Raw genomic sequence first — 461,373 nt, forward strand, 5'->3', positions numbered from 1 at the left:
ATCAGGATCAAACCGGTGAGGTAATCGGCGAACGCTCAGCCTGCTTCGTGGTGTGCGACGGCGTAGCAGGATTTCCCGGCGGCGACGTGGCCGCCCGCATCGCGCGCAGCAGCCTGATGGAGGCGTTCGACGGTAACGCGCACCTGGATGCGCAGTCGATTCGCAACTACGTCAACCACGCGAATCACGCGATTCGCCAGCAGCAGAAAGCCAGCAGCGAGCACAGCCGCATGGGCACCACGCTGGTCAGCCTGTTTGTCGACCGTGACTACGAGCTGGCCTACTGGGCGCACGCGGGCGACAGCCGGCTGTATCTGTTTCGCCGCGGCTACCTCTACCACGTGACTACCGACCATAGCCTGGTGCAGCAGATGAAAGATGCCGGTCACCAGACCGAAGGTATCAACAGTAACCTGCTCTATTTTGCCCTCGGCATGGGCGATGAGCAGCGCGACGCCAGCTACAGCGATGTGGTGGAAATAGAAGACGGCGACGCCTTTTTACTGTGCACCGATGGCTTCTGGCACGGCGTGACGCTGGAGCAGATGCAGCAGTCGCTGCACATGGTCAATACGCCGGAAGAGTGGCTGACGCTGATGCAGCAAATCATCCGCAACGGTCAGCCGGATAATGGTCAGCAGGATAACTTCAGCGCGCTGGCCGTCTGGATTGGCTCACCGCAGGACACCACCTTACTGCACTCGCTGTCCGAAGCGGCGCAGTTTTTCCCTCTTCGAGATTGAGAACGCCAACATGAAACATGGATTACTGGGTCTGGCTGCGCTGCTGCTCAGCACGCACGCATTTGCTGAGAACTATCGCATCGTGCAGTCCCCGGCACAGAAACTGGATGTCTGGATTGATAACGTGAAAGATAACCAGCTGGCGAGCTGGTGTAAGCGCAATGTTGATCTGCGCATCGTCACCCACGGCGCGAAAAACGTCGCGGCGCTGGAGGATTTTCTGCCGCGCGTCGCCGGGCTGATGGCATCGCAGTGTAAAGCGCTGCAGCAGCTCAACTGGGCGCTCAATGATGATGACGGCAACCCGATCGCCAGCGGCAGCGCGGCCAAAGCGCAGCAGTGGCAAACGGTGGTAACGCCGCCGCCCGCGCCCGTGCAGCCGCCTGAGACCGCTGCGGTTGCCCCTGCCGCGCCGGTGCTCAACTCGCCGCAGGCCGATACCACGCCGTGGCTGCAGTTCAGCCTGCTCGACGGCTGTCACTTCCGCACCTGGTGGCAGCATCCGGCGCAGACCAGCGCGCTGTTCGTGCCGTCAAAACAGGGGCTGAGCTGCGGTCAGGATGGCTGGCTGAGCGGCCGCAGCAGCCTGACGCAGATGGGCAACGGCGCGGCGAAAAGCGTAGTGGTGACGTTCCTGCAGGGCTTCCCGATTGCCGGCCTGAATAACAAACAGCAGAGCGCCGAGCTCAGCATCACTACCGTCAACAGCGAACGCATGGTGCTGAGCAACGAGAAGTCGCCAGACAGCTGGCTGGTGCTGCCGTTCAGCAGCCAGTTCAACGGCTGGCAGGCACCGGATCAGGTGGTGGTGCAGATGCCCGCCAGCGATGCCGCCGATGAGAGCGCACTGCGCGCACGGCTGCAGGAAGTGCGCAAAGTGTGGTCGCCGTGGCTGAGCGCCAGTGCACCGCTGAAAGTCCAGCTGGTAGAGCAGCTGCATCCGGAGCTGAAAGATCCCGCCGCCGCGGTTTATCGCACCATTAACTGACGCAAAAGGAGTTTGCATGGAGTCGTTACAATCGCGCCTGGCCAGTGCCTCACTGGCCGAGAACCTCGCCGATATCACCCGCCAGATTCAGGCCAGCCCGGCCAATGCCGACCTGCGCGCGGCGTTTGTGCAGCTGCTGTGCCTGGCGGGTAACTGGACGCGCGCGCAAACCCAGCTGCAATCGTGGCTGGCGCTGACGCCCCAGGCGCAGCCGACCGTCAACTTACTGCAGCAGGCCATTGCCGGTGAGCAGCAGCGTGAAGCGGTACTGCGCGGCGAGGCGCAGCCGCAACTGCCGGGCAGCGCGTGGGCGTGGTGTGAAAGCCTGCTGGCTGCGCTGACCGCCGACATCCGCGGTGACTTCGCGCTGGGTGCGGAGCAACGTGCCGCCGCGCTGGCGCAGGCCGAAGCCAATCCGGGCCAGCTGCAGCAGCAGGAACAGACGACAGACTTCGCGTGGCTGATGGACGGCGACAGCCGCTTCGGGCCGGTGTGCGAAGCCATCGCCAACGGCCGCTATTACTGGATTCCGTTCGCCGCGATCCGCGAGATGGAATTTCAGGCACCCGCCAGCGTGACCGATTTGGTCTGGCGCCATACGCGCGTGCAGCTGGTGGATGGCAGCGAGCAGATTTGCCAGATCCCGGTGCGCTATCCGCTGCTGCCGGGGGCGGATGAGTGTTACCTGCGCGCCAGCGTTACGGAATGGCAGCCGCTGGGCCACGATGACAGCCAGTTTACCGGCCACGGCCAGAAGCTGTGGCTGAGCGACAGCGGCGAGTATCCGCAGCTGACGCTGCAGCAGCTGGCGTTCCAGCCAGGCGGCAGCGATGAGCCGTGATAACAGCTCGCACAACGATGGCTATGCCCAGCTGCATGGCGGTTTCCGCGCGCGTAAAAATCGCGATGCGCTAACCGCGCGCGACAAGCTGCAATCCTCGTTACTCGATCGTCTGACTGACAACGCGCCGGACAAGCAGAGCGAAGCCAGCAACACCACGCTGATTTCCCACAGCACGCTGCGCCGCCACGTGCTGCGCGATCTGCAGTGGCTGTTCAACACCATCAACAACGAAGCCCAGCAGGATCTCAGCGCCTTTGGTGAAGTGCAGCGCTCGGTGTGGAATTTTGGCGTGGCGCCGCTGGCCGGACAGAACATCTCCGACATCGAATGGCAGGATATGCAGCGCAAAATGACCGATGCCATTCTGCATTTCGAGCCACGCATTCTGCCGCAGGGGCTGCAGGTACGCTGCGTCAGCGATCTGAAGTCGCTCAGCCTGCATAACGTGTTATCGATTGAAATAAAAGGCCGCCTGTGGTGCGTGCCTTATCCGCTGGAGTTTCTGTTCCGCACCCAGGTTGATCTGGAAAGCGGTCATTTTGAACTACTGGATGCAGGTTAATCATGGACAGCAAACTGCTCGACTACTACAACCGCGAACTGGCCTATCTGCGTGAGCTGGGCGCGGAGTTCGCTGCGCGCTATCCGAAAGTCGCCGGGCGGCTGGGAATGCGCGGCATCGAAGTCGCCGATCCTTACGTTGAGCGGCTGATGGAGGGCTTTGCTTTCCTCACGTCGCGCGTGCAGCTCAAAATGGACGCCGAGTTCCCGCGCTTTTCGCAGCGGCTGCTGGAGATGATTGCGCCGTCTTATCTGTCACCTACGCCGTCGATGGCGATTGCACAGCTCACGCCGGACAGCCGCAAAGGCGACATCAGCAATGGCTTCCACGTGCCGCGCGGCACCATGATGGAGAGCCAGCACCTGAAAAAAAGCGGCGTAACCTGCAGCTACACCACGGCGCACGATGTCACGCTGCATCCGCTGCGCATCAGCGACGTTTCACTCGGCGGCGTGCCGGGCGATCTGCCGCTGGGCGAACTGAAGCTCAGCGGTCGCGGTGCCGCCAGCGCGCTGCGCGTGCGTATCGCCTGCGAAGGCATCTCGTCGCTCAGCCAGCTGAATGTCGCCGATTTAATGCTGTATCTCAGCGGCCCGGACATTCAGGCGCAGAAACTGCTGGAGCTGCTGATACAGCACCGCGTCGGCATCGTGCTGCAATCGGTCGAACAGAAACCGCTGCGCCAGATGCTGCCGGATGAAGCGTTACAGCAGGAAGGCTTTGCGCCAGAGCAGGCGCTGCTGCCGGACGATCTGCGTAACTTCGACGGCTACCGGCTGCTGCAGGAGTATTTTGCCTTTCCGGCGCGCTTCCAGTTCATCAGCCTGAGCCAGCTGGCACCGTTTCTGCGCCGCTGCGATAACGCGCAGGAATTCGACATTATCATCCTGCTGGATAAGGCTGACAGCGCGCTGGAAAGCGTGGTGGACAGCAGCCATCTGGCATTGCACTGCACGCCGGTGATCAACCTGTTTCCCAAAACGGCCGAGCGCCTGAAGGTCAGCGACAGCCAGCACGAATATCATCTGGTGGTGGATAACATCCGGCCGCTGGACTACGAAGTGCACTCGGTGCAGCGGTTGTTCGCCACCATTGAGGGCAAGCGCGAAGAGCAGATATTCCGCCCGTTCTGGAGCACCTTCAGCGGCGACGACGGCGATTACGGTGCCTATTTCTCGCTACGCCGCGAGCAGCGCACGCTGTCTGAGCAGGCGCAGCGTTACGGCACGCGCACCGGCTATATCGGCTCGGAAGTATTTTTGTCGCTGGTGGATGAGCATCACACGCCGTGGCGCGACGACATGCGCTACCTGTCGGCAGACGTGCTCTGCACCAGCCGCGATCTGCCGCTGATGCTGTTGCAGCAGGAGCAGGGCAATTTCGTCATGCCGGATTCGATCCCGGTCGGGCAGCTGAAGTTGTGTAAAGGCCCGACGCCGCCGCGTCCGGCGCTGGCCGAAGGGCTCTCCGCGTGGCGTCTGATCAGCCACCTGCAGATGAACTACCTGAGCCTGATGGACAGCAGCGACGGTCAGGGCGCCGCCGCGCTGCGCCAGCTGCTGAGCCTGTACGCTAATCTCGCCGAAGCGGCGGTGGCGCGCCAGATTGACGGTATTCGCCACTGCCAGCTTAGCGCGGTCAATCGCCGGGTGCCGGAACCGGGCCCGGTGGTGTTTGCGCGCGGCGTCAGCATCACGCTGGAGGTCGACGAACAGGCGTTTTCCGGTGCCAGCCCGTGGCTGCTCGGCAGCGTGCTGGAACGCGTGTGCAGCCGGCTGGTGGCGCTGAATAGCTTTACCGAATTCACCCTCAACAGCCAGCAGCGCGGCGAGGTGGGCTACTGGCCGCCGCGCATGGGCAGGAAGGCGCTGCTATGAGCGAGGCGCAGATCATTCCGCTGCAGCGCGCCCAGCGGCTGCCGGACGATTTCTGGCAGGCAGTGATGGCGGCACCGTGGCGCTACGATCTGTTTCAGCTGCTGCGCCGGCTGGATGCGCAGGGCGGCCAGCGCTATCCGCTGGGACGCGCGCCGCTGCCGAAGTTCGAAGCGCTGCGCATTGGTCAGCAACCGTCGCTGGCGTTTGCCCCGGCAACGCTGGCCAGCGTGCAGCCGCGCGCAGAGGACGCGCGCCATGACGTGGCGATATACAGCTTTGGCCTGTTTGGCCCCAACGGTCCGCTACCGACCCACCTGACGGAATATGTGCACGAGCGCATCGTGCACCATCAGGATCACAGCCTGGCGGCATTTGCCGACATCTTTCACCATCGCGCCACGCTGCTGTTTTATCGCGCCTGGGCCGATGCGCAGCCGGCCGTCTCGCTGGATCGCGCCGATAACCGCCGCTTTGTCGATTACCTTGCCTGTCTGGCCGGCATCGGTTTACCGGCGCAGCAGCAAGCCAGTTCGCTCAGCCTGCATGCGCGGCTGATGCTGGTCGGCCATCTTAGCCGCCACGGTCACGACGCTGAAGGGCTGGTACGCATTCTTCGTCACTACTTTGGCGTACCGGTGCAGCTGGCACAGAACGTGCCGCAGTGGCTGACGCTGGACGCGCGCGATCAGGCGCGGCTGGGAGCCGGACGCCAGATGCCGCGGCTGGGCGAATCGGCGTTCCTTGGCGTGGCGGTGCGCGATGTGCAGCACCGTTTTCGCCTGCGGCTCGGTCCGCTGAGCGCGCAGCAGTATGCCCACTTTCTGCCGGATGCGCCGGGCGCACGCGAAGTGCGCGACTGGGTGCGTCACTATCTCGGCATCGAGATGCAGTGGGACCTCAGCCTGATCCTGGCGGCGGAAGAGGTGCAAAGCGTCACGCTGGGAGGCAATGCCCGGCTGGGCTACACCAGCTGGCTGGGACACGCGCCACAGCCGCAGGATCGCGAAGATTTCATGTTTGAGGTTGAGGCAGCCGCAAGCTAGCCCAATCGCTTTTCCCTGTTACACAGCCTGCTTCTTTCATTAAAGAGACCCGATATGTCAGAAATCAGCCGTGCCGTGTTATTCGGCAAACTGGATACGCTGTTATTTACCTCGCTGGAAAGCGCCACCGCCTTTTGTAAACTGCGCGGCAATCCTTATGTTGAGCTGGTGCACTGGCTGCACCAGCTGATGCAGCAGCAGGATGGCGACTTACAGCGGGTGATCAGCCATTTTTCACTGGATGAAAACGCGCTGACGCGGGATATCGTCGCGGCGCTCGACCGCCTGCCGCGCGGTGCGAGCGCGGTTTCCGATCTCGCCGAACACATCGACAGCGCCGTCGAGCGCGCCTGGGTCTACGCCTCGCTGAAGTACGGTGCGACGCGCATTCGCGGCGGCCATCTGCTGATTGGCATGCTCAAAACCTTCAACCTCGCCAGCGTGCTGAAAGGCATCTCCGGCCAGTTTGGCCGTATCAATGCTGATGCGCTGCTGGAGCAGTTCGACACGCTGCTCGCCAGCAGTAAAGAGGCACAGCAGGCGCTGGTGGCACAGCCGGGCACCGAGAGTGCCGCACCGGCAGCCAGCACCAGCACGCTGGCGCAGTACGCGCAGGATCTCACCGCGCGCGCACGCGAAGGACGCATCGATCCGGTCACCGGCCGTGATGAAGAGATCCGCCAGATGGTGGATATTCTGATGCGTCGCCGGCAGAACAACCCGCTGCTGACCGGCGAAGCGGGTGTTGGCAAAACCGCGGTGGTTGAAGGCCTGGCGCTGCGTATTGCCGCTGGCGACGTACCGGCTCCGCTGCGCGATGTGCAGCTGTGGCTGCTCGATATCGGCATGCTGCAGGCCGGTGCCGGCATGAAAGGCGAGTTTGAAGCGCGCCTGCAGGCGCTGATTAATGAAGTGCAGTCCAGCCCGACGCCGATTGTGCTGTTCGTTGACGAGATCCACACGCTGGTCGGTGCCGGCGGCCAGCAGGGCACCGGCGATGCCGCCAACCTGCTGAAACCGGCACTGGCGCGCGGCCAGCTGCGCACCATCGGTGCCACCACCTGGGCCGAATACAAAAAGTACATTGAGAAAGATCCGGCGCTGACGCGTCGTTTCCAGACCGTGCAGGTGCAGGAGCCGGATGAAGCCAAAGCGATTCTGATGCTGCGTAGCACCGTCAGCGCGCTGGAGAAGCACCATCAGGTACTGCTGCTGGATGAGGCAGTCAGCGCGGCGGTGAAGCTGTCGCATCGTTACATTCCGGCGCGCCAGCTGCCGGACAAAGCGGTGGCGCTGCTGGATACCGCCTGCGCACGCGTAGCGGTGAGCCAGGGCGCACAGCCTGCGGCACTGGAAGATTGCCTGCACCGTCTGGCCGCGCTGGAGATTGAAGCGGAGATCATTGCGCGCGAAAGCAAAGTCGGGCTGGGCGATGCGGCGCGTTCGCAGGCGGTTGCCGCCCAGCGCGCGACGCTGGAAACCGAGCGCGATGCGTTGCAGCAGCGCTGGCAGCAGGAGCGTGAACTGGTCGATCAGCTGATTGCGCTGCGGGCGCGCTGCGTGACGGAGGGCGAAGCCGCGCTGCGCGATGAGCTGGACGCGACGCAACGGCAGCTGCAGCAGGTGCAGGGCGAAGCGCCGCTGCTGTTTGCCGCCGTGGATGCCAGCGTGGTGGCCGCCGTGGTCGCAGACTGGACCGGGATTCCGCTGGGGCGCATGGTGAAAAACGAAATCGACGCGGTGCTTAATCTCGCCGATACGCTCAACCAGCGCGTGATTGGCCAGCGGCACGGTCTCGATCTGATCGCCAAACGCGTGCGCACCTCACGCGCGCGCCTCGACAATCCGAACAAACCGGTCGGCGTCTTTATGCTGTGCGGTCCCTCCGGCGTCGGCAAAACCGAAACCGCGCTGGCGCTGGCCGAGTCGCTGTACGGCGGCGAGCAGAACATCATCACCATCAACATGAGCGAGTTTCAGGAAGCCCACACCGTTTCCACCCTGAAAGGCGCACCGCCGGGCTACGTGGGCTATGGCGAAGGCGGCGTGCTGACCGAAGCGGTGCGGCGTCGTCCCTACAGCGTGGTGCTGCTGGATGAGATTGAGAAGGCGCATCCGGATGTGCACGAACTGTTCTTCCAGGTGTTCGATAAAGGCTGGATGGAGGATGGCGAAGGGCGCCATATCGACTTCCGTAACACCATCATTATCCTGACCTCCAACGTCGGTACGCAGCTGATCAGCGCGATGTGCGCCGATCCGGAGCTGATGCCGGATCCGGAAGCGCTGAGCACCGCACTGCGCAAACCGCTGCTGGAGGTGTTCCCGCCGGCGCTGCTGGGGCGCCTGCTGGTGGTGCCGTATTACCCGCTGAGCGACGCGATGCTGGCGGAAATCGTCCGGCTGCAGCTGGGACGTATTGTTCAGCGCCTCGCCGACAACCACGGCATCAGCGCGCAGATTGACGATTCGGTCATCAGCCAGATCGTGCAGCGCTGCACGGAAGTGGAGTCCGGTGGCCGCATGGTCGACGCCATCCTTACCAATACCCTGTTGCCGCAGATGAGCCAGATGCTGCTCAGCGCCCACGCCCGCGATGAACGCTATCGTCGCGTGCAGGTACGCTGTGAGCAGGGCGAGTTTGTTTGCCAGTTCGATGTCTAAAGCCGTTAGTGATCAGAGAGTTTTCGAAAATGTCGGAACACGATAATCCCCTCAATGTACCCAACGCTCTGCCGGTGGGTTACCGTTTCAATGAGTTTGAAATTAAAGAAGTGATCGGTGGTGGCGGCTTTGGCATTGTTTATCGTGCCTGGGATCATCAGCTGGAGCGTGATATCGCCATCAAAGAGTTTATGCCGGCTTCGCTGGCGGTGCGCAGCGATGACCTGAATCTGGTGCTGCGCAGCGAACGCTTCAGCAAAACCTTTCATGCCGGGCTGAATAGCTTTATTCAGGAGGCGCGCCTGCTGGCCCGCTTCAACCATCCTAATCTGCTGCACGTACTGCGTTTCTGGGTGCAGAACGACACCGCTTACATGGGCACGGTGTTTTACAGCGGCACCACCTTATCGAACCTGCGCGAGCGCAATCCGCAGCTGGTGGATGAAGCCTGGATTCGTCGCCTGCTGCCACCGCTGCTGGGTGCGATCAAAACCATCCACGACGCCGGTTACCTGCACCGTGATATCTCGCTGGATAACATCCAGATTCAGAGCAGCGGCGAGCCGGTGCTGCTGGATTTTGGCTCCGCGCGTAAAACCATTGGCAACCTGTCGGATGAGAGCGAAACCATGCTGCGTCCGGGCTATGCGCCCATCGAGCAATACAGCGATAACGACGAAAGCGAACAGGGCGCGTGGACGGATATTTACGCGCTGGGCGCGGTGCTGCACACGCTGATCACCGGGGCGCCACCGCCGGTGAGCGTGGTGCGCAGCATCGAAGATAACTACCAGCCGCTGGCCGCGCGCCGCCTGCCGGGCTACTCCCAGGCATTGCTGACGGCGGTGGACCGCGCGCTGGCGCTCAAACCGGAAGATCGGCCGCAGGATATTGATGCCTTTGCCGGGCTGATGGCGCTGCCAGAGCGCGAACCGGAACCGCTGCTGAGCGCCAAAATCAGCGGGCCGGGCACCATGCTGGTGCCGGTGGAAGAGGCGAACGAAGCTGAAACGCTTTCGCCGGTGAAATCTTTGCTGCGCCATCGCTTTGCGCTGCCGGGGCTGGTGGCCGCGGGCGTGCTGGTAGGATTGTGCGTGGGGCTGCTGATGTCCGGGGGCGATGAGCCTGTGGCGCCGGCAGAGACGGTGCAAAACAGCGCGCCAGCTGCTGATCCGGCAGTTTCACCTTCAGCGCCGTCAGCGCCAGCCGCAACGGCAGCGGTAACGCCGGAAAAACCGCGCGAAGCGGAGGCGCAGCCTGTTCCGCCGCCGGAGCCGGTTGCGCAGGTTTACATCAAGCTGCAGCAGGGCGAACGCGTCCAGGTGAATGGCAAACCGCAGGCGCTGGTGCCTGCCGCTAACGGTTTTGCCGCGCTGCAGCTGGCGCCAGGCAATTATACCTTTGCCATCAGCGGCCAGGGCGGCACGCGCGAGCAAACGCTGACCATCAGCGAAGAAGGCGTCTGGTTGCTCGATCCACACAGTTAATCATCAGGGATTTATTATGTTCTCACGCATCACCGCGCAGCTGCCGATGGACGGCCTGCTGTTCTGGAAACTCACCGGCGCCGAGGCGCTGTCGCAGTCGTTTGAGCTGAACGCCGAGCTGCTGGCCACGGACGCGCGCATCGACCGGCACGCGCTGCTGGGGCAGCCGGTCACGTTCACGCTGCCGACGCAGAGCCTGCTGTCGCCGCGCTACCTCAACGGGAAAATCACGCGGGTGGCGGTGCGCAGCGAGGAGCTGAGCGGGACGCGCTACGCGGTGTACCAGCTGCGGGTGGAGCCGGACCTGTGGCCGATGCGCCGGGACCGCAACCTGCGGATATTCCAGGGTCAGACGGTGCCGCAGATAGTGCAGACGCTGCTGCAGGAGAACGGGGTGAACGTGGAGACGCGGCTGGGCAGCAGCTACCGGGTGTGGGAGTACTGCGTGCAGTACCAGGAGAGCAGCTTCGACTTCATCAGCCGGCTGATGGAGCTGGAGGGGATTTACTACTGGTTCCGCCACGAGGCGGAGCGCCACGTGATGGTGCTGTGCGACGGGGCGGACCAGCACGAGGCGTTCGCGGGCTACGAGACGATACCGTACCACGTGACGGCGTCGGGGGGGAGCGTGACGGAGGAGGGCATCAGCCAGTGGTCGCTGTGCGAGAGCGTGACGCCGGGGATGTACAGCACGGACGACTACGACTTCCGCAAGCCGAACGCGTGGATGCTGCAGGCGCGGCAGAACCCGGTGTCGCCGGTGCCGGGGGCGGTGGACGTGTACGACTGGCCGGGCCATTTTGTCGACCACAGCCACGGGGAGTTTTACACGCGCATCCGCCAGGAGGTGTGGCAGGTTGCGCACCACAGCGTGAGCGGAACGGGGACGGCGACGGGCATCGCGCCGGGGTACCGGTTCGGCATCGTGAACGCGCCGCACTTCAGCGACAACGGTGAGTACCTGGTGACGTCGGCGCGGTACGACTTCGAGGAAAACGAGTACGCGAGCGGCGGCGGCGGTGCGCGGCACAACATCGCGTTCACGGTGCTGCCGTCGTCGGTGACGTACCGGGCGGAGCCGTCGACGGCGTGGCCGAAGACGCACGGCCCGCAGACGGCGAAGGTGGTGGGCCCGGCGGGAGAGTCAATCTGGACGGACCGCTACGGCCGGGTGAAGGTGAAGTTCCACTGGGACCGCCTGGCGAAGGGCGACGACACGAGCTCGTGCTGGGTGCGGGTGTCGAGCGCGTGGGCGGGCCAGGGCTTCGGCGGCGTGCAGATCCCGCGCGTTGGTGATGAAGTTGTTGTAGACTTTATCAACGGTGATCCTGACCGCCCGATAATTACCGGGCGCGTATATAACGAAGCGAGTATGCCACCCTGGAACCTTCCCGAAGACGCCACACGCATGGGCTTTATGACGCGCAGTAAAGATGGCCATAATGACAACGCCAGCTTCCTGTTCTTTGAGGACAAGCCGGGCGGTGAGCTGCTTAATATGCATGCTGAAAAAGACATGAACATTTCGGTGGAGAATGACAAGACCGTATCAATAGACGGTTGCCGCACGACAAAGATCGGCAAAGATCAAAGCGATGAGATCACTGGCGATGCAACTTTCCACTACAAGCAGAAGCGCACAACGACGGTTGACGATGTTGAGCTGAAAAACTTTAATAATAGTGAGGTTGTAAACATAAAAGAAGGGCGTCACCTGACTATTAGCAGTAAAGGTGAACTTAACGAAATCACTGGTGATCAGAAAACGCGCATTTCTCAGGGAAATCAAGACACAACTATTGAAGACGGGGATTTAAACACAGATGTTAATTCTGGCGGGCGTAACACAGTAATTCAGAATGGCGATAATTTAACTATTAACTCTGGTGGGCAACATAATAAAGTCGTCGGTGGTGTTACCACTAAAATTCTTGGTGGTTGGACGCAGGAAATTGTTACTGGTGAGGCCATGATTACTTCACCTAATAAAATAACGATCAAAAGTTCTGATGAAGTTAACATTGATACCCCGTGGGCTGTTGAGTGGAAAGGAAAGCAAGTTGCATTTACAGGAACGGCCGCTTCCTTCACCGCTTCGAATTTTGGTATGACTGGTTTTAAAATGGAAAACAATCCGGTTGTTATTTTTTACAATAAAGGCTTCAAATTTAGGGTCGGATCTGGTGAAGCCACTACTGTAACTATAGCGATAAAAAACGCAGCTCTACAAATGTTCAACTAGGAGTTTTTAATGTTTGATTTTTCAAGTTTCCCTCGAGCCATTCATACTATTATATTTTCAGTGTTAGGTTGTGTAATCATCTTCTCCATTATTAAAGAGGTGAAAAATAAGTTTACCTCTGATAAGACACTAAATGAAATAGTTTATGCTAATGCAAAAATTAAAAAAGTAGACTACCTGGATCAGGTTATGGATAGTGATAGGTTAAAGGTGAATTATGAGTTCGTAACTAAAGATGGCTTCTCTGTAACAAAAAGTGAAATAATAACTGTTAAGAGAAACGAATCAAATAAGTATATGGCTGGGAATGAAATTATGATTGGTTATAAAAAGGGGGACGTAAAAAACTCAAAAATATCATTATAAACGTAAGCTAATTTATACCGTGCTAAATCAATTCATGTTATATGGCCTCTATTGTGAGTTGTTATATTAACAATACTTACATCAGAGGTTTTTAGGGCTATTTTGCATGATGAACTCATGATTATGGTGTTTAAATATATGTCAGGTTTTTTTATGAAAGAGGGATATAGGGTTAATGCTAATGTATCATTCAGAAGACAAAGTAGACTTCATATGAATGGCAATCAAATCATTGAAATTTAATAAAAAGGTTAAGATTTAACTGTAAATTAATGTTTGTTGGAAAAACTTTAAACATGGTTTTTATTAATCTTAACTGCTATCAGTTGGGCTTAATTTGGTGAGGGGGTAAAATAAAATAACTAAACTAGTCTTTACTAAGGATAACAACCAAAAGTTAATGCAAATGAATGATTGAATAAACACTGTGGTAACTGATATGACTGGCTAAATGACTTTTTGGGTTTGTTTTTTAATAATGTTATTTTTATCAGATTGAAAAGGAAAAATCATAAGTCTACTGACTGATGCTCCGTTGATAATTGATGTCGTCCTTTCCATTGCTACTGTTACCAGTGAGATTTTGATAACTTTACCAAATAAAATAATTATAAAAAATACTGCCAGTGTAGAAATAGAGGCTCGTTTTTGTCTGGCAATGTAAAAGGCACTCAAATTTCGATTGCAGGTATTTCTGATGGGCTTTCAGACTTGATAATAGCTCATAATGTTGTAGATAGTTAAAAAATATTGTCTTATCTGATGGGGATGTAAGATTTAGGTCAGGAAATAAATTAAGTTTAGCTAAATCGGATATCAGGGCTTATTTCGATGAGCTTTTCACCATAGGATAAATAAACAATGTTTCTGTCAGTTTTAGGTACGATGATTTTAGCTTCTATAATAATTTGCGGAGTCGTTTATTATTGCTATAGCACCGGTGAAAAATACGATAAATTTAAAAAAGATGGTGTCAGGGTAGAAGCTAAAGTTTTAAGTATGGAAAAAGTAGGTGCTAGTGGTACTGGGAATACAAAGATGAAGATGATATTGTCATTTGAGTCTCAATCTGGCCCAGTACAAGTCTCAGTGAAGAAATTTTTATCACCACAAAACTTGATAAAAATTATGCGAGAGAATACTGCCATTATATATTATATGCCTGACGATCCGGATAGTGTTTTTGTGGCCACCATTGAAATGGAGTAATATGCAACTTTCATTATTAATGACACATAATTAATGTTGTATTGTTAACGGGTAATCCAGTAGAGAATTGGTTATAAAAAGTAGCCTAATGAATGCAATGATGTTTTTTGCTAAAGGCTATGCCATTTTTTTTAATTTTCGTTATAATTTTTTGTTTTTTATAATCAGGAGTGTGAATAAAGAATTATTGAATGGGTGAATTAGAAAAAATGGTGTCATTACTCAAGCTAGAATAACCAAAATAGAAAGTTACCCTGGGTGAATGTACCAGTATACTAATGTGCACTTGTATTTTGATTATACGACTAAAGATGGTTCATTACATTCAGGGGAGGACAAGATTTTTATTTTTACCTCAGATATTGATAAATAATAGCCTGGTAAAGAGTTTTCTTTAACTTGCAGTAATGCAAATCCTGATTTTTTATTATTGAAATAGAAGGTGCATCGTTAAAATAATAGCGTGCCTGTTATCTATTAGGGAGCAGGCAACCCTATGACTACTTATAACTTATAACTTATAACTTATAACTTTAACTATTAGATCAGGTTGTAACTCCTTTGTACAATATAAAATTATTGCGCAAGTTACATATACGTCTTTTAAAATAATGTTTTATATGATAAACCGTGGGCTATTACTCGGGGTAAAAGTTGACCATCCGATTGACTTTATTGAAAAAATAAAAAAGCATTTATTTATATGAAGGTGGAAGTGCATTTTTTAACCGAAACCCCATTTATTATCGGAATCATAATGACTGTTATTGGTTTGTTTGTGATGTTTTTAATCTTCAAACCAAACAAGAATGAATTGATTGAAATAAAAAACTGGAAAACCAGAGATGAATGGCAAGGCAATGTAATAACTATTGAACCTAAAAGTTGGTCACAAACAGACACCAAATATGGCAACGACTTTTTCTATGATTTTAATGTGCCTCTTACTGTTGCTGGAAAAGAGAATATATATTCTGGTAAAGGATTAGTGCGACCAAATGATATACATAAATTAAAGAAAGGGATTGGGGTAATTGTAAAATATAACGAAGATAAGCCACCAAAAGTTGCTATTATCGATATTTTATATTAGTGGCTTTTATTGGCTTTATGGCTAGATAATCGATGTAATATTGCGCTTTATGATTTTGATATGACATTGCCTGGGCTGTGTTGTGCTTTTTTGTTATTTTTATCATGTGTTATGAAGTATATTTAGGAGTGGGCTAATTATTCTCTATTTATCATATTTCATTGTTTTGTCTGTGTTGTTTCTTTTTTCTTTTATCATTTTTAAGCTTATCATTAAAGATGTTAAAAATAATCAGCGTAAGCGCTATCTGAAGAAGCATGGCATCGAAACGCAAGGTGAAATTACTGATGTCTATACTCGCGGTGGAAATGGCAGTCTATTAATAAATGTCTTTATCACAGTACGCTTTCATAATACGGATGGTCAGGTTTATGAGGGCCAAAGCCGTGACGTGATCAGAGCAGAAGAACTGACGATGTATCGGGTCGGAAATACAATAAAACTGACTTACGAAAAAGAGCAGCCTGGAAATTTTGCACTGCATATGCATAAATCCATTTTTAATTAGCATTGGAAGTAAATTAATACATATTTTTAATGCAGTCTCAGTCCTTTCAAAAGAAGTATAAATACCTACACCATTCTCAATACCGGGTCGGGATCAGGCCCGGTATTTGTTTTATCTGTCGTTTCAAAAGGAACCCAGGCATGAAAATCATTAAGCCTCTGCGCCTGAGCGTACTTAATCGCCCGTTTCGCTGGCAGGGTAAAAATCATCTGGGCGTCACGGTGCTTGCGCTGACTGACATGGGGCAAAAGCCGCAGCTCCGTCCGGAAATGGAGCTGTGGCAACTGGCCGCCAGTGAGTTGCAAACCAGCGGTGGCGTGCTGGATCTGGCCATTCCAAAAGTGCGTGCAGAGTTTCTTGCCACAGGCCATGCATATACCCATCACCAGCACGACAAAACCGCCTGCGCAGCGCGCATTGACGTCGACACGCTGAGCAAATCGCTGGCGGTGTTTGGCGATCGCTATTGGGTTGGAAACCAGATAACGCAACCGCAACCGTTTGAATCAATGCGGCTCGACTGGAGCCGGGCGTTTGGCGGGGAAGGGCACGATGAAAATCCTTATGGCTTAGGGATTCATTCCGAGGTGCATCAGGGACATGAATTCACTCGCTTACCCAATATTGAAGCCATGGCAGGTCGCCTCACTCACGCTAAACAAAAACCCGAACCTGCGGGTTTTGGACCACTCGACATCAGCTGGCCGCGTCGCTTTAGCCGTATGGGAAAAAAGTACGATACCCGCTGGTTGCAGAATGATTTTCCGGGCTTTGCGCGTGATATTGACTGGAAAGTATTCAATGCTGCCAGCCCCGATCAATGGTGGAAGGATCGCGACGCGCTACCGGAACAGGCTGCATGGCGTATCTGGAATATGCATCCACAAAAACCGCTGCAGGAGGGCAAGCTCCCGCCCTGGCAGGCGCGCTGTTTCATCAACCGCCAGCGCGGTGACGAAACGCTTTTCGAAGAGATTGCCCTGCGTGCGACGACGGTATGGTTTTTTCCGCATCTTGAGCAAATGATACTGCTGTGGCAGGGCAGCGTGCGCATCAACGAAGATGACGCGGCTGATGTCATGCAGCTGATGCCCGCGCTGGAGAAACAGGGGGCATCCCGGTCGGTCAGTCATTACCGTAAAGTACTCACGCAGCGTGTTGATAAAGAGAAAGGTGCGCTGTTCTCCTTTCGTGAAAAAGATTTAATTCCGGAAGAGACGATCGGTGCCTGGGTTGATAACCAGGTCGAACAGACATCCAGTCCGATGCGGGAAAACATGCAGAATCGTGCTGCCCTGTTACGTGAACAGCATCGCGCGCGCATGAAGTCCAGCGGCGGCGAAGTCGGTGACCTGCTGAGCGAACCGGAAGAGCCTGAACTGCCCCGACTCGAAGACCTGCCGGAATTCATTGAGAAAATGGAGCTGGAGGCACAGGAGATGCAGGCGAAAGCTGAGCAGCGCAAACGTGAGATGGAAGAAAAGTACCCGCAGAGCCAGAGTGATGAGCATCAGCCGCGGGGGCCGGAAACGCTGTTTCGCATGCAGGAAATGTTGCACCGTAATAAAGACACGCTGAGTGAGAAGAAGCTGGCACAAAGCCGCGATGCGCTGCATCAGATGTACCTAATGTCAGTCAACAGCCAGCCGCCGGCCAGGCGCCTGAAAGGCGATCTGGCACAGATTATCCGTCAGCGCGCGGAGCGCACCCTGGCGCAGGGCGGTAACTTCAGCGGTATGGATCTGACCGGTGCGGATTTTTCGGGTATGGACCTGCGCGGAGCGAACTTCAGCAAAGCGTTGCTGGAGTGCGCCGATTTAAGTCACTGCCAGCTGGACGGCGCCAGCTTTCACAGTGCAATGCTGGCACGCACTGAACTGCATCATACCTCTCTGCGCGGCTGTAATTTTGAAAACGCCACTCTGGTGCTGGCGCAGTGTTGTCACAGCGATTTTTCCGGCGCGCAGTTCAAAGATACGCAACTGCAGGAAACGCTGTTCGATGACTGTACGTTCAGCGACGCCACTTTCAGTGCCCTGCTATTCCGCGAAACTTGGTTTACTCAGTGTCGCTTCCATCGCGCGACACTGCAGAGCTGCGTTTTTATGGAGCTGAACCTTCCCGGTCCTGATTTTTTACAGGCAACGCTCAGTAAGACGACGTTCTTAAAATCCACGCTGGAGCAGGCTTCATTCAGGCAGGCCGTGCTGGACAGCTGCTCGTGGGTAGAGACCCAGGCAAACGGAGCAGACTTTAGCGGTTCAACATGGACAGCCAGCGCAGTCGCTGCCGGCAGTTCTCTGAACGGTGCAGACTTTAGCCAGGCGACGCTGCGCCAGAGTAATCTGCGCCAGACGCCGCTAAACGAGGCGAACTTTACGCTGGCAAAACTGGAGAACAGCGATCTGAGCGAGGCCGTGTGTCAGGCTGCTGATTTCCGGCGCGCCAACATGACGGGCAGTATGTTTGTGCGCACTGATTTTCGTGATGCTGACTTTACCGATGCCAGTCTGATGGGTGCACTACTGCAAAAAAGCCAGCTGGGTGGGGCACGGTTTCGCGGTGCGAATCTGTTTCGCGCTGATTTATCTCAGGCCTTTACCAGTAATACCACTGAGCTTGACGGCGCGTGGACCAGACGTATCAAGACGCTTCCTAAGCGTGATGGAGAAATTGTATGACCACGCTCAGCGCAGCAGAATTGCAGCAGCGTATTAAGCAGGGCGAGGTAATAGGTGAACTCAGCCTGGAGAACCTGGATTTACGTGGATGCGATCTTGCCGGCGGCGTATTTCAGGACGTTTCACTGGCGGGCGCGGATTTGCAGGGCGCTAATCTGCAGGAAACGGTGTTCACTGAGTGTCAGCTTTCCCGGGTCAGGCTGAATAATGCCAGGCTGCAGCAGACGGTATTCAATCAGTGCGAAATGGCTGGATTACAGGCGACGGACACCCGGCTGACCGAAACCGTATTGAATCAATGTGAACTGACTGACAGTGACTTTTCTCGCTGCGCACTGTTTACTACCCAGTTTATGCAGTGTGCGCTGACACAGAGCCAGTTCACCCAGGCTCTGTTTGACCGCTGCATCTTTTTTGAATCACCGCTGGAGGCGTGCCGCTTCGACAACTGCAAAAGCCTGCTCACCACGTTTTACGGTATTGATTTGCGTCAGACCTCGCTGACCGCCGGCGAATTTGAGCGCACGGTATTTTTCAACTGTGACCAGCGCGGTAAAAATTACGAAAGACAGCGCTTCACCGGCTGCCAGTTCACGGACTGCGCGCTGGATGACGCGCTGTTCAATGGTGCGCACCTTGTGCAGTGCAACTTCAAAGGCGCATCGCTAAAAGCCGCGCAGCTTAATCAGGTGAATGCCAGCCAGGCGTTGTTTATGGAAGCCAACCTCAGCAACGCGCAGTGTAAAGGCAGCCTTTTTGATCAGGCTATTTTTGCCGGTGCGACGCTGATGCACACTGATTTCAGCGGCAGCCGCTTTTTCCAGAGCATCATGCAGCAGGTTAACGCCAGGCAGGCGTTGTTTATTCGCTGCGATCTGACCTACAGCGATTTCTCCGCCGCCGATTTGCGCATGGCCGATCTTCGTGGTGCCACTTTTTCCCGTACGCGTATGCACCGGGCGCGCCAGGAGAACGCTCAGTTCTCTGGCCGTCAGGGCATCATTGAATTTGATGAAGAACTACTGGCTGCAGAGGCCTGGAGCGCTCAGCGCCAGAGCCGCCGTTAAGGAGCAAAATTATGAACAACGTAAATCATAAACTGGCGCAGGCCATTTTACCGCCGGTGCAGTCAGCGGGTGTGGTGACGCACTGCTTCGCTGATGCCAGCCTCACCGTTGAGTGTGAAGGACGTGGCTGGCATTGCCGGCGTGCAGCCAGCTGCGTGATTGCGCCACAGGTGGGAGACACGGTGCTGGTGACCAGCGTCGAAAACCAGATCTGGCTGCTGGCGGTGCTGGAGCGTGCGAATGCGCAACAGGCTGAGCTGAGCGTGCCTGGTGATTTACATATTCACAGTACGGGGGAGCTGAGCCTGAGCAGTTCCGCGCTGCGCATCAGCGCTGAACAGGGTGATTGCCACATCAGCGACATGAATTACAGCGGTGATAAGATCTCTGCCTGGGTTAGCCTTTCGCGCATCGTTGGCAAGCGTGCGGAATCGGTGTGGCAAACCATTACGCAGGTCAGCCATAACCTGCTACGTACCACCCGTAATACTGAACAGGTCCGGGCCGGTCAGCTTGATATGAAAGCTGAAGATTACGCCCGCCTGCATGCCAGCAATACGGTTATCACCTCAAAAGCCATTACGAAAGTCGACTCTGAACAGATTCATATGGGTTAAGGAGCAACAATGTTCGCAAACTGTCAGCTATTTGGCGTGGATTTAGCTTTTCCGGATGTCTGCCTGACACCCACACCTGCGCCGGTACCGATCCCTTATCCGGACATTGCCCTGGGGCCTACCGCTATTCCTAATGCGCTGAACATCCTGTTTATGGGGATGCCTGCGCATAATATGGCAACCGTCACGCCACTGACGAACGGCGATAACCCTGGAGTAGCAACGGGTGTGGCATCGGGTACGGTAATGGGCCCATCGCGCCACCTTACCGGGTCATTCACCGTATTACTCAAAGGCACGCCGGCAACCCGCTTGACCAGCATGAGCCTGCAAAACTCCACCAATGCGATTGGCATGCGAATCGTGCCAAGTCAGTTCAAAGTGCTGATGCTGGCACCCTAAGCCAGTACCTTTTGCCAATAGGATGAGACTGTAGGAAAGTTGCTGCCCGGATGATTCAGGAGATGAGCACTACCGTTCAGGCATTCAATAGCGTTACATCACAACTTATCGTGTTTGATTGTTTACCAACAATTGAAGTTTTTATCATTTTGAGAATGGTGGTATGCAGATAAAGCAAAAGCAAACCATTCTTCTCTTTGAGGATGAGCCAGGCGGGAAGGAGATCGTCTGTTAGATAGGTACTTGCCCTGGACATTTTAGTGAATATTATCAAAAGCAGTATCGGGCAATTATCGATAGCATTAAGTTTAATTCACAAAATAATGAGGTCGAGTCTGCTCCGGATGAAGCGGAGGTTTTATACCCACCTGGCACTAAGTTTAAAGTCGTAAATTGTGTAGATGTAGATGGGCAGCTTTTCTTGAGTTATGAGGAGTTATAATGATTGATCTCAGGATGTCAGATTTTGAACTTAAGATTTATGCCAGAAAATATGCTTATTTGGTTCCAGAAGCTTCACGACAAATGAAAAATAGAATGTCATATGAGCCGCAGCCAATGCCAGATGAGGTACAGAGTAAACCTGAGTGGATGCAGACATTAAAACAGAAAAACTCTGATCATGATTCATTGGATAAAGCAAAAGGGTTGCTTTTAGGGCTTGCTGTAGGTGATGCGGTAGGAACAACTCTCGAATTTCAGCCTCGAGATAAATATAAAATTGATGACATGCTTGGGGGAGGACCTTTCAATCTTAGTGCTGGAGAATGGACAGATGATACTTCAATGGCACTCTGCCTGGCTGAAACATACATCAATAGAGGGTTTTGTGATACCGACTTTTTCAGAGAAAGGCTGATTGATTGGTATAAAAAGGGGCACAACAGTTCAAATGGAACGTGTTTTGATATAGGAAATGCAACTCGCTTTGCATTGGAACAGGTAATATCTAATGGTCCAGATTGGGTTGGTAACACATCTCCAGATTCAGCGGGTAATGCAGCTCTGATACGCCATGCTCCTGTAGCTATTTTTAGAAGGAAATCTTTTATTGATGGATGGAGAGATGCGAGTATTCAAAGCATGGCGACACACTCAGCTCCTGAATCTATTAATGGATGTCAGTTTTTTAATGTTGTCCTGCATTATCTGCTCAATGGATATAGTAAGGAAGAGGCTTTTTCACCCCACAAAATGTCAGCATTAGTCCGCATATTAATAATCAACGCTGGCGAGTACAAATCAAAATCTCGCGATCAGATTAGGTCAACAGGCTATGTTATTGACACTTTAGAAGCGGCTCTGTGGGCTGTATGGCATGCTGATAACTTTAAGGATGCCATTTTGCTGGCTGCAAATCTTGCTGACGACGCAGACAGCGTAGCAGCCACTGCAGGCCAGCTCGCTGGAGCATTATATGGTTTCTCAGGCATTCCGAAAGAATGGCGCGATAAAATAGTTTATAAAGATAAAATTATCGATTTTGCAGAAAAAATTTTCACACTGTCACCAGACGAAATGGATTAATCTAAAATAAAATTTAGCAATAGGTCTAAATTTTCGGGAGTGTGTCACTACCTTCACTTGATACATGGTCGGTTAAGAACAAACCATACCAAACAGAAGGTGGAGCAATATTATCGAAGGGCGATCTTGAAGCTGTAATAAAAACTGAGGGGGTGAAGAAAGGGGGGGTTACAACGTGATAGATTTAACAACTGGAGATAAATTGTAATGAGTAAATTGAAAATTGCAATCAATCCTTGGGATTTTACGCTATATAAATGTGATGATTATTATTATGTTATGAAGGTGATTTTCAGTGAGGGGGATTATAAAGTTGATGTCGAGAGGTATTTTATTGTAACTGACCTCATTAACTCTAATGAAACTGAAGGTCTCAAAAAAATTTCGAGTGAAATAAGAAGTAATTATGCTGTTTTTAAAGATAAAGAGATAAGTAAAAAAGACTTCAATTTAATTTAATTGGCGAGGTTTTTATTTTGTATGATTAACCTTGGCAAAGTTTTGTGTTATTTATCAAGGCAGGTGATCAGCCATGGCTTAAGCTGGTAAGTTGCTTATCTGGTATAACTTGAGATAAGGACGTTGGTGGTGTGATGATTGATCTAAAAAAAGATGATTTTGAGATTTATCTCTACGCAGAGCGATATTCACATTTAATCCCTAAAGTATCCCGGCAGCTTAAAAATAGAATGGAGTACGAACCTAAGGTTTTATGTGAGGACTCAAAAGACAAAAGCAAACCGGAATGGATGATGTCATTGCCTCAAAGAGTTACTGATCACGAAGTATTAGATAAGTGTAAAGGTGCTTTAATGGGGCTGGCTGTTGGCGATGCTATTGGTACCACGCTGGAGTATATTCCAAGAGATAGGGCTAGCGTACATGATATGATTGGAAAGGGTCCATTTAACCTCAAGCCCGGAGAATGGACTGACGATACTTCAATGGCTTTGTGCCTCGCTGAAACTTATCTTGAAAGCAGGAAGTGCGACACAGATAAATTCAGGGATAAACTCATTAGCTGGTACAAAAAAGGCACAAATAGTTCCAGTGGAACATGTTTTGATATAGGGAATACAACACGATTTGCTCTTGAACAAACAATGATTAATGGCTCTTGTTGGTTTGGAAATACATCCCCTGATACAGCGGGAAATGCAGCACTGATCCGGCATACTCCAACAGCTATTTTCCGCAGGAAATCTTTGATTGATGGTTGGAGAGATGCTGCTATTCAAAGTCGGGCAACACATGGGGCTGCTGAATCAATAGACAGTTGCCGTTTTTTTAATATAATTCTACATTATTTGTTGAACGGTTACGGAAAAGATGAAAGCTTTTCCCCACATGTAATGTCTACTTCACTTCGTGTACTAATTATTAATGCTGGTGAATATAAGTTAAAGCACCGTGAACAAATCCGATCTTCTGGTTATGTCATTGATACTCTTGAAGCAGCGATGTGGGCGGTTTGGCATACAAATAGTTTCAAAGATGCAGTATTACTTGCTGCTAACTTAGCTGATGATGCGGATAGTGTCGCCGCAACTGCTGGACAATTAGCTGGTGCTTTATATGGGTTGTCAGGTATTCCTGATGAATGGATAAACAAGATAGCTTTTAAAGATAAAATTCTTTCTCATGCTGAGGCTCTATACTCTATGGCTCCGGATGAAGTCGATTAACTATATTTTTTATTTTTAAAACCACGAAATTAACAACGCATCGATCACGAGTGCTGATAGTGGTGATGTTTTTATCTTCACTGGCTGTACCTGTCTTTTAGATAGTGGTTGAACGATATTTTATAGAGTGGGTGTATAGTGAATTACATCGATTCCGTTTTTTTGATAGTGATTTGACTATATATGGAATGAGGTTTTTTAGTGACAAAGATTGACTTTTGTTGGTATTAAATTTACTGGTGTCTTGCTATCTGTTTTTTTGTAAGGTTGAATGTTATCTTTAATTTTATCATGCTTTTCATAAGCGTTATAATTCCAAAGGAATTTTGACGCTTATGATTAATGTGTAATAAGTACAATTCAATGACTTTTTGGAGCTGTAAAGGGTGTGATTTAGTTGGATTGCGTGCTTATGCTTTATGGTGTCTTGTTTGGCAGTGCTATCTAAACTGGTTTAGATATTTTAAATATTGACTTGTGAAGTTACAGGCGCGGCATGGAGCGCTAGGGGCGTCAATAGGCGTTGCAGCTTATTTCAATAAAAAATTATTCGGTCACGCTTAAAGCCAACGACAGAATTGCTTTGTTATTGAGATTAGCGTGCGAAGTGGATTTGAAAGTTGTCATAAAGCGTTTACACGATCTGCTTTTTGATAAAAAGGGAACGTTTAGATAAAATTGCAAGCAACAGTGGGGCAGATGGCGCAATCTTTAACGGTTGGGCAACGGTTTTGATTAGAGTTTAAATATACATTGGTTGATTTTAAGATGAAAATATTAGCATTTTTCTTTTTTTGGATTGTAACAGTCTATTATGTCTGGAATGGAAAGGATTTTTATAATAATAAAGAATGGGCAGGGTTTGGTAAGATGTTTATAAGTGTTCTGGCTGGTATTGTAGTGCTTGCCTTTGTGCTTAAAGGTTTAGTGTTAATTGTTCCCGGCTTCAGTAATGGTCTTGCTGGGGATTTGATGGAAGAAATAGGTGTTTCTTTTATATTTGTTCTTGGCATGAAGTTTATGATTATAATGATTTGCGCTTTATTTAGTGGTATTGTGGCTTTTCAAGAAAAATATAACGCTGATAATTATGCCCGCGTTTCACCGGCTACCAGTAAGTTGGTGCCTGGCATGCTCATCTTTGCCAAGTGTGTGGTTTCTCTTGGCTCTATAGTGATTTATTACGGTATTTGGCTGGCGAATTAAATTAAGAAGGGAAACCATTTATGAATACCGATACAGACTCTGCTTTTCCTCTTGCGCTGGTTTTCTTTAAAGAAGAGATCGGGCAGCACTTCTGAAAATGCCCTTATGCTTCGGTCAGAGAAAAATACTGCATTACCGGGTTGTGCTGACAAAAAGCCTCAAGCTAGCGGAACATTGCCGGTCGTGGTCAATATCTGACTGATTGGACAGTTCCCGAATATGAAATAAGACAAAAGCACTATAAGACCGGGCGTTAATTTTTAGCGTAATGCTTATATGCTGCATTTCACTCCCTGGCGTTTAACCTTCCCCGATGACTCAATCACTTAAATAAGTTACGGAATCTGCTTATGTTCTCACGCATCACCGCGCAACTGCCGATGGACGGCCTGCTGTTCTGGAAACTCACCGGCGCCGAGGCGCTGTCGCAGTCGTTTGAGCTGAACGCCGAGCTGCTGGCCACGGACGCGCGCATTGACCGGCACGCGCTGCTGGGGCAGCCGGTCACGTTCACGCTGCCGACGCAGAGCCTGCTGTCGCCGCGCTACCTCAACGGCAAAATCACGCGGGTAGCGGTGCGCAGCGAGGAGCTGAGCGGAACGCGCTACGCGGTGTACCAGCTGCGGGTGGAGCCGGACCTGTGGCCGATGCGCCGCGACCGCAACCTGCGGATATTCCAGGGTCAGACGGTGCCGCAGATAGTGCAGACGCTGCTGCAGGAGAACGGGGTGAACGTGGAGACGCGGCTGGGCAGCAGCTACCGGGTGTGGGAGTACTGCGTGCAGTACCAGGAGAGCAGCTTCGACTTCATCAGCCGGCTGATGGAGCTGGAGGGGATTTACTACTGGTTCCGCCACGAGGCGGAGCGTCACGTGATGGTGCTGTGCGACGGGGCGGACCAGCACGAGGCGTTCGCCGGCTATGAGACGATACCGTACCACGTGACGGCGTCGGGCGGGAGCGTGACGGAGGAGGGCATCAGCCAGTGGTCGCTGTGCGAGAGCGTGACGCCGGGGATGTACAGCACGGACGACTACGACTTCCGCAAGCCGAACGCGTGGATGCTGCAGGCGCGGCAGAACCCGGTGTCGCCGGTGCCGGGGGCGGTGGACGTGTACGACTGGCCGGGCCATTTTGTCGACCACAGCCACGGGGAGTTTTACACGCGCATCCGCCAGGAGGTGTGGCAGGTTGCGCACCACAGCGTGAGCGGAACGGGAACGGCGACGGGCATCGCGCCGGGGTACCGGTTCGGCATCGTGAACGCGCCGCACTTCAGCGACAACGGAGAGTACCTGGTGACGTCGGCGCGGTACGACTTTGAGGAGAACGGGTACGCGAGCGGCGGCGGCGGTGCGCGGCACAACATCGCATTCACGGTGCTGCCGTCGTCGGTGACGTACCGCGCGGAGCCGGCGACGGCGTGGCCGAAGACGCATGGTCCGCAGACGGCGAAGGTGGTGGGCCCGGCGGGAGAGTCAATCTGGACGGACCGCTACGGCCGGGTGAAGGTGAAGTTCCACTGGGACCGCCTGGCGAAGGGCGACGACACGAGCTCGTGCTGGGTGCGGGTGTCGAGCGCGTGGGCGGGCCAGGGGTTCGGCGGCGTGCAGATCCCGCGGGTGAACGACGAGGTGGTGGTGGACTTCATCAACGGCGACCCGGACCGGCCGCTGATCATCGGTCGCGTGTACAACGAGGCGAGCATGCCGCCGTGGGCGCTGCCGGCGGCGGCGACGCAGATGGGGTTTTTGAGCCGTTCGAAGGACGGCACGGCGGACACGGCAAACGCGCTGCGCTTCGAGGACAAGGCGGGCGAGGAGCATCTTTGGATCCAGGCGCAGAAAAACATGGATACGCACGTTAAAAACGATGCCAGCCACTCGGTCGCCAACAACCACAGCCATTATGCTGGCGGCAATGAGCTGTACCGCGTTGAGACCAACCGTGTACACGGTATCAAAGGCGGCGAGGAGCTCCTGACCGGACAAGGCAAGCTGGACGCGGCAGTTGATACTTATGTTCTGGGATCCGGCACCAAACTGCGTCTGGAGTGCGGTGAAAGCGCTATTGAACTCAACGCTAACGGTCACATTAATATCGTCGGTAAAGGCTTCAATATTTTCGTGCAGGGTGATGGCCATATTACAACATCCGGCGGCAAGCTGAACCTGAATACTGACGGTGCAAAGCCCGGCACCGGTGCGCCTGGTGCCGATCACAAACAGAATATCAGTAAAGCGGTGGAGAACCTGTTCCCCCCTAAACAGAAAGGACAGGCGGCTCCGGCTGCGCCGAAAGCTGCGGTCTCTGCTGCCGCTAAGCCGACCGCTGCACCTGTAGCAAATCACCCCGCTCGCAAAGCACGCCCGTTACCAGCAGATAAACAAGCTTTTTTTGATAAGGTCTATGCTGCAGCTAAGATCAGTGAAAAGAAAACGGGCGTTCCGGCAGAAGTCACTACGGCGCAGGCGATCCTTGAATCAAGCTGGGGAGACTTGGTTCCATTTGATAAGAAAACGAATACAAGTAGTAACAATATTTTTGGAATAAAATCATTTGGTTCTAAAAATGCTGCGGAAACCGTAACGCATGAGTATGTCAACGGTAAGAAAATCAAAATTGTTGATAGCTTTGCAACTTATGGATCGGTTGAAGAGAGTATTGAACAGCATGGTCAGTTTTTGATGGATAATAAACGTTACAGTAGTCTTTTCAAATCTTCAGACCCTGTTGAATGGGCGAAGGGGCTACAAGAGAAAGGCTATGCAACAGATCCGGAGTATGCTAAAAAACTTATCGGGATTATGAAAGGTAGAGGGATGATATGATTAGGTTTTTAATGGCGATGATGATTGCCTTGCCCCTGGTTGCTTCAGCTAATGATTTTTGTGCAAAGTTAGATAAGTCAGGGATTTCTAACGGGGAGCGGTTTGATAATACTGATAATCTGTACAAAGTCGGAGGGAAAGGACATTTGCAGTTTTATTCAGCGCCTGATGAAAAGTGTTTATTAAAAGGGACATTTGTTGTGCCAAATGATGATCTTTATGCCTATGTTGAGCAGAATGGATTTTATCGGGTCATGTACCTCACTAACGATGGTGATCAAATCATGGGCTGGGTTAAAAAAGACAGATTGCTTGCAACCCACAAGGGTTTGGCTCCTGACTATAACAACCCCAATTAATTATTTTGCTCAACCTCCTGGGCTGCCAGGGGGGAGTGTTATGTAATCAATTGTCCATACGATAAAGTGCGCTGGCCATCATAGAGGTTTTTCTATTTTTGGTGATTTATATAGCTACAATAACCCCGATAATTACTGCAATATAAACTTCTCTATGCGTTGGAGATTAGCGTACAGATTGAATTTCGAAGCCAAGGTTAGCTGGAGCCCCTATTAATGTCGCTTCCGAATATGATTAAGAAATATATTTTTTCAAAAAAAGCCTGCTTTTTCTCAATGATATTGCTTTCTTTTGCGGCTCCTGTATGGGCTGCGATAGATTTCAACGGTGAGTGGTCTGGTACTGCGGGTAATGAAAATAGCTCCGATTATTCCACGTTAAATATCAAGCTCAGACAAGTTGATGGGAAGGTTGTTGGGCGCTACTGCTACATTAAGAATAGTGGTAATCGTATTGAGTGCCCTGATGGTGATGAGAATAACTTACATGGCGTTGTGAAGAATAATAAAGCTAATGTGCAATTTGACTCTGTCTTTGGTGGTAAAAATGGAGAGGCTGAGTTGACATTAAATAATAACGCCATGCTTTGGCATTTAATTGTACTGCCGAGCCATGGTGAGTTTTATGCTCCCAAAGATTTTTCTCTTAAAAAGATAGAGCCAAATAGAAATGCAATGTTAAAAAGCAGGGTTTTTTCGACATCAGGATTCACCGTGACTCTTGTAAATAACTGTGGGGGTTTTTATACCAGTTGTAAAAGTGTAAAGTATTATGGCATAAAAAATAGCGATGGTAGCCAGATTTCACTTACCGGCCACACAATTGATTCCCCTGATGCAGCCAAAGCAGTTGGTATGATTTTCAATAATGGAAATATAGAGTATGGCATTAATTTTGAGCCGTTGACGCTGACGGTATCAAGAGACAAAAAGGTATTGCTATCACAGGATGGTAAGTGGGAATAAAAATGTCCAGATCATATTTCTTAAAGTGTATCTTGTTTTTTTCTTGTGCCGTTTTTAGTTATTCTGTTCTTTCAGCTAAAAGTAATATCCATTATGAAACTAAAATTGTACTTCAAACTGATGAAGATATTACTGTCCTGACGGTACATAAAGCTATCAGGGATAATAAGCTATCGTTATTACGCGATCATTGTTTAGCATATGATTATGATGATGTCTCTGACAGTAAATATTTCATTATCGATGTTCGAGAGGATAAACGCTATGCTATTTGTGGTGGAGACCCAAATACTTCTGTACATCTTTTTCGTTTTAAAGTCGATAAGAAAAATTATTCTTTGTTAACTGATGCAGGATCTGATAACGGAGTTTTTCATCCAGTTAAAAAGTAATTCCTACGGGGTTTTATTGCTCTTTTAGTCGGCTTTATCATCCGGAACGAACATCTGTGAGTGTTATTAAAATTCGGCTTGTCGGGTAAGTTGATGCGTATAAAATTAGCTTTATTTAGTGTTGTGGCAGTTTTGGCTTTCGGCATGTTGTCAGCCAGAGCAGACGTAGTGATGTCTGATTATAATAGCCTTGAGAAAGTTTCATCCGTTTTTAGCAACAAAGAGGTACTGCTGAAGCTAAAAAGCATTTTGGGTCCTGATTACGATACCTTCAGTCAAAACTTTGATGTATATGGTGAACCGCACCTGACATCAGCAGGCGGATTGTTTGTGGAAGGCTGGTTAAGAGATCTCTACCTGGAACAGGCTTCAGCCGTTGTAATACAACCTGATGGCAGGACCTATGCTGCATGGACAGATGCTAATACGGGCAAAATAAGTTATCGATGTAATGACAATACTGAGAAAAATTTGCAATCGGATATTGCTGCCTGGGCAAAGCGTTTCAATAGCGACCCTGCGGGGGACTCTGCAGGTAACTTACAAGTAAACTGTACCAGTAAACCTCTTTCAGCCTCCGACTTCAGTGTGGAAATCAATCATTATCGTGTCTCACTGGGAGACGAATGGGATAATCTGACAAAGCAGCACGCTGGAGTGCCGATTGCTGAAAGCTACGCTGGCGACAGACCTTCAGAAGCCGGAAATTATCATTATTATCAGTATAAATATCCAGGTTTTGATATTTACTCTTCCAATTTGAACTGGGAAAAAGAGCATCGCGACAGTGATAGCTATATCATAGCGCAAATCACCCTTAATTCGCCGGGAATCAAAACGTACAGAGGTGTTTCAGTTGGTGACAGCGAAAGCGCTCTGCAGCGTCGTTATGGCAAAGGCGCTGTTGATGACAGTGATGATCAATACTGGATTTATTACGAGGGTGATGGAAAGCGTCTCTTATTTCAGATTGAAGAACATCGCATAAGTCATATTATGATGGTTTTTAATGATGCGTAGTGTGTCAATATTAATTACTAGCTCATATGCAAATGAAATTATCTGCTGGCGATGGGGCGGTTTAATTAAGTTCGTTTCGCTAAAGTGATTCCACATAGATCCATCCTCATTTATTCCTCTAACGGATATCCAACATGCACTACCAATTCAACGAGGGCGCGTTCGCCCTGTTTCCGGCTGGCTGGCAGGACACCAGCATGAATATTTTGCGCGATGAAGCCACCGGGCTGGCGCTGATCGTCAGCCGTGGGCCAATCGCCGAAGGCAGCGATTTTGAGCAGGAATTTCACCGTCAGTGGGATACGTTGCGCAGCCAGATGGGCCATGTAGAGCAGAGCGAATTTACACGCGTGCTGGCGGGAGCCGACAACACATTGCGCGCCATCGAGGTGGAAACGGCTTTTGATCGCAACGGGCAGGCTCTGTGGCAACGTCAGCTGGCAGTAAACGTGCCAGAAACCAATGTGTTGATGATATTTACTTTTTCAGCCATGCGGCCTTTTGATGAAGAAGACGGGGCACGCTGGCATGCCTTCAAACAGAGCCTGACGCTGAACGCCCCACGGAAGGGATAATTATGGATAAGCACGCGGCCCGCCAGGGCGATGACATCATTCATTCCAGTATTTTCGCCGATATCACCAGTATCGTCGCTGAAGGTGCGGTCTACGCCGCGATGGGCGCGATTGTTGCCGGTGTGGCTACCGTAGCCGCTCCGCTGGTTGGCGTGGGTGCGCTGGCGGCGGTAGGCAGTAGCTGTCTGCTGAGCGGTATCATCGCGGGTGCGGTGGCGAATGTGGCAGGTATCACGGACGACATCAGCGCGGCTGCGGATGGTATTGGTGACATGCTGTTCCCGCCGTCGCCTGCGGGTGTCATTGCCAGCGGTTCGGATAATGTGATCATCAATGGCATAGCGGCGGCTCGCGCGGCAGGTGAACTGACGGCAGGCGATACGCCGCCACCGGAAGCGCAGTCGGCCGGATTTTTTGCCGACTATGCCGGCAAACTGCTGGCGGTTGCCGAACAGTTCGCCGGGGCGATGTGGCAGCCGACGATTGCCTCCGCTGCCGCAGGTACCTCGCCGCTGGAACAGGATAAAGTTGCGTGCGAGAAACACAGCGGGCCACAGTATCTCGCTGAAGGATCTAAAAGCGTATTCATCAACGGCCAGCCGGCGGCACGTGCTAAAGATCGCACCACCTGTGGCGCGACCATCAGCGATGATGTTTCAGCCAACGTCATCATTGGCGGTGAAACGCTAACGGTGCGGGATATCAAAAGCGGCAAACAGCCGGGACTGGCGCTGGCGATGATCGGCCTGTCGTTGATCCGCGGTCGTCCCGGTCAGATCCTGAAAAATATGCCGTGTGCGCTGGCAATGGCGGGCGGCGGCATGCTGGCCGATATGTCTATCAACGCGATATTTTCCGCGCTACACCCGGTACATGCCGCTACCGGCGTGAAAGTGCTGAATGATGATGCCGAGCGTGATTTCTCGCTGCCGGGACGTTTTCCCCTGCGCTGGCAGCGCAGCTATAACAGTCTGACGCAGCGCGTCGGCCTGTTTGGCCGTGGCTGGTCGACGGTGTTCGACAGCTATCTGACGCTGGAAGGCAATCAGGCCACCTGGTTTGATGACAACGGCCGCGAACTGCGTTTTGCCTTGCCCGGTGAAAAAGAGGTGCTTTACAGCATCAGCGAAGGACTGATGGTGCGACGTAATGCGCACGGTGACGTGGCAATCGCTGACGATGACGGCGCGGTCTGGCGCTTGTACAAACCCACCGCCAGAAACCCGCAGCTCTTGCGTCTCGCCTCGCTTAGCGACGAGTACGGCAACGCGCTGGAGATGGGCTGGGATGAGCAGAGCCGGCTGGTGCGCATCCATGATGAACCGCTGGCGATTGACGTGACGCTGCACTACAACGATGAACGCCATCCGCACCGCGTTACCGCTGCCAGTCACTTTGACGGTGAACAGCACTGGCCGCTGATGCGCTGGAGCTTTGATGATCACGGCCAGCTGGCCAGCGTCACCGATGCGGCAGGCATTGAGACGCGCCGTTTCCGTTATAACGTGGATGGCCTGATGGTGTGGCACCGCCTGCCGGGCGGGCTGGAGAGCGAGTATTGCTGGCAGCTGTTTGATCACTGGCGGGTGATAGAAAGTCGCACCAGCAGCGGCGATGGCTGCCGTATGCAGTACGATCTCACGGCGGGCATTACCCGCGTTTCTACCTACGATGGTCAGCAGCGCGAGCATCACTGGAATGCACAGGGATTGATTACCTGCTACATCGACGAGCGCGGCGAGCAATGGCGCTACGAGTGGGATGACAATGAACTGCTGACGCGCCGTATTGACCCGCTCGGCCATGCGGTGAACTTTACCTACGACGAGCTCGGTAACCGCATTGAAGAGCAGGATGCTGATGGCAATGCGCAGACCACAGAGTGGTTAACGCATCGTGCCCTGCCCAGCGTCATCACCCAGCCTGGCGGCGCTGCCATCCGTTATTACTACGATATCCATCACGGACTGGAACGGGTGGTCGATGCGCTCGGGCACAGCACGCGTTATCTGCGCGATGAGTTTGGGCTGATCACTGAAGAGATTGATGCGGCGGGCAATCGCTATCGCCGTGAATATAACGATGCCGGGCAGGTCATTCGCGAGACGGACTGCTCCGGCCAGACTACGCGTTACCGTTATCATCCGCTGGGCTGGATTAGTTGTGTTACAGCAGCCGATGGCGAAGAAACGCGATACTACTATGATGCCGCCGGGCGGCCCCGGCAGATGGAACGTGCTGAAGGCTGGGAAGAACGTCTGGAGTGGAGCGAACGTGGTCTGCCAGTGGCGTATGCCTCGGCAGACGGTAAACGCAGCGAATTCGCTTACGACCAGGCCGGCAGACTGACTCTCTCGCGAAACGCGCAGGGCGAAGAGGTGCAGCGCCGCTGGGACAGCCGTGGACGTTTAATCTCGCTGCAAAATCAGAACGGCGAAAGCTACCACTTCGAATGGGGCGCAGATTCGCTGCTGCTGGCGCAGATCGGGCTGGACGGTGTGGCAACACGCTACGACTACGATGCCACCGGACGCGCAGTTGCCCGCACTTTCGCCGCCGGTCACCCGCAGGCCATTACGCACCGCTTCGCCTTCAGCCCGGCAGGGCAACTAATGGCGCGCATCACCCCGGAAGGCCAGACGCGCTATGACTATACCGCGGCGGGCCAGCTGGCAAGCGTGGCGCAGCATCTGCCACTGGGGGAAAACCAGTGGAGCCGTGAAGCCGAGCAGGCGATTACTTTCGCGTATGACAAAGCTGGTCGCGTGATAGCGGAGCAGGGCGATCAGGGCAGTCTGTCGTGGCAGTACGACGCGCTGGGCAACTGCACTGCGCTGACGCTGCCGGATGGCCGCCAGCTGAAAAAGTTTTATTACGGCAGTGGCCATCTGCTGAGCATTGCGCTGGATAACCTGCCGGTCAGCGAATTTACGCGCGATACGCTGCACCGCGAACTGAGCCGCAGCCAGGGCGGACTGACCACGCGCAGCGATTACGATCGGCTGGGTCGGCTGGTGCGTCGCGATGTGTTCGACGGTGAGGCACAGCGCCCGGCACCGCGCCGCTGGTCACGCCGGCGTGATTTCGACTACGGCAACAACCTGATTCGCGAACAGCGCGACGACAATCCTTTCAGCCAGACGCTCTGGCACTACGACAGCGCGGGCCGTCTGCTGGCGCAGGAAGGTGCACAGCCCGGTAATGATACGTGGCAGTGGGATGGCGCGGGCAATCCGCTGGACCGCAGCGCGGCAGCAGCGGTAACGCACAACCGTGTTACGCAGCTGAACGGCATCCGCTGGCGCTATGACGTGCACGGTCGCACCAGTGAAAAGGATGACGGTCAGACGCGCTGGCGCTACCGCTATGATGACGAGCATCGCCTGATCGAAGTCGTCAGCGAACCGCGCGATCGCAACAAGCCTCAGGTGCAGGTGAGTTTCCGCTACGATCCGCTCGGGCGCCGCATCAGCAAGCGCGTGCAGCGTTTGCTGCACGGCAAGCCAGCCGGAGCAGCCACCCTCACCCGTTTCGTCTGGGACGGTTTTCGTCTGCTGCAGGAAATACACGACGAAGTGCCACTGACTTACGTATACAGCGACGCACAAAGCTATGAACCGCTGGCGCGTATTGACGGCAATGAGGACGCGGAGATTTTCTGGTTCCACAATACCGCTAACGGCATGCCGGAACGCCTGACAGACAGCGAAGGCCGCATCAGCTGGGAAGGCATCAATAACGCATGGGGCAAACTGCTGCGCGAAACTCATCAGCAACTGCCCGGCTACGACCAGAACCTGCGTATGCAGGGCCAGTACCTGGACCGTGAAACCGGACTGCACTACAATCTGTTTCGTTACTACGATCCGGACAGTGCGCGGTTTACGCAGCAGGACCCGATAGGGCTGGCGGGTGGGCTGAATCTGTATGTTTATGCACCCAACTCTATGACATGGATAGATCCGCTTGGGTTGAGTAAATGTTCAGATGCTGAAAGTCAGAAATTATATCGAGGGGTTAGTGCAAAACATCCTGAATTAGAAAATGCCAGAAAGGGTATTGTAAAACCAGCAAACCCTCATGCTGATTTGTCACCTGAACAACATGCAGAGGGTGGATTGACGGGTGAAAGCCAATTTGTATCATGGACTCCTGATAAAGAAATGGCTTTAGGTCATGCTAATAAAGACGGACCAGGAGGGGTTCTGCTGAGTGTCCCTGTCGGAGCGCCTCCTCAGGGAGCTTCATGGTCTTGGGGATGGACACATATTAATGACTGGGGCGAAGTTGAGATGTTGCAATTGGGTACACGAAAAGGCGTGATCGTCACCGTTTTATGAGGATTAACTGTATGAAGCATCTGAGTTACCTAAAATCCATTTTTCCTAAAAAACGAGAGGAATGGACAAGATATTTAAACGGTATGCTTATGTCGGATAGCTTAATAATAGGTAATCCATATGATGAGGATTTGAATTTATTACTTCTTAAGTATAAAAAAAGGAACTATATAAATAAAGGACATGGAGAGGAAGTGTTAGGGCTTAATGATTTGGTTGTGAAAATAAATTCTTGCTTGGGCGATATTAAGGCTACGGTTTATCCATTGAAAAATGATGTTTATTCCGGTGATTGCATAGTCTTAAAAAATGAAATTATAGGGTGTGCTTTTATCAAGAGAGGTCGTTCCTCTTATAAAAAAGGGCTTTGGATAAACGGAAGTAAAATAGATTAAAGGAATTGCTTTTAATGAAAGTCAGACGGTTGTTTAGCAATTTTTTTGCCATTTCTTACCTTTAGTCGATTGAGTGTGTGTATAAAATTGAGTTCAGCCGGAATACATAAAATTTACCTGACTCGGCATGAATCTAGTTGGAGAAATCAGTAATAACAAAACAGATGTGAGCGTGCGTTATGCTTATGGAGAAAAAAGCTGCGAAAAAGTGGCTCAAATTGAAACGAAAGGAGCGTTCGTGAGATAAAAAATCAACAAGAGATAAGTTATAAACAAAAGGAATTTATACAATTAATCCTGAGGGTAGGCCCTGAAGTCATGATAGAATGAAAGAAAAACTTGATTCTTTTCTACTATTTTAATGTGGAGTTGCTCAGCTCAAGCATTCAACAATCTTTGAAGTCAAGACAGATAAATATCTAAAAGTTTTACTGAGCATATCCACAATTAGTAAGCCATAATTTCGAACAATTATCTGTAGATGAGCGCATTGTAAAGTTCGATGCTTTTGATATTCCTCTGAGTACTAATCATGAACTATGGATATTACAGTGAAGTTCTTGCCTTTCTCAATGATTACTTTATGAGGAGTGTTAAGGATTCCCATTGTTTGTGTAATTTAAATAAAATAATTGAAAGTTCAATGCATGAAAGTAATGTTCCTATTAGGTCTATTCACCAAACTTTTATTGATTGCACGGAAAAATTCAATGATTACTCTATACAAGGAGAAAATATGAGAGATGTATGGAGGAAGCTGCTCGATATATGGCAGTAACTTGTATTCATCGATAATTGCGTACAGTAATGTTAGCAGTGCTGCAACGTAATCCCTTGCATCAGACCGCACTGCCCAAATGAACTCAACCCTCTTTCCTCTCTGTCTCCACACTCTCCGCCGCCGTCTCTTCCTCTTTATCCTCTTTCACCGTTCTGCTGGCCGTCAGCAGGAACGGGGATTGCTGCCAGCGGGTGCGGCGGTCGCGCAGCAGGGTACGGGTCAGGATAATGCCGATCGCCAGCGCCAGCAGCATCATCAGGCGCAGAATATTGGTGGTGTTATCCACCTGACGCGATTCCGTCACCAGCACATGCGTATCCAGCGTGATACGCAGAAAACCCTGCGGACCCTCTTTCCCTTCCAGCGGCTGGACAATCTGATGATTGAAATAACTACCAGCACGTTTACCGTCGAGCGCCAGGCGGTCGCGCACATTAATGCTCTCACCGCTGTGGGCCACCAGGCTACCGTCGTCGGCATAGACCGAAGCGTCCAGCACGCGGCTGTTATCCGTCATCTGATTCAGGATGGCTTCAATCTGCGTGCGGTTATCGTCGCTGTTATCCATGAGCGGTTTCAGGCTGAACGCCACCTGGCGCGTCAGCGTGTGCGCCAGCTCCTCGACCTGCTCGGAACGGGCCATCTGATGGCCAAGACTAAACCATGACGCGCCCTGCATCAGCACCACTAACAGCGCCAGCGAGATAAGAACGATCACCGTGCGATGCAGGCGAAATTTCAGTGCGGTTTTGACCATCAGAAACCCGTGTGACGTAACAGCAGAAAGGCTGGCAATTATGTTGCCAGAACCCGCGCAGACAAGGTAGCCTCTTGCGTGGTTTTGTTGTCCCTACAGGAGCTGTAATGCCAAATCGTCTTACCTGGTGCGATCTGCCCGCCGATGTCTCTCTTTGGCCGGGTTTACCCCTTTCCCTGAGCGGTGATGAAGTGATGCCGCTGGATTACCGTGCCGGTCGGACTGGCTGGTTACTGTATGGGCGCGGGCTCGATAAACAAAAACTGACTGATTATCAGCATCAGCTGGGCGCGGCGATGGTGATCGTCAGCGCGTGGAATGTCGATGAGTATCAGGTAATCCGGCTGGCGGGCTCGCTGACGCCGCGTGCCAGCAAGCTGGCACATGAGGCTGGCTTTGATGTGGCGCCGCTTGGCAAAATTCCCCATCTGAAAACGCCAGGGCTGCTGGTAATGGACATGGATTCCACCGCCATCCAGATCGAGTGCATCGATGAGATCGCCAAACTGGCGGGCTGTGGCGAGCAGGTGGCGGAAGTGACGGAACGGGCGATGCGCGGCGAGCTGGATTTTAAAGCCAGCCTGCGCGAGCGCGTGGCGAAGCTGGCCGGCGCTGACGCCAACATCCTGAAGCAGGTACGCGACACGCTGCCGCTGATGCCGGGCCTGACCACGCTGGTGCACAAGTTGCAGGCGCTGGGCTGGCAGGTGGCGATTGCCTCGGGCGGGTTCACCTTCTATGCCGATCACCTGCGGCAGACGCTGCATCTGGCCGCTGCGGTGGCCAACGAACTGGAAATGCGTGACGGTAAGCTGACCGGCGAAGTGCTGGGGCAAATCGTCGACGCGCAATTTAAAGCCGATACCCTGAACAGTCTGGCCCAGCGCTTTGACATCGCACCGGAACAAACCGTGGCGATTGGCGATGGTGCTAACGATCTGCCGATGATTAAAACTGCGGCGCTGGGTATCGCCTATCATGCTAAACCCAAAGTGAATGAGCAGACGGAAGTGATTATCCGCCACGCTGACCTGATGGGGGTGTTCTGCATTCTCACCGGCAGCCTGATTCACGAAGAGCGTTAACTGAGGATTTGATTTGGCCAAAGCGGCAAAACGCGCCTTCGTCTGTAACGAATGCGGCGCTGACTATCCGCGCTGGCAGGGGCAATGCAGCGCCTGTCACGCCTGGAATACCATTACCGAGGTGCGCATTGCCGCCTCGCCTGCGGCCGCGCGCAATGAGCGCCTGAGCGGCTATGCCGGTAGCGCCGGCACCAGCCGGGTGCAGAAGCTGTCGGAGATCAGTCTGGAAGCGCTGCCGCGTTTCTCGACCAGTTTTAAAGAGTTTGACCGCGTGCTGGGCGGAGGCGTGGTGCCAGGCAGCGCGATACTGATTGGCGGTAACCCTGGTGCCGGTAAATCAACACTGCTGTTGCAGGTGATGTGTAAGCTGGCGGAAGGGATGAAAACCCTGTACGTCACCGGCGAAGAGTCGCTGCAACAGGTGGCGATGCGCGCCCATCGTCTGGGATTACCGACGGAAAACCTCAATATGCTGTCGGAAACCAGCATTGAGCAGATCTGCCTGATCGCCGAGCAGGAGCAGCCGAAGCTGATGGTGATCGACTCGATCCAGGTGATGCACATGGCGGAGATCCAGTCATCGCCGGGCAGCGTGGCGCAGGTGCGGGAAACCGCCGCTTACCTGACGCGCTTCGCCAAAACGCGCGGCGTGGCGATCATCATGGTCGGTCACGTCACCAAAGATGGCTCGCTGGCCGGGCCGAAGGTGCTGGAGCACTGCATCGACTGTTCGGTGCTGCTGGACGGCGATGCCGATTCGCGCTTCCGCACGCTGCGCAGCCACAAAAACCGCTTTGGCGCGGTGAATGAGCTGGGCGTATTTGCCATGACCGAGCAGGGCATGCGCGAAGTCAGTAACCCGTCTGCTATCTTTTTGTCACGCGGCGATGAGATCACCTCCGGCAGTTCGGTAATGGTGGTCTGGGAGGGCACGCGCCCGCTGCTGGTTGAGATTCAGGCGCTGGTGGATCATTCGATGATGGGCAACCCGCGCCGCGTGGCGGTTGGACTGGAGCAGAACCGTCTGGCGATTCTGCTGGCGGTGCTGCACCGTCACGGCGGTCTGCAGATGGCCGATCAGGATGTATTTGTGAACGTGGTCGGCGGCGTTAAAGTCACCGAGACCAGTGCAGACCTGGCGCTGCTGCTGGCGATGGTGTCGAGCCTGCGCGATCGCCCGCTGCCGCAGGATCTGGTGATTTTTGGCGAAGTCGGGCTGGCCGGGGAGATTCGTCCGGTGCCGAGCGGCCAGGAGCGCATTTCCGAAGCGGCCAAGCACGGCTTTAAGCGCGCCATTGTGCCGGCAGGAAATGCGCCGAAGAAGGCGATTGACGGTATGAAGGTGTATAGCGCGAAGAAACTGGCGGACGCGCTGGCGATTCTTGACGAGCTGTAAGGTGAGTTGTTGGGGGGAGGTTGGGCTTGTGCTCCACCTTTTCCCTCACCCTAACCCTCTCCCGCTTACGGGAGAGGGAACCGTTCGCAGGGGCGGGAAGTACGGCGTTGATCTGCCATTTACCGCTCTGTTCAGGGTTTTCCCCCTCTCCCGCTTGTGTACAGTCCGGGGACATCGTGAACACTTGTTCGGGGACATGGTAGACACTTACAACTAAGGCATAAGAACCCGTTTATGGAGTCGCTTATGCCCTGGGATGCGAGAGATACCATGTCATTACGTACTGAGTTTGTTCTGTTCGCCTCGCAAGACGGGGCGAACATCCGCGAGCTGTGCCGCCGCTACGGCATATCTCCCGCCACCGGCTACAAGTGGCTTCGCCGCTGGGAGGAGGAAGGACCGTCCGGCCTTCAGGACCGCTCCCGCGCGCCCCGTCACTCACCCAGCCGCTCATCTGACGACATCACTGACCTTCTGCGTATGGCGCACGAGCTTCATCAGCACTGGGGGGCCCGCAAGATTAAGCGCTGGCTCGAAGACCGCGGGCACGGCATGCCGGCCTTCAGCACCGTCCACAACCTGATGGCCCGCCACGGCCTGCTGCCGGGCGCAGCGCCGGGCGTCCCGGCCACCGGCCGGTTTGAGCATGCGGCCCCGAACCGGCTCTGGCAGATGGATTTTAAGGGCCACTTTCCCTTTGGCGGCGGCCGCTGCCACCCGCTTACCCTGCTGGACGACCACTCCCGGTTCTCGCTGTGCCTGGTGCACTGCGCTGACGAACGGCGTGAGACGGTACAGGAGCAGCTGGTCAGCGTCTTTGAGCGCTACGGCCTGCCGGACCGGATGACGATGGACAACGGCTCGCCGTGGGGCGACACCACCGGCACCTGGACGGCAGTGGAGCTGTGGCTGATGCGCCACGGCATCCGGGTGGGGCACTCGCGGCCGTATCATCCGCAGACGCAGGGGAAGCTGGAGCGCTTTCACCGCAGCCTGAAGGCGGAAGTGCTGCAGGGGAAGTGGTTCGCGGACAGCGGTGAGCTGCAGCGCGCCTTCGACCACTGGCGGACGGTCTACAATCTCGAGCGCCCGCATGAGGCGCTGGAGATGGCGGTGCCGGCGTCGCGCTATCAGCCCTCATCGCGGCAGTACAGCGTCCGCGTAGCGCCACCGGAATACGACGAGGGCGTGATGGTCAGGAAGGTGGATATCAGCGGGAAGCTGAGCGTAAAAGGACTCAGCCTGAAGGCGGGAAAGGCGTTCAGGGGAGAGCGTGTCGGGCTGAAGGAGACGGGGGAAGACGGTTATTACGAGGTGTGGTGGTACAGCACAAAAGTGGGGGTGATCGACCTGAAGAAAAAGTCGATCACCATGGGTAAAGGATGTTAAAAAGTGTTCACTATGTCCCCGAACACCTGTCTGCCATGTCCCCGGACTGTACACTTGCGGGAGAGGGGACCGTTCGCAGAGGCGGGAAGTACGGCGTAGATCTGTCATTTATCGCTCTATCCAGGATTTTCCCCCTCTCCCGCGGGCGGGAGAGGGCCGGGGTGAGGGCCCACGCGCACCATCCCTCTAATTCCATGCAGGAGGCACCACATGTCATCGTTTGACTATCTGAAAACCGCGATTCGCCAGCAGGGACACACATTACAGCAGGTGGCTGATGCCAGCGGGATGACCAAAGGCTATCTGAGCCAGTTGCTGAATGCCAAAATCAAAAGCCCGAGCGCGCAGAAGCTGGAAGCGCTGCACCGTTTTCTCGGACTGGAATTCCCGCGCCGCGACAAAACCGTGGGCGTGGTGTTCGGGAAGTTCTATCCGCTGCACACCGGTCACATCTACCTGATCCAGCGCGCCTGTAGCCAGGTCGATGAGCTGCACATCATCATGGGCCATGACGATCCGCGCGATCGCCAGCTGTTTGAGAACAGCGCCATGTCGCAGCAGCCCACCATCAGCGATCGTCTGCGCTGGCTGCTGCAGACCTTCAAGTACCAGAAAAACATCCGTATCCATTCGTTCAACGAAGAGGGCATCGAGCCCTATCCGCACGGCTGGGATGTGTGGAGCGCTGGCGTGAAAACCTTCCTCGCGGAGCAGGGGATTGAGCCCGACTGCGTTTATACCAGCGAAGAACCGGATGCGCCGATGTATCAGCAGCATCTGGGCATTCCGGCAGTGGTGATCGATCCGCATCGATCGTTTATGAACATCAGCGGCAGCCAGATTCGTCAGGATCCGTTCCGCTACTGGGAGTACATCCCGACTGAAGTGAAGCCGTTCTTCGTGCGCACCGTGGCGGTACTCGGCGGTGAATCGAGCGGTAAATCGACGCTGGTCAATAAGCTGGCCAACATCTTCAACACCACCAGTGCGTGGGAGTATGGCCGCGATTACGTCTTCTCGCACCTCGGCGGCGACGAGATGGCGCTGCAATACTCCGACTACGACAAAATCGCGCTCGGCCAGGCGCAGTACATCGATTTCGCCGTCAAATACGCCAACAAAGTGGCGTTTATCGACACTGACTTCATCACTACCCAGGCGTTCTGCCTTAAGTATGAAGGGCGCGAGCACCCATTCGTGCAGGCGCTGATCGATGAGTACCGCTTTGACCTGGTGATTCTGCTGGAAAATAATGTGCCGTGGGTGGCCGATGGCCTGCGCAGCCTCGGCAGTTCGATGGATCGCCGTGAGTTCCAGTCGATGCTGGTCACCATGCTGCGTGAAAATCACATTGAATATGTGCACGTCAAAGAGGATGACTACGACACACGCTTCCTGCGCTGCGTCGAGCTGGTGAAGCAGATGCTGGGCAGCTAGCGCAGCACAACAAAAAAGGCGCCGCGGCGCCTTTTTGTTATCACAGCGATTACTTCGCCATGCGCTTGTACTTGATACGCTTCGGCTCCAGCGCTTCGGCGCCGAGGGTGCGTTTCTTGTACTCTTCGTACTCGGTAAAGTTACCTTCGAAGAACTCCACCTTACCTTCATCCTGATAGTCGATGATGTGGGTGGCGATACGGTCGAGGAACCAGCGGTCGTGCGAGATCACCATTGCGCAGCCCGGGAACTCCAGCAGGGCGTTTTCCAGTGCGCGCAGGGTTTCGATATCCAGGTCGTTGGTTGGTTCGTCGAGCAGCAGCAGGTTGCCGCCCACCTGCAGCAGTTTCGCCAGGTGCAGACGACCACGCTCACCGCCGGACAGTTCGCCGACGCGTTTGCCCTGATCGGTACCCTTAAAGTTAAAGCGACCGACATAAGCGCGGCTTGGCATTTCGGTGTTGCCGATGCGCATAATGTCCTGACCGCCAGAAACTTCTTCCCACACGGTTTTGGAATTATCCATCGCATCGCGGAACTGATCGACCGACGCCAGCTTCACGGTTTCGCCCAGCTCGATGCTGCCGGAATCTGGCTGCTCCTGGCCTGACATCATGCGGAACAGCGTCGATTTACCGGCGCCGTTAGGGCCAATGATGCCGACGATGGCGCCTTTCGGCAGCGAGAACGACAGATCGTCAATCAGCACGCGATCGCCATACGCTTTGCTCAGATTCTTCACTTCCAGCACTTTGTCGCCGAGGCGCGCGCCAGGTGGAATGAACAGTTCGTTGGTCTCGTTACGTTTCTGATAATCGGTGTTGTTGAGCTCTTCAAAGCGCGCCAGACGGGCTTTGCCCTTAGACTGACGGCCTTTCGCGCCCTGGCGCACCCACTCCAGCTCTTTCTCGATCGATTTGCGACGTGCCGCTTCCTGAGAAGCCTCCTGCGCCAGACGCTGATCTTTCTGCTCCAGCCATGAAGAGTAGTTGCCTTCCCATGGAATGCCTTCACCACGGTCCAGCTCCAGAATCCAGCCGGCAACGTTATCGAGGAAGTAACGGTCGTGGGTGATGGCTACCACAGTGCCTTCGAAGTCGTGCAGGAAGCGCTCCAGCCACGCGACGGATTCGGCATCCAGGTGGTTGGTCGGTTCGTCGAGGAGCAGCATGTCTGGCTTTTCCAGCAGCAGACGGCACAGCGCGACGCGGCGGCGTTCACCACCAGACAGGTTGGCGATTTTGGCATCCCACTCCGGCAGACGCATGGCATCGGCGGCTCGGTTCAGCTGGGTTTCCAGGTTGTGCCCGTCGTGTGCCTGGATCACTTCTTCCAGACGGCCCTGCTCAGCGGCCAGCTTGTCGAAGTCGGCATCCGGATCGGCGTACAGCGCGTACACTTCGTCGAGACGCTTCAGCGCGCCAACCACTTCCGCGACGGCTTCTTCCACCGACTCACGCACGGTGTGTTCCGGGTTCAGCTGAGGTTCCTGCGGCAGATAGCCGACTTTGATGCCCGGCTGCGGGCGAGCTTCCCCTTCGATGTCTTTATCAATGCCGGCCATGATGCGCAGCAGGGTCGATTTACCCGCGCCGTTCAGGCCGAGTACGCCAATTTTGGCGCCAGGGAAAAAGCTAAGGGAGATATTCTTCAGAATGTGACGCTTCGGCGGAACCACTTTGCCGACGCGATGCATGCTATAGACGAATTGAGCCACGTTGTGATGAGCCTCTTGGTCTGTAATGGGTGGAACGTCAGATGCTGAAGTTTAGCCGTTTTCACCCGGCAATCACAGCCGCATTGCGCGCATTCTTCCGCAGCGGCGGAATAATGCTAGCCGCAGTGCAGGGTAAGCCTGGCCGCCTGCAACACGGCGAGCAGCGCGGGCGGAGGCGGGCTGTCGCTGACCAGCATATCAAACAGCGAGAAGTCGCCAATGCGCGCCGGCAGTACCTTGCCGTACTTGCTGCTGTCGCCGACCACGATTTTGGTCTGCGCCCGCTGCAGCGCCAGATGCTTGATGGGCAGTTCGTTGAGGTTATAACAGGTGGCGCCCTGCGCAGCGTCCATGCCGGCGGCAGAGATAAAGGCTTTATTGGGGCAGAGCGCATCCAGCACCGTGATCTGCTCGAGCGGTGTAAACACGGCGTTATCGGCGTGGAATTCGCCGCCGCACAGAATCACCCGACAGTGCGGCTTCTCTTTTAACGCCAGAAAGGTATTGATCGCGCTGCAGATGGCGGTGAAGGGCAGATCGTTATCGATCGCTTCGATCACCAGCGGTAACGTGGTGCCGCAGTCGAAAAACACCGTGTCGTTGGCCTGTACCAGCGCGGCAGCCCGCTGTGCCAGCAGACGTTTCTTGCTGACGTTGAGGTTTTGCTGGTCGCTGACAAAATAGTGCGCCACGTTCTGCCGCGGGTCGCGCATGACATAGCCACCCAGCAGCACCACGCCCTGCGTCGCGCCGGTTAAATCGCGGCGGATGGTCATTTCTGACACGCCCAGTAGTTGCGCGGCCTGTTTTAAGTGCAGGGTGTCGCTGTGTTTCAGCGCCTGCGCCAGCTTATTGATTCGTTCGTCGCGGCGGTTTTCCATCAGTAACAGTTCGCTCAACCTTCGCTGCGGCCGGAATGGCCGGGTGGAGGGTAAACATAAGTTTTTTCTTGCAGATTAACAACCTGTCTTCTGCCTGCCCGCCCGCCGCGCGGCTAAATCGCCACCAGCCCGCGCACGCCCTCGCTCTCCATATTCGCCCCTGCGCCGCGCTGCACAATTTCGCCGCGCGACATCACCAGATAGCTGTCGGCCAGTTCGGCGGCGAAATCATAAAACTGCTCAACCAGCAGGATCGCCATGTCACCGCGCTGCGCCAGCTGGCGGATCACCGCACCGATCTCTTTGATCACCGACGGCTGGATCCCTTCGGTCGGCTCATCGAGGATCAACAACTGCGGCTGGCAGGCCAGCGCCCGGCCGATCGCCAGCTGTTGCTGCTGGCCGCCTGACAGATCGCCACCGCGCCGCGTTTTCATCTCGCGCAGCACCGGAAACAGCTGGTAGATCTCCTCCGGTACCCGGCTGGCCTGGGTGCCGGAGAAGCGCGCCAGCCCCATCAGCAGGTTCTCTTCCACCGTCAGACGCGGAAAAATTTCGCGTCCCTGCGGCACGTAAGCAATACCGGCCTGTACGCGCTGGTGGGGCTTGCGCGTGTTAATCAGCTGGTTCTGCCAGCGAACCTCGCCGGATTTGACCGGAATCAGCCCCATCAGACACTTCAGCAGTGTGGTTTTGCCCACACCGTTGCGTCCCAGCAGGCAGGTGATCTCGCCCGGGCGAGCCTCAAACGACAGACCGCGCAGGATATGGCTGCCGCCATAATATTGATGCAGTTCTGCTACCTGTAACATCTCAGCGCCCCAGATATACGTCGATAACCCGATCGTCCGCCTGTACCTCGCGCAGCGATCCCTCAGCCAGCACCTGGCCCTGATGCAGCACCGTCACGTGGTCGGCAATGGTTTCCACAAAGCCCATGTCATGTTCCACCACCATCAGTGAGTGCTTGCCCGCCAGGCTGCGGAACAGCTCGGCGGTGTAGTCGGTTTCGGCATCGGTCATGCCGGCTGCCGGTTCGTCCAGCAGCAGCAGGTGCGGCTCCTGCACCAGCAGCATGCCGATTTCGAGAAACTGCTTCTGCCCGTGCGACAGCAGACCCGCCTGCCGCTGGCGTTCGCCGCCGAGCCGCAGCAGTTTGAGCACCTCGTCGATGCGATCGCGCTGCTCGCCGCTAAGCCGGGCGCGCAGGCTGGCCCACACCGATTTATCGTTTTTCAGCGCGATTTCGAGGTTTTCAAACACCGTCAGCGCTTCAAACACCGTGGGTTTCTGAAACTTGCGGCCAATGCCGGCGCGGGCGATTTCGACCGGCGACAGCTGGCGCAGATCGGTATCCTGGTCGTAGATCACCTGGCCGCTGTCCGGCCGGGTTTTGCCGGTGATCACGTCCATCAGCGTGGTTTTTCCCGCGCCGTTCGGGCCAATCACGCAGCGCAGTTCGCCGACGCCAATCTGCAATGACAGATCGGTCAGCGCGCGGAAGCCGTCAAACGAGACGTTGATGTTCTCCAGCAGCAGCACCGGATCGGTTTGCTGACGATGGCGATCCGCCGGGTGCGGTTGGGTAAACAGTTGCTCAGTCATGGTGCCTCCGGCGCAGCAGGCCAATCACACCACGCGGCAGGAACAGCGTGACCAGGATGAACATCAGGCCCAGGAAAAACAGCCAGTATTCCGGGAAGGCGACGGTGAACCAGCTTTTGGCACCGTTGACGATGGCCGCACCCAGCAGCGGACCAATCAGCGTGCCGCGTCCACCGAGTGCCACCCAAATCGCCGCTTCAATTGAGTTGGTCGGCGACATTTCGCTCGGGTTGATGATGCCGACCTGCGGCACGTACAGCGCCCCGGCCAGCCCGCACAGCACGGCGGAGAGTGTCCAGACGAATAGCTTGAAGCCCTTCGGATCGTAACCAACAAACATCAGGCGGTTTTCCGCATCGCGCACCGCCGTCAGCACGCGACCAAACTTACTGCGCGCCAGGGCAAAGCCCAGCGCCAGGCTGAACAGCAGCAACAGCACGGTCGCGATAAACAGTGCGATACGCGTGCCGGTGGCGGTGACGCTGAAACCGAGCAGGGTCGTAAAACCGGTAAAGCCGTTGTTGCCACCAAAGCCGGTTTCGTTGCGGAAAAACAGCAGCATGCCGGCGTAAGTCAGCGCCTGCGTCATGATGGAAAAGTAGACGCCTTTGATTCTGGAGCGAAAGGCGAAGAACCCAAACAGCAGCGCCAGCAGGCCCGGCACCAGTACAATCAGGCACAGCGCCCAGAGAAAGTGCTGGCCGCCGGCCCAGAACCACGGCAGCTCATTCCACGACAGAAACGACATAAACGCCGGCAAACCGCTGCCTGCAGCCTGGCGCATCAGGTACATGCCCATGGCATAGCCGCCGAGGGCAAAAAACAGTCCGTGGCCGAGCGACAGCAGCCCGGCGTAGCCCCACACCAGATCCAGCGCCACCGCGACAATCGCATAGCAGAGGATTTTGCCCACCAGCGTCAGCGTATAGGTGGAGATCGCCAGCGGATGGCTGGCGGGCAGCAGGGCGCAGAACGGCAGCACCAGCAGCAGCGCGGTCACGATGACGCCGAGAATCAGGCTGAGGCGCGGCGCTTTGCGCACCGCGCGTAAGGTCAGTGGCTGGCTCATCAGTCAATCACCCTCCCTTTAACGGCAAACAGACCCTGGGGACGTTTCTGGATGAACAGTACAATCAGCACGAGGATCAGGATTTTGCCGAGCACTGCGCCAATCTGCGGCTCCAGCACTTTGTTAAGGATGCCGAGACCAAAAGCCGCCACCACGGTGCCGGCCAGCTGACCGACGCCACCGAGCACCACCACGAGGAATGAATCGATGATGTAGCCCTGACCCAGTTCCGGTCCGACGTTGCCCAGCTGCGACAGCGCGACGCCGCCGAGTCCGGCAATGCCGGAACCGAGGCCAAACGCCAGCATATCGATGCGCCCGGTCGGCACGCCGCAGCAGTCGGCCATAGCGCGGTTCTGCGTGACCGCCCGCACATTCAGCCCCAGCCGGGTTTTATTCAGCAGCAGCCAGGTGAGCGCCAGCACCGCGATGACAAACAGGATTACCGCGATGCGGTTATACGGCAGCACCAGATTCGGCAGCAGCTGCCAGCCGCCGGACAGCCAGCCCGGGTTGGCCACTTCGAGGTTCTGCGCGCCAAACAGCATGCGCACCAGTTGAATCAGCATCAGGCTGATGCCCCAGGTGGCGAGCAGCGTCTCCAGCGGGCGACCGTATAAGTGGCGGATGATGGTGCGTTCCAGCAGCATGCCCATTACGGCGGTGACGGCGAAGGCCACCGGCAGCGCCAGCAGCGGGTACCACGCCAGCCACTGCGGCGCAAACTGCTGGAACAGATTCTGCACCAGCCAGGTGGCGTAGGCGCCGAGCATCAGCATCTCGCCGTGCGCCATGTTGATCACGCCCAGCAGGCCGTAGGTGATCGCCAGGCCGAGCGCGGCCAGCAGCAGAATGGAGCCGAGCGACAGACCGGTAAACGCCTGCCCGAGCCAATCGCCCCACATCAGGCGCTGCCTGATGTGCTGCAGGCTGGCGGCCGCAGCGGCGCGCACCTGCGCATCGGGTTCGTTGCTGGCCTGGGTTAAGCGCGTCAGGCTGGCCTGCATCGCCGGATCGCCCGATTCTCCGAGCAGCGTGACCGCTTTCAGGCGCAGCGCGGCGTCCGGGCTGGCGAGCTGCAGATTCGCGGCGGCCATCGCCAGCACCGCGTGCACCTTGCTGTCCTGTTCGGCGGCGAGGCGCTGTTCAATCAGCGGCAGCTGGTCAGGTGCGGCATCGTTTTGTAACTGTTGCGCCGCGCGCAGGCGAGTCGCCGCATCGTCACTCACCAGCTGGTGGGCGGCGAGGGCGCTGGCAATCAGCACGCGCAGCCGGTTGTTCATGAAGAGTTTTTTGGTTTCGCCGTCCGGCTGCCGGGCGCTGTCGAGCGGCAGAAGCTGGTCAGCCTGTTTGCTGAACGGCTGTTTGTTCTGGTCGATAACCACGCTTTCATTGCGCAGCGCCTGCAGCAGCGGCAAGCGGCTGGCCTGCGGCGCCGCAGCCCACTGCTGCAGCAATGTCGCCTGCTGCGTGCGGCTGGCAGCGGCGAAATCAGCGCCATCACCGGCCTGCGCCAGCCACGGCAGCAGTAACAGCAGGCAGCTGAGAATACGGCGGAGTGTCATGGTGATCATCCTGTTATGGTTACGTTGGGTGCGGTGTGGCCCTCATCAGGGTTAGGGCGTTGTCTGGCCCTCACCCCGGCCCTCTCCCGGAGGGAGAGGGAGACGCTGCTACAGGTGAGTTCGGTAGCGGCGTGCTGGCTCGATCGGTTCCCTCTCCCGCCAGCGGGAGAGGGTTAGGGTGAGGGCCAGCGGGCCAGAGGGCGAGGGCCATCAGCCTCCCCTTACTGCGCCGACTTCACCGGATAGTCCGGCTTCTTATCATTCCCGGCGATGTACGGACTCCACGGCTGGGCGCGTACCGGCTGTTCGGTCTGCCACACCACGTTGAACTGGCCGTTCTCCTCCACTTCACCAATCATCACCGGCTTGTGCAGATGGTGGTTGGTTTTGTCCATGGTCAGCGTAAATCCGTCCGGTGCTTTAAACGTCTGTCCGGCCATTGCGGCGCGCACTTTATCCACATCGGTGGTGCCGGCTTTCTCTACCGCCTGCGCCCACATGTGCAGACCAACGTAGGTGGCTTCCATCGGATCGTTGGTCACTACGGTGTTGGCGTTCGGCAGGTTGTGCGCTTTGGCGTAAGCGCGGTAGTCGGACACGAACTTCGCATTAGTCGGGTTATCCACTGACTCAAAGTAGTTCCACGCCGCCAGCTGACCGACCAGCGGTTTGGTGTCGATGCCGCGCAGCTCTTCTTCCCCCACCGAGAAGGCGATTACCGGAATGTCGGTTGCTTTAATGCCCTGGTTCGCCAGCTCTTTGTAGAACGGGACGTTGGAATCACCGTTGATGGTGGAGATCACCGCGGTTTTGCCACCGGCGGAGAATTTTTTGATATTCGACACGATGGTCTGGTAATCGCTGTAACCAAACGGCGTGTACACCTCTTCGATATCCTTATCCTGCACGCCTTTGCTATGCAGGAAGGCACGCAGAATCTTGTTGGTGGTGCGCGGATAGACGTAGTCGGTGCCGAGCAGGAAGAAGCGTTTGGCGCTGCCGCCATCTTCGCTCATCAGATACTGCACCGCCGGGATCGCCTGCTGGTTCGGCGCGGCGCCGGTGTAGAACACGTTCGGCGACATCTCTTCGCCTTCGTACTGCACCGGATAGAACAGCAGGCCGTTCAGCTCTTCAAACACCGGCAGCACCGATTTGCGCGAGACCGACGTCCAGCAGCCAAACACCACCGCCACTTTGTCCTGAGTCAGCAGCTGGCGCGCTTTTTCGGCGAACAGCGGCCAGTTAGAGGCCGGATCGACCACCACCGGTTCCAGCTTCTTGCCCAGCACGCCGCCTTTGGCGTTAATCTCATCAATGGTCATCAGCGCCACATCTTTCAGCGGCGTTTCGGAAATCGCCATGGTGCCGGACAGCGAATGCATAATGCCGACTTTGATGGTGTCTGCCGCCTGTGCGGTAAAGGCGAAGCCCATGCTGGCAACGGTAGCGGAGAGCGCGAAAGCTTTAAGCAACGAACGTCGTTTCATCATTTAAACCCCTAACTGTGTTATCTGTTGTTATTCAATGGGTTGAAGCCGAGCCTGCTGTAACATATGCAACGTAATCTTCCTGACCTCGGCCTTACTGACGGCAATGTGGTCGGTTAAAATGCGCTGTGCCTCCTCGGTGTGTTGCTGAAAAATCGCCCGTAAGATCTGAGCGTGCTCGCGGTACGTGGCATCGACCCGGTCATCCCGCGTGAAGTCGAGACGGCGAATGATGCGGATTTTTTCTGTCAGCTCGGCGTGGATGCGCGCCATCTCCTGATTGCCCGCCGCCGCCACCAGCGCCATGTGAAACGCTTCGTCGTGCGCTGATACCGCTTTGCCATCTTCCAGCCGGGCATCGTCGATCCAGAAGGTTTTCAGCGCGGTCAGGGTTTCCGCGCAGGCCAGCGGCGGCAGCGCGCACAGGCGGCGCACCGCTTCGCGTTCCAGCACGGTGCGGAAGTCGTACAGCTCCTCGAAGTAGGCGAAATCGAACGGCCGCACCTGCCAGCCGCTGCGAAACCACACCTCGACGTAGCCTTCGCGCTCCAGCCAGAACAGTGCCTGACGCACCGGCGTGCGGCTCACCGCCAGCCGATCGGCGATTTCGTTTTCGCTGAAGCGGTCACCCGGCATCAGACGGAACTCAAAGATGTCCTGCTTCAGCGCCTGATAAACCTTTTCGGCCAGCGCTTCGGGACGGCCTTTGCTGCGGGGCGCGCTACTGTTCATACCTGCTCCTTAAGCCAGCCACAGCAGGGTGTCGCCCGGACTTACCGGACGGCCCGCCTGGCAGGCAATGCGTTTCACCGTGCCGGCCTGCGGCGCGACAATCGCCAGCTCCATCTTCATCGCTTCCACGATGATCAGCGTCTGGCCGGCCTGCACCGTATCGCCCGGCGCAACCAGCACTTTCCAGATGTTGCCGTTCATGTCAGCGCACACTGCCAGCGCGTCGTCCTCTGCGTCGGCGACCACCAGCGTCTCTTCACGGGTGAGCGGCGCTTCCTGCTCTTCCTGCGCCCACAGCGTGACTTCCTGCTCAAACGCTGCGGCCTGACGTTTGCGGAAGGCACTGATTTCCGGCGCGTTGTCGGCGAGGAACTGCTGATGGGCCGCAAAATCAAACTCGCTCTGCTCGATGCGAATGCGGGCGCGACCGGCGCGGAAATCGTCGCGCAGCTGCGTCAGTTCCGCTTCGCTCACCGGATAGAAACGCACCTGGTCAAAGAAGCGCAGCAGCCAGGGTTCGCCGGCGGCAAACTGATCGTTTTGCAGGAACTTGTTCCAGATGGGCAGCGTGCGCCCCACCAGCTGATAGCCGCCCGGTGAATCCATGCCGTAGATGCACATGTACATACCGCCAATGCCCACCGTGCCTTCGGCGGTAAAGGTGCGCGCCGGGCTGTATTTGGAACTCAGCAGGCGATGGCGCGGATCGATCGGTACCGCGCACGGCGCGCCGAGATAGACATCGCCGAGACCGAGAATCAGATAGCTGGCGGCAAACAGGGTGTCGCGTACCGCTTCGCGGCTCGCCAGTCCATTGATGCGCTGAATGAAGTCAACGTTATTCGGCAGCCACGGCGCGCTGGCGCGAACCGTCTCTTTGTAACGCTCCACCGCGCCGAGTGTGGCGCTGTCTTCAAACGCCATCGGCAGCCAGACGATGCGCGACGGCACTTTCAGCGCGCTGACGTCGCCCAGCCCGGCTTCCAGCTCCAGCAGCAGCGTCATCAACTGCTGCTGACCGATCACCAGGCTGTCATAGCGCACCTGCAGCGAGCGCACGCCGGGCGACAGCTCTTCAATGCCGGGCTCTGCACGCTGGCGCAGCGCCTGCATCAGCAGGTGTACGCGCAGGCGCAGCGCCAGATCCAGCACGTTATCGCCGTACTCAATCAGCACATATTTGTCGCCCGCCTGGCGGTAGACCGCCGCAGGCGTGGTGGCGGTTGCCGGCAGCGCCGCTAACAGGGTGGCAGAACCGATGTCGCTCGCCGCCAGCGACGGCACCGCGAAGGCCGGTGCGTGCTGGCTGCGCAGCGTGGTTACGCTGTGCGCCTGGGCTTTCTCCAGCGCGACCGCTTCGTCGGCGCTGATCGGGTGGAAGCGGATGCGATCGCCCGGTTTGACCTGGCCGACTTTCCACAGCTCGGCTTTGGCGATGGTGACCGGGCAGACGAAGCCACCAAGGCTTGGGCCGTCGTGCGTCAGGATCACCGGGAAGTCACCGGTAAAGTTCACCGCGCCGATGGCGTATTCGCAGTCGTGTACGTTAGACGGATGCAGCCCGGCTTCACCGCCGTTAGCGCGCGTCCAGCTGGGTTTAGGCCCGACCAGACGGACGCCCAGCCGGTTGGAGTTGTAATGCACCTGCCAGTCGCTGGCAAAGAACTCATCGATGGCAGCCTGGGTGAAGAAATCCGGTGCGCCGTGCGGGCCGTACAGCACGCCAATGCGCCATTCGCTGCCGTAGTGCGGCACCAGCGCGCGATCCAGCGCTTCAGGTTCGCTGACCGGGGCTGGCGTGGTGCAGGCGGCGAGCGCTGGCTGGGAGATCGGCAGCATGTCGGCGACGCGCAGCGTGCGTCCGGCGTGGCCGCCAAACTGGCCCAGCGAGAAGGTGGCGCGGCTGCCGAGGTATTCCGGCACGTCGAAACCATTACGCACCGCTAAATAGGTGCGGCAGCCGCTCTGCGCGCGGCCCAGCGTCAGGGTTTGTCCGGCTTTCACCGCCACCGGCTGCCAGTAGTCGACCGCGCTGCCGTCGAGATCGGCCGGACAGTCGGCACCGGTCAGCGCGATCAGCGCATCGCTGTGGAAGCGCAGCGTCGGGCCCTGCAGGGTGAACTCCAGCCCGGCGGCGCAGGCGTGGTTGCCGACGATACGGTTGGCCAGGCGGAAGGCGAAGTCATCCATCGGGCCGGACGGCGGCACGCCGATGTCCCAGTAGCCCAGGCGGCCGGGAAAGTCCTGAATGCTGCTGAACGTGCCCGGCTGCAGCACTTCGATGACGCTGGCCGCCGGCGTAAAGCCGTCAAGGAAGCGCGTCCAGACGTTGCCGCTGCGGAAGGCGTCGGTCGCCACGATCTGACGCAGATAGTCGAGATTGGTGGCGATGCCGTGCAGTTGGGTGGCATTGAGCGCCTGCTGCAGCTTCGCCAGCGCGGCGTCGCGCGTTTCGCCATGCACGATCAGTTTGGCTACCATCGGATCGTAAAACGCCGTCACTTCGCTGCCGGTCTCGATCCAGCCGTCGACGCGCACCCCCGGCGGGAAGCTGACGTGGGTTAACACGCCCGGGCTCGGCTGGAAGTTTTTCAGCGGATCTTCGGCGTACAGCCGCACCTCAATCGATGCGCCGTGCGGTGCCTGCTGCAGACGATCCCAGTCGATGGCATCGTCCGCCGCCACCTGCAGCATGCACTCCACCAGGTCAAGACCGGTGACGCACTCGGTCACCGGATGCTCCACCTGCAGGCGGGTGTTCACTTCGAGGAAATAAAACGCGTCCTGCGCGGCGTCATAGATGTACTCCACGGTGCCGGCGCTGCGGTAATTAACCAGCTCGCCCAGCCGCACCGCTGAAGCCAGCAGCGCTTCACGCGTGGCCTGCGGCAGATTAGGGGCCGGCGTCTCTTCCACCACCTTCTGATTGCGGCGCTGCAGCGAACAGTCGCGTTCGCCCAGCGCAATCACCTTGCCCTTGCCGTCGCCAAAAATCTGCACTTCCACGTGGCGCGCACGATCAATGCAGCGTTCAAGAAACACGCCGGCATCGCTGAAAAACTGTTCCCCCAGGCGACGCACGCTCTCCCACGCGTTCTCCAGGGCCGTGGCGTCGGCGCAGCGGGTCAGACCGATGCCGCCGCCACCGGCGGTGCTTTTCAGCATCACCGGATAGCCAATGTCTTCCGCCGCGCTGAGTGCGTCCTGCAGCGAACTGAGCAGTGGCGTGCCCGGCGTCATCGGCACGCCAGCGCTGGCCGCCAGCTCACGGGCGCGATGCTTGAGACCAAATTCGCCGATCTGCTGTGCGGTCGGGCCGACAAACGCGATGCCGGCCTCTTCGCAGGCGGCGGCGAACGGCAGGCTCTCCGACAGAAAACCGTAGCCGGGCCAGATGGCCTGCGCGCCGCTTTGCTGCGCAGCGGCCAGAATTTTGTCGATGCGCAGATAGCTGTCGCTGGCTTTGTCACCGCCAAGGGCGATGGCCACATCGGCTTCGGTAACGTGACGCGCATTGCGGTCGGCATCCGAATAGACCGCCACGCTGGTTACGCCGAGGCGCTTCAGGGTGCGGATGGCACGACAGGCGATTTCGCCACGGTTAGCAATCAGAACGGTGCTGAACATGATTAGTGATTCCCCTGTGACGTCAGCCAGTTGCGCCAGCCGCCGAATTCAGTGATTTCCAGCGCCTGCGTCAGCGCTGCCGGTTCGCAGATAAAGCCTTTCACGATGCGTCCATCCGCCAGCGTCAGCGAGCCGATGCCGAGCGGTGCCGGGATTTCCGCGACGAATTCGCCAAAGCGCGCCAGCGGGATGTCCCACAGTTCAACGGTGATGGCGGCGCCGCTGTCGCCGCGCAGCAGGCCGGGCTTTTTGATCGGGCCATCGAGCAGGGCGAACAGGCGATAGTGGCTGGCGGTTTGCGTCTCTTCGACCCACACCGCCTGACGCGTGGTGAGCTGGAAATTCAGCGGCATGCCGGTGAGATGAGCGCCGACCACCGCCACGCGCACGTGGTCAGGCGACGGTGGCAGCGCGGCGGGCTGCGGCGGCAGTGCTTTGCCGGTGGCCCCGAGCGGCAGCGCCAGCTGCTGCTGCCAGCGCAGGCCAAACGTCGCCAGCGCGCGGTCGTGCCACGCCGGGGCGATCAGCGTGATGCCCGCAGGCAGCCCATCGGCGCGGAACGGGCCAGGCAGCGCCAGCGCGCTGAGATCGGCCAGGTTCGTGAAGTTGGTATAGGTGCCGAACTGCGAGTTGTAGTGCACCGGCTCCTGCTGCATCTCTTCCAGCGTATGGATGGTGGGCGAGGTCGGCACCACCAGCGCATCGAACCGGGCCAGCGTCTGCTGGATCTGGCGCGTCAGTTCGGCGCGCAGGTATTCGGCCTGATACGCCTCGACGGCGCTGTACTGGCGGCCGCTGCTGACGATGCCGTACACCACCGGATCCATCTCTTCCGGGCGGTCGAGCATCTCGCCGACCGCCACGGTGCGCTCGGCCACCCACGGGCCGTAATAGAGCTGCTCTGCCAGCTGATGGAAAGGGGCGAAGTCGATAGGGTGCAGCGTCGCACCGCTCGCCGTAAGCTGCTCCAGCGCGCTGAGCCACGCCGCTTCCGCCTGCTGGTCACCGTAAAACTGCGGCGCGGCAGGGATCGCCAGCGAGGGTTGCGGCTGGAAACTGGCCGGTGCGCTGCGTAGCGACTGGCGCGCGTAGGCGTCACCGGCGTCGTAGCCGCCCGCGATGCTGGCGACGCTAAAGGCATCGGCAACCGTCAGGGCGAACACCGAGATGGTGTCATTGAGACGGCAGGCCGGTACCACGCCGCTGGCCGAGAACCAGCCTTTGGTCGGCTTCAGCCCGACGATATTGTTAAAACCTGCCGGCACGCGGCCGGAGCCGGCGGTATCGGTGCCGAGCGAGAAGCCGACCAGGCCGCGCGCCAGCACTGACGCGGAGCCGGAGCTGGAACCGCCGCTGACGTAGGCCGGATTAAAGGTGTTGCTCACCGCGCCATACGGCGAGCGGGTGCCAACCAGACCGGTCGCGTACTGATCGAGGTTGGTTTTACCGATGACGATAGCGCCTGCCGCTTTCAGCCTGGCCACCACGAAGGCATCGGCTGCGGCCTGATAGGTCAGCGCCGGGCAGGCGGCGGTGGTCGGCCAGCCTGCCACGTCGATGTTGTCTTTGACGGCAAACGGCACGCCAAACAGCGGCAGGGCGGCCGGATTGCGCTGATACGCCGCCAGCAGCGGTTCAACCTGCGCCAGCAACTGGGCTGGCGAAGCGAGGTACAGCCAGGCATTATCCTGGTTATCGAGTGCGTCGAGATGTGCGGCCAGCAGTGCAGGGATCTGCTGTGCATCCTGCTGTGCGCAACGTTGCCAATCCTGAAGCGTAAAACCGAAGGTCGATGCCATGAGTGAATTCCAGCTGGTATACAAGATGGCATTCAACAGAGCAAAGCACGTGCCAGAGTTGTAACTGAATGAAAACGCATAGCTATTTGATGGGTAATAAGTTTTTCTGATGATTATTTGCACAATTGCGGCGCAGACGTTGAACAATCACGGTGCGCCTGGGTAAATTTTGTGAAGAACGTGGCAAGAGCCGGTTGGCCTGGTTAGCATGAAGGGAGTCCGGCATAAGCTGGAGCGCAGCAATGAGGAGAGCGGAGTGGAGAAGTGGCGTAACTGGATGATAGGGATCTGTCTGGTCAGCACGGCCGGCAGCGTGTGGGCCGATTCGCTGGATCAGCAACGACAGCGCTATGCGCAAATCAAACAGGCCTGGGACAACAAAAAGATGGACCAGGTTGAGCAGCTGATGCCAACGCTGCAGGATTATCCGCTCTATCCGTACCTGCAGTACCGCCTGCTGGCGCAGGATCTCGATCAGGAGACCGGGCTAGCGGTGAAAAACTTTATTCAGCAGTATCCGACGCTGCCGCCGGCGCGTTCGCTGCAGACGCGCTTTGTTAACGTGCTGGCGCACCGCCAGGACTGGCCGGGCGTGCTCAGCTTCAGCCCGGATGAGCCAAAGCCGGTGCAGGCGCGCTGTAACTGGTACTACGCCAAATGGGCGACCGGTCAGCAACAGGCGGCGTTTGACGGGGCCAAAGCCATCTGGCTGCGCGGGACCGCGTTACCGAACGACTGCGACAAGCTGTTCTCGGTGTGGCAGGCGTCAGGGCAGCTGTCGCCGATCACCATCCTCGAACGCATCCGCCTGGCGATGAAAGCCGGCAACGACAGCCTGGTTAATTACCTGGCGAAAATGCTGCCGGCGGATTATCAAACCACCGCCAGCGCGCTGATTGCGCTGCAGCAGAATCCCCAGACCGTCACCACCTTTGCCAGCACCCTCGGCCCGACCGATTTTACCCGCATGGCCACCAGCTACGCCTTTGCCCGCGTGGCGCGTCAGGATATGGACAATGCGCGCATGATGATCCCGCAGCTGGTTCAGGCGCAGAAGATGAGCCCGGCGGAAGAGCAGGATCTGAAAGAGACGGTGGTGTGGCGCATGATGGGTGCCGATCTCACCTCGGAGCAGGCGCGCTGGCGCGATGCGGTGGTGATGAACAGCGAATCCACCGCGCTGATTGAGCGGCGCGTGCGGCTGGCGCTGAGTGAAAACGACCGTCGCGGCCTGAACACCTGGATTGCCCGGCTGCCGGTGGAAGCCAAAGACAAAGATGAATGGCAGTACTGGCAGGCCGATTTACTGATGGCGCAGGGGCGCAAAGAGGAAGCGGAAGAGATTCTGCGTAAGCTGATGCAGCAGCGCGGTTTCTATCCGATGGTGGCGGCACAGCGGCTGGGCGTCGAGTATCCGCTGCAGGTGGATCAGGCTCCGGCGGCGGACAATAGCGTGGTGCAGGGGCCGGAGATGGCGCGCGTGCGCGAGCTGATGTACTGGGGGCTGGATAACCTGGCGCGCAGCGAGTGGGCCAATCTGATCAGCAGCAAAACCCGTACCCAGCAGCAGATGCTGGCGCGCTACGCCAATGAACAGGACTGGTGGGATCTCAGCGTGCAGGCCACCATCACCGCGAAAATGTGGGACAGCCTGAAAGAGCGTTTCCCGCTGGCGTGGCGCAATCTGTATCAGCAATACACCAGCGATAAGGGCATCACGCCAAGCTACGCCATGGCGATCTCTCGTCAGGAGAGTGCGTGGAACCCGAAAGCGCGCTCACCAGTTGGCGCCAGTGGCCTGATGCAGGTGATGCCGGGCACCGCCAGCCATACCGTGAAGATGTATAACATTCCGGGTTACGTTAACAGCAGCCAGCTGCTCGATCCGCAGACCAATATTCAGATTGGTACGCAGTATCTGGAGTATGTCTATCAGCAGTTTGGTCAGAACCGCATCTTCTCTTCTGCCGCCTACAATGCCGGCCCGGGGCGGGTGCGCAGCTGGCTGAATACCAGCGGCGGCAAACTGGATGCGGTGGCGTTTATCGAAACCATTCCCTTCTCGGAAACCCGCGGCTACGTGAAAAACGTGCTGGCCTACGATGCTTATTACCGCTACTTCATGGGCAAGCCGGATAAGATTCTCGCCGACGGCGAGTGGAATCGCCGTTACTGACTGTGTTATGCTTCCGTACTCGTTAATGAGTACGGAAGCCTTCATGAGCCAACCCCTTTCCCCGCAGCCGGTTGAAGACAACTGGCTGCGTTTCATCGACCTGATGCACAACGCGTTTTCCGATGACGTAGCGCTGCCACTGCTGCAGCTGATGATGACGCCGGATGAGCGCGAAGCCTTAGGCACGCGCCTGCGCATTATCGAAGCGTTGATCAACGGTGATATCAGTCAGCGCGAGCTGAAAAACGAATTGGGCGTCGGGATTGCCACCATCACCCGCGGATCCAATAGCCTGAAAGAGGCGCCGCCCGAGCTGAAACGCTGGCTGGAAGCGCGCCTCGGGCGCAGCTGATTACTGCTGATACAGCGGGTGAGTGAACGGACAGAGCGCCAGAATCAGGGCCTGATGATAGACGCTGGAGCGGCTCAGCAGGCCGTGGGTGAAGGCGCCAATCGCACCGCCCTTGTGTTTGATATTCTCCACGCCGGTTAAGCGCGCCATCTCGTCACCGAGTTCGCGTCCGGCGGCCAGGCCGGTCATCACCACCGGCGGCAGCGTAAAGCTGGCGGAGCGGGATTCGCCGCGCTGCTGCGCATTCTCCACCTCCATCCAGGCAAAGGCGCAGTCGCCCTCGATGCCCGCTTCAATCGCCACCCAGTAATCCGCCTGTGGCCGCACATGACGCGCGTTCGCCACACGCTGGCGTGCGCCAGTTCGCGTTTCGGCATCGCTTAAGGGCTGCGCGGCGACGCCGCTCTCGACCTCGACCCCTTCAATATGGCAGGATCCTTCGCCGAAAACGTCGTTGAACGCCTGAGCAATTGCGCGGATTTTTGCCGGATTGATGGTGGCTGCGACAACATGGTACATAATTACCTGAACCCTCAAGACAAATTTGTCGCAGTATAACGGAAATTAAGCATGTTACAGGTCTATCTTGTTCGTCACGGTGAAACGGTTTGGAATGCGGCCCGACGCATTCAGGGGCAGTCCGACAGTCCGCTGACGGATAAAGGTGAGCAGCAGGCGCATCAGGTGGGCGAGCGCGTGAAATCGCTGGGCATTACTCACGTGATTGCCAGCGATTTAGGACGTACCCGGCGCACCGCGGAGATTATCGCTGATGCCTGCGGTTGTACGGTAACGCTGGATGCCCGCCTGCGCGAGCTCAATATGGGCTGTCTGGAGCAGCGTCCGCTCGACGGCCTGACGGCGGAAGAGGAGAGCTGGCGTAAAGCGCTGGTGGATGGCACCGAAGGCGGCCGGATTCCGGGCGGCGAGTCGATGGAGGAGATGGCGACGCGCATGCATGCCGCGCTCAACGCCTGTCTCGATCTGCCGGCGGGTAGCCGTCCGCTGCTGGTCAGCCACGGCATGGCGCTGGGTGTGCTGGTAAGTACCATTCTGGGGCTGCCGGCCCATGCGGAGCGCCGTTTGCGTCTGCGTAACTGCTCGATTTCGCGCGTCGATCATCAGCAAAGCGCCTGGCTCGCCGCCGGCTGGGTGGTGGAGACGGCCGGTGATGTGTCGCATCTGGATGCCCCGGCGCTGGATGAGCTGCAGCGTTAAGCGCGGTAGCGCACGGCGCAGAATGGCCGCGTATCGGTGCGTATCAATGATCGCATATCGGTGCGCATGAATGCGCACCCTACGGGGTGCACGGGCAATCCGCATCGGCGACAAACGGTTAGGCATGAGGCTGCGGTTGAATCGGTGCGTATCAATGATCGCGTATCGGTGCGCATGAATGCGCACCCTACGAGGGCATGGGCAATCCGCATCGGCGACAAACGGTGAATTTTCTGTAGGGTCGCCATTCATGGCGACCATCGGCAACGCCCGTTACTGCTGCGGACGAATCGGAATCAGATATTCGCAGCGAATCTCCATTGGCGGCTCGCTGCGCTTCTTGCCACCGTGCGTATAGAAGCGCTCAATATCCTGGCCCTGACGGCGCACCAGGCCGAGGGTCGGCATACAGGTGCCGTACAGCAGCAGAATAAAATCCTGCAGTGCAGTGCGCGGTCCCTGATAGCTGAACTGCACATAATCCCCGGCTTCCAGAATCACGCTCTGGTTTGACTGCATGCTCAGCGCCTGCTGGTCGGCCGGCACCGCCGTGGTGTACAGAATCTCCTGCTCATCATCCTTCTCATGGCTGGCGCGTACCTGATGCAGGCCGTACAGCACCGGCGGCACGGTATCGGTCTCCAGCAGGAACTGCTTCCAGAAGTGGATGCGCATCTCGTCGCGGTAGCTGGAGATCTGCTCCAGCGTACAGGTATAGCTTTGCGTTTGCCCCACCAGCACCGTTTCCGGCAGCGTGACGAACTGCGCTTGCGGCATCGGGTAATCATCGAGACGAATCGGCGGGCGAATGCCGTACGAATTCCACTCCGACGAGCGGCGATACCACGCAGGTGTCTGATTGAACTGCTTTTTAAACGCGCGGGTAAAGGTTTGCTGCGAATCGAAGCGATACTGCAGCGCAATGTCGAGGATTGGCCGGCTGGTGAGACGCAGCGCGACGGCGGCCTTGGACAGCCGGCGGGCGCGGATATACGCGCCGATGGCGTGGCCAGTAACTTCCTTGAACATTCGCTGCAGGTGCCACTTGGAATAGCCCGCTTTTAGCGCAACGTTATCGAGCGAAAGGGGTTGATCCAGATGGCTTTCCAGCCAGACAAGCAAATCGCGAATGATACCGGCTTGGTCCATAAAACATCCTCATAACTCTCTGGTGGCGCAACGATGAAGTCACCGAATAGTAGCACGAATTGCACAACGGCGCGGGGGTGGTTTGCCAGTTAACTGTGCTACATCAATGCGGGTTGAAACCCGTTAGGTTTGGTTCTCGGTTCGATTAACAGTACATTACATTCACATCTATTCCGTTTGCAATGGTAACTCAATGACAATAGCTCGCAATCTTATAGTCACGCTGGCAACATTTATGTTGAGTCAGAGCGTGCTGGCCGAGGAGATCGGCTCCGTTGACACCGTATTCAAGATGTTTGGCCCCGATCATAAGATCGTGGTGGAAGCCTTCGACGACCCCGACGTTAAAAATGTAACCTGTTATATCAGCCGGGCGAAAACCGGCGGTATTAAGGGCGGACTGGGTCTGGCGGAAGATACTTCCGACGCGGCCATCTCCTGTCAGCAGGTGGGACCGATAGAGCTTAGCGATAAAATCGCGCAGGGCAAGGCGCAGGGTGAAGTGGTGTTCCGCAAACGCACTTCACTGGTGTTTAAAAAGCTGCAGGTAGTGCGCTTCTTTGACCAGAAACGTCATGCGCTGGTGTACCTGAGCTATTCGGATAAAGTGGTCGATGGCTCACCGAAAAATGCGCTGAGCGCGGTGCCGATTATGCCGTGGCACTGAGCCGATAAAAAAACGCCCTGACGGGCGTTTTTTTGTTTCGCGACGGACGCTTAATCCTGCAGCTCGCCGCAGAAGCGGTAGCCTTCGCCGTGGATAGTGGCGATGATTTCCGGCGTATCCGGCGTCGACTCAAAGTGTTTGCGGATGCGGCGAATGGTGACATCCACCGTGCGGTCATGCGGCTTCAGCTCGCGACCGGTCATCTTCTTCAGCAGGTCAGCTCGCGTCTGGATTTTGCCCGGATTTTCACAGAAGTGCAGCATGGCGCGGAACTCACTGCGCGGCAGCTTGTACTGATCGCCGTTCGGGCTGATCAGCGAGCGGCTGTTAATATCCAGTTCCCAGCCGTTGAAGCGATAGCTCTCGACCTGACGGCGCTCTTCGCTCGGCATCGCCAGATTCATGGTACGCGACAGCAGGTTGCGCGCACGAATCGTCAGCTCACGTGGATTAAATGGCTTGGTGATGTAGTCGTCGGCACCGATCTCCAGACCGAGGATTTTATCCACTTCGTTATCACGGCCGGTGAGGAACATCAGGGCGACGTTAGCCTGTTCGCGCAATTCACGCGCCAGCAGTAAACCGTTTTTGCCCGGCAGGTTGATATCCATAATCACCAGATTGACGTCGTTATCGGTCAAAACCTGATGCATCTCGGCGCCGTCGGTGGCTTCATAGACCACGTAACCTTCGGCCTCAAAAATACTTTTGAGGGTGTTACGCGTGACCAGTTCGTCTTCAACGATAAGAATGTGCGGGGTCTGCATGTTTCGCTACCTAAAATTTGCCAACAAATCGAAAACAGGGCGTACGGCGGTTGCCATAACTGTTCCACTGAACAGTGGGCCGTTCGCAACCGGTGTACGAAATGATCTTCGGAATACACCATCCATCTACGTCAACTTCAGTGTTAGCTCAGCCAGTCAGGATGAATATTTGCGTGCCCCGTGGGTATCGGACTGGCGCTTATCCTAACCGTATTAACAGCAACCTAACAGCACCAACAACAACCGATAAGCATAAAAACAACGCTTCGTTGACTTATATCAAATGCAAGTGTAGCACGTTAACACTTTTATGAAAAACTTCTACTGGAATGCCAGCTTAGCTCACAAAAAGCAGCATTTTCGCTACATTTCAGCTGCATCAGCGCAAAAGTAAAACCTGCAGGTAATAACTTTTCAATTGCATGAAAAATAATGTTTTAATATGGGTTTAGCGCATAAATTTTGCTTATTACGCATAATTACGCCTGCCCGGCATTTTTGCCCTGTTTTAACATCCTTAACATCTTATTTTCTCAGGCCCGTGCGGTTGGTATTTTGTCGCCTGCATGCCAACATAGGTCGGGTTATTAACCGTTCGATGGAAAAATCATGCATTTCCCCCTGATCCTTGTCTCACCCGCTCGCCCGGAGAATATCGGCGCGGCCGCCCGCGCCATGAAAACCATGGGATTTAGCGAGTTGCGTATTGTCGCCAGTGACGCCTGGCAGGATCCGGCCGCGCGGCGTGTAGCCCACGGCGCCGGTGAGATTCTTGACCACGTGAAAACCTATGACACGCTGAGCGCCGCGCTGGCGGATGTCGATTTTTCCGTGGCCACTACCGCCCGCAGCCGGGCGAAGTTTCGCTATTACGCCACGCCGGCGCAGGTCGAAACCATCCTGCAGGAGAAGCGTCAGTGGCTGAATCGTATCGCGCTGGTGTTTGGCCGTGAAGACAGCGGGCTGACTAATGAGGAGCTGGAACAGGTCGATCTGCTGACCGGCATTCCGATGGCGCAGGACTATCCTTCACTGAATCTCGGCCAGGCGGTGATGGTGTACTGCTATCAGCTGTCGGCGCTGCACCAGGTAGCGGCCGCGCCGGTTGAGGCGGCTAACGCGCAGCAGCTGCAGGCGCTGCGCCAGCGCTTTCATCAGCTGCTGGTGACGCTGGACGTCAGCAATGATGCCAAGCTGGCGGACTGGATCGATCAGCGCATCGGTCTGCTGGAGCAGCGCGACAGCGCCATGCTGCACCGTTTGCTGCACGACGTAGAAAAAAAACTTATAGATAATTGCTCGGGAAAACCGGCGCCGGACAGTGAGTGATCGGGCGTCTGTGACGCTGCCTGAACGATCGCAATCCGTTTCGGCGTCTGCGGCGCAGCACTGCGCAGCAGCACCATTCGGGTGCAAAGACAAATTCGTTGACTTAACGTGCGCTTTGCTTTACTTCTGGAAGGCAGACGGACAAGACAAAGACAGACAGAAAAAATCTCAATGCGTAACCACAGCCTGAACACCACCATTATTATTACCACCACCATTACCACAGGTAACGGTGCGGGCTGACGCATACAGGAAAAACAAAAGAAAGAAGCCCGCACCTCAACAGTGCGGGCTTTTTTTTCGGCAAAAATTCAGGAGAGCTTCAATCATGCGAGTGCTGAAATTCGGCGGAACCTCGGTAGCCAATGCGGAACGTTTTCTCCGCGTGGCAGATATTCTGGAAAGCAATGCGCAACAGGGACAGGTTGCCACCGTGCTCTCTGCGCCAGCGAAAATCACCAATCATCTGGTAGCGATGATTGAGAAAACCATCAGCGGCCAGGATGCGCTGCCGAATATCAGCGATGCCGAACGCATTTTTGCCGAACTGCTGCAGGGGCTGGCCGACGCTCAGCCTGGTTTCGATTACGATGGCCTGAAAACCCGCGTTGAGCTGGAGTTTGCCCAGCTGAAACAGGTGCTGCACGGCATCAGCCTGCTGGGTCAGTGCCCGGATGCCGTGAACGCCGCCATTATCTGTCGCGGTGAGAAGCTGTCGATAGCCATCATGGAAGCGCTGCTGCAGGCGCGCGGCCACAAAGTGACGGTGATCGATCCGGTCGAAAAACTGCTGGCGGTGGGCCACTATCTTGAATCGACCGTGGATATCGCCGAATCCACCCGGCGTATCGCGGCCAGCCAGATCCCGACCGACCACATGATCCTGATGGCGGGCTTCACCGCCGGCAATGAGAAGGGCGAGCTGGTGGTGCTGGGGCGCAACGGCTCCGACTACTCGGCGGCCGTGCTGGCGGCGTGTCTGCGCGCGGACTGCTGTGAAATCTGGACCGATGTCGATGGCGTTTACACCTGCGATCCGCGTCAGGTACCGGATGCGCGTCTGCTGAAGTCGATGTCCTATCAGGAAGCGATGGAGCTCTCCTACTTTGGTGCCAAAGTGCTGCACCCGCGCACCATCGCGCCGATTGCTCAGTTCCAGATTCCATGCTTAATCAAAAATACCGCCAATCCTCAGGCGCCAGGCACCCTGATTGGCGGCGAAGGCGAAGTGGATGAAAATCCGGTAAAAGGCATCACCAATCTTAATAACATGGCGATGTTTAACGTCTCCGGTCCGGGCATGAAAGGGATGGTGGGCATGGCGGCGCGCGTGTTTGCCGCGATGTCGCGCACCGGCATTTCCGTGGTGCTGATTACCCAATCCTCCTCCGAATACAGCATCAGCTTCTGCGTGCCGCAGAGCGAGCAGGCGCGCGCGCGTCGCGTACTGGAAGAGGAATTCTACCTCGAACTGAAAGATGGCCTGCTCGATCCGCTCGACGTGCTGGAGCAGCTGGCGGTGATTTCGGTGGTGGGCGACGGCATGCGCACGCTGCGCGGCATCTCCGCTAAATTCTTCTCGGCGCTGGCACGCGCCAACATCAATATCGTGGCGATTGCTCAGGGCTCCTCTGAGCGCTCCATTTCGGTCGTGGTCAGCAACGATGACGTCACCACCGGCGTGCGCGTGGTGCATCAGATGCTGTTCGCCACCGATCAGGTGATCGAAGTGTTTGTGGTGGGCGTCGGCGGCGTCGGCGGCGCGCTGCTTGAGCAGCTGCACCGTCAGCAGGCGTGGCTGAAGGGCAAGCATATCGATCTGCGCGTGTGCGGCATCGCCAATTCGCATGCGCTGCTGACCAACGTGCACGGCATCGACCTCAGCAACTGGAAGGCGGCGCTGGCGGAAGCCAAAGAGCCGTTTAACCTCGGCCGGCTGATTCGTCTGGTGAAAGAGTACCATCTGCTCAACCCGGTGATCGTCGACTGTACCTCCAGCCAGGCGGTGGCCGATCAGTACGCGGACTTCCTCGCCGAAGGTTTCCACGTGGTCACGCCGAATAAAAAGGCCAATACCTCGTCGTGGAATTACTACCAGCAGATGCGTGCGGCGGCGGCGAAATCGCGCCGTAAGTTCCTTTACGACACCAACGTCGGTGCCGGTCTGCCGGTGATTGAAAACCTGCAGAACCTGCTGAACGCCGGCGATGAGCTGATCAAATTCTCCGGCATCCTGTCGGGCTCGCTGTCGTTTATCTTCGGCAAGCTGGATGAGGGCGTGACGCTGTCCGAAGCCACCCGCATGGCGCGCGAGCTGGGCTTTACCGAGCCGGATCCGCGTGACGACCTGTCCGGTACTGACGTGGCGCGTAAGCTGCTGATTCTGGCGCGTGAGGCGGGTCATCAGCTGGAGCTGAGCGACATCGACATCGAACCGCTGCTGCCCGCCAGCCTGACGGACATCGCCGACGTCGATCAGTTTATGGCGCGGCTGCCGGAGCTGGACAACGCCTTTGCCGCGCGCGTTGCCAAAGCGCGTGATGAGGGTAAAGTGTTACGCTTCGTCGGCGCGATTGAAGAGGGCGGCGCCTGCAAAGTTAAAATCGATGCGGTGGACGGCAACGATCCGCTGTACAAAGTGAAGAACGGCGAGAACGCCCTGGCGTTTTACAGCCGCTATTATCAGCCGATTCCGCTGGTTCTGCGCGGATATGGCGCGGGGAATGATGTCACCGCGGCGGGTGTGTTTGCCGATTTGCTGCGCACGCTGACGTGGAAGTTGGGAGTTTAATGATGGTAAAAATTTATGCACCGGCCTCGATAGGTAACGTCAGCGTCGGCTTTGATGTGCTGGGCGCGGCGGTTTCGCCGGTGGATGGCTCGCTGCTGGGCGACTGCGTGTCGGTCGAAGCGGCAGACCAGTTTAGCCTGCAGAATAAAGGGCGCTTTGTCAGCAAACTGCCCGCCGATCCGCAGGACAACATCGTTTACCAGTGCTGGCAGCGTTTCTGCCAGGCGATTGGTAAAGACGTTCCGGTGGCGATGACGCTGGAGAAAAACATGCCGATTGGTTCAGGCCTCGGTTCCAGCGCCTGCTCGGTGGTGGCCGGCCTGATGGCGATGAATGAGTTCTGCGGCCAGCCGCTTAACGACACCGAGCTGCTGGCGCTGATGGGCGAGCTGGAAGGGCGCATCTCCGGCAGCGTGCACTATGACAACGTCGCGCCGTGCTTCCTCGGCGGCGTACAGCTGATGATTGAAGAGAACGGGATCATCAGCCAGGAGGTGCCGTGCTTTGCTGACTGGCTGTGGGTAATGGCTTATCCGGGCATCAAAGTCTCCACGGCGGAAGCACGCGCCATCCTGCCGGCGCAGTATCGCAAGCAGGATGCCATCAAACATGGTCGTCTGCTGGCCGGCTTTATTCACGCCTGCCACACCCGTCAGCCGCTGCTGGCGGCTAAACTGATGCAGGATGTGATCGCCGAGCCGTATCGCACCAAACTGCTGCCGGGCTTTGCTGAGGCGCGGCAGGCGGCCAGCGACATTGGCGCGCTGGCCTGCGGTATTTCGGGCTCTGGCCCGACACTTTTCGCCGTTTGCAACGAGATGGCAACGGCACAGCGGATGGCGGACTGGCTGAGCCAGCACTATCTGCAGAATGAGGAAGGCTTCGTCCATATCTGCCGTCTTGATACGGCTGGCGCACGTAAACTGGGATAACGCATGAAACTCTACAACCTTAAGGATCATAACGAGCAGGTTAGCTTCGCGCAGGCCGTGAAACAGGGCCTCGGCTCGCAGCAGGGGCTGTTTTTCCCGCTGGAACTGCCGGAATTTGAGCTGACCGACATTGATGCGATGCTGGAGATGGATTTCGTCAGCCGCAGCAGCAAGATTCTCTCTGCTTACATCGGCGATGAAATTGCCGCGCACCAGCTGGCCGAGCGCGTGAAGAACGCCTTTGCTTTCCCGGCACCGGTGAGCCAGGTGAGCGACGATGTGGCCTGTCTCGAACTGTTCCACGGTCCGACACTGGCGTTTAAAGATTTCGGCGGGCGCTTTATGGCGCAGATGCTGTCATACGTGTCTGGCGCGGATGAGCAGATCACCATTCTGACTGCGACCTCCGGCGATACCGGTGCAGCGGTGGCGCACGCATTCTACGGCATGGAAAACGTGCGCGTGGTCATCCTCTATCCGCAGGGCAAAATCAGTCCGCTGCAGGAGAAGCTGTTCTGTACGCTGGGCGGCAACATCGAAACCATCGCGATCGATGGCGACTTCGATGCCTGTCAGGCGCTGGTTAAGCAGGCGTTTGATGACGAAGAGCTGAAGAAAGCCATCGGGCTGAATTCGGCTAACTCCATCAATATCAGCCGTCTGCTGGCACAGATTTGCTATTACTTCGAGGCGGTGGCGCAGCTGCCGCAGGAGAAACGTAATCAGCTGGTGGTGTCGGTGCCAAGCGGTAACTTTGGCGATCTCACGGCCGGCCTGCTGGCGAAATCGCTCGGTCTGCCGATCAAGCGCTTTATCGCCGCGACCAACGCCAACGATACCGTGCCGCGCTTCCTTGCCGACGGTCAGTGGCAGCCGAACGCGACCGTGGCAACGCTGTCGAACGCGATGGATGTCAGCCAGCCTAACAACTGGCCGCGTGTGGAAGAGCTGTTCCGCCGCAAAACCTGGCGCCTGACCGATCTGGCCTACGGCGCGGTGTCGGATGAGACCACCAAAGCCACCATGCGCGAGCTGGCAGAGCTGGGTTACCTGTCAGAACCGCACGCGGCGATTGCCTATCGTCTGCTGCGCGATCAGCTGCAGGAAGGGGAGTTTGGCCTGTTCCTCGGCACCGCGCATCCGGCGAAGTTTAAGGAGAGCGTGGAAGAGATTCTCGGCCAGCCGCTGCCGCTGCCGGAAGCGCTGGCCGCGCGCGCCGATTTGCCGCTGCTGTCGCATGCCATGACGGCGGATTTCGCCGCGCTGCGGGCGTTTTTGCTGAAGTAAATATCTTACGGGCCGGTCACATCGGCCCGTTATGCATTTTTCTGGCGGCGCGATTTAACGCGCGGGTTTTTAACAGACGCGCATTAATTTGCGCCGCTACGATTCAGGTGAAACTGGCGTTATTGCTCGCGGCGCTTAAATACCAGCTCGTTACCCTTACTCTCCGCCGCATCAAAGAAATAACCGTCAACATCAAACTTCTTCAGCTGCGTCGGTTTCGTCAGGCGCTTCTCAATCACGTAACGGCTCATCAGGCCACGCGCCTTCTTGGCGTAGAAACTGATCACCTTGAACTTACCGTTTTTCTCATCGAGGAACACTGGCTTAACCAGCTCGGCATTCAGCTGTTTCGGCTTGATGGCTTTGAAATACTCATCGGAGGCGAGGTTGATCAGCACGTCATCGCCCTGTTCCGCCAGCGCGTCGTTGAGCTTTTGCGTCAGCAGGTCGCCCCAGAAGCTGTAGAGATCTTTGCCGGCCGGATTCGCCAGTTTGATGCCCATCTCTAAGCGGTACGGCTGCATCAAATCCAGCGGGCGCAGCAGGCCATACAGGCCCGAAAGCATACGCAGGTGTTTTTGGGCAAAATCAAAGTCGGCTTCGCTGAAGGTCTCTGCCTGCAAACCGGTATAAACATCACCTTTGAAGGCCAGAATTGCCTGCCGCGCATTATCGGGTGAGAAGGGCGGCTGCCACTGGCTGAAACGGTCGGCGTTGAGGTGCGCCAGTTTGTCGCTGATGCCCATCAGCGAAGCGATTTGCGCCGGAGAAAGATCGCGCGCCACGTCAATCAGCTGCTGTGATTTTTCTAACAGCGCCGGTTGGGTAAACCGTGAGGTTGCCAGCGGGCTTTCATAATCCAGTGTCTTGGCTGGCGAGATAACTATCAGCATTGTGTCTGTCCTCGTTGACCCGCTGTTTTCAGGGGATAGATGGGAAAAATGTCGCGACGAGTTTAGCAAAAAAGCTGCACGGATCGGCAAATCGCTCCCATTTGTTAGCGCTATCGTAAAGGGCACGCGGCGATGTTGCGCCGCTTAGCCTGCGTGATATTATCGCAACAGCCTTTTACACCCTGAAAGTCAACTTAAGAGAAAAGAGAACCATGACGGACAAACTTACTTCCTTGCGTCAGCTGACTACTGTGGTCGCCGACACCGGTGATATCGCGGCAATGAAACTCTACCAACCGCAGGATGCCACCACTAACCCTTCTTTGATTCTCAACGCTGCGCAAATTCCTGAATACCGCAAACTGATTGACGAAGCCATTAGCTGGGCACGTCAGCAGAGCAGCAACAAAGAAGAGCAGCTGGCGTTGGTTTCTGACAAGCTGGCCGTCAACATTGGTCTGGAAATTCTCAAACTGATCCCGGGACGTATCTCTACTGAAGTTGACGCGCGTCTCTCTTACGACACCGAAGCGAGCATCGCGAAAGCACGCAGCCTGATCAAGCTGTACAACGATGCCGGCATCAGCAACGATCGTATCCTGATCAAACTGGCCTCAACCTGGCAGGGCATCCGCGCGGCGGAGCAGCTGGAGAAAGAAGGCATCAACTGTAACCTGACGCTGCTGTTCTCCTTCGCCCAGGCGCGTGCCTGTGCCGAAGCGGGCGTGTTCCTGATTTCGCCATTTGTTGGCCGTATCCTCGACTGGTACAAGCAGAACACCGACAAGAAAGAGTACGCAGCGCATGAAGATCCAGGCGTGGTATCCGTGTCTGAGATCTACAACTACTACAAGCAGCACGGCTATGAAACCGTGGTGATGGGCGCCAGCTTCCGTAACGTCGGCGAAATCATCGAGCTGGCCGGTTGCGACCGCCTGACTATCTCTCCGGGCCTGCTGAAAGAGCTGGCCGAGAGCGAAGGCAGCGTAGAGCGTAAACTGAGCTACAGCGGCGAAGTGAAAGCGCGTCCGGCTAAAATGACCGAAGCGGAATTCCTGTGGCAGCACAACCAGGATCCAATGGCGGTGACCAAACTGGCCGAAGGTATCCGCAACTTTGCCATCGACCAGGGCAAACTTGAGAAGATGATCGCCGAACTGCTGTAAGGTGATGTGCCGTGGCGGCTGCCGGTCGCCACGGTTTTCGCGTTTCCCTCGCTGATGCTTTGTATTATCCTTTCTGCCATTCCCCTTTTTCTCACCGCCCCGCGGTCAACACAGCGATAACTCTATGGATACTTTACGTATTGGCTTAATTTCCGTGTCCGATCGGGCCGCTAACGGCATCTATCAGGATCAGGGCATTCCGGCGCTGGAAAGCTGGCTTAGCGCTGCGCTGGCGACACCGTTTGAGATTGAAACCCGCCTGGTTCCGGATGAACAGCCGATGATTGAGCAGGCGATTTGCGAGCTGGTCGATGAACGTTTTTGCCACCTGGTGCTGACCACCGGCGGTACCGGTCCGGCCCGGCGCGACGTCACGCCGGATGCGACTCTGGCGGTAGCCGACCGCGAGATGCACGGCTTTGGCGAGCAGATGCGGCAGATCAGCCTGCAGTTTGTGCCGACCGCGATTCTGTCACGCCAGGTGGGCGTGATCCGCAAGCAGTCGCTGATCCTCAATCTGCCGGGACAGCCGAAATCGATTAAAGAGACGCTGGAAGGGTTGAAAGCGGATGACGGCACGGTGAAAGTGCCAGGGATTTTCGCGGCTGTACCCTATTGTTTACAGCTGCTGGAAGGGCCTTACGTCGAAACCCACCCGGAGGTGGTAGCAGCTTTTCGCCCGAAAAGCGCACGGCGTGAGACAAACGTCTGAAAATTGCCGTTTTCAGGCATAAAATGCAGAGTGACTGGTGTGGCAAAATATTGACGGTATAGTAATCGTAGCTTTACAACTATACTGACATGGCCTCTGGATACCGTACTCTTATGGATTCGCTGACAACGCGTCGACTCAACCGCCAGGACTACAAAACCCTGGCGCTGGCTGCCCTGGGCGGGGCGCTGGAATTCTACGATTTTATCATCTTCGTCTTCTTCGCTGCGGTGATTGGCGAGCTGTTCTTTCCGCCAGACATCCCGGAATGGCTGCGTCAGGTGCAGACGTTTGCCATCTTCGCCGCCGGTTATCTGGCGCGCCCGCTGGGCGGCATCATCATGGCGCACTTTGGCGACAAAGTCGGGCGTAAGAAGATGTTCAGCCTGAGTATTCTGCTGATGGCGCTGCCGACGCTGGCGATGGGCGCGCTGCCCACCTACGCCAGCATTGGCATTGCCGCACCGTTACTGATGTTGCTGATGCGCGTGCTGCAGGGCGCGGCCATTGGCGGCGAGGTGCCGGGCGCGTGGGTGTTTGTTGCGGAGCATGTGCCAGAGAAGCGCATCGGTTTTGCCTGCGGCACGCTGACTGCAGGCTTAACCGCCGGCATTCTGCTCGGTTCGCTGGTGGCGACGGTGCTGAATACTTCGCTCTCGCCGGCGGCGATACGCGATCACGGCTGGCGCATTCCTTTCTTCCTCGGCGGCCTGTTTGGCCTGCTGGCGATGTATCTGCGTCGCTGGCTGCATGAAACGCCGGTGTTCCGCCAGATGCAGCAGCGCAAAGCGCTGGCGGAAAAGCTGCCGCTACAGACCATTCTCGCCAGCCATAAGCGCGGCATTGCGGTGTCGATGCTGCTTACCTGGCTATTATCAGCCTGTATTGTGGTGGTGATTCTGATGGCGCCGACGCTGATGCAGAAGCAGCATGGCGTGCCGGCGGCGCTCAGTCTGCAGGCCAACAGTTTCGCGACCGTGATGCTGCTGATCGGCTGCGTGCTGGCGGGCTGGATTGTCGATCGCTACGGTGCGGCGCGTACCTTACTGATTGGTTCGCTGCTGCTGGCGCTGTGCAGCTGGAGCTTTTTCCAGCAGCTTGGCGGCACGCCGCAGATGCTGTTCATCTGGTACGGTCTGGCGGGACTGAGCGTGGGCGTGGTCGGCGTGGTGCCGTTTGTTATGGTGCGGGCGTTTCCGGCGGCGGTGCGCTTCACCGGCATTTCCTTCTCTTACAACGTGTCGTACGCCATCTTTGGCGGCCTGACGCCGATCAGCGTGACGCTAATGATGTCGCTGACGCCGATGGCGCCGGCCTGGTATGTGCTGGCGCTGGCGCTGATCGGCATGCTGGTGGCGCTGTGGTTATGGCATGACAGCCGCCAGGCTAATGCGCAGCTGGATGTCTCGCTGCATTCATCGTAATGGCAGCGCGCGGAGCGGCACGGCTCCGCGCGCAGTTGATTACTCGCCAATCGGCAACACGCTGCGCTCAAACTTCTCGTTCAGCACTTCGCCCATCGCCAGATAAAAGGCGCTGGCACCACAGACGATGCCCACCCAGCCGGCGATGCGCAGCAGCGCCGCGTGATCCAGCAGATGGCCGATAGCCAGCAGCGCAAACAGCAGCGTCAGGCTGGCAAACACAAACTGCAGCATTTTTGCGGCTCGCAGCGTGCCAAAGAACAGAAACAGCGTGAAGAGGCCCCACAGCGCCAGATAAGCGCCGAGGAAATGGCCATCGGCGGCCGCGGCCAGTCCCATTTTTGGCAGCAGCAGAATCGCCACCAGCGTCAGCCAGAAGCTGCCGTACGAGGTAAAGGCGGTCAGGCCGAAGGTGTTGCCTTTTTTATAGTCCAGCAGCCCGGCAAGGATTTGCGCGATGCCGCCGTAAAAGAGGCCCATCGCCAGGATAATCACATCCATTTCAAACAGACCGGTGTTGTGTAAGTTGAGCAGGATGGTGGTCATACCAAAACCCATCAGGCCCAGTGGGGCGGGATTCGCCAGCGTGGTGTTGCCCATAATTCCTCAGCAGCAGCGTTATTGTTTATTGGTTTAACGCCCGCGCCAACAGCGGTGGGGCGCGGGGCGCTGCATCATAATCAGGTGGCTTTTGCCGCACTTTGATCTCACGCGGTAAGAGAATCTAAATTTTTTTTAGTTTTAACCCTTGATGCGCTTCGAAGCGGCCCCATTTAGTTGTCATCAAGCATTGTGAGGCAGCAAAAAAATCTGCCGCAGCAGTTGAAAGTGGTCAGCGTGACCGCATCTCTGCTTCACAACCCAATTTGGCAAAGAATTTAAGTGGGAGACGTTTAGATGGGTAAGATTATTGGTATTGACCTGGGTACAACCAACTCATGTGTGGCGATTATGGACGGTGGCAAAGCACGCGTGCTTGAAAACGCCGAAGGCGATCGCACCACACCGTCAATCATTGCATATACCGGGGATGGCGAAACTCTGGTCGGTCAACCGGCTAAACGTCAGGCGGTGACCAACCCGCAGAACACCCTGTTTGCAATCAAGCGCCTGATTGGCCGTCGTTTCCAGGACGAAGAAGTGCAGCGTGATATCAAAATCATGCCGTACAAAATCATCGGTTCTGACAACGGTGACGCATGGCTGGACGTGAAAGGCCAGAAAATGGCACCGCCGCAGATCTCTGCAGAAGTGCTGAAAAAAATGAAGAAAACCGCGGAAGATTTCCTCGGTGAGCCGGTAACCGAAGCGGTTATCACCGTACCAGCCTACTTCAACGATGCACAGCGTCAGGCGACCAAAGACGCCGGCCGTATCGCGGGTCTGGACGTAAAACGTATCATCAACGAACCGACCGCAGCGGCACTGGCTTACGGCCTGGATAAAGGCCAGGGCAACCGCACCATCGCGGTATATGACCTGGGTGGCGGTACCTTCGATATCTCTATCATTGAGATCGACGAAGTCGACGGCGAGAAAACCTTTGAAGTACTGGCGACCAACGGTGATACCCACCTGGGTGGTGAAGACTTCGACAGCCGTCTGATCAACTACCTGGTTGCCGAATTCAAGAAAGATCAGGGCATCGATCTGCACAACGATCCGCTGGCGATGCAGCGCCTGAAAGAAGCGGCAGAGAAAGCGAAAATTGAGCTCTCTTCTGCGCAGCAGACCGACGTTAACCTGCCGTACATCACGGCGGATGCGACTGGTCCTAAGCACCTGAACATTAAAGTGACCCGCGCGAAGCTGGAATCACTGGTAGAAGATCTGGTTACCCGTTCAATTGAGCCGCTGAAAGTGGCGCTGAACGACGCTGGCCTGTCGGTTTCTGACATCAACGACGTGATTCTGGTCGGTGGTCAGACGCGTATGCCAATGGTGCAGGCGAAAGTGGCGGAGTTCTTCGGTAAAGAGCCACGTAAAGACGTGAACCCGGACGAAGCAGTCGCTGTGGGTGCTGCGGTACAGGGCGGCGTGCTGGCCGGTGAAGTAAAAGACGTTCTGCTGCTGGACGTGACCCCGCTGTCGCTGGGTATCGAAACCATGGGTGGCGTGATGACGTCGCTGATCAGCAAGAACACCACGGTCCCAACCAAGCACAGCCAGGTGTTCTCGACTGCTGAAGACAACCAGTCTGCCGTGACCATTCACGTGCTGCAGGGTGAGCGTAAGCGTTCGGCGGATAACAAATCGCTGGGCCAGTTTAACCTCGACGGTATTCAGCCTGCGCCGCGCGGTATGCCACAGATCGAAGTGACCTTCGACATCGATGCTGACGGTATTCTGCACGTGTCTGCGAAGGACAAAAACAGCGGTAAAGAGCAGAAGATCACCATCAAAGCTTCTTCTGGCCTGAACGAGGAAGAGATCGAAAAAATGGTTCGTGACGCGGAAGCTAACGCCGAGTCAGACCGTAAATTCGAAGAGCTGGTGCAGACGCGTAACCAGGGCGACCAGATTGCGCACAGCACGCGTAAGCAGCTGGACGAAGCCGGTGACAAACTGTCAGCGGAAGACAAAGCACCGATCGAGTCTGCCCTGAACGAGCTGAACACCGCGCTGAAAGGCGAAGATAAAGCAGAAATCGAAGCCAAAATGCAGGCGCTGATGGAAGTGTCCAGCAAGCTGATGGAACTGGCGCAGCAACAGGCTCAGGCCGGCGCAGCGGATGCCGGCGACGCTTCGGCGAAGAAAGATGACGACGTTGTCGACGCTGAATTCGAAGAAGTGAAAGATAAAAAATAATTGCCCCTGACCGGGCGCGACGGCTGGCCTGACAGCCGTTGAAACCAGCACGGGCGTCGGAGATCTCTCCACGCCCGTGCGATCATGTTAAGGGCAGAGAAAAATGGCTAAGAGTGATTTTTACGAGATCTTAGGCGTCTCAAAATCCGCCGATGAGCGCGAAATCAAAAAGGCCTATAAGCGCCTGGCGATGAAGTATCACCCGGACCGTAATCCGGGCGATAAAGAGGCCGAGAAGAAATTCAAAGAGGTCAAGGAAGCCTACGAGATCCTCACCGATGCGCAGAAGCGTGCAGCTTACGATCAGTACGGTCATGCGGCGTTTGAGCAGGGCGGTGGTGGCGGCTTCGGCGGCGGCTTTGGTGGCGGCGGTGCCGACTTCAGCGATATCTTTGGCGACGTGTTCGGCGATATCTTTGGTGGTGGTCGCCGTCAGCGCGCCTCACGTGGCGCCGATTTACGCTACAACATGGAACTGACGCTGGAAGAAGCGGTACGCGGCGTGACCAAAGAGATCCGCATTCCAACGCTGGAAGAGTGTGATGTCTGCCACGGCAGCGGCGCCAAAGCGGGCACCCAGCCGCAGACCTGTCCGACCTGTCACGGTGCGGGCCAGGTACAGATGCGTCAGGGCTTCTTTACCGTGCAGCAAGCCTGTCCGACCTGTCACGGTCGCGGCTCGGTGATTAAAGATCCGTGCAACGCCTGTCACGGCCATGGCCGCGTTGAGCGCCAGAAAACGCTGTCGGTGAAAATCCCGGCAGGCGTCGATACCGGCGACCGTATCCGCCTCAGCGGAGAAGGTGAAGCGGGCGAACACGGCGCACCGGCTGGCGATCTGTACGTGCAGGTTTCGGTGAAGAAACACCCGATCTTCGAGCGTGAAGATAACAACCTGTACTGCGAAGTGCCGATCAACTTTGCCATGGCAGCGCTGGGCGGCGAGATTGAAGTGCCGACGCTCGACGGTCGCGTGAAGCTGAAAGTGCCGGCAGAAACCCAGACCGGCAAACTGTTCCGCATGCGCGGCAAAGGCGTGAAGTCGGTGCGCGGCGGTGCGGTCGGCGATCTGCTGTGTCGCGTGGTGGTGGAAACCCCGGTCAGCCTCAACGACAAGCAAAAAGCGCTGCTGCGCGAGCTGGAAGAGAGCTTCGGCGGACCTACCGGCGAGAAAAACAGCCCGCGTTCGAAAAGCTTCTTCGACGGCGTAAAGAAGTTCTTTGACGATCTGACCCGCTAAGCGGGTGCGCAGGCAGTAACAAGCGGAGAGGCAACTCTCCGCTTTTTTTATGCGCAGTTCTGCCGTGCAGATATTCAACGGCATTGTTTTTCGTCATTCACATCCCCGACAGCCGTTACCTTTCAAAAATACGCTGACACGCTGTAGGGTCGCCATTTATGGCGACCTCAAGCCGTGAAAATCCCCGCCAACAAACGCCCCCTCACCTTGCAAAAACCGGTTCCGTTTTCGCCAATAGCATTTTTCGGCATTGCGTCGAAAATATATCATAGGTATCTTGCAAGGCGTTTAATGAGAATGATTTCCGATAACATGCACCATCAGCGGTGTGCGGCAGCGCAGTAGCGCGGGACCGTCGCTGCAGGGAGAGAAACGTTGCCAAACCCGACTCACTATCGCGCTCCACAACGCGTGCGCAATGAATTACGCTTCCGTCACATCACCGTCGCCAGCAAAACGCGGGTGGCCGATGCCTTCTGGCGCATCGTCTTTAGCGGCAGCGATCTGGCGGGGTTCCACTCGCCCTCTTTTGACGACCACATCAAAGTGTTTTTCCCGGATACGCCGGGCGGTGCGCTGGCGCTGCCACACATGACCGACGAAGGCATCGTCTGGCCTGACGGCGTACGTCCGGCGGCGCGCGACTATACGCCGCTGGCTTTTAATGGCAGCGATTCGCTGACGCTGGATTTTTACATCCACGACGGCGGCGTCGCCAGCAGCTGGGCGAGTGCCGCTCAGCCGGGCGATCGCATTGCGATGGGCGGCCCGCGCGGCTCATGCGTCGTGCCGGTGGATTATGCCTGTCAGATTTATGTGTGCGATGAGACCGGTCTGCCGGCATTTAAGCGCCGCTATCAGGAAATGCAGGCACAACAGATTCATCTGCTGGCCTGTGTTGATGAGCCAGTCGGCCGCGCGTATCTTGGCGACCTGCCGGACGTCACGGTGAGCTGGCTCGGCAGCGGCAACATGCAGACTGAGGCGCTGACGCCGCTGCTGGACCCGATTATGCTGCCTGCTGATGACTACTTCATCTGGCTGACCGGCGAAGGCGCGGCGGTGAAAAAGCTGAGCGATTACTTTACTCAGCAACGTGCGGCGCACAGCGACCTGGTGCGCGCCGTCGCTTACTGGCATCAGAAATAACCGGCGCCCGCCCGCTGCCGCCTGTGTTGAATTTTACCAGGCACCAGACTACTATCAACCTCCCTCAACTGACCCCGGGAAGGCGATGAAACAGCAGCGGGATGTTCCAGAGCACGCCGATGCGGCACAGCGTGCCAGCTGTGCCGGCGCACGCAGAAAGCGGCGCGAAAGGATGCTGGATGCCAGTGATATTCGCCTGCTGATGCTGCACTTTCTGGCCAGCGGCGCGGCGCACGGTTATGAGCTGATCAAGTCGGTGGAAGAGTTGTCGAAAGGCGAATATTCCCCCAGCCCCGGCATTATTTATCCCAACCTGACGCTGCTGGAAGAGATGGACGCCATTCGCGTGGTGGATGCCCAGGCCACGCGCAAAGCCTACGCGCTTAACGATGCGGGCCGCGCGCTGCTGGCGGAAAATGGCGAAAACGTGGCGGTGATTATCGGGCGGCTCACTTCGCTGGCGATCCTGGTCAACAACCGCAGCATTCCGCAGGTGGAGCAGGCGATCCATACGCTTCGCTATACGCTCAATCACCGGTTATCGCAGGAGCAGATTTCACCGGCCACGGTGGACATTGTCGTGGCGGCGCTGCAGGACGCGGCAGAGAAGATCGCCAACAGCTAAGCGCGTTACGGTTTCTTCTTGTCCACGTGCCCCAGTTCGCGATCCGGCCAGCAGACATCGCGCACCCGCTGCTTCAGTGCTGCCGCATCGGGAAAGCCGCCTTCCTGTTTGCGTTCCCAAATTACCTGACCATCAATGCTAATCTTGAATACGCCGCCGCTGCCGGGCTGGAGCGTGACCGCGCTGAGATCGCTGGCAAAGGTATGCAGCAACTCCTGCGCCATCCACGCCGAACGCAGCAGCCAGTTACATTGGGTACAGTAGTGAATGGTTACTGCCGGTTTATCTGCCATCCTATCCCTCCTGTTAGTGCTTGATTAATCATGGGTTAACAAATTGTGCGCACAAAGATACATCTTGATGCAAATGATATTGATAATGATTACCAATTGCATTAAATTGTTTTCGCCATCATTTGACTCTCTATAAATCCCACAGGCATCCCTGCGGCACCGCGGCCAGTTATATACGGCAGCTGTGCACTCAAGCGCGCATGACACTGTGCCACAGGTGCCGGGATCGATAACATTATCTGGCCAGCGTGACGCGCTGTTTCACGGTTTTTAGCATAAAGCCGTGTTTTTCTGGCAGCAAACAAGTGAGCGAATACTAACAATTAACCAGGTATTTCGCGCATGTCTTTCAACCTTCAGGGAACTGTTCAGCAGCGTCTGTGTAAAGTCGCTGTTCTTGCTTCAGCCATTCACGCAGCCTGCAGCTATGCCGCCAGCGACAGCAGTACGCTGGCGCGTTCCGCAGAGAACAACAGCAGCAATGAACCGGTAATGACCGTTACCGCACCAAAGCAGCAGGCTGGCAGCAAAACCACGCTCACCGCCAGCGATCTGCAAAAACGCGGCGCCAATGACTTCGGTTCGATCATGCGTTATGAGCCGCTGGTCAGCGCCACTGGCGCGGCGGGCGGTTCGTCAGCCGGTAAAAGCGGCTTTGACCGTGCAGGCTATACCGGCTACAACATTCGCGGGCTGGAAAGTAACCGTGTCGGTCTGGATATTGATGGCATTCCGGTACCGGACGCCACCGGTCGTCCGTACGTCAGTCGCGCCGGTAACAATACCTTCGGTATTGGTCGCGACTACATCGACCCGTATATGTTTGGTAGCGTCGAAATTGAGAAGGGCGCGACATCGGTGGAACAACCTAACACCGCAATCGGCGGTAACGTATCGTTTCATAACAAGTCGCCGGACGACTATCTCAGCAGCGATAAAACCCACTATTTCGGTTATCAGAGCGACTACAGTTCGGCAGACCGCAGCTGGCACAACGGCATCACTGCGGCGGCAGGGGATGATGAACTGCGCGGCCTGTTTGTTTACAGCCGCCGCGACGGCCAGCAGACGCGCAACAACAGCGGCGTAAAAGACGCCTACCCGGCCAACTGGCACTCGGATGCCTTTATGACGTCGGGCATCTGGCAGCCAAACGATCAGCACAAGCTGAGCGCCACCTTCGACTACTACCACAAAACCAATCACACCCACTACGATACCTGGGACAGCAGCAGCGGCAACACTATTTGGGGCACTGCGCAACAGCAGAGCGATTCGCGCCGCTGGGGCATTAATCTTGCCGATGAGTGGACACCGTACAACGAGATGATCGATACGCTGACCACGCGGGTTTACTGGCAGCAAACCGAGGCGCACGACACCACCTGGTTACCGACCAGCGCCAGTCAGTACGGCTTCGTCTACTCTGACTACAACGTCGATACCTTAGGGTTTGACACGCGCGCCAGCAAAACCCTCGGCCGCCACGAGCTGAGCGGCGGCGTCAACGCGCGCGTGGAGAACAGCGAGCGTCCGTTCCGCCAGGAGCCGAACCCGGGCACCTTCGGCATCATCACCCAGCCGCAGTCAGACAGCCGTTCCTGGACCGTGGCCGGTTATCTGCAGGATAAAATCAATTTCGATCTCGATAGCCACAATTTCGCGGTGATTCCCGGCGTGCGCGTTATTCATCAAAGCACCAAACCGAAGAACCTCGGCGATCTGACCAACGGCAGCACGGTGCTGACCGAAGAGCAGGTGGAAAAACTGTACGGGAAGACCAATTCAGACACCGAAGTGCTGCCGTCACTGACCTTCCAGTACGATATCAACCCGGCGCTCACCACCTGGCTGCAATATAAGCGCGGCGTGGAGTATCCGACCACCAGCCAGCTGTACGGCTCGTGGAACCTTGGTTCAAGCTACGCCGGCAGCGCGCAGTATGCGCTGATTGGTAATGCCGATCTGAAAACCGAGACCAGCAACAATTTTGAGTGGGGTCTGAAAGGACAGCCGACCGACGGCATCACCCTCAATACCTCGGTGTTCTACAACACCTACAAAAACTTTATTGCCTACACCCGCTATCGCCGCGCCACCAACCCGGCGATGTTCGTCAATGTTCCGGCCAACATCTACACCAGCTATCAGGCTGAGAACCGCGACAAAGCCTACATTTATGGGGCGGAGATCAGCACCCGCGTCAACTACGGCAGCTGGTTCCCGACCGTGGATGGCCTGAGCAGCACGTTCGCGCTCGGCTACAGCGAGGGGAAAGCGAAATCCCGCTATCTGGGTGACAAATACATCGATCTCGACAGTGTCGCGCCGCTAAAAGCGATTGTCGGCGTCGCGTGGGACGACAAAGCGCGCGGTTACGGCGCGGCGCTCACCGCCACCTTCGTCAAAGGCAAACAGGCCAGCGCCACCAACCGTGAGAGCTACAGCAACAGCGGGGCGGCCATCAGTGACGCCAGCAGCGAATACATGCGCGTGCCGGGCTACGGCCTGATCGATGCCACCGCGTACTGGCAGCTGACGAAAAACGTCAGGCTGAGCGGCGGTGTCTACAACATTACCGATCGTAAATACTGGGATTACCTCAGCAGCCGCACGCTGACCAGCGCCAGCGCGCAGGAGCGCAACGACATCAATCTGGCCGTGATGCCGGGACGCACCTGGCAACTGGGCGTGAACGTCGACTTCTAATCACTTTTCGCCATGCGGTGGCGCAGGGCATTTTCACGGGAGCAAGCGCAATGCATCAACGCTATCAACACTATCTGGCGCTGAAAGGCCAGCAGCCAAAAATGTACGCGCGTGATTTAGCCGCGCTGATGGGCATAGGGGAAGCACAGCTATGCGAAGCGCGCGTGGGCCACGACGCGCAGCCGCTGCGCGCCGATTTTCCGGCGCTGCTGACGGCGCTGGCGGCAGTGGGTGAGACCAAAAGTATTACGCGCAATGCCTGGGCGGTGCACGAACAGCTGGGAACCTACAGCAATCTGCATCTCGGCGAACATGGCGGGCTGGTGCTTAATCCGCGTGCGCTCGACCAGCGTGTGTTTCCCGCGCAGTGGCACAGTGCTTTCTTCCTGCGCGAGCAGACCGCGCACGGCGAACGGCAGAGCATACAGATTTTCGATCGTCACGCTGATGCGGTGCTGAAAATCTACACCACCGCGCAAACGGAGATGCCGGCGTGGCAGGCGTTAATTGAGCGCTTCCGGCTGGCGCACGCGCCTCAGCTGCAGCCGCAGCCGGTCAGTGCCACGCCGTTCAGCGACAGGGTGGATGCCGGCACTGTCGAAGCGGAGTGGCGTGCCATGACCGATGTGCATCAGTTCTTTGGCCTGCTGAAGCGTCACCATCTCTCGCGGCCGCAGGCATTTCACGCGGTGCCGGATGATTTAGCGCGTCAGGTGAGCAACACCGCGCTGGCAACGCTGCTGCCCCAGGTACAGCAGGATGGCAATGAAATCATGATCTTCGTCGGCAATCGCGGCTGTACCCAGATCTTTACCGGCACTATCGGGAAAGTGGTGCCGCTGGATAACTGGATTAACGTTTTTAACCCCACGTTCACGCTGCATCTGATGGCGGATCGCATTCACGAGAGCTGGGTGACGCGCAAGCCGGGCGGCGATGGCTTCGTCACCAGTCTGGAGCTGTTTGCTGCCGATGGCACGCAGATTGCCCAGCTGTACGGCCAGCGCAGCGAGGGCACGCCGGAACAGGCACGCTGGCGCGAGCAGGTGATGGCGCTGACGCCGACAGGAGCCGCCGCATGAAAGCGCTGATCCTGACACTGCTTGCTCTGCTGACGCTGCCGGCGTGGGCGGCGCAGCGCATCATTACTATCGGGGGCGATGTAACGCAGATCGTCTATGCGCTGGATGCGCAGGCGCAGCTGGTGGCGCGCGACAGCACCAGCCAGCATCCGGCGGCGGCCACCAGGCTGCCGGATATCGGTTATATGCGCCAGCTCAACGCGGAAGGCATTCTGGCACTGAAACCGACGCTGGTACTGGCCAGCGCGCTGGCTAAACCATCGCTGGTGTTGCAGCAGGTGGCGGACGCCGGAGTAACGGTGGTGGAGGTCAGTGGGGATAACCGCCTCGATGCCATCACGGACAAAATCGCCACCATTGGCAACGCGCTGCAGCGTGAACAGGCGGCCCGCGCATTGATCGACAAGGTCAACAAACAACGTGCGCAGCTACCGCAGCAGCCGCTGCCGGTGAAAGTGCTGTTTATCATGGCGCACGGCGGCTTACGCACCCAGGCGGCTGGCGCGCAGACCGGCGCTGACGGCGCAATTCGCGCTGCCGGCCTGGTCAATGCCATGGGCGCGGTGCCGCACTATCAGCAGCTGTCGCAGGAGGGCGTCGTGGCGGCGGCACCGGATTTGGTGGTGGTCGGCGAAGAGGGGCTGCGCACGCTGGGAGGCGAACAGGCGGTGTGGGCGCTGCCGGGCCTGCAACTCACGCCGGCTGGCCAGCATCACGCGCTGCTGGTGATTGACGAGATGGCGCTGCTGAGTTTCGGCCTCGATACGCCGGACGCGATTTTGCGCCTGCGCCATGCGGCGGAAGCCGTGCAGCATGATTAACCGCCTGATGATGCGCTGGCTGATGTTAATGAGTATCAGCATGCTGGTGTGCATGCTGCTGGCGGCCAACCTCGGCGCGATGCCGCTGTCGCTGCACACGCTGTGGCAGGCGCCGCTCAGCGATCTGGCCTGGCAAATCTGGCTCACAATTCGCCTGCCGCGCGTATTGCTGGCGGTGCTGACTGGCATGGCGCTGGCGGTGTCCGGTGCGGTGATGCAGGGGCTGTTTCGTAATCCGCTGGCCGATCCCGGACTGCTGGGTATCAGCAGCGGTGCCGGGCTGGCGGTGGCGCTCTCAGTGGTGTTACCGGTCAGCCTGCCGCCGCTGCTGGCGCTGTGGCTGCCCTCGCTGGCAGCGTTTGCCGGCAGCCTGGTAGTGACGCTGCTGATCTTCAGCTTTAGCCGGCTGGCGCAGGGCCAGCTGGCGCGCCTGCTGCTGGTGGGCATTGCGATTAATGCGCTGTGCGGCGCGGCGGTTGGCGTGCTGTCTTGGCTGAGCAACGACCAGCAGCTGCGTCAGCTGTCGCTGTGGGGCATGGGCAGCCTGACGGGTGCCCAGTGGCCGAGCCTGCTGGTGTGTGCGCTGCTGATCGTTCCGGCGCTGCTGCTGATGCAGACGCGCGCGCGTCGCCTCAATTTGCTGCAGCTGGGCGAAGAGGACGCGCACTATATGGGCGTCGATGTAAAACGCACGCAGCGCCAGCTGCTGGTGCTGAGTGCGCTGCTGGTGGGCACGGCGGTGGCGGTCAGCGGCATTATCGGTTTTGTCGGGCTGGTGGTGCCGCACGTGATGCGTTTTTGTCTCGGCAGTGACCACCGCTGGCTGCTGCCGGGCGCAGCGCTGGCGGGAGCGATTCTGCTGTTGCTGGCGGATACGCTGGCGCGCACCGTGGTGATTCCGGCCGAAATGCCGGTCGGGCTGCTAACCAGTCTGCTGGGCGGGCCGTGGTTCCTGTGGCAGATTCTGCGCCAGCAAAGGGGGCTGAATGAGTGAGCAGTTGCAGGCGCGCGGACTGCGGTTTTGCCGGGGAACGCGTACCTTAATCGATGATATTTCCCTGACGCTACCGCCGGGCGAAATGGTTGCCCTGATCGGTCCTAACGGTGCCGGTAAGTCGACGCTGCTGCGGCTGCTGACCGGCTTTCTGCACGCGGACGCCGGCGAATGCTGGCTGGGCGATCGTCCACTGGCGGCCTGGCCACGCGAACCGCTGGCGCAGCGCCGCGCGGTGATGCGCCAGCAAAACAGCGTCACCTTTCCGCTGCCGGCTGCCGACGTGGTGGCGATGGGGCGCGCACCCTGGCCGACCGGTAACTGCCAGGCGGTGGTGCAGGAGGTGATGCAGTTAACCGGCAGCGCGCCGCTGGCGCAGCGCGACTATCGCTCGCTGTCGGGCGGGGAACAGCAGCGCGTGCAGCTGGCCCGGGTGCTGGCGCAGCTGTGGCATGACGACGGCCCGCGCGGCTGGCTGCTGCTGGATGAACCCACCTCCGCGCTCGATCTCTACTGGCAGCAGTCCACTCTGCGCCTGCTGCACCGGCTGACGCGCAATGGCCATTTTAGCGTCTGCGCGGTGCTGCACGATTTGAATCTGGCCTCACTGTGGTCGGATCGGGTGTTATTGTTACACCACGGCCAGCTGGTGGCGCAGGGCGCACCGCACGCGGTGATGACCGAACCGATCCTGACGCGCTGGTATCAGGCCGACCTGCAGGTGGTTACGCCGCCAGCGCAGGATCGGCCGCAGATACAGCTGCGGCCATAACTGCACCCTGCACCGGGTCAGGGCGCCTGGCGGCAATCGACAATCAGCCGCCCACGCACCTGGCCCGCCAGCAGCTGTTCTGCGCCTGTGCGCGCCTCGCTCAGTGGAATCACTTTGGTCATCTGCTCCAGCAGCGCGCCGTCAACCAGCTCCGCCAGACGCTGCCACGCCTGCTGACGCAGCGGTTTGGCGCACATCACGCTGTCCACGCCGGCCAGCGTAACGCCGCGCAGAATAAACGGCGCGACGCTGGTGGGCAGATCGAGGCCCTGCGCCATGCCGCAGGCGGCGACCACGCCGTCGCGCTGGATCCCGGCTAACACATTGGCCAGCGTGTGGCTGCCGACGCTATCGATCGCGGCTGCCCAGCGCTCTTTCGCCAGCGGTTTGCCGGGCGCGCTCAGTTCGTTACGGTCGATAATCGCGGAGGCGCCGAGCGTATCGAGCAGGTAGGCGCTGTCGCTGGCGCGGCCGCTGGATGCCACGACCTCATAGCCGAGACGTGCCAGCAGGCTCACGCTGAAGCTGCCCACGCCGCCGCTGGCACCGGTAACCAGTACCGGACCGTGCTGCGGTGTGATGCCCTGTTTTTCCAGCGCCAGCACGCACAGCATCGCGGTAAAGCCGGCGGTGCCAATCGCCATGGTTTGCAGCGGGCTGAGCGCCGCCGGAACCTTGACCAGCCAGTCGCCGGAGACGCTGGCTTTCTGCGCCAGCCCGCCCCAGTGTTTTTCACCCACGCCCCAGCCGGTGAGCAGCGCAACATCGTCCTGCTGCCACTCCGGATGACGGCTGTGGATCACCCGGCCAACAAAATCGATGCCCGGCACCATGGGAAACTGGCGCACAATCGGCCCTTTATTGCAGATGGCCAGCGCGTCTTTGTAGTTGAGGGTGGAGTAGCTTACTTCGAGGGTAACATCCTGATCGGGCAATTGTTGCTCTGACAGATCCTGCAGGGATGTGCGGTATCCCTGTTCATCATTTTCAATGACCAGTGCCTTGAACATGCAGCCTCCGGCTGGTTGGGAGAAGTGCGCTCCATAGTACGCTTCTGCCGCAGGGAGTGCCAGGCGGATGGGCGCGGCAGGCGGTCGCTATCGCACCGGTGTTACATTCTGCATAACTTTGCGTAATCTTCGACTATTCAGGCAGTTAAAAATAGACGCCTTAACTATTATTCATGTAAATCAATGAAGTAGCGCATTGGCGTTCTGCATCAAAATTCCGCCCTGATTGGTTGTTCGCGGGAAAAAAAGATGCCATCATGTCGCCCGAATTTATTCCCCATCTTCATCGCTGAGGACGCCGCCATGTCCGGTACAATGCACATCTGCACTTGTCGCCGTGCGCTTCATGACAAGCGCGCCTCTGTCATCTGTTGTTCGCATTTCCCGCTCACCATGCGGTGAGGCTACGCCCCGTTCGCTGTTGGATATGAGTAAAGACAGACGCGATCTGGCTTTACTGATGTCTATCGGTTGCGGCCGCCGGACGTTATTCGCCGGGGAAATTTCCTCATTGCTGTGCCACTGGCACCCACTCATCCTTCATTACGGGGATTTGTGTTATGAACCCATTGAAAATTGCTGCCAGCGTAGCGGTAGCGCCAAGCCTGAGTCTCAACACCGCGCGCGACGTGGTGACGCTGGATAATACCGATTTCACCGACGTAGCCGCGGTAGTGGTCTCTCTGGCCGATACACGCAGCGGCGTGCTGACTTTGCTGCGCCAGACTGGCTTCAATCTGCCGGTGTTTGTCGCGAACGCCTTTGATGACGCGGTGCTGACGCTGCCGGGCGTGACCGGAGAGATCAACGGCGCAGCGGAAGAGTGGCAGGCGCTGGAGCAGGCGGCGCAGGCGTACGAGGCGGAACTGCTGCCGCCGTTTTTCGACACCCTGACGCGCTATGTCGATATGCAGAACAGCACCTTTGCCTGTCCGGGCCATCAGGGCGGGGCGTTTTTCCGCCGCCATCCGGCCGGACGTCAGTTTTATGAGTTCTACGGCGAGAACGTCTTTCGCTCCGATATGTGTAACGCGGACGTCAAGCTGGGCGATTTACTGATCCACGAAGGCTCGGCCAAGGATGCGCAGAAATATGCCGCGCGCGTGTTCAACGCCGATAAAACCTACTTCGTGCTGAACGGCACCTCCAGCGCCAACAAAGTGGTGACCAATGCGCTGCTGACGCGCGGCGATCTGGTGCTGTTTGACCGCAATAACCATAAATCTAACCACCACGGTGCGCTGATCCAGGCAGGCGCCACGCCGGTTTATCTGGAAGCGGCGCGTAACCCGTTTGGCTTTATTGGCGGCATCGATGCGCACTGTTTCGACGAGACGTATCTGCGCGAGCAGGTGCGCCAGGTCGCGCCACAGCGCGCGGATCAGCCGCGTCCGTTCCGGCTGGCGATCATCCAGCTTGGTACCTACGATGGCACGGTATACAACGCGCGCCAGGTGGTGGATCGCATCGGGCATCTGTGTGACTACATTCTGTTTGATTCGGCATGGCTGGGTTATGAGCAGTTTATTCCGCTAATGGCCGGCTGCTCGCCGCTGACGCTGGAGCTCAATGAGAACGATCCGGGGATTTTTGTCACCCAGTCGGTGCATAAGCAGCTGGCGGGCTTCTCGCAGACTTCGCAGATTCACAAGAAAGATAACCATATTCGCGGCCAGAAACGTTTCTGCCCACACAAGCGGCTGAACAACGCGTTTATGCTGCACGCCTCAACCAGCCCGTTCTATCCGCTGTTCGCTGCGCTGGATATCAACGCCAGAATGCATCAGGGCGAAGCGGGGCGCAGCATGTGGCACGACTGCGTCACGCTGGGCATTGAGGCACGCAAAGCGATCCTTGAGCGCTGCAGCCTGATTCAGCCCTTCCTGCCGGAGCAGGTGCACGGCAAGCCATGGCAGGCGGCAGAAACCGCCACCATCGCCGCCGATCCGGCATATTTCAGCTTCGAACCGGGCGCGAAGTGGCACGGTTTTGCCGGTTACGATGCCGGACAGTATCTGGTGGATCCGTGCAAGCTGCTGCTCACCACGCCAGGCATCGATGCCACCAGCGGCGAATACACCCGCTTTGGCATTCCGGCCACCATTCTCGCCAACTATCTGCGCGAGAACGGTATCGTACCGGAGAAGTGCGATCTCAACTCAATCCTGTTCCTGCTGACCCCAGCGGAAACGCCGGAAAAAATGGCACACCTGGTGGCGATGCTGGAGCAGTTTGAACAGCACGTGCGGGAAGATGCGCTGCTGGCCGAAGTGCTGCCGAGCGTGTATCGCAGGCACGTCGAGCGCTATCAGGGCTACACGCTGCGTCGCCTGTGCCAGGAGATGCACGATTTGTACGTCAGCTACGACGTCAAAGATCTGCAGCGCGACATGTTCCGCCAGGCGTGTTTCCCGAAAGTCGAGGTTAATCCGCAGGATGCGCATCAGGCGTATATTCGCGGTGACGTTGAGCTGGTGCCGATCGCCAGCGCCGAAGGGCGCATTGCCGCCGAGGGGGCGCTGCCGTATCCGCCGGGTGTGCTGTGCGTGGTGCCAGGCGAAACCTGGGGCGGGGCAGTGCAGCGCTATTTCCTCGCGCTGGAAGCGGGTATCAATCTGCTGCCGGGCTTTTCACCGGAGTTGCAGGGGGTTTACACCGAGGAAGATGACAGCGGGCACAAGCGGTTAGTGGCGAATATGATGTTGTAGGAGGGGGCTGTTCCCCCACCGCACGCCACCTTCTCCCGCAGGCGGGAGAAGGTGGCGATGAGCGCTAATCAATAACGGTGGTAGCTGCGCTGTGCCTGGCTCACTTTGTACAGATAGCGGCGCGACTCGGCCGACGGATGGTTGGTGGTCAGCGTCTGATACACCTGGCTCGGTGACATGCCGTTGATGGTGGCGAAGGCGCGGTCTTTATCGCTGGAGAACACGCGCAGCACGCTGCCCGCCCCGCCGTTATAAGCGGTGATCACTGCGTAACGGCGCGACAGCGGATCCTGAATCCCGCCGAGATAGCTCTTCTGCAGCAGCGACAGATAAGCGGTACCGGCATCAATATTATTGGCCGGATCGAGCAGATAGCTGCGGCTCGGTTTACCCCATTTGCCCTTCATGCGGAACACATCGACCCCGGCAGTATGCTGCACCACCTGCATCAGACCCAGCGCATCGGCGTTGCTTACCGCATAGGGGTTGAAGCTCGATTCGGTCTGCATGATCGCCAGAATCAGCGAGGCATCAACGCCATACTGTTCGGCCGCTTTGCGCACCAGCGGCAGATATTTGTGCGCACGTTTGTCGAGGTGGTTAGGCACCATCGGAATGGTCACCGACCAGATAACGTGCAGCCCGGAGGTGCGTTTCTGCAGTTTGTTCTGGATCAGGTAATCAGCAAAGTTACCGGCGCGTCCCTGCCAGCGGATCGGCTGACCGGTGTTATCCAGCACCTGGCCGTACAGCAGCGGCTCTTTACTGATCTGAATATCGTTGGCGTCGGAGTAGAGATCGACGTTGCCCGGATCGTCACCAATCAACAGCGTGGTGATGATGGCCTGACGCAGGCTGGCCATCGGATCGGTGCCGGAAATGGTCTCAATGGTGATGCTACCGCTGTCGAAGTTGATGTGACTGCGGGTGTAATAGTTATCGCTGTATTTGACGTAGTCCTTGGGTCCGGCGATCAGAACCTCATTGATTCCCCAGATATTCTCGATGTTGGCGGCAAACTGCCCCATCAGAATGTCAAAACCGTTGGTGTCCTTAACCCACTCTTCATGGTACTGCGATTTTTTTTGTCCGGAGCAGGAGACTAACAGGGGCGCGATGACCAGCAGTGCTATCAGTTTTTTATTCATTGTGAATGCGTGCCTGACTCGAAAAAGAGGGCCTCAAAGGGAGGCCCTGAACGTTTATTTTTCTGGCGGGGTGTAACCTTCAATGTGCACATCTTTGCCTTCGAACAGGAAATTCACCATCTCCTTCTCCAGCACTTTGCGATCTTCCGGGTTCATCATGTTGAGCTTCTTCTCGTTGATCAACATGGTCTGCTTGGACATCCACTGCTGCCAGGCCTCTTTGGAAATCTCATTGTAGATGCGCTTACCCAGTTCGCCAGGATAGAGCTGAAAGTCCTGGCCTTCAGCGTCGCGTTGCAGATAAGTACAAAAAATAGTGCGGCTCATTACTCTTCCTCTTCGGTCAAACTGGTTCGCAGTTGAAGCTGCCGGGGATGGCGCAGCTCATGCAGCAGGCGCTCTACCGGCGCGGCCAGCCCCACTGACGGTGGTTGCGCTAAGTTATACCAGAGACCGCCGGCTTCATCCATCAGCGACCCGGAGGAAGGCCACGCCAGCCACATAGGCACAATATCTAAGTGGAAATGGCTGAAGGTGTGGCGAAACGCGGTAAGCTGCTGCGGTTTCGCGTGGATGCCGCGCGCCGCCAGCCAGTCAGTCAGCGCTTGCTCACTGGTGAACTGCGGGAAGCAGAACAGGCCGCCCCACAAACCCACCGGCGGACGCTGTTCCAGAAACACCTCGTCGCCGTGCTGCAGCATCAGGAACCAGCCGCTGCGCTCTGGTAGCGTGACTTTCGGTTTCTTACCGGGATAATCAGCCCAGTTGCCTTGTGCATAAGCCGCGCAGCCGCTATTCAGCGGGCAGATTTCGCATTTCGGGCGGGAGCGAGTACACACTAACGCGCCGAGATCCATCATCGCCTGATTGAACTGGCTGACGCCTTCCGCTGGCGTGACGTCTTCACTGATCTGCCACAGCCGCTTCTCCACCTCTTTTTTGCCCGGCCAGCCGCTCACTGCATAGCAGCGCGCCAGAACGCGTTTTACGTTGCCGTCGAGGATCGGGAAATGCAGGCCGAGCGACAGCGACAGAATCGCGCCCGCCGTGGAGCGGCCGACGCCCGGCAGCGCCGCGACGTCATCGAAATGAGGCGGGAATACGCCGCCGTGCAGCTCAACCACCTGTTTAGCCGCCTTGTGCAGGTTACGCGCCCGTGCGTAATAGCCGAGGCCGGTCCACAGATGCAGCACTTCATCAAGCGGCGCGGCGGCCAGGTCGGCAACCGTGGGGAAGCGCGCCATAAAGCGTTCGAAATAGGGAATAACGGTGGCAACCTGCGTCTGCTGCAGCATCACTTCGGAGAGCCACACCTTATAGGGCGTTTTCTCCAGCTGCCACGGCAGAGTTTTACGGCCAAAGCGTTGGTACCACTCCAGCACCTGTTGCGCGAACTGCGGCGCCTGCATCATAAGAAGGAAATTTTCCGTGTTTACTCTACAATCAGGCAGGAATTCCAGCACAGAGACATCAGGGTGTAAACCGGAAGATTGCAAAGGCTTGCTTCTGTTACTTAACTTTGCATAATGCCCGTTTCCCTGAACAGGCTAACCAGCAGGTTTCAACATGATTAATGACGTCATCACCCCGGAATTTGATGAGAACGGGCGGCCTTTGCGCCGTATCCGCAGTTTTGTGCGCCGCCAGGGGCGCTTAACGAAAGGACAGCAGCTCGCGCTCGACAATTACTGGCCGGAGATGGGCGTCGAGTATCAGCCGCAGCCGCTGGACATGGTTGCGCTGTTTGGCCGCGAAGCGCCGCTGGTGCTGGAGATTGGTTTTGGCATGGGCGCCTCGCTGGTGACCATGGCGCAGAACAATCCGCATCAGAACTTCCTCGGCATTGAAGTGCATGCGCCGGGCGTCGGTGCCTGTCTGGCCTCGGCCAAAGAGGCTGGCGTGCAGAATCTGCGCGTGATGTGTCACGACGCGGTGGAAGTGCTGGAAAACATGGTGCCGGACAATTCGCTGCGCATGGTGCAGCTGTTTTTCCCGGATCCATGGCATAAGGCGCGCCACAACAAGCGCCGCATCGTCCAGGTACCGTTTGCCGAGCTGGTGCTGCGCAAGCTGAAGCTGGGCGGCGTGTTCCACATGGCGACCGACTGGGAAGAGTACGCCACGCACATGCTGGAAGTGATGAGCAGCATCGATGGCTATAGCAATCAGTCGGAGAGCCAGAATTACGTGCCACGTCCGGAAACGCGTCCGTTAACCAAATTTGAGCAGCGCGGGCAGCGACTGGGCCATGGCGTATGGGATCTGATGTTTGAGAGGGTGAAATAATGGCTGTAAAACGTAGCCGCCGTTTACGTAAAAAGTTGCATGTTGATGAGTTTCAGGAGCTGGGCTTCTCTGTTGCCTGGCGTTTTGCCGAAGGCACCAGTGAGGAAGAGGTGGATGCCACGCTCGATCAGTTCATCAATGAGGTGATCGATCCGAATGGTCTGGCCTATGACGGCAGCGGCTATCTGGTGTGGGAAGGGCTGGTGTGTCTGCAGCAGACCGGCAAATGCACCGACGCGCACCGCGAGCTGGTGCGTAACTGGCTGGAAAAGAAAAATCTCGCCGATATTCAGGTCACTGAACTCTTCGACGTTTGGTGGGACTAAGTATCACCACTGGCGATAACTTCGCGCGATGAATCGCGCCGCTACACATTCAGTGCGTGTTGGTTGATTCGCTTGTCCAATGCACCTTTCGTAGCGGCGCAATTTATTGCGCATCGCCAGACGCAGCACAATGCCACCGCTTATCAGACTATTCACATCTGCAGGAGATTTCATGGTTCGTAAGGCTCTTCTCGCCGCGCTGCTGCTGGCGGCAGCTCAGGCGCATGCTGACTATCAGTGCAGCGTCAATCCAAAGGATGATGTGATCATCAAACCCCAGAGCGTGCAGGTGGTGGGCAGCAACGGCAACCTTGAAATCACGCCGCAGGGCGATGTGCAGTTCAACGGCAAGTCGGTGAGCGTCGATAACGCCACGCGCCAGCAGGCGATTGACTACCAGAACGCGCTGCGTCGCGATCTGCCGTGGGTCGACAGCGGCGCAACCACCCGTCTGGAGCGGGGCCGCGTGGCGCTGGATAAAGTGATCGTCGAAAAACTCGGCGCGGACAGCAATGTGCGCAATCGCCTGACCACGCTGAACGGCCAGCTCAAGCAGCAGATGAACCGCATCATCGAGCACCGCCCGGATGGCCTGACTTTCCACCATCAGGCCATTGAGCAGGTGCGCGCCGACGGCGAGAAGCTGGTGCAGAGCACGCTGGGCGGGGTGTTGCAGGATAGCCTGAACGAGATGGGTACCAAACAGGCCGCCAGCGGCAGCAATCCGCTGCAGGCGCTGATGGGCAACCTCGGCGGGCTACAGCAGTCGATTCAGACTGAATGGAACAATCAGGAGCAGGATTTCCAGAACTTCGGTCATGAAGTGTGTAACCGGGTGACCGCACTGGAAAGCCAGCGCAAGACGCTGATGCAGAACGTAAAGGGCTAAGCCAGCCGCGTTGCCGCTGAATGCACGGAACATCACGGCGTCATTGTTCTTCTGAACAGTGGCGCCTTTTTTATCCCCGCAACTTTTAAGCCATGATTTAACGGGTTGTCTTAGATTCGGGACGAATCTGATAACGGCAAAATTTCCGCATTAATAACTATATCAACGGGCATTCAGCCTGTTGAACTTATTAATTTTTAAGGAAATTTTATGTTATTTTCTGACACCTCTGCTTCCAGTTCACACCCGGTTTTATCACCCCCTGTGGTTATCGTTGCCGAACGCGGCTGGTACAACGACCCGCAAAAACGCTGGCAGGGAACGGTACAAACGCCGGATGCCGTTGAAGTCATCGTGACGGTTAACGGTGGCAATCCGCTACGCGTGCCGGTGATTAATGGCCACTTCGAGTGGATGCCGCCGCAGCCGATGGCCGATGGTGAATACCAGCTCACCTTCACCGCCGTGGATGCCGCCGGCAATCACAGCGCACCCACGCGCGTGGATTACAATATCGATACCCATCCGCCCGCCAGACCGATCATTGAAGCGATTGAAGACCACGTTGCCGGCGGCGTGGAGGACGGTAACAGCATCAGGCGTAACGGCTATACCAACGATGATCAGCCGGTGGTACGCGGGCAGGCCGAAGCCAACGCGCTGGTTTATCTCTATAATGGCAACCAACTTCTCGCCTCTGTGCGTGCCGATGCGCAGGGCAACTGGCAGGCGCAGCTCGATCTGCCGCAGGATGGAACCTATAACCTGACGGCGCAGGCCGAGGACCGCGCCGACAACCGCAGTCAGCCGTCGCCGAAGTGGACCTTTCATCTCGATACGCTTACCCCGGAAACGCCGACGTTCAGCTATTACGACGACAATCGCGGGCTGTATCAGGGCCAGTTTGGCCGCGGCCAACCCACCGATGATGTCCGGCCGGAACTGCACGGTGAAGCCGAGCCCGGCAGCGTGGTGCGCATTCAGTATGCCGCACCAGGCGGTAAGTGGATTGTCGGCGGTACGGCCACCGTCGACAGCAGCGGCCACTGGCACTGGACGCCGCCGCAGGATCTGCTGCCGGACGGCGACTGGCGTTTTCGCAGCCGCAGCAGCGATAAGGCTGGCAACGTCAGTCAATGGAGCGACAGCTGGACGCTGACCATCGACACCCGTATCAACACGCCCACCATCCTGCAGGCTATCGATGACGTCGGCACCATCCAGCCGGTGCTGCCGGGCCAGACCACTGACGATAAGCGGCTCGATTTTTCCGGACAGGCTGAGCCTTACAGTCAGGTGACGCTGTACCAGAACGGCGTGGCAGCCGGCAGCGCGACGGTGGGGGCCGATGGCCGCTGGCAGATTACTCCGGACCGCGACATGCAGCCGGGTAGTAACAACTTTACGGTAAAAGCAGTCGATCTGGCGGGTAACATCAGCAACTATGCGCCCAACTGGATGATTAACTATGACTCTGGCGTGAAGCACAGTTCTGGCGAAGAGAACTGGAACTGTCGCGCCAATACCAGCTGGCAAACCGGCCGGGTGTATCAGTACGGCGGGTTAAAAGTCACTGAACTGAAACATGGCACCAGCAACAGCAGTTTCTACACCGGCATCATGAACCGGCCGGATGGCTATGAAAGCAAAGCGATTGAGATGCTGGATCATTCAGTCGTGCAGTTTGATTTTGGTGCCACCAATTACGTGGAGTTCAATTATGGCTATCTCCACAATTGCGATACCTACGTGGATATCTTTTCACCCAGCGGTGAGCTGCTGGGGCGCGAATACCTGCAGCCCGGCGGCGCCAGCCGGTCTGAGCAGGGCCTGAACACCTTTAGCTGGCAGGCTCCGGCGGGCCAGCAGATTGGCTATATTGACGTCCATTCGGGCGAAGATCCGGATACCTATAAAAAAGTGCTGTGCTGGAACGTGCTGGTGAAGCGCGATGTCGGCTGGATTATTGATACTGTGCGCTGGGGCAAAGACGAGAGCCTGGTACAGCACCATACGCTGCCGGAAACGCAGGAACAGGAGGGCGCGCAGCTGCATCTGAATGATGTGCAGCAGTGGCTGGCGGCGCATAGCGGACAACCGCTGCAGGGCTTCTCTGCGCTGGTGCTGGAAGGAGAACATCAGCAACTTGATTATCAGCAGCTGACGCAGCATATCAGCGGCCTGCAGCATATCGATCTCACCGGCTCCGGAGACAATCTGCTGCAGCTGGATGCGCAGCAGCTGTTGCAGCAGGCGCATCAGGATGTGTTGCTGCCAGAGCGCACGCGCAGCTGGCTGATTGATGGTGATGCCGGTGACGTGGTGCAGCTCAGCGATAGCACGCAATTTTATCAGCAGTGGCAGCAGCAGGGGGCGCAGCAGAGCGGTGGCAAAGTGTGGCAGGTGTTTGAGAGTCTCGACCACAGCGCAACGCTGTTAATCAATAATGAGGTGATGGTCGCCTGAGCGTAACAGATGCAGCCGTGCCGCACAGCACGGCTGCCAGCGGAAAAGGTGCGCGCCTTCTCCGCTGAATTTACATGAACAGCTCCAGCAGCGAATTGAGGAACAGTTTGCCTTTTTCGGTGATCTGCCAGTGCTCTGGCTGCTCCTGCACATAACCGGCGGCGATGGCTGCGTCGATCTGCGGGCGAATCACTGCCTCGTCCAGCCCGGTGTAGCGCTCAAAGTCGGCGCGCGGCGCGGCTTCCAGCAGGCGGAAACGGTTCATAAAGAACTCGAACGGCTTGTCCTCGTCCGGCACGTCATGCTGCTTATCCAGATAGTTGCCCTTCATAAAACCGCGCGGATGACGGGTTTTCACCGTGCGCACGATGCGCCCGTCCGGCTGCGTCAGCTTGCCGTGCGCGCCACAGCCGATGCCGAGGTAATCACCGAAGCGCCAGTAGTTCAGGTTATGCTCGCAGCGATAGCCCGGTTTGGCGTAAGCCGAGGTTTCATACTGCTGATAGCCTGCGGCGCTCAGCAGCTGATGACCCTGCTCAAAGATATCCCACAGCGCATCGTCATCCGGCAAAACCGGCGGGCGTGAACCAAACAGCGTGTTGGGCTCAATGGTCAGCTGATACCACGACAGATGCGGCGGGTTGAGGGCAATCGCCTGGCGCAAATCGTCCAGCGCTTCTTCCAGCGACTGATCCGGCAGGCCGTGCATCAGGTCGAGGTTAAAGCTGCGCAGGCCGAGACCGGCCGCCAGCTGTGCCGCGCGGACCGCCTCGTCCGGACCGTGGATGCGGCCCAGGCGCGTCAGCTTTTGCGGACTGAAACTCTGCACGCCAATCGAAATCCGGTTAATGCCCGCCCGCTGATAGCCGCTGAAGCGATCGGCTTCCACCGTGCCCGGATTGGCTTCCATGGTGATTTCGGCGTCCGCCGCCAGCGGCAGGCGCGCACGCACGCCATCCATTAGCTGCTGCATCGCTTCGCTGCTCAGCAGGCTGGGCGTGCCGCCGCCGATGAAAATGGTGCGCACTTCGCGCCCGGCGGTCAGCGGCAGATCCTGGTCAAGATCGTTGAGCAGATGCTGCACATACTCGCTGTGCGGCACTTCGCCTTTGAGCGCGTGCGAGTTGAAGTCGCAGTACGGACATTTCTGCACGCACCACGGGATGTGGATATAAAGGCTTAACGGTGGTAACTCAGGCATTGCGCATCGCTTCCAGCAGCAGCGTCAATGCTTTACCCCGGTGCGACACGGCACGCTTTTCATCCTTGCTCAGCTCGGCGGCGGTTTTACCCAGCGCCGGCACGTAGAAGATCGGATCATAACCGAAACCGCCTTCACCGGCGGCCGCGCGGGTAATCTCCCCGGCCCAGCTACCGTGGAACACCAGCGGCGTCGGGTCGGCGGCGTGACGCACGTACACCAGTACGCAGTGGAACTGTGCCTGGCGCTCGCCGTCCGGCACCAGCTCCAGTGCCTGCAGCAGTTTGTCGAGATTCTGCTGGTCGCTGGCATCAACGCCGGCATAGCGCGCCGAGTAAATGCCCGGTGCGCCGCCCAGCGCATCGACCGCCAGCCCGGAGTCATCGGCAATCGCCGGCAGGCCGGTGATCTGCGCCGCGTGACGCGCTTTCAGGATGGCGTTTTCGATAAAGGTCAGCCCGGTCTCTTCGGCAGACTCTACGCCCAGCTCGGTTTGCGCCACGATATCCAGGCCGAAGGCCGCTAACAGATCGGCCAGTTCACGTACTTTGCCCGGATTACCGGTGGCGAGCACAACTTTTTGCATAACAGTTCCAGATTAACGAATTACAGCAGGTACCAGAGACCCGGGAACAGGTCCATACCGAGGAAGTTCAGCGCATACAGCACCAGAATCACGATCATCGCCGAGAAATCGATGCCGCCCATCGCCGGCAGGATACGGCGAATCGGTGCCATCAGCGGTTCGGTCAGCTGGATCAGCACATAGTCCATCGCACCGCGTCCCTGGCTGATCCAGCTCATCAGCGAGCGAATGATGATCACCCAGAACACCAGATAGCCGGCGGATTTGACCAGTGACAACAGCCCCACCAGCAGGTTGGTCGGATCGACGGAGAACACCCCGACCTGAATCAGCAGCAGAATCGGATATTTCAGCGTGGTCAGCACGAATGCCAGCAGCAGCGACGCGGTGTCAATCGGTCCCAGCGCCGGCAAAATGCGGCGCAGCGGTTTAACAATCGGCTGGGTGATCTTCACGACAAACTGCGCCAGCGGATTGTAAAAGTCACAGCGTGACCACTGCATCCAGATGCGCAGCAGCAGCACCATCACGTACAGATCAATCAGCGTTTTGACTAAAAACGTCAGTGTTAACATGAGGTTCCTCAATTATTGTTGTGAAGGGCGTGCATAATCCCGCGCGCCAAATACCGCGGTGCCGATGCGCACCATCGTACTGCCTGCGGCAATCGCCGCATCCATATCGTCGCTCATTCCCAGAGAAAGCGTATCGACGCCAGGATAGTCCTGTTGCAAGGCACGAAACGCGCTGGCCATCTGCTGGCACACCGCCAGCTGGCGCGCGTAATCCTGCTCGGGCGCCGGAATTGCCATCAGTCCACGCAGGCGCAAACGCGGCAGGGCGGCAATCTGTTGCGCCAGCCCGGCGACGGCCTCCAGCATGATGCCAGATTTGCTGTGCTCGTCACTGATATTTACCTGAATTAACACGTTGAGCGGCGGCAGCGCGGCCGGACGCTGATCGTTCAGCCGCTGCGCGATACGCAGACGGTCAACGGTATGGCACCAGGCAAAGTTTTCCGCCACCAGACGGCTTTTATTGGATTGTAACGGCCCGATAAAGTGCCATTGCAGATCAGGATGTGCGGCCAGTTCGGCAACTTTTTCAACCCCTTCCTGCACGTAATTTTCACCGAAGGCGCGCTGTCCGGCGGCAATGGCTTCTGCGATAGCGCTCGCAGGTTTGGTTTTGCTCACTGCAAGCAGCGTAATTTCTTCTGGCGCGCGGCCGCAACGCGCGGCGGCAGCAGCGATCCGCTCGCGCACTTGCTGTAAGTTGTGCTCAATGGAAGTCATAGTCAGGAGAAGTTAAATGGATTTGGATGACGTTGTGGCGCTTAGTGTAAAGCATAATGCGGCCGATCTGCACCTTTGCAGCGGACATTTACCGCACTGGCGCCGGCAGGGCGTGCTGGAGCCAATACCGCAACAGTACAGCTTGCCTGAGCGCTGGCTGCAGGCCTTTAGCGAGCAGTGGCTTAGCGCCGCGCAGCGCAGCGAGTTAGCCAGCAGCGGTCACGTCGATTTCGCCATCACGCTCGGCAACGGCAGCCGGCTGCGCGCCAATCTGTTCCGCCAGCGTCACGGACTGGCGCTGGCGCTGCGGCTGATTGCCAGTCAGCCACCGGATATAGCGCGCCTGCAGCTGCCGGACGTGGTGCGCTCGCTGCTGCAGCTGGAGGAAGGGCTTATCCTCATCACCGGCGCGACCGGCAGCGGCAAATCCACCACGCTGGCGGCGCTGGTGGATAGCCTAAATCGTCAGCAGGCGCGACACATTATCACGCTGGAAGATCCGATCGAGTTTGTCCATCACAGCCAGCGTTCGCTGATTCAGCAGCGCGAAATCGGCGCGCACTGCGCTTCGTTTCAGCTCGGATTAAAAGCGGCGCTGCGTGAAGATCCGGATGTGATCCTGCTGGGTGAGCTGCGCGACAGCGACACCATCCGGCTGGCGCTGACCGCTGCTGAGACCGGCCATCTGGTGCTGGCCACGCTGCATACGCGCGGCGCGACGCAGGCGGTGGACCGGCTGGTGGATGTGTTTCCGGCCGAGGAGAAAAACCTCGTGCGCACGCAGCTGGCCGGCAGCCTGAAAGCGGTGCTGGCGCAGCGTTTAGTCGCCGCCAAAGCCGGTGGCCGCATTGGCCTGTTTGAAGTACTGGTGGCGACGCCGGCGGTCGCTAACCTGATCCGCGAAGGCAAAATGCATCAGCTGCCCGGTGTGTTGCAGACCGGCGCGCAGGCAGGGATGCAGACTTTCGCCCAGAGCGAGCAGGCCCGGCGTGAGGCGGGATTAATTTGAGCGGGGACGTGCCCTGAGAACCGCCGACACGGCGGCGCGAAACCGCGCGGCCGCGTTCGGGCTGATTTAATGCCTCTCGAACCAGTCCTGCAGGATAATCACCGCGGACTGCGAATCGATATGGCCTTTCTGCAGCGCGCGATAGCCGCCGCGTTCGAACAGGTCGGCACGCGCTTCTACGGTGCTCAGGCGCTCATCCTGCAGCTCCACACGCACGCCGAAGCGGCCGTGCAGCCGGTTAGCAAACTTGCGCGCGCGCGCCGTCAGCGGCTGTTCGCTGCCGTCCATGTTGAGTGGCAGGCCAACCACCACGTAATCCGGCTGCCACTCTTTCAGCAGCTTACCAATGAGCTCCCAGTCCGGCGTGCCGTCCTGCGCTTTCAGCGCGGTGAGCGGGCGCGCAGTGCCGGTCAGCTGTTGCCCGATGGCAACGCCGATGCTTTTGGTACCGAAGTCAAAGCCGAGCAGCGTTTCACTGGCCATCAGGCGTGCCCTGCATCGCTGGTCATGTTATGGATGTCCACACCCATGCTGCGCGCGGCTTCACGCCAGCGTTCGGCAATCGGCGTCTGGAAGAGGATCTGCGTATTGGCCGGCGTGGTCAGCCAGGCATTCTCCAGCAGCTCATTTTCCAGCTGATCCTTCTCCCATGCGCAATAACCCAGCGCTACCAGCACGTTCTCTGGCTGTTCACGCGTGCCGATCGCTTCCAGCACATCGCGTGAAGTGGTGATCACCGTATTGTCAGAAATGCGGATACTGGAGGAGAACACGCGCTGGGCCGAGTGCAGAATAAAGCCACGATCTTCCGCCAGCGGGCCACCGGCAAACACCGGTTTGTCCAGTTTGATGGCAGGATCGCGTTCTGATGGGCTGATCTTAAGTTTTTTCAGGATGCCTTCGACCGTCAGGTTGTCCATCGGCTTGTTAACGATCAAACCCATGGCACCCTCTTCGTTATGCTCGCAGATATACACCACCGAGCGTTTGAAGAAAGGGTCCTGCAGCGACGGCATCGCAATCAAGAAATGGTGCTGTAAATTCATTCTCACTCGTTTACCAAAAATAGCCGGTGCTGAACGGCTGCACCGGCTTTGGGTGGTTCACGGAGCTCTCACTCCTGCGGCATCCTCAGCCCAAACGTTTTTCAATCGCGTCCATCAGCATGCCGGTGATGGAGACCGGGAACGCCGCCTCGATTTCGCGGATGCAGGTTGGGCTGGTGACGTTAACTTCTGTCAGTTTATCACCGATAATATCGAGGCCGACAAAAATCAGCCCTTTGGCTTTCAATGTCGGACCTACGCGGCGGGCAATTTCCCAGTCGCTGTCGCTCAGCGGACGGGCTTCGCCGCGGCCACCGGCGGCGAGGTTGCCACGGGTTTCGCCGCCCTGTGGAATGCGTGCCAGGCAGTATGGCACCGGTTCACCATCGACCACCAGCACGCGCTTATCACCGTCTTTGATCGCCGGCAGATAATTTTGCGCCATGCAGAAGAACTGACCGTGGTTGGTCAGCGTTTCAGTGATCACGCCGAAGTTGGCATCATCTTTTTTGATGCGGAAAATCGACGCGCCGCCCATGCCGTCGAGCGGCTTGAAGATTACATCGCCATGCTCCTGCCAGAACGCGCGCAGCTGCTCTTTGTTGCGCGTCACCAGCGTGTCTGGCGTCAGGTCGGCAAACCAGGCAGTGTAGAGTTTTTCATTGCAGTCACGCAGGCTCTGCGGTTTGTTAACGATCAGCGTGCCTTGCTCTTCCGCGCGCTCCAGCAGATAAGTGGCGTAAATGAACTCGGTATCAAACGGCGGGTCTTTACGCATCAGCACCACGTTAAGATCGGCCAGCGGGATAGTCTGCTCGCTGCCAAACGTGTACCACTGATCGTAGTTCTGCTCGACGCTCAGCAGCCGGGTGCGCGCGTAAGTCACGCCACCGCGCAGCGACAGATCGCCCATCTCCATGTAGTGAATTTCATAACCGCGGCGCTGTGCTTCCAGCAACATGGCGAAGCTGGAGTCTTTTTTAATGTTGATGGACGAAATCGGGTCCATAACGATGCCAAGCTTAATCATTATTCTCTCCTCAAAGGGGAATTCAGCCACCCCGTTCCGTGCGAAAGCGTTGTGCTGGTCAGTTATCTGCGTGTGTCTTCGGGCTGAAAGTATCCCTTAACCGAGGTCACCAAACCTCACCTGAAGTGCCGTGATGGCGGTGAGCGCCGTGGTTTCGGTGCGCAAAACGCGCGGACCGAGCAGGATATCGGTAAAGCCGTGCTGCGCCGTCATGGCAATTTCCTCTGCCGACAGGCCGCCTTCCGGGCCAATCAGCAGCCGTACGCGCTCAACCGGCTGCGGCAGCGTATTGATGCTGTGACTGGCGCGCGGATGCAGATTGAGCTTCAGGCCGTCATCCGCTTCGGCGCACCAGGCTTCGAGCGTCATCGCGGCGCGGATTTCCGGCACGCGATTACGACCGCACTGCTCGCAGGCGGCGATGGCAATTTTCTGCCACTGCTGAATCTTTTTCGCCAGGCGTTCGGCATCCAGCTTTACGCCACAGCGTTCAGAAAACAAGGGCGTAATCACATTCACGCCCAGTTCGATCGATTTCTGGATAGTGAATTCCATTTTTTCACCGCGCGACATCACCTGACCGAGGTGTAAGTGCAGCGGGGATTCGCGATCGTCAGGCTGGCTGGCAAGGACCTTTACTTTTACACGCTTTTTGTCGGCCTGGGTGATTTCGGCGCTAAAAGTCAGATTACTGCCATCAAACAGCTCGATCTGCTGTCCGGCGCTCATGCGCAGCACGCGGCCGACGTGGTTGGCGGCATCCTCATCAAGCAGAACTTCACTGTTAACGGTTAGAGCTTCGGGGTGATAAATGCGGGGTATGCGCATGCGGTTCCTGCCGGCGTTATGCCGCATCGCGCGATGCGGCCCAATCGAAAAAAGCTAGTGTAGGGTAGCGCTTTCAGCGCTGGCAAGCCTGCTGTACCCAGGAATTGTGATTTCCCTGCACCGCGGCAATGCGCTGGTCGCGTTCGCACTCCCACGGCGTGACCGGATACTGCTTGTTCCACGCGGTGAACAGCTGGGTTTGCTGGCGTGACAGGCGCAGATGATACTGGTCGCGCATATAGAAGTAGGTGCGGGCGATGGCGCCGCGCGCGCGCTCGGGAGGCTCGGCGCGCTTCTGCTTAAAATCGATCTTCATGCTGCACTGACCGTACGGCTGCTCGCCACCGTTCCACTGGCTGTACTGGAAGTTGTTGCGGTCACCGTTCACTTCGCCGATGGCTGGCTGCAGGTTGTGCAGATCGCTTTCGATGCGGCGGTAATCTGCGTCTTTGCTGCAGTTTTTGCGTCCGCCATTTTGCCAGCACTGACGCTGATGACCAAACTCCCACGCCGGCATGACGTGTTCCCACTCGATGCGTTCCGCGCGGTTGGCGTTCTTGCGCACGCTATAGCCGCAGCTGCTGAGATCCGGCACGCCTTTTTTACCGTGCCAGCTGATTTTGCAGCCGCAGTAAAAATCCGCCGGCGCATCCGCGTTGATCTTTGCCGCGACCACTTTCGCCTGCTGAAAATTGTTCTGGTTGTAATGGGTGAGACTGAGGCTGTACGCACTGAGCGGCGCGACCAGCAGAGAGAGTAATAACAGCGTTTTGCGAGACATATTCCAAAAAGTAACCTGGTACCGAAAAAGGGCGGCAGGGTAACAGAATGGTCGGGCGCGGGGAATGAGAATCGCGGACTAATCCGCTGCGTATTCACCGGGTTGCAGCAGCGTACCGCAATGCACGCAGCGATATTCGCTCTCACCACGCACCACGCGGTTGTGGCGGCGTACCGTCAGCTGATGTTGCTGGCAGCGACAGCGATAGGGGAAGGTATTGCTGCGCACCGAAGTGATGGCGAACTGATGGGTGCGGCGGGCGGGCACGCCCAGCACGTCCTCCATCATCCACTTCCACTCTTTGCCGTGCGGCGGCACGCGGCCGAAGGTTTTCCACACCAGCAGATGCGCCAGCTCATGCGGCACCACTTCGTCGATAAAAGCCTGCTGGTTTTCCAGCAGCAGCACCGGGTTGAGGCGAATTTGCCACTGCTCCAGCCACGCGGTGCCTGCGGCCGTACCGCGCTGCTGATAAACCAGCGTTGGCTCTTCGAAATGACGTTCGAGTTTTTGCTGAGCCAGCTGCAAAAAATGGCGCAGCGAGCGCATGACGGCTTGTTGCAGGGAGATGGGCAGACGTGGCGTTTTCATGTGCGGCAGCATAAGGCGTTGCCGCGGGGTACGCAACTGCATGCGTAAAGGGGGCAGATAAAAAAAGGGCCGCCCTGCGGCAGCCCCGGTTAACGCATCTGGCCTTATTGCTGGCCGATATCGCGCAGTTTTTTGCCCGACATCAGGTTGCGCTCGATGTGCTCCAGCGAGACGTTTTTGGTCTCCGGAATCAGCGCGACCGTCAGCAGAATAAAGAACACGTTCAGCGCGGCGTAGACCCAGAAAGTCGGCGCGTTGCCCAGCGAGTTCAGCATGGTCAGGAAGGTGGCACCAACGATCATGTTGGCAATCCAGTTGGTCGCGGTAGAGACGGTGATACCAAAATCACGCCCTTTCAGCGGCTGAATTTCAGAACACAGTACCCAAATCAGCGGACCGGCTGACATCGCGAAGCCAACAATGAACATCAGCAGCATGGCGATGGCAAAGTACTGCTCACCGGCAGAGTTAATGCCAATGTGCAGCATGGTACCGAGGATACCCATGCCGGCAGCCATCACCAGGAAGCCCAGCACCAGCGTGGGTTTACGGCCCCAGCGATCCACCAGACCGATAGCAATAAAGGTGGCCAGCACGTTCACCAGACCCACGATCACCGTGCCCCACATTTGCTGCGTGGTATTGGCGAAGCCGGCGATTTCGAAGATTTTCGGTGCGTAGTACATGATGACGTTCATGCCGGTGAACTGCTGCATCACCTGCAACAGCACGCCGAGGAACACCGCGCGGCGGAAGTTGCTGTTGCTCTGGAACAGCTGCCAGCCGGACTGTTTGATCTTCAGGCTTTCGCGGATCTCATCCAGCTCGCGTTTCGCCTGCTCGCTGGTGTCACGCAGGCGATCCAGCACGCGCTGTGCATCGCGGAAGTCACCTTTCGCCGCCAGCCAGCGCGGGCTGTTTGGCAGGAACACCACGCCAACCAGCAGCAGCACCGCCGGAATAGTGATGATGCCCAGCATCCAGCGCCAGTCGCCCGAGGCACTGAACGCGGTGTCAGACAGGTAAGCGCCGAGAATACCGATGGTGATCATCAGCTGATACAGGGAAATCATACTGCCGCGGATCTTCTCAGGTGCGATTTCCGAGAGATACAGCGGGGCGGTATAAGAGGCAACGCCGACGGCAAGGCCGAGCACCACGCGCGCGGCAATCAGCATTTCCGGGTTTGGCGCCATCGCCGACCACAGTGAACCGATAACGAACAGGATGGCACCGGCCATCAGGCTCTTTTTACGGCCGAGACGCGAAGACATCCAGCCGCTGCCCACGGCACCGACCGCAGCACCGAACATCATTGAGCTGACAATCCACTCCTGCTGATGTGCGGTAACGTTGAAATCTTTCGCGATGAAGGGCAGGGCACCGGCGATAACGCCGATATCCAGACCGAACAGCAGGCCCGCCAGAGCGGCCAGAAAGCAGACAAACAGGGTCATCGCCTTGTTTGAGGTTCTGCTTTTGTGAGTATTACCAGGCATATTGCCTCCGAAGTTTATCCATCTTTGTTTTTATCAATGTTAAGTAAGCTGCCTGCGGGAAAAAGTGAGTGCGATCACATCGATGTAATCGGTTACACACGCTGAAACCCTGTAATCCAGCATTTTTTGCCCGAATCAGTCACATAACCAGTAAGGTATAGCACCCTTTAAGTTTCTGACATCACTATAAATATCGGCTATCAGACGACGCTGAAAATAACGCATTTTCATCACCGTTACTACGCTGAAAAATCTCTAAATTGAAGATATTAAAAGGATTTCAAAATGTAATCGTTAACACTTTGTTGTAAGCGCAGTGCTAACAGTGTAGACAGCGCTGAAAAATGCGCCTGCGGTGGTATAGACAAAAAGTGTGATGGTGCAAAGGCGCGTTGGATTGGTTCGGAGACATAGCAAATAACCACTTTATTTGAGTGGTTATTGTTCATTTATGATACTATCGGTGCCAGGAACAATTTCTTTCGGAAAGGGAAATCGAATAATGAGTAGCTTATTTCTTCAGGTTGATGGTGTTGCAGGGGATAACGGTACGCCACTTGTAGATTGCAGTTTATAAGACATAAACTTTCCTGTTATCCAGGTGCAGGAGTGCATTTCCCAATTAAAATGCTGCACACAATCCAGGTGCGCATAAATGCGCACCCTACAAAAAGTAACCCGCTCAGATGTAGGGTCGCCATTCATGGCGACCTGAAATAGCGGACTTACAATCATCAATACATCATGCCAATTTCACGTTGGATGAGAAACCAGAGTTATCATGTTTAAAACAGCTAAAGCCACAATGGTCATATTGACATTGGGTGCCGTCTTTTTCTCAAAATATTTTTGGATAGAGACTTTCTATCACCCCGTAATCAAAGATTTTTTTCCGGGAAATGGCGCATTAATGGTCGTTGTTCAGCATCCTCCCTCTTCAGGTAAAGCACTTGAGAATTGGTGGGTGAATAAATTAAGCCCATAATTGATCAGCTACCGAACCAGCAGCAACACGATTTAAAATCCATATTCGTGGTGAATTTTAACGGTGGATATAAATATTTATCGTTTCCGAAAAAGGACTTTTCTGGCGAAAGTGATGAGAATTACATTTGTTTTGAAGAAATAAAAAGCGAAAAAAGATGCTTGTTAAAAGACTATCCGGTTTTTATAAATGTTGGAGTGTTTATTATTCATTGCATATGGGCGAATTGACTATAAACCTAAAAAAATAGCTTTTTTAATGGTCTTCCAGTGAGTGTATCGAAAAGTAGTGCATTCAGCGCATTAAAATAAAAGTTTGCTGTTATAAAAAAGCCCGCTTGCGCGGGCTCGATTTACCTTCTCCGCTAAGAGAAGATCGGGGTGAGAGCCGTTGCCCGCACCCTCGTTGATTACAGGCCTGCGGCCTCGCGCAGCTGGGCGGCTTTGTCGGTCTGTTCCCACGGGAAGTGTTCACGACCAAAGTGACCGTAGGCAGCGGTTTCTTTGTAGATTGGCTTCAGCAGATCCATCATCTGAATCAGACCGTATGGACGCAGGTCGAAGAACTCACGCACCAGCAGCGTCAGCTGTTCGGTTGAAACTTTCTCGGTACCGAAGGTTTCCACCATGATTGAGGTCGGTTCTGCCACGCCAATCGCGTAAGAAACCTGGATTTCGCAGCGATCGGCCAGGCCAGCGGCAACGATATTTTTCGCCACGTAGCGCGCAGCGTAAGCCGCTGAACGGTCAACTTTCGACGGATCCTTGCCGGAGAACGCGCCACCGCCGTGACGGGCCATGCCGCCGTAGGTATCGACGATGATTTTACGACCGGTCAGGCCGCAGTCGCCCATCGGGCCGCCGATCACGAAACGACCGGTTGGGTTGATGTGGTATTTGGTGCTGGCGTTGATCCACTCGGTCGGCAGTACCGGCTTGATGATCTCTTCCATCACCGCTTCACGCAGATCGGCCTGAGAAATCTCTTCTGAATGCTGAGTTGACAGCACTACCGCATCGATACCGACAATCTTGCCGCCGTCGTACTGGAAGGTAATCTGGCTTTTGGCATCCGGGCGCAGCCATGGCAGCGTACCGTTTTTACGCACTTCAGCCTGACGCTGCACCAGACGGTGCGCGTAGGTCACCGGTGCCGGCATCAGCACGTCGGTTTCATTGGTCGCGTAACCAAACATCAGGCCCTGGTCGCCCGCGCCCTGTTCCAGCGGATCGGTACGGTCTACGCCCTGGTTGATGTCCGGCGACTGTTTACCAATCGCGCTCAGCACCGCACAGGAGTTAGCATCAAAGCCCATATCGGAATGAACATAGCCGATTTCACGTACGGTATTACGGGTGATCTCTTCGATATCGACCCAGGCGCTGGTGGTGATCTCACCGCCAACCAGCACCATACCGGTTTTTACGTAGGTTTCGCAGGCGACGCGTGCTTTGGGATCCTGTTCAAGGATGGCGTCCAGCACGGCATCGGAAATCTGATCGGCGATTTTATCAGGATGTCCTTCTGATACGGACTCGGATGTAAAAAGGTGTTTAGCCATTCTGTTCTTTACCTTGCAAATGGTTTGAATTCGACTGCATAGCGTAAGCGGGATGATGCCAGCTCGACGCCCCTTCAGGCAAAGCCGCAAGCAGTAGGAAGTGTCAGCGTACCAGGCTCACACCGCCTGGATGTTAATCAGTTTAGATGGAAAACCATCTGGACGGCTATTTTAGGTCACTCAGTGCGCGTTTTTCCAGTGCTTTTTCGCCATCCGCATTTATCGCTACAGATCAACTGGAATATTTTCCTGACACCCGCCGCAGCGCGCCGACAAAGATTTTGCATTTTGCCGCGTCAGACTGTATAAAACGCCGCAGTTGTCCCATGGATGACGCCCCCGTGCGTCGCGCTGTCAGAGGCTGTTGATCTGATTTTCATCCACTCCGTTTCCGCATGCTGTTAGCAGGCGCTGGAGGTGATAAAAACAATGAACCACATTTTCGCTCTCTTCGGTTCACGGCGCCGTTCTGGCGCGCTGGCACGCCTTTCCATTTCCAGTTCTGCTCTTTTCTCTCGTCGAAGTTTTCTGCGCTGCGGTAATTATCCCGACACGAGCGCCGGCTAAGCTATTCCCCCAGTTTCTCTGCTGTGTTTCACTCGCCTGTGGTGAGGTGATGCGGGACGATTTTGCCCCGTTGTGCACCGCTTCCGGCACGGTGTTTTACACTTAACCTCAGTAAGGCGCACGGTAACCTGCTGAGGCAAGATAAGCAGAATGAGGAAATTTCCATCCGGCGCAGTAGCAGCAAAATCCGGCAACTTTTTCATATTTCAACGGAAAATTGAGGTTCGTGATGTCTGACGACATGAAGAATATCAAGGGTTCGTCAGCTGGCGAACAGGGTGTACTCCGCTCGATGCAGGAGGTGGCTATGAACGATCAGGACGCAAGCAGAATGCTGCGCACCTACAACATTGCCTGGTGGGGAAACAACTATTACGACGTCAACGAACTCGGCCACATCAGCGTCTGTCCGGATCCGGATCAGCCGGAAGTGCGCGTTGACCTGGCGAAGCTGGTTAAAGAGCGCGAGGCCGACGGCCAGCGCCTGCCTGCGCTGTTCTGCTTCCCGCAAATTCTGCAGCACCGTCTGCGTTCGATTAATGCCGCCTTTAAACGCGCGCGTGAATCCTACGGCTATAAGGGCGACTACTTCCTGGTTTACCCGATCAAAGTTAACCAGCATAAGCGCGTGATTGAATCGCTGGTCAACTCAGGCGAGCCGCTGGGGCTGGAGGCGGGTTCCAAAGCTGAGCTGATGGCGGTGCTGGCGCACGCCGGGAAAACCCGCTCGGTGATTGTGTGTAACGGCTATAAAGACCGCGAATATATCCGTCTGGCGCTGATTGGTGAAAAGCTCGGCCATAAAGTCTATCTGGTGATTGAGAAGATGACCGAAGTGCGCCTGGTGCTGGAAGAAGCCGAGCGGCTGAACGTGGTGCCGCGCCTCGGCATTCGCGCCCGTCTGGCATCGCAGGGCTCCGGTAAGTGGCAGTCGAGCGGCGGCGAGAAATCCAAATTTGGTCTGGCGGCATCGCAGGTGCTGCAGCTGGTCGATATCATGCGCAAAGCGGGTCGTCTCGATAGTCTGCAGCTGCTGCATTTCCACCTCGGCTCGCAGATGTCCAATATTCGCGATATCGCCACCGGCGTGCGTGAATCGGCGCGCTTCTATGTTGAGCTGGCGAAGCTGGGCGTCAACATCAAGTGCTTTGACGTCGGCGGCGGGCTTGGGGTTGACTACGAAGGCACACGTTCGCAGTCAGACTGCTCAGTCAACTACGGCCTGAACGAATACGCCAATAACGTGATCTGGGCCATCGGCGACGCCTGTGAAGAGCACGGTCTGGAACATCCGACCGTGATTACGGAATCGGGGCGTGCGGTGACCGCGCACCATACCGTGCTGGTCTCCAACATCATCGGCGTTGAGCGCAATGAATTCAGTACGCCGGTCGCACCGGATGCCGACTCACCGCGCCCGATTCAGAGCCTGTGGGATACCTGGCAGGAGATGCACGAGCCGAGCGTACGCCGTTCGCTGCGCGAATGGCTGCATGACAGCCAGATGGACCTGTTCGACATCCATACCGGCTATTCGTCAGGCACCTACGATCTCGGTCAGCGCGCCTGGGCAGAGCAGCTGTATCTCAGCATCTGCCACTATATTCAGCAGCACCTTGATCCGAGCAACCGCGCCCATCGGCCGATCATTGATGAGCTGCAGGAGCGCATGGCGGACAAGATTTACGTCAACTTCTCGCTGTTCCAGTCGATGCCGGATGCGTGGGGCATCGATCAGCTGTTCCCGGTACTGCCGCTGGAAGGGCTGAACAAAACCCCGCAGCGTCGTGCGGTACTGCTGGATATCACCTGTGATTCCGATGGCACCATCGATCACTACGTTGACGGCGACGGTATTGCCACCACCATGCCAATGCCGGAATACGATGTGGATAATCCACCGATGCTGGGCTTCTTTATGGTCGGGGCGTATCAGGAAATCCTCGGCAATATGCACAACCTGTTTGGCGATACCGAAGCGGTTGACGTCTTCGCCTTCCCGGATGGCAGCGTAGAAGTGCAGCTGTCTGATGAAGGGGATACCGTGGCGGATATGCTGCAATACGTGCAGCTCAATCCTAACGATTTGATGACGTTATTCCGCGATCAGGTAAAACAGCAGCAGGATATTGACGAAGAGCTGCGGGCGCAGTTCCTTGAAGAGTTTGAGAGTGGGCTTTACGGCTACACCTATCTCGAAGACGAGTAAGTGTATTTCCCGCAACGGGCTCCGGCTGGAGCCCGTTATTATCACCTTCCCTGACAATCCTTCCCGCCATTTATTTAATTCGTGATCGCTATCACTCTGAAATTATCCCGGCCGAAACAGCAAATTCAAACCGTTTATTAACAAAAGCTATCTGCTTAATTCAGCAGCGAAAGCGCATCGGCAGCGAAAAAAACGTTTTTTAAATCTGTGGCTTAGTGTTGTACCTGCCCGCAAATGACCAATCTTTCTTTTATGAGTTTCTGGCTATCTATAATAAAAATTTAAGCATAAGGCGGTGGGTGAGCGATGTGCAGACTGTCGGTTTTTTGACGCTTTCTGGAATCCCGCTTTAAGCAGTGCAATATCCCATCTTAAGCACAAAGCCAGAATTTATACCAATTCTTTATAATTAATTGCTTATTAATCAATTGATTATTGGTTTTATTTTTTGTCAGTGCCGATAAGTAAAATCTGAAATCTAAGAATTATCTGATCTTTATATGAAACATGCAGTGAAAATGGAGCTTTATTGATTGGTTTAAACGATTAAAGTTCACGCTGTTGTTCACTGAAATCTATTTTTCAAAATGTAAGTTGTAAGTTAACCTTCAGTTAAGGTGTTAAGTTTTATCGATGTTTCCCTTACGAATCACATGAGAAAAGCTGACGGTTTAACGCGCTTTCAGCCAGTGTAAGGATCGTAAAAATGCGCTGCAAATCCGACTACATTCTGATGCTGGAGCCGGTTCACGCTATTTCCGGTGAAGTGGTGGCATGGGAATTGTTGACGCGTTTCGCAGATGATGCAGATACCAATAATAAGCGTAACCCTGACAGGGATGCAGGGTTCTTCAGTCGGCTTTCTGCTGACGAAAAATGGCAGTTATTCCTCCACCAGGTCGAAAAACTTATTCAGCTTTACCATGCGGGGTTTGAGCAGGTCATCAGCGTTAATGTAGACAGAGATATTGTTTCAGGCATTTTCAAAGATGCTGAAATACAAAGAAAACTGGCCGCGCTGACGCGATTACGGCTGGAAATCTCTGCCTTCTTCACCGCACGTTTTAATAGTGCCGACCTGCTGATACTGAAAGGCGTAGCCAAAATCACGCCGGCCCCGTTATGGCTCGATGACTTTGGTCCGGGTTATTCCAACCTGACCATGCTCGATAGCGGAATATTCGACATCGTCAAGATTGATAAAAATTTTTTTTGGCAATTTGGCGAAGATCGCACTTTCGACATTCTGCTCGACCACCTCAACCAATTATGTCGCGGCGTGATTATTGAGGGCGTTGAACATCAACGTCAGGTTGATTTGCTGTCGCAAAAATCAATTTACGGCATGCAAGGCTACCACTGGAAGAGCGTCTATCTCACTGATTTGTTGGCGCAAGTCTGAAAAGAGTTCGGCAGAGCTGTTTTTCGGGCGGGCGGCAAATAACGACTCAGCGCGTTTTCACTGTGCCTCTGGCAGATGAAACCGGCCTGGAGAGGATGTGAGTAATTCATTGAATTATTCGCGAAGAATACCGGTGTCTGGCGATACCGGGCGTTTTTATGGATGCCATTAAGCTTATAACTGCGCGGGATATCGATAAAATGAACAATATCTCTGTAACGCCTAAAGGCGGAACGATTGCTACTGAAGTGAGCGGTAATCAGGTTAATTTGACTGCTCCCAGTGTGGTTAAGCTCAACCTTAACCAGGCTGATATTAAGTCTTTCACACGCAATGGTAGTGATTTAGTGGTCACCACTAAATCCGGTGAAGTCGTTGTTATTCATAAATTCTACGATGTTAACGGCGACAGCGATCTGGTGCTGCAGGACGACAAAGGCGCGCTGTGGTGGGTGGAAGATCCCGGCACAGAAGGCTTCCAGTTTGTCTCTATCGACAGCACGGAAGGGCTGTTAGCGGAAAACGTCACGGGTGACGGCACACTGACCGCCTTTGGTATCGCCGGCGCCGCGCTGGCCGGTATCGGTGCGCTGATCGCCGGTAACAACGGCGGTGGCGGTGGCGGCGGTGGGGATAACGGCGGCGGCGACAATGGCGGCGGCGGTGATACCACGGCACCGGCGGCGGTCAGCGATCTACTGATCACGGATAACGCGGGCAGCGTGCAGGGCGCTATCACGGGCGGCACCAGCACCGATGACAACACGCCTACGCTGAGCGGCACGGCTGAAGCGGGGACCATTGTCAGTATTTACGACGGCACCACGCTGCTGGGTACGGTCACCGTAGGTGCCGATGGCCGCTGGAGCTTCACGACACCTGCCCTGGGTGAAGGGCAGCACAGCCTGACGGTTACCGTCACCGATGCTGCCGGCAACACCAGTCCGGCCACCAGCCCGGTTGATTTCACTGTCGATACGCAGCCACCGGCAGTGGCCACGGACGTGTCCCTGACCAACAACAGCGGTGGCAGCAACACGCCGGTACCAAACGGATCGAGCAGCGATGATAACACGCCGACCCTGAGCGGCCGCGGTGAAGCGGGCGCTGTCGTCAGCGTTTACGATGGTCAGACGCTGCTCGGCACCGCGCTGGTGGGCGCGAACGGCAACTGGAGTTTTACCACGCCAGCGCTGAGCAATGGCAGCCACAGCCTGACCGTGACGCTGACGGACGCTGCCGGCAATGTCAGCGCTGCGTCCTCGCCGTTTGTGGTGACGATTCAGGCGGGCCTGCCGTCAACCAGCAGTTCGCTGCAAATTACCGACGATAGCGATGCCACGCTGCGCACGCTGAGCGATGGCGCCAGTACTAAAGACAGCACGCCGGTGCTGAGCGGCCTGGCGAGCGCTAACGCCGTCATCACGCTGTACAACGGCACCACGCTGCTGGGCAGTACTATTGCCGACGGCAGCGGTCAGTGGCGCTTCACTCCCGCCACGCTGGCAGATGGTACTTACGCGTTCCGCGCAGTTGCCACCGACGCCGCCGGTAACGTCACCACCTCCGTCACCCTGACGGTCACCATTGATACCGTGGCGCCCGGCGCGGCAGGCGATCTGCTGCTGACCGGTGACAGCAATGGCACCGTGACGCCGATTGCCGCCGGCGGCAGCAGCAATGACAACACGCTGTCGCTGAGCGGCACGGCAGAGGCCGGCAGCACCGTTACGGTACGCGATGGCAACGTCGTGCTCGGCACGGCTATCGTCGGCAGTAACGGCAGCTGGAGCTTCACCACGCCAGCGCTCAGCGACGGCAATCACAGCCTGACTACCACGGTAACCGACAGCGCCGGCAACACCGGTCCGGCGTCAGCGGCTATCGTGGTCACCGTCGATACCACCGCACCGGCGGCGATCGGCGATCTGCAGGTGATCGACAACGTGGGTGCCAGCCAGGGCCCGCTGACGTCGGGCGCTACCACCGATGACAACACACCTACCCTGAGCGGCAGCGGCGAAGCCGGTGCGCTGATCAGCATTTACGATGGCAGCACGCTCCTGGGCAATACCCTTGTCGGGGCCAACGGCAGCTGGAGCTTTACCACGCCAGCGCTCAGCAACGGCAGCCACAGCCTGACCGTTACGCAAACCGATGCGGCGGGCAACGTCAGCAGCGCGACCGCGGAATTTGTGGTCAATGTGGACGCTGCGCTGCCACCCGCCAGCGCCAGCATTGAGCTGGTGGGCGACAGCGGCAATACCCTCGTCTCACTGCAAAACGGCGCCGTCACCAATGACGACAGCCCGACCCTCGCCGGCCTGACCCGGGCGGGCAGCCTCGTCCGCATCTTTGACGGCGGCGATCTGCTCGGCAGCACCACCGCCGATGGCAATGGGCAGTGGAGCTTTGCCCTGAGCAACCTGAGTGAGGGCGGCCACGCGTTCAGCGCCACCATTACCGACGTTGACGGCAATGTGATTGACACCGTCACCCTGAACATTACGGTTGATACCACGCCACCGGCGGCAGCCAGCGATCTGGCACTGCTGAACGATGCCGGCAGTACCGCACAGCCGGTGACGGGCGGCAGCGCGATTAACGATGCGACACCGCTGCTGAGCGGCACGGCGGAAGCCGGCAGTATTGTCACGATTCGCGACGGCAACTCCGTTCTCGGCAGCGTCAGCGTGGGCAGTAACGGCAGCTGGAGCTTCACCACGCCAGCGCTGGGCGAGGGCAATCACAGCCTGAGCACCACGGTGACTGATGCCGCCGGCAACGTCAGCCCGGCATCAACGCCGATCGCCTTTAGCGTTGACACCACCGCGCCTGCCGCCGTCAGCGGCCTGCAGGTGACGGATAACGCGGGCAGCGCCACCGGCGCGCTGGCTTCCGGCCAGACCACCGACGATCGCACGCCAACCCTGAGCGGTTCGGCAGAAGCGGGCGCGGTGGTGCGTATCTATGACGGTACCACGCTGCTCGGTAGCGTTACCGCCGGCAGCAACGGCAGCTGGAGCTTTACGCCAGATGCGCTCACCAACGGGCAGCACAGCCTGACCACCACGGTGACTGACGCGGCCGGCAACGTCAGCCCGGCATCGCCGGTGTTCACGGTCAACATCGAGGCGGGTGTGCCGGCCACCAGCAGCCTGCTGATTGTCACCGATGATAACGGCAGCACGCTGGTCGAACTGGCCAATAACGACAGCACCACCGACAGCACGCCGATTCTCAGCGGCCAGGCCGGGGCGGGCGATCTCGTCACCCTGTACAACGGCAGCACGGTATTGGGCAGCGTGGTCGCGGGCAGCAACGGACAGTGGAGCTTCACGCCAGCGGCGCTGGCCGACGGCACCTACGCGTTCCGCGCCAGCGCCGATAACGGCAGCGGCACTGTGACGGATTCGCCGGTAATCACCATCACCATCGACACCGTCGCGCCCGCGGCACCGACAGGCATTCAGCTGACTAACGATGACGGCGATCCGCTGGGCACAGGCAGCACTAACGTCTCTGCGCCAACCCTGAGCGGCAGCGGCGAAGCCGGCGGTGTAGTGATTATCTCCGATGGCGGTACAGTGATTGGCAGCACCACGGTGGGCAACGATGGCAACTGGAGCTTCACCACGCCGCCCCTCAGCGATGGCAGCCACAGCCTGACCAGCACCGTGACCGATGCGGCCGGTAACACCGGACCGGCGTCAACACCGGTAACCGTCACCGTCGATACGCAGGCACCGGCGGCGGCAGGCAATCTGCAGCTCAGCAATGGCGACGGCACACCGGTTGCCGCGGGCGGCAGCACCAATGACACCACGCCAACCCTGAGCGGTACCGCTGAACCTGGCAGCACGGTGACCGTCAGCGATGGCGATACGGTGCTGGGCACGGCGACGGCAGGCAGCGACGGCAGCTGGAGTTTCACCCCGACCGATCCGCTGAGCGAAGGGCAACATAACCTGACGTCCACCGTTACCGACACGGCGGGCAATACCGGGCCGGGCAGTACGGCGGTGATTGTTATTGTCGATACCAGCGCACCCGCTGTGGCCAGCGAGCTGCTGCTCAGCAACGACCAGAGCGGCACACCGGTGCCGGTCAGCAATGGCCTCACCAATGACACCACGCCGGTGCTCAGTGGCCGCGCGGAACCGGGCAGCACCGTGACCATTTCCGATGGCGATACGGTACTGGGCACCGCCACCGTCGGCAATGACGGCAGCTGGAGCTTCACCGCACCGGTGCTGGCGGCGGGCGACCATAGCCTGACGGCGACGGTGACCGATACCGCTGGCAACACCAGCGAACCCTCGGCCGCCCTCAGCTTCACCATCGATACCACCACGCCAGCCGCGCCGGGCAATGTACAGCTAAGTGATGATCAGAGCGGCACGCCGGTGCTGATCACCAGCGGTGCCACTAACGACACCACGCCGGTCCTGAGCGGCAGCGGCACCGCCGGCAGCACCATCACCGTCTCGGATGGCAATACCGTGCTGGGCACTACCACGGTCAACGACGACGGCAGCTGGAGCTTCACGCCAGCCACCGCGCTGGGCGAGGGGCCGCACAGCCTGACGGCGACCGAAACCAGTCCGGCTGGCAATACCAGCGCACCTTCTGCTCCGCTGGAGGTGAACATCGATCTCACCGATCCGGCGCCCGCCGCAGACTTGCTGCTGGTTAACGATCAGGGCGCAACGCCGCTGCCGATCGCGGCGGATGGCGTCACTAATGACACCACGCCGCTGTTCAGCGGTAGCGCGGAGCCGGGCAGCCTCGTCGCGATTTACGACAATGGCAGCGTGATTGGCTCGGCGCAGGCCGATGCAAACGGCAACTGGAGCTTCACGCCGGATCCGGCACTGGAGGCGGGCACGCATAGCCTGACCACCGTTGTCACCGACACGGCGGGCAACAGCGGGCCGGTGTCTGATGCGTTTGCTTTCACAATCGATCTCACCACGCCGTCTGCCGCCGTTGATGTCGTGCTGAACAACGATAACGGCGAGACGCTGCAGCCGATCAACAGCGGCACCGCGACCAACGACACCACGCCGCAGCTGAGCGGCACCGCCGATGCCGGCAGCACCGTCACCATCCTCGATGGCAACACGGTGCTGGGCAGCGTGCTGGTGGGTGCCGGTGGCACATGGACCTATGCGGTACCGACGCTGAGCCAGGGCGAACATAGCCTGACCACGACGGTTACCAGCCCGGCGGGCAACGTTAGCGCACCGTCCGCGGCGATTGATTTTACCGTGGATACCACGGCACCGGCCGAGCCGACCGGCCTGCTGCTGGTGAACGATGAGGTTGATCCGGCCGTACCGGTGGCCTCTGGCGGGGCGACCAACGACACCACACCAGTGTTGAGCGGTAGCGCCGAGCCTGACAGCGTAGTGATCGTGCGCGACAACGGCGTGATCATCGGCTCGGCTACCGCCGGCAATGACGGCAGCTGGCGCTTCACGCCAGATACCGCCCTGGAAGCGGGCAGTCACAGCCTGACGGCCAGCGTCACCGATCCGGCAGGCAACGTCGGGCCGGAGTCCGCGCCGTACACCTTTACCGTCGATCTCACGCCACCGGCAGCGCCAGTGGACGTGGTGCTGAGCAATAACGATGGCAGCACGCTGGTGGCGATTGCCGCCAATGGCGCGACCAACGACACTACGCCGCAGCTCTCCGGCAGCGCCACGGCGGGCAGTATCATCACTGTCTACGATGGCGACAGCACGACGCCGATCGGTTCTGTGACCGTGGGCGCCGAAGGCAGCTGGCAGTTTGTTACCGGTACGCTGGACGAGGGCGATCACAGCCTGACGGTAACGGTGACTGATGCGGCGGGTAACGTCAGCGATCCTTCCGCGCCGATTAGCTTTACCGTGGATACCACGGCGCCGGACGCGGTCGTCGATCTGCTGCTGGTGAACAACAATGTCGATCCGGCCACGCCGATCGCCTCAGGCAGCAACACCAATGACAGCACGCCGCTGCTCAGCGGAACGGCGGAGCCGAACAGCACCATCATCGTCTATGACGGACAGACGCCTATCGGCACGGCGACGGCAGGTAACGACGGCGCATGGAGCTTCTCACCTGAACTGACCGATGGCTCGCACAGCCTCAGCGTGACGGTCACCGACGTCGCCGGCAATGTCAGTGCACCGAGCGCCAGTGTGGCGATCACCGTCGATACCGTAGCACCGTCGGCGGTCACCCAGCTGAGCGTCGCCAGCGACAATGGCAACGGCGATCCGGTCACCATCCCGAACGGCGGCTTAACCAGTGACAACACGCCGGTGCTGAGCGGCAGCGGCGATCCGGGCAGCCTGATTGTGATTACCTCGCAGAACGGTCCGGTGGGCAGCGTCACTGTCGGCAGCAGCGGCAGCTGGAGCTTCACGCCGGCCAGTGCGCTGAGTGACGGCAGCTACACCTTAACCGTTGTGGCGCGCGACGCGGCGGGCAACGTCAGCGCGCCGGTCACGGCACAGCTGGTGATTGACGCCACCGCCCCGAATCAGGTGACGGAGATCAGTCTCTCCAATGACAACGGCAGTGCGCTGGTGGATATTCCGTCGGGATCGACCACCAGCGATACCACGCCGTTGCTGGCGGGGGTTGCTGAGCCGGGCAGCACGGTGAACATTCTGGATAATGGCGCGCCGATTGGTACGGCGATTGCGGGCAGTGACGGCGCGTGGAGTTTCAACGTGCCAACCCTCACCAACGCGTCGCATAGCCTGACGGTGACGGTCACCGATGCGGCCGGTAACACCGGGCCGGCGTCGGCACCGATTACCTTTACCGTGGATAACCAGGCACCGGCCCAGGCCACGCTGGAAGTGAATAACGACAACGGCACCGATCTGGTACTGGTGCCCGATGGCACCTTTACCAATGACAACACGCCACGCCTGAGCGGTACGGCGGAGGCTGACAGCCTGGTGACCATTTACGATGGCAATGTGGTGCTGGGTTCGACCACCGCCAATGCGGACGGCGAATGGGTGTTCCTGTCGCCCGTGCTCACCGATGGTCAGCACACCCTGACGGCCACGGTGACGGACAGCCTCGGCAACGTCAGTGCGCCGTCTTCCAGCTTCACCGTTCAGGTTGATGCCACGCCGCCGCAGCCGGTCAGCGCCGTGCTGCTGCAGAATGACAACGATCCGGATAACCTTGTCACCATCGCCAACGGTGGCGCCACCAACGACAACACGCCGCTACTGAGCGGCAGCGGTGAGCCGGGTGGTCTCGTCAACGTGTACAACGGCAACGTGCTGGTGGGGTCGGCGACGGTGGACAGCGAAGGCAACTGGAGCCTGAACACCTTGCCGCTGGATAACGGCAGCTACACGCTGACGGTCGTCGTCAGTGACAGCGCGGGTAACGTCAGCGACCCGGTGAGCATTGGCGTGACGGTCAACACCGTCGGGCCGGATCCGGTGCTGTCGTTTGAGGTCAACGCCAATAACGGTCCGACCGCACTGCCGCTGGTGGATGGCAGCTTTACCAACGACACCACGCCGGTGCTGAGCGGAACGGCGCAGGCGGGTGCCATCATCAATCTGCTGCAGGACGATACGGTGATTGGCTCGGTGGTCGCCGATGCCAATGGCGTATGGCGCTTTGAAACCAGCGCGCTGCAGGATGGCAGCTACGCTTTCTCGGTGCAGGTGGTGGATGCCGCTGGCAACGTCAGCGAGCCGGCGGGGCCGGTGAATATCACCGTCGATACGCTGGTGCCAGACGCGGTTCCTGACCTGGTGGTCGCCGATAACGTGGGCGGCACGACGGGCCCGCTGGATGACGGCGCGTCGACCGATGACAACACGCCAACCCTGAGCGGCACGGCAGAAGCCGGCAGCACGGTGAACATCTACGATGGCACCACGCTGCTGGGCACTGCGCTGGCCGGCTCTGGCGGTGCCTGGAGCTTTACGACCGCGGCGCTCAACAACGGACCTCACAGCTTCACCGTGACCGTCACCGATGCGGCGGGCAACGTCAGTACGGCGACGCCGGCGTTCAGCCTTAACGTGCAGGCCGATCTGCCGCCAGCCACCTCGACGCTGCAAATCACTGACGACACTGGCACGACGCTGGTGACGCTGGCAGACGGTGCGGTAACCCGCGACACCACGCCAACGCTCAGCGGCTCTGCCTTAGCCGATCAAACCATACGTATCTATAACGGCATTACGGGTGAGGTAATCACCAGCGTTACGGCGGATGCTAACGGCCAGTGGAGCTATACGCCGACGCTGACTGAAGGCAGCTACGCCTACTACATCACCGCGCAAAACCCTGGCGGTGATGAGGGGACGCCATCGGCTACCCTCGGCTTCACCGTGGATATCACCGCGCCGGCGGTGGCCGCTGATGTGGTGATCAGCAACGATCGCAGCGGTACGGCGGTGCCGATTAGCGACGGCAGCGTCATCAATGACAACACGCCGGTACTCAGCGGCAGCGCCGAAGTGGGCAGCCTGGTCACAGTGTACGATGGCAACAGCGCTATCGCGTCGGTGGTGGTGGGCGCAGGGGGAAGCTGGACGCTGACCACGCCTGCATTGAGCGAAGGGGCGCACGCGCTGAGCGTGGGCGTCAGCGATGCGGCGGGTAATAGCAGTGCTCTCACCGCGGCGCTTAACTTCACTGTGGACAGCATCGCACCGAACGCCTCGACGCTGGTCATCACCAACGATGATACCGCGCAGCCGGTGCTCAACGGCGGCTACAGCAGCGATGCCACGCCAACCCTGAGCGGCGTAGCGGAAGCGGGCAGCACGGTCACCATCCTCAACAATGGTGATGTGCTGACCACGCTGACCGTGCCGTCCAGCGGCAACTGGAGCTACACGCCAGCGACCGCGCTGAGTGAAGGATCGCACACCCTGAGCGTTTCGGTGACCGATGCGGCGGGCAACGTCAGCACCAGCACCAGCGCGACGGTGATCGTTGATACCCTGGCGCCGGACGATCTGACGCTGACGGCCAGCAACAACAACGGCAGCACGCCGGTGACGATTGCTGACGGCGATACCACTAATGACAACACGCCGCTGTTACGCGGTGTGGCAGAGGCGGGCAGCGTGGTGACCATTCGCCTCGATGGCGATGTGGTGGCCTCGCTGACGGTCGGCAGCAGCGGTAACTGGAGTTACACCTCTGCGGCACTGAGCGACGGCAGCCATACCTTCAGCGTCACGGAAACGGACGCGGCGGGTAACACCGGCGAGGCGCTCAGCGTGACGCTGATCGTTGATGCGACGCCACCGCTGGTGGCCACCAACCTGACCATCACTAACGATGTGACCGGCGTCAGCATACCGGCTGGCGGCGCGACTAACGACACCACGCCAACGCTGAGCGGCAGCGCCGAGGCCAACACCACGGTTAGCGTTTATGACGGCAATACGCTGCTGGGCACGGCGCTAGTGAACGGCAGCGGCGCATGGAGCTTTGTCTCACCGACGCTGGGTAACGGCGCGCATGCGCTGAGCGTGGCGGTCACCGATGCGGCGGGCAATACCGGCCCGCGCACCACGCCGGTGACCATCACCGTCGATACCGTTGCGCCGGGCGCGGCCACGCTGGTGGTCACCAACGACGTCAGCGGTACCGTCATCCCGAATGGCGGCGTCACCAGTGATAGCACGCCGGTGCTGAGTGGCCGGGCGGAGGCGGGCAGCATCGTCACCGTGCTGGATGGCACCACGCTGGTCGGCTCCGTGCAGGTGGGCAGTGACGGCAACTGGACGCTGACGCCAGCCACGGCGCTGAGCGAAACGCTTCATACGCTCAACGTCACGGTCACCGATGCGGCCGGTAACGTCAGTGCCACCACCAGCGCCACGCTGGTGATCGACACCACACCGCCAGTGGCTATTACCGGGCTGGCAGCGGTGAACAACAACGGCAGCACGCCGGTGGCGATTGCGGCGGGTGGCGTCACTAATGACAGCACGCCACGCCTGAGCGGCACGGCGGAAGCCAACAGCATCGTGACCATCCGCGATGGTGATACGGTGCTGGGTTCGGTTACCGCGGCCAGCAACGGCAGCTGGAGCTTCGTCACTGGCACCCTGTCTGACGGTTTACACACCTTCAGCGTGACGGCCACGGATGCGGCCGGCAATACCGGTCCCGCAGCATCCCTTGCGCTGACCGTCGACACCGCGCCGCCGCTGGCGGCAACCGGACTGACGCTGACCAACGACGCCACCGGTGTGGCTATCGTCAATAACGGAGTCACCAACGACAGCACGCCGACGCTGCAGGGCACGGCGGAAGCGAACGCGATTGTCACGGTTTACGATGGCAACACGCTGCTCGGAACGGTGCAGGCTAACGCCAGCGGCAGCTGGAGCTTCGTCTCGCCGACGCTGAGCAATGCCGCCCATGCGCTGAGCGTGACGGTGACCGACAGCGCGGGCAACGTCAGTCCCCGTTCCGAGGTGATTAACCTCACCGTGGATACGGTGGCGCCAGCTAACACCAGTCTCACCATTATTAATGATGCGACCGGTGCCACCATCGTCAACGGCGGCGCGACCAACGACACCACGCCAACGCTGCGCGGTAGCGTCAGCGCGGCGGAGGCCGGGGCACGCGTCACCATTCTGGACAACGGTCTGGCACTGGGCACGGCGATTGTGCAGGCGGACGGCAGCTGGAGCTTCACGCCACTGGCGGCGCTGAGCGCCGGGCCGCACCCGATCACGGTGACGGTAACGGATGCGGCAGGTAACGTCAGCGGCACCACTGCGGCCACGGTGATCATCGATACCACGGCACCGGCGGCCATCACCAATCTGCTGGCGCTCAACAACAATGGCAGCACGGCGGTGACCATTCCGAATAATGGCGTCACCAACGACAGCACGCCGCTGCTGAGCGGCAACGGCGAGGCGGGCGCGCGCATCACGGTGTACGACGGCACCACATTGCTGGGCAGCACCACGGTGGGCAGCAACGGCAGCTGGAGCTTCGTGGTGGGCAACGCGCTGAGCAACGGCAGCCACACGCTGAACGTGACGCAGACCGACCCGGCGGGCAACGTCAGCCCGCAGGTGTCGACCACGCTGATCGTCGACACCGTGGTGCCGGTTGCCAGTACGCTGACCATCATTGATGACATCAGCGGTACGCCGGTGACGCTGGCGAACGGCGCCTTTACGCGCGATACCACGCCAACGCTGCGCGGCACCACGGAAGCAGGTGCTGTGGTCACCATCTACGACGGTGCCAGCGCCATTGGTTCTGTGACCGCGGGGAGTGATGGCAGCTGGAGCTTCACCACCGCCACGCTGGCGAACGGCGCGCACACGCTGAGCACCACGGTGACCGATGCGGCGGGTAACGTCAGCACCGGCAACATCACGGCGACGGTGAACGTCGATACCCTGCCTCCGGCGGCGGTAAGCGGGCTGGCGATCAACAGCGCCGGTACCCTTGTCACCGGTAGCGGTGAAGTGGGGGCCACGGTGACGGTGCGCGATGCCAGCGGCAACGCGCTCGGCACCACCACGGTCGGCAGCGGCGGCAACTGGTCGGTGACGCTCACCACCGCGCAGATCACCGGTGCGCCGCTCTCGGTGATCCAGACGGATCGCGCCGGTAACGTCTCGCCGGGGGCCTCGCTGACCGGTGCGATTCGCATCGTGGCGACTAACGACAGCAACGAGGTGGATTACACCAGCACGCAGGCAACGGTGAACAACGGTACGGTCAACTCGTCGCATACCGCGCTGCTGACCGTGGGGCTGGGTACGGTGCTCAATGCCAGCGTGCTGAACAACGGTAATGCTTACCTGTTCAGCGTGGGTAACGATGACAGCCGTACCGTGACGCTCAACGGTTCGGTAACCAGCCTCGGCGTGGCCGCCAACTATTCGTTAAACCTGTACGAACAGCAGGCGAACGGCTCGTGGCAGTTGATCAGTATCAAGACCAACTACATTAACGCGCTGCTGACGATCGGTACGCTGAAAGGGGCAAACGTCACCTATACCGGACTGGGGACCGGCAACTATGCGGTGGTGGTCGCAGCCACCACCAACATTAGTGTGTTGCCAACCACCACGGTAAGTACGGTGTCGGATTTCACCACGCTGGCGGTCACCACCGCCGCGACGGTCACCGGTAACCTGCTGACCAACGACACCAGCTCGATCGCCGGGACGATTCCGTCCGGCACGGCGGTGGCGTCGGTGGGCAGCAGCGCGGTGGCGTCCAGCGGCAATACGGTGATCAACACCACCTACGGTACGCTGACCATTGATGCGAAGGGTAACTACACCTACACGCTTAAGGCCGGGCTGGATATCGATACCCTGCCATCCGCAGACACCTTCACCTACTCGGTGCGGGATGCCAGCGGTGCAGTGACCTCGGCGACGCTGACGGTGACGCTGCATAACGGTGCGGCCACCGCGCTGTTCGCCACCACCAGTCTGGCGGCGGAAACCACCACCAGCAGCGAGCATGATGCCAGCGGCAGCATCTGGGGAGACAGCAATGTCAGCCACAGCGGCACGCTGAGCATCCTCAATGAGCACGGCGATCTCACCACCGTGAGCAGCGTGGGCAGCACGGCGGTGGCCGGGGACTTTGGTGTGCTGACCATCGCCGCCAACGGTAGCTATACCTATACCCTGAACGCGGATGTGAATATCCAGAACATCACGCATAAGGAGGTGTTTACCTACACCCTGGCGTCGTCCGACGGCACCATCACCAGCAACACCTTTACCATTGAGCTTCACCCGACCATCACGGGCAGCGCCGCGGCTGACAGCCTCACCAGCAGCGCCTACGACGACACCATTACCAGCGGTGCCGGCGCAGATACGCTGGTTTACCACCTGCTGAGCAGCGCAGATGCCACCGGCGGCAACGGTCACGACACCTGGACCGACTTTAACGTCGCGCAGGGTGACAAGATCGATGTCAGTAGTCTGCTGATCGGCTGGAATGATTCCACCAGTAATATCAATGACTTTGTGAAAGTGGATCATACCGCGGATGGCAATACGGTGTTGTCGATTGACCGTGACGGCAGCGGGACGGGGTACAGCAGTACGCAGCTGATTACCCTGGAAGGCGTAAACGTCTCACTGGAGGAGTTGCTGCAGCAACCGCATCAAAACCACACGGCTTAGTGGGTGTAACGCAGGGAAGCATAACGGGCACAGGGAGGTGCCCCTTTCTCTCTTTTACTGGTGAACAATCGATGGATCTGATGCAATCAGGCGCAACAACTCGCCGTACCTGTAAGCTCAGCGCCCTGTGTGCTGGCATTGTGTTTTTTCACAGTTCTCATCTTATGGCTGCCAGTGATGCCGTGACGCAGGCGGGGCGCATAACCTCAGCCGGTCTGGCGCAGCAGCAGGATCTTCCCTCCTTAACCGGTCAGGTGGCCGAACCCGCGCTGGCTAACGTGCCGGATACCTTAACCCTTAACCAGGCCGTACAGCGCGCCATCCAGTGGCATCCGGACATCGCACAGGCGATTGGCAAAATGCTGGAGCAGGCCAGCCAGGTCGATGTGGCGCAGGCCAAATACTATCCGCAAATCAGCGCCGGCATGAACAACGGCTACAGCAACGCCTACAGCGAGAAAGGCTTCAGCCCGTCATTTGTGCTGTCGGTTTCGCAGATGCTGTATGACTTTGGCAAAGTCAGCAGTTCGGTGCGCTCCGCCGAAGCCGGCGTGGCGCAGGAGCAGGCCAGCGTGCTGGTGAGTATTGATACCGTCGCGCACGACACCGCCGCCGCGCTGGTACAGGTGCAGGGCTATCAGCAGCTGGTGAAGATCGCCCAGGATCAGCTGACTGCGCTGAGTAAGATTGGCGATCTGGCGCGTCAGCGCAATGAAGAGGGGGCGGCATCGCTTTCGGACGCCACCCAGACCGATGCGCGTATCGAAGGGGCGCGCACCACGCTGACCCAGTATCAGGCCAGCCTCAACCGCTGGCGTGCCACGCTGGCCAGCTATCTCGGCTGGCCACTGGTGAAGAAGGTCAGCGATGCGTTTCCGCCCAGCCTGACGCGCGCCTGCGCGGTGGGCAAAGCTGACGATAAAACCAATCCGGCGGTGCTGGCGGCGTGGGCGCAGGCGCGGCAGGCGCAGGCCAAACTGGATAATGCCAACGCGCAGAATTTACCCACCATTTCGCTGGAACCGCAGGTCACGCATTACCTCAACAATCACTACTCCGGCAGCGAAACGCTCGACCGCACTCAGTATTCCGCGTTCGTCAAAGTTGAGATGCCGCTGTATCAGGGCGGCGGCATTACCGCGGCGCGCGATGCGGCGGCCAGCGCGCTGCAGGCGGCCAATGCGGCGGTGAACTCGGCGCGTCTCAAAGCGCAGCAGCAGCTCAGCGAATCGCAAACCGAAGCGCTGAGCCTGTCGCAGAGTCTGGCGATCATGTCGCGTCAGCAGACGCTGGGCGAAAAGACGCAGCAGCTTTATCAGGACCAGTATCTGCAGCTCGGCACCCGTCCGCTGCTGGACGTGCTCAACGCCGAACAGGAAGTGTTTCAGACGCGCTTCGCCATGCAGCAAACCATCAGTCAGTTACGTTCACTGCAGCTCGACTGCTTATACAGCACCGGGCAGATGCGGTCAGCGTTTGCGCTAAATAACCAGCGCATCCAGTCCGTGGAGATCCAGCCATGACGCAATTACAGATTCCGGACGCACCCAATGGCAATCCCGCCAGCGCCGCCGGTGGCGAGGTGCCGCTGCACGGCTGGGCCACCGCCATTATTCTCATCGCTACCCATTATCGTCTGCCGTGCTCGCCGGGCATGATCATGGCTGCCAGCGAATGGCAGGGCAAACAGTCACGTGATAAAGCGCTGCGCCATCTGGCGCGTCAGGCCGGGCTGTCGCTGCAGCTGTATGAAGAGCATCAGTGGGAGATCAGCAGCTGGCGCTTGCCGCTGGCGGTGGAACTGAGCGACGGCCAGGTCGGCGTCATCACCAGCTTTGATGGCGATGACACGGTGCGCGTGCACCTGGCCGGCGATGAACAACCGGCGCCGATCGCGCTGAACACGCTGCTGCCGCAGATCCGCTACGCCGCGGCGCTGCGTCCGGTGACCGCCGCCAAAGATAGCCGTGTCGATCGCTATCTCGCCACGGTCAGGCCCGACTGGCTGCGCCGTCTGGTGCTGCATGACATGCGTCCTTACGGCTACGTGATGCTGGGATCGTTCCTGATCAACCTGCTGGCGCTGGTCGGCATCATCTTCTCGATGCAGGTGTACGATCGGGTGATCCCGGCGCAGTCGTACCCCACGCTGTACGTGCTGTATATCGGGGTGATTCTCTCGGTGGTGTTCACCTATATTCTGCGCGTCGGTCGCGATCACGTCACCGATCTGCTCGGCAAGCGCGCCGATATGCGCGTCTCCGATCGCGTGTTCGGCCACGCGCTGCGGCTGCGTAACAGCGCGGTGCCGCGATCGACCGGCACCTTTATCTCGCAGCTGCGCGAGCTGGAAGCGGTGCGCGAAATGGTGACGTCGACCACGGTGACGGCGATCGTCGATATGCCGTTCTTCCTGCTGTTTATGCTGGTGATGGCGATCATCGCACCGCAGCTGGCGTGGATCGCGCCGGTGGCGGTGCTGCTGATGATCCTGCCCGGCGTGCTGAGCCAGAAAAAACTGGCGAAGCTGGCGCAGCAAAACCTGAAAGAGTCGACGCTGCGCAACGCGGTACTGGTGGAGAGCGTACAGGGGCTGGAAGATATCAAGCTGATGCAGGCGGAGGATCGCTTTCTGCAGCAGTGGAACAGCTATATCCGCATCACCGCGCAGTCGGGCGTCGAGATGCGCAAAGTGATGCATGCGCTGATCAGCTGGGGCGTCACCATTCAGGGGCTGGTGTACGCCAGCGTGATCGTGGTCGGTGCGCCGATGGTGATCAACGGCGATATCACCACCGGGGCGATTGTCGCCGCGTCGCTGCTGTCTTCGCGCATGATTGCGCCAATGGCGACGCTGTGTGGCGTGCTGGCGCGCTGGCAGCAGGTAAAAGCGGCGAAGAGCAGCCTCGATGCGCTGATGAATCTGCCGGTGGAGAACAGTAAAGACGAAACGCGCATTCACTGTCCGGTGCTGTTTGGCCACTATCAGTTCACCGATGCCATGTTCCGCTACTACAGCGATTCGCTGACGGTGGCGCTGCGCATCAAGACGCTGACCATCAAGCCGGGTGAGCGCATCGCCGTGCTGGGGCGCAACGGCTCTGGCAAATCCACGCTGCTGCAGGCGATGGCCGGCGGCATGGATCTGGTGGGCGGCGAGCTGCGGCTGGACAACCTCAGCCTGCCGCATATTGATGTCGCGGACGTGCGGCGCAACGTCGGGCTGCTGACGCAGAACGCGCGGCTGTTCCACGGTACGCTGCGGGAAAACCTCACCATGGGCGCGGCGCACGCCACCGACGAGGCGATTTTTGCCGCGCTGACGGTCAGTGGCGGGGCCGATTTTATTCGCCGTCTGCCGCTCGGGCTTGATCATCCGGTAATGGAGGGGGGCGTCGGGCTGTCCGGCGGCCAGCGCCAGTCGCTGCTGCTGGCGCGCATGCTGCTGCGCGATCCTAATATCGTGTTGCTGGATGAGCCGACCGCTTCGCTCGACGATCATACCGAGAAGGATTTTATTGAGAGACTGGGCGCCTGGCTGAATGGCCGCACGTTGATCGTGGCGACGCACCGCGCGGCGATTCTGTCGCTGGTGGATCGCATACTGGTGCTGAAAGAGGGGCAACTGGTAATGGACAGCCCGAAAGAGAACGCGCTGCCGGCACCGCGCGCCAGCGGAGCGGCGGGGGAGGGACAGCCATGATGAAACAATTGCCGGCAAAACTGCGGCTGGTGACCGCCGCGGAAGTGGATTCGTCCGACGATCTGCTCGGTGAACTGAAATCGGAAAGCCACTACACCGGCGCAGTGCGGCTGATCGTCATCAGCACCGCGCTGATCGTGGTGGCGCTGGTGTGGGCGTGGTTTGGCATGCTGGATGAGGTCTCAACCGGCACCGGGAAGGTGATCCCCAGTTCGCGCGAGCAGGTGCTGCAGTCGCTGGAGGGCGGCATTCTCACGGAACTGTATGTGCATGAGGGCGATCGCGTGCAGGCCGGGCAGATCGTGGCGAAACTGGATGCCACACGCTCGCAGTCCAGCGTCGGCGAGAGCGCGGCGCGCTACCGGGCCGCGCTGGCAGCGGCCTCGCGCCTGCGTGCGGAAGTGAACGATGATCCGCTCACGTTTCCCGCCGAGCTGAAGGGCTACCCGGATCTTATCGCGGCGGAAACCCGGCTGTATAACACTAAACGCGCCCAGCTCAATGATGCAACCCGGCAGTTTAAGGAGTCGCTGGCGCTGGCTAATCGCGAACTGGCGATCACCCAGCGGCTGGCGAAAACCGGTGCCGCCAGCAGCGTGGAAGTGCTGCGCTTACAGCGCGATAAGTCCGACCTTGAGCTGAAACTTACCGATATGCGCTCGCAGTATTATGTGCAGGCGCGCGAAGAGCTGGCGAAGGCCAGCGCCGAAGCCGACAGCCTGGCGCAGGTGATTAAAGGACGCGAAGATACCGTAACGCGTCTGACCATCCGCGCGCCGATGCGCGGCATCGTGAAAAACATCAAAGTCTCGACGGTGGGCGGGGTGATTCCGCCCAACGGTGAGTTGATGAACATCGTACCGATGAACGATCGACTGCTGATTGAAGCGCGCCTGTCGCCGCGCGATATTGCTTTTATCCATCCGGGCCAGCGCGCGGTGGTAAAAATCTCCGCTTACGATTACGCCATCTACGGCGGCCTGAACGGCGTGGTGGAAAGCATTTCGCCGGATACCATCCAGGACGAAGTCAAACCGGAGATTTACTACTATCGCGTATTTATTCGTACTGATAACGACTATGTGCAGAACAAGGCTGGCCGGCGTTTTGCCATCAGTCCGGGCATGGTGTCCACCGTGGATATCAAAACCGGCGAGAAGAGCATCATGGATTATCTGGTCAAACCGTTTAACAAGGCCAAAGAGGCGATGCGCGAGCGCTAATTGCGATGCGCGGCAATCTCGGCGATAATCACGCCCATCAATCCCTTCCTCGTCGGGCCTAACGACGCGGAGGGGATTTTTTTCATCTATACCTTAACTGGCTAACCGATTTAAGGATTTAAGAGGACTCGTTATGTACAACACGCTGGGCAATCAGTACGACAACTCCCTGGTTTCTAACGCCTTCGGTTTCATGCGTTTTCCGCTGAACTTCCAGCCTTACGACAGCGACGCCGAGTGGGTGATTACCGGTGTGCCGTTTGATGCCGCGACGTCAGGCCGGCCGGGCAGCCGTTTAGGGCCGGGCGCGATCCGTCAGATCTCCACTAACCTGGCGTGGGAAGGCTGCCGCTGGCCGTGGGATTTCGATCTGCGTCAGCGCCTCAACGTGGTGGACTGCGGCGATCTGGTGTACGCCTTCGGCGATTCACAGGATCTGTCCGACAAGCTGCAGGCGCATGCGGAAAAGCTGCTGGCGAACGGCAAGCGCATGCTGACTTTTGGCGGTGATCACTATGTCACACTGCCGCTGCTGCGCGCGCACGCCAAACACTTCGGCAAGATGGCGCTGGTGCACTTCGATGCGCATACCGATACCTACTCCAACGGCCCGACTTTTGACCACGGCACCATGTTCTACACTGCGCCGCAGGAAGGGCTGATCGATCCGCAGCATTCGGTGCAGATTGGTATCCGTACCGAGTTCGATAAGAGCCTGGGCTTCAACGTGCTGGACGCCGCGCAGGTTAATGACCGCAGCGTGGATGACATTCTGGCCGAAGTGAAGCGCACCGTGGGCGATCTGCCGGTGTACCTGACGTTTGATATCGACTGCCTCGATCCGGCCCATGCGCCAGGCACCGGTACGCCAGTGATTGGCGGCCTGACCAGCGATAAAGCCACCAAGCTGATTCGCGGCCTGCAGGGTATGAACATTGTGGGGATGGATCTGGTGGAAGTGGCACCGGGCTACGATCACGCCGACCTGACCTCACTGGCTGCTGCGACGCTGGCGCTGGATATGCTGCACGTGCAGGCGGCGAATAAAGGTTAAGCGGCAGTGCGGACGGCTGCCCTCACCCTGACCCTCTCCCCCAGGAGAGGGAACCGATCGAGCGGGCGGTGAGAACAGCACGGACTGCGCCCTCTCCCGCATGCGGGAGAGGGAACCGATCGAGCGGGCGGTGAGAACAGCACGAACTGCGCCCTCTCCCCCAGGAGAGGGAACCGATTGAGCGGGCGGTGAGAACAGCACGGACTGCTCCCTCTCCCGCGAGCGGGAGAGGGCTGGGGTGAGGGGAAAGCCGCTACTACTTCCCATCCGCCGCGATGCGGTCGCGAATATGCTGCGCGCGCGACTCAGAATCCGGATGCGAGTCAAACATTGAGCTCTGGCGGCCCTGATCCAGCTTCGCCAGCTTCTCGAAGCTGGTCGCCAGACCAAGCGGATTAATGCCGCGCTTCTTCAGCAGATCGTACGAATAGTCATCCGCCTGCGACTCCTGGGTCTGTGAGAACTGCGCGTTAACCAGTTTCTCGCCCATCTCGCCCAGTTGTGACTGCGATAGCGAACCAATCACGCCGCCCACCGACGCCGCAGCGTTGCGTGCCGCCGTGGTCGCGAAAGCCACCTGCATCGCTTTGCGCGTATGGCCGAGCGCGACGTGGCCCATTTCATGGCCGAGCACGCCTTCCACTTCGTTGTCGCTCATCATATCCATCAGACCGCTATAAACGCGGATGCAGCCATTGGCCATCGCCCAGGCGTTGACGTCTTTGGTCAGATACACCTTGTAGTTGGCCGGTACGCCGTTGATGTTATCGCCCAGCGCGGCGGCGATTTTGTTCAGCCGCTGCTGATAGCTGCTGTTGGCCGGCGCCAGCTGGTTCTCTTTATCCATCTGGGCACATGACTGATCGCTCAGCTCTTTAACCTGGGCGTCATTCAGTGAGTAAGCCTGAAACGCCTGCGCGCCGGACTGCAACAGTGCGTTATTATCCATTCCTTCGCAGCCGCTCAGCAGCGAAACCATTCCCAGCGCGACAACCATGGCGCGAATTTTCATATCAGCATCCTTTGAGTAACAAGTAGAGAAAACAAACACCTGAAAAACCACGCAGGTGTTTAAACGCATTGGTTATAGCGTGCCAGGGGCGGATTGGCTAGCAGACAGGCCCCGAAATGCAACCCTGAACCGCAGATTTAGCATCCTGATACATGTACTTTTGCCCCGATTTTCATGTACATTGATGTGCGACTTTTTTCTCGCTTCGCCTTATAACTCATTAATTACAATCAGTTAAGCGTGGCGGAGCATTAATCCGACCTGGAGTAGAAGATGCCCTCTCGTAAAGAGCTTGCCAACGCCATTCGCGCGTTAAGTATGGATGCAGTACAGAAAGCGAAATCGGGACATCCGGGTGCCCCAATGGGCATGGCCGATATCGCTGAAGTGCTGTGGCGTGATTTCCTGAACCACAATCCAACTAACCCGCTGTGGGCAGATCGCGACCGTTTCGTGCTGTCCAACGGCCACGGCTCGATGCTGATTTACAGCCTGCTGCACCTCACCGGCTATGACCTGCCGATGAGCGAGCTGCAGAATTTCCGTCAGCTGCACTCTAAAACCCCAGGCCACCCGGAATACGGCTACACCGCAGGCGTAGAAACCACTACCGGCCCACTGGGTCAGGGCATCGCGAACGCCGTGGGCTTCGCCATTGCTGAGCGCACGCTGGCGGCGCAGTTCAACCGTCCGGGTCATGACATCGTAGACCATCACACTTACGTGTTCATGGGCGACGGCTGCATGATGGAAGGCATCTCGCACGAAGTGTGCTCCATCGCCGGTACCCTGAAGCTCGGCAAGCTGGTGGCGTTCTATGACGACAACGGCATCTCTATCGACGGTCACGTGGATGGCTGGTTCACCGACGACACCGCCAAACGCTTCGAAGCCTACGGCTGGCACGTGGTGCGTGGCGTGGACGGTCACGACGCCGATGCGATTAAGAAAGCAGTTGAAGAAGCCAAAGCGGTCACCGACAAGCCATCGCTGCTGATGTGCAAAACCATCATCGGTTTCGGTTCCCCGAACAAAGCCGGTACGCACGATTCGCACGGTGCCCCGCTGGGTGACGACGAAATCGCGCTGACCCGCAAACAGCTGGGCTGGAACTACGCGCCATTTGAAATTCCTTCTGAAATCTACGCACAGTGGGATGCCAAAGAAGCCGGCCAGGCGAAAGAGAAAGCCTGGGATGAGAAGTTTGCTGCTTACGCCGCTGCGCATCCGGAACTGGCCACAGAGTTCAAACGCCGCGTGAACAACGAGCTGCCTGCTAACTGGCAGGCGGAATCGCAGAAGTTCATCGAGCAACTGCAGGCTAATCCGGCAAAAATCGCCAGCCGTAAAGCGTCGCAGAATGCCATCGAAGCTTTCGGTAAGCTGCTGCCGGAATATCTGGGCGGCTCGGCTGACCTGGCACCAAGCAACCTGACCATGTGGTCTGGCTCGAAGCCGATCAATGAAGATGCCGCAGGCAACTACATTCATTACGGCGTGCGTGAGTTTGGTATGACTGCCATCGCCAACGGTATTGCGCTGCACGGTGGCTTCCTGCCGTACACCGCAACCTTCCTGATGTTCGTCGAGTACGCGCGTAACGCGGCACGTATGGCGGCGCTGATGAAAATCCGTCAGGTGATGGTTTATACCCACGACTCTATCGGTCTGGGTGAAGATGGCCCGACGCACCAGCCGGTTGAGCAGATGGCCAGCCTGCGCACCACCCCGAACATGAGCCTGTGGCGTCCGTGTGACCAGGTGGAATCTGCGGTGGCATGGAAATACGCTATCGAGCGCGTTGACGGCCCATCAGCCCTGATCTTCTCACGTCAGAACCTGGCGCAGCAGGATCGTAGTGCTGAGCAGCTGGCTAACGTGGCGCGCGGTGGTTACGTGCTGAAAGATTGCGACGGCACGCCGGAGCTGATTCTGATTGCGACCGGTTCTGAAGTTGAGCTGGCAGTCGGCGCTTACGAGCAGCTGAGCGCGGAAGGTCGTAAGGTGCGCGTGGTGTCCATGCCGTCTACCGATGCGTTTGATAAGCAGGATGCGGCTTATCGTGAGTCTGTGCTGCCGAAAGCAGTTGGCGCACGCGTTGCTATCGAAGCCGGTATTGCGGATTACTGGTTCAAATACACCGGCCTGCACGGTGCCATCGTTGGCATGACCACCTTCGGTGAGTCAGCGCCAGCTGAGAAGCTGTTCGAAGAGTTCGGCTTCACCGTGGCCAACGTGGTGAAAACCGCGAAATCGATTCTTTAATTTCGCGTAACCCGTCGCGCCGCTGCGCGTTGTAGCGGCGCGATTCATTGCGCATTTCTGCTGCTATCTTTATGCTTAACCACGCGCAATAAATTGCGCCGCGACACCGATGTGCAGATCGCCGGCCCTGTTATCGCCTGAACCTGAAACGGTTCAATTATTCCTGCAGTAATAATCGCCATTGCCTGAATTTGTGACGCAGATCCAATAATCAGCAGCACAGTTGATCGCAATCATTCCTGTTATTCCTTCCATGCTTTATTCTCGCTGAACCGTTTCAGTTGCAGCCGTGTGCTCTCCGTCAGCAACCGTAACCGGGCAAGAATTCCCTGTACAAAACGCAGCGAAACGCTCAAGGTATTTGGCACGTTTTTTCAGGTGTGGCTGCAGGAAGTGAGATGACCATTCGTATCGCAATAAATGGTTTTGGTCGTATCGGGCGCAACGTGTTGCGTGCGCTGTATGAAACCGGTCGCCGGGCGGAAATCACCGTAGTGGCGATTAACGAACTGGCGGAAGCAGCTGGCATGGCGCATCTGCTGAAGTACGACACCAGCCACGGCCGCTTTGCCTTTGACGTACGCCAGGAGCGCGATCAGCTGTGGGTTGGCGAAGATACCATCCGTATCCTGCATCAGGCGGAGATTGCCGCGCTGCCGTGGCGCGAGCTGAATGTTGATATCGTGCTGGACTGCACCGGCGTGTACGGCAGCCGCGACGATGGTGAAGCGCATCTGCAGGCTGGCGCGAAGAAAGTGTTGTTCTCGCATCCCGGCGGCAACGATTTGGATGCCACCGTAGTGTTCGGCGTTAACGAACAGGCTCTTAAACAAACTGACCGCATTGTCTCCAACGCATCCTGCACCACCAACTGCATTATTCCGGTGATCAAGCTGCTGGATGACGCCTTTGGCATTGAGTCGGGCACCGTGACCACCATCCACTCGGCGATGCACGATCAGCAGGTGATTGACGCGTATCACAGCGACCTGCGCCGTACCCGTGCCGCCAGTCAGTCGATCATTCCGGTCGATACGCGTCTTGCCGCTGGCATTACCCGTATTTTTCCGAAATTTAACGATCGCTTCGAGGCTATCGCGGTGCGCGTGCCGACGATCAACGTGACCGCCATTGATCTGAGCGTTTCGGTGCGCCAGGCGGTGAAGGCGTGTGAGGTCAACGCGTTGCTGCAAAACGCGTCAGAGGGGGCATTTCGTGGTATAGTTGACTATACGGAATTACCGTTAGTCTCAGTAGATTTTAACCACGATCCGCACAGTGCCATAGTGGACGGCACGCAAACGCGGGTCAGCGGTCACCACCTGATCAAAACCCTGGTCTGGTGTGACAACGAATGGGGCTTTGCTAACCGCATGATCGACACCACGTTAGCAATGGCCGCAAGCGGTTTCAGGTAAGACGCGGACTGCGTCTGGCAAAACTTATGAGAATCAACGAGAGGGTTCACCATGTCTGTAATTAAGATGACCGATCTGGATCTTGCTGGTAAACGCGTTCTGATCCGTGCCGATCTCAACGTACCAGTGAAAGAAGGGAAAGTGACGTCAGATGCACGTATTCGTGCTTCTCTGCCTACCATCGAAGCGGCGTTGAAACAGGGCGCGAAAGTGATGGTTACCTCTCACCTGGGTCGCCCGACCGAAGGTGAATACAACGAAGAGTTCTCCCTCCTGCCGGTTGTTAACTACCTGAAAGAAAAACTGAACGGCACTAACGTGACCCTGGCGAAAGACTACCTCGACGGCGTTGAAGTGGGCGCGGGTGAACTGGTGGTGCTGGAAAACGTTCGCTTCAACAAAGGCGAGAAAAAAGACGACGAAACCCTGTCGAAGAAATATGCCGCGCTGTGTGACGTGTTCGTCATGGATGCATTCGGCACCGCGCACCGCGCGCAGGCATCCACTCACGGCGTGGGCAAATTCGCTCCTATCGCCTGCGCCGGTCCGCTGCTGTCTGCCGAACTGGAAGCGCTGGGCAAAGTGATGAGCAATCCACAGCGTCCGCTGGTCGCCGTGGTGGGTGGTTCTAAAGTGTCGACCAAATTCGACGTGCTGCAGTCGCTGGTGAAAATCGCTGACACCGTGATTGTCGGTGGCGGTATCGCCAACACCTTCGTGGCGATCGACAACAACGTCGGCAAATCGCTGTACGAGCCAGACTTCGTTGAGGCCGCTAAAGGCCTGCGCGACCAGTACGGCATTCCGGTACCGACCGATTCACGCGTCGGCACGGAATTCTCCGAAACTGCCACGGCAACCGTGAAAAAGGTTTCCGAAGTAGCGGATAACGAAGAAATTATGGACTTCGGTGACGAAACCGCACAGAACATGGCGAAACTGCTGAAAGACGCAAAAACCATTCTGTGGAACGGTCCGGTTGGCGTGTTTGAGTTCCCGAACTTCCGTAAGGGCACCGAAATCGTTGCCAACGCTATCGCAGACAGCGACGCGTTCTCTGTTGCCGGCGGCGGTGATACCCTGGCGGCTATCGACCTGTTCGGTATCGAGGACAAAATCTCCTACATCTCTACCGGTGGCGGTGCGTTCCTCGAGTTCGTGGAAGGCAAAAAACTGCCGGCAGTAGCCATGCTGGAAGAGCGCGCGAAGCAGTAATTTTTGGGGGCAGCGCTTCGGCGCTGTCTGAAGGCTTGCCCGCTGTGGGCGAACAGATCGCATTCCCATTGGGGAGTGGACGATAAACGAAACAGGACACAACCATGTCTAAAATTTTTGATTTCGTAAAACCCGGCGTTGTCACTGGTGATGACGTTCAGAAAATCTTCAAAGTAGCGAAAGAAAACAAATTCGCTCTGCCAGCCGTTAACTGCGTCGGCACGGATTCCATCAACGCGGTACTGGAAGCTGCGGCTAAAGTTAAAGCGCCGGTCATCGTTCAGTTCTCCAACGGTGGTGCTGCCTTCATCGCCGGTAAAGGTTTCAAAACCGACAAACCACAGGGCGCTGCGATTTTCGGCGCAATCGCTGGTGCTCACCATGTGCATCTGATGGCTGAACAGTACGGCGTGCCAGTAATCCTGCACACCGACCACTGTGCGAAGAAACTGCTGCCGTGGATCGACGGCCTGCTGGATGCTGGCGAAGAGCACTTCAAGAAAACCGGTAAACCTCTGTTCTCTTCACACATGATCGACCTGTCTGAAGAGTCACTGGAAGAGAACATCGAGATTTCTTCTAAATATCTGGCGCGCATGGCGAAACTGGATATGACGCTGGAAATCGAACTGGGCTGCACCGGTGGTGAAGAAGATGGCGTGGACAACAGCCACATGGACGCTTCTGCACTGTACACTCAGCCAGAAGACGTAGATTACGCTTACACCGAGCTGAGCAAAATCAGCCCGCGTTTCACCATCGCTGCGTCCTTCGGTAACGTGCACGGCGTGTACAAGCCAGGCAACGTGAAACTGACCCCAACCATTCTGCGTGATTCGCAGAAATACGTTTCAGAGAAACACGGCCTGCCGCACAACGCGCTGGACTTCGTGTTCCACGGCGGTTCCGGTTCTTCTGCTGCAGAAATCGAAGAGTCTATCAGCTACGGCGTGATCAAGATGAACATCGATACCGATACCCAGTGGGCAACCTGGGACGGCATCCTGCAGTACTACAAAACCAACGAAGCGTATCTGCAGGGTCAGCTTGGCAACCCGAACGGTGCTGACAGCCCGAACAAAAAATACTACGACCCACGCGTCTGGCTGCGTGCGGCACAATCTTCCATGGTTGTGCGCTTAGAGCAGGCTTTCAAAGAGCTGAACGCTGTCGACGTACTGTAATTTTTGCTTACCGTACAAAAAAGGCCCGAAAGGGCCTTTTTTTATGCGTCCCGTCTGGAAATCCCGGTTTATACAGCACATTTTTGGCGCTTCGCCCCATTATTGTTTACCCTTGTACTCGGGAGTGTCGGATTGAATCTGGCAGTTTTTGTACTTTCCTGCGGGAAACTCAACAACAGGGCTAACAAATGGAAGATCTTAACGTCGTTGACGGCATTAACAATGCAGGTGGCTGGCTGGTGCGCAACCAGGCGCTGATCCTCAGCTATGCGGTGAACATCGTGGCGGCTATCGCCATCATTATTGTCGGGATGATTATCGCGCGTGTGGTATCGAACGGCGTCAATCGCCTGCTGGTCGCGCGTCATATTGATGCCACCGTGGCTGATTTCCTCTCGGCGCTGGTGCGCTACGGTATCATTGCCTTCACGATTATTGCCGCGCTGGGCCGCGTCGGCGTGCAGACTGCCTCGGTGATCGCCGTGCTCGGTGCTGCCGGTCTGGCCGTCGGTCTGGCACTGCAGGGGTCGCTCTCCAACCTGGCGGCAGGCGTACTGCTGGTGACCTTCCGTCCATTCCGCACCGGTGAGTTCGTCGATCTCGGTGGCGTGATGGGGACAGTACAGAATGTACAGATCTTCTCGACCACGCTGAAAACCGCTGACGGCAAAATCGTGGTGGTGCCAAACGGCAAAATCATCGCCGGCAACATCGTCAACTTTTCGCGCGAACCTATCCGCCGCAACGAGTTCATTATTGGCGTCGCCTACGATGCGGATGTCGATCAGGTGATCGATCTGCTGCGTGAAGTGGTGGAAGCGGACGAGCGCGTGCTGAAAGATCTGGGTATTCAGATTGGCCTGAACGAACTGGCGGCTTCGTCGCTGAACTTTGTGGTGCGCTGCTGGAGCAAAAGCGGTGATCTGCAGAACGTCTACTGGGATCTGATGAAGAACTTCAAGCGCACGCTGGATGCGCACGGTATCGGTATTCCTTATCCGCAGATGGACGTGCACCTGCATCAGGTGCAGAGCGAGGCGCAGCAGCCTGCGCGCAGCGAGTAAGTTATCAGGGCACCGGCGGGTGCCCTTGTTTTATCAGTTACGCTAATGACCGATTAATTCTTTCCATTTCCGCTAATATCCGCGCCTCACTATACTGCACAGCAACACCCCTTTTTCAGGAACTCTTCTGTGTTATCTGTTTACTTACAAGGGCTTGCCCTTGGTGCTGCGCTGATCCTGCCGTTGGGCCCGCAAAATGCCTTCGTCCTGAACCAGGGCATTAAGCGCCACTACCATTTGATGACCGCGTCGTTGTGCACACTGAGCGACATTGCGCTGATCTGTGGCGGAATATTTGGCGGCAGCGCGCTGTTGCAGCAGTCGCCGGTTTTGCTGATGCTGATCACCTGGGCTGGCGTGGCGTTTCTGCTGTGGTACGGCTGGGGCGCGCTGCGCAGTGCCTGGCAGGGCGATGTCACGCTGGCGTCAGAGGCGGCGCTGAAGCAGGGGCGCTGGCGCATTGTCGCTACTATGCTGGCGGTGACCTGGCTCAATCCGCATGTCTATCTCGACACTTTCGTGGTGCTCGGCAGCCTCGGCAGTCAGCTGCCGTCGGCGGAGGCGCGCCGCTGGTTTGCTTTCGGCACCGCCAGCGCCTCGCTGCTGTGGTTTTTCGGTCTGGCGCTGCTGGCCGCCTGGCTGTCGCCGCGCCTGCGCACCGTGCGCGCGCAGCGCATCATTAATCTGCTGGTGGGTGGCGTAATGTGGTTTATCGCCCTGCAGCTGGCGCGTCAGGGCATCGCCGGCTGGTGATGCACATGCAGGCCGTAAAGCGCGGGCAGGGCGCCTGCGCTGGCCAGCAGCTCCAGCCGAATCTGGCGGAACGTGGTATCCGGGGGCAGCGCATGATGGCACAGCGAGTGATGATTATCGCTGACCTCGGCCAGCAGCCTGTCATCCAGCCACAGGCGATAGTGGGTGGTACAGTGCGGCGTCACCGCCTGCGCATGGCCCATCTGCACCGTTTCCATCGCATGATCGAAATCGTTATCGAACAGCAACGTAATCTGGCTGGCGCGCTGCGCGTCCGGCCACTGCCAGCACACCCACGGCTGGCGATCGTCCGCCGCCGGCAGCCAGCCGTTGGTGTGGCTTTCCGGCCGCAGTTTACCGTTGAGCAAATAGTCGCAGTGCCACAGCCGCAGCGGTGTTGTCAGACTAAACGCGATCAGGATCTGATTGGGCGCGCGGCGCGGTAGCCAGAAATCAAACTCATCCACGCCGTAATCGCCGTCGTTTATCTGCCGGGTGCGTTTCGCGACGCGCGGATTGAGACTGTTAAATACCATCATAATGCCCGGCAGGCGCTGGCGGGTGAGCGCCACTTCAACCGCCGGATTTTCTTCAAAGGCGATAAACAGGTAGCGATCGCACTCCGCACGGTAGTCAAACGGCAGCGAATACGCCTCTTCAGCGTCAATCTGCAGGCTGTGCGTGGCCAGCAGCCGATCGCCGCAGGTGTTGGCCGGATTGTCGCTGGTCAGCAGTGAAACCTGCAGCGTCTGCGCGGATGACGCCCGCAGCCGCACCGTCAGCGCGGGCAGGCGTTCTCCGGCTTTAAGAGGCAGCAGCAGGGCGCAGCGTGAGGTGAGAGCGTGCCAGCCGCCATCCGCCGGCAGGGCGTGCAGCGCGAAGGTGCTGCTGGCGCTGACCTGAGCGGCACCGGCCGGATGCGCCAGCTGCTGACGCGGAATGAACGCGCCGTGGCGCAGCAGCTGTTGCTGCAGCTGACCAATATGCTCCGGCTGCGCCAGCTGACGCGGTGTCTGGTTGTGCTGCTGACACAGCGCCGCCGCGCGGCCCACCACTTCGCCCAGCACGCCACAGGTGCACATCACGCGCGCGCTGCCAAAGGCAACGTGCGTGGCAGAGATAAGCCGACCGGTCAGCAGCAGATTATCCAGCGACTGGCTGTACAGCGCCCGAAACGGAATGGTGTAAGTGCCTTTGCTGTGGAACTGGCGGCAGCCGTCGTGAGCGCTGTACACGCCGTCGGCCGGATGCAGGTCAATCGACCAGCCGCCGTAGGCCACCGCATCGTAGTGGTCGCGCTGCGCGATGATATCCTGCTGACACAGCAGAGTATCGCCGAGAAAGCGTCGGCTCTCGCGCTTGCCGGGAATCAGCCCAACCCATTCAATGGTCAGCGTGTCGGCATCGGCAAACTCGCCGGAGTTTTTGATGTAATCCCACACGCCCCAGACAATCTTCCACAGCTCCCACTTGATGGTTTCGCTTTCATGCACGGTATCCAGCCGGCCGCCCCACTCAAGCCACCACAGATCGCAGCCGTTGAGATCGGAGCTCAGGCGTTTATAGCGCGGAATGGCGGTGATCTCTTTCAGCGCAAAGGAGGGCGGTACAAAGCGCACCGGCTGCGCGCTGCGTTTGGTATAAAAATAAATTGAGTGGCCGAGCTTGTGACCAAACTGCTCGCCCGGCGCCATTTTTTCGCCAAACTCCTGCGGTGATTCTGCGCCCACACGGTGCGCTGCCCCGGCCAGATAGCCGAGCACGCCGTCGCCGCTGGCATCAATAAACTGGTCGGCCGTCACGCGATAGCGGGTCTGATTGATGGCGTTGAAAGCCTGAACCGCCTGCAGGCGCTGTGCGGATTTTTCGATGTCGCTGACTACGGTATTGAGCAGCAGCGTCAGGCGCGGCTGCGCCTGCACGATGTCCAGCAGCACCATGTCGAACAGCACCGGGTTGCCCTCTTTGTTGCGCCACAGGTTCTCCTCCATGATCTCGCCCATGATGCCGCCTTCACGCGCCCAGCGGTTGTTATTACCCATATGCGACGTCGCGCCGTTGGCCCACAGCCGCACTTCGCTGGAGGCGTTGCCGCCGAGCACCGGGCGATCCTGAATCAGCACCACCTGCTGGCCCGCGCGTGCCGCAGCCAGCGCGGCGCACACGCCAGCCAGACCGCCGCCGGCGACCAGCACATCGGCGTTTAACGACTGCAACGGAAAGGCACGCGCGGCCTGAGAAGAGAAAGTTTGCATCATGAGGTTACTCCCGCCTGAAGGCTGCTAAGATTGAATTTTTACCGTCACAAGGTGATTTATGTCTTCGCAACCCAACCAGAGCCTGATTGACGGAATTCGCTGCCTGCAATATCTGGTATCCAGTGACAAAGCGGTCGGCGGCCGTGAACTGGCGCGCCAGATGGGGATGAACAGCACGCGGGTAAACCGTCTGCTGATGACCATGGCGTCCATCGGCCTGACGATTCAGGATGAACACCGGCGTTATCTGCCGGGCCCGGGCATTCATGCGCTGGCGGCGCAGGCCATTCGTGGATCGTCGCTGTTTGCTTCGGCACTGCCGCAGCTGGAGGCGCACGCGCCGCGCGACATCGTGGTGGCGCTTGGCGTGCTGTGGGAGGACCAGGTCATCTACATCTGGCACTCGGAGCCCGGCGAGCGCACCAGTACCAGCCAGGCGCTGGCCGGATTCCGCATGCTGCCAGCGTGGCAGTCGGTGATTGGCGTCGCGCTGCTGGCGGCGGAGAGTGACGAGGTGCTGCGGCCACGCTTCAGTGACGAACAGTGGGCGCAGATTGCGCCACTGCTGGCGCGCAAGCGCACCGGGGATTATCTGGTGTGGCATCGTGAGGACGGCGAAATCAGTATGGCGCAGCCGATCAATAACAATCGTGCGGCGCTGGCCTTCGCCAAAATCTGGCAGGCCGATGAAGCCCAGCTGGCGCAGCGTCTGCAACAGCTGCACGCGCTGGCGAAACGGCTCATCAGCGCGCGCTGACATGGTCAATTTTTCCTACCACAAACAGATAGCTGCAGATGCCAATAGCGGCCAGCACGGCGATAAAAGCCAGCGCCGGCGCGAAGTTGCTGCCGTCAATCAGGGCGCCGATGGCGATCGGCACCACGATCGATGACAGCGCGCCGGTAAAGTTAAATACGCCGCCGGCCAGACCGATCAGATGGCGCGGCGCCAGCGCGGTAACAAACACCCAGGTGATGGTCGCCAGGCCATTACCAAAAAACGCCAGCGACATAAACAGGATGATCAGCCGCGAATCTTCGGTGTAGTTAGCACCAAGGATGAACAGCGTCAGGAACAGGCCGAGGATCACCGGCAGCTTGCGCGCTACGCTGGCTGACACGCCGCGCCGGATCATGCGATCAGAGGCAAAGCCAGCCAGCAGCACACCACAAAACGCCGCGAAGTAGGGCAGCGACGCCACATAGCCGCTCTTGATAAAGTCCATGTGGCGATACTCCACCAGATAGGTAGGAAACCAGGTGAGGAAAAACCAGAAGGTGGCGGAGATGGTGAACTGGCCAATATAGATGCCGACCAGCTTGCGGCTGCGAAACATCTGCGCCAGATCGGCCCAGCGTGCGCGCGGCGGCTGGCTGTCCTGACGATTTTCCAGCAGTGCGCCGTTGTCACGCAGATAGTTAAGTTCAGCCTCTGATACGCCTTTATGCTGGTGCGGCTCGCGATACAGCAGATACCACACCAGCGCCCAAATCATGCCCGCCACGCCGGTAATCAGAAACAGCCCGCGCCAGCCAAACGCAGCCTGCACATGAAACAGCAGCGGCGTCATACAGGCGAGGCCAACAAACTGTGCGGACGAGTAGATGCCAATTGCACTGGCGCGCTCCTGCTCGGGGAACCAGCTGGAAATCACCCGATTGTTAGCCGGCATCACCGGTGCCTCGAAGGCGCCGACGCCGAGGCGCAGACCGAACAGCGCGCCAAAGCTGCTGGCAAAAGCGTGCAGCGCGGTGATTAGCGACCAGGCAAACAGCCCCGCGCCGTATACCAGCCGCGCGCCGAGACGATCGATCAGGAATCCGCCGGGAATCTGCAGCGCCGCATAGATCCAGCCGAACGCCGAGAAGATCAGCCCCATCTCCAGCGGCGTGAAGCGCAGTTCACCGGCCATCTGCGTGGCGGCCACCGACAGGTTGGTGCGATCCATGTAGTTAATGATGATGTTGATAAACACCAGTGCCAGCATCATAAAGCGTGTGCGTCCGGCTCGCACGCTGACCGCGCTTTGGCTAAGTGGCTGTTCTGTCATAATACAACTCTCCCGAGGGGCAGAAGTGTTTCTTTAATAGAAACGCAGGCGGCGCTTTTCAGCGAATCTGTAGCGATAAATTTGCGATCGCGGATACGTTAAACCTGAGCAAAGCCGAACTTTTTGCTAATTTCAAACTCAGACCATCACGCATAGTAATGTGTTTTGGGTTTCGCCATAGTGGCGACCTGCAAATTGAACCCTTCAAGGAGGACTTTCGTGAAACTGAAAGCACTGGCGCTGGCCGCCGTAATGAGCACGGGCGCACTGTCCGGTCTGGTCCAGGCGGGAGAAGTGCCGAACGGACCGCACGTGGTGACATCAGGACAGGCCAGTGTGGATGCCCGTCCGGATATGGCGACGCTCTCCATCGTGGTGAATGTTTCGTCGAAAGACGCGGCGGATGCAAAAAAACAGGCTGACGACCGCGTGGCGCAATATTTTGATTTCCTGCAAAAGAACGGCATCGAGAAGAAAGATATTGATGCGGCTAATCTCAGCACCCAGCCGGAGTATGACTACACCAAAGAGGGCAAGTCGGTGCTGAAAGGCTACCGTGCGGTGCGTCAGGTGGAAGTGACGCTGCGCCAGCTGGATAAGCTGAATGAGCTGCTGGACGGCGCGCTGAAGTCGGGCCTGAATGAGATTCGTTCTGTTGAGCTGGGCGTGGCTAACGCAGACAGCTATAAAGATCAGGCGCGTAAAGCGGCGATTGCCAATGCCACACAGCAGGCGAGCGCCCTGGCGGAAGGCTTCAACGCCAAACTGGGCTCGGTGTACAGCATTCGCTATCACGTGGCTAACTACCAGCCGATGCCGATGGCGCGCATGTACAAAGCGGCCGGTGCCGCAGCGGACACCACCGCGCAGCAGACTTACGAGCAGCAGAGCATCCATTTTGACGATCAGGTGGATGTGGTGTTCGAAATCAAACCGAATACGGCGCAGTAAGTTAGCCTGTAAAATTGTAGCGGCGCGATTCATCGCGCTTTCCAGCAGCAGAACCGCTGTTAAAACGCGCGATGAATCGCGCCGCTACGACTATTGTGCGCTAATCTGAAGGGCGCTAAGCCGCAACTTCATCCTGGCGCAATACGCGGTGGCCGTGGGCAATCAGTGCATCGGTCACGCTGCGCATCAGACGGCTTTCCGGCGCGAAACGGTGCCAGTACAGCATCCGGCGCTGATACAGACCCGGCGTCAAATCAACCAGCTCTCCCTGCGCCAGCTCGCGCTCAATCTGCAGGTGCGGAATCATACAGCACACCGATCCCTGACGCGCCAGCTGCACAAAAGCCTCTGACGAGTTCACGATGTGGCACGGCACGCTGCCCGGCGATAAATCAAAGTTCTGCTGCAAAAAGGCCTGATGCATATCGTCGAGGTGATCAAACGCCACCGCCGGGGCTTTTAGCAGCGCCGAGCGTGTCACGCCATTGGGGAAATAGCGCGCGGCAAACTCCGGCGAGGCGCAGAACAGATAGTCCAGCGCACCCAGCTGATCCACCAGGCAACTTGGCAACGGCTGCGGCTGGATACTCACCGCGCCGACCACTTCACCGCGCCGTAAACGCTCCTGCGTGCGGGTTTCATCTTCCACCTGCAGATTCAGGCGCACCGGCGAGTCGGCCAGCACATCTTTCAGCGCCGGCAGCAGCCAGGTAGCAAGACTGTCGGCGTTCACCGCCAGCGACAGCAGCAGCGGCGTGGTGCCACCGTTATCATCGCCCAGCCACTCCTCTTCCAGCAGCTCCACCTGATGCAGCAGCGCCAGCAATTTTTGTCCCTGCTCGGTCGGGCGCGGCGGCACGGTACGCACCAGCAGCGGCTGACCAAATAAATTTTCCAGCTGTTTAATGCGCTGCGACACCGCAGACTGCGTGATGCACAGCTTCTGGGCGGCACGCTCAAAGCCGCGTTCGCGAATCACAGCATCCAGCGCCTGAAGCGTTCGATAATCCGGGCGTTTCATTGTTGTTCTCTCTCGTTCAGGGTGGAAACTACTATGCCATAAAACGGCGAAGCTGTGCGGCCGACGCGTTTTTGCGGGCTGGCTTCCAAAGGCTTACATCCAACGTCGGTCAGCCGCGCTTTTTGACAGCGCCTTGTTTTATACTACGCGCACTTCGATGTCGCACAGGTTTTAAACATACCATGACCCAGGATGAACTGAAAAAAGCGGTAGGTTGGGCAGCGCTGCAGTACGTGCAGCCAGGCACCATTGTTGGCGTAGGCACCGGTTCAACGGCGGCGCACTTTATTGACGCGCTTGGTACGATCAGGGATCAGATCGAGGGGGCGGTTTCCAGTTCGGAAGCCTCAACCGAAAAGCTCAAATCGCTGGGTATTCCGGTGTTCGATCTCAACAACGTGGATGCGCTGTCGGTGTATGTCGACGGGGCTGATGAGATCAATCCACAGATGCAGATGATCAAGGGCGGCGGCGCAGCGCTGACGCGCGAGAAAATTGTCGCGGCGGTGGCGCAGAAATTTATCTGCATCGCTGATGCGTCCAAACAGGTCGATGTGCTGGGCAACTTCCCGCTTCCGGTGGAGGTGATTCCGATGGCGCGCGCTTATGTGGCGCGGGAGCTGGTGAAGCTGGGCGGCCTGCCGGAGTATCGTCAGCACGTGGTTACGGATAATGGCAACATTATTCTCGACGTACATAATCTGCGCATCCTTGACCCGATTGCGCTGGAAAAAACCATCAATGCGCTGCCGGGCGTCGTCACCGTGGGGCTGTTTGCCGCACGCGGAGCGGATATTGCGCTGATTGGCACGCCGGACGGTGTGAAAACCATCACCAATTGATCTCACCGGCGCGCCGCCAGCGCCGGTTATTTCCATCCGCAAAACATCTTTTCTTGCTGCAGTGAAATTTGGTGACTTATGTCACAAATGATTCATCAACAGCAGGTTCGTACTTTGCGCTCTCGTCATCTCACGATTTTGTGTGGATTTGTGTTGTCTGCACGTGGGCGCGTGCTGGCGTGCAGGCAATCGTTTGTATTGCCGCGCCGGAAAATTTTGATATTTTGACAGAAGGCTACCTTATGGTAGTCCTCGTTGAATTCTGAATAGGGTCGGGAAATGGCAAAGGTATCACTGGAAAAAGACAAGATTAAGTTCCTGCTGGTGGAAGGCGTTCACCAGAGTGCGCTGGATAATCTGCGCGCCGCAGGTTACACCAACATCGAGTTCCACAAAGGCGCACTGGATGCTGAGACGCTGAAGTCCTCCATCCGCGATGCCCACTTCATTGGTATCCGTTCCCGTACCCAACTGACTGAAGAGATCTTCGCGGCAGCTGAAAAGCTGGTGGCGGTGGGCTGCTTCTGTATTGGTACTAACCAGGTTGATCTCAGCGCGGCAGCGAAACGCGGCGTGCCGGTGTTCAACGCCCCGTTCTCCAATACCCGTTCGGTCGCAGAACTGGTGATCGGCGAAATGCTGCTGATGCTGCGCGGCATTCCGGAAGCCAACGCCAAAGCACACCGCGGCATCTGGAATAAAATCGCCACCGGTTCGTACGAAGCGCGTGGTAAGAAGCTGGGTATCATTGGCTACGGCCATATTGGGATGCAGCTCGGCGTGCTGGCGGAAAGCCTCGGCATGCACGTATTTTTCTACGATATCGAAAACAAGCTGCCGCTGGGCAATGCCACCCAGGTGCGCCATCTCTCTGACCTGCTGAACATGAGTGATGTGGTCAGCCTGCACGTGCCGGAAACGCCGTCCACGCAGAACATGATTGGCAGCGAAGAGCTGGCGCTGATGAAGCCCGGCGCGCTGCTGATCAACGCCGCGCGCGGCACCGTGATCGACATCCCGGCGCTGTGTAATGCGCTGGCCAGCAAGCACCTCGCCGGTGCGGCCATCGACGTCTTCCCGGTTGAACCTGCAACCAATAGCGATCCGTTCAACTCGCCGTTGTGCGAATTCGACAACGTAATCCTGACGCCGCACATCGGCGGATCAACGCAGGAAGCGCAGGAGAACATCGGTCTGGAAGTGTCTGGTAAGCTGGCCAAATACTCTGACAACGGCTCGACGCTCTCCGCAGTAAACTTCCCGGAAGTCTCGCTGCCGATGCACGCTGCCAGCGCCAGCCGCCTGCTGCACATCCATGAAAACCGCCCGGGCGTGCTGACCGCCATCAACCAGATCTTTGCCGAGCAGGGCATCAACATTGCCGCTCAGTATCTGCAAACCTCGCCAGTGATGGGTTATGTGGTTATCGATATTGATGCCGAAGAAGATGTGGCCGAGAAAGCGCTGCAACTGATGAAGGCGATTCCAGGCACCATTCGCGCCCGTCTGCTGTACTGACAGTGCAGGGCGCCGCTGGGCGCCCTGTCTTTATCCCGCCAGCGTTTCCCACTGCCACAGCTTTGACGGCGTCAGAATTGCCGGCAATGGCACATCCCAGGCCGCCACCGGCAGCGCATCCACGCGCTGGCAGTCGTGCGCAATACCCAGCGGTAAAAAGCCATGCTGTTGCCAGTGCTGTAGCGTGCGATCGTAAAAACCCCCGCCCATGCCTAAGCGTTGTCCCTGCGCGTCAAACGCCACCAGCGGTACCAGCATCACATCCAGCTGATCGAGTGTCGCCAGCTGCGTAATATCCAGCGGCGGCTCAGGGATGCGCAGCTTGTTAGGTCGCAGCGGGGTTTCTGGCGTGTAACGCAAAAAAAGCAGGTGACCGGGCGCAAACGGGTGCAGCACCGGCAGAAAGACCTGCTTCTTTTGCTGCCACAGTTTGGCAATCAGCGGTCGGGTATTGATTTCGCCATCGACGGAGAGAAACAGCGCGATGCGTTGCGCGCTGGCCAGCGGGGCAAAATTAATGGCATGTTCAGCCAGCAGATCGGCGGCCTCAACCTGTTGCTCAGGCGTAAGATTGCGGCGCAGATGGCGCACATACTGACGAATATCCTGACGGTCGAGAAGAGAGAGTGCTGGCATGATGTCCCCGGCTGATAAGGCTGTTGATAGCCACATTATCACACCGGGAATAACAGGGTGGAACTAAGAGGAGATCTCCGAGATGCCGCCGCAGGCTGTAACCCTTGAACCCTTGGTTCAAGGTGAGTATGCCGTCGTAACCATCAGGCTTCTCGGACGGACCGAGCATGCTCACAGGTTACAGAGCGTCACACTCTGTTGGTATGAAATATCGGCTCAGGGGACTGGCCCGCTTGCAAACATCTCAGAGAAAATTGACTTCACCGTTACTCTAACACGAGTACCATGAAGTGTTATTCGAATTTAGGGCCCTGACGTTCAGTTATGCGACCTTGCTCAACTAATGCCTGCTCAATGGTCTGCTGCAGCATACGGATACGTTGTTCCATATTGGCTGCGTAATCGCGCGTTTTACCTTTCTCTTGTGCCAGCTCGTGGCAAATGTTTAACGCGGCGATGAACACCAGCTGCTCTGTATTTGTGACTCTAGTGCGAACTTTTAAATCTTGCAACCGTTGATTGAGATCCTCTGCGGCCAGATTCAGCGCATCTTGCTGTTCAGGCGGACAATTCACTCTCAATGAACGACCAAAAATCTGAATATCTACCGGTTGTGCAGACATGCCACCATCCTGACTGATTACTTCGTTCGCATCTCCCTTACCTGTCAATGGGTTGGGAGGTGCGCAACTATATAGACCCGCGTGATAAGTTACAACCCCTTTTCTGGAAACCCTGAGGCACCTGGTGGTAGCATAACACGAACTTATTCTGCCAACGACGACCAAAGCTTATGTCTTTACAGAACGCAACACCCACTTACAACGCGCTGGCCGCGGCACTTTCCCAGCAGGGCGTAGGCATGACGCCCGCCGAGATGCACGGACTGCTGTGTGGCATTCTGTGCGGCGGCAATCAGGACAGCAGCTGGAAAACCCTGGTGCACGACCTGACTAACGAGGGCATGGCGTTCTCGCAAAGCCTGTCGCAGCCGCTGCAGGCGCTGCATGAAAACCTGGCCAACACGCTGGATGAAGAGGGTTTCCTGTTCCAGCTAATGCTGCCGGATGAGGAAGACATCACGGTGTTCGATCGTGCTGACGCGCTGGCCGGCTGGGTCAATCACTTCCTGCTGGGCCTGGGCGTGACGCAGCCGAAGCTGGACAAAGTGACCGGTGAGACCGGCGAAGCGATTGACGATCTGCGCACCATTGCGCAACTTGGCTACGATGAAGATGAAGATCAGGAAGAGCTCGAACAGTCGCTGGAAGAGGTGATTGAGTACGTGCGCGTTGCCGCGCTGCTGTGCCATGACACCTTCACCCGGCCACGCACGCCGACCGCACCGGAAGTGCAAAAACCTACGCTACACTAAGCGCGTCATCGTGGGCAGGTCGCTGCCCGTTTTCTACAGGGAGTGCAAATATGATTACACTGGAAACTTTCCGGCAACGTCGTCAGGCGCTGATCGCCCGCATGGCGCCCGGCAGCGCGGCTTTGATTTTTGCTGCACCTGAAGTGACGCGCAGCAACGACACCGAATATCCCTTTCGCCAGAACAGCGACTTCTGGTACTTCACCGGTTTCAACGAGCCGCAGGCGCTGCTGGTATTAATTAAGAGCGATGACAATCATAACCACAGCGTGCTGTTTAACCGCGTACGCGACCTGACGGCCGAGATCTGGTTCGGGCGTCGGCTTGGTCAGGAAGCCGCACCGGCGAAGCTGGGCGTTGACCGCGCGCTGCCGTGGGATGCGATTGACGAGCAGCTGCACCAGCTGCTCAACGGACTCGACGTGGTCTATCACGCACAGGGTGAATACGCGGAAGCGGATACGCTGGTGTTCAGCGCGCTGGAGAAACTGCGCCGCGGTTTCCGGCAAAATCTCAGCGCGCCGGCGACGCTGACCGACTGGCGTCCCTGGGTGCATGAGATGCGCCTGTTTAAAAGCGAAGACGAGATCGCCATTCTGCGCCGCGCAGGAAAAATCAGCGCGCTGGCACATACCCGTGCGATGCAGGCGTGCCGTCCCGGCATGTTTGAGTATCAGCTGGAAGGCGAAATCCATCACGAATTCACCCGCCATGGCGCGCGCTTTCCGTCTTACAACACCATTGTGGGCTCCGGTGAGAACGGCTGCATTTTGCACTACACCGAAAACGAAAGCGAAATGCGCGACGGCGATCTGGTGCTGATTGATGCCGGTTGCGAATTCCATGGCTACGCCGGCGATATCACCCGCACCTTCCCGGTTAACGGTAAATTCAGCCAGCCGCAGCGCGAGATCTACGACATCGTGCTCGCCTCGCTGTATAAGGCGCTGTCGATGTTCCGCCCGGGCATCAGCATCCATGAAGTCAACGACGAAGTGGTGCGCATCATGATCACTGGTCTGGTCGATCTGGGCATTCTGGAAGGCAATATCGATACGCTGTTTGAAGAGCAGGCGCACCGCCCGTTCTTTATGCACGGTCTTAGTCACTGGCTGGGGCTGGACGTGCATGACGTCGGCCACTACGGCACGCCCAGCCGCGACCGCCTGCTTGAACCCGGCATGGTGCTCACCGTTGAACCGGGCCTGTATATCGCGCCGGATGCCAAAGTGCCGGCGCAGTATCGCGGCATCGGTATCCGTATCGAAGACGACATCGTTATCACCGCCGACGGTAATGAAAACCTGACCGACAGCGTGGTAAAAGACGCTGAGGCGATCGAAGCACTGATGGCGGCGGCGCGCGGCGTATGAGTATCCTGATTGCAGGCGGCGGCATGACCGGCGCCACGCTGGCACTGGCGATTTCGCATCTGACGCAGGGCCAGTTGCCGGTGACGCTGATTGAGCGTCACCAGCCGGACAGCCGCGCGCACCCGGGCTTTGACGGGCGCGCCATCGCGCTGGCGGCGGGCACCTGTCAGCAGCTGGCGGAAATTGACCTGTGGCGTTCGCTGGCGGATTGCGCCACGCCCATTACCCACATCCACGTTTCCGATCGCGGGCACAGCGGGTTTGTTCAGCTGCAGGCTGAGGATTATCAGCTGTCGGCGTTGGGCAACGTGGTCGAGCTGTATGACGTGGGACAGCGCCTGTTTAAACGTCTGCGTGAGGCACCCGGCGTGACGCTGTGCTGCCCGGATCACGTGACCTCAGTAACCCGCAGCGCCGATAGCGTGCAGGCGACGCTCAGCAGCGGCGCAACGTTACAGGGCGCGCTGCTGGTGGCCGCTGACGGCGCACGCTCGCCGCTGGCGGCATCCTGCGGCATTCGCTGGCAGCGCGACGACTATCAGCAGCTGGCGGTGATTGCCAACGTCGCGACGCAGGTGCCGCATCAGGGCCGCGCGTTTGAGCGCTTCACGCAGCATGGCCCGCTGGCGCTGCTGCCGATGTCCGGCAACCGTCTGTCGCTGGTGTGGTGTCATCCGGCGGCGGCCGAAGCCACGGTTAAGCAGTGGGACGATGCCACCTTCCTGCATGAATTACAGCGCGCCTTTGGCTGGCGGCTGGGGCGCTTTACTCACGCCGGCCAGCGCGAAATCTATCCGCTGGCGCTGCAGACCGCAGAGCGTCAGGTGACGCACCGGCTGGCGCTGGTCGGCAATGCGGCGCAGACGCTGCATCCGATCGCCGGGCAGGGCTTTAACCTCGGTCTGCGCGATGTGATGTCGCTGGCGGAAACCCTTGCGGCGGCGCATCGTCACCAGCAGGATCCGGGCAGCCACACGGTGTTGCACCATTTTGCTGCGCGCCGCCAGCCGGATCGCGCGGCGACCATTGGCGTCACCGACGGTCTGGTGCGGCTGTTCGCCAACCGTTATGCCCCGCTGGTGGCTGGACGAAATCTTGGGCTGGTGGCAATGGACCACCTGCCATGGCTGCGAAACCCACTTGCCGTGCGCACGCTCGGCTGGGTTAAGCGTTAAGCATGAATTAAGGGGCAGCAATGCAAACATTTGATGTGGCGATTGCCGGTGGCGGCATGGTCGGTCTGGCGGTGGCCTGTGGCTTACAGGGCAGCGGCCTGCGCGTTGCGGTGCTGGAAAAAGCGCCTGAGCCACAATTTGATGCGGCGGCGCCAGCGTCGGTTCGCGTCTCGGCCATCAACGCCGCCAGCGAGCGTCTGCTGCAAAAACTTGATGTCTGGTCCACCATTCTCGCGCTGCGCGCCAGTGCGTATCACGGCATGGAAGTGTGGGATCAGGACAGCTTTGGCTCGATCAGCTTTGATGACGAGCAGCAGGGGCTGTCGCACCTCGGACATATCATTGAAAACGAGGTGATTCACAGTGCGCTGTGGCAGCGCGCCAGCCAGTGTAGCGACGTGACGCTGATTGCGCCGGCTCAGCTGCAGCAGGTGGCGTTTGGCGATAACGAAGCCTTTATTACCCTGCAGGACGGCAGCATGATGAGCGCGCGCCTGCTGATTGCTGCGGACGGGGCAAACTCGTGGCTGCGTGACAAAGCGGATATCCCGATTACTTTCTGGGATTACGAACATCACGCGCTGGTGGCCAACGTACGCACCGATATGCCGCACGATGCCATCGCGCGCCAGGTGTTCCACGGCGACGGCATTCTGGCCTTCCTGCCGATGCAGGATCCGCACCTGAGCTCCATCGTCTGGTCGCTGTCACCGCAGGAAGCGGCGCGACTGCAATCCATGCCGGAAGCGCTGTTTAACCAGCAGCTTTCGGTGGCATTCGATATGCGCCTTGGTCTGTGCCAGGTTGAAAGCGAACGGAAAACCTTCCCGCTGACGGCGCGTTACGCCCGCAATTTTGCTGCGCACCGGCTGGCGCTGGTGGGCGATGCGGCGCATACCATCCATCCGCTGGCCGGGCAGGGGGTTAACCTCGGCTTTATGGATGCCGCCGAGCTAATTGGCGAAATCCGCCGTCTGCATCAGCAGGGCAAAGATATCGGCCAGCATCTCTATTTGCGTCGTTATGAACGCAGCCGCAAGCACAGCGCAGCGCTGATGCTGGCCGGCATGCAGGGTTTCCGTGAGCTGTTTGCCGGCCACCATCCGGCAAAAAAACTGCTGCGCGACGTCGGGCTGAAGCTGGCCGACACGCTGCCTGGCGTGAAGCCGTTACTGCTGAAGCAGGCCATGGGCCTCAACGACCTGCCCGGCTGGATCCGCTAACCCTCCTTATTACGGCACCGTTTCAGGTGCCGTTTTTCCTGCACTGACGTTACGTGATCCCCTCAAGGATGGGCGTGGCAGTCGGCTGCCGCTCATGAATCAACGAACTGCACAGCGTTGTCGCTATCCATCGCGACCCTGTGCGCACCCGGTAACGTCACTGCAAATCCCGCCCTGGCACCATTATTGTGCATCGCTGCACCCAAATTGCCCTTCATTTGATTTATTCTAATTTCAGGCCTCAATTCGCATTACTTTAACTAATCCTAAATGCTTTTCGTCCCCGAACCATTTCCCTTGTCTGCGGTACAGCTTCCATTATTCGGCTGAATTACTGCGCATCAGGTGAATTATATGCGCGGTAAATCACATAAATGCAGTGAGATGTGCTGTCGTGGCTGCCGGGGCAGCACAAAGGATGATAAGGTTTCACCCTCGTTTTCCTTATGGTTAATTGCCGTATTCGGTGGTAACTTCAGCGTAAAGAGAACGTTTGCGTCGCTCAAAACTGACGGCGCAGGCGCGTCACACTCACTTGTCTTCACAGGATGGTTATGACTCAGCAAACGCCTCTATTCGAACAGCATCAGACCTGCGGTGCCCGCATGGTGGACTTCCACGGCTGGATGATGCCGCTGCACTACGGCTCGCAAATGGATGAGCACCATGCGGTGCGCAACGATGCCGGAATGTTTGACGTTTCCCACATGACCATTGTCGATCTGCACGGCGCGCGCACCCGTGAATTTCTGCGTTACCTGCTGGCCAACGACGTCGCCAAACTGACTCAGCCCGGCAAAGCCCTCTATACCGGCATGCTGAATGCTTCAGCTGGCGTCATTGATGATTTAATTGTTTACTTTATGAGCGAAGATTTCTTCCGCCTGGTGGTCAACTCCGCCACGCGCGAGAAGGATCTGGCGTGGATCGCTGAGCATGCGCAGCCGTTTGGGGTTGCGCTCACCGAGCGTGACGATCTGGCGCTCATCGCCGTACAGGGACCGAACGCGCAGCAAAAAGCACAGAGCCTGTTTAGCGCGGCACAGCGTGACGCGGTGGCTGGCATGAAGCCGTTCTTTGGCGTACAGGCCGGCGATCTGTTTGTCGCCACGACCGGTTATACCGGTGAAGCCGGTTATGAAATCGCCCTGCCTGCTGCTCAGGCCGCAGATTTCTGGCAGCAGCTGCTGGCCGCAGGCGTGAAACCAGCCGGACTGGGCGCACGCGATACGCTGCGTCTCGAAGCTGGCATGAATCTGTATGGTCAGGAGATGGATGAAGGCGTTTCGCCGCTGGCCGCCAACATGGGCTGGACCATCAGCTGGGAGCCCGCCGACCGTAATTTCATTGGCCGTGAAGCGCTGGAAGCGCAGCGCGAGAACGGCACGGAAAAACTGGTCGGGCTGGTGATGACCGAAAAAGGCGTGCTGCGTAACGGTCTGACGGTGCGCTTTACCGATGCGCAGGGACAGCCGCAGCAGGGCATCATTACCAGCGGCTCCTTCTCGCCAACGCTGGGCTACAGCATTGCGCTGGCGCGCGTGCCGGCCAGTATCGGTGAGCAGGCGATTGTTGAAATCCGCAATCGTGAAATGCCGGTGAAAGTGACTAAACCTATTTTTGTTCGCGCCGGCAAGCCGGTCGCTCAGTAATTTTTTTTCAGGAGAAATGGCGATGAGCAATGTGCCAAATGAATTGAAGTACCGTGATAGCCACGAGTGGGTGCGTAAAGAAGCTGACGGTACGTTTACCGTGGGCATCACCGAACACGCGCAGGAACTGCTGGGCGACATGGTGTTTGTCGACCTGCCTGACGTGGGCGCCAGCTTTGCCGCCGGTGACGACTGTGCGGTAGCCGAATCCGTGAAAGCGGCATCGGATATCTATGCCCCGCTGAGCGGTGAAATTGTGGCGGTCAACGAAGCGCTGGGCGATGCCCCGGAGCTGGTTAACAGCGAACCGTACGCCGCCGGCTGGCTGTTCCGCATCAAAGCCAGCGACGAGTCCGAGCTCGACGCGATGCTCGATGCCGCCGCCTACAAAGCGTCCATCGACGAGTAACCGGTAGTCTCTGAAGGTGCCGCACTGCGGCGCCTTCTTTTTTATCTGCCTGATTTAATGCCATTTTGTCACCCAGCCCGATTCAGGATGTACTGTAAATGACCCAGACTCTCAGCCAGCTCGAACATAACGGTGCTTTTATTGAGCGCCATATCGGTCCTGATGCCGCGCAGCAGGCCACCATGCTGGAAGCGATTGGTGCCAGCTCGCTGGCTTCGCTGATCGCTTCAATTGTGCCTGCTGATATCCAGCTGCCAGGCCCGCCGGCGGTAGGCGATGCCGCGACTGAACAGCAGGCGCTGGCAGAGCTGAAAGCCATTGCCAGCCAGAATCAGCGTTACAAATCCTGGATTGGAATGGGTTACAGTGCCGTGATCACCCCGCCGGTGATTCTGCGCAACATGCTGGAAAACCCGGGCTGGTACACGGCCTACACGCCATATCAGCCGGAAGTGTCGCAGGGCCGTCTGGAAGCGCTGCTCAACTTCCAGACCCTGACGCTCGATCTCACCGGGCTGGATATCGCTTCAGCTTCGCTGCTGGATGAAGCCACCGCGGCCGCCGAAGCGATGGCAATGGCTAAACGCGTCAGCAAGCTGAAAAACGCGACCAAATTCTTTATCGCCGATGACATCCATCCGCAAACGCTGGATGTGGTGCGCACCCGCGCCGAAACATTTGGCTTTGAGCTGATTATCGATCGCGCCGAAAAAGCCCGCGAGCACGACGATCTGTTTGGCGTGCTGCTGCAGCAGGTCGGTACCAGCGGAGAAGTGCACGACTACCGTGAACTGATTGCTGAGCTGAAAAGCCGCAAAGTGGTGGTGAGCGTGGCGGCGGATTTCATGGCGCTGGTGCAGCTGGAAGCGCCGGGCAAACAAGGTGCTGATATCGTCTTCGGTTCCGCCCAGCGCTTTGGCGTACCGATGGGCTACGGCGGTCCGCACGCGGCCTTCTTTGCCAGCCGTGATGAGCACAAGCGCTCCATGCCGGGCCGTATCATCGGTGTGTCACGCGATGCCACAGGTAACACCGCGCTGCGCATGGCGATGCAGACGCGCGAACAACACATCCGCCGTGAGAAAGCCAACTCCAACATTTGTACTTCACAGGTGCTGCTGGCGAATATCGCCGGCCTGTACGCGGTTTACCATGGCCCGGCCGGACTGAAGCGCATTGCCTCGCGCATTCACCGTCTGACCTCGATTCTGGCGGCAGGCCTGCAAAACGGCGGCCTGAAGCTGCGCCATCACAGCTGGTTCGATACGCTGACCGTTGAAGTCACGGACAAAGCGGCGGTGCTGAACCGTGCGCTGAGCTTCGGCGTCAACCTGCGCAGCGATATCCTCAATGCGGTCGGTATCACGCTGGATGAAACCACCACGCGTGAAGACGTGCTGGCACTGTTTGCCATTCTGCTGGGCGATGCGCACGGCCAGGATATCGAGGCGCTGGACGCCGCGGTGGCGGCGGAAAATAGCGCCATTCCGGCAGGCCAGCAGCGTACCAGCGAATTCCTTACCCATCCGGTGTTCAACCGTCATCACAGCGAAACTGAGATGATGCGCTATATGCACAGCCTGGAGAAAAAGGATCTGGCGCTGAATCAGGCAATGATCCCGCTCGGCTCATGCACCATGAAACTTAATGCCGCCGCCGAAATGATTCCGATCACCTGGCCGGAATTCGCTGAACTGCACCCGTTCTGTCCGGCAGAGCAGGCGAGCGGTTATCTGCAGATGATCGGCCAGCTGTCACAGTGGCTGGTCCAGCTCACCGGTTACGATGCGCTGTGCATGCAGCCGAACTCTGGTGCGCAGGGCGAATACGCCGGTCTGCTGGCCATCCGTCGCTATCATGAGAGCCGTAATGAAGGTGACCGTACTATCTGTCTGATCCCGAGCTCGGCGCACGGCACCAACCCGGCGTCCGCGCAGATGGCGGGCATGGCGGTCGTGGTGGTGGCCTGTGATAAGCAGGGCAACATCGATCTCGGCGATCTGCGTGAAAAGGCGGCGCAGGCTGGTGATGCGCTGTCGTGCATCATGGTGACCTATCCGTCGACGCACGGAGTTTACGAAGAGACCATTCGCGAAGTGTGCCAGATCGTGCATCAGTACGGCGGCCAGGTGTACCTCGACGGCGCAAACATGAACGCGCAGGTCGGGATCACCACGCCAGGCTATATCGGCGCTGACGTGTCGCATCTCAACCTGCACAAAACCTTCTGCATTCCGCACGGCGGTGGCGGCCCGGGCATGGGGCCGATCGGGGTGAAAGCCCACCTGGCGCCGTTCGTACCCGGCCATAGCGTGGTGCAGATTGACGGCGTGCTGACCCAGCAGGGCGCGGTTTCTGCGGCACCGTTCGGCAGCGCATCTATTCTGCCCATTAGCTGGATGTACATTCGCATGATGGGCGCAGAAGGGCTGAAGCAGGCCAGCTCGGTGGCGATTCTCAACGCCAACTACATCGCCAGCCGGCTGCAGTCGGCGTACCCGATTCTGTACGCCGGCCGCGACGGCCGCGTGGCGCATGAGTGCATTCTCGACATTCGCCCGCTGAAAGAGCAGACCGGCATCAGCGAGCTGGATATCGCGAAACGCCTGATCGACTATGGCTTCCATGCGCCGACCATGTCGTTCCCGGTCGCCGGCACGCTGATGGTCGAGCCGACCGAATCCGAGAGCAAAATCGAGCTGGACCGCTTTATTGACGCGATGCTGGCGATTCGCATGGAAATCGATCGCGTAGCCGACGGTGAATGGCCGGCTGACGACAACCCGCTGGTGAATGCACCACATACCCAGATGGAAATCGTCGGCGACTGGACTCATCCGTACAGCCGCGAGCTGGCGGTCTTCCCGGCCGGCAGCGCCAACAAATACTGGCCGACCGTTAAGCGTCTGGACGATGTGTTTGGCGATCGCAATGTGTTCTGTTCATGCGTTCCGATGAGCGAATACCAGTAATCTGCAGGCGTAATCCAAACCCTTCAGTAATACTCAAGGCCGATTTGTCGGCCTTTTTTTATGGGAGAAGCATATGGATCTGGCACTGGTCACCGGCGGTAGCCGCGGAATTGGACGGGCAACATCGCTGCTGCTGGCGCAGGCGGGTTATCGCGTGGCAATCAATTTCCGGCAGCGCGAAGCAGAAGCGTTGCAGGTGGTAGCAGATATCGAAGCGCAGGGCGGCAGCGCGTTTGCCTTACAGGCGGATATTGCCGATGAAGCGCAGGTGGTGCGCATGTTCCGCCAGCTGGATCAGCAGCCGGGCGCGCTGCGCGTGCTGGTGAATAACGCCGGTATTCTCTTCTCCCAGTGCCGGGTTGAGGATCTGGATGCTGCGCGCATTCAGCGCGTGCTGGCAACCAACGTCACCGGCACGTTTATCTGCTGCCGCGAAGCGGTAAAACGCATGAGCACCGCACACGGCGGCCAGGGCGGCGCCATTGTTAACGTCTCGTCAGCGGCCGCGCGTACCGGCTCGCCCAATGAGTATGTCGATTACGCGGCGTCGAAAGGCGCGATGGATACGCTGACCAGAGGATTGTCACTGGAAGTGGCAGCGCAGGGGATTCGCGTCAACAGCGTGCGGCCAGGGCTGATCTACACCGATATGCATGCCGACGGCGGCGAGCCGGGGCGCGTTGATCGTCTCGCGGCATCGCTGCCGATGCAGCGCGGCGGCCAGGCGGAGGAGGTCGCTGCCGCCATCGCCTGGCTGGCCAGTGACGCCGCTTCCTACGTCACCGGCAGCTTTATTGATGCATCAGGCGGCCGTTGAGCCGCACTTCACAGCCTGTCTGCGCACGGCGCACATTTATACGTCGCGCGCCATTAGCGGTTACAGCACTTCACCATTGCTGGCAATCACCTGCTGATACCAGGCGAAACTCTTCTTCTTCGAACGGGCAAAGCTGCCGCTGCCGTCATCGTTTTTATCGACGTGGATAAAGCCGTAGCGCTTGCTGTACTGGCCGGTGGTAAAGGAGACGCAGTCGATGCAGCCCCACGGCGTATAGCCCAGCAGATCAACGCCATCCAGCGCCACCGCTTTTTTCATCTCTTCGATGTGCGCGCGCAGATAATCAATGCGGTAGTCATCTTCGATCACGCCCTCAGCATTGGCTTTATCAATGGCACCAAAGCCGTTCTCAACAATAAACAGCGGCTTCTGGTAGCGCTCATACAGCGCGTTCAGCACGTAGCGCAGGCCGACCGGGTCAATCTGCCAGCCCCAGTCGGACGCTTTCACATGCGGGTTAGGCACTACGCCGTCGAAGCCGGTGATCGGGTCGTCGACGCCGCTGGCTTTGGTGTCCACCGCGTTGCTCATGTAGTAGCTGAAACCGATGTAATCGCAGCAGCCCTGACGCAGCGTTTCGGCGTCATCGGCTTCCATCGCAATGTGATAGCCCTTGCGCGCCCACTCTTTCAGCGTATAAGCCGGGTACGCGCCGCGCATCTGCACGTCGCTGAACACGTAGCGCTGATGCATCGACTCCTGCGCGCGCATCACGTCGTCCGGATGGCAGGAGAACGGATAGACTGGCACCATGGCGATCATGCAGCCAATCTGGAAATCCGGGTTGATTTCGTGGCCGCGCTTCACCACTTTGGCACTGGCGACGAACTGGTGATGCATCACCTGATACATTGTCTGCTCCGGCTTTTCATGCTCAGTGAACACGACGCCGGAGCAGCAGTAGCCGAACAGCGGATACTGCCAGTTGCGCTGGTTATTGATTTCATTGAAGGTCATCCAGTACTTCACTTTGTGGCGATAGCGCGTCATCACCACGTCACTGAAGCGCACAAAGAAATCGACCACTTTGCGATTGGCCCAGCCGCCGTACTCTTTAACCAGATGATATGGCATCTCAAAGTGCGACAGGGTAATCACCGGTTCGATGCCATATTTCAGCAGTTCATCAAACAGGTCATCGTAAAATTGCAGGCCGGCTTCATTGGGCTGTAGTTCATCGCCGTTGGGGAAAATGCGCGTCCAGGCAATCGAGGTGCGGAAGCATTTGAAACCCATCTCAGCAAACAGCGCCACGTCCTGTTTGTAGTGTGAATAGAATTCCACCGCCTGATGGTTGGGATAGTGCTGGCCGGGCTGAACGCCGGGCGTGATGACGCGATCAACGCCGTGTGCGCCGCCGGTGAGAACATCGGCGATACTGACGCCTTTGCCGCCCTGATCCCAGCCGCCCTCAACCTGATGGGCTGCCACCGCGCCGCCCCAGAGAAATCCGCTGGGTAATTGCAATCCTTCACTCATTTCAATACCTCGTCACGCTGTTGGCGAAAATAATACTGTCCGCAGTGTAACAACTGAAATAGCAAAGTCACGCTATAACACCGGCGCGGAAATGTGACTTGTTACTGCCGAAAAACAGGCTGTTTTATACCTGCGTGAGGCGGGCAATATAACGGCCCAGCGTCTCCAGAATATAAATCACCGGTACCTGGGTGGTAATATCGTAGCGGTCAGGCAGTTTCTCCTGCGGCACATGATAGGAGAGATTGAAATCCGCCATTTTCGCCAGCGAGCAGTTGTCGTGATTGGTGATGGAGATGATTTTACAGTGATGCAGACTGAACTGACTGGCAAAGCGCAGGATCTCTTCGGTTTCGCCAGAGACGGATAAAATAATCGCCAGCGCATTTTCCCAGGCGCTCTTACTCACCGGGTAATAAGGATCATCGATGTGATGACTGAATTTACCAATATTAGAAAAATAGCGCGCACCATATTTGCCAAGGCTGCCTGAGGTGCCGGCACCAATAAAGAAAATGTGCTCAGCCTCAATAATTATTTGCGCCGCGGTGGCAATCTGCTGATCAAATTCTGCGTTATTGATGCTTTTAAAAAAGCTCAGCATTTCTCCGACGCCGGAGGGCAGCAGCACCGGCGCGCTTTGCTCCTGCGCCAGACGAAAACGGATGCGAAATTCTGACCAGCCGTCACAGTGCATTTTGCGGCAGAAGCGCAGCACCGTGGTGGTCGAGACGCCCGCCTGCGCCGCCAGTTCGCGGATGGTCATATAACTGACACTTTCCCGGTGTTTGATGATGAAGTGATAAACCTGCATCTCAAGGTCATTCAAACGGGACAGGTCGCTGTGTGAAAACATTCGGGCGGCGCTCACGGCAAAAAGAAGCCTCAGTGTAACAGATTGGTTTGCCGCTGGGTTGTCACACCTCTTCACAGAATAATTTTAGCGTACATGTGTACTCTGAAATTGTTCTTCGCTACTCTGGTGCACAGAAAAAGCACAACTTTCGTTACGATGTTCAGGAATCCGACGCCATGGTACAGAACCGACTTATTGCCCAGGGCTATTCACTGGCCGAAGAGATCGCCAACAGCATCAGCCACGGCCTGGGCTGTGTGTTTGGCATCGTGGGGCTGGTGTTGCTGTTAACCCAGGCCGTTGAAATGCAGGCGAATATCACCGCCATTACCAGCTATAGCCTGTACGGCGGCAGCATGATTTTGCTGTTCCTCGCCTCGACGCTGTATCACGCCATTCCGCATCAGCGCGCCAAATACTGGCTGAAGAAATTTGACCACTGCGCCATCTATTTGCTGATCGCCGGGACTTACACGCCGTTTCTGCTGGTCGGGCTGCAATCGCCGCTGGCGCAGGGATTGATGGTGGTGATCTGGAGTCTGGCGCTGGCGGGCATCATCTTTAAGCTGACCATTGCGCATCGCTTTAAAGTGCTGTCGCTGGTGACCTATCTCAGTATGGGCTGGCTGTCGCTGGTGGTGATTTATCAGCTGGCAACCAAACTGTCGGCCGGCGGCGTCTGGCTGCTGGCGGCGGGCGGGATTGTCTATTCACTCGGGGTGATTTTCTATGTCTCGCGCCGCATCCCGTACAATCATGCCATCTGGCACGGTTTCGTGCTGGGCGGCAGCGTGCTGCACTTTTGCGCCATCTATTTTTACGTAATGTAACAAGGCAAGGGTCGCCACTGATGGCGACCCTGCGGCGTACCAGCCGTAACCGTTACTCCTCCAGCGAATAGGGCAGCGGCTGAATGGTCAGCTTACCGCTTTCATCGCCTTCAACGCGCAGCACGCTGTCCGGCTCCAGATCGTTGTTCAGCACCGCCTGCACCCACACGCTGCCATCATCCAGCTGTACGCCGCTCAGCACCGTGCCGGTGCGACGCCATTTGTCGCCCATCTGCAACTCCAGCGAACTGGCTGCGTCCGGTACTTTGCTGGCGCTGCCCGCCAGCCAGTAGAGCGCACGTTTGTTGGCGCCGCGGAATTTGGCGCGCGCCACCATCTCCTGGCCGGTATAACAGCCTTTTTTGAAGCTGATGGCATCCAGCGCCTGCAGGTTGGTGGCCTGCGGAATCAGCTGCGCCGTGGTGGCGCTGTCGATCACCGGCACGCCCGCCGCAATATCCAGCGCCAGCCACTGCGTGCTGTCATTCAGCTGCGCTTCCCCGGCCAGCTTCTGCTGCAGCGCTTCGGCCTGCGCCGGCGTGGTGACCAGCAGAAAACGCTCGGCTGGCTCGGCGAACCACAGCAGGGTGGTGTCATCCTGCTGTACCACTGGGGTTGTGGCATCCGGCAGCGTGGCGAAAACGTTAGCCAGCGCGGCGCGCGCCTGAAAACCGGCAACGCCGAGCAGGACTGCGTCATCATCGGCCGCAATGGTCACTTTGGCGAACACCGCATACTTCTTCAGTTCGGTCACCTGCTGCTCGCGCAGATTGCGCCGCACAACATAGGCATAACCTTCTCCACGATGGAACAGACGCAGATTGCTCCACATTTTGCCTTTGGCATCACAGTGCGCTGCCGGGCGATGCTGCGCTGCGTCCAGCGCCGCCACGTCCAGCGTCAGCTGACCCTGCAGATAAGAGGTGCTATCTTTGCCCTGCACCGATACCAGCGCCCACTCGTCGAGCGACATTAGCGTTAAAGGCAGGCGCGACGCCGCAGCGGGCTGGCGAGGCGGAAGGGTGAAAATCGGCATGAGTCCGTCCTGATCAATAAGGTTTATCCAGTAATATGCTTACCAATGTTAAAAGAGCAGTGCGCCATTGCAACCTGTTTGCGGAATCTGGCGCACAAATCGCGTGATAACCCTGTAACCGGTGGCATTGCTGTGCGTCATCGCGCGCAGCGTCTGGTTGCACGCCTGCAGCGCGGCGAAAAAGCAGGTACACTGAGCGCCACTGTTATCAGCTGTGGAAGAAGACACATGGATATTCATGACAAAGCGCGCGTCCAGTGGGCATGCCGTCGCGGCATGCTGGAGCTGGATGTCTCGATCATGCCGTTCTTTAAATATGAGTATGATTCGCTGAGCGACAGCGACAAGCAGGTGTTTGTCGCGCTGCTGAAGAGCGACGATCCGGACCTGTTTAACTGGATGATGAACCACGGCGAACCGGCCGATCCCGAGTTCAAACGCATGGTGAAACTGATTCAGCAGCGCAACCGTGAACGCGGGCCGGTGGCAATGTGATCTGCGCGCGTCACGCAGCGCGCGGGTGCTGAATGTGACGCTGTTCGGGCTGGGTGGCGCGCTGTTGCTGAGCTGTCGCTGGCCGGCGGGCTGGGCCTGGGTTCAGATCGCGGTAGTGATTCTGCTGACACTGCAGTACTGGCGTAACGCGCGTCGCCTGCAGCAGCGCTGCGGAGCGCTCATGCTGGATGACAAGGGTGACTGGTACTGGCGCGGTGAGCGCTGGCAGGCGCAACGGACGCCGGACTGGCTACCGTGGGGCGTGTTACTGGTGCTGCGTAACCGTCGCGGGCAGCGCTGGCGGCTGTGGCTGCTGCACGACAGCATGCCGCCCGACGCGTGGCGCGCGTTACGCGCCCGCTGTTTTTTGCTGGATGGCGCGACGCCGCATTAAAGCAGCGCGGCGGTTTCGGTCAGAATCTGTTCGCACCACTGCTCGACGCGCTCTTCGCTCAGCTCAAACTGATTAACGTCGTCGAGCGCCAGACCGACAAACTGCTGACCATCGGCGGTCAGTGGTTTTTTACTGGTGAACTGGTAGCCGTCGAGCGGCCAGTAACCGACAAACTGCACGCCCATCGGCAGCAGCAGTTCGTGCAGCATACCCAGCGCATCAAGGAACCATTCGCTGTACTCGACCTGGTCGCCCATGCCGTACAGCGCCACAATTTTGCCCTGCAGGTTGAGTGCTGGCAGCTGTTGCCACACCGCTTCCCAGTCCTCCTGCAGTTCGCCGAAATCCCAGGTCGGAATACCGAGAATCAGTAAATCGTACTGCTCCATCAGCGACGGATCGTCATCTTTCAGGTTATGCAGTGTGACTAATTCTTCACCGATAAAGTCGCGGATTTTCTCCGCCGTCATCTCGGTGTAACAGGTACTGGAACCGTAAAACAGACCGATATTCATGCAATTAATGCTCTGACTGAAACTCACTCTGGCGCAATTGTACCAGAAGCAGGCCAGTTTCAGGCATAATGAGCACGATTTCACACGGCGAGGGGCAACAGTGCAGGACAGCGATCTGATAGAACAGTTTCTCGACGCGCTCTGGATTGAGCGCAACCTGGCGCAGAACACGCTGGCGTCCTATCGTCAGGATTTGCAGACGCTCATTGCCTGGCTGCACCACCATGAGCGCACGCTGCTGACGCTGGAAGCCGCTGATTTACAGCAGTTTCTGGCTGAGCGGATTGAGGGCGGTTACAAAGCCACCAGCTCAGCGCGTACCCTGAGCGCGATGCGCCGTCTGTTTCAGTATCTGTACCGCGAAAAGCTGCGCAGTGACGATCCCAGCGCGCTGTTATCAGCGCCGAAATTGCCGCAGCGCCTGCCAAAAGACCTGTCAGAAAATCAGGTCGAGCGCCTGTTACAGGCGCCGGCGACGGACATACCGCTCGAACTGCGTGACAAAGCGATGCTGGAGCTGCTGTACGCTACCGGGCTGCGCGTCTCTGAGCTGGTCGGTCTGACGTTGAGTGATGTCAGCCTGCGTCAGGGCGTGGTGCGCGTCATCGGTAAAGGCAATAAAGGGCGGCTGGTGCCATTAGGTGAAGAAGCCATTTACTGGCTGGAGCACTATATGGAACACGGGCGGCCCTGGCTGCTGAACGGACAGACCATTGACGTGCTGTTCCCCAGCAACCGCGCGCAGCAGATGACACGCCAGACCTTCTGGCATCGCATCAAACACTATGCCACCCTTGCCGGCATCGACAGCGAAAAGCTGTCACCGCACGTGCTGCGCCACGCATTTGCCACACATTTACTGAACCATGGTGCCGATTTACGCGTCGTACAGATGTTGCTGGGGCACAGCGACCTGTCGACCACCCAGATTTACACGCACGTGGCGACCGAGCGCCTGCGTCAGTTACATCAACAGCATCATCCGCGCGCCTGAGCAGCGGCAACAAGGATTTGAGATGAAAAAAACCGTTACGACGCTGGCTCTGCTGGTCAGCGCCTTTTCTGCGCTGGCCCATGCCGATGACAGCGCGATTCAGCAATCACTGAAAAAACTGGGTATGCAGCAGGCGGAAATCCAGCCGTCGCCGCTGCCGGGTATCAAAACGGTGATGACCGAAAGCGGCGTGCTGTACGTCACCGAAGACGGCAAACACATGATTCAGGGCCCGCTGTACGATGTCAGCGGTGCGCAGCCGGTGAATGTCACCAATCAGCTGCTGGAGAAAAAAGTCGCCGCGCTGGCACCGGAAATGATTGTCTACAAAGCGCCGAAAGAGCAGCACGTGATCACCGTGTTCACCGACATCACCTGCGGTTACTGCCGCAAGCTGCACGAGCAGATGGCTGACTACAACGCGCTGGGCATCACCGTGCGCTATCTGGCGTTCCCGCGTGAAGGCCTGCACGGCCAGGTGGAGAAAGCCATGACCGCCATCTGGTGCAGCGCCGATCGCAACAAGGCGTTTGATGCCGCCATGAAAGGCGACGCACCGCAAATGGATGCGCCGGCGAGCTGCATAATTAATCTCGACCAGCACTACAAGCTGGGCATTCTGTTTGGTATTCAGGGCACGCCCGCTATCCTCACCGACAGCGGCATGATGATTCCTGGCTACCAGGGACCGCAGGAGCTGAAGCAGGTGCTGGACGGCCAGAAGCGTGGTGGTTAAGACACAGTGATGCACTCTGTAGAATTGCGTCGGCGTGAAGCCCAGGCCGACGCGCAGTTACCCGATGATTTACCGCCGCTGCTGCGTCGTCTCTACCTGCAGCGCGGTGTCAAAGACGCCGCCGAACTGGAACGCGGCGCGAAATTCCTGCTGCCGTGGCAAAGCCTTGGCGGCATTGAGCGCGCCGTGACGCTGCTGCACCAGATGCTGCAGCAGCAACGCCGTATCGTGGTGGTGGGCGATTTCGATGCCGATGGTGCCACCAGCACTGCGCTCACCGTACTGGCGCTGCGCAGCATGGGCGGCAACGTCGATTATCTGGTGCCGAACCGCTTTGAGGACGGCTATGGCCTGAGCCCGGAAGTGGTAGAGCAGGCGCGCGCGCGTGGCGCCGAGCTGATCCTCACCGTGGATAACGGCATTTCGTCGCACGCGGGCGTCGACACCGCACACCAGCACGGTATTCCGGTGCTGATCACCGATCACCACCTGCCGGGCGAAACGCTGCCGGCGGCAGAAGCCATCGTTAACCCTAACCTGAGCGACAGCGCATTCCCGTCACGTTCGCTGGCGGGTGTGGGTGTGGCGTTTTATCTGATGCTGGCGCTGCGTGCCCATCTGCGTCAGCAGAACTGGTTCAGCGACGGGCGCAGTGAACCCAATCTGGCCGAACTGCTGGATCTGGTGGCGCTCGGTACCGTGGCCGACGTGGTGCCGCTGGATGCCAACAACCGCATTCTGGTGTGGCAGGGGCTGAGCCGCATCCGCGCCGGCAAATGCCGTGCCGGCATCCGCGCGCTGCTGGAGATTGCTAACCGCGATGCGCGTCAGCTGGCGGCCAGCGACCTCGGTTTTGCCGTCGGGCCACGCCTCAATGCTGCCGGCCGGCTGGACGATATGTCGGTTGGCGTTGCGCTGCTGCTGACGGAAGATATTGCCCAGGCGCGCATGCTGGCCAGCGAACTTGATGCGCTTAATCAGACGCGCAAAGAGATTGAGCAGGGCATGAAGAGCGAGGCGCTGGCGCTGTGCGATGAGCTTGAGCGCCAGCATCGCGATCTGCCGCTCGGGCTGGCGTTTTATCACCCGGAGTGGCATCAGGGCGTGGTTGGCATCCTCGCGTCACGCCTGAAAGAGCGCTTCCACCGTCCAGTGATCGCCTTCGCACCCGCCGGTGACGGCACGCTGAAAGGCTCTGGCCGTTCGATTGCCGGCCTGCACCTGCGCGACGCGCTGGAACGCATCGACACGCTCTATCCTGGCCTGATTATCAAATTTGGCGGGCACGCCATGGCGGCGGGGCTGTCGCTGGAAGAGGCGAAGTACGATGAGTTCCGCCAGCGCTTTGCCGCGCTAATCGACGAATGGCTGGAAGGCGAGGCGCTGCAGGGCGTGATGTGGTCCGATGGCGAACTGCATGCGCAGGAGTTTACCCTGCACACTGCGGAAATGCTGCGGGAAGCCGGCCCCTGGGGCCAGGCGTTTCCGGAGCCGGTGTTCGACGGTCAGTTTAAGCTGTTGCAGCAGCGTCTGGTGGGCGAGCGTCACCTTAAGGTGATGGTCGAGCCGCTGGGCGGCGGCCCGTTACTGGATGGTATCGCCTTTAACGTCGACACCAGCCTGTGGCCAGACAGCAGCGTGCGTCAGGTGCAGCTGGCCTACAAGCTGGATATCAACGAATACCGCGGCAATCGCTCGGTACAGCTGATCATCGACCATATCTGGCCTCAGTCGTAACCTTTAGAACGTGACGTCGACACCGCCGCGCAGCACCTTCTCATCGCCGCGATCGGCCACGTGGCGGTCGGCACGCAGAAACAGCCGCGCGCGTGCCGACTGCACCAGATCAACCCGCGCACCAAACCACTGCGAGCGGCGATCGAGCTGCATACCCGGGATGGTAAAGCTCTGCTGACCGCTGCCGAAGCCGCTCCAGCGCGCGCTGACGTCCATCGACGGATTGCTGAACGCGTACTGGTATTCGCCATACAGGCTCAGCATGCTCCACCAGCCCGCCGACCAGTCCTGGCGCGCGCTGAGATTCAGGCCACCGTAACCGACGCTGCGGCGATAGCTGTCGCCGTCGCCCTGCAGGCCAAACGCGCTGCCGCTGTCGCTGAAGCTGCCGGTCTGCAGGCCGGTTTCACGCCAGCCGAGATAGGGCTCAATGCGATAATCCTCCTGCAGCGTCCAGCGATAGCCGCTCTGCAGCGCCGCCTGCCAGCTGTCTGTGCGGGCGGAAGAGGAAACCGGCGCAGCTTCATCCAGCAGCACCAGGCGCTGCAGCTTATCGCGTCCATGCTGATAGCTGAGATTGCCCTGCCAGTACCAGGCTGGCGTCACCGCATAGCGCCCATACAGCATTACGCCCTGCAGGCTGTTCTGGCTGTTGCCGCCGGTGTCGTCATAGGTGGCATCAAGCTGAGTGTGCGTCCAGGCGATGCCGAGGCGCAGGCCGGGCAGGCCAAAGTCGCTGTCGGCACCCAGCGCGGTCAGGGTATTGCGATAGCGGTTGCCGAGATAGCCGTCCTGATCGAGCGAGCCGCGCAGCTGGCCGCTCTCCAGCCAGAAGCCAAAGCGCCCCTGTTCGCTGGCATCATCAATGCGGTTGTTGAGCAGGCGCGTCTGATAATCCAGTGCGTTAAACAGCACCGCATTGCCGGAGGCATGCGCCTGGCCGGACAGGGAGTTGATCGCCGCCTGTGCGCTGCGGGTGTCCGCCAGCGTCTGGAAGGCGCCTGCGGCCGCCAGCGCTGACTGCTGCGCACTGCTCAGCGTCGCCTGACCCTGCCAGCGGTCCGCCAGCTCAAACGCCTGCTCCAGGTTGCGGCTGGTTTGCTGCGCGCTGGCACTGTCCATTCCCATCGCCTGTGCCGCTGCGGCGGTGTTCTTGCGCGTGAGCTGGCCGGTAACGCTGTGGGCGTCATAGCTGACGGAACCGTCGAGAAATACGCCGGTATTGACCTGGCTAAACTGACCGCTCACGCCGCCGCCGCTGGTCAGCAGCGTTTCCTGCTGTTTCACCACGTAGCTGGCGGAGGGCGGCGCCAGGTTTAGCGTGCCGTCAAGCGCCGCGTTGCCGGTCACGCGCAGCGGATTGTTCAGCGTGACGTTGAGCGTACCGTCGGCGCTCTGCTGATAATTGCCCGCTACCTGCAGGCCGCCGTTAACCGATCCCTGGTTGACCAGATTGCCGCCGATGCGTCCGCTGCCACCCAGTTTGCCGCTGCCGTTTACCAGCGCATTGCCGGCAATCGTACCGTCAATCAGCAGGCTATTGGCGGAGACCTGCGTCAGGCCCTGATAGCTGTTGTTGCCGGTCAGCTGCAGCGTACCGCCGCGTTCGCTGCCGTCCAGCACCAGCCCGCGATCGCCGCTGATGTCATTGCTGAACACATACTGGCCGCCGTCGAGGCGCGCACTGAAGTCCTCTGCCCAGAATTGTCCCGGCCCGTTTAAGGCTTTGGCGGCGTTAAGATCGCCCCAGCCGAACGTCTCATTGTATGGCCGCCCGTTGGCGCTGTCGGCGACGTTATCGTGCGCATCACTGCGGTAGGTGGCGGTGGTCAGCAGGGTTTGCTGCAGGTTATGGCCGCTCATCCACGGGAAACGCTGCAGCAGCTGCGAGGCCGCAGCCGTCACGCGCGGTGCGGCAAACGAGGTGCCGTAGCTGCGCGCCTGCACCCAGCTGCCGTCGGAGTTTTGATACAGGTAATCGGTATAGCCCGGCGCGGTCAGGCACCACGCGACGGCCGCGCCGCAGGCGTCAAACGGTCCGGTGCCGGCTGCGCGGCCTGGCAGGTCATAACCGGTATGACTCAGGATACCGGTCACCGCCAGCAGATTACGTGCCAGCTGCGGGTCGTTATACATCAGCGGTGTCAGCACGTCCGGTGCCGGCGCGGCGCCGCTGTTGTTGCCGGTGATCATCACCGCCAGCCCATCTGCCGCAGCCACCGCGTTGAGCCCCTGATACAGTGACTGATAGCGCTGGCGCGCATCGGTTAACGCCTGCTGGCTGGTGAGGCGCTCCTGCGAACCGTAGGACATATTGAAGATGCGCACGCCCTGCGCCACTAAGCCCTGCACGGCGCGCGCCGTATTGTCATAGCTGAAAATGTTATTTTGTGACGCCTGCGCCACATACAGCGCGCTGTCAGGCGACAGCCCCAGCAGCGTCATCGCCACTAACGTGCCGTGGCCGTTGATCCCCATGTTGTCGTTAAGCGTGGTGTTGCTGTCGACATAGCTGGAGAAATTCACGTTGGCGTAATTAATTTCGCTGCGGCCCGGGGCCAGACCAGAGTCAATGATGCCCACTTTACTGCTGGCGGCCGTGGCCGGCACCGCAGGTTCAACGACCGGCGTGACCGGGGTCAGGGTGCCGCCGCCGCCGCTACCGCCGCCGCCGCCGCCACCACAGGCGCTCAGCAGAAACGGGATGATCAGCGCCAGCAGGCGCGGTGAGGATCGAAAAGTAACAACAGGATAATGCATGGCAACTCCTCATGCCTCTCAGGGCATGTTGTCGCCCGTTCACGTTAACGGGCCTGAATGCAGTCTTTCCCTGTCACGAATACTCCTGAGCAACGTGGCTGACAGACAGAACGCAATTGATGAAGCACGAACCCCTGAGATTCCGTCAGGGTGCAGAAAGGATAAGGTGCGCACTGGCAGGTTGATGGCCAGGACAGCGCAGCATTGCGCAGGCTAATCGCGCTATATCACGCTTCGAACCAGACATTTCTGATGGTGGAGTTTTAATGATTTTGTTTGAGAAATCATGGGTTTTAATGACGCCAGCTGGCGTTTATTGCCGTGATTATGTAGGAAAATTCTGAAGGCGCACCGCGTAGGTGGCGAGTGACAGCGGGATTTCTGGCAACCACGCTACCTGCCGGTTTCCAGAACTGACGCAATTATTTTCTGCCGGTTCATACGCGGTATAGCCATTGATGTGCAAAGCTACAAACCAGGCGCGCTTTCGGGTAAACTAGCGCGTTACTTTTATCTCCTCTCACCGAATCGTCAAAAAAGACTGAAAAGCCATGTTTGAAATTAATCCGGTCAAAAATCGTATCCAGGACCTCAGCGAGCGCAGCAGCGTTCTTAGGGGGTATCTTTGACTACGATGCCAAGAAAGAACGCCTCGAAGAAGTAAACGCCGAGCTGGAACAGCCGGACGTCTGGAACGAACCTGAACGCGCGCAGGCGCTGGGCAAAGAGCGCGCCTCGCTGGAAGCGGTAGTTGAAACGCTCGACCAGATGCAGCAGGGGCTGGAAGACGTGCAGGGTCTGCTGGAGCTGGCGGTTGAAGCCGACGACGAAGAGACTTTTAACGAAGCCGTAGTCGAGCTGGACGCGCTGGACGTGAAGCTGGGTGAACTGGAGTTCCGCCGCATGTTCTCCGGCGAATACGACAGCGCCGACTGCTACATGGATATTCAGGCCGGCTCTGGCGGCACCGAAGCGCAGGACTGGGCCAGCATGCTGCTGCGCATGTATCTGCGCTGGGCGGAAGCCAAAGGCTTCAAAACCGAGATCATCGAAGAGTCCGAAGGCGAAGTGGCCGGTACCAAATCAGCCACCATCAAAATCATCGGTGATTACGCTTACGGCTGGCTGCGTACCGAAACCGGCGTTCATCGTCTGGTGCGTAAGAGCCCGTTCGACTCCGGCGGTCGTCGTCACACCTCCTTCAGTTCGGTATTTATTTACCCGGAAGTGGATGACAACATCGACATCGAAATCAACCCGGCCGACCTGCGTATCGACGTCTATCGCGCCTCGGGTGCTGGTGGTCAGCACGTTAACAAAACCGAGTCAGCGGTGCGTATTACCCACCTGCCGACCAACATTGTGGTGCAGTGCCAGAACGACCGCTCGCAGCATAAGAACAAAGATCAGGCCTTCAAACAGCTGCGTGCCAAGCTGTATGAATACGAAATGCAGAAGAAGAATGCCGACAAGCAGGCGGCGGAAGAGAACAAGTCGGACATCGGCTGGGGCAGCCAGATCCGTTCATACGTTCTTGACGATTCGCGCATCAAGGATCTGCGTACCAGCGTAGAAACGCGTAACACCCAGGCCGTACTGGATGGCGATCTTGACCGTTTTATTGAAGCAAGTTTAAAAGCAGGGCTATAAGGAACCGACATGTCTGAACAACAACCGCAGAGCGCTGATGCCGCCCTTGAGTTAAACAACGAACTGAAAGCGCGTCGCGAAAAACTCAGCGCGCTGCGTGAAAAGGGCGTGGCGTTTCCTAACGATTTCCGCCGTGACACCACCTCCGATCGTCTGCATGCCGACTATGACAGCAAAGAGAACGACGAGCTGGAAGCGCTCGGCGTTGAGGTGAGCGTAGCCGGTCGTATGATGACCCGCCGCATCATGGGTAAGGCGTCGTTCGCCACCCTGCAGGATGTAGGCGGTCAGATCCAGATCTACGTTTCCCGTGACGATCTGCCGGAAGGCGTCTACAACGAGCAGTTCAAAAAATGGGATCTCGGCGATATCCTCGGCGCGCGCGGTAAGCTGTTCAAAACCAAAACCGGCGAGCTGTCGATCCACATCTCTGAGCTGCGCCTGCTGACCAAAGCGCTGCGTCCGCTGCCGGACAAATTCCACGGCCTCGCCGATCAGGAAACCCGTTACCGTCAGCGTTACCTTGACCTGATCTCCAACGACGATTCGCGTAAGACCTTCAAAATTCGCTCACAAATCATGGCCGGCATTCGTCAGTTCATGGTTAACCGCGACTTTATGGAAGTAGAAACGCCGATGATGCAGGTGATTCCTGGCGGCGCATCCGCGCGTCCGTTCATCACTCATCACAACGCGCTCGACATCGACATGTACCTGCGTATTGCGCCGGAGCTGTATCTGAAGCGTCTGGTGGTTGGCGGTTTCGATCGCGTGTTTGAGATCAACCGTAACTTCCGTAATGAAGGGATTTCGCCGCGCCACAATCCAGAGTTCACCATGATGGAACTCTATATGGCGTATGCGGATTACAAAGATCTGATCGAACTGACTGAGAGCCTGTTCCGCACCCTGGCGCAGGACGTGCTGGGCACGACGGAAGTGCCATACGGTGAGCACACCTTCGATTTCGGCAAGCCGTTTGAGAAGCTCACCATGCGTGAAGCGATCAAGAAATACCGTCCGGAAACGGACCTCGCCGATCTGGATGACTTTGACAAAGCCGTGGCGATTGCCAACGCGCTGCACATCAAAGTGGAGAAGAGCTGGGGTCTGGGCCGCGTGGTGACCGAGATCTTCGAAGAGACCGCTGAAGCGCACCTGATTCAGCCAACCTTCATCACCGAGTATCCGGCAGAGGTGTCACCGCTGGCGCGTCGTAATGACGAGAACCCGGAAATCACCGACCGCTTTGAGTTCTTCATCGGCGGCCGTGAAATCGGTAACGGCTTCTCCGAGCTGAACGATGCGGAAGATCAGGCCGAGCGTTTCCTGCAACAGGTTAACGCGAAGGACGCCGGTGATGACGAAGCGATGTTCTACGACGAAGACTACGTCACCGCGCTGGAGCACGGTCTGCCACCGACTGCAGGTCTGGGCATTGGTATCGACCGTCTGGTCATGCTGTTCACCAACAGCCACACCATTCGTGACGTGATCCTGTTCCCGGCTCTGCGCCCGACCGGTAAGTAATCAGGTTGCCTTCACCCTCACCCTAACCCTCTCCCATTGTACAGTCCGGGGACATGGCAGACAGGTGTTCGGGGACATAGTGAACACTTTTTAACATCCTTTACCCATGGTGATCGACTTTTTCTTCAGGTCGATCACCCCCACTTTTGTGCTGTACCACCACACCTCGTAATAACCGTCTTCCCCCGTCTCCTTCAGCCCCACACGCTCTCCCCTGAACGCCTTGCCCGCCTTCAGGCTGAGTCCTTTTACGCTCAGCTTCCCGCTGATATCCACCTTCCTGACCATCACGCCCTCGTCGTATTCCGGTGGCGCTACGCGCCCGCTGTACTGCCGCGATGAGGGCTGATAGCGCGACGCCGGCACCGCCATCTCCAGCGCCTCATGCGGGCGCTCGAGATTGTAGACCGTCCGCCAGTGGTCGAAGGCGCGCTGCAGCTCACCGCTGTCCGCGAACCACTTCCCCTGCAGCACTTCCGCCTTCAGGCTGCGGTGAAAGCGCTCCAGCTTGCCCTGCGTCTGCGGATGATACGGCCGCGAGTGTCCCACCCGGATGCCGTGGCGCATCAGCCACAGCTCCACTGCCGTCCAGGTGCCGGTGGTGTCGCCCCACGGCGAGCCGTTGTCCATCGTCATCCGGTCCGGCAGGCCGTAGCGCTCAAAGACGCTGACCAGCTGCTCCTGTACCGTCTCACGCCGTTCGTCGGCGCAGTGTACCAGGCACAGCGAGAACCGGGAGTGGTCGTCCAGCAGGGTAAGCGGGTGGCAGCGGCCGCCGCCAAAGGGAAAGTGGCCCTTAAAATCCATCTGCCAGAGCCGGTTCGGGGCCGTATGCTCAAACCGGCCGGTGGCCGGGACGTCCGGCGCTGCGCCCGGCAGCAGGCCGTGGCGGGCCATCAGGTTGTGGACGGTGCTGAAGGCCGGCATGCGGTGCCCGCGGTCTTCGAGCCAGCGCTTAATCTTGCGGGCCCCCCAGTGCTGATGAAGCTCGTGCGCCATACGCAGAAGGTCAGTGATGTCGTCAGATGAGCGGCTGGGTGAGTGACGGGGCGCGCGGGAGCGGTCCTGAAGGCCGGACGGTCCTTCCTCCTCCCAGCGGCGAAGCCACTTGTAGCCGGTGGCGGGAGATATGCCGTAGCGGCGGCACAGCTCGCGGATGTTCGCCCCGTCTTGCGAGGCGAACAGAACAAACTCAGTACGTAATGACATGGTATCTCTCGCATCCCAGGGCATAAGCGACTCCATAAACGGGTTCTTATGCCTAAGTTGTAAGTGTCTACCATGTCCCCGAACAAGTGTTCACGATGTCCCCGGACTGTACACCCATGGGGAGAGGGGACTTGCCTGTACCCCGGTGGGAGAGGGCCGCTGTGGTTTTCTCCCTCTCCCTGTGGCAGTGCGCCGCTGTGGTTTTCTCCCTCTCCCTTTGGCAGAGGGCCGCTCTGTGGGAGAGGGCCGGGGTGAGGGCATCAGCGCGCACCCAACCTAAGACTTCACCACCCCATCCAGCCACGCCTGGAACCGCGCATAAGGCACATACAGCGCCACATCTTTAAACAGCGTTTTGCCGCTCTTATTATCATCAATCCGACTGCTATAGCCGACAATCACCCCGGCCAGCGTGTCGTCGCTGGCGTTATACACCGCGCCGCCGGACATGCCTTTCACCACGCCGGCATTGGCCGCCACCACCACGCAGCTGGCCTTATTCCAGTCATTGCTCAGCGTCGTATTGATCAAGTTTTTGCCGCTTGATGCCACCGGCAGCGCGGAGATAAAGCTATACCCATACAGATTAACGTTGTCGCCGATATGGCTGTTGCGGAACTGCGGGGGCAGGTTGGCTTCTTTATTTGCATGATAAACCACGGCGATATCGCACTCCGGATGCCAGGCCTTCACCCGATACAGCGAATATTTGGCCACGTGTGCCGCCGTCAGGCTGTATTCGCGCGTCAGGGGGATAGTGGTGCCCAGCGCACCCATGCCGAGCACGGTGGGGATGCCGGTGACGGTCATATCGACGCGCCTGGCCGCTTCTGAGCTGTATTCATAGTGCCCGACCGAACAGCCGCTTAAGCCGCCGATCGTCAGCGCGATGATCCATCGCATAACTCTGTCCCCCTGTTGTGTTGACGCCGCATTACCGGGTAATCCATTGGGGTATCGGCAATGTGCGACCATCCTTTACTGCCTGATTTAACGCCAGAAAGCGCCGTCGCTGTGACAGCGATCACAACCTGTTATCAAGCGTAGTCTGTTATCGCCGTCCTGTCTCAGTGATGCATAGGCGACACTTTTTAGCGCCGGCATTATTGCCGCGCAGGCAAAATAGCCTTGCTGCCGCCCGGGTGGTTGAGAGTCAGAGGCTGTGCTTTAATAGCAGACTGTGACGCAGTTCAAAAATAAACATCCCCGCACTGTCGGAGGGATACGCGTCTGTCTTAACCGTACGGCGTTCGTCGTGCGGCCCGCCTGCAAAATTATTTTGGGAGAGTGTGTTATGCCTGTTGCATTACTGGCGCTGGCGCTGAGTGCGTTCGCCATCGGCACCACGGAGTTCGTCATCATGGGGTTACTGCCGGAAGTGGCGGGTGACCTGCAGGTGTCGATTCCTTCTGCGGGCTGGCTGATCAGCGGCTATGCGCTGGGCGTGGCCATCGGCGCGCCAATCATGGCGCTGCTGACCGCGAAACTGCCGCGTAAACGTACCCTGATTCTGCTGATGATCATCTTCATCATCGGCAACGTACTCTGTGCGCTGGCTTATACCTATAACCTGCTGATGCTGGCGCGCGTTATTACCGCGTTGTGTCACGGTGCGTTCTTCGGCATCGGTTCAGTGGTGGCGGCCAGCCTGGTGGCACCGAGCCGTCAGGCGTCGGCGGTGGCGCTGATGTTTACCGGTCTGACGCTGGCCAACGTACTGGGCGTGCCGCTCGGCACCTGGTTTGGTCAGCTGTTTGGCTGGCGCGCCACCTTCTGGGGCGTGGCGATTATCGGCATTCTCGCGTTCATCGCGCTGATTGTCAGCCTGCCGACTAACAAAGATGAAAAACCGGTGCACCTGGCGAGCGAAATCAGCGCGCTGGCCAACGGCAAACTGTGGCTGTCGCTGCTGATGACGGTGTGTTTTGCCGCCGCGATGTTTGCGCTGTTCAGCTACATTGCGCCGCTGCTGCTGCAGGTGACCGGCATCAGCGATCGCGGTGTCAGCTGGACGCTGTTCCTGATTGGCGCTGGCCTGACGGTGGGTAACATTGTTGGCGGGAAACTGGCGGACTGGAAAGTGTCGTTCAGCCTGATCCTCAGCTTCTCGCTGATCGCCGTGTTTTCGCTGCTGTTCAGCTGGACCAGCCATGCGCTGTGGCTGGCAGAGGTAACCCTGTTCCTGTGGGCGATGGCGACCTTCGCCACCGTGCCTGGCCTGCAAATCAACGTGGTGCGCCACGGTAAAGACGCGCCAAACCTGGTGTCGACGCTCAACATCTCGGCCTTTAACGTCGGTAACGCACTCGGTGCGTGGGTGGGCGGCGCTGTGATCGACAAAGGCTATGGCCTGACGGCGGTGCCGGTCGCGGCGGCAGCGCTGGCGGCAGCGGGCTTAGTGGTTTGTCTGCTGACCTTCCGCAAATCGGGCGGTCAGCGCGAGACGGTGCGCGCTTAAGCCAGCCGCCGGGCGATGCGCTGCGGAAAGGTGGCCACCTGCTGCTGCAGGTGGTCGCAAAAGTGATCGACCAGCGCCGATGCCGGTCGATGCTGTGGCCGCACCAGGCTCACCGTGAACGGCACGGCAATACTGAAGCGGCGCATCACCACACCGCTGTCGGCGTAATCCAGCGCCGTCAGCGGATTAACAATCGAAATGCCCACCCCGGCGCGCACCATCGCGCACACCGACGCGGCGCTGTGCGTCTCCAGCACCAGCCGCCGCTCCACCTGCTGCTCATGGAACAGCGCATCCAGCAACTGACGATAGCTATCGCTGCGCGACAGGCTGACATAGTTTTCACCGTGAAAATCCTGCGGCGTCAGCACCGCCCGCTGACACAGCGGATGCTGCGGCGGCAGCACGCACACTTCATCACAGGTCAGCAGCGCCAGGCGTTCAGTCCCGGCGGGCGCATGCTGGGTTTCGGTCAGACCGAGATCGTAGCGCTGCGCCGACAGCCACTCCTCCAGCAGCGGCGACTCCTGCGGAATAATATTCAGGCTCACCTGTGGATAGCGCTGTAAAAACGGCTGCAGCAATGGCGGCAACAGCGACTGGGAAAACACCGGCAGGCAGGCGATGGACAGCTCGCCCTGGCGGAAATTGCGCAGCCCTTCGGCGGCATCCATGATGCGATCCAGACCGTACCACGAGCGCTGCACCTCTTCGTACAGCCGCAGCCCCTGCACGGTGGGCTGCAGGCGGCCGCGCACCCGCTCAAACAGCTGTAAGCCCAGCTGCTGCTCCAGCCGCGCCAGTTCGCGGCTCACCGTTGGCTGCGAGGTGTGCAGCAGCGTGGCGGCCTGGGTCAGATTGCCGCTGGTCATCACCGCGTGAAAGATTTCGATATGCCGCCAGTTGATTTTTGCCATCGTCGCCTCCGTGTCATCCATATCATATTTGCATAGCTGATGCTTAAACAGATATTTTTCTGCATCACTGTGCTGTGGCTAAATGACAGCAACGACTCAGGAGAATGCTCATGCCACGTCCACTTAACGATTCCCAGACGGCGCTTAACGCCACAAATCTGCTGCCGCTGGCGCAGCGCTACAGCGGCCCGTTCTGGGCTTACGATGCCGAAATCATTCAGCAGCGTATTGCGCAGCTCAGCGCGTTTGACGTGGTGCGCTTTGCGCAAAAGGCCTGCTCAAATATTCATATTCTGCGCCTGATGCGCGCTGCCGGCGTCAAGGTCGATTCGGTCTCGCTCGGCGAGATCGAACGTGCGCTGGCTGCCGGTTTTCAGCCGGGCGGCGAGGATATTGTGTTCACCGCCGATGTGCTGGACTCGCCGACGCTGGCGCGCATCGCCGAGCTGAAGGTGCCGGTAAATGCCGGATCCGTGGATATGCTGCATCAGCTCGGCGCGGTTTCGCCGGGTCACAGCGTCTGGCTGCGCATTAATCCGGGCTTTGGCCACGGTCACAGCCAGAAAACCAATACCGGTGGCGAAAACAGTAAGCACGGCATCTGGCATAGCGATCTGCCGCTGGCGCTGGCGGCGATTCAGCAGCATGGCCTGCAGCTGATAGGTTTACATATGCACATTGGCTCCGGCGTCGATTATGGCCATCTGCAGCAGGTGTGCGACGCGATGGTCGATCAGGTAGTGGCCTTTGGCCAGGACCTGCAGGCCATTTCGGCGGGCGGCGGGCTGTCGATTCCTTACCGCTTTGGTGAGGAGGCGATTGATACGCAGCACTATTACGGCCTGTGGAACGGCGCGCGCGAGCGTATCGCGGCGCACCTCGGCCATGCGGTGAAGCTGGAGATCGAGCCGGGCCGTTTCCTGGTGGCAGAGTCGGGCGTACTGGTGTCGCAGGTGCGGGCGGTGAAGCAGATGGGCAGCCGTCACTTTGTGCTGGTGGATGCCGGTTTCAGCGATCTGATGCGTCCGTCGATGTACGGCAGCTATCACCATATTTCGCTGCTGCCTGCCGATGGCAGCGCGCCGGGTGAGGCGCATGTGGAGAGCGTGGTGGCCGGGCCGCTGTGTGAGTCGGGAGATGTGTTTACCCAGCTGGAAGGGGGCAAAGTGGAAACCCGCGCGCTGCCAGCGGCACAGGTCGGCGATTATCTGGTGTTCCATGATACCGGCGCTTACGGCGCATCAATGTCTTCCAACTACAACAGCCGTCCGCTGATCCCGGAAGTGCTGTTTGAGCAGGGCGTGCCGCGTGAGATTCGCCGTGCGCAGACCATTCAGGAACTGCTGGCGCTGGAGCTGAACTGATGCGCATCGTGCCGCTCAGCAGCGTGCCGCATCACGCCAGCCAGATCACCGACTGGCTATGGCAGGCGTTTGGTGATGGCACCTCGCGCGCGTTTTACGACAGCATTGTACGCAGTAGCCTGAACGGTGCCGCGTTTCCGGTGACCTTTGTCGCGCTGGACGACGATGACATGCCGCACGGCACGGTAGGGTTCTGGCGCTGCGATTTGATTAGCCGTCAGGATCTCTATCCGTGGGTTGCCGCGCTGTATGTGGATGAAGCGGCGCGCGGGCAGGGGCTGAGCGCCGCCCTGCAGCAGCACGTGCTGGATTACGCCCGCCAGCGCGGCTATGCAACGGTGTGGCTGTGGTCAACGTTTGGTGGCTACTACGAGCGATTCGGCTGGCAGTATCAGTGTGATGCGCTGGAGTTTCCTGAGGTGCAGGTGAAGGTGTATTCGCAGGATTTATAGTGGGTTGGGTGCGCGCTGGTCCTCACCCCAACCCTCTCCCGCAAGCGGGCGAGGGGGCTGACCGCGCGCGCTGGCCCTCACCCCAACCCTCTCCCGCAAGCGGGAGAGGGGGCTGACCGCGCTCTCCTTGCCGCGCGCTCTGGAACGTTCCCTCTCCCTCAGGGAGTGTACAGTCCGGGGACATGGCAGACAGGTGTTCGGGGACATAGTGAACACTTTTTAACATCCTTTACCCATGGTGATCGACTTTTTCTTCAGGTCGATCACCCCCACTTTTGTGCTGTACCACCACACCTCGTAATAACCGTCTTCCCCCGTCTCCTTCAGCCCGACACGCTCTCCCCTGAACGCCTTGCCCGCCTTCAGGCTGAGTCCTTTTACGCTCAGCTTCCCGCTGATATCCACCTTCCTGACCATCACGCCCTCGTCGTATTCCGGTGGCGCTACGCGCCCGCTGTACTGCCGCGATGAGGGCTGATAGCGCGACGCCGGCACCGCCATCTCCAGCGCCTCATGCGGGCGCTCGAGGTTGTAGACCGTCCGCCAGTGGTCGAAGGCGCGCTGCAGCTCACCGCTGTCCGCGAACCACTTCCCCTGCAGCACTTCCGCCTTCAGGCTGCGGTGAAAGCGCTCCAGCTTGCCCTGCGTCTGCGGATGATACGGCCGCGAGTGCCCCACCCGGATGCCGTGGCGCATCAGCCACAGCTCCACTGCCGTCCAGGTGCCGGTGGTGTCGCCCCACGGCGAGCCGTTGTCCATCGTCATCCGGTCCGGCAGGCCGTAGCGCTCAAAGACGCTGACCAGCTGCTCCTGTACCGTCTCACGCCGTTCGTCGGCGCAGTGTACCAGGCACAGCGAGAACCGGGAGTGGTCGTCCAGCAGGGTAAGCGGGTGGCAGCGGCCGCCGCCAAAGGGAAAGTGGCCCTTAAAATCCATCTGCCAGAGCCGGTTCGGGGCCGTATGCTCAAACCGGCCGGTGGCCGGGACGCCCGGCGCTGCGCCCGGCAGCAGGCCGTGGCGGGCCATCAGGTTGTGGACGGTGCTGAAGGCCGGCATGCGGTGCCCGCGGTCTTCGAGCCAGCGCTTAATCTTGCGGGCCCCCCAGTGCTGATGAAGTTCATGCGCCATACGCAGCAGCTCAGTGATATCGTCAGATGAGCGGTTGGGTGAGTGACGGGGCGCGCGGGAGCGGTCCTGAAGGCCGGACGGTCCTTCCTCATCCCAGCGGCGAAGCCACTTGTAGCCGGTGGCGGGAGATATGCCGTAGCGGCGGCACAGCTCGCGGATGTTCGCCCCGTCTTGCGAGGCGAACAGAACAAACTCAGTACGTAATGACATGGTATCTCTCGCATCCCAGGGCATAAGCGACTCCATAAACGGGTTCTTATGCCTTAGTTGTAAGTGTCTACCATGTCCCCGAACAAGTGTTCACGATGTCCCCGGACTGTACAGGGAGAGGGTTAGGGTGAGGGAAAGCCCGCACCCGTTTAACCCGGTCCACCCACCGAATGCCGCCTGACCAGCGTCGGGCTAAACATATTGGTCACCTCCGGCAGCGCGGTGCCGTTGGCGAGCGCCAGCGCCAGCTGCGCGGCCTGCTGCGCCATGGTCACAATCGGATAGCGCACCGTGGTCAGGCGCGGACGCACGTAGCGCGACACCAGCACATCATCAAAGCCAATCAGCGACATCTCTTCGGGCACGCGAATGCCGTTATCGCTCAGCACCGCCAGCGCACCGGCGGCCATCGAATCGTTGTAGCACGCCACCGCGCTCACCTGCTTGCCGCGTCCGAGCAGTTCCGTCATTGCCTGCTCGCCACCGACCTCATCCGGTTCTCCCCACGCCACCAGCCGGTCGTTGCATGGCAGACCGTGCTCCTTCAGCGCATCGTAGTAGCCCTGCAGCCGATCTTCGGCGTCAGAAATGGTGTGCGTCGAGCAGATAAAGGCGATCTGCGTATGACCCTGCTGAATCAGGTGGCGCGTGGCCAGCCAGGCGCCATAGCGGTCATCCAGCGCAATGCAGCGTGACTCAAACCCCTGCAGCAGCCGGTTCAGCAGCACCATGCCCGGCACCTGCTTCATCAGCAGCTCTAAATCGTCATCGGGAATTTTCTTGGCGTGCACCACCAGCGCGGCACAGCGATGGCGCATCAGCTGTTCAATCGCCTGACGCTCTTTCTGCTCATTATGGTAACCGTTACCAATCAGCAGAAAGTTGCCGGTTTGCCCGGCGACTTCATCGACCGCTTTCACCATCGCGCCAAAAAACGGGTCTGACACATCGCCTACCACCAGCCCGAGCGTTTCGGTGGATTGCTGCGCCAGCGCGCGGGCATTGGCGTTCGGGTGATACTGCAGCTGTTCCATGGCCTGGGTAACGGCGAGGCGCGAACTCTCGCTGGCTTTGGGCGAATTATTGATGACGCGGGACACGGTCGCGACCGACACCCCCGCCATGCGGGCAACATCCTTAATAGTAGCCATGCAATGGTCGACATCCGGGAAAACGTTTACACATGCTCTCAGTGTTACGGAAAAGCCCGGCAGCCGCAACCCGCCAGAATGTCAGCGCTGTCGCAAAAGTGCGGAAAATCAGACGCTCACGGTGAGGCTTTAGCCCGGTAACGGCACCGTGCTATGCTGCCAGCCTGAATCACACCTGCCTGCCGGACCCATAACCATGAAAACTCGTGTGCCGCACCTTGCGCACTGGGGCGCGTTTACCGCCGTCACCGAAAATCAGCGCCTGATTGCCTGCGAACCTTTCTTCGCCGATGCCGATCCTTCACCGATGATCCACACTATCCCTGAACTGGTGTACTCGGATAAACGCATCCGTCAGCCGATGGTGCGCCGTTCGTGGCTGAAGTCGCGTGAAAACAGCGATCGCACGCTGCGCGGCCGGGAAAATTTTGTCGCCGTGGACTGGGACACCGCGCTCGATCTGGTGGCGGAAGAGAACCGCCGGGTGCGCGACCGCTACGGCGCTTCCGGCATTTTCAACGGTTCGTACGGCTGGTCCTCAGCCGGTCGCGTTAACCACGCGCGCACCCTGATTCGTCGCTTCTATTTCCAGGGCGGCGGTGGCGTTGATCAGCAGGGTAACTACAGCTGGGGCGCGGCCCAGTTCTTTCTGCCGTATGTGATTGGCACTTATATGCCGCTCACCGGCCGCGTCACCGACTGGCCGCAGGTGGTGGAGCATGCAGAAATTTTCGTCGCCTTTGGCGGCCTGGCGCTGAAAAATGCGCAGGTGGCCTCCGGCGGCGCCGGCGAGCACAGCCTGAAACCGGCGCTGCAGCAGCTGAGCGCCAAAGGCACGCCGATCATTAACATCAGCCCGATGCGCGATGACTGCCCGGCATTCGTTAACGCCGAGTGGATTCCGATTCGCCCGAACACCGATGTGGCGCTGATGCTGGCGCTCGGCCATGAAATTACCCGGCGGAACGCTATCGATGAGGCTTTCCTCGCCAGCCACTGCACCGGCTGGCCGCAGCTGCGTGCCTATCTGCTGGGCGAAAGCGACGGCGTGGCAAAAACGCCCGCGTGGGCCAGTGCGATAACCGGTATCCCGGCGGCGCGTATCGCGCTGCTGGCGCAGCAGCTGGCGGGCAAACGCAGCTTTATCACCTGTGCTTATGCGGTGCAGCGCGCCCATCGCGGCGAGCAGCCGTACTGGATGATGATTGCGCTCTCGTCGATGCTGGGCCAGCCGGGACTGCCGGGCGGCGGCTTCTCTTTTGGCCATGGTTCAATGAACAGCGTCGGCAATCCGCGCCAGGAAGGCCCGGCGCCGCTGATGAGCACCGGCCCGAATCCGGCGAACCTGTCGATCCCGGTGGCGCGCATCAGCGACATGCTGCTCAATCCCGGCCAGCCGTATGCGTTTCAGGGCGAGACGCTGCACTATCCCGACATTCACCTGGTGCACTGGGCAGGCGGCAATCCGTTTCACCATCACCAGCAGCTCAACCGGCTGGTCGAAGGCTGGCAGCGCCCGGATACGGTCATCGTGCAGGATATCGTCTGGACGCCCGCGGCGCAGATGGCGGACATCGTGCTGCCGGCCACCACCACGCTGGAGCGCAACGACATTGGCGGCTCGTCGCGTGACCGCTTCGTGCTGGCGATGCACCAGGCGATTAAACCGCAGCATCAGGCGCGTAACGACTTTGATATTTTTGCCGATCTGGCCGATCGCCTCGGCTACCGCGAGCGCTTTACCGAAGGACGCAACGAGATGCAGTGGATTGAGCATCTTTACCAGCAGTGCGCGCAGGCGCATGCGCAGCTGGACATCGCGTTCCCGGAGTTTGAGGCATTCTGGCAGCGCGGCTTTGTTGAGATTCCGCAGGGCGGCAAGCCGTACGTGTTTATGGATGATTTCCGCGCCGACCCGCAGGCGCATCCGATTCACACCGCCAGCGGCAAAATTGAGCTGTTTTGCCAGACCATCGCCGATTACCAGCTGGCGGATTTCGCCGGGCATCCGGAGTGGCGCGCGCCGCAGGAGTGGCTTGGCGCAGCGCTCAGCGCGCAGTTCCCGCTGCACATGATTTCGGTGCAGCCTGCGGATCGCCTGCACAGCCAGCTGGATGCCACCGCCACGGTGCAGGCCGGCAAAACCGCCGGTCACGAAACGCTGTATATGCACATTGACGATGCCGCTGCGCGCGGTATCAGTGACGGCGATGAGATTGAAGTGAGCAATGCGCGTGGCCGTATGCTGGCTGGCGTTCGCCTGACGGACGGCCTGACGCCCGGCGTGGTGATCATCGCCACCGGTGCCTGGTTCGATCCCGGTTTTGGCAAAGCGTGGCAGCCGTGGGACCGCGCCGGCAACCCTAACGTGCTGACGCTCGACATCGGAACTTCGTCGTTAACCCAGGGACCAAACGCCATGAGCTGCCTGGTGGAAATCAAAAAACACGCCAGTTGCACAATCGGCTAACAATCTCACCGCTGGTTACATTTTGCCGGTAACTGTTGCGTTTGAGTGATAGTTTCTGCGCTGAGCAACTTGTTAAAGTCAGGGTCCCAGAGGTATTGATGGGTGAACATCAACAGTTTTCTTGATTACACCGACCTGCGCAGATGCGCAGGTTTTTTTTGCCTGCGATCTGCCGGTGTGATGCGTCCCGTTGCGGTGACCTCAATCGGGCATAAACGAACTGATACATTGTTTTCCTGTCAACTCGCTTTACCTTTCTTTATAACTGCAGCTAACCCCTTTGGATTTATCTTTTATCGCAGCGGATCGCCATGCCCCCGATTAAAAAATTTCTGGGAAAAGACCAGATTAAAGCCCCGTTTAACCCGTTTCGTTTTCGTCTGATTTGTCTGGGCGTATTAGGCTGCATGGGCCTGCTGCTGGCGCGCGTCGGCGATTTGCAGCTGATCAATCATCCGATGCTGGAGCACGAGGCCGACCAGCGCTCGCTGCGAACCGTGACGCTGCCGACCAACCGCGGCACGCTGCTCGACCGCGACGGCCAGGCGCTGGCGCTCAGCGTGCCATCGCGCGATATCATCGCCGATCCGCTGCGCGTGCTGGAGGCCAATCCCGATTTCACCAGCGCCAAATGGAGCTATCTGGCGGCGGCGCTGAATCTGCGACCGGACGAGCTGCGCGCGCAGATCACCGCCAATCCGAAAAAGCGCTTCCTCTATCTCGGGCGCAAAATCGAGCTGGGCATTGCCAAAGATATTGCTGAGCTGCATCTGAAAGGCATCAGTTCGGTGTATGACGACAGCCGTTTTTATCCGATGAGTGAAGCCGCGGCGCCGCTGATTGGCATCGTCGGGGCGGACAATAACGGGCTTAACGGGCTGGAGAAGGGCTTTGACCGGGTACTGCAGGGTGAGCCGGGTAAAGAGGTGTATCGCCAGGATGGGGACGGCAACATTATTGCGATGATCGATTACGAGCCGCCGAAGCAGCCGCCGACGGTGCAGCTCAGTATCGACAAATTTGACCAGTTTACGCTGTACAGCAAGCTGCGCGACGGCGTGCTGCTCAACAAGGCAGACTCGGGCGCGGCGGTGCTGGTGAAGATCGACACCGGCGAGATCCTCGCTATGGCGTCTTATCCGTCGTTCAACCCCAACAATTATGACAACGCCACGCCAGCGCAAATGCGCAATACCGCCATCAACGACAGCTACGAGCCCGGTTCGACGGTGAAGCCGCTGGTGGTGATGGAAGGGCTGCAGCGTCATCTGGTGCGCCCCGATTCGGTAATCGACACCACGCCCTACAGCGTCAATGGCCACCTGATCCGCGATGTCGGCCACTGGCCGCGCCTGACCATGACCGGCATTTTGCAGAAATCCAGCGACATCGGCGTGTCGCACATCGCGCTGGCAATGCCGGCGGAAGCGCTGGTGAACACTTACCAGGCGTTTGGTCTCGGCAAGCCGACCGGGCTGGGACTGACCGGTGAGAGCGTGGGCTACTTCCCGCTGCATCGCCAGCGCTGGGCGGACATCGAGCGCGCCACCTTCTCGTTCGGCTACGGTCTGCGCGTAACGCCGCTGCAGATTGCGCGTGAATACGCCACGCTCGGTTCGTATGGCGTCTATCGCCCGCTGTCGATCACCAAAGTGACGCCACCGGTACTGGGCAGGCAGGTGGCGGATCCGCAGATCGTGCAAACCGTGGTGCACATGCTGGAGAGTGACGTGCTGCCGGGCGGTACCGGGGTGAAAGCGGCGGTACCGGGCTACCGGCTGGCGACCAAAACCGGCACCGCGGAGAAGATGGGCAGCAGCGGCAAATATGATGGCGGCTATGTCAACTACACCGCCGGCATCGCGCCGGCCAGCCATCCGGAAGTGGCGCTGGTGGTGATGATTAACCATCCTACCGCCGGCGATCACTTTGGCGGCTCGGTGGCCGCGCCGGTATTTGGCAACATCATGGGGCCGGTGCTGAAACACATGAACGTGGCACCCGACGCGATTTACAGTAAACCGGCATCAGATAAATCTTAACGAAATCAGGATGTAAACGCGCAGTCGAGCTTTTCACACCTCGTTGCATTTCGCCGAACTCCGTTGCGATTTGCGGCTGTTATCCGTGCCGCCATTGCGCGACGATAAAGGTCCCAGAGGTATTGATTGGTGTGAAGATCGGCTGCTGCGGCAGCGATACCCTTGTGGTATTCACCCTGTTCGGTTGCACCGACCCACGCGGATGCGTGGGTTTTTTTTGCCTGTAAGTTGTCCTCCTCTCCCGTTTATAGCGCCTGCGCGCGCCATCACCGACCGCTGCCGGGCGCGGTTTAAATCCTGCATCTCTTAACGAAACGCTTACGGTTTGCGTATAGAAAACGTTCGGGCGATCCGCCGATAATGCGCGTCGTGATGATTTTCGCTGAAATAATCCCCTGCTTACCGGGGTTTTTACCCACACTTTTGCTGATCTGAAGACGCTGATGACTATCCATGCTCCCCGTTCTGGTTTCTCCCGCTGGCTGAAATGGCTGCTTGTGTTGCTGGTGCTGCTGATCGCGGCCGGCGTGATCTGGCGTGTGGCAGGCGGCAAGCGGGGCGCAGTACCCGGCGACCTGCCGCCAGGCGGTCATCGCGGCGCGGCGCAGATGAGCGGCCCGGCAACGCTGGTGCACAGCGGCGTTGCCGCGACGGCCGACGTGCCGGTGTACCTGAATGCGCTCGGCACGGTGATCCCCAACGCCAGCGTCACCGTCACCAGCCGCGTGGCCGGGCAGTTGCAGCAGGTGTTCTTTACTGAAGGGCAGAAAGTCAGCGCCGGTCAGCTGCTGGCGCAGATCGATCCGCGCAGTTATCAGGCGACGCTGGCGCAGTATCAGGGCGATCTCAGCCAGAACCAGGCGCTACTGCACAGTGCGCAACTGACGCTGGCACGCTACAAAAAGCTGGCAGCGCAGGACTCGCTGTCGCGCCAGGATCTGGATAGCCAGATTGCTACCGTCGGCCAGTATCAGGGCGCGGTGGCGGCGGATCAGGCGCAAATCGCCAGCGCAAAACTGGATATTGAGTATGCCCGCATCACCTCGCCGATCAGCGGCCGCGTAGGTCTGCGGCTGGTCGATCCGGGCAATATGGTGCAGACCAGCGACACCACCGGCATTGTGGTGGTGACGCAAATGCAGCCTGCCGCCGTGACGTTCAGCGTGCCGCAGAGCTACATCGCGCAGCTGACGCGCGCACTGCGCAACGGCCAGAGCCTGCCCGCGACGGCCTTCGATCAGGACAACAGCACCATACTGGCGCAGGGTGAGGTGAAGTACATCAGCAATCAGATCGATACCAGCACCGGCACCATCGAACTGAAAGCCAGCTTTCCTAACGAGGACGAAGCGCTGTTTGCCAACCAGTTCGTTAATCTGCGTCTGCAAACCGGCACGCTGAAAAACGCGACGGTGATCCCGGCGCAGGCGCTGCAGCTGAGCAGCGACGGGAGCTTTGTATTTATTATCAACAAAGACAATAGCGTGACGCGCAAAGCGGTCACCGCCGGACCGGCACTGGGGGAAGATCGTCAGGCGATCCTGCAGGGCGTGGCGCCAGGCGATCGTCTGGTGACCGAGGGAATCGATCGTCTGACTAACGGCAGCAAAGTCCAGCTGGCTGACGACAGCAAAAGTACCCAGCCATGAATCCGTCTCGTCTGTTTATCCTGCGCCCGGTGGCGACGATTCTGCTGATGGTCGGTGTGCTGATCGCCGGCCTGTTCGCTTATCGCTTTCTCTCCACCTCGGCGTTGCCGCAGGTGGATTATCCGACCATTCAGGTTACTACCCTTTATCCTGGCGCCAGCCCGGACGTGATGGCCTCATCCGTAACCTCGCCGCTGGAGCGTCAGCTCGGTCAGATGGCCGGTCTTAGCCAGATGACGTCTGCCAGCTCGGGCGGATCATCGATTATCACCCTGAAGTTCAGCCTCGATCTGTCGCTCGACGTCGCCGAACAGGAAGTCCAGGCGGCAATCAACGCGGCGAACAATCTGCTACCGGACGATCTGCCCAATCCGCCGACCTATAAAAAGGTCAATCCGGCCGACAGTGCGGTGATCACGCTGGCCGCCAGTTCCGACACGCTGCCGCTGACTGAAGTGCAGGATCTGGTGAACACGCGCGTGGCGCTGAAGCTGTCGCAAATCAACGGCGTGGGGATGGTGACCCTGGCGGGCGGTAATCAGCCGGCGATTCGCGTGCAGATGGATCCAAAAGCGCTGGCGGCGCACAAGCTGTCGCTGGAAGACGTCAATACGCTGATCGCCAACAGCAATGTCAACGGTTCGAAAGGCGGCTTCGACGGCAAATATCACTCGGTGACCATCGACGCCAACGACCAGCTGCGCACCGCAGCCGAATACGGCAATCTGATTCTCACCTGGCAGAACGGTGCGGCGCTGCGGCTGAAAGATATCGCCCATATCGAGCAGGGGCCGGAGAATCGCTTTCAGTCGGCGTGGGCCAATAACCGTCCGGCGATTGTCATCAGCGTGCAGCGCCAGCCTGGCGCCAACGTCATTCAGGTGGTGGATAGCATTAAAAAGCAGCTGCCCGTACTGCAGGCGGCGCTGCCGGATGGTGTGAAAATGCGTGTGCTTGCCGATCGCACGCAGACCATCCGCGCCTCGATCAGCGACGTACAGTTTGAACTGATGCTGTCGATCGCACTGGTGGTGATGGTGACCTTCCTGTTTCTGCGCAACGTGGCGGCGACGCTGATTCCCAGCGTGGCAGTACCGCTGTCGCTGATTGGCACCTTTGGCGTGATGTATCTCGCCGATTTCAGCCTCAACAACCTGTCGCTGATGGCGCTGACCATCGCCACCGGGTTTGTCATTGATGACGCGATTGTGGTGGTGGAGAACATTTCGCGCCGGCTGGAGCAGGGCGAAACGCCGATGCAGGCGGCGCTGAAAGGCTCGCAGCAGATTGGCTTCACCATTATTTCCCTGACGTTTTCCCTGATTGCGGTCCTGATTCCGCTGCTGTTTATGGGTGATGTGGTTGGACGGCTGTTCCGCGAATTCGCCATCACCCTGGCCGTCTCGATTCTGGTGTCGATGGTGGTGTCGCTGACGCTGACGCCGATGCTGTGTGCCTGGCTGTTAAGGCATATTCCGGAGGCGCAGCAGTCACGCTTTGCGCGCAAAGGCGGCGAGCTGTTTGACAAACTGGTACGCGGCTATGACCGCCTGCTCAGCGTAGTGCTCAACCATCAGAAGCTGACGCTGCTGGTGGCGCTGGCAACCTTTGCACTCACCGCGCTGCTGTATCTGGCCATCCCGAAAGGGTTCTTTCCCACGCAGGATACCGGGCTGATTCAGGGGGTGACCGTGGCGTCGCAGGACGTCTCCTTCACGGCGATGGCGCAGCGTCAGCAGGCGCTGGCAACGGTGATCCTGCAAAATCCGGCGGTCGAGAGTGTGTCCTCAACCATTGGTATCGACGGCAATAACACCAGCCTCAATAGCGGGCGCCTGCAGATCAACCTGAAAGCGTTTGACCAGCGCGACGTCAAAGCCGATGAGGTGATTGCGCAGCTACAGCAGGCGGCGCGCCAGGTCGCCGGCATTCAGCTTTATCTGCAGCCAGCACAGGACCTGACGGTCAACGATCAGGTGACGCCGAGCCAGTACCAGTTCACCCTTGATGATGCCGACAGCGAAAACCTGGTGCGCTGGACGCCGCAGCTGATAGCTGCGCTGCAGCAGCGCCCGGAGTTTAATGGCGTGGTCAGCAACCTGCAGGATCAGGGGCGCGTGGCCTATGTGGAGCTGAACCGCGATAAAGCGGCGCGCTACGGCATCACGGCAGCTGACGTCGATACCGCGTTGTACAACAGCTTTGGTCAGCGGCTGGTTTCCACCATTTTTACCCAGGCGAACCAGTATCGCGTGGTGCTGGAAGTGGCGCCGCAGTATCAGCAGTCGCCGGCGTCATTTGATGACGTTTATCTGCCGGTGAGCAGCAGTGCATCAACCAGCAGCGACAGCGACAGTGAGACCACCACCAGCGGCATGGTGAAACTCACCGCCATCGCCAGCGTGCATGCGCGGACCGGAGCGCTGATGCACATGCGCCTGAATCAGTTCCCGGCGGTGATGGTGTCGTTCAATCTTAACCCCGGTTATTCGCTGGAGGAGGGGCAGCGGGCGATTGCGCAGGTCACGCAGCAGCTTAAACTGCCCGCCAGCATAACGCTGCGCTATCAGGGTGAAACCGCGGCGTTTCAGAGCGCCACCGGCAACACGCTGTGGCTGATTCTGGCGGCGCTGATCACCATGTACGTGGTGCTGGGCATTCTGTATGAAAGCTTTATTCATCCGGTGACCATTCTCTCCACGCTGCCGTCGGCGGCGGTCGGGGCGCTGCTGACGCTGATGCTGGCTGGCAGCGAATTCAGCCTGATCGCGCTAATTGGTGTCATTCTGCTGATTGGCATCGTTAAAAAGAACGCCATTATGATGATCGACTTCGCGCTGGAGGCGCAGCATAAGCAGCATATGACGCCGCGCGAAGCGATCCATCAGGCCTGCCTGCTGCGCTTCCGGCCGATTCTGATGACCACCATGGCGGCGCTGCTCGGGGCGCTGCCGCTGATGCTGGCCTCCGGTTCCGGTGCTGAACTGCGTCAGCCGCTCGGGCTGGTGATTGTCGGTGGCCTGCTGGTGAGCCAGGTGCTGACGCTGTTCTCCACTCCGGTGATCTATCTGTGGTTTGATGGGCTGGCGCAGCGCGGTAAGCGCTACGTGCAGCGCAGGCAGCAGCAGGCGCGGGGCGAGCCATGAACATCACCCGGCTGTTTATCTTTCGCCCGGTTGCCACGCTGCTGCTGACGCTGGCGATCCTGCTGCTCGGAGCGCTGGGCTACCGGCTGCTGCCCGTCGCGCCGCTGCCGCAGGTGGATTTTCCTACCATCATGGTCAGCGCCAGCCTGGCCGGCGCCAGCCCGGAAACCATGGCGGCCACGGTGGCGACGCCGCTGGAGCGTTCGCTCGGCCAGATTGCCGGTGTGACGGAGATGACATCGACCAGCTCGCAGGGCTCGACCAGCGTGATACTGCAGTTTGAACTAGACCGCGATATCAATGGCGCGGCGCGCGACGTGCAGGCGGCGATAAACGCGGCGCGCAGCCTGTTACCGAGTGCTATGGAGTCGCTGCCGACCTATCGCAAAGCGAATCCCTCGGACGCGCCGATTGTGATGCTGGCGCTTACCTCCGCCACGCGCACGCCGGGTGAACTGTATGACCTCGCCGAAAGCAAAATTGAACAGGCGATGGGGCAGGTCAGGGGCGTGGGCGAGGTGTCGCTGATGGGCAGCGCGCTGCCGGCGGTCCGCATCGATCTGCAGCCGCAACAGCTGACGCACTATGGCATTGCGCTGGATACGGTGCGCAGCGCCGTCGCCAGCAGCACCACCAATCTGCCGAAAGGCATGCTGCAGGGCAGCAGCCAGTCCTGGATGGTGGACGGCAACGGCCAGCTGGACAAAGCAGCACAGTACCGCGACCTGATAGTCAGCTACCACGCGGGTAAGGCGGTACGACTGCATGACGTCGCCACGGTGTATGACTCGGTGGAGGATCAGTATCAGGCCGGCTTTCTCAATTCACAGCCGTCGGTGATGATCGCCATCAAGCGTCAGGCCGGCGCTAACATGCTCGACACCATTGACGCCATCAAAGCGCAGCTGCCACAGCTGGAGAAAGATCTGCCTGCCGATACCCAGCTCAAAGTGGTGGTGGACCGTTCGCCAACGGTGCGCGCCTCCCTGTATGACACCGAAGAGACGCTGCTGGTGGCGATGTTGCTGGTGATTGCTGTGGTATTTGTCTTCCTGCGTAATCTGCAGGCGGTGGTGATTCCGGCGCTGGCGCTGCCGGTGTCGTTAATCGGCACCTGCGCGGTGATGTATCTGCTCGGCTACAGTCTCGATAACCTGTCGCTGATGGCGCTGATCATCGCCACGGGCTTTGTTGTTGATGACGCCATCGTGGTGCTGGAAAATATCACCCGGCACATCGAAGCCGGTCTGAGTCCGCTGCGTGCCGCCCTGCGCGGTGCCCATGAGGTGAGCTTTACGGTGCTGTCGATGACGGTGTCGCTGGTGGCGGTGTTTATCCCGATTCTGCTGATGGGCAGCATTGTTGGCCGCCTGTTCCGCGAATTTGCGGTGACGCTGACGGTCTCGCTGCTGATCTCCATGTTTGTCTCGCTCAGCCTGACCCCGATGCTGTGCGCCCGGCTGCTGCGGCCGAAGCCGCAGGTCACCCGGCGGCCGCATCCGCTCTATCAGCTAATCGAAAATGCGCTCAACGCGCTGCTGGCCGCCTACGCGCGTGGCCTGGCGTGGGTGATGGCGCACCAGAAGATCACCCTGCTGAGTTTGCTGCTCACCGTGCTGCTCAATCTGTTTCTGTTTAGCGTGGTGCAAAAGGGCTTTTTCCCCAATCAGGACACCGGCCTGCTGATGGGCGCCCTGCGCGCTGACCAGAACATCTCCTTCCAGGCGATGAAGCCAAAGATGCTGGCGTTCACCAAAATCATTGAGGCCGATCCGGCGGTAGACAGCGTGATGTCGTCAATGGGCAGCGGCATGTTTGGCTCGCGCAATAGCGCCAACTTTTTTGTCCGGCTGAAAGATTTTGACCAGCGCAGCGCCAGTGCCACCGAAGTGGCTAACCGGCTGAGCCAGAAAACCCGCCATATTGCCGGGGCGCAACTGTTCCTGATGGCCGCGCAGGATCTGCACATCGGCGGGCGCAGCGCCAACGCCACTTATCAGTACAGCCTGCAGGCTGACGATCTCGACCTGCTGCGCCGCTGGACGCCGAAAGTCCAGGCGGCGCTGGCCGCGATACCGCAACTCAACAGCGTGGATTCCGATGCGCAAACCGGCGGACAGGAGGTGGTGATCAATATCGATCGCGACCGCGCCACGCGGCTGGGCGTTAATGTGCAGATGCTGGACACGCTGCTGAACAATGCCTTTAGCCAGCGACAGATTGCCACGCTCTATCACACGCTCAATCAGTACCATGTGGTGATGGCTCTGCAGGACAGCGACACGCGCGATCCGGCCATGTTGCAACAACTGTATGTGATTAACGACAGCGGCGATCGCGTGCCGCTGGCGGCCTTTGCCCGCTTCAGCGGCGGCAACGCGCCGCTGTCGGTTGCGCATCAGGGCCAGTCAGCGACCAGCACCATCGCCTTCAACCTCAACGACGGCGTGTCGCTGGAGCAGGCGCAGACGCTGATTAAGCAAGCGATGGCACAGCTGGGGTTGCCCTCCAGCATTCAGGCGGGCTTTGCCGGCACCGCCGCGGCGTTCTCTCAGCTCACCGCCACCATGCCGTGGCTGATTATTGCGGCGCTGGCGGCGGTGTATATCGTGCTGGGCGTGCTGTATGAGAGTTACATTCACCCGCTGACCATTCTCTCCACGCTGCCGTCGGCAGGCGTTGGTGCGCTGCTGCTGTTGCTGCTGACCAATACGCAGCTAACGGTGATTGCGCTGATCGGCATCATTTTGCTGATCGGTATCGTCAAGAAAAACGCCATCATGATGATCGATTTTGCCCTGCACGCCGAGCGCAGCCAGGGGCTGTCGCCGCAGCAGGCGATTACGCAGGCGTGCCTGATGCGCTTTCGGCCGATCATGATGACCACGCTGGCCGCCTTCTTCGGCGCTCTGCCGCTGGCGCTGGGCAGCGGTGGCGACGCTGATTTACGCAGTCCGCTAGGGATTGCCATTGCCGGCGGTCTGGCCCTGAGCCAGCTGCTGACCCTGTTTACCACGCCAGTGGTCTATCTCTGGCTGGATCGTCTCAGCCGCGCCACCCAGCGTCAGTGGCGGCGCGTGCGTCATGTGGAATCCTGATTGATGAAAATGATGAACATTGGCGCGCTGACGGCGGCGCTACTGGTTGCTGGCTGTAGCGTTGGCCCAGATTATCAGCGTCCGGCGATGGCGCTGCCGACGCATTATAAAGAGGCCAAAGGCTGGACGCAGGCCACGCCGCAGGACGCCAGTCGCAAAGGGGAGTGGTGGACGGTGTATCACGATGCTACCTTGTCCAGCCTGCTGCGCCAGGTGAGCATCTCCAACCAGAACGTCGCCAGTTATGCGGCGCAATATCGCGAAGCTCAGGCGCTGAGCGCGCAGTCGCGCGCGGCGCTGTTTCCCTCACTCGACTACGATGTCAGCAGCACGCGCAGCGGCAGCCGTGCCAGCACCAGCGGTCAGCGCAGCGTCAGCAACAGCCACAGCGCCACGCTGAGTGCCAGCTGGGAGCTGGATCTGTGGGGCAAACTGCGCCGCACCCAGGAAGAGGATAAGGCCAGCGCGCAGGCCAGCCAGACTGAACTGGCCAATGTCACGCTGAGCGCCCAGTCAGAGCTGGCGCAGGACTATTTTCAGCTGCGCATCATCGACGAAAAGATCGCGCTCTATCAGCGCAGCATTGAAGCTTATCAGCGCTATCTCAGCGTGATTAACAACAAGTACCGCGCCGGTAGCGAATCCCGCGCCACTCTGGCGCAGGCGCAGATGCAGCTGGAGAGCGCCCGCGCTTCGGCGCAGGATTATCAGTGGCAGCGCGCGCAACTGGAGCACGCGGTGGCGCTGCTGCTGGGGCGTGCGCCAGCCGACTTTACGTTGCCGGTGGCGAAGCTGGATGCCACGCTGCCGTCCATTCCGCAGAGCCTGCCTTCGGCGTTGCTGCAGCGCCGTCCGGACATCGCCTATGCCGAACGTAACGTGGCGGCCGCCAACGCGGCGGTCGGGGTGGCGATTGCCGGTTATTATCCCGACCTGACGCTCAGCGCCAGCGGTGGCGTGACCGCCTCGGCGATCCACAGTTTATTGTCGCTGCCGAATCGCGCCTGGTCGCTGGGGCCGGAGCTCAGCGGTACGCTGCTCGACTTTGGCGCGACCTCGGCGAAAGTGGCGCAGGCGCGTGCCGCCTATGATGCCAGCGTGGCCACCTATCGCCAGACGGTGCTGAGCGCGCTGGGAGAAGTGGAAGATAACCTGGTGGAACTGAATACCTTGCAGGGGGAAATCGCCGCGCAGCAGCGCGCCGCCGTGGCGGCACAGGAGTCAGCACGCGTAACGCGCAACCAGTATGACGCCGGCATGATTGATTACCTTGATGTCGCTACCACGGAAAACAGCAGCCTGAGCGAGCAGCAGAGCCTGCTGTCGCTGCAGAGCAGCCAGTGGGTGAGCAGCGTGGCGCTGATCGCCGCGCTGGGCGGCGGCTGGCAGGGCGAATCACCCTGAATTCATCACGATAAATCACTGCGCTACTTGTCGAACATCCCCGGATCCTGCAAGGTAAGAACCATTTTTTACCGCTGCTAAGGAGCTGGCATGCTATTTACCGTTCTGCGTTTCCTCTGTCGCCTGTTATGGCGCGTTGAGCTGCGTGGCGATCTGACTGCCCTGCACAAAGAAAAAGTGCTGATCACGCCAAACCATATGTCGTTTCTCGATGGCGTGCTGCTGGCGCTGTTTCTGCCCATCAAACCGGTGTTCGCCGTCTATTCTTCGATCAGCGAACAGTGGTATATGCGCCTGCTCAGGCCGGTCATCGACTTCGTGCCGCTCGACCCCACCAAACCGATGTCGATCAAACATCTGGTGCGCATGATCAACGAAGGGCGTCCGGTGGTGATCTTTCCGGAAGGGCGCATTACCGTCACCGGCTCATTGATGAAAATCTACAGCGGCGCTGGCTTCGTCGCTGCGAAATCCGCCGCCACCGTGGTGCCGATGCGCATTGAAGGCGCAGAGTACACGCCGTTTGGCCGCCTGGCCGGGGTGTTTAAACGCCGCCTGTTCCCGCGCATTACCCTGACGGTGCTGCCGGCCACGGTAATTCCCATGCCGGAAGCGAAACGCGCGCGCGACCGCCGCGTGCTGGCCGGTGAGCATTTACACCATGTGATGATGGAAGCGCGCATGGCGGTGCGCCCGCGCGAAACGCTGTTCGACGCTTTTCTCAATGCGCGCACCCGTTACGGGCTGAGTAAAGCCTGCATCGAAGACATCAACTTTAAGCCGGACAGCTACACCGGACTGTTGAAAAAAGCGCTCGGCGTCGGACGCATTCTGGAGCGCTACAGCCAGCAGGGCGAATTCGTTGGCCTGCTGCTGCCGAACGCCACGGTGACCGCGGCAGCGATTCTCGGGGCTTCACTGCGCGGTCGCGTGCCGGCCATGCTCAACTACACCGCCGGCATCAACGGCATGCGCGCGGCGCTGACCGCCTCGCAGGTGAAAACCGTGTTTACCTCGCGCCAGTTCCTGGAGAAAGGCAACCTGTGGCACCTGCCGCAGGGGCTGACGGAGGTGCAGTGGATCTATCTGGAGGATCTGAAGGATACCGTCACGCTGCAGGACAAACTGTGGATCCTCGCGCACCTGCTGCTGCCACGCCGGGCACAGGTTGCGCAGCAGCCAGAAGACGCGGCAATGGTGCTGTTTACCTCCGGCTCGGAAGGCAATCCCAAAGGTGTGGTGCACTCGCATAAAAGCCTGCTGGCGAACGTGGAGCAGATTCGCACCGTGGCGGACTTCACCCCGCGCGACCGCTTTATGTCGGCGCTGCCGCTGTTCCACGCCTTCGGCCTCACCGTCGGACTGTTCACGCCGCTGCTTACCGGCGCGCAGGTGTTCCTCTATCCCAGCCCGCTGCACTATCGCATCGTGCCGGAGCTGGTGTATGACCGTAACTGCACCGTGCTGTTCGGCACCTCCACCTTCCTCGGCAACTATGCGCGCTTTGCCAGCCCGTACGATTTCGCCCGGCTGCGCTACGTGGTGGCCGGTGCCGAGAAGCTGCAGGAAGGCACGCGCCAGATCTACATGGAGAAGTACGGCATCCGCATCCTCGAAGGTTACGGCGTGACCGAGTGTGCGCCAGTGGTGGCAATCAACGTACCGATGGCCGCCAAATCGCATACCGTCGGGCGTATTCTGCCGGGCATGGATTCACGTCTGATTGCGGTACCGGGCATTGAGCAGGGCGGACGACTACAGCTGCGCGGTCCGAATGTGATGAACGGCTACCTGCGGGTGGAAAACCCCGGCGTACTGGAGCCACCGGTGGCGGATAACGGCGAAGGCGAACAGGAAGCCGGCTGGTATGATACCGGGGATATTGTCAGCTTTGACGAGGGCGGTTTCTGTCAGATTCAGGGGCGCGCTAAACGCTTCGCCAAAATCGCTGGTGAGATGGTGTCGCTGGAGAGCGTGGAGCAGATTGCCCTGAAAGCCTCGGCGGAGAAACAGCACGCGGCGTCGCTGCGGCCCGATGGCCAGCGCGGTGAAGCGCTGGTGCTGTTTACCACCGACAGTGAACTCAGCCGCGAGCGGCTGCAGCAGGCCGCGCGTGAGATGGGTGCGCCAGAGCTGGCCGTGCCGCGCGACATTCGCTACATGAAGCAGCTGCCGATGCTGGGCAGCGGCAAACCAGACTACGTCAGCCTGAAACAGCTGGCAGAAGAGGAGCGGGCATGAGTCAGACGGTGAATCCGGACGCCCCGTTGCTGTCGCGCAGTATGCTGGCGGTGATCGTGGCACAGTTTTTCTCTGCCTTTGGCGACAACGCGCTGCTGTTCGCCACGCTGGCGCTGCTGAAAAATCAGTTCTATCCGGACTGGAGCCAGCCGATCCTGCAGATGCTGTTTGTGGCCACTTACATTCTGCTCGCGCCGTTTGTCGGGCAGATGGCCGACAGCTTTGCCAAAGGGCGGGTGATGATGTTTGCCAACAGCCTTAAGCTGCTCGGTGCGCTGGTGATCTGCTTCGGCTTTAATCCGTTTCTCGGCTACACGCTGGTGGGCGTCGGCGCGGCGGCGTATTCACCCGCGAAATACGGCATCCTGACGGAGATCACCAGCGGCGCGCGGCTGGTGAAAGCCAACGGGCTGATGGAGTCGTCGACTATCGCGGCGATTCTGCTCGGCTCGGTGGCAGGCGGCGTGCTCGCCGACTGGCATCTGCTGGCAGCACTGGTGGTGTGTGCACTCACTTACGCACTGGCGGTGGTGGCGAACCTGTTCATTCCGCGTCTGCAGGCAGCGCGCCCCGGCCAGAGCTGGCACGCTGGCGCGATGCTGCGCAGCTTTATCGCCTCGGCACAGCTGCTGTGGCGTAACGGTGAAACCCGCTTCTCGCTGCTCGGCACCAGCCTGTTCTGGGGCGCCGGCGTCACGCTGCGCTTCCTGCTGGTGCTGTGGGTGCCGGTGGCGCTGGGCATCACGGACAATAAAACGCCGACCACGCTAAATGCCATGGTGGCGATCGGTATCGTTATCGGCGCGGGCGCGGCGGCAAAACTGGTCACGCTGCAAACGGTGCGGCGCTGCATGCCGGCCGGCGTGCTGATTGGCGTGATGGTGGTGCTGTTCTCGCTGCAGCATAGCCTGCTGAATGCGTATCTGCTACTGATGCTGATTGGTGCACTCGGCGGCTTCTTTGTGGTGCCGCTCAACGCGCTGTTGCAGGAGCGCGGCAAAGATACCGTGGGTTCTGGCAACGCGATTGCGGTGCAAAACCTGGGTGAGAACAGCGCGATGCTGCTGATGCTGGGGCTGTATACCGTGGCGATTAAGCTGGGTGCGCCGGCGGTCGCGACGGGCGTGGGCTTCGGCGCGCTGTTCGCCATGGCGATTGCCGTGTTGTGGTGGAGAACGCGTCGCTGAGCGGTGCAGAAAGGGACCAGGTCGCCATGAATGGCGACCCTACCCTGGCCCGGCGCGTACGCCAAAACCACAGCAGGTACGCGAGGGTAACACAAACCCTGTAGGGTGCGCGTTAACGCGCACCAAAACCGCAGCAGATACGCAAGGGTAACAAACCCTGTAGGGTGCGCGTTAACGCGCACCAGGGAGATTACGGTGCCGGATACGTGTACTGACGGTGAATCGCTTCCAGCGCCTCTAACACCTCGCCGCTCAGCGTCAGGTTGAAACTCTCCACGTTAACCTTCAGCTGTTCCATGGTGGTGGCACCGAGCAGGGTGCTGGCCACAAACGGCTGCTGCCGCACATAGGCCAGCGCCATCTGTGACGGATCCAGGTTGTGCTGTTTCGCCAGTGCCACGTAGGCAGCAATCGCCTGCTGTGACTGCTCGCCGCTGTAGCGGGTAAAGCGGCTGAACAGCGTATTGCGCGCGCCGGCCGGTTTCGCCCCGTTGAGGTATTTGCCGCTCAGCGTACCAAAGGCCAGGCTGGAATAGGCCAGCAGTTCCACGCCCTCATGCTGGCTAATCTCTGCCAGACCCACTTCAAAACTGCGGTTCAGCAGGCTGTACGGATTCTGAATGGTGACGATACGCGGCAGCTCGTGCTTCTCCGCCAGCTGCAGGTAGCGCATTACGCCCCAGGCCGTTTCGTTCGAGACGCCAATGTAACGGATCTTGCCCGCGCGCACCTGTTCGGTCAGCGCTTCCAGCGTCTCCAGCAGCGTAACGGTGGCGGTATTATCACTGTACTGATAACCGAGCTTGCCAAAGTAGTTGGTCTGGCGCTGCGGCCAGTGCAGCTGGTAGAGGTCGAGGTAATCGGTATTAAGGCGCTTCAGGCTGGCGTCCAGCGCTTCGCGGATGTTCTTGCGATCCAGCGCCTGGTTGGGGCGAATCAGCGCATCGCTGCCGCGCACCGGGCCGGCGACTTTACTCGCCAGAATGATTTTGTCGCGGCTGCCACGCTTTTGCAGCCAGCTGCCAATGTATTTTTCAGTCAGGCCCTGGGTTTCCGGACGCGGTGGCACCGGATACATCTCGGCGGTATCAATCAGGTTAATACCCTGGCTAACGGCGTAATCAAGCTGCTGGTGGGCGTCGGCTTCGCTATTCTGCTCACCAAACGTCATCGTGCCTAACCCCAGCTGACTGACTTCCAGCGTGCTATGGGGGATACGGTGATAATGCATTGCCGGCTTCCTTTTTTCATTATGAAACGGAATGTTGTGTTCTCTGGGACTATAGCCTGTGAAGTGGCGCAGAAGGAAGGGGGGAAAGTTCGGGAAATCGCCTGCACAGGGGGAAAACGCGTACAGGCGAGGCAATTTGGCACTTAACGCTCAATGATGGTGGAAACCTCGTCACCATTAATTTGCATAACATGGCCCTGTTCGTCGGTGTACTGCACCAGACCGGTTTCTTTATCAATCGACGGCTTACCTTCGGTCATAATCATGCGGCCATCTTTGGTGGCCATAACGTAATCACTGCTGCAACCGCTTAATGCCAGCGCCGCCAGCAGCAGGCCCACTGCACTTACCAACCCTTTCATTCTCAGCTCCCTCAAGCCACTTCAACAGCAAAAGTGTAGTAATAAATGCTTTTGCCAGCTGGAGTAATCGCATCATTCCTAAAATAACAGGGCGAGATGCGCTCGCCCTTGACAGGTTACGCTTTGTTTTTCCTGCTGCGCATCAGGTTCAGACACTCTACCGCCATGGAGAAGAACATCGCAAAATAAATGTAACCTTTTGGTACATGCATACCAAAACTCTCGAGGATCAGGGTAAAGCCGACCAGAATCAGAAACGCCAGCGCCAGCATTTTGACCGACGGATGCCGCTCAACAAACTCGCCAATCGCGCGCGCGGCCACCATCATCATCAGCACTGCGATGACCACCGCCGCCATCATAATGAACAGGTGATCGGACAGACCGACGGCGGTAATCACCGAATCCAGGCTGAAAATGATGTCGAGCAGCATGATCTGCACGATGGCGCCGAAGAAAGAGTGCACATTGGTTTTGTGCTCCTCTTCGCCGCCTTCGATGGTTTCATGGATCTCCATGCTCGACTTCCACAGCAGGAACAGGCCGCCGAACAGCAGAATCAGATCGCGCGCGGAAAAGGCGTGGTCCATGATGGAAAACAACGGCTGCGTCAGTCTCACCACCCAGGCGATGGAGGCCAGCAGCCCGAGGCGCATCAACATCGCCCCCATCAGACCCAGCCGGCGCGCCCGGTTTTGCTGGTGCTGCGGCAGTTTTGCGACCACCAGAGACAGGAAAATAATGTTATCGATACCCAGCACCACTTCCAGAATGGTTAATGTTCCCAGCGCCAGCCAGGCGTTGGGATCAGCAATCCAGTCAAACATGAATCCTTCATTCCTAAACGAAAAGTAAACGGGAATTATACACGGCGCAGGCGGCGCTGCCTAAAGTGATCCTGCAAGGGCGAGGTTGTACCGGGCATTACAGCAGAAAATGCCGCGCCAGCAGCGGTCCGGTAAAGCTCTTCTTGAGATAAAAACCGCGCGGTAGCGTCATGATCGGCTCGCCGTGTTCGCCGATGGCTTCGGTCAGCGCTTTGCTGTTGGCCGCTTTCGGCCGGATTTGCAGCCACGCGCCGTGGCGGGCGGTGATGCGCTCCACCTGGCCGAGCACGATCATGTCCATCAGCTCTTCCCAGTCCTCACGTAACTGCTGCTCTTCCTGCGCATTCGGCTGCCACAGCAGCGGCGAACCCACACGGCGCTCGGCCAGTGGAATGGCGCGATCGCCCTCCACCGGGATCCACAGCACCCGCGCCAGCTTGTGGCGCACGTGGCTGGTTTGCCAGGTAACGCCGCTGTTGCCGGTGAGCGGTGCCACGCAGACAAAGGTGGTTTCCAGCGGCTTACCCAGCGCGTCGACCGGAATGGTTTTGAGTTCAATACCCAGATGCGCAAAATCCTGCTCGGCTTTACTGCCGGCGCTGGCGCCAAGCAGCAACTCCAGCAGCATGCCAACCCAGCCTTTGTCACGGCGTAAATCGGCAGGCATCGGCAGGCCAAGCTGCGCGGCCAGCGCGGCAAAGCTCTGACCAGCCAGCTGTTGGGCACGCTGGAGCAGTTCGGCTTCGTTACGGGGCGCAGCAGGCAAGGCGGCAGGGCAATTCATGATAAAACTCGCATTGGTCAAAATGTGGTCAGTAAAGGTCAGCGCGCGTTGTCCACATCGTGCCGGACAATGTAAACGTGATAATAGCATGATTCAGCATGCTTTTTTAGCGCGATTGACCTGGCGCTCACCAGGGTAAGAGGCGGTTATCCCGGTTTGTTATCGACAATGAACAGGATCTTAAACCCAGTTATCCACAGAAAAGTGGGATAACCCCACGTTTTGCCCACCCCTGTTTCCATTTACAGCCTTGACTTTGCCGAACTGCGCGCTTTTTTTCCATTCTCTGCCCAGGTTTAGGACATTCTCTGTGGATAAAATCAACGGTGATGGATCTTTGAGCAGCGGTAAGCGCGTGGGGAAGAATAACCGGCTTTCACGATGTGTATCTGAACGGGTTAACAGGCTATCGCTATGATAAATGGGGGTTTTAGTGCTATTCTCCCCGGCGTGCATGAGAATTTTCCGAAGCGGTTATTCAACTCATTCCCGTGTTCTGCACAAAGCTATCCACAGAAAAGGTGAATAAGATCGCCGTTAAATGCCCGTGTCTGTTTATAACATGGCTATTATCTGTGAGTTATCCCATTGTTATCCGGTCAGCGGCGCGGATATCCAGTGGTTTACCGCCTGTAAGGAGTATGAAACAATCAGGCTATTCAAATTTAGCTTTGAGGTAGTCCAGTGATCGATGATGATGGCTACCGCCCGAATGTTGGTATCGTAATCTGTAACAGGCAAGGACAAGTGTTATGGGCCAGGCGCTTTGGACAGCACTCCTGGCAGTTTCCTCAGGGAGGCATCAATCCGGGTGAAACCGCTGAACAGGCGATGTATCGCGAACTGTTCGAAGAAGTGGGTTTACACCGCAAAGATGTTCGAATACTTGCTTCAACCCGTAACTGGTTACGTTACAAGTTGCCAAAACGTTTGGTGCGTTGGGACACAAAGCCGGTGTGTATCGGCCAGAAACAAAAGTGGTTTCTTCTGCAGTTGATGTGTAGTGACGCGGATATCAATGTGCAACACAGCAGCACGCCGGAGTTCGATGGCTGGCGCTGGGTCAGCTTCTGGTATCCGGTACGTCAGGTTGTCTCTTTCAAGCGCGATGTGTATCGCCGCGTCATGAAGGAATTCGCTGGCGTGGTGATGTCTATGCAGGAGAGTGCGGGGCAGCGCAATAACAACGCCGCCCATCGACGTAAAAGAGGATAGGCCACGCCCTTTATGCTCACTCAGTTGCGCGAAATTGTAGAAAAAGTGGCGAGTGCACCGCGTCTGAATGAAGCACTCGACATTCTGGTCAACGAAATATGCCTGGCGATGGAGACCGAGGTCTGCTCGGTTTACCTCGCCGATCACGATCGGCGTTGCTACTACCTGATGGCGACGCGCGGCCTGAAAAAGCCGCGCGGCCGCACGGTTACGCTGGCGTTCGACGAAGGTATCGTCGGGCTGGTGGGCCGCCTGGCCGAACCGATCAACCTCGCCGATGCGCAAAGTCATCCCAGCTTCAAATACATTCCCTCCGTCAAAGAAGAGCGCTACCGCTCGTTTCTGGGTGTGCCAATCATCAGCCGGCGTCAACTGCTCGGCGTGCTGGTGGTGCAACAGCGAGAGCATCGTCAGTTCGACGAAAGCGAAGAGTCGTTTCTGGTTACGCTGGCCACGCAGATGGCCGCGCTGCTGTCGCAGTCGCAGCTTGGCCAGCTGTTCGGTCAGTTCCGCCAGACGCGCGTCAAAGCGATTGCCGCTGCGCCGGGCGTCGCCGTTGCACCTGGCTGGGTTGATGAAACGCAGCCGCTGCTCGACCAGGTGTCCGCCGCCTCTACGCTCGATCCACAGCGTGAACGCGAGCGCCTGATTGTCGCCATGGGCGAGGCGGGCAACGAGTTTCGTCGCTTCAGCAAGCGTTTCGCGGCCAGCGTGCAGAAAGAGAGCGCGGCGATCTTCGATCTCTACTCGCACCTGCTCACCGATGCGCGACTGAAAAAAGACCTGTTTGCCGAGATCGAGCGCGGATCGGTAGCCGAGTGGGCGGTTAAAACGGTGATCGAGAAGTTTGCCGCACAGTTTGCCAGCCTGCAGGATCACTATTTGCGCGAGCGCGCCGGGGATTTGCGCGTGCTCGGCCAGCGCCTGCTGTTCCACCTTGACGACACGCTGGTGGGCACCAATGCCTGGCCGGAACGCTTTGTGCTGGTGGCCGATGAACTCACCGCCACCACGCTGGCGGAGCTGCCGCAGGAGCGGCTGGCGGGCGTAGTGGTGCGCGATGGCGCAGCCAACTCGCACGCGGCGATCCTCACGCGCGCCATGGGTATTCCGACCGTGATGGGCGCGGATATCCTGCCGTCGCAGCTCAATAAGCGGCTGCTGATCGTGGACGGCTATCGCGGCGAAGTGCTGATCGATCCGGAGCCGGTGCTGGTGCAGGAGTATCAGCGGCTGATCAGCGAAGAGAACGCGCTGAGTAAAATGGCCGAAGACGTGGTGGAGCAGCCCGGCGAGCTGAAAAGCGGCGAGCGCGTGCAGGTGATGCTCAACGCCGGTCTCAGCCCGGAACACGAACAGGCACTCGACAACTGGGTTGACGGCATCGGCCTGTATCGCACCGAAATTCCGTTCATGCTGCAAAGCGGCTTCCCGTCGGAAGAGGAGCAGGTGGCGCAATATCAGGGCATGCTGCAACTGTTTTACGACAAACCGGTGACGCTGCGTACGCTGGATGTCGGCGCTGACAAACAGCTGCCTTACATGCCGATCAGTGAAGAGAACCCCTGTCTCGGCTGGCGTGGCATTCGCCTGACGCTCGACCAGCCGGAGATCTTCCTGGTGCAGGTGCGCGCCATGCTGCGCGCCAACGTTGCCTCGGGCAACCTGAGCATTCTGCTGCCGATGATCAGTCATATTGACGAGATCGAAGAGGCGCGGCGCCTGATCGATCGCGCCGGTCGCGAAGTGGAAGAGATGCTCGGTTATGCCATTCCAAAACCGCGTATTGGCGTGATGATTGAAGTGCCGTCGATGCTGTTCCTGATCCCGCATCTGGCGCAACGCGTGGACTTTATCTCCGTCGGCACCAACGATCTCACCCAGTATCTGCTGGCGGTCGATCGCAACAATACCCGCGTCGCCAACCTTTACGATTCGCTGCATCCGGCGATGCTGCGGGCGTTGCAAACTATTGCCAGTGAAGCCCGCCAGGCCAAACTGGAGCTGTGCCTGTGTGGTGAAATGGCGGGCGATCCGATGTGCGTCGCGCTGCTGGTGGGTCTGGGTTATCACCATCTCAGCATGAACGGCAAGAACATTCCGCGCGTTAAATACCTGCTGCGCCACCTCGATTATGAAGAGGCGCAGAAACTGAGCCAGCAGGGCGTGATGGCGCACACCGCAACGGAAGTGCGCCATCTGGTGTCGGCCTTCATGGAGCGGCGCGGCCTGGGCGGACTGATTCGCGGCGGACGTTAACTGTTTACATTTCTGCGGAAATTGTGAAAAGCGGCTGTGCTATGATGCGCAGCCTTTTATTGTATGGCCCTTTAGCCACGCCCTTTTGCGGGCAGAAAAAACATGGTGAAAGATGACTAACGGCTACATTTCATTTCCCCAATTCGATCCGGTGATCTTCTCCATCGGACCGGTTTCGCTGCACTGGTACGGCCTGATGTATCTGGTAGGCTTTGTGTTTGCTATGTGGCTGGCAGTGCGCCGCGCCAACAAACCCGGTAGCGGCTGGAAAAAAGAAGAAGTTGAAAACCTGCTGTACGCGGGCTTCCTCGGCGTGTTCCTCGGCGGCCGCATCGGCTACGTGCTGTTCTATAACCTGCCGCTGTTCCTCGACAACCCACTCTATCTGTTCAAAGTGTGGGACGGGGGCATGTCATTCCACGGTGGTCTGATTGGGGTGATCGTGGTGATGCTGATCTTCGCCCGCCGTACCAAACGCACCTTCTTCCAGGTCTCTGATTTCATTGCGCCGCTGATCCCGTTTGGCCTCGGTGCTGGCCGTCTCGGCAACTTCATCAACGGCGAACTGTGGGGCCGCGTGGCGCCTGAGTTTAAATTCGCCATGCTGTTCCCGGGTTCGCGCAGCGAAGACCTCGCGCTGGCGGCCAATAACCCGCAATATCAGGAACTGCTGAACACGTACGGCGTGCTGCCGCGCCATCCGTCACAGCTGTACGAGCTGTGCCTGGAAGGCATCGTGCTGTTTATCATTCTCAACCTGTTTATTCGCAAGCCGCGCCCGATGGGCAGCGTCTCCGGCCTGTTCCTGATTGGCTACGGCGCATTCCGCATTATCGTGGAGTTTTTCCGCCAGCCGGATGCCCAGCTTGGCCTGTTCGAAGGCGGTATCAGTATGGGCCAGATTCTGTCGATCCCGATGATTCTGGCCGGAGTGATTATGATGGTCTGGGCGTATCGTCGTCGCCCGCAGCAACAAACGCGTGAGGTAAAATGAAACAGTATCTGGATTTGATGCAACATGTGCTGAATGAAGGCGCAGAAAAGGCCGACCGTACCGGTACCGGCACGCTCTCCATCTTTGGCCACCAGATGCGTTTCAATTTGCAGGACGGTTTTCCGCTGGTCACCACCAAGAAGGTGCATCTGCGCTCAATCATTCATGAGCTGCTGTGGTTCCTAAAAGGCGACACCAACATCGGCTACCTGAAAGAGAACAAGGTCACCATCTGGGACGAATGGGCGGATGAAAACGGCGATCTGGGACCGGTCTACGGCAAGCAGTGGCGCAGCTGGGGCAATGCTTCCGGCGAAGAGATCGATCAAATCAGCAAGGTGATTGAGCAGCTGAAACGCGATCCGGATTCGCGCCGCATTATCGTTTCGGCATGGAATGTCGGTGAGCTGGATCAGATGGCGCTGGCGCCGTGCCACGCGTTTTTCCAGTTCTACGTGGCGAATGGCAAGCTGTCGTGCCAGCTGTACCAGCGTTCGTGCGATATCTTCCTCGGCCTGCCGTTCAATATCGCCAGCTATGCGCTGCTGGTGCATATGGTGGCACAGCAGTGCGATCTTGAGGTGGGCGATTTCGTCTGGACCGGCGGCGATACGCACCTGTACAGTAACCATCTCGAACAGGCGCGACTGCAGCTGACGCGTGAAACGCGACCGCTGCCGAAACTGGTGATTAAGCGTAAGCCCGCGTCGATTTTTGATTACCAGTTCGATGATTTTGAGATCGAAGGCTACGATCCGCATCCGGCGATCAAAGCGCCGGTTGCCGTGTAATCTGCCGCTCTTCAGCATCAGGCCCTGCCATCGCGCAGGGCTTTTTTTTGCCTGGCCTCCGCCCGCTTCTGCGGGGATTTTCTGAATCCGACGCGCAAAAAAAGGGTGTTGTCTGCACCGGGCATAACTTTCCTGCGGCACGCTTTCCATCTTCTCTGTTTGCCGCTGTTGCTTTTCGTCCGGCAGGCGCAGAGTGCCGGTTATGAACAGAACCCAAAACGCCGGCTTTACTCTGCCGGAACTGCTGCTGGTTATGGTGATTGCCGGCATCCTCAGCATCGCAGCCTTACAGGGCTGGCAGCGCTGGCAACAGTATCAGCAACTGCGTGACAGCGTACTGCAGCTGCAGAGCTTTTTGCTGCGGCTGCGCGCGCACGCCAGCTGGCATAACCGCGACCTCAGCCTGTGGCTGCAGCCGGGCGAAAACGGCTGCCTCGGCACCGGGCCGCAGCCCGCAGAAGGGTGTCAGCTGCAGTCGCGCTGGCTGTTCCGGCCACCTTATAGCGAAGTGCGCATCACCGCGCTGATCGGCGAGCCGGGCTTTTACGGCCGACGCGATGTGGCCCGGCCTGGCAGTATCGAACTGGAGAGCGCGGCTGGCCGCTGGCGCGTCATCCTCTCCGCCCGGGCGCGCATCCGGGTCTGCCAGCCGGGAGAGAAGGGATGCGAATAGCGCAGGGGGGCTTCAGTCTGCTGGAGATGCTGATCGCCATGGCGATTGGCGCGGTGCTGATGGTCAGCGTCGGCCGCTTTCTGCCGCTGCTGCTGGAACAGAACCTGCGCCTGCAGCAGCGGGTCCAGCTGCAACAGGAGCTGCAGCAGATTGCCGGCTCGCTGGCCAAAGCGCTGCGCCGTGCCGGTTACTGTCACGGTCAGTGCAGCGGTGCGGCGCTCACGCTGGTGAGCGGCGGCAGCTGTGTACTGCTGCGCTGGGACGAAAACAGTAACGGACGCTGGGAAGGTGTCGGTCACAGTGAAAGCGATTATTACGGCTATCGTCTGCGCAACGGACAGCTGGAGATGCAGCGCGGAGTGGACGAGTGCAACAGCAACGGCTGGGAGCGCATCACCGATCCGGCATTCCTCACTCTCAGCACCTTCCGGGTTGAGCGCCAGGGCACGCGGCTGCTGTTGCAGCTGGCCGCCACGGCGGGCCGCCAGCAGGCAGAGCTGACGATGATGATTGAGGGGCTGAATCTGTGAAGCAGCGGGGCAACAGCACGCTTGGCATGGTCGTGATGTTACTGCTGATGGGCGGGCTCACGCTGCACGCCGCGCGCACGCAGCTGGCGCAGGGCATGGCGCTGGTCGCCGACGAGCAGCAGCATCAGCAGGATTTCTGGCAGGCGCAGGCCGCTTTAACGTGGGGCCGGCAGCAAAACTGGCCGCAGGCCGCGGGCTGGCAGTGTCAGACCGCTCTGACCGATGCGTGGCAAAGCTGTCTGCTGCGGCAGGAGGAGAATCATGGCTTATTATCGGCGCGCGGCACCGGACGGGCGCTCGTGCTCTATCAGTGGGTGTCGCTGCGCAACGGTCAGCTGCAGCCACAGCCGCATGGCTGGATCGACTACTGCCCGCTGGCGAGGGCGGAGCAGTGTCAGCTGCCAGAGGCGACAGCAGGGTTTTAGCCTGGCGGAAACGCTGGTCGCCATGCTGCTGCTGGCGATGACCATCAGCACGCTGCTGCAGTATCATCGCGCACTGGCGCTGGGATTTAGCCAGCAGTGGCAGCAACGCCAGGCGTGGCAGGTGGCCGGGCAGGCGCTGCTCGGGCGTGATACTGCCGGCTGGCACATTGTGCACCAGCCGCAGAGTTTACCTGGCGGCTGCGTGCTGGATCGCGTTACCGTCACCGGACCCCATCAGCGCACGGCGTCGCTGGCGCGGCTCAATTGCCGCGAAGGTGATGCCGGCGGGTAGGCAGGCCAGACGATTAAGGGTAGAGTGACCGGGCTGCGCTTTCCCTTCTTTAAGGAGTTTTATGTTCCGGGTTTACCACTCCAATCGGTTAGATTTATTGAAAGACTTAGCGGTAGAGCTGATAAAACTCCAGCCGCTGGCCGATCCGCTCGCGGCTGAGCAGGTGCTGGTACAGAGCCCGGGCATGGCGCAGTGGCTGCAGATGGAGCTGGCTAACCGCTTCAACATTGCCGCCAACATTGATTTTCCGCTGCCCGCCAGCTTTATCTGGAGCATGTTCGTTAAAGTGCTGCCGGATATCCCGGAAGAGAGCGCTTTCACCAAAGCCAGCATGAGCTGGAAGCTGATGCACCGGCTGCCGGTGCTGCTGGAGCAGGAGGCGTTTCAGCCGCTGCGCAGCTATCTGCATGACGACGACGATCAGCGCAAACTCTACCAGCTCAGCGCGCGCGTGGCGGATCTGTTCGACCAGTATCTGGTTTACCGGTCCGACTGGCTGAACCGCTGGGAGCGCGGCGAACAGGTGGACGGGCTGAGCGATGCTCAGCAGTGGCAGGCGGCGCTGTGGCGCGATCTGGTCGAATTCACGCGCAGCCTCGGTCAGCCGATGTGGCACCGTGCCAACCTCTATGCACGGTTTATCCAGGCGCTGGAGCAGGCGACAACGCCGCCGCCGGGGCTGCCGCAGCGCGTCTTCATCTGCGGTATCTCTGCGCTGCCGCCGGTTTATTTGCAGGCGCTGGAAGCGCTGGGCCGCCACATTGATATTCACCTGCTGTTTACCAATCCCTGTCGTCACTACTGGGGCGACATTCAGGATTACGCCTTCCTCGCGAAGCTGCAGAGCCGCCAGCGGCTGCGCCTGCATTCGCAGGAGACGCAGCCGCTGTTCCGCGACCCGGATGCCGCGCCAGCGCTGTTTAACGAACTGGGCGAGCAGCAGCTGACCAATCCACTGCTGGCCTCGTGGGGCAAGCTGGGCCGCGACAACCTGTTTCTGCTGAGCCAGATGGAGTCAGCCGCCAACGACATCGATGCGTTTGTGGAGATGTCACCGGATAATCTGCTGCACTGCCTGCAGGCCGATCTGCTCAATCTTGACGATCGCGCGGTGATTGGGCTTAGCGCTGGCGAGCTGGCCGACAGCATGGACAAGCGCCGCCTCGATCCGCACGATCGTTCCATCACGCTGCAGGTGTGTCACAGCGCCCAGCGTGAAGTGGAAGTGCTGCAGGATCACCTGCTGGCGCTGATGGAAGCCGATCCGGAGCTGAAGCCGCGCGATATTATCGTCATGGTGGCAGACATCGACAGCTACGCGCCTTTTATCCAGGCGGCTTTTGCCAGCGCGCCGCCTGAGCGCTATCTGCCGTTCGCCATTTCTGACCGGCGCGCCAGTCAGGCGCATCCGGCCATCCTCGCGCTGCTCAGCCTGCTGGCACTACCGGACAGTCGCTTTGCCTCAGAAGAGGTGCTGGCGCTGCTCGAGGTGCCGGCGCTGGCACAGCGTTTCTCCGTCGAGGAGAGCGGCCTGCGCCTGCTGCGCCGCTGGGTGATGGAATCCGGCATCCGCTGGGGACTGGATGACGCCAGCGTGGAAGCGCTGGCGCTGCCGGTCACCGGCCAGCACACCTGGCGCTTCGGCCTGCAGCGTATGCTGCTGGGCTACGCGCTGGAAAGCCGCAACGGTGACTGGCAGGGCATTCTGCCGTATGACGAATCCAGCGGCCTGATCGCCGAGCTGGCGGGTCATCTGTCCGAGCTGCTGGCGCGGCTCGACAGCTGGCGCACGCGCCTTGCGCAGACGCGCACTTTGGCCGAATGGCTGCCGCTGTGCCGCGAGCTGATCGACAGCTTCTTCAGCGGCGATGCCGACAGCGAGGCGGCGCTGCTGCTGGTCGAAACGCAGTGGCAGGAGATCATTGAACAGGGGATGCAGGCCGCTTATCAGCAGCCGATTCCGGTCACGCTGCTGCGCGATGAGCTGCGTGCACGCCTCGATCAGCAGCGCATCAGCCAGCGCTTCCTGGCCGGGCCGATCAACTTCTGTACGCTGATGCCGATGCGCTCCATCCCGTTCAAAGTGGTGTGCCTGCTGGGCATGAACGACGGTGTATATCCGCGCACCCTGGCGCCGCTCGGTTTTGACCTGATGCAGCAGCAGACGCGGAAAGGCGATCGCAGCCGGCGTGATGATGACCGCTATCTGTTCCTTGAAGCGCTGATCTCGGCGCAGCAGCAGCTGTACATCAGCTACATTGGCCGGGCGATTCAGGACAACACCGAGCGCTATCCCTCGGTGCTGGTGACTGAACTGGTGGATTATCTGGCGCAAAGCTTCTGTCTGCCGGGCGATGAAGCCTGTGAGCCGGACGTCAGTGAGCAGCGGGTGCGGGCACATTTGCAACGCCTGCACAGCCGCATGCCGTTTGCAGCGGAAAATTTTCAGCCGGGAAGCCACGTGCAGAGCTTTGCCGCAGAGTGGTTGCCGGCGGCCACCGGCAGCGGCGTGGCGCAGCCCGGGTTTGTTCAGCCGCTGCCGGTTCAGCCGCTGACCACGCTGTCGCTGGAGCAGCTGCTGCGCTTCTGGCGTCATCCGGTGCGGGCGTGGTTCCAGCAGCGCCTCGGCGTGGCTTTCTGGATGGAGGAGAGCGAGCTGCCGGACAGCGAACCGTTCGCACCGGACAGCCTGGAGCGCTATCAGATCAACGCTGAACTACTCAATACGCTGGTCAACGGTGACGATCCGGCCCAGCTGTATGCGCACCACCGCGCCGCCGGTAATCTACCTTACGGCGCCTTCGGGGAACTTTTCTGGCAAAGCCAGACCGAAGAGATGCAGGAGGTGGCGGCGGAAGTGAGCGCTCAGCGGCTGCCGGCGGAGAGCTGGGAAGTCAACCTGACGCTGGGCGCAACGCAGTTGACCGGCTGGCTGACTCAGGTGCAAGCTGATGGGCTGCTACGCTGGCGTCCGGGCGTGCTCAACATCAACGATGGCCTGCTGCTGTGGCTGGAACATCTGGTGTATTGTGCGCTGGGCGGTAACGGCACCAGCCGCATGTACGGTCGCAAACAGAGCCGCTGGCGCTTCGCGGCCGTGGCACCCGCCCAGGCGCAGGCGCAGCTGGCTGAATATGTGGCCGCCTGTGAGGCGGGTCTGGCGCAGCCGCTGCTGCTGCTGAATAAATCCGGCGGCGCCTGGCTGGACGCCAGCTTTGACAGCAAATCCGGCCAGCTTCAGGAAGATGACGCCACGCAGAAAAAGGCGCTCAACAAGCTGTTGCAGGCGTGGCAGGGTGGCTACCAGGTTGAAGGCGAGGGCAGCGATCCCTATCTGCAGCGCCTGTGCCGCACGCTGGACGAGCCGACGCAGCAGCAGATCATCGCTGCGGCGCGTCAGTGGTATTTGCCGGTGCGCCTCGCGCATCAGGATGATGAATAGCAACGGAAGTGCGGCCTGTACCTTGGCAGCCACCGTCTTATAAGAAAGTGTTTGAGTATCCCGACCGGCGCAACGCCGGCGGATAAGGGTAACGTTAAGGGGTTGAAATGCGGATTTACGCACGCTGGATAGGAGCGCTGCTGCTGAGCATGCTGGCGCTGAATGCCTTTGCCGACGACGGGCGCGGCTGGCAGCCGATTGATGAAACCATCCGCAAGAGCGATCACGATCCGCGCAGTTATCAGGCCATTACCCTGAGCAACGGCATGACGGTGCTGCTGGTGTCGGATGCTGCCGCGCCGAAATCGCTGGCAGCGCTGACGTTACCGATCGGTTCTCTGGACGATCCCGACAGTCAGCTGGGCCTGGCACACTATCTGGAACACATGGTGCTGATGGGGTCAAAAAATTATCCGCAGCCGGATAACCTGGCGGAGTTTCTCAAGAAGCACGGTGGCAGCCACAATGCCAGCACAGCCTCGTACCGCACCGCGTTTTACCTGGAAGTTGAAAACGATGCGCTGCAACCGGCGGTGGATCGTCTGGCGGATGCGATTGCGCAACCCCTGCTCGACCCGACCAACGCGGACCGCGAGCGGCATGCGGTTAACGCTGAGCTGACGATGGCACGCTCGCGCGATGGGCTGCGTATGGCGCAGGTTGGCGCGGAAACCCTCAATCCGGCGCACCCCGGCTCGCGCTATTCGGGCGGTAACCTTGATACCCTTAGTGACAAACCCGACAGCAACCTGCATCAGGCGCTGCTCGATTTCTATCACCGCCACTACTCGGCGAATCTGATGAAAGCGGTGATTTACAGTAACAAACCGCTGCCGGAGATGGCGACGATCGCTGCCGAGACTTTTGGTCGCGTGGCCAATCATCAGGCCAGCGTGCCGGACATTACCGTGCCGGTGGTCACCGATGCGCAGAAAGGCATCATCATTCATTATGTGCCAGCGCAGCCGCGCAAGCAGCTGAAAATTGAGTTTCGCATCGCCAACGACAGCGACCAGTTCCGCAGCAAAACCGACACCTTAATCAGTTATCTGCTGGGCAACCGCAGCAAAAATACCCTGAACGACTGGCTGCAGCAGCAGGGACTGGCGGATGGCGTCAATGCCGGCGCGGATCCGATGACCGAGCGCAACAGCGGCGTGTTTGCCATCTCGGTTTCGCTGACCGACAAAGGCCTGGCGCAGCGCGATCGCGTGGTGGCTGCAGTATTCAGCTACCTTGATATGCTGCGCCAGCAAGGCATCGACAAGCGCTATTTCGATGAAGTTGCGCACGTGCTGGCGCTGGATTTCCGCTATCCATCAATTACCCGCGATATGGATTACATTGAGTGGCTGGTGGATACCATGCTGCGCGTGCCGGTGACGCACACGCTGGATGCACCTTATCTGGCCGACCGCTATGATGCGGCCGCGATCAACGCCCGTCTGGCTGAGATGACGCCGCAGAACGCTCGCATCTGGTACATCAGTCCCGCTGAGCCGCACAACAAACAGGCTTACTTTGTGAATGCGCCTTATCAGGTGGATAAAATCACCGCCGCGCAGTTCAGCGCCTGGCAGCAGCAGGCGCAGCAGATTCCGCTGTCGCTGCCGACCCTGAATCCCTACATTCCGTCGGATTTCTCCCTCATCCCGTCTGACGGTAAGCATTACGATCATCCGGTGGCGCTGACCAGTGGCGACAGCATGCGCATCTACTGGATGCCGAGCCAGTTCTACGCCAGCGAGCCGAAGGCCGCTATTACGCTCGCGCTGCGTAACAAATCCGCGATCAGCGATGCGCGCCAGCAGGTGTTGTTTGGTCTCAACGACTACCTCTCCAGCCTGGCGCTGGATGAGCTGAATTCGCAGGCTTCGGTGGGCGGCATCAGCTTCTCTACCGGTGAGGACGACGGGCTGGTGTTCAATGCCAGCGGCTTCACCCAGCGCCTGCCGGAGCTGCTGAAAAAGCTGGTTGAAGGTTACGCCAGCTTCCAGCCGGATGCGCAGCAGCTGGAGCAGGCGAAATCCTGGTATCTGGATCGGCTGGAAGCGGCGGAAAAGGGCAAAGCGTTTGAACAGGCGATTCAGCCGATGCAAATGCTGTCCCAGCTGCCTTATACCCAGCGTGAGGCGCGACGCCAGCTGGTGAAACAGATCACGCTGCAGGAGGTAATGGATTACCGCGATGCGCTGATCCAGCACGCCACGCCGGAAATGATGGTGGTCGGCAACCTGTCGGCCGATCGCGTCAGGCAGCTGGGCGAAGAGCTTAAACAGCAGCTGCACAGCACGGGGCACGGTTACTGGCACAGCGATTATGTGGTGGTGGATAAGCCGATCAAAGCCAACCTGCAGAAAACCGGCAGCAGCACCGACTCAGCGCTGGCGACGCTGTATGTGCCGCTCGGCTACAGCGAGTATCAAAGTATGGCTAACAGCACCATGCTGAGCCAGATTGTGCAGCCGTGGTTCTACAATCAGCTGCGCACCGAGGAGCAGCTGGGCTATGCGGTGTTCGCTTATCAGATGCCGATTGGTCGCCAGTGGGGCATTGGCTTCCTGCTGCAAAGCAACAGTAAACCGCCCGCTTATCTGCTGCAGCGTTTCCAGGCGTTCTATCCGCAGGCGGAACAGCGTCTGCGCAGCATGAAAGCGGAGGATTTCGCCCAGTATCAGCAGGCACTGATCAACGACCTGAAACAGCGTCCGCAAACGCTGGATGAAGAGGCCAACCGTTACAGTCGTGATTTCAATCGCCAGAACTTCGCGTTTGATACGCGCGAAAAGGCCATTGCGCAAATTCAGCAGCTGACACCGGCCAGCCTGGCTGACTTTTTCCATCAGGCCGTGCTGGCGCAGCAGGGCATGGCGATGATCTCGCAGATTGGCGGCAGTCACGATGGCACCCACGATGCGGATTACGCGCCGCTGCCGGGCTTTACCACCTGGGATGAAGTCGCCCGGCTGCAGCAGTCGCTCTCCGTGAAGAGTGATGCGCCATGAGTCAGCGCCCTGAATCGCTCAATCCACTGACGCTGCCGCTGCAGGGTGAGCGTCTGATTGAGGCCTCCGCCGGCACCGGTAAGACCTTTACCATTGGTCTGCTCTACCTGCGTTTGCTGCTGGGACTTGGCGGGCAGAATGCCTATGCGCGCCCGCTGTCGGTGGAAGAGATTCTGGTGGTGACCTTTACCGAAGCCGCCACCGCCGAACTGCGCGGCCGTATCCGGGAAAATATTCATGAGCTGCGGCTGGCCTGTCTGCGCGGCGTCAGCGCAAACCCGATGCTGATGCAACTGCTGGCCGACATTGCCCAGCCCGCTGAGGCGGCCTCGCTGCTGCTGGCAGCGGAACGTCAGATGGATGAGGCGGCGATCTTCACCATTCACGGCTTCTGCCAGCGCATGCTCAATCTCAACGCGTTTGAGTCCGGTATGCTGTTTGAGCAGCAGCTGATTGAAGATGAACAGCAGCTGTTGCGTCAGGCGACGGCGGATTTCTGGCGGCGCCACTGCTATCCGCTGACGCTGGATATTGCGCGCGTCATCGTTGCGGAATGGAGCGGGCCGGAACAGCTGTTATCGACGCTGCGCCCGTGGCTGCAGGGCGAGTCGCCCAGCCTGCGCCTGGCGCCGCACGACAGTGAAACCCTGACATCGCGCCACAGCAGCAACCTGGCGCGTATTGCCGAAATGAAAGCGCAGTGGCGGGCGCTGGGCGAAGAGGTGCTGACGCTGGTCGGGCAGTCTGATGTCGATAAGCGCAGCTACAGCAGCAAAAACCTGCCGCTGTGGGTCAGCAAAGTCAGCGCCTGGGCGCAGAGCGAGACCGCGGATTACCAGATTCCCGCCGAGCTGGCGCGTTTCGGTCAGCAGGTGCTCAATGAAAAAACCAAAAAGGGCGCGCCACCGCAGCACCCGTTGTTTGCCGCCATAGATACGTTCCTGGCGCAGCCGCTGTCGCTGCGCGATTTGGTGATTGCACGCGCGCTGGTGGAGGTGCGTCACGCGGTGCGTAAAGAGAAACGCCTGCAGGCGCTGCTGGGGTTTGACGATCTGCTGAGCCGGCTGGACGAGGCGCTGCAACAGCCCGGCGGCGAGCAGCTGGCGCAGGCGATTCGCCAGCGCTTTCCGGTGGCGCTGATTGACGAATTCCAGGATACCGACCCGCTGCAGTACCGTATTTTCCGCACGCTCTATTTACAGCAGCCGCAGCATGCGCTGCTGCTGATTGGCGACCCGAAACAGGCTATCTACGCCTTCCGCGGTGCGGACATCTTTACCTATATTCGCGCGCGCAGTGAAGTTCACGCGCACTACACGCTGGATACCAACTGGCGCTCGTCACCGGCGATGGTGGAGAGCGTCAATCAGCTGTTTATGCGCCAGCCCGCACCGTTTCTGTTTGCGGACATCCCGTTTCTGCCGGTCAATGCCGCGCCGCCCAATCAGCGTTTGTCGCTGAGTATCGACGGCGAGGAGCAGGCCGCGCTGCGCTTCTGGCTACAGCCGGGCGCAGGCTGCAGCGTCAGCGAATACCAGCAGCTGATGGCGCAGCAGTGCGCCGCTGATATCAGCCGCTGGCTGCAGGCGGGTCAGCAACAGCGCGCGCTGCTGGGCAAAACCCCCGATCAGCGGCCGGTGCAGGCCTCGGACATCACCGTACTGGTGCGCAGCCGGAACGAAGCCAATCTGATTCGCGCCGCGCTCAATCAGCTCGGCATTCCTTCGGTGTATCTCTCCAACCGCGACAGCGTGTATACCACGCCCGAGGCGCGAGAACTGCTGTGGCTGTTGCAGGCGATCCTTGCACCCGAGCAGGAGCGGATGCTGCGCACCGCGCTGGCCACGTCGCTGTTTGCCTTTGATGCCGCGCAGCTGGACGCGCTGGATCAGGATGCACGCGGCTGGGATGCGCTGGTGGATACCTTTGCCCGCTGGCAGCAATTGTGGCACCAGCGTGGCGTATTGCCGATGCTGCGTCAGCTGATGCTGGAGCGCCAGCTGGCAGAAAACCTGCTGGCCTCAGAGAATGGCGAGCGTCGCCTGACCGATCTGCTGCACCTCGGCGAACTGCTGCAGGAGGCGGCGGCCCAGCTCGACAGTCCGCACGCGCTGGTGCGTTATCTGGCGCAGCAGATCGCCCGACCAGACAGCCAGTCGGCCAGCCAGCAGCTGCGGCTGGAGAGCGACCGCCACCTGGTGCAGATTGTCACTATCCATAAATCCAAGGGGTTACAGTATCCGCTGGTGTGGCTGCCGTTTGCCGCCGGTTTCCGCGAGGCCGATATCGCGCTCTATCACGACCGCGAGCATTACAACGCGGTGCTGGATTTGCAGAATGATGAGCAAAGTCTGGCGCTGGCAGAGCAGGAGCGGCTGGCAGAGGATTTGCGTCTGCTGTACGTGGCGCTGACGCGTTCGGTGCATCACTGCAGTGTAGGTGTCGCCCCGCTGTTTCGCGGTACGCGTAAGAAAGAGGGCGAAAGCGATGTGCACAAAAGCGCGCTGGGTTTTCTGCTGCAGCGCGGCGAGCCGGCTACGGCAGAACAGCTGGCGACCCTGCTGCACGACATCGACGTGACGGGCACCGAAGTGGTGCTGGCGCAGCCGCAGGGCCATGAACGCTGGCAGACGCCGGACGAGATTGACGATACGCTGGATGCGCGCAGTATCACGCGTGCGCTGGCCGATCCGTGGCGGGTTACCAGCTACTCCGGGCTGCAGCAGCACGGCAGTCACCGTCTGCTGGATGTGATGCCGGGCTTCGATGCGGAAGCGGTCGGGGAAGATCGCGAGGCGGAAGTGCTGGAAGCCGCGCTGACGCCGCACCATTTCCCGCGCGGCGCAGCGCCCGGGACTTTCCTGCATACGCTGTTTGAATCGCTCGACTTCACCCAGCCGCCGTCAGCGCCGCAGCTGGAACAGCAGTTGCAGCAGAGCGGCTATCCGCTGCACTGGCAGCCGATGCTGAGCGAGTGGATTACCCGCGTGGTGAACACGCCGCTCAACACTGAAGGGACCCGGCTGAGCGACATCACACCGGGCAATCGCCTGATCGAGATGGAGTTCTATCTGCCGATTGACGGACTGCTGACGGCACCGGCGCTGGACGCGTTGATGCGACAGGATCCGCTGTCGCGTCAGGCGCCGCCGCTCGACTTCCGCCAGGTGCAGGGCATGCTGAAAGGCTTCATCGACCTGGTATTTCGCTGGCAGGGCAAATACTATCTGCTGGATTACAAATCTAACTGGCTGGGCGAGAGCCATCAGGCATACACACCGCAGGCGATGGCGCAGGCGATGATCGACCACCGTTACGATTTGCAGTATCAGCTGTATACGCTGGCGCTGCATCGCTATTTGCAGCACCGCCTGACGGATTACGATTATGAACAGCATTTTGGCGGCGTATTCTATCTGTTTTTACGCGGCATGGATGGCAGCTCGCCGGATAACGGGGTGTTCCATACCCGACCGACGTCAGATTTCGTTTCACAACTGGATAGCCTGTTTCGCGGGCCGGGAGCAGCAGCATGAGTAGCATGAGTACGCTATTGGCACAGGCGGCAGAACTGCGCCTGCTGCGGGCGCTGGATATTCAGTTTGCCCGGCTGCTGGCCGACGACGATCGGCCCGCGCATCTGCTGGCGGCTGCCTGTCTCAGCGCGGAAGCCGGTGACGGTCACGTCTGCCTGCCGTTGTCGCAGCTTACCCGCGAAGGGCTGTTCAGCGGTCGTCATCCGGAGCTGGCGCACGCCATCTGGCAGGCCGCCGGCGAGCCGCAGGACTGGCCGACGCTGCTGGCGGACTGGCAGGCGCTCAGCGCCAGCGATCGCCCGGCGCCGGTGGTGCTGCGTGATAACCGGCTCTATCTGCACCGGCTCTGGCATCACGAAGGGGAAGTGGCGCGCTTCTTCCAGCCACAGGCGGCTCCGCAGCTGTTTGCGCCCGAACAGGTGCGCAGCGTGCTGGATACCTTTTTCGGCAGCCAGCCTGAGGACTGGCAGAAAATTGCGGCGGCGGTGGCGCTGACGCAAAAAACCGCGGTGATCTCCGGCGGGCCTGGCACCGGCAAAACCACCACGGTGGCGAAGCTGCTGGCAGCGCTGATTCGCCTCAGTGAGGGAACCCTGCGCATTCAGCTGGCCGCCCCTACCGGCAAGGCGGCGGCGCGGCTCACCGAGTCGCTGGGTAAGGCGCTGCGCAGTCTCGACGTCAGCGATGCGGAGCGCCAGCGTTTTCCGGCAGAAGCCACCACGCTGCACCGTTTACTCGGTGCCCAGCCGGAGACGCAGCGCCTGCGCTACCACGCCGGTAATCCGCTGCATCTCGACGTGCTGGTGGTCGATGAAGCCTCAATGGTCGATCTCGGCATGATGGCAAACCTGATCGCCGCGCTGCCCGCTCATGCGCGGGTGATTTTTCTCGGCGATCGCGACCAGCTGGCCTCGGTTGAAGCCGGTGCGGTACTCGGGGATATCTGCCGCTGTGCCGAGGCGGGCTACAGTCCGGTGCGCGCGTTGCAGCTCACCACGCTGACCGGCTGCGAGGTTGCCGGCACCGATGATGCGGTGGCCCCGGCGGTGCGCGATGCCATCTGCCTGCTGCGCAAAAGCTACCGTTTCGCGGCGCACTCCGGCATCGGTCAGCTGGCTGCGGCGGTCAACGCCGGCGAAGCGCAGGCGGTCGAAGCGGCCTTTCAGGCGGGCTTTAGCGATATCGTGCGCCAGCCGCTCAACGATGCCGAAGCGTATCAGGCGATGCTGACGCAGATTGCCGAAGGCTATCGGCCATTTCTCCAGCTGATTAACCAGCGTGCCGCACCGGCCGAGGTGATTGCTGCGTTTGGCCGTTATCAGCTGCTGTGCGCGCTGCGCGAAGGGCCATTTGGCGTGCAGGGGCTCAATCAGCGTATTGAGCATAAGCTGATGCAGCTGCAGCTGATTCGGCGTCCCGCAGGGGGCAGCCGCTGGTATCAGGGGCGTCCGGTGATGGTGACGCGTAACGACAGCGCGCTCGGCCTGTTCAATGGTGACATCGGCATTACGCTGTTCGATGAGGAAGGGCTGCTCAAGGTGTTCTTCCCGCTGCCTGATGGCAGCATCAAAGCGGTACAGCCAAGTCGCCTGCCGGCCCATGACACGGCATGGGCGATGACGGTGCACAAATCACAGGGTTCAGAGTTTGACCACACCGCGCTGGTGATGCCGGCTCAGTTCCTGCCGGTACTGACGCGCGAGCTGATATACACGGCTATTACCCGGGCGCGCAGCCAGCTGACGCTGTTCAGTGATGAAGCGGTGTTCCGGCGTGCGGTGCAGTTGCGCACGCAGCGGCGCAGCGGGTTGCTGGATCGCTTAGGGGGAGAAGAGGGCAGATGATTGCGCCGCCGCGGGGAATAGCCCTCAGCGGCGCTTTGATGAGCAGTGGCGCTTAGCGTAAGTCTGCCATCAGCACTTTGGAACGACGCTGATAGTTGTACATCTGCTTTTTGCTTTCAGGCAGCGACTCAATATCCACCGGCGTGAAGCCGCGCTCCTGGAACCAGTGGATACTGCGCGTGGTCAGCACGAACAGCTTCTTCAGCCCCATCTGCCGTGCCTGTAGCGCCACGCGCTCCAGCAGCAGCTCGCCGCGTGACGAGCTGCGATAGTCGGGGTGCACCGCCACGCAGGCCATCTCGCCGATTTGCTCGTCCGGGAACGGATAGAGCGCCGCGCAGGCGATGGTCATATTGTCGCGCTGAATAATGGTGAATTTGTCGATCTCCATCTCTAGCTGCTCGCGCGAACGGCGCACCAGAATGCCCTGCTGCTCCAGCGGACGAATCAGTTCAAGAATCCCGCCGATGTCGTTGATGTTGGCGCGGCGAATCTGCTCGGCCGACTCCATGACAATCTGCGTACCGATACCGTCACGCGAGAACAGCTCCTGCAGCAGTGCGCCATCTTCCTGATAGCTGATCAGATGGCTGCGGCGCACGCCGCTGCGGCAGGCTTTGACCGCGCCACGCAGGAAGCGCACGGTGCCGGAGAGAAAATCACCGTCGCTCTCCATTTCATCAATACGCGTCTGCGCCTCGTTCGGGAACAGCTCGGAAATGATGGTGCCTTCGCGGTCGGTTACGCCCTGTTCGGAGCAGAAACCGATCATCTTCTCGGCTTTCAGCTTAATCGCCAGTTGCGTCGCCACCTCTTCCGAGGTCAGGTTAAAACTCTCGCCGGTCACCGAGACCGCCACCGGCCCCAGCAGCACAATGGCATTGTTATCCAGCTGACGATGGATCGCCTCTTCGTCAATGCGGCGGATGCGGCCGCTGTGGCAGTAATCGACGCCGTCATCCACGCCCAGCGGCTGAGCGATGATGAAGTTACCGCTCACCACATTAATATGCGCGCCCTGCAGCGGCGTATTATTCAGGCTCATCGACAGACGCGCCGTAATATCGAGCTGTAAACGCCCGGCCGCCTGCTTCACCAGCTCCAGCGATTGGGCATCGGTCACGCGCGTGTGTTTGTGATAAATCGGTTCCAGCTGCTGCTGCGCGAGGCTGGCATCGATCTGCGGCCGCGCGCCATAAACCACCACCAGGCGAATGCCGAGACTATGCAACAGGCCGATATCGTTAACGATGCTGGAGAAGTTCTCATGCTCGATGGCCTCGCCACCCAGCATGATGACAAACGTCTTGTCACGGTGGGCATTAATATAGGGAACGGTATGGCGAAAACCCTGAACCAGTTCGGTACTGCGTTCCTTCACGGCAAACCCTCTGTGAATGGTTATTCGAAATTTATGTATTTTTATGCTCTTTCGCCGCTTTTTGCAAGCATCGGACCTGACGTTACTTTACGATTTTCCTGATGCAAGCCACGCTAACAGACTGCATTATCTGGTTTTTCCGGCAAGACAAGACATTCCTCATTGAATAAAGTTTTCGCCTTCTGCTCGTCAACTGACGATTTTTTAGACATAACACAGTAGCTGGAGCGGCATGTCCGAAGCTTTTACCCGAAGACGACTTTTACAGGGCGCAGGTGCGCTGTGGTTGCTAAGCGTGACGCGCAGCGGTTTTGCGGCCAGTCAGCACATTGTGGCCGTGCGCATCTGGCCATCCTCGACTTACTCGCGCGTGACGCTGGAATCCAGCGTCGCGCTGCACTATAAGCAGTTCACGCTGAGCAATCCCGAACGGCTGGTGATCGATATCCAGAACCTGCATATCAACAGCGCGCTGAAAGGCATCGATAAGCTGGTGCGGGTGGACGATCCCTACATTAAAACCGCGCGCGTCGGTCAGTTCGATCCCACCACAGTGCGTGTGGTGCTGGAGCTGAAGCGCAGCGTGGCACCGAAAACCTTCACCCTCGATCCGGTCGCCGGTATTCGCCACCGGCTGGTGGTCGATCTCTATCCCAGCCAGTCGTCACAGGAAGAGGATCCGCTGCTGGCGTTACTGAAGGATTACAACCAGGGCGAACTGGAGCGCGATCAACCGGCGCAGGCGCCGCTACCGGGCAAAGCCGGGCGCGATCGGCCGATTATTATCATGATCGATCCCGGTCACGGCGGGGAAGATCCCGGCGCGCACGGCAAGTACAAAACGCGCGAGAAAGATATCGTGCTGAAGATTGGACGCTATCTGAAAGCGCTGATCGACAAAGAGCGTAATATGAAGGCTTACATGACGCGCAACGAAGATGTGTTTATACCGCTGCGCGTGCGGGTAGCGAAAGCGCGCAAGCAGCGCGCCGATCTGTTTGTCTCGATTCACGCTGACGCTTTTACCAGCCGGGCGGCGCGCGGCTCTTCGGTCTTCGCGCTCTCCACCAGCGGCGCAACCTCAGCCGCTGCGCGCTTCCTCGCCCAGACGCAGAACGAAGCGGATTTGATCGGCGGGGTCAGCATGAGTGGCGATCGCTATCTCGACCACACCATGTTCGATATGGTGCAGCGGCAGACCATCAGCGACAGTCTGAAGTTTGGCAAAGAAGTGCTGATGCGCATGGGCCACATTAACCACCTGCATAAACGCACGGTGGATCAGGCCGGCTTTGCGGTGCTGAAAGCGCCGGATATCCCGTCGATTCTGGTGGAAACGGCGTTTATCAGTAACGTTGAAGAGGAGCGGAAGCTGCGTACGCCGCGCTATCAGCATCAGGTGGCGGAAGCCATTCTGCATGGCATCAAGGCGTATTTTGACAAAGGCGGCGTGCTGGCACGACGTTAGGGCAGGGCGGCAGCGATGCCGCTTTTTAACGGGCGCAGAAACAAAAAAACACCCGTCAGGGTGTCGTGATGTTCTTCGTCAGAAGAAGTGGTTGCGGGGGCCGGATTCGAACCGACGACCTTCGGGTTATGAGCCCGACGAGCTACCAGGCTGCTCCACCCCGCGTCCGTCTGTCGCACTGAGCGACTTTGCACATTGTATTCTTCGTTAAGACAATTGGTTGCGGGGGCCGGATTCGAACCGACGACCTTCGGGTTATGAGCCCGACGAGCTACCAGGCTGCTCCACCCCGCGTCCGTCTGTCGCGCTTAGCGACTTGCCACATTGTCTCTTCATTACGAAGAATTGGTTGCGGGGGCCGGATTTGAACCGACGACCTTCGGGTTATGAGCCCGACGAGCTACCAGGCTGCTCCACCCCGCGTCCGTGGATGCGCACTATACACCGGGCGTATGATGATGCAACCCCTTTTTTGCGTTAAAGCGCTAAATAGACAAACAGTTGCTGAATTATTTGGCCATTGGGCGATTTATTATACAGATGTGAGCGCGCTAGCCTGCGGCAGATTTCATTCTGTCTGCCCCTTTGCTATCGTCGCCGTGCAAACAACCAGCTTAAAAAGAGAAGGTAATGAAAGGACATTGGGCGAAGTATGCACTTACTGGCGCATTTCTGGCGCTGTTAGCCGGTTGTAGCTCTAAGCCGACCGATCGCGGTCAGCAATATATTGATGGCAAGCTGGAGCAACCGCTCGGGCTGGTGAATGAGCCGAATGCCAAAGGGCGTCCGGTCAATGGCCGTGATTTCGGCCTGCAGGTGCAGCAGATCCAGTCGGCGTCGTCCGGTCTGTATGGCCGCAACCTCGGCACTTACAGTGCGATTCAGAACTGGCTGCTCTCCGGCGCCGATACGCGTCAGCTGCGCCAGTTCGGCCTGAACGCCTATCAGATGGAAGGCACCGACAGCTACGGCAACGTACAGTTTACCGGTTACTACACGCCGGTGGTGGAAGCGCGTTATACCCGTCAGGGCGAATTCCAGTATCCAATTTATCGCATGCCGCCGCGTCCGCGCGGACAGAAGCTGCCAAGCCGCGCTTCTATCTATAGTGGCGCACTGGATGAGCGTTATGTGATTGCCTGGAGCAACTCGCTGATCGACAACTTTATGATGGACGTGCAGGGCAGCGGCTATGTCGATTTCGGCGATGGCCGTCCGCTGCGTTTCTTCGGTTACGGCGGCAAGAACGGCTGGGCTTACCACAGTATTGGTAAAGAGCTGATCGATCGCGGTGAAGTGAAGCGCGAAGACATGTCGATGCAGGCGATTCGGCAGTGGGCGCAGGAGCACTCGCCGCAGGAAGTGCGCAACGTACTGGAAACCAACCAGTCGTTCGTGTTCTTCAAGCCGGAAGAGTATGTGCCGGTGCGCGGTGCCAGCGCGGTACCGCTGATTGCCAAAGCCTCGGTGGCGTCCGATCGTTCACTGATTCCCGCCGGCACGGCGCTGCTGGCTGAAGTGCCGCAGCTGAATGAGAAGGGCAAATTCAACGGCAAATATGAGATGCGCCTGATGGTCGCGCTGGACGTGGGCGGCGCGATCAAAGGCCAGCACTTCGATATCTACCAGGGCGTCGGCCCGGATGCGGCGCATCTGGCGGGCTTCTACAACCATTATGGCCGCGTCTGGGTGCTGAAAGCCGCACCGGGAACCGGCCAGCCGCTGTTCAGCAATCCGCAAAACGGCAATAATGGTTCATTGATTATCGGCGCAAATTGATAGGCTGCGCACCCTGGGTTTGTCGGGTGCGCGTCTGCGCATCGTACTAAAAGGTTAGCTATGAAAGTTGTCAGCGACGCCTGGCGCCAGCGATTTGGCGGCACGGCGCGTCTCTACGGGCAGGAAGCACTGCAGCGTTTTGCCGACGCGCATTTCTGCGTCATCGGCATCGGCGGCGTCGGTTCCTGGGCGGCCGAAGCGCTGGCGCGCACCGGCATCGGTAAAATTACCCTGATCGACATGGACGATGTGTGTATTACCAATACCAACCGTCAGATTCATGCCTTGCAGGGGCATGTCGGCCAGGCCAAAACTGAAGTGATGGCGCAGCGTATTCACGCTATCAATCCGGAGTGTGAGGTGATCTGCATCGATGACTTCATCACGCCGGACAATACCGCTGAGCTGATGGCGGCAGGATTCGACTATGTGATCGACGCAATTGACAGCGTGCGCCCCAAGGCCGCGCTGCTCGCCTGGTGCCGGCGCAATAAGATCCCGCTGATCACCACCGGCGGCGCGGGCGGGCAGATCGATCCGACGCAGATTCAGGTCAGTGACTTAGCCAAAACCATTCAGGATCCGCTGGCGGCCAAACTGCGCGAGCGGCTGAAAAGTGATTTTGGCGTGGTGAAAAACAGCAAGGGCAAACTGGGGATCGACTGCGTGTTTTCTACCGAGGCGCTGGTGTATCCGCAGCCGGACGGCAGCGTATGCGCTTCGCGCAGCACCGCGGAAGGGCCAAAGCGCATGGACTGTGCCGCCGGCTTTGGTGCGGCCACAATGGTGACCGCCACCTTCGGTTTTGTTGCGGTGTCGCACGCGCTGAAAAAATTCCTCGCGCGCGCGGCGCGTCAGTCTGCCTGATGCGCGCGGGCGGCGCGCTGTACCGCCTCAGCCAGCGCCTGTAAACCACTGCTGCGCGAGGCGCTCAGCTGCGCGCGCAGCCCTAAGGTATCAAACAGCGCCAGCGGGTCTGTGGCTAACAGGGCCGCGGGCGTTTTTCCTTCCACCGCTGTCAGCAGCACCGCCAGCAATCCGCGCACAATGCGTCCCTCACTGTCACCGTAAAAATGCAGCGTGCCGTCGGCCCGCTGCTGGCTGCTGAGCCAGACGCGGTTTTCGCAGCCGGACAGCTCAATTTCCGCCGTTTTCAGCGCTTCCGGCAGCACCGGCAACTGGCGGCTGAGCTGAATCAGCTGGCGGTAGCGATCTTCCCACTGATGAAAATGGGCAAACTTCTCCGTCAGGCTGGCTGCGGTAATCAGATCACCAAACGGATGGGGGGCAAGCAGGGCTGATGTCATTACGTTACTCACTCAGTAAATCTACGGCATGGTGCATGGCGCGCACCAGCGCGTCCACGTCCTGCAGATTATTATAGGGGGCAAATGAGACGCGCAGCGTGCCGCTGACGCCAAGCGCCGCCATCAGCGGCTGGGCACAGTGCTGGCCGGCGCGCAGCGCGATGCCCTGTTCCGCCAGCAGCGTCACGATATCGCTGTGGTGAATGCCGGCGATATCAAACGCCAGCAGGCTGGCGCTGCCGCAGCGGAAACTGCGGAAGCCGGGAATGGCGCTGAGTTGCTCTTCGGCAAGGCTGGCCAGCTGCTGGCTCCAGCGTTCGGCTTTTTCCGCATCGTACTGCCCCAGCCAGTCCAGCGCCGCACTCAGCCCGACCACGCCCGCCACGTTTGGCGTGCCTGCTTCAAAGCGCCACGGCACCGGCTGCGGCGTGAAGCCGCTGAAATCGACCTGCGTCAGCATTTTGCCGCCGCCCTGCCACGGCGGCATCGCGTCCAGCAGCTCCGCTTTGCCGTACAGCACGCCAGTGCCCATCGGGCCGTACAGCTTGTGCGCGGAAAAGGCGTAGAAGTCGATATCCAGCGCCTGCACATCCGGCGGGCAGTGCACCACGCCCTGCGCGCCATCCACCATCACTTTCGCCCCGACGCCGTGCGCCAGCGTAATCGCCTGCGCCAGATCCGGACAGCCGCCGGTCACGTTAGACATCTGACCTATCGCCAGCAGACGGGTGCGCGCGTTGAGCAGCTGCGGCAGCAGGGCGATATCCGGCCGCCGGTCAGCGCCAAGCGGCCACTTTATCACTTTCGCACCGCTGGCCTGCGCCACCATCAGCCACGGCACCAGATTGGCGTGGTGCTCGGCTTCGCTCACCACAATCTCGTCGCCCGGCTGCAGGCGCGGTGCCAGCCAGCTGTGCGCCACCAGGTTGATGGCCTCCGTGGTGCCACGCGTCCAGACGATTTGCCGATCGTCCGCCGCCTGCAGCCAGTGCGCCACGCGCGCCCGCGCCTGTTCATACTGTGCCGTCAGCGCGCGGGCAGCGGTGAACTGGCTGCGGTGGACGGTGCCGCCGCTCAGCGAATAAAACTGCGCGGTCGCGTCAATCACCGCCTGCGGCTTCAGTGCGGTGGCGGCGCTGTCGAGATAGACACCCGCATCGCTCAGCGCGGGAAACTGCTGACGAAACTCGCCAGGAGAGAAATGGGTCATACTCAGCTCACTTACTTGGATGTTAGGACCAGGCTGAAAGCCACGCCGTGGCCTGGCAAAGCTGGAAAAGCGCGTTATGCTAATTATTGCAAGGTTTGAACCGAAACCCGCATAACGAATCGGTCTGTTCCAGTCGATCGCTCTGTTTGCTGCCACTGGTCAGCGCACGCGGGTGGTTTAATGCAATCAATCTGCAAGGAGATAGAAGATGAATAAACTCGCCGCAGTGCTGGCCGTGTGCACCATGGCCTTTACCCTGGCCGCCTGTTCCAGCAACTACGTCATGCATACTAATGATGGTCGCACCATTGTTGCGGATGGCAAACCAAAAGTTGACGATGAAACCGGTATGATCAGCTATAAAGATGCCAATGGCAACGAGCAGCAGATTAACCGCTCAGATGTGAAAGAGATGGTGGAAATGGGCCAGTAAGCCCGGCTAGCAGGTAAAAAAAAGCACCGCAATTTGCGGTGCTATTTAAAATCACTATGGACAGACAGGGTAAATCTACAGGAATTAAAAGTTTGATCTGCAATCGTCAGATCAAAATGCAAACACAACATCACGACCACAAGCCAAAAGCTCTCTAAAAGTCTGCGATCTCTCGCACGTTTCCAGAAATCTTTTCGTTCCGGCTCAGGAAGTGCGGCAACTATAGGTATTTGCTGGAGCTTCCTCAACGGACAAATTATAATGTCTCGGATTAAAAAATCTAATACGTAACGACTTTGTATAAGTTGCAGTGTTACGCTGTCAATCCGGGTACGGAAAACCATGTCAAAACGCCTTCCGCCGCTTAATGCTCTTCGCGTCTTCGACGCTGCGGCCCGTCATTTGAGCTTCACCAAAGCCGCTGAGGAGCTGTTTGTCACCCAGGCGGCTGTCAGCCATCAGATTAAATCGCTGGAAGATTTTCTCGGTCTCAAGCTGTTTCGCCGGCGCAATCGTTCGCTGTTACTGACCGAAGAGGGTCAAAGCTACTATCTCGATATCAAAGAGATTTTTTCGGCACTGAACGATGCCACGCGCAAACTGCAGGCGCGCAGTGCCAAAGGGGCTCTCACCGTCAGCCTGTTGCCGAGTTTCGCCATTCAGTGGCTGGTTCCGCGCCTCTCCAGCTTTAATCTGGCTTATCCGGGCATTGATGTGCGTATCCAGGCGGTAGACCGTGATGAGGAGAAGCTGGCCGACGATGTCGACGTGGCGATTTTTTACGGCCGCGGCAACTGGCCCGGTTTGCGGGTAGAGAAATTGTATGCCGAATATCTGCTGCCGGTGTGCTCGCCGCAGCTGCTGACTGGCGACAATCCGCTCAAATCACCGGCCGATCTGGCGCATTTCACGCTGCTGCATGACGCCTCGCGCCGTGACTGGCAATCCTATATTCGTCAACTGGGCTTGCAGCACATTAATGTTCAGCAGGGGCCGATCTTCAGCCACAGCGCCATGGTGCTGCAGGCGGCGATCCACGGCCAGGGCGTGGCGCTGGCCAATAACGTGATGGCGCAGAGTGAAATTGAGGCCGGACGTCTGGTCTGTCCTTTCAACGATGTCTTAGTGAGTAAAAATGCTTTTTATCTGGTTTGTCATGACAGCCAGGCAGAACTGGGTAAAATAGCCGCCTTTCGGCAGTGGATTCTGGAAAAAGCCGCAACTGAACAAGAAAAATTCCGCTTCCGCTACGATCACTAACGCGTTGCCTGCCGCACAGTGATGTGCGGTTTCACCTTGAGGATAAATGAATGTCCAGTCGTGCCATGTTTATATTTGCCGCCATCAGCGGCTTTCTGCTGGTGGCGTTTGGTGCTTTTGGGGCGCATGTGCTGAGCAAAGCGCTCGGCGCGGCCGAGATGGCGTGGATCCATACCGGCCTTGAATATCAGGCGTATCATACGCTGGCGATTATCGGTATTGGCGCAGCGATGCTGCGTCGCGCCAATATCTGGTTTTACTGGAGTAGCGCCGCGATGGCGCTGGGTATCGTCCTGTTCAGCGGCAGCCTGTATTGTCTGGCGCTGTCGCACCTGAAGTTTTGGGTGTTTGTTACGCCGGTTGGAGGCCTGTGCTTCCTGATTGGCTGGTTTTTGATGTTGATTGGCGCGCTGCGTCTGAAACGAAAGGCAGATCGCCATGAATAAAGTTTTACTCTATTGCCGTCCGGGATTTGAGAAAGAGTGTGCGGCAGAAATCAGTGCCAAAGCAGCGGAGCGCGAAATCTACGGTTTTCCGCGCGTTAAAGATGACGCCGGTTACGTGCTGTTTGAGTGCTATCAGCCGGAAGAGGCGGAAAAACTGATCGCCACGCTGCCGTTCGCGGAGCTGATTTTTGCCCGGCAAATGCTGGTAGTGGGCGAGCTGCTGCGCGATCTCCCGCCGGAAGATCGTATTACCCCGATCGTCGGCATGCTGAGCGGCGTGGTGGAGAAGGGCGGCGAGCTGCGCGTTGAAGTGCCCGACACCAATGAAGCCAAAGAGCTGACCAAATTTTGCCGCAAGCTGACGGTACCGCTGCGCGCCAGCCTGCGCGACAGCAAAATCCTGCTGAATTATGAGAGCAATAAACGTCCGGTAGTGCATGTGTTCTTTATCGCGCCGGGCACCTGCTACGTTGGTTATTCGCTGCCGCATAACAACTCGCCGTTTTACATGGGCATTCCGCGCCTGAAGTTCCCGGCCGATGCGCCAAGCCGCTCTACGCTAAAGCTGGAAGAAGCATTCCATGTGTTCGTGCCGGCCGATGAGTGGGACGAACGGCTGGGCAGCGGCATGTATGCGGTCGATCTTGGTGCCTGCCCCGGCGGCTGGACCTATCAGCTGGTGAAGCGCAGCATGTGGGTCTACGCGGTGGATAACGGCCCGATGGCACCAAGCCTGATGGATACCGGACAGGTTACGCACTGCCGCGAAGACGGTTTCAAATTCCGCCCGCCGCGCAGCAACATCAGCTGGCTGGTGTGCGACATGGTGGAAAAACCGGTGCGCGTCGCCAGCCTGATGACCGAATGGCTGGTCAACGGCTGGTGCCGTGAGGCGATCTTCAACCTCAAGCTGCCAATGAAAAAGCGCTATGAAGAAGTCACGCAGAATCTGGCAATGATGGACGCGGCGCTGAAGGAGAAGGGCGTAAACGCGCAGATCCAGGCGCGCCAGCTGTATCACGACCGCGAAGAAGTGACCGTGCATGTGCGCCGGATTTGGGCGGCAGTCGGCGGACGGCGCGACGAACGCTAGTTCTGCTTCAATCGCAGCGTTGGCTGCGCCTGCTCGCCCCGGTCACATACTGATGTATGCTCCCGGGGACTCCCAGGCTTGCCGCCTTGCGCTTGCACAAATTAGCTGCACTAACCCGTAGCGGCGCGATTCATCGCGCAATTAGCGGGATTGAAACTTCCCTGAACAGCTCGGGCTTGTCGTCCTGCGGTGGCACAAATTATTTCGCAGAAATTAGGTGCACTAGCCCGTAGCGGCGCGATTCATCGCGCAATGAGTAGGGTTAAAACTTCCCGGATCAGCTCAGGCTTGCCGCCTTGCACTAGCACAAATTATTTCGCAGAACTTAGTCGCACTCATCCGTAGCGGCGCGATTCATCGCGCAATAAATTGCGCCGCTACCAAGACCGCAACCGATGTGGAATGGGGCTATAACTCGCCTGACCAGCTCGGGCTTGCCGTCCTGCGGCGGCACAAATTATTGCGCAGAAATTAGGTGCACCAGCCCGTAGCGGCGCGATTCATCGCGCAATAAATTACGCCGCAACCAAAACCGCAACCGGTGTGGAATGGGGCTATAACTTGCCTGAACAGCTTAGGCTTGCCGTGCTGCTGTAGGGGCGCCATTCATGGCGACCTCAATGACGCGCCGGACCCTGATACCGCAGCGTATTTAAATTCCCCTGCAACACCAAATCCCGCTTCAGCGTTGACACCTGTCGGCACACCTCGGCGATCGCGCGGTGATCGCGTAACTTCTTCTGCCATTTGTCAGGTACCTGATCCAGCTGCTGATACAGGGCCTCGAGCGAACCAAACTGCAGCAGCAGTTCCCGCGCGCTTTTCGGTCCGATGCCGGGCACGCCTGGAATTTTGCTGCTGCTGATGCCGCATAAGCCCCAGTAATCCGCCAGCTGGGCCGGCGCGACGCCGAACTCCTGTTCGATAAACGGCACGTCCAGCCAGCGCTTTTGAAAATAATCGCGGATGCGGATGCTCGGCGCCAGCAGCTGGCAGTAACCTTTATCGGTGGAAACGATGGTGGCCTGATGACCGGCTTCGGCCATCTTCACTGCCAGCGTCGCGGCCAGGTCGTCCGCTTCATCCTGTTCGGCAACCCAGCAGCTGACACCGCTGGCCTCAAAGGCCGCCTGCAGCGAGGCCATCTCCTGCTGTAAATCGTCCGGCATCGGCGGGCGACCCGCTTTGTAGTCCGGCAATAACTGATGACGCCAGCCAGGCTGTCGGTCATGGCTGTCAAACACCGCCACCACGTGCGTTGGTCGCGTGTGACCCAGCAGCTGATGCAGCGCCGCCACGCAGGCCTCACGACAGGGCGAACCCTGCACCGCGTGCAGGCGGCGGATCAGATTGAGCGCGTCGATAATAAGCAGATGAAGCGACATAGTGATACCGGCAGCCCGCAGGCTGCCTTCCTGATGGGTTATTTGATGATTTCGTAGCAGGGGATGTAAGCGCTGCCGGGCAGTTTCATGCGCTGCTGCGCGACGAAGCCCTGCAGCAGTTCGTCCATGCGGTGCATCAGATCGGCATCGCCTTGCAGCTGATACGGACCTTTTTCCCGGATTTCGCGGATCCCCATCTCTTTGACGTTACCGGCCACGATGCCCGAGAAGGCACGTCGCAGATCCGCCGCCAGTTTTTCCGCTGGCTGATTCGGGAACAGCTTGAGGTTGGCCATATTTTCGTGGGTTGGCAGGAACGGCACCTGCAGATCCGGCGCAATGCGAATCGACCAGTTGAAGCTGTAGGCATCGCCGGTTTCGCGGCGGTACTCTTTCACCTGCGGCATGGCTTTCTTCATCAGACGCGCCACTTCCGCAGCATCATCAATGATGATTTTGTAATGCCGGCGCGCGGCTTCACCCAGCGTATTAACGATGAAATCATCCAGCACGCGGAAGTAATCGGCGCTCTCTTTTGGCCCGGTGAGGATCAGCGGCAGGACCTGATCGCTGTTCTGCGGATTCATCAGAATGCCCAGCAGATACAACAGCTCTTCTGCCGTGCCCACACCGCCCGGGAAGATCACGATGCCGTGAGCGATGCGCACAAAGGCTTCCAGACGCTTTTCGATATCCGGCATGATGATCAGTTCATTCACCAGCGGGTTAGGTGGCTCCGCAGCGATGATCGACGGTTCGGTCAGGCCGATAAACCGGCTGTCGTGATAGCGCTGCTGTGCATGGCCTACCGCCGCCCCTTTCATCGGCGCTTCCATCACGCCCGGACCACAGCCGGTACAGATGTTCAGTTCGCGCAGGCCCATCTGCGTCCCGACATTGCGGCAATATTGATATTCGACCGCGTTGATGGAGTGACCGCCCCAGCACACCACGGTGTTGGGATATTCGCCCACGTGCAGCGCGCGCGCATTGCGCAGAATGGAGAACACCTGGTTGGTGATGTGCGCGGAGTCGGTGACATCCTGATTCTGCAGACGATCCGCTGCCGAGAGCTGACCGTTAACAAACAGAATATCGCGCAGTACGGCAAACAGGTTCGCCTGCAGCGAACGGATAATCCGGCCGTCAACAAACGCCTCTTCCGGCGGGTTGATCAGCTCCAGTTTCACGCCGCGCTCGCGGCGCAGCACGTTGATGTCAAAGTTTTCAAAGCGGGAAAGCAGTTCGTGGCTACTGTCGGTCTGGCTGCCGGAGTTGAGTACCGCCAGCGAGCAGTTGCGAAACAGCTGGTAGAGATCGCTGCTGGCAGTACGCTTCAGCATGTCGACTTCCAGCTGGGAGAGCAGATCCATTGAGCCAAGCGGGCTGATATGTGTAATCAAGAGAACTCCTTTACACGCAAATGCGTGACTGATGACGCTGCGCTTAACCCGTTGAGCGCAGTGACGAAAATCCTTCGGTAAGCACGCTGTCGCCCTCGCGCCTGTACCAGAGTACCGTTGTCGGCCGCGAATGCTCAAGTGGAACCGCGCATCCGTGCGTCGGCCTGCGAGACATCTCGCAATCTGTTACTGGCGCACCAGGCGGGAGTAGCCCGGCGTGAAGGGGACATTGCTGCGCCACGGATTGATATCCAGCCCGCCGCGCCGCGTGTAGCGCGCGTAGACGGTTAGTGCTGCTGGCTGACAAAAGCGCTGAATATCGTTAAAAATACGCTCGACGCACTGCTCGTGAAACTCATTGTGCTGGCGGAACGAAATCAGATAGCGCAGCAGCGCTTCGCGATCGATACGCGGGCCCTGATAGCGAATCATTACCGAGCCCCAGTCCGGCTGATTGGTGATTAGACAGTTCGATTTCAGCAGATGGCTGACCAGCGTCTCTTCAACCACTTCGCTGCCCGTTGCGCTGGCGAGGTAATCGGCGTTAAAGCCGTAATCGCTGATGGTGATATCCTGCTCGTCGATGACATCGCCAGCGAAGTGCCCGATCGGCTGACCTTCCACTTCGCTCAGGCGAAACAGCGCCACGCTGACCTTGCCGTTAGCGCAGGCGCTGAGATCGCGCTCCAGCGTTTGCCGCACGGCGCCCCAGTCGGCGAAAATCGTCTGGTTAAAGCTGTTAAGATAGAGTTTGAAGCTTTTGGACTCGATCAGATTCACGCTGTCGGCGCTTAGCACCACTTCGCCGACTGCGACCTGCGGCACGCCTTTGCTGTTTAGCCAGGAGAGTTCATACAGCGTCCAGATATCTGCGCCGTGGAACGGCAGGTTATCGGGATAAAGCCCGAGCGGCTCGCGATTCAGGCTGCGCGGCACCGCCTGCAGCAGCGTGTTATCGTAGCGATCAACATACGCGGTGGGCTTACCCAAAGTCAGGCCGCTCAGCGCCGTATCCCGGTTTTCAGAAGACATAACGGTTACCACTAAAATCCATCAAAGGGAGTCAGTGTAACCGATCACCAGCGAGAAGATGAATGATGCAGCAAACCGCAGAGGCCCTGCGCGATTTTACCGCCCGTTATGTAGCGCACTGGCAGCAGCAGCACGGCCATTTTCCCGCCAGCGCAGAGCTGTACGGCGTGCCATCGCCCTGCATCATCAGTGAACTGGATGAGCGTGTCCTGTGGCAGCCACAGGACTTTAGCCTGCCAGCCTCGCTGGCAGCCGTTGAGCGCGCGCTGGATATTCAGCTGCAGCCGGACCTTACCACGTTCTATACCACGCAATTTGCCGGCGACATGCACGCGCAGTTTGCGCAGCAGCCGCTGACGCTGCTGCAGGTGTGGAGCGAGGACGATTTTACCCGCCTGCAGGAGAACCTGATTGGTCATCTGGTGATGAAGCGCCGTCTGAAACAGAGCCCGACGCTGTTTATCGCCACGACAGATTCGGAGCAGGATGTTATCGCGGTGTGTAATCTGACCGGCGAGGTGATTGTGGAGCAGCCGGGAACGAAAAAGCGGCAGAAACTGGCGGTGGATATTCAGACATTTCTTAATGCTTTACAACCGGTTAGTTCTTGAGTTGCAGACTTTTCTCGCAGCCCTTGTAAGAGATCTCTCACAACTGTTGTGCGAGATCGCCAGAACATTGCGCAGACTTCCGGAAGTCCGCAATGTAAAAATATTGTGAATCATGCAGTTATGGCATCAATCCGAAAATACAGACATGGCTTAATCGTTTAACGGCGCTTACTGACTTGTTATTGCGATGGTTTCTGCCAGAATAGTCACCACTGGCAGGAAGCCACGGATTGAGAGACGTTCAGGAGAATGTCAGCCAGGCGGCAGGAACGTAACGGAGTTTACGTCACAGGGAAGGCTTCAGGATGAAGCAGGACACTCCGGAGTGAGTAAAGGACACCTCCAGGATGGAGAATGAGAGCCACGCGGGATGTGGCGGGCCAGGATGCTAAGGACCAATGTCACGATGACAGGCGACGGAAAGCGCAGGAACAGTTGTCATGGATGAGCAGGGAGCACAGCGGTGGCGGGAATGCTGCAAACGAACCGGGAGCACTGTAATCACAGTGCTCCCTTTTTTTATGCCGTTTTTGCGCGCGCACCCACTAATGATATGCTTGCCGCCCCTTTTTGACGCGGAGGTAGCGTATGTCGACGCACCTGATTATTCAGCGGCTGCAGCAGGTCGAAGCGGTGATGCGCGAACACGGCCACTGGCAGACGCACGCCCCGACGGCGGAAGCCTTTAACAGTACGCAACCTTTCTGTCTCGATACCCTGCAGCCGCTCGAATGGCTGCAGTGGGTCCTGCTGCCGCGCATGCAGGCGCTGCTTGACGCCGGCGCCGCGCTGCCGCAAAACTTCGCCGTTACACCTTATTATGAGATGGCCCTGCCGCCCACCACGCCGGGCCATGCAGCGCTGCTGCTGACGCTCAGCCAGCTTGATGCGCTGTTTGCGCCGCCGGACGCCTGATGCTGGAGATCATTTATCAGGATGCATGGCTGGTTGCGGTAAATAAACCGGCGGGCTGGCTGGTGCACCGCAGCTGGCTCGATCGCAAAGAGAAAGTGGTGGTGATGCAGACGGTGCGCGATCAGATTGGTCAGCACGTATTTACCGCGCATCGCCTCGATCGTCCCACGTCTGGCGTGCTGCTAATGGGGCTCTCCAGCGAAATCGGGCGGCTGCTGGCGCAGCAGTTTGAGCAGCATCAGATTCAGAAAACCTATCACGCAGTGGTGCGCGGCTGGCTGGACGGTAGCGCAACGCTGGATTATCCGCTGGTGGAAGAGCTGGATAAAATTGCGGACAAGTTTGTCACGGAACCGCGCGCGCCACAGCCGGCGGTCACCGATTATCGCGCGCTGGCGCAGGCAGAACTGCCGGTGGCCATCGGCAAGTACCTCAGCGCACGTTATACGCTGGTTGAGCTGTCGCCGCACACCGGGCGCAAGCATCAGCTGCGGCGCCATATGGCACACCTGCGTCATCCGATTATTGGTGACAGCTCGCACGGCGATCTGCGGCAGAACCGCGGTGCCGCAGCCCACTTTGGCATGGATCGCCTGATGCTGCACGCCAGTGCGCTGACGCTAACGCATCCGGTGACTGGCGAACCGCTGGTGATTCGCGCCGGGCTGGATCGCGTCTGGCAGCAGATGCTGCAATCGTTTGGCTGGCAGCAGCAACTGCCCGATGTGCCGAGGGTTGAGTTTGCCGCTGAGGCAGTCCAGGATAAGCCGACAGAATAAAGGAGCGGCAAAATGGCAAAGATTGGCATTTTTACAGGTACGGTGTACGGCAACGCGCTGCTGGTTGCCGAAGAGGCGCAGCCGGTGCTGGAAGCGCAGGGGCATGAGGTGAAGGTGTTTGAAGATCCGTCACTGGCCGACTGGCAGGCTTACAGCAAAGAGGTCGCGTTAATTGTTACCTCGACCACCGGGCAGGGCGATTTTCCGGACAATATCGCGCGACTGTATGTGCAGGTGCGCGATGAGCTGGGCTATCAGCCTGAGCTGCGCTATGGCGTGATCGCTTTAGGCGACAGCAGTTACGACCATTTCTGTGGAGCAGGAAAGACTTTTGATGCCACGCTGCAGGAGCAGCAGGCGCAGCGTATTGGCGAGGTGCTGCTGGTGGATGCGACGGAAAATCCGGAGCCCGAGTCAGTGACCACGCCGTGGGTGGAGAGCTGGGGTAAGTTGTTGTAAATCAGGCCCTCACCCTAACCCTCTCCCGCAGGCGGGAGAGGGAATCGATCGCGCTGAAAGTTAATTTTGCACATCACGTCACCGGTGCCGGATTGAATACCGCCAGCTGATTACGGATTCCCCAGCGATCTGACCATGTCTGTTTACGCCCGCTGGCGATATCCAGAATCAGCTCGAACAGCCGCCAGCCGACCTGTTCAATACTCTCTTCGCCCGTCGCGATGGTGCCGGCATTGATATCCATTAAATCGTGCCAGCGGTTTGCCAGCGCGCTGCGCGTCGCCATTTTGATTACCGGAATCGCCGCCAGGCCGTAAGGCGTGCCGCGCCCGGTGGTGAACACCTGCAGCGTAATGCCGGAGGCCATCTGCTGGGTGCCGCAGACAAAATCGCTGGCCGGCGTGGCGGCGTAAATCAGTCCGCGCTGCGTCGGGCGCTGTCCGGGTGACAGCACTTCGACAATCGGGCTGCGGCCGGATTTGGCAATTGAGCCCAGCGCTTTTTCTACCACATTGGCCAGACCGCCTTTTTTATTGCCCGGCGATGGATTCGCGCTGCGGTCGGTTTGCCCCTGGCTCAGATAATCGTCGTACCACGCCATCTCCTCCAGCAGCCGTTTGCCCACCGCTTCGTTTACCACACGCGGCGTCAGCAGATGGATCGCATCGCGTACCTCGGTCACTTCCGAGAACATCACCGTCGCGCCGCAGCGCACCAGCAGATCCGAGGCAAAGCCAACCGCCGGGTTGGCCGTCACGCCGGAAAACGCATCGCTGCCGCCGCACTGGGTGCCGACCACCAGCGCCGACGCCGGGCAGGTTTCGCGCTGGCGCTGGTTGAGTTTTTTCAGATGGCGCTCGGCCACCTGCAGAATTTCATCGACCATCGCGCCAAAACCCACGTGACGCTCATCCTGCAGGCGCACGATATCGCGCTCATCCAGCGAAATGGCCTGTACGTCCGGTGTACCGGTGAGCAGGCGCTCCGGCTGTAATTTCTCGCAGCCGAGGCTCACCACCATCACTTCGCCGCCAAAATTAGGATTCAGCGCAAGATTGTGAATGGTGCGAATCGGCACCACCGCCGCCGGTGCGTTGATCGCCACGCCGCAGCCATATAAATGGTTGAGCGCCACTACCCCATCGACGTTGCTGTAGCGCGGTAGCAAATCGCGCTCAATCAGCTGCACCACGTAATCCACCACGCCCGCCACGCAGTGCACGCTGGTGGTGATGCCGAGCAGATTGCGCGTGCCGACGCTGCCGTCGGCATTGCGATAGCCTTCAAAGGTGTAGCCGTCCAGCGGTGGCAGGGGCGGCGGCACGTTAGATGCCAGCGGCAGGCTGGCCAGCGGTGGGGCGGCGGGCAGCGCCACCAGCGACTCCTCAATCCAGCTGCCGCGCGCAATCGGGCGCAGCGCCGTACCAATCACTTCACCGTAACGCACGATGGCACCGTGCAGGGCGATATCGCTCAGCGCCACTTTGTGCCCCTGCGGCACATGCTCAGTCAGCTGCAGACCGTCATCAAAGCGGCTGCCTGCGGGCAATCCCTGATCGTTGACCACAATCGCCACGTTATCGGCGTCGTGCACTTTAATGTAGCGCGGTTTGTCTGTCAGAGGTCGGTTCATTGCTCACCTTCCGGTTCGTCGCACCGGTCATAGCGGTGCGGTTGAAATCACGTCCGTCACATCATCGTTATTTGCCAGCCTCAGTATAAGCAGGGGTATTGGCCCACGCATTGTGCAACTGACTGGCTTTGTGCCGCGATCGGCGCGCAGTTTGGTTCGTTTTACCAAACGCAAGTGAAGAGCCTCACAAAGCGTACGCTTGCTGTTCGCTTTTACAGCAATCTGGCGGCTGGATGGCGGGTTCCGTGAGCCACGCCGCAGCGTTATGGGCAAATGCCACAAAATTGTGCCGGATTGGGGATTATCCTCGGGCGTTCCTCCAGTGTTTCGCGGCGATGCTGTTCCTATACTGATTGCCGTTCTTCAACGTTTGGTTATTCGTCACGACGCAACATCGTTTTGCCATAACAACAATCGCCGTGTTTAACCCAAAATCATTCTGATACCCAACGCGATGTGTATGCAGTCAGAGTGAATGTAGCGTTCGCTATATTTCAGGAGTGCATCATGAATAGTTACAGCCAGACAGCGGCAGCGGTGCAGAAGCGCACCAACGCCCGTTACTGGATTGTGGTGATGTTATTTATCGTCACCTCGTTCAACTACGGTGACCGGGCCACCATTTCGATTGCCGGTTCGGCGATGTCGAAGGAGATCGGTCTCGATTCCGTCGGCCTCGGCTACATCTTCTCCGCCTTCTCGTGGGCGTACGTTATCGGTCAGATTCCTGGCGGCTGGCTGCTGGACCGCTTCGGCTCCAAACGCGTCTATTTCTGGAGCATCTTCCTGTGGTCGCTGTTTACCCTGTTGCAGGGCTTCGTCGACATCTTTAGCGGCTTCGGCATTGTGGTGTCGCTGTTCCTGCTGCGCTTCATGGTGGGACTGGCGGAAGCGCCGTCTTTCCCGGGTAACAGCCGTATTGTTGCTGCCTGGTTCCCGGCGCAGGAGCGCGGTACCGCCGTCGCCATCTTTAACTCCGCCCAGTACTTCGCCACGGTGATTTTCGCACCAATCATGGGCTGGCTGGTGGCCGAGGTGGGCTGGGCGCACGTGTTCTGGTTCATGGGCGGGCTGGGCATCATTCTCAGCTTTATCTGGCTGAAAGTGATTCATGACCCGAACGATCACCCTGGCGTGAACAAAGCCGAGCTGGAGTACATGGAGCAGGGCGGTGCGCTGATTAACATGGATGCGAAGAAAGCCGAGCGTAAAGTGAGCTGGGATGAGAAGTGGTTTCAAATCAAGCAACTGCTCTCCACCCGCATGATGTGGGGGATCTATCTCGGTCAGTACTGCGTTAACGCCCTGACCTACTTCTTTATTACCTGGTTCCCGGTGTATCTGGTGCAGGCGCGCGGCATGTCGATTCTTAAAGCCGGCATGATCGCCTCGATTCCCGCCATCTGCGGCTTCCTCGGCGGCGTGCTGGGCGGCGTGATTTCAGATTATCTGATGCGTAAAACCGGCTCGCTAAACATCGCGCGTAAAACCCCGATTGTCATCGGTATGCTGCTCTCCATCAGCATGGTGATGTGTAACTACACCGAAACCGAATGGGTAGTGGTGCTGTTTATGGCGCTGGCGTTCTTTGGTAAAGGCATTGGCGCGCTGGGCTGGGCGGTGATGGCCGATACCGCACCCAAAGAGATCAGCGGCCTGAGCGGCGGTCTGTTCAATATGTTCGGTAACTTCTCTGGCATCGTCACGCCGATTGCCATTGGTTACATCATCGCCACCAGCGGTTCGTTTGAAGGGGCGCTGATTTATGTCGGCATCCATGCGTTTGTGGCGGCGTTCAGCTTCCTGGTGATAACCGGCGATATCAAACGTGTCGAACTCAAACCCCGGTCATAAGGAACCGAATATGAATACGCAAAGTTCCCCGGTGATTACCGACATGCAGGTGGTTCCGGTGGCGGGTTACGACAGCATGCTGCTCAACATCGGCGGCGCGCACAGCGCCTGCTTCACCCGCAATATCGTGGTGCTGACCGACAGCGCCGGCCACACCGGCGTCGGCGAAGCGCCGGGCGGTGAAACCATCTATGAGACGCTGGTCGCGGCAATACCGCAGGTGAAAGGGCAGCAGGTGGCGCGCATGAACCGGCTGGTGCAGCAGGTGCACAAAGGTAACCAGTCGGCGGATTTCGATACCTTCGGCAACGGCGCCTGGACGTTTGAGCTGCGGGTCAATGCGGTGGCGGCGCTGGAAGCGGCGCTGCTCGACCTGCTCGGCCAGTGCCTCGGCGTGCCAGTGGCCGAACTGCTGGGGCCGGGTCAGCAGCGCGATGAGGTCACGGTGCTGGGCTACCTGTTTTACATTGGCGATCGGCGTAAAACTGATTTGCCGTATCAGAGCGGCGACGCGGCCGGTCACGACTGGTATCACCTGCGCCATCAGGAGGCGCTGACGCCAGACGCGGTGGTGCGCTTAGCCGAAGCGGCGCAGGACAGGTACGGCTTCAAAGATTTCAAACTGAAAGGCGGCGTGCTGCCGGGCGAGCAGGAGATTGCCTCGGCGGTGGCACTGAAGCAGCGTTTCCCGGACGCGCGCATCACCGTCGATCCCAACGGTGCCTGGCATCTGGATGAAGCCATCGCGCTGTGCAAAGGCCTGCACGAGGTGCTGAGCTATGCCGAAGATCCGTGCGGTGCCGAGCAGGGATATTCCGGGCGCGAAGTCATGGCCGAGTTTCGCCGCGCCACCGGTCTGCCGGTCGCCACCAATATGATCGCCACCAACTGGCGTGAGATGAACCACGCGGTGATGCTCAACGCGGTCGATATTCCGCTGGCCGACCCGCACTTTTGGACGCTGAGCGGCGCGGTACGCGTGGCGCAGCTGTGTGATGAGTGGGGGCTGACCTGGGGCTGCCACTCCAATAATCACTTCGACATTTCGCTGGCGATGTTTACCCACGTCGGCGCGGCGGCACCGGGTAAACCGACCGCCATCGATACCCACTGGATTTGGCAGGAGGGCGACCAGCGCCTGACCAAAGAGCCGCTGCAGATCCGCAACGGCAAAATTGCCGTGCCGGACAAGCCCGGCCTCGGTGTTGAACTGGACTGGGATCGCCTGCGCGAGGCTAACGCCCTGTATCAATCGCTGCCTGCAGGCGCACGTAATGACGCCACGGCAATGCAATATCTGGTTCCCGGATGGTCGTTCGACCGCAAGCGTCCGGCTTTTGGACGCCGCCATGCATAAGGAGCAGGAAATGAGTCACACCCCGAAAATTACAGCAATGCAGGTCATTCCGGTGGCCGGTTACGACAGTATGCTGCTGAATCTGAGCGGTGCCCACGCGCCGTTTTTTACCCGCAATATCGTGATTGTGAAAGATAACGCCGGCCACACGGGCGTGGGCGAGATCCCCGGCGGTGAGAAAATTCGTCAGACGCTGGAAGACGCGGCAGCGCTGGTAACCGGAAAAACCGTCGGCGAGTACAAAAATATCCTCACCCTGGTGCGCACTACCTTTGCCGATCGCGATGCCAGCGGGCGCGGCAATCAGACCTTTGACCTGCGCACCACCATTCACGTGGTGACCGGCATCGAAGCGGCGCTGCTGGATCTGCTCGGCCAGCATCTGGGCGTCAACGTGGCGTCGCTGCTGGGCGAAGGACAGCAGCGTGACCGTGTCGAGATGCTCGGCTACCTGTTTTACATCGGCGATCGCCGCAAAACGTCACTGCCGTATCAGAGCCAGACCGATGATCCGTGCGACTGGTATCGCCTGCGGCATGAGGAAGCGCTGACGCCGGACGCGGTGGTGCGCCTGGCAGAAGCCGCCTACGAAAAATATGGCTTTAACGATTTCAAACTGAAAGGCGGCGTACTGCGCGGCGGTGAAGAGGCCGAAGCAGTAACCGCACTGGCGAAGCGTTTCCCGCAGGCGCGCGTGACGCTCGATCCCAACGGGGCCTGGTCGCTGAATGAGGCCATCCTGCTCGGTAAACAGCTGAAAGGCGTGCTGGCTTATGCAGAAGATCCGTGCGGCGCTGAACAGGGTTACTCCGGACGTGAAGTGATGGCCGAGTTCCGGCGCGCCACCGGTCTGCCTACCGCCACCAATATGATCGCCACCGACTGGCGCCAGATGGGCCACACGCTGTCGCTGCAGTCGGTCGATATTCCGCTGGCCGATCCGCACTTCTGGACCATGCAGGGCTCGGTGCGCGTGGCGCAGATGTGTCATGACTTCGGCCTGACCTGGGGTTCGCACTCCAACAACCATTTCGATGTTTCGCTGGCGATGTTCACCCATGTGGCCGCCGCCGCACCGGGCGCCATTACCGCCATCGACACCCACTGGATCTGGCAGGAGGGCAACCAGCGCCTGACCAAAGAGCCGTTGCAGATCAAGGGCGGCATGGTGCAGGTGCCGCAGAAGCCGGGTCTCGGTGTCGAACTGGACATGGATCAGGTGATGCAGGCCCATGCGCTGTATCAGCAGCATGGACTGGGCGCGCGCGACGATGCGCAGGCGATGCAGTTCCTCGTGCCGAACTGGACATTTGATAACAAGCGTCCGTGCCTGGTGCGCTGATTTTATTCCGCGCGCCCGCGGGCGGCGGTGCTAAATAACAGGAGTAGAGATCATGAGCAATGCCTGGCCCAACCCTTTTCGTCGTCGTTTGCTGGCAGGGGAAACCCTGATTGGCAGCTGGTGCGCCCTTGCCAATCCTCTCACCACGGAAGTGCTGGGGCTGGCGGGCTTTGACTGGCTGGTGCTGGACGGCGAACACGCGCCGAACGACATCACCACCTTTATTCCGCAGCTGATGGCGCTGAAAGGCAGCCCGAGCGCGCCGGTGGTGCGACCGCCGTGCAATGAGCCGATCATCATCAAGCGTCTGCTGGATATTGGCTTCTATAACTTCCTGATTCCTTTCGTGGAAACTGCAGAAGAGGCGGCGCGCGCGGTGGCATCGACCCGCTATCCGCCAGCCGGTATTCGCGGCGTGTCAGTTTCGCATCGCAGCAACATGTACGGCACGCTGCCGGACTACAACGCCACCATCAATGACAACATCACCGTGCTGGTGCAAATCGAAACCCAGCAGGCGGTGGACAACATTGACGCCATCGCGGCGGTTGACGGCGTAGACGGCATCTTTATCGGCCCGGGCGATCTGTCAGCGGCGCTGGGCTATCTCGGCCAGCCGGCGCATCCGGAAGTGCTGAAAGTGATCCGTTACATCCTTGAGCGCGCCAAAGCCGCCGGTAAGCCGAGCGGGATTCTGGCGCCGGTGGAGGCTGACGCACGCCGTTATCTCGAATGGGGTGCCAGCTTTGTTGCCGTCGGCAGCGATCTCGGTGTTTTCCGCCACGCCACGCAGGCGCTGTGCGACAAATTTAAGCAGTAACTGACGAAGGGGAAAGGCAATGAAAATTGGATTTATCGGCCTCGGCATCATGGGCAAACCGATGAGTAAAAACCTGGTGAAAGCCGGTTACACCCTGGTGGTGCGCGACCACAACGCCAGCAACGAAGCCGAACTGGTGGAGCTGGGTGCCACCGTGGCGAAAACGCCGAAAGAGCTGGCCGCGCAGGTTGACGTGGTGATCACCATGGTGCCGAACTCACCGCAGGTAAAAGAGGTGTGTCTGGGCGAGAACGGCATCATCGAAGGGGCGAAGCCGGGGGTGGTGGTGATCGACATGAGCTCCATCGCGCCGCTGGCCAGCCGCGAAGTGCATGATGCGCTGGCAGAAAAAGGCATCAGAATGCTGGATGCGCCGGTGAGCGGCGGTGAGCCAAAAGCGATTGAAGGCACGCTGTCGGTGATGGTCGGCGGCGATAAAGCGCTGTTTGATCAATGCTACGATGTTCTTAAGGCGATGGCCGGTTCGGTGGTGCACACCGGCGATATCGGCGCGGGCAACGTCACTAAACTGGCCAACCAGGTGATTGTGGCGCTCAACATTGCCGCGATGTCAGAAGCGCTGTCGCTGGCCACCAAAGCCGGCGTCAATCCGGAACTGGTTTACCAGGCGATTCGCGGTGGTCTGGCGGGCAGCACCGTGCTGGATGCCAAAGCCCCCATGGTGCTGGACCGCAACTTTAAGCCTGGCTTCCGTATCGATTTGCATATCAAGGATTTAGCCAATGCGCTTGATACCTCACACGGCATTGGTGCACATCTGCCGCTGACCGCGGCGGTGATGGAGATGATGCAGGCGCTAAAAGTCGACGGGCAGGGTACGTCCGATCATAGCGCGCTGGCTTGCTATTATGAAAAATTAGCCAAAGTTGAGATCACCCGGTAGTGCCCGCGTCCGGTGTCTGCGGATGCCGGACGCTGTACTGCCTTAGCCAGACGGATTTCCGTCATCTACCGCGCTCGGATTGCCTATGAAAATTGTCATCGCACCGGATTCATACAAAGAGAGTTTGTCCGCCCTGGAAGTGGCTACCGCGATAGAAGCGGGATTTCGCGAAATTTTCCCCGCCGCTGACTATGTCAAAATACCGGTCGCCGACGGCGGAGAAGGCACGGTTGAAGCAATGGTGGCGGCAACCCAGGGCAACATCGTCAGACTGACGGTGACCGGGCCGCTCGGCGAGCCGGTCGACGCGTTTTACGGATTATCCGGTGATGCGCGTACCGCCTTTATTGAGATGGCTGCGGCCAGCGGGCTGGAGCTGGTGCCTGCAGCACAGCGCGATCCGCTGATCACCACCTCTTACGGTACCGGTGAACTGATCAAAAATGCGCTGGATCGCGGCGTCGATCACATCATCATCGGCATCGGCGGCAGCGCCACTAACGACGGCGGTGCCGGCATGGTGCAGGCGCTCGGTGCCCGGCTGCTGGACAGCCACGGCAGCGGGATTGGCTATGGCGGCGGGGCACTGCCGCAGCTGGCGAAGATTGAGATCGCCGATCTGGATCCGCGCCTGCTGCAGTGCCGCATTGAAGTGGCGTGCGACGTGACCAATCCGCTGATTGGCGAAGAGGGGGCGTCGGCGATTTTTGGCCCGCAGAAGGGGGCCACGCCGCAGCTGGTGCAGCAGCTGGATGCCGCGCTCGGCCATTACGCCGCGATTATTCAGCGAGATCTGGATATTGATGTGCTGCACATCGCCGGCGGTGGTGCAGCCGGCGGCATGGGCGCGGCGCTGCATGCGTTTTGCCACGCGGAACTGCGGCGCGGCATTGAGATTGTTACCGAAGCGCTGGGGCTGGCGCAGCAGGTGCAGGATGCCGATCTGGTGATTACCGGTGAAGGGCGCATCGACAGTCAGTCAGTCAACGGCAAAGTGCCGGTTGGCGTGGCGCAGGTGGCGAAGCAGTTCAATAAGCCGGTGATCGGTATTGCCGGCAGCCTGACGGCGGATGTCGGTGTGGTGCATCAGCACGGGATCGACGCGGTGTACAGCGTGCTGTCGGGTATCTGTTCGCTGGAAGAGGCGCTGGCCAATGCCGCGCAGAATGTCCGCCTGACGGCAAGGAATGTTGCTGCCACGATTAAGGTGGGGCAGGGGTTATAAGGGGGAGGCGGTGCGGTTTTCCCCTCACCCCAGCCCTCTCCCGCAGGCGGGAGAGGGGGCTGATGGTGCACGGATTTGGATTTCGCGCTGTTCCTCTTCATCGCACCGCACGGTTCCCTCTCCCGCCGGGAGAGGGTTAGGGTGAGGGCCCAGCGCACAACCCAGAACGCACATCCCACAACCCTCACTACGCCACGCCCAGCACCTGACGCGCTTCGCGCGCCACATTCGCCATCTCGTCGCTCAGCTCCAGCAGCTCTGGTTCCAGCGCTGCGATATCGCTCTCCTGATGCAGACTCTTCTCCAGCTGCTGACACAGCTGTTTCAGCCGCGGCACGCCGCTGTAGCTGGCGCTGCCGTGCAGCTTGTGGATAATCTCGCGCAGCCCATCGACGTCATTCTGCGCCATACATTGCGCCACGCGCTGCTCTACTTCCGGCAGAAAATCCAGCAGCATCTGCAGCAGATCGCGCGCCAGCTCGGCTTTATTCGCCGCCTGACGCAGCGCCAGCGCCCAGTCAAGTGAGGGTGCGATCGCCGGTTGTCGCACCGCGCTCGCCACGCTGCCCGGCGCATAGCGCTGCAGCAGCTGCTTCAGCTTGTCCTCATCAATCGGCTTGGCGAGATAGTCATTCATGCCGGCGGCGATCAACTGCTCACGTTCGCCATCCAGCGCATGCGCCGTGACCGCGACAATCGGCGTGCTGGCGTGCTGTGGCAGGCTGCGGATGATCTCGCTGGCGCGGATGCCGTCGATGTCCGGCATCTGAATATCCATCAGAATCACGTCCAGCCGCTGCTGCCGCGCCTGGTGAATCGCCTGACTGGCGTTGTCGCACAGAATGATGTTCTGGACCTGCTCCTCCAGCAATGCGCCGATCAGCTTCAGGTTGGCCGGATTATCATCCACCGCCATCACCGTCAGCGGCTGTCTTACGCCGCGCGGGGCGGCGTCGCTATGACGCATGTTGAGATCGAGCAGCATCGGCAGCAATCGCGTCAGCGACACCGGTTTGGCAATGCAGCCGGCGATACCGCGCGCGCGCAAATCATCGGCGAACAGCATCATTTCGCTCGGCAGCGCCAGCAGCACCGAGTCGGCGTGTGCGCGCAGGCGGGCAATCAGCGCATCGGACAGCGTAGCCGGATGCGGATCGCTGACCGGCAGCCCCATCAGCAGCAGCGGGAAATGGGCGTCGGGCAGATCGTCAAGGCTGGCAAAGTGCTGCACCTGCAGAGGCGTAATGCTCAGCATCTCCTGAACCGCTTTCGCCACCGCCGGATGGGGTTCGATATAAGCCAGCGGCGTGGCGTGCAGATCGTCCAGCATGCGTGGAATCGCCGGTGCGTTAGGATTGAGATCCAGATGTACTTGTACCCAGAAGGTGGAGCCCTGATTCTGCCGGCTGTGGAAGGCGATCTCACCGCCCATTTCGTGTACCAGTTTCTGCGTAATCACCAGGCCAAGACCGGTACCGCCGTGACGGCGCGAAATACTGGCGTCCGCCTGACGAAATGCCTGGAACAGCTGCGACTGCTGCTGCTCAGAGATACCGATGCCGGTATCGTGCACCTGAATCTCCAGTTCCGCCCGTGTGATGCTGAGATGACGCAGCTCGACGCGCAGATCAATGTGGCCGCGCTCGGTGAATTTGATGGCGTTGCCAATCAGGTTGATCAGAATTTGCTGCAGACGCAGCGGATCGCCAATCACATTATCCGGCACCTGTTTCTCCAGGCACACGGTGATCTCGAGGCCTTTCTCATGCGCGGACGGCGCCAGCAGCACCAGCGTTTCATCCAGCGTGGCGCGCAGCGGGAACGGGATCGACTCCAGCACCAGCTTACCAGCTTCCAGTTTGGAGAAATCGAGCACGTCGTTAATGATGCTCAGCAGGTTATTGGCCGAGCGCTCAATGGTGCTCATGTAATCACGCTGGTTGGTGCTCAGCCCGGTTTTCAGCATCTGGCGGGTAAAGCCAATCACGCCATTGAGCGGCGTGCGCAGCTCGTGCGACATATTGGCGAGAAACTCCGACTTGATGCGTGCCGCTTCCTGGGCGCGCTTTTTCGCCAGGTCCAGCTCGACGTTCTGAATCTCCAGCTGCTCCAGCGTTTCGCGCAGATCGTAGGTTGCCTGGTCGATGTTCTGCTGCATCTCTTCATGGTAGGCGGTGAGTGACATCGCCATGGCGTTGATGCCGTTTTTCAGGATGCTCAGCTCGCCCAGCATATAGCCATCCACGCGGCTGTCGAGCTGGCCGCGCCGGATGCGGTCCACGGTGGTAACCATGTTGCGAATCGGGCCGGTGACGTCGCGCATCAGTCGATAGGCAAACAACATGGCGATACACAGGCAAAACAGCAGCAGCAGAGTGGCGACAAACACCTCTTTGTACTGCTCCAGCCGCACCGACTGCAGATCCAGCTCAATCGCCACATAACCCAGCGGATTCCCTGCCGGCTTGGCGTCTTCACCCGGCAGTTCGTCCACCGAATAGCGTTCAGAGATGATTGGCGTGCGCAGCACCATCAGGTTGCCGTGTCGCTCCACCGACACGCCATCCGCCAGCGTGGAAATATCGGCTTTTTGCAGCAGCGCGAGGTTCTGGTTGTTATTGGAGCTGACGTAGATGTGATTGTTGTTGTCGAAAACCGTAATGGCACGGACAATATCGGAATGACGGCGATGCAGCAGGCTGACCAGCTCGCGAATCGCATCACGATTATGCCACGTCATGCCGTACTCGCTCGACACCGCCAGCGGTTCGATAATGTTAGCGCCGGCATCGCGCAACTGGTGCTGCAGTTCGTTGTAGCGGTGCACCACGAAGAAGGTACTGAGCAGCAGGCCAATCATCAGCGTCGGCGCCAGTATCAGAATCATCATTCGCGCCCGCAGGCTGTATTTGGTCATAATTGTGGCCTGGCGACTCCTGGCATTTTATCCCTGTGCAAAAACCGCATACGGCTGCACACCTAATGAAAACTGAGAATTCACAATACTATGGCGCAATTTTACTCCGCAAAACAGCGCGTGACGACGAAGCAACGTCTCAGCGTCACCATTGACGAGCTTGATCCCTTTGGTCAGGGCGTGGCGCGCCATAACGGTAAAACGCTGTTTGTCAGCGGCGCGCTGCCCGGCGAACAGGCCGAGGTGATCCTGACCGAAGATAAGCGTCAGTTTGCGCGCGGCAAAGCCAAAAAGATTACACAACCGAGCCCGCAGCGCCAGCAACCGCGCTGCATCCATTTCGGCGTGTGCGGCGGCTGCCAGCAGCAGCACGTGTCCGTGGCGCTGCAGCAGGAGAGCAAAGCGCGGGCGCTGGGCCGCATGCTGAGTCAGGAAGCGGCGCTGCCGGTGCAGGTGGATGAGATCATCAGCGCTGCGCCCTGGGGCTATCGCCGGCGCGCGCGTCTCGGTTTGCAGTGGCTGCCGAAGCAGCAGCGCCTGCAGATGGGCTTCCGTCAGGCGGCCAGTAACGATCTGATTGATGTGACGCAATGCCCCGTTTTGGTGCCCGAGCTTGAGGCGCTGCTGCAGCCGCTGCACCACTGTCTCAGCAGCCTGCACGCAGTGAAACGGCTGGGGCATGTGGAACTGGTGCTGGCGGATAACGGTCCGCTAATGGTGCTGCGCCATCTTGATGCGCTCTCCGCTGCGGACCGGACAAAACTGGAACGTTTTTCGCATGAGCACCGGCTGATGATCTGGCTGGCGGACGGCAGTGACGCGCTGCAGGCGCTCGGCGCGGAGCAGCCTTACTACCGCTCGTTTGATTTGCAGCTAACCTTTAGCCCGCAGGATTTCATTCAGGTCAACGATGGCGTGAATCAGCAGATGGTGGCACAGGCGATTGCCTGGCTGGATCTGCAACCGGACGATCGGGTGCTCGATCTGTTCTGCGGCATGGGCAACTTCACATTGCCGCTAGGAAAGTTCGTACAAAATGCGGTGGGTGTGGAGGGCGTTGCAGCATTAGTGCGCCAGGCAGAGTATAATGCTCAGCTTAACAATCTCAGAAATGTCTGCTTCTTCCAGCACAATTTAGAGGAAGATGTCTCGCGCCAGCCCTGGGCGGCGCAGGGATTTAATAAGGTGTTACTGGATCCGGCGCGTGCCGGGGCCGCGGGCGTGATGTCGCATATCGTTAAACTTGCGCCGCAACGCGTGGTCTATGTTTCCTGTAACCCGACAACACTTGCCCGCGACAGTCAGACATTACTGTCGGCGGGCTACCATCTGGAAAGGGTCGCGATGCTGGATATGTTCCCTCATACCAGCCATCTCGAATCCATGGTGCTGTTTAGCAAAACATAAGCGATGTTTAAGTCGCTGTGGCAGGAGAGGATATGGTTGCGGTTAGAAGTGCGCATTTAAATACGGCCGGGGAATTTGCCCTTGACCAGTGGATCGCCAGCTTGAGTATCAGTAATCCGCAATCCTGCGAACGACTGGCGGAAACATGGCGCTACTGTGAAGCCGAAACGCACGACCATCCAGATCAGGCTCTGCTGCTGTGGCGCGGTATTGAGATGGTGGAAATTCTCACCATGCTCAGTATGGACATCGACAGTCTGCGCGCCGCGCTGCTGTTCCCGCTGGCCAATGCGGGCGTGGTGAGCGAAGAGGATCTGGAGAAAGCCTTTGGCAAAAGCATCGTCTCGCTGGTGCACGGCGTGCGCGATATGGATGCCATCCGCCAGCTGAAAGCCATTCACAACGACTCGATGGCCTCGGAGCAGGTGGATAACGTGCGCCGCATGCTGCTGGCGATGGTGGAAGATTTCCGCTGCGTGGTCATCAAGCTGGCAGAACGTATTGCCCATCTGCGCGAGATGAAAGATGCGCCGGAAGATGAGCGCGTGCTGGCGGCGAAAGAGAGCACCAACATTTATGCACCTCTGGCCAACCGTCTCGGGATCGGCCAGCTCAAATGGGAGCTGGAAGATTACTGCTTCCGCTATCTCCATCCTGACGAATACAAACGCATCGCCAAACTACTGCACGAACGCCGCATCGATCGTGAACAGTACATTGATAACTTCGTCGATAACCTGCGTAAAGAGATGCAAAAAGAGGGCGTGCGTGCGGAAGTTTACGGCCGTCCCAAGCATATCTACAGCATCTGGCGCAAAATGCAGAAGAAGTCGCTGGCGTTTGATGAGCTGTTCGACGTGCGCGCAGTGCGCATCGTCGCTGAACGCCTGCAGGACTGCTACGGCGCGCTCGGTACCGTCCACACGCTGTATCGTCATCTGCCTAGCGAGTTCGACGATTACGTCGCCAATCCCAAGCCAAACGGTTATCAGTCGATTCATACCGTGGTGCTGGGCCCGCAGGGCAAAACGGTCGAGATTCAGATCCGTACCCGCCAGATGCACGAGGACGCTGAACTGGGCGTCGCGGCACACTGGAAGTACAAAGAAGGGCCGACGGCCAGCAACGCGCGCGGTGCCGCAGGGCACGAAGAGCGCATCGCCTGGCTGCGTAAACTGATTACCTGGCAGGAAGAGATGGCGGATTCCGGCGAGATGCTGGAAGAGGTGCGCAGCCAGGTATTTGATGACCGCGTTTACGTGTTTACGCCGAAGGGCGACGTGGTCGATTTGCCGGCCGGTTCCACGCCGCTCGACTTTGCCTACCACATTCACAGTGATATTGGTCATCGCTGCATCGGTGCCAAAATCGGCGGCCGTATCGTGCCCTTTACCTATCAGCTGCAGATGGGCGATCAGATTGAGGTGATCACCCAGAAGCAGCCGAACCCGAGCCGCGACTGGCTGAACCCCAACCTCGGCTATATCACCACCAGCCGCGGGCGCTCGAAGATTCATGCCTGGTTCCGTAAACAGGATCGCGACAAAAATATCGCGGCCGGCCGGCAGATTCTCGATAGCGAGCTGGGCCAGCTGGATATCAGCATGCGCGAAGCCGAGAAGCTGCTGCTGCCGCGTTATAACGTCAGCTCGCAGGATGAGCTGCTGGCGATGATTGGCGGCGGGGATATCCGTCTTAACCAGATGGTTAACTTCCTGCAGGCGAAGCTCAACAAGCCGAGCGCTGAAGAGGAAGATCGCGAGGCGCTGCGTCAGCTGACGCAGAAATCGCATCAGCCGTCGTCGGCGCGCAAAGAGAGTGGCCGCGTGGTGGTGGAGGGTGTCGGCAATCTGCTGCACCACATTGCGCGCTGCTGCCAGCCGATTCCGGGCGATGATATTGTCGGGTTTATTACCCAGGGGCGCGGCATTTCGATTCACCGCGCCGACTGCGATCAGCTCAGCGAACTGATTTCGCATGCGCCGGAACGCATTGTCGATGCGGTGTGGGGCGAAAGTTACTCCAGCGGTTATTCGCTGGTAGTACGCGTGACGGCCAACGATCGCAGCGGGCTGCTGCGCGACATCACCACCATTCTGGCCAATGAAAAGGTCAACGTGCTGGGCGTGTCCAGCCGCAGCGACACCAAAAAGCAGCTCGCCACCATCGATATGGATATCGAGATTTATAACCAGCAGGTGCTGGGTCGCGTGCTGGCGCGCCTTAATCAGGTGCCGGATATTATCGATGCGCGCCGCTTACATTAAGCCCTGCTGAGACCGGTGCGCAGCAATGCGCACCCGGGCAAAACCGCGTAATTACCCTGCAGGGTCGCCATTAATGGCGGCTTTTTATCTTGTTGTTCCGGGGACTTTCATGACTGCTTTAAACCGCCTGCTCACCATCATGCAAACCCTGCGCGATCCGGTGCGCGGCTGCCCGTGGGATCGCCAGCAGACCTTCGCCTCTATCGCGCCTTATACGCTGGAAGAGACCTATGAAGTTATCGACGCCATCCAGCGCGAAGACTTTGACGATCTGCGCGGCGAACTGGGCGATCTGCTGTTTCAGGTGGTGTTTTACGCCCGCATGGCCGAGGAGCAGCAGCGTTTCAACTTCGATGACATCTGCAACGCCATCAGTGACAAACTGGAGCGTCGCCATCCGCACATCTTCGGTGAAGCCCAGGTCGATTCCACGGCCGAAGTGCTGAAAAACTGGGAGGCGATCAAGCAGCGCGAGCGTGCGGAGAAGTCGCAGCACTCGGTGCTGGACGATATCCCTAAAGCGCTGCCGGCGCTGATGCGCGCCTATAAAATCCAGAAGCGCTGTCACAGCGTAGGCTTCGACTGGGACAGCCTCGGGCCGGTGCTGGATAAAGTGCATGAAGAGATCGACGAAGTAATGCATGAAGCGCAGCAGGCCGTGGTGGACAGCGACAAGCTGGAAGAGGAGATTGGCGATCTGCTGTTCGCCACCGTCAATCTGTCACGCCATCTCGGCAGCAAAGCGGAAACCGCGCTGCAAAAGGCCAACGACAAGTTCGAGCGCCGCTTCCGTCAGGTAGAGAATATCATTCAGGCCCAGGGGCTGAGCATGGAGCAGGCTACGCTGGCGCAGATGGAAGCCGCCTGGCAGCAGGTCAAAGCCGGCGAATAACCTTATTCAGCCTCTCTGCGCAGCGCTGGTGATTATTCCAGCGCTGCGCATAAAATCACCGTCTGAGCTTACTCGATTCAGCCAGTCGGCAACTTTGTGACGTACGTCAACATTTCACCCGGCACTCTCCGCTATGTTACAGGCTGTAATGCGAGGAGGATGGTGTGATTCATCAATTGTGGCTGCGGACGACTTCGGGTATACTGTTTTCCCGTCCTGGTTATTCCACCGTCTTTAAACCTAAACTCTCAGGTTCAGCATGACAACGAATTATATTTTTGTGACCGGCGGGGTCGTTTCCTCTCTGGGCAAAGGCATTGCCGCAGCCTCCCTCGCAGCCATCCTTGAAGCACGTGGTCTGAATGTGACCATCATGAAACTCGATCCGTATATCAACGTCGATCCGGGTACCATGAGCCCTACGCAGCACGGTGAAGTGTTCGTCACCGATGACGGGGCCGAGACCGATCTGGATTTAGGTCACTACGAGCGCTTCATCCGTACCAAAATGTCGCGCCGCAACAACTTTACTACCGGCCGTATCTACTCAGAAGTGCTGCGCAAAGAGCGTCGCGGCGACTATCTGGGCGCGACCATTCAGGTCATCCCACACATCACCAACGCCATCAAAGAGCGCATCATTGAAGGTGGCGAAGGTCATGACGTCGTGCTGGTGGAAATCGGCGGAACCGTGGGCGATATCGAATCCCTGCCGTTCCTGGAAGCGATTCGCCAGATGGCGGTCGATGTTGGCCGTGAACACACCATGTATATGCACCTGACGCTGGTGCCTTACATGGCGGCGGCGGGTGAAGTGAAAACCAAGCCAACTCAGCACTCGGTTAAAGAGCTGCTGTCGATTGGTATTCAGCCTGACGTGCTGATTTGCCGTTCAGACCGCGCGGTGCCCGCTAACGAGCGCGCGAAGATCGCCCTGTTCTGTAATGTGCCGGAAAAAGCGGTTATCTCGTTGAAAGACGTTGATTCGATCTACAAGATCCCGGGCCTGCTGAAATCGCAGGGTCTGGATGATTACATCTGCAAGCGTTTCAACCTGAGTGCGCCGGAAGCCAATCTGGCCGAGTGGGAGCAGGTGATTTACGAAGAAGCCAATCCGGGCGGCGAAGTGACCATCGGTATGGTCGGCAAATATGTCGAACTGCCGGATGCCTACAAATCCGTGATTGAAGCGCTGAAGCACGGCGGTCTGAAAAATCGCGTCACCGTTAACATCAAGCTGATCGATTCGCAGGATGTGGAAACGCGCGGCGTCGAAATTCTGAAAGATCTTGATGCTATCCTGATTCCTGGTGGCTTCGGTTACCGCGGTGTGGAAGGAAAATTGCTGACCGCGCAATACGCGCGTGAAAACAACATTCCGTACCTCGGCATTTGCCTTGGCATGCAGATTGCGCTGATGGAATTCGCGCGCAACGTGGCCGGGATGGAAGGCGCCAACTCCACTGAATTTGTGCCAGACTGTAAGTACCCGGTGGTTGCGTTAATCACCGAATGGCGCGATGAAAACGGTAACGTTGAACAGCGTACCGAGCAGAGCGATCTGGGCGGCACCATGCGTCTGGGAAGCCAGCAGTGCCAGCTGACGCCGGAAAGCAAAGTGCGCCAGCTGTACGGCTCTGACGTTATTACTGAGCGTCATCGCCACCGTTACGAAGTAAACAATCTGCTGCTGAAGCAGATTGAAGCGGCGGGTCTGCACATTGCAGGCCGTTCCGGCGACGATCAACTGGTGGAGATCATTGAGATCCCGAATCATCCATGGTTTGTAGCCTGCCAGTTCCACCCGGAATTCACGTCGACCCCGCGTGATGGTCATCCGCTGTTCGCTGGCTTTGTGAAAGCCGCGCAGGAGCACCAGAAGCGTTTAGCGAAGTAAGAGTTTAACGAACAGCGCGCGAACTTTTCGCGCGTTGTTTGTCTTAGGATTGACTAACTTGTACTGAGGAAAATCGAATGTCCAAAATCGTTAAAGTCATCGGTCGCGAAATCATCGACTCCCGTGGCAACCCGACTGTAGAAGCAGAAGTGCATCTGGAAGGCGGTTTCGTTGGTCTGGCTGCTGCGCCATCAGGTGCATCAACCGGTTCACGCGAAGCACTGGAGCTGCGTGACGGTGATAAGTCTCGTTTCCTGGGCAAAGGCGTAACCAAAGCGGTTGCTGCGGTTAACGGCCCAATCGCTGACGCGGTAAAAGGCAAAGATGCCAAAGACCAGGCGAACATCGATAAGATCATGATCGAGCTGGACGGTACTGACAACAAATCCAACTTCGGTGCAAACGCCATTCTGGCGGTTTCTCTGGCAGCAGCGAAAGCAGCAGCAGCCTCTAAAGGCCTGCCACTGTACGCACACATTGCAGAACTGAACGGCACCCCGGGCAAATACTCTATGCCACTGCCAATGATGAACATCATCAACGGTGGTGAGCACGCGGATAACAACGTTGATATCCAGGAGTTCATGATTCAGCCGGTTGGCGCGAAAACCGTGAAAGAAGCCATCCGTATGGGTTCTGAAGTGTTCCATCACCTGGCTAAAGTCCTGAAAGCCAAAGGCATGAACACCGCGGTGGGTGACGAAGGTGGCTACGCGCCAAACCTGGGTTCAAACGCCGAAGCGCTGGCCGTTATCGCCGAAGCTGTTAAAGCAGCAGGCTACGAGCTGGGCAAAGACATCACCCTGGCGATGGACTGCGCAGCATCTGAATTCTACAAAGACGGCAAATATGTGCTGGCTGGCGAAGGCAACAAAGCCTTCACTTCTGAAGAGTTCACCCACTTCCTGGAAGACCTGACCAAACAGTACCCAATCGTTTCTATCGAAGACGGTCTGGATGAGTCTGACTGGAACGGCTTCGCTTACCAGACCAAAGTGCTGGGCGACAAAATTCAGCTGGTGGGCGACGACCTGTTCGTGACCAACACCAAAATCCTGAAAGAAGGCATCGAGAAAGGCATCGCTAACTCTATCCTGATCAAATTCAACCAGATCGGTTCTCTGACCGAAACCCTGGCTGCGATCAAGATGGCGAAAGATGCTGGCTACACCGCGGTCATCTCTCACCGCTCTGGCGAAACTGAAGATGCGACCATCGCTGACCTGGCGGTCGGTACTGCCGCTGGCCAGATCAAAACCGGTTCTATGAGCCGTTCTGACCGCGTTGCTAAGTACAACCAGCTGATTCGTATCGAAGAAGCGCTGGGTGACAAAGCGCCGTTCAACGGTCTGAAAGAAGTTAAAGGCCAGGCGTAATCGCCTGCGGATGTGGCTAAACGGCCACATCGCCTGACATCAAGCCCCGCCTCGTGCGGGGCTTTTGCTTTTTATGGCACGAAGCAGCTGTGAAGCGACGCACAAAATCTGCCATAATCTGCGCCTCGAATTTCTGACGTGAGTAAAAAATGTTCTACCCGATTAACGAAATGTTCCAGACGCTGCAGGGCGAAGGTTTTTACACCGGCGTGCCGGCCATCTTTATCCGCTTACAAGGATGTCCGGTGGGCTGTAGCTGGTGTGATACCAAACATACCTGGGAAACGCGGGCGGATCGGGAGACGTCGCTGGGGGACATTCTGGTCAAAACCGTGGAGAGCGATGCCTGGGGCAGCGCCGATGCGGCCACGCTGATTGAGAGCATTCAGCGTCAGGGCTGGACCGCCCGCCATGTGGTAATCACCGGCGGTGAGCCGGCAATTTTTGACTTACGTCCACTGACCGAAGCGCTGGAAGCGGCCGGTTTTCAGTGTCAGATTGAAACCAGCGGCACGCATGAAGTGCACTGTTCCGCTGCCACCTGGGTGACGGTGTCGCCGAAAGTGAACATGCGGGGTGGCTACGATGTGCTGCCGCAGGCGCTGCAGCGTGCCGATGAGATCAAACATCCGGTGGCGCGCGAGCGGGATGTGGAAGCGCTGGATGCGCTGCTGGCTGGCCTGCAGGATGAGAAAAAACGCATTGTGGCGCTGCAGCCCATCAGCCGTGGCGAGGCGGCGACCAGACTGTGTATTGAAACCTGCATTGCCCGCAACTGGCGGCTTTCGATGCAGACGCACAAATACCTGAATATCGCCTGATTCACCCGATGCGCACCCGGCAAAATCAACGCAATTGTGGCTGGTGCGCATCAATGCGCACCCTGTAAAACGCATTACACCGTAGGGTCGCCATTGATGGCGACCTGGCCAATGGTACCCGATGCGCATCAATGCGCACCCTGTAAAACCGCACTGCACCGCAGGGTCGCCATTGATGGCGACCTTCTGACCTTTACCGCGGCTGTCAGCCGCGATAGACGCAACCAGCGGTGCAGGTCTCTTTGATCATCACCGCACTCAGTTCAGGCAGAATCGGCTTCATCTCATCCCAGATCCATTTCGCCAGCACTTCGCTGGTCGGGTTCTCCAGACCGGGAATATCGTTGAGATAATGGTGATCGAGGCGATCGTAGATCGGCCTGAACGCCGCCTTCAGTTCGGCAAAATCCATTACCCAACCGGTATGCGCATCCACTTCACCGGTAATTTCCAGTCGCACCAGAAATGAATGGCCGTGCAGACGACCGCATTTATGCCCTTCCGGCACGTGAGGTAAGCGGTGGGCCGCTTCAAACTGAAACTCTTTAAACAGCGTGGTAGACATAATGGCTCTCAGACGTAAAAACCGCTGAAGTCTACCTGAAAAGCAGATTTTTCGCACCCGCCAGCGCTGAAAAGGGCATTTCTGCTGATCTGCCGTTTACGCCGTAAATTAACTGATTGAATTACTACAACTTTATTTACCACTTTTACTGGTTAGTCTGACCCAAAAAACCACTTAGTCATTTTGGTTATTTATTATGTCGAAGCCTTATTTAATCGTTAATATACAGGCCGGTAACCTACCCACTCTTCCGCCGCTTCCCGGTACGGATTTCTGACACTGGAATTTTTAACGCGATGACGACTCAGGCACCCCCAGCGATGCTTCCGCTATCCCCGGAGCAAATTGCGCGCTTACAGGCCGCGACCACCGATTTCAATCCAACGCAGCTGGCATGGCTCTCTGGCTACTTCTGGGGCATGGTTAATCAGGCACCGGGCACCGTTGCCGCGCCTGCGCCAGTCGCCGCTGAGGTGCCGGGCATTACGCTGATCTCCGCCTCCCAAACCGGCAATGCGCGCCGGCTGGCCGAGCAGCTGCGTGACGATTTGCTGGCGGCGAAACTGAGCGTCAACCTGGTGAATGCCGGCGACTATAAATTCAAACAGATCGGTCAGGAAAAACTGCTGGTCATCGTGACCTCAACGCAGGGCGAGGGCGAACCGCCGGAAGAGGCGGTGGCGCTGCATAAATTCCTGCTGTCGAAGAAAGCGCCGAAGCTGAGTGATACCGCCTTTGCCGTATTTGGTCTTGGCGATACCTCCTATGAATTTTTCAGTCAGGCCGGTAAAGACTTCGACCAGCGTCTGGCTGAACTGGGCGGCGAACGCCTGCTGGATCGCGTGGATGCCGATGTTGAATACAGCGAACTGGCCAGCGCCTGGCGGCTGCAGCTCACCGATATTCTCAAAGCACGCGTGCCGGCGGAACCGGCAGCGCAGCTGGCAGCCAGCGCGGCTGGCAGCGTCAATCTGGTGGACAGCAGTCCTTACACCAAAGAAGCGCCGCTCACCGCCAGCTTTGCCCTGAACCAGAAAATTACCGGTCGCAACTCAGATAAAGACGTGCGCCATATCGAAATCGATCTGGGTGATTCCGGTCTGCGTTACCAGCCAGGCGATGCGCTCGGCGTATGGTATGAAAACGATGCGGAACTGGTGCAGGAGCTGCTGCAGCTGGTATGGCTGAAAGGCGATGAGCAGGTCGAGGTGCGCGGAGAAACCCTGCCGCTGGCCGAGGCGCTGCAGAAACATTTTGAGCTGACGGTCAACACGCCGCAGATCGTCGAGCAGTATGCAGCCCTGTCGCGCAACGAGGCGCTGCTGGCGCTGGCGGGCGACAAGCCGAAGCTGCAAAGCTTCGCGCAGAGTTTCCCGATTGTCGACATGGTGCGCCAGGCGCCCACCGAACTGAACGCCGGCCAGCTGACTGGCCTGCTGCGTCCGCTGACGCCGCGGCTTTACTCCATCGCCTCGTCGCAGGCGGAGAACGAAACCGAAGTGCATATCACCGTCGGCGCGGTGCGTTATGAAATTGACGGCCGTCAGCGCGGCGGCGGCGCTTCTACCTGGCTGGCCGATCGACTGGAAGAAGATGGCGAAATCCGCGTGTTCATCGAGCATAACGATAATTTCCGCCTGCCGGCCAATCCGGATGCGCCAGTGATCATGATCGGCCCGGGCACCGGCATTGCCCCGTTCCGCGCCTTCATGCAGCAGCGTGAAAACGACGGTGCCAGCGGTAAAAACTGGCTGTTCTTTGGTAATCCGCACTTCACCGAAGATTTCCTCTATCAGGTAGAGTGGCAGAAATACGTTAAAGACGGTCTGCTGACCCATATCGATCTGGCGTGGTCACGCGATCAGGCCGAAAAGATTTACGTACAGGATAAAATCCGCGCCAGAGGGGCGGAAGTGTGGCGCTGGATTGAAGAGGGCGCGCACCTGTACGTCTGCGGCGACGCCAATCGCATGGCGAAAGACGTTGAACAGGCATTACTGGATGTGGTGGTCGAACACGGCGGCATGGATCGTGAAACCGCTGACGAATTTTTAAGTGAGCTGCGCATTGAGCGCCGTTATCAGCGAGACGTTTACTAATGAGCGAAAAACATCCTGGACCGCTGGTGGTTGAAGGCAAACTTTCCGACGCCGAGCGTCTGAAAAAGCAGAGCAACTACCTGCGCGGCACCATTTTAGAAGATCTCGACAATGGCCTGACCGGCGGCTTTACCGGCGATAACTTCCTGCTGATCCGTTTTCACGGCATGTACCAGCAGGATGACCGCGACATCCGCGCCGAGCGCGCCGCGCAGAAGCTGGAACCGCGACATGCGATGATGCTGCGCTGCCGTCTGCCGGGCGGCATCATCACGCCAACGCAGTGGCTGGCGATTGATAAATTTGCCACCGACAAAACGCTGTACGGCAGCATTCGCCTGACTAACCGTCAGACGTTCCAGTTTCACGGCATTCTGAAGAAGAACGTCAAGCCAACTCACCAGATGCTGCATGAAGTCGGACTGGACGCGCTGGCCACCGCCAACGACGTCAACCGTAACGTGCTGTGTACCTCGAACCCGGTGGAGTCAGAGCTGCATCAGGAAGCGTACGAGTGGGCGAAAAAGCTTTCCGAGCACCTGCTGCCGCAGACCCGCGCCTACGCCGAGATCTGGTGGGATCAGGAGAAGGTCGCCACCACCGATCAGGAGCCGATCCTCGGTGAGACCTATCTGCCACGTAAGTTTAAAACTACCGTGGTGGTGCCGCCGCACAATGATGTCGATCTGCACGCGAACGATCTGAACTTCATCGCCATTGCGGAGAACGGCAAGCTGATTGGCTTTAACCTGCTGGTCGGCGGCGGCTTGTCGATTGAGCACGGCAACAAAGCCACTTACGCGCGCACCGCCAGCGAGTTTGGCTACCTGCCGGTGGAGAAGATCCTTGATGTGGCCGCAGCGGTGGTCACCACGCAGCGCGACTGGGGTAACCGTACCGATCGTAAAAATGCCAAAACCAAATACACGCTGGAGCGCGTCGGCGTCGAGACCTTTAAAGCCGAAGTCGAGAAGCGTGCCGGCCTGACCTTCGAGCCGATTCGCCCGTACGAATTTACCACCCGTGGCGATCGCATCGGCTGGGTGAAGGGCATCGACAAGAAATGGCACCTGACGCTGTTTATCGAAAACGGTCGCCTGCTGGATTATCCGGGCCGTCCGCTGAAGCGCGGTATCGCGGAGATTGCCAAAGTGCATCAGGGCGATTTCCGCCTGACCGCCAATCAGAACCTGATTGTGGCCGGCGTACCGGAGGCGCAGAAAGCGCAGATTGAAGCCATTGCGCGTGAGCACGGCCTGATGGAAGCGGTCACGCCGCAGCGTGAAAACTCCATGGCCTGCGTGGCCTTCCCGACCTGTCCGCTGGCGATGGCTGAAGCCGAACGCTTCCTGCCATCCTTCGTCAGCAAAGTGGAGGAGATCATGCACCGCCACGGCGTCGGCGAAGAGCACATAGTGTTACGCGTTACCGGTTGTCCGAACGGCTGCGGGCGTGCCATGCTGGCCGAACTGGGCCTGGTGGGCAAAGCGCCGGGCCGTTACAACCTGCATATTGGTGGTAATCGCATCGGCACGCGCATCCCGCGCATGTACCGCGAAAACATCACGGAAAACGAAATCCTCGCCAGCATCAATGAGCTGGTGGCGCGCTGGGCCAGCGAGCGCACGGCGGATGAAGGGTTTGGTGACTTCGTGATTCGCGCGGGCATTGTGCAGCCGGTGGTCGATCCCGCCCGTGATTTCTGGGACCCGGAGGCAGTATGACACTACCCGATCTCGCCAGCCTGAACAGCGGCAGCAAAGTCGATCGCATCATGGCGCTGGCGGAAAGCAACGTCCAGCTGGAAAAGCTCTCTGCCGAACAGCGCGTCAGCTGGGCGCTGGAGCAGCTGCCGGGCGCCTTTGTGCTGTCGTCGAGTTTTGGTATTCAGGCGGCGGTACTGCTGCACATGGTCACGCAGCAGCGCCCGGATATTCCGGTGATCCTTACCGATACCGGTTATCTGTTCCCTGAGACCTACCGCTTCATTGATGAACTGACGCAGCAGCTGAACCTGAATCTGCAGATCTTCCGCGCCGAAACCTCACCGGCGTGGCAGGAAGCGCGCTACGGCAAGCTGTGGGAGCAGGGCGTTGAAGGGATCGAGCAGTACAACCAGCTTAACAAAGTCGAGCCGATGAACCGCGCGCTACAAACGCTGGGTGCGCAGACCTGGTTTGCCGGCCTGCGCCGCGATCAGTCCGGCAGCCGTGCCAGCCTGCCGGTACTGGCCGTGCAGCGTGGCGTGTTCAAAATCCTGCCGATCATCGACTGGGATAACCGTCAGGTGCACCAGTATCTGAAGCAGCATGGGCTGAAGTACCATCCGCTGTGGGACGAAGGTTACCTCTCCGTGGGCGACACGCACACCACGCGCAAGTGGGAGCCGGGGATGGCTGAGGAAGAGACACGCTTTTTCGGCCTCAAACGCGAATGCGGGTTACACGAAGGCTGACGGGCGCAATTGCTGCGAGTGCGCAGCGGTGCGCACCCGCAAAAACCGGCAAGATCTTACAACGTCGGATTAGCCAGCTCCGTCAGCAGCGGCTGCAAAATGCGTACGCTGTCGCGCGTGCGCTGATGGATGCGCCCCGGCAGCCAGTGGTCGATGTAAGTCAGATTATCGCGCCCGGTCTGGTGGCGCACCGTACCCTCCGGAAAGTGAGGTGAGCGCGCGCGCTGCTGCTCACCGGCTTTATTGCCCAGCGCCCAGTTGGCTGCGGTGACGTCCAGCAGTGGAATCCCGGCTTTATCAAACGGATTAACGCCGGGGTAATCGCGTGCGTTCAGCACGTGGCTGGCGGCCGTGATGCCGTAACGGTGCGCAATCTGGAGGGCGCGCGCGCTGGTCTGCTTGCGTACCGCCGCTGGCGTATTCATGCCGTTATTAAAGTAGAGGCGATCGCCAACGATCAGGCTATTCAGATCGATCACCAGCAGCGTATCTTTCTTCTCCTGCATGCTCATGCGCGCCAGATAATCATCCATACCGTGTAAACCGGCTTCGCCTGCGCTCAGCGCCACAAAGCGCACGCCATAGTGCAGCGGCGTTTGACTCAGCGCCTGCGCCAGCTCCAGCATCACGCCCAGCCCGGAAGCGTTATCGTCCACGCCCTGCAAACGCAGGCCGCCGAGATTATTGTCTGCCTCGTGCTGGCTGAGCGGCGTCCAGGTATCCAGATGGGTGACGATCAGAATCTCCTGCGGCACGCTGCCGGCGCGTGCGGCGATCACCGAGGTCGCCGTCACTTTATGGCGGCGCGTGATGCCCTGTTTCTCCAGCCAGTTATAGCTGGTATTAAACTGCCGGGTATTGCTCTGATAACCGAGCTGGGTGAACTGCTGCTGCAGATAATCTGCCGTCATCAGCTCGGCGGGGCTGCCGCTCATGCGGCCGGGGAAATAGGTGGCGATGTGACGCAGTTGCTGTTCGGCAAAGTGGCCTGGGGCGATCGCTGCAGCCTGCGCCAAAAGAGGCAAACCGCCGGCAATCAGTGCTGCCAGCACGCTGCGGCGGAGAGTGGCAAACATAGTGGTTGTCCTTTTCTGACATCCCGTCAGGGTAAAAAAATTCTGAGTTAGTATGAAACTGTGACGCCGCCTGCACAATTTGTATCGCTCCGAAACACCAGCAATATCATTTGTTAAGCACAAATTGTTATCAGCAATCCCGGTGCGTTATTCCATTTGGTAACTACTCATGCTAATTCGTAATTTCATCTGCCAGAAGGCGGGGACGTATAGTCGCGTTAACTTATTGTAAAACTAACAAGGTTAACGTGGATTACTTGCCTCTCTTTGCCGATCTCAAAAACCGTCCGGTGCTGGTGGTCGGCGGTGGCGAAATCGCTGCGCGTAAAATTGAGCTGCTGCGGCGTGCCGGTGCGCACGTGCGGGTAGCCGCGCGCGAGCTCGGCCATGAACTGCAGGCGCTGCACGACATTAACGCCATCGAGTGGATTGCTCAGCACTTCGACGCGGCGCAGCTGGACGATGTTTTCCTCGTGATTGCCGCCACCGACGATAACGCCCTCAACGCGCAGGTGTTTGATGCCGCCAATGCGCGCCACAAGCTGGTGAATGTGGTCGACGACCAGCCGAAATGCAGCTTTATCTTCCCGTCGATTGTTGACCGCTCACCGCTGGTGGTGGCGATCTCCTCCAGCGGCACCGCGCCGGTGCTGGCGCGTCTGCTGCGTGAAAAAATCGAAGCGCTGCTGCCCGCCAATCTCGGGCAGATGGCCGAAGTGGCCGGTCAGTGGCGCGACAAAGTCAAACAGCGCTACCACAAAATGTCCGACCGTCGTCGCTTCTGGGAGCGGGCTTTTAATGGCCTGTTTGCCAGCCAGATGGCGGCGGGCAACGTCAACGAGGCGCGCCGCACGCTCGATCGTGAACTGGAAAACACCTCCGATAATCAGGGTGAAATCACGCTGGTCGGTGCCGGCCCAGGTGACAGCGGTCTGCTGACGCTGCGCGGGCTGCAGGTGATGCAGCTGGCCGATGTGGTGCTGTATGACCATCTGGTCAGCGACGAGGTGCTGGAGCTGGTAAGACGCGATGCCGATCGTATCTGCGTCGGCAAACGCGCCGGCGCCCATTCGGTGCCGCAGGAAGAGACCAATCAGCTGCTGGTGACGCTGGCGCAGCAGGGCAAGCGCGTGGTGCGCCTGAAAGGCGGCGATCCGTTTATTTTTGGCCGCGGCGGCGAAGAGCTGCAGGCGGCGCAGGCAGCGGGCATTCCGTTCCAGGTGGTGCCGGGCATCACCGCGGCCGCGGGCGCTACCGCATATGCCGGTATTCCGTTAACCCACCGCGATTATGCCCAGAGCGTGCTGTTTATCACCGGTCACTGCCGCGCCGACGGCGACGGTATCGACTGGCCGTCGCTGGCGCGCGCGCGTCAGACGCTGGCAATTTACATGGGCACGGTGAAAGCGGCGGAAATTGCCGCCGGGCTGATCGAACACGGCCGCGCGCCGTCAACGCCAGTGGCGGTGATTGGTCGCGGCACGCGCCAGGATCAACAGGTGCTGACCGGCACCTTAGCACAACTCGAGGCGCTGGCAGCTGCCGCGCCGACGCCAGCGCTATTAGTGATTGGCGAAGTGGTGAATCTGCACGGGCAACTTGCCTGGTTCCAACATTCGGCACAGCAGGGGGCTCGCGAGTCCGCCGTTGTCAATTTGGCTTGAGGAAAAATTATGGACCAAAATCGTCTCACTCATCTGCGCCAGCTGGAGGCAGAGAGTATCCATATCATCCGCGAGGTGGCGGCCGAGTTCAGCAATCCGGTGATGATGTACTCCATCGGTAAAGACTCCTCGGTGATGCTGCATCTGGCGCGCAAAGCCTTCTATCCGGGCACGCTGCCGTTTCCGCTGCTGCACGTTGATACCGGCTGGAAATTCCGTGAAATGTACGAGTTCCGCGATCGCACCGTGAAAGCGATGGGCGCAGAGCTGCTGGTGCACCGTAACCCGGAAGGCGTGGCGATGGGTATTAACCCGTTCGTGCACGGCAGCGCCAAACACACCGACATCATGAAAACCGAGGGCCTGAAGCAGGCGCTGAACAAATACGGTTTTGATGCGGCGTTCGGTGGCGCACGCCGTGACGAAGAGAAGTCGCGCGCCAAAGAGCGTATCTATTCGTTCCGCGATCGTTTCCACCGCTGGGATCCGAAAAACCAGCGTCCGGAGCTGTGGCACAACTACAATGGCCAGATCAACAAAGGCGAAAGCATCCGCGTGTTCCCGCTCTCCAACTGGACCGAGCTGGATATCTGGCAGTACATCTTCCTGGAAAACATCGAAATCGTGCCGCTGTACCTGGCTGCACCGCGCCCGGTACTTGAGCGCGACGGCATGCTGATGATGATTGATGACGATCGTATCAACCTGCAGCCGGGTGAAGTGATTAAGCAGCGTATGGTGCGTTTCCGTACCCTCGGCTGCTGGCCGCTGACCGGCGCGGTGGAATCCGAGGCGCAGACGCTGCCGGAAATCATTGAAGAGATGCTGGTCTCCACCACCAGTGAACGTCAGGGGCGCGTGATTGACCGCGACCAGGCCGGTTCGATGGAACTGAAAAAACGTCAGGGTTATTTCTAAGGAGACGCCGATGAATACCGTTATTGCCCAACAGATTGCCGAGCAGGGCGGCGTTGAAGCCTGGCTGACCGCGCAACAACACAAAAGCCTGCTGCGTTTCCTCACCTGCGGCAGCGTCGACGACGGCAAAAGTACGCTGATTGGCCGTCTGCTGCACGATACGCGCCAGATTTATGAAGATCAGCTGTCGTCGCTGCACAATGACAGCAAACGCCACGGCACCCAGGGCGAGAAACTCGATCTGGCGCTGTTGGTCGATGGCCTGCAGGCCGAGCGCGAGCAGGGCATCACTATCGATGTGGCCTATCGCTATTTCTCCACCGAGAAGCGCAAGTTCATCATCGCCGACACGCCGGGGCACGAGCAGTACACCCGCAACATGGCGACCGGTGCCTCAACCTGCGATCTGGCGATCCTGCTGATCGATGCGCGCAAAGGCGTGCTGGATCAGACCCGTCGCCACAGCTTTATTGCCACGCTGCTGGGTATCAAACATCTGGTGGTGGCGATCAACAAGATGGATCTGGTGGCGTACAGCCAGGAGACCTTCGAGCAGATCAAACAGGATTACCTCGATTTTGCCGCGCAGCTGCCGGACGATCTTGATATCCGCTTTGTGCCGATGTCGGCGCTGGAAGGCGATAACGTCGCCACCCCGAGCGTAACCATGCCGTGGTACAGCGGCCCGACGTTGCTCGACGTGCTGGAAACGGTAGAGCTGAAGCGCGTGGTCGACACGCAGCCGATGCGCTTCCCGGTGCAGTATGTTAACCGGCCGAACCTCGACTTCCGTGGCTATGCCGGTACGCTGGCATCGGGCGTGGTCAGCGTCGGCCAGCGGGTGAAAGTGCTGCCGTCCGGCGTGGAATCCAGCGTTGCGCGTATCGTCACCTTTGACGGCGACCTGCAGCAGGCGGCCGCCGGTGAGGCGATTACCCTAGTGCTGAACGATGAGATCGACATCAGCCGTGGCGATCTGCTGGTGGATGCCGCAGCCGATTTGCAGGCGGTGCAGTCCGCGACCGTCGACGTGGTGTGGATGGCGGAACAGCCGCTGCAGCCGGGACAAAGCTATGAAGTGAAAATTGCCGGCAAGAAAGCGCGTGGCCGCGTCGAAAAGATTCTCCATCAGGTGGAGATCAATACGCTGGAAAAACGCGCGGTCGACAGCCTGCCGCTCAACGGCATCGGTCTGGTAGAAGTGACGTTTGATGAACCGATGGTGCTGGATGCTTACCAGCAGAACCCGGTGACCGGCGGCATGATCTTTATCGATCGCCTGAGCAACGTGACCGTCGGTGCCGGCATGATCCATCAGCCGCTGAGCGCCGCGCGCAGTCAGGCTGGCCAGTACAGTGATTTCGAGCTGGAGCTGAACGCGCTGGTGCGCCGTCACTTCCCGCACTGGAACGCACGCGACCTGCTGGGCGGTCAGTAATGGCGCAGCACGACGAAAACGTGGTGTGGCATGACCATCCGGTCACGCGCGCTGAACGCGAACAGCAGCACGGCCATCGTGGCGTGGTGCTGTGGTTTACCGGGCTCTCTGGCTCGGGTAAATCTACCGTGGCCGGTGTACTGGAGCAGTCACTGCACCGGCTGGGCGTCAGCACCTATCTGCTGGACGGCGACAATGTGCGTCACGGCCTGTGCCGCGATCTCGGTTTCAGCGATGAAGACCGCAAAGAGAATATCCGGCGCGTGGGTGAAGTGGCGAAACTGATGGTGGATGCCGGACTGGTGGTGCTGACGGCGTTCATCTCGCCGCACCGTGCCGAGCGCCAGATGGTGCGCGATCTGCTCGGTGACGGACAGTTTATCGAGGTGTTCGTCGATACGCCGCTGGCGGTGTGCGAAGCGCGCGATCCGAAAGGCTTGTATAAAAAAGCCCGTGCCGGCGAGCTGCGTAACTTCACCGGTATCGACAGCGTTTACGAGGCGCCAGACGCGCCGGAAATCCAGCTGGATGGTGAACAATTGGTTACAAAACTGACCGGCCAATTGTTAGACCTGCTGCGCCACCACGATATCATCAGATCCTGAACCGACAGCGGCAAATCTCACGGTTTGCCGCGCTTTAGCGTCAACAGGATCTCTATGCAGAACGTTACCCCCATGCTGGCACGCAAAGATGAACGCACCCCGGATGAGCCACGCTCATCGTTGCCGGGCGGCGTGATCGGCTTTCTCTCGTACTGGTGTGCGCTGGGCATCCCGTTTCTGCTGTACGGCTCTAACACGCTGTTTTTCTTTCTCTACACCTGGCCTTTTTTCCTTGCGCTGCTGCCGGTTTCGGTGCTGATTGGCATCGTGCTCAGCCTGATGCTGCGTGGCCGGCTGTGGTGGAGCGGCCTGATCACCGCCCTGGTGGTGGTGTGCCTGTTCTGGCTGCTGTTCTCCTTTCTCTCCGGCTGGTAATCCGGCGCTGATGTGCAAACGCATCGGCAGGTTACAAAACTTTACCTGCCGTCCGGCGCTTTCCCCGTCATTATTTGTCCAGACAAATCTGCTTGCGCGCCATTTTCGCTGCCGCAGTGGAGTCCGGCGTCAAGTTATGGGATGATTGAGCCGTTTTTCAGGGGGCGGGGATGGGAAAACTGACGTTACTGCTGCTCGTGCTGCTGGGATGGTTGCAATACTCCCTGTGGCTGGGCAAGAACGGTATCCATGATTACACGCGCGTCAGCGAAGACGTGGCGTCACAACAGGCGAATAACGCCAAACTCAAAGCGCGTAACGATCAGCTGTTTGCCGAAATTGACGATCTCAATGGCGGTTCAGAGGCGATTGAGGAACGCGCACGCAGCGAGCTGGGCATGATCAGGCCTGGCGAGACTTTCTATCGTCTGGTGCCAGACCAAAACAAACGTAATGCGCAACAAGCGGCGCAGAACCAACAACGATAAACCATGAATCAGCTCTCTTCCTCTGCGGATGTGATTGCCGTGGTGCCGGCTGCCGGTATCGGCAGCCGCATGCAGGCCGCCTGTCCGAAGCAGTATCTCACTATCGGTCCATTAACCCTGCTCGAACACAGCGTGGCGCGCCTGCTGGCGCATCCGGCGGTAAAGCAGGTGGTGGTGCCAGTCAGCCCGGATGACGGCTGGTTCGATAGCCTGCCGCTGGCGCAGGATGCCCGCGTGCTGCGCGTCACCGGCGGCGAAACCCGCGCCGAGTCGGTGCTGGCCGGATTACAGACCATCCGCCACAGCGCCTGGGTGCTGGTGCACGACGCGGCGCGGCCGTGTCTGCATCCTGATGATTTAGCGCGTCTGCTGGCGGTGCGTGAGCACAGCAAAGTCGGCGCGATTCTGGCGGCACCGGTGCGCGACACCATGAAGCGCGCGGAGCCCGGCAAAGGTGCCATTGCGCATACCGTCGAACGCGATGACTTATGGCATGCGCTGACGCCGCAGTTTTTCCCGCATGCGCTGCTGACCGCCTGCCTGACGCGCGCGCTCAATGAAGGCGCGACCATCACTGATGAAGCCTCGGCGCTGGAGTATTGCGGCTATCATCCTGAGCTGGTCAGCGGACGCAGCGACAATATTAAGGTAACGCGGCCGGAAGATCTGGCGCTGGCGGCCTTCTATCTCACTCAGATTCAGTTAAAGGAGCACGCATGATGCGTATCGGTCACGGTTTTGACGTGCACGCGTTTGGCGGCGAAGGTCCGCTGGTGATTGGCGGGGTGCGTATTCCCTTCGAACAGGGCTTTATTGCGCATTCTGACGGCGATGTGGCGCTGCATGCGCTGACCGACGCGCTGCTGGGCGCGGTGGCGATGGGCGACATCGGCAAACTGTTCCCGGACACCGATCCGGCATTCAAAGGCGCCGACAGCCGCGGTTTGCTGCGCGAAGCCTGGCGTCGCATCCAGCAGAAGGGCTACCGCATCGGCAACGTCGATGTCACCATCATCGCTCAGGCACCGAAAATGCTGCCGCACGTGCCGCAGATGCGCGTCAACATCGCCGAAGATCTCGGTTGCCACATGGATGATGTCAACGTCAAAGCCACCACCACCGAGAAGCTGGGCTTCACCGGTCGCGGTGAAGGCATTGCCTGCGAAGCCGTGGCGCTGCTGGTGAAGGCCGATCGTGCATGAGTGAGCTGCTCTACCTGCACGGCGTGCCCGCTGCTACCGGGGTGATCAAAGCCAGTCCCGAAGATTTCGTGGTAATTGAAGATCTCGGCTATCCCTATGACGGCGAAGGCGAGCAGCTGCTGGTGCGCGTCCGTAAAATTGGCTGCAACACGCGTTTTGTCGCTGAGGCAATCGCCAAATTTCTCGGCGTGCATCAGCGCGATCTCAGCTATGCCGGCATGAAAGATCGCCATGCAGTCACCGAGCAGACGCTGTGCTTCCGCGTGCCGGGCACGGCGATGCCCAACCTTGCCGGCTTCCAGCTGGAAGGCGTGGAGATCCTGCAGGTGATTCGCCACAAGCGTAAACTGCGCACCGGCGCGCTGGCGGGCAATGCGTTTCGTCTGGTGGTACGTCAGATGTCCGATCGCGCGCAGGTGGAATCGCGGCTGCAGCGAATTCAGCAGCAGGGTGTGCCCAACTACTTTGGCGAACAGCGCTTTGGCCGCGGCGGCAATAACCTGACGCAGGCGCGCCTGTGGGCAGAGGAGAAATTCCGTCCACGCGACCGCAGTATGAAAGGCATTCTGCTGTCGGCGGCGCGCAGCCAGCTGTTCAATCAGCTGACCAGCGCGCGCCTGCAGCGTGACGGTGCGCTGGATCGCGTGCAGCCCGGCGATGCGCTGCAGCTCAGCGGGCGCGGCAGCTGGTTTGTTGCCCAGACGGACGAGTTACCTGCGCTGCAGCAGCGTTTGGATAACCACGAGCTGCGCATCACCGCACCGCTGGCCGGACGCGGCGAGCTGGGCACTCAGGGCGAAACGCTGGCGTTTGAACAGCAGCAGCTGGCGGGCGTGGCCGATCTGCTGGGCCTGCTGGAGCGTGAACGCGTCGATGCGGCGCGGCGCGCCATGCTGGTGGTGCCGAAAGATCTGCAATGGAACTGGTGGGATGACGTCACGCTCGAGCTGCAGTTCTGGCTGCCGGCCGGCAGTTTTGCCACCAGCGTAGTGCGTGAGCTGCTGAGCAACGGCGCGGCGGCCCCGCTCGGCGACGAATAAGCGAACCCGGCGACGATGAGCAAAAATCTCACCATCAAGGATATTGCCGTACTCGCCGGTGTGTCGATCACTACCGTCTCGCGCGTGCTCAACAAGCATGCGTGGGTATCGGAAAAAACCCGCACGCGGGTGGAACAGGTGATCGCCGAGCATCAGTTCAGCCCCAACCTGATGGCGCGCGGCATGATATCGCGCCAGAGCTACACCCTCGCGGTGATTGTCTCTGACATCACTAACCCTTACTTCGTCACGCTGGTGGCGCAGATTCAGCAGGCCTGTCTGGCCATCGGTTACAAAATCACCCTGTACGATACCCAGTCGGCCAACCGCAGCCCTCAGCACGACGATGACGAAAGCGCGATTTTTCAGTCGATTATCGATAGCCAGATCGATGGGGTGATCGTGCTCGGCGGCCACAGCGACTATGCGCCGATTCCGGCCGGCTACCTGACGCTGCTGGAATCGCTGATGGACAAAATGGCGGTGGTGGTGGTGGGGCAGCCGCATCCTGCTGGCCGATGGCCGTGCGTGATGCGCGACCAGCAGCACTGCGTCGGGCTGGCGGTGAATCATTTGCTGGCGCGCGGCCTGCGTGATATCGCGTTTATTGGCGGTTCGCGCAAAGTGTGGGTGACGCGCGAGCGCGTCAGTCATTTCCACGCCACGCTGCAGCAGGCCGGCATTACGCCGCGCGACAGCTGGATCTGCCTGAATAACTTCTATCCTGAACACGGCTATCAGGCGATTGATACGCTGTGGCAGCAGGCAGAGCAACCGCAGGCGCTGGTGGCAATCAACGATCGCGTGGCGATGGGCGCGATCCGCGCGTTACGCGATCGCGGCATTGACGTGCCTGAGCAGGTAGCGGTCATCAGCTGCGAGCGCTTCCCCGGCAGCGAATATTTTATCCCGCGCCTGACCAGCGTCGATCACCAGAATCCGCAGCTGGGGCAAAACATTATCACCATGATGATGGCGCAGCTGGACGGCAGCTTAAGCCCGCACGCGCGCTGCAGCGCACCGCTAAAGCCGGTATTGATCCCCGGCGAATCCGCCTGATCTTCTCCCCTTAAACGTTCCGCCTGCTTTCGTTGCGCTTTGTTAGCGCGATCGCAATTTCACGATCCTCACGTTGACTTAATATGCGCCATTAAATAAGTTGGCGCACAACCTGAAAACGTTTTCAGGTTGACGGGAAAACAGTTTAAGGAGCGGTAATGAAACCCACCATGATGACCTACATCCACCAGCAACCCGAGGTGCTGAGCCATCTGCTGGCGCGCTATCCGCAGGGATTACCGGTGCTGGGCAAGGCAAAAACAGTGCTGATTCTGGCCACCGGCTCCAGCATCAACGCTGCGCTCAGCGCCAAATATTACGTTGAGCAACTGACCGGCGTACGCATCAGCGTGCAGGAGCCGTTCCATTTTCAGCACTACGAGCAGTGGGATCCGGCGACCGATCTGGTGATCGCGATTTCACAGAGCGGCGAGAGCACTTCGACGCTGGCGGCGATTGACGCGCTGAAAAAACAGCACGGCGTGGCAACCTGGGGCATCACCAGCAAAATCACCAGTCCGCTGGCGCAGGCGGTGGATCACGCCGTAGACATCATGAACGGCGAGGAGCGCGTCGGGTATGTCACCAAAGGCTATGTCGCCACGATCCTGACGCTGATGCTGATTGGCGTACACAGCGCGCGCCACAGTGGTCGCCTCAGTGCAGAGCAGGAGCAGCAGGCGCTGGCGCAACTGCAGCGCGGCGTCGACGCGATTCCGGACATCATCGCCCGCACCGAGCGCTTCTGGCAGCGCTGGCAGGACGATCTCACTGCGGCGCCACGCTTTATCTCGATTGGCTTTGGTCCGGCGATTGGCGTGATCAAAGAAATGGAGACCAAATTCAGCGAAACGGTGCGCGTGCCGTCGCAGGGCATTGAACTGGAAGCATTCATGCACGGCCCCTATTTCGAAATCAATCCGCAGCACCGGCTGTTCTTTATCGACGTCGAGGCGCCGGTGCGCGAACGCCTGCAGCTGCTGCGCCAGTATGAGCAGCGCGTGACGCCGCACGTCTGGAGTCTGTGTCTCGGGGAAAGTGATGATGCGCGCACGCTGGCACTCGGCGTGGAGGTCAGCGAATGGATAGCGCCGCTGCTGATGGTGATTCCGTTCCAGATCCTCGCGCATCACATCGCTGAAGCCAAAGGCAACAATCTGCCGCAGCGCATATTCACTGATTTTGGCGTGGCGATGAAGAGCAAAACCAAACCGGGTGATTACGACTAACGCCGGGCGCGAGCCATAAGGATAACAACAATGAAACTCGATTACGTGAAGCTGGCGCAGGCCATCAGGGAACAGGTCGGCGGCGACGATAATATCAGCCACATTTCACACTGCGCCACGCGGCTGCGGCTGACGATAAACGATCTGTCCAGTGTCGATATGCCGGCCATCAGTAGCCTGCCGGGCGTCATCCGCGTGGTGAACGCGTCCGGACAGCTGCAGATTGTGGTCGGGCCGCAGGTCGAACAGCTGTATCAGGCGATGCAGCAGGGCGCAGCGCCGGTGGCCGAACCGGTGAAGCCCGGCAAAGACGAGCGCGGCGTCGCGGGTAAAATGCTGGCCACGCTCGGCGCTATCTTTACGCCCTACATTGGCGTACTGGCCGGCATCGGTGTGATCAAAGGCATCATGGTGCTGCTGCAGACGCAGGGCTGGGTGGCGGACGATGACCTGCTGTTCGCCATGTTCAACGCGCTGGCCAGCGGGGTGTTTGTCTTTCTGCCGCTGTTTATTGCGGTTACCGCGGCAGACCGTTTCGGTGCCAGCCGTTTCAACGCGCTGGCGCTGACGGCGGCGATGGTGTTTCCGCTGACCCAGCCGGATCTGCCGGCGCACTTCGCGCTGTTCGGCCTGAGCATCAGCCTAAAGATTTACGGTGGCGCGGTGATTCCGGCGATTCTGGCGGTGCTGCTGCTGAGCAAGGTTGAGCGCCGACTGAAACAGTGGATCCCCGAGGTGGCAGCGCTGGTGTTTGTGCCGTGCCTGTCGCTGCTGATTTGCGGCTTTGTGGTGTTCACGGTGATTGGCCCGCTGGCGGATTACGTTGGCGTCGGCATCGCCAGCGGCTACAGCTGGCTCTATCAGCTCAGCCCGATGATCTCCGGCGCGCTGCTGGCGGGCATTGGTCAGCTATTTGTGGTGTTTGGCGTGCACTGGGGCATCATCCCGCTGGCGCTGATCAATATTCAGGTGCAGGGCTACGACACCATCATGGCGATGTTTATGTCGGCGGTGATGGGGCAGTTTGGCGCGGTTACCGGCGCGATCTTCATCGCCCGCAGCCTGCGCGACCGGCAGATTGCAATCTCGGCGTCGCTGTCAGCGTTCTTTGGTATCACCGAACCGGCGCTGTACGGCGTCAATCTCAAGTACCGCATGCTGTTTATCTTCGGCTGCATCGGCGCGGCGCTCGGCGGTGGCATTACCGGGCTGCTGCAGGTGAAAACCTACAGTTTCCTGCCGGTGCTGAACGTGTTTGAACTCGGCCTGTTCGAAGGCCCTGAGTCGAAGATGATCTATGAAGTGGCGGCAATTGCCGTGGCTTTCCTCACCCCATTCATTCTGACGCTGATTTACGGCCGCTGGACGCTGCGCAGCGTGAATAAAACCGGCGCCTGATGCGCTGATTCGTTAACACCAAAACAGGGAAATCGCATGCGGCTGCTTCGCAGGGCCGCGTGCACCTTAAGGAAAGGTCATGAACACATTCACCAGGAGAAACAAGGCAGCGCTGCTGCCGCTGGCCACCCTGATGCTGGGCGCGGCACCGCCGGCGCTGGCGGAAGGATTTGTTGAAGACAGCACGCTGGAGGGCACCGTCTATTACTGGCAGCGCCACCGTGAGCGTAAAGATCTCGATCCGCACAGCGTGCACTATCAGCACTATCAGACCAACCTGCATCACAGCACGCTGACCGGCGCGCTCGATTATCAGTCCGGCTATCTGGCCGATACCATGGGCATTGATGTGGCGGCCTTCGCCACCTGGGATTTGTTTGAAGGCAGCCCGGCGCATCCCAACGAGATCAGCTTCAGTCACGGGCCTTCGATGTGGGAAGACCGTGGCGTTGGCGAACGTAACGGGCTGGATCTCTACCGTGCAGCGCTGAAACTCAAAGCCGGCGACTACTGGCTGCGGGCCGGTTATATCCAGCCGAGCGGTCAGACGCTGCTTGGCACCCAGTGGGGATTTCTGCCCGGCACCTACCAGGGCGTGGAAGTCGGAGCGGTCTATGACTATGGCGCTGCCGGCGCGCTGTCGCTATCGTGGATGGGTGCCAACAAGTACAAAGCACCGTGGTATCGCAAAATGTACGAGTTTCGCGAAATCGATCGGCAAACACGCATTCCTTATCTGCACTCGCTGGGCGCGAAGTATGACTTCAAAAACGGCAACACGCTGGAGCTGGCGTGGGGTGAATCTCCGCATTATCTCGACAAATATTTCGCCAAAGCGGCACGTCAGACCACGCTGTGGGATAACCCGTTCAGCGTCAGCTGGCAGTTCTACGGCTCGCAGGATCGTACCGGTCGCCATGATGTTTACGATGAGTTTGCCTGGCAGCAGGGCCTGACGCTGGCGTACCAGTGGGATCGCTACCAGTTCCGGCTCGAGGGCAGCGCAGTACACGCACCGGGTAAACAGGGTTACTACACCGTGGCGATGACGCCGATCTATCCCAACTCCGCGGGCCGCATCGATATGTGGTGGGATTCGCGCTCTGACTTCAACGCCGACGGCGAAAAAGCGCTGTTCGCGGGCCTGATGATCGATCTCAGCGACATCGTCTGGCCGGGCGTCAGCATCGGTGGCTCGTTTGCCTGGGGCTGGGACGGTAAACCGGCGCGCGGCGGCGACTGGTCGCAGCAGCAGCGCCTGACGGAAACCGCCATCAACGGCGATCTGGTGTGGCAGGTGCAGTCCGGCTGGGCCAAAGACACGGTATTTAAGCTGCATCTCACCGCCTACAACAATCATAGCGATAACCCCAGCTGGGGCGGCGGCTATGGCAACGTTTTCCAGGATGAAAAGGACGTCAAATTCATGATGATTGCCCCTTTTAGCCTGTTCAATCACTCACGACACTAAGGATGATGACCATGAGGATTCGCTTCTCCGCGCTGACCGCAGCGCTGTTACTGGCCGGGCTGGCGCACGCCGAAACCCACGTTTTAATCAATCAGGTCGGCTACGATGTTGCCGCGCCGAAAAACGCTATCGTGCAGCTGACCGGCGACTCGCGCGCTAAGCCGCCGGTGAAATTTACCCTGCTGGATAATGAGACCAATAAAGCGGTGCTGAGCGGCACGCTGCAGCCGCAGGGTGACGTGCCGGGCTGGGGCGATCGCACCTTCTATCGTGCCGATTTCTCCGGCTGGCAAACGCCGGGCCGCTACGTGCTGCAAACCACCAGCAGCGACGGCGATGTGCGCTCCGGGCCGTTCATTATTGGTGCCGATCTGCTCGAGCGCTATACGCTGTCCGATGTGATTGCCTATTTCAAAAGCCAGCGCGTCACCGGCCTGTTCGATAAGGCGGACCGCAAACTGCCGCTGCCACCGGGCACCGGCAGCGGTACGGTTGACGTCCACGGCGGCTGGTATGACGCCACCGGGGATTACGGCGTGCACCTGTCGCACCAGAATCTGACCTCTTACTTCAATCCGCAGCAGGCGCCGCTGGTGGCGTGGAGTTTACTGCGCGGTTATCAAAATCTCGGGGCGCGGGATAACCCGAACTTTGATGAGTATCGCCGGCGCATGCTCGACGAAGGGCTGTACGGTGCCGATTTCCTGGTGCGCATGAAGCGGCCGGGTGAATCCTTCTTCCAGGCGATCTCGTCGCCGGGCAAAGAGAAGCTGGCTCAGGACCGGGTGATCGCCAATCCCAACTGGCGCACGCAGATTAAAGAGAAGGAGTCAGATTCCACCATTGTTGAAGAAGAGGCGGTCGGCCCGCTGGCGTGGCAGGCCAGCTTCCGATCCGGTGCCGGCATGTCAATTGCCGCGCTGGCGCTGGCCAGCACCATGGAGAATGACGGCAATTTCACGCGGCAGCAGTATCTGCAAACCGCAGAAGATGCCTTCGCCTTCCTGCAGAAAAATAACCTGCGCATGGTGAATGACGGCAAAGAGAACATTGTGGATGATTATACCGCGCTGCTGGCGGCTACCGAGCTGTATCGCGCCTCGCAAAAAGCGGTCTATCTGGCTGCGGCGCAGCAGCGCGCGGAGAGCCTGATGGCGCGACTGACGTCGCTGGATAACTGGCATGACTACTGGCGTGCCGACGGCGAAAAACGCCCGTTCTTCCATCCGTCCGATGCCGGTCTGCCGGTGATCGCGCTGCTGGAGTACGCGCGCATCGCGCCGCAGGCGCAGCAGGCGAACATCCGCCAGACGGTAAAACGCTCGCTGGGCTTTGAGCTGGCGGTCACCAAAGAGAGCAATAACCCGTTTGGCTATGCGCGCCAGCTGATTCAGCTGAAAGACGGCGTGAAGCGCACCAGCTTCTTCTTCCCGCACGACAGCGAAGCTGCGCCGTGGTGGCAGGGCGAAAACGCGCGTATCGCGTCGCTGGCCGCCGCCGCCCGTCAGGCGATGCCGCTGTTCGCGGACGATAAAGCCTTTACGCAGCAGCTGCAGAGCTATGCCTGGGATCAGCTCAACTGGATCCTCGGTCATAATCCGTACGACGTCAGTATGCTGACCGGCAGCGGCTATCGTCACATCAGCTATCTGTTCTTCAATTCGTGGAAATACACCACGCTGCCGGGCGGTATCGTCAACGGCATCACCGGCGCGTCGAATCAGGTGGCGGACGGTATCGCCTTTGATGAAGGTTATGCGGTCACACGGAAGGATGACGACTGGCGCTGGGCGGAAGGCTGGCTGCCGCACTCGGCCTGGTATCTGTATGCGGTGAGCTTACCGGATCGTCACTGAGGTGATAAATCAGCCCGGCTTTTCGCCGGGCTTTTTACTGGGTGCCATTGCGTTTGACTGCTTATTGTTGCGACAACTGCCGACGGTTGCGTGATTTACGCCTACCACTTCCCGCGCCTCACCGCTAGAATGCAAACATCCTTGTGCCGCCAGCGCAGGACCGCTTGCGCCGCTGAAGGCGCAAAACGGGCGCGGCGGTCGGTGGACCGGTTAATGAAAAAGGTCAGAATCAGATGCGGATACGGCTCAGCAACGATGATGGAATTCAGACTCCCGGCATTGGCGTGTTCCCTGGCGTGAAGACATTACGACAGGTTGATCCTGGCGCCGGCGCGGCGCGGAAGAGGGCAGGCGACGGGCTGTACCAGGCTGAGGTGAATCCGGCATGGTAAACCGGCGCATCGAAACGCTTCTGGCCCAACTGCGCACGCAGGGTATTCACGATGAGCATTTGCTGAAAGCCATCGCTGATGTCCCGCGTGAGCGCTTTATTGACGAGGCTTTTGAACATAAAGCCTGGGAGAACGTGGCGCTGCCGATTGGCAACGGCCAGACCATTTCTCAGCCTTATATGGTGGCGCGCATGACGGCGCTGCTGGAGCTGAACCCGACTTCGCGCGTGCTGGAAATTGGCACCGGTTCGGGTTATCAGACCGCCATTCTCGCGCATCTGGTTAACCACGTTTACTCGGTTGAACGCATCAAAGGGCTGCAGTGGCAGGCGAAACGCCGCCTGAAGCAGCTCGATCTGCATAACATTTCCACACGCCACGGCGACGGCTGGCAGGGCTGGGCCGCGCGGGGGCCGTTTGATGCCATTATTGTGACTGCCGCACCGCCAGAAATTCCGACTGCGCTGATAGCGCAACTGGGAGAAGGCGGCAAAATGGTGCTGCCGGTGGGTGAGGACCAGCAGGTACTTAAGCGCCTGCGTCGTCAGGGTGGTGAAATCATTGAAGAAACGATTGAGCCGGTGCGCTTTGTGCCGCTGGTTCAGGGCGATCTGGCATAAAGCCATCTTACGTATTTCTTCACAATCGTTACATGGCATGGCGCAGTTGATATTGTTACTATCCTTGTTAATCAATGCGAAAGCGCGTTTTTGACGGCACAGCTAGTGAATCATGCGGTCAACGTCGACACACAGTTTTATCCAGGATTGCCATCACGGGGGATCAATGAGCACGGGAAGCACAGTATTTCAATTACGCCGTCTGGCGGCACTTTCACTGGTCGGTTTTTGGCTGGCAGGCTGTAGCTCTGGCGACAACACACAAGCCCCCATCAGCCAGATTGGCAGCAACAGCGGTGATAGCGGTATGGCTGCAGCTCCCACCACAGGCGGCGGCATGATCGCCGCGCAGAACAGCACCGTGCCGGCGATGCCGCGTGGTGGAATGTTAAGCGGTGGTACACCATCAGCCGCGCCTGCGGGTGGAATGGTTAGTGGCAATAATAATGTGACCACCGAAAATGGTCGTATTGTGTACAATCGCAATTATGGGAATATTCCTAAAGGCAGCTACGGCGGTGAAACCTACACCGTTAAGCGAGGCGATACGCTGTTCTATATTGCCTGGATTACCGGCAATGATTTCCGCGATCTGGCACAGCGCAATAATATTGCGGCGCCCTATAGCCTGAGCGCCGGGCAGACGTTACAGGTGGGTAACGGTAACGGTCAGACCATCACCGGTGGTAACGCGATAACCGCAGCGGATGCCACGCAGGGCGGCGTTCCGGTGGCATCGAATCAGACGCAAATTAAATCCACCCCTGTTGCACAGCAACCTGTTATTACGTATTCTGATGATTCGGGTTCGACAGGCGGGAAAATGCTGCCGTCGAAAGGGGCAAATAATGTGGCAACGACCACAGCTCCGGTTACCGCACCGCCCACAGTTAGCAGCACAACTAATAGCACAACACCAGTGGGAAGCTGGCGTTGGCCGACTGATGGGAAGATCATCGATAACTTCTCCGCTGCGGAAGGCGGAAACAAAGGGATCGATATCGCCGGGTCGCGTGGACAACCTGTCGTCGCCACTGCATCAGGAAGAGTGGTATACGCAGGCAACGCGCTCCGCGGGTACGGTAATTTAATCATCATCAAACACAACGATGATTACCTGAGTGCCTACGCCCACAACGATACCATGCTGGTCCGGGAACAACAGGAAGTTAAGGCGGGGCAAAAAATCGCTACCATGGGTAGCACCGGAACCAGTTCAGTAAGATTGCACTTTGAAATTCGTTACAAGGGGAAATCCGTAAACCCGTTGCGTTATTTACCGCAGCGATAATCCGGCAGAACCTTAGGTGTTCTGCCCTTGGATCACGGGTAGGAGCCGCTTATGAGCCAGAATACGCTGAAAGTTAATGAGTTACACGATGATGCGGAATTCGAGGAGAACGGAGCTGAGGTTTTTGATGAGAAGGCTCTCGTTGAGAACGAACCTGGTGATAATGAAGTAGCTGAAGAAGAGTTGCTGTCACAAGGTGCGACGCAACGCGTTCTGGATGCGACGCAGCTTTACCTCGGCGAGATTGGTTATTCACCACTGTTAACGGCGGAAGAAGAGGTGTTCTTCGCCCGTCGCGCATTACGCGGTGACATTCCTTCTCGTCGTCGCATGATTGAAAGTAACTTACGCCTGGTGGTAAAGATTGCCCGTCGTTATAGCAATCGTGGTCTGGCGCTGCTGGATCTGATTGAAGAGGGGAATCTCGGCCTGATTCGCGCCGTAGAGAAGTTTGACCCGGAACGCGGGTTCCGCTTCTCAACCTATGCCACCTGGTGGATTCGTCAGACCATTGAACGGGCTATCATGAACCAAACCCGTACCATCCGTCTGCCGATTCACATTGTTAAAGAACTGAACGTTTACCTGCGTACCGCGCGTGAACTGTCGCACAAGCTGGACCATGAGCCGAGTGCGGAAGAGATCGCCGAGCAGCTGGACAAGCCAGTTGATGACGTAAGCCGTATGTTGCGTCTCAACGAGCGCATTACGTCGGTTGATACGCCGTTAGGCGGTGATTCCGAGAAAGCGCTGCTGGATATCCTGGCCGATGAGAAAGACAACGGTCCGGAAGACACCACGCAGGACGATGATATGAAACAGAGCATCGTTAAGTGGTTGTTTGAACTCAATGCCAAGCAGCGTGAAGTGCTGGCGCGTCGTTTCGGCCTGTTAGGCTATGAAGCGGCAACGCTGGAAGATGTGGGCCGCGAAATCGGTTTAACCCGTGAGCGTGTCCGTCAGATTCAGGTAGAAGGTCTGCGTCGTCTGCGTGAAATTCTGCAGACGCAGGGTCTGAATATCGAAGCACTGTTCCGCGAATAAGCCGTAGCTGGCAATAAAAACGGTGACCATAAGGTCACCGTTTTTTTATGCCTGTCATTCAGGCCAGCGCGCGCCGCGCACGCGCCGGTGGCAGGTTACATCAGGGTTTTCAGACGGTAAATCCACTCCAGCGCCTGTTTGGGCGTCAGGCTGTCCGGGTCGAGCGCTTCCAGCGCCTCCACTGCCGGCGAGGTTTCCGCCACCAGCAGCGGCAGCTGTGAGCCTTCCACCGTTGAGCCGGCAGAACTGCCCGACAGCGCTTCCAGCTCTTTTAGCTTGTGGCGCGCACGCTTAATCACCTCTTTCGGCACACCGGCCAGCGCCGCCACGGCCAGGCCGTAGCTCTTGCTCGCGGCGCCATCCTGCACGCTGTGCATAAAGGCAATGGTGTCACCGTGTTCCACCGCATCAAGATGCACATTCACCACGCCTTCCATTTTCTCCGGCAGGGTCGTGAGCTCGAAGTAGTGGGTGGCAAACAGCGTCATGGCTTTGATGCGATTCGCCAGGCTTTCGGCACAGGCCCAGGCGAGCGACAGGCCATCATAAGTGGACGTCCCGCGGCCGATTTCGTCCATCAGCACCAGGCTGTTTTCGGTGGCGTTATGCAGAATGTTGGCGGTCTCGGTCATCTCGACCATAAAGGTAGAGCGGCCGGAGGCGAGATCGTCGGCGGCACCGACACGGGTAAAGATGCGATCGATAGGGCCGATCACTGTCTCTTCCGCTGGCACATAGCTGCCGATCCAGGCCATCAGTGCAATCAGGGCCGTCTGCCGCATATAAGTACTCTTGCCGCCCATGTTGGGGCCGGTAATGATCAGCATGCGACGCTGCATCGAGAGCGACAGCGGGTTGGCAATGAACGGCTCTTTCAGCACCTGTTCCACCACCGGATGGCGACCGGCGGTGATGCGGATACCGGCTTTCTCCTGCAGCACCGGGCGGCAATAGTTGAGCGTCCAGGCGCGCTCGGCCAGGTTGGCCAGTACGTCCAGTTCTGCCAGCGCCGCGGCGCTCTGCTGCAGCGCGTCGAGGTGCGGCAGCAGGCGATCGAACAGCTCGTCATACAGGCTCTTTTCCAGCGCCAGCGCTTTGCCTTTCGACGTGAGAACCTTGTCTTCGTACTCTTTCAGTTCGGGAATGATATAGCGCTCAGCATTTTTCAGCGTCTGGCGGCGAACGTAATGGATAGGCACCAGATGGCTCTGTCCGCGGCTGACCTGAATGTAATAGCCGTGCACAGCGTTGAAGCCAACCTTCAGCGTATCCAGCCCCAGTTTTTCGCGCTCGCGAATCTCCAGGCGGTCAAGGTAGTCGCTGGCGCCGTCGGCCAGCGCGCGCCACTCGTCCAGCTCGGCGTTATAGCCGGGCGCGATAACACCTCCGTCGCGCACCAGCACCGGCGGCGATTCAATAATGGCGCTTTCCAGCAGTTCGCGCAGTTCGCTGAAATCTCCCATCCGATCGCGCAGCGCGTTGAGATGGGGCGCTGCCACGTCCGCTAACAGGGTATTGAGTTCTGGTAATTGCTGGAAGGCATGACGCATGCGTGCCAGATCGCGCGGACGCGCGGTGCGCAGCGCCAGACGTGCCAGAATACGCTCCAGATCGCCCACCTGGCGCAGCACCGGTTGCAGTTCTTCGCTCAGCGACTGCAGTTCGGCAATTGATTCCTGGCGGCGCGTGATGGTGGCTACGTCGCGCAGCGGCATATGCAGCCAGCGCTTCAGCATGCGGCTGCCCATCGGCGTGACGGTTTTATCCAGCACCGCCGCGAGCGTATTTTCGCTGCCGCCCGCCAGATTCTGGGTGATTTCCAGATTGCGCCGGGTAGCCGCATCCATAATGACGCTGTCCTGCTGGCGCTCCATACTCAGTGAACGAATATGGGGCAGCGAGGTGCGCTGCGTATCTTTCACATACTGCAGCAGACAGCCCGCCGCGCGCAGCGCCAGATGCGCCTGCTCGACGCCAAAGCCGCTGAGGTCGCGCGTGCCAAACTGCAGGTTGAGCTGCTGGCGCGCGGTGTCGATTTCAAATTCCCACAGCGGACGGCGACGCAGGCCACGGCGCTGATCGATCAGCGTCATAGCCTGTAAATCCTCCGGATAGAGCAGTTCTGCCGGATTGGTGCGCTGCAGTTCGGCCGCCATGGTTTCGACATCATCCGGTTCGCAGAGGCGGAAACGACCGGAACTGATATCCAGCGTGGCATAGCCAAAACCGCGCTGGCTCTGGAAAATGGCCGCCAGCAGGTTATCCTGGCGCTCCTGCAGCAACGCTTCATCGCTGATGGTGCCGGGCGTCACAATGCGCACCACTTTACGTTCAACCGGCCCTTTGCTCAGCGCCGGATCGCCAATCTGCTCGCAGATCGCCACCGATTCGCCCAGCTGAACCAGCTTCGCCAGGTAGCCTTCAACGGCATGATAGGGCACGCCGGCCATCGGGATCGGTTCCCCGGCGGACGCGCCGCGTTTGGTCAGCGAGATTTCCAGCAGCTGCGAGGCGCGTTTGGCATCGTCATAAAACAGCTCGTAGAAATCGCCCATGCGATAAAACAGCAGGATGTCAGGATGATCGGCCTTCAGGCGCAGGTATTGCTGCATCATCGGAGTATGGGTGGAAAAGTCCTTGTCTACAGACTCTTTCATATTGAATTTACTCATTTTTATGGTTTTAGAAGTACTCAAGTGGCCCCATGTGAAACCATGATAAACCCATCTAAATCCGAAAATTTGTATGCCAGATGTATTCTAGATACTATCCAGAATACAAAATGTCACTTTGGTATACATGAGGCGAAAATCGTGAAGATGATTCTGAGTCAATCCATAGTAATCAACAAGTTGTCTATAGAGACAAAACCCGAGTTTGATTCAGATGGACGAATTATGTATGTGCCTAATGTATCTGGTAAGCCGTATCTTATCACTGACAGCCACCGTGATTCACCAGTTGGCTTTGGTGTTAAGATCAGTGCCACAAAGAAGACCTATATCATTCAACGAAGGGTTTCGGGTGGGAGCAGAAGCCCTTCAGAGGGAAAGTCACCTTCACAGGTCATCAGAGCAACAATAGGTAATGTATCGGATTTCGCTTCGATTGATCAGGCTCGTGAGGTTGCGAGAACCTATGCACAATCGATGAAATCCACTAAAAGAAATCCAAATGCAGTTAAGCGAGATGCTGATATCGCTGAACTGACCCTAAGTGAGATTTTTGCCCAATACCGAAAGCATCTTCTTGGACGAAGCAAACCAGCAAAACCAAATTCAATCCGGGTGCTGGATAAAGCGGAACAAAAGCTCAAAGAATGGGAAAGATATCGTGTTCGTGACCTTACTGGAAACATCATACTGAAGAAGTTTGATGAGATGGCCTCAAAGACCAGGACAACAGCCGAGCAAACATTCCGATGGGCCAATGTGGCTGTGCAACATGCTATTGATGTTGAAGCAATGGATGCTCAGAGTCAGCAAAGATTACCCGTTCTCACCTATAACCCCTTTACAGTCCTCAGGGTGCAAAAGAAATACCGTAGTCGCTCTGAACTGGAAGAAAGCTATCAGTCAAAAGGTGTGAGAAATCCGCTCTCCTCAAAAGATACTTTGGGGAAGTTTCTTGATGCCCTATACAACAAAAGAAGCTTCAACCGCCTTGGTTGCGATTATCTACTGCTAACGGTCCTGCTGGGAGCAAGAAAGGAAGAGACGGCTTCGCTCTGCTGGAGAGATGAGCTATCGGTAGAAGAAGCAAAGTCTACGAGCTATGTCGATTTGGTTAATAGGAAAATTTTCTTCTTTGATACCAAGAACAGGACTAACCATGAACTTCCCATTTGTGATGCTATGAAATGCCTGTTGGAGAACAGAAGGGATATCGTTTTTGAGAAAGAATCAAAAGCTAGTAGAAGGAAATGGGTCTTTCCAGCACGATCTCCACGGAGCCAAGCTGGTCATTACAGTGACAGTAAAAGTCTTAGGGAATATCTTTGTGAAGAGGCAGGAATCGTTAAGCTTGGAACTCATGACCTAAGAAGGACATTTGGTCGTATAGCAGAAGAGCTTGTTTCCTATGCAGTAGTGAAGAAGCTTTTAAACCACCGCAATACGACCGATCCAACAGAAAGGTATGCGGAACCAGACAATAATCGTGTATATGAAGCTCTTCAACGGATTGAGTTACACATATTGATGACGGCTCCTCGATTATATAATAGTTTATTGGCATCAGCTAAATACCCTCCAATACCTGAAAATTCCGGGAAGGATGCATGAGCACTATCGAAACTTTGAGAGCAATGTCAGAAGTGTGGAGTTTGTTTAGCGACATGCCGGACGATGCCACTATCGGAGTGGATTTAGCGGCACTTTACTTAGGAGTTAGTGTGAAAACACTTGCTCGTTATCGTCAGAATGGTGATGGTCCGCCTTATGTTCAGTATCAATCCTCAGATAGCAAAGCCCGAAATCAACGAGTAAATTATCTGCTTGGTGATCTAAGGAGTTGGCGAAATGGTCATAGAGTGAATAGCACGATGCAGGCTGCTCAAGTTAGAGGCTTAGCATTTACTTCAATATACGATTTAGCTAAACCACAGCCTTTTTGGGTTGATACCCTTGAAGAAAAAATAATAGGACATGCTCTTGTCCTGCCTGAAAACATCTTCAAGGGCTGCTTAAAAAATATAAACTGCGATGTAATCTGGTTGAATATCGAACAGGTATTATCTAAACAATGGAATCACGCAAATGAGAGAAGAGTTTGGCATGGTCTTTTGAAAGAAACCCTTAAAGAGTCCCTTCTAAAATCTACAGCTCAACAAGAGAAGCATGACATATTGCAATGTTTAGATGATAAAAAATAAAACTTCGGACCTCTTTTTTTATGATTAGGATAAATACAGGGTTTTTTAAAACTGGAGGGGAGAAGCACTCAATAAGTTGATAGTTAAATATCATTGACATAGAAAATTGATGTGGTATTGATTTTAAATAATTAAGGGTGGCATATGAATTAATTAAAGTGAGGTTTAAATGGAAAAAAGTATATTTGATATTCAAACTGAAGAAGAATACTTAAGTTATAAAGATGAAGTAGATATAAATGAATTGAATGAACTTGGGTCGAATGCACTGTTTTACTCTGATTACGGTAAACATTATGGAAAAAGTGAATGGTTAATAAAAAACGGTATAAACCTTCATATCTTAAATAAATCAAAGCAAAATGCACTTTTTTACTGTAATTATGAAAAGGCTAAGTTGCTAATTGAGCATGGTATTAAAGTAAATCAAGTAGACGTGCATGATGAAACTCCATTATTTAGAGCAGTAGCTTTATCCGATATAAGAATCTGCCAGTTACTAATTGATAATAAAATTGATATTCATCAAGTAAACTTTCTAGGAGAGAATGTTGTGTTCAATGCATCTCTTGATGCCTTGAGGTTGCTTTTGACGTATGGAGTCGATATCAACCAATTAGATAAGTATGGTAACAATGCTTTGATAAGTCTCGACTCAGGAATTTACGACTACTTAAAAATTGCAAAATGCTTGATAAGATCAGGTATCAGTTTCGAAATATTTGAGAGGGAACCATCAAAATTGAATATGATAGACTCTCCTGTGGTAAGAAATCTTGTGGTCAAATGCATTTCGAAAAAAGAAAATAAGCACATAAGAAAAGTAATTAAGAAGAAAGAGCCTTCATGTCAGGATATATTAAAAAGGAAAAGGTTATAAACATATTCATGCTCGCCTTCTAAATATATCGGAAATTATTAATCATGAGTTGATTATAAATTTTGATCATAAGACATGTGTTAATTTCACTGGCACGACATTTCATTGTTCTAATTAAATCTAACATTGGCTATTAAAGATATCTTTCTTTTTTAAAGTGCAAGACATTATAAAATAATTTAGATTTATATTTGACAAAAGAAGTTTATATGGATAAGTAAATAGAAGGGGTTAAATATTTAATCTCTCGATTAAGTAAAAGCGCAACTTTTAAAGGTGAATTACATAGTAAACTTGCAAAATATTTTACGGTTTCTTTAAGAAAGATAGTTAGGACAAGGGGTAGAGTTATAAGTTGGTAGTATAAGGTAAATAGAAAACACCTTCTATCTACCTTATATCTAAATGCAATAATAATTTCAGATCCACTTGATATTACTGATTTTATTAAGTAAAAGACAATGATTTCTTTGCAAGATACTTATAGGTCATTTTCCATGTAGGTTATACATATACCAATTTTGCAAGATTTTTAAAAAAGATTGGAACTAAAATAATGTAAATAAAATAAGGAGAGATATGGATAGAATAGTAACTAATACAATAAAAATGGATACAGGAGAGAGGTGCTGTCTCATCACTGATAAAGTTTCAAAAATGCCACTTTATTATCCATGTTTATATATATCATCAGAATTAAGAAAGAAGAACGAATCAATTTCAACTATTGAGCTACATTCAGCGAGTATAGCTTTGTTTTATCGATTTTTAAATTTTAAGAAAATTGATTTAGAAGAAAGGATCAAAACAGCAGAGTTTCTTCGTCTTCAAGAGATTGATGCATTGAAAGAATTCATAACTAAGAGAATGAAAAAAGAGAAGGTTGTAAACCTTGACAGCGGGTGCAGGGTTAGTAGCAATACCCAATACTTCAGATTAACAGCCATTATAAAATACCTTGAATGGTTGTGTGACTTCTTCACGGTAAGTTATAAAAGAGATCATATAATTATTGATAAATTCATTGCGAAAATGAAAAGTCATAGACCTAAAATTAGATTCAGAAATCAAAATTCATTAAATGATAAAAATCTCAGTAATAATCAACTAAATATTTTGTTTGATGTTTTAAAGGTAGGTTCAGAAATGAATCCATTTAAAGCTGATGTGCAAAGGCGAAATAGGTTAATGATATTAATTCTTTATCATTTAGGATTAAGGGTAGGAGAATTACTAAACATCAAGGTTACAGATATTGATATAGGTTCTCAGACAATTTCAATTAACAGGAGAGCTGATGACCCTGATGACTCAAGGATAAAACAACCGCTTGTTAAAACCTTAGAAAGGAAGCTGTCTATATCAAATGATCTATGCATTGAAATTTGTAATTATATAAAATTTGAAAGACGTAAGCATAGAATGAAAAAAGATAATGGGTATTTATTTATCTGCCATAAAAAAGGAAATACTTTCGGTGAACCCTTATCTATTCAAGCATATCATAAAATTATTAATGCTTTAAAGAATTCTTGCCCAGAACTTTCCAGAATGACAGGGCATAAGTTAAGGCATACCTGGAACTTTGAGTTTTCTTCAAAGATGGATCAAATGGAAAATCCGCCTAACCAATATGAGCAAGAACAAATTAGGTCTTTACTGATGGGGTGGAAAGAGGGTTCGGGGACTGCTTCAACTTATAACAGAAGATTCATCGAAAAGAAAGCCGGAGAGATAGCTTTAAATATGCAAAAAGAGATTATCAACAGAGGAGGTGTTTGATGTTAAGAGTAAATGTTAATGGTGACGATAATGAGAGCACTTATGAAGCTAAAACGAAAGGTTATTACTTTTCCCTAAGTGATGAGACATGGAGGCTAAGCCGAAATGCGACAGTTAATATTAAAGCGGTAAAAGATGCCATAAACAAAGAATTGTTGGGAGGATATTTAAAAACACTAAAATACTTAGCTTGTGAATTAAGTCCTGCTTCAGTTAAATTAATAAATAATAATTTTAGAAGATTTATTGTAAATGTGAGGCCTGAGAGAATCGATGAATTTTCCCTTGTGAGGTTTAGAGCATCTGATGGTAAGAACAATAATATTATGTTATCGGTAAGGATACTCATAAAAAAATGGTATGAATTGGGCTATTCTGGGATAGATGAAAGTGCATATGTTTTTTTGTGCAAACTAATAATCCCTGATAACAAAAAAGGAGAAGTTGTAAGAAGAAGAGATCAAGTTAAAGGCCCATTTACCGATATAGAAATACAATCTTTTCTTGAAGCTTGCTATAGAGCATATGACAAGGGAAAAATAGATATTTCTCAATTAGCAATGACTTTGCTGATAAGCGCAACTGGAAGAAGGCCACTACAGATTTCGCAGATGAAGGTGTCGGATATAAGAAGGTTAAAAGTAATTGATAATAACTATTCTTATGTCATTAGTATCCCAAGGATAAAGCAAGGCTTGGGGTTCAGAGAAGCTTGCAGAAGTTATCAAGTGACAAAAGACTTGTATGATTTACTCTGTAAACAGTGTGATTTAAGTGTCAAAGAAATTTCTAGTGCATTGGGCAGAGAACTGAATGATAGAGAAGTAGGAAGTACACCTCTTTTTATATCAATGCAAAAATTAAGAATGTTCAAAAACAATAACGAACTTAGCAAGGTCTTTGTATCTGATAAAGCTCACGAATATTCTGTGAAGATTAATAAAACACTTAGGTTTATCGCTGAAACAGAAAATGTTTTCTCTGAGAGAACTAATGAAAGATTGAATGTAAGCTCCCGAAGGTTTCGTTACACCGTTGGCACAAGAGCTGCGAGAGAAGGTGCCAGCGAATTAGTCATTGCAGAACTGTTAGACCACTCTACAACTCAATATACAGGGGTGTATGTTGAGTTTAATGCTGATCATGTTGGAAGAATTGATCAGGCAGTGGGGAATCATATGCAGAAGTATTCCGGTTTTTTTCAAGGTGAAATCCAGGTGGATAATTTAGTAAAGAAGAACGAATTGGCAGTAAGAAACTTAGCAGGTGAAGTAACTGGAGCATGTGATGGTTGTAAATCTTGTCAGGCTAATGTTCCTGTTCCTTGTTATACCTGCCACCACTTTCGTCCATTTGTTGATGCACCACATATGGAATTACGAAATCATTTATTGAAACAAAGAGAAAGAGTTATGACTAATACTCAAGATACAACTATCAGTAAAACCTTAGACAGAACAATAATGGCTGTAGAAGAAGTAGTAAAAAAATGTGAGACTTTAAAATTACAAAGGAGTAAAAGACATGAATGAAAGTGAAATAGTTAATTTTAGGAGTGAAACGGAAATCTTGGCAGAGAAAAACCTTAAAGAATTTATCCTGAATTGCAAAGGTCAGTTGAGTGGAAATCTACTTGATAATGATTGGGATAGTAATCATTGGAGGAAAATATTTAAATTTTCTAAATTTAAGATTAAGAATGTAAAATTGGAATCGTTTAGTAAAGCGGAAGATCTTGATCCCAGTTATCTTGAGTTTTGCAAATCATATGTGGCTTATATTTTTTGCTCTAATTCGAAAGGCTTTGATAAATTAACTTTTCCGATTGTTCTTAGAATGATTGAAAAAAATCTTTTAGTTTACACTGGTTCTGGTGATATAAAATTACTAAATCCAGTCATTCTCGATGAGTGCTTATCTGAAATTAATGATAACTATACAAAAGGAGTGGCATACAAATGTGGTAAGTTCATGGAGAAATTAATCATCTTCCTGAACGAGAAAGAACTTCTTAATTGTGGCTTAATCAAATGGAGTAGTTACATTAGACCGCCTGAGTCAAGATTGTCGATTTCTGATAATGCAGACAAAGCCAGATTAGCTAAACTGCCTAATGAAAAGGCTATACAAGCAATTGGAGAGATCTTCTCAATGCAGGACCATGATCTTCATGAAAGAGACCTTTTTGTTACTTCTGTGTTCGCTCTGCTTATGTGTGCACCAAGCCGTATAACTGAAATATTATCTTTACGAGCTGACTGCGAAGTAATCGAAATGAATAGGGAAGGAAAGGAATGCTACGGCTTGAGATTTTATTCATTAAAAGGTTTCGGAGCAAATATAAAGTGGATACCTGAAATCATGGTTCCTACGGCTAAACTTGCCATCAAAAGGCTATTGAAATTATCTGAAAAGCCAAGGGAAAGAAGTAAGGTTCTTGAGCATAAGATGAAAGATAAATCAGCAAGAAAAATTTGGTTTGATAAGGAAAAGGATGTTCGATTCAGTAATGCGCTTTGTGCACTCTTCGTTAACCAGCTCAGTATGAAACGACAAACTGGTAATGAACTATTTAAAATATCAAATGTCTTTTTCTCAAAAGAATTAGGTGGTTCAAAAATCAGTAAACATAAGAATATTTTCGAAAGGCATGGATACTATGATGAACATAATAATGCTTTGTTTCTGAGGACTCATCAAGCCAGACATCTACTTAACACTATCGCTCAAAGAGGAGGTCTCGGAGAGCTGGACATAGCAAAATGGTCGGGTAGGGTGTCTGTTACCCAGAATAGAGTTTACAACCACATCACAGAAGCTGAGATGATTGAAAAGGTCAAAGCTCTGGGGATTAATCAAAATAACATAATCCCCTGCGATAGTGATATGAATGAGAACTTCGAAATCTCCACTCTTCAGGACTTAAAAAATAAAATAGAGCACGGTGCTGTCCATATAACAGAATATGGATATTGTGTGCATGACTACATTTTAGCTCCTTGTGGCAAATACTATGATTGTATCAACTGTAGTGAGCAAGTTTGTGTCAAAGGGGAAAAGCAGAAACTTGAAAGGCTCAAGTCCTTACTCGATACGACAGAATGCCTTGTTATTAAGGCAAAGGAAGCTATCAGTGAGGACGAACTCGGAGCTGATAAGTGGTATCTGCATCAAACCAAAACCCTTGAAAGACTGAAGGGGATTATCGCAGTGATGGAAAACCCAGAACTGCCTAATGGCTCGATTATAAGAACGCATGGGGAAGATTTTTCACACCTGTCTCGTGTTTTAGAATTGAAAAAGGATGACAGCATTATCATAAACAACAAGGAGAATATTAATGGCCAAACATCTAACTAATAAAGATCTACATATAATTATAAATTGCATAGCAGGTTGGCAGAGTTCAAAGCAGGGTAAGTTTACCTGGGAAAATCTTTGTGACTCTGTTACAGAGCTATTGGGTAAGAGACCAACAAGACAGTCTCTTAGTCAACATACAGCTATAGCAAGGGCTTTTGAGCTTCAAAAGAAAAACATAAAATCTGGAGCATCTGAAGTTATAAGACCTGCAAACCTGAACATTGCTTCACAGCAGATAAAAAATTTGCAGTTGAAAAATGAGTCACTTAAAGAAGAAGTCAGGGTTTTGAAACAGCAGTTTGTGATATGGCAATATAATGCTCACAAACATGGAATCAAAGAACATCAACTGAATGCTCCTTTAATGCCAGTTGATAGAGAAAAGACTGATAAAGAATAATATTATTCTGTCGAGAAAAGTTGATTTTAGATTAAAATACGCTATAAATATTATGTCAAGGATGACAATTTAGCAAAGATGCTTATTATGAATGGATTACAAAGGTATTTGCCTGACCAAAGGTTTTTGATTTTACTTAACAGATTTATTATTAGGTATGATGAGTCAGGCTGTAGTAAGGAAAAGATTGTCAAAGATGCTTATTTATTTTGTGTGGGATACTTTCTGAAATATCAATCTGAATATGAAAATCAGCATTTGTCTGGTCCAAGTAATATTTTGGCTGTTTTGACTTCCTCTTTACTCAGCCCTAATTACCTTACAATACCCTCAACAATAAATCTTGAACGGGTTATTTATTTCTATAAGTTTATTGTTGAACATATCATTTGGAATGAATATGAAGCTGAGAAAACCTTCAGAAGCCAAAAGAAAAATTTCGAGTATAGACCCGAATTTAGGCATCAAGGGAGAAAGCTGAAGAAATAACACTAATTTTGTTTTTTTCTGCTTGAAAAATAGAGTATAATTCTTGAGCCACATGATCTGTTCACTTCAACTAAATGGTGAGTGTTCTGCAAACAGATCATGTGGCATAAGCCCTTTCAGTCATGTTATATTTATTGTATAAGAATTTAGCTCGGGATTTTTGAAATGAACGATTACGAACAAAAGCTTCTTGAGAATGGTTTTTCTACAAAAGATATTGGCAAACTCAAAAGTATAATTAAGAGAGACGAGTCTCAGACGGACTCGCTTAAGAGCCTTGTTTTAGATTTAAGTAAGCGATTCTGGGGAGGGATTATTTGCATTGCCATCATTGCTTCTGTCTTTGCATACGGCCTTTACAAGGGGCACGATGAGAGCTTAGTATCCTATGGTATCGTTCTTATCATAGCATTGTTAATTGTTTACTTCGTCACACCACTGAATCTTGCCTGGAAAGCTCACTGTTTTATTAGAAAGAACAGAAATTAGTTACCTTCTTTTTTGTCATTCATTTGTTGAAGATTTAGCCCTATTCCTGCCCCTTTGACCGCTGCTCCGGCTCCTTTGAGGGCGAGAGCAGGCTTACTCATCACCTGTACTTTGCGATAGTAATCAGTTGGAAGAAATTTGAATAACCGCCACGATTCTGGCTTTAGGGTCAGCTTAAAAATCCCATAGTAAGAAGTGGTCAGGTCAACAACTTGATATGCAAGTAAACCAAGACGAGAGTCAAAGCCAAAGAACTCCGCAGTATCTTCGTATGCCTCTTTTACTGGATTTGACGGATTAGGTATACCCCTTAGTTTATCAATGCTTTCAATCGTAGAGCCTGCCCCGTTTGCGACCAAGGCTGAACCCGCCAACATACCTACTACGTTTCCTGTCGCTAATGAACCTGCAACAATCCCGACACCAGCGACAATCTGAAGTGTCCCTAGCACGACTCCTATACCATCTATCACATAACCAATAATTTTTTCGTTATCATGATAAAACTTAACTGATGCTGAAATGGTGGCTTGTCCTGAACGAAGCATCCTGTCTTGCAGGGTGAGGTTATGAGATTCTTGCTTCAAATTTTGTATGCATTCCTGACATTGCTCATCACTGGTAGAAGAACGAATGGTAGTAAGTTGGAGATTCGCAAAGTCCCTCACTTCATCATGAAAACGCATCCTGAGCATTCCATCTTTCAGGTGAATGAGGGAGAGATTGTTAGCCAGGCTTACTAGTTGATTTGCCTGAAGATTACCCATCGTGAGGAAGTAATCCGAAAATCTGTTCTTATTCCAGTAGTTGTCCATAACATTACCTTTATGTAAACATAGCTTTCAGTTAAGAGTGCTAATCAGATCCTAAAATAACTGGAGTTGGAAAGGAAGACAAATGAGTATTGATCTTTTTCTCAAAATTGAAGGCATTACAGGCGAATCTCAAGACTCAAACCACAAGGGATGGATTAATGTCGATTCCTTCACTTGGGGAGCAAGTCAACCTGGTAACATGAGTGTTGGCGGAGGTGGTGGTGCAGGTAAAGTGCATTATCGTGATCTCACAGTTCAAACCCATATCGACAAGGCTACTCCAGCAGTAATGAAGTATGTCTCAAATGGCAATCACATCAGCAAGGTGGAACTCTCCGCTTGCAAGGCAGGTGGTAGTCAAACCGAGTATTGCAGGATCACATTGGAGGATGTGCTTGCTACTAATGTCCTTTTCAATGGAGCGATTAACTCAGAAATCCTGAGTATGTCATATCAATTTCAGGCATCTAAGGTCAAAATTCAGTATTGGGAACAGACTTCATCGGGCGGGAAAGGTGCTGAATCTCAATCGGGTTGGGACATTAAAGCCAACAAGGCTAACTAAAATAATATTATTTTATAAGGTCTGAAAGTTATTTTCCATAAATTACTTATTCTATACACATAGCACCATAAATGCTTTTAAAGGTCATTTTATGAAAATACCAAATTTAGCTTTGCATCAAGTTTTAACCGAGAAGGGTTTCACTCATTTCCATCATGCTAATACAGTAGCTACAGCAATGACCTTTTTTGAATCTCATGGGATTTTATCAAGGGGGCAGGTTGAGAGGAGAGGATTAATCCAGACAAAACAAGCTTCAGATCAAGAAGATAAAGATTATGATGTCTGGGACGATGTCTTCATCGACATTCTTGATTTGCATGGTATTTTTCCTAGGCAGAATATTTATGGGCCTGTCCTGTTTAAATTTAACATTGATTTCTTATTGAACGATAATTTGGATGTTTGGGTTACAAAAAACAACCCAATTTATTGGAATTCTCAAACTACCCAAGAGGATAAGTATTTTCAAGATATAGATGAGATTGAAAGAACTTGGGCGATATATCCTATTCAACAAAGGATGTTTACGATAAGGAAACCAACTTCACCACTTTTATTTTATTATCTTGATGAAATTGTCATTGATAATCCCGGTGTTCAGATTTATAACGATGTTGTATTATTTTCTGAGGCTTACCAAGCAATTGAGGGTTCAATGGATGGAAGCACTAGAAATAAATTAAAAGTCAGGAGTTGTTCAAATTGTTTTTGTCATGAAAACTATCTTAGACAAATACCTGTCGGCGAATTAGCTAAGCTTTTTCTACCTTTTAATCATCCAAGATTTAGTATAGGTTAAGTAGTGTTGTTTAAATTTTATGAGAAAGAGTAGAATGATTTTTCTACTCTTACATTCTGGATTTTAATTATTAGATATTAATTTATGTCGTATGGTTAATGATTTTATCAAAAATATGCATCCACCTCTTAAGTTGTAGTTCTGTATCACGGATGCCTTCCTGTGAGTTGAAGTCACCTTTTTGAGGGAAAAACATTACCCGCCATTCTGGATACTGAACATCGTCTACTGCAATGTAAAAGCCTGATTCTTTGAAGTCATGGGTGCGGTCGAGTTCTCTATCTAAGCCATTTCTTTGTCTTGTGGTAGATAAGTTGTATCGCCATTCTTTTACCGCAGAGAACGGATAGGTTTTTTGTTTGTTCTCTTCCTTGAGATGAATCAGTCCTCTGTGCTGGTCGAGCTTCATGGAAGTGGAACCAAATTCATGACTCCACATACCGTCTTGCTCGCCAAAGTGGTCCTTGGTGCTGGCATTCCACTTCTTAATGCGGAATTTTTTATAGGCGAACATCAAGAGCATGACGCTTGCGAAAATCCAAATAACAGCGAGTTCCATTAAACCTTTCATGCCTAAAAAATAGAAAATGACAATTGGCAGGGCAATTGCCATCCACACTCTTTTCATCATCAAGAAGTTTGGTTGCTTAACTTCAGTCATTACTGTCATAGGTTCATCCGGTATCGTTTCGTTGAATGCAAAGCACACTTTTCCTTCAGATTATTTTGCTGATAAATCAGTGAGCTATATCGTTTTGATAGAAGTTACATTACGACTCAAAATGACTGTCTAGCAAATCATTTGTACCGATCGATCAGATCTTATTGATAGCTTAAGACTATCATGATGCAAAAATCGATCTGTAAAAACGATCGATCGATATTTCCTATCAATATGATTAATAATGAGAATGGTATGCCAATTTGTCTTAAGTGTCGGCTTTAACCATCTGATAATTAGAGGGTTTAAACCAGATTAAATAGAGGGTTTTTTGTTGCCAATGTCGATTTTAGTATGGTCAGTAAGCGGATTCGTTTCGCCACTGTATTGGTCGATAGAAACGAAGTGGAAGGGCTTCATTTTGATCGATGGATTAAGAAGGTTCAAACCAGTTGCTTTTAAGGCTTGGATAATTTGCTTCAGATAGGGAACCCAAAGTAGCCAACGAACCTTGTCGTTTTGCTCTGTATCCATCTCCTCCGTATATGGGATAGCAGGGGGATGGGTTGTAGGCTGGTAGTGGATGTTCACCAAGCTTTCCATTGCTTCTAATTCCTCATCTGGCAACCCTGCATCATCAATCACATGAGGCTCGACAGTAGCGGTGAGAGTAACCTTCTGGCTCAGAATCGACCAAGAATAGGCTTTACCCAACTGAGAAGCTTTGAAGGCGATTCCTGCATACTCAAATGAGAAACCATTCATTTTACCCGTGGAAGCAATGTTCGCTTGGGCTGTAATGTTTAGCTTACCGAGTTCATAGACAAATTCGTCAATGGTGATGGTGCCATAGAAACTGAGCACCGCCTCAATTGCTTCCTGGATGATTTTCTTTGGAGCTTTTATGCCTGACCTTGCTTCCATCATTTCTTCATTCCTGCCAGTTTTCCTGACTTTAGGTGGGGAAGAAGGAGATGGGCCTTTGGTTCGTGTGAGCAAATGATCCCGCTCAAGCTCTTGAATGATTCTGGTGCTGATGAGGTTCTCATTTCTACCGAGGTAGAGCTGGCCATCGGGTATACGGATGCGAGATGCAATTATATGTATGTGCTGGCCGGCCTCGTCGTCATGTAGGACATAGCAACGAAGATGGGTATCATCGAATCCCATTCGCCTCATATAGTCGTCAGCAATGAGTTTCCATTGCTCATTAGTGAGTAAATCTCCCATAGGCAGGCGAAGGGAATTGTGCCATACCGGTTTCTGCACATCTGGGCGGAGCTTCTGTGTTTGCATGAACTCAGCAGTCACCTCATCCACGGAGGAACCGATCATATTACCGCCTATTATTACTGGCACTGTTTTGTGATGAGGAGCTGGAGCAAGTGCATAAGAGATGACACCTCTGAAGCACTTGCCCCTGCGGATTTTCTGCATTCCTTTCACGAGCGGAGAATCACTTATCGAGTGAGAGGAGGGCATCTCTCACATGAGATAGCTTCAGCCTGAGAGTATCGACCTCATTACTCAAAGGTTGAGCATCAGATCCGCGACGAATAAGAAATGAAGTGAGGTCATTCAACTTTTGCAGGGAAGCCGTCAGTTGATGCCAGGCTTCTTTATTAACCTCTGGAACTAAGGGAGGCAACTGCTTTAGAGCTGAAGATCTCAGCCAACAGCTCCTGCTTAGCTGTCCTCTGGACTGGTTTACTTTACTCAGCTCAACTTCATTTAATCTGACAGTTACTGAGTATCTGCGAAGACGGTTGGGAGGTAATTTCTTTGCGACAGGATTATTGGTAAACGAAGAAGGAAACTCATCATCGAAAATAATATTTATTTTTTCCATATCAACTCCTTTTGATATTTAGGTTTAATAGCAAGTCCGTATGCTATATGTAATGAATACCATAAAGATCAATAGTGTCAATGGGTTGGCATTTGATTGTGGGGTGGCTTTGATCTTTCTTTTTCAACCGAAGGGCAGAAAAACAAGGCAACTGAGCATCGCTCAGTTAGCCCTTGCTTAAATAAAAAGCTATTGACATATAATATTAATAGGTTATATAAGACATATATGAATAACTGATGGGGTTTAAGATGACAAAGTATAGGCTATTTCCATTGTTAGTTTTGATAATAAATTCGCTACTAATTTTACCGTTAAAGGAATTTAGTGTCGTTATTTTTGCTATTGATTTTTATATTTTCATGTTCTTTATTCCATGGTTGATATCAAAACTGACAAATAATGCGTAACGGCATGATAGTAATTGAATATTTTATCGCTAAATAAAGGAAAAAATGAAATTACTACACATATAGTGACGAAAGCCAAATAAAAACAGAGTCCTTTTTCTTTTTTAAATGAATTTTCTTGGGCTTCATCTTTTGGTGCTGAGTTAACTAAGTTTTCAGTCTCGGCATTTCTTTCTGTTATGAATTCAAGTACTGTAATAAATGCCTTACCTGTTGATGAAATTAATAGCATGACATTTATTATTGTCTTTATTAAAAGAGTAATAAGTTTGTCGGTGTTTTCAGGGATTATGCTTTCAAGTCCATCGCCAAATAAAGATAAGTATGTGAAAAATGATGCGGTTGAGAAAAGGAAAAAGTCATTTAGAAATTTGACAGACTTTCCACGTTTCGAAAACCATAAACAAATTAGCACACCACCGGATATAACTGGAAGGGATGGAAGAATTAAATTCACTGCTATTCTATTTTCCGCTAGATCATTTATGTGTCTTTTAAAGAAGAAATATACTAAAAAGCCTGTGCCAATTATCACAATAGTTAAAATAACTATATCAAGAAATTTGTATAATCCTGTGTTTTTTACTTTTGCAGGAGTATTTTTTTCTTCATTAGCAATTGATTTATCTTTTTCTTCACCAGTGTTCGAATTTGTCATTTTTCCTTGCCCAAATATTAGTTGATAAAATTCGTAGAGATATAGCGATTTGTAATAAAGCTTACAAGCCAAAGTTGAATGCTTTGCAATATTTCTACGTATGTCTTAAGAAGATACCATCATTTAACTAATATAAAATAAATAAATTAATTTTGCTAATGTTTTTTAGAGGCGAGACAAAAATATTTAAAAGGCGGCGGACTGGTCTAACCGTTAGCTGTTGAGAGTGTAGTTAGGATTAGAAATTGGTAGAAATGAATCTTCCCATTCATTCCGTCACAAGTTTCTATCAAAATCAAAAAAGCAGGGATCTACGGCGAGAGGCGCTCTGTGTTTTTTAGACATATCCGCAGTTCTGGCGACACAGAGAACCGATAATCTATCAGCGGCTATATAAGTTGTTCTTGATAACGTTATGCTAAGGCTGATAGAAGTTGCACCATTTTTTGCGAAGATGGTGTCGCTACACAGTTACTGATGCTTTAAGAATCAAGCGATTTAACAAAAGATTAGCTAAAAGTAACATTTAGTTGTTAATTTTAAAATTAAGAAAAGCCCCGTCGAATTTATGGGGCTAAGGTGTGTGATTCTTCTTCATAAGTCTATTTATCTAAATCCGTTCGCTTTCCCAAGCATTACTAGTGCTAAGAACACCATTTTCACTTACTTTGACATAAATGATATATTTTGAACCGATAGCACTATTAGTTATTTCTTGAGAGCATCTAATTACCTTTTTCCCTTGAGGGAAAATTTGGTTATTATCTACAATAACCTCATTCTTACCATTTGCACCAAGAGATACGACTACTGTAACCCGAGGATATTTACTATAGCTTTCTTTGGGAGGGCTTTTATCTTCAATAAAACTCACTACACCTTCTGTACGGTAAAGAGCAAGTGCTCTTAAACTTCTCATTAAGCTTATTTTTGAAAAAAGGGGAAGGTTTTCAGATTTAGATATTGCGTTTTTTTTTGTGATTATACCAAACTCAACTTTATATTCATTTCCATCGATTGCTCGCTTGAAACTATCTAAATCACGATTTTCTATTTTTTCTTCAATGAGATTCTTTAATTTATCTTTGCTTTGTCCTTCCAGAATCAACAACTCAATGGAATTGACTCCCTGATTAAAGAGATGACTAAGCTGAGATGAGCGTGAGGATATTTTTATATGGTGGAAAATGCACTTATTTCCGTTATAACTGATTATGTCACAAGGCTCTATTTGCGTATATCCATCAGGGCTTATATCTGTTTGATCGAGACAGATATGTGTAAGTGATTTACGAGCAACATCTAAATTGTAGTTTTCTTCACTGTAACTTCTTTTGTTTGCTGCTATGTTATCGTGATTGTATGGTGGGAGTGAGGTATTCTCGCATCTTTGATCGATATAATCTTTCAAAGTCGATAAATAATCTTGATCAACTTTATACCATTCTCCTTCGCAGAGATGATACACAACTCCCTCATTGTCAAAGGGAATGTCATAAATAAAGCTTCTGTAAATATTATATGCTTTAGAGGTAATTCCTTCTTCATTACAGAGGTTTAATGAAAAGCCTTTTAATTTTTCTATATCGAATGTGTTTAAATCAATCCCTTCTAGATAGTCATAAAATTCATCAAGACTAATATCAGTATATATTTGGGAAATTCCTTTTCTTCCTTTGAATACACAATATATATTGTCACTATAATCAACAATATCTGGTATTGATAAGGATAATTCATCACTTTTATTTACAAATGCCTTTAAAAGTGAATTGTCTAACCTTTTAATTTCTTGAGGGTCTTTTTCTGGGACTATCTTTTGTATGTTAGGGAAAGACTCTAAATATTCATTGCTGGCATATAAATCCAGTAGTTGCTCACATAAAGCTATAAGCTCATTCGGTTCTAACTTTAGACCTACTTTTAAACTTGTAGAGCCAGTCGCATTTTTAAATAGTTCAATGTATTGTGGCTTAACTTTTCCTGTTAAACTTTTTAAAATCTCACTATTACTGTCAAAATCCAAGTAGGTTAAGTCAGACATGACAGGAACTTGCATTCTTTTTCTTCTTGATGCACCAGGATCCACTATGTCAGCACTTTTTAACTCCTTAGGTTCAAGGCTGTTTAATGTTACTTTAAGACCAAAGTCATACTCATAGGAAATATCGAGTAGATTATGATAAATGTGCCCAAAAGTTAGTGCGAAACATCGGTTTCTAACTGGGAGAAAAATTAATGCCCCTTTACTCTCTTGCTCTAAACTCCCTCCAATAGAGAAGTAATTCACCCACCAAGGGGTTGTTTTAAATCTGTCAGAAATAAATAAACTTGCACCCTGTGGGAGGTTTTGGGCCTGAAAGTCATCCAGAAGTTGATGATCTGGCTTAAGCGAGTTCTGTGCGTTATAACCTGCTTTAAGCAAAAAAATAGAAAAAGACCTTGTTTTCATATCATTTCAGTCCTTTTAGAGGTAAATGGTTATTAAGTGGCTTGTATTTGAGGATGGTTTAAATTTTAACTCATCTTATTATTGATATAATTTAAACATGCCGCTATCTAAAGGTTTTGCTAGCTTATTGAGTTAGGTGTGAATATATTTAATTATTTCAATTATTATGAGTTTTACTGTGGCGCTCATCAAAGAATATCTATTAAATGATGATTAACATTTGAAAACTAAGTTAGGCTTCATACCGTCTTGTAATCTACACCCCGGACACCACGACTGCACTATTAATCGACCATCACCCATATTTCTCATACCAAAGTCATAATATTTATAGAAAACATGTGTGCCTGCATTGCCGGAGCATGAAGGGCAACTTTTGAACACCTCGCCATCTTTTTCAATGATCACAGAATCATGCAGGGGCTGTTGACATATGGAACATACATCTTCCACTGGTATCTCAGACATTAGATTGAACCTCCATCATTATATCTTAAATCAATGACTTAACCTATGAGACTGGTTGCCCGAAACTTAATGAATTCATAAATTGATGTAATCATATTCTCATGTGTCATAAAACTTTTCAAAACAAATTTACATCCTGATTCACGATGTTTATTATTGAGGAATAAGAACATTCTGGAACAGAACAAAAATAAAGTCCTTCTAAAACATATAGTTATAGATCGATTTCGCTTTTAATAATTTTTTCGCGATTCATTGCCTGCTTTGAAAGGTAACTTAAATTTTTGAATTTCTGCTTTGATACTTTCTGGATGATAATGTTATGCAAAAAAACATATCAAAAACAATGTATTCAGAATGGGTGCTTCGACACAGCCTCTATTGGATGAGTGCTGTTACCCACTGGAAACTTGATGAAAACGATCAGAACTGGCTCGTTTCGTTTGAACTCTGGAACAACGAGGTTGAGTTCGAGTTCGAACGACTGCTGAATGATTACAAGCTCAGGGAGACGGTTCAGGCACATACCGGCCGGGTCAGAATCTCTATCATTGACAATGTTCTGAAGAGCATCGATTCGAGACTTGCCGAATGAATACGATGCCATTCAACTTTGACCGCTTGAGCAATGGCAAAGTCTTCATCAGCAATCTTGCTGGCTTTCACAGCTTCGTCGATGACGAAGAGCTACATCTTCTTGCCGATAACAAATTCCCTTCTGAACAAACAACCTCCCGGCTACTTGAAAGCAGATTGTTCATTGCAGACGATGCGAATCAGGCAGTTTCAAAAGCCTCACTTAGTTCGGCCTTTGCCAAGCGACTGATGAACGAACTGGCCGTCAGACCAATCTTTATGATTGTGCCGACTCTCAGGTGCGATCACACCTGCAAGTATTGCCAGGTCAGCAGAGCATCGGTTACCGCTGATGGTTATGACCTCAACCCAGAACTGATACCGCAAATCGTCAGCACCATTAAGAAGCTGGGCACCCCGCCATACAAGATTGAAGTGCAGGGCGGAGAACCGCTTCTCAGATTCGATCTCGTCCAGGCAATTTATGAAGAGTGCGATAGTTCATTAGGTAGTGGTGCTTTCGAAATGGTTATTGCCACCAGTCTCTCAATACTCGATGAAAGCATCCTCTCTTGGGTTAAAAGACGGAACATCACTTTCTCCGTCTCGCTGGATGGTAATGAAGCCGTCCATAATAAAAACCGTATCCTCACCGACTCTCAGGCTCACAACAAAGCCGTCACGGGCATTAGAAAAATCACAGAAGAGCTGGGAGTAAACCGGGTAGCTACGGTAACCACAGTTACTAAGGAGCTGGTAAAAGAGCCAGCTTCCATAGTGGATGCTCACCTGTCTCTTGGCCTCACTGACATGTTTATCCGGCCTGTAAGTCCCTATGGGTTTGCTCAGAAGCAAAGCTTCACTTTTTCAATGCCTGAATATTTTGAGTTTTATAAGAAGTTGATGCAGGAAGTGTTGCTTCAGAACCAGAAGGGTATACCTGTCGTTGAGCATTCGGCATCAATCCATCTAAAGAGAATTTTCAATCCAGGCTTCAGTGGTTATGCAGATCTGAAATCACCAAGTGGAGTCGTGCTGAACTGTATTCTGTTTAACTATGACGGCAAGGTCTACGGTAGCGACGAAAGCCGTATGCTCCAGAAAGTAAATCCCGAAGCAGATTTCAGTGCAGGAGAGTTTGCCTCACTGTCATTCAGTAGCAACGAATACTACCGTTCCGCTCTCTCATCATCATTCAACTTCGCCATGCCAGGTTGTGACACCTGCGCATATCAGCCTTTCTGTGGAGCAGATCCTTGTCAGAACATCAGTGTTCATGGCGAACCTGTTGGTGACAAGAGTCGGTCTACTTTCTGCCAGTATCATAAAGGGATGTTCCGTTTCCTTCTGAATGAAATTTCTCAGGATGGACCGATGGCTGAGATGCTCAAAAGGTGGGCTTATGTCTGAGGTGCTGAGAAACGATATTTTTCGGTTTTCATCGGACTTACCCGTTCAGCAAGGCTTCTATCGCCTATGCAAATCCAGGCCCGAAAATCCTCAATTCTATCTGCCAAATTTGCTTGTTACTGCAACACAACTCGATTCAAGACTGCCTGCATATTTTGCAGACTCGATTGTGAGCCAGGAACTTTTCGATTCCATAGAAGATGGTGACATTGGGATCGTCAATAACGGCAATATGCTCCGGGTAATTCTGTCCCGTAGAGCGAACCATAACACTGTTCTGGTCACCGAAAGGTGCAACAACAGTTGCCTGTTTTGTTCTCAGCCTCCAAAAGCAGGAAATGATGACTGGCTTCTTAACCAGTCGGCTCTGGCTATCGCTTCTTTCTCACTGAATGGAGTAGTGGGAGTGAGCGGGGGAGAGCCTTTGCTCTATGGCGAAGACTTCCTGCATTTTCTGGACTTCATAATCGAAAATTCTCCTGACACAGCACTGCATGTTCTAACCAACGGAAGGAAGTTTGCGGATGTCAGCTTTACCCAGCAGATGAAGGAAAGAAGCGATAAGATCAAAATCACGTTTGGGATACCGCTTTATTCTTCAAGAGCATCAGTGCACGACTATCTGGTCGGAAGCGAGGGAGCATTTGATGAAACAGTCAGGGGACTGATCAATGCCGGTAACTCAGGCATCAACATCGAACTGAGAGTCATCCCTACTCAGGCGAACTATACAGAGCTTGATGACATTGTAGAGTTTGCTGGCCGTGTGTTCTCGAACATTAACCAGATCTCACTGATGGGGTTAGAGTCGATTGGATGGGCCCGCAAGAACTGGTCATCTATCTTCATTGAGCACGACAACTACAGCGAACAAATCCTTTCGGCTGTAGACACTGCACACAGGTCAGGTATACCTCTTACCATCTTCAATTATCCATTATGCCACCTTCCTGAAAGGGCATGGAATTTTGCAACTCAGTCAATCTCCGACTGGAAAAATTACTATCCCAAAGAATGTGATGAATGCACTCAGAAGTCTTCCTGTGCTGGTTATTTCAGTTCATCAAAAGGCCGTTTTCATCAACCTCCGAGACCAATAATATGAAAAAATTTAATTTCGCGGCTCTGCTTCCTGGTTTTTTGGCTCTTAATAACTCTGTATGGGCAAGTGATTCATCTACTGGCGCCAGTGATTTACCTGGTATGACCCTGAACGAGCATGATTTGGTGATAGCCCCGCTCAACACCGAAGTCCCGTTCTACATTGCCGGACACAGAAGTCACAGTTCTCACCGTAGCCACAGCTCACACCGTTCTTCATCAGGCGGTGGTTACTATGGCGGAAGCACTCCTTACTATCCGAAAACATACAGCTCGCCAAGCACCTCAGACTCATCCAGTTCAGGAACTCGTTCGTCCTCGTCTTCCTCCTCTTCTGTCCGTTCACTTCGCTCTAATGACACAAATAACACAACCACAACAAATTCAGCAGGAACTACAGGTGCCAACCGTGCAAGTAGTGGGCTGACTTCGGATACAGAAAAACGTAAACGGTTGATCATGAGAGTGCAGTTCGCCTTACTCGATAAAGGTTTTTACAACGGTAACATTGACGGGAGCATGGGACCAGCCACAAGGACAGCAATCAAGAATTACAGAGTTGCAAATGGATTACCGACCCCAGTAAGGGAAACTTTGGATACACAGTTGTTAAATTCATTGAGTATTTTAGCGAGATAGATTTTATCTAATGGTAATTACACAGTTAAGAGTATAAGATTATTTATTCAGGGTTGAAAATGATTAATGAAGAAGTTTTAGACGAAAGAAATAGCGATTTAGGTAACAGCGACAGAGCTTTACTAATTGCAAATTTAGAAAGTGAAATAGAGTTGCTCGCAGAAGGGGAGAACTCGTCAGCAGCATGTGAATCTGCAAGAAATGCGTTAGTGGAGGTCGTGAAAAATATTTGTGCTATTAGTGGTTCGCATACTGGAGCGAATTTTGAAAGAGTCCTTGGTAAAGTTGAGTTAGCGACTCAAGGGCATAGCGAAGTGGCTATTATATTTATACGTTGTTTATCAGTTGATGGATTAATACCAATTGATGATACACAAAACATTATGGTCAGAAAGCTTATCACGCTTTTTGAAAATTACGCCCCACATATATTAAAGATTTTCAAGGTTGATAAACAACAAAACTTTGAAAAAATCAACATTATTAGAACGATTCATTCCGCAATTTGTAGCAATTATAACCCGTTAACTCAAGTTCCTAACAATTTAAAAGAATTACTGACTCAAAAAGAAACCATTTTAAAATGTTTAAAGCATAAGATTTATCAATCTTATTTGGAAGTATTTAACTTTATACCTATTCGCTCTAAAATTGAAGCACTAATTGAAGCTATCGACTCACATTTATCTAGTGAGGGAGCGGATTATAAAACCAGCCTAGAAGAGTTAGAAAGGATCGTTTCAGAGTTGTCGGTTATGCTGGATGAGTCAAAATCCTTCTTTACAAAAAAATATGCTATTCCACTACTACTAAAAATCAAGCACGAAGTAAGCAGTATAAGAAATAATTCGTCAGAAATGAGTGGTGCAACCATTGAATTAAAAAGTCAGCCACCTAAATCAGCAGAGAAAAGATACCCACTCCATCAGAGAAATAAAGAACTAAAAATAATCATTCCATTTATCAACAAAGGCCCAAGTACTGCCTTGGATGTCGATATAGAGATAGACTGTGGTGATGAGGAAAATATTTTAATCGCGAATGAGCAGATAAAGTGTGGGGATGTCAGACCAGGTGAATTTGCGGTTTGTTTAGAAGCACATATTGTTGAGCCAGCGAAAAAACTTGAATTCACTTTGGAAATTAATTGGAAGGAGATATTTGGAGGTGAAAACAGCCAGATATACGATATATGTATCGAGGGTCAAAATGAAAAAGTAGATTGGGTCGAGCTTGAAAAATTAGAACCCTATAGCCTTGAGGTTGCTGAAGGCGACATGTTTGTAGGACGCAAAGCTAAGGTAAGTAATATAGTTAATAAGTTATTAAAAACTCCAATGACTTCAACATATGTTACAGGTCAGAAGAGAATAGGTAAGACTTCATTAGCAAAAGCAGTTGTCAATACCTTAGAAATGGAAAGTGAGGATTTTCATAGCCTGTATCTTGAGTATGGTGAGTATTGCTCAACCTCGCCACAGAAAACTTTAAAAGCTTTAGGGGAAAATATTTTTAGCTTTTTAATTGATTATTTTCCGGGGAATTACCAGCAAATCCCAGACTTCTCTGAGTCCTTGGCAGACCTAAATATGATAGCAAAAAATCTGGAGGCAAAAAATCCAAAGAAGCGATTTATTATTATATTGGATGAGTTTGATGAGATTCACCCTGAAATGTATCGCTCAGGTCCTTTAGCTGAAACCTTTTTTGCCAATTTAAGAACTTTAGCTGCCCGAAAAAATTTGGCATTCATTTTGGTTGGCGGTGAAAAAATGCCATTTATCATAGGCGCACAAGGTGATCAATTAAATAAATTCTCAAGAGAGACTCTTGATTACTTTTCTAGAAGTGCCGAGTGGGGTGAGTATTTAGATCTTATAAAAAAACCGGTTGATGGTAAACTTAACTGGGATGATGCAGCAATTAATACTATTTTTAACTTGACTTATGGGCATCCTTATTACACTAAACTTTTGTGTTCAAAAATAGTTAGTGCAGCAATAAAGGAAAGAGATACCGAAATCATAGATTCGGATGTCACGAAGGATATGATACTCCTAATGTCTGAGTTAGATACCAATGCTTTTGCTCATTTATGGAAAGACGGAATTAACTTTGAAAGAGAAAAAACTGAAGTTATCGAGTTAAAAAGGCTCCGTCTTTTAGTATGTATTGGTAGGTGTATTCGTGAGAATAGTCGCACTATTGAGGATATTGAAAATAGTATTAATGGTTCTCAATTGTTGAGCCAAGAAATAGCACCTCTCATATCTGATTTTCAAAGGAGAGAAATTGTATATGAAAAAAATAAAGAAATTTATTTCACAATACCACTGTTTGAAAAATGGCTTAAGGAGTATGGAGTAAATAAACTTATCACCAGCACTTTAGGAGATGAATTAGAGGCTGGCATAAAAAGAGCAGAAGACAAAGCTCATGTTACCTCTTTTGAAATCCAAGAGTTGGTAAGAAAATGGCCTTTATATCGCTCTCAAAAAGTTGATGGTGAAAGGATTAGAGCTTGGTTAGAACAGGTTCCAGATATTCTCTCACAGCGGCTAATGTTTAAATTGTTAATAAATCTCAGGTTTATTGCTCCGCTGGAGATAGAATCATATTTAAAAGATGCCCATTCGAAAATTGTTCGAGATACAATTGGCGTAGCTACTGTAATTAAGAGGAATGATCGTAGATCAGATATACTTATAACTTCTTGTGATGGTATAGGTAAAAGTGGATTACAGTATGCTCGAATGTATGCTAAGACTAATTCGATCTCTAGCAATTGCATCATAGAGTCTACCTCGCTCATTAAGAGAATTTCAACAATCACCCCTGATACTCCTCCTCCAAAAGCAATTGTGCTGGTAGATGATGTTGTGGGAAGCGGTGACACCCTTTCACGAGGAATAGACTCTTTATTAAATTCAATCGGAGCCAATCTTCAAGAGTTTAAAATTCCATTATTAGTTATTTCTATCATTGGGACTGAAAAAGGAGAAGAAAAAGTTAATGATATTCTCAAAAAGCATTCTGATCTCAATAAGATTCATTTTGCGGAAATGCTTGAAACAACCAGCGTAGCTTTTCCTAGGGAGGGGTGCGGTTTTTGGGAAGATATGGAAGAAATGCACAGAGCCAAATCCCTATGTTTAACACTTGGGGCTAAGATTTATAAAAAGCCTTTAGGATTTGACGATCAAGGACTGTTATTAGTTTTACCTGAGACTTGCCCTAACAACTCTTTGCCTATTCTATTTCAAAGTAAGGCAGGTAAGGAACCGTGGAAGCCATTATTTGAAAGACCTACTTCCTGACTGGTTTTAAAAATGATGTGATGCATTCGAATTATTAAATATAGATTTTATTATTCATTTGCATCACTTCTTATCCCTTCACCTATGAAGTTCAATCAATAAATACATTAATGAAAATGAACCGATAATTTAGACAAGTCGATAGAATTCGTAGACATTGCATGTTCTCAGTCTTATAAACCGACATTATAAGGACTTTTTTTTGGAGACACTCTACGAGCTGGCTGTGAAGTCATCGCATTAATGGGCAGATAGCTGAAGCCAGAAGAATTTTGAAGGTGTATTTGATAAAGCAAAATTGCCATTTAAGTTATTAATAAGTAATGATAATAGAAATATTCCTAATCTCTCTGAGAAAATCAAAAGGTCTCTGGTTTATTTCGGTCCTCATTTTTGTAAAATATAAATGATTGTGGACATTTCTTACCTTTAGAATGTTATAAATAACTATCCAAAGAAATAGGTGTTTTGTAAGTTTGATTTATAAGTGAGTGTTTGGCAAGTTTTCAGATGGATGATTTAATAATTTGGAGTTTTTTGCTTAAAAGTTCTCTTACGAACCCTCCCGATTTTTTATAGGGATAATGATCACTGAGTTTTTAACTATCCTGAGCAATAATTACATTTAAATGGTAATGATGATATTGACACATTTTTAATTTGCGTTAAAAGAAAATGACAATTAAAAGGAGGGTTAAATGAAAGATGAAATAATTTTAGAAAAAGAAAGTTTATCCTTAGAGGGTGCTAAAATATTTTTAGCCAAGATTCATAATGATTTGCAGGCATTCCTTGAAAATAATGATATGTCTGAGAATTATGCAATGTATCCTGCTGAGGATGTTGTTTATCTCATGCTCAGAGATTTTTACACCTCGGAAGAGTGTTTAGAGCTTTTTACTATTGTTCATGGTTTTGTATTGACCGATATTGCCGAATATAAAAGTGTTGATTGGTGGTTCTTATCTTCTTTGGCATTCGATGTAGATATTGATAAAGTTAGAGGCATCATCGAAAAAAAGATGGCTGAAGAAGAAAAGATTAAAATAAACTCGATTGTTGTTAGTGAAGAAGATGTAAGCATCAGAAAAAGGATCTGATATATATTTTGAAGACTTTTTATACCCTGTAAGCATTATGTCTCTTAACAAAAAACATGAGTTTTAGGGTTTATTTTGCACTATTTGAATTTTTTTAAAGAGAAATCCATTCAAAAATAAGTATTCCTTAGGTAGCTCAGTAATTATTATCTCAATTTATTTGGTTTATAATCAATTGGTTAAAGGTTTGTTCTTAATACTGCTGCATCATGGGGGTATGACCACTGAAGTCCATTTGCTCTGCTCCTTTCATCTCATTCTCACTCAGGATTCACTCTTTTGATTACCGCTGGCTGGACAGTGACAGCCGGGATGGATGGTTATCACGCTGGCGGATAACGAAAGGGCAGATGTTAGCATTTTTGCGCAGCTCGCTTCATCCGCCAGCCGATGTTTCTGGCTGGCGACCATAACAAATTGCGTCAGGCGGGAAAAAACAAATTTTACGTGGCAGGGAAAACTGTGGAGCCAGCGCGCAAATTCGGCGCTTAGCCGCGGCCGTGCTACAGATGAGCGTCAGTTCGGCCAGTGCACCCCTTACCTCAGCGGCGTTTTCATTACCTGACCAGAGATATGGCTGGTCATAACTGCAGAATCACAACGGGCGTAAATTTACGACATTGCTCTGTAAGTCGCTTCGTTGAACGATTACCATGAGCATTCGTGTTTCATCTGGCTTATGGATATCCGATGCGTTTTAAGGTTGCTCTTCTTCCGCTTATTTGTTTGCTTGCTGCCTGCAGCAGTAAGCCTGCCCCCCAGCAGCAATCCGCCGTTGTGCCTGCACCGAAAGGGGGGTTTTTACTGGAACCTTCTCACGCCATTCAGCCGATGTTTGGCGACTTTGCCGGTAATCCGGCGGCAGAACAATTTATCGATCAGATGGTGGCGAAGCACGGTTTCAACCGCGACCAGCTGCATGCGGTCATTGGCCAGGCGAAGCGACTGGATTACGTGCTGCGCCTGATGGATCAGCAGGCGCCGAGCTATACGCCGCCGAGCGGGCCGAACGGCGCGTGGATTCGCTATCGCAATAAATTCATCACCCCGGATAACGTGCAGAACGGCGTCGCCTTCTGGAATCAGTATCAGGATGCGCTGCAGCGCGCCCAGCAGGTGTATGGCGTACCGCCGGAGATCATTGTCGGGATTATCGGGGTGGAAACACGCTGGGGTCGGGTAATGGGCAAAACCCGTCTGCTGGACGCGCTGGCAACGCTCTCGTTCAGCTATCCGCGCCGTGCCGCTTACTTCAGCAGCGAGCTGGAAACCTTCCTGCTGATGGCGCGCACCGAGCAGGACGATCCGCTGGATCTGCGCGGCTCTTTCGCCGGTGCCATGGGCTACGGCCAGTTTATGCCGTCCTCCTATAAGCAGTATGCGGTCGATTTTAACGGCGACGGCCATATCAATCTGTGGGATCCGGTGGATGCCATCGGCAGCGTTGCCAACTACTTTAAAGCGCACGGCTGGCGTTCCGGTGAAAACGTCGCCGTGCCCGCCAGCGGTCAGGCACCGGCGCTGGAGAACGGTTTCAAAACCTCTTATTCAGTGAATACGCTGGCGGCCAGCGGTCTGGCACCGCAGGGTTCGCTGGACGGCAACAGCCAGGTCAGCCTGCTGCGGCTGGATCTCGGCACCAGCTATCAATACTGGTACGGTCTGCCTAATTTCTACGTGATTACGCGCTACAACCACAGCACGCACTATGCCATGGCGGTATGGCAGCTGGGGCAGGCGGTCGCCCAGGCGCGTCAGGGCAACATGCTTTAATCCTGTCCTTATAAAGTATGAGGGTATAAGATGGCGCCCGTTTTGCGGTGCCTTCTTCATCGCATACCGACCACTGAGGAAAATGTATGACGACTTTACCTGCCTGCCCGGCCTGCCAGGCAGATTACACCTGGCAGGAGGGTGATAACCTGAACTGCCCCTCCTGCGGCCATATCTGGTCCGCCAGCGTGGATGACAGCAGCGAAGGGCTGGTGGTGCGCGATGCCAACGGTAACCTGCTGGCAGATGGCGATAGCGTAACCGTAGTGAAAGATCTCAAGGTGAAAGGCAGCTCTTCCACCCTGAAAATCGGCACTAAAGTGAAAAGCATCCGTCTGGTTGAAGGTGACCACAATATCGATTGCAAAATCGACGGCTTCGGTCCGATGAAACTCAAATCTGAGTTTGTGAAAAAGAACTAATTGCAGGACGGCCATGTGCCGTCCTGTTGCTTTCTCCCTTCTGGTTGGGCTGGTAACCACAGCCTCACCAGCGCGCGATATCGCCACGCCCGAACCTGCTGTCTCTGATTCCGCTGCGCCACTCACACTTTTCCGGCAACCGCACTTTTCTCTTCGCGCCTCGCGCAGCAAAACAGGTAGTGTGTGACTCTTCCACACAGACAGGAGCGTTGCTATGCAAGACTGGAATCCCCAGCTGTATCGTCAGTTTGAATCTGAGCGTACGCGTCCGGCACAGGAGTTGCTGGCGCGTATTCCCGTCAACGAGGTGCGCTTTGCTACGGACCTGGGATGTGGCCCGGGCAACAGCACGGAACTGCTGGCACAGGCCTGGCCGCAGGCGCACATCACCGGCATCGACAGCTCCGAGGCGATGCTGGAACAGGCGCGGCAACGCCTGCCGGACTGTGATTTTCGTCAGGCCGATATCCGCAGCTGGCAGCCTGAGCAGCCGCAACAGGTCATTTATGCCAACGCGTCGCTGCAATGGCTGACCGACCACGACACCTTGTTGCCGCATCTGGTAAACCAGCTGGCACCGGGCGGTGCACTGGCGGTGCAAATGCCTGATAACCTGCAGGAGCCGTCGCATCGTCTGATGCGTGAGGTAGCAGCCAGCTCACGCTGGCAGGCGCATATTTCGCCTCAGGCGGCAGAACGCAAACGCCTGCTGAGCAGCGATCGCTACTATGATTTATTAGGCGATGCAGGCTGTCAGGTCGATATCTGGCGCACCACTTACTATCATCCGATGGCGGATACGCAGGCGATCATCAGCTGGCTGCGTGCCACCGGGCTGCGTCCGTTCCTTGCCGCGCTGGATGAGGCGCAGCAGACTGACTTTTTACACGACTATCATCAGGCGCTGCTGCCCGCTTACCCGACGCGCAGCAATGGACAGGTTTTGCTGGCCTTTCCGCGTTTATTTATGGTGGCAGTGAAAACGCGCTGACCCTGCCGGAACGCAGCGCGCAAAATGCGACGGCGGCGGTTGAAAAGGGCTTGTCGCCGCACCATTTACTGCTAACGTGAAGCGCCACAACAGGAGAAGGCGATGAACGACGAACAACTTCAGCAGCTCAGCCGCCGTATTGGCGAACAGCTCAGGCATCGTCAGGCGACGGTGACGGCGGCGGAGTCCTGTACCGGCGGCTGGATTGCCAAGGTATTTACCGACATCAGCGGCAGTTCTGCCTGGTTTGAGCGCGGCTTCGTTACCTATAGCAATGAGGCCAAGCAGCAGATGGTTGGCGTGCAGGCGGCGACGCTGGCGCAGCATGGTGCCGTCAGTGAGCAAACGGTACGCGAAATGGTGACCGGCGCCTGTGCCGCGGCCGGCGCTGGCTACGGTATTGCGGTGAGCGGCATCGCCGGACCAGATGGCGGCACGGCTGAAAAGCCGGTCGGTACCGTCTGGTTTGCGCTGGCGGGTCCGGAGGGCCGCGTGCTGGCGCAGCGCCAGCAGTTTACCGGCGATCGTGATGCTGTCCGGCGTCAGTCGGTCAGCTGGGCGCTGCAGGCGCTGCTGGATGAATTTCTGACAAATTAAACTTGATACTGTATGACTATACAGTATAATTAGCGGCAACAGAACGAGCAGGCATACACGGTGCCCGCTCACCCGGCATGATTAGGAGTGGAAATGGCGATTGACGAGAACAAACAGAAGGCTTTAGCTGCCGCGCTGGGCCAGATTGAGAAACAATTTGGTAAAGGCTCCATCATGCGCCTGGGTGAAGACCGCTCGATGGATGTTGAAACCATCTCTACCGGCTCCCTGTCGCTGGACATCGCGCTGGGCGCGGGTGGCCTGCCAATGGGCCGTATCGTTGAGATTTACGGACCTGAGTCATCCGGTAAAACCACGCTGACCCTGCAGGTCATTGCTGCTGCGCAGCGTAAAGGCAAAACCTGTGCCTTTATCGATGCCGAGCACGCGCTGGATCCGGTATACGCCAAGAAACTGGGCGTCGACATTGATAACCTGCTGTGTTCGCAGCCGGATACCGGTGAGCAGGCGCTGGAGATCTGTGATGCGCTGGCCCGTTCGGGTGCGGTAGACGTGATCATCGTTGACTCCGTGGCGGCGCTGACGCCGAAAGCGGAAATCGAAGGTGAAATCGGTGATTCGCACATGGGTCTGGCTGCGCGTATGATGAGCCAGGCGATGCGTAAGCTGGCGGGTAACCTCAAGCAGTCCAACACGCTGCTGATCTTCATCAACCAGATTCGTATGAAGATTGGTGTGATGTTCGGTAACCCGGAAACCACCACCGGTGGTAACGCCCTGAAGTTCTACGCCTCCGTGCGTCTGGATATCCGCCGTATCGGCGCCATTAAAGAGGGCGACGAAGTGGTGGGGAGCGAAACCCGCGTTAAAGTGGTGAAGAACAAAGTGGCAGCACCGTTTAAGCAGGCTGAGTTCCAGATCATGTACGGTGAAGGCATCAACACCTTCGGCGAGCTGGTTGACCTCGGCGTGAAGCACAAACTGGTGGAAAAAGCCGGTGCGTGGTACAGCTACAACGGCGATAAAATCGGCCAGGGTAAAGCGAACGCCACCAACTTCCTCAAAGAGAACCCGGCGATTGCCAATGAGCTCGACGTTAAGCTGCGTGACATGCTGCTGACCGGTGCAACGGCAGATGCGGCGACAGCGGATAGCGCGGCTGATAAATACGAAGAAGCCAGCGAAACCAACGAAGATTTCTAACCATACCCACGGGAGCAGCAATGCTCCCGTTTTGCTTTTTCCCGCCTGTGCTTTTCCTCTCTGCCTTCTTGCTTTACCCTGCGCAACAGTCACAACAAGGTAATCCTATGTCATCGACCTCATCACAGGCTCCGGAGCCTACCTTTTCCCGGGTACTCGATCGTGCCATGCGTATTTTGTCGCAGCGCGACCATAGCCGCGACGAGCTGAAACGCAAACTGCAGCTGAACAATCAGCGTGCGGCCTGGCTACAGCAACAGGAGAGCCAGCCGATACCGGAAGCGCTGCTGGAGAAAGTGCTCGACTGGTGTCAGGAGAATGGCTGGCTCAACGACCAGCGTTTTACCGAACGCTTTATTCAGAGTCGCGCGCGCAAAGGCTATGGTCCACAGCGGGTGCGCATGGAGCTGCAGCAAAAAGGCATCGACCGCGATGAGATCAACCAGGCGCTGTTCGACAGCGAGGTTGACTGGAGCCAGTGCGCGGCCGAGGTCGCTAAACGTAAATTCGGCGAACCGCTGCCGCAAAGCTGGGCGGAAAAAAGCAAAGTCCAGCGCTTTCTGATGTCGAAAGGCTTTATGATGGAAGACATTCAGGCGATTTTCAGAAATATTGACGACTGAAAGGCGATGGGATTTTACTTCCCATTGAAGAAAATTTATCTTATTCCCACTTTTTGTTCCTCAGTCAGTGGCGGGCCGGGCGCATGCGGTTTGCCAGCGAAAGGGAACGTTCGTTAGCGTGATTCCAGGAATTTTATGAGCAAGAGCACTGCTGAGATCCGTCAAGCGTTTCTCGACTTTTTTCATAGCAAGGGACATCAGGTTGTAGCCAGCAGCTCCCTCGTACCAAACAACGATCCGACGTTGCTGTTTACTAACGCCGGCATGGTGCAATTTAAAGACGTTTTCCTTGGTCAGGACAAGCGCGATTATTCGCGTGCCACCACGTCGCAGCGCTGCGTGCGTGCCGGCGGTAAGCACAATGACCTGGAAAACGTCGGCTACACCGCGCGTCACCACACCTTCTTTGAAATGCTGGGCAACTTCAGCTTTGGCGACTACTTCAAGAAAGAAGCCATTGCCTACGCCTGGGAACTGCTGACGGGCGAGCAGTGGTTTAAGCTGCCGAAAGAGCGTCTGTGGGTAACCGTATACGAAACCGATGACGAAGCCTTTGAAATCTGGGCCAATGACATCGGCGTACCGCGCGAACGTATTATCCGCATTGGCGATAATAAAGGCGGTGCTTACGCCTCTGACAACTTCTGGCAGATGGGTGACACCGGCCCTTGCGGTCCGTGCACCGAAATCTTCTACGATCACGGTGACCATATCTGGGGCGGTCCTCCGGGCAGTCCGGAAGAGGATGGCGATCGCTATATCGAAATCTGGAACATCGTGTTCATGCAGTTCAACCGTCAGGCCGACGGCACCATGCAGCCACTGCCGAAACCGTCGGTGGATACCGGTATGGGCCTTGAGCGTATCGCCGCGGTACTGCAGCATGTGAACTCCAACTATGAAATCGATCTGTTCGCGAAGCTGATTAAAGCGGTGGCGCAGGTAACCGGTGCGACCGATCTGAACAACAAATCACTGCGCGTAATCGCCGACCACATCCGTTCGTGTGCCTTCCTGATTGCCGATGGTGTCATCCCGTCGAATGAAAACCGTGGCTATGTGCTGCGTCGCATCATTCGCCGCGCAGTGCGTCATGGCAACATGCTGGGCGCGAAAGAAGCGTTCTTCTACAAACTGGTGGCTCCGCTGATCGAGGTGATGGGCGCAGCAGGTGAGGATCTCAAACGTCAGCAGAAGCACGTTGAGAACGCCCTGAAAAATGAAGAAGAGCAGTTTGCTAAAACGCTGGAGCGTGGCCTGGCACTGCTGGACGACGAGCTGGCGAAGCTGAAAGGCGACACCCTCGACGGCGAAACGGTGTTCCGTCTGTATGACACCTTCGGCTTCCCGGCGGACCTGACTGCTGACGTATGCCGTGAGCGCAATCTGAAGATTGACGAAGCGGGCTTTGAAGCGGCGATGGAGCAGCAGCGTCAGCGTGCGCGTGAAGCCAGCGGCTTCGGTACCGATTACAACACGGTTATCCGCTTTGATACGCCGACTCAATTCAAAGGTTACGACCACCTCTCGCTCGAGGCGACGGTGCAGGCGCTGTTTGTGGACGGCCAGCAGGTTGAGCAGGTTACTGCCGGGCAGGATGCGGTGGTGATTCTGGATCAGACCCCGTTCTACGGTGAGTCTGGCGGCCAGGTGGGCGATACCGGCGTTCTGACCGGGCAAAATGCTGAATTTAGCGTGCAGGATACGCAAAAATATGGCAAAGCCTTTGGTCATATCGGTAAGCTACGTCAGGGTCAGCTGCGGGTGGGCGATCGCCTGCAGGCGCAGGTGGATGAAGTGCGTCGTTCGCGCATCATCCTTAACCACTCCGCGACGCATCTGATGCACGAAGCGTTGCGCGAAGTGCTGGGCGATCACGTTGGCCAGAAAGGCTCGCTCAACAACGACAAGTACCTGCGTTTTGACTTCTCACACGGCGAAGCCATGAAGCCGCAGCAGATTCGTGCGGTTGAGGATATCGTTAACGCCCAGATTCGCCGCAACCTGCCTATCACTACTAACGTGATGGACCTGGAAGAGGCGAAAGCGCTGGGCGCCACCGCGCTGTTCGGTGAGAAGTACGATCAGCGTGTGCGCGTAGTCAGCATGGGCGAATACTCCATTGAGCTGTGCGGCGGTACACACGCGGCTCGCACCGGTGACATCGGCCTGTTCCGCATTCAGGGCGAAGCCGGCACGGCGGCGGGTATTCGCCGTATCGAAGCGGTGACCGGTGAAGCCGCGATTGCACAACTGCACGCGCAGAGCGATCAGCTAACCGATATTGCTCAGGTGGTGAAAGCCAACCACAGTAATCTGAACGAGAAAGTGCGCGGACTGGTAGAAAATGTGCGTGCGCTGGAGAAAGAGCTGCAACAGCTACGCGATCAGCAAGCGGCGCAGGAAAGCGCTTCACTGAGTAGCAAAGCGGTTGAGGTGAAGGGCGCGAAACTGCTGGTAAGCGAACTCAGCAATGTCGAGCCAAAAATGCTGCGCACGATGGTGGACGATCTGAAAAATCAGCTTGGTTCTGCTGTCATCGTACTGGCAACCGTTGCAGAAGGTAAGGTGTCGCTGATTGCTGGCGTCACCAAAGATCTGACCGATCGGGTGAAGGCCGGTGAGCTGATTGGCGAACTGGCTGCGCAGGTCGGCGGTAAAGGCGGCGGGCGTCCGGACCTGGCGCAGGCTGGCGGAACCGACGCCCAGGCACTTTCTGGCGCGCTGGCTGGCGTGCCGGAGTGGGTGAGTAACCGGCTGTAACGAAATAAAATTAAGCATCGTGAAGAGCGCCAGGAACATCTGTTTCGGCGCTTTTTAACGCGGTGTGCACCAGGTAATGACAAAGTCCGGTTGATGTAGTGTATTTCGGCTAAACTAACTATCAGCAGAATGTATTGGCATGGCAGAACACAATGGTGTATTTGTCATAGGCATTGTTCAGCGTTATATGATGGATATGGCCGGGAGACCGAACAGGCCCGACTCTTTTAATCTTTCAAGGAGCAAAGAATGCTTATTCTAACTCGTCGAGTTGGTGAAACCCTCATGATTGGTGATGAGGTAACTGTAACGGTGCTGGGTGTTAAGGGTAACCAGGTCCGCATAGGCGTAAACGCGCCAAAAGAAGTGTCGGTTCACCGTGAAGAGATCTATCAGCGCATCCAGGCTGAAAAAACACAGATTACACCTCAATAACGTATTCAGTGCCTCGCTATGTGGCGAGGCGCTACCGCTTCTCTTCCTCCCGTCGTTGTTTTTACCCGTTCACGCTCTCCTGATTTTTACGCGAATTATGTCGGCTGCCGCACGCTTTTACTGTTGATAAATCACTCTTTTTGTCGGCAAAACATGCGGATTGCACGTCATTTGCGCAATCAAACCTGAATCGGTAAAAAGTCGGGAAAAATTGTTTGACTTATAAGTCCGGGAAAGTAATATGTGCGCCACGCAGTGCCGATGAGCGGAAACAAAGTTCAAAAGCACGGTTCGCAAGAACGCGTAAGGTGAGGTGGCCGAGAGGCTGAAGGCGCTCCCCTGCTAAGGGAGTATGCGGTCAAAAGCTGCATCCGGGGTTCGAATCCCCGCCTCACCGCCATTTTCCGATGCATCCATAGCTCAGCTGGATAGAGTACTCGGCTACGAACCGAGCGGTCGGAGGTTCGAATCCTCCTGGATGCACCATCTTCGGATATGGTATTTACTTCAGAGTAGTAAGAGTGAACGAGTAGTTCCTTTCATGGTGAGTTGTTAGCACCCTGCGTTGTACAAGAATCATTTAATGCATCCATAGCTCAGCTGGATAGAGTACTCGGCTACGAACCGAGCGGTCGGAGGTTCGAATCCTCCTGGATGCACCATTCTTTGTATCATTCCCAGGTTGATTTCAGTTAGTCCATCGTAAGAAAATCTCTCAATGCATCCATAGCTCAGCTGGATAGAGTACTCGGCTACGAACCGAGCGGTCGGAGGTTCGAATCCTCCTGGATGCACCATTCTTGTATCATTCCCAGATTGATTTCAGTTAGTCCATCGTAAGAAAATCTCTCAATGCATCCATAGCTCAGCTGGATAGAGTACTCGGCTACGAACCGAGCGGTCGGAGGTTCGAATCCTCCTGGATGCACCATCTTCTCCGAGATGGAAAGTGCCTCAGTGTGTCATGATGCGATAATCGTTCAGGACGTGCCAAGGAGGATAACGTTGCTTCAGCAACGGCCCGCAGGGTGAGGCGCCAGCCGAATCATCCTCCTGGATGCACCATCAAATAAAAAGCAAACTGCCCTTGTGCGCTGTTCCGCTTCATTCCTGACCCGTTTCAACATCCGCATTCCGAAAGATTTTCTCACGCGCCGTCTCCATCAAAAAATCACTGCATTTACCGCCATTTATCCCCGGTCGCGCGGTCTGACCTTATTCTGAAAAGGAAAATTGCTAATGCTTTCAAAGCATTTGCGGTTAAGCCTGCCTGGCGACAACCTGAGCGCATTACGCTAAAGTAATGGCTCATTTTGTGGTGTTAATGGAGTCACAATGTACGACCACTATGACGCCCTGATTTTCGATATGGACGGCACCATTCTTGATACCGAGCCGACACATCGAAAAGCCTGGCAGCAGGTGCTGAGCCGCTATGGTTTCACCATGGACGAAGAAAAGATGGTGGCATTCAACGGGGCACCCACCTGGCAACTGGCCCGCTATATTCTGGAACAGAATCAGGCGCAGCACGATCCGCATCAGCTGGCGGCAGAGAAAACGGCGGCATTGAAAGCGATGCTGCTGGAAGACGTGCGTCCGCTGCCGCTGATGCAGGTGGTCAAAGCCTATCACGGTCGCCGTCCGATGGCGGTTGGCACCGGCAGCGAACACAGCTTAGCCAAAGCGCTGCTGGAAGCGCTCAACGTTTATCATCTGTTTGATGCGGTAGTCGGCGCGGACGATGTCCAGCGTCATAAGCCGCAGCCTGATACCTTCTTACGCTGTGCAGAGCTGATGGGCGTTGCGCCTGCGCGCTGCGTGGTATTCGAGGATGCTGACTTTGGCGTGCAGGCAGCTAAAGTGGCGGGCATGGATGTGGTTGATGTTCGTTTACTGTGAATGAATTTCTGACGTATGGATCGTTATTCGGCAGTAGCTTTCTGAGTGCAACGCTGCTTCCGGGCAGCTCAGAAGCGGTGCTGATTGCGTTATTGATCGCCCAGAAAGGGTCGGTCTATGGATTGTTACTGGCTGCATCAGTGGGAAACACGCTGGGCGGCCTGACCAACATTCTTCTTGGTCGCCTGATGCCAGCAACAGGGCTGGGGCGATGGCACGACACAGCAATGACGTGGCTACAACGATGGGGACCCGCAGCGCTGCTGTTTAGCTGGCTGCCAGTGGTGGGCGATTTACTCTGCGTGCTCGCAGGGTGGTTGCGCTTCTCCTGGCTGCCCTGCGTGCTGTTTCTCGCCCTGGGTAAAACGCTGCGTTATATCGTTATCGCGACCGCCACTTTACAAGGTATGCAATGGTGGCATTGATTCGCACAGATTCGAGGCTACGGTTAACATTATGCTGAACAAAAATAAATTATTCACACAGCGGGAGGTTAATGTGATCCCGGACGTATCAAAAGCGCTCTCCTGGCTGGAAGCGCATCCCGACGCGTTAAAGGGTATCGGCCGTGGCATTGAACGTGAAACACTTCGCGTCCAGCCGAATGGTCATCTGGCTACCACTGGCCACCCTGAATCGCTGGGTTCAGCGCTGAAGCACGACTGGATTACCACCGATTTTGCTGAAACGCTGCTGGAGTTCATCACCCCGGTGGATCAGAACATCGATCGCTCCCTGGCGTTTCTGCGCGACATCCACCGTCACGTGGCACGCGAGCTGGGCGACGAGCGCATGTGGCCGTTCAGTATGCCGGGCTATGTTGAAGATGTGGACAACATTGAGCTGGCGCAGTACGGCAGCTCCAATATCGGCAAAATGAAAACCCTGTATCGTCAGGGGCTGAAAAACCGCTACAGCGCGCTGATGCAGATTATTTCTGGCGTGCACTATAACTTCTCGCTGCCGCTGTCGTTCTGGCAGGAGTGGGCGGATGTCAAAGACGCGGAGAGCGGCAAAGAGACCATCTCGGCGGGCTATCTGCGCCTGATTCGCAACTACTATCGCTACGGCTGGGTGATTCCTTATCTGTTTGGCGCTTCGCCAGCCATCTGCTCTTCCTTCCTGCAGGGACGGGAAAGTAAGCTGCCGTTCGAAACCAACGGCGAAGGAACATTGTGGCTGCCGTATGCCACGTCGCTGCGCCTGAGTGATTTGGGCTACACCAATAAATCACAAAGCGGGCTGGGCATTACCTTCAACTCGCTGGAAGGGTATGTCGCTGCGCTGAAAGCGGCGATCAAAACGCCGTCTGCCGAATATGCGGCGATGGGCACCAAAGACGCGGAAGGCAACTGGCTGCAGCTCAATACCAACGTGCTGCAAATCGAGAACGAACTGTACGCACCGATTCGTCCGAAACGCGTGACCCGCTCGGGTGAGGCGCCGTCCGATGCGCTGCTGCGCGGCGGCATTGAGTACATTGAAGTGCGTTCGCTGGACATCAACCCGTTCTCTGCCATCGGTGTGGATGCCGATCAGGCGCGCTTCCTCGACCTGTTCCTGATTTGGTGTACGCTGGCCGATGCGCCGGAGATGAGCGCAGATGAGCTGCTGTGCAGCCGGAAAAACTGGAACCGCGTGGTGCTGGAAGGGCGCAAGCCGGGTCAGGTGATCGGCGTGGGCTGCAGTGATACGGAACATCTGCTGGTTGATGTCGGTAAAGCGCTGTTTGCCGATCTGCGCCGGGTGGCTGAAGTGCTGGATAGCAACGACGGCAGCACGCAATATCAACAGGTTTGCGATCAACTGGTAGCGTCGTTTGACGATCCTGAGCTAACCTATTCGGCGCGCATTCTGCAAGCCATTAAAGAGCAGGGGCTGACCGGAGCTGGCGTGGCGCTGGCCGAGCAGTATCGTCATCTGCTGTGCGAAGAGCCGCTGGAAATTCTCACCGAAGCCGATTTTAGCCGTCAGGCGCAGGAGTCGGTGCTGAAACAGCAGCAGCTGGAGCAGAGTGATACACTGGATTTTGCCAGCTATCTGGCAGGTCGCGAAGGCTAGAAAAGAAAATGGCCACATCACTGTGGCCTAAATTAACATCTCTGTTGTCAGGGATGATGATAACAAATGCGCGTCTTTCATATATTCAGACGTTGGGCGAACAGAAAAGTTTCATCGTTTTAAAAAAAATCTCAAAACAGGAGGTGACGTATGCCACTACTGGATAGTTTTACTGTTGATCACACCATCATGGGCGCGCCAGCGGTACGCGTGGCGAAGACCATGAACACTCCGCATGGCGATACCATCACCGTTTTCGATCTGCGTTTCTGCCGTCCGAACATCGACATCCTGACCGAACGCGGCATCCACACGCTGGAGCACCTGTTCGCGGGCTTCATGCGTAACCACCTCAACGGTGACGGCGTGGAAATCGTCGATATCTCACCGATGGGCTGCCGCACCGGCTTCTATATGAGCCTGATTGGTACGCCAGACGAGCAGCGCGTGGCAAAAGCGTGGAAAGGCGCGATGGAAGATGTGCTGAAGGTAAAAGATCAGAACCAGATTCCGGAACTGAACGAATACCAGTGCGGCAGCTACAAGCTGCACTCGCTGGACGAAGCGCAGCAGATTGCGCGCAACGTGCTGGCGCACGACATTGGCGTCAACCGTAACGAAGATCTGAAGCTGCCGGCTGAAAAGCTGAAAGAGCTGCAACTCTAGTTGCCGCTTCAGCCATAAAAAACGCCGCGATTATCGCGGCGTTTTGTTTTTATCGTCTCAGGAACCGATGGACGCTTTCAGCGGCTGATGCGGCGTGATGCGCACCTGCTTCACCATGTTGTCCTGCACATCAAGAATATCAATGTTGTAATGGCCAACCTGTACTTGCGTGTCCATCTGCGGGATCTCTTCCAGCGCTTCCAGCAGCATACCGTTGATGGTGCGCGCTTCCTCTTCCGGCAGCGTCCAGTTGAAGGCCTTATTGATTTCCCGCACGTTGGCGCTGCCTTCAATCAGTACCGAACCGTCGTTTTGCGGCATCACTTCTTCGGCCAGTGACGGTGACATGGAGGTGGTAAAGTCGCCGACGATCTCTTCCAGAATATCTTCGATGGTAACCAGTCCTTTGATGTCGCCGTACTCATCGATCACCAGCCCCACTTTCTTCTTATTGCGCTGGAATTTTACCAGCTGCACGTTAAGAGGCGTACCTTCCGGCACGTAGTAGATTTCATCGGCAGCGCGCAGCAGTCGCTCTTTATTGAACTCTTTTTTCTCGGCCATCATACGCCACGCTTCGCGCACGCGCAGCATGCCAACGCTATCGTCCAGTGAGTCGCGGAACAGCACAATACGGCCATGCGGTGAGTTGCTTAGCTGACGCTCGATCGACTTCCACTCATCGTTGATATTGATGCCGACGATCTCATTGCGCGGCACCATGATGTCGTCAACGTTGACCTTCTCAAGGTCCAGCACCGATAGCAGCATGTCCTGGTTGCGGCGCGACATCAGCGAGCGGGATTCATACACGATGGTGCGCAGCTCTTCTTTGCTGAGAGCGGAGTTAATCGACCCTTCGGTCTTGATGCCCACCATGCGCATCAGAATGCGGGTAATGGTATTGAGCAGCCACACCAGCGGCAGCATCACGTACTGCAGCGGCGCCAGCAGAAAACTGCTGGGATACGCAACTTTTTCCGGATAGAGCGCAGCGACGGTTTTAGGCAGCACTTCGGCAAACACCAGCACCACGAAGGTCAGCACGCCAGTGGCGATGGCCACGCCGGCATCGCCGTACAGGCGCATACCGACAATGGTGCCGAGCGCCGAGGCGAGGATATTCACGAGGTTGTTGCCGATCAGCACCAGGCTAATCAGACGGTCGGGGCGACGCAGCAGTTTCTCAACGCGACGCGCGCTGCGGTTGCCGCTTTTGGCTTTGTGGCGCAGTTTGTAGCGGTTGAGCGTCATCATGCCGGTCTCTGAACCCGAGAAGTAGGCCGAGACCAGCACCATAATGATCAGCGTGATAATGAGCGTGGTGGTTGAAACATGTTCCAACGCAAAAATTCCTTTAGTGAGAGGTGAGCAGGTGCTGCAGAACGCGGCTGCCGAAATAGGCCATGGTCAGCAGCAGCGCACCGCCGCAGTTGAACCACACCACACGGCGACCGCGCCAGCCTTCATGATAGTGGCCCCACAGCAGCACGATGTAGACAAACCAGGCGATAATCGACAGCACCGCTTTATCAATGTTTTCCGGGCTGAACAGGTTATTCATAAAGAACAGGCCGGTGCACAGCACCAGCGTCAGCAATACCACGCCTATCTGCGTGATGTGGAACATCTTACGCTCAATGCTGAGCAGCGGCGGCATATCCTGGGTGAACGTCAGCTTTTTGTTCTTTAACTGATAGTCGATCCACGCCAGCTGCAGCGCATACAGCGCCGCGATGATCAGCGTGGCATAGGCAAACAGCGACAGACCGATGTGCACCATCATGCCAGGCGTGGTCTCAAGATGGGTGATAAAGGCGTTTGGCACAAAGGTGGCGAAGGCCAGATTGATCAGCGCAAAACTGTAAACAATCGGCAGCAGCAGCCAGCCGCGATTGCGCGACGCGACGATAGTCATGATGGCGCAGATGAGCAAACTGACCAGCGAACCAATATTCAGCAGGCTAAGGTTTTGTCCATTATCGACGGCAAATATGCGTTGCTGCAGCGCTACCGCATGGGCAATCAGCGCCACGCAGGCGGATAACACGGCAAAACGCCGCCAGCCGCTGTTGCGTTTCAGCAGGCTCGGAATGATCAATGCAAGACTGAGAGAGTAGGCGAACAGCGCCACGATCGCGAAAACGAACATAGATCCTTTCAGGTGTCGGTCAGATAAGGAAAAAAGCAGTATAGCGCCAGCGGCAGCAGGCTCCAAACGATCTCACGGTCAATTGCAGAGATCGGCCTGGCTTCGTGTTATAATCCGCCGCATTGTGTCGCCCTGGCGGCCTCGCTACGCTATTAAGTGAGAGAGCATGTTTGATAATTTAACCGATCGTTTGTCGCAAACCCTGCGCAATATCAGTGGCCGCGGAAGGCTGACCGAAGACAACATCAAAGATACGCTGCGCGAAGTGCGTATGGCGCTGCTGGAGGCCGACGTTGCGCTGCCGGTAGTGCGCGATTTCATTAACCGCGTGAAAGAAGCCGCGGTGGGGCAGGATGTAAACAAAAGCCTGACGCCGGGTCAGGAGTTTATCAAAATCGTGCGCAACGAACTGGTTGCGGCGATGGGGGCCGAAAATAACGCGCTGAACCTTAATGCTCAGCCGCCGGCCGTGGTGCTGATGGCGGGCCTGCAGGGTGCCGGTAAAACCACCAGCGTCGGTAAGCTTGGTAAATTCCTGCGCGAAAAGCACAAGAAAAAGGTGCTGGTGGTGTCTGCGGACGTCTACCGCCCGGCGGCGATCAAACAGCTGGAAACCCTGGCGCAGCAGGTCGGTGTGGATTTCTGTCCGTCCGACCTCAGCCAGAAGCCGGTGGATATCGTTAACAACGCGCTGAAAGAAGCCCGACTGCAGTTCTACGATGTGCTGCTGGTGGATACCGCCGGCCGTCTGCACGTTGACGAAGCGATGATGGATGAGATCAAACAGGTGCACGCCGCGATCAATCCGGTTGAAACGCTGTTTGTTGTCGATGCCATGACCGGTCAGGATGCCGCCAATACCGCGAAAGCGTTCAACGAAGCGCTGCCGCTCACCGGTGTGATCCTGACCAAGGTCGACGGCGATGCGCGCGGCGGTGCGGCGCTGTCGATTCGTCACATCACTGGCAAGCCAATCAAATTCATGGGGATGGGCGAGAAGACCGATGCGCTGGAAGCGTTCTATCCGGACCGTATTGCATCGCGCATTCTCGGCATGGGCGACGTGCTGTCGCTGATTGAAGATATCGAGAGCAAAGTTGACCGCGAGCAGGCGGAAAAGCTGGCGAAGAAGCTGAAAACCGGCGACGGCTTTGATCTCAACGACTTCCTGGAGCAGCTTAAGCAGATGCGCAACATGGGCGGCATGGCCAGCCTGATGGGCAAACTGCCGGGCATGGGCCAGCTGCCGGATAACGTTAAATCGCAGATGGATGACAAAGTGCTGGTGCGCATGGAAGCCATCATCAATTCGATGACGCGCAAAGAGCGTGAGAAGCCAGAGATCATCAAAGGTTCGCGCAAGCGCCGTATCGCTACCGGTTCCGGTATGCAGGTGCAGGACGTCAACCGGCTGCTGAAGCAGTTTGATGATATGCAGCGCATGATGAAGAAAATGAAGAAGGGTGGCATGGCCAAAATGATGCGTGGCATGAAAGGCATGATGCCGCCAGGATTCCCCGGCCGCTAAGGCGACACAGCCCGAACCAGAAAAGTGAGACACTCAGGTTGCTTTTTGCGCCAAAATGAGTAAAATTTTCGGGCTTTTTATATTGCACCCGGGCCCCGTTCCTCGATGGGGCCCGGTTGTTTTATTAACTAAAGAGGATGTTATGGTAACCATTCGTTTGGCACGTCACGGCGCTAAAAAGCGTCCGTTCTATCAGGTCGTCGTCACTGACAGCCGCAATGCTCGCAACGGTCGTTTCATCGAGCGCGTAGGTTTCTTCAACCCGATCGCTTCTGGTCAGGCTGAAGGTCTGCGTCTGGATCTGGACCGTATTGAGCACTGGGTTGGCCAGGGCGCAACGCTTTCTGATCGCGTTAACGCGCTGATCAAAGAAGCAAAAAAAGCAGCTTAATCTGTCACGGTGGTGAGCATGAGCAGTAAACCTGCCGCACAGCCTCCCGTTAACCCAATCATTCTGGGCAAAATGGGTGCCGCTTACGGAATTCGGGGTTGGCTCAAAGTGTTTTCCTCCACTGAAGACGCTGAAAGCATCTTCGACTATCAACCCTGGTTTATCCAGTGCGCCGGTCAATGGCAGCAGGTCGAGCTTGAGGGTTGGAAGCACCACAATCAGGACCTGATCATCAAAGTCAAAGGCATTGACGATCGGGACGCTGCAGCACAGTTGACCAATTGCGAAATTACGGTTGACTCCACGCAGCTGCCGGCGCTGGAAGAGGGCGATTACTACTGGAAAGACCTGATGGGTTGCAAAGTGGTAAACCTCGACGGCTACGAGATGGGCAAAGTCATTGATTTGATGGAGACCGGCTCGAACGACGTTCTCGTCGTAAAGGCAAACCTGAAAGATGCATTCGGTGTACAGGAGCGGTTAATACCGTTTCTTGATGAACAGGTTATCAAGAAAGTCGATCTCGCTACTGGCACCATTGAAGTAGACTGGGATCCTGGTTTTTGATCTCCGGACAATCCGGTAACGTAACGGCGAACGCGATGTGGATTGGTGTTATTAGCCTGTTTCCTGAGATGTTTCGCGCTATTACCGAGTACGGGGTAACTGGCCGGGCAGTAAAGAATGGCCTGCTCAACATAGAGAGCTGGAGTCCACGTGACTTCACGCACGACCGGCACCGTACCGTGGACGATCGTCCTTACGGCGGCGGACCGGGTATGTTGATGATGGTGCAACCCTTACGGGATGCTATCCACGCAGCGAAAGCGGCGGCGGGAGAAGGCGCTAAGGTGATTTATCTTTCACCTCAGGGTCGCAAACTTGACCAGCAAGGCGTTTGCGAACTGGCGACCAGCCAGAAGTTAATTCTGGTTTGCGGTCGTTATGAAGGGATAGATGAGCGTGTGATTCACACTGAGATTGATGAAGAATGGTCAATCGGTGATTACGTGCTCAGTGGCGGTGAGCTGCCAGCGATGACGTTAATTGACTCGGTCGCCCGGTTTATTCCTGGCGTGCTGGGGAAACAGGCGTCAGCCGATGAGGATTCGTTCTCGGAAGGTTTGCTGGATTGCCCGCACTATACCCGACCTGAAGTGTTAGAAGGGATGGAGGTTCCGCCAGTTCTGCTGTCGGGCAACCATGCCGATATTCGCCGCTGGCGCCTGAAACAGTCGCTGGGCCGTACCTGGCTAAGAAGACCTGAACTTCTGGAAAACCTGGCTCTGACTGAAGAGCAAGCAAGGTTGCTAAGTGAGTTCCAGCGGGAACATCAGCAGCAACAAAACGATGAGGTGGAAGAGTAATCTTCCCTGACTATCAGTTTACCCAGGATAAGAGATTTAATTATGAGCAACATTATCAAGCAACTTGAACAAGAGCAGATGAAACAGGACGTACCTTCCTTCCGTCCGGGTGATTCCGTGGAAGTGAAAGTATGGGTCGTTGAAGGTTCTAAGAAACGTCTGCAGGCATTCGAGGGCGTGGTTATCGCTATTCGTAACCGCGGTCTGCACTCTGCATTCACTGTTCGCAAGATTTCTAACGGCGAAGGCGTTGAGCGTGTCTTCCAGACTCACTCTCCGGTAATTGACAGCATCACTGTCAAACGTCGTGGTGCTGTGCGTAAAGCCAAACTGTACTACCTGCGTGAGCGTACCGGTAAGTCAGCTCGTATCAAAGAGCGTCTTGGCGCGTAAGCGACATCCTAAAGTTAATAGCAAACAAGGGGTTGGCCATAAGGCCAGCCCCTTTTTTTATGGGCGTCTGAGGTGATAGATCGCCGTGTTGACCGGCCCGCTCTCCAGCACAATCAACCCGTATCGGTAATCCACAAACGAGAAGCCGCTGCGCAGGGCCACGGCGCGGCTGGCGTGATTCTCTTCTGCAGCAAGAATTTCCAGCACAGCAATATGTGGCTGGGCGAACGCCAGATTCACCAGCTGTGCCACCGCCCGGCGGGCAACGCCCTGTTGCTGCGCCTCGCTGCGAACCCAGTAACCCAGCGCACTGAACTCACCGGGCTGGCGCGCATAACGTAAGCCAGCACCGCCCAGCAATCGATCGTTGCCATCGACAATCGCGAACTCTTCAGCTTCACCCTTTTGACGCTGCAGATGGGTGAAGTTGATCCAGCTCACGGCTTCATCGACGCTGTAATCTGTGTGTGCCCATACCATCCACGGCAGCAGGCTGTTCAGAGACTGATTAACGGCATGCGTAAATGCTTCGGCATCCTGCAGAATAAAAGGACGCAGCGCGACTTCAGGGATGGACATAAAGCGATCCTGAATTAATCAAATGGATAACAGCATGTTAGCGATATCGTAAGGAAAAAACATCTGGCCTGGTCAGATGGATGTAATTATAACTTTACACTTTTGTTTGATGGAACTTACAGGCTTTAATGTTGTTAACTTAATGATTTATATATTTTAATTAACTTTTATTTTGTAGTTTAAAAGAGGGTGGTAATAAAAGTGTACATGCATGGATTGCATGATTTACATGCTGTGGTAAAGTAAGCGTCATCCTCAGTGAGGATCGTAAAACCGCATAACGAGTGAAAAAGGATCGCCATCATGCAAAAAGACGCGCTGAACAATGTGCATATCGCCGACGAACAGATTTTAATCACGCCACAGGAACTGAAAGCGAAGTTCCCGCTGACTGCGGCGCAGGAAGCGCAAATTGCCGCTTCCCGCCAGACTATCGCGGATATCATCGCGGGTCGCGATCCGCGTCTGCTGGTGGTGTGCGGTCCCTGCTCGATCCACGATACCGAAGCCGCACTGGATTACGCTCGTCAGTTACAAACACTCTCTGCACAGTTGAAGGATCAGCTGTATATCGTTATGCGCGTCTATTTTGAAAAACCCCGTACCACCGTCGGCTGGAAAGGGTTAATCAACGATCCTTACATGAACAACTCGTTTGATATGGAAGCCGGCCTGCACATTGCGCGTCAGCTGCTGGTCAATCTGGTGGAGATGGGCCTGCCGCTGGCCACCGAAGCGCTCGACCCCAATAGCCCGCAATACCTCGGCGATCTGTTTAGCTGGTCGGCGATTGGGGCGCGTACCACAGAATCGCAGACGCACCGTGAAATGGCGTCTGGCCTGTCGATGCCGGTGGGCTTTAAAAACGGTACCGATGGCAGCCTCGGCACTGCAATCAACGCCATGCGCGCCGCTGCGATGCCGCACCGCTTTGTCGGTATTAACCAGGCCGGTCAGGTATGCCTGCTGCAAACCCAGGGCAACCCGGATGGTCACGTGATTCTGCGCGGCGGTAAAGCGCCAAACTACGGCCCGGAAGATGTCGCGCAGTGCGAAAAAGAGATGCTGAAAGCGGGACTGCGTCCGGCCTTAATGATAGATTGCAGCCATGGCAATTCTAACAAAGACTATCGCCGTCAGCCTGGCGTAGCCGAATCGGCTATCGCGCAGATTAAAGATGGAAACCGCTCCATCATTGGCCTGATGCTGGAAAGTAATATTCACGAAGGCAACCAGTCTTCTGAGCAACCGCGTAGCGAGATGAAGTACGGGGTTTCCGTCACTGATGCCTGCATCAACTGGGAAACCACTGAAACTTTGCTGCGTGAAATCCATCGGGATCTGCAGGGAGTGCTGTCGGCGCGTCTGTCACACGAGGTGTAATGAGTCATGGTGGCTGAACTGACCGCGCTGCGCGATCAAATTGATGAAGTAGATAAAGCCCTGCTGGGGCTGCTGGCAAAACGACTGGCGCTGGTGGCCGAAGTCGGCGAAGTCAAAAGCCGCTACGGTTTACCGATTTATGTGCCTGAGCGCGAGGCCAGTATGCTGGCGTCGCGTCGTCAGGAAGCGGAAGCGCTCGGCGTGTCGCCGGACCTGATCGAAGATGTACTGCGTCGTCTGATGCGTGAATCCTATGCGCATGAAAATGACAAAGGCTTCAAAACGCTGTGTCCTGAACTGCGTCCGGTGGTGATTGTCGGCGGCGGCGGTCAGATGGGACGTCTGTTCGAGAAGATGCTGACGCTCTCCGGCTATCAGGTGCGTATTCTTGATAAAGATGACTGGCCGCGCGCGGATGAACTGCTGCACGATGCGGGCATGGTGATCATCAGCGTGCCGATCCATCTGACCGAACAGATCATTGCCGATCTGCCAGCGCTGCCTGATGACTGCATTCTGGTGGATCTGGCGTCGGTGAAGAACCGTCCGCTGCAGGCGATGCTGGCGGCGCACAGCGGCCCGGTACTGGGACTGCATCCGATGTTCGGTCCGGACAGCGGCAGCCTGGCGAAGCAGGTGGTGGTATGGTGCGATGGCCGTCAGCCGGAAGCCTATCAGTGGTTCCTGGAGCAGATTCAGGTGTGGGGCGCGCGCTTACACCGCATCAGTGCGGTTGAGCACGATCAAAACATGGCGTTCATTCAGGCGCTGCGCCACTTCGCCACGTTTGCTTACGGTTTGCATCTGGCGGAAGAGAACGTCAATCTGGATCAACTGCTGGCGCTGTCCTCGCCTATCTATCGCCTCGAACTGGCGATGGTAGGACGGCTGTTTGCGCAGGACCCGCAGCTGTACGCCGACATCATCATGTCGTCGGAAAGTAATCTGGCGCTGATTAAACGCTACTATCAGCGTTTTGGTGAAGCCATCACGCTGCTGGAGCAGGGCGATAAACAGGCGTTCATCAACAGCTTTGAGCGTGTGGAACACTGGTTTGGTGACTACGCGAAACGCTTCCTTGTCGAGAGCCGCAGCATGCTGCGCTCCGCCAACGACAGTCGCCAGTAATGATTAAGGCATCCGCGAGGATGCCTTTTTGTTTTACAGACGCGGTTCTACCGGTACCACGTTCTCACCGGGATAACAGCCTAACACCTTCAGTGAACGCGTGAGCGCGCGCAGTTCTTCCAGCGCCTGCTGCATATTCTCCGACTGCAGATTGCCCTGCACATCAATGTAAAACATCTCTTCCCACGGGTTACCGTTGATTGGCCGGTTTTCCAGCTTGCTCATGATCAGATTGTGATTACGCAACACCAGCAGTGCTTCAACCAGTGCGCCGGCCTGCTGGCCCGTCGCCATAATCAGCGTGGTTTTGGCCGGTACCTGGCTGGAGACTTCAATCGGTTTACGCGCGAGCACAATGAAGCGGGTATGATTCTGCTGCTGATTCGCCAGATTGCGCTCCAGCACCTGCAGACCATACAGCTCACCGCCGGCTTCGCTGCCCAGCGCGGCCACGTGCGGCGAGTTCATCGCGGCTACTTTTTCCATCGCCGCCGCCGTGCTTTCGGTGTATTCGATTTTCCACTGCGGGAAGCGGTTGATGAACTGGCTGCACTGCTGGAACGGCTGCGGATGGCTATACACCGTTTCAATCTGCTGCAAATCGGTATTACCGCTAACCAGCACGCAGTGTTCGATAGGAATGGTCAGCTCGCCGACGATCGACAGCGACGTTTGCTGCAGCAGATCGTACACGTCATTGATCGAGCCGGAGCTGGTGTTCTCAATCGGCATCACCGCGTAATCCGCCTGACCGCTTTCAACCTGCTGAATGATGTCGTGGAATTTCAGACACCCCATTTCCACCATCGAATCGAAGTGGCGCGTGGCGTATTTACGGGCGGCAAGGTGCGAGTAGGAGCCTTTTGGGCCGAGGAAGGCGATGCGCGGCGCGTGCGCATGTGGATGATTCAGGTTTTTCTGCAGAAGCGCCTGCTGGGTCAGCACCGAATCCTCAATCACTAACTGGAACAGGCGCGTGATGTAGTGCGCATCCAGCTGATGTTTTTTACCCAGCGCGATGAGATTTTCCAGCAGGGCGCGTTCGCGCTCGACGTCACGAATCGGGCGATGGGTGGCCAGCTTGGCCTGCGCTACCTCAACGGCCAGCGCGCGCCGTTCAGCCAGCAGCGTTAACAGCCTGGCATCGACAGCGCTGATCTTATCGCGTAACGCCAGCAGCGGATTCTCGGGATTCATAGGGCTCACCTGTAAAATGTCCAATAAAAAAGCCTCCCGGTTGGGAGGCTTTGTTGTTCGTCTTCGCATTCATTTTCACACGACGAATCGCCTCCCAATCAGGGGAAGGTAAAAAAGAATGCGAAGAAGAACGGCAGCAGTTTCATGATCAATTCCGGCAATAAAGTGAACTGAGAGTAACCGCACAGCTTAAAAGCTGTCAATAAAAAACGCGCCCGCAGGCGCGTTGCTGAATAGCGATAAATTACCCGGCAGGGGTGAAATCTTTAACACTGCTGGTGGCGCGCCGTGCTTCAGGCTTGTGCTGTGCTTTATTTAGCTGGCGCTCCAGCTTGGCGATCAAGTCATTGATGGCCGTATACATATCATCGTGTTTCGCGCTGGCGACCAGCGTGCCGTTTGGCGTGTTAATGGTGGCATCGGCCACAAATTCTTTCGGCTCTTTCGATAACACAATGTGCGGATTTATCAGGTGGGTTTGCCATTTTTCCAGCTTGGCGAGACGGTCTTCGACATGGTTGCGGATTGCCGCAGTGATTTCCATTTGTTTGCTGGTAATGTTCAGAATCATAGTTAAACCTCTCTGTCATTTCCGTCTGGGTAGGACCAGCATACCGCGCAAATCAGGAAAATGTGTGATCTGGATCACATTGGAATGTCACTTTTTGTCAATGCCAGCGAATTGTGAGAAAGGCCGGGAAAAGGGCGAAAAAAGCTTGATGCACAGCGGGGACAGGGGCAAGATTGATGAGTTAACCGTAGCGGAAAAACCCGTTGCAGACGGTTTTCTGACCAAAAAAAAGCAGCCACAGCGGCTGCTTTTTTAATGGCACGAAAATCAGGACGCGCTATTCGCCGCAATGATTTTCGCGACTTTGTCGGCTTCCGTCGTCAGCTGCAGCTGGCGATAGGCATTTTCCATCAACGGCAGCGCGTCACGCGTGGCCTGGGTGTCCGGATAATCGCGCATCATACCTTCAACCCGATTAACAACGGCGACATAGGCACCGCGCTTGGTATAGAATTGCGCCACGGAGAGCTCATACTTCGCCAGGCGATCTTTCAGGAACGTCAGACGTTTCTGCGCATCTGCCGCGTACTGGCTGTTCGGATAGCCGCGCAGTAGCTGAGAGAAGTCACGGAATGCATCACGCGCATGGGTAGGATCGCGGTCGGAACGATCGATCCCGAAGAAGCCCTGCAGCGCGGAATCATCCAGTGCCATGTCCGTCAGGCCCTTCATATAGATCACGTAATCAATGTTAGGGTGCGTCGGGTTCAGGCGCATAAAGCGGGAAATGGCGGCTTGCGCCAGTGGCAGATCGGCATTTTTGTAGTACGCGTAGATCAAATCCAGCTGCACTTGCTGCGAGTAAGGACCAAACGGATAACGGTTATCCAGCGCTTCCAGTTGCTTAATCGCCGCTTTAAAGTTACCGTCCTGCAGCTTTTGCTGCGCTGTGGCGTAAATTTCAGACGGCGGGCTGTCCGGGACCGGGTCCGATGAGCCGGAACAGCCCACCAGTGCCAGGCTCAGGCTCAGTGTGGCAGCAGCCACCAGATGTTTCATACGCGTCATGACGAAATGATTATCCTCAAAGTGTTATGGCGGAAGCTGTCCGTATAGCTCCCGGTAATGACCAGTACGATAGCACATTATATTAAACGGCATCGCCGTGAAAACCCAACGTTAACGAAGAAGCTGTATATGGCACAACAAGTTCAACTCACCGCAACGGTGTCCGAAGCACAGCTTGGACAACGCTTAGATCAGACTTTGGCGGAATTGTTCCCTGATTATTCACGTTCCCGCATAAAAGAGTGGATCCTTGAGCGTCGGGTCAGCGTCAACGGCACCATCATCGATAAACCGAAAGAGAAAGTACTCGGCGGTGAGCGGGTGGCGATTGATGCCGAGATCGAAGAGGAGCAGCGCTGGGAAGCGCAAAATATTCCGCTGGATATCGTTTATGAAGATGACCACATCCTGGTGATCAACAAACCGCGCGACTTAGTGGTCCACCCTGGCGCCGGTAATCCGGACGGCACGGTACTGAATGCGCTGCTTTATCACTATCCGGCGATTGCCGACGTGCCGCGCGCCGGCATCGTGCACCGTCTGGATAAAGACACCACCGGACTAATGGTGGTAGCCAAAACGGTACCGGCGCAGACGCATCTGGTTGAAACGCTGCAGCTGCGTGAAATCACCCGCGAATATGAAGCGGTGGCGATTGGCACCATGACCGCTGGCGGTACGGTGAACGAGCCGATGGCGCGTCACTCTACCAAGCGTACCCACATGGCGGTGCATCCGATGGGTAAACCGGCGACAACCCACTATCGCATCATGGAGCATTTCCGCGCCCATACGCGTTTACGCCTGCGCCTGGAAACCGGCCGTACTCACCAGATTCGCGTGCACATGGCGCACATTAATCATCCGCTGGTGGGCGATCCGCTGTACGGTGGTCGTCCGCGTCCGCCAAAGGGCGCTTCGGAGGCTTTTATCAGTACGCTGCGCGGTTTTGACCGCCAGGCGCTGCACGCCACTATGCTGCGTCTTTATCATCCGATCACCGGGATTGAGATGGAGTGGCACGCGCCATTGCCGCAGGACATGGTTGATCTGATTGAGGCACTGAAAGCCGATACCGACGAGTTCCGCGATCAGCTGGACTGGCTATGAGTGACTGGATCGTGCCGCAGTGGCCAGCGCCGGCGCGCGTGCAGGCTTATTCGACCACGCGGCACGGCGGCGTTAGCGCGGCGCCATGGGATTCCCTCAACCTCGGCGCGCACGTCGGGGACGAGGCGGATTGCGTGATGCACAATCGTCAGCGCGTGGTCGGGCAGCTGGCGCTACCGGCAATGCCGCAGTGGCTGGAGCAGGTACACGGCCAGACGGTGGCGCGTCTGCCGGCGGCTGCGGCCGTGCCGCGTGCCGATGCGGCGATAACGCGGGAAAGCGGCGTGGTCTGTGCAGTGATGACCGCCGACTGCCTGCCGGTGCTGTTTTGCAGCCATGATGGCAGCGAAGTTGCCGCGGCACATGCCGGCTGGCGCGGGTTGTGTCATGGGGTGCTGGAGCAAACGCTGGCACAGTTTCACTGCCCGGCGAGCGAGATTCATGTCTGGCTCGGTCCGGCGATTGGTCCACAGGCATTTGAAGTGGGGGCCGAGGTGCGCAGTGCGTTCCTGGCGCAGGATGCCGCTGCCGATGCGGCTTTTCGCCCGGCCGGTGAGAAATATTTTGCCGATATCTGGCTGCTGGCAACCCAGCGTCTGCAGGCCGCTGGCGTGCAATCTGTCACGGCTGAGAAGCGCTGTACCTATCAGGAAAGCGCCGATTTTTTCTCCTTCCGACGCGACGGAATCACCGGGCGTATGGCAACTTTGATTTGGCTGAGATAACCTTACGCCGCAAGACGATCCAGTAAGCGTATTTTTTGCTCACAACTCAGGTCATTAACCTTGAAAATTTGAGGGATGACCTCATTTAATCTCCAGTAGCATTTTGACCTGTAATGGGAGGAATCATGCGTCTGGATCGTCTTACCAACAAATTCCAGTTGGCCCTGGCCGATGCACAGTCCCTTGCTCTGGGACACGATAATCAATTCATCGAACCCCTGCACCTGATGAGCGCGCTGCTCAACCAGGAGGGCGGATCGGTACGTCCGCTGCTCAGTGCGGCGGGGACGGATGTCGCTAGCCTGCGTACCAGCATCGAACAAGCCATCAATCGTTTGCCACAGGTCGAAGGGACCGACGGCGACGTTCAGCCATCAGCGGATTTGGTCCGGGTACTGAATCTGTGCGACAAGCTGGCGCAAAAGCGCGGCGACAACTTTATTTCATCTGAATTATTTGTTCTGGCGGCCCTCGAATCGCGCGGCTCGCTGGCGGACTTACTGAAGTCTGCCGGTGCCACGGCGGACAAACTCGCTAAGGCCATCGAGCAACTGCGGGGAGGGGAAAACGTGAACGATCAGGGGGCTGAAGATCAGCGCCAGGCTTTGAAAAAATACACCATCGATCTGACGGAGCGCGCTGAGCTCGGCAAGTTAGATCCGGTTATCGGGCGTGACGAAGAGATTCGCCGCACCATTCAGGTATTGCAGCGTCGTACCAAAAACAACCCGGTGCTCATCGGTGAGCCGGGCGTCGGTAAAACCGCCATCGTTGAAGGGCTGGCGCAGCGCATCATTAACGGCGAAGTGCCGGAAGGGCTGAAAGGCCGGCGCGTTCTGGCGCTGGATATGGGCGCGCTGGTGGCCGGTGCGAAATATCGCGGCGAGTTTGAAGAGCGCCTGAAAGGCGTACTGAATGACCTTGCGAAGCAGGAAGGCAACGTCATTCTGTTTATCGATGAGCTGCATACCATGGTCGGCGCCGGTAAAGCCGACGGCGCGATGGATGCCGGCAACATGCTGAAGCCGGCGCTGGCGCGCGGTGAACTGCACTGCGTGGGTGCCACCACGCTGGATGAATATCGCCAGTACATTGAGAAAGATGCCGCGCTGGAGCGCCGTTTCCAGAAAGTGTTCGTCGCCGAACCGAGCGTGGAAGACACCATCGCCATTCTGCGTGGCCTGAAAGAGCGTTATGAGCTGCATCACCATGTGCAAATTACCGATCCGGCGATTGTCGCTGCGGCAACGTTGTCGCACCGCTATATTGCCGATCGCCAGTTGCCGGATAAAGCCATCGACCTGATTGATGAGGCGGCATCGAGTATTCGTTTGCAGATTGACTCCAAGCCGGAACCGCTCGATCGTCTCGAACGGCGTATCATCCAGCTCAAACTGGAGCAGCAGGCGCTGAAGAAAGAATCGGATGACGCCAGCGTTAAGCGTCTGGAGATGCTGGAAAGCGAGCTGGATCAGAAAGAGCGCGAATATGCTGAGCTCGAAGAAGAGTGGAAGGCGGAAAAAGCCTCGCTGACCGGCACGCAAAACATCAAAGCCGAGCTGGAGCAGGCGCGTCTGGCTATGGAGCAGGCACGGCGTGTGGGTGACCTTGGCCAGATGTCGGAACTGCAGTACGGCAAGATTCCGGAGCTGGAAAAACAGCTGGCAAGCGCCACGCAGGCGGAAGGTAAAACCATGAAGCTGTTACGCAACCGCGTAACGGATGTCGAGATCGCCGATGTGCTGGCGCGCTGGACCGGTATTCCGGTGGCCCGCATGATGGAAGGCGAGCGCGATAAACTGTTGCGGATGGAGCAGGAGCTGCATGCCCGGGTTATCGGCCAGGACGAAGCGGTTGAAGCAGTATCGAACGCCATTCGCCGTAGCCGCGCCGGTTTGTCTGACCCGAACCGGCCGATCGGATCGTTCCTGTTCCTTGGACCGACCGGTGTCGGTAAAACCGAGTTGTGCAAGGCGCTGGCTAATTTCCTGTTCGATAGCGATGACGCGATGGTGCGTATCGACATGTCGGAATTCATGGAGAAACATTCGGTGTCGCGTCTGGTCGGGGCACCTCCAGGCTACGTTGGTTATGAAGAGGGCGGTTACCTGACAGAGGCGGTGCGTCGTCGCCCTTACTCGGTGATTTTGCTGGATGAGGTGGAAAAAGCGCATCCGGATGTGTTCAACATTCTGCTGCAGGTGCTGGATGATGGGCGTCTGACCGATGGTCAGGGGCGCACCGTGGACTTCCGCAATACCGTGGTGATTATGACATCTAACCTCGGTTCGGATCTGATTCAGGAACGTTTCGGCGCGCTTGATTACGCGGAAATGAAAGATGTGGTGATGACGGTCGTCGGACACCATTTCCGTCCAGAGTTTATCAACCGTATTGATGAGGTGGTGGTATTCCATCCGCTGGGTGAAAAACATATTGCCTCGATTGCGCAGATTCAGCTGCAGCGGCTGTATCAGCGTCTGGAAGAGCGCGGTTATCAGCTGCACATTTCCGACGCGGCGCTGAAACTGCTGGGCGAAAATGGTTACGATCCGGTTTACGGCGCGCGGCCATTGAAACGGGCTATTCAGCAGCAGATTGAAAACCCGCTGGCGCAGAAGATTTTGTCTGGCGCGCTGGTTCCGGGAAAAACCATCGAAATGGATGTGCAGGACGATGCCATCGTCGCACATCAATAACGCAACGTGACAAAAACGGGCCTCAGGGCCCGTTTTTTTATGCTGTTTCGCAAGAATTAGCTGGTTTTTGCAACGTGTTGCCTGGAAAGTGAGCGGTCGCGCAAAAACTGCAAATTAGCGCTTGTCAGGCGAAACGAAGTCCCTATAATGCGCCACCACTGAGACGGCAAAGCGGCAACGCAGGCGGCTCAGCAGGGTGTGAAGCGATTCACCCCGCCGGAGAAAAACGCTGAAAAAAGTGTTTGACTCTGAAGGAGGAAAGCGTAATATACGCCACCTCGCGACAGCAGGCCGAACGCCGCGTCGCACCGCTCTTTAACAATTTATCAGACAATCTGTGTGGGCACTCGCAGGATTGATATCACAAGCCTACGGGCTTTAAAAAATATCAAGTCTTTGCTGAGTGAACACGTAATTCATTACGAAGTTTAATTCACAGAGCATCGCTGCACTCGTTGCAGCAAATCAAACTTTAAATTGAAGAGTTTGATCATGGCTCAGATTGAACGCTGGCGGCAGGCCTAACACATGCAAGTCGAACGGCAGCACAGAAGAGCTTGCTCTTTGGGTGGCGAGTGGCGGACGGGTGAGTAATGTCTGGGAAACTGCCCGATGGAGGGGGATAACTACTGGAAACGGTAGCTAATACCGCATAACGTCGCAAGACCAAAGTGGGGGACCTTCGGGCCTCACACCATCGGATGTGCCCAGATGGGATTAGCTAGTAGGTGGGGTAATGGCTCACCTAGGCGACGATCCCTAGCTGGTCTGAGAGGATGACCAGCCACACTGGAACTGAGACACGGTCCAGACTCCTACGGGAGGCAGCAGTGGGGAATATTGCACAATGGGCGCAAGCCTGATGCAGCCATGCCGCGTGTATGAAGAAGGCCTTCGGGTTGTAAAGTACTTTCAGCGGGGAGGAAGGCGGTGAGGTTAATAACCTTGCCGATTGACGTTACCCGCAGAAGAAGCACCGGCTAACTCCGTGCCAGCAGCCGCGGTAATACGGAGGGTGCAAGCGTTAATCGGAATTACTGGGCGTAAAGCGCACGCAGGCGGTCTGTTAAGTCAGATGTGAAATCCCCGGGCTTAACCTGGGAACTGCATTTGAAACTGGCAGGCTTGAGTCTCGTAGAGGGGGGTAGAATTCCAGGTGTAGCGGTGAAATGCGTAGAGATCTGGAGGAATACCGGTGGCGAAGGCGGCCCCCTGGACGAAGACTGACGCTCAGGTGCGAAAGCGTGGGGAGCAAACAGGATTAGATACCCTGGTAGTCCACGCCGTAAACGATGTCGACTTGGAGGTTGTGCCCTTGAGGCGTGGCTTCCGGAGCTAACGCGTTAAGTCGACCGCCTGGGGAGTACGGCCGCAAGGTTAAAACTCAAATGAATTGACGGGGGCCCGCACAAGCGGTGGAGCATGTGGTTTAATTCGATGCAACGCGAAGAACCTTACCTGGCCTTGACATCCAGAGAACTTAGCAGAGATGCTTTGGTGCCTTCGGGAACTCTGAGACAGGTGCTGCATGGCTGTCGTCAGCTCGTGTTGTGAAATGTTGGGTTAAGTCCCGCAACGAGCGCAACCCTTATCCTTTGTTGCCAGCGGTTCGGCCGGGAACTCAAAGGAGACTGCCGGTGATAAACCGGAGGAAGGTGGGGATGACGTCAAGTCATCATGGCCCTTACGGCCAGGGCTACACACGTGCTACAATGGCGCATACAAAGAGAAGCGACCTCGCGAGAGCAAGCGGACCTCATAAAGTGCGTCGTAGTCCGGATTGGAGTCTGCAACTCGACTCCATGAAGTCGGAATCGCTAGTAATCGTAGATCAGAATGCTACGGTGAATACGTTCCCGGGCCTTGTACACACCGCCCGTCACACCATGGGAGTGGGTTGCAAAAGAAGTAGGTAGCTTAACCTTCGGGAGGGCGCTTACCACTTTGTGATTCATGACTGGGGTGAAGTCGTAACAAGGTAACCGTAGGGGAACCTGCGGTTGGATCACCTCCTTACCTGAAGATACCTTCCCGCGAAGTGCTCACACAGATTGTCTGATAGAAAAGTAACGAGCAGAAAAAACCTCTACAGGCTTGTAGCTCAGGTGGTTAGAGCGCACCCCTGATAAGGGTGAGGTCGGTGGTTCAAGTCCACTCAGGCCTACCAGATTCGCACTCATGCGGCGTTATGCACTCGGTCGTTTACCCAAGTAAACTTCCCTCCTGCATGCCTTGCCTGAGCACGAATTGCCGTGGTTAAAACACGGAACTCCTGGTGAGTGGTAGTAGATGGTCTCTGCAGTGACTGTATGGGGCTATAGCTCAGCTGGGAGAGCGCCTGCCTTGCACGCAGGAGGTCAGCGGTTCGATCCCGCTTAGCTCCACCATTACAGTACTGAAACTTACTTCAGAGTATACCGGCGACGGTGTGCTGCGAAGTATTTGCTCTTTAACAATCCGGAACAAGCTGAAAATTTGAAACGACGCGTCGTGTTCATTCTCCGTAATAAGAATGAAATTTACGATGCGTTCGAGTCTCTCAAATGCTTGCAGTCCGCAGCGTTGCAAAACGCCTGTGGGTTGTGAGGTTAAGCGACTAAGCGTACACGGTGGATGCCCTGGCAGTCAGAGGCGATGAAGGACGTGCTAATCTGCGAAAAGCGACGGTAAGGTGATATGAACCGCTACAGCCGTCGATGTCCGAATGGGGAAACCCAATGCACTTGTGCATTATCGTTAACTGAATACATAGGTTAACGAGGCGAACCGGGGGAACTGAAACATCTAAGTACCCCGAGGAAAAGAAATCAACCGAGATTCCCCCAGTAGCGGCGAGCGAACGGGGAGCAGCCCAGGACCTGAATCAGCTTGTGCATCAGTGGAAGCGTCTGGAAAGTCGCGCGATACCGGGTGACAGCCCCGTACACGAAGATGCATGAGCTGTGAGTCCGACGAGTAGGGCGGGACACGTGGTATCCTGTCTGAACATGGGGGGACCATCCTCCAAGGCTAAATACTCCTGACTGACCGATAGTGAACCAGTACCGTGAGGGAAAGGCGAAAAGAACCCCGGCGAGGGGAGTGAAACAGAACCTGAAACCGTGTACGTACAAGCAGTGGGAGCCTACCTGTTAGGTGACTGCGTACCTTTTGTATAATGGGTCAGCGACTTATATTCTGTAGCAAGGTTAACCGCATAGGGGAGCCGAAGGGAAACCGAGTCTTAATTGGGCGTTAAGTTGCAGGGTATAGACCCGAAACCCGGTGATCTAGCCATGGGCAGGTTGAAGGTTGGGTAACACTAACTGGAGGACCGAACCGACTAATGTTGAAAAATTAGCGGATGACTTGTGGCTGGGGGTGAAAGGCCAATCAAACCGGGAGATAGCTGGTTCTCCCCGAAAGCTATTTAGGTAGCGCCTCGTGAACTCATCTCCGGGGGTAGAGCACTGTTTCGGCTAGGGGGCCATCCCGGCTTACCAACCCGATGCAAACTGCGAATACCGGAGAATGTTATCACGGGAGACACACGGCGGGTGCTAACGTCCGTCGTGAAGAGGGAAACAACCCAGACCGCCAGCTAAGGTCCCAAAGTCATGGTTAAGTGGGAAACGATGTGGGAAGGCACAGACAGCCAGGATGTTGGCTTAGAAGCAGCCATCATTTAAAGAAAGCGTAATAGCTCACTGGTCGAGTCGGCCTGCGCGGAAGATGTAACGGGGCTAAACCATGCACCGAAGCTGCGGCAGCGACACTATGTGTTGTTGGGTAGGGGAGCGTTCTGTAAGCCGCTGAAGGTGTGCTGTGAGGCATGCTGGAGGTATCAGAAGTGCGAATGCTGACATAAGTAACGATAAAGCGGGTGAAAAGCCCGCTCGCCGGAAGACCAAGGGTTCCTGTCCAACGTTAATCGGGGCAGGGTGAGTCGACCCCTAAGGCGAGGCTGAAAAGCGTAGTCGATGGGAAACAGGTTAATATTCCTGTACTTGGTGTTACTGCGAAGGGGGGACGGAGAAGGCTAGGTTATCCGGGCGACGGTTGTCCCGGTTTAAGCGTGCAGGTGTGAAGACCAGGCAAATCCGGTCTTCTTTAACACTGAGGCGTGACGACGAGCCGCTACGGCGGTGAAGTAACTGATGCCCTGCTTCCAGGAAAAGCCTCTAAGCTCCAGGTAACACGAAATCGTACCCCAAACCGACACAGGTGGTCAGGTAGAGAATACCAAGGCGCTTGAGAGAACTCGGGTGAAGGAACTAGGCAAAATGGTGCCGTAACTTCGGGAGAAGGCACGCTGGCGCGTAGGTGAAGGGACTTGCTCCCGGAGCCGAGGCCAGTCGAAGATACCAGCTGGCTGCAACTGTTTATTAAAAACACAGCACTGTGCAAACACGAAAGTGGACGTATACGGTGTGACGCCTGCCCGGTGCCGGAAGGTTAATTGATGGGGTTATCCGCAAGGAGAAGCTCTTGATCGAAGCCCCGGTAAACGGCGGCCGTAACTATAACGGTCCTAAGGTAGCGAAATTCCTTGTCGGGTAAGTTCCGACCTGCACGAATGGCGTAATGATGGCCAGGCTGTCTCCACCCGAGACTCAGTGAAATTGAAATCGCTGTGAAGATGCAGTGTACCCGCGGCAAGACGGAAAGACCCCGTGAACCTTTACTATAGCTTGACACTGAACATTGAGCCTTGATGTGTAGGATAGGTGGGAGGCTTTGAAGCGCGGACGCCAGTCTGCGTGGAGCCAACCTTGAAATACCACCCTTTAATGTTTGATGTTCTAACGTAGGCCCGTGATCCGGGCTGCGGACAGTGTCTGGTGGGTAGTTTGACTGGGGCGGTCTCCTCCCAAAGCGTAACGGAGGAGCACGAAGGTTGGCTAATCCTGGTCGGACATCAGGAGGTTAGTGCAATGGCATAAGCCAGCTTGACTGCGAGAGTGACGGCTCGAGCAGGTGCGAAAGCAGGTCATAGTGATCCGGTGGTTCTGAATGGAAGGGCCATCGCTCAACGGATAAAAGGTACTCCGGGGATAACAGGCTGATACCGCCCAAGAGTTCATATCGACGGCGGTGTTTGGCACCTCGATGTCGGCTCATCACATCCTGGGGCTGAAGTAGGTCCCAAGGGTACGGCTGTTCGCCGTTTAAAGTGGTACGCGAGCTGGGTTTAGAACGTCGTGAGACAGTTCGGTCCCTATCTGCCGTGGGCGCTGGAGAATTGAGGGGGGTTGCTCCTAGTACGAGAGGACCGGAGTGAACGCACCGCTGGTGTTCGGGTTGTCATGCCAATGGCACTGCCCGGTAGCTAAGTGCGGAAGAGATAAGTGCTGAAAGCATCTAAGCACGAAACTTGCCCCGAGATGAGTTCTCCCTGACCCTTTAAGGGTCCTGAAGGGACGTTGAAGACGACGACGTTGATAGGCCGGGTGTGTAAGCGCAGCGATGCGTTGAGCTAACCGGTACTAATGACCCGTGAGGCTTAACCTTACAACGCCAGAGGCGTTTTTGGTCCGAGAGACAGAAAGAATTTTCAGCTTGTGACGGAAAAATTAGCGGAAACGAAAGATTTTGCGCTGAGGCGAGGCGGCAGGCCGAAGGAAAGGAAGGAGCATACACGAGTATGTGACTGACTTTACGAGGGCGGACAACGCGGCATCAGTGAAAAAGATTCGTTTCGTGCACCAGAATTTGCCTGGCGGCAACAGCGCGGTGGTCCCACCTGACCCCATGCCGAACTCAGAAGTGAAACGCCGTAGCGCCGATGGTAGTGTGGGGCCTCCCCATGCGAGAGTAGGGAACTGCCAGGCATCAAACCAGTAAAGAAGCCCCGGACGAGTGTCCGGGGCTTTTTTACGTCTGGCGATCGCCAAATCCACTTCACCCCTTGCAAAATCTCTCCCTAAAACTCCAGCTCTGTCACATTTTGTCATCCTGAACGGGCACGAATCCCCCCGTGCCGCCCTGAGATGCTTTACTCATTGCTTTAGCGATGTTCTTCGCAAGGAAATGAGGTAAAAGATGACAGACTTACAACAAAAATCGGCCCAGCCGGAAGCGGCAGCCGTCAGTAAACAACGCATCTGGGCCATTGTCGGCGCGTCGTCCGGCAATCTGGTCGAATGGTTTGATTTCTACGTCTACTCGTTCTTCTCGCTCTATTTTGCTCATGTATTTTTCCCGGCCGGCGACACCACTACCCAGCTGCTGCAAACGGCCGGCGTGTTTGCGGCGGGCTTCTTAATGCGTCCCATCGGTGGCTGGCTATTCGGCTACATCGCGGACCGTCACGGCCGAAAAAGTTCGATGCTGATCTCGGTATGCATGATGTGTTTTGGTTCGCTGGTCATCGCCTGTTTACCCGGCTATGGCGAAATCGGCATTGCGGCGCCGGTGATTTTGTTGCTGGCGCGCATGTTTCAGGGCTTATCGGTGGGCGGTGAATATGGTACCAGTGCTACCTACATGAGTGAGGTGGCACTGGAAGGGCGCAAAGGCTTCTACGCGTCGTTCCAGTACGTCACACTGATTGGCGGTCAGCTGTTAGCCGTGCTGACGGTCGTGGTACTGCAACAAATTCTCAGTGATGAAGCGCTGCGCAGCTGGGGCTGGCGAATTCCGTTCTTTCTTGGCGCGGTTCTGGCCGTGGTCGCTATGTGGTTGCGTCGCTCACTGAATGAAACCTCCGAGAAAAAGCACCGGGAACATCGCGATGCCGGCAGCATCCTTGGCCTGCTGCGTAACCATTCGCGCGCCTTCCTGATGGTGCTTGGCTTTACCGCCGGCGGATCGCTAAGCTTCTATACCTTCACAACCTACATGCAGAAATATCTGGTGAACACGGCGGGTATGGATGCGCGCAGCGCCAGTGCGTTGATGACCGGCGCGTTGCTGGTATTCATGCTGATTCAGCCAATTGTGGGCGCGCTGTCAGATAAGATTGGCCGGCGGGCATCAATGATGATCTTCGGCGCTGGCGCGGCTATCTGTACCGTGCCGATTTTGATGTTGCTGCAGAATGTGCAAAGTAGCGGGCTGGCGTTCGTGCTGGTGATGCTGGCGCTGATTATTACCAGTTTCTACACCGCCATCAGCGGCATCCTTAAAGCGGAGATGTTCCCGCCGGAAGTGCGGGCGCTCGGTGTGGGGCTTTCCTATGCGGTAGCTAACGCTATCTTTGGCGGTTCGGCCGAGTACGTGGCGCTGTTACTGAAGAAGCACGGCATCGAAACCACTTTCTTCTGGTATGTCTCGGCAATGGGCGCGCTGGCATTTCTGGTATCGCTGATGCTGCACCGTAAAGGGAAGGGGATTGCGCTGTGATTACTGGCTCAGGTTCCACAGGGCAATGCCGCTGGCCGCACCGGCGACATCCCAGCTGAGATCTTTCCAGCTCCAGCCGCTCCCGGCAGGGCGGCTGTCCCAGGCTTCTTTAGCTACGCCGAAGCTCAGCGAAAACAGCATGCCGAAGCGCAGATTTTGCCCGCGCCCCTGATGTTGATGCTGAGAGATCTCACTGCCGGCGGCAGCCAGAGCGGCAGAGGAGAAAAAGTGTTGTGCTTTATCCTGGCCGGTCCAGCTGTCCTGCGCCACATGCGCACATCCGCTACACAGTAATACCGCACAGAGGATGAGCGCACGCATCGGCTACAGCAGACGGCTAATAAGGCGGTCGATACGGATGCGACGCAGACGGCGAATCAGCTTACGCACCTTTGCCGGATAATCAGAGATGCTCTCCAGCTCGCGGAAATGTTTCACCACCGTGGTGTGCTGACGGATCAGCGCCAGTTCCTTATCGCGCTGCTCTGCCAGCTGGTTGAGCGGATCGTGAATCAGCACCGCATTTTCCAGATCGAGTCGCCAGGCGCGCGGATTGAGGTTATTACCGGTGATCATCATCCACTCGTCATCAACCCAGATGCCTTTCAGGTGATAGCTGTTGTCGCCATCTTTCCACAAACGCACCGTCAGCTGGCCGTTGTTGACGTAATACTGCAACCGGCTGAGGAAGCGACGCAGGTTGATTTCATACAGATAGGGCAGCGCACCGATAATCTTGAACGGCTCGTGTGGCGGAATGTAGAAATCGTTGGCGGTTTTATCGCCGACGATGATTTCGACCTCTTTGCCCTGACGCAGCAGCTGGATCAGATTGCGCACCAGAATGGCCGGCAGGTTAAAGTAAGGCGTGCACAGCGTGAGCTTACGCTCGGCGCAGGGCATTAAATGGAAGATGGTTTTGTTCAGCAGGCTACGTTTACCCAGCCCGACCAGCGGCGTGACGGCCAGTGATTCGTTGCCGGCATCACCGGTAAACTGATAGTTGAAGCTGCGCAGCTCCTGACGAAACTGGCGGGTTTCATTCTTGATTTCCGGGCTGGAGGGACGTTCGGCCTGGTCGAGACGGTTAACGGCCTCAGAATGTTTGAGATTCTCACCAATCCACTGAAACATGGTGTCCGCCAGCTGCGGATTACGGATCAGTTGATAACGGTCATAACGGTATTTGTCATGCTGATGCAGATAAACATCGTTCAGGCTGGCACCGCTGTAGAGCAGCGTATCGTCAATGATGAAGCCTTTCAGATGCAGCACACCGAGCGCTTCCCGGGTGTTGACCGGAATGCCGTACACCGGAATCGCGATATCGGGATGCTGCGCCGCCATTTCGCAATACCAGTCGGCGTTCGTCAGGCCGCGCGCGGCACCGATACGGCCGCGCTGCGCACGATGCCAGTCCACCAGAATGCTGACATCCAGTTCCGGGCGCGCCTGACGCGCTGCATACAGCGCCTGCATGATGCTGCGTCCGCCGTCATCATTTTCCAGATACAGCGCGGCGATGCAGATGCGTTTTTCTGCCGTGGCGATTTTCGTCAGCAGGGTTTCACGAAACTCGGCGGGCGAGTAAAGCGTGGTCACATCCGACACGGACTGTGACAGTTTAGGCAGCTGTGCGAGGTGTTGTTGGTGTTTATTGCGTTTGAATTTAGACAACATCACAGTGCACTTCTTCTCTGTTCATTGTATGGCCTTTTGCCATCAAATCATGATCCTAACGGTAAATAATAACATCAACCGGCCGGTTAAGGAGGATTTTTACCTTTCTCTACAGCCAGGTCGCCGGTGTCAGCCAGCGGTAAATTCAGGCTGACAATGCCATCATCCAGTTGAATATTCACACGAAAATTGAGTTTTCGCGCCAGGGTAATCATGCCGGTATTGTGCGGCATGGTGATACCGTTCAATTGTTGCAGGCCGTGATCGCGCGTATAGCGGATCATCTTTTCCAGCAGCCGTCTGCCCATGCCCAAACCCTTCAGGTCGGAACGCACCAATACCGAAAATTCTGCGTCGATATTGTCAGCATCGGAGATCGCGCGCGTCACGCCGATGATCTCATCGGCACCGTTATGCTGGCGTACTGCGACAATCGCCATCTCCCGGTCGTAATCGATCTGCGTCATGTTCGCCAAATCGTCGTGGGTAAACTCATTGATCTCACTGAAGTAGCGATAGTAAAGGTCTTCTTTGGTGACCTGAGCGATGAAGGCACGTAGCTGCGGTTCATCCTCCGGCAGAATCGGGCGAAACAGGCAGCGCTGGCCATCTTTAAGCTGCACCTGCTCTTCCAGATGGTGCGGATAGGGGCGAATCGCCAGCCGCGCCTCACTGTCGCCATGAAACGGAGCCAGCTGCAGCGTCACGTCCAGCAGGGTAAAAGTATTGGCGGATGCCAGCAGCGGGTGAATATCCAGCCGCTGAATCTCCGGACAGTCCACCACCAGGTTTGATACCTGCACCAGCAGCTGACTGAGACCAGTGATGTCCAGCGGTCGCAGTGCACTGCGGCTGCGCACTTTGCCGCTCTTCAGTGCCTGAATAACCAGATAGCGCGCTAGCGTCATATTCAGCGGCGGCAACGCTACGGCGGCCTGCTTGTCCGGTTGCCACTCCACACCGCCTTCGCCCAGCATGATGATCGGGCCAAACAGCGGGTCATGCTCAACCACCACCCGCAACTCCTGCGCACCGGCGCGGTTCGCCATACTTTGCACCAGCAGACCGTCAATGCGCGCCTGCGGATGCGTTTCACGCACGCGATCGAAGATGGCGTCTGCTGCCTGTTCAACTTCTGCCGCGCTGCGCAGATAAAGCATCACGCCCTGTACATCCGACTTATGTGCAATATCCGGCGAGCGCAGCTTGAGCGCCACCGGATAACCAATCTGGTCGGCAATCTTAGCGGCAGACTGGCTGTCGCTGGCGATCCAGGTTGGCAGCGTCGTCAGCCCGTAAGCCTGCAGTATGGGCTGCACCTCGTGCGTATCCAGCGTGGTAATGCCGCTATCCAGTGCCTGTTGCAGCAGCTGATGTGCCTCGGCGCTGTTTTGCGTCAGGCCCAGCGGCAGCGCTGGCGTTTCGCGTAGCTGTTTCTGGTTACGCCGATACTCAACCTGGTGCATAAATGCCGTCACCGTGCCTTCTGGCGTGCGCCAGGTCGGAATGCCGGCCTGGGTGAATGCGCGGCGGGCTTCCTGCGAAGAGTGTTCGCCGCACCAGTTGGTCAGCAGCGTCACCTGCTTACCCCGCGGATGCGCGGCCACCGCCGCAATAATCTGCGCGGCGGTTTCACTGGCCGGAGAGACGGCGCTGGGTGAATGGATGATCATCAGTGCATCCAGTTCATGGCTGTCGAGCAGCTGTGTTACGCAGGCCACGTACAGCGCGGGCGTTGCATGATCTTTCAAATCCAGCGGATTACCGCGCCCGATGCCCTCCGGCAGCAGGGCCGCCAGCGCCTGCAGTGTGGGCTCATCCAGCGTCGCCAGCTTGCCGTTACGCGCATAGAGTTCATCCAGCGCCAGCGCTGCCGGGGCTGCGCCGTTGCTGATAATCATCAGGCGCTCACCGCGCAGCGGGCGCATGTGGCTGAGCGACTCCACGGCGGAAAACAGCTCATGCGTGTCCTGCACGCGCAGCAGACCGGCGCGCTGAATGGCGGCATCCCAGGCGGCATCCAGCCCGCTGGCGGTGCCGATCATCGCCTGTGCCTGATGGCTGCGACCGCTTTTGATCACCAGAATGGGTTTATTACGCGCTGCGCTACGCGAGGCAGAAACGAAGCGCCGGGCATCGCTCAGATGTTCCAGGTAGAGCAAAATGGCGCTGGTTTTGCCATCGCGTGCAAGAAAATCCAGCAGGTCGTCGACATCAATATCCAGGCTATCGCCCAGTGCGATAAACCACGAAAAGCCCAGGTTGCGCTGTTGCGCCCAGTCGAGAATGGTGTTGGACACCGCCGCCGATTGCGAAATAAAGGCGATGCGTCCTTTCGCAATCGGTACCGGTGAGAAGCTGGCATTCAGCCCCTGCCAGGGGGCTAACAGGCCCAGACTGTTGGGGCCCAGCAGGCGCATCTGCCACTGGCTGGCACAGGCTTTCAGCGCCTCCAGCTGGCTGGCCGGGGCGGAGAGAATAATACAGGCTTTACAGCCTTTTTCTCCCAGCTGCTGTAACAGTTCCAGATTGCGTCTGGCGTGGGTGCAGATAATCGCCAGGTCGGGGGCGAAGGGCAGGCTGGCCACGTCCGGCCAGGCCAGCACGCCGCTGACCGCCTTGTATTTGGGCGTGACCGGCAACACCGGACCGCCAAAGCCGCCCGCCAGCAGGTTGCGCATCATCAGATAGCCAGCGCGGCCCGGTTTTACCGACGCACCCAGCACCGCAATTGATTTTGGTCGTAACAGCGCTTCCAGTCCACGTTGGCTCATCATTCGCTCCTGCTCTCGGGATTGGCATGATTGTAAACGCTTTTGCGCCGGTTGCCGATTTGTCGATGTCAGGCTGCGAGCCAGCTTCAGAAATTGTCTGTTTGTGCGTGTATCGGATGGTGGGGTTTGCCGGCCAGATAGGCCTGACGAAAGCGTTCAAAGCGCTGCTGCAACGCCTGCGCCGCCGGGACATCACCTGCCTGTTCCAGCAGCGCGGCGGCCACTTCGGCGGTGCAGTGCTGGCCCGGCGCATGAGCTTCGCGCAGCGTGTAGCGCGACGGTGTCGCCACAGCCAGTGACATCACCGGAAAGCTATCCAGCCACGGACTTTTGCGGAACATTTTGCGCGCTTCGGTCCAGGTACCGTCGAGCATGATAAACAGCGGGGGCTTGCCGCCGGTGGGCGGCGTGGTCAGCACCTGGCGATCGGCATCGGCGTAGGCACCGGGAAACACCACCATCGGCTGATAATCGGCCGTCTGCACCGCCGCCAGCAGCGCGGCGTCGGGCTCGGTGCGCGACCAGCCAAAGGCCTGGGTTTCCGGCAGAATGTCGGCAATCAGCCGACCGGTATTACTGGGTTTCATTGGTTCAGTATCAAACATCACCAGGCAAAACCGACTGCGCGCCTGTTGCGGCTGCAGGGTCGCGCACAGACAGTTTTTATGCGGCAGCAGGCAGCGCTGACAGCGCAGCACGCGGTTGCCTCGGGCAAGAAACGGGCGCGTGGCACGCGCTAAACGCTGCGCACGCAGGCGCAGGACGGCATTATCAGACATAGCATCGCGGACAGGGAAAAACGCCAGTGTAATAGAAGGGCAAAAACAAGGCCAGCGCGTGGCTGGCCCTGGGGGATTAGAGTGATTCGTCGAGCCATTCGTTGAATGGCGCTTTCGGCATCGCACCGTTCAGCATGTCCACCATCTCCCCATTTTTGAACAGCATAATGGTTGGGATGCTGCGGATGCGAAAACGCGTGCTGAGCGCAGGTTCCGCCTCAGTGTTCACTTTCACGAAGCGCACTTTGCCGCGCCGCTCGTCAGCGACGTCTTTAAACACCGGCGCGAAGTTCACGCACGGGCCGCACCATGGCGCCCAGAAGTCGACCACGACCGGCAGATCGTCCTGCAGGTATTTATCCAGCGTGGCCGCCGTGGCATTCACCACTTCACCGCTAAACAGCGCATCGCCGCAGCGACCGCATTTGGCTCCGTCGGCCAGACGTTCCTCGGGAACGCGGTTAGTTGCCTGACAGGAGGCACATACAGTATTCATCGTCACCTCAAACCGGACCTGTAAATCTTAGGATTGGTGAACATTATGAAAAGGTTGAATGCTATGCTCAATCTGGATTAAGCAATAGGTTCAATAGTTGATAGCTAAGCGCCGACACATCAGGTAATCTTCGCGCTCTCAATGCTGGAGGAACAGATGAACGACGAATTTAAAGGCAAAAGCGGCAAGGTAAAAGTGATGTACGTACGTGATGAGGAGGGCGGTCAGAAGCCAAATCCCCGTACCGGCAAAGGCGGCCGTCCTGCTGCGCGCCAGGAAGAGAATCGTCGCTCTGGTCCTCGCAGCACCCGTAATAATGAAGAGAGCGGTCGTCCGCGCACCGCCCGTGGCGATGATGCCGGGCGTTCGCGTGGTCCACGTGACGATGCTGGCCGTTCGCGCGGTCCGCGTGACGATAGCGCGCGCGGTCGTCGCAGCGATCGGGACGATCGCGGCTTCAGTGATTCACCGTGGCGCACCGTGTCACGTCCGCCAGTCGCCGCTGAAGCGGATGCGGGTGACGAAGCGGCCAGCAGCAAGCCGGTTATCGACCCGGAACTGATTCGCCGTCAGCGTCAGGAAGAGACGCGCGTATACGGCGAAAACGCCTGCCAGGCGCTGTTCCAGAGCCGTCCCGAAAGCATCGTCCGTGCGTGGTTTGTGCAAAGCGTCACGCCGCGCTTCCGCGAAACCCTGCGCTGGCTGGCAGCAAACCGCAAAGCCTATCACGTGGTGGACGACGCCGAGCTGGCGAAAGCGTCCGGGACTGAACACCACGGCGGCGTGTGCTTCATTATTAAGAAGCGCATGGGCATGCCGGTGGCGGAATGGCTGCAGCAGGCGCAGAGCAAAGATTGCGTACTGGCGCTGGAAGATGTCAGCAACCCGCACAACCTTGGCGGTATCATGCGCAGCTGCGCGCACTTTGGCGTCAAAGGTTTGCTGGTCAATGATGCCTCGCTGCTGGAGTCGGGTGCCGCAGTTCGCACGGCTGAAGGTGGTGCAGAGCACGTCCAGGCGATCAGCGGCGAAAGCTTTGCTGCGGGTCTGGAAGCATTCCGCAAAGCCGGTTACACCATCGTGACCACATCCAGCCACGCCGGTACGCCACTGGCGCAGGCGGCGCTGCCAGCCAAAATGGTACTGGTGCTGGGTCAGGAGCGTGAAGGTCTGTCAGACAGCGCATTCCAGCAGGGCGATATCAGCCTGTCGATTGGCGGTACCGGCAACGTTGAAAGCCTCAACGTCTCGGTCGCGACCGGTATCCTGCTCGCCGAGTGGTGGCGTCAGAACGCATAAATAAAAAAACGGGCCGCTGTGGCCCGTTTTTGTTTCTGTCACTCAGTGCGCGCCACCGCCGCCACCGCCTGCGCCAAACGGCGGACGGGCAAACCACACCAGAACCAGCAGGACCAAAAACACCCCCGCCGATGCCCAGAAGATCTCGTTAGCCGAGATAATCAGGCCCTGATTAGTAATTTGCTGGGCGATATAAGCCGACGCCTGCTGCTGCGTCATGCCCATGCTTTGCAGCTGGTCATACATTTGCTGCGAATTCGGATTGAATGGATTAACCGATTCCGACAGGTAGCTGTGATGCATCGATTCGCGGTCTGTCCACATGGTGGTGGTGATCGACGTTCCGATTGAACCCGCCAGCGTACGCACAAAGTTTGACAGGCTGGAGGCCGCCGCCATACGCTCTGGCGGCAAGCCGGACAGCGTAATGGTGGTCAGCGGCATAAAGAAGCAGGCCACCGCGAACCCCTGGATAAACTGCGGCCACGCGGAGGCACCGAAATCCATCCCCGGCTCAAACGTATACGCACGCCAGTAGAAGCACACCGCGTACATGATAAAACTGAAGGTTACCAGCCGCCGCATATCGAGCTTATGGGCGAAGCGACCAATGATCGGCGACAGAATCACCGGAATGATCCCCACCGGCGCCGATGCCAGCCCGGCCCAGGTGGCGGTATAGCCGTATACCTCCTGGAGCAGCTGCGGTAGCAGGACGATCGAGCCGAAGTACAGCATGTAAGCCAGACTAATCGACAGACAGCCGATGGTGAAATTTCGCTTCTTAAATAGCGACAAATCGACAATCGGGTGATCGTCGGTCAGCTCCCATACCAGCAGCACGGCCAGCGACACCACCGCGACCACCGTCAGCACGATGATTTCGGTTGAGCCAAACCAGTCGAGTTCTTTACCGCGATCAAGCATCACCTGCAGAGAACCAATCCCCACCACCAGCAGCACCAGACCGACCATATCGATCGGGCGGATCTCAGTTTTGGTTTCGCGCCCGCGCAGGGTTTGCAGCGTCAGCATCACCACCACCACGCCAATCGGCACGTTGATGAAGAAGATCCAGCCCCAGTGATAGTTGTCGCTGATCCAGCCACCGAGAATCGGACCGCAGATCGGCGCAACGATCACCGTCATCGCCCACAGCGACAGCGCCACGCTGCGCTTGGCCGGCGGGTAGTTGTTCAGCAGCAAACTTTGCGACAGCGGAATCAGCGGACCGGCCACCACGCCCTGAATCACGCGGAAGAAGATCAGCATCTCCAGGCTTTCGGACATGCCGCACGCCCATGAGGCCAGCGCGAACAGAATGGTCGACCAGGTAAACAGCTTCACTTCACCGACGCGTTTTGCCAGCCAGCCGGTGATCGGGATCGAGATGGCATTCGCCACCCCGAACGAGGTGATCACCCAGGTGCCCTGCGAGTTGGACGCCCCGAGGTTACCGGCGATGGTCGGGATCGCCACGTTAGCGATGGTGGAGTCGAGTACCTGCATGAACGTCGCCAGCGACAGGGCGATGGTCATCAGAACTAACGGCGCACCTTCAAGCGGCTTTTGTGCCATAACAGCCTCCCGCGAGGTTATTGCGCGTTGGCACGGACAATGTCAGCGATCAGCTGGTTAACCGGCGCAAGGTCGATTGCCAGCGCGTTACTTTCATACGCGGCCTGGGTGCGGACATTGCTGGCCAACGCGGCGCCATCTTTGTTCTGGGTATCTACTTTCACCAGCGTGGACAGGCCGATACGCAGCGGATGTTGCGCCACTTGCTGCGGATCGAGTTCGATACGCACCGGCAGGCGCTGTACCACTTTGATCCAGTTACCGGTGGCGTTCTGTGCTGGCAGCAGCGAGAAGGCGCTACCGGTGCCCATATCCAGACCAACCACTTTGCCGTGATACTCCACATCATCGCCGTAGATATCACTGATTACCGTGGCGGGCTGACCGATGCGCACGCCTGCCAGCTGCGTCTCTTTAAAGTTGGCGTCAACCCACAGGTTGGTGGCCGGCACCACCGCCAGCAGCGGTGTGCTGGTGGAGATCTGTGAACCGACCTGCACGCTGCGACGCGAGACATAGCCGTCCATCGGACTGCGGATGTCGGTGCGCTGCAGCGCCAGCCAGGCATCGCGCAGCTCAGCGGCGCTCTGTTTTACCGCCGGCTGATTTTCGAGGTCGGTATTCAGGATCATCGCCTGGTTCGCGTTGTACTGCTGAATCGCCACGTCCAGCTGGGCTTTCGCCGTGGCCACGGCATCACGCGCGTGCTGCAGCTCTTCGCGACCAATCAGATTGGCGGCACCGAGCGGCTCACGACGTTTCAGGTCGGATTCGGCCTGATCCAGCGCGGTCTGTTGCAGCTTGATGGTGGCCTGATACTGTTTGCCGTTGATCATCAGCTGGTGCGTCTGGCGCACGCTGGTGGCCAGCGCGGTCTGCGCTTTCTCGAATGCCTGCTGCGCATCGGTTTTATCCAGCGACACCAGAATGTCGCCTTTTTTCACCCGATCCGTATCCTCGAACCACACTTTATTCACGCTGCCGGAAACCTGGGCCATCACCTGCACCTGGTTGCCTGCCACGTAGGCGTCATCGGTTTCCTGGAAGTGGCGCAGCACCAGATACCAGTAAGCCAGATAACCCACACCAATCACGATAAACACGATAGCCAGCAGGATCAGCGCACCTTTGCGCTTCTTCTTTTTGTTCGCGGGCTGTTGCGGGCTTTGAGCTTCCGCTGTCGCACTCATGTCGTTCTCCACGTTTGCCATTTAGTCGGGATGTGTTGATCCATCAACACGGTCGCCCGAGTCGAAAAAGCCAGCGTTTGCAACGCTGGCCGGATAAAAGGGGATTAAAATAGCGATTTCGGTGGGTGATTGTGTCGCAGTTCTTGCTATTAACGCGACAGGGAAGCGATAACCTGATCTTCGTCCATTTTATCGAGACGGTTAAGCAACTTACGCGTGATGGCTTCCAGCTGCTCCTGCTCGGTATCGGTCAGCGAGGACCACAGATACTGCAGGCTCTGATGCTGTGGTGGCAGCAGCTGACGTAAGAATTCGTTACCTTTTTCCGTCAGGTGCAGGTGCAGGCAACGGCGATCGTTGTCGCTCTCACGACGCTCGATCCAGCCGCGCTTTTCCAGTTCATCAGCGATACGCGTCGCGTTGGTGCGGGAAGAACCCAGCGCCGAGCTCAGCTCAGAAGGCTGAATGCTCTGGTTTTCCTGCGCGTCCAGCGTAATCAGCGCCATGAATAAAGTTTCGTTAATTCCCTGCGCCTTCAACATTTTGTTGCGATTATCCAGCAGCTTACCCTGCATGTGCATGCACAGACGGGTCAGGATGATCTCCTGCAGCGGAAAATCTTTGTGGCGATTAGCACGGATGTTTAGCATCTGCTCAATGGGAGTAAACGAGCTTTCCATTAAAAACCTCTTAGTTGCAACAAATATAATAATGAGGGTGACAGATTAAGCGTAGTCATATTTTCCGCCTGTGATTGTTTGCACCGTCACACTGTCAGCACCTGGCGTTCCAGGTCGGTCCATAACCCTGGGCTCTGCGCCCTGACCAGCCGCTTTGCAGACAAAGCCGCCATCGTCATCAATTCGCTAAGCGAAACCTTCAGTGGATTGAATAATTTCGCGAGTAAAAATAACTTAGGTGAATAACTGTGTGGCTAACCATAACAAAGCCAATCATCAATGAACAGTATCGCTCACCACTTTGCATTGATCTTTACGTTTTCTAAACACTTTTCCCGGCCGGCTTTGCCGGAGTAAATCAATGGGTTAATCGACAAGGCACCGGTTAGTCCGGGTAACGCGCCAGCACCAGCGGCGTGATGAATTCCGTTCGTCGTCTGCCGTATAACCGGCACGTGGCAGGGTGAATGCCATCGATAACGCAGACTCATCCTGGCGCGACAGACCCAATGCGGGCGGCGGAAAGGAGACATAGCTGGTGGGAAAAGCGGGTAAATAATCATATGTGGGTAATAGTAACCCAAAAAATTATTTCAATGTTGTGTTAATTAACAGGACGTACCAGTGCGCTATAGCGCACGCTTCGCTTACTGACGGGGCGGGAGGGCGGAAAATGACGGCACCACGTGGCTGAGACGGGGTGCCGCACGGGTTTATTTCGCCGCCGCCATGGCGTCGCTGACCCATTTATCAAATTCCGCCTGATGAGCTTTGATCCAGCCGTCAACGTGGCCGTTGATGTCCGCTTCTGAGGCGTGACCGGCATGCATCGCGGCGTTCTCGGCATTGATGTCGCCAATCGGCAGCTTCATTTCAGCAAACAGTTTTGCCGCCGCCGGATTCTTCTCCGCCCAGGCTTTGTTGGCCACGATATGCATGGTGTTCACCGGGAAGCCATAGTTGGCGCCGTTAGCCAGTCTGGTATCCACTTTGCTCTGCGCGCCTGGCAGTGAGGAGAACGGCACCTGCAGCCACACCACATCTTTACCCGGCTTCAGTACGTCGCTGACCCAGTATGGCGTCCAGGTGTAATAGAGAATCGGTTTACCCTGTTTGAAGCGCGTAATGGTGTCGGCAATCATCGCCGAGTAGTTACCCTGGTTGTGTACCACGGTATCGCTCAGTTTGTAGGCCTCGATCTGATGGTTAATCACCGCTTCACAGCCCCAGCCTGGCGTACAGCCGGTCAGGTCTGCTTTGCCATCGCCATTGGTATCAAACAGTTTGGCCAGCTTTGGATCTTTCAGCTGCTCAATGTTGGTGATGTGATACTGATCGGCGGTTTTCTTGTCGATCAGGTAACCCTGCGCGGCACCGCTGACGTAGGTGCCCTGGCGATAAAATTTATTATCACCGCCGGCGGCTTTGTACATGTCGTCATGCAGCGGTTGCCAGTTGGTAGCGATAAACGTGGCATCACCGCCGGCAATGGTGGTGTAAGCCACGTTGTAATCCACTTCACTCGGCTTCTCAACGGTGTAGCCCAGCTTCTCCAGCGCGCGGCTCACCAGCAGCGTCTGGAAGGTCTCTTCGGAAATGGTACTCTGAGCCGGTTTAACGGTAATGCCTTTGCCCGGAAGGTCGGCGGCGGACACGTGCGTCGCGGCAACCGTGGTCAGGACGGCGGCGAATAGAGCTGTCTTGCGCATAGTCATTCCTTATTTTACGTGTGACGTCGGAGACGGGCGACCGCAGCGGGCCGCCCAAAGAAATCAGGCTTTTTTACTGAATGGACGCAGCAACAAACCCAGCGGCCCGCTGCTGTACCAGTGGCGGCTGCCACGGCTGCGGCTGTCGCGACCTACCGACTGCGTCAGGCGGTCGAGAATGATGGCGAGGATCACGATACCGACGCCGCCCACGCTGGCAAGGCCCATATCGAGGCGGCCAATACCGCGCAGCACCATCTGGCCCAGACCGCCAACGGCAATCATTGAGGCGATGACCACCATCGACAGCGCCAGCATCAGCGTCTGATTGACACCGGCCATGATGGTCGGCATCGCCAGCGGCAGCTGGACCTTGAACAGCATCTGGCGCGGGCTGGCACCGAAAGATTCACTGGCTTCGATCAGGTCAGCCGGCACCTGCTTGATGCCGAGTATGGTGAGACGTACCACCGGCGGCAGGGCAAAGATAATCGTCACCACTACGCCCGGCACGTTGCCGATACCAAACAGCATGACGATGGGCACCAGATAGACGAACGCCGGCGTGGTTTGCATTGCATCCAGCAGGGGCCGTACGATACGCGCCGCGCGCTCACTGCGCGCCAGCCAAATGCCAAGCGGCAGGCCAATCAGTACGCAGAACAGCAGGGCGGTGAGCACCAGCGCCAGCGTCACCATCGCCTGGGACCAGGCGCCGATCATGCCAATCAGCACCAGCGATATCAGCGTGGCGAGGCCCATCGCCGGGCTGGCAATCTGCCAGGCAATCAGCGCAAACACGACGATCGCCACTGGCGCGGGCAGGCCCATCAGCAGTTGCTGGAAAGCGCTGAGGATATAATCCACCGGCACGCGAATGCCCTGAAACAGCGGACGGAAGTGGGTAACCACCCAGTCGATGCCTTCGGTGACCCAGCGATCCAGCGGAATCAGCGTGGTGTGGAACGGATCCAGCAGGCTGAAGTGCTCCGGCGCCGCGGCCGGTGCGCTGCTCAGCCAGTCGCTGCTGCTGGCGGCGCTGCTGACGGCATCGTGCCCACCACTGCTGGCGGCATCCGATGTACTGCCCGCGGCGTTGCCCCAGGCATCGGCGGCGCTGGCGCTACTGTCAGCCGGTGTGCTGCTACCTGTCGCGGACCACGGATCGCTGCTGGCTGCGGCGGCGTTGCTGGTGGCGGGCGGTGCGCTGGTCTGGCTGGCGCTTTCCCATGGATTGGCGTTTTGTGCACTCATGGCTGGGCTCCTTCACGATCTAAAGCGCGTAACAGCGTGCTTTTGGAAATGATACCGACGTACTGCTGATCTTCGCCGATCACCGGCACCGCACAGGGCGCCTGCGCGACGTGAGAGAGCAAATCGTTAAGCGAGGTATCGGCAGGAACCGCCAGCGGTGCGTCGAGCAGGGCGTTATCCAGCCCTTCACCTGCGGCGAGTGCCGCTTTCAGCGAGTCAGTGGAGACGACGCCGATGAATTTCTGTTTCTCCAGCACGTAGCCATATTCGCGGTCTTCATCCTGCAGCAGTTTGATCGCCGACCGCGGACCGAAACCGGCGGCCTTACGAATCAGCGCGCCGGCGCTGCGGCGGGCGATATCTTTGGCGCTGAAGACGTGACTGATATCCACGCCGCGGAAGAAGGTGCGCACATAATCGTTGGCCGGATTATTGAGGATTTCATCCGGCGTGCCGACCTGCACCACTTCGCCGCCCTGCATGATGGCGATGCGGTCGCCAATACGCATCGCTTCATCCAGATCGTGGGAAATAAAAACGATGGTGCGCTGATGTTTCGCCTGCAGTTTTACCAGTTCATCCTGCATTTCCGTGCGAATTAATGGATCAAGTGCGGAAAAGGCTTCGTCCATTAGCAATATATCCGGATTAATCGCCAGTGCGCGGGCTAATCCAACACGCTGACGCATTCCGCCGGAGAGTTCATCGGGCCAGGCGTGAGCATAATTTTCCAGTCCGACCTGACGCAGCGCGTCGAGCGCTTTTTCCTGCCGCTCCTGCAGCGCCACGCCAGCTAATTCCATGCCGAACGCGGTATTATTTAGCACCGTCATGTGCGGCATCAGTGCGAATGACTGGAATACCATGCTGATTTTATTTCTGCGCACATCACGCAATTCTGCGTCGGATATTTTGGCAATATCGACGCCATCAATAATCACCTGGCCGCGTGTCGGCTCGATCAGACGATTGAGAAGGCGAACCATAGTGGACTTGCCGGAGCCGGACAGCCCCATGATGACAAAGATCTCGCCTTCTTCAATGGCCAGACTGGCATTTTTGACGCCGAGTGAGAGGCCGGTTTTCGCCAGAATACTCTCTTTACTCTCGCCTTTTTCAATCAGCTTAAATGCCTTTTCGGGATGATCGCCAAATACCTTATATAAATTCTTTACTTCGAGTTTAATTGCCATGCAGTAATGAAATTCCTGGTTAAATGTCTGACTATTTCTTGTTGTACCCTGCGTAAATTTAAGCGCCTATACCGTAGCATAGTGAGATTATCTGACAACCCTTGACGGAAATATCTGGCGTGACACGTATGGCGCGACAGTGGCTAATTCCAGTGCCTGCAAGGGGTGAGACGGGATAAATTTTTTCTGAATTTTTTGTGAAATTAAACCGGTTTCGCCCAGAATTATTGCCGGAAGGCGGATAAATCACGCTTAGTCAGGCGAAATATTCCGGCGATGAATGGCGCTAAATAGGTAAAATAATCACGCGCGGAATTAACCTTATTTCGGGGGGACGGCGGGAATGCTGGAGAGGAAAATGAATGGTCGGAGCGAGGTGGAATCGGCATGAAATTAACCTGGTCGGCATCAATGCCGACCCTGTGGATGCATCATCAATATTACCGCTGGAGGCGCGTTCCGGTCGGCATGAATGCCGACCCTACAGATGCATCAACATAACTGCCGTAGGGCATGATTAACCCAACCGTAGGGTGCGCATTGATGCGCACCGCTTACAGTGCAAATGCGCAACCCTTTACCGCGTACCGCACACGACTAAAAATTCCAGTCCTCGTCCTCGGTTTCAACCGCTTTGCCCATCACATACGATGAACCGGAACCCGAAAAGAAATCGTGGTTTTCGTCGGCGTTGGGCGACAGCGCCGACAGAATCGCCGGATTCACCGCCGTCAGCTCTGCCGGGAACAGCGCTTCGTAACCCAGGTTCATCAGCGCCTTGTTGGCATTGTAATGCAGGAAGGTTTTCACCTCTTCAGCCCAGCCCACGTCGGCATACAGCGCTTCGGTGTACACCACCTCGTTTTCATACAGCGCCAGCAGTAAATCGATGGCGAACTGCTGCAGCTCAGCGCGGCGCGCGTCGTCAACGGTTTCAAGCGCTTTCTGGTACTTATAGCCGATGTAATAACCGTGCACCGCTTCATCACGGATAATCAGCCGAATCAGATCGGCGGTGTTGGTCAGCTTGCCGCGGCTTGACCAGTACATCGGCAGCCAGAAGCCCGAGTAAAACAGGAACGATTCCAGAAACACGCTGGCGATTTTCTTCTTCAGCGGATCGTTGGCGCAGTAGTGTTGCAGCACGATCTTCGCCTTGTTCTGCAGGGCGGCATTCTCCTCACTCCAGCGGTAAGCGGCATCCACGTCGGCGGTGTTACACAGCGTGGAGAAGATCGAACTGTAAGAGCGCGCGTGAACCGCTTCCATAAAGCTGATGTTCGACAGCACCGCCTCTTCGTGCGGCGTCAGCGCATCTTCCATCAGTCCCGGTGCGCCAATGACGTTCTGAATGGTGTCGAGCAGCGTCAGACCGGTAAACACCCGAATCGTCAGCTGCTGCTGCTGCGGGTCGAGCGACTGCCATGCCGGCAGATCGTTGGACAGCGGCACTTTCTCCGGCAGCCAGAAGTTGCTGGTAAGACGGTTCCACACTTCGAGATCTTTCTCGTCCTGAATGCGGTTCCAGTTAATCGCCTGAATCTGTTTAAGTTGCATAGTCATCATCACAGTGCACAGGAAACGCAGCCCTGTACCTCCGTGCCTTGTAGCGCCATCTGACGCAGTCGAATGTAATAGAGGGTTTTGATGCCTTTCTTCCAGGCGTAGATCTGCGCTTTGTTGATATCGCGCGTCGTGACGTCATCGCGGAAAAACAGCGTCAGCGACAGTCCCTGATCGACGTGCCGGGTGGCTTCGGCGTAAGTATCAATAATCGCTTCTGGACCAATCTGATAGGCATCCTGATACAGCTCAAGGTTGTCATTGGTCATAAACGGAGCCGGGTAATACACGCGGCCGGTTTTGCCCTCTTTACGGATCTCAATGCGCGACACAATCGGGTGGATGCTCGACGTGGCGTGGTTGATGTAAGAGATGGAACCGGTCGGCGGAATTGCCTGCAGGTTCTGGTTATACAAACCGTGCTGCATCACCGACGCACGCAGCGCCTGCCAGTCCGCCTGGTCGGGCAGGGCGATGCCGGCATCGGCAAAAATCTGCGCCACCCGGGCAGTACGCGGCTGCCAGCTGTGTTGGGTATATTTGTCGAAATAGGCGCCGCTGGCGTACTGCGACTGCGCAAAGCCGTCAAAACTCGTGCCGCGCTCCTGCGCCAGCAGGTTGGAGGTGCGCAGGGCGTGATACGTCACGCAGTAGAAATAGAGGTTGGTGAAATCCAGCGCCTCTGGCGAACCGTAAGCCATGCCTTCACGCGCCAGATAGCCGTGCAGGTTCATCTGCCCGAGACCGATAGCGTGCGAACGGCGATTGCCTTCCGCCACCGACGGCACGGAGGTGATGTCACTCATCTCGGAAACCGCCGTCAGTGCGCGCACCGCCACTTCCACGGTTTGCGCCAGATTACGCGAGTCCATGGCGTGGGCGATATTCAGGGAGCCGAGGTTACAGGAGATATCTTTGCCGACGCGGCGATAGCTCAGGTCGTCGTGATACTCGCTGGCGCTGTTAACCTGCAGGATCTCCGAACACAGGTTACTCATGTTGATGCGACCGGCAATTGGGTTGCTGCGGTTCACGCTGTCCTCATACATGATGTAGGGATAGCCGGACTCAAACTGAATTTCCGCCAGCGTCTGGAAGAAGTCGCGCGGCTTGATGAAGGTTTTACGGATGCGATCGTCGGCCAGCATCGCCTCGTAGTGCTCGCTGATGCTGATATCAGCAAACGCCTTGCCGTAAATACGCTCAACGTCGTAAGGCGAAAACAGCGCCATATCGCGGTTCTCTTTGGCCAGCTGGAAGGTGATATCCGGAATCACCACGCCGAGCGACAGCGTTTTGATGCGGATCTTCTCGTCAGCGTTTTCACGTTTGGTATCGAGGAAGCGCAGGATATCCGGATGGTGCGCATTCAGCCACACCGCCCCCGCGCCCTGACGCGCACCAAGCTGATTGGCGTAGGAGAACGCATCTTCCAGCATCTTCATCACCGGAATTACCCCGGACGACTGATTTTCAATGCGCTTGATCGGCGCGCCGGACTCACGCAGGTTGGAGAGCAGAAACGCCACGCCGCCACCGCGCTTCGACAGCTGCAGCGCCGAGTTCACCGCGCGGCCAATCGACTCCATATTGTCTTCAATGCGCAGCAGGAAGCAGGAGACCAGCTCGCCGCGCTGCTGTTTACCGCAGTTGAGGAAGGTGGGCGTAGCCGGCTGGAAGCGACCGCTCAGCATCTCGGCCAGCAGTTCCCGCGCCAGCTTTTCATTGCCGCGTGCCAGCGTCAGCGCCACCATGCAGGCGCGCTGCTCAAAGGTTTCCAGATAGCGTTTGCCGTCGAAGGTTTTCAGCGTGTAGCTGGTATAAAACTTCCACGCACCGAGGAAGGTGTGAAAACGGAAGCCCCAGGCGTCAGCCTCTTCGTGCAGCTGGCACAGGAAGGCGAAATCGTACTGGTTCAGCACCCCGGCTTCATAATAGCCTTCGGCCACCAGATAGCGCAGACGCTCGCCGTGCGAGTCGAATGGCACGCTGTTGGGCTGGACGTGCTGCAGGAAAAACTGGCGTGTGGCTTCATGATCTTTGCTGAACTGGATACGGCCATCGGCGTCATACAGGTTCAGCATCGCGTTGAGCGCGTGATAGTCCAGCTGTGTGCTGTTCAGGGTGTCTGTCGTTGCCAAAATTGGGTCACTCCCGCTTTAACATGGGCAATATCGTCGGCGGTTCCCATCAGCTCAAAGCGGTAGAGATAAGGAACCTGACATTTCTGCGCAATGATGTCGCCCGCCAGGCAGAAGCCCGCGCCAAAGTTGCGATTGCCCGCAGCAATCACACCGCGGATACCGCGCCGGTTGGCGTCATCATTAAGGAACTGAATCACCTGTTTCGGCACTGCTCCACGCGCGCTGCCGCCGCCGTAGCTCGGCACCACTAAAATGTAGGGCTGGTCGATGTGCAGGCGCTGCGTGGCGTCGAGCGGAATACGCCGCGCAGGCAGGCCGAGACGGGTGATAAACCGGTGCGTGTTTTCCGACTGGCTGGAAAAATAGACCAGTGGAAACATCGCTTTATCCCCCGACGGCAGCGAGCTGGCGCAGGCCGGCGATTTTGTCGGGACGGAAGCCGCTCCAGTGGTCGTTGTGCGTCATCACCACGGGCACCTGGCGATAGCCAAGCGATTTGAGCTGATCGATGGCTTCCGGTTGGCTATCGAGGTTAATCAGCTGATAGTCGATGCCACTGCGATCCATGGCATTTTTGGTCGCGTCACACTGGACACACTGGCTCTTAGTGTAAATAATAATGCGCATGATTCGTATTTCCCTCTGGTTGTGGTCAGGTTGCGAGATACGAAGCAAAACCCTTTTGCTGCGAACGTCGTCCCTGCTGACATCTGGTAGCGAGTTGATGTGTTGAATACTAGATGTAGTGGTATTGGTGGTCAAGCCCACCAGATATAGGGTTTTGTGATTTAAGCAGTCAGATTAGGGCGAATGCCAGCGATGGTGCGCCCTGGCGCAGGGAAAAAATTTTTGTAAAGGGTTTTGCGGCAATTTTAACCAGCCTGACAGCAGCCGCATCGGCGCGCTAATGCGGATTGACGCGCAAAAAAAAGCCCCGCATACGCGAGGCTCCTGATGATTTTTTAGCGATTTAGCGGCGTGACATCAGCAGCGCGCCCAGCACCAGACCGACGGCGGCACCGACACCCACGCCGTACCACGGTTTGTCATGCACGTAGGCATCCACCTGATAACCCGCATCGCGCGCGGCCTGAGTCACGCGGTTGCCACTGCCGTTAAGTTTAGCGCGCGTCTGTTTCAGCAGGGCCTGCGCCTGGCTGCGTGCGCTATCCACTTCATCTTTGGCTTCGCTGCCGTAAGATTTCAGTAAGGCTTCCAGCGAATCGGCCAGTTCGTTTACATCCTGATTGATATCAATGTCATCGTTTTTGCTGGTTCGATTAAACATTTTTCGCTCCCTTTGACTTAAAACGTAATACTAAGTGTAGACGAAACGTGACTAAACGCAGCCGTGTGCCAGGCTTTAGGGAAATTCCGAATGTCCTGTGCTGTCGTGCTGATGTAAGGTTGCGGGGCTGTGAGAAGAGAGGAGCAAGCATGTATTTACGTCCGGATGAGGTAGCGCGCGTACTGGAAAAAGCAGGATTCGAAATGGACGTCCTGACACCCAAAACTTATGGTTATCGCCGTGGCGAAAACTATGTCTATGTGAATCGCGAAGCCCGCATGGGGCGCACAGCGTTGATCATTCATCCCACCCTGAAAGAAAAAAGTCAGCACTTCGCTGAACCCGCATCAGAGATGAAAACCTGCGACCACTACACGCAGTTCCCTCTCTACCTGATGGGGGATTCGCAGGAGCACTACGGTATTCCCCACGGTTTTAGCTCGCGCATGGCGCTGGAGCGTTATCTGCAGGGCGTCTTCGGCGCCTGACTGGTGTGCCCCGTCGCGGCGGGGCCGCACACGCTTTCCCAATCCTTACCCTTTCCCACGTTGCAAATTGCCGCGCGGATGCGTATAACTCTGTGTCCATATAGAAGTTTAGACGTCCATATGGATATAAAGAATGCAAACTGAACCGACGCCTTCGCAGGCAAACTTCAAGCGCAGCATGAAGGTGCGGCATCTGGTGATGCTGTCGCTCGGCGGCGTGATTGGCACCGGGCTGTTTTTCAACACCGGCTACATCATCTCCACCACCGGCGCAGCGGGCACGCTGCTGGCCTATCTGATTGGTGCGCTGGTGGTATGGCTGGTGATGGTGTGTCTTGGCGAGCTGGCGGTGGCGATGCCGGAAACCGGCGCGTTTCACGTCTACGCCGCGCGCTACCTCAGTCCGGCGACCGGCTACACCGTGGCCTGGCTCTACTGGCTCACCTGGACGGTGGCGCTCGGCTCCAGCCTGACCGCCGCCGGTTTCTGCATGCAGTACTGGTTTCCGACGGTGCCGGTGTGGCTGTGGTGCCTGGTGTTCTGTGTCGCCATCTATCTGCTGAATAGTGTCTCGACGCGCTTCTTTGCCGAAGGAGAGTTCTGGTTCTCCATCATTAAAGTGATCACCATCATTGCCTTTATCGTGCTGGGCGCGGCGGCGATGCTGGGGTTCATCCCGATGAAGGACGGCAGCGCGGCGCCGGGATTACATAACCTGACGGCTTCCGGCTGGCTGCCGCACGGTACGCTGCCGATTCTGATGACCATGGTGGCGGTGAATTTTGCCTTCTCCGGGACCGAGCTGATCGGCATTGCGGCGGGTGAAACCGAGCAGCCGCAGAAAGCGCTGCCGCTGGCGATTCGCACCACCGTGGCGCGCCTGATCATCTTCTTTATCGGCACGGTGTTTGTGCTGGCCGCGCTGATCCCGATGGATCAGGCGGGCATCGTTAAAAGTCCGTTCGTACTGGTGTTCGAGAAGATCGGCATCCCGTACGCGGCGGATATCTTCAACTTCGTGATCCTCACCGCGATCCTGTCAGCGGCGAACTCCGGACTGTACGCCTCGGGACGGATGCTGTGGTCGCTGGCCAATGAAAACACGCTGCCGCGCTGCTTTGCCCGGGTCAACCGGCGTGGCATTCCGCAGCTGGCCATCACCGTGAGTATGCTCGGCGGCCTGCTGGCGCTGTTTTCCAGCGTGATCGCCCCGGATACGGTGTTTGTGGCGCTGTCAGCGATTTCCGGCTTTGCCGTGGTGGCGGTGTGGCTGAGCATTTGCGCCTCACACTACATGTTCCGTCGCCGCTATCTGCAGGCGGGCAATGCGCCGCAGCAGCTGGCGTACCGCGCGCCGTTCTATCCGCTGGTGCCGATCCTCGGATTTACCCTGTGTCTGCTGGCGTGCATCGGGCTGGCCTTTGACCCGTCACAGCGCATCGCGCTATGGTGCGGCATTCCTTTTGTACTGTTCTGCTACGCTGCTTATTATCTGACGCAAAAACGCCAACACGCTTTCAACGCTAAGGAGACCGATGATGTCGCGTAACCCCATCGCTGCGGCCCTGACCCACACTGATACCCTGATTCTGGATGGCGCGCTGGCGACAGAGCTGGAGGCGCGCGGCTGTAATCTGGCCGATACGCTGTGGTCAGCCAAAGTGCTGATGGAAAATCCCGAGCTGATTTATCAGGTGCACTATGACTATTTCGCCGCCGGCGCTAACGTGGCGATCACCGCCAGCTATCAGGCGACGCCGCTGGGCTTCGCCGCCCGCGGACTGGATAGCGGCCAGGCCAGCGCGCTGATCCGCCAGAGCGTGGCGCTGGCGCAGCGGGCGCGCGACGATTACCGTGCCGCTTCAGGCAGCGAGACACCGCTGCTGGTGGCCGGCTCGGTCGGTCCTTATGGCGCTTATCTGGCTAACGGCGCGGAATATCGCGGCGATTACGCCTTGCCGGCTGCCGAAATGAAGGACTTCCACCGTCCGCGCGTGGCGGCGCTGCTGGAGGCGGGCGTGGATTTGCTGGCGTGTGAAACGCTGCCGTCGTTTGGTGAAATTCAGGCGCTGATTAGCCTGCTGGCGGAGTTCCCGCACAGCAGCGCGTGGTTCTCCTTCACGCTGCGCGATGCGCAACACCTGAGTGACGGCACGCCGCTGAGCAAGGTGGCGGAAGTCATCAATGCCGCGCCACAGGTGGTCGCTGTCGGCCTCAACTGCGTGGCGCTGGAGAGCGTGACGCCGGCGCTGCAAACGCTACAGGCGCTGACGGACAAGCCGCTGCTGGTCTATCCTAACTCCGGCGAGCAGTATGATGCGGTCAGCAAAAGCTGGCACTCGGCGCCGTCTGGCTGCACGCTGCACGATAAGTTCCCCGAGTGGCAACAGGCGGGCGCACGGCTGATAGGCGGCTGCTGTCGCACCACGCCTCAGGATATCGCGGCGATTGCCGCCTGTTGTCAACCGTAATAAAGCGCAGAAAAGCGCCACTGATAGCGCGATTGAGGCGAGTGAAAAGGCAGAGAGGGCAGTTTAGACTGTCCTTTCTGATTCTGAAGCGGACCTGCTATGAACCTGCGACATCTTCTTCCCGCCTGTGCGCTGCTGCTGAGCGGCTGTGCCACCATTGTCGGCACCGAAACGCAACCGGTAAAAATTGACTCTGTGCCGCAGGGCGCGCGTTTCACCGTGCAGGATGAAACCGGCCGCGCGGTGGCGCAGGGCTATACGCCGCAGACGGTGGATCTGGCGAAATCCAATGGCACCTATTTCGGTAAGAAACATTATCAGGTGATGCTGGAGAGTCCGGGCTACGTGCCGCTGACGCTGCCCATCGAGGCCAGCGCCAACCTGTGGTACGTACTGGGCAATATTCCGCTGCTCGGTTTCCCCGGCTGGCTGGTGGTCGATCCGTTTTATGGCGGCATGTATGACCTGAAGCCAGCGCACCCGCAGCCGCATCTCAACGTGGTCGGCGCGCGCGGCGGTTAATTTGCACGGATGCGTAGCGGCGCGATTTATCGCGCTTAGTTAAATACGCGCAATAAATTGCGCCGCTACGGTTCGTGCCGAGGGTTATTATTGCGCGGTAGGCTTCACCATCGCATTACCGGATTTATGCTGCGCCAGGTACTGCTGCTGGAAAATGCACATGCGGATGGTGTTGCGGTACTCGCCGTTGATGAAAAACTCGTGCTTCAGCACGCCTTCCACCTCGAAACCGAGCTTGGTGTAGATATGAATCGCCTTCTCGTTCTCCTGATCGACAATCAGATATAGCTTGTAGAGATTGAGCACCGAAAAGCCGTAATCCATCGCCAGCTGTGCCGCCCTGCTGGCTAAGCCCTTGCCCTGATGCGCCGGGTCGATGATGATCTGAAACTCCGCCCGGCGATGCACGTGGTTGATCTCCACCAGCTCCACCAGCCCGGCTTTTTGCCCGTCGTGTTCCACCACAAAGCGCCGCTCGGTCTGATCGTGGATGTGCTTGTCATACAGGTCAGAAAGCTCCACAAACGCTTCGTACGGCTCTTCAAACCAGTAGCGCATCACGCTGGCATTGTTATCCAGCTGATGGACAAAGTGCAGATCTTCCCGCTCCAGCGGACGTAATTTTACCGTCATACGGTGTTCCTTTAGATGACTGAATGGCTGTTGGGCAGCGGCGCAATCTGCCTTCGGGATAAACCGCGCCGCGTTGCGCTCATGCCATGCTAACCAACAATCCGGCCCTGCGCCATGCGCGCGGCGCGATCGCACATATGATCGATCACGTCAGGATCGTGGCTGACCAGCACCATCGTCAGGCCATCATTCTGTTTGAGATCGTTAAGCAGGTTCAGGATCTCGGCCTGTACAGACATATCCAGCGCCGACGTCGGCTCATCCAGCAGCAGGATCTTAGGCTCCAGCAGCAGGGCGCGCACAATGGCCACGCGCTGACGCTGTCCGCCGGACAGCTGATGCGGATAGCGATCCGCCAGCGCCGGATCCAGCCCGACATGGCGAAAGCCCGCGTTGATGCGATCGTCGATGTTATCGCGTCGCAGCAGCTTAAGCGGTTCCGCCAGCGTGCGGCGCAGCCGGTGGCGCGGATGCAGCGAAGCGTAGGGATCCTGAAACACCATCTGCACATCACGCCGCAGCTGGCCGGTAAAGGGTTTGCCTGGCTGCACGGCGGTATTCGCCAGCGTCATCTGGCCGCGCCAGTGCGGATTCAGTCCGGCCATTACCCACAGCAGCGAGGATTTACCGCAGCCGGAAGGCCCCACCAGACCGAAACACTCGCCGGCCGCCACCTGCAGGTTCACATCGTGCACCACGGTGCGCAGTTCATAACCCTGTTTGTGCGAGACGCTCAGGTTGGCTAATTCAATCATGCATCTTCTCCAGCGCCGCGCGATCCAGCACCGGCAGGCGTTCGCCGTGCGTGGCTTTCCCCGGACGGCAGGCCCACAGCGTGCGGGTATAAGGATGGCTGGCGTCCGACAGCTGCGCCGCCGGCAGGGTGTCCAGCAGGCGGCCTTTGTACATCACCATCACCCGCTGACAGTGCTCGGAGACCTGTTGCAGATCGTGACTGATCAGCAGCAGGCCCATATTGCGCTGCTCCACCAGGCGACGAATCAGCGCCAGCACCTGATCGCGCATGGCGTGATCGAGCGCCGAGGTGGGCTCATCGGCAATCAGCAGATCGGGATCGGTAATCAGCGCGATCGCCAGCATCACGCGCTGGCCCATGCCGCCGGAGAGCTGATGCGGATAGCGCTTCATCAGCTGGCGCGGATCGGGCAGGCCCACCGCGTCCAGCATCTCGCACACTTTCTCTTTGCGCTCGGCGCGGCTCAGCTTGCGGTGCAGCACCAGCGGCTCTTCAACCTGCCAGCCAATGGTGCGCGTCGGGTTGAGCGCGTATTTCGGGTCCTGCATGACCATCGCCACTTTGCCGCCGCGCACGCCGATCCAGTCGCGCTCGCGCAGGTGCAGGGCGTCTGCGCCCGCCACCTGCAGCCGGTCAGCCTGCAGCTGCAGCGCGGGCGACAGCAGGCCCATCAGCGCACGCGCGGTCAGGGATTTGCCCGAACCGGATTCGCCGACCAGCGCAACACGTTCGCGGCCGAGGGTAAAGCTGATGTTATCCACCAGCAACGCGTCGTGGCTGCGAATCGTCAGCCCCTGCGCATCAATTAACAGATCATTTGGCATGGCGGGTATCCAGTCGGTCACGCAGGCCGTCGCCTGTCAGGTTAAACGCCAGGCTGGCGAACAGAATGGCTGCGCCGGGCGCTGCCGCCACCCACCATTGGTCGAAAATCACTTTACTGCCTTCTGCTACCATCGAGCCCCATTCGGCGGTTGGCGGCTGTACGCCCATACCGAGGAAGCCCAGCCCGGCGGCAGAAAGAATAATCCCGCCGAGGCTCAGCGCGGCACGCACCACGGCGGTCGGCAGGCAGAGCGGCAGAATGTGGCCAAACATCAGGCGCAGGCCGGTAATACCCTGCATGCGCGCGGCGGCGAGGTAATCGCTGCGGCGCAATGCCAGGGTTTCCGCGCGTGCCTGCCGGGCAAACGGCGGCCAGCTGGTGAGCGCCAGCGCCAGCGCGCCGTTCATCAGGCCCGGACCCAGCATTGCCACCAGCGCCAGCGCAATCACCAGGTTGGGCAGCGACAGAAAAATATCGGTGATGCGCATCAGCACGCGTTCGGTCCAGCCGCCGACGTAGCCGGCGGTGATGCCGACTAACAGGCCAACCGGGATGGTCAGCACCAGAATCAGCGACACCAGCAGCAGCGTCGGACGTGCGCCGTAGATCACGCGTGACAATAAATCGCGCCCGAAGCCGTCGGTGCCGAACCAGTGCAGCGCCGACGGCGCCAGCAGACGCTGTTCAATCACCTGCGCGTTAGGATCAAACGGCGCCAGCAGCGGCGCCAGCAGCGCCATGGCCACCAGCACGATCACCAGCGTCAGGCCGATGGTCAGCGAGGTGATACGCGCCCGGCGCCGGCGCGGACGCACGGTTTCCAGTTCATGAAGTTGTTGAGTCATCGGGTTCTCGGATCGGTTAACCAGGTGAGGGCGTCGGCCACGGCATTGAGCAGGATAAAGCAGCTGCCAATCAGCAACGTAGCGCCGAGAATCGCCGGAACATCGGCGGAAAACAGCGCGTTGGTCATGTAGCGACCGACGCCCGGCCAGGCGAATACGGTTTCCGTCAGCACGGAACCTTCCAGCAGCGTGGCGTAGGAGAGGGCGATCACGGTGATCAGCGTGCCCAGCACGTTGGGGAAAATATGACGCAGAAGAATGCGCGCCCGGCCAGCGCCTTTCGCGCGCGCCAGCACCACATACTCTTTGCTGCTCTCTTCCAGCAGCGCCGCGCGCAGCAGACGCGTAATGCCTGCCATCGCCAGCAGGCCGAGAATCACCACCGGCAGCCACAGATGGGCAATCGCGTTGCGAAACATTTCCGCATCGCCGGAGAGCCAGCTATCAATCAGTACAAAGCCGGTCTTTGGTTCGAGGGTATAGATCCAGATATCATCCAGCTGGCCCGGACCGGCGGACCAGTGCAGCACGGCGTAGAACAGCAGCAGGCCCAGCAGGCCGAGCCAGAACACCGGCACCGAGTAGCCCAGCAGCGAGATAAAGCGCGCCACGTTATCGATGACGCTGCCCGGTTTCCACGCCGCCAGCAGTGCGAGTGTCACGCCGAACACCGCAGCGAAAATCATCGAACAGGTCGCCAGCTCAAGCGTGGCGGGGAAGGTGCGCATCAGGTCGGCGCTGACCGGCTGATTGGTGAGATGCGACAGGCCGAGATTGCCCTGCGCCAGATGGCTGATATAACGCCAGAACTGTACCAGTACCGGCTGATCCAGCCCAAGGTCGTGACGCACCTGAGTATAGGTGGCTTCGCTGGCGTGATCGCCGGCGATTTGCTGCACCGGGTCGACTGGCGACAGGTGCGACAGCATGAAAGTAAACGCTAACAAACCCACCAGCGTCACCAGCAGCGACAGCAGGCTGGTGACGAGGCGGCTGAAGCGCTGCCAGAGTGGCCGGGCGAACCCGGCCGATGACGCTGACGCTGCCATTACTTCGAAACCTGCGCGTAATACACCATGTCCGGGTTGATCCCCTGCACATAGCCCTGCAGATTGTCGCGCAGCGCAATCAGGTTACGCGCCTGCAGGCCAATCACGTACGGCGAGTTCTTCAGCACTTCGCGCTGCATCGCCTGATAAAGCGCAACGCGCTTATTGCTGTCGGCTTCGGCCGTCGCCGCCAGCGTCTGTTTGCTCAGCTCCGGGATGTGCCAGTCTGAACGGTAAGCAATGGTTTTGCTGCCATCTTCCGGATTGTATGCGAAGGACGCAGCGTTGGTGTTCGGGTCGAAATAATCCGCGCCCCAGGCGTTGAGCGTAGCTTCATACTGATGCGCCTTCACGCGGGTGGAGACTTCAGAGCTTAAGCCCGGCTGCACTTCCACCTTCACGCCGCCTTTGGCGAAGCTGCCCTGCAGCGCCTGCGCGATATCAAGGTACGGCGGCTGATTGCTGGTGGAAAGCTTAAAGCTGACGTTGGTCAGGCCGGCCTTTTGCAGAATCGCTTTGGCTTTCTCCGGATCGTAAGTGTAAGGCGTGTCGTTCAGCGCGCCGAGGAACCCCTTCGGCAGGAAGGTCTGGTGCACTTCAAACTGGCCTTTCAGCAGGTCATTGGCGATACCTTTATAGTCGAACAGGTAACGTGCTGCTTCCCATAGCGCCGGGTTCTTCAGTACCGGACTGGCGCCGACGTTGAACTGAATGTAGTAGAGCGACGCCATCGGAATCGCTTCGGTCTTCACGCCGGCTTTGCCCTTCAGTGCAGCGATCTGATCAGCACCGAGGTTACGCGCGATATCGACATCGCCCTGTTCCAGCAGCAGACGGCGCGCTGCCGGCTCCGGCACGTTTTTGATCAGAATGTTTTTCAGCTTCGGTGCACCGGCCGGTGAGGTCGGGTTGGCGCTGAGCAGTATCGCTTCATGCAGCACCACTTTACGAATCTGGAACGGGCCGCTGCCGGCCGAGTGGGTGCCGAGCCACGCGTGGCCGAAATCACCGTTTTTGGCGTTGGCCTGCGCGGTTTTTTCATCAACGATCGAGGAGACCGGCGCGGACAGCAGGCTCAGCACGTAGGCCGGGCTGACGTTGGCGCTCCAGCTAATCTGTACGTGGTCTTCATCGACCTTTTTCAGGAAGCTGTCAACGTTGTCTTTGTTCCAGCCGAGCTGGGTCAGAATAAAGGACGGATCGAGGTTGAGTTTCACCACGCGGCCCAGCGAGAAGATGACATCTTCCGGGCGCAGCGGGTTACCGCTGGCAAACTTCGCGTCTTTGCGCAGCGCAAACGTCAGGCTGCGGTTATCGCTGCCCGGCTGCCACGACGTGGCCAGCGTTGGCTTAAGATCGGTCGGATTGGCCGGATCGGACTGCACCAGGCGCTGATAAATGTTAGTGAACGCTTGCACCGTGGTCAGTTCAAAGCCCTGGGCCGGATCAAAGCTGTCCGCATCATCCGTAGACTGCGCAATCACCAGCGTATCTTTCGGCGTGGCGGCCTGCGCAGAGAAGGCGGCTACCAGCGACAGCGCCAGCAGTGAGGGAATAATTTTTTTCATGTTGTTTCCTTGCCTTAAAAAAGTAACGCGAGTTTACGAGAGCGTTACAGTGAAGAATAGTCAATTTATGGCTATGCATATGCCGTAAGGTTCTAAGCGGTGCGCTTCAGTTATAAGCAAGAGGGCGTAACGCGATCGGATTAATCTGATGCACCTTATATCCGCACGCATTATCAACCAAATCGCAACGAAAATTAAATCAACCTGAACCCCAGAATAATTAACTTTACTTCGCTTTTCGCCCTCCTATAATAGCCGCAACTTCACACAGGAGAATTCAGTTGGACAGTCACCCTTATCGATGGCAATACAAGGCAAGCTGACGCGCGAATTCTTTTGTCGCTGCTTGCCAACATGGCGGGCAGCAATCCTCACCTGTTTCTGATGATTGTTCCCTGATAATGACACCATAGCGGGCTGATGCCCGTGGGAATAGCATCATGCACATGATTTTAAACGCACTTTTTCCTCCGCCTCGATGCGCGCGCTGATCTTCAGCGTGCTGAGCTTCCCTGCGCGTTAAGCCGCTTCAGGCTGCTGCTGCGCGCAGCGTTATCCAGGATTATGTTATTTCACTCGTTATTCAGCGAGCGACTTTCTTCGCCCATTATTTCCGGGAGGTAATATGGAAATTCCCGATAGGTTATTTTTAATTTAATCCGGTCACGCCGTGACAATTAATGTTTTCGACTTGTGCGCCTGGCGCGCAGGGATCGTTATTGCCGTAAAAAAATAAACGAGGAGTGTCATCATGACTGACATGAAACTCAACCAGGAAAAAAAAGCCTGGAACACCGTGCGTCCGGCACGTCAGAAAACCGCACGCTATCTGATTGAAGACGAAGCCGCTTTTACCGCCGACGAAACGCTGCTGCGCCTGCGCAGCGATGCGCTGGGGCTGGTCGAGCGCGAAGCGGAAGCGCGGCTGCAGATTTATGGTCGCAATCAGGTGGAGCATGATAAAGCGCCACCGGCGCTGGTACAGCTGATCCAGGCTTTTAATAATCCGTTCATCTATGTGCTGCTGGCGCTGGCGCTGGTGAGCTTTTTCACCGACTACTGGATGCCGCTGCGCCATGGCGAGGAGACCGATCTGACCGGTGTCATCATCATTGTGACGATGGTAACGCTCAGCGGTTTGCTGCGCTTCTGGCAGGAGTTTCGCACCAACAAAGCGGCACAGGCGCTGAAATCGATGGTGCGCACTACCGCCACCGTGCTGCGCCGGGAATCGGTACAGCAGGCGCCGCAGAAACAGGAAGTGGACATCACCAGCCTGGTGCCCGGCGACATCATTTATCTCTCGGCGGGCGATCTGGTACCGGCCGATGTGCGGCTGCTCGACTCGCGCGATCTGTTTATCAGCCAGGCGATTCTGACCGGCGAATCGCTGCCGGTGGAGAAATATGACGTCACCGGTCACGTGGCCAGCAAGCAGGCCAGCGCCAGCGACAAAGATGCATCGCTGCTGGAGCTGGGCAGCGTATGCCTGATGGGCACTAATGTCTCCAGCGGCAGCGCCAAAGCGGTTGTGGTGGCGACCGGCGGGGAAACTTACTTCGGCAGCCTGGCGAAATCGATTGTAGGTAACCGCACACAAACCGCTTTCGATCGCGGCGTGAACAGCGTCAGCTGGCTGCTGATTCGTTTCATGCTGGTGATGGTGCCGGTGGTGCTGCTGATTAACGGCCTGACCAAAGGCGACTGGCTGGATGCTGCGCTGTTCGCGCTGGCGGTGGCGGTGGGACTGACGCCGGAAATGCTGCCGATGATTGTCAGCTCGAATCTGGCCAAAGGGGCGATTGCCATGTCGCGCCGTAAAGTGATCGTCAAACGCCTGAACGCGATCCAGAACCTCGGCGCCATGGACATTCTGTGTACCGATAAAACCGGCACGCTGACGCAGGACAACATTATCCTCGAGCACCATCTCGACTGTGCCGGGGTAGAGAACTCGCGCGTTCTGATGCTGAGCTGGCTCAACAGCCATTACCAGAGCGGCACGCCTAACCTGATGGACCGCGCCATCCTGCGTTACGGCAAAGGACGCATCAGCGCGGACATGAGCGACTACTACAGCAAAGTGGATGAGCTGCCGTTTGATTTTGTGCGTCGTCGCGTTTCAGTGGTGGTGCGTGACCGCCGCCTCAACCAGCAGATGCTGATCTGTAAGGGCGCGGTCGAGGAGATGCTGAGCATTGCCAGCGCCGAACGCGAAGGCAAACTGATTCAGCCGCTCAATGAAACCCGTCGTGCGGAGCTGCTGGCGCTGGCGCATCAGTACAATCAACAGGGCTTCCGCGTGCTGCTGGTGGCCAGCCGCGCGCTGGCGGAGCCGGGCCTGCAACAGGCGCTCAGCGTCGCGGATGAGCAGGGACTGACCATTGAAGGGCTGCTGACCTTCCTCGATCCGCCGAAGGAAAGCGCGGCGAAGGCGATTACCGCGCTTAACGAGAACGGCGTAACGGTCAAAGTGCTGACCGGCGATAATCCGGTAGTGACGGCGCGCATCTGCCAGCAGGTGGGCATCGACTGTGGCGAGATCCTCACCGGCGAGGCGATTGCTGCGATGAGCGATGAGCAGCTGGCGCAGGCCGCGGCGCGCAGCTCGGTGTTTGCCAAACTGACGCCGCTGCAGAAGTCACGCATTCTGCGTGCGCTGCAGCAGCAGGGCCACACGGTGGGTTTTCTCGGTGACGGCATCAATGATGCGCCGGCGCTGCGTGACGCCGATGTGGGGATCTCGGTCGACAGCGCGGCGGACATCGCCAAAGAGTCTTCTGACATCATCCTGCTGGAAAAGGATTTAATGGTGCTGGAAGAGGGCGTGATGAAGGGGCGCGAGACGTTCGGCAACATCATCAAGTACCTGAACATGACCGCCAGTTCGAACTTCGGCAATGTGTTCTCAGTGCTGGTGGCGAGCGCGTTCATCCCGTTCCTGCCGATGCTGGCGATTCACCTGCTGATTCAGAACCTGATGTACGATCTGTCACAGCTGGCGCTGCCGTGGGACAAAATGGATCGCGAGTTCCTGCGCAAACCACGCAAATGGGACGCGCGCAACATCAAACGCTTTATGCTGTGGATTGGGCCAACGTCGTCAATTTTTGACATCACCACTTTTGCGCTGATGTGGTACGTGTTCGCGGCGAATACCCCAGCGATGCAGTCACTGTTCCAGTCCGGCTGGTTTGTGGAAGGGCTGCTGTCGCAGACGCTGGTGGTGCACATGCTGCGCACGCGCAAGATTCCGTTTATCCAGAGCCGCGCGGCGCTGCCGGTGCTGCTGACCACCGCCTGCGTAATGATTGCCGGCATTCTGCTGCCGTTCTCGCCGCTCGGCGCGATGGTCGGCCTGGTGCCGCTGCCATGGAGCTATTTCCCGTGGCTGCTGGCCACGCTGCTCGGTTACTGCCTGGTAGCGCAGGGTATGAAAACGCTGTACATCAAGCGCTTTGGCCAGTGGTTCTGAGTGCAGGAGGCGCGATGAAGCAACGCAACCTGGATAAAACGGTGTGCCACCTGCTGATAATTATGGTGGTCATCGTCGTGCTAACGTTAGTGTTCCGGTAAGGACAACAGGGCAGGGTATCCTGCCCTTTTTCGTGGCACACTAACCAGCGAGAGACAGATGAGCCAACAACAGCGAGCATTGATTATTGGGGCGTCAAAGGGCATTGGCCTGGCCGTGGTGCAGCAACTACTGCAGGCGGGCTGGCAGGTGACCGCCACCTACCGTTCCACGGCGGTTTCGTTTCAGCATCCGCAGCTGCAGTGGCTGGCGCTGGATATCACCGATGGCGCGCAGCGTGACGCGCTGGTCCGGCAGCTCGGCGACGCACCCTTTGATTGCATCCTGATTAACGCCGGGATTCTCGGTCCGCACGCATCGCAGCTGCGCGACGTGGACGATGCGCAGCTCAGCGAGCTGTTCTTTACCAATGCGGTGGCGCCGGTGCGCCTGGCGGAGAGCCTGCTGCCGCTGCTGCGCGATAAACAGAGCGTGCTGGGCCTGACCACGTCGCGTCTCGCCAGCCTCAACGAGAACCGTGACGCGGCGATGCCGTTCTACGCAGCCAGCAAAGCGGCGCTGAATATGCTGAGCCGCGCGCTGGCGACGCAGATGCACCAGCAGGGCAGCACCTTGCTGTCACTGCATCCGGGCTGGGTAAAAACGGACATGGGCGGAGAGGGCGCGGATATCAGCGTTACCGAGAGTGCGCAGGGCATGGTCACGCAGCTGCAGCAGTTTAGCGGGCGTGGCGGCCATCATTACGTGGATTACCGCGGCCAGCTGCTGAACTGGTAATGATTAACCTGCTGGTTAGCGCCAGCAGGTTTTTTTCTTACTCATCCGGCGAATAGTACTGCACGCCGATTTCAATGCGTTCGCGACCGCTTGCTACGCGGTGACGGTTGGTATCGCGCAGCGAATAGATGCAGCCGCAATACTCCTGCTGATAGAAGCGCTCGCGCTTGCTGATCTCAATCATGCGCGACGAACCGCCACCTTTACGCCAGTTAAACTCCCAGTAAAGCATATCCGGATAGCGCGCCGCCGCGCGTACGCCGCAGTCGTTGATTTGCTGCATATTCTTCCAGCGCGAAATGCCGAGTGAACTGGTGATCACCGGGAAACCGTGTTCATGCGCGTACAGCGCGGTGCGTTCGAAGCGCATGTCGAAACACATGGTGCAGCGCACGCCGCGCTCCGGCTCCCACTCCATGCCACGCGCGCGCTCAAACCAGTTGTCTTTGTCGTAATCGGCATCAACAAAAGGCACGCCAAACTGCTCGGCAAAGCGGATGTTCTCCTCTTTGCGCAGCTCGTACTCTTTCAGCGGATGGATGTTCGGGTTGTAGAAGAAGATGGTGTAATCGATGCCGGATGCCAGCATCGCTTCCATCACTTCTCCCGAGCAGGGAGCGCAGCAGGAGTGCAGCAGCACTTTATTGTGGCCATTCGGCAAGGGCAGCGGCTGGCGTTGAAATGTATCGGACATAAAGTTAATTAATGGTTAAGGGCGATGCGGCAAGTGTAGGGGCAAAGGCCGGGCGATGCAAAGCGTCGGTGGCGTTTCAGGCAGAGTGCCTGTGGTACTGCGTGGCATCCGCTCGCCGGGGATGCTTAGCGGCGCGATTCATTGCGTAATACATTGCGCCGCTATTTTAGGTTCAGGGCTTATTGTACGGTCAGTGACAACCCTTCTTTCATCACTGCGCAGGCTGCGCGAAGTCAGGTCTCATCGTGAACGGTGGTCGACGCACCGTTCTGCTGCACCGAGCGGATGCCGTTTTCCGCCGCCTGTTTAGAACTGTACATCTCGCTGGTGGCGATGGTTTCGCCGTTGCTGGCTTTAAGCACAAACCAGTATTTCTGCGACAATGCTGTATCACTTTTTCTCAGTACGTAATATCCCATGTGCTTTCTCCTTGTGCCGGCACCCGATGGCCGGTTCGCTTACTATTCGCGCAGCCTGCTTATTAATCAATCACTGATTAGAAATTTGCCCGAATCCAGGAGCGGGATCGCAGCGTTTTGTATCAATCCGGTTGCTGGCAGGCACAAAAAAGGCCGCATCGCGGCCTTTAGGGGATAATAGTTAGCGCTATTACTCAGAGACTTTCTTCTTCAGATCGCTGGCACCTTCTTTGGTTTTATTCCAGCCTTTCTGCGCGCCTTCTTTGGTGGCGTCCCAACCTTTTTCAGTGCCTTCTTTGGTGCTGTTCCAGGCTTTCTGCGAGTTTTCGCTCGCTTTGCTGGTCAGGCTATCGCTTTTGCCTTCGGCAGCATGTTTGGCTTTGAGCTGCTGCTCTTCACCCTGATGCTGCGCCTGATGCAGTTTCTCTTTCGCCGTATTGGCGCCCGCTTTGGCGTCAGCGACGGTTTCATCGGTTGCGTGTGTGGCGGCAAACGCCGTAGAAGTCAGAAGAATGGCGGATAACGCAATAATCGTCTTTTTCATAATATAGTCCCTCATTAAGCATCATAAGTGTTATGAGCGTAGTTAAGAGTGGCACAGAGCGCAACGCAGGGCATTAGGAATAAACTGTAAGTGAATCGTACCGTTTCTGTGGGCATTTCTGGCATAAGTGCGCAGCAGGGAGGACGCTTTCGTAAGCTTTCGTTCGTTACGGCTGACTGAGGTTAAAGCAGTCAGCGTCGTTCGGGTGATCAGATGTCACCCGCCAGGATGTACGTCCCGGCAGCGACAGACTCGAATAATTTATTGCCTTATCGGCTCACCCGACAGGACTGAACGCTCAAGTGCGCGGGTTTCCCGAATATTCCGGGCTGGCGGTGAACCAAACAGCCGTGAATATTCACGGGTAAACTGCGTCACGCTCTCATATCCCACCGCATTAGCAGCAATACCGATCGCTGTCCCTTCCGTCAGCATCAGTCTCCGCGCTTCAAGCAGGCGCAGTTGTTTCTGGAATTGCAGCGGGGTGAGCGTGGTGACATGGCGGAAATGCGTATGAAACACCGAGAGGCTCATACCGGCGGCATCAGCGAGGGTTTTCATGCGCAGCGGTAGCGCATAATTAGCCCGAATGATCGCGACTGCCCGCGCAATCCGCCGGGCATGGCTGTCAGTGCTGCCGAGGGTGCGCAGCGCGCTGCCGTGTCGTCCTGACAATAGCCAGTAATGTAACTCCCGCACCAACTGGCTGCCCAGCACGGCGAGCGCGCGCGGTCTGCGGAGCATGTTCAGTAGACGCAAAGCGGCTTCTGCCACATCTTCTTCGATCTGATCAATGCTTACGGGCAAATCCGTTGCCGCCTCCAGCCCGACCATGTTTGCAATCAGTTCGCTAATCACCGCCGCATCCAGTTCCACGACCAGAGAATAATAAGGGGTGTCGGCACTGGCGCTGATAACCTGACTCACGGTTGGCACGTCCATGGTGATCAGCAGGGATTCCCCCGCGCCAAAATCAAAACGATCGCTGCCCATGGTCACGCGTTTACTGCCTTGCAGCACCATTGCGATTAGCGGTTTAGTGATAGCGAATTGCAACGCGGTAGGCGCGGTCTCGCGCAGAATGAACACCCCATCCACCGGCGTTGCAGCAACGCCCGCTCCGTTGTGGTGTTCATCAGCGTACTGTCTTGCCGCCTGCAGCAAAGCCGCCATCCTCCCGGCAGGGTTCAACTCATCGTCACCTGCAGGGCGTTGCTCATACGAGTGCTCATGCTTTTTCATATTATCAGGCAATAAAATAAAAATTTATGATGCAATTATTCTAGTAAATACGCCATCAAATAAAAATATAAAAATAATCAGGCAATAATTAAAAATTATTGGGCAACTTTGAGAGTCAGCCGATTGCTAGAATCACTCTCCCACTACTGAGGAGATATTTCATGACAACCCTTTCTCTTGTAACTGGCGCCAGCCGGGGTCTTGGCCGTAATACCGCACTGAGCATTGCCCGCCATGGTGGTGATGTCATCGTGACTTATCGTACTGGTAAAGAGGCGGCGGACGCCGTGGTGAATGAAATCCAGGCGCTTGGCCGAAAGGCCGTTGCGCTGCAACTGGACACCAGCAACGTATCGTCCTTCCCGGGTTTTGTCGCCGCCGTGCGCAATATCCTGAAAGGTGACTGGGGACGCGAAACGTTCGACCATCTGATCAACAACGCCGGGCATGGGGAAATGGCCGACTTTAGCGCAACCACGGAAGAGCAGTTTGACGCGTTATTTAACGTACACGTCAAAGGGGTGTTTTTTCTGACGCAGTCGCTGCTGCCGCTGCTGGTCGATGGCGGACGCATCATCAACTTCTCTTCGGGGCTGACCCGCGTGTCGTTCCCGGGGTTCTCGGCCTACTCGGCTGCCAAGGGCGCCGTTGAAATACTCTCCGTGTATATGGCGAAAGAACTGGGCAGCCGCGGCATCACCGTGAATACCGTTGCCCCGGGAGCGATTGAGACCGACTTCCTGGGTGGCGCGGTGCGTGACATCCCCGATTACAACCAGGCGTTTGCTGGCATGACCGCGCTGGGTCGCGTGGGCCTGCCTGATGACATCGGTCCGATGATTGCCAGCCTGCTGGGCCCTGACAACCGCTGGGTCACCGGTCAGCGCATTGAAGTTTCCGGTGGGCAGTCAATTTAATTGCCCGATGATGGATTCCGCCCGGTGCGGAATCCATCCTGTTCCCCTGATGCAATGAGAGGTATTTGATGCCTAAAATGATCATTCATGCGCCAGCAGGCACTTTTGATGCGGCTGAACGTCAACAGGTTGCCAGAGATCTGACGCAGTTAGGACTTGATTGCGAGGCGCTGCCAGATTCCCCGCTGGTTCGTAGTACGGTCTGGACCTACTTTGCCGAATACTCTTCTGATGCCGTTTTTATGGGAGACAAACCCGCATGGTTGCCGGTTGTGTCCCTCCAGATATATGTCATCAAAGGTGGCCTGGATGAGGGTGCAAAGAAGAAGCTGATTAAGGGAGCAACCGCAATTCTGGATCGCCGTCCGTCAGGCACTTCTGTCGCTCCTGTCTATGTGGTGATACAGGAAATTGAAGAAGCCAACTGGGGCATATTCGGTCAGCAGGCCGATCTGGCAGCGCTTCGCGCCAGCGATGAAAATGCTGCGGCGATTTGAATGAAATGTTTTTGATAGATGAGCCGGGAAAGTCTCAGAGAATGGCGTGAATATTATAGTGAGTGTCGCTCACACTCCCCGCTGAATTATCTGACACCCTATGGAATTGCAGCGGGCTGGAGAAGGGATTAGGTTGCTGCAAAAATACAGACTGCCTCCCCCGCTGCCAACTATAGTTGGAAACCCGTTTAACATGAAAATTATAATGACTCATAAGACAGGCACCTTTGCTGGCAGGACCGTGCCAGTTATTGGCTGGGCTGTAATGGCGTCAGACGTAGGGGTTATAGGCTGGGAGTCGATGAACCGTTACAACACGATAGTCCAGGCGGAGGATAAAATCTGGTGATGGATGATACTGAAAAGGCGATATTCGCACTGGTTGAAGAATATAACGGTTACTGTTTCTGGCTGCGTAAGCGTTTTCCACTGACACATACAACGGATTTGAACAAAGATTTCAGGATGGCGCCGGAAGACGCCGCTGAGCTGCTGGAAACATTCGCGGAGCGATTTTCTCTCAACCCGAAAGAAATAAATTTCGGGCGTTATTTCCCGGCAGATAATGGTAAGGCGGAAAAACCGCTCACCATTCAGCTGCTAATTGATTCTGCGCGCGCCGGTCACTGGACTGATAAATAAAAGGTATCCGTAGGCACTCAATCCTGCCGCTGTGAATTAGCTGCCATCTTTCAGATCGAGGTTGTAAGGCGCAAACCTTACAACCTCATCACCAAGCCAGTCGTTTAACCCCTCAACGCGTCTTTGCGGCGGCATCAGTTCGTTGCGCACAAACACGTGGCTGATCTTTTCAACGTCACCGAATCCGCCGGTGTTATTCGGGATAATCCTCAGCATCTGCGGCGGTACACGGCCATCATGTCGTCGCGGCTGACGTTATCGATGTTCAGAAACTTATCTTTGGCCGCCACCTCTGACAGCGGGATGATCTGAATCCCGTCTCTCATCTTTTGTTTGGGCTGGCGGAGTCTGAACAAAGCTCGCAAGCACTTGTATTTAGGTGTTTTTATCTAATTCAACTTTTTACCGTGTACCTAAACGTGTACCAATTATTGGATCTCATACCCCGTAACCGCTTTGCCAGGATAACCAACGACCAGCCTAAAATCCAAATAAAATGATTTTTAAATAAAGTATTCACACTGTTCACTTTCTGTTTTTTTATAATAAATTCATTATGTTAGATAGTGAATGGTTTTAGGCGAATGTTCACGAGTGTACACTAGGAATGATCACTTTCACCCGAATGAATAAAAATTAGCCTAATCCATTTAAATTGGCGCTATGTTATCAGGTACTGCATGCTAGTAGCCTATAGGCTCGTTGTCTTCTTAAACATCTAGAATGGTATTTTGGTCAGTTTTGTGCAAAGAAATTATTACATAGACTATAGCTAAAAGTGGCTTAGTAAAATAAAATGCATAAATATTAATTTATTAGAGCGCCGGGATTATGATTGAACCATTTGGCTGGGATAAATGGAACCAAGTATATCTTCATAAAAAAAACAAGAAACGAGCTTCTCTTGAAAGATATGGACTGAGAAATCTTCACTCTGTTGCCAGTTTAGACTTTATTGTGTCGAAAGTTCATGAGACATATTCAAAGAAAAGTGAAAATGTAAGTGTTAATGCCAAATCTGTTTGGGTTGATGGAACTCCACAAGCAAAGTTCATGACCGGGGATGGGTTGACTTTAAATTGTGAATTAGCAGATCTTTTGTTAATTGTTCATGAGATTGACGAAAATAATACGACTAAAAATTTCCGTGGTGTTTTGTTGCAGGCTAAATGCTCTGAGAGACATAATATACTTCCTAATGGTCTATCGACAGATAAAGAAAGAAAGCTGTTAGAATCAATTGATCGCAATCAACCCTTAACCTTGTATCCTGGGACAAGAGCATATGGTCAAAAAATAGGAGAATATATTTTAGGGGGAAGTAGCTTTGGTCTATCAGACTGTACGAAATATCTAATGATGCCGAAGTATGAGAAATGGAATTATAAGACATCATTTGACGTAAGCCCTTATGTTACTGGCTGGCCGCAAACGATTTCTTCAAAAAATTTAATTGATACCGTGAATTACTTAGATTCAATAATTTCAGGAATGATCTTTTCGAAAAGTATGGGTAAGGAGATAAAGTTAGCAAATTGTAATAGCATAGACATTCACTGTGCTTGGTCAAAAATGATATATGATTTGCTGAATTGTTATTTGCCGATAACTATGAAAGGCTATGGTTGTCAACGAAGGGTTTATAAATCAAGTTTATCTGGCGGCACTCGGCTTGGACAGTTAACCTTAATTCAGGATGAGTACTTTGACTCCATTAATAGACATGGAGTGTCAGAGCTTCTAAATGGGAAAGATAGGTTTTTATACCAAACAACTTTAAATATGATGTGTGATTTTACCGGCCCTGTTATATCAACTATATTTATTGAGATCAAGAAGAGTGAAGAGGGTAAACTAATAACTTGATTTTTATCCTTGAAGGATAAGTCTATTCTGTGCTCATAGTTGACTGTGGCTACCATAAATAATGATATCAATTTGTTCAGCGTTAAATAAACAAACCGGCCTGAGCCGGTTTGAGTGAAGCGACGATTTACTGACTGCATGCGGGCAACCAATCTGCCTCGCTGTCTTCATGTAGCGTGAGATTAGTTTGTATGCCGTTATTCGTCCGGCGCTTGAGCAGTACGCGCTCGTACTCTTTCAGAGTCTGTGGCACCGCCTGGCCGAAAGCCGTTAGGCTGAGCGGGTGCTGATGGCCGCGCGATTCCATAAATGACAGATACGCATGATAGAGATAGCGCTTCGGGTTTATCGGGCGAATATTGGCGTTACCGATGAACAGCCCGTTTGGTGTGCTAAGCGGCATCAGATAGCCACAGAAATCGACCAGTGGATCGGCCTGTCGTTTTACCTCCAGCGCTTCGCCGGATGACTGCTGCGCCTGTAGCAGCTCGCGGGCTTCATCAGGCGACGCGAAGCGCTGCATCAGGTGACGAACAATTACGGCCAGTTCGGTGCTGATTTTATCCAGTAGCTGAGCATCGCGCTCTTTTGCCGGTATCACTTCCGGGAACGTCAGGATTACCCGGCGACGTGACACGCCGCCGCTGCGATCGCTGAAGCGCATAGGATTGTTATTCACCGCCAGAATCACCGCCGGGATGTGCGTTGAATAGGCGTCACGGTATTTCGGGTCGATTGCAACGGCATCGCCGCCAGTGATCGCCTTGATGCCCGCGCCGTCGCCGCTCCATTTCTCCTGGTCTGGCAGGATAATCAGAGAGAAACCCACCACGCTGGCGCGCTCGCGGGAAGATTCCAGCGTGTCGATAGTGGCTGACGTAGTATTGTCTTTTCCGGCAAGCAGAGTGGCTATCGAGGCCATGATGCTTTTACCGCTGCCGCCGGGGCCGGTGACTTCGAGAAACATCTGCCAGTCATAGCGGTTTGCCAGCACCATAAATAACGCCGCGAGAATGCGCTCCTGCTTGTCGTGATTATGCCCGGCGGCCCGCGTTAACCAGCTCCAGAAGGCCGGGGCGTGGTCTGCAAGGTTTTCACCCGGACGCGCGGTGGTGTAGTCCACACTATTGACGGTGCGCAGCCAGTGCTCGCGGCGATGCGGGCTGAACGTGCCAGAGGCAGTATCAAACACGCCGTTGCGGAAGCCAATCAGGCGGCGGGACGGTTCACCCATCTGTGGCACCATCAGCTTGAGCGTGTCCAGCACGCTGCCGATACCGGCGGCCGAGAACGGTGCGCGTACTTTCTGAAACAGCGCGGCGATTTCCCGGCGCAGCGTCTTCGCCTCCATCACCTGCCATGCGCCGTTCTCATAGCGGCAGATTTCCTCCCCGACCGGCGGAACGGCCAGCGCCTCTCCGTAATGGGCGACCAGCAACTCGGCTTTCTGGCTGGCGCTCATGGCCTTCAGGTCAGCCTCGCTGACGGATTCAAACGGGCTGAGCGGCTGCGGCTGCGTAAAGCCGGTGAGCTGTGCCTGCGTGGCGATATCACCGTGCATTTGCCACACGTCGTTCCAGTCACCCGCAACTGGCGGCAGGGCGGCTTTACCACCACAGGCTTTCGCCGCTTCTTCTGCCTTTAACTGGCCGGTGCCGTTGTCGTCACGGTCGGCGGCAATCATCATCAGCGCACCGGGGTATGACTCACGCAGCCGCTTTGCCAGCGCGGGCAGGTTGTTGGCGCTCAGCGCCACGTATACCGCCTGCCCGGTCAGCCGGTGCACGGTCAGGCCGGTGGCATATCCTTCAGTGAGCCACAGCGTTTTGCCATCCGGCTCGCCTGCCAGCCAGTACGTGCCTTTAACCTGCCCGCCGGGAAGGGTGCGCTTGTCGCCTGCGGCACTGATGAGCTGCACGTTCACGGCGGTGCCGTCTTCGCCGGTCAGTGGGATGAGCACATCCCCGGCGGCAAAGCGGATGCCACCACAGCGCAGCGCATCAGTAAGCGTGAGTGCATGCGTACCGTGCAGCCCTTTCGATGAAAGGTAGGCGTTGTCCGTGCGGCTGATGGCGGCGGCGATAAGTGCCTGCGCCCGTGCTGCGGCGTCTGCCTGCGCGCGGCTTTTGTCTGCGGCTTCATCATGCATAACCGGGGCCGACTCCGGCAGCGTGCCTAGCATTCCGGCCACCTTCATGGCGGCCTCTTTAGCGCTGATACTTAGCGCCTTTTCCACCAGGTTAAGGCCGTCACCGGCCCCGCACTGGTTACAGAGCCACGTTCCGCGCCCGTCCTGATTGTCAAAACGGAAGCGGTCTTTACCGCCGCAGGCAGGGCAGGCAACGTGTCGCCCCCCGACGTGCACGCTGATGCCGAGTGCGGGCAGAAGCTGCGGCCAGAATCCGGTGGCCGCCTTTACGGTGTCAGAGACGATATGTTTCATCTGCATGTTCTCCCTCAGTGCAGCGTGATGCGGCTGGCGGTCGCAAGCTGGCTGCGGAACAGCTCATCCATCATGGTGACGCCGAGCTGCGTCAGGCGCGGCGGCGCGGTCAGCAAATCAGCCTCGACCATATCGCCCAGCATGGTGCAGGCCATCTCCATGCCCGCATCAGGACCGTGGCGTCGCACATAGAAGCCTTCCAGCTCAAGGGCAATGGTCATCTGAAGCTCATCGAGCGTCGCTGACACGGTGATGCCGAGGCTTTTGCAGGCATTCAGGTAGCCCTGCGCCAGCGCGCGGCGGTAAACGGCGGTGCGTACCTCTACGGGCAGGCAGGAGTGATTAGCGGTCATCATGGCGGGCCTCCGTGGCTAACATCCGGGATTCACAGGTTTCAACGACTTTACCGAGCTGGTCGGTGAGCAGGGCGACGACCGAGGCCAGCGCCGCGCCGTCCGGCACGGATCCGCGCGCACTCAGGCAGTTCACCGAGTCGAACATATCGAGCACGGTCACGCCGACCGTGTGCGCGTGCAGCAGACGCAGATAGTCAGCGTGGGGAATGGGGTAGGTGTCATGGTTATTCAGGTGTTGAGAAAGAGTGTTCATGCCGCCACCGCCTTAACCGGCAGACGACCGGCAAAGGACAGCACGTAATCGCGGGCGAGGCTGGCGCGGGCGCTGCGCTCATCGCCTGCTACAGTACGCAGCATACAGGGACGAGCGGCGGCATCAGTGCGGCGCACGGCGGCAAAAATAAAGGTGAATTCGGGGTGAGCGGCAGTAAGGGCCGTTGTCATGAGGACAATCTCCAATAAGTAGCGGTTATTGCTACCACCGGAGTTCCTACGCTCATGGGTGGTAGCCCAGACGGGGGTAGGAATACCGGCCTTATTGGAAACCGGCCAGCCCGAAGGCTGCCCCGCCTGAGCCACCATTATTTTGACGACGCAACGGAATAAGAACCGCTGCGCTGAAAAATGGCGCACTGAGGCAACGACGTAAAAAAACACGCATGGCGCGTGTTGTGTCGCCAATAAGTAACACGGGTTCCTACGCCCGGCTGCCGATTTTGCGGCAGCACGAAAACTGTATAACGGCCGCTCGCCAGAGAAAAGCCTTTTTTTAAACATCGGGGTTATTTCCTCAGCAACCGGTCAGGACGTGATCGGATTGCGGCGGATTTGATCGGAATTCCCGGTTCTCTTTTTTCGCCCGCTGCCTGGCAGGCTTCGCTTTTTTACTCATAACGGAGATGTGACCGTGCATTCCGCTGGTAAAGGCCAGTGCGGTTGCTGGTCTGCAGCTAAGGGCTGCCGTCAGGCTTTGTGCGACAAAGGCGACTTCTTCGCGGGTGAGCGGAAAGGTTTTTGTGCCGAAATTCAGCATAATCATGCTGCACCCCCGGCGCGCTGTGCAATGCGGGCCTGCATCCAGCCGTCAATCTCTGACGCCAGCCAGGCGACGTTTTTACCGCCGAGGGAAATCTGTGAGGGGAACTGCTCCCGACTGATCAAGTCGTAAATGGTCGAGCGTGATAGGCCGCAGGTGCTAATGACTTCCGGCAGGCGCATAAAGCGGTCGCGCGGGTAAACGGCATTGCGGATTACGGGAATGGCAGGGGCTGGTACGGATGAAACTGCGTGCATGGTGTTACCTCATTATGAGTCCGGCCGGTGCTGTCCGGTTCCGGTGGTGTCTTCAGGTAACCCCCTATTCTGGTTATATTTCTGGTGAAGTAAACAACCCCATGATTGCTGAAAAATGAGCAAAAAGCACTTCTCTTACCTCCTGTTTGCCTTTGTTTGCCAACGTTTGCCAGCGTTTGCCTTTTAAGAGCTTTCAGCGATTAAAAATCTTTTATTAATAGAATTAAAATCTGAAGAGGCTCGCCAGAAAAAAAGCTCTTATCTGAGGTTGCGTGAAGACGCGTGAATACTGAGTGAAGACTTAATTTTAAAGTGTTCACTGCCTTAGCTACTGTATTTACTATCTTTTTTATCTCAGTGAATACCAGTGAACAGTTATATAAGAAATATCATCAGTTAAGGAGCCACCCCCCCACGGGTTAAGCCCTTGTCTGTTCATAGACAGGCGGAAAGCAATGAAATGCGCTGTCCTGTGGTACACGACAGAATGGCCTCATCCTTTACAGACGATGAGAGACCACCATGACCACTCCGGAACAGAAACCCACTTCACTGGAACGCTTCGAGAAAGCCCGCGCTGAACATACCGAAAGGATGAAAGCCTATAACGGCATCTGCGCCGATATTGCCCGCTGTGAAAAAGAGCAGCAGGCGGCCATCGAGGCAGGGAAAGAAGCGGAGAGTAACTGGCGCACGAGCTTTCGCAACCTGCGAGGCAACCTTACTGACGAGCTGCGCGCCAAACATTCTCAGCGCATCGCCAGCCGGGAACTAGCCGATGAGTTCGGCGGGCTGCTGAAAGAGCTGGCGCTGGATAAGCAGGAGGCGATGCTGAAATGCTGCCGCAGTGGCAAAGAGTACGTGGAATCACACCGCGAGGCGTTTACCGGGTTTGCGGATTCGCACTGGCAGTCAGCCCTGCGTAACGTGAGCCCGTCGCTGCTGTGGGCCATTAAGCTGCGTATCCGCCGTGAAGAAATTTCCCCGACGTTTGCCGGTGACGACCGGGACCGGATCAAGGACGTGGCTTATCTGGTTGGTGAAGCACTGACGCAGGCGGCTGCGGCCCTGCCGGACAGCGTGATGAAAGAGGCACCGCTACTGGAGAATATTGGTCTGTATCGCCCGCCGCTGACGGGTATTGATATGGAGCTTTATCGCCATCCTATGCGCCGCCAGAAGCTGGCTGAATCAATCCGAATGCAGCGTGCAAAACTTCAGGAGGGCAGCCAGAAATGATGCACTGTCCTTACTGCAAAAGTGCGGCACACACCAAATCGAGCCGCTATATGTCCGAACAGGTGAAAGAGCGTTATCACCAGTGCACTAACCTGGACTGCTCCTGTACTTTCAAGACGAATGAGAGCATCACAAAAGTGATTACCGCACCGCCACAGCCGGAAAAAATACCGGTACCATCACCGGAACCAGCGAGAGAACGCCAGACGCTGGGCCGTTATGGCTCAGCATTCCGCCAGGTTCATTAATGCCGCACAGCCGCTGCCCAACCAGCGGCTTTTTTGTGTCTATGCTTTGTCTTTCTGATGCCCTTTTTTTGGCCAGCCGCTCTGTAAAGAGCAGTGCATGCATAGCGTGCATGGATCTGCATGCAAAATCATGTACCGCTTTCTCCCATTCAGGCCATAACGGCCGCGGCTCTGCAGCATCATGCACCTGCATGAAAAGCGATGCAAAAAGCGGGCAGGCGTGGCGGGGATAGCATTGCGCGCTGGATATTTATTGGCTTTCTAAATTGTAGAGTGTGTAACATACAGCATTAATAAGCATCATTATCATATTCATGATACGTTTCATAGATGAAAATGAAATTTTTGTGGTCAGGATTTAATTATATTTCTTTAAAGGAGTTGTAAGGTGAAGAATGAATTTAGTAAAAAATTGATTAATAGAAAAAAGTTTAAAATAAAGGGTCAAAGTGATTTGACTGAGATTGTAAGCCCTTTTGAAAGTATGAGCAGAGAGCAAATAAAAAAGATGGCGGGTGCATCTTTTTTAGATGCTAAAGAGAAATTGCCACTATTAAAAAATGATCTATTTGATTTAATTAAAAAGGTGAATCCTATCCATTTGCTAGCAGGTTTTGTTACAAGCTCTGTTTCTCCTGTGGATGAGAAAAAAGGAGTATCTATAAAAGATAGTGAAATTGAAATTCCCCAATTCTACATTGAGTATATACAAGCGCTTTTCTTAACATTACCGAATGATGAATTTAATACGAAAGCAAAAACAACTGATGAAGATTTTATTAGTATTAAAAAAAGTTTGGACTATATCTTTTCAGCAAATATGTTGGCGAGGTTTGATGGCGGGACTGAACTTGAGACTGATGAAGAAAAAAGCGCATTTCTAATGCGGAGTTTAATGCAGGGACAGACTACATCGGTTAGAAACTGGGGGTACTATACTCAGGTAAAGAAAATTTCTTTAGAGCTTTACAGGCATTTTAATGATGGTCTAAAAGAGAATTTTGGTTTTAGTGTGGATAATGTTATTAAATTTTTTGAATTCCTTATGGAAGCTATAGAATTTAGAATAAATGAAAGGATTTCAAAATTACAGATATATTATAAACTTGATAAAGTAAGTTTGCGTAAAGCAGTGTTGGATGAAACTAATGAAGGTGAGTTTCTGGAACGTATGGAGTGTGGGGTTCACGATGCAGACAAAGAAACTTTAATTTATTATTTATTCATTAAATTAATGAATTGCGATGAGTCATTGTTTGTTTTTGATGACTTAGGTATATCATCTAGCACTTCTATTTCTGTAGATGAGGTTAGGAGTATACAAACTTATTTTTCTCTTGAGAAAGGGCAACTGAAAGATCTTAATAGAGATTATTTAACTCTTGATAATCCAGTTTGGTATAAGCCTCTTATAAATAAAGGGCCAGCGGAAATTTATTGCTTTATTCCTCAAGTGTTCTTTAGCTTTATCATTCCTATATTTGATGATCTTATCTCCACTTTTTCTGACGTAGCTTTATCAGATAGAAAAGGTGCCTATTTAGAAGATAAGATCAATGAGGTTGTTAGAACAAAATTTGATGATGCAGTAATATACAATGGATTGAAGTGGACACAGGATGAGCAGGTATATGAGACTGATATTTTGACACTTATAGATTCATTTGCCATTATTTTTGAAGCTAAATCAGGAAAAATATCTAAACCAGCACTGCGCGGGGCCCCAGAGCGATTAAAAAAACATATTAATGAATTAATCATTAGCCCGTGTATACAGTCACAAAGATTGAAAGATAGAATGATTTTTTTAAATAAAAATTTGGATGTCGAAGATGATATTACAAAGCAATTAGGCGATGGTTTAAGAAAAATAAAGAAAATTATCCGTATTTCGGTTTCATTAGAAAGTTTTGGTGCGATGCAATCACATATGCAAAAGATAAAGGATTGTGGATGGTTTACAGATGATTTTGAGTCTTGTCCATCTATGTGCTTAGCTGACTTTGAAACTGTTGTTGATATACTGGAGAAACCTTCATTTATTTTGCATTATATTTCCTCGCGTCAACGTATAGAGAATGAATATGATTATTTTGGTGATGAGCTGGATTTATTAGGAACCTACCTAGAGACTCTTTTTTGCTTAGAGGGATCAGGTGAAAAATATAATTTAATATTGACTGCTATGTCACAAAAAATAGATGATTATTATATTTCTTTAGAGAATGGAGTAAAAATAACAAAACCAAAACCAAGATTGAGAAAAATTTTCATGGATATTATTACACAGCTTGAAGCGAGGAAGACGTATAGATGGTTAGAACTGTCATTGTTACTAAATAATATACATCCAAATGAGCAGTCAGTGATTTATGATATGATAAATGAAATGAAGAGAAACGTTAGGAGAAGTTGGAAGGTTCCCGGCCATGTAAATTCAGTTATCTATTCATCTGGAATTTTTGAAGACTATGGTTTTTGTTATTTCGCTTACTGTGACGAAAATAAAAAAGACGCAACATCTTTTTCTGAAGGATGTGCTAATGAGCTTATAGATGTTCAGGGGAGGAAGCTCTGTTTGGTTGTGGGTAAGAATTTAGATGACCATGATGTAGCTTATAATAAATTGGCTCTCTATGGAGATTCCTCTTTATTTTTTTAATAATATTAAATTAGATTGGGACTAATGTCCCAATCTCTAAGGTTTGACTTTCCCCCCCCACCAATTCATCAATTCTATTCTTTTGTTTAAATATGTTGAGCGATTATACGCCCTTCTTACTTCATTTTTATCTGAATGAGAAAGCGCTGCCTCAATTACATCAGCATTAAATCCATGTTCATTCATTGCGGTACTTGCAATTGAACGTAATCCATGGGCAACTAACTTTCCACCATATCCAATACGCTTCAAAGCAGCATTAGCTGTTTGACTATTCATTGGTTGATTTGGAGCATTTCTGCTCGGGAAAATATGTTCGCGATGTGCACTGAGAGGCTTCATGATATCCAGAATCTCTAACGCCTGAAGTGATAAAGGAACAATGTGCTCACGCTTGGCCTTCATTCGCTCTGCAGGAATTGTCCAGAGCTTTGCATCGAGATCGATCTCTGCCCATCGAGCGCCAGAAGCTTCTGAAGGGCGAACAAGGGTCAGGAGTTGCCACTCAATAAGGCAGCGGGTAGAAACCGACAAATTTGACATAACCAAAGAACGCATCAACTTTGGTAATTCTTCTGGCTGCAATGTTGGCATATTTTGTTTTTTAGGTTTCTCAAAGGCCATACCAACTCCTGATGCCGGATTGGCATCAATCAGGCCGGTATTAACGGCATATATCATGATCTCGTTTATACGCTGAACTAACCTGCGAACTGTCTCAAGCGCCCCGCGAGCTTTAATCGGTTCCAATGCTTCCACGATCGTCCTGGCTTTAAGTGCCTGAACAGGAATCTCACCAATCATAGGGAATATGTCCTTCTCCAGCGAACGCCAAATATCCTTCGCATAATCCTCGGTGACGCTTTTGCTCTTAAGCTGAAACCACCTTCCGGCAACAATTGAAAAAATACTATCCAGTTCAATTTGCCGTTGCTCTGATACTTCCTCTTGCTGCTTCTGCGGGTCGATCCCTTGTGCGAGCAGCGAAAGATAGTGGTCACGCATTTGCCTTGCGCCCGCAAGCGTTAATGCAGGGTATGAGCCAAGACTAAGATTTGTACGGCTGCTACTTACTGGCCGCTGGTAGCGAAAACGCCATAGTTTCTTACCCGACGTTTTAATGAGCAGGAAAAGGCCGTCACCATCATGCAGTGTGAAGTCTTTCTCTTGAGGCTTAGCTTTGAGGATTTCGTTATTGGTGAGGGGGCGTGTCATCCGCGCCATGACTGGTTTCCGTCCATAATTGGTACACGTTTTTGGCCCACATTATAGCGTGTACCTAAACGTGTACCAATTATCTCTGGATTCAGGCGGATCATCTTGGAAGGTTACAGACACAAAAAAGCCCGCAGGGCTTGTGCCGTGCGGGCTTTCAGGACTTCTGCGGATGGCACTGGAACCATCTTTGAAGAATTTTGGTGGAGCTGGCGGGAGTTGAACCCGCGTCCGAAATTCCTACATCCTCGGTACTACATGCTTAGTCTGGTCTTTACATTCGCTTGCCAGCTGCGGACAGACACGCCACTAACAAACTAGCCTGATTAGTTTTAACGCTTCAACCCCAGGCAGGGCATCCACGCGATCTCTTTTAGGTTTGACCTCTCTTGATCCCCGTCCTAAGAGCGGAGGCTAGGGAGAGAGGGCTCTAAGCAGGTTATTAAGCTGCTAAAGCGTAGTTTTCGTCGTTTGCGACTATTTTTTTGCGGTTTTTTAGCGAGGCCTACCGCACCTCGGCATGCACCTTGGGTTTCGCGAATCCCGTCGAATCCAGAATCAGCCCCAAGACTTCTTACTCTAGCAAAAAATTATAAAAGATTCCAGTGGTTAACGGCTGGCATTCTTCATAATTCGTGCTTTGTCCATCTTCCACTCGCGATCTTTAATGTCCGCGCGCTTGTCGTGTTCTTTCTTACCGCGTGCCACCCCAATCTTCAGCTTGGCCCAGGCGTTTTTCCAGTACAGCGACAGCGCAACCACGGTGTAACCTTCGCGGTTAACACGACCGTACAGGGAGTCCAGTTCGCGCTGGTTCAACAGCAGTTTGCGGTTACGCGTGGGATCACACACCACGTGGCTTGATGCCACCGCCAGCGGCTGAAAAGTGGAACCGAACAGATAGGCTTCGCCATCGCGCAGCAAAATATAGCTGTCGCTGATGTTGGCTTTACCGGCGCGCAGTGATTTGACTTCCCATCCTTGCAACGCCATGCCGGCCTCGAACTCTTCTTCAATGAAGTATTCATGGCGGGCGCGTTTGTTGAGGGCAATAGTGGCTGAACCGGGTTTGTGAGCTTTTTTCTTTGTCATAGTGCGGCGTAGTCTACATCACTCAGTCTGTGGGCGCATCCCCTGTCCTGCGGGGCGGTAAAAAACACACTATTTTAGCACAGCTGGCAAAGGCGTGAATTTTTGTTTAGTAGCTTAAAATGGTATAATTCAACGGTTTTGTGACCAACAGGAACCATTATGGCCCAGATTAGCCGTTCAGCGCTGGTCCCGTATAGCGCTGAGCAGATGTACCGGCTCGTGAATGATGTGGATGCTTATCCTGAATTTCTTCCGGGCTGTACCGGCAGCCGCGTGCTGGATAACAGCGGTAACCAGATGACCGCCGCGGTGGATGTCTCCAAAGCCGGCATCAGTAAAACTTTTACCACGCGTAACACCCTGACCGATAACCAGAGCATTCATATGCAGCTGGTCGATGGGCCGTTCCGCAAGCTGACCGGTGGCTGGAAATTTATCTCGCTCGGCGACGATGCCTGCAAGGTTGAGCTCAGCCTCGACTTTGAGTTCACCAATATGCTGGTCGAGATGGCGTTTGGACGCATCTTCAAAGAGCTGGCCAACAGCATGGTGCAGGCGTTTACCCAGCGCGCCAAAGAGGTTTACCGTGGCTGACATCAGCGTTGAAGTGGTGTACGCGCTACCGGATAAACAGTATCTGCGTGAGGTTAGCCTGGAAGAGGGCGCCACGGTTGAGCAGGCGATTCAGGCATCCGGACTGCTGACGCTGCGCAAAGATATCGACCTGAGCAGCAACAAGGTCGGCATTTTCAGCCGTCCGGTCAAGCTGAGCGATACGCTGCAGGATGGCGATCGGGTAGAGATTTATCGCCCGCTGATTGCCGATCCAAAAGAGATGCGCCGGCAGCGGGCAGAGCGCGCGGCAACGAAAAAGTAAATTACAGGCATTAAAAAAGGCGCTCAGGCGCCTTTTTTGTTGCGGCTCACTCAGTCTTCAGTGCCGGTGAGGCGCGGTTTGTTGTCGATGTTAGTCAGCGTACCGTTGCTGTCGAAGGTCAGCGTCAGCGTCTGCTGCTTCACGCTCTCATGGCCTGGCTCCTGACGGAACACGTAATACCAGACGTTGCTGCCAAACGGGTCGTGCATCATCGGCGTACCGAGCGTGTAGGCAACCTGCTGCTGCGTCATGCCGGTGTGAATCTTCGAAACGTCGTTGGCGACCAGGTAATTCCCCTGATTGATATCCGGACGATACACAACGCGCTCAAGGGTGGAACATCCGGCGGTCATCATCAACATTACCACTGCCGCGGCAGTCAGCGTTTTACAGCGCATCTATACATTCCTTTTCTGGGGCCAAACGCCTTTCATCAGGCAGTTTTGTTGCCATCAAATTCTGAACTCTGCATACGGCAGGCTTTATTATGGCGATATGACTGCCGATGATAATAAACCTTTGAGCTATTGGAAACCTCTACAGAGCAAGCATATGACCACCAGGCCGCAAAAAAGTGCGGTGTCAGGCTGCTAAAAGTTCTTTTGCGTTCGCCAGTGTGTTGCGTGTGACTTCGCTGCCGCCAAGCAGGCGCGCCAGTTCCTGCAGACGCGCACGCTTATCCAGCGGCTGCATGTGGGTTTCGGTCATCGCACCGTCGGTTTCTTTGCTGACGAAGAAGTGCTGATGACCACAGCCCGCCACCTGCGGCAGGTGAGTTACGCACATTACCTGAGTCGATTCGCCCAACTGGCGCAGCATCTGGCCAACGACAGCGGCCGTCGGACCACTGATACCGACGTCAACCTCATCGAAAATCATCGCCGGAGTTTCCATTTTCTGTGCGGTAATCACCTGAATCGCCAGGGCAATACGTGACAGTTCACCCCCTGAGGCCACTTTACCCAGCGGCTGCAGCGGCTGGCCCGGGTTGGTGGTGACACGGAAATCAATACGGCTGGCACCTTCGGCCGTCAGCTGATCGGCATTGAATTCCAGCATGATGGCAAACTCACCGTGTGGCATGGCGAGCGTGCGCATGCTTTGCGTAATCAGCTGGCTCAGCTCCTGCGCCGAGGTGACGCGTTGCTGATGCAGGGCTTCGGCACAGGCCAGCGCGGCCTGATGATGAGCCACGACGTCGCTCTGCAGGCTTTCCTGATCGCTCTCCTGCTGCGACAGCTGTTCCGCTTCATCCAGCAGCTGCTGATACAGCACCGGCAGCGCTTCCGGTGAAACATGGTGCTTGCGTGCCAGCGCAATCTGCCGCGACAGACGCTGCTCCAGCTCGTACAGGCGATTAGGGTCGAGGTCGAGCCGTTCACAGTAGTGGCGCAGCTCATCGCTGGCTTCACTTAACTGAATCGCGGCTTCTTCCAGCAGGTTAAATACGCCGCTGACTTTATCGTCCAGCGAGACCAGCTCACTCAGCATATTACGCGCGCTGTAGAGCAGGCTTTGCAGGTTGGTGTCATCGCTATCGGCAAGAATTTGCAGCGCCTGCTGGCTGGTGGACAGCAGCTGACCGCTGTTCGCGAGGCGCTTGTACTCTTCATCAATCTGCTCAAACTCGCCTGGCTGCGGCGCAAACTCGTTGAGTTCTTTCAGCTGATACTGCAGCAGTTCGCGGCGGGCTTCACGCTCCTGCGACAGCTGCTGATGCTGCGCCAGCGCGCGGCAGCTGTGGTGCCAGCGCTGATAATGCTGACGCATCTCCGCCAGCCGATCGTCGTGCGCGGCGTAGGCATCCAGCAGGTGTTTCTGGTGATCGGTTTTAAGCAGCAGCTGATGCGCATGCTGACCGTGGATTTGAATCAGTAACTGGCCGAGTTCGCGCAGCTGTGACAGCGGTACGGACGTGCCGTTGATAAAGCCACGTGAGCGGCCATCGGCACTGATCACGCGGCGCAACAAACATTCGTTGCCGTCGTCGAGTTGATTCTCCGCCAGCCAGCGCTGGGCAGAGGGTGACGCTTTCAGCTGGAAGCGCGCGCAGATATCCGCGCGGCTGGCCCCCTGACGCACCATGTCTGCTTCAGCACGGCCGCCAAGGCACAGGCCCAGCGCATCAATCGCGATGGATTTCCCTGCGCCGGTTTCGCCGGTGATCGCTGTCATGCCACGATGAAAGTCGATCTCCAGTTCACGAACGATTGCAAAATTACTGATGGTCAGTTGTGCCAGCATACAATCACCTGTATGTAAAAACAGATATGGTTTTTCATACAGTATAAACTGGTTTTTTATCCAGTAAAGTAGCCGGCAGGCCTTTTCAGAATAATTTTTTTGACCATCCGAGTTTTGAGCTTAAGGTATTAAAATAATTATAATTTTTTGGATGAATTAAATTGAGGTGATTGGCGCTGCGGCGAATCAGCACATCTTCCCCTTCCTGAATCGGCAGGGCGATCTGGCTATCACAGCTGATCTCCAGGTCGCTGCGCAGCGAGGAAAAACGCAGGCGAATGGTGCTGCTACTGTTGATCACCAGCGGACGCGCCGACAGCGTGTGCGGGAACATCGGCACCAGCGCAATCGCATCAAGTGACGGCGTTAATATCGGCCCGCCCGCCGAAAGCGAATAGGCGGTTGAACCGGTTGGCGTGGAGATAATCAGCCCGTCCGAGCGCTGGGAAAAGGCGAACACTTCGTCGATATAGACTTCAAATTCAATCATGTGCGCCACTTTGCCCGGATGCAGCACCACTTCATTAATGGCGCTGCCGATGCGCGGCGAACACTCTTCTTTACATACCTGCGCTTCCAGCAAAAAGCGGCTTTCCACGAAATAATCGCCTTGCAGCACGTCATCCAGCTGCTGCTGCGCGTTATCCGGATCGAGATCTGTCAGGAAGCCGAGATTGCCGCGGTTGATGCCAATCACCTTGATGTCGTAACGAGCCAGCACGCGCGCGGCGCCCAGCATGTTGCCATCGCCGCCGACCACCACCGCCAGATCGGCATACTGGCCGATGTCCGCCAGGCTGCCGGTACGCACATCCTGCAGGTTAAGCTCGCGGGCGATTTGCTGTTCCACGATCACGTCATAGCCTTTGTCAGTCAGCCAGCGCCAGAGCATTTCATGGGTGGTTAACGCAGTGGGGTGGCGCGGATGGCCGACGATCCCAATGCAGTTAAAGTGTTTGTTCATTTAGCGGGTGTTCCTCATAAGCCAAAACGGCCAGGCAATGTGATGGGTTCACTTGAAACCGTCAAACTGATCCCCATAATAAGCCAACCAGCGAGATGAATGTGCAAAACGCGGAGAAATTCATGAGTAGTAAAGAACAGAACACCCCAAACGAGCAAGTCTCAGACGAAATTCAACAGGAACAACAGCAGCCGGAAGCGGAGACAGCAACTGAGGTGGATCCGCGTGATGAGCGTATCGCCCAGCTGGAAGCGGAATTAGCGCAGGCGCAGGGTGGCGTGCGTGACGCCCAGCTGCGCGCGCAGGCTGAGATTGAAAATATCCGTCGCCGCGCCGAAATGGACGTGGAAAAAGCGCACAAGTTTGCGCTGGAAAAGTTTGCCAGCGAACTGCTGCCGGTGATTGATAGCCTGGAGCGCGCGCTGGAAGTGGCGGATAAAGAGAACACCGAGCTGGCTTCGATGATTGAAGGCATCGAGCTGACGCTGAAATCACTGCTGGGTGCGGTGCGCAAGTTCGGCGTGGAAGTGGTGGGCGAAACTAATGTGCCGTTCAACCCGGATGTGCATCAGGCGATGTCGATGATGGAGTCTGAAGAAGTGGCGCCAAACCATGTGCTGATGGTGATGCAGCGCGGTTACACCCTCAACGGTCGCCTGCTGCGCCCGGCGATGGTTGCGGTATCGAAAGCCAAAGGCTAAGCCGCTCCCGTGTAACAACGGCCGCTGATGCGGCCGTTTGTGTTTTCAGGGCAGCACCGGCGTCCAGTCAATGGGCGTCTGGCCAGCCTGGCTCAGCAGCGCATTGGCTTTGGAAAAATGCTGACAGCCAAAAAAGCCGCGATGCGCCGAAAGCGGCGAAGGATGCGGTGCTTTCAATACGTGATGACGCTGCGCATCAATGATGCTGCCTTTCTTCTGCGCGTGTGATCCCCACAGCAGGAAAATCACCCCTTCGCGATGGGTGTTGATGGCGCTGATCACGTTATCGGTAAAGGTTTCCCAGCCGAAACGTGCGTGCGAATGCGCTTTGCCGGCTTCCACGGTTAACACCGTATTCAGCAGCAGCACACCTTGTTTCGCCCAGCTTTCAAGAAAGCCGTGCTGCGGACGCTGAAAGCCAGGAATATCCTGTTCCAGCTCTTTGTACATATTCAGCAGCGACGGCGGAATGGCCACGCCCGGCAATACCGAAAACGCCAGGCCATGCGCCTGATTCGGGCCGTGGTACGGATCCTGGCCGAGGATCACCACTTTAATATCGCCCAGTTCGGTGAGACGGAACGCGTTGAACACGTCCTTTTGCGGCGGATAGACCGTCACGCCCGCTGCTCGCTCTTCGGCTACCGCTTTCAGCGTTTCCACGAAGTAAGGTTTTTCTTTCTCTTCAGCCAGCACATCGTGCCAGGTCAGCTTCTCAGCCATCATTGACTCCCTGCAAATTGATGCCTTTAGCTTAGCGTGTCCGGCGGGGCAGCAGAAGGGTAAAAATAAGTTGAACAATTACAGAAAAAGTTAATGACAAAAATTGTTATAAATCAATTTATTAGAGTGGGGGGGCAAAAATTGTGGCCGGACGAAATTGATACAGGTCAAAACGAGCCGGTCAGCGCGGTGATATACCAGAGCATCACATAACCCGAAGAACCGCGCTGTGCTCCTGCCGCAGCGCTAAGCCCTGGAGGCCTCTATGATTACCGGTATTCAAATTACTCAGGCACAAAATCCGCAGCTGCTGAACTCGTTCTGGCTGCTGGACAATGAGAAAGCCGAAGCCCGCTGCCTGTGCGCAAAAGGCGATTTCACGGAAGATCAGGTTGTTGCAGTCAGCGACCTTGGCGAGATTGCTTACCGTGAAATTCCACTGGAGCAGAAACCGCAGGTACGCGTTGAAGGCGGTCAGCACCTCAACGTTAACGTGCTGCGCCGTGAAACGCTGGAAGATGCGGTGAAGCATCCGGAAAAATATCCGCAGCTGACCATTCGCGTGTCGGGCTATGCGGTGCGCTTTAACGCGCTGACGCCAGAACAGCAGCGTGACGTTATCACCCGTACCTTTACCGAAAGCCTGTAATTGATCGGCTGACGAAAACGCATACAGCAATACAAGCCGCGCCGGTGCTTACTGGCGCGGCTTTTTTTATTTCCTGAAGAGCGAAGAGGGCAGGTTGAGAGATTTTACGCCGCGAAAGTGCTTTTTCAGCAGGCCAGAAAGCAAAAAATCGCCTCAGGGAGGCGATTTAATTGCCGCGATGCTGTTTTATTCCGCACCGCTCTCCGGTGTGCTGCTGCCGCTTGGCTTGCGGCGTTTACCGATATTTTTAGTATCGCGGTGACGTTTCTTCACGCGCGGTTTCTCTTCTTCTTTCGCTTTCTTCTCTTTGCGCTTCTCAAGCGCCTTTTTCGACGGTTTACCGGTGACTTTAGCACTCGGTGCACGCGTTTCCGGACGCAGCTCATCGATTACGCGCGATTTCAGTGGCTCGTTGACGTAGCGGCTGATTTTACCCAGCAGCGGATGGTCATGTGCTTCTACCAGCGAGATTGCGGTACCTTTGCGTCCGGCGCGGCCGGTACGGCCAATGCGGTGCAAATAGACATCGGCGGTGCGCGGTAAGTCATAGTTGATGACGTGGGTGACGTTATCAATGTCGATACCGCGCGCGGCGACATCGGTCGCGACCAGCACGTTAACGCGACCGTCATTCAGGCGTTTTATCGCTTCGTTACGGTTAGCCTGTACCATTTCGCCTTCGAGGTAGCTACTGCGCAGGCCGGCTTCGTGCATCCAGGTCACCAGCTCATGCAGGCGCTCACGTTTACGCACGAACACGATGGCGCGCTTCACTTCCGGCTGCTTCAGCAGATGCACCAGCAGTTTGGTTTTGTGCTCAAGGTTGTCGGCGCGGTAATACCACTGCTGAATCTTCTTGCGTTCGCTTTTGCTTGGATCGGCTTCAATCGCTACCGGATCGTTCAGCAGGCGCTCGGCGAAATCTTTGATGTTGTCGCCTTCCAGCGTGGCCGAGAACAGCAGCGTCTGTTTGCGCCAGCGCGTTTCACCGGCAATGGTCTCGATATCCTGCGCAAAGCCCATGTCCAGCATGCGGTCGGCTTCGTCCAGAATCAGCGTTTCTACCGCGCGGCAGTCAAAGTTCTCTTCTTTGATGTACTGCAGCAGACGGCCGGTGGTCGCGACCACGATGTCCTGATTTTCACTGAACACTTCCGCGTGGTTCATATAGGCCACGCCGCCGGTGATGGTGGCGATATCGAGATGGGTATGTTTGGCCAGCTCGCGCGCCTGGTCGGCAACCTGCATCGCCAGTTCACGCGTCGGCGTGAGGATCAGAATGCGCGGCGGCCCTGATTTTTTACGCGGAAAATCGAGCAGGTGCTGTAAAGCGGGCAGCAGGTAGGCTGCGGTTTTCCCCGTTCCGGTTGGTGCCGAACCCAGAACGTCACGGCCTTCCAGCGCGGCAGGAATGGCCTCAGCCTGAATGGCAGTCGGGCGCGTGAAGCCTTTATCCTGCAGGGCTTCCAGCAGGCTTTCGTCGAGTTCGAGTTCGGAGAATGTGGTTACGGTCATGGTCTACCTCAGTTTGGGGCGCTGATTATAGACAGTTCAGCCACAATCTTCATCTGTTTGTGTTGCACAGGTGAAGGTGAATTCACTTCGCGACCACGTTACACTTCCGGCAGGAGAAAATTCAATGGTCGTTAAGCATGTCTCAGCCGCAACCGCCAGCGCGGGCGATGTTAAGAAAAGATGGATTCACGTTTAAGCAATTTTTTGTCGCGCACGATCGCTGTGCCATGAAGGTCGGCACCGATGGGGTGCTGCTCGGGGCCTGGGCGCCGGTGGCAGGCGTACGGCGCATACTGGATATCGGCTGCGGCAGCGGTCTGATTGCGCTGATGCTGGCGCAGCGCACGCCGGATGACGTCAGTATCGATGCCGTCGAACTGGAGCGCAGCGCCGCCGCGCAGGCGCAGGAGAACGTCGCCGCGTCGCCGTGGGCGCATCGCATCGCGGTGCATGCGCAGGACATCGTCAGCTGGAGTGAGCAGGCAGAAAAACGCTACTCGCTGATTGTCAGCAATCCGCCGTTTTTCACCCCGGGTATGGCCTCGGCCAGCGTCGAGCGCGATACCGCGCGCAGCACGGCAACGCTTGATCATCCCACTCTGCTGCGCTGTGCGGCACAGCTGATTGAAGAAGAGGGGCTGTTTTGCGTGGTGCTGCCGGCGGATGCCGGCGAAAACCTGATTGTACTGGCGCGCGCCGAAGGCTGGCATCTGCGTTATCGCTATGATGTGGCGCCTTACGCGCAGCGACCGCCGAACCGGCTTGTACTGGGCTTTTCACCCGCCGCAGGCGAACTCGTGCAGGAGCGTCTCGCCATTCGTGATGAAGATAAAAGTTATTCGGCGGACTGGCTGAGCCTGGTGACTGATTTCTACCTGTTCCGCTGAACGTCCGGCTGCAGCACCGTAGGCAGCGCTTCGGGCAGCATCTGCGGATAGTCGCGGGTGAAGTGCAGCCCGCGGCTCTCTTTGCGCGCCAGCGCACAGCGCACCATCAGCTCTGCCACCTGTACCAGATTGCGCAGCTCCAGCAGATTGTTGGAGAGGCGAAAGTGCGCATAGTATTCATCTATCTCCTGCTGTAGCAGCGTAATGCGGCGCAGGGCGCGCTCCAGCCGCTTGGTGGTACGCACGATGCCCATGTAGTCCCACATTAACAGCCGCAGCTCATGCCAGTTGTGCTGAATCACCACCCGTTCATCGGCATCGTCGACGCGGCTTTCATCCCACGCCGGCAGGTGATCGACGGCGTGCATCTGCGGCAGACGGCGCACAATATCTTCGGCCGCCGACCAGCCATACACCAGACACTCCAGCAGCGAGTTTGATGCCATGCGGTTAGCGCCGTGCAGGCCGGTATAGCTGACCTCACCAATCGCATACAGCCCGTCGACATCGGTGCGCCCATGCTGATCCACCATCACGCCGCCGCAGGTGTAATGCGCGGCGGGCACAATCGGAATCGGCTGCTGTGTCAGATCGAGGCCAAACGTCAGCAGCTTGTCATAGATCATCGGAAAGTGGGCACGCACAAAGCTGGCCGGCTGATGGCTGATGTCGAGATACATGCAGTCGACGCCCAGGCGCTTCATTTCGTGATCGATAGCGCGCGCCACGATATCGCGCGGTGCCAGTTCGGCGCGCGCATCGAAATCCGGCATAAAGCGCGAACCGTCCGGGCGCAGTAGCCAGGCACCTTCGCCGCGCAGCGCTTCGGTCAGCAAAAAGTTTTGCGCCTGCGGATGAAACAGGCAGGTAGGGTGAAACTGATTGAATTCCAGATTGGCCACCCGGCAGCCGGCGCGCCACGCCATCGCGATGCCGTCGCCGGACGCGACATCCGGATTAGTGGTGTACTGATATACCTTCGCCGCACCGCCAGTGGCCAGCACCACGCTGCGGGCGCGGCAGGTTTCAACCTGTTCGCGATTGCGATTCCAGATCCATGCGCCTACCACGCGCCGCGTTCCGGGCAGGCCAATTTTATCGGAGAGGATTAAATCCACCGCGTTGGCACGCTCAATAACGCGAATATTGGGATGGCTGAGCGCCTGGCTGACCAGCGTGGTTTCGACCGCGCGCCCGGTGGCGTCGGCGCTGTGTAAAATACGGCGATGGCTGTGACCGCCTTCGCGCGTCAGGTGATAGCGCGCATTGCCGTTATCCTGTGGCTCGCGATCAAACGCCACGCCGTTATCGATCAGCCACTGTACGCAAGGGCGCGCATTGCTGGCGATAAAATTCACCGTCTCGCGATCGCACAGGCCTGCACCGGCAATCAGCGTATCTTCGACGTGTGATTCAATGCTGTCGTTTTCATCAAACACCGCCGCAATCCCGCCCTGTGCATACAGCGTGGAGCCTTCGCTAATCTGCGCTTTACTCAGCACCGTTACCTGATAGTGCGGTGCCAGCCGCAGCGCCAGAGATAAACCGGCCGCGCCGCTGCCGACAATCAATACATCACAGCTATGATCGGGAATGGGGTTCATGATGTTTAATTTACTAAACAAAAGGTCCCCCGAGCATAAGCCCGGACGCTGCTGGTGTGAAGTATTTTGAACAAAAAACGCGGGATAATTCGACGCAATAATCAGATTGTAATGCGATTTCAGTAAGTTATGTCTGAAAATAAGCGATTAGTGTTTTTTATACCAAACACGCTGAAAATTCAGGGAATAAAGGTGAAAAATGCGGCGTCATAGGGTACTCTGCCAGCGATTATCGGTGCCGCCAACGACACCACCAGTGCGGTAAGTCGCTACACTGAAAGACCATCAACAACAACGATGTCAGGGCACCGGTACAGAAATATCAGGTCGTGGTGAACTTCAGGCCAGAACGGGACTCTAAGCGCATGCTTGCTCACAATAAATGAGATGTGCTGGCAGTTCACTTACGCATAAAAGAGATTTGGGGAGACATTACCTCGGATGAGCGAGCAGTTAACGGATCAGGTCCTCGTTGAGCGGGTTCAGAAAGGAGATCAAAAGTCATTTAATTTACTGGTGATCCGATACCAGCATAAAGTGGCGAGCCTGGTTTCACGTTATGTCCCGTCAGGCGATGTGCCTGATGTGGTTCAGGAATCTTTCATTAAAGCGTATCGCGCACTGGAGTCGTTCCGGGGTGATAGCGCCTTTTACACGTGGCTGTACCGCATTGCGGTCAACACCGCGAAGAATTATCTGGTGGCTCAGGGGCGCCGGCCGCCGTCCAGCGATGTGGACGCGATTGACGCGGAAAATTTCGAAAGTGCGGGTGCGCTAAAAGAAATTTCGAACCCTGAGAACTTAATGTTGTCAGACGAACTGAAACAAATTGTTTTTCGGACGATTGAGGCGTTGCCTGAAGATCTGCGTATGGCCATCACCCTGCGGGAACTGGATGGTCTGAGTTACGAAGAGATCGCCGCCATCATGGATTGTCCGGTAGGTACCGTACGTTCACGTATCTTCCGGGCCCGGGAAGCCATTGATAATAAAGTTCAACCGCTTATCCAACGTCAGTGATAACGGCTACTGGAAGGGTACCAAAACATGCAGAAAGAAAAACTTTCCGCTTTAATGGATGGTGAAACTTTAGATAACGAGCTGCTGGCGTCGTTATCGAAGGATGCAGATCTACAAAAAAGCTGGGAGAGCTACCATCTGATCCGCGACACCCTGCGGGGCGATGTGGGCGAAGTGCTGCATTTTGATATCTCCGCACGCGTTGCTGCCGCCATCGAAGACGAGCCGGTGCGCAAAGTGACTTCGTTGATCCCGGATGCACAGCCGGAGCCGTCGCGCTGGCAGAAAATGCCGTTCTGGCGTCGCGGCGGCGGCTGGGTTGCTCAGGTCACGCAGATTGGTGTGGCGGCCTGTGTGTCGCTGGCGGTGATCGTCGGTGTGCAGCACTACAACAGCTCACCAGCGGGTAGTGCGACGGAAACCTCGGATGCGCCAGCCTTTAATACCTTACCGATGATGGGTAAAGCGTCACCGGTCAGCCTGGGCGTGCCGTCTGATGCTTTTGACACCAACAGCTCAAATCAGCAGGTGCAGGAGCAGCGCCGCCGTGTGAATGCCATGCTGCAGGATTACGAACTGCAACGCCGTCTGCATGCCGATCAGGTGCAGTTTGAAAGCAATGCGCCGCAACAGGCGCAGGCTAACGTTCCCGGAACTCAGTCGTTAGGAACTCAACAGCAGTAATGAAGCAGCTTTGGTGTGCCGTTAGCCTGCTGGCAGGCAGCCTGCTTTGGTCATCTACCGCCCCGGCGCAGACATCTGCGTCCGGGGCGTTGTTACAGCAGATGGAGCAGGCCAGCCAGAACCTCAACTACGAATTCGCCTATATCAATGTCTCACGTCTGGGCATTGAATCCCTGCGTTACCGCCATGCGGTCATCGACAATCGTGTGTTCGCTCAGCTGTTACAGATGGACGGACCGCGCCGTGAGGTGATCCAGCGCGGCAACGACATCAGCTATTTCGAACCGGGTCTCGATCCGTTCTCACTGCCGGGCAACCACATTATTGATGCGCTGCCGGCGCTGATGTTTGCTGACTTCTCGCGCCTCGGCGATGCCTACGATTTTATTCCGGTAGGGCGTTCCCGCATGGCCGATCAGATGTGCGAAGTGGTGCGCATCGTGTCGCGTGACGGCACGCGTTATAGCTACGTGGTGTGGCTGGACGTCGATACCAAGTTGCCGCTGCGGATTGATTTGCTGGATCGCGACGGTGAGACGCTGGAGCAGTTCCGCGTCATCAGTTTTGCCGTCGATGAAGGCGTACGCAATCTGATGCAGGGGCTGGAAAAAGCCAATCTGCCGCCGTCGCTGTCGTTACCGGCGGGCGACAAAGTGCAACTCAGCTGGCAGCCGGGCTGGTTGCCGGCCGGCATGAAGCTGATTTCGCAAAGCCGGCGTGATATTCCGGCGATGAACAAAACCGTAGAATCCCGTCTGTACAGCGATGGCTTGTTCAGCTTCGCTATCAACATCACGCCTGCCGATAAAAGCAGTTCGCCACAGTCATTGCGCACTGGGCGTCGTACGGTGCAGACCGAAGTGCGCGATAATCGTGAAATTACCGTGGTGGGCGAATTGCCGCCGACCACTGCCAAACGTATCGCGGACAGCATAGATTCAGGTGCCACAAAATGATGAGAGAATGGGCCACCGTGGTGGCATGGAAAGAGGGCGTCGCTACTCTGCATTCGGAAGCGAAAACCTCCTGCAACAGTTGTTCAGCGCGCAAAGGCTGCGGCAGCCATGCGCTCAACCAGCTGGGACCGAAAAACGCCCATGTGATGACCATCGCCAGTCCGGAGCCACTACAGCCGGGTCAGCGCATTGAGCTGGGCATTCGCGAAAGCAGCCTGCTCGGTTCTGCACTGCTGGTGTATATGACGCCACTGTTTGGTCTGTTCCTGGTCGCGGGCCTGTTCCAGATGCTGTTCCACAGCGACCTGGCGGCGGCCTGCGGTGCGCTGCTGGGTGGCGTTGGCGGCTTTATTGTTGCCAAAGGGGTTTCCAGCCGGTTTGGCGATCGCGAAGCGTTCCAGCCGGTGATTCTCAGCGTTGCGCTCCCGCCTGATGCGCTACGGGTGGAAAACCATAGTTGATCCCCGTTCAGGCCGCGTATTGCGCGGCCTTTTCATTTCGTCTTAATCGCTGAATTCTGTTGCGATTCCCCGCAGTTCCATTCTTTAACGCGCGGCGTTAACAGTGTAATATGCGTCGTCATTAATGAGGCTGACAGGGTTCCGGGTAAAGCTCACTTGCCTGAATGTGTCTGTGCTCACGTTTTCAACTGATTTTCTACGTGAAGATATTCATATAAATGAAGCACATACGAAATTTCTCCATTATCGCTCACATTGACCATGGCAAATCAACGCTCTCTGACCGTTTGATTCAGATTTGCGGTGGCCTGAGCGATCGTGAGATGGCGGCGCAGGTTCTGGATTCGATGGATCTGGAGCGCGAGCGCGGCATCACCATTAAAGCGCAGAGCGTTACGCTCGATTACCACGCGCCAAACGGTGAAACTTACCAGCTCAATTTTATCGACACCCCAGGCCATGTTGACTTCTCTTATGAAGTTTCCCGCTCGCTGGCGGCCTGTGAAGGGGCATTGCTGGTGGTTGATGCAGGTCAGGGCGTTGAAGCGCAGACCCTGGCGAACTGCTACACCGCCATGGAAATGGATCTGGAAGTGGTACCGGTACTGAACAAGATCGACCTGCCTGCGGCCGACCCGGAGCGCGTGGCGGAAGAGATTGAAGATATCGTCGGCATCGACGCCGCTGATGCGGTGCGTTGCTCGGCGAAAACCGGCGTCGGCGTACCGGATGTGCTGGAACGTCTGGTGCGCGACATTCCGCCGCCGGAAGGCGATCCGGAAGGCCCGCTGCAGGCGCTGATCATCGACTCATGGTTTGATAACTACCTCGGTGTGGTCTCGCTGATCCGTATTAAAAACGGCACGCTGCGCAAAGGTGACAAAGTCAAAGTGATGAGTACCGGCCAGGTGTACAACGCTGACCGCCTCGGCATTTTCACGCCAAAACAAATTGACCGTACCGAGCTGAAGTGTGGCGAGGTAGGCTGGCTGGTGTGCGCCATCAAAGACATCCTCGGCGCGCCGGTGGGCGATACCCTGACGCTGCAGCGCAACCCTGCGGATAAAGCGCTGCCGGGCTTCAAAAAAGTGAAGCCGCAGGTGTATGCCGGTCTGTTCCCGGTAAGCTCCGACGACTACGAAGCTTTTCGTGATGCATTAGGCAAGCTGAGCCTGAACGACGCCTCACTGTTCTATGAGCCAGAGAGCTCCACCGCGCTGGGCTTTGGCTTCCGCTGTGGCTTCCTCGGCCTGCTGCACATGGAGATCATCCAGGAGCGTCTGGAGCGTGAATACGATCTCGACCTGATCACCACCGCGCCAACGGTTGTGTACGAAGTGGAAACCACTGACGGAGAAGTGGTGTACGTCGACAGCCCATCGAAGCTGCCGCCGCTGAATAATATTGCTGAACTGCGCGAACCGATCGCTGAGTGTCATATGCTGCTGCCGCAGGAGTTTCTGGGCAACGTTATTACGCTGTGTATCGAAAAACGCGGTGTGCAGACTAACATGGTTTACCACGGCAAACAGGTTGCGCTGACCTATGAGATTCCGATGGCGGAAGTGGTACTCGACTTCTTCGACCGTCTGAAATCAACGTCGCGCGGCTATGCGTCGCTGGACTATAACTTCAAACGTTTCCAGACCTCTGACATGGTGCGCGTCGACGTCCTGATTAACTCAGAACGCGTTGATGCGCTGGCGCTGATTACGCACCGTGATAACTCACAGTATCGTGGCCGCGAGCTGGTGGAGAAGATGAAAGATCTGATTCCGCGCCAGCAGTTCGATATTGCGATTCAGGCAGCAATCGGCAACCACATTATCGCTCGCTCAACAGTGAAACAGCTGCGTAAAAACGTCCTGGCGAAATGCTATGGCGGTGACGTCAGCCGTAAGAAAAAGCTGTTGCAGAAGCAGAAAGAAGGTAAGAAGCGAATGAAGCAGGTCGGCAACGTTGAGCTGCCGCAGGAAGCATTCCTTGCCATTCTGCATGTCGGTAAAGACAGCAAATAAGGAACTTTAATGGCTAACATGTTCGCCCTGATTCTGGTGATTGCCACTCTGTTAACCGGCATCATCTGGTGTATCGATCGCTTTAAGTGGGCCCCGGCGCGCCGGGCAAAGCAGGCGGCGGCACAGGCTCAGGCAGGTAATTCGCTCGACAGCAAAACGCTGGCCAAAGTGGCCGCGCAGCCGGGCTGGGTTGAAACCGCAGCGTCGGTGTTCCCGGTGCTGGCGGTGGTACTGATCGTGCGCTCGTTTATCTTCGAACCGTTTCAGATCCCTTCTGGCTCGATGATGCCGACGCTGCTGATTGGCGACTTCATCCTGGTGGAGAAATTTGCTTACGGCATCAAAGATCCGATCACGCAAACCACGCTGATCCCGACCGGCCATCCGCAGCGCGGAGATGTCGCGGTGTTCAAATACCCGAAAGATCCGAGCGTGGATTACATCAAGCGCGTGATCGGTCTGCCGGGCGACAAAGTGGTGTTTGATCCTTACAGCAAAACCCTGACCATCAACCCAGGCTGCGGCACGGGCAAGTGTGACACGGCGCTGCCGGTGACCTATACCAACATTGAGCCGAGCGATTTCATCCAGACCTTCAGCGGCTTTGATGGTAACGAAACCGGCAACGGTTTCTACCAGGTGCCGCAGGGCGAAACGCTGCGGGGCGGCCTGCGTCTTGGCACGCGCAAAGAAACACTGGGCAACGTCACGCACGATATCCTGCTGGTGAACGAAGCGCAGAGCCAGGCGAGCATGTATTATCAGCAGCCGGGTCAGCCGCAGGCCACGTGGATTGTGCCGCAGGGGCAATACTTCATGATGGGCGATAACCGTGATAACAGCGCCGACAGCCGCTACTGGGGCTTTGTGCCCGAGAAGAATCTGGTCGGCAAAGCGGTTGCTATCTGGATGAGCTTTGAGAAACAGGAAGGACAGTGGCCGACCGGCGTGCGACTGAGTCGCATTGGCGGTATTCACTGATTTAAAAACGGTTGGCTTCCTGCGAGTCAGGGAGCCACTGCACACCAAACAGAACGTGCTGGAACTTCAGCCCTGTTTGGTATGCAGAGTCACAGACGCACAGAACAACTGGAATCGCATGAACCCCATCCTCATTAACAAGCTGCAGCGCAAACTGGGCTACACTTTTACTCATCCGGAATTACTGCAGCAGGCTCTGACTCACCGCAGCGCCAGCAGCAAACATAACGAGCGTCTTGAATTTCTTGGCGATTCTATCCTCAGCTATGTGATTGCCAACGCGCTGTATCACCGCTTCCCGCGCGTGGACGAAGGCGACATGAGCCGCATGCGTGCTACGCTGGTACGCGGCAACACGCTGGCCGAAATGGCGCGCGAGTTTGAGCTGGGCGAATGTCTGCGTCTGGGGCCGGGCGAGCTGAAGAGCGGCGGGTTCCGTCGGGAATCCATCCTCGCGGATACCGTTGAGGCGTTGATCGGTGGCATCTTCCTCGACAGCAACATTCAGACGGTCGAGAAGCTGATTCTCGACTGGTATCAGAATCGCCTTGAGCAGATCAGCCCGGGCGATAAGCAAAAAGATCCGAAAACGCGCCTGCAGGAGTATCTGCAGGGCCGTCATCTGCCGCTGCCGTCTTATCTGGTGGTACAGGTACGTGGCGAAGCGCACGATCAGGAATTCACCATTCACTGTCAGGTGAGTGGGATGGCTGAACCGGTGGTGGGCGTGGGCTCCAGCCGCCGTAAAGCAGAGCAGGCCGCTGCCGAACAGGCATTGATCAAACTTGGCCTCGAATAAATTGTCATTTCGCAGCCTCAGCAGTGAGGCTGCCCAATCAGGACCCGAATGAGCGAACTCGAAACATACAGCGGCTTTATCGCGATTGTCGGCCGGCCTAACGTCGGCAAATCCACCTTACTGAACCAGCTGCTGGGGCAGAAGGTGTCGATCACCTCGCGCAAGCCGCAAACCACGCGCCACCGCATCATGGGTATTCATACCGAAGGCGCTTATCAGGCGATCTACGTGGATACACCCGGCCTGCATATGGAAGAGAAGCGGGCGATCAACCGCCTGATGAACCGTGCTGCCAGCAGCTCCATCGGTGACGTTGAGCTGGTAATTTTTGTGGTGGAAGGCACGCGCTGGACGCCTGACGATGAGATGGTGCTGAACAAGCTGCGTGACGGCAAAGTGCCGGTGGTGCTGGCGGTAAACAAAGTCGACAACATCCAGGATAAAAGCATCCTGCTGCCGCACCTGCAGTTCCTCAGCCAGCAGATGAACTTCCTCGAGATCGTGCCGATCTCCGCCGAAACCGGTAAAAACGTGGATGCGATTGCGGAGATCGCCCGCAAGCGCCTGCCGCTGTCGGATCACCACTTCCCGGAAGACTACATCACCGATCGCTCGCAGCGTTTCATGGCTTCAGAAATCATCCGTGAAAAACTGATGCGCTTCCTCGGCGCCGAGTTACCGTATTCGGTTACCGTGGAGATCGAGCAGTTCGTCTCTAACGAGCGCGGCGGCTATGACATCAACGGTTTGATTCTGGTCGAGCGCGAAGGGCAGAAGAAGATGGTGATTGGCAACAAAGGTGCCAAAATCAAAACCATCGGTATCGAAGCGCGCAAAGACATGGAAGAGATGTTCGAGGCGAAAGTTCATCTCGAGCTGTGGGTCAAAGTGAAATCGGGCTGGGCGGACGACGAACGTGCGCTGCGCAGCCTGGGTTATACAGACGACTAATTGATGGAAGGCTGGCAACGCGCCTTTGTGCTGCATAGTCGCCCTTACAGCGAAACCAGCCTGCTGCTCGACCTGTTCAGCGAAAGTCAGGGACGCGTCCGCGTCCTTGCCAAGGGCGCACGCTCGCGCCGTTCCCAGCTTAAAGGCGCACTGCAACCCTTTACACCGCTACTGGTGCGCTGGGGCGGTCGTGGCGAAGTCAAAACCCTGCGTAACGCCGAAGCGGTGTCGCTGGCGCTGCCGCTCAGCGGCATCACGCTCTACTGTGGCCTGTATGTTAACGAGCTGCTGTCGCGGGTGCTGGAGCAGGAAATTCCCTTCTCCGAACTGTTCTTCGATTATCTCTCCTGTATCCAGACGCTGGCGGCGGCCAACGGTTCGCCCGAGCCAGCGCTGCGCCGTTTTGAGCTGGCACTGCTTGGCCATCTGGGCTACGGCGTCGACTTTCTGCACTGCGCCGGCAGCGGCGAGGCGGTCGACGACAGCATGACCTACAGCTATCGCGAAGAGAAGGGCTTTATCGCCAGTCTGGTGGTCAATCAGCGCAGTTTTACTGGCCGCCAGCTGCGCGCGCTGTGGGAGCGCGAATTTCCTGATGCCGACACGCTGCGTGCCGCCAAACGCTTCACGCGCATGGCGCTGAAACCTTATCTGGGCGGTAAGCCGCTGAAGAGTCAGGAGCTGTTCCGTCAGTTTGTGCCGAAAAAACGACCGAACGTGGCAAACGACGAGCGCGGGTGATGCACCTGACAGGCTCCGCGCGTTACACTGCAAACATACTGAACACATTTAAGGATTGTCATGGCTGAGTTGCTGTTAGGGGTCAACATCGATCACATTGCCACCGTACGTAACGCACGTGGCACAAACTATCCTGATCCGGTACAGGCCGCGTTTGTCGCGGAGCAGGCGGGCGCAGACGGCATTACCGTGCACCTGCGTGAAGATCGCCGTCACATCACCGATCGCGACGTGCGGATCCTACGCGACACCATTCATACCCGCATGAATCTTGAGATGGCGGTCACCGACGAAATGGTCGGCATCGCCTGCGACATCAAACCGCATTTTGTCTGCCTGGTGCCGGAAAAGCGTCAGGAAGTGACGACCGAAGGCGGCCTTGATGTGGCCGGTCAGCAGGACAAGGTCAACGCGGCAGTCAAACAGCTGAGCGAGGCGGGCATTCTGGTGTCGCTGTTTATTGATGCCGATCAGCGCCAGATTGAAGCGGCGGTCGCCAGCGGTGCGCCTTACATTGAAATCCATACTGGCGCCTATGCTGAAGCAGCGGAAGGGCTGGCGCGCGATGCCGAACTGGCGCGTATCGCCAGCGCTGCGACCTTTGCCGCCAGCCGCGGCCTGAAGGTCAATGCTGGCCACGGTCTGACGTATCACAACGTCCAGCCGATTGCTGCGCTGCCGGAAATGCATGAGCTGAACATTGGTCACGCGATTATCGGTCGTGCGCTGTTCAGCGGTCTTGCAGCAGCGGTCAGCGATATGAAAGCGCTGATGCGGGAAGCGCGCCGCTAATGGCCATTCTGGGGCTGGGCAGCGATATCGTCGAGATCGAGCGTATCGCTGGCGTGATTGAACGCTCTGGCGATCGTTTGGCGCGCCGCGTGCTGAGCGAAGCTGAGTGGCAGCAGTATCAGGCGCATCAGCAGCCGGTGCGCTTCCTCGCCAAACGTTTTGCGGTGAAAGAGGCGGCGGCAAAAGCCTTCGGCACCGGTATTCGCGGCGGCTTAGCGTTCAATCAGTTTGAAGTGTACAACGATGCGCTGGGGAAGCCAGGCCTGCGCTTCTTTGAACAGGCCAAAGTGATTGCCAGCCAGCTGGGCGTGCAGCATGTGCACGTCACGCTGGCCGACGAGCGCCACTACGCCTGCGCCACGGTGATTATCGAAGATTAAGCGTGCAGCAGCACAAATTTCTCCCACAGCGCGTCGCGACTTTCCACGTGCTGTGGGTCTGAAAGAATAGTGTTATCAATCGGGCAGACGCTCTGACAGGTCGGCTCATCATAATGACCCACGCACTCGGTGCAGCGGTCAGCGTCGATCTGATAGATCGATTCACCCATGCTAATCGCCTGGTTCGGGCACTCAGGCTCGCACATGTCGCAGTTAATGCAGCGCTCAGTAATTATCAGTGCCATGGCATAAGCTCATCAGTTGCTTGTTTTCATTGCATGTTTCTTGGTTAATTCCGCTCTCCGGCGCAAAACGCCTGCTGAAATAGCGCTTTGCAGTGTGATTTTTCAATCGATGCAGGCGTAAATCAGCGGGGCGATCCCCTGAGCGGCACGCATATTATCACGCCGGGTGGCGTTCAAAAAATGACTTAGCGTAGTATTCGGCCGCCAGCAGAACGTGGCGACGTGGCTGCGACCAGCCGATCTGATGTCGCGCCATAGCCAGTAAACCACGCAACGGTAAGCAGAGCCGTTGCGTGGTAAGCGAAATAGTGGCGGCGCTGGCCTTTATTTTACCGGTGCCAGCACGTGGGTGGCATCCAGCGTCAGACAGTCACCTGGACATTGATCGCTGCCGTAGATAACGGGCGCCTTTGGCAAGGAAAACTTCATCGCATGCTCTTTTTTAATCGCGTCGGCCATACCGGCAAAGGACCATGGCATACCCAGCGAAAGCGAACCGAACTCATCGTATTTTTTGGATTTTGCGACAGCAGGTAAGTTGTCACTATCGATACGATAATAAAGCTGGCCAGAATATTCTGCAGGCACGTTCTCTATGATTGCGTTGCTTAACAACTGATACTCGCGCTGCTGAGGCGTAGAAAAGCCCTTCTGAATATTCAGCATGCATGAGAGCACTGCAATAACGAGGCAAACGATACTGGCAGACGTGGTTATCTTCAGCTTATTAAAGATCACGAATAAGCCAGCAATGAAGGCTGAGGTAGTGATTAACGACAGCGCGATAACCGTGCGATAGGCTGCCCAGTCCTCACTCACCAAAAGATTAGGAATGCCCGCCGCCAGCAGGAAAAACAGGAACAGAAAAGCTTTACGCGGTTTGAAATCGGGTGCCTTCACAATGCCCACGATGATCAGTGAGCAGGAGATGATAATACTGACAATCGAGCGCCCGGTATCAAAGTTGCACAGCGCATTTCTGAGCGGCTCAGCGATAAACCAGGTGATTTTTTTCAGCGGCGCTAAGGTGATATTGGTTCTGGCCAGTACTTCATTGAACAGCACGAGCGGCAGAACTTTCGCCAGTACCAGTGCCATCACCATGCCAAATCCCAGCATCAACATCAGCTTGATCACCGCGCTGCGCTGATAATTATTCCGGCTCATGCCCAGATCGAGCAGGGCAAAGAATAAAAAGCTCATGGCTGCGGGTTGGTAAATCGCAAAGGAAAGCGTCAGGCAAATAGCCGACAGTAGCACCCGGCCCAGGCCTTTGTTTTCCGCCAGCGTTGAATAACTGATGCCCGCCAGCAGTACGGACAGGACATAAGGAAAGCAGACTGTCCAGCCGACAAAAACCTGAAATGAGGGCAGCAAACAAATCAACGTGGCAAACGTCAGACGCTGGACCGCGCTGGCGAAAATGCTGCGACGCTCAAGGAAACGGATGATGTAACCGCCCAGTAAAATCAGACTGAATAAAGAAAGCACCCTGAGATACGTCAAATCCTGCACGTCATCGATCAGGAAAGCGAAGAAGTAGCGGATAGCACCATAAAAAGGTCGGCCCGATAAGATATCCCATTTGAAAATACTGAATGCATCGGTAGTGGATGCGTATAAATAGAACCAGTCGTCGGAAAATCCGTATGTTGATAAATAAACCGGGCTATAACCGATGAGTAAAGCGACGGCCAGTATCAGATACATGGCGGAGGGATGACGCTCAAAAACTGTTTTTTTCATTTCCTGCTCTTAATTACGTAGCGTGGTCTTTGTTTGGACTCAATGTAGATTCGGCCAATATATTCGCCCAGAACACCGATGCCGATAAGTTGCACTCCACCCAAAAACAGAATGGAAACCAGCAACGAAGGGTAACCCGCCACCGGATTGCCCCAGAGCAGTTTATCGATGATCATCCAGAAGCCATAAAGAAAGGAGAGTAACGCGACGCTACCGCCGATGTAACTCCAGATGCGCAAGGGGAAGGTGGAAAAACTGGTTAATCCTTCTAATGCCAGATTCCATAATTTCCAGCCATTAAATTTCGACACCCCTGTGACGCGTTCAGCCCGATCATATTCCACAATCGCTGTTTTACCGCCAACCCAGGATAAAATGCCCTTCATGAACAGATTCCTTTCCGGCAGGCTTTTTATATGTTCTACCGTCTCGCGCGATAGCAGACGAAAATCGCCAACGTTTTCCTCTATTTTCGGCGAGCTGATTTGGTTGTGAAAGTGATAAAACCACTCGGCTGTTTTACGTTTTACATGCCCATCGGCACTGCGATCTTTCCGTTTAGCCAGAACCACATCGGCACCCGCTTGCCAGCGTTCAACCAGTTGATGGATAACGGCGATGGGATCCTGCAGATCAACATCAATCGGGATAACCGCGTCGCCGGTGGCATGCTCCAGTCCGGCAAACAACGCGGGCTCTTTGCCGAAATTGCGGGTGAATGACAGCGCAATGACCAGCGGATCCGAGATGGCCAGGGCATTGATGATGTTTTCGCTGCCATCGCTACTGCCATCATTGATAAAAACAATTTCCACCTGATAGCCGGCTAATTCATGACGAACCGCCTGATAAAAGAGCGGAATGGTTTCCTCTTCATTGAAGACGGGCACGACGAGAGACAATTTCATTTTACTTCCCTGAAAACGATGTAATTAGAGTAGATGAAGCCGCAACCCAGGCTAATAAAGGAAAAGAGTATCAGGGTAACCACCGGGGAAAGCGTGCAGGCGTCGGCCATCCAGCCAACCAGCGCCGCCATGCCTCCCATAAAGCTGACATAAAGCAGGTAACGCAAGGGCGTGGCTGCAGAAGAAAAGGTCCAGCGGGCATTAGCAAAAAAGGAAAACGTCACCGCAACGCAGAATGCACCAAAGTTTGCCATAGCCTGACCTGACTCGAACAGCTTGAGAATAAGCGCAAACACCGTCCAGTGAATCGCGGTGTTGATAACGCCAATTCCTGCATAACGGGAAATAAGTTTCAGCATGACGAGAGAGATGAGTAAATTTGCCCTGATCATATACATCGGAAATTATCCTGCAAGCCCGATGCTGAAAATGCGTTTAATCGGGCCGAAAAGGGTAGCGACAGGCAACAAAATCATTGCCCCGCCCGATGATCAATTTCGGGCTAAGGCAGGGTGGGGAATACCCTGAGCATGGGGCAATCAGACCAGCTTTTTCACCAGCTCCTCGCTGTGACGAATATGGCTGGAGGCGCGTTCCGGATCGTTCTGCACCAGCGCCATAAACAGCAGATCGGTCAGCGCCAGCTGGGCGCTGGTGGAGGAGATGGCCGCGCTGCGCGTGCTCTGCTCCTCGGCGACGGTGTACAGGCAGACCGTGGCGCACTGCTGCAGCGAATTCGGGGTAAAGCCGGTAAACGCCAGCACATCGGCGCCAATGGCTGCCGCTTCCTGCGCCGCGAGATTGATCTCGCGACGTTCGCCGGTGTAGGAGATTGCCAGCAGCACATCGCCGGGTGCCATCGCCTGAACGCTGGCCAGCAGCGCGTGCATGTCCTGCTCGGCGACGGCGTTGATGCCAATCTTCATCAGCTTCCACGAAAAATCTTTCGCTACCAGCCCGGAGGCGCCAATGCCGACCAGCAGAATGCGGTTGGCGTTTTTCAGCAGCTGCAGCGTTTCCGTGAGTTTCTCTTCGCTGTTGATATCCAGCGTGGCGCGAATCGCCGAAATTTTTTCCGTCAGCAGCTTTTCGCCGACCACTTTCAGCGGATCGTCACTCAGAATGTGGTTGTGCACGGTGATGGCATCGCGGTCGGCCAGCGACTCACTCAGCGCCAGCTTCAGCGCCGGAAAGCCTTTGTAACCCAGTTTCTGGGCGAACTTCACCACGCTCGACTGGCTTACGCCTGACTCTTCCGCCAGTTTTTGTGAACTCAGATGCCGTGCCCGATCAGGCTGCGACAGCAAAAAATCCGCCAGCCGACGCTCGTTCAGCGCCAGGCGTGGGTAGAGCTGGCGAATTCGCAGCAATGAACTCATGTCCGATCCTTAATCCATAGTCCCGCACACAGCTTAGCCGCTCGCGGAAGGAAATGTCTGGCCAGGAATGTCAGATGACATCGCGCCGACGCAGAGAATAAACTATTCAAATGGCATTGTAGCCACTGGAATTAAAAATGACAGCTTTCGCCCCGGCGCGCGATGCTGGCTACACTGTAGAGCAGGTATCGCCGCGTTTAGAAAAAGGAGTCGGGTTTGACAAAGGGTTCGCATCGCCGCGTGGTATTTTTTGACCTGGACGGCACGCTGCATCAGCAGGACATGTTTGGCACATTTATGCGTTATCTGCTGCGCCGCCAGCCGCTCAATCTGGTGCTGGTGGTGCCGCTGCTGCCGGTCATCGGCATAGGTATGCTGATAAAGGGCCGCGCCGCGCGCTGGCCGATGAGCCTGCTGCTGTGGGCTATCACCTTTGGCCATCGTGAGGCCACGCTGCGCCAGCGTGAGGCCGAATTTGCCCGCTGGTTTCGCGAACGCGTTACGGCGTTTCCGGTGGTGCAGCAGCGGCTGACTGACTACCTCAGCAGTGAAGACGCCGATGTCTGGCTGATTACCGGCTCGCCGCAGTCGCTGGTGGAGCAGGTCTATTTTGATTCCGCGTTTCTGCCGCGCGTGAAGCTGATCGCCAGCCAGATGAAACCGGGCCGTGGCGGCCGGGTATTAGCCATGCGCTGTCTCGGCCATGAAAAAGTGGCGCAGCTCGAGGAAAAAATCGGTACGCCGCTGCAGCTTTACAGCGGCTACAGCGACAGTAAGCAGGATAACCCGCTGCTGTTTTTCTGCCAGCATCGATGGCGCGTGACGCCGCGCGGTGAACTGCAACAGCTGGAGTGAATCGCAGCTGGATTCCGTCTATAATGCGCCGCCTTGTTAATCCGCAGGAGTTGCCCGTTGAACCCACAAACTGATGAATACTGGATGCGCCACGCGCTTGAACTGGCGCGGCGTGCGTGGGAGCAGGGCGAAGTGCCGGTCGGTGCGGTACTGGTGCAGGGTGACAGAGTGATTGGCGAGGGCTGGAACCGGCCGATTAGCCAGTGCGATCCCACCGCGCATGCCGAGATTATGGCGCTGCGTCAGGGCGGCAAAGTGATTGATAATTACCGGCTGCTCGACACCACCTTATACGTGACGCTGGAGCCGTGCGTGATGTGTGCGGGTGCCATGGTGCACAGCCGGATTACCCGTCTGGTCTATGGCGCGAAGGATGAGAAAACTGGCGCCGCCGGTTCGCTGCTGGATGTGATCGGCCATCCGGGCATGAATCATCAGATTGAGATTGCGCATGGCGTGCTGGCCGAGGAGTGCGCCACGCTGCTGAGCGACTTTTTCCGCATGCGCCGGGAACAGAAACGTGCGCAGCGGCAGGCGCTGCGCGCCGATTAGTTCATCGCAATCTTCGGTTCGACAGCCGGATAACCGGCACCGAGTTCCGCTTCCAGCGCCGACTGCTGCGCCAGCCGTTTCTCCTGCTCCTGCAGATAGCCTACCAGGCTGATCTGATACTTACGGATGTTCTCAACGTAGTTATAAGCTTCGTGGCCGCGCGCATAGCCGTAAGTGGTCTGCGCGTAATAGCGCTTCTGGCTCAGCATCGGCAGGCGCAGCTTAACGTCGGCCCAGCTGTCCGGATTGCCGCCCTGTTTAAGCGTCAGCCGGCGTGCATCCAGCATATGTGCGTAGCCCATGTTATAGGCCGCCAGCGCAAACCAGATGCGTTCATCTTCCGGAATGGTCTCCGGCACTTTTTCCATCATGCGCCGCAGGTATTCGCTGCCACCGCGAATGCTCTGTTCCGGATCGAGACGATCGTTCACGTCGAGGCTGTCAGCGGTATTGCGCGTAAGCATCATCATGCCACGCACGCCGGTGGGCGAGGTCGCCTGCGGATTCCAGTGCGACTCTTGGTAGGAAATCGCCGCCAGCAGGCGCCAGTCGATACTGGACGCGTACTTCTCAAACAGCGGCTTGATATCCGGCAGCGTGTTATCAATTGCGCGCAGGAAGGTGCGGGTATCGACATAATCAAAGGTGCCGACGTGGCCGAGATACTTCTCTTCCAGCCGCGCCATGGTGCCTTCTTCCCCCATCTGACTGTAGAAGTCGAGCATGGCGGCGTTCAGGCTATCGTCATCGTTACGCGGCAGATACCAGGTCACCGGCTCTTCATCGGTAATATCAAACGCCACCGCCAGCTGTGGATGGATGCGCTGCAGCAGGCCGATGGTCACCGAATCCCCCACGGTATAGTCAAGCTTGCCGTCGGCAACCGCTTCCAGCAGCGCTTTCTGGCCCATATCGGTGGAAATGGCCCAGTCGAGATCGGGGTAGCTGTCCGCTTTGGCGGAACGTAACGTTGACAGATAGGCTGAACCGGACTGCACAATCAGCCGGCCTTTCAGATCACCAAGGTTTTTGGGCCGCGGCTTGTCGATGCGATACACCAGCTGCTGCGACACGGAATAGTAGCTCGGGCCACTCTGATAACGGCTGAGGCGCTCGCTGTTGTAGATCAGCCCGGCGGCCAGCAGGTCGGCTTTGCCGTCGTCGAGATCGTCAAACAGGTCGCCGAGGTTGGGCCGCACCGTGACTTCCAGCTTCACGCCAAGATAATCGGCGAAACGCTTCGCCAGCTCGTAGTCCATGCCGGCTGGTGCGTTATTGATGGTGTAGTAAGTCAGCGGCGAGTTGACGGTACTGATGCGCAACACTCCCCGCGATTTGATCTGTGATAACGCGTCTTTTCCGCCCCCGTACCAGGGGATGGACGGCCACAGCGCCAGCGCAAGCAGCACGGTGATCAGACCGATAAACAGATAATTTAATTTCAGGCGTTTCAAATAGTTGTCTCGTAATGGCTCACAGGCCTCTGTCTTTTAAAGGCAGTATTTATGTTGTTTTGCACTCCCAGAGCGAGGGGCATTTTGCGCAACAAAGCGCAACAGGGCAACTTATATAGCAAGATTTGCGCAAAATTCAGGCAAATCCTGAGGCTCAGTTTTTCTGCGCAAACGGTTTCGTAACCCGTGCCATTTCTCTATAATACCGCCCGTTTTCCCTGTTGCGCCCCATGAAGCGTCGCCCGGCGCTTCGAAGACGAGAGATCTTTAATGATGGAAATTCTGCGTGGTTCGCCCGCTCTGTCGGCATTTCGTGTAAACAAACTGCTGACCCGCTTTCAGGACGCTCATCTGCCGGTGAGTGATATTTACGCCGAGTACGTCCATTTCGCCGATGTCAGCGCACCGCTCAGCGCGGAACAGCAAGCCCGCCTGCAGCGTCTGCTGAAATACGGTCCTTCTCTCGCCGAACATGTGCCACAAGGGCGTCTGTTGCTGGTGACGCCGCGTCCCGGCACCATTTCTCCCTGGTCATCGAAAGCCACCGATATCGCCCACAACTGCGACCTGCCACAGGTATTGCGCCTGGAGCGCGGTCTGGCCTTCTATGTACAGGCACCGCAGCTGACTGACGCGCAGTGGCAGCAGCTGGCCAGCCTGCTGCACGACCGCATGATGGAAACCGTGTTCACGGAGCTCAGCGCGGCAGAACAGCTGTTCGCGCATCATGAGCCGCAGCCGCTGAAAAGCGTAGACGTGCTGGGCGGAGGGCGCGAGGCGCTGGAGCAGGCTAACCGCACGCTCGGCCTGGCGCTGGCCGATGACGAAATTGATTACCTGCTCGATGCCTTCACCAGACTGGGCCGCAATCCGAACGATATCGAGCTCTATATGTTCGCTCAGGCGAACTCCGAGCACTGTCGTCACAAGATTTTTAACGCCGACTGGATTATCGACGGCGAAAAACAGCCGAAGTCGCTGTTTAAAATGATTAAAAACACCTTTGAGCAGCATCCGGAACACGTCCTGTCGGCATATAAAGACAATGCCGCGGTGATGGAAGGCTCCGAGGTCGGGCGTTTCTACGCGGATGCGCAGCAGGGCGAATACGAGTTCCACCAGGAAGCCGCGCATATCCTGATGAAGGTGGAAACCCACAACCACCCGACGGCCATTTCGCCATGGCCAGGTGCCGCCACCGGTTCCGGCGGGGAAATCCGTGACGAAGGTGCCACCGGACGCGGCGCGAAGCCGAAAGCGGGTCTGGTCGGCTTCTCGGTTTCCAACCTGCGTATTCCCGGCTTTGAACAGCCGTGGGAAGAGGATTTCGGCAAGCCGGATCGCATTGTTACCGCGCTGGATATCATGACCGAAGGCCCGTTAGGCGGCGCCGCGTTTAACAACGAATTTGGTCGCCCGGCGCTGAACGGCTATTTCCGTACTTATGAAGAGCAGGTCAACAGCCACAATGGCGTTGAGCTGCGCGGCTATCACAAGCCGATCATGCTGGCCGGCGGCATTGGTAACATCCGCGCCGATCACGTGCAGAAGGGTGAGATCGTGGTTGGCGCGAAGCTGATCGTGCTGGGCGGTCCGGCGATGAATATCGGCCTTGGCGGCGGTGCGGCGTCCTCGATGGCGTCCGGCCAGTCGGATGCCGATCTTGACTTCGCCTCTGTGCAGCGTGACAACCCGGAGATGGAGCGTCGCTGTCAGGAAGTGATTGACCGCTGCTGGCAGCTGGGCGAAGCCAACCCGATTCTGTTTATTCACGACGTCGGTGCCGGTGGCCTGTCTAACGCCATGCCGGAGCTGGTGAGCGACGGTGGCCGCGGTGGCAACTTCAACCTGCGCGACATCCTCAGCGATGAACCTGGCATGAGCCCGCTGGAAGTGTGGTGTAACGAGTCGCAGGAGCGTTATGTGCTGGCGGTTGCGCCGGACAAACTGGCGCTGTTCGATGAGCTGTGCCAGCGCGAACGTGCGCCGTACGCGGTGATTGGTGAAGCGACCGAAGAGCAGCACCTGAACCTTGCCGACAGCCATTTCGATAACAAACCGATCGACATGCCGCTCGACGTGCTGCTGGGTAAAACGCCAAAAATGACGCGCGACGTGGCCAGCCAGCAGGCGAAAGGTGACGCGCTGGTGCGGGACGGCATTACCATTGCCGATGCGGTAAACCGCGTGCTGCATCTGCCAACCGTGGCGGAAAAAACCTTCCTGGTGACCATCGGTGACCGCAGCGTAACCGGCATGGTGGCGCGCGATCAGATGGTCGGGCCGTGGCAGATCCCGGTGGCGAACTGCGCCGTGACCACCGCCAGCCTTGACAGCTACCATGGTGAAGCGTTTGCCATGGGCGAACGTGCGCCGGTAGCGCTGCTTGATTTCGCTGCGTCCGGCCGCCTGGCGGTGGGCGAAGCGCTGACCAACCTGGCCGCGACCGCGATCGGTTCACTGAAGCGCGTGAAGCTGTCGGCAAACTGGATGGCTGCAGCCGGTCACCCGGGCGAAGACGCTGGCCTGTACGCCGCGGTAAAAGCGGTGGGCGAAGAGCTGTGCCCGGCGCTGGGGATCACCATTCCGGTGGGTAAAGACTCCATGTCGATGAAAACCCGCTGGCAGCAGGGCACTGAACAGCGCGAAATGACTTCGCCGCTGTCGCTGGTCATTACGGCTTTTGCACGTGTTGAAGATGTGCGTCGCACCGTAACGCCACAGCTGCAGCCGGAAGGCGACAACCTGCTGCTGCTGGTGGATCTCGGCAACGGTGCTAACACCCTCGGCGCCACGGCGCTGTCACAGGTGTATCGCCAGCTGGGCGACAAACCGGCCGACGTGCGCGATGCCGCGCAGCTGGCTGGCTTCTTCAAAGCAATTCAGACGCTGGTCAGCGAGCAGAAACTGCTGGCTTACCACGACCGCTCGGATGGCGGTCTGCTGGTCACGCTGGCTGAGATGGCCTTCACCGGCCACTGCGGTATTGAGGCGGATATCGCCGCGCTGGGCAGCGATGCGCTGGCAGCACTGTTTACGGAAGAGCTGGGCGCCGTACTGCAGATTAACGCTGCCGACCGCGCGGCTGTGGAAAAAGTATTTGCCGATCACGGTCTGAGCAGCAATGTTCACGTCATCGGTAAAGCGCTGCCGGGCGACCGTTTTGTTATCCGCTCCGGCGACAGCGCGGTGTACAGCGAAAGCCGTACCACCCTGCGTACCTGGTGGGCTGAAACCACCTGGCAGATGCAGCGCCTGCGCGATAACCCGGCCTGTGCCGATCAGGAACATGAAGCGAAGAAAGACGATAACGATCCTGGCCTGAACGTGCAGCTGACCTTCCGTCCGGAAGAGGATGTGGCGGCACCGATGATCGCCACTGGTGCGCGTCCGCGCGTTGCCGTGCTGCGCGAGCAGGGCGTGAACTCGCACGTTGAGATGGCTGCTGCCTTCCACCGCGCAGGCTTCACCGCGGTTGACGTGCACATGAGCGATCTGCTGGCGGGCCGTCGTGGTCTGGAGGAATTCCACGCGCTGGTCGCCTGTGGCGGCTTCTCCTACGGCGACGTGCTGGGTGCGGGCGAAGGCTGGGCGAAATCGATTCTGTTCAACAGCCGCGTGCGTGACGAGTTTGAAAACTTCTTCCATCGTCCGCAGACGCTGGCGCTGGGCGTGTGTAACGGCTGCCAGATGATGTCGAACCTGCGCGAACTGATTCCGGGCAGCGAGCTGTGGCCGCGCTTTGTGCGTAACCAGTCCGAGCGCTTTGAAGCACGCTTCAGCCTGGTGGAAGTGGCCGCCAGCCCGTCACTGCTGCTGGACGGTATGGTCGGTTCTCGCATGCCGATTGCCGTCTCGCACGGTGAAGGTTTTGTTGAAGTACGTGACGGTGCGCATCTGGCTGAGCTGGAAGCGAAAGGGCTGGTGGCGCTGCGCTTCGTCGATAACTTCGGTAAAGTCACCGAGACCTATCCGGCAAACCCGAACGGCTCACCGAACGGCATCACCGCCGTGACTAACGAAAGCGGGCGCGTCACTATTATGATGCCGCATCCGGAGCGCGTGTTCCGCACCGTCAGCAATTCGTGGCATCCGGCGGAGTGGGGCGAAGACAGCCCGTGGATGCGCATTTTCCGCAATGCGCGCAAGCAGCTGGATTAAACCTGAATTCTGTCTCTTACCGGTGCCCATTCACGGGCACTGTGCAAAGGCCGCTCAACGCGGCCTTTTTTATTTTTTGTCGCGTGGGCACCGCTGTCGATCCGCTGTGATTCCCTGACATCTGTGACATGTCGGAAAATGACGACAATCCCATGACTGAGTTGTCGCCAAAAGGTGACATTTAAATCGTTGTTTTTTATAGGTGCAAAGTTAGCGCGTTAAAGCCGTTGCTAATCGGCGACACTTTTTCCAGACCAGCCGGTCCGAAAGCGTCGTTAATTCCCTCTCTGAGCTGGCAGTATACTGATTAACAAGGCTATTTATTTTCTGGCACGATAGTTGCTATACTCATTACGTTGCTCATTCTCCTGTCTATGATTGCCCCGCACTGCGGTTGAGCTCATAAAATATCGAATGACGCACCAAACGGAGCCTGCCGTCCACCCAACCGATAATCGCTTGCTTTGCAACGTTATCAAGCACCGGACGCAACGTTGAGTTAGGCTCCACCTATTTTGCAGGCGATGCTGCGGCGTCGCTCTCACGGCAGGCCAAAAGGCCTGCCGTTTTCGTTTTCAGCCTTTCTAACCTTGCCGGACTTCGCTAGCATGCCTGCAACTCACCTCAAAGGAAGCGCGGTTGTGAAGAGATGGCGTCTGTTTCCCCGATCCCTGCGGCAACTGGTTTTAATGGCCTTTCTGCTGGTGCTGCTGCCGCTGCTGGTGCTGGCATGGCAGGCGTGGGAAAGCCTGTCAGCGCTGAGTAATCAGGCCGCCGACACTAACCGCAACACCTTCACTGACGTGCGTCGCAGCGAGGCGATGGCGCGTACGGCGCTGGAGCTGGAGCGTAGCTATCGCCAGTATTGTGTGCTGGGCGATGCCAGTCTGGCACGCCTGTATCAAACGCAGTGGAGCCGCTACGGCCAGATGCTCAGCAGCCATGCCGCCAGCCTGCCCGATTTGCCAACGTTCAAAATATTGCAGAGCGCGCTGCCGCAGCTGGAAAAGCTGCAGTGTGATAACGGCAATCTGCTGGCACCGGCGGCGAGCGCGCTGGAGGCATTCTCCGCCGCCAACACCCGCATGGTGCAGGCCACGCGTGAAGTGGTGTTTTCACGCGGCCTGCAGCTACAGCGCGAAATTGCCGATCGCGGCCAGTTTTTTGGCTGGCAGGCGCTGATACTGTTTTTGATCAGTCTGGTGCTGGTGCTGTTGTTCACCGGCATGATTATCGGCCCGGTTAAGCGCGTCGAACGCATGATCAACCGGCTGGGCGAGGGGAAAACACTGGGCAATAGCGTCAGTTTTCGCGGGCCACGCGAAATTCGCTCGCTGGGACAGCGCATAGTCTGGCTCAGCGAACGTCTTAGCTGGCTGGAAGCACAGCGGCATGAGTTTTTGCGCCACCTGTCGCACGAACTCAAAACGCCGCTGGCCAGCCTGCGCGAAGGCACCGAACTGCTGGCCGACCAGGTTGCCGGCCCGCTCAATGCGGAGCAGCAGGAAGTTGTCGCCATTCTCGACACCAGCAGCCGTCATCTGCAGCGGCTGATTGAACAGCTGCTCGACTACAATCGCCGGCTGGCGGAGAGTCCAATGCGGCTGGAACCGGTGGCGATTGACGCTATCATTGATAGCGTCGTCAGGGTGCACTCACTGCCCGCCAGCGCGCGCCAGATGCATACGCATATCGATCTGCAGGCCCGCTATTGTCTGGCGGAACCGACGCTGTTGCAGCGGGTGATTGATAACCTCTACTCGAACGCCGTGAACTACGGTAGCGAATCCGGTAACATCTGGCTGCAGAGCCAGCAGAAGGGCAACCAGGTGTGGATTGAGGTGGCCAACACCGGCACGCCGATTCCGGCTGAAGAGCAGGCGATGATCTTTGAGCCCTTTTATCAGGGGAGCCAGCAGCGCAAAGGGCCGGTGAAAGGCAGCGGGCTGGGATTAAGCATCGCCAAAGATTGCCTGCGCAGGATGCAGGGTGATTTGCAGTTGGTCACGCGCACGGACGCGGACGTCTGTTTTCGTATCATTTTGACTACCAGCGCCGGGAATGCCTGATTAATGAAACTCACATCCAGCCGATTTCTCGTCGGCGCACTGATCGCCATCGGCCTGAGCGCCTGTCAGGCGCCTCCCCAGAGCAGTACGCCGCGCGGTGCGGTGAACCTGCCGGAGCCGGACGTGCGCCTGGCGGATTATCTGGCCACCGATTGCCAGAATGTCTGGCAGATTGAAGCACCGGCGGCCATGAGCAATCCACTTTACTGGCAGCGCGCTATCGACTGCGGTGAGCGGCTGTCGGCGGCCGAAGCGCGGGCGGAAGCGCGGCGCTGGCCGGTACAGAACTGGGCGCGCGCCTTTAAGCAGGGCATCCTGCTGGCGAACGGCAACGTGACGCCGGTGGAGCGCCGTCAGTACGTTGATACGCTCGACAGCTATAGCGCGGATTATCCGGCGGCGGTGCGTCCGCTGCTGCAGCTGTGGCGCAGTAACCAGGCCGCGCAGCTGGAGCTGAGCGAGGCGCGCGGCCGCTACGCCGCGCTGCAGCAAAGCAATGACGCCGAACTGGATCGCCTGCGTCAGCAGCAAACGCAACTGCGGCAGACGCTGGACGATACCCAGCGTAAATTGCAGCGACTGACTGACATCGAGCGTCAGCTGTCATCGCGCAAAGCGCCGGACAGCGGCGACAGCACACACGGTGCCAGCGATGCCCAAAGCGAGGAGCAGTAACCATGAAACAGGCCGCACGCTTACTGCTGGTGGATGACGATCCGGGCTTACTCAAGCTGCTCGGTATGCGTCTCAGCAGTGAAGGTTATCAGGTAGCGACCGCGGCCAGCGGGCCGGAAGCCCTGCGTCATCTGCAGAAAGAGAAAGTCGATTTGGTGATCAGCGATCTGCGCATGGATGAAATGGATGGCCTGGCGCTGTTTGCTGAAATCCAGAAGCGCCATACCGGACTGCCGGTCATCATCCTGACCGCGCACGGCTCGATTCCGGACGCGGTAGCCGCCACGCAGCAGGGCGTGTTCAGCTTTCTGACCAAACCGGTCGACCGCGATGCGCTATACAAAGCGATTGACGAAGCACTGGCGCAGCGCGCGCCGGTCAGCGATGACGGCTGGCGCGAAGCGATCGTCACGCGTAATCCGCTGATGCTGCGGCTGCTGGAGCAGGCGCACATGGTGGCGCAATCTGACGTCAGTATATTAATTAACGGTCAGAGCGGCACCGGCAAAGAGGTGCTGGCGCAGGCGATTCATGCTGCCAGTCCGCGCGCCGGCAAACCTTTCATTGCCATCAACTGCGGCGCGCTGCCGGAACAGCTGCTGGAGTCTGAGTTGTTTGGCCACGCCAAAGGCGCCTTCACCGGTGCCGTAAGTGCGCGTGAAGGGCTGTTTCAGGCGGCGGAAGGCGGCACGCTGTTTCTCGATGAGATTGGCGACATGCCGCAGGCGCTGCAGGTAAAACTTCTCCGCGTGCTGCAGGAGCGCAAAGTGCGTCCGCTGGGCAGCAACCGCGATCTCGACATCAACGTGCGCATCATCTCTGCCACGCACCGCGATCTGCCGAAGGCGATGGAGAAGAAAAGCTTCCGCGAAGATCTCTACTATCGTCTCAACGTGGTGAATCTCAGGATCCCGGCACTGCACGAACGCGCCGAAGACATCCCGCTGCTGGCCAACCATCTGCTGCGCCAGTCGGCCGATCGCCACAAACCGTTTGTGCGCAGCTTCTCGGTCGATGCGATGAAACGGCTGGTGAGTGCCAGCTGGCCGGGAAATGTGCGCCAGCTGGTTAACGTGATTGAGCAGTGCGTGGCGCTTACTACGTCGCCGGTAATTGGTGACGCGCTGGTAGAGCAGGCGCTGGCTGGCGAGAACACGGCGCTACCGACCTTTGTCGAAGCACGCAACCAGTTTGAGCTTAACTATCTGCGCAAACTGCTGCAGATGACCAAAGGTAATGTGACGCATGCGGCGCGTCTGGCTGGACGCAACCGTACCGAGTTTTATAAGCTGCTGTCGCGCCACGAACTGGACGCCAGCGAATTTAAAGAGTAGCTTGCTGCGGCAGCGTCAGGAACACTTATACTCATAGTTACCCGTCCATCATGGAGGGAGCGAAAAAAGGATCTGTGATGAAAAAGATCGATGCAATTATCAAACCATTCAAACTCGATGATGTGCGTGAAGCCTTAGCAGAAGTGGGCATCACCGGGATGACGGTCAGCGAAGTGAAAGGCTTCGGACGTCAGAAAGGCCACACCGAGCTGTATCGCGGTGCCGAATACATGGTCGATTTTCTGCCAAAAGTGAAAATCGAGATGGTGGTGGGCGATGATATCGTCGATACCTGCGTAGAAACCATCATGAAAACCGCGCAGACCGGTAAAATCGGCGACGGCAAAATTTTTGTCTTTGACGTGGCGCGCGTCGTGCGTATTCGTACCGGCGAGGAAGACGAAGAGGCCATCTGAGCCCTTCGCTCCTCACCAGACACAAAGCCTGCCGCGTGCAGGCTTTTTCATTTACAGCACTTTGTGCGGACCGAACACTTCGTAGTGAATGCGGTCGGCGCTGATGCCGGCGTCGGTCAGCTGGCGCGCAACAAACTGCATGAACGCCAGCGGGCCGCAAATCCAGAACTGACCCTCGGGCTGGGTCAGTGCGGTTGAGACGGTGGCTAAATCCATCAGACCCTGCGCGTCGTAACGTCCCGCGTCGTCAGCTTGCGGCTGGCGATACCAGACGTGGCGGCTAAAGCGCGGCAGTTGCGCGCCCAGCGCCGCGACCTCATCAGCAAACGCGTGCTGCGCGCCGTTTTCGGCGGCGTGCAGCCAGCATACTGCGGCCGGATGCTGCTGCTCCGCCAGGCTGGCAAGCATGGCTAACAGCGGCGTTTGCCCGACGCCGGCTGAGATCAGCGTCACCGGCGTCTGCGCTGCTGCCTGCAGGAAGAAATCCCCGGCCGGCGCGGCGCACTGCACGATATCGCCGACCTTCGCATGCTGATGCAGCCAGCCGGAGACGCTGCCCTGCGCTTCGTGTTTCACCGCAATGCGATAGGCTTTGCCATCCGGCAGATGCGTTAGAGAATACTGGCGGTGCTGAATGTAGTCGCTGTCCGCCGGGCGCAGACTGAGGGTCAGATACTGGCCGGGCAGGAAGTCCGCCACCGGCTCTCCACCATTCGGCACCAGCTCAATGCTTTTGATCACCGAGCTCTGCGCTGTAATCGCACGGATACGAAAATCGCGCGCGCCGCGCCAGCCGCCGACCTTTTCTTCCGACGCACGGTAAATCGCTGCTTCTCGCTGGATAAACACTTCAGCCAGCACACCATAGGCTTTGCCCCACGCCGCCAGTACCTCATCGCCTGGATTAAGCAGCTCTTTAATCGTCGCCAGCAGATTTTCCCCGACAATCGCGTACTGCGCCGGCTGAATATTCAGGCTGGCATGCTTCTGCGCAATTTTCTCCACTGCCGGCAGCAGCACCGCGAGGTTTTCCAGATTGCTGCCGTACGCGCAGATCGCGTTAAACAGCGCTTCACGCTGATTGCCGCTGCGCTGGTTGTTCATGTTAAACACATCTTTCAGTTCCGGATGCTGCGTCAGCATCCGCTGATAAAAGTGGCCGGTCAGCTGCGGGCCGAGTTGAGCAATCGCGGGCAGGGTAGATTTCACGGTGGCGATGGTTTGCGCGTCGAGCATCGGGAACTCCTCAGGGGTAATTTTAAACATGTATTTAAAATGCATGTTATGCCTGTTGCCGCAGGCTGTAAATCCCTCGTGAGTTTTGGGCAGCGACCGGTAAACCGGAAGCGGGCGCGCAAAGCTGAAAAATTTTCCCGATGTGGATGAACAATTATCCGCTTTGGTTAGCCGGCTAAAAAGCGTAAAAATCCCGTGCCAGCGCCTTGCCAATCGTTTGCGTAAAAAGAGGGGATTGGCGCTACCGTCCCCTGGCAAAACCGTTTACACTGTTGGCCTTCGCCCCCAGCCGGGGCTTAAACTGCCGTTAAAAAGTTGCTGAGTCAGGAGATGCGGATGTTAAAGCGTGATATGAACATTGCCGATTATGATGCCGAGTTGTGGCAGGCTATGGAGCAGGAGAAGGTGCGTCAGGAAGAGCACATTGAACTGATTGCTTCGGAAAACTACACCAGCCCACGCGTTATGCAGGCGCAAGGTTCACAGCTCACCAACAAATATGCCGAAGGCTATCCGGGCAAACGCTACTACGGCGGATGTGAATATGTGGATATCGTTGAGCAGCTGGCGATCGATCGCGCCAAAGCGCTGTTCGGCGCGGATTACGCTAACGTGCAGCCGCACTCCGGCTCCCAGGCTAACTTCGCGGTGTACACCGCGCTGCTGCAGCCGGGCGACACCATTCTGGGCATGAACCTGGCACACGGTGGTCACCTGACCCACGGTTCGCCGGTCAACCTGTCCGGTAAGCTGTACAACGTTATCCCTTACGGCATCGATGAAACCGGCAAAATCAATTACGAAGAGCTGGCCGAACTGGCGCAGACCCACAAGCCAAAAATGATCGTGGGCGGCTTCTCTGCTTACTCTGGCGTATGCGACTGGGCCAAAATGCGTGAAATCGCCGACAGCATCGGCGCCTGGCTGTTTGTTGATATGGCCCACGTTGCCGGTCTGATCGCTGCTGATGTGTACCCGAACCCGGTACCGCACGCGCACATCGTGACCTCGACCACGCACAAAACGCTGGCCGGCCCACGCGGTGGCCTGATCCTGGCGAAAAACGGCGACGAAGAGCTGTACAAGAAACTAAACTCCGCGGTGTTCCCGGGTGGTCAGGGCGGCCCGCTGATGCACGTTATCGCCGGTAAAGCCGTCGCGTTCAAAGAAGCCATGGAGCCGGAGTTCAAGGCTTATCAGCAGCAGGTCGCGAAGAATGCCAAAGCGATGGTGGAAGTGCTGCTGGAGCGCGGTTACAACATCGTCTCAGGCGGTACTTACAACCACCTGTTCCTGATCGATCTGGTGAGCAAAGGTCTGACCGGTAAAGAGGCGGATGCCGCTCTGGGCCGCGCTAACATCACCGTGAACAAAAACAGCGTACCTAACGATCCGAAGAGCCCGTTTGTGACCTCCGGTGTGCGTATCGGTACGCCAGCGGTGACCCGTCGCGGCTTCAAAGAAGCGGAAGTGCGCGAGCTGGCGGGCTGGATCGCTGACGTTCTCGACAACATTAACGACGAAGCCACTATCGAGCGCACCAAACAGAAAGTGCTGGATATCTGTGCCCGTCTGCCGGTTTATGCCTGATAAGCGCTAAACCCGCAGTGTGAAGAAGGATGGCGCAAGCCATCCTTTTTTTATTCCCTTTCGCAGGCGGCTTTGAGAAAGTAACGGCCATTCCGCGCACGGCGGAGCGTCAACAGGAGGAAACATGACCATCGGATCGGCCAGGTGGCTGGGACTGAGCTACTTCACCTACTTTTTCTGCTATGGCATCTATCTGCCGTTCTGGAGCGTGTGGCTGAAAGGCAACGGGCTGGATGCGGAAAAAATTGGCCTGCTGCTCGGCTGTGGCATGGTGGCGCGCTTTGCCGGCAGCCTGTTGATTGCTTCGCAGGTGAAAAATCCAGCGCAGCTGATTGTTGCGCTGCGCCTGCTGGCGCTGGTGACCTGTCTGTTCGCGCTCGGTTTCTGGCTGGGCGGTCAGTGGCTATGGCTGCTGCTGGTGATGATTGGTTTTAACCTGTTCTTCTCGCCGCTGGTGCCGCTAAGTGATGCGCTGGCGGCCACCTGGACACAGCAAATCGGGCTGGCCTATGGTCCGGTACGGCTGTGGGGCTCGCTGGCGTTTGTTATCAGCTCGGCGCTTACCGGTATGCTGGTCAGCGCCTGGTCATCGCAGGTGATTCTGCTACTGCTAAGCGCAGGCGCGCTGGCGATGCTGTCCGGCATGCTGCTGCCGCCACAAACCCGACCGCAGGGTGAGCTACGCCAGGGCGCGAGCGGGGGCTGGGCGGCGTGGCGCGACCTGCTGCGCGAGAACAGCGTCTGGCGTTTCATGCTGTGCGTAACGCTGATGCAGGGCGCACACGCCGCGTATTACAGCTTCAGCGCCATCTGGTGGCAGGAAGCAGGGTATTCGGCCTCGGTGGTCGGTTATCTGTGGTCGCTGGGCGTGGTGGCCGAAATCGTGATTTTTGCCCTGAGTAACCGGCTGTTTCGCCGCTGGAGCGCGCGCGATCTGCTGCTGCTGTCCGGCGTGTGCGCGCTGGTGCGCTGGACGCTGCTGGGTGCCAGCACAGCGCTACCGCTGTTGATTGTGGCGCAGATTCTGCACTGCGGCAGCTTTACCGTCTGCCATCTGGCGGCGATGCGCTTTATTGCCGCGCGCAAAGGCGCAGAAGTGATTCGTCTGCAGTCGCTCTATTCGGCGCTGGCAATGGGCGGCGGCATCGCGGTGATGACGATGGTGTGCGGCGTGCTGTTTACTCACCTGCACGGCCAGCTGTTCTGGGTCATGGCGCTGGTGGCGCTACCGGCGCTGTTCCTGCGGCCACGCGCGGCTTAAGACTCCAGCAGCTGACGAATGCGCTGCTGCTGGTGATCGCTCAGTGGCAGCTCAGCGTGGATCAGCGGCGGCGAGTAGAGCGGCAGGGCAGTGGCGTAGGGCGTCACCACCAGTGCCACATCGCGCGGTGCGCCTTCACGCTGAAAGTGCAGCATATCCTGATAGGTAATATTGATTGGCAGCAGCATCATTTCCCGCAGCTGCTGCTCCAGCAGCTGTTCCAGTGCCGCGTCAGCGCCGGTCAGTAACAGCACCTGTTTCTCCTGTAGCGCGCTCTCCTGCATCAGCCAGCCACCAAACTGCACCGCCACCAGGCTCACTTCTTCCGCGCTAAACTGCGTGCCGAAATCGCTGCTGAAGTGCTGCAGCGCGCGCGCCGTGGTGCGCAGCAGGCGCGGATAGAGACGCGCCACGTCCAGCGCCACGCTGTTATCAATGCCGATGGCAAAGTGGCTGCGATCCAGCGCCTGCGCCAGGTGAGTATAGAGCTGCAGCTTCAGCTGCTGCTGATTTTTGATGCGCGTCTGCGCCAGTTGCTCAAAGCGGGCGATCAGGGCTTCCACCGCGGCCATCAGCTTGTGTGCCTGACTATCTGCCAGCTGGCTGCCGTCTGGCGCGTGAATCAGGCTGAACAGCAGCGTCCAGAAATCGGTTTCGCTGACGTCCGGTGCCAGATGGCAACGTTTCTGCCAGTGATGGATCACGTCATCCGCTGCGCTACGTTCAATCTTCGCCGCCAGCCAGGCGCGCTGGCGCTCGCTGAACAGCGCCGTCTGACGCTGACACAGCGCATATTTCATGAAGATTTGCAGAAACAGCCGGTCGCGCGGCGTGAAATCGCGCGCCAGCCGCAGGCTGCAATGCTGGATCAGCGCCTGCAGATTGGTTTCATCCCACAGCGCTTTCTCAATTTTCAGCACCTTCAGCCGCTGGCGCAGTGCCGGCGCAAAATGGGTGCAGACGAAATCCTGCGACAGGCGCAGCGCGCGGCGCAGCCAGTGCAGCAGGCACAGACGCCGGTCCAGTTCCGTGCCATGAATGCGAAAGCTGCCATCCACCATCTGGTGTAATTCCAGCTGGTGAAAGCGCTGTATCTCATCTCCGACATCCGCGATATCCTGTCGGGCGACAACAGGGTCCACGCCATTCAACTGGCAGAGCTTTTCAAGCGTTAACGCGGGAGCAGGCAGAAACAGCAGCAACAGCAGATGGCAACGACGCTGGGCGCGGCTGAAGAGGGGAGCAGTAGAATGCGCTGAACTCATCAATCGTGTTATCCGCAGGTCATTTTTCAGCTAAGAATAGCCAACTCCACGCGCTGCCCCTGGCCTTTGTCATGACTTTTGTTCAGAGCTTCAGGGCGGGTCACAGTTTTTTCTGGCCCGGTATCCTTCTGACTTTAAAATTTGTTACTTTATAACATATGAAAATTGCGCTCGTTAGCTTTACGCTGTTGTTCAGCGGCGCCGTGTGGGCGCATCCACACAGCTTTATTGATATGCAGACCGAACTGATCGGTAAGGACGATCATCTCAGCGCGATGAAGATGGTATGGACCATGGACGAGATCACCTCCGCCGATCTGCTGTACGATGCCGGCAACGCCAAACCCGGCGAGGTGGTGTGGAAAAAGCTGGCGGCGCAGGTAATGGCCAATGTGCTGGGCCAGCACTATTTTACCGAAGTGTGGCAGGATAAAAATCGGGTGAAATTTCTCAACCTGCCGCAGGAGTATCAGCTGTCGCGCAAGGGCAACAAAGCAGTGCTGGAGTTCATTGTGCCGTTCGGCGAACCGCAGTCGTTAAGCGCCAGGCAGTACCGCATCCAGACCTTCGATCCCAGTTACTTTGTTGATATGTATTATGACAATCCGCAAGCCATCACCATGGATGAGACAGTGAAAGCCCATTGCCAGTTTGACTTACACACGCCCAAACCGGATGACTCGCTAAAACAGTACGCGCTGTCGCTGGATAAAGCTGACGCACCGCCCGAGGATATGGATCTCGGCCAGCAGTTTGCTCAGACGGTAACCCTGACATGTCGTTGATTTCACTGCCTGGCGCTTCCCGTCGCTGGTGGCCGCTGTGGCTGCTGGCTGCGCTGCTGATTACCGCGGGCGCTTTGCTGTGGCTGCACTGGCCGCAGATTCTGCTGCAAAGCGTACTGTGGCAAAAGGTTCTGCACCGTGAGATGACGCAGCTCCTGCAACAGGTGGCGCAGCAGCCGCAGCAGGCCGGTGTCACGCTGATGCTGTTCAGCCTTGCCTATGGCGTGCTGCATGCGCTGGGGCCGGGCCACGGCAAAGTGGTGATCAGCACCTTTCTCGCCACCCATCCGGCGCAGCTGAAAACCAGCATGAAGCTGACGCTGCTGGCGGCGCTGTTGCAGGGCGCGGTGGCGATTGCTCTGGTGACGCTGATGCTGGTGGTGCTGCAAACCTCGTCGCGCCAGCTGCATCTCACCAGTTACTGGCTGGAGAAAGGCAGCTATTTGCTGGTGATGGCGCTCGGCGTCTGGGTGGGCTGGCGCGCGCTGCAGGGGTTACGCCGCGCGTTCCGTCCGGCGACCGGGCTACAGATTCGCGCGGTACGGCCGCATCATCAGCACCATGCTGACTGCGGCTGCGGTCATGCCCACCTGCCGAGCGCGCAACAGCTGGCCGGTGCGGTGAGCGGCAAAACCCAGGCGCTGGTGGTGCTGTCGATGGGGCTGCGGCCCTGTTCCGGTGCCATCATGATGCTGTTGTTTGCCAAAGTGATTGGCGTGTATGGCTGGGGCGTGGCCTCGGCGCTGACCATGGCGCTGGGCACCGCGCTCACCGTGTCGCTGCTGGGTTTGCTGGTGCAGCGCTCGCGCGTGCTGGCGGTGCGCCTCGGCAGGGTCAGCAGCAGAGGGGCAGCGGAATGGTTGTTGCCGGCCGTGATGCTGGCTGGCAGCCTGCTGTTGCTGCTGGCCGGCTTTATTTTATGGCACAGTGCTACGCCCGGCTTCGGTGGCGGTCTGCGTCCTTTTTAATTAATACGCTTTAAAAAATAAGCGCAGCATGTTCACTGAATATGCTGCGTTTTTTTCTGCCCGTTACGCATAGTTAAATTTCTGTTGCCTGGCGATCTGGTGAAAAGAGTTTTCTCTGTCTACGCTAGATAATATCAAAAAGACAGGGTGTGCTCTTATATGCGTTACTCTTTATCGTCAATGTTTGCGAGGAAATAAATATGCCTGAAACCTGGACTAATAATGGCAGCACGGAAACGGTGGTGGAAACGCATGGCGGTTTACCGTTGAAACGCATTTCCTGGAGTGCCGTATTTGCAGGGGTGATTGCGGCATTAATCATTCATATTTTACTGGGGCTGCTGGGAACCGCGATCGGCGCCACGACCATCGATCCCCAGCAGGAACAAAATCCGCTGGAACATCTGGGGACCGGGGCGCTGATTTGGACCGGGGCCAGCATGCTGATTGCGCTAGCGGTCGGTAGCTACGTTGCCGGACGGCTGGCTCAGCGCGAAGGTGCGCTGCACGGTCTGCTGATGTTTGGTGTCAGTACCCTGATTACGCTTTGGCTGGCGATTTCACTTGCCAGCGGTATTATCGGCGGCGCCTTTAATATTTTAGGCTCCGGTTTTAATGCCCTGGGGAACGGTATTTCTGCCGTAGCGCCATCGGTGACCAATATGGCGAAAGAGAAACTGCAGGAAAATAATATCAACCTGGATGATTTGCAAAATGAATTGCAAACCACGCTGCGTCAGACCGGCAAACCGGAACTGCAGCCGGAAAATTTACAGCAGGATGTAAATAGCGAAGCGAATAATGCGCAAAACCAGGCGAAACAGACGGCACAGAATCCACAGAATGCCGACAATGATATTGCCAATTGGATCCGTGGTGTACTGAGTCGTCATGCCGATACGCTGCAGGCTGCAGACCGTGATGCGCTGAAAAACATTATTAAAGCGCGGACCGGAAAAAGCGATCAGGAAGCGGAGCAGATCGTTAATCAGACTGAGCAGAGCTATCAACAGGCGATGCAGAAATATCAGCAGCTGAAGCAGGAAGCGGAGCAGAAAGCGCGGGAAGCCGCAGAGAAAGCCGCGGCGGCAACGGCGAAAGCCAGTTGGTTTGCCTTCTTCATGATGCTGATCGAGGCGGTGCTGGCGGCGGTCCTCGGCGGTGTCGGTCGGCGTACCCAGCCGCGCACCGTGTTAACCCACGAGCGTCGCTAACAAAGTCGGTAATAAAAAAGGCGGCTGATTTAGCCGCCTTTTTTTGCTTAGCGCTTCAGCGCTTCGCTCAGTTCTTCGCGCATGCTGGCCAGCATCGCCTTCACCACACGCGGGTTACCGGCCACCAGGTTGCCAGACAGCATATAGCCGTGGTTACCAGTGAAATCGGTCACCAGACCGCCCGCTTCACGCACCAGCAGTTCACCGGCAGCGAAATCCCATGGCTTCAGGCCAATCTCAAAGAAACCGTCAACGCGACCTGCGGCCACATAGGCCAAATCCAGCGCAGCAGAGCCGGTACGGCGGAAATCAGCGCACTGGGTAAACAGTTTTGCCACGATGTTGATGAACGGCGTGGCGTGCTGCTTCAGCTTGAACGGGAAGCCGGTAGCCAGAATGGTGCCGTCGAGGTCACGCGCCGTGCTGCCGCGCAGGCGATAGCCGTTAAGCTGCGCGCCCTGACCGCGTACAGCGGTAAACAGTTCGTTACGCATTGGATCGTAAACCACCGCCACTTCGGTGCGACCTTTGATGCGCACGGCGATAGAAACAGCAAAGTGGGGCAGACGTTTGATGAAGTTGGTGGTGCCATCCAGTGGATCGATTACCCATTGAACATCCTGATCGTCGCCCGCCAGCTCACCGCTTTCTTCGGTGATGATGGTGTGTTGCGGGTAGGACTTGCGAATCACTTCGACAATCAGACGTTCTGCGTCGCGGTCAACATTGGTAACGAAGTCGTTGCTGCCTTTCTGGCTGGCTTCGACGGCGTCCGGGGTTTCATAATTCTTGGCAATTAAATTTCCGGCCTTGCGCGCTGCGCGCACGGCGATGTTGAGCATCGGATGCATCGGTATCTCTCACTGGATGTTAAAGAACGGGGTGAAAACGGCGCGGAGTATATCAGGGTGTTCAGCAAATGTCCTGCTTTTATGTTAGGATGCGCGCCATCATTTCCTTATCGCTATCTATTATGCTGCAAAATATCCGAATCGTACTGGTAGAAACCTCGCACACCGGCAACATGGGTTCCGTTGCCCGCGCCATGAAAACCATGGGCTTAAGCAACCTGTATCTGGTCAATCCGCTGGTGAAACCGGACTCGCAGGCCATTTCACTGGCTGCCGGTGCCAGCGATGTGATCGGTGAGGCGAAGATCGTCGAAACGCTGGATGAGGCGATTGCCGGCTGTAGCCTGGTGGTGGGTACCAGCGCACGTTCGCGCTCGCTGCCATGGCCGATGCTTGACTCGCGTGAATGCGGCATCAAAAGCGTGGAAGAGGGCCAGCAGGCGCCGGTGGCGCTGGTGTTTGGTCGCGAGCGCGTGGGCCTGACCAACGAAGAGCTGCAGAAGTGCCACTATCATGTCGCCATTCAGGCCAACCCGGAGTACAGCTCGCTCAACCTGGCGATGGCGGTGCAGATTATCGCCTATGAAGTGCGTATGGCGTGGCTGGACGCGCAGGAGAAAGCCAGTCCGCAGCCGCAGTATGAAGCCTCACCGTATCCGCTGGTTGACGATCTGGAGCGCTTCTATCAGCACATCGAGCAGATGATGCTGAACAGCGGTTTTATCCGCCAGGGCACACCGAGCCAGGTGATGAGCAAACTGCGTCGCCTCTATACCCGTGCGCGTCCGGAGCGCGACGAACTCAACATTCTGCGCGGCATGCTGTCGTCGTTTGAAAAACCCAAAAATGACAAGGGTAATAGTTGAGTAAAACACCAGGTTAAATAGTTGAGCGAAATACTCGGTTAAATAGTTGACCAAAATACTCGGGAATGTCAGACTGGCCTCCATTCTTCAGATAACCCGCCGACTCGCTGGCGGACGCTTACGAGGTTGTATGCTATGAGACTGACATCCAAAGGACGTTATGCCGTAACCGCTATGCTGGACGTTGCCCTGCACTCGCACGAGGGCCCGGTACCGCTGGCCGATATTTCAGAGCGTCAGGGCATTTCGCTCTCCTATCTGGAGCAGTTATTCTCGCGTCTGCGTAAGCACGGGCTGGTGGCCAGCGTGCGGGGTCCGGGTGGCGGTTATCTGTTAGGCAAAGACGCCGGCGCGATTGCGGTCGGCGCGGTGATCACCGCGGTGGACGAATCCGTTGACGCCACCAAATGCCAGGGTAAAGAGGGTTGCCAGGGCGGCGAGCGCTGCCTGACCCACGTTCTGTGGCGCGACCTGAGCGAGCGCATCAGTGATTTCCTCAACAACATCACGCTGGCGGAACTGGTGAATAACCAGGAGATCCTCGACGTGGCCGATCGCCAGAACAGCGTTGATAACCGTCGCTTCCAGCAGCATCGCGTGCAGGAAACCATCAACGTCAATCTGCGCGCCTGATCCTCTATCGTTCAGCCTCTGCTGTTAACCCAGGAGAGGCTGAATCGTGCTATAAAGACGTATGATTTTTTATACGGAGTTTTAGCGCAATGAAATTACCGATCTACCTGGATTACGCAGCGACAACGCCTGCGGATCCGCGTGTCGCCAGCAAAATGATGCAGTTCCTCACTTTGGATGGCACCTTCGGTAACCCCGCTTCCCGTTCCCACCGTTTTGGCTGGCAGGCTGAAGAGGCCGTTGACGTGGCGCGCAACCAGGTTGCCGAACTGATCAACGCCGATCCACGCGAAATCGTGTTTACCTCCGGTGCCACCGAAGCCGATAACCTGGCGCTCAAAGGCGCGGCGCAGCAGCATCAGGCGCGCGGTAAACACATCATCACCAGTCAGACCGAACACAAAGCGGTGCTCGACAGCTGTGCCCAGCTGGCGCGCGAAGGCTTTGACGTCACCTTTCTGCAGCCCGGCGCGGACGGCATCGTCACGCCTGCGATGCTGGAGGCGGCACTGCGCGACGACACCGTGCTGGTGTCGCTGATGCACGTCAATAATGAAACCGGCGTGATTCAGGACATCGCCGCGCTGGGCGCGCTGTGTCACGCGCGCGGCATCCTGTTCCACGTGGACGCCACGCAAAGCGTGGGCAAACTGCCGCTCGACGTCAGCGCGCTGCCGGTGGATTTGATGTCGTTCTCAGCGCACAAGCTGTACGGGCCGAAAGGCATCGGCGCGCTGTGGGTGCGGCGTAAACCAAAACTGCAGATCGACGCGCAGATGCACGGCGGTGGTCACGAGCGCGGCATGCGTTCGGGGACCTTGCCGGTGCATCAGATTGTCGGCATGGGCGAAGCCTATCGCATCGCGCGCGAAGAGATGGCGGACGAGAGTGCGCGTCTGGCTACGCTGCGCCTCCGGCTGTGGCAGGGCATCAGCACGCTAAGCGACGTACAGCTCAACGGTTCACTCGAACAGGGCGCGCCGAACATCCTCAATATCAGTTTTGCCCACGTCGATGGCGAATCGCTGATCATGGCGCTGAAAGATCTGGCGCTGTCGTCGGGATCCGCCTGTACTTCTGCCAGCCTTGAACCTTCCTACGTTCTGCGCGCCATGGGCGTGGATCAGCAGCTGGCTTACAGCTCGCTGCGCTTTTCGCTGGGTCGCTTTACCACGCAGGAAGAGATCGATTATGCCATCGGGGTGGTACATAAGGCGGTAACGCGCTTACGGGCGCTGACGCCGGCCACTTCCCGCTAAATTTTCGCCCTGCGCCGGTCAGTGCGCAGGGATAACAAACGCAAACGGAGCCACGCGATGACAACACAACCCATGACGATTACGCTCAGCTCCCAGGCCGCCGACGCGCGCTGGGGCGAGAAAGCCTTGCTGAGCAGCAATGAAAGTGGCATGACCGTTCACCTGACCGGTGCCGATGCGCTGATGAGCATTCAACGTGCCGGACGCAAGCTGGACGGTCAGGGCATCCGCCACGTCGCGCTGAGCGGCGAAGGCTGGGATCTGGAGAAATGCTGGGCGTTCTGGCAGGGTTTCCGCAGCCCGAAAGGCCAGCGTCAGGTCGAATGGCCGACGCTGAGTGAGGCCGATCAGGCCGAATTCGATCGTCGCCTGAAGATCGTTGACTGGGTGCGCGACACCATCAACCTGCCTGCGGAAGATCTGAGCCCGGAGCAGCTGGCGCACAGCGCCATCGATCTGATCAGCGAAGTAGGCGCTGACGCGGTGAGCTATCGCATCATCAAAGGTGAGGATCTGCGTGAGCAGGGCTATGCCGGAATTCATACCGTAGGCCGCGGCTCGACGCGCCCGCCAGTGCTGCTGACGCTGGACTTCAACCCCGGCGGCGACGACAGCGCACCGGTGTACGCCTGCCTGGTGGGCAAAGGCATCACCTTTGATACCGGTGGTTATAGCCTGAAGCAGAGCGCATTTATGGATTCGATGAAATCCGATATGGGCGGCGCGGCAACGGTAACCGGTGCGCTGGCGCTGGCGATTGCGCGCGGCCTGGATAAACGCGTGAAGCTGTTCCTGTGCTGCGCCGATAACATGGTGAGCGGCAACGCGTTCCGCCTTGGCGACATCATCCGCTATCGCAACGGGAAATCCGTTGAAGTGATGAACACCGATGCCGAAGGGCGTCTGGTACTGGCCGATGGACTGATCGACGCCAGCGAACAGCGTCCGCAGCTGCTGATTGATGCGGCCACGCTGACCGGTGCCGCGAAAACCGCGCTGGGCAACGATTACCATGCGCTGTTTACCTTTGACGACGTGCTGGCGGAGTCGCTGCTGGGCAGTGCCACCAGCGAGAACGAAGCCTTCTGGCGTCTGCCGCTGGCCGAGTTCCACCGCAACCATCTGCCGTCCAACTTTGCCGATCTGAATAACATCGCCAGCGCAGCCCACGCGGCGGGTGCCAGCAGCGCGGCAGCGTTTCTCTCGTGGTTCGTCAGCAACTATCAGCAGGGCTGGCTGCACATTGACTGCTCCGCGACCTATCGCAAAAGCGCGGTGGATCAGTGGTCCGCCGGTGCGACAGGCCTTGGCGTGCGGACCATTGCCAATCTGTTACTGAAATAATCCCGACAACGGCAGGCTGCAACCTGCCGTCTTTTTTGGAAGCCTATCCCTTATGAGTAACCGTCTTGAAGAGGTGCTGAAGCTGGCGGCCACCGAGCCTGCGCACCGTCCGGAATTTTTTCAGCTATTGCTGGAGGCCGATGTCTGGGTGCCGGGCGAAAGTCCCGCGGAGCAGTTTGATGCCACCTCGCCGGTAGAATTACAGCACTGGGAGAAAGAGGGCGGCGGCAGCGTGATCCCTTTCTTTACCTCAGAAGCAGCGATGAGCGAAGCCATCCAGGGTGAGCAGCCGTACCTGCGTTTACCGACGCGCACGCTGTTTGAAATGACGCTGGGCGAAACGCTGTTCCTCAATCCGAAACTGCCGGCCGGCAAAGAGTTTTCACCCGGCGAGATCGCGCATCTGCTGGGCGAAGAGGGCAGTGCGCTGAGCCAGCAAACGGTGCTGGAGGGCGGTCATGCATTGCTGCTGTCCGAAGTGGCCGAGCCGCCAGCGCAGATGATCGATTCGCTGACCCAGCTGTTTGCGAAATACAAACAGGTGCGTCGCGCCTACGTTGCCAGCATTCGTGAGCGTGCCGATGAACAGGCGAATCTGTTGATTGGGATTGAAGCCGACAGCGATATTGATGCGATTATTCAGGCGGCCGGCAGCGTGGCGACTGATACGCTGCCCGATGACGCGCCAATTGATATCTGTGAAGTGGTCAGTAATGAGCAGGGTGTCAGCCATTTCTTCACCGCGCACATTACGCCGTTTTATGAGCGCCGCTGGGGCAGTTTCCTGCGCGATTTCAAAGGCAGCCAGCGGATTATTTAGTGCCGGTGCGCATCAGTGCGCCGGTAAATCGCACGGATTTCACCCAGGTGCGCATAAATGCGCACCCTACACGTAGGGTCGCCGTTTACGGCGACCGGATAAATGTGTGTAACATCCGACAACGCGCACCTTACGGCGACCGGATAAATGTGCACAACATCCGACAACGCGCACCTTACGGCGACCGGATACACTTATTTCTCAATCGGTAAATCGTCGCGGCTGCCCCATTCTCCCCACGAACCGTCGTACAGCGTCACGTCACGCACGCCCAGCGCGGTCAGCGCCAGAATCACCACCACCGCCGTCACACCGGAGCCGCAGCTGGCGACAATCGGCTGATCCAGCTTAATCCCTGCCTTTGCAAACAGATCGCGCAGTTCGGCGGCCGGTTTCAGCTCACCGTTGGCCACCAGATCGTTCCACGGCATATTCAGACTGTGCGGGATATGGCCGCGCAGCAGGCCGGGACGCGGCTCATCCACTTCGGCATTGAAACGGTTGGCCGCGCGCGCATCGACAATCTGCGCGCCGCCCTCGTGGCTGATCAGCAGGACATCGGTCAGGCGCTTTACCTGGCTGCTGTCGTACTGCGCGTCAAACTCGCCTTCAGGCAGATTTACCGGACCGGTAGCCAGGCTGAAGCCAGCGGCTTTCCAGCCCTGCAGGCCGCCCGCCAGAATCGACACCTGTTCACAGCCAAAGGCGCGCAGCATCCACCAGGCACGCGGCGCGGAGAACAGATTACCTTCGTCGTACACCACCAGATGCTTATCCTGGCTGATGCCCAGCTCGCGCATCGCCACGGCAAAGGTCTCTGCGCGCGGCATCATATGCGGATACGGACTGGTGTGATCGGACAGCGCTTCGATGTTGAAAAAAGGCGCATCCGGCAGATGCCCGGCCAGATACTCCGCCGTGATATCGCGCACCGCTTCCTGACCTGGCGGCAGCATGCGGGCATCCAGCACCTGCAAACGCTCTTCGTGGTAATGTTCATTCAACCAATCAGCGGACACAAACATGGCTGTCATAGCAACCTCTTCTCCATCAGCGGCAAAGGCCCAGTGTCCGGGAATGTGAAGGCTATCTCAAGGGTAACATTGCTAAAGTTGGCGGCTTGATGTGAAATTGCGCAGCACAACACGTTTAACCTTTTGGGGCTGGTGAGGGAATTACCATGGCAAGATGTGTAAAACGACTGCTGTTCAGCGTGCTGATCGGCGGCGCATTACTGGGCGGCGCGCAGCCGTCGCTGCAGGCGGCTGATACGCCTGCGCCGCAGGCCGCGACACGCGCTCTTGCGGTGATCGACCTTTCCGAGCTGCAGCTGGACGGCGCGGCGGCGCTGGTACTGACCTTCAACCGCGCGCTCGACGGTCAGCAGGATTTCAACCATTGGATCAGCCTCACCGACGACAGCAGCGGCAAGGTCGACGGAGGCTGGGAGCTGGCGCAGAACGGCAAAGTGCTGCGCTTCCGCCATCCGCAGCCGGCGCGCAAGCTCACCGTCACCGTCAATGCCGGCCTGAAGGCCGCGGATGGCAGTGCCTTAGCCAGCCCATTCAGCCAGACACTCACCACGCGCGACATCCAGCCGATGGTCGGTTTCGCCAGTCGTGGCTCGCTGCTGCCGCTGCGCCTGGCGCAGGGACTGCCGGTGCTGGCGCTCAACGTTAACCAGATCGATGTTGATTTCTTCCGGGTGAAAAATGCCTCGCTGGCGGATTTTCTCGCCCAGTGGAATTACGGCAACAATTTGTCGTACTGGGAATCGCGCGATCTGCTGAAAAACGCCGATCTGGTTTACAGCGGCCGCTTCGATCTCAACCCGGCACGCAATACGCGGGAAAAAATGCAGCTGCCGCTCGGCGACGTCGCGGCGCTGAAGCAGCCGGGTGTCTACCTGGCGGTGATGAAACAGGCCGGCACTTACAATTACACGCAACCGGCTACGCTGTTCACCCTGAGCGACATTGGGCTGTCGCTGCACCGTTTTCCCACCCAGCTGGAACTGTTTACACAAAGCCTCGCCAGTGGCGATCCGCTGGCGGATGTCAGCGTGCAGCTACTGGATGAAAAAGGCCAACAGATGGCGACTGGCAGCAGCGACAGCGAGGGTCACCTGCGTTTAGCAGCTAACGCTAAAGGCAAGCTGCTGCTGGCGACCAGTAAAGGCCAGACTTCGCTCATCGACCTCAATCGCCCGGCGCTGGATCTGGCCGAATTCCCGATTGATGGCCCGCAAGGCTACGACAAACAGTTCTTCATTTTTGGCCCGCGCGATCTCTATCGCCCCGGCGAAACGGTCATCGTTAATGCGCTGCTGCGCGATGCCGATGGCAAACCACTGCCGCCGCAGCCGGTGAAAGCTGAAGTGGTGCAGCCGAATGGTGAAGTGGCACAAACCTTCGTCTGGCAACCAGAGCACGGCGTTTATCAACAACGTTTTGCCTTACCGGCCTCGGCGATGACCGGTAAATGGACGCTGCGTATTAACAGCGGCGACAACCAGCCGCGCAGCTGGCCGTTCAATGTAGAAGATTTCCTGCCAGAACGGATGGCGCTGTCACTTAAAAGCAACACTCAGCCCCTGTCGCCAGATGCCGACGTCACCTTTGCTGTCGAAGGTCGCTATTTGTATGGCGCGCCAGCGGCAGGCAACGAACTACAGGGCCAGCTGTTCCTGCGTCCGGCGCGTGAAGCGGTCGCTGCGTTGCCAGGTTATCAGTTTGGCGACATCACTGAGGAACTGAAACGTAGCCTTGATGATGTGGATGAAAAGCTGGACGACAGCGGCAGGCTGCAGCTCAGGGTCGAAAGCAGCTGGACGGAGAGCCACTCTCCGCTCAACCTGATTTTGCAGGCCAGCCTGCTGGAGACCGGCGGTCGTCCGGTAACGCGCCGCGCCACGCAAGCGATCTGGCCTGCGCCAGCGCTGCCGGGCATTCGTCCGTTGTTTAACAGCGAGTCGGTGTACGACTATCGCACCGATCGTTATAACGATGAGCCAACCGTGCCGGAAAACAGCCTCGCCGAATTTGACGTGGTGTACGCCAATGCGCAGGGCGACAAGCTGGCGGCGCAGGATCTCGAGGTGCGTTTGATCCACGAACGTCGCGACTACTTCTGGAGCTTCTCCGACAGCGAAGGCTGGCAGTCACGTTACGATGAAAAAGATCTGCAGGAAGAGCAGCAGCGCATCAGCATTGCGGCGGGCGGCAGCCAGAAAGTCAGCTTCCCGGTAGAGTGGGGCACCTATCGTCTTGAAGTGCATGCCGGTGACAACATCGTCAGCAGCGTGCGTTTCCAGGCAGGTTACTGGTGGCAGGACAACACCAACGGCACCGGCGCGCTGCGTCCGGATCAGGTCAAACTGAAGATCGACAAAGCCGCCTATCAACCCGGCGACACCGCGCGTGTCACGGTGGAATCCCCGGCGGCCGGCAAAGGCTATTTGCTGGTGGAGTCGAGCAGCGGCACCTTGTGGTGGCAGCCGCTGGATGTGCCGGCGGGCGGTGCAACCATTAATGTGCCAGTCAGTGCGGAGTGGAAACGCCACGATCTGTATCTCAGCGCGATTGTGGTACGCGACGGCGACAAAGCGAACGGCACTACGCCAAAACGCGCGGTCGGCTTGTTGCATCTGCCGATGGCAACCGCCGCGCGCCGCCTGACGCTGGCGCTTGAGGCACCGGACAGGATTCGGCCGGAACAAACCGTGCAAGTCAAGGTTAAAGCCCGACGCGAGGGCGGTGCGCTGCCGCAGCAGGTGCAGGTATTGTTGTCGGCGGTGGACAGCGGCGTGCTGAGCATTACCGACTATGCCACCCCCGATCCGTGGAACGGCTTCTTTGGCCGCAAGCGCTACAACGCCGATCAATATGACGTGTTCGGACAGTTAATTGAGGGCGGCGGCAAACTGGCGGCGCTGCGTTTTGGCGGTGACGGGGACGATGCCGATGCGCTGTCGCGCGGCGGTAAAAAGCCGGTCACCGAGGCGCAGATTGTGGCGCAGCAGCTGCAACCGGTGACGCTGGATGCCAGCGGCGAGGGCACGCTGGAACTGCCGGTACCAGCCTTCAACGGCGAGCTGCGGCTGATGGCGCAGGTGTGGAGCGAAGACAGTTTCGGCGCGGCGGATCGTAAAATGGTGGTCGCCGCACCGCTGGTAAGCGAACTGGCGACGCCGCGCTTTCTTGCCAGCGGCGATCAATCAACACTGGCGCTGGATTTGACCAACCTCACCGATCAACCTCAAACGTTGAACGTCGCGGTCAACGCAAGTGGCTTGATTGCACTCAACGGCCAAATCCCGGCCAGGGTGCAGCTGGCGAAGGGGGCGCGAACCACGCTGGCGATTCCGGTTAAAGCGCAGGACGGTTTTGGTGAGGGCGACGTGCAGGTGACCGTTTCGGGGCTGAGCCTGCCGAATGAGACGCTGGCACCGAGCGTGCGCCGCTGGAAGATTGGCGTGCGTCCGGCTTATCCGGCGCAAACCCTGAGTTTCGATAACGTAATGAACAGCGGACAGCGCTGGCAGGTGATGGCAAGCGCGTTCAACGGCCTGCAGGCCAGCACGCTGAGCGGCCAGCTGTCGCTAAGTTCTCAGCCGCCGCTGAATATCGCCAGCTACATCAGCCAGCTTTACGCTTATCCCTATGGCTGTCTGGAGCAGACCGCCAGCGGTATCTGGCCTTCACTCTTCACCAATCACGCCCAGCTCAGCGCGATGGGCATCAAAACCAGCAGTGATGAGGCGCGCCGCGCGGCAATTGACACCGGCATTGCGCGCCTGGCCGGCATGCAGCGCGGTAACGGCAGCTTTGGCCTGTGGAGCAAAGAGAGCAGCGAGGAGTTCTGGCTCACCGCTTACGTCACTGACTTCCTGCTGCGCGCCAGCGAAGCGGGTTACAGCGTGCCGGAGGGCGTGATTAATCGCGCCGACCAGCGCCTGCTGCGTTATTTGCAGGATCCGGCGCAAATCGAAACCAGCTGGAGTAGCGATGCCGATGCGCTGCGTTTTAGCGTGCAGGCCTACGCGGGGCTGGTGCTGGCGCGTCAGCAGCAGGCGCCGCTCGGCGCGCTGCGGGCGCTGTATGACCAACGCGCCCAGGCGAAGTCCGGACTGGCGCTGGTGCAGCTTGGCGTGGCGCTACAGCAGATGGGCGATACGCAGCGCGCGCAGCTGGCGCTGATGCAGGGCATCGCGCTGCAACGCCAGCCTGACATGTGGCTGGGCGATTACGGCAGTCCGCTGCGTGACCGCGCGCTGACCCTGACGCTGCTGACGGAAAATCAGCTGCTGCCGGCGCAGCAGGGGCCATTGCTGATTGAACTGGCGCAAACGCTGCACGGGCAGCGCTGGTTCTCTACGCAGGAGAACAATGCGCTGTTCCTCGCCGCGCGGACGCTGCAGCAGCATCAGGGTGAGACCTGGCAGGCCACGCTGCAGGACCAGCCGCTGCGCAGCGATCGGCCGCTGAGTCTCGGGCTGAGCGCGCCGCAATTGCAGCAGGGCCTGACGGTGACCAGCGACACGCCGTCGCCGCTGTACGGTACGCTCAATGTGGTCGGCTATCCGCGCACTGCGCCGTCACCGGTCAGCAACGTGCTCAGCATCAGTCGCGAATACTTCACGCTGGACGGCAAACCGGCCGATCTCAATAACCTTAAGAGCGGTGAGCTGCTGGTGGTGCGGCTGAAGGTGGGCGCCAGTCAGCGCGTCAGCGATGCGCTGGTGGTGGATCTGCTGCCGGCCGGACTGGAGCTGGAAAATCAAAACCTGAGCGACAGCAGCGCCAGCCTGGGCGACAGTGCCGATGCGCTGAAAGAGAGCATGATGGACATGCAGCAGGCCAACATCAAACATCTTGAGTTCCGCGACGACCGCTTTGTCGCCGCGCTGGCGCTGGATGGCTACACGCCCGGCACGCTGCTGTATCTGGCGCGCGCGGTGACGCCGGGCAGTTACCGTCTGCCGCCACCGCAGGTGGAGTCGATGTATGTGCCCGCGTGGCGCGCCATCGGCACCACGCCGGAAAAACTTCATGTGCGTTAAGCGCCCGTGACGCAGCGCCACCGACGCCTGTGCGGGCTGGCGCTGCTGCTACTGCTGCTGGTGGGCGCACTATGGCTGCTGGACCGGCTCGATCCGCTGCCGCTACGCCAGTTACAGCCGGCGCGGGTGGTGGTAGCGGAAGATGGCACGCCGCTGTGGCGCTTTGCCGATCGACAGGGCGTGTGGCGCTATCCGGTGACGCTGGACGAGGTGTCACCGGCCTATATCGAGGCGCTGCTGACCTACGAAGACCGCTGGTTCTGGCACCATCCCGGCATTAACCCGCTGGCGATAGTGCGCGCCGTCGGGCAAAACCTGCTGCAGTACGGCATTGTCTCCGGCGGCAGCACGCTGACCATGCAGGTGGCGCGGCTGATTGATCCGCAGCCGCGTACCCTGCGTGGCAAAGTGGTGCAGGCGTGGCGCGCGTTGCAGCTGGAGTGGCATCTGTCGAAGCGCGAGATCCTCACGCTGTATCTCAACCGCGCCCCGTTTGGTGGCACGGTTGAGGGCGTCGGCGCCGCCAGCTGGATGTGGCTGGGCAAACCGGCCTCGCAGCTTACCCGCGGCGAGGCGGCGCTGCTGGCGGTGCTGCCGCAGGCACCCAGCCGTTTGCGCCCGGACCGCTGGCCGCAGCGTGCTGAAGCTGCCCGCAATAAAGTGCTGGATCGCCTGGCGCAGTATCAGGTGTGGCCGGCGCAGACCGTCGCCGAAATCAAACAGGAGCCGGTATGGCTGCCGCCGCGTCAGCTGCCGCAGCTGGCACCGCTGCTGGCGCGCCGGCTGCTGTCGCTGTCGCCCGACAGCAAAATTACTTCCACGCTGGATGTGTCGCTGCAGCGTGAACTGGAGAACCTCGCTGCGTCGCTGCAAACCCGGCTGCCGCCGCGCACCTCGCTGGCACTGCTGGTTGTCGACCACAGCAGCATGAAGGTGCGCGGCTACGTCGGTTCGGTGTCTTTCAATGATGACAGCCGCTTTGGCCATGTGGATATGATTGCCAGCGTGCGTTCGCCGGGATCGCTGCTCAAGCCGTTTGTCTACGGCATGGCGCTGGATGAAGGCCTGATTCATGGCGAATCGCTGCTGCAGGATGTGCCACGCCGCTTTGGTGACTATCGTCCCGGCAATTTCGACAGCGGCTTTCACGGCCCGGTCAGCGCCAGTGAAGCGCTGCAGCGTTCGCTCAATCTGCCGGCGGTGCAGCTGCTGGAGGCGCTTGGACCGAAAAACGTCGCCGCGCGGCTGCGCAACGTCGGCCTGAATCTGCGCTTTCCGGCGGGCGGTGAACCGAATCTGTCGCTGGTGCTGGGCGGCACCGGCGCGCGGCTGGACGACATTGTCGCCGCCTACAGCGCCTTTGCCCGCCACGGTAATGCTGCGCAGCTGCGCTGGCTGCCGCAGCAGCCGCTGCTGCAGCGTCCGTTACTGTCGCCCGGCGCGGCGTGGATTGTACGCCGCATCCTCGCCGGTAAGGCGCAGCCTGCCG

At 56.7% G+C, this 461,373-nt stretch carries 377 protein-coding genes, 10 tRNA genes, 3 rRNA genes, 2 other RNA genes, 2 pseudogenes and 2 other annotated features (2 of these 396 running past the window's edge); of the genes and pseudogenes, 261 read left to right on the forward strand and 133 right to left on the reverse strand.

Features of this window, described 5'->3' with window-relative positions:
- From C1N84_RS03180 to C1N84_RS03320, 29 genes are all read left to right on the forward strand, one after another.
- Window positions 1-743 carry the 3' portion of a PP2C family protein-serine/threonine phosphatase gene (locus C1N84_RS03180; RefSeq protein WP_021506792.1) on the forward strand. The gene continues 49 nt to the left of window position 1, outside the view, so the window shows 743 of its 792 coding nt (coding positions 50-792); its start codon lies off the left edge, out of view; the stop codon is at window positions 741-743.
- 10 nt (window positions 744-753) lie between these two features.
- Window positions 754-1,731, forward strand: a complete 978-nt coding sequence (locus C1N84_RS03185) for a hypothetical protein (RefSeq protein WP_264441993.1) — start codon at window positions 754-756, stop codon at window positions 1,729-1,731.
- A 16-nt stretch (window positions 1,732-1,747) separates the two neighbouring features.
- Window positions 1,748-2,572, forward strand: a complete 825-nt coding sequence (locus C1N84_RS03190) for a type VI secretion system accessory protein TagJ (RefSeq protein WP_394541730.1) — start codon at window positions 1,748-1,750, stop codon at window positions 2,570-2,572.
- On the forward strand, window positions 2,562-3,137 hold the full coding sequence (gene tssE, locus C1N84_RS03195) for a type VI secretion system baseplate subunit TssE (protein WP_021506795.1): 576 nt from the start codon (window positions 2,562-2,564) through the stop codon (window positions 3,135-3,137). The genes C1N84_RS03190 and tssE overlap by 11 nt, the downstream gene beginning before the upstream one ends.
- Window positions 3,138-3,139: 2 nt before the next feature.
- Window positions 3,140-5,014, forward strand: coding sequence for a type VI secretion system baseplate subunit TssF (gene tssF, locus C1N84_RS03200; RefSeq protein WP_238561526.1), 1,875 nt, complete (start codon window positions 3,140-3,142; stop codon window positions 5,012-5,014).
- Window positions 5,011-6,057 (forward strand): type VI secretion system baseplate subunit TssG, encoded by a 1,047-nt coding sequence (gene tssG / locus C1N84_RS03205; protein WP_058771453.1) that lies wholly within the window; start codon window positions 5,011-5,013, stop codon window positions 6,055-6,057. The genes tssF and tssG overlap by 4 nt, the downstream gene beginning before the upstream one ends.
- Window positions 6,058-6,111: 54 nt before the next feature.
- On the forward strand, window positions 6,112-8,721 hold the full coding sequence (tssH, locus tag C1N84_RS03210; protein WP_264441996.1) for a type VI secretion system ATPase TssH: 2,610 nt from the start codon (window positions 6,112-6,114) through the stop codon (window positions 8,719-8,721).
- 29 nt (window positions 8,722-8,750) lie between these two features.
- Window positions 8,751-10,208: a serine/threonine protein kinase gene (locus C1N84_RS03215; RefSeq protein ID WP_264441997.1), complete on the forward strand. Its 1,458-nt coding sequence runs from the start codon at window positions 8,751-8,753 to the stop codon at window positions 10,206-10,208.
- A gap of 16 nt (window positions 10,209-10,224) precedes the next feature.
- Complete coding sequence (locus C1N84_RS03220; RefSeq protein ID WP_264441998.1) at window positions 10,225-12,450, forward strand: type VI secretion system Vgr family protein; 2,226 nt, start codon at window positions 10,225-10,227, stop codon at window positions 12,448-12,450.
- A 9-nt stretch (window positions 12,451-12,459) separates the two neighbouring features.
- Entirely contained in the window at window positions 12,460-12,816 is a 357-nt protein-coding gene (locus C1N84_RS03225; RefSeq protein ID WP_058771456.1) for a hypothetical protein, read from the forward strand.
- Window positions 12,817-13,677: 861 nt separating this feature from the next.
- Window positions 13,678-14,025 carry a DUF3592 domain-containing protein gene (locus C1N84_RS03230; protein WP_058771638.1) on the forward strand — a complete coding sequence of 116 codons (348 nt, stop codon included), beginning with the start codon at window positions 13,678-13,680 and terminating at the stop codon, window positions 14,023-14,025.
- Between the two features lie 703 nt (window positions 14,026-14,728).
- On the forward strand, window positions 14,729-15,118 hold the full coding sequence (locus tag C1N84_RS03235) for a hypothetical protein (protein ID WP_238561531.1): 390 nt from the start codon (window positions 14,729-14,731) through the stop codon (window positions 15,116-15,118).
- 172 nt (window positions 15,119-15,290) lie between these two features.
- Window positions 15,291-15,626: a DUF3592 domain-containing protein gene (locus tag C1N84_RS03240; RefSeq protein WP_058771637.1), complete on the forward strand. Its 336-nt coding sequence runs from the start codon at window positions 15,291-15,293 to the stop codon at window positions 15,624-15,626.
- A gap of 140 nt (window positions 15,627-15,766) precedes the next feature.
- On the forward strand, window positions 15,767-18,307 hold the full coding sequence (locus tag C1N84_RS03245; protein WP_058771636.1) for a DUF2169 family type VI secretion system accessory protein: 2,541 nt from the start codon (window positions 15,767-15,769) through the stop codon (window positions 18,305-18,307).
- Complete coding sequence (locus C1N84_RS03250) at window positions 18,304-19,374, forward strand: pentapeptide repeat-containing protein (protein ID WP_058771635.1); 1,071 nt, start codon at window positions 18,304-18,306, stop codon at window positions 19,372-19,374. Before C1N84_RS03245 ends, C1N84_RS03250 begins: the two co-directional genes overlap by 4 nt.
- 11 nt (window positions 19,375-19,385) lie before the next feature.
- Window positions 19,386-19,991 (forward strand): DUF3540 domain-containing protein, encoded by a 606-nt coding sequence (locus C1N84_RS03255; protein WP_058771634.1) that lies wholly within the window; start codon window positions 19,386-19,388, stop codon window positions 19,989-19,991.
- A 9-nt stretch (window positions 19,992-20,000) separates the two neighbouring features.
- Window positions 20,001-20,393: a DUF4150 domain-containing protein gene (locus C1N84_RS03260; protein ID WP_014605535.1), complete on the forward strand. Its 393-nt coding sequence runs from the start codon at window positions 20,001-20,003 to the stop codon at window positions 20,391-20,393.
- A 441-nt stretch (window positions 20,394-20,834) separates the two neighbouring features.
- Entirely contained in the window at window positions 20,835-21,920 is a 1,086-nt protein-coding gene (gene tri1 / locus C1N84_RS03265; RefSeq protein WP_238561532.1) for an ADP-ribosylarginine hydrolase Tri1, read from the forward strand.
- A gap of 207 nt (window positions 21,921-22,127) precedes the next feature.
- Window positions 22,128-22,379 (forward strand): hypothetical protein, encoded by a 252-nt coding sequence (locus C1N84_RS03270; RefSeq protein WP_058771740.1) that lies wholly within the window; start codon window positions 22,128-22,130, stop codon window positions 22,377-22,379.
- 134 nt (window positions 22,380-22,513) lie between these two features.
- A complete protein-coding gene (gene tri1, locus C1N84_RS03275; protein ID WP_238561533.1) occupies window positions 22,514-23,605 on the forward strand; it encodes an ADP-ribosylarginine hydrolase Tri1 in 1,092 nt (363 codons plus the stop codon).
- A 768-nt stretch (window positions 23,606-24,373) separates the two neighbouring features.
- Window positions 24,374-24,811 carry a hypothetical protein gene (locus tag C1N84_RS03280; RefSeq protein WP_058771503.1) on the forward strand — a complete coding sequence of 146 codons (438 nt, stop codon included), beginning with the start codon at window positions 24,374-24,376 and terminating at the stop codon, window positions 24,809-24,811.
- Between the two features lie 350 nt (window positions 24,812-25,161).
- Window positions 25,162-27,642 carry a type VI secretion system tip protein TssI/VgrG gene (gene tssI / locus C1N84_RS03285; protein ID WP_136547488.1) on the forward strand — a complete coding sequence of 827 codons (2,481 nt, stop codon included), beginning with the start codon at window positions 25,162-25,164 and terminating at the stop codon, window positions 27,640-27,642.
- A gap of 11 nt (window positions 27,643-27,653) precedes the next feature.
- Window positions 27,654-28,001, forward strand: coding sequence for a hypothetical protein (locus tag C1N84_RS03290; protein WP_264442000.1), 348 nt, complete (start codon window positions 27,654-27,656; stop codon window positions 27,999-28,001).
- Window positions 28,002-28,217: 216 nt separating this feature from the next.
- The gene (locus C1N84_RS03295) at window positions 28,218-28,967 is read left to right on the forward strand and encodes a hypothetical protein (protein ID WP_264442001.1); all 750 of its coding nucleotides are present in this window, start codon (window positions 28,218-28,220) and stop codon (window positions 28,965-28,967) included.
- Entirely contained in the window at window positions 28,958-29,359 is a 402-nt protein-coding gene (locus C1N84_RS03300) for a hypothetical protein (protein WP_248295865.1), read from the forward strand. The genes C1N84_RS03295 and C1N84_RS03300 overlap by 10 nt, the downstream gene beginning before the upstream one ends.
- A gap of 93 nt (window positions 29,360-29,452) precedes the next feature.
- Window positions 29,453-30,379: a hypothetical protein gene (locus C1N84_RS03305; RefSeq protein WP_238561537.1), complete on the forward strand. Its 927-nt coding sequence runs from the start codon at window positions 29,453-29,455 to the stop codon at window positions 30,377-30,379.
- A 134-nt stretch (window positions 30,380-30,513) separates the two neighbouring features.
- Window positions 30,514-30,954, forward strand: coding sequence for a DcrB-related protein (locus C1N84_RS03310; RefSeq protein ID WP_238561538.1), 441 nt, complete (start codon window positions 30,514-30,516; stop codon window positions 30,952-30,954).
- Between the two features lie 2 nt (window positions 30,955-30,956).
- Window positions 30,957-35,294 carry an RHS repeat-associated core domain-containing protein gene (locus C1N84_RS03315; protein ID WP_264442002.1) on the forward strand — a complete coding sequence of 1,446 codons (4,338 nt, stop codon included), beginning with the start codon at window positions 30,957-30,959 and terminating at the stop codon, window positions 35,292-35,294.
- A gap of 11 nt (window positions 35,295-35,305) precedes the next feature.
- On the forward strand, window positions 35,306-35,689 hold the full coding sequence (locus C1N84_RS03320) for a hypothetical protein (RefSeq protein ID WP_146068660.1): 384 nt from the start codon (window positions 35,306-35,308) through the stop codon (window positions 35,687-35,689).
- An 863-nt stretch (window positions 35,690-36,552) separates the two neighbouring features.
- On the opposite strand, the gene C1N84_RS03325 is transcribed toward C1N84_RS03320, so the two are convergent.
- Window positions 36,553-37,227 (reverse strand): YtjB family periplasmic protein, encoded by a 675-nt coding sequence (locus C1N84_RS03325; protein WP_021506808.1) that lies wholly within the window; start codon window positions 37,225-37,227, stop codon window positions 36,553-36,555.
- 107 nt (window positions 37,228-37,334) lie between these two features.
- On the opposite strand from C1N84_RS03325, the gene serB reads away from it, so the two are divergent.
- The 4 genes from serB (at window position 37,335) to nadR (ending at window position 42,534) form a co-directional block, all read left to right on the forward strand.
- Window positions 37,335-38,312, forward strand: a complete 978-nt coding sequence (gene serB, locus C1N84_RS03330; RefSeq protein WP_021506809.1) for a phosphoserine phosphatase — start codon at window positions 37,335-37,337, stop codon at window positions 38,310-38,312.
- Between the two features lie 13 nt (window positions 38,313-38,325).
- A complete protein-coding gene (radA, locus tag C1N84_RS03335; protein WP_021506810.1) occupies window positions 38,326-39,708 on the forward strand; it encodes a DNA repair protein RadA in 1,383 nt (460 codons plus the stop codon).
- Window positions 39,709-39,942: 234 nt separating this feature from the next.
- The gene (locus C1N84_RS03340) at window positions 39,943-41,097 is read left to right on the forward strand and encodes an IS481 family transposase (protein WP_238561055.1); all 1,155 of its coding nucleotides are present in this window, start codon (window positions 39,943-39,945) and stop codon (window positions 41,095-41,097) included.
- Between the two features lie 210 nt (window positions 41,098-41,307).
- Window positions 41,308-42,534, forward strand: a complete 1,227-nt coding sequence (gene nadR / locus C1N84_RS03345) for a multifunctional transcriptional regulator/nicotinamide-nucleotide adenylyltransferase/ribosylnicotinamide kinase NadR (protein WP_010618490.1) — start codon at window positions 41,308-41,310, stop codon at window positions 42,532-42,534.
- A gap of 49 nt (window positions 42,535-42,583) precedes the next feature.
- Here nadR and ettA read toward each other — a convergent pair whose 3' ends face one another.
- The 10 genes from ettA to atzF form a co-directional block, all read right to left on the reverse strand.
- Window positions 42,584-44,251 (reverse strand): energy-dependent translational throttle protein EttA, encoded by a 1,668-nt coding sequence (ettA, locus tag C1N84_RS03350; RefSeq protein WP_071813584.1) that lies wholly within the window; start codon window positions 44,249-44,251, stop codon window positions 42,584-42,586.
- A gap of 116 nt (window positions 44,252-44,367) precedes the next feature.
- On the reverse strand, window positions 44,368-45,132 hold the full coding sequence (gene deoR, locus C1N84_RS03355; protein ID WP_264443593.1) for a DNA-binding transcriptional repressor DeoR: 765 nt from the start codon (window positions 45,130-45,132) through the stop codon (window positions 44,368-44,370).
- Between the two features lie 113 nt (window positions 45,133-45,245).
- Window positions 45,246-45,944: an urea ABC transporter ATP-binding subunit UrtE gene (urtE, locus tag C1N84_RS03360; protein WP_021506813.1), complete on the reverse strand. Its 699-nt coding sequence runs from the start codon at window positions 45,942-45,944 to the stop codon at window positions 45,246-45,248.
- A 1-nt stretch (window position 45,945) separates the two neighbouring features.
- Window positions 45,946-46,737, reverse strand: coding sequence for an urea ABC transporter ATP-binding protein UrtD (gene urtD / locus C1N84_RS03365; RefSeq protein ID WP_058771510.1), 792 nt, complete (start codon window positions 46,735-46,737; stop codon window positions 45,946-45,948).
- On the reverse strand, window positions 46,730-47,806 hold the full coding sequence (gene urtC / locus C1N84_RS03370) for an urea ABC transporter permease subunit UrtC (RefSeq protein WP_394541731.1): 1,077 nt from the start codon (window positions 47,804-47,806) through the stop codon (window positions 46,730-46,732). The genes urtD and urtC overlap by 8 nt, the downstream gene beginning before the upstream one ends.
- Window positions 47,806-49,371: an urea ABC transporter permease subunit UrtB gene (gene urtB, locus C1N84_RS03375; RefSeq protein WP_264442005.1), complete on the reverse strand. Its 1,566-nt coding sequence runs from the start codon at window positions 49,369-49,371 to the stop codon at window positions 47,806-47,808. Before urtB ends, urtC begins: the two co-directional genes overlap by 1 nt.
- 221 nt (window positions 49,372-49,592) lie before the next feature.
- Window positions 49,593-50,861, reverse strand: coding sequence for an urea ABC transporter substrate-binding protein (gene urtA / locus C1N84_RS03380; RefSeq protein WP_264443595.1), 1,269 nt, complete (start codon window positions 50,859-50,861; stop codon window positions 49,593-49,595).
- Between the two features lie 30 nt (window positions 50,862-50,891).
- On the reverse strand, window positions 50,892-51,593 hold the full coding sequence (locus C1N84_RS03385; RefSeq protein ID WP_104093707.1) for a GntR family transcriptional regulator: 702 nt from the start codon (window positions 51,591-51,593) through the stop codon (window positions 50,892-50,894).
- A 9-nt stretch (window positions 51,594-51,602) separates the two neighbouring features.
- The gene (uca, locus tag C1N84_RS03390; protein ID WP_264442006.1) at window positions 51,603-55,220 is read right to left on the reverse strand and encodes an urea carboxylase; all 3,618 of its coding nucleotides are present in this window, start codon (window positions 55,218-55,220) and stop codon (window positions 51,603-51,605) included.
- Window positions 55,221-55,222: 2 nt separating this feature from the next.
- Window positions 55,223-57,019 carry an allophanate hydrolase gene (gene atzF / locus C1N84_RS03395; RefSeq protein ID WP_104093705.1) on the reverse strand — a complete coding sequence of 599 codons (1,797 nt, stop codon included), beginning with the start codon at window positions 57,017-57,019 and terminating at the stop codon, window positions 55,223-55,225.
- Window positions 57,020-57,275: 256 nt separating this feature from the next.
- Here atzF and sltY point away from each other — a divergent pair, with 256 nt between their 5' ends.
- Complete coding sequence (sltY, locus tag C1N84_RS03400) at window positions 57,276-59,195, forward strand: murein transglycosylase (protein ID WP_264443597.1); 1,920 nt, start codon at window positions 57,276-57,278, stop codon at window positions 59,193-59,195.
- Between the two features lie 43 nt (window positions 59,196-59,238).
- Window positions 59,239-59,547, forward strand: coding sequence for a trp operon repressor (trpR, locus tag C1N84_RS03405; RefSeq protein ID WP_021508685.1), 309 nt, complete (start codon window positions 59,239-59,241; stop codon window positions 59,545-59,547).
- Here trpR and yjjX read toward each other — a convergent pair whose 3' ends face one another.
- Window positions 59,548-60,066: an inosine/xanthosine triphosphatase gene (gene yjjX, locus C1N84_RS03410; protein ID WP_394541732.1), complete on the reverse strand. Its 519-nt coding sequence runs from the start codon at window positions 60,064-60,066 to the stop codon at window positions 59,548-59,550.
- A gap of 51 nt (window positions 60,067-60,117) precedes the next feature.
- On the opposite strand from yjjX, the gene gpmB reads away from it, so the two are divergent.
- The gene (gene gpmB, locus C1N84_RS03415; protein WP_021508687.1) at window positions 60,118-60,765 is read left to right on the forward strand and encodes a 2,3-diphosphoglycerate-dependent phosphoglycerate mutase GpmB; all 648 of its coding nucleotides are present in this window, start codon (window positions 60,118-60,120) and stop codon (window positions 60,763-60,765) included.
- Window positions 60,766-61,038: 273 nt separating this feature from the next.
- On the opposite strand, the gene robA is transcribed toward gpmB, so the two are convergent.
- Window positions 61,039-61,914: an MDR efflux pump AcrAB transcriptional activator RobA gene (gene robA, locus C1N84_RS03420; protein ID WP_159377894.1), complete on the reverse strand. Its 876-nt coding sequence runs from the start codon at window positions 61,912-61,914 to the stop codon at window positions 61,039-61,041.
- 193 nt (window positions 61,915-62,107) lie between these two features.
- On the opposite strand from robA, the gene creA reads away from it, so the two are divergent.
- Window positions 62,108-62,581 (forward strand): protein CreA, encoded by a 474-nt coding sequence (gene creA, locus C1N84_RS03425; protein WP_022548913.1) that lies wholly within the window; start codon window positions 62,108-62,110, stop codon window positions 62,579-62,581.
- Window positions 62,582-62,631: 50 nt separating this feature from the next.
- Here the strand turns inward: creA and arcA are convergent, their stop codons facing one another.
- Window positions 62,632-63,348 (reverse strand): two-component system response regulator ArcA, encoded by a 717-nt coding sequence (arcA, locus tag C1N84_RS03430; RefSeq protein ID WP_021508652.1) that lies wholly within the window; start codon window positions 63,346-63,348, stop codon window positions 62,632-62,634.
- Between the two features lie 609 nt (window positions 63,349-63,957).
- Here arcA and C1N84_RS03435 point away from each other — a divergent pair.
- From C1N84_RS03435 to thrC, 5 genes are all read left to right on the forward strand, one after another.
- Window positions 63,958-64,677 carry a tRNA/rRNA methyltransferase gene (locus C1N84_RS03435; RefSeq protein ID WP_104093702.1) on the forward strand — a complete coding sequence of 240 codons (720 nt, stop codon included), beginning with the start codon at window positions 63,958-63,960 and terminating at the stop codon, window positions 64,675-64,677.
- A 171-nt stretch (window positions 64,678-64,848) separates the two neighbouring features.
- Complete coding sequence (thrL, locus tag C1N84_RS03440; RefSeq protein WP_128601299.1) at window positions 64,849-64,920, forward strand: thr operon leader peptide; 72 nt, start codon at window positions 64,849-64,851, stop codon at window positions 64,918-64,920.
- Window positions 64,856-64,979: a sequence feature (Thr leader region), on the forward strand. (Overlaps the previous gene by 65 nt.)
- A gap of 26 nt (window positions 64,980-65,005) precedes the next feature.
- Entirely contained in the window at window positions 65,006-67,468 is a 2,463-nt protein-coding gene (gene thrA / locus C1N84_RS03445; protein ID WP_021508654.1) for a bifunctional aspartate kinase/homoserine dehydrogenase I, read from the forward strand.
- 2 nt (window positions 67,469-67,470) lie between these two features.
- On the forward strand, window positions 67,471-68,400 hold the full coding sequence (thrB, locus tag C1N84_RS03450) for a homoserine kinase (RefSeq protein ID WP_264443602.1): 930 nt from the start codon (window positions 67,471-67,473) through the stop codon (window positions 68,398-68,400).
- Between the two features lie 3 nt (window positions 68,401-68,403).
- Entirely contained in the window at window positions 68,404-69,687 is a 1,284-nt protein-coding gene (thrC, locus tag C1N84_RS03455; RefSeq protein WP_264442008.1) for a threonine synthase, read from the forward strand.
- A 119-nt stretch (window positions 69,688-69,806) separates the two neighbouring features.
- Here thrC and yaaA read toward each other — a convergent pair whose 3' ends face one another.
- Window positions 69,807-70,580: a peroxide stress protein YaaA gene (gene yaaA / locus C1N84_RS03460; protein WP_166711013.1), complete on the reverse strand. Its 774-nt coding sequence runs from the start codon at window positions 70,578-70,580 to the stop codon at window positions 69,807-69,809.
- Between the two features lie 212 nt (window positions 70,581-70,792).
- Between yaaA and tal the strand changes: the two genes are divergently transcribed.
- The 3 genes from tal to C1N84_RS03475 all read left to right on the forward strand — a co-directional run bounded on the left by tal (window position 70,793) and on the right by C1N84_RS03475 (window position 73,882).
- Entirely contained in the window at window positions 70,793-71,746 is a 954-nt protein-coding gene (gene tal / locus C1N84_RS03465) for a transaldolase (protein ID WP_058757131.1), read from the forward strand.
- A 124-nt stretch (window positions 71,747-71,870) separates the two neighbouring features.
- A complete protein-coding gene (gene mog / locus C1N84_RS03470; RefSeq protein ID WP_264442009.1) occupies window positions 71,871-72,458 on the forward strand; it encodes a molybdopterin adenylyltransferase in 588 nt (195 codons plus the stop codon).
- Window positions 72,459-72,571: 113 nt separating this feature from the next.
- Window positions 72,572-73,882: an MFS transporter gene (locus C1N84_RS03475; RefSeq protein WP_058757129.1), complete on the forward strand. Its 1,311-nt coding sequence runs from the start codon at window positions 72,572-72,574 to the stop codon at window positions 73,880-73,882.
- 39 nt (window positions 73,883-73,921) lie between these two features.
- Here C1N84_RS03475 and satP read toward each other — a convergent pair whose 3' ends face one another.
- Entirely contained in the window at window positions 73,922-74,482 is a 561-nt protein-coding gene (satP, locus tag C1N84_RS03480; protein WP_264442010.1) for an acetate uptake transporter, read from the reverse strand.
- 297 nt (window positions 74,483-74,779) lie between these two features.
- On the opposite strand from satP, the gene dnaK reads away from it, so the two are divergent.
- From dnaK to C1N84_RS03500, 4 genes are all read left to right on the forward strand, one after another.
- The gene (gene dnaK / locus C1N84_RS03485; RefSeq protein ID WP_394541733.1) at window positions 74,780-76,690 is read left to right on the forward strand and encodes a molecular chaperone DnaK; all 1,911 of its coding nucleotides are present in this window, start codon (window positions 74,780-74,782) and stop codon (window positions 76,688-76,690) included.
- A 103-nt stretch (window positions 76,691-76,793) separates the two neighbouring features.
- Entirely contained in the window at window positions 76,794-77,930 is a 1,137-nt protein-coding gene (dnaJ, locus tag C1N84_RS03490; protein WP_394541734.1) for a molecular chaperone DnaJ, read from the forward strand.
- Between the two features lie 375 nt (window positions 77,931-78,305).
- The gene (locus C1N84_RS03495) at window positions 78,306-79,079 is read left to right on the forward strand and encodes a siderophore-interacting protein (protein ID WP_264442011.1); all 774 of its coding nucleotides are present in this window, start codon (window positions 78,306-78,308) and stop codon (window positions 79,077-79,079) included.
- An 85-nt stretch (window positions 79,080-79,164) separates the two neighbouring features.
- A complete protein-coding gene (locus C1N84_RS03500; protein ID WP_222986196.1) occupies window positions 79,165-79,704 on the forward strand; it encodes a PadR family transcriptional regulator in 540 nt (179 codons plus the stop codon).
- Between the two features lie 5 nt (window positions 79,705-79,709).
- On the opposite strand, the gene C1N84_RS03505 is transcribed toward C1N84_RS03500, so the two are convergent.
- Window positions 79,710-79,997: a SelT/SelW/SelH family protein gene (locus tag C1N84_RS03505; RefSeq protein ID WP_264442012.1), complete on the reverse strand. Its 288-nt coding sequence runs from the start codon at window positions 79,995-79,997 to the stop codon at window positions 79,710-79,712.
- A gap of 342 nt (window positions 79,998-80,339) precedes the next feature.
- Between C1N84_RS03505 and C1N84_RS03510 the strand changes: the two genes are divergently transcribed.
- The 5 genes from C1N84_RS03510 to C1N84_RS03530 are packed head-to-tail and all read left to right on the forward strand — an operon-like array spanning window position 80,340 to window position 86,375.
- Window positions 80,340-82,706 (forward strand): TonB-dependent receptor domain-containing protein, encoded by a 2,367-nt coding sequence (locus C1N84_RS03510; RefSeq protein WP_264442013.1) that lies wholly within the window; start codon window positions 80,340-80,342, stop codon window positions 82,704-82,706.
- 50 nt (window positions 82,707-82,756) lie between these two features.
- Window positions 82,757-83,788 (forward strand): hemin-degrading factor, encoded by a 1,032-nt coding sequence (locus C1N84_RS03515; RefSeq protein ID WP_264442014.1) that lies wholly within the window; start codon window positions 82,757-82,759, stop codon window positions 83,786-83,788.
- Complete coding sequence (locus tag C1N84_RS03520; RefSeq protein ID WP_264442015.1) at window positions 83,785-84,609, forward strand: heme/hemin ABC transporter substrate-binding protein; 825 nt, start codon at window positions 83,785-83,787, stop codon at window positions 84,607-84,609. The genes C1N84_RS03515 and C1N84_RS03520 overlap by 4 nt, the downstream gene beginning before the upstream one ends.
- Window positions 84,602-85,603, forward strand: coding sequence for a FecCD family ABC transporter permease (locus C1N84_RS03525; protein WP_264442016.1), 1,002 nt, complete (start codon window positions 84,602-84,604; stop codon window positions 85,601-85,603). The genes C1N84_RS03520 and C1N84_RS03525 overlap by 8 nt, the downstream gene beginning before the upstream one ends.
- Window positions 85,596-86,375 carry a heme ABC transporter ATP-binding protein gene (locus C1N84_RS03530; RefSeq protein WP_264442017.1) on the forward strand — a complete coding sequence of 260 codons (780 nt, stop codon included), beginning with the start codon at window positions 85,596-85,598 and terminating at the stop codon, window positions 86,373-86,375. The genes C1N84_RS03525 and C1N84_RS03530 overlap by 8 nt, the downstream gene beginning before the upstream one ends.
- A gap of 17 nt (window positions 86,376-86,392) precedes the next feature.
- Here C1N84_RS03530 and C1N84_RS03535 read toward each other — a convergent pair whose 3' ends face one another.
- Window positions 86,393-87,385, reverse strand: coding sequence for an acrylyl-CoA reductase (NADPH) (locus C1N84_RS03535; RefSeq protein WP_238561553.1), 993 nt, complete (start codon window positions 87,383-87,385; stop codon window positions 86,393-86,395).
- Between the two features lie 560 nt (window positions 87,386-87,945).
- Here C1N84_RS03535 and C1N84_RS03540 point away from each other — a divergent pair.
- On the forward strand, window positions 87,946-90,093 hold the full coding sequence (locus tag C1N84_RS03540) for an ornithine decarboxylase (protein WP_058757120.1): 2,148 nt from the start codon (window positions 87,946-87,948) through the stop codon (window positions 90,091-90,093).
- A 68-nt stretch (window positions 90,094-90,161) separates the two neighbouring features.
- Here C1N84_RS03540 and mltC read toward each other — a convergent pair whose 3' ends face one another.
- The 3 genes from mltC to mutY are packed head-to-tail and all read right to left on the reverse strand — an operon-like array spanning window position 90,162 to window position 92,653.
- A complete protein-coding gene (gene mltC, locus C1N84_RS03545; RefSeq protein WP_021506619.1) occupies window positions 90,162-91,241 on the reverse strand; it encodes a membrane-bound lytic murein transglycosylase MltC in 1,080 nt (359 codons plus the stop codon).
- A gap of 54 nt (window positions 91,242-91,295) precedes the next feature.
- Window positions 91,296-91,568, reverse strand: a complete 273-nt coding sequence (locus C1N84_RS03550; protein WP_010617014.1) for an oxidative damage protection protein — start codon at window positions 91,566-91,568, stop codon at window positions 91,296-91,298.
- A complete protein-coding gene (gene mutY / locus C1N84_RS03555; RefSeq protein WP_058757119.1) occupies window positions 91,568-92,653 on the reverse strand; it encodes an A/G-specific adenine glycosylase in 1,086 nt (361 codons plus the stop codon). The genes C1N84_RS03550 and mutY overlap by 1 nt, the downstream gene beginning before the upstream one ends.
- Before the next feature lie 154 nt (window positions 92,654-92,807).
- On the opposite strand from mutY, the gene trmB reads away from it, so the two are divergent.
- The 4 genes from trmB (at window position 92,808) to C1N84_RS03575 (ending at window position 97,208) form a co-directional block, all read left to right on the forward strand.
- The gene (gene trmB, locus C1N84_RS03560) at window positions 92,808-93,527 is read left to right on the forward strand and encodes a tRNA (guanosine(46)-N7)-methyltransferase TrmB (protein WP_021506621.1); all 720 of its coding nucleotides are present in this window, start codon (window positions 92,808-92,810) and stop codon (window positions 93,525-93,527) included.
- Window positions 93,527-93,853, forward strand: coding sequence for a YggL family protein (locus tag C1N84_RS03565; protein WP_021313105.1), 327 nt, complete (start codon window positions 93,527-93,529; stop codon window positions 93,851-93,853). Before trmB ends, C1N84_RS03565 begins: the two co-directional genes overlap by 1 nt.
- A 172-nt stretch (window positions 93,854-94,025) precedes the next feature.
- Window positions 94,026-94,742: a YggN family protein gene (locus tag C1N84_RS03570; RefSeq protein ID WP_136546756.1), complete on the forward strand. Its 717-nt coding sequence runs from the start codon at window positions 94,026-94,028 to the stop codon at window positions 94,740-94,742.
- 210 nt (window positions 94,743-94,952) lie between these two features.
- Entirely contained in the window at window positions 94,953-97,208 is a 2,256-nt protein-coding gene (locus C1N84_RS03575) for an Ig-like domain-containing protein (RefSeq protein WP_264442018.1), read from the forward strand.
- 70 nt (window positions 97,209-97,278) lie between these two features.
- On the opposite strand, the gene hemW is transcribed toward C1N84_RS03575, so the two are convergent.
- The 4 genes from hemW to C1N84_RS03595 are packed head-to-tail and all read right to left on the reverse strand — an operon-like array spanning window position 97,279 to window position 100,290.
- Window positions 97,279-98,409, reverse strand: coding sequence for a radical SAM family heme chaperone HemW (gene hemW, locus C1N84_RS03580; protein WP_132464521.1), 1,131 nt, complete (start codon window positions 98,407-98,409; stop codon window positions 97,279-97,281).
- Window positions 98,402-98,995, reverse strand: a complete 594-nt coding sequence (locus C1N84_RS03585; protein ID WP_058771534.1) for an XTP/dITP diphosphatase — start codon at window positions 98,993-98,995, stop codon at window positions 98,402-98,404. The genes hemW and C1N84_RS03585 overlap by 8 nt, the downstream gene beginning before the upstream one ends.
- A 20-nt stretch (window positions 98,996-99,015) precedes the next feature.
- The gene (locus tag C1N84_RS03590) at window positions 99,016-99,570 is read right to left on the reverse strand and encodes a YggT family protein (RefSeq protein ID WP_021506626.1); all 555 of its coding nucleotides are present in this window, start codon (window positions 99,568-99,570) and stop codon (window positions 99,016-99,018) included.
- 12 nt (window positions 99,571-99,582) lie between these two features.
- Complete coding sequence (locus C1N84_RS03595) at window positions 99,583-100,290, reverse strand: YggS family pyridoxal phosphate-dependent enzyme (protein ID WP_021506627.1); 708 nt, start codon at window positions 100,288-100,290, stop codon at window positions 99,583-99,585.
- A gap of 16 nt (window positions 100,291-100,306) precedes the next feature.
- Between C1N84_RS03595 and C1N84_RS03600 the strand changes: the two genes are divergently transcribed.
- Entirely contained in the window at window positions 100,307-101,299 is a 993-nt protein-coding gene (locus tag C1N84_RS03600; RefSeq protein ID WP_264442020.1) for a type IV pilus twitching motility protein PilT, read from the forward strand.
- 66 nt (window positions 101,300-101,365) lie between these two features.
- On the opposite strand, the gene ruvX is transcribed toward C1N84_RS03600, so the two are convergent.
- The 7 genes from ruvX to C1N84_RS03635 form a co-directional block, all read right to left on the reverse strand.
- A complete protein-coding gene (ruvX, locus tag C1N84_RS03605) occupies window positions 101,366-101,782 on the reverse strand; it encodes a Holliday junction resolvase RuvX (RefSeq protein WP_136547962.1) in 417 nt (138 codons plus the stop codon).
- Entirely contained in the window at window positions 101,782-102,345 is a 564-nt protein-coding gene (locus tag C1N84_RS03610; RefSeq protein ID WP_021506630.1) for a YqgE/AlgH family protein, read from the reverse strand. The genes ruvX and C1N84_RS03610 overlap by 1 nt, the downstream gene beginning before the upstream one ends.
- Before the next feature lie 85 nt (window positions 102,346-102,430).
- A complete protein-coding gene (gene gshB / locus C1N84_RS03615; protein ID WP_021506631.1) occupies window positions 102,431-103,375 on the reverse strand; it encodes a glutathione synthase in 945 nt (314 codons plus the stop codon).
- Window positions 103,376-103,471: 96 nt separating this feature from the next.
- On the reverse strand, window positions 103,472-104,203 hold the full coding sequence (gene rsmE, locus C1N84_RS03620) for a 16S rRNA (uracil(1498)-N(3))-methyltransferase (RefSeq protein ID WP_021506632.1): 732 nt from the start codon (window positions 104,201-104,203) through the stop codon (window positions 103,472-103,474).
- Window positions 104,204-104,276: 73 nt separating this feature from the next.
- Entirely contained in the window at window positions 104,277-104,984 is a 708-nt protein-coding gene (gene endA / locus C1N84_RS03625) for a deoxyribonuclease I (RefSeq protein ID WP_127834530.1), read from the reverse strand.
- A 78-nt stretch (window positions 104,985-105,062) separates the two neighbouring features.
- Window positions 105,063-105,575, reverse strand: coding sequence for a SprT family zinc-dependent metalloprotease (locus tag C1N84_RS03630; protein ID WP_264442021.1), 513 nt, complete (start codon window positions 105,573-105,575; stop codon window positions 105,063-105,065).
- 104 nt (window positions 105,576-105,679) lie between these two features.
- Window positions 105,680-107,074: a sugar porter family MFS transporter gene (locus C1N84_RS03635; protein WP_031279461.1), complete on the reverse strand. Its 1,395-nt coding sequence runs from the start codon at window positions 107,072-107,074 to the stop codon at window positions 105,680-105,682.
- Between the two features lie 781 nt (window positions 107,075-107,855).
- Between C1N84_RS03635 and C1N84_RS03640 the strand changes: the two genes are divergently transcribed.
- A complete protein-coding gene (locus C1N84_RS03640) occupies window positions 107,856-108,059 on the forward strand; it encodes a hypothetical protein (protein ID WP_264442022.1) in 204 nt (67 codons plus the stop codon).
- 409 nt (window positions 108,060-108,468) lie between these two features.
- Here the strand turns inward: C1N84_RS03640 and metK are convergent, their stop codons facing one another.
- Window positions 108,469-109,620, reverse strand: coding sequence for a methionine adenosyltransferase (gene metK, locus C1N84_RS03645; RefSeq protein WP_021506636.1), 1,152 nt, complete (start codon window positions 109,618-109,620; stop codon window positions 108,469-108,471).
- 796 nt (window positions 109,621-110,416) lie between these two features.
- On the opposite strand from metK, the gene speA reads away from it, so the two are divergent.
- The 7 genes from speA (at window position 110,417) to speB (ending at window position 132,962) form a co-directional block, all read left to right on the forward strand.
- Complete coding sequence (gene speA, locus C1N84_RS03650; RefSeq protein ID WP_071813582.1) at window positions 110,417-112,396, forward strand: biosynthetic arginine decarboxylase; 1,980 nt, start codon at window positions 110,417-110,419, stop codon at window positions 112,394-112,396.
- 706 nt (window positions 112,397-113,102) lie between these two features.
- Window positions 113,103-113,798, forward strand: coding sequence for an EAL domain-containing protein (locus C1N84_RS03655; RefSeq protein ID WP_058757107.1), 696 nt, complete (start codon window positions 113,103-113,105; stop codon window positions 113,796-113,798).
- Between the two features lie 200 nt (window positions 113,799-113,998).
- A complete protein-coding gene (locus C1N84_RS03660) occupies window positions 113,999-126,982 on the forward strand; it encodes an Ig-like domain-containing protein (protein ID WP_264442023.1) in 12,984 nt (4,327 codons plus the stop codon).
- A gap of 71 nt (window positions 126,983-127,053) precedes the next feature.
- Window positions 127,054-128,505, forward strand: coding sequence for a TolC family outer membrane protein (locus C1N84_RS03665; RefSeq protein WP_166710981.1), 1,452 nt, complete (start codon window positions 127,054-127,056; stop codon window positions 128,503-128,505).
- A complete protein-coding gene (locus tag C1N84_RS03670) occupies window positions 128,502-130,685 on the forward strand; it encodes a type I secretion system permease/ATPase (protein ID WP_262264577.1) in 2,184 nt (727 codons plus the stop codon). Before C1N84_RS03665 ends, C1N84_RS03670 begins: the two co-directional genes overlap by 4 nt.
- Complete coding sequence (locus C1N84_RS03675) at window positions 130,685-131,908, forward strand: HlyD family type I secretion periplasmic adaptor subunit (RefSeq protein WP_369974314.1); 1,224 nt, start codon at window positions 130,685-130,687, stop codon at window positions 131,906-131,908. The genes C1N84_RS03670 and C1N84_RS03675 overlap by 1 nt, the downstream gene beginning before the upstream one ends.
- A gap of 133 nt (window positions 131,909-132,041) precedes the next feature.
- Window positions 132,042-132,962: an agmatinase gene (speB, locus tag C1N84_RS03680; RefSeq protein WP_021506644.1), complete on the forward strand. Its 921-nt coding sequence runs from the start codon at window positions 132,042-132,044 to the stop codon at window positions 132,960-132,962.
- Between the two features lie 256 nt (window positions 132,963-133,218).
- On the opposite strand, the gene C1N84_RS03685 is transcribed toward speB, so the two are convergent.
- Window positions 133,219-133,974 (reverse strand): metalloprotease LoiP, encoded by a 756-nt coding sequence (locus C1N84_RS03685; protein WP_021506645.1) that lies wholly within the window; start codon window positions 133,972-133,974, stop codon window positions 133,219-133,221.
- A gap of 273 nt (window positions 133,975-134,247) precedes the next feature.
- Here C1N84_RS03685 and tkt point away from each other — a divergent pair, with 273 nt between their 5' ends.
- The 6 genes from tkt (at window position 134,248) to argO (ending at window position 141,873) form a co-directional block, all read left to right on the forward strand.
- A complete protein-coding gene (gene tkt / locus C1N84_RS03690) occupies window positions 134,248-136,239 on the forward strand; it encodes a transketolase (RefSeq protein ID WP_058757105.1) in 1,992 nt (663 codons plus the stop codon).
- Between the two features lie 398 nt (window positions 136,240-136,637).
- A complete protein-coding gene (epd, locus tag C1N84_RS03695; RefSeq protein WP_021506647.1) occupies window positions 136,638-137,657 on the forward strand; it encodes an erythrose-4-phosphate dehydrogenase in 1,020 nt (339 codons plus the stop codon).
- 51 nt (window positions 137,658-137,708) lie between these two features.
- On the forward strand, window positions 137,709-138,872 hold the full coding sequence (pgk, locus tag C1N84_RS03700) for a phosphoglycerate kinase (protein ID WP_264442024.1): 1,164 nt from the start codon (window positions 137,709-137,711) through the stop codon (window positions 138,870-138,872).
- 104 nt (window positions 138,873-138,976) lie between these two features.
- Window positions 138,977-140,056: a class II fructose-bisphosphate aldolase gene (gene fbaA / locus C1N84_RS03705; protein WP_058757103.1), complete on the forward strand. Its 1,080-nt coding sequence runs from the start codon at window positions 138,977-138,979 to the stop codon at window positions 140,054-140,056.
- Between the two features lie 188 nt (window positions 140,057-140,244).
- A complete protein-coding gene (mscS, locus tag C1N84_RS03710; RefSeq protein WP_021506650.1) occupies window positions 140,245-141,120 on the forward strand; it encodes a small-conductance mechanosensitive channel MscS in 876 nt (291 codons plus the stop codon).
- Between the two features lie 129 nt (window positions 141,121-141,249).
- A complete protein-coding gene (gene argO / locus C1N84_RS03715; RefSeq protein WP_021506651.1) occupies window positions 141,250-141,873 on the forward strand; it encodes an arginine exporter ArgO in 624 nt (207 codons plus the stop codon).
- Here argO and C1N84_RS03720 read toward each other — a convergent pair.
- A complete protein-coding gene (locus C1N84_RS03720; protein ID WP_394541840.1) occupies window positions 141,852-144,128 on the reverse strand; it encodes an FAD-dependent oxidoreductase in 2,277 nt (758 codons plus the stop codon). The genes argO and C1N84_RS03720 overlap by 22 nt on opposite strands.
- A gap of 61 nt (window positions 144,129-144,189) precedes the next feature.
- Here C1N84_RS03720 and C1N84_RS03725 point away from each other — a divergent pair, with 61 nt between their 5' ends.
- Window positions 144,190-144,888: an IclR family transcriptional regulator domain-containing protein gene (locus C1N84_RS03725; RefSeq protein ID WP_021506653.1), complete on the forward strand. Its 699-nt coding sequence runs from the start codon at window positions 144,190-144,192 to the stop codon at window positions 144,886-144,888.
- On the opposite strand, the gene C1N84_RS03730 is transcribed toward C1N84_RS03725, so the two are convergent.
- The gene (locus C1N84_RS03730; protein ID WP_132464545.1) at window positions 144,875-146,182 is read right to left on the reverse strand and encodes an MFS transporter; all 1,308 of its coding nucleotides are present in this window, start codon (window positions 146,180-146,182) and stop codon (window positions 144,875-144,877) included. The genes C1N84_RS03725 and C1N84_RS03730 overlap by 14 nt on opposite strands.
- Before the next feature lie 219 nt (window positions 146,183-146,401).
- Between C1N84_RS03730 and C1N84_RS03735 the strand changes: the two genes are divergently transcribed.
- Entirely contained in the window at window positions 146,402-147,133 is a 732-nt protein-coding gene (locus C1N84_RS03735; RefSeq protein WP_021506655.1) for an oxidative stress defense protein, read from the forward strand.
- Window positions 147,134-147,248: 115 nt separating this feature from the next.
- Here the strand turns inward: C1N84_RS03735 and C1N84_RS03740 are convergent, their stop codons facing one another.
- Window positions 147,249-148,154, reverse strand: a complete 906-nt coding sequence (locus C1N84_RS03740; protein ID WP_021506656.1) for a LysR family transcriptional regulator ArgP — start codon at window positions 148,152-148,154, stop codon at window positions 147,249-147,251.
- 182 nt (window positions 148,155-148,336) lie between these two features.
- Between C1N84_RS03740 and rpiA the strand changes: the two genes are divergently transcribed.
- Complete coding sequence (rpiA, locus tag C1N84_RS03745) at window positions 148,337-148,996, forward strand: ribose-5-phosphate isomerase RpiA (protein ID WP_021506657.1); 660 nt, start codon at window positions 148,337-148,339, stop codon at window positions 148,994-148,996.
- A gap of 279 nt (window positions 148,997-149,275) precedes the next feature.
- Window positions 149,276-150,514: a phosphoglycerate dehydrogenase gene (serA, locus tag C1N84_RS03750; RefSeq protein WP_058757100.1), complete on the forward strand. Its 1,239-nt coding sequence runs from the start codon at window positions 149,276-149,278 to the stop codon at window positions 150,512-150,514.
- Between the two features lie 30 nt (window positions 150,515-150,544).
- Here serA and C1N84_RS03755 read toward each other — a convergent pair whose 3' ends face one another.
- From C1N84_RS03755 to zapA, 3 genes are all read right to left on the reverse strand, one after another.
- Window positions 150,545-151,150 carry a 5-formyltetrahydrofolate cyclo-ligase gene (locus C1N84_RS03755; RefSeq protein ID WP_141496345.1) on the reverse strand — a complete coding sequence of 202 codons (606 nt, stop codon included), beginning with the start codon at window positions 151,148-151,150 and terminating at the stop codon, window positions 150,545-150,547.
- Between the two features lie 70 nt (window positions 151,151-151,220).
- Window positions 151,221-151,404, reverse strand: a non-coding RNA gene (gene ssrS, locus C1N84_RS03760) — 6S RNA.
- 39 nt (window positions 151,405-151,443) lie between these two features.
- Entirely contained in the window at window positions 151,444-151,773 is a 330-nt protein-coding gene (gene zapA, locus C1N84_RS03765; protein WP_021506660.1) for a cell division protein ZapA, read from the reverse strand.
- Window positions 151,774-151,943: 170 nt separating this feature from the next.
- Between zapA and C1N84_RS03770 the strand changes: the two genes are divergently transcribed.
- The 8 genes from C1N84_RS03770 (at window position 151,944) to C1N84_RS03805 (ending at window position 162,146) form a co-directional block, all read left to right on the forward strand.
- On the forward strand, window positions 151,944-152,525 hold the full coding sequence (locus C1N84_RS03770; protein WP_058757098.1) for a YecA/YgfB family protein: 582 nt from the start codon (window positions 151,944-151,946) through the stop codon (window positions 152,523-152,525).
- Window positions 152,526-152,575: 50 nt separating this feature from the next.
- A complete protein-coding gene (gene pepP / locus C1N84_RS03775; protein WP_081316061.1) occupies window positions 152,576-153,898 on the forward strand; it encodes a Xaa-Pro aminopeptidase in 1,323 nt (440 codons plus the stop codon).
- Window positions 153,895-155,073: a 2-octaprenyl-6-methoxyphenyl hydroxylase gene (gene ubiH / locus C1N84_RS03780; protein WP_264442026.1), complete on the forward strand. Its 1,179-nt coding sequence runs from the start codon at window positions 153,895-153,897 to the stop codon at window positions 155,071-155,073. Before pepP ends, ubiH begins: the two co-directional genes overlap by 4 nt.
- A gap of 20 nt (window positions 155,074-155,093) precedes the next feature.
- Window positions 155,094-156,296 carry an FAD-dependent 2-octaprenylphenol hydroxylase gene (gene ubiI / locus C1N84_RS03785; protein ID WP_141496343.1) on the forward strand — a complete coding sequence of 401 codons (1,203 nt, stop codon included), beginning with the start codon at window positions 155,094-155,096 and terminating at the stop codon, window positions 156,294-156,296.
- Window positions 156,297-156,850: 554 nt separating this feature from the next.
- Complete coding sequence (gcvT, locus tag C1N84_RS03790) at window positions 156,851-157,948, forward strand: glycine cleavage system aminomethyltransferase GcvT (RefSeq protein WP_264442027.1); 1,098 nt, start codon at window positions 156,851-156,853, stop codon at window positions 157,946-157,948.
- A gap of 22 nt (window positions 157,949-157,970) precedes the next feature.
- A complete protein-coding gene (gene gcvH, locus C1N84_RS03795) occupies window positions 157,971-158,357 on the forward strand; it encodes a glycine cleavage system protein GcvH (RefSeq protein ID WP_058781308.1) in 387 nt (128 codons plus the stop codon).
- 98 nt (window positions 158,358-158,455) lie between these two features.
- On the forward strand, window positions 158,456-161,329 hold the full coding sequence (gcvP, locus tag C1N84_RS03800) for an aminomethyl-transferring glycine dehydrogenase (RefSeq protein ID WP_264442028.1): 2,874 nt from the start codon (window positions 158,456-158,458) through the stop codon (window positions 161,327-161,329).
- Window positions 161,330-161,402: 73 nt separating this feature from the next.
- Window positions 161,403-162,146: an SDR family oxidoreductase gene (locus C1N84_RS03805; protein WP_215481485.1), complete on the forward strand. Its 744-nt coding sequence runs from the start codon at window positions 161,403-161,405 to the stop codon at window positions 162,144-162,146.
- A 60-nt stretch (window positions 162,147-162,206) separates the two neighbouring features.
- Here C1N84_RS03805 and C1N84_RS03810 read toward each other — a convergent pair whose 3' ends face one another.
- Both C1N84_RS03810 and C1N84_RS03815 read right to left on the reverse strand, forming a co-directional pair.
- Window positions 162,207-163,646 carry a 6-phospho-beta-glucosidase gene (locus tag C1N84_RS03810; RefSeq protein ID WP_058757093.1) on the reverse strand — a complete coding sequence of 480 codons (1,440 nt, stop codon included), beginning with the start codon at window positions 163,644-163,646 and terminating at the stop codon, window positions 162,207-162,209.
- Window positions 163,647-163,770: 124 nt separating this feature from the next.
- A complete protein-coding gene (locus C1N84_RS03815) occupies window positions 163,771-164,502 on the reverse strand; it encodes a MurR/RpiR family transcriptional regulator (protein WP_264442029.1) in 732 nt (243 codons plus the stop codon).
- Window positions 164,503-164,678: 176 nt separating this feature from the next.
- Between C1N84_RS03815 and C1N84_RS03820 the strand changes: the two genes are divergently transcribed.
- Window positions 164,679-165,332, forward strand: a complete 654-nt coding sequence (locus C1N84_RS03820; protein WP_021506671.1) for a PAQR family membrane homeostasis protein TrhA — start codon at window positions 164,679-164,681, stop codon at window positions 165,330-165,332.
- Window positions 165,333-165,384: 52 nt separating this feature from the next.
- Here the strand turns inward: C1N84_RS03820 and ygfZ are convergent, their stop codons facing one another.
- Window positions 165,385-166,368 (reverse strand): tRNA-modifying protein YgfZ, encoded by a 984-nt coding sequence (gene ygfZ, locus C1N84_RS03825; RefSeq protein ID WP_132464570.1) that lies wholly within the window; start codon window positions 166,366-166,368, stop codon window positions 165,385-165,387.
- Between the two features lie 228 nt (window positions 166,369-166,596).
- Here ygfZ and sdhE point away from each other — a divergent pair, with 228 nt between their 5' ends.
- Both sdhE and C1N84_RS03835 read left to right on the forward strand, forming a co-directional pair.
- Window positions 166,597-166,863 (forward strand): FAD assembly factor SdhE, encoded by a 267-nt coding sequence (gene sdhE / locus C1N84_RS03830; RefSeq protein WP_010616925.1) that lies wholly within the window; start codon window positions 166,597-166,599, stop codon window positions 166,861-166,863.
- On the forward strand, window positions 166,838-167,257 hold the full coding sequence (locus C1N84_RS03835) for a protein YgfX (RefSeq protein ID WP_058775873.1): 420 nt from the start codon (window positions 166,838-166,840) through the stop codon (window positions 167,255-167,257). The genes sdhE and C1N84_RS03835 overlap by 26 nt, the downstream gene beginning before the upstream one ends.
- On the opposite strand, the gene fldB is transcribed toward C1N84_RS03835, so the two are convergent.
- The gene (fldB, locus tag C1N84_RS03840; RefSeq protein ID WP_010616927.1) at window positions 167,254-167,772 is read right to left on the reverse strand and encodes a flavodoxin FldB; all 519 of its coding nucleotides are present in this window, start codon (window positions 167,770-167,772) and stop codon (window positions 167,254-167,256) included. The two genes, C1N84_RS03835 and fldB, sit on opposite strands and share 4 nt — an antisense overlap.
- Before the next feature lie 100 nt (window positions 167,773-167,872).
- Here fldB and xerD point away from each other — a divergent pair, with 100 nt between their 5' ends.
- The 3 genes from xerD to recJ are packed head-to-tail and all read left to right on the forward strand — an operon-like array spanning window position 167,873 to window position 171,239.
- A complete protein-coding gene (xerD, locus tag C1N84_RS03845) occupies window positions 167,873-168,766 on the forward strand; it encodes a site-specific tyrosine recombinase XerD (protein WP_264442030.1) in 894 nt (297 codons plus the stop codon).
- A gap of 22 nt (window positions 168,767-168,788) precedes the next feature.
- A complete protein-coding gene (dsbC, locus tag C1N84_RS03850) occupies window positions 168,789-169,502 on the forward strand; it encodes a bifunctional protein-disulfide isomerase/oxidoreductase DsbC (RefSeq protein WP_264442031.1) in 714 nt (237 codons plus the stop codon).
- 9 nt (window positions 169,503-169,511) lie between these two features.
- A complete protein-coding gene (gene recJ, locus C1N84_RS03855) occupies window positions 169,512-171,239 on the forward strand; it encodes a single-stranded-DNA-specific exonuclease RecJ (RefSeq protein ID WP_021506678.1) in 1,728 nt (575 codons plus the stop codon).
- Between the two features lie 3 nt (window positions 171,240-171,242).
- Here recJ and C1N84_RS03860 read toward each other — a convergent pair whose 3' ends face one another.
- Window positions 171,243-173,999: an autotransporter domain-containing protein gene (locus C1N84_RS03860; protein ID WP_394541735.1), complete on the reverse strand. Its 2,757-nt coding sequence runs from the start codon at window positions 173,997-173,999 to the stop codon at window positions 171,243-171,245.
- A gap of 551 nt (window positions 174,000-174,550) precedes the next feature.
- Between C1N84_RS03860 and prfB the strand changes: the two genes are divergently transcribed.
- Together prfB and lysS are read left to right on the forward strand one after the other, a co-directional pair.
- A protein-coding gene (prfB, locus tag C1N84_RS03865) for a peptide chain release factor 2 (protein ID WP_104093670.1) occupies window positions 174,551-175,649 on the forward strand; the annotation gives its coding sequence in 2 pieces (ribosomal slippage) (window positions 174,551-174,625 and window positions 174,627-175,649; 1,098 coding nt in all).
- Between the two features lie 9 nt (window positions 175,650-175,658).
- Window positions 175,659-177,179 carry a lysine--tRNA ligase gene (gene lysS / locus C1N84_RS03870; RefSeq protein WP_021506681.1) on the forward strand — a complete coding sequence of 507 codons (1,521 nt, stop codon included), beginning with the start codon at window positions 175,659-175,661 and terminating at the stop codon, window positions 177,177-177,179.
- 90 nt (window positions 177,180-177,269) lie between these two features.
- On the opposite strand, the gene C1N84_RS03875 is transcribed toward lysS, so the two are convergent.
- Entirely contained in the window at window positions 177,270-178,424 is a 1,155-nt protein-coding gene (locus C1N84_RS03875) for an IS481 family transposase (RefSeq protein WP_264441493.1), read from the reverse strand.
- A 240-nt stretch (window positions 178,425-178,664) separates the two neighbouring features.
- Window positions 178,665-179,291: a serine protease gene (locus C1N84_RS03880; RefSeq protein ID WP_152390497.1), complete on the reverse strand. Its 627-nt coding sequence runs from the start codon at window positions 179,289-179,291 to the stop codon at window positions 178,665-178,667.
- Window positions 179,292-179,682: 391 nt separating this feature from the next.
- On the opposite strand from C1N84_RS03880, the gene C1N84_RS03885 reads away from it, so the two are divergent.
- Window positions 179,683-180,846, forward strand: a complete 1,164-nt coding sequence (locus C1N84_RS03885; RefSeq protein WP_058775879.1) for an MFS transporter — start codon at window positions 179,683-179,685, stop codon at window positions 180,844-180,846.
- Here the strand turns inward: C1N84_RS03885 and C1N84_RS03890 are convergent.
- On the reverse strand, window positions 180,843-181,763 hold the full coding sequence (locus C1N84_RS03890; RefSeq protein ID WP_159377858.1) for a LysR family transcriptional regulator: 921 nt from the start codon (window positions 181,761-181,763) through the stop codon (window positions 180,843-180,845). The genes C1N84_RS03885 and C1N84_RS03890 overlap by 4 nt on opposite strands.
- Before the next feature lie 110 nt (window positions 181,764-181,873).
- Between C1N84_RS03890 and lysA the strand changes: the two genes are divergently transcribed.
- Window positions 181,874-183,127, forward strand: coding sequence for a diaminopimelate decarboxylase (gene lysA / locus C1N84_RS03895; RefSeq protein ID WP_125309798.1), 1,254 nt, complete (start codon window positions 181,874-181,876; stop codon window positions 183,125-183,127).
- Window positions 183,127-183,579, forward strand: a complete 453-nt coding sequence (locus tag C1N84_RS03900; RefSeq protein ID WP_264442033.1) for a GNAT family N-acetyltransferase — start codon at window positions 183,127-183,129, stop codon at window positions 183,577-183,579. The genes lysA and C1N84_RS03900 overlap by 1 nt, the downstream gene beginning before the upstream one ends.
- A gap of 219 nt (window positions 183,580-183,798) precedes the next feature.
- Here the strand turns inward: C1N84_RS03900 and C1N84_RS03905 are convergent, their stop codons facing one another.
- Together C1N84_RS03905 and galR are read right to left on the reverse strand one after the other, a co-directional pair.
- Entirely contained in the window at window positions 183,799-184,953 is a 1,155-nt protein-coding gene (locus tag C1N84_RS03905) for an IS481 family transposase (RefSeq protein ID WP_211727363.1), read from the reverse strand.
- A 113-nt stretch (window positions 184,954-185,066) separates the two neighbouring features.
- Window positions 185,067-186,068, reverse strand: coding sequence for an HTH-type transcriptional regulator GalR (galR, locus tag C1N84_RS03910; protein WP_031279486.1), 1,002 nt, complete (start codon window positions 186,066-186,068; stop codon window positions 185,067-185,069).
- 196 nt (window positions 186,069-186,264) lie between these two features.
- On the opposite strand from galR, the gene C1N84_RS03915 reads away from it, so the two are divergent.
- The 8 genes from C1N84_RS03915 to lplT all read left to right on the forward strand — a co-directional run bounded on the left by C1N84_RS03915 (window position 186,265) and on the right by lplT (window position 203,305).
- Window positions 186,265-188,538 carry a molybdopterin-dependent oxidoreductase gene (locus tag C1N84_RS03915; RefSeq protein WP_264442034.1) on the forward strand — a complete coding sequence of 758 codons (2,274 nt, stop codon included), beginning with the start codon at window positions 186,265-186,267 and terminating at the stop codon, window positions 188,536-188,538.
- 311 nt (window positions 188,539-188,849) lie between these two features.
- Complete coding sequence (locus C1N84_RS03920; protein ID WP_021506690.1) at window positions 188,850-190,580, forward strand: penicillin-binding transpeptidase domain-containing protein; 1,731 nt, start codon at window positions 188,850-188,852, stop codon at window positions 190,578-190,580.
- A gap of 443 nt (window positions 190,581-191,023) precedes the next feature.
- On the forward strand, window positions 191,024-192,229 hold the full coding sequence (locus C1N84_RS03925; protein WP_264442035.1) for an MdtA/MuxA family multidrug efflux RND transporter periplasmic adaptor subunit: 1,206 nt from the start codon (window positions 191,024-191,026) through the stop codon (window positions 192,227-192,229).
- Window positions 192,226-195,375, forward strand: coding sequence for a multidrug efflux RND transporter permease subunit (locus C1N84_RS03930; RefSeq protein WP_264442036.1), 3,150 nt, complete (start codon window positions 192,226-192,228; stop codon window positions 195,373-195,375). The genes C1N84_RS03925 and C1N84_RS03930 overlap by 4 nt, the downstream gene beginning before the upstream one ends.
- Window positions 195,372-198,473 carry an efflux RND transporter permease subunit gene (locus C1N84_RS03935; protein ID WP_058780290.1) on the forward strand — a complete coding sequence of 1,034 codons (3,102 nt, stop codon included), beginning with the start codon at window positions 195,372-195,374 and terminating at the stop codon, window positions 198,471-198,473. Before C1N84_RS03930 ends, C1N84_RS03935 begins: the two co-directional genes overlap by 4 nt.
- A 12-nt stretch (window positions 198,474-198,485) precedes the next feature.
- Window positions 198,486-199,877: an efflux transporter outer membrane subunit gene (locus C1N84_RS03940; RefSeq protein WP_394541841.1), complete on the forward strand. Its 1,392-nt coding sequence runs from the start codon at window positions 198,486-198,488 to the stop codon at window positions 199,875-199,877.
- A 90-nt stretch (window positions 199,878-199,967) separates the two neighbouring features.
- A complete protein-coding gene (gene aas, locus C1N84_RS03945) occupies window positions 199,968-202,118 on the forward strand; it encodes a bifunctional acyl-ACP--phospholipid O-acyltransferase/long-chain-fatty-acid--ACP ligase (protein ID WP_264442038.1) in 2,151 nt (716 codons plus the stop codon).
- Window positions 202,115-203,305, forward strand: a complete 1,191-nt coding sequence (gene lplT / locus C1N84_RS03950) for a lysophospholipid transporter LplT (RefSeq protein ID WP_264442039.1) — start codon at window positions 202,115-202,117, stop codon at window positions 203,303-203,305. The genes aas and lplT overlap by 4 nt, the downstream gene beginning before the upstream one ends.
- A gap of 190 nt (window positions 203,306-203,495) precedes the next feature.
- Here lplT and C1N84_RS03955 read toward each other — a convergent pair whose 3' ends face one another.
- From C1N84_RS03955 to mutH, 4 genes are all read right to left on the reverse strand, one after another.
- A complete protein-coding gene (locus tag C1N84_RS03955; RefSeq protein ID WP_021506697.1) occupies window positions 203,496-204,536 on the reverse strand; it encodes an NADP(H)-dependent aldo-keto reductase in 1,041 nt (346 codons plus the stop codon).
- 143 nt (window positions 204,537-204,679) lie between these two features.
- Window positions 204,680-204,898, reverse strand: coding sequence for a YgdI/YgdR family lipoprotein (locus C1N84_RS03960; RefSeq protein ID WP_021506698.1), 219 nt, complete (start codon window positions 204,896-204,898; stop codon window positions 204,680-204,682).
- 116 nt (window positions 204,899-205,014) lie between these two features.
- Window positions 205,015-205,725, reverse strand: a complete 711-nt coding sequence (locus C1N84_RS03965; protein ID WP_021506699.1) for a TerC family protein — start codon at window positions 205,723-205,725, stop codon at window positions 205,015-205,017.
- 97 nt (window positions 205,726-205,822) lie between these two features.
- The gene (mutH, locus tag C1N84_RS03970; RefSeq protein WP_058757065.1) at window positions 205,823-206,509 is read right to left on the reverse strand and encodes a DNA mismatch repair endonuclease MutH; all 687 of its coding nucleotides are present in this window, start codon (window positions 206,507-206,509) and stop codon (window positions 205,823-205,825) included.
- 684 nt (window positions 206,510-207,193) lie between these two features.
- Here mutH and rppH point away from each other — a divergent pair.
- The 12 genes from rppH to recD all read left to right on the forward strand — a co-directional run bounded on the left by rppH (window position 207,194) and on the right by recD (window position 225,515).
- Window positions 207,194-207,724, forward strand: coding sequence for an RNA pyrophosphohydrolase (gene rppH, locus C1N84_RS03975; protein WP_031279497.1), 531 nt, complete (start codon window positions 207,194-207,196; stop codon window positions 207,722-207,724).
- A gap of 12 nt (window positions 207,725-207,736) precedes the next feature.
- Window positions 207,737-209,983, forward strand: coding sequence for a phosphoenolpyruvate--protein phosphotransferase (gene ptsP / locus C1N84_RS03980; protein ID WP_058757064.1), 2,247 nt, complete (start codon window positions 207,737-207,739; stop codon window positions 209,981-209,983).
- 112 nt (window positions 209,984-210,095) lie between these two features.
- Window positions 210,096-210,977, forward strand: a complete 882-nt coding sequence (gene lgt / locus C1N84_RS03985) for a prolipoprotein diacylglyceryl transferase (RefSeq protein ID WP_058780285.1) — start codon at window positions 210,096-210,098, stop codon at window positions 210,975-210,977.
- Complete coding sequence (gene thyA, locus C1N84_RS03990) at window positions 210,974-211,768, forward strand: thymidylate synthase (RefSeq protein ID WP_104188425.1); 795 nt, start codon at window positions 210,974-210,976, stop codon at window positions 211,766-211,768. The genes lgt and thyA overlap by 4 nt, the downstream gene beginning before the upstream one ends.
- A gap of 202 nt (window positions 211,769-211,970) precedes the next feature.
- Complete coding sequence (locus C1N84_RS03995) at window positions 211,971-212,441, forward strand: prepilin-type N-terminal cleavage/methylation domain-containing protein (RefSeq protein WP_127834505.1); 471 nt, start codon at window positions 211,971-211,973, stop codon at window positions 212,439-212,441.
- Complete coding sequence (locus tag C1N84_RS04000) at window positions 212,432-212,971, forward strand: prepilin peptidase-dependent protein (RefSeq protein WP_262264555.1); 540 nt, start codon at window positions 212,432-212,434, stop codon at window positions 212,969-212,971. The genes C1N84_RS03995 and C1N84_RS04000 overlap by 10 nt, the downstream gene beginning before the upstream one ends.
- Window positions 212,968-213,396, forward strand: a complete 429-nt coding sequence (locus C1N84_RS04005; protein WP_264442040.1) for a YgdB family protein — start codon at window positions 212,968-212,970, stop codon at window positions 213,394-213,396. The genes C1N84_RS04000 and C1N84_RS04005 overlap by 4 nt, the downstream gene beginning before the upstream one ends.
- Window position 213,397: 1 nt before the next feature.
- A complete protein-coding gene (locus C1N84_RS04010) occupies window positions 213,398-213,688 on the forward strand; it encodes a prepilin-type N-terminal cleavage/methylation domain-containing protein (protein WP_230857086.1) in 291 nt (96 codons plus the stop codon).
- A gap of 61 nt (window positions 213,689-213,749) precedes the next feature.
- Complete coding sequence (recC, locus tag C1N84_RS04015) at window positions 213,750-217,130, forward strand: exodeoxyribonuclease V subunit gamma (RefSeq protein WP_264442041.1); 3,381 nt, start codon at window positions 213,750-213,752, stop codon at window positions 217,128-217,130.
- A gap of 107 nt (window positions 217,131-217,237) precedes the next feature.
- Complete coding sequence (gene ptrA, locus C1N84_RS04020) at window positions 217,238-220,135, forward strand: pitrilysin (RefSeq protein WP_394541736.1); 2,898 nt, start codon at window positions 217,238-217,240, stop codon at window positions 220,133-220,135.
- Window positions 220,132-223,671 carry an exodeoxyribonuclease V subunit beta gene (gene recB / locus C1N84_RS04025; RefSeq protein WP_264442043.1) on the forward strand — a complete coding sequence of 1,180 codons (3,540 nt, stop codon included), beginning with the start codon at window positions 220,132-220,134 and terminating at the stop codon, window positions 223,669-223,671. Before ptrA ends, recB begins: the two co-directional genes overlap by 4 nt.
- Window positions 223,668-225,515 (forward strand): exodeoxyribonuclease V subunit alpha, encoded by a 1,848-nt coding sequence (gene recD / locus C1N84_RS04030; RefSeq protein ID WP_058757057.1) that lies wholly within the window; start codon window positions 223,668-223,670, stop codon window positions 225,513-225,515. The genes recB and recD overlap by 4 nt, the downstream gene beginning before the upstream one ends.
- Window positions 225,516-225,567: 52 nt before the next feature.
- On the opposite strand, the gene argA is transcribed toward recD, so the two are convergent.
- The gene (gene argA / locus C1N84_RS04035) at window positions 225,568-226,896 is read right to left on the reverse strand and encodes an amino-acid N-acetyltransferase (RefSeq protein WP_021506712.1); all 1,329 of its coding nucleotides are present in this window, start codon (window positions 226,894-226,896) and stop codon (window positions 225,568-225,570) included.
- A 232-nt stretch (window positions 226,897-227,128) separates the two neighbouring features.
- On the opposite strand from argA, the gene amiC reads away from it, so the two are divergent.
- A complete protein-coding gene (gene amiC / locus C1N84_RS04040; protein WP_264442044.1) occupies window positions 227,129-228,364 on the forward strand; it encodes an N-acetylmuramoyl-L-alanine amidase AmiC in 1,236 nt (411 codons plus the stop codon).
- An 88-nt stretch (window positions 228,365-228,452) separates the two neighbouring features.
- Here amiC and C1N84_RS04045 read toward each other — a convergent pair.
- The 3 genes from C1N84_RS04045 to C1N84_RS04055 all read right to left on the reverse strand — a co-directional run bounded on the left by C1N84_RS04045 (window position 228,453) and on the right by C1N84_RS04055 (window position 228,787).
- Window positions 228,453-228,529 (reverse strand) — tRNA-Met (locus tag C1N84_RS04045).
- Between the two features lie 52 nt (window positions 228,530-228,581).
- A tRNA-Met gene (locus C1N84_RS04050) sits at window positions 228,582-228,658 on the reverse strand.
- Window positions 228,659-228,710: 52 nt separating this feature from the next.
- A tRNA-Met gene (locus C1N84_RS04055) sits at window positions 228,711-228,787 on the reverse strand.
- 207 nt (window positions 228,788-228,994) lie between these two features.
- Between C1N84_RS04055 and mltA the strand changes: the two genes are divergently transcribed.
- Window positions 228,995-230,143, forward strand: a complete 1,149-nt coding sequence (mltA, locus tag C1N84_RS04060) for a murein transglycosylase A (protein WP_021507388.1) — start codon at window positions 228,995-228,997, stop codon at window positions 230,141-230,143.
- A gap of 60 nt (window positions 230,144-230,203) precedes the next feature.
- A complete protein-coding gene (gene tcdA, locus C1N84_RS04065) occupies window positions 230,204-231,010 on the forward strand; it encodes a tRNA cyclic N6-threonylcarbamoyladenosine(37) synthase TcdA (protein ID WP_264442045.1) in 807 nt (268 codons plus the stop codon).
- Here tcdA and csdE read toward each other — a convergent pair.
- Window positions 230,998-231,450 (reverse strand): cysteine desulfurase sulfur acceptor subunit CsdE, encoded by a 453-nt coding sequence (csdE, locus tag C1N84_RS04070; RefSeq protein WP_104188437.1) that lies wholly within the window; start codon window positions 231,448-231,450, stop codon window positions 230,998-231,000. The two genes, tcdA and csdE, sit on opposite strands and share 13 nt — an antisense overlap.
- 4 nt (window positions 231,451-231,454) lie before the next feature.
- Entirely contained in the window at window positions 231,455-232,660 is a 1,206-nt protein-coding gene (gene csdA, locus C1N84_RS04075; protein WP_264442046.1) for a cysteine desulfurase CsdA, read from the reverse strand.
- Window positions 232,661-232,868: 208 nt separating this feature from the next.
- Here csdA and C1N84_RS04080 point away from each other — a divergent pair, with 208 nt between their 5' ends.
- The 4 genes from C1N84_RS04080 (at window position 232,869) to rlmM (ending at window position 235,892) form a co-directional block, all read left to right on the forward strand.
- Window positions 232,869-233,093 (forward strand): YgdI/YgdR family lipoprotein, encoded by a 225-nt coding sequence (locus tag C1N84_RS04080; RefSeq protein ID WP_010616412.1) that lies wholly within the window; start codon window positions 232,869-232,871, stop codon window positions 233,091-233,093.
- 342 nt (window positions 233,094-233,435) lie between these two features.
- Window positions 233,436-234,353, forward strand: a complete 918-nt coding sequence (locus C1N84_RS04085; RefSeq protein ID WP_104188440.1) for a transcriptional regulator GcvA — start codon at window positions 233,436-233,438, stop codon at window positions 234,351-234,353.
- A 50-nt stretch (window positions 234,354-234,403) separates the two neighbouring features.
- Window positions 234,404-234,799 (forward strand): DUF423 domain-containing protein, encoded by a 396-nt coding sequence (locus tag C1N84_RS04090; protein WP_021507384.1) that lies wholly within the window; start codon window positions 234,404-234,406, stop codon window positions 234,797-234,799.
- Entirely contained in the window at window positions 234,792-235,892 is a 1,101-nt protein-coding gene (gene rlmM, locus C1N84_RS04095) for a 23S rRNA (cytidine(2498)-2'-O)-methyltransferase RlmM (protein ID WP_021507383.1), read from the forward strand. Before C1N84_RS04090 ends, rlmM begins: the two co-directional genes overlap by 8 nt.
- Before the next feature lie 617 nt (window positions 235,893-236,509).
- Here rlmM and xni read toward each other — a convergent pair.
- The 3 genes from xni to queF all read right to left on the reverse strand — a co-directional run bounded on the left by xni (window position 236,510) and on the right by queF (window position 239,712).
- Entirely contained in the window at window positions 236,510-237,277 is a 768-nt protein-coding gene (gene xni / locus C1N84_RS04100; protein ID WP_264442047.1) for a flap endonuclease Xni, read from the reverse strand.
- Window positions 237,278-237,315: 38 nt separating this feature from the next.
- Entirely contained in the window at window positions 237,316-238,680 is a 1,365-nt protein-coding gene (gene ppnN / locus C1N84_RS04105) for a nucleotide 5'-monophosphate nucleosidase PpnN (protein WP_021507381.1), read from the reverse strand.
- A gap of 186 nt (window positions 238,681-238,866) precedes the next feature.
- On the reverse strand, window positions 238,867-239,712 hold the full coding sequence (gene queF / locus C1N84_RS04110; protein ID WP_021507380.1) for an NADPH-dependent 7-cyano-7-deazaguanine reductase QueF: 846 nt from the start codon (window positions 239,710-239,712) through the stop codon (window positions 238,867-238,869).
- Window positions 239,713-239,774: 62 nt separating this feature from the next.
- On the opposite strand from queF, the gene syd reads away from it, so the two are divergent.
- The 4 genes from syd to C1N84_RS04130 all read left to right on the forward strand — a co-directional run bounded on the left by syd (window position 239,775) and on the right by C1N84_RS04130 (window position 242,476).
- Window positions 239,775-240,323, forward strand: a complete 549-nt coding sequence (gene syd / locus C1N84_RS04115) for a SecY-interacting protein (RefSeq protein WP_127834496.1) — start codon at window positions 239,775-239,777, stop codon at window positions 240,321-240,323.
- A gap of 588 nt (window positions 240,324-240,911) precedes the next feature.
- Window positions 240,912-241,238 (forward strand): YqcC family protein, encoded by a 327-nt coding sequence (locus C1N84_RS04120; RefSeq protein ID WP_136547242.1) that lies wholly within the window; start codon window positions 240,912-240,914, stop codon window positions 241,236-241,238.
- Window positions 241,238-242,017: a tRNA pseudouridine(65) synthase TruC gene (gene truC, locus C1N84_RS04125; protein ID WP_088516885.1), complete on the forward strand. Its 780-nt coding sequence runs from the start codon at window positions 241,238-241,240 to the stop codon at window positions 242,015-242,017. Before C1N84_RS04120 ends, truC begins: the two co-directional genes overlap by 1 nt.
- A 12-nt stretch (window positions 242,018-242,029) precedes the next feature.
- Window positions 242,030-242,476 (forward strand): flavodoxin, encoded by a 447-nt coding sequence (locus tag C1N84_RS04130; RefSeq protein WP_021507375.1) that lies wholly within the window; start codon window positions 242,030-242,032, stop codon window positions 242,474-242,476.
- Window positions 242,477-242,549: 73 nt separating this feature from the next.
- On the opposite strand, the gene garD is transcribed toward C1N84_RS04130, so the two are convergent.
- Window positions 242,550-244,109 (reverse strand): galactarate dehydratase, encoded by a 1,560-nt coding sequence (gene garD / locus C1N84_RS04135; RefSeq protein ID WP_264442048.1) that lies wholly within the window; start codon window positions 244,107-244,109, stop codon window positions 242,550-242,552.
- Window positions 244,110-244,616: 507 nt separating this feature from the next.
- Here garD and C1N84_RS04140 point away from each other — a divergent pair.
- From C1N84_RS04140 to C1N84_RS04165, 6 genes are all read left to right on the forward strand, one after another.
- Complete coding sequence (locus C1N84_RS04140) at window positions 244,617-245,963, forward strand: MFS transporter (RefSeq protein WP_058771607.1); 1,347 nt, start codon at window positions 244,617-244,619, stop codon at window positions 245,961-245,963.
- Window positions 245,964-245,973: 10 nt separating this feature from the next.
- The gene (locus C1N84_RS04145) at window positions 245,974-247,320 is read left to right on the forward strand and encodes a glucarate dehydratase family protein (RefSeq protein ID WP_264442049.1); all 1,347 of its coding nucleotides are present in this window, start codon (window positions 245,974-245,976) and stop codon (window positions 247,318-247,320) included.
- A gap of 10 nt (window positions 247,321-247,330) precedes the next feature.
- The gene (gudD, locus tag C1N84_RS04150) at window positions 247,331-248,662 is read left to right on the forward strand and encodes a glucarate dehydratase (protein ID WP_125310155.1); all 1,332 of its coding nucleotides are present in this window, start codon (window positions 247,331-247,333) and stop codon (window positions 248,660-248,662) included.
- A gap of 52 nt (window positions 248,663-248,714) precedes the next feature.
- A complete protein-coding gene (gene garL / locus C1N84_RS04155; RefSeq protein ID WP_264442050.1) occupies window positions 248,715-249,482 on the forward strand; it encodes a 2-dehydro-3-deoxyglucarate aldolase in 768 nt (255 codons plus the stop codon).
- Window positions 249,483-249,501: 19 nt separating this feature from the next.
- Window positions 249,502-250,386, forward strand: a complete 885-nt coding sequence (gene garR / locus C1N84_RS04160) for a 2-hydroxy-3-oxopropionate reductase (RefSeq protein WP_127834493.1) — start codon at window positions 249,502-249,504, stop codon at window positions 250,384-250,386.
- Between the two features lie 85 nt (window positions 250,387-250,471).
- On the forward strand, window positions 250,472-251,611 hold the full coding sequence (locus C1N84_RS04165) for a glycerate kinase (protein WP_059010900.1): 1,140 nt from the start codon (window positions 250,472-250,474) through the stop codon (window positions 251,609-251,611).
- 187 nt (window positions 251,612-251,798) lie between these two features.
- Here the strand turns inward: C1N84_RS04165 and barA are convergent, their stop codons facing one another.
- Entirely contained in the window at window positions 251,799-254,528 is a 2,730-nt protein-coding gene (gene barA / locus C1N84_RS04170; RefSeq protein WP_264442054.1) for a two-component sensor histidine kinase BarA, read from the reverse strand.
- A gap of 90 nt (window positions 254,529-254,618) precedes the next feature.
- Between barA and rlmD the strand changes: the two genes are divergently transcribed.
- From rlmD to queE, 6 genes are all read left to right on the forward strand, one after another.
- Complete coding sequence (gene rlmD / locus C1N84_RS04175; RefSeq protein WP_058771475.1) at window positions 254,619-255,935, forward strand: 23S rRNA (uracil(1939)-C(5))-methyltransferase RlmD; 1,317 nt, start codon at window positions 254,619-254,621, stop codon at window positions 255,933-255,935.
- 32 nt (window positions 255,936-255,967) lie between these two features.
- Complete coding sequence (gene relA, locus C1N84_RS04180) at window positions 255,968-258,202, forward strand: GTP diphosphokinase (protein ID WP_021507365.1); 2,235 nt, start codon at window positions 255,968-255,970, stop codon at window positions 258,200-258,202.
- Window positions 258,203-258,311: 109 nt separating this feature from the next.
- The gene (gene mazG, locus C1N84_RS04185) at window positions 258,312-259,094 is read left to right on the forward strand and encodes a nucleoside triphosphate pyrophosphohydrolase (RefSeq protein ID WP_021507364.1); all 783 of its coding nucleotides are present in this window, start codon (window positions 258,312-258,314) and stop codon (window positions 259,092-259,094) included.
- A 259-nt stretch (window positions 259,095-259,353) separates the two neighbouring features.
- Window positions 259,354-260,991, forward strand: coding sequence for a glutamine hydrolyzing CTP synthase (gene pyrG, locus C1N84_RS04190; RefSeq protein ID WP_021507363.1), 1,638 nt, complete (start codon window positions 259,354-259,356; stop codon window positions 260,989-260,991).
- Between the two features lie 77 nt (window positions 260,992-261,068).
- Window positions 261,069-262,367 carry a phosphopyruvate hydratase gene (eno, locus tag C1N84_RS04195; RefSeq protein ID WP_021507362.1) on the forward strand — a complete coding sequence of 433 codons (1,299 nt, stop codon included), beginning with the start codon at window positions 261,069-261,071 and terminating at the stop codon, window positions 262,365-262,367.
- 149 nt (window positions 262,368-262,516) lie between these two features.
- Complete coding sequence (gene queE, locus C1N84_RS04200) at window positions 262,517-263,188, forward strand: 7-carboxy-7-deazaguanine synthase QueE (RefSeq protein WP_021507361.1); 672 nt, start codon at window positions 262,517-262,519, stop codon at window positions 263,186-263,188.
- 205 nt (window positions 263,189-263,393) lie between these two features.
- Here queE and queD read toward each other — a convergent pair whose 3' ends face one another.
- Complete coding sequence (gene queD, locus C1N84_RS04205; RefSeq protein WP_176428100.1) at window positions 263,394-263,756, reverse strand: 6-carboxytetrahydropterin synthase QueD; 363 nt, start codon at window positions 263,754-263,756, stop codon at window positions 263,394-263,396.
- A gap of 293 nt (window positions 263,757-264,049) precedes the next feature.
- Between queD and cysJ the strand changes: the two genes are divergently transcribed.
- The 3 genes from cysJ to C1N84_RS04220 are packed head-to-tail and all read left to right on the forward strand — an operon-like array spanning window position 264,050 to window position 268,307.
- Window positions 264,050-265,852 carry an NADPH-dependent assimilatory sulfite reductase flavoprotein subunit gene (gene cysJ, locus C1N84_RS04210; RefSeq protein WP_150059298.1) on the forward strand — a complete coding sequence of 601 codons (1,803 nt, stop codon included), beginning with the start codon at window positions 264,050-264,052 and terminating at the stop codon, window positions 265,850-265,852.
- Complete coding sequence (cysI, locus tag C1N84_RS04215; protein WP_264442061.1) at window positions 265,852-267,576, forward strand: assimilatory sulfite reductase (NADPH) hemoprotein subunit; 1,725 nt, start codon at window positions 265,852-265,854, stop codon at window positions 267,574-267,576. The genes cysJ and cysI overlap by 1 nt, the downstream gene beginning before the upstream one ends.
- Window positions 267,573-268,307, forward strand: coding sequence for a phosphoadenylyl-sulfate reductase (locus tag C1N84_RS04220; RefSeq protein ID WP_058759741.1), 735 nt, complete (start codon window positions 267,573-267,575; stop codon window positions 268,305-268,307). The genes cysI and C1N84_RS04220 overlap by 4 nt, the downstream gene beginning before the upstream one ends.
- A 56-nt stretch (window positions 268,308-268,363) precedes the next feature.
- Here C1N84_RS04220 and C1N84_RS04225 read toward each other — a convergent pair whose 3' ends face one another.
- The gene (locus C1N84_RS04225) at window positions 268,364-269,383 is read right to left on the reverse strand and encodes an aminopeptidase (RefSeq protein ID WP_264442064.1); all 1,020 of its coding nucleotides are present in this window, start codon (window positions 269,381-269,383) and stop codon (window positions 268,364-268,366) included.
- 248 nt (window positions 269,384-269,631) lie between these two features.
- Here C1N84_RS04225 and cysG point away from each other — a divergent pair, with 248 nt between their 5' ends.
- The 17 genes from cysG (at window position 269,632) to rpoS (ending at window position 287,473) form a co-directional block, all read left to right on the forward strand.
- Window positions 269,632-271,047, forward strand: a complete 1,416-nt coding sequence (gene cysG, locus C1N84_RS04230) for a siroheme synthase CysG (RefSeq protein WP_264442066.1) — start codon at window positions 269,632-269,634, stop codon at window positions 271,045-271,047.
- A 9-nt stretch (window positions 271,048-271,056) separates the two neighbouring features.
- Complete coding sequence (cysD, locus tag C1N84_RS04235; protein ID WP_021507354.1) at window positions 271,057-271,965, forward strand: sulfate adenylyltransferase subunit CysD; 909 nt, start codon at window positions 271,057-271,059, stop codon at window positions 271,963-271,965.
- Between the two features lie 10 nt (window positions 271,966-271,975).
- Window positions 271,976-273,403, forward strand: a complete 1,428-nt coding sequence (gene cysN / locus C1N84_RS04240; RefSeq protein WP_058771479.1) for a sulfate adenylyltransferase subunit CysN — start codon at window positions 271,976-271,978, stop codon at window positions 273,401-273,403.
- Window positions 273,403-274,008 (forward strand): adenylyl-sulfate kinase, encoded by a 606-nt coding sequence (cysC, locus tag C1N84_RS04245; protein WP_104189662.1) that lies wholly within the window; start codon window positions 273,403-273,405, stop codon window positions 274,006-274,008. Before cysN ends, cysC begins: the two co-directional genes overlap by 1 nt.
- Before the next feature lie 54 nt (window positions 274,009-274,062).
- The gene (locus C1N84_RS04250; RefSeq protein WP_021507351.1) at window positions 274,063-274,383 is read left to right on the forward strand and encodes a DUF3561 family protein; all 321 of its coding nucleotides are present in this window, start codon (window positions 274,063-274,065) and stop codon (window positions 274,381-274,383) included.
- A 170-nt stretch (window positions 274,384-274,553) separates the two neighbouring features.
- Entirely contained in the window at window positions 274,554-274,871 is a 318-nt protein-coding gene (ftsB, locus tag C1N84_RS04255; RefSeq protein ID WP_021507350.1) for a cell division protein FtsB, read from the forward strand.
- A 3-nt stretch (window positions 274,872-274,874) separates the two neighbouring features.
- Window positions 274,875-275,591, forward strand: a complete 717-nt coding sequence (ispD, locus tag C1N84_RS04260; protein ID WP_021507349.1) for a 2-C-methyl-D-erythritol 4-phosphate cytidylyltransferase — start codon at window positions 274,875-274,877, stop codon at window positions 275,589-275,591.
- Window positions 275,591-276,073, forward strand: coding sequence for a 2-C-methyl-D-erythritol 2,4-cyclodiphosphate synthase (gene ispF, locus C1N84_RS04265; protein WP_031279680.1), 483 nt, complete (start codon window positions 275,591-275,593; stop codon window positions 276,071-276,073). The genes ispD and ispF overlap by 1 nt, the downstream gene beginning before the upstream one ends.
- A complete protein-coding gene (truD, locus tag C1N84_RS04270; RefSeq protein WP_394541737.1) occupies window positions 276,070-277,113 on the forward strand; it encodes a tRNA pseudouridine(13) synthase TruD in 1,044 nt (347 codons plus the stop codon). The genes ispF and truD overlap by 4 nt, the downstream gene beginning before the upstream one ends.
- A gap of 15 nt (window positions 277,114-277,128) precedes the next feature.
- Window positions 277,129-278,172 carry a LacI family DNA-binding transcriptional regulator gene (locus tag C1N84_RS04275; RefSeq protein WP_150361125.1) on the forward strand — a complete coding sequence of 348 codons (1,044 nt, stop codon included), beginning with the start codon at window positions 277,129-277,131 and terminating at the stop codon, window positions 278,170-278,172.
- A gap of 158 nt (window positions 278,173-278,330) precedes the next feature.
- A complete protein-coding gene (locus C1N84_RS04280; protein ID WP_394541738.1) occupies window positions 278,331-279,401 on the forward strand; it encodes an SIS domain-containing protein in 1,071 nt (356 codons plus the stop codon).
- A gap of 30 nt (window positions 279,402-279,431) precedes the next feature.
- Entirely contained in the window at window positions 279,432-280,799 is a 1,368-nt protein-coding gene (locus C1N84_RS04285; RefSeq protein ID WP_394541739.1) for a PTS transporter subunit EIIC, read from the forward strand.
- Between the two features lie 79 nt (window positions 280,800-280,878).
- Complete coding sequence (locus tag C1N84_RS04290) at window positions 280,879-282,270, forward strand: OprD family outer membrane porin (RefSeq protein WP_394541740.1); 1,392 nt, start codon at window positions 280,879-280,881, stop codon at window positions 282,268-282,270.
- Between the two features lie 11 nt (window positions 282,271-282,281).
- Window positions 282,282-284,126, forward strand: coding sequence for a glycoside hydrolase family 9 protein (locus tag C1N84_RS04295; RefSeq protein ID WP_058780259.1), 1,845 nt, complete (start codon window positions 282,282-282,284; stop codon window positions 284,124-284,126).
- Between the two features lie 385 nt (window positions 284,127-284,511).
- Window positions 284,512-285,138: a protein-L-isoaspartate(D-aspartate) O-methyltransferase gene (locus C1N84_RS04300; protein WP_021507341.1), complete on the forward strand. Its 627-nt coding sequence runs from the start codon at window positions 284,512-284,514 to the stop codon at window positions 285,136-285,138.
- Window positions 285,139-285,304: 166 nt separating this feature from the next.
- The gene (gene nlpD / locus C1N84_RS04305) at window positions 285,305-286,429 is read left to right on the forward strand and encodes a murein hydrolase activator NlpD (protein WP_058776000.1); all 1,125 of its coding nucleotides are present in this window, start codon (window positions 285,305-285,307) and stop codon (window positions 286,427-286,429) included.
- Between the two features lie 51 nt (window positions 286,430-286,480).
- Window positions 286,481-287,473 carry an RNA polymerase sigma factor RpoS gene (gene rpoS / locus C1N84_RS04310; protein WP_021507339.1) on the forward strand — a complete coding sequence of 331 codons (993 nt, stop codon included), beginning with the start codon at window positions 286,481-286,483 and terminating at the stop codon, window positions 287,471-287,473.
- Between the two features lie 95 nt (window positions 287,474-287,568).
- On the opposite strand, the gene mutS is transcribed toward rpoS, so the two are convergent.
- The gene (gene mutS / locus C1N84_RS04315) at window positions 287,569-290,130 is read right to left on the reverse strand and encodes a DNA mismatch repair protein MutS (RefSeq protein WP_394541741.1); all 2,562 of its coding nucleotides are present in this window, start codon (window positions 290,128-290,130) and stop codon (window positions 287,569-287,571) included.
- 156 nt (window positions 290,131-290,286) lie between these two features.
- On the opposite strand from mutS, the gene C1N84_RS04320 reads away from it, so the two are divergent.
- From C1N84_RS04320 to C1N84_RS04360, 9 genes are all read left to right on the forward strand, one after another.
- Window positions 290,287-291,756: a tyrosine-type recombinase/integrase gene (locus C1N84_RS04320; protein WP_394541742.1), complete on the forward strand. Its 1,470-nt coding sequence runs from the start codon at window positions 290,287-290,289 to the stop codon at window positions 291,754-291,756.
- Complete coding sequence (locus C1N84_RS04325; RefSeq protein ID WP_394541743.1) at window positions 291,753-292,346, forward strand: hypothetical protein; 594 nt, start codon at window positions 291,753-291,755, stop codon at window positions 292,344-292,346. The genes C1N84_RS04320 and C1N84_RS04325 overlap by 4 nt, the downstream gene beginning before the upstream one ends.
- Before the next feature lie 169 nt (window positions 292,347-292,515).
- Complete coding sequence (locus C1N84_RS04330) at window positions 292,516-293,226, forward strand: ankyrin repeat domain-containing protein (RefSeq protein ID WP_394541744.1); 711 nt, start codon at window positions 292,516-292,518, stop codon at window positions 293,224-293,226.
- 579 nt (window positions 293,227-293,805) lie between these two features.
- Window positions 293,806-295,008: a tyrosine-type recombinase/integrase gene (locus C1N84_RS04335; protein ID WP_394541745.1), complete on the forward strand. Its 1,203-nt coding sequence runs from the start codon at window positions 293,806-293,808 to the stop codon at window positions 295,006-295,008.
- A complete protein-coding gene (locus tag C1N84_RS04340) occupies window positions 295,008-296,540 on the forward strand; it encodes a site-specific integrase (RefSeq protein WP_394541746.1) in 1,533 nt (510 codons plus the stop codon). Before C1N84_RS04335 ends, C1N84_RS04340 begins: the two co-directional genes overlap by 1 nt.
- Window positions 296,533-298,368, forward strand: coding sequence for a hypothetical protein (locus tag C1N84_RS04345; RefSeq protein ID WP_394541747.1), 1,836 nt, complete (start codon window positions 296,533-296,535; stop codon window positions 298,366-298,368). Before C1N84_RS04340 ends, C1N84_RS04345 begins: the two co-directional genes overlap by 8 nt.
- Complete coding sequence (locus C1N84_RS04350; RefSeq protein WP_394541748.1) at window positions 298,349-298,771, forward strand: hypothetical protein; 423 nt, start codon at window positions 298,349-298,351, stop codon at window positions 298,769-298,771. Before C1N84_RS04345 ends, C1N84_RS04350 begins: the two co-directional genes overlap by 20 nt.
- Window positions 298,772-298,858: 87 nt before the next feature.
- Window positions 298,859-299,260, forward strand: a complete 402-nt coding sequence (locus tag C1N84_RS04355) for a hypothetical protein (RefSeq protein WP_394541749.1) — start codon at window positions 298,859-298,861, stop codon at window positions 299,258-299,260.
- 165 nt (window positions 299,261-299,425) lie between these two features.
- Window positions 299,426-299,749: a hypothetical protein gene (locus C1N84_RS04360; RefSeq protein WP_394541750.1), complete on the forward strand. Its 324-nt coding sequence runs from the start codon at window positions 299,426-299,428 to the stop codon at window positions 299,747-299,749.
- On the opposite strand, the gene C1N84_RS04365 is transcribed toward C1N84_RS04360, so the two are convergent.
- A complete protein-coding gene (locus C1N84_RS04365; protein ID WP_394541751.1) occupies window positions 299,746-300,564 on the reverse strand; it encodes a DUF4225 domain-containing protein in 819 nt (272 codons plus the stop codon). The two genes, C1N84_RS04360 and C1N84_RS04365, sit on opposite strands and share 4 nt — an antisense overlap.
- Before the next feature lie 82 nt (window positions 300,565-300,646).
- Between C1N84_RS04365 and C1N84_RS04370 the strand changes: the two genes are divergently transcribed.
- Both C1N84_RS04370 and C1N84_RS04375 read left to right on the forward strand, forming a co-directional pair.
- Window positions 300,647-301,129 (forward strand): Hcp family type VI secretion system effector, encoded by a 483-nt coding sequence (locus tag C1N84_RS04370; protein WP_394541752.1) that lies wholly within the window; start codon window positions 300,647-300,649, stop codon window positions 301,127-301,129.
- A 91-nt stretch (window positions 301,130-301,220) separates the two neighbouring features.
- On the forward strand, window positions 301,221-301,931 hold the full coding sequence (locus C1N84_RS04375) for a hypothetical protein (protein WP_394541753.1): 711 nt from the start codon (window positions 301,221-301,223) through the stop codon (window positions 301,929-301,931).
- 82 nt (window positions 301,932-302,013) lie between these two features.
- On the opposite strand, the gene C1N84_RS04380 is transcribed toward C1N84_RS04375, so the two are convergent.
- The 5 genes from C1N84_RS04380 to C1N84_RS04400 all read right to left on the reverse strand — a co-directional run bounded on the left by C1N84_RS04380 (window position 302,014) and on the right by C1N84_RS04400 (window position 307,961).
- A complete protein-coding gene (locus tag C1N84_RS04380; RefSeq protein WP_394541754.1) occupies window positions 302,014-302,601 on the reverse strand; it encodes a DUF4755 domain-containing protein in 588 nt (195 codons plus the stop codon).
- A gap of 306 nt (window positions 302,602-302,907) precedes the next feature.
- A complete protein-coding gene (locus C1N84_RS04385; protein ID WP_394541755.1) occupies window positions 302,908-303,927 on the reverse strand; it encodes a relaxase/mobilization nuclease domain-containing protein in 1,020 nt (339 codons plus the stop codon).
- 121 nt (window positions 303,928-304,048) lie between these two features.
- Window positions 304,049-304,441, reverse strand: a complete 393-nt coding sequence (locus C1N84_RS04390; RefSeq protein ID WP_394541756.1) for a hypothetical protein — start codon at window positions 304,439-304,441, stop codon at window positions 304,049-304,051.
- Between the two features lie 369 nt (window positions 304,442-304,810).
- Window positions 304,811-305,509 carry a hypothetical protein gene (locus tag C1N84_RS04395; RefSeq protein ID WP_394541757.1) on the reverse strand — a complete coding sequence of 233 codons (699 nt, stop codon included), beginning with the start codon at window positions 305,507-305,509 and terminating at the stop codon, window positions 304,811-304,813.
- 610 nt (window positions 305,510-306,119) lie between these two features.
- Entirely contained in the window at window positions 306,120-307,961 is a 1,842-nt protein-coding gene (locus C1N84_RS04400; RefSeq protein WP_394541758.1) for a TIGR04141 family sporadically distributed protein, read from the reverse strand.
- 790 nt (window positions 307,962-308,751) lie between these two features.
- Between C1N84_RS04400 and hxsD the strand changes: the two genes are divergently transcribed.
- The 23 genes from hxsD to luxS all read left to right on the forward strand — a co-directional run bounded on the left by hxsD (window position 308,752) and on the right by luxS (window position 329,969).
- Complete coding sequence (hxsD, locus tag C1N84_RS04405; RefSeq protein ID WP_394541759.1) at window positions 308,752-309,024, forward strand: His-Xaa-Ser system protein HxsD; 273 nt, start codon at window positions 308,752-308,754, stop codon at window positions 309,022-309,024.
- The gene (gene hxsB, locus C1N84_RS04410; protein ID WP_394541760.1) at window positions 309,021-310,415 is read left to right on the forward strand and encodes a His-Xaa-Ser system radical SAM maturase HxsB; all 1,395 of its coding nucleotides are present in this window, start codon (window positions 309,021-309,023) and stop codon (window positions 310,413-310,415) included. The genes hxsD and hxsB overlap by 4 nt, the downstream gene beginning before the upstream one ends.
- Window positions 310,408-311,520 carry a His-Xaa-Ser system radical SAM maturase HxsC gene (hxsC, locus tag C1N84_RS04415; protein ID WP_394541761.1) on the forward strand — a complete coding sequence of 371 codons (1,113 nt, stop codon included), beginning with the start codon at window positions 310,408-310,410 and terminating at the stop codon, window positions 311,518-311,520. Before hxsB ends, hxsC begins: the two co-directional genes overlap by 8 nt.
- Window positions 311,517-312,155, forward strand: a complete 639-nt coding sequence (gene hxsA / locus C1N84_RS04420; RefSeq protein ID WP_394541762.1) for a His-Xaa-Ser repeat protein HxsA — start codon at window positions 311,517-311,519, stop codon at window positions 312,153-312,155. The genes hxsC and hxsA overlap by 4 nt, the downstream gene beginning before the upstream one ends.
- A gap of 59 nt (window positions 312,156-312,214) precedes the next feature.
- A complete protein-coding gene (locus C1N84_RS04425) occupies window positions 312,215-315,472 on the forward strand; it encodes a phosphoribosyltransferase-like protein (protein ID WP_394541763.1) in 3,258 nt (1,085 codons plus the stop codon).
- A gap of 698 nt (window positions 315,473-316,170) precedes the next feature.
- Window positions 316,171-316,572 carry a hypothetical protein gene (locus C1N84_RS04430; RefSeq protein WP_394541764.1) on the forward strand — a complete coding sequence of 134 codons (402 nt, stop codon included), beginning with the start codon at window positions 316,171-316,173 and terminating at the stop codon, window positions 316,570-316,572.
- A gap of 690 nt (window positions 316,573-317,262) precedes the next feature.
- Window positions 317,263-318,345 (forward strand): lytic murein transglycosylase B, encoded by a 1,083-nt coding sequence (gene mltB, locus C1N84_RS04435; protein WP_031279678.1) that lies wholly within the window; start codon window positions 317,263-317,265, stop codon window positions 318,343-318,345.
- Between the two features lie 86 nt (window positions 318,346-318,431).
- Complete coding sequence (locus tag C1N84_RS04440) at window positions 318,432-318,767, forward strand: zinc ribbon domain-containing protein YjdM (RefSeq protein WP_211725143.1); 336 nt, start codon at window positions 318,432-318,434, stop codon at window positions 318,765-318,767.
- 214 nt (window positions 318,768-318,981) lie between these two features.
- The gene (gene tam, locus C1N84_RS04445) at window positions 318,982-319,758 is read left to right on the forward strand and encodes a trans-aconitate 2-methyltransferase (RefSeq protein ID WP_264442084.1); all 777 of its coding nucleotides are present in this window, start codon (window positions 318,982-318,984) and stop codon (window positions 319,756-319,758) included.
- Window positions 319,759-319,860: 102 nt separating this feature from the next.
- Window positions 319,861-320,355, forward strand: a complete 495-nt coding sequence (gene pncC, locus C1N84_RS04450) for a nicotinamide-nucleotide amidase (protein ID WP_010616727.1) — start codon at window positions 319,861-319,863, stop codon at window positions 320,353-320,355.
- 93 nt (window positions 320,356-320,448) lie between these two features.
- Window positions 320,449-321,519: a recombinase RecA gene (recA, locus tag C1N84_RS04455; RefSeq protein WP_058771490.1), complete on the forward strand. Its 1,071-nt coding sequence runs from the start codon at window positions 320,449-320,451 to the stop codon at window positions 321,517-321,519.
- A gap of 107 nt (window positions 321,520-321,626) precedes the next feature.
- The gene (locus tag C1N84_RS04460; RefSeq protein ID WP_223815705.1) at window positions 321,627-322,142 is read left to right on the forward strand and encodes a regulatory protein RecX; all 516 of its coding nucleotides are present in this window, start codon (window positions 321,627-321,629) and stop codon (window positions 322,140-322,142) included.
- A 135-nt stretch (window positions 322,143-322,277) separates the two neighbouring features.
- Entirely contained in the window at window positions 322,278-324,905 is a 2,628-nt protein-coding gene (gene alaS / locus C1N84_RS04465) for an alanine--tRNA ligase (RefSeq protein WP_264442088.1), read from the forward strand.
- Window positions 324,906-325,154: 249 nt separating this feature from the next.
- Window positions 325,155-325,340: a carbon storage regulator CsrA gene (gene csrA, locus C1N84_RS04470; RefSeq protein ID WP_058759760.1), complete on the forward strand. Its 186-nt coding sequence runs from the start codon at window positions 325,155-325,157 to the stop codon at window positions 325,338-325,340.
- Between the two features lie 307 nt (window positions 325,341-325,647).
- Window positions 325,648-325,740, forward strand: a tRNA-Ser gene (locus tag C1N84_RS04475).
- A 9-nt stretch (window positions 325,741-325,749) separates the two neighbouring features.
- Window positions 325,750-325,826, forward strand: a tRNA-Arg gene (locus C1N84_RS04480).
- Between the two features lie 99 nt (window positions 325,827-325,925).
- Window positions 325,926-326,002, forward strand: a tRNA-Arg gene (locus C1N84_RS04485).
- 58 nt (window positions 326,003-326,060) lie between these two features.
- A tRNA-Arg gene (locus C1N84_RS04490) sits at window positions 326,061-326,137 on the forward strand.
- A gap of 57 nt (window positions 326,138-326,194) precedes the next feature.
- A tRNA-Arg gene (locus C1N84_RS04495) sits at window positions 326,195-326,271 on the forward strand.
- A gap of 404 nt (window positions 326,272-326,675) precedes the next feature.
- Complete coding sequence (yqaB, locus tag C1N84_RS04500; RefSeq protein WP_264442090.1) at window positions 326,676-327,242, forward strand: fructose-1-phosphate/6-phosphogluconate phosphatase; 567 nt, start codon at window positions 326,676-326,678, stop codon at window positions 327,240-327,242.
- Window positions 327,239-327,667 (forward strand): YqaA family protein, encoded by a 429-nt coding sequence (locus C1N84_RS04505; RefSeq protein WP_264442093.1) that lies wholly within the window; start codon window positions 327,239-327,241, stop codon window positions 327,665-327,667. The genes yqaB and C1N84_RS04505 overlap by 4 nt, the downstream gene beginning before the upstream one ends.
- A 31-nt stretch (window positions 327,668-327,698) precedes the next feature.
- Complete coding sequence (gene gshA / locus C1N84_RS04510) at window positions 327,699-329,303, forward strand: glutamate--cysteine ligase (RefSeq protein WP_021507329.1); 1,605 nt, start codon at window positions 327,699-327,701, stop codon at window positions 329,301-329,303.
- A 150-nt stretch (window positions 329,304-329,453) separates the two neighbouring features.
- Entirely contained in the window at window positions 329,454-329,969 is a 516-nt protein-coding gene (luxS, locus tag C1N84_RS04515) for an S-ribosylhomocysteine lyase (protein ID WP_010617126.1), read from the forward strand.
- Window positions 329,970-330,026: 57 nt separating this feature from the next.
- Here the strand turns inward: luxS and C1N84_RS04520 are convergent, their stop codons facing one another.
- Both C1N84_RS04520 and C1N84_RS04525 read right to left on the reverse strand, forming a co-directional pair.
- The gene (locus C1N84_RS04520; protein WP_058776006.1) at window positions 330,027-331,313 is read right to left on the reverse strand and encodes an HlyC/CorC family transporter; all 1,287 of its coding nucleotides are present in this window, start codon (window positions 331,311-331,313) and stop codon (window positions 330,027-330,029) included.
- Window positions 331,314-331,326: 13 nt separating this feature from the next.
- Window positions 331,327-332,121 carry a cytochrome C assembly family protein gene (locus tag C1N84_RS04525; RefSeq protein WP_010617128.1) on the reverse strand — a complete coding sequence of 265 codons (795 nt, stop codon included), beginning with the start codon at window positions 332,119-332,121 and terminating at the stop codon, window positions 331,327-331,329.
- 166 nt (window positions 332,122-332,287) lie between these two features.
- Between C1N84_RS04525 and ffh the strand changes: the two genes are divergently transcribed.
- The 5 genes from ffh to rplS all read left to right on the forward strand — a co-directional run bounded on the left by ffh (window position 332,288) and on the right by rplS (window position 335,800).
- Window positions 332,288-333,649 (forward strand): signal recognition particle protein, encoded by a 1,362-nt coding sequence (gene ffh, locus C1N84_RS04530; RefSeq protein ID WP_021507327.1) that lies wholly within the window; start codon window positions 332,288-332,290, stop codon window positions 333,647-333,649.
- 142 nt (window positions 333,650-333,791) lie between these two features.
- A complete protein-coding gene (gene rpsP / locus C1N84_RS04535) occupies window positions 333,792-334,040 on the forward strand; it encodes a 30S ribosomal protein S16 (protein WP_007893313.1) in 249 nt (82 codons plus the stop codon).
- Window positions 334,041-334,058: 18 nt separating this feature from the next.
- Complete coding sequence (gene rimM / locus C1N84_RS04540) at window positions 334,059-334,607, forward strand: ribosome maturation factor RimM (RefSeq protein ID WP_264442100.1); 549 nt, start codon at window positions 334,059-334,061, stop codon at window positions 334,605-334,607.
- Window positions 334,608-334,642: 35 nt separating this feature from the next.
- Entirely contained in the window at window positions 334,643-335,407 is a 765-nt protein-coding gene (trmD, locus tag C1N84_RS04545) for a tRNA (guanosine(37)-N1)-methyltransferase TrmD (RefSeq protein ID WP_021507325.1), read from the forward strand.
- Between the two features lie 42 nt (window positions 335,408-335,449).
- Window positions 335,450-335,800 (forward strand): 50S ribosomal protein L19, encoded by a 351-nt coding sequence (gene rplS, locus C1N84_RS04550; RefSeq protein ID WP_021507324.1) that lies wholly within the window; start codon window positions 335,450-335,452, stop codon window positions 335,798-335,800.
- A 57-nt stretch (window positions 335,801-335,857) separates the two neighbouring features.
- On the opposite strand, the gene C1N84_RS04555 is transcribed toward rplS, so the two are convergent.
- Entirely contained in the window at window positions 335,858-336,379 is a 522-nt protein-coding gene (locus tag C1N84_RS04555) for a GNAT family N-acetyltransferase (protein WP_264442104.1), read from the reverse strand.
- 303 nt (window positions 336,380-336,682) lie between these two features.
- On the opposite strand from C1N84_RS04555, the gene C1N84_RS04560 reads away from it, so the two are divergent.
- The gene (locus tag C1N84_RS04560) at window positions 336,683-337,762 is read left to right on the forward strand and encodes a 3-deoxy-7-phosphoheptulonate synthase (RefSeq protein ID WP_021507322.1); all 1,080 of its coding nucleotides are present in this window, start codon (window positions 336,683-336,685) and stop codon (window positions 337,760-337,762) included.
- Between the two features lie 6 nt (window positions 337,763-337,768).
- The gene (gene tyrA / locus C1N84_RS04565) at window positions 337,769-338,890 is read left to right on the forward strand and encodes a bifunctional chorismate mutase/prephenate dehydrogenase (protein WP_021507321.1); all 1,122 of its coding nucleotides are present in this window, start codon (window positions 337,769-337,771) and stop codon (window positions 338,888-338,890) included.
- Window positions 338,891-338,923: 33 nt separating this feature from the next.
- On the opposite strand, the gene pheA is transcribed toward tyrA, so the two are convergent.
- The 3 genes from pheA to raiA all read right to left on the reverse strand — a co-directional run bounded on the left by pheA (window position 338,924) and on the right by raiA (window position 340,658).
- The gene (gene pheA, locus C1N84_RS04570) at window positions 338,924-340,087 is read right to left on the reverse strand and encodes a bifunctional chorismate mutase/prephenate dehydratase (RefSeq protein WP_021507320.1); all 1,164 of its coding nucleotides are present in this window, start codon (window positions 340,085-340,087) and stop codon (window positions 338,924-338,926) included.
- Window positions 340,088-340,109: 22 nt separating this feature from the next.
- Window positions 340,110-340,234, reverse strand: a sequence feature (Phe leader region).
- Entirely contained in the window at window positions 340,186-340,233 is a 48-nt protein-coding gene (pheL, locus tag C1N84_RS04575; RefSeq protein ID WP_121497579.1) for a pheA operon leader peptide PheL, read from the reverse strand. (Overlaps the previous feature by 48 nt.)
- Window positions 340,235-340,331: 97 nt before the next feature.
- Entirely contained in the window at window positions 340,332-340,658 is a 327-nt protein-coding gene (raiA, locus tag C1N84_RS04580; protein WP_021507319.1) for a ribosome-associated translation inhibitor RaiA, read from the reverse strand.
- 64 nt (window positions 340,659-340,722) lie between these two features.
- Between raiA and C1N84_RS04585 the strand changes: the two genes are divergently transcribed.
- Window positions 340,723-340,914, forward strand: coding sequence for a hypothetical protein (locus C1N84_RS04585; RefSeq protein ID WP_021507318.1), 192 nt, complete (start codon window positions 340,723-340,725; stop codon window positions 340,912-340,914).
- Window positions 340,915-340,925: 11 nt separating this feature from the next.
- Here the strand turns inward: C1N84_RS04585 and bamD are convergent, their stop codons facing one another.
- On the reverse strand, window positions 340,926-341,666 hold the full coding sequence (gene bamD / locus C1N84_RS04590; RefSeq protein WP_058759616.1) for an outer membrane protein assembly factor BamD: 741 nt from the start codon (window positions 341,664-341,666) through the stop codon (window positions 340,926-340,928).
- A gap of 129 nt (window positions 341,667-341,795) precedes the next feature.
- Between bamD and rluD the strand changes: the two genes are divergently transcribed.
- The 9 genes from rluD (at window position 341,796) to C1N84_RS04635 (ending at window position 353,523) form a co-directional block, all read left to right on the forward strand.
- Window positions 341,796-342,776, forward strand: coding sequence for a 23S rRNA pseudouridine(1911/1915/1917) synthase RluD (gene rluD, locus C1N84_RS04595; protein WP_021507316.1), 981 nt, complete (start codon window positions 341,796-341,798; stop codon window positions 342,774-342,776).
- Complete coding sequence (gene yfiH, locus C1N84_RS04600; protein ID WP_264442110.1) at window positions 342,773-343,501, forward strand: purine nucleoside phosphorylase YfiH; 729 nt, start codon at window positions 342,773-342,775, stop codon at window positions 343,499-343,501. The genes rluD and yfiH overlap by 4 nt, the downstream gene beginning before the upstream one ends.
- 125 nt (window positions 343,502-343,626) lie before the next feature.
- The gene (gene clpB, locus C1N84_RS04605) at window positions 343,627-346,200 is read left to right on the forward strand and encodes an ATP-dependent chaperone ClpB (RefSeq protein ID WP_394541765.1); all 2,574 of its coding nucleotides are present in this window, start codon (window positions 343,627-343,629) and stop codon (window positions 346,198-346,200) included.
- Between the two features lie 474 nt (window positions 346,201-346,674).
- A 16S ribosomal RNA gene (locus C1N84_RS04610) occupies window positions 346,675-348,216 on the forward strand.
- Between the two features lie 74 nt (window positions 348,217-348,290).
- Window positions 348,291-348,367: transfer RNA gene (locus tag C1N84_RS04615), tRNA-Ile, on the forward strand.
- A 144-nt stretch (window positions 348,368-348,511) separates the two neighbouring features.
- Window positions 348,512-348,587, forward strand: a tRNA-Ala gene (locus tag C1N84_RS04620).
- A 199-nt stretch (window positions 348,588-348,786) separates the two neighbouring features.
- Window positions 348,787-351,690: ribosomal RNA gene (locus tag C1N84_RS04625) — 23S ribosomal RNA — on the forward strand.
- 204 nt (window positions 351,691-351,894) lie between these two features.
- Window positions 351,895-352,010: ribosomal RNA gene (gene rrf / locus C1N84_RS04630) — 5S ribosomal RNA — on the forward strand.
- Together the 16S, 23S and 5S rRNA genes with 2 tRNA genes alongside form the textbook arrangement of a ribosomal RNA operon.
- Window positions 352,011-352,221: 211 nt before the next feature.
- A complete protein-coding gene (locus tag C1N84_RS04635; RefSeq protein WP_264442113.1) occupies window positions 352,222-353,523 on the forward strand; it encodes an MFS family transporter in 1,302 nt (433 codons plus the stop codon).
- On the opposite strand, the gene C1N84_RS04640 is transcribed toward C1N84_RS04635, so the two are convergent.
- From C1N84_RS04640 to trxC, 5 genes are all read right to left on the reverse strand, one after another.
- Complete coding sequence (locus C1N84_RS04640; protein WP_136547940.1) at window positions 353,524-353,844, reverse strand: YfiM family lipoprotein; 321 nt, start codon at window positions 353,842-353,844, stop codon at window positions 353,524-353,526.
- A gap of 3 nt (window positions 353,845-353,847) precedes the next feature.
- Window positions 353,848-355,206 carry a CDP-diacylglycerol--serine O-phosphatidyltransferase gene (gene pssA, locus C1N84_RS04645; RefSeq protein ID WP_176428114.1) on the reverse strand — a complete coding sequence of 453 codons (1,359 nt, stop codon included), beginning with the start codon at window positions 355,204-355,206 and terminating at the stop codon, window positions 353,848-353,850.
- Window positions 355,207-355,289: 83 nt separating this feature from the next.
- A complete protein-coding gene (locus C1N84_RS04650) occupies window positions 355,290-357,977 on the reverse strand; it encodes a bifunctional acetate--CoA ligase family protein/GNAT family N-acetyltransferase (protein WP_394541842.1) in 2,688 nt (895 codons plus the stop codon).
- An 86-nt stretch (window positions 357,978-358,063) separates the two neighbouring features.
- Window positions 358,064-358,756, reverse strand: a complete 693-nt coding sequence (locus tag C1N84_RS04655; protein ID WP_394541766.1) for a tRNA-uridine aminocarboxypropyltransferase — start codon at window positions 358,754-358,756, stop codon at window positions 358,064-358,066.
- Between the two features lie 76 nt (window positions 358,757-358,832).
- On the reverse strand, window positions 358,833-359,252 hold the full coding sequence (gene trxC / locus C1N84_RS04660) for a thioredoxin TrxC (protein WP_021313847.1): 420 nt from the start codon (window positions 359,250-359,252) through the stop codon (window positions 358,833-358,835).
- 156 nt (window positions 359,253-359,408) lie between these two features.
- Between trxC and C1N84_RS04665 the strand changes: the two genes are divergently transcribed.
- A complete protein-coding gene (locus C1N84_RS04665; RefSeq protein WP_021506463.1) occupies window positions 359,409-360,551 on the forward strand; it encodes a tRNA/rRNA methyltransferase in 1,143 nt (380 codons plus the stop codon).
- 42 nt (window positions 360,552-360,593) lie between these two features.
- Here the strand turns inward: C1N84_RS04665 and emrB are convergent, their stop codons facing one another.
- From emrB to C1N84_RS04720, 11 genes are all read right to left on the reverse strand, one after another.
- On the reverse strand, window positions 360,594-362,129 hold the full coding sequence (gene emrB, locus C1N84_RS04670) for a multidrug efflux MFS transporter permease subunit EmrB (RefSeq protein WP_021506464.1): 1,536 nt from the start codon (window positions 362,127-362,129) through the stop codon (window positions 360,594-360,596).
- 17 nt (window positions 362,130-362,146) lie between these two features.
- Complete coding sequence (emrA, locus tag C1N84_RS04675; protein WP_058770894.1) at window positions 362,147-363,319, reverse strand: multidrug efflux MFS transporter periplasmic adaptor subunit EmrA; 1,173 nt, start codon at window positions 363,317-363,319, stop codon at window positions 362,147-362,149.
- 149 nt (window positions 363,320-363,468) lie between these two features.
- Window positions 363,469-363,999 carry a transcriptional repressor MprA gene (gene mprA, locus C1N84_RS04680; RefSeq protein ID WP_021506466.1) on the reverse strand — a complete coding sequence of 177 codons (531 nt, stop codon included), beginning with the start codon at window positions 363,997-363,999 and terminating at the stop codon, window positions 363,469-363,471.
- A gap of 713 nt (window positions 364,000-364,712) precedes the next feature.
- Entirely contained in the window at window positions 364,713-365,708 is a 996-nt protein-coding gene (proX, locus tag C1N84_RS04685; RefSeq protein ID WP_058770893.1) for a glycine betaine/L-proline ABC transporter substrate-binding protein ProX, read from the reverse strand.
- Window positions 365,709-365,771: 63 nt separating this feature from the next.
- The gene (proW, locus tag C1N84_RS04690) at window positions 365,772-366,962 is read right to left on the reverse strand and encodes a glycine betaine/L-proline ABC transporter permease ProW (RefSeq protein WP_021506468.1); all 1,191 of its coding nucleotides are present in this window, start codon (window positions 366,960-366,962) and stop codon (window positions 365,772-365,774) included.
- The gene (gene proV / locus C1N84_RS04695; RefSeq protein WP_021506469.1) at window positions 366,959-368,155 is read right to left on the reverse strand and encodes a glycine betaine/L-proline ABC transporter ATP-binding protein ProV; all 1,197 of its coding nucleotides are present in this window, start codon (window positions 368,153-368,155) and stop codon (window positions 366,959-366,961) included. The genes proW and proV overlap by 4 nt, the downstream gene beginning before the upstream one ends.
- A 597-nt stretch (window positions 368,156-368,752) precedes the next feature.
- Entirely contained in the window at window positions 368,753-369,712 is a 960-nt protein-coding gene (gene nrdF, locus C1N84_RS04700) for a class 1b ribonucleoside-diphosphate reductase subunit beta (RefSeq protein ID WP_264442124.1), read from the reverse strand.
- A gap of 8 nt (window positions 369,713-369,720) precedes the next feature.
- On the reverse strand, window positions 369,721-371,802 hold the full coding sequence (gene nrdE / locus C1N84_RS04705; protein ID WP_264443608.1) for a class 1b ribonucleoside-diphosphate reductase subunit alpha: 2,082 nt from the start codon (window positions 371,800-371,802) through the stop codon (window positions 369,721-369,723).
- Between the two features lie 35 nt (window positions 371,803-371,837).
- On the reverse strand, window positions 371,838-372,242 hold the full coding sequence (nrdI, locus tag C1N84_RS04710) for a class Ib ribonucleoside-diphosphate reductase assembly flavoprotein NrdI (protein WP_021506472.1): 405 nt from the start codon (window positions 372,240-372,242) through the stop codon (window positions 371,838-371,840).
- A gap of 4 nt (window positions 372,243-372,246) precedes the next feature.
- Window positions 372,247-372,489 (reverse strand): glutaredoxin-like protein NrdH, encoded by a 243-nt coding sequence (gene nrdH, locus C1N84_RS04715; protein ID WP_021506473.1) that lies wholly within the window; start codon window positions 372,487-372,489, stop codon window positions 372,247-372,249.
- Window positions 372,490-372,832: 343 nt separating this feature from the next.
- The gene (locus C1N84_RS04720) at window positions 372,833-373,150 is read right to left on the reverse strand and encodes a DUF883 family protein (RefSeq protein ID WP_021506474.1); all 318 of its coding nucleotides are present in this window, start codon (window positions 373,148-373,150) and stop codon (window positions 372,833-372,835) included.
- A gap of 149 nt (window positions 373,151-373,299) precedes the next feature.
- Between C1N84_RS04720 and C1N84_RS04725 the strand changes: the two genes are divergently transcribed.
- The 4 genes from C1N84_RS04725 (at window position 373,300) to C1N84_RS04740 (ending at window position 376,631) form a co-directional block, all read left to right on the forward strand.
- Complete coding sequence (locus C1N84_RS04725) at window positions 373,300-373,638, forward strand: DUF2002 family protein (RefSeq protein ID WP_021506475.1); 339 nt, start codon at window positions 373,300-373,302, stop codon at window positions 373,636-373,638.
- 133 nt (window positions 373,639-373,771) lie between these two features.
- Window positions 373,772-375,187, forward strand: coding sequence for an S-methylmethionine permease (mmuP, locus tag C1N84_RS04730; RefSeq protein WP_058776476.1), 1,416 nt, complete (start codon window positions 373,772-373,774; stop codon window positions 375,185-375,187).
- The gene (gene mmuM, locus C1N84_RS04735) at window positions 375,177-376,109 is read left to right on the forward strand and encodes a homocysteine S-methyltransferase (protein WP_125310801.1); all 933 of its coding nucleotides are present in this window, start codon (window positions 375,177-375,179) and stop codon (window positions 376,107-376,109) included. The genes mmuP and mmuM overlap by 11 nt, the downstream gene beginning before the upstream one ends.
- A 99-nt stretch (window positions 376,110-376,208) precedes the next feature.
- Entirely contained in the window at window positions 376,209-376,631 is a 423-nt protein-coding gene (locus C1N84_RS04740) for a hypothetical protein (RefSeq protein WP_058758247.1), read from the forward strand.
- An 87-nt stretch (window positions 376,632-376,718) separates the two neighbouring features.
- On the opposite strand, the gene speG is transcribed toward C1N84_RS04740, so the two are convergent.
- From speG to C1N84_RS04770, 6 genes are all read right to left on the reverse strand, one after another.
- Window positions 376,719-377,264, reverse strand: a complete 546-nt coding sequence (gene speG, locus C1N84_RS04745) for a spermidine N1-acetyltransferase (protein ID WP_264442131.1) — start codon at window positions 377,262-377,264, stop codon at window positions 376,719-376,721.
- An 89-nt stretch (window positions 377,265-377,353) separates the two neighbouring features.
- A complete protein-coding gene (locus C1N84_RS04750) occupies window positions 377,354-378,019 on the reverse strand; it encodes an ABC transporter ATP-binding protein (RefSeq protein WP_021506479.1) in 666 nt (221 codons plus the stop codon).
- A complete protein-coding gene (locus C1N84_RS04755) occupies window positions 378,012-378,845 on the reverse strand; it encodes an ABC transporter ATP-binding protein (protein WP_264442134.1) in 834 nt (277 codons plus the stop codon). The genes C1N84_RS04750 and C1N84_RS04755 overlap by 8 nt, the downstream gene beginning before the upstream one ends.
- Window positions 378,835-379,692: an ABC transporter permease gene (locus C1N84_RS04760; protein WP_031279350.1), complete on the reverse strand. Its 858-nt coding sequence runs from the start codon at window positions 379,690-379,692 to the stop codon at window positions 378,835-378,837. Before C1N84_RS04760 ends, C1N84_RS04755 begins: the two co-directional genes overlap by 11 nt.
- The gene (locus C1N84_RS04765) at window positions 379,689-380,741 is read right to left on the reverse strand and encodes an ABC transporter permease (RefSeq protein WP_264442136.1); all 1,053 of its coding nucleotides are present in this window, start codon (window positions 380,739-380,741) and stop codon (window positions 379,689-379,691) included. The genes C1N84_RS04760 and C1N84_RS04765 overlap by 4 nt, the downstream gene beginning before the upstream one ends.
- On the reverse strand, window positions 380,741-382,309 hold the full coding sequence (locus C1N84_RS04770; protein ID WP_264442138.1) for an ABC transporter substrate-binding protein: 1,569 nt from the start codon (window positions 382,307-382,309) through the stop codon (window positions 380,741-380,743). Before C1N84_RS04770 ends, C1N84_RS04765 begins: the two co-directional genes overlap by 1 nt.
- Before the next feature lie 751 nt (window positions 382,310-383,060).
- Between C1N84_RS04770 and mgtA the strand changes: the two genes are divergently transcribed.
- Both mgtA and C1N84_RS04780 read left to right on the forward strand, forming a co-directional pair.
- The gene (gene mgtA / locus C1N84_RS04775) at window positions 383,061-385,784 is read left to right on the forward strand and encodes a magnesium-translocating P-type ATPase (protein ID WP_262257353.1); all 2,724 of its coding nucleotides are present in this window, start codon (window positions 383,061-383,063) and stop codon (window positions 385,782-385,784) included.
- 159 nt (window positions 385,785-385,943) lie between these two features.
- Window positions 385,944-386,621 carry an SDR family oxidoreductase gene (locus C1N84_RS04780; protein WP_125310781.1) on the forward strand — a complete coding sequence of 226 codons (678 nt, stop codon included), beginning with the start codon at window positions 385,944-385,946 and terminating at the stop codon, window positions 386,619-386,621.
- 37 nt (window positions 386,622-386,658) lie between these two features.
- On the opposite strand, the gene C1N84_RS04785 is transcribed toward C1N84_RS04780, so the two are convergent.
- The 4 genes from C1N84_RS04785 to C1N84_RS04800 all read right to left on the reverse strand — a co-directional run bounded on the left by C1N84_RS04785 (window position 386,659) and on the right by C1N84_RS04800 (window position 389,451).
- On the reverse strand, window positions 386,659-387,315 hold the full coding sequence (locus C1N84_RS04785; RefSeq protein ID WP_031279356.1) for an epoxyqueuosine reductase QueH: 657 nt from the start codon (window positions 387,313-387,315) through the stop codon (window positions 386,659-386,661).
- A gap of 233 nt (window positions 387,316-387,548) precedes the next feature.
- Entirely contained in the window at window positions 387,549-387,734 is a 186-nt protein-coding gene (locus C1N84_RS04790; protein WP_125310779.1) for a YegP family protein, read from the reverse strand.
- Window positions 387,735-387,924: 190 nt separating this feature from the next.
- Window positions 387,925-388,278 (reverse strand): hypothetical protein, encoded by a 354-nt coding sequence (locus tag C1N84_RS04795; protein ID WP_021506488.1) that lies wholly within the window; start codon window positions 388,276-388,278, stop codon window positions 387,925-387,927.
- Between the two features lie 261 nt (window positions 388,279-388,539).
- Window positions 388,540-389,451, reverse strand: a complete 912-nt coding sequence (locus C1N84_RS04800; protein WP_394541843.1) for an AraC family transcriptional regulator — start codon at window positions 389,449-389,451, stop codon at window positions 388,540-388,542.
- Between the two features lie 230 nt (window positions 389,452-389,681).
- Here C1N84_RS04800 and C1N84_RS04805 point away from each other — a divergent pair, with 230 nt between their 5' ends.
- The 4 genes and pseudogenes from C1N84_RS04805 (at window position 389,682) to C1N84_RS04820 (ending at window position 391,576) form a co-directional block, all read left to right on the forward strand.
- The gene (locus C1N84_RS04805) at window positions 389,682-390,437 is read left to right on the forward strand and encodes an SDR family NAD(P)-dependent oxidoreductase (RefSeq protein WP_264442145.1); all 756 of its coding nucleotides are present in this window, start codon (window positions 389,682-389,684) and stop codon (window positions 390,435-390,437) included.
- A 68-nt stretch (window positions 390,438-390,505) separates the two neighbouring features.
- Window positions 390,506-390,934, forward strand: coding sequence for a tautomerase family protein (locus tag C1N84_RS04810; RefSeq protein ID WP_264442147.1), 429 nt, complete (start codon window positions 390,506-390,508; stop codon window positions 390,932-390,934).
- Window positions 390,935-391,064: 130 nt separating this feature from the next.
- Window positions 391,065-391,283, forward strand: a pseudogene (locus C1N84_RS04815) (STM2901 family protein); the annotation flags it as partial.
- Window positions 391,277-391,576, forward strand: coding sequence for a DUF1493 family protein (locus C1N84_RS04820; RefSeq protein WP_262265090.1), 300 nt, complete (start codon window positions 391,277-391,279; stop codon window positions 391,574-391,576). The pseudogene C1N84_RS04815 and the gene C1N84_RS04820, both read left to right, overlap by 7 nt.
- Window positions 391,577-391,612: 36 nt before the next feature.
- Here C1N84_RS04820 and C1N84_RS04825 read toward each other — a convergent pair.
- Window positions 391,613-391,899, reverse strand: a pseudogene (locus C1N84_RS04825) (capsid portal protein); the annotation flags it as partial.
- A gap of 508 nt (window positions 391,900-392,407) precedes the next feature.
- On the opposite strand from C1N84_RS04825, the gene C1N84_RS04830 reads away from it, so the two are divergent.
- Entirely contained in the window at window positions 392,408-393,442 is a 1,035-nt protein-coding gene (locus tag C1N84_RS04830) for a lysogenic conversion protein (RefSeq protein WP_394541767.1), read from the forward strand.
- Between the two features lie 127 nt (window positions 393,443-393,569).
- Here C1N84_RS04830 and C1N84_RS04835 read toward each other — a convergent pair whose 3' ends face one another.
- From C1N84_RS04835 to C1N84_RS04860, 6 genes are read right to left on the reverse strand one after another with little or no spacing between them, the layout of a single operon-like run.
- A complete protein-coding gene (locus tag C1N84_RS04835; protein ID WP_394541844.1) occupies window positions 393,570-395,885 on the reverse strand; it encodes a primase-helicase zinc-binding domain-containing protein in 2,316 nt (771 codons plus the stop codon).
- 14 nt (window positions 395,886-395,899) lie between these two features.
- Window positions 395,900-396,241 (reverse strand): DUF5375 family protein, encoded by a 342-nt coding sequence (locus C1N84_RS04840; RefSeq protein WP_394541768.1) that lies wholly within the window; start codon window positions 396,239-396,241, stop codon window positions 395,900-395,902.
- A complete protein-coding gene (locus C1N84_RS04845; RefSeq protein ID WP_394541769.1) occupies window positions 396,228-396,494 on the reverse strand; it encodes a hypothetical protein in 267 nt (88 codons plus the stop codon). Before C1N84_RS04845 ends, C1N84_RS04840 begins: the two co-directional genes overlap by 14 nt.
- Complete coding sequence (locus C1N84_RS04850; RefSeq protein WP_394541770.1) at window positions 396,491-397,018, reverse strand: host cell division inhibitor Icd-like protein; 528 nt, start codon at window positions 397,016-397,018, stop codon at window positions 396,491-396,493. Before C1N84_RS04850 ends, C1N84_RS04845 begins: the two co-directional genes overlap by 4 nt.
- Before the next feature lie 13 nt (window positions 397,019-397,031).
- Window positions 397,032-397,280, reverse strand: coding sequence for a hypothetical protein (locus C1N84_RS04855; protein ID WP_279768637.1), 249 nt, complete (start codon window positions 397,278-397,280; stop codon window positions 397,032-397,034).
- Complete coding sequence (locus tag C1N84_RS04860; RefSeq protein WP_394541771.1) at window positions 397,277-397,534, reverse strand: helix-turn-helix transcriptional regulator; 258 nt, start codon at window positions 397,532-397,534, stop codon at window positions 397,277-397,279. The genes C1N84_RS04855 and C1N84_RS04860 overlap by 4 nt, the downstream gene beginning before the upstream one ends.
- Before the next feature lie 522 nt (window positions 397,535-398,056).
- On the opposite strand from C1N84_RS04860, the gene C1N84_RS04865 reads away from it, so the two are divergent.
- The 3 genes from C1N84_RS04865 (at window position 398,057) to C1N84_RS04875 (ending at window position 401,683) form a co-directional block, all read left to right on the forward strand.
- Window positions 398,057-398,773 carry a hypothetical protein gene (locus C1N84_RS04865; RefSeq protein WP_394541772.1) on the forward strand — a complete coding sequence of 239 codons (717 nt, stop codon included), beginning with the start codon at window positions 398,057-398,059 and terminating at the stop codon, window positions 398,771-398,773.
- Window positions 398,770-399,021, forward strand: a complete 252-nt coding sequence (locus C1N84_RS04870; protein WP_394541773.1) for an ogr/Delta-like zinc finger family protein — start codon at window positions 398,770-398,772, stop codon at window positions 399,019-399,021. The genes C1N84_RS04865 and C1N84_RS04870 overlap by 4 nt, the downstream gene beginning before the upstream one ends.
- Before the next feature lie 388 nt (window positions 399,022-399,409).
- Window positions 399,410-401,683, forward strand: coding sequence for a hypothetical protein (locus C1N84_RS04875; RefSeq protein WP_394541774.1), 2,274 nt, complete (start codon window positions 399,410-399,412; stop codon window positions 401,681-401,683).
- Between the two features lie 36 nt (window positions 401,684-401,719).
- Here C1N84_RS04875 and C1N84_RS04880 read toward each other — a convergent pair whose 3' ends face one another.
- The 3 genes from C1N84_RS04880 to smpB form a co-directional block, all read right to left on the reverse strand.
- Complete coding sequence (locus tag C1N84_RS04880; protein ID WP_394541775.1) at window positions 401,720-402,907, reverse strand: integrase domain-containing protein; 1,188 nt, start codon at window positions 402,905-402,907, stop codon at window positions 401,720-401,722.
- 192 nt (window positions 402,908-403,099) lie between these two features.
- Window positions 403,100-403,464: a transfer-messenger RNA gene (gene ssrA, locus C1N84_RS04885) on the reverse strand.
- A 43-nt stretch (window positions 403,465-403,507) separates the two neighbouring features.
- On the reverse strand, window positions 403,508-403,990 hold the full coding sequence (smpB, locus tag C1N84_RS04890; RefSeq protein ID WP_021506506.1) for an SsrA-binding protein SmpB: 483 nt from the start codon (window positions 403,988-403,990) through the stop codon (window positions 403,508-403,510).
- 159 nt (window positions 403,991-404,149) lie between these two features.
- Here smpB and C1N84_RS04895 point away from each other — a divergent pair, with 159 nt between their 5' ends.
- Window positions 404,150-404,584 (forward strand): type II toxin-antitoxin system RatA family toxin, encoded by a 435-nt coding sequence (locus C1N84_RS04895; protein ID WP_021506507.1) that lies wholly within the window; start codon window positions 404,150-404,152, stop codon window positions 404,582-404,584.
- Window positions 404,577-404,867: an RnfH family protein gene (locus C1N84_RS04900; RefSeq protein WP_021506508.1), complete on the forward strand. Its 291-nt coding sequence runs from the start codon at window positions 404,577-404,579 to the stop codon at window positions 404,865-404,867. Before C1N84_RS04895 ends, C1N84_RS04900 begins: the two co-directional genes overlap by 8 nt.
- 50 nt (window positions 404,868-404,917) lie before the next feature.
- On the opposite strand, the gene bamE is transcribed toward C1N84_RS04900, so the two are convergent.
- The 3 genes from bamE to nadK all read right to left on the reverse strand — a co-directional run bounded on the left by bamE (window position 404,918) and on the right by nadK (window position 408,075).
- Window positions 404,918-405,265: an outer membrane protein assembly factor BamE gene (gene bamE / locus C1N84_RS04905; protein WP_021506509.1), complete on the reverse strand. Its 348-nt coding sequence runs from the start codon at window positions 405,263-405,265 to the stop codon at window positions 404,918-404,920.
- 184 nt (window positions 405,266-405,449) lie between these two features.
- Window positions 405,450-407,111, reverse strand: coding sequence for a DNA repair protein RecN (recN, locus tag C1N84_RS04910; protein ID WP_058781712.1), 1,662 nt, complete (start codon window positions 407,109-407,111; stop codon window positions 405,450-405,452).
- Between the two features lie 85 nt (window positions 407,112-407,196).
- Window positions 407,197-408,075: an NAD(+) kinase gene (nadK, locus tag C1N84_RS04915; protein WP_058758272.1), complete on the reverse strand. Its 879-nt coding sequence runs from the start codon at window positions 408,073-408,075 to the stop codon at window positions 407,197-407,199.
- Window positions 408,076-408,197: 122 nt separating this feature from the next.
- Between nadK and grpE the strand changes: the two genes are divergently transcribed.
- Window positions 408,198-408,776 carry a nucleotide exchange factor GrpE gene (gene grpE / locus C1N84_RS04920; RefSeq protein WP_058758450.1) on the forward strand — a complete coding sequence of 193 codons (579 nt, stop codon included), beginning with the start codon at window positions 408,198-408,200 and terminating at the stop codon, window positions 408,774-408,776.
- Between the two features lie 45 nt (window positions 408,777-408,821).
- On the opposite strand, the gene ung is transcribed toward grpE, so the two are convergent.
- Window positions 408,822-409,499 carry a uracil-DNA glycosylase gene (ung, locus tag C1N84_RS04925; RefSeq protein WP_058775636.1) on the reverse strand — a complete coding sequence of 226 codons (678 nt, stop codon included), beginning with the start codon at window positions 409,497-409,499 and terminating at the stop codon, window positions 408,822-408,824.
- A 265-nt stretch (window positions 409,500-409,764) separates the two neighbouring features.
- Between ung and grcA the strand changes: the two genes are divergently transcribed.
- A complete protein-coding gene (gene grcA, locus C1N84_RS04930; protein ID WP_021506514.1) occupies window positions 409,765-410,148 on the forward strand; it encodes an autonomous glycyl radical cofactor GrcA in 384 nt (127 codons plus the stop codon).
- Between the two features lie 186 nt (window positions 410,149-410,334).
- Here grcA and srmB read toward each other — a convergent pair whose 3' ends face one another.
- The gene (gene srmB / locus C1N84_RS04935; protein WP_021506515.1) at window positions 410,335-411,663 is read right to left on the reverse strand and encodes an ATP-dependent RNA helicase SrmB; all 1,329 of its coding nucleotides are present in this window, start codon (window positions 411,661-411,663) and stop codon (window positions 410,335-410,337) included.
- A 137-nt stretch (window positions 411,664-411,800) separates the two neighbouring features.
- Here srmB and C1N84_RS04940 point away from each other — a divergent pair, with 137 nt between their 5' ends.
- A complete protein-coding gene (locus tag C1N84_RS04940) occupies window positions 411,801-412,550 on the forward strand; it encodes a tRNA(1)(Val) (adenine(37)-N(6))-methyltransferase TrmN (protein ID WP_394541776.1) in 750 nt (249 codons plus the stop codon).
- Here C1N84_RS04940 and nadB read toward each other — a convergent pair.
- Complete coding sequence (gene nadB, locus C1N84_RS04945) at window positions 412,535-414,154, reverse strand: L-aspartate oxidase (RefSeq protein WP_264443617.1); 1,620 nt, start codon at window positions 414,152-414,154, stop codon at window positions 412,535-412,537. The two genes, C1N84_RS04940 and nadB, sit on opposite strands and share 16 nt — an antisense overlap.
- A gap of 441 nt (window positions 414,155-414,595) precedes the next feature.
- Between nadB and rpoE the strand changes: the two genes are divergently transcribed.
- The 11 genes from rpoE to acpS all read left to right on the forward strand — a co-directional run bounded on the left by rpoE (window position 414,596) and on the right by acpS (window position 423,937).
- Window positions 414,596-415,174: an RNA polymerase sigma factor RpoE gene (gene rpoE / locus C1N84_RS04950; protein ID WP_010617748.1), complete on the forward strand. Its 579-nt coding sequence runs from the start codon at window positions 414,596-414,598 to the stop codon at window positions 415,172-415,174.
- A gap of 27 nt (window positions 415,175-415,201) precedes the next feature.
- Complete coding sequence (gene rseA / locus C1N84_RS04955; protein ID WP_264442165.1) at window positions 415,202-415,858, forward strand: anti-sigma-E factor RseA; 657 nt, start codon at window positions 415,202-415,204, stop codon at window positions 415,856-415,858.
- Window positions 415,858-416,814 carry a sigma-E factor regulatory protein RseB gene (rseB, locus tag C1N84_RS04960; protein WP_031279374.1) on the forward strand — a complete coding sequence of 319 codons (957 nt, stop codon included), beginning with the start codon at window positions 415,858-415,860 and terminating at the stop codon, window positions 416,812-416,814. The genes rseA and rseB overlap by 1 nt, the downstream gene beginning before the upstream one ends.
- Window positions 416,811-417,275: a SoxR-reducing system protein RseC gene (rseC, locus tag C1N84_RS04965; protein ID WP_021506520.1), complete on the forward strand. Its 465-nt coding sequence runs from the start codon at window positions 416,811-416,813 to the stop codon at window positions 417,273-417,275. Before rseB ends, rseC begins: the two co-directional genes overlap by 4 nt.
- A 218-nt stretch (window positions 417,276-417,493) precedes the next feature.
- Window positions 417,494-419,293: a translation elongation factor 4 gene (lepA, locus tag C1N84_RS04970; protein WP_031279376.1), complete on the forward strand. Its 1,800-nt coding sequence runs from the start codon at window positions 417,494-417,496 to the stop codon at window positions 419,291-419,293.
- Window positions 419,294-419,302: 9 nt separating this feature from the next.
- On the forward strand, window positions 419,303-420,274 hold the full coding sequence (gene lepB / locus C1N84_RS04975) for a signal peptidase I (protein ID WP_021506522.1): 972 nt from the start codon (window positions 419,303-419,305) through the stop codon (window positions 420,272-420,274).
- Between the two features lie 118 nt (window positions 420,275-420,392).
- Window positions 420,393-421,073, forward strand: coding sequence for a ribonuclease III (gene rnc / locus C1N84_RS04980; RefSeq protein ID WP_021506523.1), 681 nt, complete (start codon window positions 420,393-420,395; stop codon window positions 421,071-421,073).
- Window positions 421,074-421,121: 48 nt separating this feature from the next.
- The gene (gene era / locus C1N84_RS04985) at window positions 421,122-422,024 is read left to right on the forward strand and encodes a GTPase Era (RefSeq protein ID WP_058758278.1); all 903 of its coding nucleotides are present in this window, start codon (window positions 421,122-421,124) and stop codon (window positions 422,022-422,024) included.
- Between the two features lie 3 nt (window positions 422,025-422,027).
- Complete coding sequence (gene recO / locus C1N84_RS04990; RefSeq protein ID WP_058775641.1) at window positions 422,028-422,765, forward strand: DNA repair protein RecO; 738 nt, start codon at window positions 422,028-422,030, stop codon at window positions 422,763-422,765.
- A gap of 60 nt (window positions 422,766-422,825) precedes the next feature.
- Window positions 422,826-423,557 carry a pyridoxine 5'-phosphate synthase gene (gene pdxJ / locus C1N84_RS04995; RefSeq protein WP_021506526.1) on the forward strand — a complete coding sequence of 244 codons (732 nt, stop codon included), beginning with the start codon at window positions 422,826-422,828 and terminating at the stop codon, window positions 423,555-423,557.
- Window positions 423,557-423,937 carry a holo-ACP synthase gene (gene acpS, locus C1N84_RS05000; protein WP_010617758.1) on the forward strand — a complete coding sequence of 127 codons (381 nt, stop codon included), beginning with the start codon at window positions 423,557-423,559 and terminating at the stop codon, window positions 423,935-423,937. Before pdxJ ends, acpS begins: the two co-directional genes overlap by 1 nt.
- On the opposite strand, the gene C1N84_RS05005 is transcribed toward acpS, so the two are convergent.
- The 5 genes from C1N84_RS05005 to C1N84_RS05025 all read right to left on the reverse strand — a co-directional run bounded on the left by C1N84_RS05005 (window position 423,934) and on the right by C1N84_RS05025 (window position 428,215).
- On the reverse strand, window positions 423,934-424,182 hold the full coding sequence (locus tag C1N84_RS05005; protein ID WP_010617759.1) for a YfhL family 4Fe-4S dicluster ferredoxin: 249 nt from the start codon (window positions 424,180-424,182) through the stop codon (window positions 423,934-423,936). The genes acpS and C1N84_RS05005 overlap by 4 nt on opposite strands.
- A 324-nt stretch (window positions 424,183-424,506) precedes the next feature.
- Window positions 424,507-425,928: a glucosyltransferase domain-containing protein gene (locus C1N84_RS05010; protein ID WP_264442177.1), complete on the reverse strand. Its 1,422-nt coding sequence runs from the start codon at window positions 425,926-425,928 to the stop codon at window positions 424,507-424,509.
- Window positions 425,925-426,836: a glycosyltransferase family 2 protein gene (locus tag C1N84_RS05015; RefSeq protein ID WP_021506529.1), complete on the reverse strand. Its 912-nt coding sequence runs from the start codon at window positions 426,834-426,836 to the stop codon at window positions 425,925-425,927. The genes C1N84_RS05010 and C1N84_RS05015 overlap by 4 nt, the downstream gene beginning before the upstream one ends.
- A complete protein-coding gene (locus tag C1N84_RS05020; RefSeq protein WP_058781808.1) occupies window positions 426,833-427,195 on the reverse strand; it encodes a GtrA family protein in 363 nt (120 codons plus the stop codon). The genes C1N84_RS05015 and C1N84_RS05020 overlap by 4 nt, the downstream gene beginning before the upstream one ends.
- 180 nt (window positions 427,196-427,375) lie before the next feature.
- Entirely contained in the window at window positions 427,376-428,215 is an 840-nt protein-coding gene (locus C1N84_RS05025) for a MurR/RpiR family transcriptional regulator (RefSeq protein WP_021506531.1), read from the reverse strand.
- A 216-nt stretch (window positions 428,216-428,431) separates the two neighbouring features.
- On the opposite strand from C1N84_RS05025, the gene yfhb reads away from it, so the two are divergent.
- Both yfhb and tadA read left to right on the forward strand, forming a co-directional pair.
- Window positions 428,432-429,070, forward strand: coding sequence for a phosphatidylglycerophosphatase C (gene yfhb / locus C1N84_RS05030; protein ID WP_059009946.1), 639 nt, complete (start codon window positions 428,432-428,434; stop codon window positions 429,068-429,070).
- 57 nt (window positions 429,071-429,127) lie between these two features.
- A complete protein-coding gene (tadA, locus tag C1N84_RS05035; protein ID WP_071813580.1) occupies window positions 429,128-429,622 on the forward strand; it encodes a tRNA adenosine(34) deaminase TadA in 495 nt (164 codons plus the stop codon).
- Here tadA and mltF read toward each other — a convergent pair.
- The gene (gene mltF / locus C1N84_RS05040; RefSeq protein WP_021506534.1) at window positions 429,619-431,076 is read right to left on the reverse strand and encodes a membrane-bound lytic murein transglycosylase MltF; all 1,458 of its coding nucleotides are present in this window, start codon (window positions 431,074-431,076) and stop codon (window positions 429,619-429,621) included. The genes tadA and mltF overlap by 4 nt on opposite strands.
- Window positions 431,077-431,346: 270 nt before the next feature.
- Between mltF and purL the strand changes: the two genes are divergently transcribed.
- The 5 genes from purL (at window position 431,347) to glnB (ending at window position 439,731) form a co-directional block, all read left to right on the forward strand.
- Window positions 431,347-435,237 (forward strand): phosphoribosylformylglycinamidine synthase, encoded by a 3,891-nt coding sequence (gene purL, locus C1N84_RS05045; protein WP_264442183.1) that lies wholly within the window; start codon window positions 431,347-431,349, stop codon window positions 435,235-435,237.
- A 641-nt stretch (window positions 435,238-435,878) separates the two neighbouring features.
- The gene (locus C1N84_RS05050; protein ID WP_058770860.1) at window positions 435,879-437,306 is read left to right on the forward strand and encodes a sensor histidine kinase; all 1,428 of its coding nucleotides are present in this window, start codon (window positions 435,879-435,881) and stop codon (window positions 437,304-437,306) included.
- A 3-nt stretch (window positions 437,307-437,309) separates the two neighbouring features.
- Window positions 437,310-437,981 (forward strand): two-component system QseEF-associated lipoprotein QseG, encoded by a 672-nt coding sequence (qseG, locus tag C1N84_RS05055; RefSeq protein ID WP_021506537.1) that lies wholly within the window; start codon window positions 437,310-437,312, stop codon window positions 437,979-437,981.
- Between the two features lie 2 nt (window positions 437,982-437,983).
- A complete protein-coding gene (gene glrR / locus C1N84_RS05060; RefSeq protein ID WP_058758284.1) occupies window positions 437,984-439,315 on the forward strand; it encodes a two-component system response regulator GlrR in 1,332 nt (443 codons plus the stop codon).
- 77 nt (window positions 439,316-439,392) lie between these two features.
- The gene (gene glnB / locus C1N84_RS05065) at window positions 439,393-439,731 is read left to right on the forward strand and encodes a nitrogen regulatory protein P-II (protein WP_007886217.1); all 339 of its coding nucleotides are present in this window, start codon (window positions 439,393-439,395) and stop codon (window positions 439,729-439,731) included.
- 51 nt (window positions 439,732-439,782) lie between these two features.
- Here the strand turns inward: glnB and hmpA are convergent, their stop codons facing one another.
- On the reverse strand, window positions 439,783-440,967 hold the full coding sequence (gene hmpA, locus C1N84_RS05070; protein WP_264442192.1) for an NO-inducible flavohemoprotein: 1,185 nt from the start codon (window positions 440,965-440,967) through the stop codon (window positions 439,783-439,785).
- A gap of 336 nt (window positions 440,968-441,303) precedes the next feature.
- On the opposite strand from hmpA, the gene glyA reads away from it, so the two are divergent.
- Together glyA and C1N84_RS05080 are read left to right on the forward strand one after the other, a co-directional pair.
- Window positions 441,304-442,557 carry a serine hydroxymethyltransferase gene (gene glyA, locus C1N84_RS05075; protein ID WP_021506540.1) on the forward strand — a complete coding sequence of 418 codons (1,254 nt, stop codon included), beginning with the start codon at window positions 441,304-441,306 and terminating at the stop codon, window positions 442,555-442,557.
- Between the two features lie 124 nt (window positions 442,558-442,681).
- Window positions 442,682-443,818 carry a 3-phenylpropionate MFS transporter gene (locus tag C1N84_RS05080; protein WP_166719563.1) on the forward strand — a complete coding sequence of 379 codons (1,137 nt, stop codon included), beginning with the start codon at window positions 442,682-442,684 and terminating at the stop codon, window positions 443,816-443,818.
- Here the strand turns inward: C1N84_RS05080 and csiE are convergent.
- On the reverse strand, window positions 443,815-445,083 hold the full coding sequence (csiE, locus tag C1N84_RS05085) for a stationary phase inducible protein CsiE (protein WP_058770857.1): 1,269 nt from the start codon (window positions 445,081-445,083) through the stop codon (window positions 443,815-443,817). The two genes, C1N84_RS05080 and csiE, sit on opposite strands and share 4 nt — an antisense overlap.
- A 158-nt stretch (window positions 445,084-445,241) precedes the next feature.
- On the opposite strand from csiE, the gene C1N84_RS05090 reads away from it, so the two are divergent.
- The 3 genes from C1N84_RS05090 to C1N84_RS05100 all read left to right on the forward strand — a co-directional run bounded on the left by C1N84_RS05090 (window position 445,242) and on the right by C1N84_RS05100 (window position 448,050).
- Entirely contained in the window at window positions 445,242-445,868 is a 627-nt protein-coding gene (locus C1N84_RS05090) for a DUF1007 family protein (RefSeq protein WP_058758288.1), read from the forward strand.
- Entirely contained in the window at window positions 445,859-446,836 is a 978-nt protein-coding gene (locus C1N84_RS05095) for a nickel/cobalt transporter (protein ID WP_264442198.1), read from the forward strand. The genes C1N84_RS05090 and C1N84_RS05095 overlap by 10 nt, the downstream gene beginning before the upstream one ends.
- A gap of 200 nt (window positions 446,837-447,036) precedes the next feature.
- Entirely contained in the window at window positions 447,037-448,050 is a 1,014-nt protein-coding gene (locus tag C1N84_RS05100; protein WP_058758290.1) for a hypothetical protein, read from the forward strand.
- A gap of 47 nt (window positions 448,051-448,097) precedes the next feature.
- Here the strand turns inward: C1N84_RS05100 and suhB are convergent, their stop codons facing one another.
- The gene (gene suhB / locus C1N84_RS05105) at window positions 448,098-448,901 is read right to left on the reverse strand and encodes an inositol-1-monophosphatase (RefSeq protein ID WP_058758291.1); all 804 of its coding nucleotides are present in this window, start codon (window positions 448,899-448,901) and stop codon (window positions 448,098-448,100) included.
- Between the two features lie 122 nt (window positions 448,902-449,023).
- Between suhB and trmJ the strand changes: the two genes are divergently transcribed.
- From trmJ to sseB, 5 genes are all read left to right on the forward strand, one after another.
- Window positions 449,024-449,767, forward strand: coding sequence for a tRNA (cytosine(32)/uridine(32)-2'-O)-methyltransferase TrmJ (gene trmJ / locus C1N84_RS05110; RefSeq protein ID WP_059009996.1), 744 nt, complete (start codon window positions 449,024-449,026; stop codon window positions 449,765-449,767).
- A gap of 135 nt (window positions 449,768-449,902) precedes the next feature.
- The gene (gene iscR, locus C1N84_RS05115) at window positions 449,903-450,400 is read left to right on the forward strand and encodes a Fe-S cluster assembly transcriptional regulator IscR (RefSeq protein ID WP_031279392.1); all 498 of its coding nucleotides are present in this window, start codon (window positions 449,903-449,905) and stop codon (window positions 450,398-450,400) included.
- An 89-nt stretch (window positions 450,401-450,489) separates the two neighbouring features.
- On the forward strand, window positions 450,490-451,659 hold the full coding sequence (locus tag C1N84_RS05120; RefSeq protein ID WP_125309198.1) for an IscS subfamily cysteine desulfurase: 1,170 nt from the start codon (window positions 450,490-450,492) through the stop codon (window positions 451,657-451,659).
- A 57-nt stretch (window positions 451,660-451,716) separates the two neighbouring features.
- Window positions 451,717-453,003: an aminopeptidase PepB gene (pepB, locus tag C1N84_RS05125; RefSeq protein WP_264442206.1), complete on the forward strand. Its 1,287-nt coding sequence runs from the start codon at window positions 451,717-451,719 to the stop codon at window positions 453,001-453,003.
- Between the two features lie 52 nt (window positions 453,004-453,055).
- On the forward strand, window positions 453,056-453,823 hold the full coding sequence (sseB, locus tag C1N84_RS05130) for an enhanced serine sensitivity protein SseB (RefSeq protein ID WP_058758294.1): 768 nt from the start codon (window positions 453,056-453,058) through the stop codon (window positions 453,821-453,823).
- Window positions 453,824-454,017: 194 nt separating this feature from the next.
- On the opposite strand, the gene sseA is transcribed toward sseB, so the two are convergent.
- A complete protein-coding gene (sseA, locus tag C1N84_RS05135; protein WP_021506552.1) occupies window positions 454,018-454,857 on the reverse strand; it encodes a 3-mercaptopyruvate sulfurtransferase in 840 nt (279 codons plus the stop codon).
- 146 nt (window positions 454,858-455,003) lie between these two features.
- Between sseA and C1N84_RS05140 the strand changes: the two genes are divergently transcribed.
- Window positions 455,004-459,884 carry an alpha-2-macroglobulin family protein gene (locus tag C1N84_RS05140; RefSeq protein WP_264442209.1) on the forward strand — a complete coding sequence of 1,627 codons (4,881 nt, stop codon included), beginning with the start codon at window positions 455,004-455,006 and terminating at the stop codon, window positions 459,882-459,884.
- 6 nt (window positions 459,885-459,890) lie between these two features.
- Window positions 459,891-461,373: the 5' portion of a peptidoglycan glycosyltransferase PbpC gene (pbpC, locus tag C1N84_RS05145; protein WP_394541777.1), read on the forward strand. 836 nt of this gene lie beyond the right edge of the window; 1,483 of the gene's 2,319 nt are visible here — the first part of the coding sequence; the start codon lies at window positions 459,891-459,893; its stop codon lies beyond the right edge, outside the window.

It is taken from the genome of Pantoea sp. SGAir0418, from assembly GCF_043529865.1.

Coding starts and splice junctions, on each gene's coding strand:
- C1N84_RS03185 (WP_264441993.1), top strand. CDS start 754: ATGAAACATGGATTACTGGGTCTGGCTGCGCTGCTGCTCAGCACGCAC.
- C1N84_RS03190 (WP_394541730.1), top strand. CDS start 1,748: ATGGAGTCGTTACAATCGCGCCTGGCCAGTGCCTCACTGGCCGAGAAC.
- tssE (WP_021506795.1), top strand. CDS start 2,562: ATGAGCCGTGATAACAGCTCGCACAACGATGGCTATGCCCAGCTGCAT.
- tssF (WP_238561526.1), top strand. CDS start 3,140: ATGGACAGCAAACTGCTCGACTACTACAACCGCGAACTGGCCTATCTG.
- tssG (WP_058771453.1), top strand. CDS start 5,011: ATGAGCGAGGCGCAGATCATTCCGCTGCAGCGCGCCCAGCGGCTGCCG.
- tssH (WP_264441996.1), top strand. CDS start 6,112: ATGTCAGAAATCAGCCGTGCCGTGTTATTCGGCAAACTGGATACGCTG.
- C1N84_RS03215 (WP_264441997.1), top strand. CDS start 8,751: ATGTCGGAACACGATAATCCCCTCAATGTACCCAACGCTCTGCCGGTG.
- C1N84_RS03220 (WP_264441998.1), top strand. CDS start 10,225: ATGTTCTCACGCATCACCGCGCAGCTGCCGATGGACGGCCTGCTGTTC.
- C1N84_RS03225 (WP_058771456.1), top strand. CDS start 12,460: ATGTTTGATTTTTCAAGTTTCCCTCGAGCCATTCATACTATTATATTT.
- C1N84_RS03230 (WP_058771638.1), top strand. CDS start 13,678: ATGTTTCTGTCAGTTTTAGGTACGATGATTTTAGCTTCTATAATAATT.
- C1N84_RS03235 (WP_238561531.1), top strand. CDS start 14,729: ATGAAGGTGGAAGTGCATTTTTTAACCGAAACCCCATTTATTATCGGA.
- C1N84_RS03245 (WP_058771636.1), top strand. CDS start 15,767: ATGAAAATCATTAAGCCTCTGCGCCTGAGCGTACTTAATCGCCCGTTT.
- C1N84_RS03250 (WP_058771635.1), top strand. CDS start 18,304: ATGACCACGCTCAGCGCAGCAGAATTGCAGCAGCGTATTAAGCAGGGC.
- C1N84_RS03255 (WP_058771634.1), top strand. CDS start 19,386: ATGAACAACGTAAATCATAAACTGGCGCAGGCCATTTTACCGCCGGTG.
- C1N84_RS03260 (WP_014605535.1), top strand. CDS start 20,001: ATGTTCGCAAACTGTCAGCTATTTGGCGTGGATTTAGCTTTTCCGGAT.
- tri1 (WP_238561532.1), top strand. CDS start 20,835: ATGATTGATCTCAGGATGTCAGATTTTGAACTTAAGATTTATGCCAGA.
- C1N84_RS03270 (WP_058771740.1), top strand. CDS start 22,128: ATGAGTAAATTGAAAATTGCAATCAATCCTTGGGATTTTACGCTATAT.
- tri1 (WP_238561533.1), top strand. CDS start 22,514: ATGATTGATCTAAAAAAAGATGATTTTGAGATTTATCTCTACGCAGAG.
- C1N84_RS03280 (WP_058771503.1), top strand. CDS start 24,374: ATGAAAATATTAGCATTTTTCTTTTTTTGGATTGTAACAGTCTATTAT.
- tssI (WP_136547488.1), top strand. CDS start 25,162: ATGTTCTCACGCATCACCGCGCAACTGCCGATGGACGGCCTGCTGTTC.
- C1N84_RS03290 (WP_264442000.1), top strand. CDS start 27,654: ATGGCGATGATGATTGCCTTGCCCCTGGTTGCTTCAGCTAATGATTTT.
- C1N84_RS03295 (WP_264442001.1), top strand. CDS start 28,218: ATGTCGCTTCCGAATATGATTAAGAAATATATTTTTTCAAAAAAAGCC.
- C1N84_RS03305 (WP_238561537.1), top strand. CDS start 29,453: ATGCGTATAAAATTAGCTTTATTTAGTGTTGTGGCAGTTTTGGCTTTC.
- C1N84_RS03310 (WP_238561538.1), top strand. CDS start 30,514: ATGCACTACCAATTCAACGAGGGCGCGTTCGCCCTGTTTCCGGCTGGC.
- C1N84_RS03315 (WP_264442002.1), top strand. CDS start 30,957: ATGGATAAGCACGCGGCCCGCCAGGGCGATGACATCATTCATTCCAGT.
- C1N84_RS03320 (WP_146068660.1), top strand. CDS start 35,306: ATGAAGCATCTGAGTTACCTAAAATCCATTTTTCCTAAAAAACGAGAG.
- C1N84_RS03325 (WP_021506808.1), bottom strand. CDS start 37,227: ATGGTCAAAACCGCACTGAAATTTCGCCTGCATCGCACGGTGATCGTT.
- serB (WP_021506809.1), top strand. CDS start 37,335: ATGCCAAATCGTCTTACCTGGTGCGATCTGCCCGCCGATGTCTCTCTT.
- C1N84_RS03340 (WP_238561055.1), top strand. CDS start 39,943: ATGGAGTCGCTTATGCCCTGGGATGCGAGAGATACCATGTCATTACGT.
- nadR (WP_010618490.1), top strand. CDS start 41,308: ATGTCATCGTTTGACTATCTGAAAACCGCGATTCGCCAGCAGGGACAC.
- deoR (WP_264443593.1), bottom strand. CDS start 45,132: ATGGAAAACCGCCGCGACGAACGAATCAATAAGCTGGCGCAGGCGCTG.
- urtE (WP_021506813.1), bottom strand. CDS start 45,944: ATGTTACAGGTAGCAGAACTGCATCAATATTATGGCGGCAGCCATATC.
- urtD (WP_058771510.1), bottom strand. CDS start 46,737: ATGACTGAGCAACTGTTTACCCAACCGCACCCGGCGGATCGCCATCGT.
- urtC (WP_394541731.1), bottom strand. CDS start 47,806: ATGAGCCAGCCACTGACCTTACGCGCGGTGCGCAAAGCGCCGCGCCTC.
- urtB (WP_264442005.1), bottom strand. CDS start 49,371: ATGACACTCCGCCGTATTCTCAGCTGCCTGCTGTTACTGCTGCCGTGG.
- urtA (WP_264443595.1), bottom strand. CDS start 50,861: ATGAAACGACGTTCGTTGCTTAAAGCTTTCGCGCTCTCCGCTACCGTT.
- C1N84_RS03385 (WP_104093707.1), bottom strand. CDS start 51,593: ATGAACAGTAGCGCGCCCCGCAGCAAAGGCCGTCCCGAAGCGCTGGCC.
- uca (WP_264442006.1), bottom strand. CDS start 55,220: ATGTTCAGCACCGTTCTGATTGCTAACCGTGGCGAAATCGCCTGTCGT.
- atzF (WP_104093705.1), bottom strand. CDS start 57,019: ATGGCATCGACCTTCGGTTTTACGCTTCAGGATTGGCAACGTTGCGCA.
- trpR (WP_021508685.1), top strand. CDS start 59,239: ATGAGCCAACCCCTTTCCCCGCAGCCGGTTGAAGACAACTGGCTGCGT.
- yjjX (WP_394541732.1), bottom strand. CDS start 60,066: ATGTACCATGTTGTCGCAGCCACCATCAATCCGGCAAAAATCCGCGCA.
- gpmB (WP_021508687.1), top strand. CDS start 60,118: ATGTTACAGGTCTATCTTGTTCGTCACGGTGAAACGGTTTGGAATGCG.
- robA (WP_159377894.1), bottom strand. CDS start 61,914: ATGGACCAAGCCGGTATCATTCGCGATTTGCTTGTCTGGCTGGAAAGC.
- creA (WP_022548913.1), top strand. CDS start 62,108: ATGACAATAGCTCGCAATCTTATAGTCACGCTGGCAACATTTATGTTG.
- arcA (WP_021508652.1), bottom strand. CDS start 63,348: ATGCAGACCCCGCACATTCTTATCGTTGAAGACGAACTGGTCACGCGT.
- C1N84_RS03435 (WP_104093702.1), top strand. CDS start 63,958: ATGCATTTCCCCCTGATCCTTGTCTCACCCGCTCGCCCGGAGAATATC.
- thrA (WP_021508654.1), top strand. CDS start 65,006: ATGCGAGTGCTGAAATTCGGCGGAACCTCGGTAGCCAATGCGGAACGT.
- thrB (WP_264443602.1), top strand. CDS start 67,471: ATGGTAAAAATTTATGCACCGGCCTCGATAGGTAACGTCAGCGTCGGC.
- thrC (WP_264442008.1), top strand. CDS start 68,404: ATGAAACTCTACAACCTTAAGGATCATAACGAGCAGGTTAGCTTCGCG.
- yaaA (WP_166711013.1), bottom strand. CDS start 70,580: ATGCTGATAGTTATCTCGCCAGCCAAGACACTGGATTATGAAAGCCCG.
- tal (WP_058757131.1), top strand. CDS start 70,793: ATGACGGACAAACTTACTTCCTTGCGTCAGCTGACTACTGTGGTCGCC.
- mog (WP_264442009.1), top strand. CDS start 71,871: ATGGATACTTTACGTATTGGCTTAATTTCCGTGTCCGATCGGGCCGCT.
- C1N84_RS03475 (WP_058757129.1), top strand. CDS start 72,572: ATGGATTCGCTGACAACGCGTCGACTCAACCGCCAGGACTACAAAACC.
- satP (WP_264442010.1), bottom strand. CDS start 74,482: ATGGGCAACACCACGCTGGCGAATCCCGCCCCACTGGGCCTGATGGGT.
- dnaK (WP_394541733.1), top strand. CDS start 74,780: ATGGGTAAGATTATTGGTATTGACCTGGGTACAACCAACTCATGTGTG.
- dnaJ (WP_394541734.1), top strand. CDS start 76,794: ATGGCTAAGAGTGATTTTTACGAGATCTTAGGCGTCTCAAAATCCGCC.
- C1N84_RS03500 (WP_222986196.1), top strand. CDS start 79,165: ATGAAACAGCAGCGGGATGTTCCAGAGCACGCCGATGCGGCACAGCGT.
- C1N84_RS03505 (WP_264442012.1), bottom strand. CDS start 79,997: ATGGCAGATAAACCGGCAGTAACCATTCACTACTGTACCCAATGTAAC.
- C1N84_RS03510 (WP_264442013.1), top strand. CDS start 80,340: ATGTCTTTCAACCTTCAGGGAACTGTTCAGCAGCGTCTGTGTAAAGTC.
- C1N84_RS03515 (WP_264442014.1), top strand. CDS start 82,757: ATGCATCAACGCTATCAACACTATCTGGCGCTGAAAGGCCAGCAGCCA.
- C1N84_RS03520 (WP_264442015.1), top strand. CDS start 83,785: ATGAAAGCGCTGATCCTGACACTGCTTGCTCTGCTGACGCTGCCGGCG.
- C1N84_RS03525 (WP_264442016.1), top strand. CDS start 84,602: ATGATTAACCGCCTGATGATGCGCTGGCTGATGTTAATGAGTATCAGC.
- C1N84_RS03530 (WP_264442017.1), top strand. CDS start 85,596: ATGAGTGAGCAGTTGCAGGCGCGCGGACTGCGGTTTTGCCGGGGAACG.
- C1N84_RS03535 (WP_238561553.1), bottom strand. CDS start 87,385: ATGTTCAAGGCACTGGTCATTGAAAATGATGAACAGGGATACCGCACA.
- C1N84_RS03540 (WP_058757120.1), top strand. CDS start 87,946: ATGAACCCATTGAAAATTGCTGCCAGCGTAGCGGTAGCGCCAAGCCTG.
- mltC (WP_021506619.1), bottom strand. CDS start 91,241: ATGAATAAAAAACTGATAGCACTGCTGGTCATCGCGCCCCTGTTAGTC.
- C1N84_RS03550 (WP_010617014.1), bottom strand. CDS start 91,568: ATGAGCCGCACTATTTTTTGTACTTATCTGCAACGCGACGCTGAAGGC.
- mutY (WP_058757119.1), bottom strand. CDS start 92,653: ATGATGCAGGCGCCGCAGTTCGCGCAACAGGTGCTGGAGTGGTACCAA.
- trmB (WP_021506621.1), top strand. CDS start 92,808: ATGATTAATGACGTCATCACCCCGGAATTTGATGAGAACGGGCGGCCT.
- C1N84_RS03565 (WP_021313105.1), top strand. CDS start 93,527: ATGGCTGTAAAACGTAGCCGCCGTTTACGTAAAAAGTTGCATGTTGAT.
- C1N84_RS03570 (WP_136546756.1), top strand. CDS start 94,026: ATGGTTCGTAAGGCTCTTCTCGCCGCGCTGCTGCTGGCGGCAGCTCAG.
- C1N84_RS03575 (WP_264442018.1), top strand. CDS start 94,953: ATGTTATTTTCTGACACCTCTGCTTCCAGTTCACACCCGGTTTTATCA.
- hemW (WP_132464521.1), bottom strand. CDS start 98,409: ATGCCTGAGTTACCACCGTTAAGCCTTTATATCCACATCCCGTGGTGC.
- C1N84_RS03585 (WP_058771534.1), bottom strand. CDS start 98,995: ATGCAAAAAGTTGTGCTCGCCACCGGTAATCCGGGCAAAGTACGTGAA.
- C1N84_RS03590 (WP_021506626.1), bottom strand. CDS start 99,570: ATGTTAACACTGACGTTTTTAGTCAAAACGCTGATTGATCTGTACGTG.
- C1N84_RS03595 (WP_021506627.1), bottom strand. CDS start 100,290: ATGACTTCCATTGAGCACAACTTACAGCAAGTGCGCGAGCGGATCGCT.
- C1N84_RS03600 (WP_264442020.1), top strand. CDS start 100,307: ATGGATTTGGATGACGTTGTGGCGCTTAGTGTAAAGCATAATGCGGCC.
- ruvX (WP_136547962.1), bottom strand. CDS start 101,782: ATGGCCAGTGAAACGCTGCTCGGCTTTGACTTCGGTACCAAAAGCATC.
- C1N84_RS03610 (WP_021506630.1), bottom strand. CDS start 102,345: ATGAATTTACAGCACCATTTCTTGATTGCGATGCCGTCGCTGCAGGAC.
- gshB (WP_021506631.1), bottom strand. CDS start 103,375: ATGATTAAGCTTGGCATCGTTATGGACCCGATTTCGTCCATCAACATT.
- rsmE (WP_021506632.1), bottom strand. CDS start 104,203: ATGCGCATACCCCGCATTTATCACCCCGAAGCTCTAACCGTTAACAGT.
- endA (WP_127834530.1), bottom strand. CDS start 104,984: ATGTCTCGCAAAACGCTGTTATTACTCTCTCTGCTGGTCGCGCCGCTC.
- C1N84_RS03630 (WP_264442021.1), bottom strand. CDS start 105,575: ATGAAAACGCCACGTCTGCCCATCTCCCTGCAACAAGCCGTCATGCGC.
- C1N84_RS03635 (WP_031279461.1), bottom strand. CDS start 107,074: ATGCCTGGTAATACTCACAAAAGCAGAACCTCAAACAAGGCGATGACC.
- C1N84_RS03640 (WP_264442022.1), top strand. CDS start 107,856: ATGTTTAAAACAGCTAAAGCCACAATGGTCATATTGACATTGGGTGCC.
- metK (WP_021506636.1), bottom strand. CDS start 109,620: ATGGCTAAACACCTTTTTACATCCGAGTCCGTATCAGAAGGACATCCT.
- speA (WP_071813582.1), top strand. CDS start 110,417: ATGTCTGACGACATGAAGAATATCAAGGGTTCGTCAGCTGGCGAACAG.
- C1N84_RS03655 (WP_058757107.1), top strand. CDS start 113,103: ATGCGCTGCAAATCCGACTACATTCTGATGCTGGAGCCGGTTCACGCT.
- C1N84_RS03660 (WP_264442023.1), top strand. CDS start 113,999: ATGAACAATATCTCTGTAACGCCTAAAGGCGGAACGATTGCTACTGAA.
- C1N84_RS03665 (WP_166710981.1), top strand. CDS start 127,054: ATGGATCTGATGCAATCAGGCGCAACAACTCGCCGTACCTGTAAGCTC.
- C1N84_RS03670 (WP_262264577.1), top strand. CDS start 128,502: ATGACGCAATTACAGATTCCGGACGCACCCAATGGCAATCCCGCCAGC.
- C1N84_RS03675 (WP_369974314.1), top strand. CDS start 130,685: ATGAAACAATTGCCGGCAAAACTGCGGCTGGTGACCGCCGCGGAAGTG.
- speB (WP_021506644.1), top strand. CDS start 132,042: ATGTACAACACGCTGGGCAATCAGTACGACAACTCCCTGGTTTCTAAC.
- C1N84_RS03685 (WP_021506645.1), bottom strand. CDS start 133,974: ATGAAAATTCGCGCCATGGTTGTCGCGCTGGGAATGGTTTCGCTGCTG.
- tkt (WP_058757105.1), top strand. CDS start 134,248: ATGCCCTCTCGTAAAGAGCTTGCCAACGCCATTCGCGCGTTAAGTATG.
- epd (WP_021506647.1), top strand. CDS start 136,638: ATGACCATTCGTATCGCAATAAATGGTTTTGGTCGTATCGGGCGCAAC.
- pgk (WP_264442024.1), top strand. CDS start 137,709: ATGTCTGTAATTAAGATGACCGATCTGGATCTTGCTGGTAAACGCGTT.
- fbaA (WP_058757103.1), top strand. CDS start 138,977: ATGTCTAAAATTTTTGATTTCGTAAAACCCGGCGTTGTCACTGGTGAT.
- mscS (WP_021506650.1), top strand. CDS start 140,245: ATGGAAGATCTTAACGTCGTTGACGGCATTAACAATGCAGGTGGCTGG.
- C1N84_RS03720 (WP_394541840.1), bottom strand. CDS start 144,128: ATGCAAACTTTCTCTTCTCAGGCCGCGCGTGCCTTTCCGTTGCAGTCG.
- C1N84_RS03725 (WP_021506653.1), top strand. CDS start 144,190: ATGTCTTCGCAACCCAACCAGAGCCTGATTGACGGAATTCGCTGCCTG.
- C1N84_RS03730 (WP_132464545.1), bottom strand. CDS start 146,182: ATGACAGAACAGCCACTTAGCCAAAGCGCGGTCAGCGTGCGAGCCGGA.
- C1N84_RS03740 (WP_021506656.1), bottom strand. CDS start 148,154: ATGAAACGCCCGGATTATCGAACGCTTCAGGCGCTGGATGCTGTGATT.
- rpiA (WP_021506657.1), top strand. CDS start 148,337: ATGACCCAGGATGAACTGAAAAAAGCGGTAGGTTGGGCAGCGCTGCAG.
- serA (WP_058757100.1), top strand. CDS start 149,276: ATGGCAAAGGTATCACTGGAAAAAGACAAGATTAAGTTCCTGCTGGTG.
- C1N84_RS03755 (WP_141496345.1), bottom strand. CDS start 151,150: ATGCCAGCACTCTCTCTTCTCGACCGTCAGGATATTCGTCAGTATGTG.
- zapA (WP_021506660.1), bottom strand. CDS start 151,773: ATGTCTGCACAACCGGTAGATATTCAGATTTTTGGTCGTTCATTGAGA.
- C1N84_RS03770 (WP_058757098.1), top strand. CDS start 151,944: ATGTCTTTACAGAACGCAACACCCACTTACAACGCGCTGGCCGCGGCA.
- pepP (WP_081316061.1), top strand. CDS start 152,576: ATGATTACACTGGAAACTTTCCGGCAACGTCGTCAGGCGCTGATCGCC.
- ubiH (WP_264442026.1), top strand. CDS start 153,895: ATGAGTATCCTGATTGCAGGCGGCGGCATGACCGGCGCCACGCTGGCA.
- ubiI (WP_141496343.1), top strand. CDS start 155,094: ATGCAAACATTTGATGTGGCGATTGCCGGTGGCGGCATGGTCGGTCTG.
- gcvT (WP_264442027.1), top strand. CDS start 156,851: ATGACTCAGCAAACGCCTCTATTCGAACAGCATCAGACCTGCGGTGCC.
- gcvH (WP_058781308.1), top strand. CDS start 157,971: ATGAGCAATGTGCCAAATGAATTGAAGTACCGTGATAGCCACGAGTGG.
- gcvP (WP_264442028.1), top strand. CDS start 158,456: ATGACCCAGACTCTCAGCCAGCTCGAACATAACGGTGCTTTTATTGAG.
- C1N84_RS03805 (WP_215481485.1), top strand. CDS start 161,403: ATGGATCTGGCACTGGTCACCGGCGGTAGCCGCGGAATTGGACGGGCA.
- C1N84_RS03810 (WP_058757093.1), bottom strand. CDS start 163,646: ATGAGTGAAGGATTGCAATTACCCAGCGGATTTCTCTGGGGCGGCGCG.
- C1N84_RS03815 (WP_264442029.1), bottom strand. CDS start 164,502: ATGTTTTCACACAGCGACCTGTCCCGTTTGAATGACCTTGAGATGCAG.
- C1N84_RS03820 (WP_021506671.1), top strand. CDS start 164,679: ATGGTACAGAACCGACTTATTGCCCAGGGCTATTCACTGGCCGAAGAG.
- ygfZ (WP_132464570.1), bottom strand. CDS start 166,368: ATGCCGATTTTCACCCTTCCGCCTCGCCAGCCCGCTGCGGCGTCGCGC.
- sdhE (WP_010616925.1), top strand. CDS start 166,597: ATGGATATTCATGACAAAGCGCGCGTCCAGTGGGCATGCCGTCGCGGC.
- fldB (WP_010616927.1), bottom strand. CDS start 167,772: ATGAATATCGGTCTGTTTTACGGTTCCAGTACCTGTTACACCGAGATG.
- dsbC (WP_264442031.1), top strand. CDS start 168,789: ATGAAAAAAACCGTTACGACGCTGGCTCTGCTGGTCAGCGCCTTTTCT.
- recJ (WP_021506678.1), top strand. CDS start 169,512: ATGCACTCTGTAGAATTGCGTCGGCGTGAAGCCCAGGCCGACGCGCAG.
- C1N84_RS03860 (WP_394541735.1), bottom strand. CDS start 173,999: ATGCATTATCCTGTTGTTACTTTTCGATCCTCACCGCGCCTGCTGGCG.
- lysS (WP_021506681.1), top strand. CDS start 175,659: ATGTCTGAACAACAACCGCAGAGCGCTGATGCCGCCCTTGAGTTAAAC.
- C1N84_RS03875 (WP_264441493.1), bottom strand. CDS start 178,424: ATGGAGTCGCTTATGCCCTGGGATGCGAGAGATACCATGTCATTACGT.
- C1N84_RS03880 (WP_152390497.1), bottom strand. CDS start 179,291: ATGCGATGGATCATCGCGCTGACGATCGGCGGCTTAAGCGGCTGTTCG.
- C1N84_RS03885 (WP_058775879.1), top strand. CDS start 179,683: ATGCCTGTTGCATTACTGGCGCTGGCGCTGAGTGCGTTCGCCATCGGC.
- C1N84_RS03890 (WP_159377858.1), bottom strand. CDS start 181,763: ATGGCAAAAATCAACTGGCGGCATATCGAAATCTTTCACGCGGTGATG.
- lysA (WP_125309798.1), top strand. CDS start 181,874: ATGCCACGTCCACTTAACGATTCCCAGACGGCGCTTAACGCCACAAAT.
- C1N84_RS03900 (WP_264442033.1), top strand. CDS start 183,127: ATGCGCATCGTGCCGCTCAGCAGCGTGCCGCATCACGCCAGCCAGATC.
- C1N84_RS03905 (WP_211727363.1), bottom strand. CDS start 184,953: ATGGAGTCGCTTATGCCCTGGGATGCGAGAGATACCATGTCATTACGT.
- galR (WP_031279486.1), bottom strand. CDS start 186,068: ATGGCTACTATTAAGGATGTTGCCCGCATGGCGGGGGTGTCGGTCGCG.
- C1N84_RS03915 (WP_264442034.1), top strand. CDS start 186,265: ATGAAAACTCGTGTGCCGCACCTTGCGCACTGGGGCGCGTTTACCGCC.
- C1N84_RS03920 (WP_021506690.1), top strand. CDS start 188,850: ATGCCCCCGATTAAAAAATTTCTGGGAAAAGACCAGATTAAAGCCCCG.
- C1N84_RS03925 (WP_264442035.1), top strand. CDS start 191,024: ATGACTATCCATGCTCCCCGTTCTGGTTTCTCCCGCTGGCTGAAATGG.
- C1N84_RS03930 (WP_264442036.1), top strand. CDS start 192,226: ATGAATCCGTCTCGTCTGTTTATCCTGCGCCCGGTGGCGACGATTCTG.
- C1N84_RS03935 (WP_058780290.1), top strand. CDS start 195,372: ATGAACATCACCCGGCTGTTTATCTTTCGCCCGGTTGCCACGCTGCTG.
- C1N84_RS03940 (WP_394541841.1), top strand. CDS start 198,486: ATGAACATTGGCGCGCTGACGGCGGCGCTACTGGTTGCTGGCTGTAGC.
- aas (WP_264442038.1), top strand. CDS start 199,968: ATGCTATTTACCGTTCTGCGTTTCCTCTGTCGCCTGTTATGGCGCGTT.
- lplT (WP_264442039.1), top strand. CDS start 202,115: ATGAGTCAGACGGTGAATCCGGACGCCCCGTTGCTGTCGCGCAGTATG.
- C1N84_RS03955 (WP_021506697.1), bottom strand. CDS start 204,536: ATGCATTATCACCGTATCCCCCATAGCACGCTGGAAGTCAGTCAGCTG.
- C1N84_RS03960 (WP_021506698.1), bottom strand. CDS start 204,898: ATGAAAGGGTTGGTAAGTGCAGTGGGCCTGCTGCTGGCGGCGCTGGCA.
- C1N84_RS03965 (WP_021506699.1), bottom strand. CDS start 205,725: ATGTTTGACTGGATTGCTGATCCCAACGCCTGGCTGGCGCTGGGAACA.
- mutH (WP_058757065.1), bottom strand. CDS start 206,509: ATGAATTGCCCTGCCGCCTTGCCTGCTGCGCCCCGTAACGAAGCCGAA.
- ptsP (WP_058757064.1), top strand. CDS start 207,737: ATGCTCACTCAGTTGCGCGAAATTGTAGAAAAAGTGGCGAGTGCACCG.
- lgt (WP_058780285.1), top strand. CDS start 210,096: ATGACTAACGGCTACATTTCATTTCCCCAATTCGATCCGGTGATCTTC.
- thyA (WP_104188425.1), top strand. CDS start 210,974: ATGAAACAGTATCTGGATTTGATGCAACATGTGCTGAATGAAGGCGCA.
- C1N84_RS03995 (WP_127834505.1), top strand. CDS start 211,971: ATGAACAGAACCCAAAACGCCGGCTTTACTCTGCCGGAACTGCTGCTG.
- C1N84_RS04000 (WP_262264555.1), top strand. CDS start 212,432: ATGCGAATAGCGCAGGGGGGCTTCAGTCTGCTGGAGATGCTGATCGCC.
- recC (WP_264442041.1), top strand. CDS start 213,750: ATGTTCCGGGTTTACCACTCCAATCGGTTAGATTTATTGAAAGACTTA.
- ptrA (WP_394541736.1), top strand. CDS start 217,238: ATGCGGATTTACGCACGCTGGATAGGAGCGCTGCTGCTGAGCATGCTG.
- recB (WP_264442043.1), top strand. CDS start 220,132: ATGAGTCAGCGCCCTGAATCGCTCAATCCACTGACGCTGCCGCTGCAG.
- recD (WP_058757057.1), top strand. CDS start 223,668: ATGAGTAGCATGAGTACGCTATTGGCACAGGCGGCAGAACTGCGCCTG.
- amiC (WP_264442044.1), top strand. CDS start 227,129: ATGTCCGAAGCTTTTACCCGAAGACGACTTTTACAGGGCGCAGGTGCG.
- mltA (WP_021507388.1), top strand. CDS start 228,995: ATGAAAGGACATTGGGCGAAGTATGCACTTACTGGCGCATTTCTGGCG.
- tcdA (WP_264442045.1), top strand. CDS start 230,204: ATGAAAGTTGTCAGCGACGCCTGGCGCCAGCGATTTGGCGGCACGGCG.
- csdE (WP_104188437.1), bottom strand. CDS start 231,450: ATGACATCAGCCCTGCTTGCCCCCCATCCGTTTGGTGATCTGATTACC.
- csdA (WP_264442046.1), bottom strand. CDS start 232,660: ATGACCCATTTCTCTCCTGGCGAGTTTCGTCAGCAGTTTCCCGCGCTG.
- C1N84_RS04080 (WP_010616412.1), top strand. CDS start 232,869: ATGAATAAACTCGCCGCAGTGCTGGCCGTGTGCACCATGGCCTTTACC.
- C1N84_RS04085 (WP_104188440.1), top strand. CDS start 233,436: ATGTCAAAACGCCTTCCGCCGCTTAATGCTCTTCGCGTCTTCGACGCT.
- C1N84_RS04090 (WP_021507384.1), top strand. CDS start 234,404: ATGTCCAGTCGTGCCATGTTTATATTTGCCGCCATCAGCGGCTTTCTG.
- rlmM (WP_021507383.1), top strand. CDS start 234,792: ATGAATAAAGTTTTACTCTATTGCCGTCCGGGATTTGAGAAAGAGTGT.
- xni (WP_264442047.1), bottom strand. CDS start 237,277: ATGTCGCTTCATCTGCTTATTATCGACGCGCTCAATCTGATCCGCCGC.
- queF (WP_021507380.1), bottom strand. CDS start 239,712: ATGTCTTCTGAAAACCGGGATACGGCGCTGAGCGGCCTGACTTTGGGT.
- syd (WP_127834496.1), top strand. CDS start 239,775: ATGATGCAGCAAACCGCAGAGGCCCTGCGCGATTTTACCGCCCGTTAT.
- C1N84_RS04120 (WP_136547242.1), top strand. CDS start 240,912: ATGTCGACGCACCTGATTATTCAGCGGCTGCAGCAGGTCGAAGCGGTG.
- truC (WP_088516885.1), top strand. CDS start 241,238: ATGCTGGAGATCATTTATCAGGATGCATGGCTGGTTGCGGTAAATAAA.
- C1N84_RS04130 (WP_021507375.1), top strand. CDS start 242,030: ATGGCAAAGATTGGCATTTTTACAGGTACGGTGTACGGCAACGCGCTG.
- garD (WP_264442048.1), bottom strand. CDS start 244,109: ATGAACCGACCTCTGACAGACAAACCGCGCTACATTAAAGTGCACGAC.
- C1N84_RS04140 (WP_058771607.1), top strand. CDS start 244,617: ATGAATAGTTACAGCCAGACAGCGGCAGCGGTGCAGAAGCGCACCAAC.
- C1N84_RS04145 (WP_264442049.1), top strand. CDS start 245,974: ATGAATACGCAAAGTTCCCCGGTGATTACCGACATGCAGGTGGTTCCG.
- gudD (WP_125310155.1), top strand. CDS start 247,331: ATGAGTCACACCCCGAAAATTACAGCAATGCAGGTCATTCCGGTGGCC.
- garL (WP_264442050.1), top strand. CDS start 248,715: ATGAGCAATGCCTGGCCCAACCCTTTTCGTCGTCGTTTGCTGGCAGGG.
- garR (WP_127834493.1), top strand. CDS start 249,502: ATGAAAATTGGATTTATCGGCCTCGGCATCATGGGCAAACCGATGAGT.
- C1N84_RS04165 (WP_059010900.1), top strand. CDS start 250,472: ATGAAAATTGTCATCGCACCGGATTCATACAAAGAGAGTTTGTCCGCC.
- barA (WP_264442054.1), bottom strand. CDS start 254,528: ATGACCAAATACAGCCTGCGGGCGCGAATGATGATTCTGATACTGGCG.
- rlmD (WP_058771475.1), top strand. CDS start 254,619: ATGGCGCAATTTTACTCCGCAAAACAGCGCGTGACGACGAAGCAACGT.
- relA (WP_021507365.1), top strand. CDS start 255,968: ATGGTTGCGGTTAGAAGTGCGCATTTAAATACGGCCGGGGAATTTGCC.
- mazG (WP_021507364.1), top strand. CDS start 258,312: ATGACTGCTTTAAACCGCCTGCTCACCATCATGCAAACCCTGCGCGAT.
- pyrG (WP_021507363.1), top strand. CDS start 259,354: ATGACAACGAATTATATTTTTGTGACCGGCGGGGTCGTTTCCTCTCTG.
- eno (WP_021507362.1), top strand. CDS start 261,069: ATGTCCAAAATCGTTAAAGTCATCGGTCGCGAAATCATCGACTCCCGT.
- queE (WP_021507361.1), top strand. CDS start 262,517: ATGTTCTACCCGATTAACGAAATGTTCCAGACGCTGCAGGGCGAAGGT.
- cysJ (WP_150059298.1), top strand. CDS start 264,050: ATGACGACTCAGGCACCCCCAGCGATGCTTCCGCTATCCCCGGAGCAA.
- cysI (WP_264442061.1), top strand. CDS start 265,852: ATGAGCGAAAAACATCCTGGACCGCTGGTGGTTGAAGGCAAACTTTCC.
- C1N84_RS04220 (WP_058759741.1), top strand. CDS start 267,573: ATGACACTACCCGATCTCGCCAGCCTGAACAGCGGCAGCAAAGTCGAT.
- C1N84_RS04225 (WP_264442064.1), bottom strand. CDS start 269,383: ATGTTTGCCACTCTCCGCCGCAGCGTGCTGGCAGCACTGATTGCCGGC.
- cysD (WP_021507354.1), top strand. CDS start 271,057: ATGGACCAAAATCGTCTCACTCATCTGCGCCAGCTGGAGGCAGAGAGT.
- cysN (WP_058771479.1), top strand. CDS start 271,976: ATGAATACCGTTATTGCCCAACAGATTGCCGAGCAGGGCGGCGTTGAA.
- cysC (WP_104189662.1), top strand. CDS start 273,403: ATGGCGCAGCACGACGAAAACGTGGTGTGGCATGACCATCCGGTCACG.
- C1N84_RS04250 (WP_021507351.1), top strand. CDS start 274,063: ATGCAGAACGTTACCCCCATGCTGGCACGCAAAGATGAACGCACCCCG.
- ftsB (WP_021507350.1), top strand. CDS start 274,554: ATGGGAAAACTGACGTTACTGCTGCTCGTGCTGCTGGGATGGTTGCAA.
- ispD (WP_021507349.1), top strand. CDS start 274,875: ATGAATCAGCTCTCTTCCTCTGCGGATGTGATTGCCGTGGTGCCGGCT.
- ispF (WP_031279680.1), top strand. CDS start 275,591: ATGCGTATCGGTCACGGTTTTGACGTGCACGCGTTTGGCGGCGAAGGT.
- truD (WP_394541737.1), top strand. CDS start 276,070: ATGAGTGAGCTGCTCTACCTGCACGGCGTGCCCGCTGCTACCGGGGTG.
- C1N84_RS04275 (WP_150361125.1), top strand. CDS start 277,129: ATGAGCAAAAATCTCACCATCAAGGATATTGCCGTACTCGCCGGTGTG.
- C1N84_RS04280 (WP_394541738.1), top strand. CDS start 278,331: ATGAAACCCACCATGATGACCTACATCCACCAGCAACCCGAGGTGCTG.
- C1N84_RS04285 (WP_394541739.1), top strand. CDS start 279,432: ATGAAACTCGATTACGTGAAGCTGGCGCAGGCCATCAGGGAACAGGTC.
- C1N84_RS04290 (WP_394541740.1), top strand. CDS start 280,879: ATGAACACATTCACCAGGAGAAACAAGGCAGCGCTGCTGCCGCTGGCC.
- C1N84_RS04295 (WP_058780259.1), top strand. CDS start 282,282: ATGAGGATTCGCTTCTCCGCGCTGACCGCAGCGCTGTTACTGGCCGGG.
- C1N84_RS04300 (WP_021507341.1), top strand. CDS start 284,512: ATGGTAAACCGGCGCATCGAAACGCTTCTGGCCCAACTGCGCACGCAG.
- nlpD (WP_058776000.1), top strand. CDS start 285,305: ATGAGCACGGGAAGCACAGTATTTCAATTACGCCGTCTGGCGGCACTT.
- rpoS (WP_021507339.1), top strand. CDS start 286,481: ATGAGCCAGAATACGCTGAAAGTTAATGAGTTACACGATGATGCGGAA.
- mutS (WP_394541741.1), bottom strand. CDS start 290,130: ATGAAAGAGTCTGTAGACAAGGACTTTTCCACCCATACTCCGATGATG.
- C1N84_RS04325 (WP_394541743.1), top strand. CDS start 291,753: ATGAGCACTATCGAAACTTTGAGAGCAATGTCAGAAGTGTGGAGTTTG.
- C1N84_RS04330 (WP_394541744.1), top strand. CDS start 292,516: ATGGAAAAAAGTATATTTGATATTCAAACTGAAGAAGAATACTTAAGT.
- C1N84_RS04335 (WP_394541745.1), top strand. CDS start 293,806: ATGGATAGAATAGTAACTAATACAATAAAAATGGATACAGGAGAGAGG.
- C1N84_RS04340 (WP_394541746.1), top strand. CDS start 295,008: ATGTTAAGAGTAAATGTTAATGGTGACGATAATGAGAGCACTTATGAA.
- C1N84_RS04345 (WP_394541747.1), top strand. CDS start 296,533: ATGAATGAAAGTGAAATAGTTAATTTTAGGAGTGAAACGGAAATCTTG.
- C1N84_RS04350 (WP_394541748.1), top strand. CDS start 298,349: ATGGCCAAACATCTAACTAATAAAGATCTACATATAATTATAAATTGC.
- C1N84_RS04355 (WP_394541749.1), top strand. CDS start 298,859: ATGAATGGATTACAAAGGTATTTGCCTGACCAAAGGTTTTTGATTTTA.
- C1N84_RS04360 (WP_394541750.1), top strand. CDS start 299,426: ATGAACGATTACGAACAAAAGCTTCTTGAGAATGGTTTTTCTACAAAA.
- C1N84_RS04365 (WP_394541751.1), bottom strand. CDS start 300,564: ATGGACAACTACTGGAATAAGAACAGATTTTCGGATTACTTCCTCACG.
- C1N84_RS04370 (WP_394541752.1), top strand. CDS start 300,647: ATGAGTATTGATCTTTTTCTCAAAATTGAAGGCATTACAGGCGAATCT.
- C1N84_RS04375 (WP_394541753.1), top strand. CDS start 301,221: ATGAAAATACCAAATTTAGCTTTGCATCAAGTTTTAACCGAGAAGGGT.
- C1N84_RS04380 (WP_394541754.1), bottom strand. CDS start 302,601: ATGACAGTAATGACTGAAGTTAAGCAACCAAACTTCTTGATGATGAAA.
- C1N84_RS04385 (WP_394541755.1), bottom strand. CDS start 303,927: ATGATCGGTTCCTCCGTGGATGAGGTGACTGCTGAGTTCATGCAAACA.
- C1N84_RS04390 (WP_394541756.1), bottom strand. CDS start 304,441: ATGGAAAAAATAAATATTATTTTCGATGATGAGTTTCCTTCTTCGTTT.
- C1N84_RS04395 (WP_394541757.1), bottom strand. CDS start 305,509: ATGACAAATTCGAACACTGGTGAAGAAAAAGATAAATCAATTGCTAAT.
- C1N84_RS04400 (WP_394541758.1), bottom strand. CDS start 307,961: ATGAAAACAAGGTCTTTTTCTATTTTTTTGCTTAAAGCAGGTTATAAC.
- hxsD (WP_394541759.1), top strand. CDS start 308,752: ATGCAAAAAAACATATCAAAAACAATGTATTCAGAATGGGTGCTTCGA.
- hxsB (WP_394541760.1), top strand. CDS start 309,021: ATGAATACGATGCCATTCAACTTTGACCGCTTGAGCAATGGCAAAGTC.
- hxsC (WP_394541761.1), top strand. CDS start 310,408: ATGTCTGAGGTGCTGAGAAACGATATTTTTCGGTTTTCATCGGACTTA.
- hxsA (WP_394541762.1), top strand. CDS start 311,517: ATGAAAAAATTTAATTTCGCGGCTCTGCTTCCTGGTTTTTTGGCTCTT.
- C1N84_RS04425 (WP_394541763.1), top strand. CDS start 312,215: ATGATTAATGAAGAAGTTTTAGACGAAAGAAATAGCGATTTAGGTAAC.
- C1N84_RS04430 (WP_394541764.1), top strand. CDS start 316,171: ATGAAAGATGAAATAATTTTAGAAAAAGAAAGTTTATCCTTAGAGGGT.
- mltB (WP_031279678.1), top strand. CDS start 317,263: ATGCGTTTTAAGGTTGCTCTTCTTCCGCTTATTTGTTTGCTTGCTGCC.
- C1N84_RS04440 (WP_211725143.1), top strand. CDS start 318,432: ATGACGACTTTACCTGCCTGCCCGGCCTGCCAGGCAGATTACACCTGG.
- tam (WP_264442084.1), top strand. CDS start 318,982: ATGCAAGACTGGAATCCCCAGCTGTATCGTCAGTTTGAATCTGAGCGT.
- pncC (WP_010616727.1), top strand. CDS start 319,861: ATGAACGACGAACAACTTCAGCAGCTCAGCCGCCGTATTGGCGAACAG.
- recA (WP_058771490.1), top strand. CDS start 320,449: ATGGCGATTGACGAGAACAAACAGAAGGCTTTAGCTGCCGCGCTGGGC.
- C1N84_RS04460 (WP_223815705.1), top strand. CDS start 321,627: ATGTCATCGACCTCATCACAGGCTCCGGAGCCTACCTTTTCCCGGGTA.
- alaS (WP_264442088.1), top strand. CDS start 322,278: ATGAGCAAGAGCACTGCTGAGATCCGTCAAGCGTTTCTCGACTTTTTT.
- csrA (WP_058759760.1), top strand. CDS start 325,155: ATGCTTATTCTAACTCGTCGAGTTGGTGAAACCCTCATGATTGGTGAT.
- yqaB (WP_264442090.1), top strand. CDS start 326,676: ATGTACGACCACTATGACGCCCTGATTTTCGATATGGACGGCACCATT.
- gshA (WP_021507329.1), top strand. CDS start 327,699: ATGCTGAACAAAAATAAATTATTCACACAGCGGGAGGTTAATGTGATC.
- luxS (WP_010617126.1), top strand. CDS start 329,454: ATGCCACTACTGGATAGTTTTACTGTTGATCACACCATCATGGGCGCG.
- C1N84_RS04525 (WP_010617128.1), bottom strand. CDS start 332,121: ATGTTCGTTTTCGCGATCGTGGCGCTGTTCGCCTACTCTCTCAGTCTT.
- ffh (WP_021507327.1), top strand. CDS start 332,288: ATGTTTGATAATTTAACCGATCGTTTGTCGCAAACCCTGCGCAATATC.
- rpsP (WP_007893313.1), top strand. CDS start 333,792: ATGGTAACCATTCGTTTGGCACGTCACGGCGCTAAAAAGCGTCCGTTC.
- rimM (WP_264442100.1), top strand. CDS start 334,059: ATGAGCAGTAAACCTGCCGCACAGCCTCCCGTTAACCCAATCATTCTG.
- trmD (WP_021507325.1), top strand. CDS start 334,643: ATGTGGATTGGTGTTATTAGCCTGTTTCCTGAGATGTTTCGCGCTATT.
- rplS (WP_021507324.1), top strand. CDS start 335,450: ATGAGCAACATTATCAAGCAACTTGAACAAGAGCAGATGAAACAGGAC.
- C1N84_RS04555 (WP_264442104.1), bottom strand. CDS start 336,379: ATGTCCATCCCTGAAGTCGCGCTGCGTCCTTTTATTCTGCAGGATGCC.
- C1N84_RS04560 (WP_021507322.1), top strand. CDS start 336,683: ATGCAAAAAGACGCGCTGAACAATGTGCATATCGCCGACGAACAGATT.
- tyrA (WP_021507321.1), top strand. CDS start 337,769: ATGGTGGCTGAACTGACCGCGCTGCGCGATCAAATTGATGAAGTAGAT.
- pheA (WP_021507320.1), bottom strand. CDS start 340,087: ATGAATCCCGAGAATCCGCTGCTGGCGTTACGCGATAAGATCAGCGCT.
- raiA (WP_021507319.1), bottom strand. CDS start 340,658: ATGATTCTGAACATTACCAGCAAACAAATGGAAATCACTGCGGCAATC.
- bamD (WP_058759616.1), bottom strand. CDS start 341,666: ATGACGCGTATGAAACATCTGGTGGCTGCTGCCACACTGAGCCTGAGC.
- rluD (WP_021507316.1), top strand. CDS start 341,796: ATGGCACAACAAGTTCAACTCACCGCAACGGTGTCCGAAGCACAGCTT.
- yfiH (WP_264442110.1), top strand. CDS start 342,773: ATGAGTGACTGGATCGTGCCGCAGTGGCCAGCGCCGGCGCGCGTGCAG.
- clpB (WP_394541765.1), top strand. CDS start 343,627: ATGCGTCTGGATCGTCTTACCAACAAATTCCAGTTGGCCCTGGCCGAT.
- C1N84_RS04635 (WP_264442113.1), top strand. CDS start 352,222: ATGACAGACTTACAACAAAAATCGGCCCAGCCGGAAGCGGCAGCCGTC.
- C1N84_RS04640 (WP_136547940.1), bottom strand. CDS start 353,844: ATGCGTGCGCTCATCCTCTGTGCGGTATTACTGTGTAGCGGATGTGCG.
- C1N84_RS04650 (WP_394541842.1), bottom strand. CDS start 357,977: ATGAGCCAACGTGGACTGGAAGCGCTGTTACGACCAAAATCAATTGCG.
- C1N84_RS04655 (WP_394541766.1), bottom strand. CDS start 358,756: ATGTCTGATAATGCCGTCCTGCGCCTGCGTGCGCAGCGTTTAGCGCGT.
- trxC (WP_021313847.1), bottom strand. CDS start 359,252: ATGAATACTGTATGTGCCTCCTGTCAGGCAACTAACCGCGTTCCCGAG.
- C1N84_RS04665 (WP_021506463.1), top strand. CDS start 359,409: ATGAACGACGAATTTAAAGGCAAAAGCGGCAAGGTAAAAGTGATGTAC.
- emrB (WP_021506464.1), bottom strand. CDS start 362,129: ATGGCACAAAAGCCGCTTGAAGGTGCGCCGTTAGTTCTGATGACCATC.
- emrA (WP_058770894.1), bottom strand. CDS start 363,319: ATGAGTGCGACAGCGGAAGCTCAAAGCCCGCAACAGCCCGCGAACAAA.
- mprA (WP_021506466.1), bottom strand. CDS start 363,999: ATGGAAAGCTCGTTTACTCCCATTGAGCAGATGCTAAACATCCGTGCT.
- proX (WP_058770893.1), bottom strand. CDS start 365,708: ATGCGCAAGACAGCTCTATTCGCCGCCGTCCTGACCACGGTTGCCGCG.
- proW (WP_021506468.1), bottom strand. CDS start 366,962: ATGAGTGCACAAAACGCCAATCCATGGGAAAGCGCCAGCCAGACCAGC.
- proV (WP_021506469.1), bottom strand. CDS start 368,155: ATGGCAATTAAACTCGAAGTAAAGAATTTATATAAGGTATTTGGCGAT.
- nrdF (WP_264442124.1), bottom strand. CDS start 369,712: ATGCAACTTAAACAGATTCAGGCGATTAACTGGAACCGCATTCAGGAC.
- nrdE (WP_264443608.1), bottom strand. CDS start 371,802: ATGCTGAACCTGTATGACGCCGATGGCCGTATCCAGTTCAGCAAAGAT.
- nrdI (WP_021506472.1), bottom strand. CDS start 372,242: ATGTTTCCACTGGTCTATTTTTCCAGCCAGTCGGAAAACACGCACCGG.
- nrdH (WP_021506473.1), bottom strand. CDS start 372,489: ATGCGCATTATTATTTACACTAAGAGCCAGTGTGTCCAGTGTGACGCG.
- C1N84_RS04720 (WP_021506474.1), bottom strand. CDS start 373,150: ATGTTTAATCGAACCAGCAAAAACGATGACATTGATATCAATCAGGAT.
- C1N84_RS04725 (WP_021506475.1), top strand. CDS start 373,300: ATGTATTTACGTCCGGATGAGGTAGCGCGCGTACTGGAAAAAGCAGGA.
- mmuP (WP_058776476.1), top strand. CDS start 373,772: ATGCAAACTGAACCGACGCCTTCGCAGGCAAACTTCAAGCGCAGCATG.
- mmuM (WP_125310801.1), top strand. CDS start 375,177: ATGTCGCGTAACCCCATCGCTGCGGCCCTGACCCACACTGATACCCTG.
- C1N84_RS04740 (WP_058758247.1), top strand. CDS start 376,209: ATGAACCTGCGACATCTTCTTCCCGCCTGTGCGCTGCTGCTGAGCGGC.
- speG (WP_264442131.1), bottom strand. CDS start 377,264: ATGACGGTAAAATTACGTCCGCTGGAGCGGGAAGATCTGCACTTTGTC.
- C1N84_RS04750 (WP_021506479.1), bottom strand. CDS start 378,019: ATGATTGAATTAGCCAACCTGAGCGTCTCGCACAAACAGGGTTATGAA.
- C1N84_RS04755 (WP_264442134.1), bottom strand. CDS start 378,845: ATGCCAAATGATCTGTTAATTGATGCGCAGGGGCTGACGATTCGCAGC.
- C1N84_RS04760 (WP_031279350.1), bottom strand. CDS start 379,692: ATGACTCAACAACTTCATGAACTGGAAACCGTGCGTCCGCGCCGGCGC.
- C1N84_RS04765 (WP_264442136.1), bottom strand. CDS start 380,741: ATGGCAGCGTCAGCGTCATCGGCCGGGTTCGCCCGGCCACTCTGGCAG.
- C1N84_RS04770 (WP_264442138.1), bottom strand. CDS start 382,309: ATGAAAAAAATTATTCCCTCACTGCTGGCGCTGTCGCTGGTAGCCGCC.
- mgtA (WP_262257353.1), top strand. CDS start 383,061: ATGACTGACATGAAACTCAACCAGGAAAAAAAAGCCTGGAACACCGTG.
- C1N84_RS04780 (WP_125310781.1), top strand. CDS start 385,944: ATGAGCCAACAACAGCGAGCATTGATTATTGGGGCGTCAAAGGGCATT.
- C1N84_RS04785 (WP_031279356.1), bottom strand. CDS start 387,315: ATGTCCGATACATTTCAACGCCAGCCGCTGCCCTTGCCGAATGGCCAC.
- C1N84_RS04790 (WP_125310779.1), bottom strand. CDS start 387,734: ATGGGATATTACGTACTGAGAAAAAGTGATACAGCATTGTCGCAGAAA.
- C1N84_RS04795 (WP_021506488.1), bottom strand. CDS start 388,278: ATGAAAAAGACGATTATTGCGTTATCCGCCATTCTTCTGACTTCTACG.
- C1N84_RS04800 (WP_394541843.1), bottom strand. CDS start 389,451: ATGGCGGCTTTGCTGCAGGCGGCAAGACAGTACGCTGATGAACACCAC.
- C1N84_RS04805 (WP_264442145.1), top strand. CDS start 389,682: ATGACAACCCTTTCTCTTGTAACTGGCGCCAGCCGGGGTCTTGGCCGT.
- C1N84_RS04810 (WP_264442147.1), top strand. CDS start 390,506: ATGCCTAAAATGATCATTCATGCGCCAGCAGGCACTTTTGATGCGGCT.
- C1N84_RS04830 (WP_394541767.1), top strand. CDS start 392,408: ATGATTGAACCATTTGGCTGGGATAAATGGAACCAAGTATATCTTCAT.
- C1N84_RS04835 (WP_394541844.1), bottom strand. CDS start 395,885: ATGAAACATATCGTCTCTGACACCGTAAAGGCGGCCACCGGATTCTGG.
- C1N84_RS04840 (WP_394541768.1), bottom strand. CDS start 396,241: ATGATGACCGCTAATCACTCCTGCCTGCCCGTAGAGGTACGCACCGCC.
- C1N84_RS04845 (WP_394541769.1), bottom strand. CDS start 396,494: ATGAACACTCTTTCTCAACACCTGAATAACCATGACACCTACCCCATT.
- C1N84_RS04850 (WP_394541770.1), bottom strand. CDS start 397,018: ATGTTTAAAAAAAGGCTTTTCTCTGGCGAGCGGCCGTTATACAGTTTT.
- C1N84_RS04855 (WP_279768637.1), bottom strand. CDS start 397,280: ATGATTATGCTGAATTTCGGCACAAAAACCTTTCCGCTCACCCGCGAA.
- C1N84_RS04860 (WP_394541771.1), bottom strand. CDS start 397,534: ATGCACGCAGTTTCATCCGTACCAGCCCCTGCCATTCCCGTAATCCGC.
- C1N84_RS04865 (WP_394541772.1), top strand. CDS start 398,057: ATGACCACTCCGGAACAGAAACCCACTTCACTGGAACGCTTCGAGAAA.
- C1N84_RS04870 (WP_394541773.1), top strand. CDS start 398,770: ATGATGCACTGTCCTTACTGCAAAAGTGCGGCACACACCAAATCGAGC.
- C1N84_RS04880 (WP_394541775.1), bottom strand. CDS start 402,907: ATGGCGCGGATGACACGCCCCCTCACCAATAACGAAATCCTCAAAGCT.
- smpB (WP_021506506.1), bottom strand. CDS start 403,990: ATGACAAAGAAAAAAGCTCACAAACCCGGTTCAGCCACTATTGCCCTC.
- C1N84_RS04895 (WP_021506507.1), top strand. CDS start 404,150: ATGGCCCAGATTAGCCGTTCAGCGCTGGTCCCGTATAGCGCTGAGCAG.
- bamE (WP_021506509.1), bottom strand. CDS start 405,265: ATGCGCTGTAAAACGCTGACTGCCGCGGCAGTGGTAATGTTGATGATG.
- recN (WP_058781712.1), bottom strand. CDS start 407,111: ATGCTGGCACAACTGACCATCAGTAATTTTGCAATCGTTCGTGAACTG.
- nadK (WP_058758272.1), bottom strand. CDS start 408,075: ATGAACAAACACTTTAACTGCATTGGGATCGTCGGCCATCCGCGCCAC.
- grpE (WP_058758450.1), top strand. CDS start 408,198: ATGAGTAGTAAAGAACAGAACACCCCAAACGAGCAAGTCTCAGACGAA.
- ung (WP_058775636.1), bottom strand. CDS start 409,499: ATGGCTGAGAAGCTGACCTGGCACGATGTGCTGGCTGAAGAGAAAGAA.
- grcA (WP_021506514.1), top strand. CDS start 409,765: ATGATTACCGGTATTCAAATTACTCAGGCACAAAATCCGCAGCTGCTG.
- srmB (WP_021506515.1), bottom strand. CDS start 411,663: ATGACCGTAACCACATTCTCCGAACTCGAACTCGACGAAAGCCTGCTG.
- C1N84_RS04940 (WP_394541776.1), top strand. CDS start 411,801: ATGTCTCAGCCGCAACCGCCAGCGCGGGCGATGTTAAGAAAAGATGGA.
- nadB (WP_264443617.1), bottom strand. CDS start 414,154: ATGAACCCCATTCCCGATCATAGCTGTGATGTATTGATTGTCGGCAGC.
- rpoE (WP_010617748.1), top strand. CDS start 414,596: ATGAGCGAGCAGTTAACGGATCAGGTCCTCGTTGAGCGGGTTCAGAAA.
- rseA (WP_264442165.1), top strand. CDS start 415,202: ATGCAGAAAGAAAAACTTTCCGCTTTAATGGATGGTGAAACTTTAGAT.
- rseB (WP_031279374.1), top strand. CDS start 415,858: ATGAAGCAGCTTTGGTGTGCCGTTAGCCTGCTGGCAGGCAGCCTGCTT.
- rseC (WP_021506520.1), top strand. CDS start 416,811: ATGATGAGAGAATGGGCCACCGTGGTGGCATGGAAAGAGGGCGTCGCT.
- lepA (WP_031279376.1), top strand. CDS start 417,494: ATGAAGCACATACGAAATTTCTCCATTATCGCTCACATTGACCATGGC.
- lepB (WP_021506522.1), top strand. CDS start 419,303: ATGGCTAACATGTTCGCCCTGATTCTGGTGATTGCCACTCTGTTAACC.
- rnc (WP_021506523.1), top strand. CDS start 420,393: ATGAACCCCATCCTCATTAACAAGCTGCAGCGCAAACTGGGCTACACT.
- era (WP_058758278.1), top strand. CDS start 421,122: ATGAGCGAACTCGAAACATACAGCGGCTTTATCGCGATTGTCGGCCGG.
- recO (WP_058775641.1), top strand. CDS start 422,028: ATGGAAGGCTGGCAACGCGCCTTTGTGCTGCATAGTCGCCCTTACAGC.
- pdxJ (WP_021506526.1), top strand. CDS start 422,826: ATGGCTGAGTTGCTGTTAGGGGTCAACATCGATCACATTGCCACCGTA.
- acpS (WP_010617758.1), top strand. CDS start 423,557: ATGGCCATTCTGGGGCTGGGCAGCGATATCGTCGAGATCGAGCGTATC.
- C1N84_RS05005 (WP_010617759.1), bottom strand. CDS start 424,182: ATGGCACTGATAATTACTGAGCGCTGCATTAACTGCGACATGTGCGAG.
- C1N84_RS05010 (WP_264442177.1), bottom strand. CDS start 425,928: ATGAAAAAAACAGTTTTTGAGCGTCATCCCTCCGCCATGTATCTGATA.
- C1N84_RS05015 (WP_021506529.1), bottom strand. CDS start 426,836: ATGAAATTGTCTCTCGTCGTGCCCGTCTTCAATGAAGAGGAAACCATT.
- C1N84_RS05020 (WP_058781808.1), bottom strand. CDS start 427,195: ATGCTGAAACTTATTTCCCGTTATGCAGGAATTGGCGTTATCAACACC.
- C1N84_RS05025 (WP_021506531.1), bottom strand. CDS start 428,215: ATGAGTTCATTGCTGCGAATTCGCCAGCTCTACCCACGCCTGGCGCTG.
- purL (WP_264442183.1), top strand. CDS start 431,347: ATGATGGAAATTCTGCGTGGTTCGCCCGCTCTGTCGGCATTTCGTGTA.
- qseG (WP_021506537.1), top strand. CDS start 437,310: ATGAAACTCACATCCAGCCGATTTCTCGTCGGCGCACTGATCGCCATC.
- glrR (WP_058758284.1), top strand. CDS start 437,984: ATGAAACAGGCCGCACGCTTACTGCTGGTGGATGACGATCCGGGCTTA.
- glnB (WP_007886217.1), top strand. CDS start 439,393: ATGAAAAAGATCGATGCAATTATCAAACCATTCAAACTCGATGATGTG.
- hmpA (WP_264442192.1), bottom strand. CDS start 440,967: ATGCTCGACGCGCAAACCATCGCCACCGTGAAATCTACCCTGCCCGCG.
- glyA (WP_021506540.1), top strand. CDS start 441,304: ATGTTAAAGCGTGATATGAACATTGCCGATTATGATGCCGAGTTGTGG.
- C1N84_RS05080 (WP_166719563.1), top strand. CDS start 442,682: ATGACCATCGGATCGGCCAGGTGGCTGGGACTGAGCTACTTCACCTAC.
- csiE (WP_058770857.1), bottom strand. CDS start 445,083: ATGAGTTCAGCGCATTCTACTGCTCCCCTCTTCAGCCGCGCCCAGCGT.
- C1N84_RS05090 (WP_058758288.1), top strand. CDS start 445,242: ATGAAAATTGCGCTCGTTAGCTTTACGCTGTTGTTCAGCGGCGCCGTG.
- C1N84_RS05095 (WP_264442198.1), top strand. CDS start 445,859: ATGTCGTTGATTTCACTGCCTGGCGCTTCCCGTCGCTGGTGGCCGCTG.
- C1N84_RS05100 (WP_058758290.1), top strand. CDS start 447,037: ATGCCTGAAACCTGGACTAATAATGGCAGCACGGAAACGGTGGTGGAA.
- suhB (WP_058758291.1), bottom strand. CDS start 448,901: ATGCATCCGATGCTCAACATCGCCGTGCGCGCAGCGCGCAAGGCCGGA.
- trmJ (WP_059009996.1), top strand. CDS start 449,024: ATGCTGCAAAATATCCGAATCGTACTGGTAGAAACCTCGCACACCGGC.
- iscR (WP_031279392.1), top strand. CDS start 449,903: ATGAGACTGACATCCAAAGGACGTTATGCCGTAACCGCTATGCTGGAC.
- C1N84_RS05120 (WP_125309198.1), top strand. CDS start 450,490: ATGAAATTACCGATCTACCTGGATTACGCAGCGACAACGCCTGCGGAT.
- pepB (WP_264442206.1), top strand. CDS start 451,717: ATGACAACACAACCCATGACGATTACGCTCAGCTCCCAGGCCGCCGAC.
- sseB (WP_058758294.1), top strand. CDS start 453,056: ATGAGTAACCGTCTTGAAGAGGTGCTGAAGCTGGCGGCCACCGAGCCT.
- sseA (WP_021506552.1), bottom strand. CDS start 454,857: ATGACAGCCATGTTTGTGTCCGCTGATTGGTTGAATGAACATTACCAC.
- C1N84_RS05140 (WP_264442209.1), top strand. CDS start 455,004: ATGGCAAGATGTGTAAAACGACTGCTGTTCAGCGTGCTGATCGGCGGC.